Annotated in this window: 437 protein-coding genes, 10 tRNA genes, 1 other RNA gene, 10 pseudogenes and 2 riboswitches (2 of these 460 only partly in view); of the genes and pseudogenes, 268 read left to right on the top strand and 190 right to left on the bottom strand. The window is 59.8% G+C overall.

Annotated elements, in window-relative coordinates; genetic code table 11:
* The 9 genes from FB472_RS13995 to FB472_RS06635 all read left to right on the top strand — a co-directional run.
* On the top strand, positions 1–119 hold the 3' portion of the coding sequence (locus tag FB472_RS13995) for a hypothetical protein (RefSeq protein WP_170192040.1). 70 nt of this gene lie to the left of the window's left edge; 119 of the gene's 189 nt are visible here — the last part of the coding sequence; its start codon lies off the left edge, out of view; the stop codon is at positions 117–119.
* A gap of 7 nt (positions 120–126) precedes the next feature.
* Entirely contained in the window at positions 127–1,110 is a 984-nt protein-coding gene (locus FB472_RS06675) for a 3-hydroxyacyl-CoA dehydrogenase (protein WP_170192039.1), read from the top strand.
* 481 nt (positions 1,111–1,591) lie between these two features.
* Positions 1,592–2,983, top strand: coding sequence for an aminotransferase (locus FB472_RS06665; RefSeq protein ID WP_215730399.1), 1,392 nt, complete (start codon positions 1,592–1,594; stop codon positions 2,981–2,983).
* Positions 2,976–4,103 (top strand): ATP-NAD kinase family protein, encoded by a 1,128-nt coding sequence (locus tag FB472_RS06660; RefSeq protein ID WP_141990245.1) that lies wholly within the window; start codon positions 2,976–2,978, stop codon positions 4,101–4,103. Before FB472_RS06665 ends, FB472_RS06660 begins: the two co-directional genes overlap by 8 nt.
* Before the next feature lie 22 nt (positions 4,104–4,125).
* Positions 4,126–5,532 carry an aminomethyl-transferring glycine dehydrogenase subunit GcvPA gene (gene gcvPA / locus FB472_RS06655; RefSeq protein ID WP_141990244.1) on the top strand — a complete coding sequence of 469 codons (1,407 nt, stop codon included), beginning with the start codon at positions 4,126–4,128 and terminating at the stop codon, positions 5,530–5,532.
* Entirely contained in the window at positions 5,529–7,061 is a 1,533-nt protein-coding gene (gene gcvPB, locus FB472_RS06650) for an aminomethyl-transferring glycine dehydrogenase subunit GcvPB (RefSeq protein ID WP_141990243.1), read from the top strand. Before gcvPA ends, gcvPB begins: the two co-directional genes overlap by 4 nt.
* On the top strand, positions 7,061–8,239 hold the full coding sequence (locus FB472_RS06645; RefSeq protein ID WP_141990242.1) for an FAD-dependent oxidoreductase: 1,179 nt from the start codon (positions 7,061–7,063) through the stop codon (positions 8,237–8,239). The genes gcvPB and FB472_RS06645 overlap by 1 nt, the downstream gene beginning before the upstream one ends.
* Entirely contained in the window at positions 8,211–8,786 is a 576-nt protein-coding gene (locus tag FB472_RS06640; RefSeq protein WP_170192038.1) for a bacterioferritin-associated ferredoxin, read from the top strand. Before FB472_RS06645 ends, FB472_RS06640 begins: the two co-directional genes overlap by 29 nt.
* 12 nt (positions 8,787–8,798) lie before the next feature.
* The gene (locus FB472_RS06635; protein ID WP_141990240.1) at positions 8,799–9,779 is read left to right on the top strand and encodes an NAD-dependent epimerase/dehydratase family protein; all 981 of its coding nucleotides are present in this window, start codon (positions 8,799–8,801) and stop codon (positions 9,777–9,779) included.
* An 11-nt stretch (positions 9,780–9,790) separates the two neighbouring features.
* On the opposite strand, the gene FB472_RS06630 is transcribed toward FB472_RS06635, so the two are convergent.
* Genes FB472_RS06630 through FB472_RS06610 form a run of 5 tightly spaced genes read right to left on the bottom strand, consistent with a single transcriptional unit; the run spans position 9,791 to position 15,897 of the window.
* Positions 9,791–10,873 carry an NADH:flavin oxidoreductase/NADH oxidase gene (locus FB472_RS06630; protein ID WP_141990239.1) on the bottom strand — a complete coding sequence of 361 codons (1,083 nt, stop codon included), beginning with the start codon at positions 10,871–10,873 and terminating at the stop codon, positions 9,791–9,793.
* 21 nt (positions 10,874–10,894) lie between these two features.
* Positions 10,895–11,221: a (2Fe-2S)-binding protein gene (locus FB472_RS06625; protein WP_215730398.1), complete on the bottom strand. Its 327-nt coding sequence runs from the start codon at positions 11,219–11,221 to the stop codon at positions 10,895–10,897.
* Entirely contained in the window at positions 11,218–12,162 is a 945-nt protein-coding gene (locus FB472_RS06620) for a dihydrodipicolinate synthase family protein (protein ID WP_141990238.1), read from the bottom strand. The genes FB472_RS06625 and FB472_RS06620 overlap by 4 nt, the downstream gene beginning before the upstream one ends.
* Before the next feature lie 57 nt (positions 12,163–12,219).
* The gene (locus FB472_RS06615) at positions 12,220–14,898 is read right to left on the bottom strand and encodes an FAD-dependent oxidoreductase (RefSeq protein ID WP_170192037.1); all 2,679 of its coding nucleotides are present in this window, start codon (positions 14,896–14,898) and stop codon (positions 12,220–12,222) included.
* Positions 14,899–14,931: 33 nt separating this feature from the next.
* The gene (locus FB472_RS06610) at positions 14,932–15,897 is read right to left on the bottom strand and encodes a VOC family protein (protein ID WP_141990236.1); all 966 of its coding nucleotides are present in this window, start codon (positions 15,895–15,897) and stop codon (positions 14,932–14,934) included.
* Between the two features lie 311 nt (positions 15,898–16,208).
* Here FB472_RS06610 and FB472_RS06605 point away from each other — a divergent pair, with 311 nt between their 5' ends.
* From FB472_RS06605 to FB472_RS06595, 3 genes are all read left to right on the top strand, one after another.
* Positions 16,209–16,991, top strand: coding sequence for an SDR family NAD(P)-dependent oxidoreductase (locus FB472_RS06605; protein WP_170192036.1), 783 nt, complete (start codon positions 16,209–16,211; stop codon positions 16,989–16,991).
* 70 nt (positions 16,992–17,061) lie between these two features.
* Positions 17,062–17,832, top strand: a complete 771-nt coding sequence (locus tag FB472_RS06600) for an SDR family NAD(P)-dependent oxidoreductase (protein ID WP_141990234.1) — start codon at positions 17,062–17,064, stop codon at positions 17,830–17,832.
* A gap of 59 nt (positions 17,833–17,891) precedes the next feature.
* Positions 17,892–18,893, top strand: coding sequence for a 3-hydroxyacyl-CoA dehydrogenase (locus tag FB472_RS06595; RefSeq protein WP_170192035.1), 1,002 nt, complete (start codon positions 17,892–17,894; stop codon positions 18,891–18,893).
* Positions 18,894–19,069: 176 nt separating this feature from the next.
* Here FB472_RS06595 and FB472_RS06585 read toward each other — a convergent pair whose 3' ends face one another.
* Together FB472_RS06585 and FB472_RS06580 are read right to left on the bottom strand one after the other, a co-directional pair.
* Positions 19,070–19,336: an RNA polymerase sigma factor gene (locus FB472_RS06585; protein WP_141990232.1), complete on the bottom strand. Its 267-nt coding sequence runs from the start codon at positions 19,334–19,336 to the stop codon at positions 19,070–19,072.
* Positions 19,324–19,896, bottom strand: coding sequence for a hypothetical protein (locus FB472_RS06580; RefSeq protein ID WP_141990231.1), 573 nt, complete (start codon positions 19,894–19,896; stop codon positions 19,324–19,326). Before FB472_RS06580 ends, FB472_RS06585 begins: the two co-directional genes overlap by 13 nt.
* Before the next feature lie 133 nt (positions 19,897–20,029).
* Here FB472_RS06580 and FB472_RS14490 point away from each other — a divergent pair, with 133 nt between their 5' ends.
* Positions 20,030–21,274 (top strand): Fic family protein, encoded by a 1,245-nt coding sequence (locus FB472_RS14490; protein WP_281283228.1) that lies wholly within the window; start codon positions 20,030–20,032, stop codon positions 21,272–21,274.
* A 40-nt stretch (positions 21,275–21,314) separates the two neighbouring features.
* Here the strand turns inward: FB472_RS14490 and FB472_RS06570 are convergent, their stop codons facing one another.
* The 9 genes from FB472_RS06570 to FB472_RS06530 form a co-directional block, all read right to left on the bottom strand.
* Positions 21,315–21,677 (bottom strand): hypothetical protein, encoded by a 363-nt coding sequence (locus FB472_RS06570; RefSeq protein WP_141990230.1) that lies wholly within the window; start codon positions 21,675–21,677, stop codon positions 21,315–21,317.
* A 4-nt stretch (positions 21,678–21,681) separates the two neighbouring features.
* Positions 21,682–22,074, bottom strand: a complete 393-nt coding sequence (locus FB472_RS06565) for a cupin domain-containing protein (RefSeq protein ID WP_141990229.1) — start codon at positions 22,072–22,074, stop codon at positions 21,682–21,684.
* A 7-nt stretch (positions 22,075–22,081) separates the two neighbouring features.
* The gene (locus tag FB472_RS06560) at positions 22,082–23,509 is read right to left on the bottom strand and encodes an NAD(P)/FAD-dependent oxidoreductase (protein ID WP_141990228.1); all 1,428 of its coding nucleotides are present in this window, start codon (positions 23,507–23,509) and stop codon (positions 22,082–22,084) included.
* Positions 23,510–23,545: 36 nt separating this feature from the next.
* Positions 23,546–25,240, bottom strand: a complete 1,695-nt coding sequence (locus FB472_RS06555) for an amidohydrolase (protein WP_342775544.1) — start codon at positions 25,238–25,240, stop codon at positions 23,546–23,548.
* Positions 25,241–25,250: 10 nt separating this feature from the next.
* The gene (locus tag FB472_RS06550; protein ID WP_141990227.1) at positions 25,251–26,093 is read right to left on the bottom strand and encodes an ABC transporter permease; all 843 of its coding nucleotides are present in this window, start codon (positions 26,091–26,093) and stop codon (positions 25,251–25,253) included.
* Positions 26,090–27,049 carry an ABC transporter permease gene (locus FB472_RS06545; protein WP_141990226.1) on the bottom strand — a complete coding sequence of 320 codons (960 nt, stop codon included), beginning with the start codon at positions 27,047–27,049 and terminating at the stop codon, positions 26,090–26,092. Before FB472_RS06545 ends, FB472_RS06550 begins: the two co-directional genes overlap by 4 nt.
* 26 nt (positions 27,050–27,075) lie before the next feature.
* A complete protein-coding gene (locus tag FB472_RS06540; protein ID WP_141990225.1) occupies positions 27,076–28,257 on the bottom strand; it encodes a polyamine ABC transporter substrate-binding protein in 1,182 nt (393 codons plus the stop codon).
* A 13-nt stretch (positions 28,258–28,270) separates the two neighbouring features.
* Entirely contained in the window at positions 28,271–29,539 is a 1,269-nt protein-coding gene (locus tag FB472_RS06535; RefSeq protein WP_215730397.1) for an ABC transporter ATP-binding protein, read from the bottom strand.
* Positions 29,540–29,689: 150 nt separating this feature from the next.
* Entirely contained in the window at positions 29,690–30,127 is a 438-nt protein-coding gene (locus tag FB472_RS06530; RefSeq protein WP_021809944.1) for an Lrp/AsnC family transcriptional regulator, read from the bottom strand.
* A 103-nt stretch (positions 30,128–30,230) separates the two neighbouring features.
* Here FB472_RS06530 and ddaH point away from each other — a divergent pair, with 103 nt between their 5' ends.
* Positions 30,231–31,067, top strand: coding sequence for a dimethylargininase (gene ddaH / locus FB472_RS06525; RefSeq protein ID WP_141990224.1), 837 nt, complete (start codon positions 30,231–30,233; stop codon positions 31,065–31,067).
* Positions 31,068–31,112: 45 nt separating this feature from the next.
* On the opposite strand, the gene FB472_RS06520 is transcribed toward ddaH, so the two are convergent.
* Genes FB472_RS06520 through FB472_RS06510 form a run of 3 tightly spaced genes read right to left on the bottom strand, consistent with a single transcriptional unit; the run spans position 31,113 to position 34,356 of the window.
* Entirely contained in the window at positions 31,113–31,553 is a 441-nt protein-coding gene (locus FB472_RS06520; protein ID WP_141990223.1) for a nitroreductase/quinone reductase family protein, read from the bottom strand.
* A 38-nt stretch (positions 31,554–31,591) separates the two neighbouring features.
* Positions 31,592–32,821: an MFS transporter gene (locus FB472_RS06515; protein ID WP_141990222.1), complete on the bottom strand. Its 1,230-nt coding sequence runs from the start codon at positions 32,819–32,821 to the stop codon at positions 31,592–31,594.
* A 14-nt stretch (positions 32,822–32,835) separates the two neighbouring features.
* Positions 32,836–34,356, bottom strand: coding sequence for a SulP family inorganic anion transporter (locus FB472_RS06510; protein WP_141990221.1), 1,521 nt, complete (start codon positions 34,354–34,356; stop codon positions 32,836–32,838).
* 197 nt (positions 34,357–34,553) lie between these two features.
* Between FB472_RS06510 and FB472_RS06505 the strand changes: the two genes are divergently transcribed.
* The 13 genes from FB472_RS06505 to mnhG all read left to right on the top strand — a co-directional run bounded on the left by FB472_RS06505 (position 34,554) and on the right by mnhG (position 45,273).
* The gene (locus FB472_RS06505) at positions 34,554–34,946 is read left to right on the top strand and encodes a MerR family transcriptional regulator (RefSeq protein ID WP_215730396.1); all 393 of its coding nucleotides are present in this window, start codon (positions 34,554–34,556) and stop codon (positions 34,944–34,946) included.
* A gap of 119 nt (positions 34,947–35,065) precedes the next feature.
* Positions 35,066–35,707, top strand: a complete 642-nt coding sequence (locus tag FB472_RS06500) for an NAD(P)-dependent oxidoreductase (protein WP_141990220.1) — start codon at positions 35,066–35,068, stop codon at positions 35,705–35,707.
* Positions 35,704–36,150, top strand: a complete 447-nt coding sequence (locus FB472_RS06495) for a MarR family winged helix-turn-helix transcriptional regulator (RefSeq protein ID WP_141990219.1) — start codon at positions 35,704–35,706, stop codon at positions 36,148–36,150. Before FB472_RS06500 ends, FB472_RS06495 begins: the two co-directional genes overlap by 4 nt.
* Positions 36,147–37,007 carry an SDR family oxidoreductase gene (locus FB472_RS06490; protein WP_141990218.1) on the top strand — a complete coding sequence of 287 codons (861 nt, stop codon included), beginning with the start codon at positions 36,147–36,149 and terminating at the stop codon, positions 37,005–37,007. The genes FB472_RS06495 and FB472_RS06490 overlap by 4 nt, the downstream gene beginning before the upstream one ends.
* A gap of 113 nt (positions 37,008–37,120) precedes the next feature.
* Entirely contained in the window at positions 37,121–37,555 is a 435-nt protein-coding gene (locus FB472_RS06485; RefSeq protein ID WP_141990217.1) for a hypothetical protein, read from the top strand.
* The gene (locus FB472_RS06480; RefSeq protein WP_141990216.1) at positions 37,555–37,776 is read left to right on the top strand and encodes a helix-turn-helix transcriptional regulator; all 222 of its coding nucleotides are present in this window, start codon (positions 37,555–37,557) and stop codon (positions 37,774–37,776) included. Before FB472_RS06485 ends, FB472_RS06480 begins: the two co-directional genes overlap by 1 nt.
* Positions 37,773–38,855 carry an NAD(P)-dependent alcohol dehydrogenase gene (locus FB472_RS06475; RefSeq protein WP_141990215.1) on the top strand — a complete coding sequence of 361 codons (1,083 nt, stop codon included), beginning with the start codon at positions 37,773–37,775 and terminating at the stop codon, positions 38,853–38,855. Before FB472_RS06480 ends, FB472_RS06475 begins: the two co-directional genes overlap by 4 nt.
* 95 nt (positions 38,856–38,950) lie before the next feature.
* Positions 38,951–41,914 carry a Na+/H+ antiporter subunit A gene (locus FB472_RS06470; protein ID WP_141991492.1) on the top strand — a complete coding sequence of 988 codons (2,964 nt, stop codon included), beginning with the start codon at positions 38,951–38,953 and terminating at the stop codon, positions 41,912–41,914.
* Positions 41,911–42,423, top strand: coding sequence for a Na(+)/H(+) antiporter subunit C (locus FB472_RS06465; protein WP_141990214.1), 513 nt, complete (start codon positions 41,911–41,913; stop codon positions 42,421–42,423). The genes FB472_RS06470 and FB472_RS06465 overlap by 4 nt, the downstream gene beginning before the upstream one ends.
* Positions 42,420–43,982 (top strand): Na+/H+ antiporter subunit D, encoded by a 1,563-nt coding sequence (locus tag FB472_RS06460; RefSeq protein WP_141990213.1) that lies wholly within the window; start codon positions 42,420–42,422, stop codon positions 43,980–43,982. The genes FB472_RS06465 and FB472_RS06460 overlap by 4 nt, the downstream gene beginning before the upstream one ends.
* Positions 43,975–44,586: a Na+/H+ antiporter subunit E gene (locus tag FB472_RS06455; protein ID WP_141990212.1), complete on the top strand. Its 612-nt coding sequence runs from the start codon at positions 43,975–43,977 to the stop codon at positions 44,584–44,586. The genes FB472_RS06460 and FB472_RS06455 overlap by 8 nt, the downstream gene beginning before the upstream one ends.
* Positions 44,583–44,879, top strand: a complete 297-nt coding sequence (locus FB472_RS06450) for an MrpF/PhaF family protein (RefSeq protein ID WP_141990211.1) — start codon at positions 44,583–44,585, stop codon at positions 44,877–44,879. Before FB472_RS06455 ends, FB472_RS06450 begins: the two co-directional genes overlap by 4 nt.
* On the top strand, positions 44,869–45,273 hold the full coding sequence (gene mnhG / locus FB472_RS06445) for a monovalent cation/H(+) antiporter subunit G (RefSeq protein WP_246078114.1): 405 nt from the start codon (positions 44,869–44,871) through the stop codon (positions 45,271–45,273). Before FB472_RS06450 ends, mnhG begins: the two co-directional genes overlap by 11 nt.
* Here mnhG and FB472_RS06440 read toward each other — a convergent pair.
* Positions 45,270–45,713 carry a hypothetical protein gene (locus FB472_RS06440; RefSeq protein ID WP_141990209.1) on the bottom strand — a complete coding sequence of 148 codons (444 nt, stop codon included), beginning with the start codon at positions 45,711–45,713 and terminating at the stop codon, positions 45,270–45,272. The genes mnhG and FB472_RS06440 overlap by 4 nt on opposite strands.
* A 246-nt stretch (positions 45,714–45,959) precedes the next feature.
* Here FB472_RS06440 and FB472_RS06435 point away from each other — a divergent pair, with 246 nt between their 5' ends.
* Positions 45,960–47,315 carry a hemolysin family protein gene (locus FB472_RS06435; RefSeq protein ID WP_141990208.1) on the top strand — a complete coding sequence of 452 codons (1,356 nt, stop codon included), beginning with the start codon at positions 45,960–45,962 and terminating at the stop codon, positions 47,313–47,315.
* The gene (locus tag FB472_RS06430; RefSeq protein ID WP_141990207.1) at positions 47,312–48,334 is read left to right on the top strand and encodes a CNNM domain-containing protein; all 1,023 of its coding nucleotides are present in this window, start codon (positions 47,312–47,314) and stop codon (positions 48,332–48,334) included. The genes FB472_RS06435 and FB472_RS06430 overlap by 4 nt, the downstream gene beginning before the upstream one ends.
* Here the strand turns inward: FB472_RS06430 and FB472_RS14170 are convergent.
* Positions 48,331–49,365 (bottom strand): TM2 domain-containing protein, encoded by a 1,035-nt coding sequence (locus FB472_RS14170; protein WP_215730395.1) that lies wholly within the window; start codon positions 49,363–49,365, stop codon positions 48,331–48,333. The genes FB472_RS06430 and FB472_RS14170 overlap by 4 nt on opposite strands.
* A 413-nt stretch (positions 49,366–49,778) precedes the next feature.
* Between FB472_RS14170 and FB472_RS06420 the strand changes: the two are divergent.
* The 7 genes and pseudogenes from FB472_RS06420 to FB472_RS06390 form a co-directional block, all read left to right on the top strand.
* Positions 49,779–50,078, top strand: a pseudogene (locus tag FB472_RS06420) (type I restriction enzyme endonuclease domain-containing protein); the annotation flags it as partial.
* Positions 50,078–50,320, top strand: a complete 243-nt coding sequence (locus tag FB472_RS06415; protein WP_141990206.1) for a type II toxin-antitoxin system HicA family toxin — start codon at positions 50,078–50,080, stop codon at positions 50,318–50,320. The pseudogene FB472_RS06420 and the gene FB472_RS06415, both read left to right, overlap by 1 nt.
* Positions 50,321–50,330: 10 nt before the next feature.
* Positions 50,331–50,744 carry an antitoxin HicB gene (locus FB472_RS06410; protein ID WP_141990205.1) on the top strand — a complete coding sequence of 138 codons (414 nt, stop codon included), beginning with the start codon at positions 50,331–50,333 and terminating at the stop codon, positions 50,742–50,744.
* A 33-nt stretch (positions 50,745–50,777) separates the two neighbouring features.
* Positions 50,778–51,050 carry a HigA family addiction module antitoxin gene (locus tag FB472_RS06405; RefSeq protein ID WP_141990204.1) on the top strand — a complete coding sequence of 91 codons (273 nt, stop codon included), beginning with the start codon at positions 50,778–50,780 and terminating at the stop codon, positions 51,048–51,050.
* A 191-nt stretch (positions 51,051–51,241) separates the two neighbouring features.
* Positions 51,242–51,775: a type IV toxin-antitoxin system AbiEi family antitoxin domain-containing protein gene (locus FB472_RS06400; RefSeq protein WP_141990203.1), complete on the top strand. Its 534-nt coding sequence runs from the start codon at positions 51,242–51,244 to the stop codon at positions 51,773–51,775.
* Between the two features lie 102 nt (positions 51,776–51,877).
* The gene (locus FB472_RS06395; RefSeq protein ID WP_141990202.1) at positions 51,878–52,066 is read left to right on the top strand and encodes a hypothetical protein; all 189 of its coding nucleotides are present in this window, start codon (positions 51,878–51,880) and stop codon (positions 52,064–52,066) included.
* Between the two features lie 9 nt (positions 52,067–52,075).
* Positions 52,076–53,179 carry an acyl-CoA dehydrogenase family protein gene (locus FB472_RS06390; RefSeq protein WP_141990201.1) on the top strand — a complete coding sequence of 368 codons (1,104 nt, stop codon included), beginning with the start codon at positions 52,076–52,078 and terminating at the stop codon, positions 53,177–53,179.
* Positions 53,180–53,197: 18 nt separating this feature from the next.
* Here the strand turns inward: FB472_RS06390 and cydC are convergent, their stop codons facing one another.
* The 3 genes from cydC to FB472_RS06375 are packed head-to-tail and all read right to left on the bottom strand — an operon-like array spanning position 53,198 to position 59,293.
* Positions 53,198–56,563, bottom strand: a complete 3,366-nt coding sequence (gene cydC / locus FB472_RS06385; RefSeq protein ID WP_246078113.1) for a thiol reductant ABC exporter subunit CydC — start codon at positions 56,561–56,563, stop codon at positions 53,198–53,200.
* A gap of 9 nt (positions 56,564–56,572) precedes the next feature.
* Positions 56,573–57,628, bottom strand: a complete 1,056-nt coding sequence (gene cydB / locus FB472_RS06380; protein WP_141990200.1) for a cytochrome d ubiquinol oxidase subunit II — start codon at positions 57,626–57,628, stop codon at positions 56,573–56,575.
* 18 nt (positions 57,629–57,646) lie between these two features.
* Positions 57,647–59,293, bottom strand: a complete 1,647-nt coding sequence (locus FB472_RS06375) for a cytochrome ubiquinol oxidase subunit I (RefSeq protein ID WP_141990199.1) — start codon at positions 59,291–59,293, stop codon at positions 57,647–57,649.
* Positions 59,294–59,381: 88 nt separating this feature from the next.
* Here FB472_RS06375 and FB472_RS06370 point away from each other — a divergent pair, with 88 nt between their 5' ends.
* Together FB472_RS06370 and FB472_RS06365 are read left to right on the top strand one after the other, a co-directional pair.
* Positions 59,382–59,744 (top strand): BlaI/MecI/CopY family transcriptional regulator, encoded by a 363-nt coding sequence (locus FB472_RS06370; protein ID WP_141990198.1) that lies wholly within the window; start codon positions 59,382–59,384, stop codon positions 59,742–59,744.
* 2 nt (positions 59,745–59,746) lie between these two features.
* Complete coding sequence (locus FB472_RS06365) at positions 59,747–60,583, top strand: M56 family metallopeptidase (protein WP_141990197.1); 837 nt, start codon at positions 59,747–59,749, stop codon at positions 60,581–60,583.
* Positions 60,584–60,687: 104 nt separating this feature from the next.
* On the opposite strand, the gene FB472_RS06360 is transcribed toward FB472_RS06365, so the two are convergent.
* From FB472_RS06360 to FB472_RS06350, 3 genes are all read right to left on the bottom strand, one after another.
* Positions 60,688–61,935 (bottom strand): MFS transporter, encoded by a 1,248-nt coding sequence (locus FB472_RS06360; protein WP_246078112.1) that lies wholly within the window; start codon positions 61,933–61,935, stop codon positions 60,688–60,690.
* Between the two features lie 66 nt (positions 61,936–62,001).
* On the bottom strand, positions 62,002–63,234 hold the full coding sequence (locus tag FB472_RS06355) for an alpha-hydroxy acid oxidase (protein WP_141990196.1): 1,233 nt from the start codon (positions 63,232–63,234) through the stop codon (positions 62,002–62,004).
* Positions 63,235–63,243: 9 nt separating this feature from the next.
* Positions 63,244–63,876, bottom strand: a complete 633-nt coding sequence (locus tag FB472_RS06350) for a GntR family transcriptional regulator (protein WP_141990195.1) — start codon at positions 63,874–63,876, stop codon at positions 63,244–63,246.
* A 119-nt stretch (positions 63,877–63,995) separates the two neighbouring features.
* On the opposite strand from FB472_RS06350, the gene FB472_RS06345 reads away from it, so the two are divergent.
* Positions 63,996–64,988, top strand: a complete 993-nt coding sequence (locus tag FB472_RS06345; protein ID WP_141990194.1) for a Gfo/Idh/MocA family protein — start codon at positions 63,996–63,998, stop codon at positions 64,986–64,988.
* 17 nt (positions 64,989–65,005) lie between these two features.
* Here FB472_RS06345 and FB472_RS06340 read toward each other — a convergent pair whose 3' ends face one another.
* From FB472_RS06340 to FB472_RS06330, 3 genes are all read right to left on the bottom strand, one after another.
* Positions 65,006–66,400, bottom strand: a complete 1,395-nt coding sequence (locus FB472_RS06340; protein ID WP_141990193.1) for a rhamnulokinase — start codon at positions 66,398–66,400, stop codon at positions 65,006–65,008.
* Complete coding sequence (locus FB472_RS06335; RefSeq protein ID WP_141990192.1) at positions 66,397–68,433, bottom strand: bifunctional aldolase/short-chain dehydrogenase; 2,037 nt, start codon at positions 68,431–68,433, stop codon at positions 66,397–66,399. The genes FB472_RS06340 and FB472_RS06335 overlap by 4 nt, the downstream gene beginning before the upstream one ends.
* A 78-nt stretch (positions 68,434–68,511) precedes the next feature.
* Positions 68,512–69,273 (bottom strand): DeoR/GlpR family DNA-binding transcription regulator, encoded by a 762-nt coding sequence (locus FB472_RS06330; protein WP_141990191.1) that lies wholly within the window; start codon positions 69,271–69,273, stop codon positions 68,512–68,514.
* Positions 69,274–69,496: 223 nt separating this feature from the next.
* Between FB472_RS06330 and FB472_RS06325 the strand changes: the two genes are divergently transcribed.
* The 7 genes from FB472_RS06325 (at position 69,497) to FB472_RS06295 (ending at position 77,480) form a co-directional block, all read left to right on the top strand.
* Complete coding sequence (locus FB472_RS06325; protein WP_141990190.1) at positions 69,497–70,741, top strand: cupin domain-containing protein; 1,245 nt, start codon at positions 69,497–69,499, stop codon at positions 70,739–70,741.
* A complete protein-coding gene (locus tag FB472_RS06320) occupies positions 70,734–71,780 on the top strand; it encodes an aldose 1-epimerase family protein (protein ID WP_141990189.1) in 1,047 nt (348 codons plus the stop codon). Before FB472_RS06325 ends, FB472_RS06320 begins: the two co-directional genes overlap by 8 nt.
* Positions 71,777–73,288, top strand: a complete 1,512-nt coding sequence (locus FB472_RS06315) for a sugar ABC transporter ATP-binding protein (RefSeq protein ID WP_141990188.1) — start codon at positions 71,777–71,779, stop codon at positions 73,286–73,288. Before FB472_RS06320 ends, FB472_RS06315 begins: the two co-directional genes overlap by 4 nt.
* The gene (locus FB472_RS06310; protein WP_141990187.1) at positions 73,285–74,268 is read left to right on the top strand and encodes an ABC transporter permease; all 984 of its coding nucleotides are present in this window, start codon (positions 73,285–73,287) and stop codon (positions 74,266–74,268) included. Before FB472_RS06315 ends, FB472_RS06310 begins: the two co-directional genes overlap by 4 nt.
* Complete coding sequence (locus tag FB472_RS06305; protein WP_141990186.1) at positions 74,265–75,287, top strand: ABC transporter permease; 1,023 nt, start codon at positions 74,265–74,267, stop codon at positions 75,285–75,287. Before FB472_RS06310 ends, FB472_RS06305 begins: the two co-directional genes overlap by 4 nt.
* Entirely contained in the window at positions 75,284–76,264 is a 981-nt protein-coding gene (locus tag FB472_RS06300) for a sugar ABC transporter substrate-binding protein (protein ID WP_141990185.1), read from the top strand. Before FB472_RS06305 ends, FB472_RS06300 begins: the two co-directional genes overlap by 4 nt.
* Positions 76,265–76,343: 79 nt before the next feature.
* A complete protein-coding gene (locus FB472_RS06295) occupies positions 76,344–77,480 on the top strand; it encodes a Gfo/Idh/MocA family protein (protein WP_141990184.1) in 1,137 nt (378 codons plus the stop codon).
* Here the strand turns inward: FB472_RS06295 and FB472_RS06290 are convergent.
* From FB472_RS06290 to FB472_RS06255, 8 genes are all read right to left on the bottom strand, one after another.
* Complete coding sequence (locus tag FB472_RS06290; protein WP_141990183.1) at positions 77,477–78,493, bottom strand: LacI family DNA-binding transcriptional regulator; 1,017 nt, start codon at positions 78,491–78,493, stop codon at positions 77,477–77,479. The genes FB472_RS06295 and FB472_RS06290 overlap by 4 nt on opposite strands.
* A 158-nt stretch (positions 78,494–78,651) precedes the next feature.
* Positions 78,652–79,818, bottom strand: coding sequence for an L-rhamnose isomerase (gene rhaI, locus FB472_RS06285; protein WP_141990182.1), 1,167 nt, complete (start codon positions 79,816–79,818; stop codon positions 78,652–78,654).
* Positions 79,818–80,225 (bottom strand): L-rhamnose mutarotase, encoded by a 408-nt coding sequence (locus FB472_RS06280; protein ID WP_141990181.1) that lies wholly within the window; start codon positions 80,223–80,225, stop codon positions 79,818–79,820. Before FB472_RS06280 ends, rhaI begins: the two co-directional genes overlap by 1 nt.
* Positions 80,226–80,235: 10 nt before the next feature.
* Positions 80,236–81,699, bottom strand: a complete 1,464-nt coding sequence (locus tag FB472_RS06275) for an L-fucose/L-arabinose isomerase family protein (RefSeq protein WP_141990180.1) — start codon at positions 81,697–81,699, stop codon at positions 80,236–80,238.
* 97 nt (positions 81,700–81,796) lie between these two features.
* A complete protein-coding gene (gene rhaS / locus FB472_RS06270; protein WP_141990179.1) occupies positions 81,797–82,849 on the bottom strand; it encodes a rhamnose ABC transporter substrate-binding protein in 1,053 nt (350 codons plus the stop codon).
* 29 nt (positions 82,850–82,878) lie between these two features.
* A complete protein-coding gene (locus FB472_RS06265; RefSeq protein ID WP_141990178.1) occupies positions 82,879–83,925 on the bottom strand; it encodes an ABC transporter permease in 1,047 nt (348 codons plus the stop codon).
* Positions 83,918–84,943 (bottom strand): ABC transporter permease, encoded by a 1,026-nt coding sequence (locus FB472_RS06260; RefSeq protein ID WP_141990177.1) that lies wholly within the window; start codon positions 84,941–84,943, stop codon positions 83,918–83,920. Before FB472_RS06260 ends, FB472_RS06265 begins: the two co-directional genes overlap by 8 nt.
* Positions 84,940–86,559 (bottom strand): sugar ABC transporter ATP-binding protein, encoded by a 1,620-nt coding sequence (locus FB472_RS06255; RefSeq protein WP_215730393.1) that lies wholly within the window; start codon positions 86,557–86,559, stop codon positions 84,940–84,942. Before FB472_RS06255 ends, FB472_RS06260 begins: the two co-directional genes overlap by 4 nt.
* A 264-nt stretch (positions 86,560–86,823) precedes the next feature.
* On the opposite strand from FB472_RS06255, the gene FB472_RS06250 reads away from it, so the two are divergent.
* On the top strand, positions 86,824–87,849 hold the full coding sequence (locus FB472_RS06250; RefSeq protein ID WP_141990176.1) for a LacI family DNA-binding transcriptional regulator: 1,026 nt from the start codon (positions 86,824–86,826) through the stop codon (positions 87,847–87,849).
* On the opposite strand, the gene FB472_RS06245 is transcribed toward FB472_RS06250, so the two are convergent.
* Entirely contained in the window at positions 87,846–88,763 is a 918-nt protein-coding gene (locus tag FB472_RS06245) for a 2-hydroxyacid dehydrogenase (RefSeq protein ID WP_141990175.1), read from the bottom strand. The two genes, FB472_RS06250 and FB472_RS06245, sit on opposite strands and share 4 nt — an antisense overlap.
* Before the next feature lie 102 nt (positions 88,764–88,865).
* On the opposite strand from FB472_RS06245, the gene FB472_RS06240 reads away from it, so the two are divergent.
* A complete protein-coding gene (locus FB472_RS06240; RefSeq protein WP_170192034.1) occupies positions 88,866–91,436 on the top strand; it encodes a helix-turn-helix transcriptional regulator in 2,571 nt (856 codons plus the stop codon).
* Between the two features lie 8 nt (positions 91,437–91,444).
* Here FB472_RS06240 and FB472_RS06235 read toward each other — a convergent pair whose 3' ends face one another.
* A complete protein-coding gene (locus tag FB472_RS06235) occupies positions 91,445–91,942 on the bottom strand; it encodes a hypothetical protein (RefSeq protein WP_141990173.1) in 498 nt (165 codons plus the stop codon).
* Between the two features lie 76 nt (positions 91,943–92,018).
* Here FB472_RS06235 and FB472_RS06230 point away from each other — a divergent pair, with 76 nt between their 5' ends.
* The 3 genes from FB472_RS06230 to FB472_RS06220 are packed head-to-tail and all read left to right on the top strand — an operon-like array spanning position 92,019 to position 94,551.
* Positions 92,019–92,459 (top strand): nitroreductase family deazaflavin-dependent oxidoreductase, encoded by a 441-nt coding sequence (locus FB472_RS06230; RefSeq protein ID WP_141990172.1) that lies wholly within the window; start codon positions 92,019–92,021, stop codon positions 92,457–92,459.
* A 42-nt stretch (positions 92,460–92,501) separates the two neighbouring features.
* Positions 92,502–93,860 carry a TrkH family potassium uptake protein gene (locus FB472_RS06225; RefSeq protein WP_141990171.1) on the top strand — a complete coding sequence of 453 codons (1,359 nt, stop codon included), beginning with the start codon at positions 92,502–92,504 and terminating at the stop codon, positions 93,858–93,860.
* On the top strand, positions 93,853–94,551 hold the full coding sequence (locus FB472_RS06220) for a potassium channel family protein (protein ID WP_215730392.1): 699 nt from the start codon (positions 93,853–93,855) through the stop codon (positions 94,549–94,551). The genes FB472_RS06225 and FB472_RS06220 overlap by 8 nt, the downstream gene beginning before the upstream one ends.
* Positions 94,552–94,561: 10 nt before the next feature.
* Here the strand turns inward: FB472_RS06220 and FB472_RS06215 are convergent, their stop codons facing one another.
* On the bottom strand, positions 94,562–95,206 hold the full coding sequence (locus FB472_RS06215; RefSeq protein ID WP_141990170.1) for an alpha/beta hydrolase: 645 nt from the start codon (positions 95,204–95,206) through the stop codon (positions 94,562–94,564).
* A gap of 85 nt (positions 95,207–95,291) precedes the next feature.
* Here FB472_RS06215 and FB472_RS06210 point away from each other — a divergent pair.
* The 3 genes and pseudogenes from FB472_RS06210 to FB472_RS06200 all read left to right on the top strand — a co-directional run bounded on the left by FB472_RS06210 (position 95,292) and on the right by FB472_RS06200 (position 98,749).
* A pseudogene (locus tag FB472_RS06210) lies at positions 95,292–96,978 on the top strand (circularly permuted type 2 ATP-grasp protein).
* Positions 96,972–97,904 (top strand): alpha-E domain-containing protein, encoded by a 933-nt coding sequence (locus FB472_RS06205; RefSeq protein WP_141990169.1) that lies wholly within the window; start codon positions 96,972–96,974, stop codon positions 97,902–97,904. Before FB472_RS06210 ends, FB472_RS06205 begins: the two are co-directional and overlap by 7 nt.
* Complete coding sequence (locus tag FB472_RS06200; RefSeq protein ID WP_141990168.1) at positions 97,901–98,749, top strand: transglutaminase family protein; 849 nt, start codon at positions 97,901–97,903, stop codon at positions 98,747–98,749. The genes FB472_RS06205 and FB472_RS06200 overlap by 4 nt, the downstream gene beginning before the upstream one ends.
* A gap of 30 nt (positions 98,750–98,779) precedes the next feature.
* Here the strand turns inward: FB472_RS06200 and FB472_RS06195 are convergent, their stop codons facing one another.
* Entirely contained in the window at positions 98,780–100,117 is a 1,338-nt protein-coding gene (locus tag FB472_RS06195; RefSeq protein ID WP_141990167.1) for an MFS transporter, read from the bottom strand.
* Positions 100,114–100,530 (bottom strand): MarR family winged helix-turn-helix transcriptional regulator, encoded by a 417-nt coding sequence (locus FB472_RS06190; RefSeq protein WP_141990166.1) that lies wholly within the window; start codon positions 100,528–100,530, stop codon positions 100,114–100,116. The genes FB472_RS06195 and FB472_RS06190 overlap by 4 nt, the downstream gene beginning before the upstream one ends.
* 80 nt (positions 100,531–100,610) lie before the next feature.
* Here FB472_RS06190 and FB472_RS06185 point away from each other — a divergent pair, with 80 nt between their 5' ends.
* The 5 genes from FB472_RS06185 to FB472_RS06165 are packed head-to-tail and all read left to right on the top strand — an operon-like array spanning position 100,611 to position 104,870.
* On the top strand, positions 100,611–101,537 hold the full coding sequence (locus FB472_RS06185) for an alpha/beta fold hydrolase (RefSeq protein WP_141990165.1): 927 nt from the start codon (positions 100,611–100,613) through the stop codon (positions 101,535–101,537).
* Positions 101,537–101,998, top strand: coding sequence for an HIT family protein (locus FB472_RS06180; protein ID WP_141990164.1), 462 nt, complete (start codon positions 101,537–101,539; stop codon positions 101,996–101,998). The genes FB472_RS06185 and FB472_RS06180 overlap by 1 nt, the downstream gene beginning before the upstream one ends.
* 33 nt (positions 101,999–102,031) lie before the next feature.
* The gene (lplAB, locus tag FB472_RS06175; RefSeq protein WP_141990163.1) at positions 102,032–103,081 is read left to right on the top strand and encodes a lipoate-protein ligase LplAB; all 1,050 of its coding nucleotides are present in this window, start codon (positions 102,032–102,034) and stop codon (positions 103,079–103,081) included.
* Entirely contained in the window at positions 103,060–104,118 is a 1,059-nt protein-coding gene (locus FB472_RS06170; RefSeq protein WP_141990162.1) for a FecCD family ABC transporter permease, read from the top strand. Before lplAB ends, FB472_RS06170 begins: the two co-directional genes overlap by 22 nt.
* Positions 104,115–104,870: a heme ABC transporter ATP-binding protein gene (locus FB472_RS06165; RefSeq protein WP_141990161.1), complete on the top strand. Its 756-nt coding sequence runs from the start codon at positions 104,115–104,117 to the stop codon at positions 104,868–104,870. Before FB472_RS06170 ends, FB472_RS06165 begins: the two co-directional genes overlap by 4 nt.
* On the opposite strand, the gene FB472_RS06160 is transcribed toward FB472_RS06165, so the two are convergent.
* The gene (locus FB472_RS06160; protein WP_141990160.1) at positions 104,867–105,151 is read right to left on the bottom strand and encodes a GNAT family N-acetyltransferase; all 285 of its coding nucleotides are present in this window, start codon (positions 105,149–105,151) and stop codon (positions 104,867–104,869) included. The two genes, FB472_RS06165 and FB472_RS06160, sit on opposite strands and share 4 nt — an antisense overlap.
* Before the next feature lie 93 nt (positions 105,152–105,244).
* Between FB472_RS06160 and pheA the strand changes: the two genes are divergently transcribed.
* Positions 105,245–106,264, top strand: coding sequence for a prephenate dehydratase (pheA, locus tag FB472_RS06155; protein ID WP_141990159.1), 1,020 nt, complete (start codon positions 105,245–105,247; stop codon positions 106,262–106,264).
* Here the strand turns inward: pheA and FB472_RS06150 are convergent.
* Positions 106,233–107,219 (bottom strand): diacylglycerol/lipid kinase family protein, encoded by a 987-nt coding sequence (locus FB472_RS06150; RefSeq protein ID WP_141990158.1) that lies wholly within the window; start codon positions 107,217–107,219, stop codon positions 106,233–106,235. The genes pheA and FB472_RS06150 overlap by 32 nt on opposite strands.
* A 37-nt stretch (positions 107,220–107,256) precedes the next feature.
* Between FB472_RS06150 and serS the strand changes: the two genes are divergently transcribed.
* Positions 107,257–108,522, top strand: a complete 1,266-nt coding sequence (serS, locus tag FB472_RS06145; protein ID WP_141990157.1) for a serine--tRNA ligase — start codon at positions 107,257–107,259, stop codon at positions 108,520–108,522.
* Positions 108,519–109,352, top strand: coding sequence for an HAD family hydrolase (locus FB472_RS06140; RefSeq protein ID WP_141990156.1), 834 nt, complete (start codon positions 108,519–108,521; stop codon positions 109,350–109,352). The genes serS and FB472_RS06140 overlap by 4 nt, the downstream gene beginning before the upstream one ends.
* 27 nt (positions 109,353–109,379) lie before the next feature.
* Here the strand turns inward: FB472_RS06140 and FB472_RS06135 are convergent, their stop codons facing one another.
* Positions 109,380–110,699, bottom strand: coding sequence for an aspartate aminotransferase family protein (locus FB472_RS06135; RefSeq protein ID WP_141990155.1), 1,320 nt, complete (start codon positions 110,697–110,699; stop codon positions 109,380–109,382).
* Positions 110,700–110,831: 132 nt separating this feature from the next.
* Between FB472_RS06135 and FB472_RS06130 the strand changes: the two genes are divergently transcribed.
* From FB472_RS06130 to FB472_RS14350, 6 genes are all read left to right on the top strand, one after another.
* Positions 110,832–112,370, top strand: coding sequence for a PucR family transcriptional regulator (locus FB472_RS06130; RefSeq protein WP_141990154.1), 1,539 nt, complete (start codon positions 110,832–110,834; stop codon positions 112,368–112,370).
* Between the two features lie 87 nt (positions 112,371–112,457).
* Positions 112,458–112,542 (top strand) — tRNA-Ser (locus FB472_RS06125).
* Between the two features lie 45 nt (positions 112,543–112,587).
* On the top strand, positions 112,588–113,874 hold the full coding sequence (locus tag FB472_RS06120; RefSeq protein ID WP_141990153.1) for an LCP family protein: 1,287 nt from the start codon (positions 112,588–112,590) through the stop codon (positions 113,872–113,874).
* An 86-nt stretch (positions 113,875–113,960) separates the two neighbouring features.
* A tRNA-Ser gene (locus FB472_RS06115) sits at positions 113,961–114,052 on the top strand.
* A 52-nt stretch (positions 114,053–114,104) separates the two neighbouring features.
* A complete protein-coding gene (locus tag FB472_RS06110; RefSeq protein WP_141990152.1) occupies positions 114,105–114,596 on the top strand; it encodes a hypothetical protein in 492 nt (163 codons plus the stop codon).
* Between the two features lie 18 nt (positions 114,597–114,614).
* Positions 114,615–114,815: a hypothetical protein gene (locus FB472_RS14350; RefSeq protein ID WP_246078110.1), complete on the top strand. Its 201-nt coding sequence runs from the start codon at positions 114,615–114,617 to the stop codon at positions 114,813–114,815.
* On the opposite strand, the pseudogene FB472_RS14640 reads toward FB472_RS14350, so the two are convergent.
* Positions 114,762–115,244: pseudogene (locus tag FB472_RS14640) on the bottom strand (recombinase family protein); the annotation flags it as partial. The gene FB472_RS14350 and the pseudogene FB472_RS14640 overlap by 54 nt on opposite strands.
* Here FB472_RS14640 and FB472_RS13990 point away from each other — a divergent pair.
* Positions 115,173–115,322, top strand: a complete 150-nt coding sequence (locus tag FB472_RS13990; RefSeq protein WP_170192033.1) for a hypothetical protein — start codon at positions 115,173–115,175, stop codon at positions 115,320–115,322. The pseudogene FB472_RS14640 and the gene FB472_RS13990 sit on opposite strands and share 72 nt — an antisense overlap.
* A gap of 9 nt (positions 115,323–115,331) precedes the next feature.
* On the opposite strand, the pseudogene FB472_RS14635 reads toward FB472_RS13990, so the two are convergent.
* The 5 genes and pseudogenes from FB472_RS14635 to FB472_RS14485 all read right to left on the bottom strand — a co-directional run.
* Positions 115,332–115,802 (bottom strand): annotated as a pseudogene (locus FB472_RS14635) (recombinase family protein); the annotation flags it as partial.
* Positions 115,803–116,253: 451 nt separating this feature from the next.
* Entirely contained in the window at positions 116,254–116,829 is a 576-nt protein-coding gene (locus FB472_RS06095) for a hypothetical protein (RefSeq protein ID WP_141990151.1), read from the bottom strand.
* A gap of 22 nt (positions 116,830–116,851) precedes the next feature.
* Positions 116,852–119,380, bottom strand: coding sequence for a TrbL/VirB6 family protein (locus FB472_RS14165; protein ID WP_215730391.1), 2,529 nt, complete (start codon positions 119,378–119,380; stop codon positions 116,852–116,854).
* Between the two features lie 485 nt (positions 119,381–119,865).
* Entirely contained in the window at positions 119,866–120,741 is an 876-nt protein-coding gene (locus tag FB472_RS06085; protein ID WP_141990150.1) for a hypothetical protein, read from the bottom strand.
* Between the two features lie 995 nt (positions 120,742–121,736).
* Positions 121,737–122,441, bottom strand: a complete 705-nt coding sequence (locus FB472_RS14485) for a DUF4352 domain-containing protein (RefSeq protein ID WP_170192032.1) — start codon at positions 122,439–122,441, stop codon at positions 121,737–121,739.
* A gap of 225 nt (positions 122,442–122,666) precedes the next feature.
* On the opposite strand from FB472_RS14485, the gene FB472_RS14480 reads away from it, so the two are divergent.
* From FB472_RS14480 to FB472_RS06040, 9 genes are all read left to right on the top strand, one after another.
* Positions 122,667–122,798, top strand: coding sequence for a hypothetical protein (locus FB472_RS14480; RefSeq protein WP_281283212.1), 132 nt, complete (start codon positions 122,667–122,669; stop codon positions 122,796–122,798).
* Between the two features lie 11 nt (positions 122,799–122,809).
* On the top strand, positions 122,810–123,349 hold the full coding sequence (locus FB472_RS06075) for a YaeQ family protein (RefSeq protein ID WP_141990148.1): 540 nt from the start codon (positions 122,810–122,812) through the stop codon (positions 123,347–123,349).
* 161 nt (positions 123,350–123,510) lie between these two features.
* Positions 123,511–124,335 carry an ABC transporter ATP-binding protein gene (locus FB472_RS06070; protein WP_141990147.1) on the top strand — a complete coding sequence of 275 codons (825 nt, stop codon included), beginning with the start codon at positions 123,511–123,513 and terminating at the stop codon, positions 124,333–124,335.
* A 10-nt stretch (positions 124,336–124,345) separates the two neighbouring features.
* Positions 124,346–125,026: an ABC transporter permease gene (locus tag FB472_RS06065; RefSeq protein ID WP_141990146.1), complete on the top strand. Its 681-nt coding sequence runs from the start codon at positions 124,346–124,348 to the stop codon at positions 125,024–125,026.
* 2 nt (positions 125,027–125,028) lie between these two features.
* Positions 125,029–125,823, top strand: coding sequence for an ABC transporter permease (locus FB472_RS06060; RefSeq protein ID WP_141990145.1), 795 nt, complete (start codon positions 125,029–125,031; stop codon positions 125,821–125,823).
* Positions 125,807–126,742: an ABC transporter substrate-binding protein gene (locus FB472_RS06055; protein WP_170192031.1), complete on the top strand. Its 936-nt coding sequence runs from the start codon at positions 125,807–125,809 to the stop codon at positions 126,740–126,742. The genes FB472_RS06060 and FB472_RS06055 overlap by 17 nt, the downstream gene beginning before the upstream one ends.
* A 408-nt stretch (positions 126,743–127,150) precedes the next feature.
* Positions 127,151–128,605, top strand: coding sequence for a glyceraldehyde-3-phosphate dehydrogenase (locus tag FB472_RS06050; protein WP_141990143.1), 1,455 nt, complete (start codon positions 127,151–127,153; stop codon positions 128,603–128,605).
* A 90-nt stretch (positions 128,606–128,695) separates the two neighbouring features.
* Positions 128,696–129,724: an isopenicillin N synthase family dioxygenase gene (locus FB472_RS06045; protein ID WP_141990142.1), complete on the top strand. Its 1,029-nt coding sequence runs from the start codon at positions 128,696–128,698 to the stop codon at positions 129,722–129,724.
* A gap of 89 nt (positions 129,725–129,813) precedes the next feature.
* Positions 129,814–129,889, top strand: a tRNA-Arg gene (locus tag FB472_RS06040).
* 56 nt (positions 129,890–129,945) lie between these two features.
* Here the strand turns inward: FB472_RS06040 and FB472_RS06035 are convergent.
* Positions 129,946–130,935 carry a tyrosine-type recombinase/integrase gene (locus FB472_RS06035; protein WP_246078107.1) on the bottom strand — a complete coding sequence of 330 codons (990 nt, stop codon included), beginning with the start codon at positions 130,933–130,935 and terminating at the stop codon, positions 129,946–129,948.
* Positions 130,936–131,148: 213 nt separating this feature from the next.
* Positions 131,149–131,709 (bottom strand): helix-turn-helix domain-containing protein, encoded by a 561-nt coding sequence (locus tag FB472_RS06030; RefSeq protein WP_141990140.1) that lies wholly within the window; start codon positions 131,707–131,709, stop codon positions 131,149–131,151.
* Positions 131,710–132,046: 337 nt separating this feature from the next.
* On the opposite strand from FB472_RS06030, the gene FB472_RS06020 reads away from it, so the two are divergent.
* Positions 132,047–132,478: a hypothetical protein gene (locus tag FB472_RS06020; protein WP_141990138.1), complete on the top strand. Its 432-nt coding sequence runs from the start codon at positions 132,047–132,049 to the stop codon at positions 132,476–132,478.
* A gap of 320 nt (positions 132,479–132,798) precedes the next feature.
* Complete coding sequence (locus tag FB472_RS06015; RefSeq protein WP_141990137.1) at positions 132,799–133,449, top strand: ParA family protein; 651 nt, start codon at positions 132,799–132,801, stop codon at positions 133,447–133,449.
* A 702-nt stretch (positions 133,450–134,151) separates the two neighbouring features.
* Here FB472_RS06015 and FB472_RS06005 read toward each other — a convergent pair.
* Entirely contained in the window at positions 134,152–134,931 is a 780-nt protein-coding gene (locus tag FB472_RS06005) for a DNA-processing protein DprA (protein WP_170192030.1), read from the bottom strand.
* Between the two features lie 1,395 nt (positions 134,932–136,326).
* On the opposite strand from FB472_RS06005, the gene FB472_RS05990 reads away from it, so the two are divergent.
* Entirely contained in the window at positions 136,327–136,650 is a 324-nt protein-coding gene (locus tag FB472_RS05990) for a hypothetical protein (RefSeq protein ID WP_141990134.1), read from the top strand.
* A 59-nt stretch (positions 136,651–136,709) separates the two neighbouring features.
* Here FB472_RS05990 and FB472_RS05985 read toward each other — a convergent pair whose 3' ends face one another.
* Positions 136,710–137,144 carry a hydrogenase maturation nickel metallochaperone HypA gene (locus tag FB472_RS05985; protein WP_141990133.1) on the bottom strand — a complete coding sequence of 145 codons (435 nt, stop codon included), beginning with the start codon at positions 137,142–137,144 and terminating at the stop codon, positions 136,710–136,712.
* A gap of 115 nt (positions 137,145–137,259) precedes the next feature.
* On the bottom strand, positions 137,260–137,943 hold the full coding sequence (locus FB472_RS05980; RefSeq protein WP_141990132.1) for an SOS response-associated peptidase: 684 nt from the start codon (positions 137,941–137,943) through the stop codon (positions 137,260–137,262).
* A 239-nt stretch (positions 137,944–138,182) separates the two neighbouring features.
* Here FB472_RS05980 and FB472_RS05975 point away from each other — a divergent pair, with 239 nt between their 5' ends.
* From FB472_RS05975 to FB472_RS05960, 4 genes are all read left to right on the top strand, one after another.
* The gene (locus FB472_RS05975) at positions 138,183–138,401 is read left to right on the top strand and encodes a hypothetical protein (protein WP_141990131.1); all 219 of its coding nucleotides are present in this window, start codon (positions 138,183–138,185) and stop codon (positions 138,399–138,401) included.
* Between the two features lie 215 nt (positions 138,402–138,616).
* Positions 138,617–138,946 (top strand): hypothetical protein, encoded by a 330-nt coding sequence (locus FB472_RS05970; RefSeq protein ID WP_141990130.1) that lies wholly within the window; start codon positions 138,617–138,619, stop codon positions 138,944–138,946.
* A gap of 262 nt (positions 138,947–139,208) precedes the next feature.
* Positions 139,209–141,956, top strand: a complete 2,748-nt coding sequence (locus FB472_RS05965) for a DNA methyltransferase (RefSeq protein WP_141990129.1) — start codon at positions 139,209–139,211, stop codon at positions 141,954–141,956.
* Between the two features lie 276 nt (positions 141,957–142,232).
* Positions 142,233–142,457 (top strand): glutaredoxin domain-containing protein, encoded by a 225-nt coding sequence (locus FB472_RS05960; RefSeq protein ID WP_342775542.1) that lies wholly within the window; start codon positions 142,233–142,235, stop codon positions 142,455–142,457.
* A 78-nt stretch (positions 142,458–142,535) separates the two neighbouring features.
* On the opposite strand, the gene FB472_RS05955 is transcribed toward FB472_RS05960, so the two are convergent.
* The 4 genes from FB472_RS05955 to FB472_RS05940 form a co-directional block, all read right to left on the bottom strand.
* On the bottom strand, positions 142,536–144,332 hold the full coding sequence (locus FB472_RS05955) for a DUF2326 domain-containing protein (protein ID WP_141990127.1): 1,797 nt from the start codon (positions 144,330–144,332) through the stop codon (positions 142,536–142,538).
* Positions 144,319–144,567 carry an ABC-three component system middle component 8 gene (locus FB472_RS14550; RefSeq protein ID WP_141990126.1) on the bottom strand — a complete coding sequence of 83 codons (249 nt, stop codon included), beginning with the start codon at positions 144,565–144,567 and terminating at the stop codon, positions 144,319–144,321. Before FB472_RS14550 ends, FB472_RS05955 begins: the two co-directional genes overlap by 14 nt.
* Positions 144,551–145,522: an ABC-three component system protein gene (locus FB472_RS05945; RefSeq protein WP_141990125.1), complete on the bottom strand. Its 972-nt coding sequence runs from the start codon at positions 145,520–145,522 to the stop codon at positions 144,551–144,553. Before FB472_RS05945 ends, FB472_RS14550 begins: the two co-directional genes overlap by 17 nt.
* Before the next feature lie 97 nt (positions 145,523–145,619).
* Positions 145,620–145,910, bottom strand: a complete 291-nt coding sequence (locus tag FB472_RS05940; RefSeq protein WP_141990124.1) for a hypothetical protein — start codon at positions 145,908–145,910, stop codon at positions 145,620–145,622.
* A 474-nt stretch (positions 145,911–146,384) separates the two neighbouring features.
* Here FB472_RS05940 and FB472_RS05935 point away from each other — a divergent pair, with 474 nt between their 5' ends.
* Both FB472_RS05935 and FB472_RS05930 read left to right on the top strand, forming a co-directional pair.
* A complete protein-coding gene (locus FB472_RS05935) occupies positions 146,385–147,641 on the top strand; it encodes a hypothetical protein (protein WP_141990123.1) in 1,257 nt (418 codons plus the stop codon).
* 735 nt (positions 147,642–148,376) lie between these two features.
* A complete protein-coding gene (locus FB472_RS05930) occupies positions 148,377–148,895 on the top strand; it encodes a hypothetical protein (RefSeq protein WP_141990122.1) in 519 nt (172 codons plus the stop codon).
* Between the two features lie 65 nt (positions 148,896–148,960).
* Here the strand turns inward: FB472_RS05930 and FB472_RS05925 are convergent, their stop codons facing one another.
* On the bottom strand, positions 148,961–149,521 hold the full coding sequence (locus FB472_RS05925; protein WP_141990121.1) for a recombinase family protein: 561 nt from the start codon (positions 149,519–149,521) through the stop codon (positions 148,961–148,963).
* A gap of 429 nt (positions 149,522–149,950) precedes the next feature.
* Here FB472_RS05925 and FB472_RS05920 point away from each other — a divergent pair, with 429 nt between their 5' ends.
* The 6 genes from FB472_RS05920 to FB472_RS05905 all read left to right on the top strand — a co-directional run bounded on the left by FB472_RS05920 (position 149,951) and on the right by FB472_RS05905 (position 152,950).
* The gene (locus FB472_RS05920) at positions 149,951–150,925 is read left to right on the top strand and encodes a DUF3560 domain-containing protein (protein WP_141990120.1); all 975 of its coding nucleotides are present in this window, start codon (positions 149,951–149,953) and stop codon (positions 150,923–150,925) included.
* A gap of 425 nt (positions 150,926–151,350) precedes the next feature.
* Positions 151,351–151,494, top strand: coding sequence for a hypothetical protein (locus FB472_RS13980; protein ID WP_170192029.1), 144 nt, complete (start codon positions 151,351–151,353; stop codon positions 151,492–151,494).
* Between the two features lie 65 nt (positions 151,495–151,559).
* Entirely contained in the window at positions 151,560–151,715 is a 156-nt protein-coding gene (locus FB472_RS13975; RefSeq protein ID WP_170192028.1) for a hypothetical protein, read from the top strand.
* Positions 151,716–151,837: 122 nt separating this feature from the next.
* Positions 151,838–152,101 carry a hypothetical protein gene (locus FB472_RS05915; RefSeq protein WP_141990119.1) on the top strand — a complete coding sequence of 88 codons (264 nt, stop codon included), beginning with the start codon at positions 151,838–151,840 and terminating at the stop codon, positions 152,099–152,101.
* A gap of 2 nt (positions 152,102–152,103) precedes the next feature.
* Positions 152,104–152,442, top strand: a complete 339-nt coding sequence (locus tag FB472_RS05910) for a ribbon-helix-helix protein, CopG family (RefSeq protein ID WP_141990118.1) — start codon at positions 152,104–152,106, stop codon at positions 152,440–152,442.
* Between the two features lie 46 nt (positions 152,443–152,488).
* On the top strand, positions 152,489–152,950 hold the full coding sequence (locus FB472_RS05905; RefSeq protein WP_141990117.1) for a hypothetical protein: 462 nt from the start codon (positions 152,489–152,491) through the stop codon (positions 152,948–152,950).
* A gap of 85 nt (positions 152,951–153,035) precedes the next feature.
* Here the strand turns inward: FB472_RS05905 and FB472_RS05900 are convergent, their stop codons facing one another.
* Both FB472_RS05900 and FB472_RS05895 read right to left on the bottom strand, forming a co-directional pair.
* On the bottom strand, positions 153,036–153,344 hold the full coding sequence (locus FB472_RS05900; protein ID WP_141990116.1) for a hypothetical protein: 309 nt from the start codon (positions 153,342–153,344) through the stop codon (positions 153,036–153,038).
* Between the two features lie 33 nt (positions 153,345–153,377).
* On the bottom strand, positions 153,378–153,632 hold the full coding sequence (locus FB472_RS05895) for a hypothetical protein (RefSeq protein ID WP_141990115.1): 255 nt from the start codon (positions 153,630–153,632) through the stop codon (positions 153,378–153,380).
* Between the two features lie 261 nt (positions 153,633–153,893).
* Between FB472_RS05895 and FB472_RS05890 the strand changes: the two genes are divergently transcribed.
* The 5 genes from FB472_RS05890 (at position 153,894) to FB472_RS05870 (ending at position 159,696) form a co-directional block, all read left to right on the top strand.
* A complete protein-coding gene (locus FB472_RS05890; RefSeq protein WP_170192027.1) occupies positions 153,894–154,901 on the top strand; it encodes a peptidoglycan-binding domain-containing protein in 1,008 nt (335 codons plus the stop codon).
* Complete coding sequence (locus FB472_RS05885; protein ID WP_141990113.1) at positions 154,898–155,536, top strand: ABC transporter ATP-binding protein; 639 nt, start codon at positions 154,898–154,900, stop codon at positions 155,534–155,536. Before FB472_RS05890 ends, FB472_RS05885 begins: the two co-directional genes overlap by 4 nt.
* Positions 155,533–156,627 (top strand): ABC transporter permease, encoded by a 1,095-nt coding sequence (locus tag FB472_RS05880; RefSeq protein ID WP_141990112.1) that lies wholly within the window; start codon positions 155,533–155,535, stop codon positions 156,625–156,627. Before FB472_RS05885 ends, FB472_RS05880 begins: the two co-directional genes overlap by 4 nt.
* A gap of 537 nt (positions 156,628–157,164) precedes the next feature.
* The gene (locus FB472_RS05875; RefSeq protein WP_141990111.1) at positions 157,165–157,551 is read left to right on the top strand and encodes a hypothetical protein; all 387 of its coding nucleotides are present in this window, start codon (positions 157,165–157,167) and stop codon (positions 157,549–157,551) included.
* 786 nt (positions 157,552–158,337) lie between these two features.
* Positions 158,338–159,696, top strand: a complete 1,359-nt coding sequence (locus tag FB472_RS05870; protein ID WP_141990110.1) for a chymotrypsin family serine protease — start codon at positions 158,338–158,340, stop codon at positions 159,694–159,696.
* 441 nt (positions 159,697–160,137) lie between these two features.
* Here FB472_RS05870 and FB472_RS14630 read toward each other — a convergent pair.
* Positions 160,138–160,266 (bottom strand): annotated as a pseudogene (locus FB472_RS14630) (helix-turn-helix domain-containing protein); the annotation flags it as partial.
* A gap of 266 nt (positions 160,267–160,532) precedes the next feature.
* Complete coding sequence (locus FB472_RS05860) at positions 160,533–160,835, bottom strand: alpha-crystallin domain-containing protein (protein ID WP_141990109.1); 303 nt, start codon at positions 160,833–160,835, stop codon at positions 160,533–160,535.
* 886 nt (positions 160,836–161,721) lie between these two features.
* Between FB472_RS05860 and FB472_RS05855 the strand changes: the two genes are divergently transcribed.
* Both FB472_RS05855 and FB472_RS05850 read left to right on the top strand, forming a co-directional pair.
* A complete protein-coding gene (locus FB472_RS05855; RefSeq protein WP_141990108.1) occupies positions 161,722–164,838 on the top strand; it encodes an AAA family ATPase in 3,117 nt (1,038 codons plus the stop codon).
* 110 nt (positions 164,839–164,948) lie between these two features.
* A complete protein-coding gene (locus FB472_RS05850) occupies positions 164,949–165,818 on the top strand; it encodes a hypothetical protein (protein WP_141990107.1) in 870 nt (289 codons plus the stop codon).
* A gap of 165 nt (positions 165,819–165,983) precedes the next feature.
* Here the strand turns inward: FB472_RS05850 and FB472_RS05845 are convergent, their stop codons facing one another.
* Genes FB472_RS05845 through FB472_RS05800 form a run of 10 tightly spaced genes read right to left on the bottom strand, consistent with a single transcriptional unit; the run spans position 165,984 to position 176,279 of the window.
* Positions 165,984–166,433, bottom strand: a complete 450-nt coding sequence (locus tag FB472_RS05845; RefSeq protein ID WP_141990106.1) for a hypothetical protein — start codon at positions 166,431–166,433, stop codon at positions 165,984–165,986.
* On the bottom strand, positions 166,430–166,825 hold the full coding sequence (locus FB472_RS05840; RefSeq protein WP_141990105.1) for a hypothetical protein: 396 nt from the start codon (positions 166,823–166,825) through the stop codon (positions 166,430–166,432). The genes FB472_RS05845 and FB472_RS05840 overlap by 4 nt, the downstream gene beginning before the upstream one ends.
* Positions 166,825–168,660, bottom strand: a complete 1,836-nt coding sequence (locus tag FB472_RS05835) for a type IV secretory system conjugative DNA transfer family protein (RefSeq protein WP_246078105.1) — start codon at positions 168,658–168,660, stop codon at positions 166,825–166,827. The genes FB472_RS05840 and FB472_RS05835 overlap by 1 nt, the downstream gene beginning before the upstream one ends.
* Entirely contained in the window at positions 168,657–169,973 is a 1,317-nt protein-coding gene (locus FB472_RS05830) for an AAA family ATPase (RefSeq protein WP_141990104.1), read from the bottom strand. Before FB472_RS05830 ends, FB472_RS05835 begins: the two co-directional genes overlap by 4 nt.
* Complete coding sequence (locus tag FB472_RS05825) at positions 169,970–171,598, bottom strand: hypothetical protein (protein WP_141990103.1); 1,629 nt, start codon at positions 171,596–171,598, stop codon at positions 169,970–169,972. Before FB472_RS05825 ends, FB472_RS05830 begins: the two co-directional genes overlap by 4 nt.
* Positions 171,598–173,094: an SCO6880 family protein gene (locus tag FB472_RS05820; RefSeq protein ID WP_141990102.1), complete on the bottom strand. Its 1,497-nt coding sequence runs from the start codon at positions 173,092–173,094 to the stop codon at positions 171,598–171,600. Before FB472_RS05820 ends, FB472_RS05825 begins: the two co-directional genes overlap by 1 nt.
* Complete coding sequence (locus FB472_RS05815; RefSeq protein ID WP_141990101.1) at positions 173,094–174,539, bottom strand: hypothetical protein; 1,446 nt, start codon at positions 174,537–174,539, stop codon at positions 173,094–173,096. The genes FB472_RS05820 and FB472_RS05815 overlap by 1 nt, the downstream gene beginning before the upstream one ends.
* 7 nt (positions 174,540–174,546) lie before the next feature.
* Positions 174,547–174,861, bottom strand: a complete 315-nt coding sequence (locus tag FB472_RS05810; protein WP_141990100.1) for a hypothetical protein — start codon at positions 174,859–174,861, stop codon at positions 174,547–174,549.
* A 27-nt stretch (positions 174,862–174,888) separates the two neighbouring features.
* Positions 174,889–175,494, bottom strand: a complete 606-nt coding sequence (locus FB472_RS05805; RefSeq protein WP_141990099.1) for a M23 family metallopeptidase — start codon at positions 175,492–175,494, stop codon at positions 174,889–174,891.
* Positions 175,494–176,279, bottom strand: a complete 786-nt coding sequence (locus FB472_RS05800) for a hypothetical protein (protein WP_141990098.1) — start codon at positions 176,277–176,279, stop codon at positions 175,494–175,496. Before FB472_RS05800 ends, FB472_RS05805 begins: the two co-directional genes overlap by 1 nt.
* Positions 176,280–176,757: 478 nt before the next feature.
* Here FB472_RS05800 and FB472_RS05795 point away from each other — a divergent pair, with 478 nt between their 5' ends.
* On the top strand, positions 176,758–177,192 hold the full coding sequence (locus FB472_RS05795) for a helix-turn-helix domain-containing protein (protein ID WP_170192026.1): 435 nt from the start codon (positions 176,758–176,760) through the stop codon (positions 177,190–177,192).
* A gap of 408 nt (positions 177,193–177,600) precedes the next feature.
* On the opposite strand, the gene FB472_RS05790 is transcribed toward FB472_RS05795, so the two are convergent.
* On the bottom strand, positions 177,601–178,353 hold the full coding sequence (locus tag FB472_RS05790) for a hypothetical protein (RefSeq protein WP_141990096.1): 753 nt from the start codon (positions 178,351–178,353) through the stop codon (positions 177,601–177,603).
* Between the two features lie 234 nt (positions 178,354–178,587).
* Here FB472_RS05790 and FB472_RS05785 point away from each other — a divergent pair.
* Positions 178,588–179,682 (top strand): annotated as a pseudogene (locus FB472_RS05785) (IS3 family transposase); the annotation flags it as partial.
* Positions 179,683–180,859: 1,177 nt separating this feature from the next.
* On the opposite strand, the pseudogene FB472_RS05780 reads toward FB472_RS05785, so the two are convergent.
* The 9 genes and pseudogenes from FB472_RS05780 to FB472_RS05740 all read right to left on the bottom strand — a co-directional run.
* Positions 180,860–181,579: pseudogene (locus tag FB472_RS05780) on the bottom strand (HpcH/HpaI aldolase/citrate lyase family protein); the annotation flags it as partial.
* 36 nt (positions 181,580–181,615) lie between these two features.
* Positions 181,616–182,881, bottom strand: a complete 1,266-nt coding sequence (locus FB472_RS05775) for an IS110 family RNA-guided transposase (protein WP_246078103.1) — start codon at positions 182,879–182,881, stop codon at positions 181,616–181,618.
* Between the two features lie 318 nt (positions 182,882–183,199).
* On the bottom strand, positions 183,200–183,544 hold the full coding sequence (locus tag FB472_RS05770; protein ID WP_141990095.1) for a DUF4190 domain-containing protein: 345 nt from the start codon (positions 183,542–183,544) through the stop codon (positions 183,200–183,202).
* Between the two features lie 150 nt (positions 183,545–183,694).
* On the bottom strand, positions 183,695–184,048 hold the full coding sequence (locus FB472_RS05765; RefSeq protein ID WP_141990094.1) for a hypothetical protein: 354 nt from the start codon (positions 184,046–184,048) through the stop codon (positions 183,695–183,697).
* A gap of 555 nt (positions 184,049–184,603) precedes the next feature.
* Positions 184,604–185,146 carry a hypothetical protein gene (locus FB472_RS05760; RefSeq protein WP_141990093.1) on the bottom strand — a complete coding sequence of 181 codons (543 nt, stop codon included), beginning with the start codon at positions 185,144–185,146 and terminating at the stop codon, positions 184,604–184,606.
* 29 nt (positions 185,147–185,175) lie between these two features.
* A complete protein-coding gene (locus FB472_RS05755; protein ID WP_141990092.1) occupies positions 185,176–185,835 on the bottom strand; it encodes a hypothetical protein in 660 nt (219 codons plus the stop codon).
* 96 nt (positions 185,836–185,931) lie between these two features.
* Positions 185,932–186,570, bottom strand: coding sequence for a hypothetical protein (locus FB472_RS05750; protein ID WP_141990090.1), 639 nt, complete (start codon positions 186,568–186,570; stop codon positions 185,932–185,934).
* Between the two features lie 6 nt (positions 186,571–186,576).
* Complete coding sequence (locus tag FB472_RS05745; protein WP_141990088.1) at positions 186,577–186,810, bottom strand: hypothetical protein; 234 nt, start codon at positions 186,808–186,810, stop codon at positions 186,577–186,579.
* A 210-nt stretch (positions 186,811–187,020) separates the two neighbouring features.
* Positions 187,021–188,355, bottom strand: coding sequence for an NAD(P)-binding domain-containing protein (locus FB472_RS05740; RefSeq protein ID WP_141990086.1), 1,335 nt, complete (start codon positions 188,353–188,355; stop codon positions 187,021–187,023).
* Positions 188,356–189,366: 1,011 nt separating this feature from the next.
* Here FB472_RS05740 and FB472_RS13970 point away from each other — a divergent pair.
* Together FB472_RS13970 and FB472_RS05735 are read left to right on the top strand one after the other, a co-directional pair.
* Positions 189,367–189,522 carry a hypothetical protein gene (locus FB472_RS13970; protein WP_170192025.1) on the top strand — a complete coding sequence of 52 codons (156 nt, stop codon included), beginning with the start codon at positions 189,367–189,369 and terminating at the stop codon, positions 189,520–189,522.
* Between the two features lie 311 nt (positions 189,523–189,833).
* Positions 189,834–190,619, top strand: a complete 786-nt coding sequence (locus FB472_RS05735; RefSeq protein WP_141990084.1) for a hypothetical protein — start codon at positions 189,834–189,836, stop codon at positions 190,617–190,619.
* 417 nt (positions 190,620–191,036) lie between these two features.
* Here the strand turns inward: FB472_RS05735 and FB472_RS05730 are convergent.
* Together FB472_RS05730 and FB472_RS05725 are read right to left on the bottom strand one after the other, a co-directional pair.
* A protein-coding gene (locus FB472_RS05730; protein ID WP_425467211.1) for an IS3 family transposase occupies positions 191,037–192,217 on the bottom strand; the annotation gives its coding sequence in 2 pieces (ribosomal slippage) (positions 191,037–191,948 and positions 191,951–192,217; 1,179 coding nt in all).
* A 308-nt stretch (positions 192,218–192,525) separates the two neighbouring features.
* Positions 192,526–193,278 (bottom strand): hypothetical protein, encoded by a 753-nt coding sequence (locus FB472_RS05725; RefSeq protein ID WP_141990082.1) that lies wholly within the window; start codon positions 193,276–193,278, stop codon positions 192,526–192,528.
* Positions 193,279–193,861: 583 nt separating this feature from the next.
* Here FB472_RS05725 and FB472_RS14625 point away from each other — a divergent pair.
* Positions 193,862–194,194 carry a transposase gene (locus FB472_RS14625; protein ID WP_425467228.1) on the top strand — a complete coding sequence of 111 codons (333 nt, stop codon included), beginning with the start codon at positions 193,862–193,864 and terminating at the stop codon, positions 194,192–194,194.
* Positions 194,166–194,489: a hypothetical protein gene (locus FB472_RS14620; protein ID WP_141990078.1), complete on the top strand. Its 324-nt coding sequence runs from the start codon at positions 194,166–194,168 to the stop codon at positions 194,487–194,489. Before FB472_RS14625 ends, FB472_RS14620 begins: the two co-directional genes overlap by 29 nt.
* A gap of 487 nt (positions 194,490–194,976) precedes the next feature.
* Here FB472_RS14620 and FB472_RS05710 read toward each other — a convergent pair whose 3' ends face one another.
* Entirely contained in the window at positions 194,977–195,867 is an 891-nt protein-coding gene (locus tag FB472_RS05710; protein WP_141990077.1) for a hypothetical protein, read from the bottom strand.
* Entirely contained in the window at positions 195,864–197,267 is a 1,404-nt protein-coding gene (locus FB472_RS05705) for an NAD(P)-binding domain-containing protein (protein ID WP_141990075.1), read from the bottom strand. Before FB472_RS05705 ends, FB472_RS05710 begins: the two co-directional genes overlap by 4 nt.
* 1,362 nt (positions 197,268–198,629) lie before the next feature.
* Between FB472_RS05705 and FB472_RS05700 the strand changes: the two genes are divergently transcribed.
* The 11 genes from FB472_RS05700 to FB472_RS05650 all read left to right on the top strand — a co-directional run bounded on the left by FB472_RS05700 (position 198,630) and on the right by FB472_RS05650 (position 209,148).
* Positions 198,630–198,992 (top strand): hypothetical protein, encoded by a 363-nt coding sequence (locus tag FB472_RS05700; RefSeq protein WP_141990073.1) that lies wholly within the window; start codon positions 198,630–198,632, stop codon positions 198,990–198,992.
* 714 nt (positions 198,993–199,706) lie between these two features.
* A complete protein-coding gene (locus tag FB472_RS05695; RefSeq protein ID WP_141990060.1) occupies positions 199,707–200,288 on the top strand; it encodes a type IV toxin-antitoxin system AbiEi family antitoxin domain-containing protein in 582 nt (193 codons plus the stop codon).
* Positions 200,285–201,157: a nucleotidyl transferase AbiEii/AbiGii toxin family protein gene (locus tag FB472_RS05690; protein WP_141990071.1), complete on the top strand. Its 873-nt coding sequence runs from the start codon at positions 200,285–200,287 to the stop codon at positions 201,155–201,157. The genes FB472_RS05695 and FB472_RS05690 overlap by 4 nt, the downstream gene beginning before the upstream one ends.
* A gap of 924 nt (positions 201,158–202,081) precedes the next feature.
* Positions 202,082–203,095 carry a nucleotidyltransferase family protein gene (locus FB472_RS05685; RefSeq protein WP_141990070.1) on the top strand — a complete coding sequence of 338 codons (1,014 nt, stop codon included), beginning with the start codon at positions 202,082–202,084 and terminating at the stop codon, positions 203,093–203,095.
* Positions 203,096–203,156: 61 nt separating this feature from the next.
* Entirely contained in the window at positions 203,157–203,552 is a 396-nt protein-coding gene (locus tag FB472_RS05680; protein WP_141990069.1) for a type II CBASS E2 protein, read from the top strand.
* Positions 203,549–204,091 carry a hypothetical protein gene (locus FB472_RS05675; RefSeq protein ID WP_141990067.1) on the top strand — a complete coding sequence of 181 codons (543 nt, stop codon included), beginning with the start codon at positions 203,549–203,551 and terminating at the stop codon, positions 204,089–204,091. Before FB472_RS05680 ends, FB472_RS05675 begins: the two co-directional genes overlap by 4 nt.
* Positions 204,092–204,207: 116 nt before the next feature.
* Complete coding sequence (locus FB472_RS05670; RefSeq protein ID WP_141990065.1) at positions 204,208–204,813, top strand: hypothetical protein; 606 nt, start codon at positions 204,208–204,210, stop codon at positions 204,811–204,813.
* Positions 204,810–205,793: a nucleotidyl transferase AbiEii/AbiGii toxin family protein gene (locus tag FB472_RS05665; RefSeq protein ID WP_141990063.1), complete on the top strand. Its 984-nt coding sequence runs from the start codon at positions 204,810–204,812 to the stop codon at positions 205,791–205,793. Before FB472_RS05670 ends, FB472_RS05665 begins: the two co-directional genes overlap by 4 nt.
* An 803-nt stretch (positions 205,794–206,596) precedes the next feature.
* Positions 206,597–206,983, top strand: coding sequence for a hypothetical protein (locus tag FB472_RS05660; protein ID WP_141990061.1), 387 nt, complete (start codon positions 206,597–206,599; stop codon positions 206,981–206,983).
* Between the two features lie 714 nt (positions 206,984–207,697).
* A complete protein-coding gene (locus FB472_RS05655; protein WP_141990060.1) occupies positions 207,698–208,279 on the top strand; it encodes a type IV toxin-antitoxin system AbiEi family antitoxin domain-containing protein in 582 nt (193 codons plus the stop codon).
* Complete coding sequence (locus FB472_RS05650; RefSeq protein ID WP_141990058.1) at positions 208,276–209,148, top strand: nucleotidyl transferase AbiEii/AbiGii toxin family protein; 873 nt, start codon at positions 208,276–208,278, stop codon at positions 209,146–209,148. Before FB472_RS05655 ends, FB472_RS05650 begins: the two co-directional genes overlap by 4 nt.
* A 787-nt stretch (positions 209,149–209,935) precedes the next feature.
* On the opposite strand, the gene FB472_RS14335 is transcribed toward FB472_RS05650, so the two are convergent.
* Positions 209,936–212,524: a helix-turn-helix transcriptional regulator gene (locus tag FB472_RS14335; protein WP_170192024.1), complete on the bottom strand. Its 2,589-nt coding sequence runs from the start codon at positions 212,522–212,524 to the stop codon at positions 209,936–209,938.
* Between the two features lie 575 nt (positions 212,525–213,099).
* Entirely contained in the window at positions 213,100–213,489 is a 390-nt protein-coding gene (locus FB472_RS05640) for a hypothetical protein (protein WP_141990055.1), read from the bottom strand.
* A 172-nt stretch (positions 213,490–213,661) separates the two neighbouring features.
* Between FB472_RS05640 and FB472_RS05635 the strand changes: the two genes are divergently transcribed.
* A complete protein-coding gene (locus tag FB472_RS05635) occupies positions 213,662–215,764 on the top strand; it encodes a right-handed parallel beta-helix repeat-containing protein (RefSeq protein WP_170192023.1) in 2,103 nt (700 codons plus the stop codon).
* A gap of 429 nt (positions 215,765–216,193) precedes the next feature.
* Here FB472_RS05635 and FB472_RS14330 read toward each other — a convergent pair.
* Positions 216,194–216,341: pseudogene (locus FB472_RS14330) on the bottom strand (IS256-like element IS1395 family transposase); the annotation flags it as partial.
* A 136-nt stretch (positions 216,342–216,477) separates the two neighbouring features.
* On the opposite strand from FB472_RS14330, the gene FB472_RS05630 reads away from it, so the two are divergent.
* From FB472_RS05630 to FB472_RS05590, 9 genes are all read left to right on the top strand, one after another.
* Positions 216,478–217,245, top strand: coding sequence for a helix-turn-helix transcriptional regulator (locus FB472_RS05630; protein WP_246078100.1), 768 nt, complete (start codon positions 216,478–216,480; stop codon positions 217,243–217,245).
* A 41-nt stretch (positions 217,246–217,286) separates the two neighbouring features.
* Positions 217,287–218,663, top strand: a complete 1,377-nt coding sequence (locus FB472_RS05625; protein WP_141991483.1) for a cysteine desulfurase — start codon at positions 217,287–217,289, stop codon at positions 218,661–218,663.
* Positions 218,660–218,980: a ferredoxin gene (gene fdxA, locus FB472_RS05620; RefSeq protein WP_021808708.1), complete on the top strand. Its 321-nt coding sequence runs from the start codon at positions 218,660–218,662 to the stop codon at positions 218,978–218,980. The genes FB472_RS05625 and fdxA overlap by 4 nt, the downstream gene beginning before the upstream one ends.
* A gap of 61 nt (positions 218,981–219,041) precedes the next feature.
* On the top strand, positions 219,042–220,505 hold the full coding sequence (sufB, locus tag FB472_RS05615; protein ID WP_021808707.1) for a Fe-S cluster assembly protein SufB: 1,464 nt from the start codon (positions 219,042–219,044) through the stop codon (positions 220,503–220,505).
* Positions 220,505–221,278, top strand: a complete 774-nt coding sequence (sufC, locus tag FB472_RS05610; protein WP_141990051.1) for a Fe-S cluster assembly ATPase SufC — start codon at positions 220,505–220,507, stop codon at positions 221,276–221,278. Before sufB ends, sufC begins: the two co-directional genes overlap by 1 nt.
* Positions 221,275–222,612: a Fe-S cluster assembly protein SufD gene (gene sufD / locus FB472_RS05605; RefSeq protein WP_141990050.1), complete on the top strand. Its 1,338-nt coding sequence runs from the start codon at positions 221,275–221,277 to the stop codon at positions 222,610–222,612. Before sufC ends, sufD begins: the two co-directional genes overlap by 4 nt.
* Positions 222,609–223,151 (top strand): Fe-S cluster assembly sulfur transfer protein SufU, encoded by a 543-nt coding sequence (gene sufU / locus FB472_RS05600; protein WP_215730390.1) that lies wholly within the window; start codon positions 222,609–222,611, stop codon positions 223,149–223,151. The genes sufD and sufU overlap by 4 nt, the downstream gene beginning before the upstream one ends.
* Positions 223,148–223,699, top strand: coding sequence for an iron-sulfur cluster assembly protein (locus tag FB472_RS05595; RefSeq protein ID WP_141990048.1), 552 nt, complete (start codon positions 223,148–223,150; stop codon positions 223,697–223,699). The genes sufU and FB472_RS05595 overlap by 4 nt, the downstream gene beginning before the upstream one ends.
* A gap of 26 nt (positions 223,700–223,725) precedes the next feature.
* Positions 223,726–225,105, top strand: a complete 1,380-nt coding sequence (locus tag FB472_RS05590; protein ID WP_141990047.1) for an MFS transporter — start codon at positions 223,726–223,728, stop codon at positions 225,103–225,105.
* 132 nt (positions 225,106–225,237) lie between these two features.
* Here FB472_RS05590 and FB472_RS05585 read toward each other — a convergent pair whose 3' ends face one another.
* Positions 225,238–227,205 (bottom strand): aconitate hydratase, encoded by a 1,968-nt coding sequence (locus tag FB472_RS05585; protein WP_141990045.1) that lies wholly within the window; start codon positions 227,203–227,205, stop codon positions 225,238–225,240.
* Between the two features lie 65 nt (positions 227,206–227,270).
* A complete protein-coding gene (locus FB472_RS05580; protein ID WP_141990044.1) occupies positions 227,271–228,761 on the bottom strand; it encodes a hydroxymethylglutaryl-CoA synthase family protein in 1,491 nt (496 codons plus the stop codon).
* A 154-nt stretch (positions 228,762–228,915) separates the two neighbouring features.
* Here FB472_RS05580 and mvaD point away from each other — a divergent pair, with 154 nt between their 5' ends.
* From mvaD to FB472_RS05565, 3 genes are read left to right on the top strand one after another with little or no spacing between them, the layout of a single operon-like run.
* Positions 228,916–229,908 carry a diphosphomevalonate decarboxylase gene (gene mvaD / locus FB472_RS05575; RefSeq protein ID WP_141990042.1) on the top strand — a complete coding sequence of 331 codons (993 nt, stop codon included), beginning with the start codon at positions 228,916–228,918 and terminating at the stop codon, positions 229,906–229,908.
* Positions 229,905–230,975: a mevalonate kinase family protein gene (locus tag FB472_RS14155; protein ID WP_141990040.1), complete on the top strand. Its 1,071-nt coding sequence runs from the start codon at positions 229,905–229,907 to the stop codon at positions 230,973–230,975. The genes mvaD and FB472_RS14155 overlap by 4 nt, the downstream gene beginning before the upstream one ends.
* Positions 230,972–233,290: a hydroxymethylglutaryl-CoA reductase, degradative gene (locus FB472_RS05565; protein WP_215730389.1), complete on the top strand. Its 2,319-nt coding sequence runs from the start codon at positions 230,972–230,974 to the stop codon at positions 233,288–233,290. Before FB472_RS14155 ends, FB472_RS05565 begins: the two co-directional genes overlap by 4 nt.
* Positions 233,291–233,667: 377 nt before the next feature.
* Here the strand turns inward: FB472_RS05565 and FB472_RS05560 are convergent, their stop codons facing one another.
* The 7 genes from FB472_RS05560 to FB472_RS14320 form a co-directional block, all read right to left on the bottom strand.
* The gene (locus FB472_RS05560) at positions 233,668–234,534 is read right to left on the bottom strand and encodes a WD40/YVTN/BNR-like repeat-containing protein (RefSeq protein ID WP_141990038.1); all 867 of its coding nucleotides are present in this window, start codon (positions 234,532–234,534) and stop codon (positions 233,668–233,670) included.
* Between the two features lie 73 nt (positions 234,535–234,607).
* Positions 234,608–235,198 carry a DUF305 domain-containing protein gene (locus FB472_RS05555; RefSeq protein WP_141990036.1) on the bottom strand — a complete coding sequence of 197 codons (591 nt, stop codon included), beginning with the start codon at positions 235,196–235,198 and terminating at the stop codon, positions 234,608–234,610.
* Between the two features lie 90 nt (positions 235,199–235,288).
* Positions 235,289–235,786, bottom strand: a complete 498-nt coding sequence (locus FB472_RS05550) for a DUF6153 family protein (protein WP_141990035.1) — start codon at positions 235,784–235,786, stop codon at positions 235,289–235,291.
* 36 nt (positions 235,787–235,822) lie between these two features.
* Positions 235,823–237,943: a heavy metal translocating P-type ATPase gene (locus tag FB472_RS05545; RefSeq protein ID WP_141990033.1), complete on the bottom strand. Its 2,121-nt coding sequence runs from the start codon at positions 237,941–237,943 to the stop codon at positions 235,823–235,825.
* A 27-nt stretch (positions 237,944–237,970) separates the two neighbouring features.
* The gene (locus tag FB472_RS05540; RefSeq protein WP_141990031.1) at positions 237,971–238,252 is read right to left on the bottom strand and encodes a metal-sensitive transcriptional regulator; all 282 of its coding nucleotides are present in this window, start codon (positions 238,250–238,252) and stop codon (positions 237,971–237,973) included.
* A 96-nt stretch (positions 238,253–238,348) separates the two neighbouring features.
* A complete protein-coding gene (locus FB472_RS14325; RefSeq protein ID WP_246078099.1) occupies positions 238,349–238,714 on the bottom strand; it encodes a multicopper oxidase domain-containing protein in 366 nt (121 codons plus the stop codon).
* A gap of 35 nt (positions 238,715–238,749) precedes the next feature.
* Positions 238,750–239,574 (bottom strand): multicopper oxidase domain-containing protein, encoded by an 825-nt coding sequence (locus FB472_RS14320; protein WP_246078098.1) that lies wholly within the window; start codon positions 239,572–239,574, stop codon positions 238,750–238,752.
* Between the two features lie 167 nt (positions 239,575–239,741).
* Between FB472_RS14320 and FB472_RS05530 the strand changes: the two genes are divergently transcribed.
* Positions 239,742–240,134 (top strand): HsmA family protein, encoded by a 393-nt coding sequence (locus FB472_RS05530; protein ID WP_141990030.1) that lies wholly within the window; start codon positions 239,742–239,744, stop codon positions 240,132–240,134.
* Between the two features lie 13 nt (positions 240,135–240,147).
* On the opposite strand, the gene ppk2 is transcribed toward FB472_RS05530, so the two are convergent.
* The 5 genes from ppk2 to FB472_RS05505 form a co-directional block, all read right to left on the bottom strand.
* A complete protein-coding gene (gene ppk2, locus FB472_RS05525; protein WP_141990029.1) occupies positions 240,148–240,945 on the bottom strand; it encodes a polyphosphate kinase 2 in 798 nt (265 codons plus the stop codon).
* 200 nt (positions 240,946–241,145) lie between these two features.
* Positions 241,146–241,277 (bottom strand): hypothetical protein, encoded by a 132-nt coding sequence (locus FB472_RS14540; RefSeq protein WP_342775541.1) that lies wholly within the window; start codon positions 241,275–241,277, stop codon positions 241,146–241,148.
* 85 nt (positions 241,278–241,362) lie between these two features.
* Positions 241,363–241,551, bottom strand: coding sequence for an SDR family NAD(P)-dependent oxidoreductase (locus FB472_RS14535; protein ID WP_342775540.1), 189 nt, complete (start codon positions 241,549–241,551; stop codon positions 241,363–241,365).
* Positions 241,532–242,365, bottom strand: a complete 834-nt coding sequence (locus FB472_RS05510) for a dienelactone hydrolase family protein (RefSeq protein WP_246078097.1) — start codon at positions 242,363–242,365, stop codon at positions 241,532–241,534. The genes FB472_RS14535 and FB472_RS05510 overlap by 20 nt, the downstream gene beginning before the upstream one ends.
* A gap of 54 nt (positions 242,366–242,419) precedes the next feature.
* Positions 242,420–243,733, bottom strand: a complete 1,314-nt coding sequence (locus FB472_RS05505) for an ATP-binding protein (protein WP_141990026.1) — start codon at positions 243,731–243,733, stop codon at positions 242,420–242,422.
* Between the two features lie 186 nt (positions 243,734–243,919).
* Here FB472_RS05505 and FB472_RS05500 point away from each other — a divergent pair, with 186 nt between their 5' ends.
* From FB472_RS05500 to FB472_RS05470, 6 genes are all read left to right on the top strand, one after another.
* Positions 243,920–245,368, top strand: a complete 1,449-nt coding sequence (locus FB472_RS05500) for a dihydrolipoyl dehydrogenase family protein (RefSeq protein ID WP_141990024.1) — start codon at positions 243,920–243,922, stop codon at positions 245,366–245,368.
* 39 nt (positions 245,369–245,407) lie between these two features.
* A complete protein-coding gene (locus tag FB472_RS05495; protein WP_141990023.1) occupies positions 245,408–245,971 on the top strand; it encodes an SOUL family heme-binding protein in 564 nt (187 codons plus the stop codon).
* Between the two features lie 37 nt (positions 245,972–246,008).
* On the top strand, positions 246,009–246,131 hold the full coding sequence (locus FB472_RS14475; RefSeq protein WP_281283195.1) for a hypothetical protein: 123 nt from the start codon (positions 246,009–246,011) through the stop codon (positions 246,129–246,131).
* A gap of 146 nt (positions 246,132–246,277) precedes the next feature.
* Complete coding sequence (locus tag FB472_RS05485; RefSeq protein ID WP_141990021.1) at positions 246,278–246,628, top strand: HPF/RaiA family ribosome-associated protein; 351 nt, start codon at positions 246,278–246,280, stop codon at positions 246,626–246,628.
* Between the two features lie 302 nt (positions 246,629–246,930).
* Complete coding sequence (locus tag FB472_RS05475) at positions 246,931–247,887, top strand: ornithine cyclodeaminase family protein (protein ID WP_141990020.1); 957 nt, start codon at positions 246,931–246,933, stop codon at positions 247,885–247,887.
* A 127-nt stretch (positions 247,888–248,014) separates the two neighbouring features.
* On the top strand, positions 248,015–249,517 hold the full coding sequence (locus tag FB472_RS05470; RefSeq protein WP_141990018.1) for an SPFH domain-containing protein: 1,503 nt from the start codon (positions 248,015–248,017) through the stop codon (positions 249,515–249,517).
* A 49-nt stretch (positions 249,518–249,566) separates the two neighbouring features.
* Here the strand turns inward: FB472_RS05470 and FB472_RS05465 are convergent, their stop codons facing one another.
* Both FB472_RS05465 and FB472_RS05460 read right to left on the bottom strand, forming a co-directional pair.
* A complete protein-coding gene (locus tag FB472_RS05465; protein ID WP_141990017.1) occupies positions 249,567–249,710 on the bottom strand; it encodes a MetS family NSS transporter small subunit in 144 nt (47 codons plus the stop codon).
* On the bottom strand, positions 249,707–251,275 hold the full coding sequence (locus tag FB472_RS05460; protein ID WP_141990015.1) for a sodium-dependent transporter: 1,569 nt from the start codon (positions 251,273–251,275) through the stop codon (positions 249,707–249,709). The genes FB472_RS05465 and FB472_RS05460 overlap by 4 nt, the downstream gene beginning before the upstream one ends.
* 191 nt (positions 251,276–251,466) lie before the next feature.
* On the opposite strand from FB472_RS05460, the gene FB472_RS05455 reads away from it, so the two are divergent.
* The 4 genes from FB472_RS05455 to FB472_RS05440 all read left to right on the top strand — a co-directional run bounded on the left by FB472_RS05455 (position 251,467) and on the right by FB472_RS05440 (position 256,797).
* On the top strand, positions 251,467–252,438 hold the full coding sequence (locus tag FB472_RS05455; RefSeq protein ID WP_141990014.1) for a metal ABC transporter substrate-binding protein: 972 nt from the start codon (positions 251,467–251,469) through the stop codon (positions 252,436–252,438).
* A 23-nt stretch (positions 252,439–252,461) separates the two neighbouring features.
* Positions 252,462–253,244 (top strand): metal ABC transporter ATP-binding protein, encoded by a 783-nt coding sequence (locus FB472_RS05450; RefSeq protein ID WP_141991480.1) that lies wholly within the window; start codon positions 252,462–252,464, stop codon positions 253,242–253,244.
* The gene (locus tag FB472_RS05445; RefSeq protein WP_141990012.1) at positions 253,241–254,110 is read left to right on the top strand and encodes a metal ABC transporter permease; all 870 of its coding nucleotides are present in this window, start codon (positions 253,241–253,243) and stop codon (positions 254,108–254,110) included. The genes FB472_RS05450 and FB472_RS05445 overlap by 4 nt, the downstream gene beginning before the upstream one ends.
* Before the next feature lie 62 nt (positions 254,111–254,172).
* Positions 254,173–256,797 (top strand): AMP-binding protein, encoded by a 2,625-nt coding sequence (locus FB472_RS05440; protein ID WP_170192022.1) that lies wholly within the window; start codon positions 254,173–254,175, stop codon positions 256,795–256,797.
* Here FB472_RS05440 and FB472_RS05435 read toward each other — a convergent pair.
* From FB472_RS05435 to FB472_RS05415, 5 genes are all read right to left on the bottom strand, one after another.
* On the bottom strand, positions 256,742–257,788 hold the full coding sequence (locus FB472_RS05435; protein WP_141990009.1) for an ABC transporter ATP-binding protein: 1,047 nt from the start codon (positions 257,786–257,788) through the stop codon (positions 256,742–256,744). The genes FB472_RS05440 and FB472_RS05435 overlap by 56 nt on opposite strands.
* Positions 257,785–259,338, bottom strand: a complete 1,554-nt coding sequence (locus FB472_RS05430; RefSeq protein WP_246078096.1) for an ABC transporter permease — start codon at positions 259,336–259,338, stop codon at positions 257,785–257,787. The genes FB472_RS05435 and FB472_RS05430 overlap by 4 nt, the downstream gene beginning before the upstream one ends.
* An 11-nt stretch (positions 259,339–259,349) precedes the next feature.
* Positions 259,350–260,396, bottom strand: coding sequence for an iron ABC transporter substrate-binding protein (locus FB472_RS05425; protein ID WP_170192021.1), 1,047 nt, complete (start codon positions 260,394–260,396; stop codon positions 259,350–259,352).
* Between the two features lie 75 nt (positions 260,397–260,471).
* Positions 260,472–261,170 carry a metal-dependent transcriptional regulator gene (locus FB472_RS05420; protein ID WP_141990005.1) on the bottom strand — a complete coding sequence of 233 codons (699 nt, stop codon included), beginning with the start codon at positions 261,168–261,170 and terminating at the stop codon, positions 260,472–260,474.
* Positions 261,171–261,232: 62 nt separating this feature from the next.
* Positions 261,233–262,660: a cryptochrome/photolyase family protein gene (locus tag FB472_RS05415; RefSeq protein ID WP_141990004.1), complete on the bottom strand. Its 1,428-nt coding sequence runs from the start codon at positions 262,658–262,660 to the stop codon at positions 261,233–261,235.
* A 402-nt stretch (positions 262,661–263,062) separates the two neighbouring features.
* Here FB472_RS05415 and FB472_RS05410 point away from each other — a divergent pair, with 402 nt between their 5' ends.
* Genes FB472_RS05410 through FB472_RS14610 form a run of 5 tightly spaced genes read left to right on the top strand, consistent with a single transcriptional unit; the run spans position 263,063 to position 265,483 of the window.
* On the top strand, positions 263,063–263,956 hold the full coding sequence (locus FB472_RS05410; protein ID WP_215730388.1) for a molybdopterin-binding protein: 894 nt from the start codon (positions 263,063–263,065) through the stop codon (positions 263,954–263,956).
* Positions 263,953–264,219 (top strand): molybdopterin-dependent oxidoreductase, encoded by a 267-nt coding sequence (locus tag FB472_RS14145; protein WP_215730387.1) that lies wholly within the window; start codon positions 263,953–263,955, stop codon positions 264,217–264,219. Before FB472_RS05410 ends, FB472_RS14145 begins: the two co-directional genes overlap by 4 nt.
* Positions 264,107–264,445: a thiamine pyrophosphate-dependent enzyme gene (locus FB472_RS14615; protein WP_425467210.1), complete on the top strand. Its 339-nt coding sequence runs from the start codon at positions 264,107–264,109 to the stop codon at positions 264,443–264,445. The genes FB472_RS14145 and FB472_RS14615 overlap by 113 nt, the downstream gene beginning before the upstream one ends.
* On the top strand, positions 264,442–265,440 hold the full coding sequence (locus FB472_RS05400) for a dihydrolipoamide acetyltransferase family protein (RefSeq protein WP_215730385.1): 999 nt from the start codon (positions 264,442–264,444) through the stop codon (positions 265,438–265,440). The genes FB472_RS14615 and FB472_RS05400 overlap by 4 nt, the downstream gene beginning before the upstream one ends.
* The gene (locus FB472_RS14610; protein WP_425467227.1) at positions 265,406–265,483 is read left to right on the top strand and encodes a hypothetical protein; all 78 of its coding nucleotides are present in this window, start codon (positions 265,406–265,408) and stop codon (positions 265,481–265,483) included. Before FB472_RS05400 ends, FB472_RS14610 begins: the two co-directional genes overlap by 35 nt.
* Positions 265,484–265,548: 65 nt before the next feature.
* Here FB472_RS14610 and FB472_RS05390 read toward each other — a convergent pair whose 3' ends face one another.
* The 4 genes from FB472_RS05390 to FB472_RS05375 all read right to left on the bottom strand — a co-directional run bounded on the left by FB472_RS05390 (position 265,549) and on the right by FB472_RS05375 (position 269,137).
* Complete coding sequence (locus tag FB472_RS05390; protein ID WP_021808661.1) at positions 265,549–265,905, bottom strand: cupin domain-containing protein; 357 nt, start codon at positions 265,903–265,905, stop codon at positions 265,549–265,551.
* Positions 265,906–265,994: 89 nt separating this feature from the next.
* Entirely contained in the window at positions 265,995–266,513 is a 519-nt protein-coding gene (locus tag FB472_RS14605) for a cupin domain-containing protein (protein WP_425467209.1), read from the bottom strand.
* Between the two features lie 101 nt (positions 266,514–266,614).
* A complete protein-coding gene (locus FB472_RS05380) occupies positions 266,615–266,938 on the bottom strand; it encodes a DMT family transporter (RefSeq protein ID WP_141990000.1) in 324 nt (107 codons plus the stop codon).
* Between the two features lie 9 nt (positions 266,939–266,947).
* Positions 266,948–267,013: riboswitch (guanidine-III (ykkC-III) riboswitch) on the bottom strand.
* A gap of 69 nt (positions 267,014–267,082) precedes the next feature.
* Positions 267,083–269,137, bottom strand: a complete 2,055-nt coding sequence (locus FB472_RS05375) for a transketolase family protein (RefSeq protein ID WP_141989999.1) — start codon at positions 269,135–269,137, stop codon at positions 267,083–267,085.
* 110 nt (positions 269,138–269,247) lie between these two features.
* Between FB472_RS05375 and FB472_RS05370 the strand changes: the two genes are divergently transcribed.
* The 4 genes from FB472_RS05370 (at position 269,248) to FB472_RS05355 (ending at position 272,900) form a co-directional block, all read left to right on the top strand.
* Entirely contained in the window at positions 269,248–270,444 is a 1,197-nt protein-coding gene (locus tag FB472_RS05370; RefSeq protein WP_141989997.1) for an ROK family protein, read from the top strand.
* A gap of 124 nt (positions 270,445–270,568) precedes the next feature.
* Entirely contained in the window at positions 270,569–271,021 is a 453-nt protein-coding gene (locus FB472_RS05365) for a PTS sugar transporter subunit IIA (protein WP_141989995.1), read from the top strand.
* Positions 271,022–271,049: 28 nt separating this feature from the next.
* The gene (locus FB472_RS05360) at positions 271,050–271,325 is read left to right on the top strand and encodes a PTS sugar transporter subunit IIB (RefSeq protein WP_021808651.1); all 276 of its coding nucleotides are present in this window, start codon (positions 271,050–271,052) and stop codon (positions 271,323–271,325) included.
* Between the two features lie 42 nt (positions 271,326–271,367).
* Positions 271,368–272,900 carry a PTS ascorbate transporter subunit IIC gene (locus tag FB472_RS05355; RefSeq protein WP_141989994.1) on the top strand — a complete coding sequence of 511 codons (1,533 nt, stop codon included), beginning with the start codon at positions 271,368–271,370 and terminating at the stop codon, positions 272,898–272,900.
* A gap of 111 nt (positions 272,901–273,011) precedes the next feature.
* Here the strand turns inward: FB472_RS05355 and FB472_RS05350 are convergent, their stop codons facing one another.
* The 3 genes from FB472_RS05350 to upp all read right to left on the bottom strand — a co-directional run bounded on the left by FB472_RS05350 (position 273,012) and on the right by upp (position 275,448).
* The gene (locus FB472_RS05350; protein WP_246078095.1) at positions 273,012–273,647 is read right to left on the bottom strand and encodes a pyridoxamine 5'-phosphate oxidase family protein; all 636 of its coding nucleotides are present in this window, start codon (positions 273,645–273,647) and stop codon (positions 273,012–273,014) included.
* 50 nt (positions 273,648–273,697) lie between these two features.
* Positions 273,698–274,471 (bottom strand): winged helix-turn-helix domain-containing protein, encoded by a 774-nt coding sequence (locus FB472_RS05345; protein ID WP_141989992.1) that lies wholly within the window; start codon positions 274,469–274,471, stop codon positions 273,698–273,700.
* A gap of 344 nt (positions 274,472–274,815) precedes the next feature.
* The gene (gene upp, locus FB472_RS05340) at positions 274,816–275,448 is read right to left on the bottom strand and encodes a uracil phosphoribosyltransferase (RefSeq protein WP_021808647.1); all 633 of its coding nucleotides are present in this window, start codon (positions 275,446–275,448) and stop codon (positions 274,816–274,818) included.
* A gap of 64 nt (positions 275,449–275,512) precedes the next feature.
* On the opposite strand from upp, the gene FB472_RS05335 reads away from it, so the two are divergent.
* Positions 275,513–275,944 (top strand): nucleoside deaminase, encoded by a 432-nt coding sequence (locus FB472_RS05335; protein WP_141991476.1) that lies wholly within the window; start codon positions 275,513–275,515, stop codon positions 275,942–275,944.
* On the opposite strand, the gene FB472_RS05330 is transcribed toward FB472_RS05335, so the two are convergent.
* Together FB472_RS05330 and FB472_RS05325 are read right to left on the bottom strand one after the other, a co-directional pair.
* The gene (locus tag FB472_RS05330; protein ID WP_141989990.1) at positions 275,941–276,324 is read right to left on the bottom strand and encodes a hypothetical protein; all 384 of its coding nucleotides are present in this window, start codon (positions 276,322–276,324) and stop codon (positions 275,941–275,943) included. The genes FB472_RS05335 and FB472_RS05330 overlap by 4 nt on opposite strands.
* Positions 276,325–276,341: 17 nt before the next feature.
* Positions 276,342–277,304, bottom strand: a complete 963-nt coding sequence (locus tag FB472_RS05325) for a cation diffusion facilitator family transporter (RefSeq protein WP_141989988.1) — start codon at positions 277,302–277,304, stop codon at positions 276,342–276,344.
* Between the two features lie 23 nt (positions 277,305–277,327).
* Between FB472_RS05325 and proC the strand changes: the two genes are divergently transcribed.
* Complete coding sequence (proC, locus tag FB472_RS05320) at positions 277,328–278,155, top strand: pyrroline-5-carboxylate reductase (RefSeq protein WP_141989987.1); 828 nt, start codon at positions 277,328–277,330, stop codon at positions 278,153–278,155.
* A 12-nt stretch (positions 278,156–278,167) separates the two neighbouring features.
* Here the strand turns inward: proC and FB472_RS05315 are convergent, their stop codons facing one another.
* Both FB472_RS05315 and FB472_RS05310 read right to left on the bottom strand, forming a co-directional pair.
* On the bottom strand, positions 278,168–278,839 hold the full coding sequence (locus FB472_RS05315; protein WP_021808642.1) for a potassium channel family protein: 672 nt from the start codon (positions 278,837–278,839) through the stop codon (positions 278,168–278,170).
* Complete coding sequence (locus tag FB472_RS05310) at positions 278,832–280,271, bottom strand: TrkH family potassium uptake protein (protein ID WP_246078094.1); 1,440 nt, start codon at positions 280,269–280,271, stop codon at positions 278,832–278,834. The genes FB472_RS05315 and FB472_RS05310 overlap by 8 nt, the downstream gene beginning before the upstream one ends.
* A gap of 64 nt (positions 280,272–280,335) precedes the next feature.
* Here FB472_RS05310 and FB472_RS05305 point away from each other — a divergent pair, with 64 nt between their 5' ends.
* The 3 genes from FB472_RS05305 to FB472_RS05295 all read left to right on the top strand — a co-directional run bounded on the left by FB472_RS05305 (position 280,336) and on the right by FB472_RS05295 (position 281,385).
* On the top strand, positions 280,336–280,818 hold the full coding sequence (locus FB472_RS05305; protein ID WP_141989985.1) for an ArsR/SmtB family transcription factor: 483 nt from the start codon (positions 280,336–280,338) through the stop codon (positions 280,816–280,818).
* 135 nt (positions 280,819–280,953) lie between these two features.
* The gene (locus tag FB472_RS05300) at positions 280,954–281,148 is read left to right on the top strand and encodes a helix-turn-helix domain-containing protein (protein ID WP_141989984.1); all 195 of its coding nucleotides are present in this window, start codon (positions 280,954–280,956) and stop codon (positions 281,146–281,148) included.
* Positions 281,149–281,286: 138 nt separating this feature from the next.
* Positions 281,287–281,385: a 30S ribosomal protein bS22 gene (locus FB472_RS05295; protein WP_003792170.1), complete on the top strand. Its 99-nt coding sequence runs from the start codon at positions 281,287–281,289 to the stop codon at positions 281,383–281,385.
* Between the two features lie 5 nt (positions 281,386–281,390).
* On the opposite strand, the gene FB472_RS05290 is transcribed toward FB472_RS05295, so the two are convergent.
* Positions 281,391–282,155: an HAD family hydrolase gene (locus FB472_RS05290; RefSeq protein ID WP_141989982.1), complete on the bottom strand. Its 765-nt coding sequence runs from the start codon at positions 282,153–282,155 to the stop codon at positions 281,391–281,393.
* A gap of 17 nt (positions 282,156–282,172) precedes the next feature.
* On the opposite strand from FB472_RS05290, the gene FB472_RS05285 reads away from it, so the two are divergent.
* Together FB472_RS05285 and FB472_RS05280 are read left to right on the top strand one after the other, a co-directional pair.
* On the top strand, positions 282,173–282,436 hold the full coding sequence (locus tag FB472_RS05285) for a glutaredoxin family protein (protein WP_141989980.1): 264 nt from the start codon (positions 282,173–282,175) through the stop codon (positions 282,434–282,436).
* On the top strand, positions 282,433–282,732 hold the full coding sequence (locus tag FB472_RS05280; protein WP_141989978.1) for a Dabb family protein: 300 nt from the start codon (positions 282,433–282,435) through the stop codon (positions 282,730–282,732). Before FB472_RS05285 ends, FB472_RS05280 begins: the two co-directional genes overlap by 4 nt.
* Positions 282,733–282,761: 29 nt before the next feature.
* Here the strand turns inward: FB472_RS05280 and FB472_RS05275 are convergent, their stop codons facing one another.
* Both FB472_RS05275 and aspS read right to left on the bottom strand, forming a co-directional pair.
* The gene (locus FB472_RS05275; RefSeq protein WP_141989977.1) at positions 282,762–283,058 is read right to left on the bottom strand and encodes an RNA-binding protein; all 297 of its coding nucleotides are present in this window, start codon (positions 283,056–283,058) and stop codon (positions 282,762–282,764) included.
* 71 nt (positions 283,059–283,129) lie between these two features.
* Entirely contained in the window at positions 283,130–284,458 is a 1,329-nt protein-coding gene (gene aspS / locus FB472_RS05270) for an aspartate--tRNA(Asn) ligase (protein WP_141989975.1), read from the bottom strand.
* 66 nt (positions 284,459–284,524) lie between these two features.
* Between aspS and FB472_RS05265 the strand changes: the two genes are divergently transcribed.
* From FB472_RS05265 to ccsB, 5 genes are read left to right on the top strand one after another with little or no spacing between them, the layout of a single operon-like run.
* A complete protein-coding gene (locus FB472_RS05265; protein ID WP_141989973.1) occupies positions 284,525–285,160 on the top strand; it encodes a histidine phosphatase family protein in 636 nt (211 codons plus the stop codon).
* On the top strand, positions 285,157–285,747 hold the full coding sequence (locus tag FB472_RS05260; RefSeq protein WP_141989971.1) for a TlpA family protein disulfide reductase: 591 nt from the start codon (positions 285,157–285,159) through the stop codon (positions 285,745–285,747). Before FB472_RS05265 ends, FB472_RS05260 begins: the two co-directional genes overlap by 4 nt.
* On the top strand, positions 285,747–286,490 hold the full coding sequence (locus tag FB472_RS05255; protein ID WP_246078092.1) for a cytochrome c biogenesis CcdA family protein: 744 nt from the start codon (positions 285,747–285,749) through the stop codon (positions 286,488–286,490). The genes FB472_RS05260 and FB472_RS05255 overlap by 1 nt, the downstream gene beginning before the upstream one ends.
* 40 nt (positions 286,491–286,530) lie before the next feature.
* Entirely contained in the window at positions 286,531–288,099 is a 1,569-nt protein-coding gene (gene resB, locus FB472_RS05250; RefSeq protein ID WP_141989970.1) for a cytochrome c biogenesis protein ResB, read from the top strand.
* Positions 288,096–289,145 carry a c-type cytochrome biogenesis protein CcsB gene (gene ccsB / locus FB472_RS05245; RefSeq protein WP_246078090.1) on the top strand — a complete coding sequence of 350 codons (1,050 nt, stop codon included), beginning with the start codon at positions 288,096–288,098 and terminating at the stop codon, positions 289,143–289,145. Before resB ends, ccsB begins: the two co-directional genes overlap by 4 nt.
* Positions 289,146–289,374: 229 nt before the next feature.
* On the opposite strand, the gene FB472_RS05240 is transcribed toward ccsB, so the two are convergent.
* Positions 289,375–290,001: a hypothetical protein gene (locus FB472_RS05240; RefSeq protein WP_141989968.1), complete on the bottom strand. Its 627-nt coding sequence runs from the start codon at positions 289,999–290,001 to the stop codon at positions 289,375–289,377.
* Positions 290,002–290,053: 52 nt separating this feature from the next.
* Positions 290,054–291,046, bottom strand: coding sequence for an o-succinylbenzoate synthase (locus FB472_RS05235; protein ID WP_021808627.1), 993 nt, complete (start codon positions 291,044–291,046; stop codon positions 290,054–290,056).
* Positions 291,047–291,088: 42 nt separating this feature from the next.
* On the opposite strand from FB472_RS05235, the gene FB472_RS05230 reads away from it, so the two are divergent.
* Genes FB472_RS05230 through FB472_RS05215 form a run of 4 tightly spaced genes read left to right on the top strand, consistent with a single transcriptional unit; the run spans position 291,089 to position 294,571 of the window.
* Positions 291,089–291,514 carry a 1,4-dihydroxy-6-naphthoate synthase gene (locus FB472_RS05230; protein WP_141989966.1) on the top strand — a complete coding sequence of 142 codons (426 nt, stop codon included), beginning with the start codon at positions 291,089–291,091 and terminating at the stop codon, positions 291,512–291,514.
* A 9-nt stretch (positions 291,515–291,523) separates the two neighbouring features.
* Positions 291,524–292,423 (top strand): 1,4-dihydroxy-2-naphthoyl-CoA synthase, encoded by a 900-nt coding sequence (locus tag FB472_RS05225; protein ID WP_141989965.1) that lies wholly within the window; start codon positions 291,524–291,526, stop codon positions 292,421–292,423.
* Positions 292,424–292,441: 18 nt separating this feature from the next.
* Positions 292,442–293,551, top strand: coding sequence for an AMP-binding protein (locus FB472_RS05220; protein WP_141989964.1), 1,110 nt, complete (start codon positions 292,442–292,444; stop codon positions 293,549–293,551).
* A 9-nt stretch (positions 293,552–293,560) separates the two neighbouring features.
* Positions 293,561–294,571 (top strand): 1,4-dihydroxy-2-naphthoate polyprenyltransferase, encoded by a 1,011-nt coding sequence (locus tag FB472_RS05215; RefSeq protein WP_141989963.1) that lies wholly within the window; start codon positions 293,561–293,563, stop codon positions 294,569–294,571.
* Positions 294,572–294,609: 38 nt separating this feature from the next.
* Here the strand turns inward: FB472_RS05215 and FB472_RS05210 are convergent, their stop codons facing one another.
* Entirely contained in the window at positions 294,610–294,888 is a 279-nt protein-coding gene (locus FB472_RS05210; protein ID WP_141989962.1) for a DUF4229 domain-containing protein, read from the bottom strand.
* A gap of 54 nt (positions 294,889–294,942) precedes the next feature.
* Here FB472_RS05210 and FB472_RS05205 point away from each other — a divergent pair, with 54 nt between their 5' ends.
* Entirely contained in the window at positions 294,943–295,275 is a 333-nt protein-coding gene (locus FB472_RS05205) for a PLDc N-terminal domain-containing protein (protein ID WP_141989960.1), read from the top strand.
* On the top strand, positions 295,256–296,974 hold the full coding sequence (gene menD, locus FB472_RS05200; RefSeq protein ID WP_141989958.1) for a 2-succinyl-5-enolpyruvyl-6-hydroxy-3-cyclohexene-1-carboxylic-acid synthase: 1,719 nt from the start codon (positions 295,256–295,258) through the stop codon (positions 296,972–296,974). The genes FB472_RS05205 and menD overlap by 20 nt, the downstream gene beginning before the upstream one ends.
* A gap of 184 nt (positions 296,975–297,158) precedes the next feature.
* Here menD and FB472_RS05190 read toward each other — a convergent pair whose 3' ends face one another.
* Complete coding sequence (locus FB472_RS05190) at positions 297,159–298,412, bottom strand: isochorismate synthase (RefSeq protein ID WP_141989957.1); 1,254 nt, start codon at positions 298,410–298,412, stop codon at positions 297,159–297,161.
* A 128-nt stretch (positions 298,413–298,540) separates the two neighbouring features.
* Between FB472_RS05190 and ubiE the strand changes: the two genes are divergently transcribed.
* The 3 genes from ubiE to FB472_RS05175 are packed head-to-tail and all read left to right on the top strand — an operon-like array spanning position 298,541 to position 301,840.
* A complete protein-coding gene (ubiE, locus tag FB472_RS05185) occupies positions 298,541–299,332 on the top strand; it encodes a bifunctional demethylmenaquinone methyltransferase/2-methoxy-6-polyprenyl-1,4-benzoquinol methylase UbiE (RefSeq protein WP_342775539.1) in 792 nt (263 codons plus the stop codon).
* A gap of 26 nt (positions 299,333–299,358) precedes the next feature.
* The gene (locus tag FB472_RS05180; protein ID WP_141989955.1) at positions 299,359–300,435 is read left to right on the top strand and encodes a polyprenyl synthetase family protein; all 1,077 of its coding nucleotides are present in this window, start codon (positions 299,359–299,361) and stop codon (positions 300,433–300,435) included.
* 46 nt (positions 300,436–300,481) lie between these two features.
* The gene (locus tag FB472_RS05175) at positions 300,482–301,840 is read left to right on the top strand and encodes an FAD-dependent oxidoreductase (RefSeq protein WP_141989953.1); all 1,359 of its coding nucleotides are present in this window, start codon (positions 300,482–300,484) and stop codon (positions 301,838–301,840) included.
* 20 nt (positions 301,841–301,860) lie between these two features.
* Here FB472_RS05175 and cls read toward each other — a convergent pair whose 3' ends face one another.
* Both cls and FB472_RS05165 read right to left on the bottom strand, forming a co-directional pair.
* Positions 301,861–303,336, bottom strand: a complete 1,476-nt coding sequence (cls, locus tag FB472_RS05170; RefSeq protein ID WP_141989951.1) for a cardiolipin synthase — start codon at positions 303,334–303,336, stop codon at positions 301,861–301,863.
* 38 nt (positions 303,337–303,374) lie between these two features.
* Positions 303,375–303,863, bottom strand: coding sequence for a YajQ family cyclic di-GMP-binding protein (locus tag FB472_RS05165; protein WP_141989950.1), 489 nt, complete (start codon positions 303,861–303,863; stop codon positions 303,375–303,377).
* A 144-nt stretch (positions 303,864–304,007) separates the two neighbouring features.
* Here FB472_RS05165 and FB472_RS05160 point away from each other — a divergent pair.
* Positions 304,008–304,092: transfer RNA gene (locus tag FB472_RS05160), tRNA-Tyr, on the top strand.
* Positions 304,093–304,135: 43 nt separating this feature from the next.
* Here the strand turns inward: FB472_RS05160 and FB472_RS05155 are convergent.
* Entirely contained in the window at positions 304,136–305,203 is a 1,068-nt protein-coding gene (locus FB472_RS05155; RefSeq protein ID WP_170192020.1) for an acyltransferase family protein, read from the bottom strand.
* Between the two features lie 104 nt (positions 305,204–305,307).
* On the opposite strand from FB472_RS05155, the gene FB472_RS05150 reads away from it, so the two are divergent.
* The 4 genes from FB472_RS05150 (at position 305,308) to FB472_RS05135 (ending at position 307,503) form a co-directional block, all read left to right on the top strand.
* Entirely contained in the window at positions 305,308–306,108 is an 801-nt protein-coding gene (locus FB472_RS05150) for an inositol monophosphatase family protein (RefSeq protein WP_141989947.1), read from the top strand.
* 209 nt (positions 306,109–306,317) lie between these two features.
* Positions 306,318–307,232, top strand: a complete 915-nt coding sequence (locus FB472_RS05145; protein ID WP_141989946.1) for a M23 family metallopeptidase — start codon at positions 306,318–306,320, stop codon at positions 307,230–307,232.
* A gap of 99 nt (positions 307,233–307,331) precedes the next feature.
* Positions 307,332–307,403: transfer RNA gene (locus FB472_RS05140), tRNA-Thr, on the top strand.
* Positions 307,404–307,429: 26 nt separating this feature from the next.
* A tRNA-Met gene (locus tag FB472_RS05135) sits at positions 307,430–307,503 on the top strand.
* A gap of 222 nt (positions 307,504–307,725) precedes the next feature.
* Here the strand turns inward: FB472_RS05135 and FB472_RS05130 are convergent.
* A complete protein-coding gene (locus FB472_RS05130; RefSeq protein WP_170192019.1) occupies positions 307,726–309,429 on the bottom strand; it encodes a hypothetical protein in 1,704 nt (567 codons plus the stop codon).
* Between the two features lie 50 nt (positions 309,430–309,479).
* Positions 309,480–310,460 carry a site-specific integrase gene (locus FB472_RS05125; protein ID WP_141989943.1) on the bottom strand — a complete coding sequence of 327 codons (981 nt, stop codon included), beginning with the start codon at positions 310,458–310,460 and terminating at the stop codon, positions 309,480–309,482.
* Between the two features lie 194 nt (positions 310,461–310,654).
* Between FB472_RS05125 and FB472_RS05120 the strand changes: the two genes are divergently transcribed.
* The 6 genes from FB472_RS05120 (at position 310,655) to FB472_RS05095 (ending at position 318,449) form a co-directional block, all read left to right on the top strand.
* Positions 310,655–310,924: a helix-turn-helix domain-containing protein gene (locus FB472_RS05120; RefSeq protein ID WP_141989941.1), complete on the top strand. Its 270-nt coding sequence runs from the start codon at positions 310,655–310,657 to the stop codon at positions 310,922–310,924.
* Positions 310,925–311,123: 199 nt separating this feature from the next.
* Entirely contained in the window at positions 311,124–312,695 is a 1,572-nt protein-coding gene (locus tag FB472_RS05115; RefSeq protein WP_141989939.1) for a type I restriction-modification system subunit M, read from the top strand.
* Positions 312,692–313,630, top strand: coding sequence for a type II toxin-antitoxin system death-on-curing family toxin (locus FB472_RS05110; RefSeq protein WP_141989938.1), 939 nt, complete (start codon positions 312,692–312,694; stop codon positions 313,628–313,630). The genes FB472_RS05115 and FB472_RS05110 overlap by 4 nt, the downstream gene beginning before the upstream one ends.
* On the top strand, positions 313,627–314,781 hold the full coding sequence (locus FB472_RS05105; RefSeq protein WP_141989936.1) for a restriction endonuclease subunit S: 1,155 nt from the start codon (positions 313,627–313,629) through the stop codon (positions 314,779–314,781). Before FB472_RS05110 ends, FB472_RS05105 begins: the two co-directional genes overlap by 4 nt.
* On the top strand, positions 314,778–317,831 hold the full coding sequence (locus tag FB472_RS05100) for a type I restriction endonuclease subunit R (RefSeq protein ID WP_141989935.1): 3,054 nt from the start codon (positions 314,778–314,780) through the stop codon (positions 317,829–317,831). The genes FB472_RS05105 and FB472_RS05100 overlap by 4 nt, the downstream gene beginning before the upstream one ends.
* A gap of 54 nt (positions 317,832–317,885) precedes the next feature.
* Positions 317,886–318,449 (top strand): hypothetical protein, encoded by a 564-nt coding sequence (locus tag FB472_RS05095; RefSeq protein ID WP_141989933.1) that lies wholly within the window; start codon positions 317,886–317,888, stop codon positions 318,447–318,449.
* A gap of 61 nt (positions 318,450–318,510) precedes the next feature.
* On the opposite strand, the gene FB472_RS05090 is transcribed toward FB472_RS05095, so the two are convergent.
* The 5 genes from FB472_RS05090 to FB472_RS05070 form a co-directional block, all read right to left on the bottom strand.
* A complete protein-coding gene (locus FB472_RS05090; RefSeq protein ID WP_141989931.1) occupies positions 318,511–319,650 on the bottom strand; it encodes a hypothetical protein in 1,140 nt (379 codons plus the stop codon).
* A 542-nt stretch (positions 319,651–320,192) separates the two neighbouring features.
* Positions 320,193–320,804 (bottom strand): hypothetical protein, encoded by a 612-nt coding sequence (locus FB472_RS05085; protein ID WP_141989929.1) that lies wholly within the window; start codon positions 320,802–320,804, stop codon positions 320,193–320,195.
* Positions 320,805–320,808: 4 nt separating this feature from the next.
* The gene (locus tag FB472_RS05080; protein ID WP_141989928.1) at positions 320,809–321,363 is read right to left on the bottom strand and encodes a hypothetical protein; all 555 of its coding nucleotides are present in this window, start codon (positions 321,361–321,363) and stop codon (positions 320,809–320,811) included.
* A 542-nt stretch (positions 321,364–321,905) separates the two neighbouring features.
* Complete coding sequence (locus FB472_RS05075; RefSeq protein WP_141989927.1) at positions 321,906–322,604, bottom strand: DUF6998 domain-containing protein; 699 nt, start codon at positions 322,602–322,604, stop codon at positions 321,906–321,908.
* A 368-nt stretch (positions 322,605–322,972) separates the two neighbouring features.
* Positions 322,973–324,676: a hypothetical protein gene (locus FB472_RS05070; RefSeq protein WP_170192018.1), complete on the bottom strand. Its 1,704-nt coding sequence runs from the start codon at positions 324,674–324,676 to the stop codon at positions 322,973–322,975.
* A gap of 668 nt (positions 324,677–325,344) precedes the next feature.
* Between FB472_RS05070 and FB472_RS05060 the strand changes: the two genes are divergently transcribed.
* From FB472_RS05060 to FB472_RS05050, 3 genes are all read left to right on the top strand, one after another.
* Positions 325,345–326,607 carry an IS256 family transposase gene (locus FB472_RS05060; protein WP_141989922.1) on the top strand — a complete coding sequence of 421 codons (1,263 nt, stop codon included), beginning with the start codon at positions 325,345–325,347 and terminating at the stop codon, positions 326,605–326,607.
* A gap of 252 nt (positions 326,608–326,859) precedes the next feature.
* The gene (locus tag FB472_RS05055) at positions 326,860–327,948 is read left to right on the top strand and encodes a serine hydrolase domain-containing protein (protein ID WP_170192017.1); all 1,089 of its coding nucleotides are present in this window, start codon (positions 326,860–326,862) and stop codon (positions 327,946–327,948) included.
* Positions 327,949–327,950: 2 nt separating this feature from the next.
* On the top strand, positions 327,951–328,313 hold the full coding sequence (locus tag FB472_RS05050; RefSeq protein WP_141989919.1) for a hypothetical protein: 363 nt from the start codon (positions 327,951–327,953) through the stop codon (positions 328,311–328,313).
* Between the two features lie 56 nt (positions 328,314–328,369).
* Here FB472_RS05050 and FB472_RS05045 read toward each other — a convergent pair whose 3' ends face one another.
* The gene (locus tag FB472_RS05045; protein WP_281283325.1) at positions 328,370–328,654 is read right to left on the bottom strand and encodes an SGNH/GDSL hydrolase family protein; all 285 of its coding nucleotides are present in this window, start codon (positions 328,652–328,654) and stop codon (positions 328,370–328,372) included.
* A gap of 316 nt (positions 328,655–328,970) precedes the next feature.
* On the opposite strand from FB472_RS05045, the gene FB472_RS05040 reads away from it, so the two are divergent.
* Positions 328,971–329,903, top strand: a complete 933-nt coding sequence (locus tag FB472_RS05040) for an NAD-dependent epimerase/dehydratase family protein (RefSeq protein WP_141989916.1) — start codon at positions 328,971–328,973, stop codon at positions 329,901–329,903.
* A gap of 704 nt (positions 329,904–330,607) precedes the next feature.
* Here the strand turns inward: FB472_RS05040 and FB472_RS05035 are convergent.
* A complete protein-coding gene (locus tag FB472_RS05035; protein WP_141989915.1) occupies positions 330,608–331,144 on the bottom strand; it encodes a nuclease-related domain-containing protein in 537 nt (178 codons plus the stop codon).
* 540 nt (positions 331,145–331,684) lie between these two features.
* On the opposite strand from FB472_RS05035, the gene FB472_RS05030 reads away from it, so the two are divergent.
* The 4 genes and pseudogenes from FB472_RS05030 to FB472_RS14315 all read left to right on the top strand — a co-directional run.
* Positions 331,685–332,272, top strand: a complete 588-nt coding sequence (locus FB472_RS05030; protein WP_141989914.1) for a hypothetical protein — start codon at positions 331,685–331,687, stop codon at positions 332,270–332,272.
* Between the two features lie 3 nt (positions 332,273–332,275).
* The gene (locus tag FB472_RS05025) at positions 332,276–333,103 is read left to right on the top strand and encodes a CPBP family intramembrane glutamic endopeptidase (RefSeq protein ID WP_141989913.1); all 828 of its coding nucleotides are present in this window, start codon (positions 332,276–332,278) and stop codon (positions 333,101–333,103) included.
* A gap of 168 nt (positions 333,104–333,271) precedes the next feature.
* Complete coding sequence (locus FB472_RS05020; RefSeq protein WP_215730384.1) at positions 333,272–333,799, top strand: hypothetical protein; 528 nt, start codon at positions 333,272–333,274, stop codon at positions 333,797–333,799.
* A 324-nt stretch (positions 333,800–334,123) separates the two neighbouring features.
* Positions 334,124–334,234: pseudogene (locus tag FB472_RS14315) on the top strand (transposase); the annotation flags it as partial.
* A gap of 173 nt (positions 334,235–334,407) precedes the next feature.
* Here the strand turns inward: FB472_RS14315 and FB472_RS05010 are convergent.
* Complete coding sequence (locus tag FB472_RS05010; protein WP_141989911.1) at positions 334,408–334,815, bottom strand: hypothetical protein; 408 nt, start codon at positions 334,813–334,815, stop codon at positions 334,408–334,410.
* A 3-nt stretch (positions 334,816–334,818) separates the two neighbouring features.
* On the opposite strand from FB472_RS05010, the gene FB472_RS05005 reads away from it, so the two are divergent.
* The 5 genes from FB472_RS05005 (at position 334,819) to heR (ending at position 338,664) form a co-directional block, all read left to right on the top strand.
* On the top strand, positions 334,819–335,208 hold the full coding sequence (locus FB472_RS05005; RefSeq protein WP_141989909.1) for a hypothetical protein: 390 nt from the start codon (positions 334,819–334,821) through the stop codon (positions 335,206–335,208).
* Positions 335,209–335,247: 39 nt separating this feature from the next.
* Positions 335,248–335,391: a GPGG-motif small membrane protein gene (locus tag FB472_RS13965; protein ID WP_021808409.1), complete on the top strand. Its 144-nt coding sequence runs from the start codon at positions 335,248–335,250 to the stop codon at positions 335,389–335,391.
* 160 nt (positions 335,392–335,551) lie between these two features.
* A complete protein-coding gene (locus FB472_RS05000; RefSeq protein WP_170192016.1) occupies positions 335,552–336,775 on the top strand; it encodes a low temperature requirement protein A in 1,224 nt (407 codons plus the stop codon).
* Positions 336,776–337,193: 418 nt separating this feature from the next.
* The gene (locus FB472_RS04995; protein WP_141989907.1) at positions 337,194–337,757 is read left to right on the top strand and encodes a GNAT family N-acetyltransferase; all 564 of its coding nucleotides are present in this window, start codon (positions 337,194–337,196) and stop codon (positions 337,755–337,757) included.
* A gap of 103 nt (positions 337,758–337,860) precedes the next feature.
* Positions 337,861–338,664, top strand: coding sequence for a heliorhodopsin HeR (heR, locus tag FB472_RS04990; protein WP_141989905.1), 804 nt, complete (start codon positions 337,861–337,863; stop codon positions 338,662–338,664).
* 36 nt (positions 338,665–338,700) lie between these two features.
* On the opposite strand, the gene FB472_RS04985 is transcribed toward heR, so the two are convergent.
* Together FB472_RS04985 and FB472_RS04980 are read right to left on the bottom strand one after the other, a co-directional pair.
* A complete protein-coding gene (locus FB472_RS04985) occupies positions 338,701–339,708 on the bottom strand; it encodes an NADP-dependent oxidoreductase (protein ID WP_141989904.1) in 1,008 nt (335 codons plus the stop codon).
* A gap of 53 nt (positions 339,709–339,761) precedes the next feature.
* The gene (locus FB472_RS04980; RefSeq protein WP_141989903.1) at positions 339,762–340,466 is read right to left on the bottom strand and encodes a type 1 glutamine amidotransferase domain-containing protein; all 705 of its coding nucleotides are present in this window, start codon (positions 340,464–340,466) and stop codon (positions 339,762–339,764) included.
* Between the two features lie 106 nt (positions 340,467–340,572).
* On the opposite strand from FB472_RS04980, the gene FB472_RS04975 reads away from it, so the two are divergent.
* A complete protein-coding gene (locus tag FB472_RS04975; RefSeq protein ID WP_141989902.1) occupies positions 340,573–341,178 on the top strand; it encodes a TetR/AcrR family transcriptional regulator in 606 nt (201 codons plus the stop codon).
* Positions 341,179–341,191: 13 nt separating this feature from the next.
* Here the strand turns inward: FB472_RS04975 and FB472_RS04970 are convergent, their stop codons facing one another.
* From FB472_RS04970 to tdh, 5 genes are all read right to left on the bottom strand, one after another.
* Positions 341,192–342,208, bottom strand: coding sequence for a LacI family DNA-binding transcriptional regulator (locus FB472_RS04970; protein WP_141989901.1), 1,017 nt, complete (start codon positions 342,206–342,208; stop codon positions 341,192–341,194).
* Positions 342,209–342,292: 84 nt separating this feature from the next.
* Complete coding sequence (locus tag FB472_RS04965) at positions 342,293–344,023, bottom strand: glycoside hydrolase family 13 protein (RefSeq protein WP_141989900.1); 1,731 nt, start codon at positions 344,021–344,023, stop codon at positions 342,293–342,295.
* 259 nt (positions 344,024–344,282) lie between these two features.
* Positions 344,283–345,320, bottom strand: a complete 1,038-nt coding sequence (locus tag FB472_RS04960; protein ID WP_141991471.1) for an NADPH:quinone reductase — start codon at positions 345,318–345,320, stop codon at positions 344,283–344,285.
* 69 nt (positions 345,321–345,389) lie between these two features.
* Positions 345,390–346,571 (bottom strand): glycine C-acetyltransferase, encoded by a 1,182-nt coding sequence (locus FB472_RS04955; protein WP_141989899.1) that lies wholly within the window; start codon positions 346,569–346,571, stop codon positions 345,390–345,392.
* 60 nt (positions 346,572–346,631) lie between these two features.
* A complete protein-coding gene (gene tdh / locus FB472_RS04950; RefSeq protein ID WP_141991470.1) occupies positions 346,632–347,657 on the bottom strand; it encodes an L-threonine 3-dehydrogenase in 1,026 nt (341 codons plus the stop codon).
* Positions 347,658–348,508: 851 nt separating this feature from the next.
* On the opposite strand from tdh, the gene FB472_RS04940 reads away from it, so the two are divergent.
* Entirely contained in the window at positions 348,509–349,699 is a 1,191-nt protein-coding gene (locus tag FB472_RS04940; RefSeq protein WP_246078088.1) for a threonine aldolase family protein, read from the top strand.
* Between the two features lie 92 nt (positions 349,700–349,791).
* Here the strand turns inward: FB472_RS04940 and FB472_RS04935 are convergent, their stop codons facing one another.
* Complete coding sequence (locus tag FB472_RS04935) at positions 349,792–350,295, bottom strand: DUF488 domain-containing protein (RefSeq protein ID WP_246078087.1); 504 nt, start codon at positions 350,293–350,295, stop codon at positions 349,792–349,794.
* Positions 350,296–350,321: 26 nt separating this feature from the next.
* Entirely contained in the window at positions 350,322–350,795 is a 474-nt protein-coding gene (locus FB472_RS04930; RefSeq protein ID WP_141989897.1) for an SRPBCC family protein, read from the bottom strand.
* A gap of 286 nt (positions 350,796–351,081) precedes the next feature.
* Here FB472_RS04930 and FB472_RS04925 point away from each other — a divergent pair, with 286 nt between their 5' ends.
* On the top strand, positions 351,082–351,909 hold the full coding sequence (locus FB472_RS04925) for a hypothetical protein (protein WP_141989896.1): 828 nt from the start codon (positions 351,082–351,084) through the stop codon (positions 351,907–351,909).
* Positions 351,906–352,268 (top strand): GntR family transcriptional regulator, encoded by a 363-nt coding sequence (locus FB472_RS04920; protein ID WP_141989895.1) that lies wholly within the window; start codon positions 351,906–351,908, stop codon positions 352,266–352,268. Before FB472_RS04925 ends, FB472_RS04920 begins: the two co-directional genes overlap by 4 nt.
* Before the next feature lie 204 nt (positions 352,269–352,472).
* Here FB472_RS04920 and FB472_RS04915 read toward each other — a convergent pair whose 3' ends face one another.
* From FB472_RS04915 to speB, 4 genes are read right to left on the bottom strand one after another with little or no spacing between them, the layout of a single operon-like run.
* The gene (locus tag FB472_RS04915) at positions 352,473–353,111 is read right to left on the bottom strand and encodes a cyclase family protein (protein WP_141989894.1); all 639 of its coding nucleotides are present in this window, start codon (positions 353,109–353,111) and stop codon (positions 352,473–352,475) included.
* Between the two features lie 38 nt (positions 353,112–353,149).
* Positions 353,150–354,547 carry a purine-cytosine permease family protein gene (locus tag FB472_RS04910; protein WP_141989893.1) on the bottom strand — a complete coding sequence of 466 codons (1,398 nt, stop codon included), beginning with the start codon at positions 354,545–354,547 and terminating at the stop codon, positions 353,150–353,152.
* Positions 354,548–354,586: 39 nt separating this feature from the next.
* Positions 354,587–354,994 carry a YybH family protein gene (locus FB472_RS04905; protein WP_141989892.1) on the bottom strand — a complete coding sequence of 136 codons (408 nt, stop codon included), beginning with the start codon at positions 354,992–354,994 and terminating at the stop codon, positions 354,587–354,589.
* 8 nt (positions 354,995–355,002) lie between these two features.
* Positions 355,003–355,977: an agmatinase gene (gene speB / locus FB472_RS04900; protein ID WP_141989891.1), complete on the bottom strand. Its 975-nt coding sequence runs from the start codon at positions 355,975–355,977 to the stop codon at positions 355,003–355,005.
* A gap of 88 nt (positions 355,978–356,065) precedes the next feature.
* Here speB and FB472_RS04895 point away from each other — a divergent pair, with 88 nt between their 5' ends.
* Positions 356,066–356,647, top strand: coding sequence for a helix-turn-helix domain-containing protein (locus FB472_RS04895; protein ID WP_141989890.1), 582 nt, complete (start codon positions 356,066–356,068; stop codon positions 356,645–356,647).
* A gap of 66 nt (positions 356,648–356,713) precedes the next feature.
* On the opposite strand, the gene FB472_RS04890 is transcribed toward FB472_RS04895, so the two are convergent.
* Together FB472_RS04890 and FB472_RS04885 are read right to left on the bottom strand one after the other, a co-directional pair.
* Entirely contained in the window at positions 356,714–358,036 is a 1,323-nt protein-coding gene (locus FB472_RS04890) for a hypothetical protein (RefSeq protein WP_141989889.1), read from the bottom strand.
* Positions 358,033–358,380: a PadR family transcriptional regulator gene (locus FB472_RS04885; protein WP_141989888.1), complete on the bottom strand. Its 348-nt coding sequence runs from the start codon at positions 358,378–358,380 to the stop codon at positions 358,033–358,035. Before FB472_RS04885 ends, FB472_RS04890 begins: the two co-directional genes overlap by 4 nt.
* Positions 358,381–358,829: 449 nt before the next feature.
* Between FB472_RS04885 and FB472_RS04880 the strand changes: the two genes are divergently transcribed.
* The 8 genes from FB472_RS04880 to FB472_RS04840 all read left to right on the top strand — a co-directional run bounded on the left by FB472_RS04880 (position 358,830) and on the right by FB472_RS04840 (position 372,465).
* Positions 358,830–359,852, top strand: coding sequence for a TerC family protein (locus tag FB472_RS04880; protein ID WP_141989887.1), 1,023 nt, complete (start codon positions 358,830–358,832; stop codon positions 359,850–359,852).
* The gene (locus tag FB472_RS04875) at positions 359,849–360,661 is read left to right on the top strand and encodes a hypothetical protein (protein WP_141989886.1); all 813 of its coding nucleotides are present in this window, start codon (positions 359,849–359,851) and stop codon (positions 360,659–360,661) included. The genes FB472_RS04880 and FB472_RS04875 overlap by 4 nt, the downstream gene beginning before the upstream one ends.
* A gap of 912 nt (positions 360,662–361,573) precedes the next feature.
* Positions 361,574–368,944, top strand: a complete 7,371-nt coding sequence (locus FB472_RS04870; protein ID WP_246078086.1) for a DUF5979 domain-containing protein — start codon at positions 361,574–361,576, stop codon at positions 368,942–368,944.
* Positions 368,945–369,115: 171 nt separating this feature from the next.
* Positions 369,116–369,469 carry a Rossmann-fold NAD(P)-binding domain-containing protein gene (locus FB472_RS04865; protein ID WP_141989884.1) on the top strand — a complete coding sequence of 118 codons (354 nt, stop codon included), beginning with the start codon at positions 369,116–369,118 and terminating at the stop codon, positions 369,467–369,469.
* Between the two features lie 144 nt (positions 369,470–369,613).
* Complete coding sequence (locus FB472_RS04860; protein ID WP_141989883.1) at positions 369,614–370,126, top strand: Brp/Blh family beta-carotene 15,15'-dioxygenase; 513 nt, start codon at positions 369,614–369,616, stop codon at positions 370,124–370,126.
* A 358-nt stretch (positions 370,127–370,484) separates the two neighbouring features.
* Positions 370,485–370,931 (top strand): FAS1-like dehydratase domain-containing protein, encoded by a 447-nt coding sequence (locus FB472_RS04850; protein ID WP_141989882.1) that lies wholly within the window; start codon positions 370,485–370,487, stop codon positions 370,929–370,931.
* Positions 370,928–371,335 (top strand): MaoC/PaaZ C-terminal domain-containing protein, encoded by a 408-nt coding sequence (locus FB472_RS04845; RefSeq protein WP_141989881.1) that lies wholly within the window; start codon positions 370,928–370,930, stop codon positions 371,333–371,335. Before FB472_RS04850 ends, FB472_RS04845 begins: the two co-directional genes overlap by 4 nt.
* Positions 371,332–372,465 carry a UDP-N-acetylmuramate dehydrogenase gene (locus FB472_RS04840; RefSeq protein WP_141989880.1) on the top strand — a complete coding sequence of 378 codons (1,134 nt, stop codon included), beginning with the start codon at positions 371,332–371,334 and terminating at the stop codon, positions 372,463–372,465. Before FB472_RS04845 ends, FB472_RS04840 begins: the two co-directional genes overlap by 4 nt.
* Before the next feature lie 37 nt (positions 372,466–372,502).
* Here FB472_RS04840 and FB472_RS04835 read toward each other — a convergent pair whose 3' ends face one another.
* The 4 genes from FB472_RS04835 to FB472_RS04820 all read right to left on the bottom strand — a co-directional run bounded on the left by FB472_RS04835 (position 372,503) and on the right by FB472_RS04820 (position 376,344).
* The gene (locus FB472_RS04835; protein ID WP_246078084.1) at positions 372,503–373,363 is read right to left on the bottom strand and encodes an ABC transporter permease; all 861 of its coding nucleotides are present in this window, start codon (positions 373,361–373,363) and stop codon (positions 372,503–372,505) included.
* Positions 373,360–374,241, bottom strand: a complete 882-nt coding sequence (locus FB472_RS04830) for an ABC transporter ATP-binding protein (protein WP_141989879.1) — start codon at positions 374,239–374,241, stop codon at positions 373,360–373,362. Before FB472_RS04830 ends, FB472_RS04835 begins: the two co-directional genes overlap by 4 nt.
* Positions 374,242–374,368: 127 nt before the next feature.
* Positions 374,369–375,115 (bottom strand): HEAT repeat domain-containing protein, encoded by a 747-nt coding sequence (locus tag FB472_RS04825; protein ID WP_170192015.1) that lies wholly within the window; start codon positions 375,113–375,115, stop codon positions 374,369–374,371.
* Between the two features lie 32 nt (positions 375,116–375,147).
* Entirely contained in the window at positions 375,148–376,344 is a 1,197-nt protein-coding gene (locus FB472_RS04820) for a pyridoxal phosphate-dependent aminotransferase (RefSeq protein ID WP_141989878.1), read from the bottom strand.
* Between the two features lie 203 nt (positions 376,345–376,547).
* Between FB472_RS04820 and FB472_RS04815 the strand changes: the two genes are divergently transcribed.
* The 7 genes from FB472_RS04815 to FB472_RS04785 all read left to right on the top strand — a co-directional run bounded on the left by FB472_RS04815 (position 376,548) and on the right by FB472_RS04785 (position 380,594).
* A tRNA-Trp gene (locus tag FB472_RS04815) sits at positions 376,548–376,620 on the top strand.
* Between the two features lie 63 nt (positions 376,621–376,683).
* Positions 376,684–376,965: a preprotein translocase subunit SecE gene (gene secE / locus FB472_RS04810; RefSeq protein ID WP_141989877.1), complete on the top strand. Its 282-nt coding sequence runs from the start codon at positions 376,684–376,686 to the stop codon at positions 376,963–376,965.
* Positions 376,966–377,022: 57 nt separating this feature from the next.
* A complete protein-coding gene (gene nusG, locus FB472_RS04805; protein WP_141989876.1) occupies positions 377,023–378,042 on the top strand; it encodes a transcription termination/antitermination protein NusG in 1,020 nt (339 codons plus the stop codon).
* Between the two features lie 87 nt (positions 378,043–378,129).
* Positions 378,130–378,564, top strand: a complete 435-nt coding sequence (gene rplK, locus FB472_RS04800; RefSeq protein ID WP_141989875.1) for a 50S ribosomal protein L11 — start codon at positions 378,130–378,132, stop codon at positions 378,562–378,564.
* Positions 378,564–379,253, top strand: coding sequence for a 50S ribosomal protein L1 (gene rplA, locus FB472_RS04795; RefSeq protein WP_141989874.1), 690 nt, complete (start codon positions 378,564–378,566; stop codon positions 379,251–379,253). Before rplK ends, rplA begins: the two co-directional genes overlap by 1 nt.
* Before the next feature lie 66 nt (positions 379,254–379,319).
* Positions 379,320–379,883: a GNAT family N-acetyltransferase gene (locus FB472_RS04790; protein ID WP_141989873.1), complete on the top strand. Its 564-nt coding sequence runs from the start codon at positions 379,320–379,322 to the stop codon at positions 379,881–379,883.
* 42 nt (positions 379,884–379,925) lie between these two features.
* Positions 379,926–380,594, top strand: a complete 669-nt coding sequence (locus FB472_RS04785; protein ID WP_141989872.1) for a DUF998 domain-containing protein — start codon at positions 379,926–379,928, stop codon at positions 380,592–380,594.
* 30 nt (positions 380,595–380,624) lie between these two features.
* On the opposite strand, the gene FB472_RS04780 is transcribed toward FB472_RS04785, so the two are convergent.
* Positions 380,625–381,230 carry a YqaJ viral recombinase family protein gene (locus tag FB472_RS04780; protein WP_141991468.1) on the bottom strand — a complete coding sequence of 202 codons (606 nt, stop codon included), beginning with the start codon at positions 381,228–381,230 and terminating at the stop codon, positions 380,625–380,627.
* Between the two features lie 142 nt (positions 381,231–381,372).
* On the opposite strand from FB472_RS04780, the gene FB472_RS04775 reads away from it, so the two are divergent.
* The 6 genes from FB472_RS04775 (at position 381,373) to FB472_RS04750 (ending at position 387,823) form a co-directional block, all read left to right on the top strand.
* Positions 381,373–382,704 (top strand): MATE family efflux transporter, encoded by a 1,332-nt coding sequence (locus FB472_RS04775; protein WP_141989871.1) that lies wholly within the window; start codon positions 381,373–381,375, stop codon positions 382,702–382,704.
* 281 nt (positions 382,705–382,985) lie between these two features.
* Positions 382,986–383,501 carry a 50S ribosomal protein L10 gene (rplJ, locus tag FB472_RS04770; protein WP_141989870.1) on the top strand — a complete coding sequence of 172 codons (516 nt, stop codon included), beginning with the start codon at positions 382,986–382,988 and terminating at the stop codon, positions 383,499–383,501.
* A gap of 38 nt (positions 383,502–383,539) precedes the next feature.
* Positions 383,540–383,923, top strand: a complete 384-nt coding sequence (gene rplL / locus FB472_RS04765) for a 50S ribosomal protein L7/L12 (RefSeq protein ID WP_141989869.1) — start codon at positions 383,540–383,542, stop codon at positions 383,921–383,923.
* Positions 383,924–384,042: 119 nt separating this feature from the next.
* Positions 384,043–385,896, top strand: coding sequence for an ABC transporter ATP-binding protein (locus FB472_RS04760; RefSeq protein WP_141989868.1), 1,854 nt, complete (start codon positions 384,043–384,045; stop codon positions 385,894–385,896).
* A 1-nt stretch (position 385,897) separates the two neighbouring features.
* Positions 385,898–387,127, top strand: a complete 1,230-nt coding sequence (locus tag FB472_RS04755; RefSeq protein ID WP_141989867.1) for a multidrug effflux MFS transporter — start codon at positions 385,898–385,900, stop codon at positions 387,125–387,127.
* Positions 387,128–387,166: 39 nt separating this feature from the next.
* Positions 387,167–387,823, top strand: coding sequence for a phosphatase PAP2 family protein (locus FB472_RS04750; protein ID WP_170192014.1), 657 nt, complete (start codon positions 387,167–387,169; stop codon positions 387,821–387,823).
* Positions 387,824–387,841: 18 nt separating this feature from the next.
* Here the strand turns inward: FB472_RS04750 and FB472_RS04745 are convergent, their stop codons facing one another.
* The gene (locus FB472_RS04745; RefSeq protein WP_246078083.1) at positions 387,842–388,498 is read right to left on the bottom strand and encodes a hypothetical protein; all 657 of its coding nucleotides are present in this window, start codon (positions 388,496–388,498) and stop codon (positions 387,842–387,844) included.
* A gap of 246 nt (positions 388,499–388,744) precedes the next feature.
* Between FB472_RS04745 and FB472_RS04740 the strand changes: the two genes are divergently transcribed.
* From FB472_RS04740 to FB472_RS04675, 14 genes are all read left to right on the top strand, one after another.
* A tRNA-Ser gene (locus FB472_RS04740) sits at positions 388,745–388,829 on the top strand.
* 144 nt (positions 388,830–388,973) lie between these two features.
* An RNA gene (ffs, locus tag FB472_RS04735) (signal recognition particle sRNA small type) lies at positions 388,974–389,070 on the top strand.
* A 41-nt stretch (positions 389,071–389,111) separates the two neighbouring features.
* Positions 389,112–391,268 carry a phosphate acetyltransferase gene (gene pta, locus FB472_RS04730; protein ID WP_141989866.1) on the top strand — a complete coding sequence of 719 codons (2,157 nt, stop codon included), beginning with the start codon at positions 389,112–389,114 and terminating at the stop codon, positions 391,266–391,268.
* The gene (locus FB472_RS04725) at positions 391,265–392,386 is read left to right on the top strand and encodes an acetate/propionate family kinase (protein ID WP_141989865.1); all 1,122 of its coding nucleotides are present in this window, start codon (positions 391,265–391,267) and stop codon (positions 392,384–392,386) included. The genes pta and FB472_RS04725 overlap by 4 nt, the downstream gene beginning before the upstream one ends.
* A 105-nt stretch (positions 392,387–392,491) precedes the next feature.
* Positions 392,492–394,570, top strand: coding sequence for a DNA polymerase III subunit gamma and tau (locus tag FB472_RS04720; protein ID WP_141989864.1), 2,079 nt, complete (start codon positions 392,492–392,494; stop codon positions 394,568–394,570).
* 3 nt (positions 394,571–394,573) lie between these two features.
* Positions 394,574–395,173, top strand: coding sequence for a recombination mediator RecR (gene recR, locus FB472_RS04715; protein WP_021808466.1), 600 nt, complete (start codon positions 394,574–394,576; stop codon positions 395,171–395,173).
* 93 nt (positions 395,174–395,266) lie between these two features.
* Positions 395,267–396,532 (top strand): aspartate kinase, encoded by a 1,266-nt coding sequence (locus tag FB472_RS04710; protein WP_141989863.1) that lies wholly within the window; start codon positions 395,267–395,269, stop codon positions 396,530–396,532.
* A 69-nt stretch (positions 396,533–396,601) separates the two neighbouring features.
* Positions 396,602–397,666 carry an aspartate-semialdehyde dehydrogenase gene (locus FB472_RS04705; RefSeq protein ID WP_141989862.1) on the top strand — a complete coding sequence of 355 codons (1,065 nt, stop codon included), beginning with the start codon at positions 396,602–396,604 and terminating at the stop codon, positions 397,664–397,666.
* 39 nt (positions 397,667–397,705) lie between these two features.
* Positions 397,706–398,395: an SGNH/GDSL hydrolase family protein gene (locus FB472_RS04700; protein ID WP_141989861.1), complete on the top strand. Its 690-nt coding sequence runs from the start codon at positions 397,706–397,708 to the stop codon at positions 398,393–398,395.
* Positions 398,396–398,414: 19 nt separating this feature from the next.
* Positions 398,415–399,890 carry a malate:quinone oxidoreductase gene (locus FB472_RS04695; protein WP_141989860.1) on the top strand — a complete coding sequence of 492 codons (1,476 nt, stop codon included), beginning with the start codon at positions 398,415–398,417 and terminating at the stop codon, positions 399,888–399,890.
* Between the two features lie 122 nt (positions 399,891–400,012).
* Positions 400,013–401,233, top strand: coding sequence for a sensor histidine kinase (locus tag FB472_RS04690; protein ID WP_141989859.1), 1,221 nt, complete (start codon positions 400,013–400,015; stop codon positions 401,231–401,233).
* Positions 401,230–402,423 (top strand): hypothetical protein, encoded by a 1,194-nt coding sequence (locus tag FB472_RS04685; RefSeq protein ID WP_141989858.1) that lies wholly within the window; start codon positions 401,230–401,232, stop codon positions 402,421–402,423. The genes FB472_RS04690 and FB472_RS04685 overlap by 4 nt, the downstream gene beginning before the upstream one ends.
* Positions 402,410–403,093 (top strand): response regulator transcription factor, encoded by a 684-nt coding sequence (locus tag FB472_RS04680; protein ID WP_141989857.1) that lies wholly within the window; start codon positions 402,410–402,412, stop codon positions 403,091–403,093. The genes FB472_RS04685 and FB472_RS04680 overlap by 14 nt, the downstream gene beginning before the upstream one ends.
* Entirely contained in the window at positions 403,093–403,758 is a 666-nt protein-coding gene (locus tag FB472_RS04675) for a thymidine kinase (RefSeq protein ID WP_021808474.1), read from the top strand. Before FB472_RS04680 ends, FB472_RS04675 begins: the two co-directional genes overlap by 1 nt.
* An 89-nt stretch (positions 403,759–403,847) precedes the next feature.
* Here the strand turns inward: FB472_RS04675 and FB472_RS04670 are convergent.
* From FB472_RS04670 to FB472_RS04660, 3 genes are all read right to left on the bottom strand, one after another.
* Positions 403,848–403,921: transfer RNA gene (locus tag FB472_RS04670), tRNA-Pro, on the bottom strand.
* Positions 403,922–403,949: 28 nt separating this feature from the next.
* A complete protein-coding gene (locus tag FB472_RS04665) occupies positions 403,950–404,915 on the bottom strand; it encodes a metallophosphoesterase (RefSeq protein WP_141989856.1) in 966 nt (321 codons plus the stop codon).
* Positions 404,912–407,464 carry a transglycosylase domain-containing protein gene (locus tag FB472_RS04660; RefSeq protein ID WP_141989855.1) on the bottom strand — a complete coding sequence of 851 codons (2,553 nt, stop codon included), beginning with the start codon at positions 407,462–407,464 and terminating at the stop codon, positions 404,912–404,914. Before FB472_RS04660 ends, FB472_RS04665 begins: the two co-directional genes overlap by 4 nt.
* A 54-nt stretch (positions 407,465–407,518) precedes the next feature.
* Here FB472_RS04660 and sp36 point away from each other — a divergent pair, with 54 nt between their 5' ends.
* From sp36 to FB472_RS04650, 3 genes are read left to right on the top strand one after another with little or no spacing between them, the layout of a single operon-like run.
* The gene (sp36, locus tag FB472_RS13960) at positions 407,519–407,680 is read left to right on the top strand and encodes a Sp36 family protein (protein WP_021809467.1); all 162 of its coding nucleotides are present in this window, start codon (positions 407,519–407,521) and stop codon (positions 407,678–407,680) included.
* A complete protein-coding gene (locus tag FB472_RS04655) occupies positions 407,680–408,141 on the top strand; it encodes a RidA family protein (protein WP_141989854.1) in 462 nt (153 codons plus the stop codon). Before sp36 ends, FB472_RS04655 begins: the two co-directional genes overlap by 1 nt.
* Positions 408,138–409,655 carry a UDP-N-acetylmuramoyl-L-alanyl-D-glutamate--2,6-diaminopimelate ligase gene (locus FB472_RS04650; RefSeq protein WP_141989853.1) on the top strand — a complete coding sequence of 506 codons (1,518 nt, stop codon included), beginning with the start codon at positions 408,138–408,140 and terminating at the stop codon, positions 409,653–409,655. Before FB472_RS04655 ends, FB472_RS04650 begins: the two co-directional genes overlap by 4 nt.
* Positions 409,656–409,660: 5 nt before the next feature.
* On the opposite strand, the gene acs is transcribed toward FB472_RS04650, so the two are convergent.
* Positions 409,661–411,625 (bottom strand): acetate--CoA ligase, encoded by a 1,965-nt coding sequence (gene acs, locus FB472_RS04645; RefSeq protein WP_141989852.1) that lies wholly within the window; start codon positions 411,623–411,625, stop codon positions 409,661–409,663.
* Positions 411,626–411,998: 373 nt separating this feature from the next.
* Between acs and FB472_RS04640 the strand changes: the two genes are divergently transcribed.
* The 16 genes from FB472_RS04640 (at position 411,999) to FB472_RS04565 (ending at position 427,148) form a co-directional block, all read left to right on the top strand.
* Positions 411,999–413,090 (top strand): TadA family conjugal transfer-associated ATPase, encoded by a 1,092-nt coding sequence (locus tag FB472_RS04640; RefSeq protein ID WP_141989851.1) that lies wholly within the window; start codon positions 411,999–412,001, stop codon positions 413,088–413,090.
* A gap of 35 nt (positions 413,091–413,125) precedes the next feature.
* Complete coding sequence (locus FB472_RS04635) at positions 413,126–414,007, top strand: type II secretion system F family protein (protein ID WP_246078082.1); 882 nt, start codon at positions 413,126–413,128, stop codon at positions 414,005–414,007.
* Positions 414,008–414,111: 104 nt separating this feature from the next.
* On the top strand, positions 414,112–414,399 hold the full coding sequence (locus tag FB472_RS04630) for a DUF4244 domain-containing protein (RefSeq protein WP_141989849.1): 288 nt from the start codon (positions 414,112–414,114) through the stop codon (positions 414,397–414,399).
* A complete protein-coding gene (locus FB472_RS04625) occupies positions 414,377–414,769 on the top strand; it encodes a TadE family type IV pilus minor pilin (RefSeq protein WP_246078081.1) in 393 nt (130 codons plus the stop codon). Before FB472_RS04630 ends, FB472_RS04625 begins: the two co-directional genes overlap by 23 nt.
* 20 nt (positions 414,770–414,789) lie before the next feature.
* Positions 414,790–415,134, top strand: coding sequence for an Rv3654c family TadE-like protein (locus FB472_RS04620; protein ID WP_141991464.1), 345 nt, complete (start codon positions 414,790–414,792; stop codon positions 415,132–415,134).
* A gap of 82 nt (positions 415,135–415,216) precedes the next feature.
* A complete protein-coding gene (topA, locus tag FB472_RS04615) occupies positions 415,217–418,030 on the top strand; it encodes a type I DNA topoisomerase (protein ID WP_141989848.1) in 2,814 nt (937 codons plus the stop codon).
* Position 418,031: 1 nt separating this feature from the next.
* A complete protein-coding gene (gene tmk, locus FB472_RS04610) occupies positions 418,032–418,661 on the top strand; it encodes a dTMP kinase (protein ID WP_141989847.1) in 630 nt (209 codons plus the stop codon).
* Positions 418,662–418,670: 9 nt separating this feature from the next.
* Positions 418,671–419,837: a DNA polymerase III subunit delta' gene (locus FB472_RS04605; RefSeq protein WP_141989846.1), complete on the top strand. Its 1,167-nt coding sequence runs from the start codon at positions 418,671–418,673 to the stop codon at positions 419,835–419,837.
* Positions 419,834–421,381, top strand: a complete 1,548-nt coding sequence (locus FB472_RS04600) for an alpha/beta hydrolase (RefSeq protein WP_141989845.1) — start codon at positions 419,834–419,836, stop codon at positions 421,379–421,381. The genes FB472_RS04605 and FB472_RS04600 overlap by 4 nt, the downstream gene beginning before the upstream one ends.
* 16 nt (positions 421,382–421,397) lie before the next feature.
* Entirely contained in the window at positions 421,398–423,017 is a 1,620-nt protein-coding gene (locus FB472_RS04595) for an alpha/beta hydrolase (protein ID WP_246078078.1), read from the top strand.
* A gap of 79 nt (positions 423,018–423,096) precedes the next feature.
* Positions 423,097–423,169, top strand: a tRNA-Thr gene (locus FB472_RS04590).
* A 63-nt stretch (positions 423,170–423,232) separates the two neighbouring features.
* Entirely contained in the window at positions 423,233–423,994 is a 762-nt protein-coding gene (locus FB472_RS04585; protein ID WP_141989844.1) for a lysophospholipid acyltransferase family protein, read from the top strand.
* Between the two features lie 72 nt (positions 423,995–424,066).
* The gene (locus FB472_RS04580) at positions 424,067–425,491 is read left to right on the top strand and encodes a D-alanyl-D-alanine carboxypeptidase/D-alanyl-D-alanine-endopeptidase (RefSeq protein WP_141989843.1); all 1,425 of its coding nucleotides are present in this window, start codon (positions 424,067–424,069) and stop codon (positions 425,489–425,491) included.
* Positions 425,492–425,514: 23 nt separating this feature from the next.
* Entirely contained in the window at positions 425,515–426,099 is a 585-nt protein-coding gene (locus FB472_RS04575) for an isochorismatase family protein (RefSeq protein WP_141989842.1), read from the top strand.
* Between the two features lie 40 nt (positions 426,100–426,139).
* Positions 426,140–426,346, top strand: a complete 207-nt coding sequence (locus FB472_RS04570; protein ID WP_141989841.1) for a hypothetical protein — start codon at positions 426,140–426,142, stop codon at positions 426,344–426,346.
* A 1-nt stretch (position 426,347) separates the two neighbouring features.
* A complete protein-coding gene (locus FB472_RS04565) occupies positions 426,348–427,148 on the top strand; it encodes a TrmH family RNA methyltransferase (RefSeq protein WP_141989840.1) in 801 nt (266 codons plus the stop codon).
* Between the two features lie 17 nt (positions 427,149–427,165).
* Here the strand turns inward: FB472_RS04565 and FB472_RS04560 are convergent, their stop codons facing one another.
* The 11 genes and pseudogenes from FB472_RS04560 to FB472_RS04510 form a co-directional block, all read right to left on the bottom strand.
* A complete protein-coding gene (locus FB472_RS04560) occupies positions 427,166–429,037 on the bottom strand; it encodes an ABC transporter ATP-binding protein (RefSeq protein ID WP_141989839.1) in 1,872 nt (623 codons plus the stop codon).
* A 141-nt stretch (positions 429,038–429,178) separates the two neighbouring features.
* Positions 429,179–429,547, bottom strand: a complete 369-nt coding sequence (locus FB472_RS04555; protein ID WP_141989838.1) for a DUF202 domain-containing protein — start codon at positions 429,545–429,547, stop codon at positions 429,179–429,181.
* 35 nt (positions 429,548–429,582) lie between these two features.
* A pseudogene (locus tag FB472_RS04550) lies at positions 429,583–429,816 on the bottom strand (YidH family protein); the annotation flags it as partial.
* A gap of 8 nt (positions 429,817–429,824) precedes the next feature.
* Positions 429,825–430,298, bottom strand: coding sequence for a 6,7-dimethyl-8-ribityllumazine synthase (gene ribH, locus FB472_RS04545; RefSeq protein ID WP_141989836.1), 474 nt, complete (start codon positions 430,296–430,298; stop codon positions 429,825–429,827).
* Entirely contained in the window at positions 430,295–431,593 is a 1,299-nt protein-coding gene (ribB, locus tag FB472_RS04540) for a 3,4-dihydroxy-2-butanone-4-phosphate synthase (protein ID WP_141989835.1), read from the bottom strand. Before ribB ends, ribH begins: the two co-directional genes overlap by 4 nt.
* Entirely contained in the window at positions 431,590–432,213 is a 624-nt protein-coding gene (locus FB472_RS04535) for a riboflavin synthase (RefSeq protein WP_141989834.1), read from the bottom strand. The genes ribB and FB472_RS04535 overlap by 4 nt, the downstream gene beginning before the upstream one ends.
* 2 nt (positions 432,214–432,215) lie before the next feature.
* The gene (ribD, locus tag FB472_RS04530; protein WP_141989833.1) at positions 432,216–433,280 is read right to left on the bottom strand and encodes a bifunctional diaminohydroxyphosphoribosylaminopyrimidine deaminase/5-amino-6-(5-phosphoribosylamino)uracil reductase RibD; all 1,065 of its coding nucleotides are present in this window, start codon (positions 433,278–433,280) and stop codon (positions 432,216–432,218) included.
* Between the two features lie 81 nt (positions 433,281–433,361).
* Positions 433,362–433,515, bottom strand: a riboswitch (FMN riboswitch).
* A 102-nt stretch (positions 433,516–433,617) separates the two neighbouring features.
* Positions 433,618–434,208: a GNAT family N-acetyltransferase gene (locus FB472_RS04525; RefSeq protein ID WP_141989832.1), complete on the bottom strand. Its 591-nt coding sequence runs from the start codon at positions 434,206–434,208 to the stop codon at positions 433,618–433,620.
* Positions 434,208–435,218: a tryptophan--tRNA ligase gene (trpS, locus tag FB472_RS04520; protein ID WP_141989831.1), complete on the bottom strand. Its 1,011-nt coding sequence runs from the start codon at positions 435,216–435,218 to the stop codon at positions 434,208–434,210. Before trpS ends, FB472_RS04525 begins: the two co-directional genes overlap by 1 nt.
* A gap of 12 nt (positions 435,219–435,230) precedes the next feature.
* Positions 435,231–436,091: an exodeoxyribonuclease III gene (locus FB472_RS04515; RefSeq protein ID WP_141989830.1), complete on the bottom strand. Its 861-nt coding sequence runs from the start codon at positions 436,089–436,091 to the stop codon at positions 435,231–435,233.
* 9 nt (positions 436,092–436,100) lie between these two features.
* Entirely contained in the window at positions 436,101–437,063 is a 963-nt protein-coding gene (locus FB472_RS04510; RefSeq protein ID WP_141989829.1) for a YihY/virulence factor BrkB family protein, read from the bottom strand.
* A 55-nt stretch (positions 437,064–437,118) separates the two neighbouring features.
* On the opposite strand from FB472_RS04510, the gene ptsP reads away from it, so the two are divergent.
* The gene (gene ptsP, locus FB472_RS04505) at positions 437,119–438,765 is read left to right on the top strand and encodes a phosphoenolpyruvate--protein phosphotransferase (protein ID WP_141989828.1); all 1,647 of its coding nucleotides are present in this window, start codon (positions 437,119–437,121) and stop codon (positions 438,763–438,765) included.
* Here ptsP and FB472_RS04500 read toward each other — a convergent pair.
* The 6 genes from FB472_RS04500 to FB472_RS04475 form a co-directional block, all read right to left on the bottom strand.
* Entirely contained in the window at positions 438,762–439,460 is a 699-nt protein-coding gene (locus FB472_RS04500; RefSeq protein WP_141989827.1) for a flavodoxin family protein, read from the bottom strand. The two genes, ptsP and FB472_RS04500, sit on opposite strands and share 4 nt — an antisense overlap.
* 107 nt (positions 439,461–439,567) lie before the next feature.
* Positions 439,568–440,326 carry a succinate dehydrogenase iron-sulfur subunit gene (locus FB472_RS04495; RefSeq protein WP_141989826.1) on the bottom strand — a complete coding sequence of 253 codons (759 nt, stop codon included), beginning with the start codon at positions 440,324–440,326 and terminating at the stop codon, positions 439,568–439,570.
* Positions 440,326–442,134, bottom strand: coding sequence for a succinate dehydrogenase flavoprotein subunit (gene sdhA / locus FB472_RS04490; RefSeq protein WP_141989825.1), 1,809 nt, complete (start codon positions 442,132–442,134; stop codon positions 440,326–440,328). The genes FB472_RS04495 and sdhA overlap by 1 nt, the downstream gene beginning before the upstream one ends.
* Positions 442,135–442,140: 6 nt before the next feature.
* Positions 442,141–442,593, bottom strand: a complete 453-nt coding sequence (locus FB472_RS04485) for a succinate dehydrogenase hydrophobic membrane anchor subunit (protein WP_141989824.1) — start codon at positions 442,591–442,593, stop codon at positions 442,141–442,143.
* Between the two features lie 2 nt (positions 442,594–442,595).
* Positions 442,596–443,033, bottom strand: a complete 438-nt coding sequence (gene sdhC / locus FB472_RS04480) for a succinate dehydrogenase, cytochrome b556 subunit (RefSeq protein WP_141989823.1) — start codon at positions 443,031–443,033, stop codon at positions 442,596–442,598.
* A gap of 176 nt (positions 443,034–443,209) precedes the next feature.
* Positions 443,210–444,382: a glycosyltransferase family 4 protein gene (locus tag FB472_RS04475; RefSeq protein ID WP_141991462.1), complete on the bottom strand. Its 1,173-nt coding sequence runs from the start codon at positions 444,380–444,382 to the stop codon at positions 443,210–443,212.
* A gap of 90 nt (positions 444,383–444,472) precedes the next feature.
* Between FB472_RS04475 and FB472_RS04470 the strand changes: the two genes are divergently transcribed.
* The 8 genes from FB472_RS04470 to FB472_RS04435 all read left to right on the top strand — a co-directional run bounded on the left by FB472_RS04470 (position 444,473) and on the right by FB472_RS04435 (position 454,307).
* Positions 444,473–445,594: a mannose-1-phosphate guanylyltransferase gene (locus tag FB472_RS04470; protein ID WP_141989822.1), complete on the top strand. Its 1,122-nt coding sequence runs from the start codon at positions 444,473–444,475 to the stop codon at positions 445,592–445,594.
* Positions 445,595–445,724: 130 nt separating this feature from the next.
* Positions 445,725–446,822: a BMP family lipoprotein gene (locus tag FB472_RS04465; protein WP_425467207.1), complete on the top strand. Its 1,098-nt coding sequence runs from the start codon at positions 445,725–445,727 to the stop codon at positions 446,820–446,822.
* A gap of 127 nt (positions 446,823–446,949) precedes the next feature.
* Positions 446,950–448,464, top strand: a complete 1,515-nt coding sequence (locus FB472_RS04460) for an ABC transporter ATP-binding protein (protein ID WP_141989820.1) — start codon at positions 446,950–446,952, stop codon at positions 448,462–448,464.
* Complete coding sequence (locus FB472_RS04455) at positions 448,461–449,717, top strand: ABC transporter permease (protein WP_215730381.1); 1,257 nt, start codon at positions 448,461–448,463, stop codon at positions 449,715–449,717. Before FB472_RS04460 ends, FB472_RS04455 begins: the two co-directional genes overlap by 4 nt.
* Positions 449,717–450,997, top strand: a complete 1,281-nt coding sequence (locus FB472_RS04450) for an ABC transporter permease (RefSeq protein WP_141989819.1) — start codon at positions 449,717–449,719, stop codon at positions 450,995–450,997. Before FB472_RS04455 ends, FB472_RS04450 begins: the two co-directional genes overlap by 1 nt.
* Before the next feature lie 4 nt (positions 450,998–451,001).
* On the top strand, positions 451,002–451,418 hold the full coding sequence (locus FB472_RS04445) for a cytidine deaminase (protein WP_021810556.1): 417 nt from the start codon (positions 451,002–451,004) through the stop codon (positions 451,416–451,418).
* A gap of 16 nt (positions 451,419–451,434) precedes the next feature.
* Positions 451,435–452,727, top strand: a complete 1,293-nt coding sequence (locus FB472_RS04440) for a thymidine phosphorylase (protein ID WP_141991460.1) — start codon at positions 451,435–451,437, stop codon at positions 452,725–452,727.
* Between the two features lie 56 nt (positions 452,728–452,783).
* The gene (locus FB472_RS04435) at positions 452,784–454,307 is read left to right on the top strand and encodes an MFS transporter (protein WP_141989818.1); all 1,524 of its coding nucleotides are present in this window, start codon (positions 452,784–452,786) and stop codon (positions 454,305–454,307) included.
* 62 nt (positions 454,308–454,369) lie between these two features.
* Here the strand turns inward: FB472_RS04435 and uriH are convergent, their stop codons facing one another.
* On the bottom strand, positions 454,370–455,317 hold the full coding sequence (gene uriH / locus FB472_RS04430) for a uridine-preferring nucleoside hydrolase UriH (RefSeq protein ID WP_141989817.1): 948 nt from the start codon (positions 455,315–455,317) through the stop codon (positions 454,370–454,372).
* A 48-nt stretch (positions 455,318–455,365) separates the two neighbouring features.
* Here uriH and FB472_RS04425 point away from each other — a divergent pair, with 48 nt between their 5' ends.
* From FB472_RS04425 to FB472_RS04405, 5 genes are read left to right on the top strand one after another with little or no spacing between them, the layout of a single operon-like run.
* The gene (locus FB472_RS04425) at positions 455,366–456,544 is read left to right on the top strand and encodes an adenosylhomocysteinase (protein WP_141989816.1); all 1,179 of its coding nucleotides are present in this window, start codon (positions 455,366–455,368) and stop codon (positions 456,542–456,544) included.
* Complete coding sequence (locus FB472_RS04420) at positions 456,544–457,215, top strand: IclR family transcriptional regulator (protein ID WP_141989815.1); 672 nt, start codon at positions 456,544–456,546, stop codon at positions 457,213–457,215. Before FB472_RS04425 ends, FB472_RS04420 begins: the two co-directional genes overlap by 1 nt.
* 57 nt (positions 457,216–457,272) lie before the next feature.
* A complete protein-coding gene (locus tag FB472_RS04415) occupies positions 457,273–458,394 on the top strand; it encodes an adenosine deaminase (protein ID WP_141989814.1) in 1,122 nt (373 codons plus the stop codon).
* A gap of 2 nt (positions 458,395–458,396) precedes the next feature.
* Positions 458,397–458,846: a PTS sugar transporter subunit IIA gene (locus FB472_RS04410; RefSeq protein ID WP_141989813.1), complete on the top strand. Its 450-nt coding sequence runs from the start codon at positions 458,397–458,399 to the stop codon at positions 458,844–458,846.
* Positions 458,843–459,115, top strand: coding sequence for a PTS sugar transporter subunit IIB (locus FB472_RS04405; protein WP_141989812.1), 273 nt, complete (start codon positions 458,843–458,845; stop codon positions 459,113–459,115). Before FB472_RS04410 ends, FB472_RS04405 begins: the two co-directional genes overlap by 4 nt.
* On the opposite strand, the gene FB472_RS04400 is transcribed toward FB472_RS04405, so the two are convergent.
* Positions 459,112–460,779 (bottom strand): phospho-sugar mutase, encoded by a 1,668-nt coding sequence (locus FB472_RS04400; protein ID WP_141989811.1) that lies wholly within the window; start codon positions 460,777–460,779, stop codon positions 459,112–459,114. The genes FB472_RS04405 and FB472_RS04400 overlap by 4 nt on opposite strands.
* Positions 460,776–461,373, bottom strand: the 3' portion of a protein-coding gene (locus tag FB472_RS04395; protein ID WP_141989810.1) for a purine-nucleoside phosphorylase. 239 nt of this gene lie beyond the right edge of the window; 598 of the gene's 837 nt are visible here — the last part of the coding sequence; the start codon falls outside the window, past its right edge — the gene reads right to left on this strand; its stop codon occupies positions 460,776–460,778. Before FB472_RS04395 ends, FB472_RS04400 begins: the two co-directional genes overlap by 4 nt.

The raw sequence follows: 461,373 nt of genomic DNA, 5'->3' as shown, positions 1-461,373 counted from the left end.
CCACGCTCAAGGACTTCTTCGACTGGGAGCTCATCGAAAAGATCTTGGGCATCGTCTGCTCCGCACATTCGCCCACCTTGGATCGGATCTCGCAGCAGGCCGCAAACCTGGGCCGGTGAAACTCTCTTGAGTCTTGGCCTAAAACAAGGGTTTACAGCGACTACCATTGCGTTGATTGGCGTCGGAACGATCGGCATCGGCTGGGCTGTGGTGTTCGCAACAGGCGGCTGTCGCGTGCGCGTGTACGACTACCAGCCAGCGATGCTCAAGCAGTTTCTCGCTGCTGTGGAGTTCCGACTCACCAAGCTCGCCGAGGCGGGTCTCATTAGCGAGGCTCCGTCGACCGTGCTCGATCGCATCGTCGTGTCGACGTCGCGCGAGGATGCCATCGAGGGCGTCGACCATGTGCAAGAAAGCGTCACAGAGTCAGTCGAAGTCAAGAGAGCCGTGTTCACTTGGCTGGATGCTGCGACCCCGCGCCACGTGACGCTTGCGAGTTCGACATCCACAATTCCTTCCTCGCAGTTCACGGCTGACCTGCCGGGCCGGGATCGCTGCCTGGTTGTTCACCCCGCTAACCCGCCTTACCTGTTGCGGGTGGCTGAGGTGGTGCCGTCGGAATACACGAGTCAGGCAACGGTCGAGAAAACAGCCGAACTTCTGAGTTCCGTGCGCATCTCTCCGGTCGTCGTCAAGAGCGAGATCGAAGGTTTCGTCTTCAACCGTCTGCAGGGTGCCCTGCTGCGTGAGGCCTACTTTCTTGTCGGCGAGGGAGTTGTCACACCGCGCGATGTCGACACCCTCGTGCGTGAGGGCCTCGGTCGGCGCTGGTCGATTACTGGTCCGTTCGCGACCTCAGAGCTCAATACCCGCGGCGGCACGGCACAGCATGCCGAGGTGATCGGTGCGGTGTACGCGCGAATCGGAAGTGCCCGCGGTGCGGGTGACCCGTGGAGCCCTCAGACCATCGCCTATGTGATGGATGAGATGAATGAGCTACTCCCTGGCGAGGACTGGGATGAGAACGTACTCCGCCGGGAGCTTGCGATGATCACGCTTGAGGGGCTGCGTCATCAGGGCAATGTGCCCAGCGTGATCCTCGAGAACTAGCGGCTAGCTGTACCTGGCCGTGACCTTGATGACGCGTTCGGCCTCGTTAGGAGGGGAAACCTCTGACTGTAGCTGCGGTGTCGGACATCTTCATAAAATCGGAACTTCTCGTGTCCCACGTTAGTGCTCGTCTGACGCTTCGAAGTCATATGCGGCCGGGTCAGAGAAATCAGCGGCGACCAGAAGTCGCTCCGGGACGGAGGCGGTGGCATCGTCGGCGCAACGGCGGACGTGTTGTACTGGGCGATTACGTGGGCCCCACGCTGGCTGAGTTCGCGTGCAATGCTGGCCCCGATGCCACGAGAGACCCCGCTAACCAGAATGATCTTGCCTGAGAGATAACCCATCAGTTCCTCCGCGGAAGCTTCAGTCGTCAACTGTCGCGATTCCGCCGTTGATTTGGTAGGTTCATATTACGAACTTATGTTCTTAGAACGCACTTTATTGCTCACCACCATACCAAACTCTAGGGAGTCCCCTCGTGTCGCAACAATCCTCGGCCGCCCTTAAAGAGATGGACCGCCAACACCTGTTTCACCCGTTCACCACGCTCAAGACATTCGATTCGACAGGCCCCGCTCTGACGATCGTCAGCGGCTCTGGTTCCACCCTCACAGACTCAAATGGCGATACCTACCTAGACGCGATGGCCGGGCTGTGGTGTGTCAACATCGGCTACTCACGCCCCGAGATGGCGGAAGCGCTAGCAAAGCAAGCCAACACTCTTTCTTACTATCACGCGTTCTCGGGTATGGGCACTGACCTACCCGCTCGTCTCGCGGCCCGGCTGAGCGACATGGCCCCGGTGCCGGTGTCTCGTGTTTTTTTCGGCAACAGTGGTTCAGACGCCAACGACACTCAGGCCAAGCTGGTGTGGTATTACAACAACGTGCGGGGACTTCCGAACAAGAAGAAAATCATCTCGCGTCAGCGCGGCTATCACGGCGTCACCGTGTTGAGTGCAGGCCTGACCGGTCTCACGAATCTGCACGAGGGTTTTGATCTCCCGCTGCCGATGATCAGGCACGTTCGACCGCCCCACCGACTCTGGGAAGCTGAGCCCGGAATGACCGACGCAGAGTTCGTGGCCGTGCTGGCGAACGAGCTTGAGGCGCTCATCCTTGCCGAGGGACCCGATACTGTCGCAGCGTTCATTGCCGAGCCGATGCAGGCCGCAGGCGGAGTCATTATTCCTCCCGCAGGCTACTTCGAAGCCATCCAGGCTGTTCTCGACAAGTACGACGTGCTGCTCATCGCCGATGAAGTGGTGTGTGGTTTTGGTCGACTCGGTGTCGACTTCGGTACGACCGCTTTTGGGATGAAGCCCGACCTGATCACCGTCGCCAAGGGCATAACCTCGGCCTACGTTCCACTCTCCGCCTGCCTCGTCACCCCCAAGGTGTGGGATGTCGTGATGGCCGGGCAAGACATGTACGGCGGTTTCGGTCACGGATATACGTACTCGGCGCATCCGCTCGCTGCCGCGGCCGCTATGACGAACCTCGACATCATTGAGAACGAGAAGTTGACCGAGCGCGCAGCGACCGTTGGTGCACACATGCACCGTCGACTGCAAGAAGAATTCGCCGGCCACCCGAACGTGGCCGAGATCCGCGGCCAGGGCCTCGTGGGTGCGGTGGAGTTCGTGCGAAGCACCTCGCCCATGACCGCGTTCGACCCGAGCATGGGGTTCGCCGCAAAGGTGACGAAGCGTAGCCTCGCGCACGGGATTGTCACTCGCGCGCTCCCGGCCGCCGACACTATTTCGTTCTCCCCACCGTTTACGACTACCGAGGACGAGATCGACGCGATGGTCGCAGGAACACGGCGAGCACTCGATGACGTGGTGAAGGATGAAGGACTGAGTGGCTAAAAACCCCAGTGCGGTTCCTCGGGTCGGCGTGATCGTCAACCCGATCGCCGGTATGGGCGGAACCGTCGCATTGCACGGTACTGATGGGGATGCGTCTAAGCGCGCTCGCGAGCTCGGTGCGGTGCCCGGGTCTGAAGCGCGAATGCGCCGTACGCTCGCCATCCTCTGCAGAGAGCACCCGGGAGCCCTCGAAATAGTGGCTGCCGACGGAGCAATGGGCGCGGACAGCGTTCGCGCTAGCGGGCTGGCGCTGTCGAGTACGGTCGGGATTGCCCGTGACCTCACCTCGGCCCAAGACACTCGTTCTGCCGCGATAGCGATGCGCGATGCCGGAGTTGAGCTGCTACTTTTTGCCGGTGGTGACGGCACCGCCGCAGACATCGTCGGCGCCGTTGACACGAGTATTACGCTGCTCGGTACTCCCAGTGGAGTGAAAATGCACTCGGGGGTGTTCGCTCGTACCCCTGAGCGCGCCGGGGAGATCGCAGCCGAATACCTCCTCGCCGGTGACCGTCGCAGCACCGAAGAGGCCGAAGTTCTCGACGTCACGCCGGGCGAAGACGAACTCAGCGACATCGGGGTTGCGCGTGTGCCGCGAGCGACAGCGGGTGTTCAGGGGTCCAAGGTGATGCGTGCCACCAATACGAATGCTGACATCCGCGCTCTCGGGGCACAGATCGCCGCCACGATGCGGGCGGATACCACCTATATTCTCGGCTGTGGCACGACAGTGGGCAGCATTCTCACAGCGTTGGGGCTTGAGGGCACCCGAAATGGCTTTGACATCGTCGCCAACGGCACAATCGTGACCAAAGACGCATCAGAGAGTGCGTTATTCGCTCACCTGAGCCAGCATCCGAGCAGCGTTCTGGTGCTCGGCGTCGTTGGCGGGCAGGGTTTCTTGCTCGGACGAGGCAACCAACAGATCAGTCCCCGTGTTCTCTCACTCATCGACGACGAGAATATCGTTATCGTCGCAGCGCAAAACAAGATTGATGCGCTGCATCCTCCCGAACTTCACGTCGACCTTGGTCAGTCTGAACCGCACGCCGCGCTGCAGGGCTATCGCCGAGTCCGAACGTCTCCCACACGCAGCACTGTCCTACGAATTACCAACTAGTCTCCGCTGGAAGGAACAGAAAATGAGTCCGCTCACCCCCCATCCCTATATGGGAAATTCAACCGAAACCGCGCACGCGAGAATGCTGTCGGCTGTCGGCGCCTCAAGCGTCGAAGAACTGTTTGAGCAGATCCCCGCCGACCACTATGGGACGCAGGGAATAACTCTGCCGGATGGCATTGTTTCGGAGGCAGAACTCGAACGCCATGTCGACGGCATCCTTCGCTCGAACGCAAATACCCGTGATCACCTGAGCTTCCTCGGAGCAGGCAGCTGGCAGCACTACATACCCGCCGTCTGCGATGAGATCGCCGGACGCAGCGAGTTTCTCACCTCGGTATGGGGTACGCCGTCGTCGGATCACGGACGAAACCAGGCCTGGTTCGAGTTTTCCTCTCAACTAGGGGAACTCCTCGATCTCGAATTTGTTGGCCTCCCCGTCTACAGCTGGGGTTCGGCTGGTGGCAACGCCCTCCGTATGGCAGCACGCCTGACCGGGCGCAATCGCGTTATCGTCACCGCGGCGATCGACCCCGAACGCCGAGCTGTCATCGAAAGCTACTGTGGCAAGCAGGGATCAGCGCGCGCGCTAGAAATCCTCGACCTCGGTTACGACCCCGCAACGGGTCAGGTTGACCTCGATGACCTTGCTGCAAAGCTCGACGACTCGATCGCCGCCGTCTACATCGACACCCCCAACCATCTCGGCGTCTTCGAGACGCAGGCCGCGGAGATCACCACGCGTGTCCACGCCGTTGGGGCCGAAATGATTGTGGGTACGGACCCGCTCAGTCTCGGGATCGTGGCGCCGCCAGCCAGTTATGGAGCCGATATTGTCATTGGGTCCACTCAGCCCCTCGGCGTCCCTCTTAATGCGGGAGGTGGCGTGGGCGGGTTCATCGCGACCCGTGACGAGGAGCGCTATGCGCGCGAATTCCCGACACTTCAGGTGAGCCTCACCGACACGCTCGTGGCGGGTGAGCGAGCCTTCGGGTTGACCCTCTTCGGGCAGAGCTCCTACGGCTCACGCGAAGAAGCAAATGACTGGACGGGAAATTCCGTCTACCTGTGGGCAATCCGCAATACCGTCTATATGGCACTCATGGGGCCAGCCGGATTCAGCGAAATCGGGAGCACGATTATCTCGAATGCTCACGAGACTGCCCAGCGCCTCTCCGCCATCGACGGCGTAACAGTGCGGTTTCCCTCCGAGTACTTTAAAGAGTTTGTCATTGACTTCAACGACACAGGACTTACTGTGGCCGACATCAATAAGCGACTCTTGGCCGACGGTATTTTCGGTGGCAAAGACCTCAGCGTCGACTTTCCTGAACTCGGCCAAAGTGCTCTCTACTGCGTTACTGAAGTGCACAGCGAAAGTGACATTGATCGATTAACCAGCTCGCTACGGAAGGCGGTACAGCGATGACACGCAACAAACTTCGAGAATTCCACTCCGCTCGCTGGAGTGAGCCCGTCATCATGGAGATGGGCGCGCCCGGCCGTCGCGGTACTGTGCCGCCGACTGCGTGGGGCAGCGGCGATCCATCGGCGTTCGTACCGTCAGGCTTGCGCCGCACTCAGGCCCCGGGGTTGCCTGAGATGTCCGAGCCCGACGTGCTGCGTCACTATCTTCATCTCTCTCAGCAGACGATGGGAATGGTGGGCATCAGTCTGTTCGGCACCTGCACGATGAAGTACAACCCGCGAATCAGTGAGCGGATCATCGCGCGCCCGTATGTCGCTGACGTGCATCCGGCACAGGACCCCGCCACGATGCAGGGGGTCCTCCAGATTGTGCACCAGTTCTCTGAGGCGCTGACGGCGCTCTCGGGAATGGCCGCGTTCACCTTCCAGCCGGGGGGTGGAGCAGCCGCCGCGTTCACTCACACCGCCGTCACACGCGCCTATCACGCATCGCGTGGCGAGTTGGGTCAGCGTACCGAGATCATCACGACAGCACAGGCGCACCCGTCTAGCCCGTCAACGGCTGCCGCGGCAGGGTTCGACGTGATCACCCTTCCTACCGAGGAGGACGGCTACCCGTCAGTCGAAGCGCTTCGTGCAGCAGTAAGTGACCGCACCGCTGCCCTCATGGTGAATAACCCCGACGATATGGGCATCTACAACCCGCACATTAAGGAGTGGGTCGATATCGTTCATGAGGCGGGCGGGCTGTGCTTCTACGATCACGCCAACTTCAACGGAGTCATGACTCGCCTCCGTGCGGCCGAACTCGGCTTCGACGCGTGCATGTTCATGCTGCACAAGACTTTCGGTGTCACAAAGGGCGGTGGTGGTCCCGCTGTTGGTGCCTATGGATGCTCGGAGGAGCTGAGTAAGTTCCTTCCCGGCCCCCGTCTCGAGAAAGTGAACGATGGGTTCGTGCTCGTCGAATCGCCCTCAAGCCTCGGACGCATCCGAGAATATCTGGGCAACGTGCCCCAGGTGATCGCTGCGTACACGTGGTTGACAGCGATGGGGGGCAACGGGCTGCGCGAGGCCGCCGATCTCTCGGTGCTCACCAACAACTACATGGAGAAACGCATCCTCAAGATCCCGGGAATCACCAAAGCATTCCCCCAAGTGACGAAACGACGTCTTGAGATGACCCGCTTCAGTCTCGCCGAGATCACCGCAGAAACGGGGGTGACGGCCGTCGACATCCAAAACCGCATGACCGATTTTGGTATCGACGCGTTCTGGCTCAGCCATGAACCCTGGACTATCCCTGAGCCCTTTACCCCGGAAGCGGGGGAGGCGTGGTCGATCGAAGACATCGACTACTGGATCGATGTGCTCGCCCACGTTGTCGATGAGGCCCGCAGTGATGCCGAGCTTGTGAAGACCTCACCTCACAACCAAGCTGTGGCGCGGGCGAACATGTCAGGGCTTGACGACCCCGAACGCTGGGCAACGACCTGGCGCGCGTATCAGCGAAAAAACGGTCAGCAATAGTGCGGATTCATAGCAAAGGGTTTGGTGACACACCAAACCCCATCACTCTCAACTACAACGGCGCCCCTGTTGTGGGCCAAGCGGGAGACACTGTGGCGTCGGCGCTCATCGCGGCCGGCGACCCAGCGTTGCGCGAAGCCGGTGGCGGCGACAAGCGCGGAGTATTTTGCGGGATGGGGGTGTGCGCCGAGTGCACCGTCATGATCGAGGGCAAGGGCGAGAGTCTTGCCTGCATGACTCCGGCAACGGATGGCATGATCGTCGACTCTGCTGCACCGCGTCTCGATCTTTCGACTCTGGATGCGGGGTCAACTTTGCCAGAGTCGACCCTGTCTCCCGACGTGGTCGTTATTGGGGCGGGCCCATCGGGACTCGCAGCAGCGGCGGTCGCAGCCGAGAGCGGGCTTGATGTTGTGTTGCTCGACGAACGCGGCAAGCTCGGTGGCCAGTACTACAAGCAGCCTGCACCCGACTTCGACCTCGACGAGCACCGGCTTGATGGCCAGTACCAGCGCGGCCGCGCTCTCATTGAGCGTGCGCGAGCATCCGGGGTCCGTATCCTTGACCGCGCGAAAGTATGGGGGGCGTTTGCTCCGGATCACATCGTTGCAGCTAGTCCCGTTGAACGCTGGGTGATCCGTGCCAAACGTGTCGTGCTTGCCACGGGTGCGTACGAGCGCGGGGTGCCGATGCCGGGGTGGACTCTTCCCGGTGTCATGACGACGGGGGCCGCCCAGACGCTGTCTCGCTCATACCAAGTTTCGCCGGGCGAGCGCGTGCTCGTTGCGGGCAATGGCCCCCTGAACATGCAGGTTGCGGCGGAACTCGCGGCAGCCGGTGCTCACGTTGTTGCCCTGGTCGAGCTCGCTAATCCTGTGCGCGCATCGAGCGTTCTTCCGGGAGCCATGATGGCCTTCGCCTCACCCGGTCTCATCGCGGACGGTGCGAAGTATGGTCTCGCTCTGGCGCGGGCACACGTACCCGTCATCACCGGCAGCGCTGTTGTGAGGATGACCGGTGATGAGAATGGTGTAGCCGGCGCGGTCGTTGCACGCTTGCGCAGCGACGGCACCCTGATACCGGGAACCGAGCGCACCTTTGAGGTTGATGCGGTCTGCATGGGCTACGGGTTCTTGCCTTCCAACGAAATTGCTCGGCTGTCGGCATCAGTGGGATGAGTCCCTTAAGACACTCGTCGTTGAGCGGGACGCGGATGGACGAACCTCGGTTCCGGAGACCTACGTCATTGGGGATTCAGCACAGGTGCACGGTGCAAAAGTTGCGCAGGCCCGCGGTGTTATTGCGGGGGCCTCGATCGTCGCAGACCTTGAGGGGGCAACATCCCGATCCCGTGATCGTGAACTGGGTGCGGCTCGTCGAAACCTGGCGCGTAACCTACGTTTTCAAACCGCACTGAATCGAGTTTTCGCGGCTCCCGTTCTCACTGTGGAGCTGGCGACCCCAGAAACAACAGTGTGTCGGTGTGAGAGCCTCAGCCTCGACACTGTTTCGCGCGGTATTGATGACCTAACTGCGAGCGCCGGTGCCAGCAAGCGAGTTTCGCGTGTCGGCATGGGTAAGTGTCAGGGGCGCTACTGTGGGCCCGTCGTGGTTGCGTTGTCGGCATTGCGGAGCGGGGTCACGGTGGATGAGCGGTCGGGGTTCGCACCGCAAGTACCGTTCAAGCCGACACCGATTTCTGTCATTGCTTCGGCAGAGCAGTAGAGGAGGGATCGCGTGAGAGTAGTCGTTGTGGGAGCCACCGGGCACGTTGGGGGATATCTGATTCCCGAGCTCGTCGCTTCCGGGCATGAGGTCGTCGCCGTCAGCAGAAATGCAACCCCCCACTATCGCCAGCATGACGCCTGGGAGGCGGTCGAGCACGTCGTGATCGACCGTGACGCAGCAGAGAGTGCTGGCACGTTCGCTGAGGACATTGCGAGCCTCCAAGCTGATGTCGTTGTGGACATGATTTGTTTTACCGCAGAATCGGCTCATCAGCTGGTCGAAGGGTTACGTGGCCGTGTCTCGCGACTGATCATGTGCAGCACCATCTGGGTCAAAGGTCGTTTGTCGGCGGTGCCCGCAGATGAGGACGTAGTGAGTGAGCCGTGGGGTGATTACGGGATCAATAAGGCGGCGATCGAGGAGGTTCTGCGCGTCGAGTCGTCGCGGCCCGATGGCCTGCAGAGCACGGTGATTCGGGCAGGCCAGATCTGTGGGCCGGGCTGGACCGCGGTTAACCCGCAGGGCCATCGAGGGCTGGAAGTGTGGGAGACGCTTGCTGCGGGGGAACCGGTTACCCTGCCCAACTTTGGAGTGGAGACTCTTCACCATGTCCACGCCAGTGACGTGGCTCAGGTTTTTCAGTTGGCAATCGAACGCGACGTCGCTCCTGTTTTCGATGTCTTTAATGCCGTCGCGCCGGAGGCCAGCAATCTTCGCGGTTTGGCCGATTCGATCTCGACACGGTTTGGTCATCAGGTGCGTTTCGACTTCGTGCCGTTCGAGATCTTCCGCGAGCGAGTATCGCCCCAACACGCGGCAACGTCCTTCGAGCATATTTCTCGAAGTCATGTGATGAGTATCGAACGGGCGAAGAGGGAACTTGGCTACCGACCGCGCTTTTCGTCGGCTGAGGCTGTCGCTGAGTCGGTCGGTTGGCTCTGCACTTCAGGCAAACTCTCGGCGCACGCTGCCGACCGGTGGCTGGGCTAGCCAGCCGCACCTTAGGGGATGCTGTTCCAGTATTTTGCCTTGTTGTACTGCCAGACCCACTCCAGTTCGCCGCCGAGTTCTGCGGCTGCACGAAGGGCGAAGTTGGGTTCGCGCAGAAACTGTCGCGCGGCGAAGACGATGTCGGTATCTCCGGTAACGATGGCAGCCTCTGCCTGCTGCGGGGAGGTGATGAGCCCGGCAACGCCGACCGGGATGTCGACCTCTGCGCGAATCTTGCGTGATAGCGGCTGCTGATAGCCGGGACCCGGAACGATGTGTTGACCAGGGCTGTTTCCGCCGGAGGAGACACTGATGAGATCAACGCCGACGAGCCCGCGAATCACCTCGATGGTGTCATCGACCGTGACACCTCCGACAACCCACTCAGTTGCGGAGAGGCGTACGACAAGAGGCATCTCGGCGGGAATGACCTCGCGCACCGCCTCGACTACCTCCCGCAGGAGGCGGGTGCGGCCGGCGTTGTCCTTGCCGTACTCGTCGGTGCGAGTGTTGGAGGTGGGCGAGAGAAACTGTCCGAGGAGATACCCGTGGGCGGCATGAACTTCAACAAGGTCGAAGCCGGCTTCGACGGCACGGCATGCGGCATCCCGAAAGTTCTTGATGACTTTCGCGATGCCGTCATGGTCGAGTGCCACCGGAGCGGCGAATGGCTCATACGGTAGGTCGGTGGGGCCCACTGTCACCCAACCCCCTTCAGCGGGCGGAACATAGCCGCGCCCGCGGGTGGGCAGAGCTGTGGAGGCTTTGCGTCCGGCATGGGATAGTTGCATTCCAATCAGCGAATTCATACCGTGCACAACCTCGACGACGCGGCGCCATCCTTTCGTGTGCTCGTCGTTCCAGAGACCGGCATCGTCGGGAGAGATCCGTCCCTCCGGAGAAACCGAGGTGGCTTCGGTCATGATGAGGCCTGCACGACCGATTGCGAACGAACCGTAGTGGGCGATATGCCAGTCGCCTGGTTGACCGTCGACCGACGAGTACATGCACATGGGCGCAACCCAGAGGCGATGCGGAACGGTCAGACCGTTGATCGTGATGGGTTGGAACAGCTGTGATTGGGGGTGCTGCATAGGGGAATCCTTTCGATGAGATTAGTGGGGCACTTCGTCGGGCTCGTCCGATGCCAGTGCGGCACCGCGCTGTCGTTCCACAGTGAGACCCTCCCGAACCCAGGTGACGCAGGTGCGAGTGTTGGGTACGCCATCGACGGTCATGACGCAGTCAAAACAGATTCCCATGCCGCAGAAGTAGCCCCGTGGTTCACCGGACGCTTGTTCGCGTAACTCATTTTCACCGCACGCCATGATCGCGGCGGCGACGCTCTCGCCCTCGAATGCGTCCTGTGGTGCACCGTCCACGACGATGCGCACTGGTGCTCCACGTTCCATGCCGTGTCCGGTGGTGCGGCCCGAACTCACGCTTGCCCCGATGTGGCTGTCAGTAAACCTTCGTCAACGAGCACTGCACGGAGGCTAGCCAGAGCATCGGGGTCACTCACCGGGAGCCGAGGCCGACGAACGTGCCCTGCTGGCTGGCCGAGCATGTGCATCAGCGCTTTCAGCTGAGACTGGTAGCCGCCGTAGATGCCTGCCCAACCCCCGGGCAGCCAGAGCTTGGGAAAGAGCCGGTCTTGAACTTCGGCGTAGCGCTCCATCGGCTCGAAGTCGCCAGCCCAGTAGTTCTCCCAGAACGTGGGATCGGGTGTTCCAAAGAGCGAGCCGCCCCCTACCGTGCCGTCGCCACCCTCTGTGCGAAGCACCTCGACACCTCGTGATGACATGTAGGGGCCGAATACGCGCACTCGGTCACGCGCGCGACGCGAGGTTTCAAAGAACTGATCCACATTTGGAGTGCTGTCTTTGATCGCAACAATCGAATCGATATCCGCCAGACGGTCTGCAAGATCTGAGTTGATGTCCACGCCGGTTCCGTGTGGCCAGTTGTAAACGACTGTCGGCCCCTTGACGGCAGCACTGACGTCTTCGTACCACGCCACTACCTCGTTGGGAAAGAGCTTGATGTACGGAGGGGGTGATACCAGAACTCCGCTGGCGCCGGCGTCAAGGGCGTGACGGGCCAAATCCTGAACATTCTCTGCCGTGTTGGAGGTGCAGCCCACGAGCACCGGCATTCTCCCGCTCGCTGCGGCGACTGCGGTTTCGGCTACAGACTTTCGTTCGTCCACACTCTGCGAGAACCATTCTCCGCACGTGCCATTGACCACGGCACCGTGCATCCCGCGTTCCGCATACTGCTCGATCAATGCGTGCAGCGTTTCGGTGTCAAGCGTGCCCGACTCAGTGAACGGGGTCACTACGGCGGGGAGATATCCCGCCCAATCGACGTCATCGCGATTCATTTAACACTCCTCATATCTGGTGGAGAAAACTGTGGGGTTGGTTCACGCCGAAAGCCCTCATGCCATCCGGTCGAGCGAGAAGCGCTCGGGGAACGGAGACGACCCCTTGTGGCGATCCAGGATTTGTTCAGACAGCTGGTACGCAAAAATTGGCGAGAAGGTAAACCCGGTGGTCGCCACGCAGGCGTAGTAACCGGGCACGATCGCTGACTCGCCCACGATCGGTGACTTGTCGTCGGTGAAAGCAATTACGCCCGACCAGGTACGGATGACTCGCACGCCGTCAAGGGACGGAATGACATCGCGCGCGACGTTGAGGTTGCCTGAGGCACTCTGCCACTTGGTGGGATAGCGAGTCGGGAATGCGGATGCGCCCGTCGGCCAGCCGCCACCAACGATGAATCCGCCTTGTGAGGTCTGCTTCAGGGTGAGCCTGCGGCCGATGTGTTGCACCATTGAGGGAAGCAGCTTTGGCCGCGCCTCGGTGACGTTGACATGGAGCCCTTCGCGTCGGATTGGAAAGTTCAAGCCCACCATTTCGGCGAGTTCCCCGGCCCAGGCTGCCGCACAATTGACCACGCGGCGGGCGTAGTAGGTTCCCTGTGTTGTTCTCACGGTGAAGCGTCTAGATTCGGAGGCGTCATTCACTTCAATGCTGAGCACCTCGGTGTGGGTCCTGATCGTGCCGCCAGCTTCTGCCGCCCGTTGCGCGTAGAGTGGCGCCGTGGTGAGCGGGTTGGCGTGTCCCTCGAGCCCACAGTAGGTTGCCCCCAACACGCGATCTGAGAAGTAGGGGGCTCGATTCTTGAGTTTGGAGCCGGTGAGTACCTCGGTCTCAATCCCCGCTTCTGTTTCTAGAAGATGCTTGTCGCGGAGGATCTGCAATTGTTCCGCGGTCTCGGCGACCATCCAACCGCCGGTTTGGTGCAGACCGACGTCGGCACCGAGTTCTTCGCTCAGGCCCTTCCACAGTTCGTAGGCCCGGACGCTGTCTCGTGCGTCACCCAGCAAACGATCTCTGTCTGCCGTGGTTCCTTTTCCTGAGAGTTGATGGATGGCGAGTTGGAAGTGGAAGCTTCCGGCGTTGGTGCCGGAGGCTTCTCGATTGAGTTCGCCGCGCTCGAGGAGCGTCACATCGACGCCCTCTTTGGCGAGGTAGTAGGCGACGGCAGTACCGGCGATTCCCCCGCCGATGACCAGCACATCGGTTTCCTGGCTGATGCCCGGCGTGGTTTCGGTCAGATTCGCCGGCATCGGGTCAGTTCGTGGAGGTTCTGTGGGCCTGATTGCGGTGGTGTCAAAGAGGCCGGGGTCCGAGACGTTGGGGTTCGCGATCGCCCCGATCGGCGTTGGGCGAATGGGCATTCGCGGCGTGGCCGGCTCAACCTCCGAGAGGGGCACTCCCCGGTTGCGCGCAATCATTGATGCAATGTGGCGGCCGCACATCCGTCCTTGGCAGGGTCCCATTCCTGCACGGGTCAGGCCCTTGACCGCGCTGACGTCGGGAGCTTGGTCGATGGCCTGCTGCACTGCAGCCAGTGTTGTTCCTTCGCAACGGCACACCGTGGTGTCGGGTGTTGCGAGTTCAAAAATTCCTTCACCAACCCGGTACATACGCTCGGCCGCGGAGGTCAGGACACGTCGACGCCCAACCTTTTTCAGAAGCCGAGATGCGCGATTCTGTGCTTCGCGTTGGGTGAGTACGTTTGCGTCCCGGGCTACAGCGACGGCAGCAAGCCGCCCTTCATCCGCAGCGACTGCGGACCCTTCGACCCCGGCACCGTCACCAACCGCGTAGATTCCGACGACGTCGGTGCGACACCAATCGTCTCGTCGTACGACGGGCCCACCAAGGTCTTCGTCGCTATCGAATTCACAGCCAACGAGGCTGAGCAGTTCGGTTGACGGTGCAAACCCGTACCCGATGCACAGCACGTCGGCGTCAATTGTCTCTTCTGTGCCGGGAATAACCCGCCAGTCGCGATCGACCGCCGCGTGAACGACTCGTTCTACTCGTCGGGCACCTTCTGCCCGCACGACGATACGACCGTATTTGAGAGGGATCTTGTGTGCCAGGAGAGAAGCTCGATACTTGGCTGCTTCAACAAGCAACCCGATGTTGCCCGGTGCCGCGAGACCAACTTTTGCAATGTCGCCAATGCCAGGCGTCGGCCCGGACTCAAGCGCGGTCACAATGTTTGCACCGTAGCTGGCGAGTTGGGCAGGGAAGGCTAGGGCTACGGGGCCAGAACCCGCGAACACGATCCGCTTGCCCGGGATTACTGCCTGCGTCTTGGCGAGAGTTTGTAGACCGCCGGCAGTAATGACGCCCGGCAGAGTCCAACCCGGAAAAACTACGGGTCGATCATTCGCCCCTGCTGCGATGACAACCCGCACCGCCTGGATCGGCTCGACGTTGTGTCCCTCCCGTTGCACCATGGCAGTCCAGCCGTGCGGTGCCGGTTCGAGGTCTACTACGCTCGCGCTCAATACGATTTCTGCCCCGCTCTGCTCGACTTCGTCGATCAAGCGGCGGCCGGCAAGATACTGTGCGCCCATTGCGCGAGGGTTAGTTACCCGCATCCCGGGGCCAGGTTGCTTATACACCTGGCCACCGAGAGTGGGTCGTTCGTCGATGAGCGCGGCTTTCAGGCCTGCGGCTGCCGCGGTCGATGCCGCAGCCATTCCGGCGGGGCCTCCCCCGACAATCAGAACATCGAAAACGCGTTCATCCACGGGCATCTGTTAATAGCCTCTCGGCGTCTCCACTCACGCACGGACCTCGGTGATGGAGACAAATAGCCCGGCGGGGTCTTGGAAGTAAGCGTAGCGCCAGACTTGACCATCAGCCATCGGGATCTCAACGGGGTCTCCCACGAGGGGGATATCCATCGACTTGAGATACGTCAGCGCCAGATCGAGGTTACGGGCGCCGATGGCAAACTCAAAGGTACCGAGATGACCCCATTCGCCGCGCATGTCCGCGCCGGGTGGATCCTGCTCTACGGGCTCAAGTGCCCCACCGTGTGGACTCGTCAGCAGCATCATTCGTTGCACGGGGGGTACGCGGCCCACCGATTCAAACCAGGGATTCATGGGCGTATTGATTCCGCTGGCGTCAAACAGCTTGCCGGTAAAGCCGAGTGTTCGGTAGAAGGCCTCTGTGCGCTCGATGTCGGTGACGCCGAAGGCGACGTGATTCACGCCCTGGGGGCCATCCGGATGGGGCCACCCTGATTCGAGGGTGGACCACTCGATGAGCTCGATCTTTGCCCCATCGGGGTCTTCGACGTATGACAGCCCGCAGTGCGTCTGGTAAGGCTCTAGGACCTGCTCGTCTGGCTCCATCAGGCTTGTGTGACCGGTGTCGACGAGGTGCTGGTAGAACTCGGCCTGACCCTTCACGTGAAGACATACCTCACAAATGCCGGGCTCTCCATAGGCGAAACCCTCGGGCAGCGGCCCCTGCTCACGATTTGTGATCTGGACTAGCTTGACGCCGGAGCGCCCTAAAACGGTTGGGTTTGTGCTGCGGAGGTATACGACGCGCGCCTCTGTCGTGTCCTTCCCGGTTACTTGCTGTAAACCGTCTAGCGCTCCGGTGTAGTCAAATACGATGTCTGAGAAACCCAGTTGGGCATAAAACTCCAGCGACGCTTCCAGGTCAGAGACCCCAACACCGATGTGATCGAGGCCCAGCAAAGTACCAAAACCGTACGTGGGGTTACTAGTCATCCGAATCCTCCGGTGGTCGAATACTGGCTGGGGGGCGCCGATAGGACCGGGGCAACCGATGCTAGGTTCAGGGTGACGGCGTGAACAACCTATTAGAAATGTTTGCACAACGAACCTTTGAACGCAATACGAACACAAAAGTTCGTATTGCGTTCAAAGGTTCGCACGTCGTACAGTTTCGTAGTGAGACATATGTTTCTACTTGCGACAAACGCACCCGATTCGCGGACGAATTGTCACCCACGTCTCGCGAGGGTCGTGCCGCGAACCGCAGCACCGCATTTATCCGCCGACGAAGCACTGTAGGAGAAATGGACGAAGCAGAAGAAGCGCGCGGATCGACTGCCGTTCCCGCGGCGCTTGGCCCACGCCGATTTCTTGTGACGGGTGGAGCACGCGGACTCGGGGCGGCAATCGTGAAGCGGCTTGCGGAAACCGGCGCCTCGGGCCTAATCCTCGACCGTGCGGTCGACCCTTCAGAATCGTACGCTTGGCCCACGGTCGCGGTGGATGTCACCAATGAGACAGCCCTTCGCGAGACCATTCAGGCTGATATTGAAAAAAACGGTCCCTTTAATGGCCTCGTTGCCGCCGCGGGAATTGTTCCGGAGTGGCATGATCCCGTCAACATAGACCTTGAAATGCTGAATCGAACGCTGGCGGTAAACCTCACCGGCTTCGTCGCGACAATGAAGTACGTAGTGCCAACCATGCCGCGCGGGTCAACCATTGTCGCGATCGGATCCCTTAATTCTTGGCGTGGTGACCCCAACCTGCTCGCCTACGCTGCGAGCAAACATGCGGTCCTTGGTGCGGTTCGTTCTGCAGCGCTATCGCTCGGCCCGCGGGGGATTAGGGTAAACGCCGTCGCTCCAGGACCCGTCGCAACGGAAGCACTCTTGAGCCGCATTGAGTCACGAGGTGAGGTCACCGGCCTCAGCCAGGCGGAGGCCCTCCGGGCATCCGAAAAGCTCACCGCCTTAGGAGCACTGGCTACGCCAGATGACATCTCCAACGCAGTGATCTTCCTGTCGGGCTCCCAGTCTGCGGCTATCACCGGGCAGCTTCTCGCAATCGATGGGGGCCTGTTGTAGATGAACGAACTCAACCTTCCCCGAATCAACTGTCTAATGAGGCGAATCAACTGTCTAGTGAGGAACGACTGTGACTAATGGCCTGAGCCTTGACGACCGAACTGCACTCATCACCGGTGTCTCCGGGGCGATTGGTTCCCGCATAGCGGCAACCTTCGTCGATCGCGGAGCGCGCGTCGCGGGAACGTTTCGGAGCCGCGAGGCGGAAGCGGCAGACGCCCTCGTTTCTGCCAAGACCGGCCGAGCTGCTCTGCTTCACGCCGATATCAACTCCCCAGACTCTGCCCGCGAACTGTGGCAGCGCGCAGAAGCCTGGCACGCGATAGACACGTTGGTGGTGAACGCTGCTGTGATGGCACCCACTTCGCTCACCGACGACGACAATGACGCCTGGGATGCCGGCTGGGAACGCTCCTTCCAGGTCAACGTTTTGGGTGCCGCGACCCTGATGCGAGAGGCCGCGCGTTCGTTCTCTGAAAGGGGGTACGGCACCATCATTGCAATCTCCAGTTGGGCTGCTGAGCAGGGCTCCCGCTTTCCTGAGACAAACGCTTACGCGGCCTCAAAGGCTGCGCTCCGCAACTTTTCTCAAACGCTCGCACGCTCTTACGTACGTCAGGGGGTGCGCGTCTACGTCATAGCACCGGGTGTCGTCGGCGCAGGGATGGGCACCTCAGGCCAACACCCCACCGAAATCCAAGCCACTGCAGACGGGCTCGCGAGGGGGCGGCATGTCGACCCCCAGGAAGTCGCTGAGCTCTCAGCATTCCTAGCGACCGATCGATGCCCGAGCTTGACAGGGTCGACCATCGACCTCAACGGTGCGTCATACATCCGCTAACAATCTTTGCTGCATCCCTGCCGCGCGACCCCCCCCCTTCTGAGATAGGCCACACACAGATGAAAACCGAGACAACTCCCGAAGAAGCACGAGCAGATCTTCCGATCCATTCTGTCGCGGTGATCGGGGCCGGCAGTATCGGAATTGCTTGGTCAATTGTCTTTGCGTGTGCGGGGATCAACGTACGAATATGTGAACTTGATGACACGCGACGTGACTCGGCACTGGCTTCGGCCGAATCACTTCTGAGCGAAATGGAGGGTGCAGGACTGCTTTCTCAGGCCACCGCAGGAATCCTCGAGCGAATGAGCGTGTGGGAAGAGCTCTCTGACGCCGTTTCTGGCGTCGGCTACGTGCAGGAGTGCGTTGTCGAGGATGTTGACGTGAAGCGCGAGCTTTTTCGCCAGCTCGATCAGTTGACGCCACACGATGTTGTGCTGGCCAGTTCGACCTCCACGATTCCTTCCTCGAAGTTCGCCAGCGACCTGCCGGGTCGGGCTCGCTGTCTCGTTGTCCACCCGGCGAATCCCCCCTACTTCTTGAGGGTCGCCGAGGTTGTTCCTGCCGAATTCACTTCCCCAACGGCGGTCGCCACCACGGTGTCAATTCTCAAGCGCGCACAGATCTTCTCTGTTCACCTAAACAGCGAGATCGAAGGCTTCGCCCTCAACCGTCTTCAGGGGGCGCTTCTCCGAGAGGCCTACTGTCTCGTACAGGATGGCGTGATCTCTGCTGTCGACGTTGACACTCTCGTGCGAGAAGGACTCGGCCGCCGCTGGTCAGTCATCGGACCCTTCACTACCAGTGAGCTCAATACGCGCGGGGGGCTCCGCCAGCACTCCGAAGTTCTGGGACCCGTCTATGCGCGCCTGGGTCTCGAGCGTGGGCACGAAAACCCCTGGACCCCCGACACCATCAACACGGTGGCGAAGGCCATCGAGCAAAATCTTCCCTTCGCCAGCTGGGAAGAGAACGTGCGGCAACGCGACCACGCGATGATCCAAATCGCGTCTCGACTCAAGGGGTTTGATAATCCTCTTGTGCAGTGCGAATCCGAATAACCTGAGCATTGCCCCAAAGCGGAGCACGAGGTATCCGCCGTGATTATTGAACTTAGTGGAGCCGTTAACAGGGGAGATGCTGGTGGCGGCCGAACCTCGGCGCTGCGCGAACCTTGAACTGCGCGTCGTTCTCATTCTCGCCCTCTGCGGTGGCGAGCGTGTCTGCGCGAATAAGCTCATCGCGAAGAGTCTCCAGAAGTTTGCTTCGACGGCGACCAGCTCGGCGATGATTGAACAGAGTGTTGCGCGACTCCATAGAGCCACCGCTTAGCCTCGTCGTCGTGAGCGGGCATTGTGCGTCGTCGGCGCCACGCGACAAGAGCCGTCTCCGAGAAGAGGTCCGCAGCATCCTCGATGCTCTCGACGCGATAGGTGAAATAGGCGAAGAGGGCTGACTGATGCCGCCGGATCGCATCCCGAGCGTGAGCGTCTACGACGTGCACTCGTCGATTCCCCTCAAGGAGAGGCCCTGCAACGGGGTGCCTCGAGACTCAAACTCGGCCTGTGTCGCCGCGATCACCTGCGACTTCATTGACCTCGAGAGCATCTCGGCGGTTTGCTTGGCCAGTACATTTTCGTCGTCCATGAACGCGGTGTTGGGGCGGATGCTCGACCAGTCCTGTGTCTGGACAAACAATTGTGCTTCGTCAAAGAGCTTCTGGTCAAAGCCACGCGCGCCTTGGACGGGTTCGAGAGTAAACCCTCCGCTACAGGAAAACTCTTGATCATGAGTGGTCACGACGATGTTCCATGAGTAGTCATAGCCTTCCCCGGTCTCGAACAGCGATGGCGGAAGGACCGGAAACAGGAGCCCGGCAGCAGCCGCGGCCGCGGTGCCTGCACCGAGTAGAAGTGCTGAGATTCCGGCTATGAAGATCGGTCGTCGATAGTGCGGCGATCGGGTGGACGCCTCAACCACGTCACTGAGCGCCGCACCAAGGGCGGGGTTTGACTTGACCCTTCGTGGGCTGCTCGCATCGAGTAGTTCCTTCGTTCTATCCATCACAGTCTCCGATTCGTAAAGATGCTCCTATTCAGTACATGTCCGGCTAGCGGGGACATGTCCAACTCGCAAACATATCGCTCTGATCAAATGTACCAACACTTATACGTATAGGTGTTGGTATCATTCGACTGTGGCCACAGATCATGAGAGCGCGCAACCCGGTGTCATCTCCGTGCCGCCGGTGGGTTACGACGTTCACGAGTGGGTTCCGAGATTTCCCGAAATGTACTCGCGCTCCGAAGTCGAACGACAGACCGGTGCCTACCAATCGACGGTGACGACTGCTATCGCAACGTGGTCCCCACGGCTGGACAGCGAGACGATCGCGAACATTGAGGAAGCCGCACTCGCTCTTCGGGAGTTTGACCTGCACTCCCTCACCCTGTTTGGCGCGTCAGACCCTGCGCTTGCACCGATGTCGGCAATTCTGCTGCGCACCGAGTCAGCATCTAGTAGCCAGATCGAGCACCTCACGAGCTCTGCTAAGCAGCTCGCGCTCGCCGAGCTTGACGAAGGGCAGAAGCAGAACGCGCTGACCGTAGTTGGCAACGTTCGGGCGATGGAAGCAGCCTTGCGGCTCTCCGACAAGTTGGACGAGGCGAGCGTCCTAGCTATGCACTACGAACTTCTCAGTCGTCAAGAAGGGCTTGAGCATGAAGCGGGCAGATACCGCGAGGAACTCGTGTGGATCGGCAATAGAGACAACGCGGGGCCTCGGACGGCATCGTTTATTGCCCCCCAGCACGGCCTCGTGCCCAGCGCGATCAGCGACGTGGTTGCCTTCGCGCGCCGAACCGATGTACCAGTACTCGTGCAGGTGGCGGTGGCACACGCACAGTTCGAAACCATCCACCCCTTCGTGGACGGCAACGGCCGCACCGGACGAGCGATTGCGCACGCAATGCTGCGCAACAAGGGCCTCGCCACCCACACCACCGTGCCCCTCTCCGCCGGTCTGCTTGTTGATACCGAGTCATACTTCGAAGCGCTGACACACTACCGATCGGGGGATGCGGGCCCCATCGTCCGTCGGTTCGCCAATGCGGCACGATACGCAGCAGTGACCGGGCGGGAACTCGTAGACAACCTCGCCGATCAACTGCAGCAATCCAAGGACGCCCTCGCCGGCATCCGCTCTGACTCCGCAGCCTGGAAAGTTCTGCCGCGCCTCATCGGGCAGCCAGTCGTCAACACCCGCTACCTTGTTCGCGCCCTTGGTATGAGCGATATGACCGTCATGCGCTCACTGGATGTGCTTGCCGACCGCAGAATACTCACCGAGCGCACCGGCTTCTCTCGTAACAGGGTCTGGGAACACCGCGGGATCTTGAATGTGCTCGATGCTTATGCCGCGCGCATTCGGCGCACACCCTGACCGATTCGTTTCATAGTCACTGGCTACCAAGCCGAAGCAGCTACGGTTTCTCGTCAACGATCCCCACGAAGCGACTACCGATTCCGTCCACCTCAGAGCGGTACATTCCATCAGCGGCGGGCGGCAGCTCATCGGCCGCATGCCAATCGCACGTGAGATAAGTGAAGGCAGGCCACCACTTTTTCGGCCGTGCTGCCTCGGTAAAACCACAGACCGTGCAGGTGAGCTGAGCCCAAACCGGGCGCTTGCCCGTGCGATTGGCGCGCGACTGCACCAGCCACGCTGGCGGGTTGGTCTCAATCTCTGCAAACTCGGCCTCAGACATCCGATTCGGGATGTCGTGCCGGCGGGCCATCTCCAGCGGGATATCTAGGCGAAGCGCAGCTTCCCGTCTCGTGATCATGGTTCTAGGTTACGTAAATCTTGCGCAACGTCTCGGTCACCGTCCACGTGGTGGTCATGCCAGCGGTGAGCCGCACAACATCGCCCGGCCCCACAGCGATCGTTCGGTCATCCTCAGCGAAGTGGATGCTGGCACGCCCGCTCACCACAACAAACACTTCATCCTCTTCTGTGTCGGTTGCGCAGCCCACGCTCATCTCCCAGACACCGATCTCGGTGTCGCCGAGGGTGTCGAGCACCGTGTATCCCACGGTCGGGAGTCCCTCCACCACGCTCTCGGCGTCGAGCGCTTCGTGGGTGATGGGCACTGCGCTCGCGGCGACGGGTTCCCCTGAGCGCAGCAGCGCTTCAGGCGTGGGTTCGGGGGCAGCGGCTAGACCGGCGTCGTTAGTGGCCATGACCGTCCTAGGAGTCGAAGCCGAGGCCGACGGCATCCAGAGTTTTCAGGATCACGTTGCGGCGGCCCCGGTTGTGGTCGGCTTGGTTGAGTGACCACCGGGTGGCTTGAATGCCGAGGGAGGCGATCGGTTCGGGCGGGAATGGCAGTGGCATTTTTTTGACCATCTGCAGCTCGGTGCGTTCGGTGGTGAGCCCGGATAGTTTGTCGAGCAAGACTTGGGCGGCGAAGCGGGTGGCGCCAACGCCGAGCCCGGTGAAGCCTGCCGCGTAGGCGACGCGACCGTTGCGGGCGCTGGCGAAGAAGGCGCTGAACTGGGTTGAGGTGTCGATGGAGCCGGCCCAGCGGTGGCTGAACTTGAGCCCTTCAAGCTGCGGGAAGGTGGTGAAGAAGTGGCTCGCGAGGCGTTCGAAGCTTTCGGGCCGGTTCTCGTATTCCTCACGAACTTTGCGACCGTAGTGGTACACGGCGTCATATCCTCCAAAGAGAATACGGTTGTCGGCGCTCATGCGGTAGTAGTGAAACTGGTTGGCCATATCGGCCAAACCTTGACGGTTTGACCAGCCAATGGAGGCGAGTTGGGCGGGGCTCAAGGGTTCCGTCATGAGCACATAGTCATAGACGGGAACCGTGTGCAGGCGGGTGCGCTTCAGCAGTGACGGGAACGCGTTGGTTGCGAGCGCAACCCTGGTGGCACGAACCGTACCGTGGCGGCTGTGCACGATCGCGGCATCCGTGGGCCCACCGGATGTTTCGACCTCACGCACCGGTGATTTCTCAAAGATCTCGACCCCGAGTTCGGTCGCTACTCGCGCCAGTTCGTGCACCAGCTTGGAGGGGTGGATGATTGCGTTGATGCGCTTATTCCAGATGGCGGCGAGGTAGGTGGGGGAGTTCACTTCGGCGCGAACCGCAGCTTCGTCAAGAAAGACGGTGTCGTTGTCGGTTTCGGTTTCGGTGAGCCATTCGATTTCGTGCGGTTCGATGGCAACGTCGAGCGAGCCGGTGCGTTCGAAGTCGCAGTTCAGGCCGAGGGAGGCGACGGAGGCCTCAATTTCGTCGAGGTTCTGCATGCCGAGACGGTCGAGTTGGGCGTACTCGTCGGGCCACCGACTCTTTCCGTTTGCTTCGCCGTGGGTGATGCTGGCTTCGCAGAACCCTCCGTTGCGTCCGGAGGCTGCCCAGCCCAGTTCGCGCGCCTCGAGCAGCACGACTTTGGTGTCGGGGTTGCGTTGCTTCGCGAGCACTGCGGTCCAGAGGCCCAGGTAGCCGCCGCCCACGATGGCGAGGTCGGCGGTAATGTCGCCGCGCAGTACCGGAAACGTGGGCACGCCGGTGACGTCGTCGATCCAGAAGGATTTCTGAACGGACCCCTCAAGGGAGTGGCTGATGACGGATGCTGCCGGTGCGTTTCTTTCGAAAACTACTTTGCCCATGGGGCACTTTCCTCTCTCGCGCTGGGTGCGCGAGCCTTATGGTTGTGCGGGCGCGCGGTATACGCGCTCGCCTTCGACGAAGGTTTGTTCGGTGCGGGTGAGTCCGATTTCTTCGACTGGCCCGGTGAAGGGGTTGCGGTCGAGCACCACAAGATCGGCGAACTTGCCTACCTCGATGGTGCCAGTCTCATCTAGATGATTGGTGTGTGCCGAACCAGCCGTGTAGGCGGTCATTGCGGTGAGCAGATTAAGGCTCTGTTCCGGCAAAAATGCCTCGTAGTTGCCCTCCTCGTGGCAGGGAGCGGCGATACGGTTTACGGCAACATGGATCGCCGCCATGGGGTCAGGGCTAGATACCGACCAGTCGCTGCCCGACGCCAGATGGGTTCCAGCCCGGTGCAGGTCGCCCCACGGGTACTGCCACGAACTGCGGGGGTCGCCCAGGAATGGAAGGGTCAGGTTGACCATCTGTGGCTCGAGGGCGGCCCACAGCGACTGCATGTTGGCGGTGACTCCCAACTGTGCGAAGCGGGGAACGTCATCCGGGTGCACCACCTGCAGGTGAGCGATGTGGTGGCGGTTATCGTTGGGGCCGTTGATGGCGCGTGCCGCTTCTATTGCGTCGAGGCACTCCCGCACGGCACGGTCGCCGATGGCGTGAAAGTGCACCTGGAACCCGAGGGCGTCGAGTTCGGTGACATTGGAGATCAGCTGCTGGGCATCAACGAAGGAAATCCCAGAGTTGTCGGTGTGGTGACCGCAACCGTCAAGGTAGGGCTCGAGCATTGCGGCGGTAAAGTTCTCGGCGACGCCATCCTGCATGACTTTCACGGTGGTGGCGGCAAAGCGCCCGGCAACGTTGTTTTTGCGCCGCAGCACCAGTTCGGGAATCTGTTCGGGGCCTCGGGTGCGATCCCACCAGAGGGCACCGACAACCCGTGCGGTGAGCACTCCCGAGTGCGCCGCCTCCATATACGCGGGGGTGGCATCTCCCGCGTCGCCGTAGCCGCCAAGGATGGCGTCTTGCCATGCGGTGACCCCCAGCGAGTGCAAATACTTTTGCCCAATCACCAGGGCGCGAGCGTAATCCTCGGGGGAGGTTTCGGGCAGCAGGCGGTTCACGAGCGACATCGCACCCTCGTGCAGGGTTCCGGTGGGGTTACCGTCGGCGTCGCGTTCGATGCGCCCGTCGGCGGGGTCGGGGGTGTCGCCCGTGATGTCGGCAAGTTTGAGGGCGCGCGAGTTGACCCACGCCCCGTGACCGTCACGATTCGGGATGAACGCCGGTCGATCATCCACTGCTGTGTCGAGGTCGGATGCCGTGGGTGTTCCCCCGGGGAAGGCGGCCATGTTCCAGCCACCGCCCAAAATCCACTCAAGCTCAGGGTGGGCGACGGCGTGGTTGCGGATGCGGGTGAGGTACTGGTCGCGCGTTGAGTCGAGTGCAAGGTCGCAGCGGATGAGATCGAGCCCGCCCCACACCGCGTGCACGTGGGCATCCTGAAAGCCGGGGCTGAGTAGTTTGCCGTCGAGCTCAACCACTTCGGTGTCGGGGCCGATGAGCGCTTGGATGTCGGCGTCGCTGGACGGTGCGGCAGCACCCGCACTCACGGCAATGATTCGCCCGTCGCGCACGGCAACACTTCCGGGCGTGGGTTCGCCACCGGTTGCCGTGAAAATGGCACCGCCGGTAAAAACAAGGTCAGCAAAGTTCATAGTTTCGTGCACCATCTCTCGCGGCTTAGCCGCCTCCGACTGTTTTGGCGATGTCGGTCGGGGAGTCGCCGGCCCGACGCAAGACGTAAGCTACCAAAGCCAAAGCTCCGAGCGTCAGTAGCAGCATGATGGTGGAGACGGAGGCAATTTCGGGGCGCAAGCCGCTGCGCACCGCACTGAGCACGTAGACGGGCCACGGGGTGGTGCCCGACACCTGCACGAACGCCGACACGATCGTGTTGTCGAGGCTCAGCGTGAACGCGAGAAGACCACCAGCCAGTACCGCAGGCATCACCAGCGGAAGCGTGATCTGGGTGAATCGTTTGAGTGGGGGCGCATACAGGTCGGCGGCGGCCTCTTCCAAGCTTTCGTCAATTCCGATGAGGCGCGAGCGCACGATGTAGGCAACGACAGCGGTAGCGAAGAGGGAGTGGCCGACAACGAGTCGAACAATGCCGTCATCGAAGATGCTGAGGCCAACATCTTGACCGAGGAACACCATCCAGGGCAGAAGCGAGACGGCATCCACAATCTCGGGGGTCACGGTGACGAGGATGAGCAGAATCAGAAACCACGGCGCCCACTTGCCTGCGTGGCGAGCCAGAGCAACACCGGCCATGGTGCCGAGGGCTGTGGCGATCAGCGCCGCGATGAACCCGGTCTGAATCGACACCAGCACGGCATCGGTAATCGCCGGTTTGGTGGCGATGGTGGCGAACGAACCAAAACCGAACTCGTTCCAGGCAACCAGCAACCGACCCTCGTTGAACGAGTAAATGATGATGATGGCGATCGGTGAGAACAGAAAGATGAAAACGATGATCGCCCATACCTTCAGCGAGATGTCGGTCAGGGAGAGGCGCTTCATGATTTGCCTCCCAGAACGAGTCGCTGACTGGCCCGGAGCGGAATGGTCGCCAGCCAAGAAATGAGGGCGGCGATCGCGATGGTGGTGAGAATTGTGAGCACGAGCACTACCGCCATTGCCGAACCCAGTGCCCAGTTTTGGGCGGTCTGAAACTGGTTGGCGACCATCTGGCCGGCCATGTTGCCCTTGGCACCGCCGAGTACGGTGGCGGTGATGTAGTCACCCATCAGAGGAATGTAGACGAGCAGGATGCCGACAATGATGCCCGGCTTCGCCAACGGAAGAGTCACGTTGAGGAAGGTTGACCATCGGCCGGCACCGAGGTCTTTGCTTGCCTCACGCATCGGCAGCGATACCCGGTCGAAGGCTACGAACATTGGCAGAATCATCAGCGGAAGGTAGTTGTAGACCACACCGATCAACACCGCAGTGCGCGTGAACAAAATTTCGAGCGGCTGGTCGAGCACCCCGATTGACTGCAGGGCGGTAGAGAGCAATCCGCTCGGGGCAAGAATAATCTGCCACCCAATCGTGCGAACCAAAAAGTTGGTCCAGAACGGAATCATCACCATGGCGAGCAGCAGCCCGCGGCGCGACACCGGGGCCTTAAACGCGAGCCAGTACGCGAACGGGATGGAGATTGCCAAGCAGATCAGCGTGCCGACAACTCCCACCCACAGCGTGTTCTGGAACGTAGAAAAGAACGTCGGTGACAGCGCTTCGGCATAACGATCGAAAGACAGCACATCATTGGCGTGGGTACCAAAAATGCCTGGCTTGTATCCGAAGCTGAACCACACCACCAGCGCGACCGGCGCCACAAAGAAGGCGATCAGCCACGCCCACGCAGGAATTGCGAGGGCGAAGCTGGGCAGCTTCAGGCGGCGACGCGGGCGCACCTGAGCGGCCGGCACCCCACGTCCTGGGGCAGGTCGCTTCTCAAGGGTGGTGGTCATTCTGTGCTCTCGACTGGCGGCCGCGGTTAGGCGCCAGCAGCGGCCTTGGTCTTGTCCCAGATCTCAACGATGCGCTGCTGCGCTTCGCTCAGGGCCTGCGTGTGCATTGTCTTGACCTGCTCCTCGTCGAAGAAGACCAGGTCGAGCATCTCGAGTTCGGCATCCCGTGCCGCCTCCTCGATGCCGGTGCCACCGGTGTGGTAGCCGATGTAGTCGAGTTGGCGCAGGGCTGCATCCGAAGCCAACACATAGTTGATGAAAGCGTGGGCGGCTTCGGGGTTGGTTGCGCCCTCGGCGATAGCCCAGTTGTCCATCCACAGTTCAGTGTCGGGCGAGCCGAGCACCCACTGCCAGCGGTCGGGGTCGTCGCTTTCCATGATGCCGATGCGGGCGTCACCATTCCACGACTGCATGAGGATCTGCTGCGCCTGCGGAATTGCTGCGCCGCCGGGGTAGGAGTCGAACGCTGAGATGTGGGGGGCGAGGGTGTTGGTCAAGAAGTCTTCTGCTGCTGCGAGGTCAGCTTCGTCTGTCGTGTTCCAGTCGATGCCGTTGGCCCAGTAGTAGATGCCGAGCAGCGGTGCGGGGTCATCGAGAACGGAGGTTCTGCCGCTGGCTTCGTTCTGGGCGGCATCAATGAAATCGGCCCAGGTGGTGAGTTCGCGACTGATCTTGGTCTTGTCGTAGACGTAGCCGGTGGTGCCCCAAGCCTTACAGATGGAGTACTCGTTATTGGGATCCCAGTCGCGCCCGAGGAACGCGGGGTCCATGTCGGAGATGTTGGGGATGAGATCGAGGTTCAGCTTGCTGAGTAGGCCGTTCTCTACCATTTGCGGGATAAACGGTCCCGTGGGAACAACTATGTCGTAACCACTGGTGCCGCGGGCAGCAACCAGCTTGGAGATCAGTTCCTCATTGGAGGCGAACGAATCAAAGGTCACGGTTGGGCCGAGCTCGTCGGAGAATTCGGCAACCAGATCGGGGTCGTCGTAGTCACCCCAGCTGTACACCGAGAGTGCACCTTCGAGTGCGCCGCCGGTGGCCTGAGGCGCGGAGCCTCCTCCCGACTGTGGGCTGCACGCGGCGAGCAGAGCGGCACCGGCGGCTGTGCCAGACAGTGCGAGAAAGCGGCGCCGGTTCAACTCCGACTTGATGATTTTCGTTGCCGAGGTCGAGGCAAGAATGCGTACCGGGTTTTCGTGTGACATCAGGATGCTCCTTCTAAAGGGCCATTGAACTGGTGGGTGGGGCTGGGTTAGAAACGGCGCTGGCAATGTCGGCCTGAGCCTCTGTTGCCTGCTCGTTGGGAAAAAGGTGGACGCTCGCGGCATCCCACGAACAAATGACCTGCTCGCCGACGGCGAGGCGGGGAGCATTGGGCCGCGGAACACGGGAGAGAAGAGTCTGGCCGTGACCGATCGACACCAAAAACTGCAGCGTCTCGCCCTGATGGGAAACACCAATCACTTCGCCCGAAATCTCATTCTCCGCAGCAGTGGATGCTTCGGTGGCTGCCCTGCTCGACTCCGCAACTGTGACCGCTTCGGGTCGCACGGCAGCCTGCGCCTCCGAACCCGCTTTGAGTTCAGCGTGCGGTGCTGCGGCGCGCATCACACCGAAGCGCGACTCCATGACACTCGTGTTGATCGAAACAGTGCCCGGGATGAAGTTCTGCTGGCCAATGAAGCCCGCAACGTAGGCGCTCGCGGGGGAGTCATAAATCGTATCGGCGTCATCCAACTGTTCAATGCGGCCGCGGCGCATGATGGCGATGCGGTCACTCATCGAGAGAGCTTCGCCCTGATCGTGGGTGACAAAGATGAAGGTGATCCCTAGCCGCGATTGCAGCAGCTTCAACTCGATCTGCATTTCTTCACGCAGTTGGCGGTCGAGGGCCCCCAGCGGCTCATCGAGCAGCAGCACAGAGGGACGATTGATGAGGGCACGGGCGAGGGCGATACGTTGCTGTTGGCCGCCCGACAGCTGGGTCGGTTTTCGGTCAGCGAATGACACCATCTGCACCATCTCGAGCGATTCGGTGACGCGCTGACGAATCTCTGACTTTGCGGTGCCCTTTTGGCGCAGACCGTAAGCGACGTTTTCGGCCACATTCATGTGGGGAAAGAGCGCGTAGGCCTGAAATACGGTGTTGACGTTGCGCTTGTGGGGGGGAATGCCCACCACGTCTTGACCAGAAATTCGGATGCGGCCCTCGGTCGGTTCTTCAAAGCCGGCAAGCATGCGCAACGTTGTTGTTTTTCCGCAACCGGAGGGCCCGAGCAGCGAAAGAAATTCGCCGGGGCGCACGTGCAAACTGATGTTGTCGACCGCGGTTGCGCCGCCAAATTTTTTGGTCACACCCTCAAGCACGACGGTGCCTTCAGGCTCGCTCGCGCCGGGTGCTGCAGAGCGAGAATCTGCCGCGGCAGGGCTTGCATCGCTAGTGTTCTGGGCTGAAACCGTCACGTCGTCGTGCACCTCCGAGGTCACGAAAACTGATTCGCGACTGTCTAGTTAGTCAATCGGATATCACGGCGATGCGCAACATTGTGCACCGATTTGCCCGGTTAACTTCGTGTTACAAGACGGAATTCGTTGTGAAGCGGCCGATTCGCTGCGCAAAACAACGCCGCCTTGGTTCTATTCGTAGCGGCGGTGAATGAGTCGCGACAGCACGATCGAACTGCGAGTGTTGTCAACGTTGGTGGCGGTGCGGAGACGTTCGAGGGCGACCTCGAGCGAGTGGATGTCGCGCGAGCGCATGTGCACGACGGCGTCGGCCGATCCGCTGACTGTTCCGGCATCCACCACTTCGGGGATGGCGCTCAGAATTCGCTTCAGTTCGTGCGGAGCCACGTTGCCGCGGCAGAACAGTTCGACGTAGGCTTCGGTTCCCAAGCCGTCAACGGCGGGGTCGACCTGAATGGTGAAGCTGCGGATCACCCCGGTGGCCACAAGTCGATCAACACGCCGTTTAACTGCGGAGGCAGAAAGACCTACCGCGTCACCGATATCGCCGTAGCCAGCGCGGGCATTGAGGCGGAGCATGTCGATGATTCCTGCGTCCAGCTTGTCCATTCCGCAACTCTACGGCGAAATATTGTGCCGTGACTAGTCTTTGCGCCGCATTAGTGCGCATATTGCCGAGACATTGCGGATAGGTGCGTGAAACACTGGGGTTATGACGATCACTGACACTCACTCGACCACGCCTGCTCGTCAGGCCACCGCGAAGACCGTGCTGATGTGCCGTCCCGACTTCTTCACCGTCAGCTACCGCATCAACCCGTGGATGAATCCCGAAGACCCCACCGACACTAATCTGGCCGTCAAACAGTGGCAGACGCTGTACGACACCTACATCGAGCTCGGTTTTGACGTTCACCTCATCGACCCCATCGATGGCCTCCCCGACATGGTTTACGCCGCAAACGGCGGATTTGTGATCGACGGCAAAGCCTATGGCGCCCTCTTCACCTATGACGAGCGCAAAGCGGAAGGCCCCGCCTACATGGAGTGGTTCGGCGCACACGGTTTCGAGGTTGCCGACCCGAAGAACATCAATGAGGGTGAGGGCGACTTTCTCCTTGTTGGTGACAACATTCTGGCAGGCATGGGCTTTCGTACTTCTGTCGAAAGCCACACAGAGCTTGCAGAAATCTCGGGCCGCAACGTTGTCTCCCTCAACCTGATCAACCCCAGTTTCTACCATGTCGATACGGCCATCGCGAAGCTCGATGAGACCAACATTGCTTACCTGGGGAGTGCCTTCGATGAGCCCTCTCTTGAGAAGCTTCGGGCGCTGTACCCCGACGCCATTCTTGCCACGGAAGAGGATGCCGCCGTGCTCGGCCTCAACTCCTACAGTGACGGCTACAACGTGGTCATCGCCGCCCGCGCTAAAGACTTCGAGCGTCAGCTGAAGGAGCGCGGCTACAACCCGATCGGCGTCGACCTGTCGGAGCTGCTGCTGGGTGGTGGCGGCGTGAAGTGCTGCACGCTGGAACTGCGCCGCTAGTTTGCGCTGCCAGCCCGCCAGCCCGCCAGCCCGCGCTGGGTGCGGTTAGCGTTCTTCGCAGATGATCACCGGGATGTCGCGGTCAGTTTTGCGCTGATACCCCGCGTAACGGTCGTTCACGGCCACAATTTGCGGCCACAGTTCGGCTTTCTCCAGAGCGGTCGCCGTGCGGGTGTGCACTTTGAGGGTGCGTCCTCGCACGGTGATGGCGGCCTCCGGGTTCGCCACGAGGTTGCGGTACCACTGGGGGTCGCGATCGTCGCCCCCTTTTGAGGCGACAAAAACCCAGCGGCCTCTCCCGTGCACGGGTGCGGTCAGGAGTGTGGAACGTTGGACGCCTGAAACTCGCCCCGTGGTGTGAAGTTCAACGGTGGGCATCCGACCCAGAGTCCAGCCGAGCTTGCCGCCAGAAATGGTGAGCACGGCGCGGTGAACGCCGTTCATCAGTTTCATTCCGGCATCGCTCATTCGGTTGCGTCGGCTCATGACGCCATTATCGCGCGCTGTGCTGGGGAGACGCCGGGTCACGTAGCGCTGCGACGGTGCGGTGGGCGAACGAAAATTGCGAGTACTGCCACGAAGAGCGGGAGGATCGAGAAGGCAACAGCGGGGCCGGTGAAACTTCCACTGATATCGACGCCCAGGGATAGGGCGATTGGTCCGACCGCCGTTGATGCGAGGTTGATCGCGGTTGCGACTCCGCGAATTGAGCCGATGTGGGCTGTTCCGTAGTAGCGAACGTAGGCGGCGGCTTCCATCCCGCGCAGACTGCCTCCCGCGGCACCGAGGGTGAGGCCGTACATAATTGCCGTCCAGCCGGGGGAAACGATCGGCAGGAGCAGCAGTGAACCCGCCAGAGTGAGCATTGAGAAGATCACGAATAGTTTGGGGCTCACTCGGTCGATAAAGACGCCGACGAGCAGTGTTGCGGCGATTCCTGTCACGGTTTGGGGAAGGAAGTTGGCGGCCGCCTCGAACGGGGTCAGCCCCTGTTCGCCCAGAAGCGCAATCTGGTGAAAAGCCAGAGCGGTGCTGAGCATGCCTGAGACGGCCAGCGATGCTGCGATCACCCAAAACATTCCGGTGCGAACTGCCTCGCCCAGCGCCCATGATTCCTGTTGAATCACGATTTGTGCCGTCGATAGCGTGTCTAAATTGTGTCTCTGTGGGCCACGGCCCGGCAGGATAAGAGCGAGGGGGATGACGACCGCTGCAACGATCACGGCTTCCCAGCGCCAGGCATCGTAAATCCCGACGGCGGAGATTAAGCGTTCCAAGCCGACCGGGGCGAGGGAGATTCCTGCGGAGCCTATTGCGCTGGTTATTCCCAAAGCGAGCCCACGGTGTCGGGTGATTGCGCGGGCCACTGCGGTCGTTGCGGCCAAGCTGAGGGCACCCTGGCCGAGCATCCGAACCCCAACGAAGCCGGCCGTGAGGCCCAGAATATCGCCGACAAAGCTGAGCGCCAGCAGCACACCGGCAAACAGGACCCCGATGGCGATGGTGACAGAGCGCGCCCCGAATCGGTCTAGTGCGCGACCGACGAATGGTTGTGCCGCAGCGCCGGCTATCGTGCCGAAAAAGTAGCTCGCTGAGATGCCGGTTCGAGAGATGTCGAGTTCTGAGATGAGCGGGTCGGTGAATACTGAGAGCCCCGCGGTCTGGCCCGGTGCCGTCATCACGGAAAGCACTCCCGCGGCGGCAACGAGGGTCGCCCACGGCAGCCATCTCATGGGCGTGCGGTCGTTTCTCATGGGGGAAACAGCGGTTAGTGCCCGGCCCCGAGGTTGCCGCCAAGGCGGGTGTGGAGTGAGGTGCTCGCCTCGTTCATCCCGACAATCACGACGCGTTTGTTGAGGTGTTCGTATTTGTTTGTTATTGCGTCGAGCGCCGCCACCGTCGATGCGTCCCAGATGTGGGAGGCCGACACGTCAATCACGATCCGGTCGGGGTCATCCGTGTATTCGAACTGTGTTGTGAGGTCGTTGCTGGAGGCAAAGAACAGCGCGCCGTCAACCGTGTAGAGGGCTGTCGGTACGTTCTCGTCTTCGGGGAGGGTGCGCGTGACGGTAACGAGGTGCGCGACGCGGCGGGCGAAGGCGACCATCGCGATGATCACACCCACGACAACGCCGATGGCGAGGTTGTGGGTTGCGACGATCACGATCACTGTTGCGACCATCACGGTGGTCTCGCTCTTGGGCATGCGCTTGAGAGTGGAGAGGCGGATGCTGTGCCAGTCGAACGTGAGTACCGACACGATGATCATCACGGCGACGAGTGCGGCCATCGGCACGACGGCGAGCACGTCGCCGACGGTGATGACGAGCACCATGAGAAAGAACCCGGCGAGGAAGGTGGAGATGCGGGTGCGCGCTCCGGACGCTTTGACGTTGATCATGGTTTGGCCGATGAGGGCGCAGCCGCCCATTCCACCGAAGAAGCCGGAGATGATGTTTGCGGTTCCCTGACCGAAGGCCTCCCGGGTTTTACGCGAGTGGGTGTCGGTGATTTCGTCGACCAGTTTTGCGGCCATCAACGATTCCAGAATGCCAACGAGGGCCATTCCGAGGGCGAAGGGGGCGATGATGGTGAACGTCTCGAGAGTGAGGGGAACGTTTGGCACAAACAGGGTGGGCAAGCTGCGTGGCAGCTCACCCTGGTCGCCAATCGTTGGCACCGCAATCGAGGCCAGCACCGTGATGGCGGTCAGCACGACGATGGCTACCAGTGGGGCGGGAACGACTTTGGTCAGTCGCGGCATGACAACCATGATGATGATTCCGAATGCGACGAGGGGGTACACCAGAAAGGGAACTCCCAGCAGTTGGGGCAATTGCGATGTGAAAATGAGGATCGCGAGAGCGTTGACGAATCCGACCATCACGCTTCGTGGAATGAAGCGCATGAGTTTTGCGACACCGATTGCGGCGAGGATGAGCTGGAAAACACCGGCAAGGATTACGGTGGCGATGAAGTATTCGAGTCCGTACTCGCGCGCGACGGGGGCGATGACGAGAGCAACAGCACCGGTAGCACCGGTGATCATCGCGGGGCGTCCGCCGACGAACGAGATCACGATCGCCATTATGAAGGTTGAGAAGAGCCCGAGTCTGGGGTCAACTCCGGCGATGATCGAGAACGCGATTGCCTCGGGAATGAGGGCGAGAGCGACGACGAGACCCGCGAGAACTTCTTTGATGAGGATGCGCGGTGTGCGAAGAGCGGTGAGGACCGAGGGGTTGGGTTTGTAGCGGCTGGGCGCGTCAGACGTGCGATTGAGGGCCATGGATGCCTCCAGGTTGGGGCGCTCGAGAAGAGGAACCAGTGAATGAAAGTGTGGAGCGCATCGTTGCGCACCCAGCCTGCGCACGTGGCGGCGACTGGCGGTTGGTGTGGCGATTTTTCGGTTTGAAGCGCGCGACCAACTTGTCAACTCTACCCTAACGTTAGGGTAGAGTGTCAAGCCACAGAATGGGAGGCTGCATGGTCGCAAACAAGACCGCGGTCACGATGATGCACATTGGCGAACTAGCCGAAAAATCGAGCATGTCGCTGCGCACCATTCGCCACTACGACGACGTTGATCTGTTGAAACCTTCCGGGCGTTCCGAGGGTGGGTTTCGGCTGTACACGCGAGAAGACCTTGAGCGGTTGCTGCTCATCCGTCGGATGAAGCCTCTGGGTTTCACTCTGGAGGAGATGAGCGACCTTCTTGACATCATCGCTTCACTGCAGGGTGGAGAGCCGGGTTCCTCCAGCCCAGAGGTGCGTTCACGCCTGAAAGAGTTCCTCCAGCAAGCGACAACGAAGCGGGCAAAGCTCGAGGACTACTTGGTCAGAGCCGATGAACTGTTGGCCCTTCTCGAAGACCTGTGAGTGTAGGTTTCCGCCACAACCCTCCTGTTGTTGCTCCGACAGGGGAGATTCGCTGGTCGAGGTGGCGCTCGCCGAAATTTTTCCCCTCAGCATTTTTGTTTAGTTGCTAAAGTAATTAGATGACCAAAACCATTGCTCTATTTGGTGCAACCGGCAAAACCGGTCGCCGTGTGCTCGATCAAGCTCTAGCGCAGGGGTTCTCGGTGCGCGCACTCGCGCGCGACCCCGCCAAGATCGCCGTCGTCGACGACCGGATCACAGTCATCGAGGGAGATGTGCTCGATGCGCAGTCTGTCGATCGCGTAGTGGAGGGAGTGGATGCTGTACTCAGCGTTTTCGGGCATGTGAAGGGCTCCCCGGATGACTTGCAGGCAGACGGCACCCGGCTGATCCTCGAAGCGATGAAGCATCACGGGATCACCCGGATCGTGACCCTCTCGGGCGGAGGCTTGCGTGCCGAGGGTAGGGACCAGCCGAAGCTTCCCGATCGCATCATCCGGGGCCTCCTGAAGCTGCTGTCAGGTCAGGTGCTCGCGGATGCCGAAGCACACCTAGAGCTGCTGAAGCAGAGTGGGGTGGAGTGGACGGTCGTGCGCGGGCCCCGCCTCACCGAAGAGCCGGGGACAGGCTCGTACGGCGTCGGCTGGGTGGGTGGTGACAGCACCACAAAGATCAGTCGCGACGACCTCGCCACGTTTCTCATTACCCAGATTGACGATCGCCAGTACGTGCACGAGATGCCGTTCGTCAGCGCCCGATGAGCGACGCCGAGGCACCCGTCGACCCAGTGCGCGTGGTGCTCGGCAGTGTGGCATCGCTCAGTCGAGTTCTGTCGTCAGAGCAGCGGCGCCCCTTCGAAGGTCGGGTACTGACCAGCTCGCAAATGTCAGCGCTGTTCCTCCTCGCCCGAACACCCTCCGGCTTAACGCCGGGCCGTCTCGCGGAACTCCTCGCAGTATCTGCCGGCGCTGTTACTCAGCTCGTCGACGCGCTGCGGACGGAAGGTCACGTCGATATGAGGGTCAACCCTGATGATGCCCGCTCACGCATCATTGTGCTTTCCCGCGCCGCCCGCGACGAGGTGGAGCACTTCGAAGGCGCCACCGCCGAACGCCTGCGACCCAGATTCGCGGCCCTGACATCGGCCGAACTGACAACCCTTGCGGACCTCATAAATCGCGTAACCAGAGAGACGAAGAAATGACCAGGAGTGTTCTCGTGACCGGTGCTACCGGCACCGTCGGCGACGCAGTGACAGAGTTTCTGCTCGAACGAGGAGCATCCGTGCTCGGTGCCGTGCGCAACGCAGACGACGCGACCCATCTTCGGGAGGGCGCGGAAGCACGCCACTTCGACTTTTCTATGGCGCCATCCGAACTCGATCACGCACTGGAAGGGTGCGACCGACTGTTCCTCATGCGACCTCCCGCAATAGCCGATGTGCAGAAGTATTTGTTTCCGGTCATCGATGCCGCCCAACGTCGAGGCACACACCAGATTGTGTTCCTGTCGTTGCAGGGCGTGCAGCAGAACCGCAGCACCCCTCACTACGCCGTCGAGCAATATCTGAAGAGCACCGGTGCGCCATACACATCTCTGCGCCCCAACTTCTTCATGCAGAATCTGTCGACCACTCACGCGGCGGAGATCCGTGATGATGACGACGTTTTCGTGCCCGCCGGGCGCTCATTCACCGCCTTCATCGACGCTCGCGACATCGGACGCGTTGCCGCAGCCGTGCTCACCGAACCCGGTCACATCAAACAGGCATACACGCTCTCGGGCGAGCAGAGCCTCACGTACCGCAATGTCGCTTCCACCCTTAGTGACGTGCTCGGGCGAAGCATCCATTATCGGCGACCCAGCGAAACCGAGTACCTTTCCCGCCTGCGCACACAGGGCAAACCCGAGGACTACATCGCCGTGCAAAAGATGATCTACCGCATCGTACGGTTCAACATCTCGGCTTTCCCCAACCGATCCGTCCGGCGCATCACCGGACATCCCGCCACTACTTTTCGCGAATTTGCCACCCGCGAGAAGGGCGCGTGGCAGAAATAGCTCTCGTTTGGCGCCAACTCAGGGCGTAGCATCCAGTGTGTAAAAGATTCTTGACATTCTGTGGCAGCACCGTCTACTCTCAATGTAAATAATTCTTTACACTGGAGGTTGTTGTGGTTTACGAAGAACGCAACGTGTGGTCGGGCCTCATCGTGACCCTGATCGCGATGACGGTGTACGTCAGTGTCGTGCTGCAACAGGCAGCCGACGGCCCGCTCGATGAAGTGGTGTGGTGGCCCATCATGGCCTGGACAATTGGGGTCAGCATCGTCGCCGCGGTTGTGGTGAGCGTGCTCTGGGGGATCATTGCCGGACTGGGCGACGCCGACGGGGTCGGCAAATCTGATCAGCGCGATCGCGATATATCCCGAATGAGCGATCGGGTCGGCCAAGCTTTTCTCGTGATCGGCGGGCTCGGTGTGCTTGTGCTCTGCGCATTCGAAGCCGACTGGTTTTGGATCGCCAACACCATGTTCTTTGCCTTCGCGACATCCGCCTTCATCGGGGGCATCGCCTCAGTGATTGCCTACCGTCGTGGGCTCGTCTGATGGTTAAACCCACTCGAGTAACTAACAACATCCGCGCACTCCGTGACGAGGCGGGGCTGACCCAGGCTGAGCTTGCCCTCCACATCGGAGTAACCCGCCAAACGCTTATCGCCATCGAACAGGGCAAATACTCGCCAACGCTCGAGCTGGCGTTTCAGATCTCTCGCGTCTTCGGCACAGGCATTGACGCCGTTTTCCACTACCCCGAGGAACAGAGATGACCGCGGATGCTGCCGCCAACCTGAGCGGCCAAGAAAAGACACCAGCGGTGCCGACCATGATGCGCGCCTGGAGCCAGACGAGCTATGGCGGGCCCGAGGTTGTGAAGCCGGGAGCGCTGGCGGTGCCGACTCCCGGCTCCGGTGAGGTTCTGTTGCGGATTCGAGCGACGGCGCTGAATTCTGCAGATGTGCGAGTGATGCGCGGCGAACCGCTGTTGCTTCGGGCAGCCTTCGGCGGGCGACGCCCGCGGCAGCGGGTGCGCGGCCACGATGTTGCCGCAACCGTTGTCGGACTGGGCGCAGCGGTAACCGAGTTTCACGGGGGGGATGAGGTGCTGGGCGAGATCAACGGCGGCGGTCTCGCCGAGTACGCAATTGCGCCAGTTTCGCGGCTCGTTCCCCGTCCTGCCCCGCTCGACCCTGTGATCGCCGCAGCACTACCCATGGCCGGTGGAACCGCATGGCAGGCCCTCGATCTCGCCGCAGTAGCGGAGGGTCAACGGGTGCTCGTGATTGGTGCATCCGGTGGCGTCGGCACGATGGCGGTGCAACTCGCTCACCTGCGCGGTGCCGAAGTCTGGGCACTGTGCGGCCAGCGAAGCCGCGCCCTCGTGGAGAGCATTGGAGCGCAGCGCACCTTTGATTACCGCATGGTGCAGCCGGGCATGGATGAACTCTCGCCCAAAGCAACCGAGGGAGGCTTCGATACGGTTATCGATATCGCGGGAACGGCGCCGTTGCGGCGGCTGAGGGAGTTGCTGCGCCCCGGCGGATTTGTGGTGCTGGTGTCGGGGGAAGGTAACCGCGTGCTGGGACCGGTCGGGCGACTGCTGGCGGCATCCGTCATGTCGATCGGGTCGAAGCGCCGTTTTCGTCCGCTTGCCGCCGTCGCTAAGCCGCAGATTCTGGAGCAGCTGGTGGCGCTCGCCGCCGGTGGTGCGCTAGCGCCCGTGATTGAGCGTACGTGGTCGTTTGCCGATGCGGATAAGGCACTCGCCCATGTAGATTCGGGCCGCACCGTGGGCAAGGTGATTGTCACCGCGGCGCGAGTGGGTACGTCTTCCCAGCCGCCCGGTTAGAATAGGGGCGGGCAGTGCACGCTACTGCCCCATTTCCGCCGGGTTGCTACGCCACTGAGCCGCCCTACACGACCGAACACCGCCGTGGAGGCCCGATGCTCGCTCTGCTTGCAGCATTCGGTGTCGTAGCGCTCATCATCCCGACGCTCACGCGCTGGCTCGGTCGCCAGGTGTTCTTCGTCGCCGCGCTTGTGCCGCTCGCAGCCTTCGTTGCCGCGCTCATCGAGAGCCCCCGAGTTGTCGCCGGCGCAACGATCGCGCAGAAAGTCGACTGGATCCCCGAACTTAGCCTCTCGATCTCGGTGCGCATGGATACACTCTCGTGGCTGCTCACCCTCATCGTGACCGGAGTCGGCGCGCTTGTACTCATCTACTGTGCGCGATATTTTGAGGATGATGAGGCAGCCCTCGGCCGATTTGCTGGCCTACTGTTGGCGTTCGCCGGTGCAATGTACGGGCTGGTGCTTGCCGACGACGTGTTCCTGCTTTTCATTTTTTGGGAAGCGACCAGCGTGCTCTCCTACCTGCTGATCGGCCACTACACCGGCAAAAAAGCCAGTCGAGGTGCGGCGCTGCAGGCACTGCTGGTCACCACTCTCGGCGGGCTTGTCATGCTCGTTGGTCTCGTGCTGCTGTCGGTCGAAACTGGCACGTCGAGTCTTTCTGGAATCATCGCGGCGAGCCCGTCCAATACCATCGTCACCGTTGCCGTCATGCTGGTGCTCGTGGGCGCCGCATCCAAATCGGCTATTGTTCCGTTCCAGTTTTGGCTCCCGACAGCAATGGCGGCACCGACCCCCGTTAGCGCCTACCTGCACGCCGCCGCCATGGTCAAAGCGGGCATTTATCTGGTCGCGCGGTTCGCCCCCGGATTTGCAGACACACCCGGGTGGCGCGAAGTCGTTGTTGTGCTCGGGCTCACCACGATGCTGCTGGGTGGCTGGAATGCGCTCAAGCAGTACGACCTCAAACTCATCCTTGCCTGGAGTACGGTCAGCCAACTGGGGTTCCTCTTCGTCATCGTCGGATACGGAACCCAGGATGCGGCTCTTGCCGGAATCGCCCTCCTCCTCGCCCACGCCCTCTACAAATCCACCCTCTTTCTTGCCATTGGGATCATCGACCACCGCGCCGGTACCCGCGACCTACGCAAACTCTCCGGGCTCGGGCGACGCGCCCCCGTTCTCGCCGCTGTCTGTGCCCTCGCACTTGCGTCAATGATCGGGTTTCCGCCGACCATCGGCTATGTCGCAAAAGAGGCCGCCTTTACGGCTCTTCTCACCGACGCCGAGAGTGGAACGGCCCTGGGCTGGATCGCTCTCATCGGTGTCGTGCTCGCCTCGGTGCTGACCGTGGCGTACTGCGCCCGCTTTATGTGGGGCGCCTTCGCCACCAAACCGGGTGTCAAGAAAATCGGGGCAGTGCGAGAGCGGCCACTGTTCTGGGGTGCACCCGTCATTCTTGCGGTGACCGGAGTTGTGCTGGGGCTCGCGGCACCCGCCGTCGACTACTTCATCGTGGGTTACTCGGCGCTGTTCGCCACCGACCTGGTATCGCCAGAAGGTGAGATCTACCATCTCGCCCTCTGGCACGGGTTCGAACCGGCTCTCGCCTTCTCCGCGTTCACCCTGGTGGTCGGTGGCGCGCTGTTCTTCGCTCGCACCCGGGTCACTCACGTTCAGCAGCGTGTTGCGATCGGGTACTCGGCAGCCGACGGCTACGGCGCCGTAATGCGCGCGATCGACCGAACGGCGGCGCGCATAACAAGCCTCACCCAGCGCGGATCGCTGCCGTTCTACCTCGGAGTGATCCTGACCGTCTTCGTGGTCACCATGGGTGCTTCGCTGGCATTCAATCGCACCTGGACCGGATCTTTTAGGCTGTGGGATTACCCCGTACAAGCGGTCATCGGCCTCGCCATGGTGATCGCGGCGATTGCCGCGACGCGAGCGACGAAACGGTTCCAAGCAGCGGTGCTCGTCGGAGTAACCGGAATCGGGATGTCGGCACTCTTCGCACTCCAGGGTGCCCCCGACCTTGCGCTCACCCAGATTCTCGTTGAAATCGTCACCCTCATTGCTTTCGTTCTCGTTCTTCGGCGGCTTCCGGCCAGGCTCGGCAAAGTTCACGGCTCGGTGAAACGCGGGCTGCGGGTAGCTGTCGGCATCGCCGTCGGAACGATCATGGCGGTCGTCGCTTTCGTTGCAACCGGGGCGCGCACGCAACTTCCCATCTCGCTCGAGTGGCCAGCACTCGCATTCGACGAGGCGCACGGCCGCAACGTCGTCAATGTTGCCCTCGTCGACCTCCGTGGCTGGGACACGATGGGTGAGCTTGCTGTGGTCATTGCCGCCGCAACGGGAGTGGCGAGCCTTATTTTCATCAGCGGTCGAGGGGTCGACAACCTTCCGAAAGTCGGTCGGCGTGACGCCCAGCTGGCTGGCCACGCGACCCTGCGAAACGCGAGCGATCCCAGTAACAATGACCGCGGGTTGTGGTTGCTCGCCGGCCGATCACTTGCCGAGCGCAACCACTCCATTCTCCTTGAGGTGGTCGTGCGGCTGCTCTTCCACCCCATCATCGTGCTCTCGCTCTATCTGCTCCTCGTCGGTCACAACGCACCCGGGGGCGGATTCGCCGGCGGGATTGTTGCGGGAATGGCGCTCGTGGCCCGATTCCTCGCTGGCGGAAGACAAGAACTCGGTGCGGCCGCCCCGGTGGATGCGGGCAAAGTGCTCGGTGCCGGCCTGGTACTTGCGGTCGGAACGGCGATAACCCCACTCTTCTTTGGTCGGGATGCTCTTAGCTCGACCCTGTTCGAGGGCGAATTCGGCATCTTCGGCCACATCGAGTTTGTGACCTCCACCATCTTCGACATCGGGGTCTACCTCGTCGTCATCGGGCTCGTTCTCGATGTGCTGCGCAGCCTGGGGGCAGAAGTTGACCGGCAGTACGAAGAAGACGATGTGGGAGCCACTTCGACCACCACGAACACCACGACCACCACGAACACCACGAACACGAAGCAGAACACTGATGCCGAGGAGGTGCCGTCGTGACCATCGCCCTGATCCCCATCATCGTTATGGCGGTGCTGTATGCCTGCGGAGTCTTCCTCATGCTCGAGCGCAGCGTGACGAGGGTGCTGCTCGGCTTTCTGCTCGTTGGCAACGCCACCAACCTGCTTCTGATCATCGTGGCGGGAAAGGCTGGCGTCGCACCGGTCGTCGGCGGAGGGATCCCCGCAGAAGACATGACTGACCCCCTCCCTCAGGCCCTCATCCTCACCGCCATTGTCATCACCTTCGGTGTTTCGGCGTTTCTGTTGGCACTCATCTACCGGGCTTGGCGGCTCGCGCAGGGCGACACTCTTCAGGACGACGAAGACGACATCGCGCTTCGTACGAGCCTCGGCGTGCCGGGGGAGAATCCTGAAGACACCACCTCAGATAGTGACTTTGTCGTTGACGAGGGCACCGAGCTGCACGAACTTGAAGAAGCGGATGCACAGGCAGCCGACGATGAGACAGAACAATCGACGATCACCACGGATCGGGGTGACTCATGAACACACTCGTGCCGCTGGTCGTTCTGACCCCGCTCGTGGGTGCCGCGCTGACGCTAATTCTCGGCAAGCGACCGCAGGCACAGCGGATCATCGCCATTGGTGCCCTCGCTATTGTGCTTGCCATCGGCACGGCACTCATCTTCGTCGTGGATGCGGAAGGGTCGCTTGCGATGGAAGTCGGCGGCTGGGCCGCCCCCTTTGGCATCGTGCTCGTCGTCGACCGACTCTCGGCACTCATGGTCGTCGTCTCGGCGATCGTGCTGCTTGCCGTACTCGTGTTCTCGCTCGGCCAGGGCCTCGCCGACCGAGACAACGAGACTCCCGTCTCGATCTACTATCCGACCTACCTGATCCTTGCGACGGGCGTCTTCAATGCGTTCATCGCGGGGGACCTTTTCAACCTGTATGTCGGTTTTGAGATCCTCCTTGTTGCGAGCTACGTGCTCATCACGCTCGGGGGAACGAAGGAGCGCATCCGGGCGGGCACCACCTACGTGGTGGTCAGTCTGGTGTCGTCGCTCTTGTTCCTCGCCGCCATCGCGATGATTTACGGTGCGGTGGGCACTGTCAATATTGCGCAGATCTCGCTGCGGATGGCGGAGATCCCGATCGACGTGCAGATCGTACTGCATGTGATGCTCCTCATCGCCTTCGGCATCAAGGCAGCAATTTTCCCCCTCTCGTTCTGGTTGCCAGACTCGTATCCGACGGCACCGGCACCGGTTACGGCCGTGTTTGCGGGGCTCCTCACCAAGGTGGGCGTCTATGCGATCATCCGCACCGAAACCGTCATCTTCCCCGGCCCAGAACTCAACAGTGCGCTCATGGTGGTGGCGCTCCTCACCATGGTCATTGGCGTGCTTGGAGCGGTCGCGCAGGCAGACATCAAACGGCTGCTCTCGTTTACCCTCGTCAGCCACATCGGCTACATGATCTTGGGCATATCGCTGGGCACAGCGGCCGGCACGGCGGCAGCGATCTACTACATTGTGCACCACATCATCGTGCAGACGACCCTGTTTCTCGGCGCTGGGCTCATCGAACGCATCGGAGGCACGACCTCCATCACAAAGCTTGGCGGTCTGTTGACGGCTGCGCCACTGGTGGCCATACTGTTCCTCCTTCCCGCCCTCAACCTCGGCGGCATTCCACCGTTCTCTGGCTTCATCGGCAAACTCGCCCTCTTCGAGGCCACTGCACAGCAGGGCTTGCCCCTCGGGTATGTGCTCATTGCTGCGGGCGCGCTCGTCTCTCTTCTCACCCTCTATTCGCTCGCGCGAGTATGGAATATGGTCTTCTGGAGGCCTGCGAAAGACGTTCAGGGTTACGAATCGCGGCTGCTTGAGAACGTTTCCGAAGCACCGGGTCCTACCCGGGTTCGCGCCGCCAAGCAAGCGCCCACTCTGATGGTGGTGGTGACCGGCTTCATGGTGCTGGTCAGCCTCGCGCTCACCATTTTTGCGGGCCCACTGTACGGTTACAGCGACCGTGCGGGCCAAAACCTGCAGGGTCCGCTCACCTACGTCGATATCGTCTTCCCGGGTGGCAACGATGACTGATTTTTCTCCCACCAATGCCGAGCCGGCCGAGCCGTTGACTCGTCGTGAGCTTCGCTGGCGTATCTGGCAGCAGCTCCCGCTGATCCTCCTGCTTGTTGCCTTATGGATGCTGCTGTGGGGTACTGTCAGCCCGCTCAGCGTCACCAGTGGGGTGCTGATTGCATTCGCGGTGACGAGCGCCCTCTACCTTCCCCCCGTGCAACTCTCCGGTCGCTTCAATCCGTTCTGGTTCGCCCTCTACCTGATCAGGTTCTTGGGCGAACTTGTGGCTGGATCTGTGAAGGTTTCGTGGCAGGCCTTCTCTCCGAAAGGTGTGACGAAAAACTCGATCGTTGCGGTGCAGCTGGTGACGCGCTCTGACATCATCATGACCCTCACCGCGATCACGGTCACCCTCATCCCTGGTTCCTTAGTTCTTGAGGTGGACCGCCACAAATCGGTGCTGTACCTGCATGCCCTCAACACCACCGATGAGAGTGCGGTGAATGCCCTGCGGCGCTCCGTGCACTCGGTTGAGCGTTCCCTCGTGCGGGCGATTGGTTCCCCGGAGGATGTGGCCAACTGCAGGGCGCTGGCCTCTGGATATGACGGGCGCACGCGATGATCCCGGCACTTCACATAGCCGCTGTGGCCCTACTCTGCGCTGGCACCCTGCTCACTTTTTACCGTCTGCTTCGTGGGCCGGGCATCCTCGACCGGATGATTGCGTCTGACGTTCTGCTGACAACACTCATGCTGGCGGTCGGAGCCGACATGGTGGTCAACGGACACACGCGCACGATCCCGCTCATGCTCGTACTGGCGGCGACAGCAATTTTTGCCACGATCGCGGTCGCCCGCTACGTCTCCAAACAAGATGCCAGTGACCCACAGGGGGAGGCTCCCGTTGACGACTGAAACCATCCCTGACCTCATTGCCGCCATCCTGCTTGTGCTCGGCGGCATCCTGACTCTCGCTGCTGGGGTTGGGCTCGTGCGATTCCCTGATGCCCCGAGCCGATTGCATGCCTCAACCAAACCGCAGGTGCTTGGCCTCGTTCTGGTACTCATCGCGCTCGCACTGTCAGCGCGCAGCTGGTCAATGATGCTGGTGCTGATCCCCATTTTTGTATTCCAGATGCTCACCGCGCCTATTTCGGCGCATTTTGTTGCGCGCGCCGCCTACCGCATGGGCAACTTCAGAAAAGATTTGGTCTTCGTGGATGACCTCGCCGACGCGATCGCGCAGGCGAACGCAGAACCGGCATCCGATCAGGCCGAGTCAACGAAACCGGCGAGCGACGACTCTTAGGATTCGTGCGGTGTGGCCTCATGGTGGCGTTTGCTGTGGGTGCGACGATCCTCTTTCATTTCCGCTTCAAAGATGTGCCTCTTGCCGGCAACAAGCTCATCCCGAGCCTTCTTTTCTTCTGCGGCAAAAGCGGCGTAGTAGTTGTCGTCATAGTCCTCAACTATTTGGAACGTCCACCGCCCCTCAATGACGTTCCGGCCCACCATTACCTTCTCGAGCCGGTCGGCAATGGCGGTGTGGCCCGCCTCGCGCAGAAGGTCGACGGCTTCGCCAAGAGCAAGGTCGGCTTTGCCGGTGAGCCGATGAAATGAGTAGAGCTGGCCGCGGGCATTATCCACAACCTCGAGTGCTTCCGACAGTTTGCCGAGAGCCTTGATAGTGATGTCGGGTGTTCCGGCTGGCCGGCGGTGGGCGTCGTCGACGGAGGTGGTGACAGTCATCGTGTTTTCCTTTTCTGACGGGAAGCAACAGTGTCTGTATTCTCCCGCACCTTCTCGCGCATACCCGCAAGTATCGGCGACTTCCCAGCCCACACCGGCGCACTTATCGCTACGATAAAACTTCACCCATTTCGGAGGCGTCGACTAACTAAGTGCACACCCTGACTGATTCGTCATCCAACGACGAATCCAGCCATAATCCAATCAGTACCTTGAGAACCACATTGCGAGTGTGGTGATCGCTCGATGATTACTGCACTTCTCGTTCTTCTGCTGGGTCTCGCGCTCACGGCTGCCATCATCGCCACAAATGGCTATTTTGTCGCCCAAGAGTTCGCCTACATGTCGGTGGATCGCGCCAAGCTGCGTTCTCGCGCCGAAACGGGGGATGTGGCGGCTCGGCGAGCGCTTGCGGTCACCCGCCGCACTTCATTCATGCTCTCAGGCGCACAGCTGGGTATTACTGTTACCGGTCTGCTCGTGGGGTTTGTGGCTGAGCCTTTCATTGGCGAATCCATTGGCATACTGCTGGGTGGTGCTGGGGTGCCGACCGCCATTGGCATCACGATCGGCATTGTCGGCGCTCTTCTGTTGGCGACGGTGGTGCAGATGATCTTCGGCGAGCTTTACCCGAAGAATCTTGCTCTCGCCAGCCCCGAGCCGCTTTCGCGTCGCTTGTCCCGCTCAACGCTCATCTATCTGACGGTCTTTGGCTGGCTCATCCGATTCTTCGATGCCTCCTCCAATGCGGTGCTTCGGCTTCTGCGGGTCACGCCCGTGCACGATGTTGATTCGAGTGCGACTTCGGAGGATCTCGAACACATTATTGAGGATTCCCGGGTCAGTGGCGATCTCCCCGAGGAGCTTTCGGTGCTTCTTGGTCGCATTCTCGATTTTCCTGATCGTGACGTTGAGCATGCGATGATCCCGCGCGTGCGCGTTGATGCGGTGAGGCCTGACACCACGGTGGATGAGGTGCGCGTTCTCATGGCGAGTTCTCACACTCGCTACCCGGTGCTCAGTGAGCGCGATGAGCTTGTGGGTGTCGTGCATATGGCCGATGTGCTCGGTGCCGCAACTAATGATCGGCGCCCGGTGAGCACCATTATGCGCGAACCGCTGGTGTTGCCGACGCTCATGCGGCTGACGGATGCTCTGGAGAATCTGTTGCAGACTCGCAATGAGCTTGCCTGTGTGATTGATGAGTATGGGGGATTCGCGGGGGTGGTCACGATTGAAGACCTTGCTGAAGAACTTGTCGGCGAGATTGCCGACGAGCATGACCCGCACGATGTTGCGGGCGCTGAGATGGATGCCCAGGGGGCCTGGGTTATCGATGGTGATGTGCACATTGATGAAGTGGAGCGGGTTACCGGCCGCGACGTTCCCCGTGGCGACTACGAAACCATTGCGGGTCTGGTGATCGCGACCGCGGGCAGGCTTCCTGCGGTTGGCGAGGTCATTCTGGTGGAGCTTCCCGTTGTGGGCTCCGATGTTGTCGAAGAGGTGCAGTTGGCGCGCACCCTCGAGATTGAGATTGTGGAAATTGAGCGGCATGTGCCCCGCACTGTTCGGGTGACCCTTGAAGAGGTGGGTCGATGAGCGCCGGGCTTGTCATTCTTGTCACTGTTGCTCTTATCGGGCTGAGTGCTTTTTTTGTGGTGATTGAGTTTGCTCTGTTGGGCGCGCGGCGCCATCGGATCGAGGCGGCTGCGCCGGAGAGTGCGTCGGCGCGTGCTGCTCTTCGCGGGATGAATGAGCTGACGATCATGCTGGCCGGTGCACAGTTGGGCATCACAGCGTGCACGTTTGCGCTGGGTGCGATCACGAAGCCGTTCGTCGATGGCTGGCTTGGTCCGCTCTTTGCGTCGTGGGGTGCCCCCGAGTGGCTTGCGGGTGGTGCTGCGTTCGCGCTTTCGCTGCTGCTGGTGACGTTCCTGCATCTGGTGGTTGGCGAGATGGTTCCCAAGTCGTGGGCAATCGCGCATCCGGAGCTCGCGGCAACGATCATCGGTATTCCTGCCCGCGCCTTTATTTGGCCATTCCGACCTTTCTTGAGGTGGATCAATAGCATCGCGAATGCTCTGGTTCTTCGCAGTGGGGTGCAACCGGTTGAGAAGGCTGCGGTGGGGGGCCGCGATGCGGAAACTATTCGCCACTTGGTGGAGTACTCCACGCAGGCGGGCGTCTTTGAGCCGGCGTTGCGCACCCAAATTTCTGAGGTAATTGCCCTTCAGTCGCTCACTGCTGGTGGCATGGTGGCTTCGGATGGGGCGCCCACCTCAGTGTCGGTCGGCGCGACGGTTGCTGAGGTGCGGTCGATCGCCGAACGGTCTGGTCACTTGCGTATTCTGCTGATGGATGCTGCGGGAACGGTGTCGTCGGTGGTGCACGTGCGTGACACCCTGTTGGCTCCGGATGATGAGCTGGCTGCGTCGTTTGCTCGCCCCGCATTTAGGGTTTCTGAGTCGGCACCGGTCTATGAGGTGTTGCGTCAGATGCGGGAGCGTCGGGTGCAGTTGGCTGTGGTGGAGCTCGCCGATTCGTTGGTGGGGGTGCTGACGCTGATGGATGTGGTGAAGCGGGTTCTGCCCGGCGGCCAGTCCAGCATCCGAGCCTAAAAAGTTTGTTGGAGGGTCCAGTTGCCGTCGGCGGTGACGCTGACGACGGAGGGCCCAGAACTGAGTGGCACCGTTCCGGTGTAGGCACCGAGTTCGTTGATGAGGAGGCCGAACGAGCCCGTGTGGGTGGTCTTTTCGACTACTGAGAAGATGCTTCTGCCGTCGTGGGTTGCGCTCAGTGTCGCGGTTTCGCCGGTGTACAGGTAGACGGCGTCGCCTGTTCCGGTTGCACCGAGCGCGGGCGCGGCGGAGAGGGGCGCGATGGTGATGCGCCAGTTGCCATTAGCGGTGACTTGGAGGGTGGTGGCGTCGCCGAGGGGGCTGAAGCCGAAGACGGTGGTGCCGGTGTAGGTGCCGACGGTGTTGACCAGGAGGTCACCGGTGGAGGAGTGGTTGGTGTCGACTGGGCTGAGCGCAAAATTGCCACCGCCGTCATGGGTTGCGGTGACGATTCCGGCTCTTGCGCCTTCGGGGAGGGCGATGAGGCTATCGCCGGTACCTTTTTCGGTGACGGTGTCGAAGGCGCCGAAGATGTCATCCGCCCAGCTTCGTGTGGGGTCTGTCTCGGTGGAGGTTTCGTCGGTGATGGGTGCACTGCTGTTGGGCATCAGGGCGAGTTGGCTGGCCGCTGTGTTGGCGATGGTGCTCGCGATGGTGCCGGCGTTGATGACCCCGGCGGTGAGAGAGAGGGCGACAAGAATTCCGGTGACAATCACGGCGAGTGTTTTGTTCTGTTCGTAGCCGGCGAGACGGTAACCCAGTTTGTCTTTTTGTGCTCCGGTGAGCACGAGGATGAGGTCGATTAGGGTCCAGATTCCGAGGCCACCGAGGGTGATGAGTTTCAGTATGCCGGTGCTGACTTTGCCCAGATAGAACCGATCAATTGCGAGGGTTCCGAGCAGCAGTGAGAGCAGCCACGTGGTGCGAAACTTTTTGGCTGATTCGCGACCGCGGTCACGATCGCGACGGCGGGTTGCTGTGGGGGTGGGGGAGGAAGAACTTTCTACGGGAATTTTCGCATGGTTGGCCATGAGGGGTCCTTGATGGGTGAATGCAAGGGCGAGTGCGTACTCGGCGAGATATTGCTAGTTCGGGGGACTGCAAGGTGGGTTATAGCGGGTGATGCTTGGGGTGTTGGCGCTAGCTCGGGTGTTGCCATGATTCGGGTGTCGCCGTGATTCGGGTGTTGCCGTGTTTCGGGTGTTTCGGGTAAAACGGTAATTCGGGTGTAAATGAGTGTTACACATTTGAGCGATTTTTGTAATGGGGGGTGCCGGCTCATACGTGCGGGGCGGTGCCGTTGTGGCCCGCCCCGCACTGCCTTCTCGCGCTGTCGGGTTACTCGGCGAGCCTGCATCCCGAGATCTGGCTCTATTGAGAAGGGCGCGTCATGCTCACCAAAGAATCAACCAAAGCCACCCGCAACAACGTGGTGAGCCAGCGGGCCTTCTACGACGCCGTCACCCAAAACGAATCCGCCGTCGACCTGCAAGGTGGAGGCAAACTCGCCGACATTGCACGGGGTCTCGTACAAGTGATGCGTCGTGATGTGCGAACCGACTGGACCGTGCGCGACGACGTGCGCGCCAAACTGCGCTCCTCCATCAAACGGCTCCTCGTGCTCAACGGGTACCCGCCAGACAAGCAGCCCGAAGCCATCAAGTTGGTCATGGAACAGATGGAGTCGATGGCGCCGCGGTACGCGGTAGAGCGTGAGTCCACCATTTCGTCTAGTGGGGCTTGATGGAAAAATCAAGTGGGGCTAGACCAAGCTTACGCGAGAAGCCGCAGAAGTACCGAGATGTCATCAAGGTAGTGGAGGCAAATGGCTGGGTCTTCCTTCGGGGCGCAAAGGGTAGCCACGAAATGTGGGGACTGCCCGACGCGTCAGTAAGAGAATCGATACCGCGCCACGGGGAAGTGAGCGCGGGAGTCGTTGGGCAACTGATGAAAAAGCTGCCGGAGACCCCGCAAAACTGGCGATAGGGGAACAACCATGGCGAACCGAAAGACATACGACGTCACTGCTCGCAAAGATGGCCGCTGGTGGTTCGTGCAAGTGCCCGAACTCGATACCGTGGGCCAGGCGCGCAGTGCGACTGAGATCGAGGAAGTCGCTCGAGAGGTAATTGGGCTTTGGCTGGACGCTAAGCCCGATTCGTTCGATGTTGCTCTCGATGTCGAGATACCGGGCGAAGCTCGCGTTTCGTGGGAACGAGCGAAAGTACTTGAGGCGGCAGCCCGCAAAGAAAGTGCGGAAGCGGCTGCCTACGCAAGACGAGCCGTTGCAAGCCTTCGCGCAGAAGGCCTCACCTACAAAGACGCCGGAATCGTGCTGGGGCTTTCGCCCCAACGTGTGCAACAACTGAGCAAGGCCGAGAACGCCGACGCGCTGCAGAAGAGCGCCTAGCGCCGAGCGTTGACTAAGAAAGGGTCAAGAACAATGAGCATGCATAACCCTCCCCACCCCGGCCTGTTGCTGGAGGATTACCTCGGCGACATCAGTCTCGCCGAAGTCGCTCGACGACTTAGCGTTACGCGGGCGACTCTGTCGCGCATCCGCAACGGTCATGCATCAGTCACAGCGGACATGGCTGTGCGCCTCGGAATCTTGCTCGGCACCAGCGCAGAGCTATGGCTCGGCATGCAGACCAGCTACGACCTGTGGAACGAGCGCCAGAAACCACAGCCCAACGTTGTGCCGATAGCGAGTTGACCTCGTGGTCGCCGCTCGTACTCTTGGAGCGGCACCCAAGAATCTGGCAGTGAGTGTGACTTCGCTTCCGTCGGAATTGTAAATCACGAGGTTGTTCCGGTTCGCGTGGTAGCGAGAACCGATCTGAACCCTGCTCGCTCAGGTATGTCAAAACTATACCAATTTTGGTATAGTTTTGGAACGGAGGAACCATGACTTTGCGAACAGAACTCTGGCCAATCGCCACGACACAGTACGGATTCGTCACCACTCAGGATGTGCGAGAGCTGGGTTTCTCGGCAGTGGAACTAGCCAAGCTTGCATCACGGGCGAGGCTGGAACGCGTCTCGCACGGGCTCTATCGGTTTCCGGAGCTCCCTCAAACTGAGCGCGACGACTACATGCGCGCAGTGCTGGCAACCGGGGCGCCTGACGCGATCCTTTCCCACGACACTGCGCTGCTCGCGCACGACCTCTGCGACATTAACCCTGAGGTTATCCACGTCAATGTCGGAAAGCATCGTGTCCGTAGAAGCATCACTGGTGTGCAGCTGCATAGCGATCACATTTCGCCAGGGGAACGAACCCGGTGGGAAGGGATTCCTGTCGTCACGGTGTTCACGGCGATCGAGCAAGGCATCGCGACAAAGGTGCCACGGCATCTTCTGCGTCAGGCAATTGAAGCGGCGCGCGCGCGCGGGCAGCTAACAGCCGCAGAACTGAGCGAGTTGGAGACCAACCTGTGACCGGCGCCTTCCACGGCCTACCTCCACGTGAGGCGCCACCCAAGAACACAGCAGCTCTCAACTCGTTTGTCAACACGGCCGCAAAGAAGACCGATCAGGCATTTGATCGTCTCGGCCGAGATGCTCGGGCTCAAGCCGCGCGCATGGCCGCCGGAACTCATCTCGTGGCAAAGTTGGGCAAAGGCGTGGCAAAAACCTGCGGATCAAGCAGGAGTCAGCATCGGTCTTGCCGAAGCGCTGGCAACACTCAACGAGTGGGTCGGAGAGATAGCGCGCAGCCCGGCACAGTAGCGTTGACCCATGACGGTTCTCACCCCTGCACTGCTTGACCGCATCCGTTCGCGCGCCGCACGCTACGACCGCGAGAACATCTTCTTCACCGAAGACCTGCAAGAGTTGCGTGCCGTCGGCTACCTGAAACCGCGCAGCCTGCGCGAACTCTCCGACGACCAACGACTACTCGCCGCCTACGCCCCCGCCACCGCCCTCGGCATCAACATGCACCTCGTCTGGATCGGCGTTGCCTGGGCACTCCACGAACGTGGCGACACCAGCCTCGACTGGCTACTCGCCGATGCCGAAGCCGGAAAAGTGTTCGCCCTCGGCCTCAGCGAACCCGGCAACGACCTCGTCATGTGGGACTCCCTCACCACCGCCGAAACCGTCGAAGGCGGTTACACCTTCACCGGCACGAAAGTCTCCACCTCACTGTCGCCAGCGTGGACCCAACTCGGAACCTTCGGCAAACACACCGCCGAAGACGGCACCGAAACCCTCGTCCACGGTTTCATCTCACGAGACAGCCCCGGATGGCGCTCCCTCAACGACTGGGACACCCTCGGAATGCGGGCCAGCCAAAGCCACACCACCGTGCTCGACGGCGCCTTCGTGCCCGCCAACCGCGTTGTCCGGGTGCTCCCGGTTGGCCCCAACGCTGACCCCTTCATCTTCGCAATCTTCGCCAACTTCTTGTCACTCATCGCCTCCGTCTATGCGGGAATCGCCGATCGTGCCCTCCAACTCGGCGTCGAAGCACTGCAGCAGCGCAGCTCAGCCATGACCGGAGACCAGTACTCCGAGAACCCTGACCTGCGGTGGCGCATGGCCGACGCCGCCCTCGCCCTCGACGCCCTCGAACCCCAAATCCACAGTGTTGTCAATGACGTAGATGGGCTCGTCGATCACGGCATGGGATGGTTCCGCAAACTCACCGGCCTCAAACAGCGCAGCGTTGAAACCTCCCGCCACGTCGTCGAACAGGTCATGCGCTCGGCCGGGGCCGGCGCGTTCCGCAACACCAGCGAACTCGCCCGGTTGCAGCGCGACGTGCTCGCCGGCATCTATCACCCGTCGAACCCAGAGTCAGTGCATCGCACCGTCGCGAACGACCTCTTCGGCGGTTAGGCCGCTAACCCAGCAGGGCTAAAGAACGCCAACCGACTCGCGCACACCCAACCGCACACTCACATCGAAGTCGCGGCGCTCATCCGCATGGTGACTTACCAGCACCACAATTTTGTCGGCCAAAGCAACCCGCAAATCGGCGACAAGTTGCTCAGCACTTGCCGCATCCAAATGAGCAGTGGGCTCATCCAGCAGCACCACATCGGCACGGGTCAGCAGAGTGCGAGCCACCGCGAGACGTTGCCGCTCCCCACCCGACAGGCTCTCACCAGCAGACCCGACCCGCGTATCCAACCCCCGGTCGAGCGAATCGAACAACGGGCCAAGACCCACCTGACGCAGAACCGCAACCAGTTCCTGCTCGGACGGCTGATCATCATGCGCTCGACCCAACAGCAGGTTCGCCCGAATCGTCGAATCGAACAGGTGCGACTCCTGCGGGCACCACGTCACAGCACGGCGCAACTGCTCCGGCGAGAGCTCACGGGCATCCACCCCACCGAGACTCCACGAACCAGCGGCAGCCGGAAGGTACCCCAGCAGCGCCGCCAACAGCGTCGACTTGCCGGCCCCCGACGGCCCCTCAACCACGAGCCACTCGCCACGTTCGACCCGAGCCGAAACGTCAGAGAACGCCAGAGTGGGGCTCGAAGGCCAGCGGATGCCCAGCCCACGAAGTTCAAGAACAGTGGCGTCAGCCAGTGGCCGGTCTGCGCTCGCGGCTCCACCACCGCCAGCTCCGTCAGCCCCCGCGGCCCCGTCAGCCCCCGCAGTGACCCCGCGCACCTTTGCCAGTGCGGCACTCAACGCCGGCCACTGTTGCACGGAGTCGACGAACGCAATCAACGAGTCAACAAGCCCGATCGGGATCAGCACGAGCACGGCAACGACGGCAATCGGCAACGTGCCGGCAACGACGGCGGGTGCGGCAATGGGCAGCATGGCAACGGCGGTCACGGAGCAGGCGAGCACGACAACGGCGTTGCCGATTCCGAGAGCGCGGGCGCTGCGGCGGGAGAGCGCTCCGGCTTCCGCATCGATGCGATCGAGGCGGCCGAGCATGCGCCCACCGACGCCGTTGGCGCGCAGATCGCTGGCCGCCCCCGTCATGGCAGCAAAGGCTCGCACCACCCGGGATTGAACTTCGGCGATACCGTGGGCGGCCGAGCGGTCCACCCAGACAGCGATAACCGGTGCTGCGATCAACCCCACCGCGAGGCCCCACAACAGCACGGGAACCGCCGGAGCATGCAGCAACCCGACCGCGATGAGCGCGGCAAGCGACGTGCCGACCGCAACCGCCGGCGGCAGCACGACGCGCGGAACAAGATCCCGCACCCGGTCAGACGCGGCAACCAAATAGTCGAGCGCAACACCACCGTTGGCGAGAGCCCGCGAGCCGAGAGCCCGAGCACCGAGACCATTCCAGAGAGCGACCCGCAGCTCGATGACCGACCGCAGCACCGCACTGTGGGTGGCGAGGCGCTCAGCGTAGCGCAGGGCTGCACGGCCGATCCCAAAAAAGCGCACCCCCACAATGGCAACCAACAGATACATGATCGGGGGATGCTCGCTGGCCCGCACAATCAGCCACCCCGAAATGGCGGTCAGGGAGAGAGCGAAAAGGCTCGCCCCAACACCAAGAGCGATCGCTCCGAGGAGAGTCGGCAGTGCTGGACGCACAAACTTGAGCAGGCTGGCGAGAGTCGCACCAGATGAGCGGGGCGCGGCAACCGCATCATCATCCAACTCCTGAGATGTGGCAAGCGGGTCAACACGCGACTCCACCGCACGCGTGCCACCGGATGTTCCCACCGCAATGACCTGATCGGCGAGAGCAGCAATGCCCGCCTCGTGCGACGCGACGAGAACGGTCACGGGCCCACCCCGGAGCTCCGCAATGGCGGCCTCCACCCGGGCCGCGGATGCCGGATCCAAGTGAGCGGTCGGCTCATCCAGCAGCAACAGGGTTGCTCCCGCGTCGACGCGCAACAGCCCGCGCGCAACCGCGATACGGCGCAACTCGCCGGGGCTCACCTGACGCGGATCGGAGTTAGCAACGCCGGACAGGCCAAGATCAACCAGCACAGAACTGATTGCCTGATCGTTATCGCTGTAGAGACGCAGTTCATCCAGCACAGTGTCGGCGACGGTGTGTGGATGCTGCGGAACCCACGCCACCCGGGCAGGATCAACGCCCCACACGCTGCCGCCGCGGGGCTCGCGATTGCCGGCGAGCACCTCAAGAACACTGGATTTTCCGCTGCCGCTTGGCCCATCCAAAGCCGTGATGGTGCCGGGGGTGGCGGTGAAACTGAGCCCCTCGACCGCGGGGAGCGCTCGGCCCTCATACACAATTGTGAGGTCAACGACACGAAAATTGCCGTCGAGTTGCCGGTGTTCGTGGGCCCGCGGGGCATCAATGATGGTGCGCGCGCGGCGCAGGGCGGTGAGACCATTTTCTGAAGAGTGGAAGGCGGCACCCAGCTCACGGAAGGGCGCAAAACATTCGGGGGCGAGCACGAGAGCGATGAGGCCAACGGTGAGCGAGAGTTGATCATCCACCAGCCTCACACCCACAAAAACGGCAACAACCGCGACCGAAATTGTGGCAATGAGTTCAAGCACGAGCGCCGACAGGAAGGCGGTGCGCAGCGTCGCCATGGTGGTCGTACGGTTCTCGACAGAGATTGCACGCAAAGCCTTCGACTGTTCCCCCACCCGACCGAGGCCAACCAACACGGGAAGACCGCGCGCCAACTCAACGAGGTGATCAGAAAGACGTTCGAGACTTGCGCTGGCCGCTTCGGCACGCTCGCGCGTGTGGCCACCCACCAAAACCATGAACACGGGAACCAGCGGCACCGTCAACACAATGATGAGCGCGCTCACCCAGTCCACCGAAAGGATGCGGGCACCAATCAGCAGCGGAATCGTCGCCGTTGTGACAATCGACGGCAGCACCACCCGAAAATAGTTGTCGAGCTCATCGAGGCCCACCGTGGCAATAGCTGTGCTCGCACCGACGCGCGAATCGGAACCCGTGAGAACACGCTGGGCAAGCTCGTGGCGCAGCGACTCCTTAGCGCCGAGTGCCGCGCGGGCGGCGAAACTCTCTGTCGCCCAAGCGGTGACTGCGCGCAGAACCCCGGATACCGCCCCCAGGCCGATCGCGAATTGCCATGCTGCGGCATCCGTTTCAATAACGCCGACGACACCGCGAGCAATGGCCTCCGCCATGAGCACGAGCGCGAGCCCCTTGAGTGCCGCGAGCACACCCAATCCGAACAGTGTGTGCACACCGCCGGGACCAAAACCGGCGGCGAGCCGTTCGCGGAGTTTCGCCTTCATGACCTCCGCAGTGCGTTCTGTTGTGCGCTCCACGCTGCGACTCTAGCGGGGTGAAGAAGACGGCGCTACAGCCGACGCTACAGCCGGGGTCACAATGTGCGCTTCCGGGATGTGGTGCTCGCTCAGGCGCTTGCGGAACACCCAGTAGGTGTACCCCTGATAGAGGAAGACGAGCGGCAAGCCGAACGCGGTGACGACGCTCATTACCATCAGAGTATATTCGCCGCTGGCAGCGTTCGAGATGGTGAGATCGAACGCCGAATCGAGCGTCGACGGAAGCACAATCGGATACACCGCAGCAAAAATGGATGACGCACCCGCCAACAAGAATGCGGCAATCCCGATGAATGCGAAGCCTTCACGCCCGGATCGCGCACTCATCCAGGCGAACACCACCGCAATCACAGCCAGCACAACGAGCCCCCACGTGACGGGGGTGCCGTTCTGAAACTGCACGGCGAGAACCCAGCCGACGATGGGGAGTAGGGCCACTGGGCTCCAGCGCACGAGGAAGGTGCGGGCGCGCATCCGCACCTCGCCGTCTGTTTTGAGGCCGAGGAATGCAGAAGCGTGCACGAGTGAGAACCCCACAACGGCAAGGCCGCCCAAGACTGCGTAGGGCGTGAACCACGCGAAAGCGCCGCCGACACGGTCACCGTTCTCGTTGATCGGAAGGCCGGTAGTTGTCAGGGCGAGTGCCGCACCGATACCGAAAGCAGAACCCAGCGAGCCGAGGCCAAGAGCACGATCCCACCACATGCGCCAGCGTTCGGTGGAACCCTTGCCGCGGTATTCGATGGCAACCGCACGGAAGATTAGGCTCACGAGCACGATTGTCAGCGGGATATAGAGCGCCGAAAATAGCGACGCATACCACATGGGGAATGCAGCGAACGTGGCGGCTCCGGCCGTGATCAGCCAGACTTCGTTGCCATCCCAAATGGGGCCGATGGAATTGAGCATAAGCCGGCGCTGCTTGTCACTGCGGGTGCTGAAGAGCAGCAGCATCCCGACCCCAAGATCGAAACCCTCAAGGAGGAGGTAGCCGATCCACAGAGCGGCGATCGCGATGAACCAGATTGTGGGAAGAAGTTCCATGAGTGGGTGCCCGGCTCTCTAGTAGGCGAACGCGAGAACGTCGTCGCGTCGATCTGGCCTGTTGGGGTTGTCAGGGTTGTTGGGGTTGTTGGGGTCGCCACCGTCGCCACCGTCGCTGTGGCCGTCGTCGTGGCCGTGGCCGTCGCCGTCGGGATGCACCAGCTCAGGCATCGCCGACGCCACGCCACCGCGCACATACCGAACCAGCAGCTTGATCTCGAAGACCAACAGGAATGCGTACACGAGCGCAAGGGAAACAAGCGAGAAGATGATCTCTTCACCACTGACACCGGGGGAGACAGCGGCCGCGGTGAACATAAACACGCCGTCAACGCCACTGGGGTTGGGGTTCGGCACAACGACGAAGGGCTGGCGGCCCATCTCGGTGAAGACCCAGCCGGCGATATTGGCGCCGAAGGGAGCAGCGATGCTGAGCAGGGCTGTTCCCATCAGCAACTTCGAACGCGGCACGGTGCCCTTGCGAACGATCCACAGCGTCAGTGCGGCGAATGCGGCCGCGAGCATTCCGAAACCGATCATGAGACGGAAACCCCAGTAGGTGACCTCCATGATGGGCAGATAGTTGATCTCCATGCCCGCACGCTCGCCGTACAGCGGGTCATCGGGAAGGTTCGTGCCGTACAGCTCTTGGTACTCCGGAATGAGCGTGTTGACACCCTTGATTTCGGTATCAAAATCTCCGTGAGCGAGGAACGACAGAATTCCGGGGATCTCAATGATCCCCACAACGTCGTCACAGTTCTGCGAACCCAGATTGCCGATTGACAGCACCGAGAAGCTCGTACCGTCTTGGCAGGCCGCCTCGGCCGCCGCCATCTTGAGAGGCTGCTGATCAAACATCAGCTTCGCCTGCACATCACCCGTGATGGCAACGCCACCGAATCCGACCATGGCAACAACAGCAGCAATGCGGATGCTCGTCAGCCACACCGAGTGATCGGCGCGATCGCGGCCAGCAATGCTGGCATTCTCGCCGACGACGACACGGCCCGCGGCATCCACAGAGTCGATTCCGTCACGACGGCGCTGCCAGAGCTGGTACCACGAGATGCCAACGACGAAGCCGGCACCGACCGCGAGTGCCCCCATGATGGTGTGTGAGTAGGCGGCGAGGGCGGTGTTGTTGGTGAGTACGGCCCAGATGTCGTTCATGACGGGGCGACCATCGACCAGTTCAACACCAACAGGGTGCTGCATCCAGGAGTTGGCGACGATGATGAAGAAGGCGGAGACCACGGAACCGGCAACGGCAATCCAGAGGGTCGCGAGGTGAATCTTCTTCGGCAAGCGGTCCCAGCCGAAGATCCAGAGGCCGAGGAAGACGGATTCAAAGAAGAACGCGAGGAGGCCTTCCATGGCGAGCGGTGCGCCGAAGACGTCACCGACGAAACGGGAGTATTCGCTCCACGCCATGCCGAACTGGAACTCCTGCACGAGGCCAGTGGCGACACCCATGATGAAGTTGATGAGGTACAACTTGCCCCAGAACTTGGTCATGCGTAGCCACTTCTCGTCGCCGGTGCGCACCCACTGGGTTTGCATGAGGGCTAAGACCGGGCCGAGGCCGAGAGTGAGCGGAACCATGATGAAGTGGTAGACGGTGGTAATACCGAACTGCCATCTGGCGATTTCTAGGGGATCCACTGCGTGCCTTCCACTGCAATTTCTACGTCTTGTAGAAGTAGTCTGGCACAGTTGTGCAGCCAATTTCTACTTAAGGTAGAATTGAGGCATGAACTTGTCGGGGGGGCTGGAGCGCAGCGTGATGGATGTGCTGTGGGCAGGCGGTGAAAGCCTGTCGGCGTACGACATTCAGGCCAAACTTGCTGAACCCCAAGACTCGGGGCGCGAATTCGCGGCAACCACCATTCTCACCGTGCTGTCTCGGCTCGAAAGCAAGAACTTTGTTGTGCGTGAGCGCGAGACTCGCCCTCACCTGTACCGTGCGGCCGAGCGTCGCGAGGCGCATATGGCCGACCTCATGCACGAAGTGTTGGGGCGAGTGGATGACCGGGCCGCGGTTCTCGAACGATTCGTCGGGCAAGTATCAAACGAAGAGGCTGAAACCCTCCGCCGTATTCTCGCCGGACGCTAGTCGTGTTTGTTGCTGCCGTAGCCCTCGGCCTTGTCGCGGTGCTGCTGGCGTGGCCTGTGCCCGCACTGCTTCCCGGGGCTGCGTGGGCCTACCGCCGCCCGACCCTCGGGCTGCTCGTCTGGCAGCTCGTTGCCCTCGTGGGCGGCACCAGCATGATCGGCTCACTAGTGCTGTTCGGTGCGGCAACGTTCGCCACTGATCTACCGGATGCCGCAAATGGCATATGGATGTTCGTCACCAATAATGAATTGCCCGCAGGCTCCTCCGTGTGGTCGCTGCTCGCCCTCTCCGGCGCACTCTTTCTTACCGTGCACCTCCTGCTGAATCTTCTGGTCACCGTCATTTATGCCGAGCGGGACCGCCAGCGGCACGCTCAGCTCATCAGTCTCTTGAGCGAACCGATGAGCGATCGCCCCGGCACCCGCCTCATTGACAGCCCCGCGCCGGTGGCCTACTGCCTGCCGGGTGCCCTCAAATCGATCACCGTATTGACCGCCGGGTTGATCGAGTTGCTCGACGAGAACGAACTGCGCGCGGTCATCGAGCACGAGCGCGCGCACGTGCGATTGCGGCACGATGTCGTGCTCATTCTCTTCACCGCGTGGAAGGCATCGCTGCCGTGGCTGCCCACCGCACGCAACGCTTCGAGGGAGGTCGCCCTGCTGCTCGAAATGCACGCCGACGACACCGCCCTCAAGACGGCGGACCGCACAAGTCTCGCCCGGGCAATCCTCGTGGTTGCCGAGGGTGGCTCGACACCCTCCCACCGAAAGATCACCGCCCAGCATCACGAATCGACACCTCAAGAACTGCGGGCACGCATCCTGCGACTCGCCTAAGTTTGCGAAGGCCGCCAGCCGCCAGCCAGCATCAGAGCCGCGCTCTGGCTGAGCCCGAAGAGCGGAAGGGCCATCCACGCCGCGACGGGTGCCGCTCGCAGCCGCTATCGGTCGACGCGCGGCCCGCGCGGCCCGCGCAGGAAAGCGAGCGGAAGCGTCAGGAGGGAGATGCCCGCGGCCACGAGCACCGCAGTCGGGAAGGAGAGCCCGGCGGCCAGGGTGCCGATAAGAACTGAGCCGACGGCGGTTCCCAGGTCGAAGCCGATATTCCAGACGGCGCTCGCAGTGCCGTACTGCTCTCGTCGCACTGCGGCAAGTGAAAGCAGGAGTGTCAGGTTCTGTAGTCCGCCGTAGGCGATACCCACGAGAGTCAACCCGGCAAGAAAGAGGAGCACGCCGGTGTCATCCGGATTCTGAACGGCCAGAGCGGTGAGCACGAGCCCGAACACGGAGATCACGACCAGCGGCCACAGGAATGGTTTCGCACCATGCCGGTCAGCTAGCCCCCCGATACCCCATCGGGTAACCGCAGCGCTGAGAGTGAGCAGGGCGAGCCCACCGGCAGTCGCCGCGGGAACGGAGCTCATTTGCGGGGCGAACGTGATGAGTGCACCGCCGGCGAGAGTGACCCCGGCCAACAGGAGCATGGGGCGGAGCAGGCTACCCGCCAATAATCGCAATGGTGACGCGCCGCCGCTGCTGCTGCCGCCACCGTTCGGGAGTGGTGTCGTATCCGTGGGTGGTCGAAGCGCACGATCGGCTTCCTGTTGGCGCAATATCCGGGCCAGTCGCGGTGCGGAACTGATCCCGAGAACTGGCAGGGTGCCGAGTGCAAAAACAGTCCAGAATCCGACCGACTCTGCCAGCCACGGGCCCGCCGGAATGAGAATCACCTGCGGCACGGCAATCGCCGCACCGTAGGCCCCAATCGCGGCACCGTGCTGAGCGCGCGGGACGAGATTGGCAACCACCGTCGACCCGGCCACGGTGAGGATACCGAAACCTATCCCGCGCACGGCCGAGAGAAACAGGATCCAGGTGAGGTCGTCGGAGATGAGGAACAGCAGCGGTGGCACACCGAGCAGTGCCAGGCCTGCGGCCAATACTCGGCCGGTCCCGAGCCGAATGAGCAGTCGCGGCACAAACGGTTGAGTCAAAACCGTTGCCAGCAGCAGTAAGCCGTTCACGAGTCCAGCGCCAGCCTCGTTCGCGCCGCCATTCACTGCCCACAGTGGAACAACCGGAAGCAGCGCCGAGAAGCCACCAAAGCCGGCTGCGGTCAGTACGAGCAGCGCAGGCATTCCGGGTGCACGCCACACAGGCCCAGGGGTAACGGGGGGATTCTGACTCACGTTGCTCAACACTATGCCAACTCGAGCAACGCACGCAGCCATCCGGAGCGTTGCGCCCTGTCGCTGTTAGCCGCGCGGAACCAACCGCTGCAGCTGTGTCACATGCTTGGGTTCGAGCTCGTCGATGCTGGTGACTTCGAGCAGTTTCATGGTGCGCACGATCTGATCAGAGAGAATCTCGATCGCGCGGTCAACACCTTCGCGACCGCCAGCCATCAGCCCATAAAGGTAGGCGCGGCCGATGAGGGTGAACTTGGCGCCGAGTGCCATGGAGGCGACGATGTCGGCACCGTGCATGATGCCGGTATCGACCATAACCTCAACGTCATTGCCGACTTCGCGCACCACACTCGGCAGCAGGTGGAATGGGATGGGTGCCCGGTCAAGTTGGCGGCCGCCGTGGTTTGAGAGCAGGATGCCATCAACACCGAGGTCAGCCAGGCGTTTGGAGTCTTCCAGGTTTTGCACACCCTTGATGACGATCTTGCCGGGCCACATGTCGCGGATGATCTGCAGGTCGTCGTAGTTAATCGACGGGTCCATGGCCGAGTCGAGGAGTTCACCAACGGTGCCGCCGGTGGTGGCGAGTGAGGCGAACTCCAGCGGTGGGGTGGTGAGGAAGTCGAACCACCACCACGGTCGGGGGAGCGCATTCAAGATTGTGCCGGCGGTCAACTGCGGCGGGATCGAGAAACCGTTCCGTTTGTCACGCAGGCGGGCACCAGCCACCGGGGTGTCGACGGTGAACATGAGGGTGTCGTAGCCGGCGGCGGCAGCACGCTCGACAAGACCGTACGAGATTTCACGCTGGCGCATCACATAGAGCTGAAACCAGTTGCGACCGTCAGGGTTTGTGGCTTTCACAGCTTCAATGGATGTCGTGCCCAGCGTCGAGAGCGTGAACGGAATTCCGGCTGCCGCTGCGGCACCCGCGCCAGCAATCTCGCCCTCGGTTTGCATGAGGCGGGTGAACCCGGTGGGCGCAATACCAAACGGCATCGCGGAGGTGCCGCCCAACACTTTCGTGGTGGTATCAACGTGAGAGGCGTCACGAAGAATTGATGGATGAAATTCGATGTCTTCGAAAGCTTGGCGCGCACGGCTCAGTGAGATCTCGCCTTCGGCGGAGCCATCCGTGTAATCGAATGCCGCTTTGGGGGTGCGGCGCTTGGCGATTGCTTTGAGGTCGTAGATGGTGAGCGCACTATCGAGTCGACGCTTCTTGCCGTTGAGTTCGGGTGCCTTGAACTTCATGAGCTTCGCAAGCTCAACGGGATTGGGGAATTGACGCTTGACCATAGTGTGCCTTTAGTTGGTGCGCTCGAGGTGGGTAAGGAGGCGATCGCGCGCCCCCAGGATGTGGTCGCGGGTGAGACGCTCAGCGGTGGCGGCATCCCCGGCGGTGATCGCATCGAGAATGCCCTGGTGCTGGTCGGCGACTTCGCGGGCGGTGATCAGGTGGGCTGATTGAACCTGCCCAATGCACAGCTCAATTTCTCCCATCAGCAGTTCGTGCAGCCGGGCGATGCGGGAACTGGGCTGGCCCGCCACAAGCGCACGATGAAATTGGATGTCGTGGTGCGCAAAGTCATTGGTTGCGGTGAGCGCACGGTGCGCTGCGAGCGCTTCGGCGGGGATCGCGCCGCCTTCGGCGAGTGCTGCCATGGCGGCGGCTTCGACAATTGACCGTGTGCCAAAGAGGTCGAGGACATCGTCGTAGCTGAGCACGGGAACGCGCGCTGCTCGGTGGGCTTCGCGTCGCAGTAGGCCGTCGGCGACGAGTCGATCGATCGCGATACGGGCGGTGGGGCGGGCGACGCCAAAGCGAAGGGCGACAGCGGATTCGGTGATGGCGGCACCGGGTGCGTCGTGCTGCGCGATGATGTCTGCCCTCAGCTTCTGGGCTACCGTTTCTGGGAGCACTGCTGCGTTCTCGATCACTGCCGGACCCTCCGTCGTTGGTTTATATTGTTAGACAATCTAGCAGAATGTCTAACAAAGTGAAATAGCGACCTGCTATGTTGACCAGATATGTTTTAGGGCGCAACAAAGGAGATGGCATGACGGATCGCTTAGCGTGGGGAATTCTCGGCACCGGATCGATTGCGAGTTCGCAAACCAGTGATCTCATCGAGCACGGCTTCACCGTTGCGGCCGTCGGCTCCCGCACCGTGGAGTCTGCCACCGCGTTCGCAACGAAGTATGGCATCCCGACCGCCCACGGGAGCTACGAAGAGCTCGTTGCCGACCCCAACGTTGATGCGATCTATGTCGCCTCCCCGCACCCCTTCCATGAAGAGCATGCGCTGCTCGCGGTGAATGCCGGCAAACACGTGCTCGTGGAGAAAGTGTTCACCATGAATGCCGCCCAGGCGGAGACCGTCGTTGCCCGGGCATCCGAACTGGGGCTCGTGGTGCTGGAAGCCATGTGGACCCGCTACCTGCCCCACATGGTGCGCATTCGCGAACTAGTGAAGAGCGGTGCGCTCGGAAGCATCCGCAGCGTGATCGCCGATCACAACCAGAACCTGCCCCGAGACCCGCTCCACCGAATCAACAACCCGGCCCTCGGCGGTGGGGCACTACTCGATCTTGGCATCTACCCGCTGTCCTTCGCCTATGACATCCTCGGAACGCCGACGAACGTCGTCGCTGTCGCGACCAAAACTGCTACCGGTGTTGATCGTCAGACGTCGATGATTCTGAGCTACGGCGACGAGGCCCAAGCGGTCCTGCAAACCACCCTCGACCTGCGAGGGTCGAACCGCGCTGCGATCGTCGGCAGCGAAGGCCGCATCGAGATCGACGAGACCTGGTACCAGCCGACCACGTTCACTCGTTTTGATGCAGACGGCACTATCGTCGAAGAATTTGATGGCACCGTCACCGGTCGTGGGATGCAGTTTCAGGCGGCAGAACTCGAACGTCTTGTGGCCGCCGGTGACCTCGGCAATGACATTCTGTCACCGCGCGAGAGCGTGCAGATCATGCATACGCTCGATGAGATTCGTCGACAGATCGGCCTGAGCTACCCGATGCTCGACGAGAACTAGACAGCGCCGACCTGACGCTAGCGCGAACGCGGAAGATATCGCTTCGGCGAAAAGGCGGTCGCAACGAGTGAACGCAGCGCCTCAAGCGATCCCTCGACGAAACCCTGAGCCCGCGCCTGAATCAGCACATTACCAATCGCGGTCGCCTCAACAGGCCCAGCCAGCACCGGCATCCCGCTGCGGTCGGCGATGAGTTGGCAGAGCAACTCGTTTTGCGAACCACCACCCACGATATGGATGACCGACACTGTTTTGCCTGACAGCACTGAGGCCGTTCGCACGGCATCCACGAAGGCAACGCTGAGGCTTTCGATGATGCTGCGCACAAACTCCACGTGCGATTGCGGTGCGGGGAGGTCGTGCTCGGTGCACCAAGTGGCAATGCGTTCGGGCATTCCGTCGGGGGCCATGAACCCGGGGTCATTCGCATCGAAGGTTGGCACCGTCACGGTGAGTTCGGATGCCGCAGCCAACAACTGAAGAAGGTCGACACTGGCGTCATCCTTCTGCCATTCGCGCACGCACTCGCTCAGCAGCCACAGGCCCATCACGTTGTGCAGGTAGCGCACGCGCCCGTCGACACCGCCCTCGTTGGTGAAGTTTGCGGCACGGCTCGCTTCGGTCACCACGGGCGAATTGAGTTCAACACCCACCAGGCCCCAGGTGCCACACGAAATGTAGGCAAAGTCGTCGCTGGTGGCGGGCACGGCAACGACGGCGGAGGCGGTGTCATGCGATCCGACAGCAACCACATCGGCACGGATGCCGAGCTCGTCGCGCACCCGCCCGATAGTCGTGCCCGGGACCACAAGCTCGGGGAACAGGCGGCGGGGCAATCCGAGCTTCTCGATGAGGGCGTCATCCCACTGGCCGCTCGCAACGTTGAGCAGCCCCGTGGTTGACGCGTTGGTGTGTTCGGCAACCTGGCGCCCTGTCAGCCAGTAGCTGATGAGGTCGGGCACCAGCAGAAAGCTGTCAGCGGCGGCAAGGTGTGGCTCGGCCGCAAACTGGTAGAGCGTGTTGAACGGTAAGAACTGCAGCCCATTCGACGCGTAGAGCTCCGCATGGTTGGCGATAGCATGCACCCGCTCGACCCCGGCCGCGGTGCGGTCGTCACGGTAGTGAAACGGTGGGGCGATCATCCGCCCGCCAGACATCAGCGCATAGTCAACCGCCCACGAATCGACACCGATGCTTGACAGCTGTGGTTCTTCGCGAACGGCCGCAGCCAGCCCAGCGAGCACACTCGTGTACAGAGCGTCAATATCCCAGTGCAAACCATCGTCACGCCGCACCGGACCATTCGGAAAACGCGCAACCGGGCGAACACTGAGCTCGTTATGGCTGACCTGGCCGAGCATGACCCGGCCGCTGGTGGCACCGAGGTCAATTGCCGCAACGGTGGCGTTCATCGCAGGAACGCCGCCGCAACACCGGCGTCCACCGGAATGTGCAGCCCGGTGGTGTGACTGAGGTCAGGGCCCGTGAGCACCGAAACCGCGTTGGCGACGTTCTCGGGAAGAACTTCACGCTTGAGGATAGTGCGCTGGGCGTAGAACTTGCCCAGATCTTCCTCTTCAACGCCGTACGTTTTGGCGCGGTTGGCGCCCCACCCTGCCGCAAAAATTCCGGAACCACGCACCACACCGTCAGGGTTAATGCCGTTGACCTTCACCCCGTGCTCGCCCAACTCAACCGCAAGCAGTCGCACCTGATGGGCCTGGTCAGCCTTCGTCGCCGAATACGCAATGTTGTTGGGGCCGGCGAATACCGAATTCTTCGATGAGATATAGATCACATCGCCGCCCATGGCCTGCTCGATGAGAACCGGGGCGGTGGCCTTCGAGACGAGGAATGAACCCTTGGCCATGATGTCGTGCTGGAAGTCCCAATCCTGCTCAGTGGTCTCCAGCAGTGGCTTCGAGAGCGAAACGCCCGCATTGTTCACAACAATATCGATGCCGCCAAACGCGAGCAGAGCATCCTGCACCATGCGTTCAATCGCGGCAGCATCAGTTACGTTGACCTTCAACCCGATTGCGACGTCGCTGTTGCCAATCTCGGCGGCCGCAGCCTGAGCCTTCTCGAGGTCGAGATCAGCGATGATGACGCAGGCGCCGTCCGCGGCCAGGCGAGTAGCGATTGCTTTGCCGATTCCGGATGCGGCACCGGTGACGAGGGCAATGCGCGTTGCGTGCGACTTAGGCTTCGGCATCCGCTGCAGCTTGGCTTCTTCAAGTGCCCAGTATTCGATGCGGAACTTCTCGGCGTCACTGATGGGCGCGTAGGTGGAGAGAGCTTCCGCGCCGCGCATGACGTTGATGGCGTTCACGTAGAACTCGCTGGCAACGCGCGCGGTCTGTTTGTTGGCGCCGTAGCTGAACATTCCGACGCCGGGAATGAGCACGATCAGCGGGTCAGCCCCACGAATTTCGGGGGAGTCATCGGTGGCGTGCTTGTTGTAGTACGCGGTGTAGTCCTTGCGGTATTCGTCGTGCAGTTCTTTGAGACGCTCGATGCTCTTCTCAACCGACGCGTTGGCGGGAACGTCGAGCAGCAGTGGCTTCACCTTCGTGCGCAAGAAGTGGTCGGGGCAGCTGGTGCCCAACTTGGCAAGCTTGGGCGCATTGGCGGATGCTAGAAACTCGAGCACTTCGTCGGAGTCGGTGAAGTGGCCAACCATGGGGCGGTCGTGGCTCGCGATTCCTCGGATCGTGGCGGCCAGAGCGGCAGCTTTCGTGCGACGTTCGTCTTGGGGAAGGGCCGCATTCTTGGTGACGGCACGACCGAATGGGGCTTTCTTGCCCTTGGCGGCGATGTAGTCTTCCGCAGTCTTGATGATCCAGAGACTGTTCTTCTCGGCCTCATCGCTGGTCTCGCCCCAGGCAGTGATGCCGTGGCCACCGAGAATGCAGCCGATCGCTTTCGGGTTCTTCTCCTTGATGGCCGCGATGTCGAGTCCGAGCTGGAATCCGGGGCGGCGCCAGTCAACCCACACAACCTTGTTGCCGAATGCTTTCTTGGTGAGTTTCTCGCCATCTTTCGCGGTCGCAATAGCGATTCCGGAATCTGGGTGCAGGTGGTCGACGTGGGCGGCATCCACAAGTCCGTGCATGGCGGTGTCAATGGATGGCGCAGCTCCTCCCTTGCCGTGCAACGTGTAGTCGAACGCGGCGACCATCTCATCTTCGCGCTCAACACCGGGGTAAACGTTGGTGAGCGCGCGCATACGGTCGAGGCGCAACACCGCTAAACCAGGCTCGGTGAGGGTGCCGAGGTCTCCGCCGGAGCCCTTCACCCACATCAGTTCGACCGGCTCGCCCGTGACGGGATCGGTTTCGGTGCCCTTCGCCGACGTGTTTCCGCCAGCGTAATTGGTGACGCGCGGGTCAGAACCGAGACGGTTCGAGCGGGCGATGAGTTCAGCTGCAGTGGGGTTCGTCATCCGAGTGTCCTGTATCGTCGCGTTTGTTAGTATTTGTGACATCTAACAGTAAATTACCAGCTGGTGCAAGGGGCCACACTAAAGTAGCTCAACAATCTCGCGGTAGCCGTCGAGCCGGGCGTCACGCGGATCCAATTCCGTTATGAGAAGGCTTACATCACGCAGATTGAAGCTCAACGCGATGGATCGATCATCCAATTTTGACGAATCGAGACACAGGATGGTTTCTCTCGCGGTGCTTGCAAAGGCTTGTTTTACTTGGCTTTCGGCAAGCGAAACTTCTGAACTCCCTAAAGACGCGTCGATTGCGCTCGCCGAGGAGAAGAATCGTGAGTACAACATCGACGAAGCACCTTGGCAGGCGAGAAGGCCCACGAGACTTTCCGTATTGGGTTCGGATTCGCCGCCGGTCAGGACTCCGGTTACACCGGGAAACGGGCGCATGCAGATGAAGTTCTCGAATGAGTTCGTGGCGACCGTGAGTCCATCGCGGGCTCCAAGAGTGCTCGCGATGGTGCCAGCTGTAGTTGAAGCATCGAGCCCAATTGCCCCGGACTGCGGGATTAGGGCGGCAGCCTTCGCGGCGATGATTTGCTTTGCTCGAGCGCGCACCGCCCGGCGTTCATCGAATGGGCGGGGACCGGCAATCGACACTGCCCCGCCGCGTACCCGTCGCAACAAGCCCTCAGCTTCCATGTGATCGAGGTCTCGGCGCACGGTCATGGCCGATACCGAGAGCTCTCCAGCGATGTTGTCGAGCCGAATCGCTCCATCCTGGTTCAGCCTTTCGAGCAGCATGGTTTTTCGCTGCTGTGCGCCCAGAGTGCCAATTGTGGCCATGGTGCTCCTCGGTGGTGGTGTGAGATTTCATGTTACAACCCACGTCTTCGCACGTGTTGGGCATCGCGAGGCGTCGCAATGCCGCCAATTCGTGTGTGCGTTGACACTCTCCCCTCACGGGTGGTAGGTTCACTGAACACCGGTTCATTGAACCAGATAAGGCAAAGCAGCCTGTGCACATCGCCTCGCTGCCGCTACAGCGTGAACGAAGGAGAAAATGCACATGGTTGACGGAGCCTACGAGAGCGTCGCTTCAAGCACAGTCGGAATGGATCGCGCGCTTAACGCGGGCAAAGGCATTGTGCAACTTGCGCCGACGTGGGTTCCTCGTGCCTTCTGCACCCCTGGCCGCCGCATCCGATTGCACCCCGACGATTACTTTCCGTTCGCGCAGGGTCGTGGTGGCGTAGACGAGCGTTGGCTCTCGTCGGCAGTGCGTGCAGACAACGGTCCCCTCACCGGCGCCAATGAGGGACTCAGCCTCGTCGTCGACCCTGATGGCGGCCCGCTGTTGCCGTTCGATGAGTTCGTCGGGCACCACAAGGCGGAAGCAATCGGAAGTCGCCTCTGGAACAAACATCAGAGCTGGCCGATGTACTCGAAATTCTTTGATAATCAGCAAGCCCTGCCTTTTCACGTTCATCACACGGATGAAAAAGCGGCTCTCGTAGACAAGCCTGGCAAGCCTGAGGCGTACTACTACTCACCGCACATGAACAACCATTTGGGTGACCAGCCCATCTCTTTCCTCGGATTTCAACCGGAAGTAACCACTGACCAGGTCAAGGCGCGTCTCATGCGCTTCCGTGACGGGGGAGACAACCGAATTACTGATCTTTCCCGCGGGTATCGCACACAATTGGGCACCGGCTGGGATATCCCGTCTGGTGTGCTTCACGCTCCCGCGAGCATTTGCACTTATGAACCTCAAGCAGCCTGCGATGTCTTCTGCATGTGCGAATCCTGGAGTAATAACCGCGAAGTTCCCGAAGAGCTTTTGTGGAAGGATGTCCCGTCGGAGCACCACGGTGACTTTGACTTCATCATCTCCCTGCTCGACTGGGAGAAGAACATCGACCCGAACTTCGTGACCAACCGATTCATGGCCCCATACTCGACGGCACATTCGCTGGCCGATGGAGAGCGCGACTACGTTGAGAAGTGGATCGTCTATCGCTCGCCGCATTTCAGCGCTAAAGAGCTGACAGTGCGTCCGGGGGCAACCGTAACTATTACGGATGCTGATGCCTATGGGCTTATCGCAGTGCAGGGAAATGGCACACTAGGAAATCACGACATTGCCGCCGTCACCCTCATCCGCTTCGGCCAGCTGAGCCAGGATGAGTTCTTTGTGACGGAAGCTGCGGCGCGCGCGGGTGTAACTGTCACCAACCGCTCGTCGACTCAAGACCTCGTCATCCTGAAGCACTTCGGCCCGGAGAACGCTGAGTTGGGCCTCCATGTCTAGCGTGTTTGGCCTTAGAGGCGGAGCTCTGAGACAGCGAGTTGGCTCGCTGTCTCAGGTCGTCAGACTCGACAGCTTTATTGAGGCTGAAGGACCAGCACGGGGTTCACGTCGCCTGCGCGTTGTGAACGGTGGGGGAATCGAGCTTGAGCTGCATCCCGACCGGGCACTCGACATCGGACAGCTAACATTCGAGGGAATCCCGATTGCATGGATTTCGCCTACCGAAATTACCGCCCCTGAGCTCTATGAGCCTGAGGGCGCCAGGTGGCTTCGTACATTTGGAGGCGGCCTGCTCGCGACCTGCGGCCTAGATAATTTTGGGCCAGCGAACGAGGACGAGGGCGAGGCTTTCGGGTTGCACGGCAGAATTGGTGCACAAAAGTCCCGCGTCGTGCGGGCTGAGGCAACTGATCGCGAGGTCGTTGTCGAGGCGGTGACACGTCAGGCTGCGGTGTTCGGCGAGAACTTTGTCCTCCGTCGCAGAATATCTACAGAAGTCGGTTCGAACTCGTTCTTGCTCGAAGACACCGTCACCAACGAGTCTTTCGATGAGCAGCCGCACATGATTCTCTACCACATCAACGTCGGCTGGCCACTGCTCTCCGAGTCGACGCTTGTCGACATTCCCGCCATCCTCACGGTGGCGAGAGACGAGATCGCTGAGATCGGGATCGAGTCGTGGAATTTAGGCGACGTACCGACTGCAGGGTTCAAAGAACAGGTATTTAGGCACACGCTTGACCGTCAGTTGCCGGCTCGGATTCGGGTAACAAATCCTGAACTGGGGTTGGAGCTGAGCCTCGAGTTTGCGGGCGATGAACTCCCCTGGCTCTATCAGTGGAAGATGGTCGGGCAGGGGAACTACGCACTCGGCATCGAGCCCGCTAACAGCCCCAACGTATTCGGGCGCAGCGCAGCTAGAGCTGCGGGAGAACTGCCGACCATTCCCGCTGGGGAAAGCGTTCGATACAGCGTGCGGTTCACCCTTGAGCGGACCGCGGGATCCGATAGCGGTCGCGACGAAGGGAGTTCAGCATGACAGTCGGCACGACTCACGAAGTCGCTCTAAGGATGACCGGAATTACCAAGTCATTTCCCGGTGTTATGGCACTCCAAGACGTTGATCTAGAGATCAACGAGGGAGAAGTGCATGCAATCGTTGGCGAGAATGGCGCGGGCAAATCCACGCTGATGAAGATTCTTGCCGGTTTTTACCAGCCCGACAGCGGTGAAATTGAGGTGGGAGGGCGCAACGCCAGCCACTGGAACCCCCGCGAAGCTCGCACCCGTGGCATCGGGATGATCTACCAAGAATTGAATCTCGTCCCAGATCTCACGGTTGCCGAGAACATCAGTCTTGGGGCCATGCCCAAGCGGGGACCTTTCGTTGATTATCGGGCGATGAACGCGAAGGCCTCAGCGGTGCTTCGCGAGCTCGATACCGACATCGATCCAGGAACCCGGCTCGGCGACCTGTCAATCAGTCAGCAACAGTTGGTTGAGATCGCGAAAGTGGTTGCCCGTGAACCCAACGTTGTGGTGTTCGACGAGCCCACATCCTCGCTCGGTGACAAAGAAACGCGCGTGCTCTTCAAAGTGATCACGACAATGCGTGATCGTGGAATAGCAATCATTTACATCAGTCACCGTCTTCGAGAGGTGATGGAAATTGGTGACCGCGTTACCGTGCTCCGTGATGGCCGCCATGTCGAGACCCGCGATGTGCTTGGCATCACCCCGGACGAAATGGTTCGCCTGATGGTGGGGCGCGACCTCAGCGAGATGTTCCCCAAGTTGGATCTTGAGCTCGGGCAACAGGTCCTTTCTATCGAGGGTGCATCGCGAGAAGGTCAGTTCGACAATGTGACGCTGGATGTTCGTGCGCACGAAATTGTAGGGCTCGCGGGTCTCGTCGGTTCTGGACGCACAGAGATCGCACGTGCGCTGTTTGGTCTTGATCGCCTTGAGCAAGGAACGATCACGCTCAGCGGCGAGACGGTGAAGATTCGTTCACCTCGTCAGGGCGTCGCCGCTGGAATCGCCCTTGTTCCCGAAGATCGTAAAGGTCAGGGGATCATTCCCGGGCTCTCGGTTCGAGAAAATTTCACGCTGCCGGTGATTACGCGAATCACTAACGCTCTTCTGATCTTCTTGGGCAGAGAGCGAAAGATTGTGACCGAGATGGCCGATCGGCTGAAGGTAAACCCGCCTCAGGTCGAACGCCCCCTCAATGTTTTCAGCGGCGGAAACCAGCAGAAAGTTGTCTTAGGCAAGTGGCTGCTGTCGAAGCCGTCGTTGCTCATCCTGGACGAACCCACGCGCGGCGTCGACGTGGGAGCGAAAGCTGACATCCACCACATCATCGGCGAATTCGCCCAGGCCGGCGGTGGTGTTCTCATGATTAGTTCCGAGCTCCCCGAACTGCTTGCCGTGTGCGATCGGATTTTTGTGCTGCATGAAGGCATTGTCGCCGCGGAGATTTCCCGTGCGGACGCCACGGAAGAGTCGGTCATGCGTGCGGCAACAGGTCAGGAGGTGGCCGCGTGAATCAGCTTGTCGCACCAGCACGCGATCTAGATAAAAGCACAACCCCGGGAGCGCTTTTCAGCACTCTTAGTATCCCCATCGCGATTGTGGCACTTGTCGTAATCGGATCGATTGCATCGCCGTCATTCTTGACGGTCAATAACCTGACGAACGTGCTCAATGCCAACTCGGCAGTCGGGCTTGTGGCTTTGGGCATGACCTTTGTGATGGTCTCGGGAGGTCTTGCCGATCTTTCTGTGCCGGCGAACGTAGCCATGGGCGCACTCGTTACTTTGGGTGCTCAGGATGCAGTGGGCATTGGCGCAGCTGCAGCGCTTGGCTTATTGGTGGCTACTCTCGGGGGCGCAGTCAACGGCGTGTTGATTGGCTACCTTCGGATCAATCCGATCATCGCCACGCTTGGCACGGGCTCTGTTCTGCTCGGCCTTAGCCAACTCCTGGTGGGTGGCGGCATTGTTTACTCACAGCCCAACGAACTCGCTAATTTTGTGAAGAGCAGTATCTTGGGAATCCCCGTTCTCATCTGGGTGTTCGTATTTGTCGCTCTAATTCTGCATCCACTGCTGGCCAGAACTGCTTTTGGTCGGTGGAACCTCGCGGTTGGCGGCAACTACCGGGCAGCACAGGCGAGTGCTGTTCCGGTGCGCTTCACTAAAGCCGCGGCATTTGCAATGACCGGTTTTCTCGCGGGGCTGTGTGGGGTGTTATTGGCGCTCAGCAACGGTCAAGCACGGCCAATCATCGGTACCGGGTATGAGTTTGTCGCGATCACGGCGGTGGTCATCGGTGGCACCAGTGTGTTTGGTGGCAACGGAAGTGTGCTGCGCACTGTTGGTGGGGTGCTCATCACGGCTCTTATCGGCAACTTGATCATCTTGCTTGGGTTTCCGAGCCAAGCAACCGGGCTCATCACTGGCGCGATCGTTCTGGCGGCTGTCGGCGTCGATGCGTACTTCCGACGGAAGGCAGGCAGGCAATGAAGCACTTCGACATCGCACTGATCGGCACTCGCGCGGTTCAGTACCGACTTCTGGTTATGCTGCTCGCGGTCGCCATTTTCGGCGGCGTGAGCGTTGATGACTTTCTCACGATGGATACGCTCCAGTCGGTGATCGATCGCGCAACGGTTGTCGGCTTCTTGGCTCTCGGCCTAACCCCGGTCTTGATCGCTGGACAAATCGATCTGTCTATTGGATCGATGATGTCCATGGCGGGTATTACAACGATCTTCCTGCAGCCATTCATCGGCAACCTCCCCGCTGCCGGTGTCGGTGTTCTTGTGGGCGTGCTGATCGGCGCGATTAACGCTCTGATGGTTGTTGTCTTCAAGATCAACTCGCTCGTGGCCACGTTGGCAACGCTGTTAATCTTTGCGTCACTTGCGCTATTGCTAACAAATTCCTACCCTCTGAGCTCGGAAGACCCGATCTTCGGGCTTCCGCTGACCGCTGACTTTTTAGTCATCCTCACGCCACGCTCGGCGATCTTTCTGATCGCTGCTGTACTCATGTTCGTGTGGCTCAAACTCACCCCCACAGGGCGAAACCTATACGCGGTCGGTAGTGACGCGAGTGCTGCTACCTCCAGCGGAATCAATTCCAACGGCTACATTGCGGCATCGTTTGTCCTTTCAGGCTTTTTCGCTGGCGTAGCCGGGATGATGCAGTCCCTGAGCACGGCGGCAGGATCACCAGTTGCTGGCGCGGTCATGCTCATTCCGGCAATTACCGCGGTGGTTATTGGAGGTACCCGCCTTGAGGGTGGTCGAGGTTCCTCCCTCGCAACACTGGGCGGTGTCCTCGCATTGGGCGCTCTGACTACCGCGCTTGAGTACAACGGAGTTCCGTCGTATACGCAAGCGATCTACACCGGTCTTCTCCTGATTCTGTTGATCAGTCTCGACCGCATCGTTTCCGGAAATTCCGGCACAACTTCCCGCGCGCGAAGAAGCGTGAGGGTTGCACCAAGAAACTCACCACACCCTAGGAGGAACGCATGATTGCACGTCGAAAAATGTTCGTTGCGTCGGCTGCTGCCGCTGTCTTGTTCGCAGTTGCGGGCTGCGCTAGCACCGACTCAGGTACCGCATCCGGTGACTCGGATGGTGTTGAGGGCAAGAGCATCTGCTACGTAACTCTCGCCAACTCGCACCCCTACGTCACCCCTGCCAACGAGGGCGCTCAGGCTGCTGCTGATGCAGCCGGGGTTGAACTCACGATCGTCAGTGAGGAGTTCTCCGCCCAGGTTGGCGCTGAGCAACTCAACTCCTGTGTCTCGCGGGGGGTAGACGGAATTCTACTGTGGCCCGCTGACGAGAACAGTTACCTTCCCGGTCTGCTGAAGGCCGAGCAGGCAGGCATTCCCGTCGTCGCCATTGACACTCGTGCAGGTGAAGAGTCGATGAAACTGATCGCCTCGTTTGCCGGAGCTGACAAGTATGACCAGGGCAAGATCAGCGCTCAGCAGCTCGATAAAGCGCTGGAAAGCACGGGCGGCATCGTTGTGATCGCAGGCCAGGCTGGCAACGGAACTGAGATCGCGCGAAGCGGCGGATTCCTTGATGAGCTCGAGAATCTCAACTCGGGCCTCGAGATCTTGGCCACAGTGAACGCGGACTTTGACCAGCAGAAGGCCCTCGTGGCATCGCGCGACTTGATCACGAAGTTCGGTGCTGACATCAAGGGTGTCTACGCTCAGGATGACACCATGGCGAAGGGCTTCCTCCAGGCGCTCGAAGAGAGCGGGCTCGGTTTTGTGCCCGTTGTTGTGGGCATCAATGGTGAGGCTGGCGCTTTCGACAACATCCGCGAAGGGAAGCAGTTCAGCACCATCCTGCAGCCTCCTTTCCGCAATGGCGAGCTCGCCATTGAGACGCTCATCGCTGTGATGAAGGGTGAGACGGTGCCCGAAATGGTTCCTCTGGAGAACACGGTTGTTGACAGCTCCAACGTCGATACCCTCGAACCTGCAATGTAGTTCGAGACAAATTCAGTAATGGTGGGGCCACGCTCAATAGCGTGGCCCCACGTTCTTAACGGAGGAGAAAGGGCTAGCAATGGTCGATACAACGGCAAAAACAATTGGCATTGGCCTTATTGGCGATGGCCTGATGGCTAAAGAGCATTCGATGGCGTGGCGAAACGTGCGCGCAGTATTCGGAGATCTGCCGCTTGAACCCCGGCTCGTAACTCTCGTGCATCCCACTCTTGATCGCGCGCGTGCGGCGGCTCAGCAGTACGGCTTCGAGCGGGCATCTGAGTCATGGCAGGACGTCGTGAATGACCCCGAGATTGATGTAATCAACATAGTGACACCCAACGCATTCCATGAAGAAGTAGCTATCGCTGCCGCACGAGCGGGAAAGCATGTGTGGTGTGAGAAGCCGCTCGCGCTCACGGCGGCGGGTGCGCGCGCCATGACGGAAGCTGCTGAAGCTGCGGGAATCTCCACACAGGTGGGATTCACCTATTTGCAAAACCCAGGAATCGTTTTGGCCCGTCAACTTATTGACGCCGGTGAGCTGGGCGAACTTATCTCTTTCACAGGATTCTTTAGCGCAGACACCATGATCGACCCCGAGGTCCCCTATACCTGGCGCACGGATCGTGCGCGCGCAGGCGGGGGAGCGCTCGGCGACCTCGGTTCCCACATGATTTCTATCGCGCACCACCTCGTTGGCGGTATCGGACGAGTGAGCGGTCTCACAAAGACTGTCGTAACTGAGCGAACGGATGCACACGGCATCCGCCATTCGGTTGATAACGATGACTACTCGCTGACGCTGCTCGAGTTTTCCAATGGAACAATTGGATCGATGCAGGCCAGCCGGGTCTCAGTCGGGCGTGCATTCGAAGTGTCCTTTACATTGACAGGCACTCGCGGCGCTATCCGGTTTAGCCAACAAGACAGCCACAAGCTTGAGGTGTCGTTGGCGTCGGATGCCCTCGATACCCACGGATTTCGAACCATAGAGCTGGGACCGCAGCATGGTCTTTACGGGGCACTTTGGCCAATGTCGGGCATCAATATTGGGTTGCACGAGCTCAAAATCTTCGAAGTAAAGAAATTTATTGATGCGATCGCCGCGGGAACAACCTCATCTCCCGACTTTCGTGAGGCGTGGGAGGTGCAGAAAGTAGTTGAGTCGATCGAAGAGTCTGACCGGCTGCGTTCGTGGTGTGAGGTCTCTTAGGTCGCGGCCGGGCCGGTTGATGCACGGATAATCAGCTCGGGCTCGAAAATAACGTGCTCATGAACGTGCGCCGTACCCTGCTCAATTTCGTCAAGAATCATTCGTACGGCAGTGCGGCCAAGTTCGTTTCGAGGTTGGCGCACCGTCGTAAGGGGAACCGTAGAGGCCCCGGCCCATTCGAGGTCATCAAACCCGATGATCGATATCTCCCCGGGTACAGAGATCCCATCGAGAACAAGTTCTTGCAACACGCCAAGTGCGAGCATGTCGTTGGCGCAGAAAACTGCTGTAGGACGCTCTGCGCGCGGGCGCTCGGCGATGATTCGCCCCGCATTGCGGCCTTCGTCAAACTTCCACGAGGGGGCATCGATTCGCTCGATGCTCGACTCCGAAAATCCTGCTGCGGACGCGGCATTGAGGAGGCCTTCGAACCGGTGGTCGACCTGACGCGAAATTGATGCGCCCCCAACAAAGGCGATTCGGCGGTGCCCGAGTTCAAGCAGGTGTTCACCTGCGAGTCGACCTCCAGCCGTGTCGTCGGTGGCAAGCCAGCAGCATGGTCGGTCGCCAGAGATGCGGTCGACATAGACCACTGGTACACCGCGTTGGATTAGTTCTTCAAGTCGTGGGTTTCGCTCGTCGACGGGCGTAATCATGATGCCGTGAACACGCTGTTGCACCAGCAGGTCAAGGTTCTGCTGCTCGCGTGACGGGTCCTCACCGTTATGCACGATCACGACCCCGACACCAAAATCTTTCGCGGCAGCTTCTGCGCCGAGTGCAACGTCAACGAAGAAGGGGTTGCCCATGTCGGCGAGAGCGAAGCCGAGTGTTCGTTCGCGCCCTGTACGATACTGTCGAGCATTTGCGACGGGAACGAACTCAAGCTTTTCGATTGAGCTCAGCACCTTCTCGCGGGTCGAGGCGTTGACGTAGCTGGGGCGATTAAGTACGTTGCTGACGGTGCCCGCCGACACACCAGCATGCCGTGCTACGTCCCGAATATTCGCCATTGCGCCTTCCGCTACCTTTGATTCATTGAACCGAACCCAAAGTAAGCGTACACCTCGCGCGGTGTTACTGCGGCGGTTAGCGAGTATTGGTCAAGAGCACATCGCCGCAGAGCGACAACCGCGCGGAAGATGTCGCCCTGGCGACGGTACCCAGAGGCTTACGCTCCCCAGCCGGCCTGCACGCCACCGACCCGGTCTTCTGCGATCTTCTGCTGGTAGCCCGAAGCGGCATACGCGGCCATCGGGTCAGCGGGAAGCCCACGCGATTCGCGCCACGCGGCAAGGTCTGTGCGTACGTCGGTGTAGAAGGCATCCATCAGAATCCCATTGGCACCAAGAACGTCGCCGGCATCCTGTGCAACCGTCAGCGCCCCGGTATCGACGAGCAGTGCACGCGCGGTCATCTCCTGCACGTTGAGCACGGAACGCATTTGGCCGGGAATCTTGTCTTCAACGTTGTGGCACTGGTCAAGCATGAAAGCGACTCCGCTGTCTGTGCCGTAACCGCCCCCGCGAATAACCTCGAAGAGGATGCGGAACAGTTGGAACGGATCCGCTGCACCAACGATTAGGTCATCGTCGGCGTAGAAGCGCGAGTTGAAATCGAAGGAGCCGAGCTTGCCGAGACGCAGCAACTGCATCACGATGAACTCAATGTTGGTGCCGGGAGCGTGGTGGCCGGTATCGAGACACACGAGGGCGCGCTCGCCGAGGGCCGCTACCTGGGCGTAACTGGTTCCCCAGTCGGGCACGTCCATGTGGTAAAAAGCGGGCTCGAAGAATTTGTATTCGAGCACCATGCGCTGCTCGTCACCAAGACGCTCATAAATCGTCCGGAGTGATTCGGCGAGACGATCCTGGCGACCGCGCAGGTCGGCCTGGCCGGGGTAGTTTGAGCCGTCAGCAAGCCAAATCTTGAGGTCACGTGACCCGGTCTGGTCCATGATGTCAATGCACTCAAGGTGGTGGTCGATCGCCTTCCGGCGAATTGTGGGGTCCATGTGGGTGAGGGAACCGAACTTGTAGTCGTCGTCTTGGAACGTGTTTGAGTTGACCGTGCCGAGCTCGACACCGTGCCCATTGGCAAAGCTACGCAGTGCGCTGTAGTCCTCGACCTTGTCCCACGGGATGTGGAGGGCCACCGACGGCGACAGTGCCGTGTATTTGTGCACCTGGGCGGCATCCGCAATTTTTTCTTCGGGGGTGCGGGGAGTGCCGGGGGTGCCAAAAACTTTGAAGCGCGTGCCGGAATTGCCAAAGGCCCAGGAGGGCAGCTCGATAGCTTGTTCTTCGAGGCGGGAGGTGATGTCACTGAATTGCGCCATTAGAGTTCATGCTTTCTACTGGAGTTTTGACCGGTGGTTAGGTCGGGATTGTGGTCGGTGGGTTTCTGTCGCCTGCTCACCTCAAGCTGATCCGCAAGATTAAAGACTTCTGTCAGCGGAATGAAGCCCTCATCGGGGGGAACATCTAAGTCCACAAAGTGATCGCCCATGAGTGCTTGCCAGCGGGCGTTCACTTCAGTCTTCGCCATCGCACGCTGCGCTGCCGCCAGATCATCGCACTCGACGTAGCCGATCAGCATGCCGTCGGCACGCAGGAAGAGCGAGTAGTTGTGCCAGCCGGTCGCTGCGAGTGCTTCGAGCATTTCTGGCCACACGGCTGCGTGCGCCTCTGTGTAGGCCTCAATATGGTCAGGCTTCACTTGAAGCTGAAAGCAATAACGGTTCACGGGTGCAGTCCTAACGCCACTTCGGCAGTTCGGTCATGTCGACGTGGCGGTGTTCGATCCCCAGCAGGCTGGCGGCGGCGTGGATGTCGCCGGCCACGTGCCCAACGCACAACGCCCAGTGGTGACCGACACCGGTCTGCGACCACTCGTCCACCCACTCACCAGGGTCGCCCCCGAAGGAGACGCGGGAGGTGGTGTTGCCGATCGCCAGCAGTGGGCCGGGGGTTACGGTGCCCTCGCTGGTGATGAAGGTATAGCTGCCGTCACGATCCTGACCGATTCCGAAGGTCGTGACCGGGCCCTGCTTCACATCGAACTCAACAGAGACGCCGTAGCCGCGTTTGCCGTGGTAAACACCGAGGCCGCGCAGCAGCGGGTCACGCTCAGAGACGGCGAGGTGGGCGGGGCCGTCGTGGCCCATCTCGACCACATCATCGAAGAAGTTGAGAGCCTGAATCTCGGTGAAGGAACCACCGGCGCCAATCGTGTGGGCGGCGAGCATTGCCAGGCTGGTGCGCAGTTCATATTCGCCCACAAAGGGGATGCCGCGGGCGGTCAGCAGGGAGGAACCAAGAATCATGCCGGCACCGAGGCGCTCATGCTGCTCGCCGTTGAGACCGCGGTGGTAGTAGGCGGCCGAGTCGAGGTCGAAATCCTCGACCAGGCGATCAAGCCCCACACTCACCTTGGCGCCCCACGCGAAGTCCTCTTCGCGCACCGATCCATCGAGTTCAAATAGCTCGCGCGCGAGGTTCATGCGCTCCGTGACCTGCGTATCCGTCACCTCGTCAACGCGCACGCGGAGGTCGTCGAATTCGAGCACCTCCACGTGGGAACCGAAGTGGGTGGAGACGAGCGTGAGGTCGGTGGAGACGTCAAGCATCCCCGGGTAGACGTGGCCCATGAGGCCGTGGCGAGCGTGACGCAGGGTGGCGCGTACCTTTGCGGCATTCACCCAGCGGTTGATACGTGCCCAGGCACGCTCATCCTTGAGGTGGCCAGAGACGCTGCGAAACTCGATCCCGGCGCGCTTGAAGACATTGGCGACCTCGGGAACGGGGCACTGACCGCAGTAGGCGAGCCACTTCCCGGTGTCGAAGTTGGCGTGATCCATCGCCTCGGTGGGCTGGAGATCAATGACGAGAACGGGGGACTTCGAGCGCTGGGCAATGGGCAGCACCATCGACGCGGTGAGGTAGGTGGTCAAAAAAATGACAATGAGATCGCAGTCAGCCCGGCGCAGTTTCTCGGCAGCGACGGCTGCCTCCTGAGCGTCAGAGATGAATCCGACGTCCACGACTTCGACATCCAGTGCAGTGAAGCGGTCGGTTACGTACTTGCTTGAGCGCTGCAGTTGAGGCAGAAGCTCAGGAAACTGTGGCCAGTAGGCGGCAAGGCCACCGGCGACGAGCCCGATACGGGTAGCGCGGCGTTGCTTCGCGGGGAGCAGCTCGGTGGCTGAAATGCGGGACATCTTTTGCTCCGAAGGGTGGTTCTGGTGGTTCTGACGGTCTGGTGGTGCCCCGAGTCCAAGCACAGGAGCGGTTGGACCCGGGGCGGAATGCGACTACTTAGAAGGCGTATTCATCGATGTTGTCTGCGTTGAAGCGCGTGGGCGGTCCAACAATTGCGACGCCATTCTCTCCAACGGTGATCTCGCCCATGTCACCAGCATCGAAGGTGTCACCCTCGGCGCCAGTGATGGTGCCGTCAAAGAGTGCCTTACCGGCGAATGCTGCAACATATCCGAGCTGAGCCGGGTCCCACAGTGCGAACTCTTGGACGGTGCCGTCCTTGACGAATTCGCGCATTTCGTTGGGGAGTCCCAGACCGGTCAACGCTACTTGACCCTTGTAGTCGGAGGTCGACAGGTACTTGGCTGCTGCTGCGATACCAACCGTCGTGGGCGAGATGATGCCCGCGAGGTCGGGGTACGAGGACAGCAGTCCCTGTGTTTCCTGGAACGACTTGTCAGCGTCGTCATCGCCGTAGACCTTGGCCACGAGGTTGATGTCTGCGTAGTCAGGGTTAGACGCAAGCTCCTCCTCCATGAACATGATCCACTCGTTCTGGTTTGTTGCCGTTGCTGTTGCTGACAGAATAGCGATGTCGCCGGCTCCGCCGATCTGCTCTGAGATGATCTCGAGTTGAATCAACGCAACGTCCTTAGCAACAACCTGGCTGATGAAGATGTCGCGGTAGTCGGGGTTGGTGTCCGAGTCAAAAGCCACGATCTTCGCGCCCGCTTCACGTGCGGTTTGCAGCGCAGGGCCAACGGCGTCGGGGTCGTTCGCCGCGATTACGATGACGTTGGTCCCCTCCAATGTGGCCTGCTCGATGAAGGGGATCTGGGCGCTAGCGCTGGCCTCGAGGGGTCCGAGAACCTGCGAGTCGTACCCGATTTCGGCAGCTCCCTCTTCTCCTCCGCCGAGAACGACGTCGGTGTAGGGGTTGTTGAGCTGCTTGGGGAGGAATGCGATGGTTTGAGCGTCGCCGCCCTCACCGTCGCCGGTTCCGCCGTCGGTAGTGGCGGCACAGCCGGTAGCGGCGAGTGCCACAACCGTTGCCATTGCAGCGATCGAGCCGATGCGGCCGACTCTGCTGCTGGGGGAAAACAACTTCATTGTTCTTCCTTTCATAACACGCCTGGTGCTTAGGCGCTGGTTTCTCCTGAGGCGCTCTGCCCCGGGACTTCTCGGTGTAACCGGTTCAACCGGATACGTTCTTTGCTCCAAGCGATAACGCTGGGGGCCACGACGGAAAGCACGAGCAGTCCGCCGGTGACGATAATGAGGGCCGTTTCGGGCACCTTCGCTAAACGAAGCGCGTAGGTGAGGGTGCCGATGAGGAGCACGCCGCCGACAACGCCGGGGATGTTGCCCTTACCTCCGAAGATGGAGACCCCACCCAGGAGCACAGCGGCGATAACACTGAGCTCAAGGCCAGTTCCGTTGTCGGGGCCGGCGCTTGCCAGACGCAGGGTAAGAAATATGCCAACCATCGAGGAGACAACGCCGGTGGCGACGAACATCCAAAACTTGGAGTGACCGACCCTGACCCCGACGAAGGTAGCCGCCTGCGGGCTGTAGCCGAGAGCGTAGAGGCCTCGACCGAATGGGGTGAAGTGAAGCAGTACTGCGAAGAAGGCAATCACGATGAGAACGAAGATCATCATGACCGGGATGCCGGTGTTACCAATCTTGGAGAGCACAAAGGCGTTGAGCGCTGGTGGGAAGTTTGTTACCTTCTGGTCGCCAATAACGACGAGTGCCAACCCGCGGTAGAGAGCGAGAGTTCCGATGGTGACGGCCAGCGATGGCAGGCCGAGCGTGGTGATCAGAAACCCATTGAAGGCTCCACACAGCACTCCGACGAGCAGTGAGAGGGCGATAACGCTTCCGATATCGAGCCCGCTATCGCGCCACAGTACGCCCATGGTGGCGCTGGTGAGCCCCGCTGTCGAGGCTACCGAAAGGTCAATCTCCCCCGAGACGATCACCAGCGCCATAGGCATGGCAATCAGCAGAATGGGAAGCACCTGAATGAGCAAGAAACCCACCGTGAGAGTGGATGCGAAGAAGTTCACCGAGACCATCGAAATAACGACGACGGAAATCAGGATGTAGAAGATGACCGCATCATGGCCGGTGAGGCGGCGGATCCATTGGCCGCGTGAGGTGCTTGTCACGGTCTCAGACATCTTTAGCCTCATCTACTCGCAGCTTGCGGGCTCTTCGCAGCGACACAACTCGGTCGATGATGATGGCGGCCAGAATGAGCACACCCACAATCGCCTGCTGCCAAAACTTGTCGACCCGTGTGGCCGTGAGGGCACCGGTGATGGTGGCGAGAAGAACGGCTCCAATAGCAGCGCCGGCGACAGTGCCCGATCCACCGAAGATCGCAACCCCTCCGACGACAACGGCGGCCACGACATCCAGCTCGATACCGGAGCCGGTGAGCGCGCCAACCGAGTTGTAGCGCGAGGTGTACAGCACGCCGGCAAGACCGGTGAGGGCACCGCAGGCGATGAAGGCGCTGAGTACACGACCGCCGACCGGGATGCCGAAGAGGCGAGCCGCCTCGGGGTCAGATCCGATTGCGTATAGATCGCGGCCGCTGCGCACGGAACTCATGAACATCGCGACCGCGATAGTGATGACGACGGCGATGATGGTGATGATGGGGATGCTGAGGAAGGTGTCCACCGAGAGATTGCCAAACTCCTTCGGATTGTCACCCGAAAAGTACTGCTTAGAACCGGCCCAGCTGGACAGTACGCCCCGGAATATGTACAGCGTTCCCAGTGTGATCACCAGTGCAGGAACCTTGGCAGAGGTGACCAGCATGCCGTTGATCGAGCCAAGAAGCCCGCCGAAGACCATCCCGATCACAAACACGAGAACGATGGGAATATTGGGGAAAATGTCGAAGACGGTGCCGGTGCCGAAGGCGACAAGACCCAGAATGGCACCGACCGACAGATCCACATTTCGGGTAATAATGACGAGTGCTTGTGCCACCGCAAGAATAACCACGATCGTCGCATTGAGCATCAGATCTTTGGAGCTTTGTGGCGAGAGGAAGCGGGGGTTGATGATGTACGTCACCACGATGAGCACAACAAGGGCGCTTGCTACGGGAATTTCGCGCGCAGTGAAGAAGCGCTTGAGGGCACTGCTTCTGCGCACGGCTGGTGCGTGGGTTATGGTGCTCACTTACCCGCCCCCAGTTCAGTGCTTAGTTCAGTGCCCAGTTCAGCGCTTAGTTCTTCGTCGGTCGGTTTTTGGTGGGATTCGTGTTGGCTGCCGGTGGCTGCCTGCATCACGAGTTCTGCGGTCGCATGCCCACGGTTGAGGGCGGCCGCGATGCGGCCCTCGTGCATGACGAGAATGCGGTCGGCCATGCCGAGCACTTCGGGCAGCTCTGACGAAATCATGAGGATGGCAATGCCGCGGCCCGCAAGGTCGGAGAGGATGCGGTGTACTTCAGCTTTGGTGCCGACGTCGATGCCCCTGGTCGGTTCGTCGACGATGAGTAGCTTGGGGTCAGTCGCCAGCCACTTGGCGAGCACTACCTTTTGTTGGTTGCCTCCGGAGAGCGTCGAGACGGCGAGGTCTTGTGAGCCTGTTTTCACTTGGAGGCGCTGCGACCACTTTTCTGCAGCCGCATGCTCCCGTCGGCCCGAGATGATCCCGAATCGGGCCAGTGAGCGTCGAAGGGTCAGGGTGACGTTTCGCGCCACAGAAAGATCGAGAACCAATCCTTGCTTACGTCGATCTTCGGGAACGAATCCGACTCCGGCGGCGATCGCGTCCTTGGGACTGTGGGGCTTGAGGGCTGCACCGTCGATATGCACGCTGCCGGAGTCGTAAGGGTCGATACCGAAGACGGCTCGTGCTACTTCGGTGCGTCCGGCCCCGACGAGGCCGGAGAGGGCAACAATTTCTCCGGCGCGGATCTCGAAGTCGATACCTCGGAAGGTGCCAGCGCTGTGCAGGCCCTCAACTTTCAGCACGACCTCTCCGACGGCGGCATCCTTTTTCGGGAATAGCTCTCCCAGTTCACGTCCAACCATCTCTGTGACGATCGCGGGCACGGTAACTTCGGCAGTGTTGTGCACTTGGATGTACCGTCCATCGCGCATCACGGTGATGCGGTCGGCGAGATCAAAGACCTCTTCGAAACGGTGCGAGATAAACAGGATGCCGGCGCCCTTGTCGCGCAGCGCGCGGGCGACAGTGAAGAGGCGCTCCACTTCGACTCCGGAGAGGGCCGCCGTTGGTTCGTCCATGACGAGCACGTTGGCGTCGAGCGAAATTGCTTTGGCAATTTCGATGATTTGTTGGTCGGCGATGGAGAGGCCATCGGCGATGCGATCGGGGTCGATAGGCACACCGAGGGTGGCAAAAAGTTCTGCGGCTAGTCGACGCATTTCTCCGCGGCTGATGAGACCCGCACGGCCTTTCGGCTGGCGGCCGATGAAGATGTTCTCTGCAACAGTGAGGTCGGGGAACAGTGTGGGCTCTTGGTAGATGACCGAGATTCCGGCCGCCTTGCTTTCGCTCACATTGCGAAAGTGGGCTGGCTTTCGTTCAATGAGAAACTCGCCGCCGTCGGGGGAGTGTACGCCGGCCAGGATCTTCACGAGAGTGGATTTGCCGGCACCGTTCTCTCCCACGAGCGCATGAATTTCGCCGGCAAGAATTTCGATAGTTCCCTCGGCAAGCGCGACGACGGGCCCGAATGTTTTGGATGCACCCCGGAGGCTGAGCGCGGGGACGCGGCCCGGCTGGGGGGCCGGTGTCGGTGCCGTTTCTGCTGCAGTCGCCATTGAACTGTGATGCCTCCGCGTTGAGTTGGTGCTGTCGTATCGCTAGCCGAGTGTCTGAACTTCTGCTCAGCCACGAATTGAAACGATAAAATCGGGTGTTTGTGAAGAATACGATGCAATATCCGGGTACGTCAAGTCCTCTAGAGCGTCGCTGGTGGCTAAACTTGACCTCGATAACTGAATCGTTACACTTTTGTCGTGGGCGAGAAATGTTCTCGCCCTAATAAGTAGCCCACTGTCGGGCTCAGAAATTCTGGTAGTGCTATGACAACGCCGAGTGTGCACGATGTGGCCAACAGTGCTGGCGTCTCTGTCGGCACCGTGTCGAATGTGCTCAACCACCCCCACAAAGTCTCCCCCTCCACGATTGAGCGGGTGCAGAAAGCGATCGAGAGCCTCGGGTTTATCCGCAACGATGCCGCCCGGCAGCTCCGTGTCGGCCACAGCCAGACCATTGGCCTCGTGGTGCTCGATGTGCGCAACCCCTTCTTCACCGACATCGCCCGCGGCGCGGAGGACAAGGCTGCCGAAGGCGGGCTTACCGTAACGCTCGGAAACAGCGATGAGAACAGCGAACGCGAAGCAAAATACCTCGACCTGTTCGAACAGCAGCGTGTGTTCGGCGTGCTCATTTCACCCTACGGTGACATCACAGACCGACTCGATTCCATGCGCAAGCGCGGCATCCCCGCCGTTCTTGTCGACCGCGAGAGCCCCAATTCCACTTTCAGTTCCGTTTCTGTCGACGACATCGTTGGCGGCAAACTCGCCGCGGATCACCTGCTCGATATCGGTCGACGCCGCATCGCGTTTATTGGCGGCCCCATGGCGATCCGCCAGGTCTCCGATCGACTCGCGGGCGCACGTCAGGCCGTCGATACTGTTCCGGGCGCACAAATCGAAGTCATCGAGATCGAGGGATTGAGTGTCATCGCGGGGCGCGCTGCGGGAGCCGAGATTGTCGCTCGTGTTCCGGCAGACCGCCCAGACGCAATCTTCGCCGCCAATGACCTTGTCGCGATGGGGGTTTTGCAAGCCCTCCTGATGAATGGCGGCACAGCCTTAGCCGTGCGAGTTCCCGAAGACATTGCTTTGATGGGCTACGACGACATCGACTTTGCCAGCGCCGCGGTTGTACCGCTCTCCTCAATCAGCCAACCGAGTGCGCATATGGGCCGCACTGCGGTCGAGATCCTGCTCGACGAAGCCGCCAACCCCGAAACGGACCGTCGCCAGGTGGTTTTTGCGCCCAAGCTGGTCATTCGGGCCTCGACGATATCCGCGAACTAGCGCGCCTCAATCACAACATGCGCAAGCGGTTCACCGGCCAGCAACCGCCGAGCCTGCTCCCGCACCACAGCATCCACGCGGCCGTGCATAGCGGAGGTATAGCCACCAATATGCGGAGTGATCGTGATTCCGCGGGTCGACCGCAGCGGGTGATCGCGAGGCAGCGGTTCGGGGTCGGTAACATCGAGCGCCGCGCGAACCTGACCCGCGGATGCCGCAGCAACGAGCGCGTCGGTGTGCACAACTTTGCCGCGCGAGACATTCACCAGCAGCGCCCCCGGTTTCATGGCGGCAAGGAATTCGGCATCCACGAGCCCGGTGGTGGCTTCCGTCAGGGGCACGGCGAGTGCGACGACATCGGCTTTCGCCAGTAGCGCGGGCAGAGCATCCATCGACTGGATGGCACCGCGGGCGTCGCTGCGGTTGGTGCGGGCGACGCGCACTACGTTCGCCTCAAATATGGCCAGTGCGTCGGCGATCTGATTGCCGACGCCGCCGGCCCCAACGATGACTATGGTGGTGCCGGCCACCCCCGGCTGTTCGTGCTGATTCCAGGTGCCGGTCTGTTGGTTCGCAAAGTGTTCGGGGAATCCGCGCTGTTCGGAGATGATCATTCCCACTGCCAGCTCAGCGGTGGAGGCTTCATGCACCCCGACTGCGTTGCAGTAGGTGATGGCGGTGGGCAACTGATCGGAGACGCCATCGTAGCCGAGCGATTGCGACTGCAGGGCTCTGACATCCATTCCCTCGTAGGCAGCGAGTTCGCAAGCTGACCCCAAGTACCCCAGCACAGCCAGATCAACTTGCTGCGGCGGGGGCCCATCGTTGGCGCCCCACACGATCAGGTTCACCTCGGGCAATTGCGCGGTGAGTCGGTCATGCATGTGTTGGTCGGGGAGGGCAATCGTGATCATGGTGCAAACCAGACTACCCAAGCACCGAACAACGCCCACCCACTAAGCTGTCGCCCAGAAGTACAGTGCCCAGAAGTACAGTGCCCGGGACGGAGGAAGCTCATGGCGCGTTGGCCGGTGTTGCCCCGGGAATCTGAGCGGGATGCCGTGCTCAGCATTCTTCGGGGCTCCCACTCACGCTCAGTGATGTTGCGCGGGCCGAGCGGTGTCGGCAAGACCACACTGGGCGCCCACATTTCACAGGCGCTACGAGCTGATGGCAGAACAGTGGTACCCGTTGTTGGCCTCGCGGAGCTTGCCGAGATTCCCCTCGGAGCTCTGGCTCCGGTGCTCGCTAGTGCCGGCCGGGTAGACCTCGAGAGCGTGAGCGACCGCGTTCAAGCCCTCGTTGCCGTCGTCGGCGAGAACCCGACAAAGTTTGTGCTCATAGTCGACGATGCACCCCTACTGGATGCCGTCTCCGCCGGCGTTCTCTACCAACTGGTGCGCGTCTTCGGTGTCACCGCCCTGCTCACCGCCCGCGATTCCCACGAAGTTTCGGGCCCTCTGGCGCGCCTGCTGCACGAGAACCTCATCGACATTGTCGACCTCGATGGTTTGAGCTTGGAACACAGCCAGTCGATCCTCCAACAGTATTTCGGCGGAAGCCTGCGCCCCGAGAGCCTGCGCGCACTGTTCGAGGCGAGCCGCGGCAACCCACTGATGCTGCGAGAACTCACTTTTGCGGCGGCGCGGGCCGGCGGCATCCACAGCGGCGATTTTGGTGTCGAGGTGTCGGTGGCGGCCCTGCCCAAACATGTGCGTGCAACCATCTCTGAGCGCCTGTTGCAGCTGAGCGACGACGAACGGCGACTCGCTCAACTGATTGCCATTGCGCAGCCCATTCCGCATGCCGCTATTCGAGGCGACGAAATGGATGTGCTGGCCCGCCTCACAACAGAGGGAGTCGTTGAAGACACTGGTGACGATTCCCTTCCGTCGGTGCGACTCGCGCACCCGCTGTTTGCCGAAGCTCTTGTCGTGGAACTTTCTCGTGCCGAGCGCACCGAAATCATTAGAGAGGTCGCTTCCCGGTTAACTCCAATGGGCGACCAGCAGTTGCGTTTCACAGCAACGGTGTTGCTGACATCGACGGATGCGACGATCACCAATGACGAACTGGATTGGGCCGCTAACTATGCGCATGCGGCAGGCGATCATACTGTCGCTGCAGCCTTGGCTGAACGTGCCCAGGTCGCCGCACGCCGTTTTGCGCCTGAGTTGGTGTTGGCCAGTGCGCTGTCGGCGCTCGCCGAATCCCAGCGCTCATCGCAGGTTTTTGAGTCAGTATTCGGGTTGGCCAGCGGCGACGAGCAGCGCGCGATTGCTCTCGTTCGCTGGGGTCAGCACGTGGTGTACCGGCTGGCCCAGCCCGCTCAGGCGGTTGAGCGTGTGACCGCCAAACTGGGTGAGTTGGATGCCCAGGCTCAGGCAGTGGTGCGCCCCGAGTTGGCCAAGTGGCAGCTCATCACCGGTGACGCCACAGTGTTGAGCGGCGTGGCTGATCCGGTGTCGGCTGACGGGGGACTTGCGGCAGTGAATGCCGGGTTGACAGCCGCGATGATTGCGACAATGTCGGGCAATCCCAACCAAGCGTTCCAGATCATTGGCCAGACTCGGCCGCTCACCGAAGCCTTCCGCTTCGAGGCGCCCTACGCCGACGCACTGCTTGACCTCTCGGAGTTCATCGCGCTGGTCGCCTCCGCTGACATTGCGCGTGCCGGCGACTTCGCGGCACAGCGCCGACTCGATCGTTTCGCTGATTCTGCCGGAGTCTGGTCGTACGCACTGGCGATCATTCGACTCCACGACGGCAAGCTCACCGAGGCGAGCGCGCTCGCAGCGCTGGCTGTTGACCAACTGAAGTGGCGCGACTTTACCGGCCTGCTCGGCACCGCAACCGCGCTTCACGCAACGATTGAGGCTCAGCGCGGCAACCCGAATATTGCCTACCGGCTCCTGTCTGAAATTGCCCCGGAGTATGCCGGCGACGCCAAAGTAATTCTGCAGCGCGCCGAATGTGAAGCGTTCCTCCTCGCGGCTGAGGGGCGGCCCGAAGATGGTGCCCACATGATTATTGCGGCGGTGACAGAAGGGATCAACCTCGGCCACTTCCTCCTCAGCGCCCTCACCCTCACCGTGGCACTGCGTCTCGACCAGGCGGCAGCCGCGCGCGAACAGTGTGACGTGCTCACGCAACTGTCGACATCGCCGCTGATTGCCCTCATCCGCGAATGGGGTGAGGCAGCAGCGGGTCGGGATGTTGTCCGGCTGTGTGAGCTGGCACCGTCGCTAGCATCGGCCGGTGTGGCTGCGCTCGCAGTCGATGGTTTACTCGCGGGTGCGCGCTCTGCCGCGAAGGCTGATCGGCGCGAGTTGGAGCGCAAAGCCACGCTCCTGGCACGCCGCCTCGCAGCCGATATGGATCATCGTCCGGCTGAGCGTGACGTCGAAGAACTCACCGAACGGGAGTGGACGATCGCACGGGCTGCTGCCGGCCGCAAACGCAGTCGCGAAATTGGCCAGCAGCTCGGCCTGTCAGTTCGAACCGTCGACAACCACCTTGCTCGTATTTATCGCAAGCTGGGGGTCACGGGGCGGGTCGAGTTGGAGCAGGTGCTCACTGAGCTGTAGTGCACTCCCTATCCACTTGTCTCAGTCTCGGTCGCGATCACACTGACGCTCGCAGTCCCGTCCTCGTTGATGCCCCAGGAGTACTGCACCGACCAGTTGTCTTTTTGCAGCCCGTAAGCGTAAGCGTCTTCGCCGAGTGAAATTTCAGAAACTAGTTCGTAGCCAGAGGAAACCAGATTCTCGTATCCCGCTTCGGCCTCGGCGAGCCCGGGCACAGTGACCATGGCGCTGAAACTGCCTCCCGCTGCCAGAGAGAAACCGATCTTGCCATCGGGAACAGGAACCTCAGACGGCCACGAATCGGGAAGCTTGCCACCCGTTCCGTCACCGTCGACGTCAATGTCGACCCCGGTCTGGCCCTCGATAACGTTCTCGACGGTGCCTTCAACGAGACCATTGGTGAGGTTTTCGAGCGGGTTGCCGAAGCATCCCGATAGTGACACGGTAAGACCTGCCGCGATAGCGACCGAAATTGCGCCTCTAAGCGCACGCTGTGATGTAAACATGCGCCCATTCAACCGCTGCGGGGGCGTCGCGCACCAGAGTAATAACTACCTATCTCGACCGGGGTAGCGTGGGGGTATGCCACTAACAGGAGAATACGAACCCAGCGCCTCAGAGTGGGCCCGCGAGCAGGCCGAAACCTTTGAAGCCAGCAACGGTCATGAAGGCAACCTCATGCGGGGGATGCCCGTCATTGTGCTCACCACGGTGGGGGCGAAGTCGGGCAAGCTGCGAAAGACCGCGCTCATGCGGGTGGAACACGACGGCAACTATGCGGTCGTCGCGTCTCTCGGTGGGGCACCGAAGCATCCGGTCTGGTATTTTAATATCGTCGCCCACCCCCACGTTGAACTGCACGACGTGGGTGCGAAGGGTGATTTTATGGCCCGCGAAGTCACCGGAGACGAGAAGGTGCTGTGGTGGGAACGCTCGGTTGCCGCGTACCCCGACTATGCGGATTATCAGGCGAAAACAGACCGAGAGATCCCGGTGTTTGTTCTGGAGCCACTGGGCACCTGAGGTAGTGCTCCACGCTCGCTCAAACAGGCGTAGTGTGTGCCGGTGCACAATATCGTCCGTGAGGCGGGTTCACAGCGAAAGCTAGTTCGACCAGCGCAACTCACCCTTCTCGGGTTTCTCATAACCATTGTTGCGGGAACAGTTCTGCTGTCGCTGCCGATTTCCCGCACCGGACCGGGTGCCGCCACCCTCCTCGAAGCCTTCTTCACCGCCGTGTCTGCGGTGTGTGTGACCGGTTTGGTCATCGTTGATACTCCCACCTACTGGACGGGCTTCGGCCAGATCGTAATCCTCGTTCTCATCCAGATCGGTGGGTTCGGGGTGATGACGTTCGCCTCAATTATCGGCATCGCGGTGGTGCGACGCCTGTCGCTGCGGTCCCGCATTACGACGGCCGCAGAGACCAAAGCGCAGGGATTCGGCAACGTGCGCGATCTTGTGCTCGGGGTGCTCAAAATCTCACTCGTGATCGAAGCCGCCGCTGCAGTCATCTTGTTCGTCTGGTTTATGGTGCGATACGGGAAGGGTGCCGGAGAGGCTGCCTGGTTAGCAATTTTTCACGCCGTATCAGCGTTCAACAACGCGGGATTTGGTCTCTTCAGCGACAGCATCATGTCCTTCGTCGACGACCCGGTCATCTCACTAACCCTGTGCGCGGCCATCATTCTTGGCGGTCTGGGATTTCCGGTGATCGTGCAGCTGCTTCGCTACGGCGGCAACCGTCTCAAGTGGAGCATGAACACCCGTATCGTTATCGCGGCAACCCCGTTGCTGCTGGTGTTTGGCACGCTGTACATCACCCTCATCGAGTGGAATAACCCGGCGACTCTCGGCCCACTCAACTGGCCGACCAAAATTCTGGCGGGATTCTTTCAGTCGGTGCAAACCCGAACCGCTGGTTTCAACAGCATCGATATTGGGGCAATGAGTGAAGCTTCCCAGTTCGGGATGACCGCCCTCATGTTTATCGGAGGCGGCCCCGCGGGCACTGCCGGTGGCATCAAAATCACCACGTTTGCGGTGCTGTTCTTCATTCTTGTGGCGGAGGTGCGCGGCGACGGCGTCGTGAACGTGTTCGGCAAGCGACTGTCGCGCGGGGTGCACCGTCAGGCGATCTCGGTCATTCTGTTGGCGGGGGCCGTCGTTGCGGCATCCACCGTGGCCCTCATGTTGCTCTCCGGGCTCCCGCTGGCTGCCGTGCTTTTTGAGACCGTTTCGGCGTTTGGAACGGTGGGGCTCTCGACGGGAATAACCGCCCAGCTTCCCCCACTCGGTCAACTTATTCTCACCCTACTCATGTTTGTGGGTCGACTCGGGCCCATTGTTTTTGCGTCAGCCCTCGCGCTCCGCGAACGCGCCGTGCTCTATGAACTTCCTAAAGAAAGGCCGATCATTGGCTAAATTGCGCATGTTCTCTCGTTCGGATGCCGCATCAGTGGCTGCCGCAGATTCGGTGGCGGTCATCGGGTTGGGGCGCTTCGGTCGCGCACTGGCCCTCGAGCTCATGGCCAATGGCACAGAAGTGCTGGGTATCGACGCTGATGAGTCGATCGTTCAGGAACTCAACGGGCATCTCACCCATGTGGTGTGTGCCGACTCCACGCGCGAGGAAGTGCTCAAACAATTGGCGGTACCCGAATTCGACCGTGTGGTGGTGTCAATCGGCAGCGATATTCAGGCGAGCATCCTCACTACCTCGCTGCTGTTGCGTTCTGACGTTGAGCACCTGTGGGCCAAAGCGGTCAACGACGCTCACGGCACAATCTTGGAACAGCTCGGTGTGCGACACGTGGTGTATCCGGAGAAAGAAATGGGGCGCCGGGTGGCCCACCTGGTGCGCGGTTCGATGCAGGATTACCTCGAAATCGGTGACGGGTTCTCCCTCGTAAAGATGGCACCACCGTTGGGTATCGTCGGCAAATCGTTGGGGGAGTCGCGCGTGCGTTCGACCGCTGGCGTCACCATCACTGCAGTTCGGCCGAAGGGTGGAACGTGGACCCACACGAGCGAGACGACTGTGATCGCTGCCAGCGACACCATTCTGGTCTCCGGGCCGACCGCTAAAGCGGAAGCCTTCAGCCTGCGACGGTAGACATTAGCTCTTAGCGCAGCGAGTTCAGCCACATCTCGCAGAGGGGCTGCCACGCCTCTGCCGAGCTTCCCTCGGCAAGGCCGAGCCCGTGTTCGCCGTCGGGGAAGACGTGAAGTTCATGGCGCACACCGGCGGCTGCAAGTGCGGCGGCGAGCGGGTAGGAGTGTTCGGCAACGGGTACCGGCTCGTCGGCGGCCGTATGCCAAATGAACATCGGTGGGGTTGCTGGGGTGACCAACAGTTCAAGGGAGGTGTCTTCGCGCAGCAGAGCGTTGGCATCCAGACCGATCAAATTTTCGCGAGAGCCCACATGCGTGGGGCTCGTCATGCTCACCACGGGGTAGCCGAGCACCACAAAATCGGGGCGCTCGTCAGGCTTCGCAATGGGCGCAACCGCGGCGTGACCGGCAAGATGACCACCCGCCGAGAACCCGAAAACACCCACCGTTGTTGCCCCGGCAGCACGCTCTTTCGCAATTTCAGACTGAATTGCCAGCAATGGGCCAGGATGTTTCGTGGCCACAGGGTATTCGACAACGCGAGCATTCCACCCGATCGAACGCAACCAGGCAGCAACGGGTTCGCCTTCGTGGGGTGCGAGATGGGAATACCCTCCGCCGGGAAGCACAAGGATGGTGGGGAGGGAGTGAGGCACCCCTCGAGTGTAAATTGTGTGCGCCGCTATGTCGCAATCGACCCACAGGTGAGCGAAAATCCGCAGAGACGAATAGTCTCGTTAGATGGCAGATTTGTTTGACGGATACACATCAAGCGCCTCCAAACGCACCGGACCGGCCGCGTGGGATGAGATGTTCTCTGCCGATAGCGAGATACGTCGCCCCTATCGAGAAATTCACGACGCGCTCGCTCAGATGACCCAAGAAGAGTTGCACGGGCGCACCGAAGCCCTGGCAGACAGCTACCTTGCTCAGGGCGTGACCTTCGACTTTGCCGGTGAAGAGAGGCCGTTCCCACTCGACCCGGTACCCCGCGTGATCGACCTTTCTGAATGGAAACAGGTCGAGACAGGCGTGAAGCAGCGGGTGCGCGCGCTCGAAGCATTCCTCGCAGATATCTACGGGCCACAGACTGCTATAAGAGACGGTGTGATCCCCGCCCGGATGATCACCTCATCCAGCCACTTTCATCGTCAAGCTGCCGGAATCGAACCGGCAAACGGTGTGCGAATTCAGGTCAGCGGTATCGACCTGATTCGTGACGAAGTGGGCGCGTGGCGGGTGCTCGAAGATAACGTTCGTGTGCCGAGCGGTGTGAGTTATGTGATCTCCAACCGTCGAGTGATGGCCCAAACGTTGCCCGAACTATTTGTCTCGATGCGCGTTCGCCCTGTTGGTGACTACCCGCATAAACTCCTGCAGGCCCTGCGAGCAAGCTCGCCCAGCGGCATCGAGGACCCCACTGTTGTTGTTCTCACCCCGGGTGTTTACAACTCTGCGTACTTCGAGCACACCCTGCTTGCCCGCCTCATGGGTGTCGAGCTTGTTGAAGGCCGGGACCTGTTCTGTTCCGGTGGCCGCGTGTGGATGCGCACCACCGCTGGCCCCACCCGCGTTGACGTGATTTACCGCCGCGTTGATGACGAATTCCTTGACTCCGCATCACTTCCACGCCGATTCCATGCTCGGCAGCCCCGGCATGATGCTTGCCGCACGACTGGGCAACGTCACGATCGCCAACGCGGTCGGCAACGGTGTTGCGGACGACAAACTCGTCTACACCTATCTGCCAGATCTCACCGAGTACTACCTCGGCGAAAAGGCGATCCTCCCCAACGTGCAAACGTGGAGACTTGAAGACCCGGGATCCCTCGAAGAAGTGCTCGACCGACTGGATGAGCTGGTCGTGAAACCCGTCGACGGATCAGGCGGTAAGGGTCTGGTGATTGGGCCAGCGGCATCCAAGGCTGAATTGGCCACGCTGAAGGAACAGTTGCGCAAAGATCCTCGTGGATGGATTGCGCAGCCTGTCGTGCAGCTGTCCACCATTCCGACGGTTGTTGACGATGGCATGCGACCGCGTCACGCTGACCTCCGCCCGTTCGCCGTCAATGACGGCAGCGATGTGTGGGTGCTGCCCGGTGGGCTCACCCGCGTTGCGTTGCCCGAGGGCCAACTTGTTGTCAACAGCTCCCAGGGCGGTGGCTCGAAAGATACCTGGGTTGTGGGTCGTGAAACCTCCCCCGAGGCGTCGAACCGGGTGCAAAACCTGGTCGAGTATCAGGCGGAGACCGAAGCCATCACTGTCATCACTCCCGAAATGTTGCTCGAGACGACCAAGCCTCACGCTCACGCCGAGGACCACGATAGTTCGCATGGTCGACGTCATACGCGACAAGAAGAGCAGCAACAGCAAGAGGAGCAGCAGCGAGAACAGGCTGCTGAAACCGAGGGAGGTTCATCATGCTGAGCCGCATTGCAGAATCGCTGTTCTGGATCGGACGCTACATTGAGCGTGCCGATGGAACCGCGCGCATCCTCGATGTGCACCTCCAATTGCTGCTCGAAGATCCGTGGATCGAAGAAGATGACGCGTGTCGTGCACTCTTGAGCGTGATGGGGAGCCAAGCCCCCGAAGACACCGAGCTTACTCGCGGCGATGTGCTCTCGATTCTGGCCGTCGACCGCTCCGAACCGGCCTCGATCGGCTACTCAATTGGTGCCGCCCGCGAGAATGCTCGCCGTGCACGCGAGATCGTCTCGACCGAGCTGTGGGAGTGCCTCAACACCACCCTGGCACGCATGCCGCGCCGCATTTCTGGTGACAAGGTCAGCGATTTCTTCGCCTGGGTTCGTGAGCGCAGCGCTCTGGCCGTTGGCATCATTGAGTCGGCGACGAGTCGCGATGAGGCGTGGCAGTTCTTCACGCTCGGTCGCAGCCTCGAACGCGCAGACATGACCGCTCGCCTGCTGGCAACGCGCAGCCTCACTGAAGCCAGTGGCCCGTCGTGGACCACGATTTTGCGGTCGTGTGGTGCCTACGAGCCGTACCTGCGCACCTACCGTGGTATGCCGAGCGCCAGCAATGCGGCAGAGTTCTTGCTGCTTGATCGCCTGTTTCCGCGCAGCATCCTATTTTCCGTTTCACGGGCAGAGGATTGCATGCGCGAACTTGAGCCGCGCCGAATGAACCGGGTCGGGGTTGCCGATCATTCGCAACGCCTGCTCGGCAAGATTCGCAGTGAGCTCGAGTACCGACCCATTGCCGAAATTTTGGATGATCTGCCGCTGCACATGGATCGCGTGCAGGCGGCCACCAGCGCCGCCTCCGAAGCGGTGCGTCAACGCTACTTCCCCACAAACGCAGCCCCTGAGTGGGTAGGAGAGATCTCATGAAGCGCTTGAGAATTAAACACTCCACCGGGTTCAGCTACGGCGGAGACGTCACAGCCTCCTACAACGAGGCGCGGATGCTGCCCGCCAGCGTCGAGAGTCAGCTGGTGCTGTTCTCTAATTTGGACATTCTGCCGCTCTCAAGTCAGAGCAACTATGTCGACTATTGGGGTTCACGCGTCGCCTCGTTCGAGGTGCTCACCGGGCACAAGGAACTTTCGCTGACGGCGACAAGTTTGGTTGAGGTGCACGAGCGTGAGCACGAATCGGGGGGCATGAGCTGGCCCGATCTTGCGGCGGCGGCAGAGTTGTCGATGCAGGCGGTAGAGAACCTGAGTCAGACCCGCCGCACGGAGCCTCCGGCGGAGGTTGTTGCGCTCGCGAAAGATATCGCCTCGCAGACCGATAATGCGTGTGAGGCGGCGCTACAGATTTCGATGGCAATTGGCAATGCGATTGAATACATGAGTGGTGTCACCGGGGTGCATTCGACGGCGGGTGAAGCCTGGGTGGGCGGCAAGGGTGTCTGTCAAGACATCGCCCACCTCGCTCTGGGGGCTCTGCGTTCGGTCGGAATTCCCGCACGCTACGTGTCTGGCTACTTGCATCCGAAACCGGATGCTGCCATCGGTGAGACTGTTACCGGCGAGTCCCACGCCTGGATCGAATGGTTCTGCGACGGTCAGTGGCGTGGCTATGACCCCACCAACCTGATCGATATTGGTGATCGGCACGTTTTGGTGGGTCGCGGTCGCGACTACAACGACGTGCCGCCGCTGCGGGGCGTCTACGCGGGGGCATTCAAGTCGACCCTGTTTGTGAGCGTAGAAATTACTCGCGAGGCCTAGTGTCTGCGGGCATCCACCCGTTTGTGCCGTCTAGCTGGTGCGGCGTGTGGTGCTCTCCACGATCGCGATCTCTTGGGTTGCGAGTTCGCGAGCTTCGAAGGGCGTGGGCTCGGGTGGGAAGCGCAGCCGCAGGCGAAAGCGACTTTCGGGAACGAGCCCGACCCGCATCCCGCGGCTGTATACAAGCCAGGTGATCGCGATTGCGGCGGCGAGCAGCCCCGAGAGTGCTCCAATGCCGAGCGCCCAGCGTGCGCCGAGTTCGTTGGCTGCCCAACCGACGATGGGGGCGCCGATCGGGGTGCCGCCGGCAAAAATTGCGAGATAGAGCGCCATTACTCGGCCCCGCATGATGGGGGTGGTTGAGGTCTGTACGTAGGCGTTGGCGGTGGTCATCATGGTGAGTGAAGAGACGCCGACGATGGTGAGGGCGGCTCCGAACGTCCAATAGCTGGGGGCGATGGCGGCGAGCACACAGGCCAGACCGAAGAACGCCGATCCGATCACGACGATACCGATGCGGGCGCGTTCCCGCCGGGCCGCCAGAAGGGAACCGACGATTGCCCCAACGGCCATCATTGAGGAGAGTAGACCAAACTCGGCCGCGCCCTTATCGAATTCGGCGGTCGCCATGGTGGAAATGAAGACGGGGAAGTTGAACCCGAAGGTTCCCACCAAAAAGACCATGACGAGCACGATGAGGATGTCGGGCCGGCGGCGCACGTAGCGCAACCCGTCCCGAATCTGCCCCTTTGCCCGCCCGAGCTTAACGACCGAAAACAGTTGGGAGCGGCGGATGAACCACAGGGACGCCAGCACCCCCGCAAAGGATGCCGCATTCACGAGAAACACGGGCCCGGAGCCGATCACGGCAACGAGAACGCCAGCGATGGCGGGGCCGATGAGTCGAGCGCTCTGGAAAGACATGGAGTTGAGGGCGACAGCGTTGGGGAGATCCTTGTCGCTCACCAGCTCAGAAACGAAAGCTTGCCGAGCTGGGGCATCAATTGCGGTAGCGATTCCCAGCAGGAGAGCAAAAACGTAGACATGCCACAGCTGCGCGTTGTCTGAAACGACGAGAATTCCGAGGCCGAGCGCGAGCACCATCTGGCTGAACTGGGTCCAGATCAACACTTTTCGACGATCAAAACGATCGGCGATAATGCCCGCAACCGGCATGAGCAGCAGCAGTGGGCCAAACTGCAGGGCCATCGTGAACCCGAGAGCCGCGGCATCATAATCGGTCAGCTCGGTGAGCACGATCCAGTCTTGGGCGGTGCGCTGCATCCACGCGCCCGTGTTGGAAACGATCGCACCGATGGTCCAGAGTCGGTAGTTGAAGATGCGCAGTGATCGAAACATGGCGCTCACGAATTGGCCAACTTCATCAGCACCGGAATAGCGGCCTGCAGCGCGTCTTGCTCGCTCGCGTTGAGGGTGGCGAGCTCAGCAGCAAACCACTCGGCGCGACGCTGCCGCGTTTTGTTCACGAGCTCGGTGCCGGCATCCGTGGCTTCGATAAGAACTTTGCGGCCGTCGTCGGGGGAACTGGAGCGGGTGATGAGCCCGTCGTCGCTGAGACAGTTGACGGTGCGATTCATTGAGGGCGGGGTGACGCGTTCGTGTTCGGCGAGGGCCGCGAGGGTGCTGCCGCCGTGGTGGGTGAGCACGTAGAGCACGGAGAGTTGGCTGTCGCTGAGGGTGTCGTCGAGGCGCTGTTGGCGGATACGACGTGCGATTCGCATGAGTGCGATTCTGAATTCATCGTCCAGCTTGTCTGCCATTTTCGTTAGTCTAGCAAATTAGTCTTGCTAACTAAAAAGCCCCTCCCGCCGCCGTACTATGGAGTAAGCAAGGAGGCCCAATGCCCAAGTTCACAGTGCCACGAACGGATCACTCCTACACGGATGCCCACGGAGTGACGATCCACTACTACGTGTGGCAGTCGCCCAAAGCTCACGCTGTGCTCCAGCTCACTCATGGGCTGGGCGATCACGCCCGCCGCTACGAGTACGCCGCTCAGGCACTCGCCGCTGCCGGATACACGGTCTACGCCGACGATCACCGCGGCCATGGGGCAACCGGTCTTGACCAATACGCTGGCGACACCAGCAAACTGGGCAAACTCGGCAAGGGCGGCCTGCGGGCCGCAACCGAGAACATCCGCGAACTCACAGCGATCATCCGGGCCGAAAACCCCGACCTGCCCCTGGCCCTCCTCGGCCACTCCTGGGGCTCGCTCATGGTGCAAGACGTGCTCAACACGCATGCGAAGGAGTATGAGGTGGCAATCCTCACCGGCACCGCCCACCGCACTTTTGCCCACATGAACAGCGGCAATCTCAATGCGAAACATAAGCACCTCGGCACGACCGGCTATGAATGGCTCAGCCGCGACCCCCAAGTTGCTGAAGACTTCATTGCCGATCCGCTCACGTTCTACGCTGACGCCCTCAAGCTGTTTGGTCCGATCGATGGGCTACGCCTGATGGGCCGGCCGGCCAAAAAATTGAAGCACGACATCCCGCTGCTGATCCTGATCGGGGAAGAGGATTCGCTCGGTGGCGAGACCAGCATTGAATGGCTCGCGGCCGACTATGCCACGCGCTCCAAACTCACCGACATTGAGGCAATCGTCTACCCGGGCGCCCGCCATGAGATCTTCAACGAGACCAACAAAGACGAAGTGATCGAAGACCTGATCGGCTGGCTGGATGTTCGGCTGAAGGCTGCACTCCCTAAGGCTGCACTCCCTAAGGCTGCAGCACCAAAGGCTGCACCGCATAAATAATGACGTCGATTTTTACCGAGATCCTGAACGGTCGCTCGCCGGGTCGCTTTGTGTGGGCGGATGACCGGGTTTTTGCCATTCTCACGATCGAACCCCGCAAGCCCAGCCACACGCTCGTCATTCCGCGCATCGAGGTTGATCGGTGGAGCGAGCTCGACGAAGAACTCGCGATGCACATCTTTCGGGTTGGCCGCCTGATCGGTCTGGCCCAGCGCGAGGAGTGGGACGCGGATCGGGTGGGTCTCATGTTTGAGGGGTACCGGGTTCCGCACGCCCACCTGCACGTGTGGCCATCCTGGAACGTCTTCGAATATAGCCACACGGGCATCGTTCGCGATCCGGGAACCAAGGCCCTAGACGAGGCATTTGTGCGTTTGCGAAACCGTATGATCGGCCACGGCCATGGCGAGTTTGTTCCTCCGCTCGACTGGTCAATTCCTTCGGCGGACACCGCGCATTAGGCTTGACGCAGCGCAACAAGACAGGGGTAAGTAATGCACGGTGAATTCAAAGTGCCCGGCGGAAAGCTCGTAGTGGTCGATCTGGATGTCGTTGATGACACCATCACCAATTTTCGGCTCGCCGGAGACTTCTTTCTTGAGCCCGATGAGGCGCTCGGCGCCATCGATGCCGCCGTCACCGGGCTACCCGCCAACGCCGATGCCAAGCTCATCACGACGACGATTCAGCAGGCGCTGCCCGAGGGCACGGTGATGCTTGGCTTCTCGACCGAATCCGTAGCCACGGCCATCCGTCGGGCACTGCAGCGTGCCACGAGCTGGAAAGACTATGACTGGCAGATTGTGACGGGCCCGCCACTGGAGCCTCGAGTGCAGATGGCGATGGATCAGGTGCTCGCCGAAGAGGTTGCTTCCGGTCGCCGCCAACCCACCCTGCGCATGTGGGAATGGAACAAGCCGGCCGTCGTCATTGGCAGTTTTCAGTCGTTGAGCAACGAAGTCGACCTCGATAATGCCGCAAAGTTTGGCTTCGACGTCGTGCGGCGAATTTCGGGCGGTGGTGCCATGTTTATGGAAGCCGGGACCGTCATCACCTATTCCATCTATGCTCCCGTTGAGCTGGTGCACGGAATGACCTTCGCAGACTCGTACGCCTTTCTCGACGAGTGGGTAATCATTGCCCTCAAGTCGCTCGGTATTGATGCCAGCTATCAGCCCCTCAACGACATCACGAGCCCCTCTGGCAAGATTGGGGGAGCCGCCCAGAAACGCCTCGGTGCCGGTGCGGTACTCCATCACGTCACCATGAGCTACGACATGGATGGCGAAAAAATGGTGCAGGTGTTGCGCATCGGGCGCGAAAAAATGAGCGACAAGGGAACCAAGTCCGCCGCAAAGCGCGTCGACCCGCTGCGCCGCCAGACAGGAATGGAACGCGCCGAGATTGTGGACCGCATGGTGGAAACGTTCCGCGGGCTCTACGGTGCCACCGAGAGTAAAATAACGAGCGACGAACTGGCCCGCGCTGAAGAACTCGTTGCCGAGAAGTTCGGTACCGAGGAGTGGCTGCAGCGCGTTCCGTGAACCACACCCTTCGCGGCCTCACCCTCACCCTCACCCTCGCTGCCCTCCTCCTGGGCGGCATCGTGGCGTCGGCAGTGCTCGGGCAACTCTCCGTGAATCCGGCCGAAGTTGGCGGCTCCCTTCTTCGCGCCATCGGCATCCAGAACGCCTGGGCCCCCACCGATTCGATCGTGGAATCCACACTGTGGGTGGTGCGCTTTCCCCGCATCGCGATGGCCCTGCTGGTGGGCGCCGCACTGGCCGTTGCCGGTGCCGTCATGCAAGCGATTTTTGGTAACCCGCTGGCTGAACCCGGCGTCGTTGGGGTGTCATCCGGTGCCGCCCTGGGGGCCGCAACCGCCATTGTGGTGGGTGTTGCCGCGCTCGGTGATGGCGCGATCGCCCTGTTTGCCTTTGTGGGCGGGCTCCTAGCAACCCTGCTGGTGTATTTTGTGTCGCGAGCCAATGGCCGCACCGAAGTGGTCACCCTGCTGCTGACCGGGATCGCCGTCAACGCCTTCGCGGGTGCCGGGTTAGCGTTCCTACTTTTTGTTGCCGATTCGGGGAGCCGTGAACAGATCGTGTTCTGGCAACTCGGCTCGCTCAACGGTTCGAGGTGGAGCGAAGTGCTTATTGTCGCCCCCGTGACAGCGATCGGACTTGTCGCCGCCGTGGTGCTTGCCCGACCTTTCGACCTACTGGCACTGGGGGAGCGAAATGCCCGTCATCTTGGGGTCAACGTCGAACGACTGCGCATCGTCTCGATCATCATGGTTGCGCTCCTCACGGGCGTCGCCGTAGCTTTTTGCGGAATCATCGCCTTCGTCGGGCTCGTCGTACCGCACGCGATGCGCATGGTTATTGGCCCAGCCCACCGCCAGCTGATTGTTGCCAGCGCGGTGGGCGGCGGCGTGCTCTTAGTGTTCTCTGACCTCCTCGCCCGCTCCGTTGTGCCGGGTGGAGACCTTCCGATTGGTTTGCTCACCTCACTGATCGGTGGCCCATTCTTCTTCTACCTGCTCTTTCGCCAACGCAACCGCAGCGGAGGTTGGGCATGATCAGCGCACGCAACGTAGGCGTTCGGCTTGACTCCCGTGACATCCTCAACGGGGTGAGCCTGGATGTGCAGCGCGGCGAAGTGCTGGCACTCGTTGGGCCCAACGGCGCCGGAAAGTCGATACTGCTCTCGGTGTTGAGCGGCGACCGCAAGCCTGACAGCGGCTCCGTGACCCTGGACGGTCGGGATGTGGGCAGCATTCGCCACTGGGAGCTTGCCCGGCTGCGTGCCGTACTCACTCAAGAGAACAGTGTCAGCTTTCCGTTTCGCGTTTCGGAGGTGGTGGCGATGGGCCGCAGCCCGTGGGCGCGTTCGGGTGAAAGCCGCGATGACGTGGCTGTGGTGAATGCTGCGTTGGAAGCGACGGATGTTGCCCACCTGAGTGCACGTCGCTACACGGCACTGTCGGGCGGCGAAAAGGCGCGAGTCTCGCTCGCACGAGTACTTGCCCAAGCGACCCCCGTGGTGTTTCTCGATGAGCCCACTGCGGCCCTCGATCTGCGCCACCAAGAAGACGTGATGCGGGTTGCCAGAGCGATGGCTGACGATAATCGGGCGGTGGTCATTGTGCTTCACGACCTGAGCTTGGCGGGGGCCTACTCCGACCGGCTGGCCCTAGTGGCTCACGGCGCGCTAGACGCAATCGGCACCCCCGCCGAGGTGCTCACCGCCGAGCGGGTAGAACGCGTCTATGGCCTACCGGTTGACCTGCATGACGTTGCCGGGCATCCGGTGGTTGTGCCTCGTCGCTAACGACGGAGCAGGTCGCCGTACTCGGGGTTATCGGCGATGAAGCGGTCGATGAATTCGCACTTTGACACAACACGGGCTTCGCTCTCGGCACGCACAAGGTTGAGTGCTCCGCGGGCGAGTTCGCCGCCGCGGCCCTGACCGCGGAACGTGGGGTCAATCTCGGTGTGCACAAACACGATTTCGTCGTCACGCAGTTGGTAGTCGGCTACGCCCGCCTGCACACCATCAACAAGCAACTCATAGCGGTTCATTGTGGGGTCGTGGATTACTTCGCTGGCCATGGTTCAAGCGTACTCTCGCTTCTGCTCGGCCACGAGCGGCAGTGATCGTCGAAACGTTTTCGCTGGTTATCGTTGGCACCCTAAACTCGTGTCATGACCTCGACGCCCAACACTGCCCCGGCCAATACAACCCCGGCCAGTTACAGTTATTTGGGGCCTGCGGGAACGTTTACAGAGGCGGCCCTTAAACAGGTTCCCGCTGCTGTGGGGGCGCGCTGGAAGAGTGTCAACAATGTGGGTGAAGCGCTCGATGATGTGACAACCGGTCGCAGCATTGCCGCGATGATTGCGATTGAGAACTCGATCGAGGGTGGCGTCAGCGCCACCCAGGATGCTCTCACCACCGTGCCCAATCTGCGCATTGTTGGCGAATATTTGGTGCCGGTGAACTTTGTTCTGGTCACTCGACCGGGAGTTGCCCTCGCAGGCGTGACGGTGGTGAACGCGCATCCGGTCGCCTACGCCCAGACGCGCCGCTGGCTCGACGCACACCTCCCGAGCCACGAACACGTACCGGCCAGCTCAAATGTTGCGGCTGCCGCAACCCTTCTCGAGACGAAGCAGGCGGATGCCGCTGTGGCCCCGCCCGGCATCACCGAGCACTACGATCTCGATGTTGTGGCAACCGAGATTGGCAACAATAAGAACGCGGTCACCCGTTTTGTTCTTGTCACTTCTCGCACCGAGCTGCCCGAGCCGACCGGCGCAGACAAGACGAGCATCATCGTCGAACTACCCGATGATGCCCCTGGTCGGCTCTTGGAGATGCTCGAACAGTTCGCCGCCCGCGGGGTGAACATGAGTCTTATTGAGTCGCGACCGATTGGTGACGCTCTGGGCCGCTACCGTTTCGTCATCGACTTGGAAGGTCACATCCGTGATGAGCGCGTGGCGGATGCACTGTTGGGGCTCAAGCGATTCAGCCCCAATGTGATCTTTCTCGGCAGTTACCCGCGCGCAGACAAACTGGCCACGACAGTCACGCCCCGCTACGACAACGACGTGTTCGTTGAGGCACGCGACTGGTTGCGGGCAATCACCACGAGCGAGCCTTCGGCTGCCGCGAGCGAGCCTTCGGCCACTATGAACGAGGCTTCGATACCCGAACAATAAGGGCGCCGGGGTCAACCCAGGCGCGGACAGATTTGGCGAGACCGAATTCGTCGCCGTCGAGTTGAAACTCTTCCGGACTATCGACAATCATGTTGAGGTCGCTGCCAGTTTCGTACCGCACATCACGAACGTCTTTCGACAGATCGATGATCCGTCGGCCGATGGCACTCTTGCGCAGCACGCCGTTCTCCCACGCGATCTTGTTCCAAATGTTCAGCCAGCCGAAGCGACCGCGCGGCACGAGTGCTGCCATGTCGAGAATCCCGTCGTCGGGTTTCGCTTCGGGCATCAGCAGCAGGCCACCGGGCAGGGCCCCACAGTTGCCGATGATCACGGTGTGAGCGCTCAGGGAACGGTTGGGGGCACCATCCACGCTGTAGTGCAGGCGAACGGGGCGCAGCTCGGGAATGGAGCGAGCGATTCCGTCAACGTACGCCAACCAGCCCACCGCCTTTTTCAGCTTGGTGCTGGTGTTCTTGATCATTTTGGCATCAAGCCCGAGCCCCGCCATCACAAGAAACGCGTGCTCTTCGTGATCATCGTTATCGCGCACGATCTCCACCATTCCCAGATCGAGGGCGCGGTCTTGGCCGTTGAAGGCAATGTCGACGCTGTCACGAATGTTGCCCGTCGGCAGGTCAAGGTTGCGGGCTAGTAGGTTGCCGGTGCCAGCAGGGATGACAGCCATTGCAACGCCGCTACCGCGGAGAGCTTCGGCCACCGCACGCACCGTGCCATCGCCGCCTGCCGCGAGCACCACCCGCGCTCCGCGACGAATCGCACTGGCCGTGACGCCCTGACCCGGGTCGTCTTCAGTGGTCGAAAACCAGATGGGTGAAGCCCAGTTCGCTGCTTTGGCGGCGGCATTGACGATCTTCTTGAATTTGTCAGCATCAACCTTCATGGGGTTGTAAACGACCGCCGCCTGAGGTTTCGCCGTTCGTGAGTTGGGCACAGGTAAACGGTACGCCATGAATCGGTAGGCTGTACTAGTGATTGACCCCCAAATTCTTCGAGAGAACCCGGATGCCGTGCGGCAATCGCAACTCGCCCGTGGCGCATCCATTCAGCTGGTTGACGACGCTATTGCCGCCGACCAGAACCGCCGCTCTCGCATCGGCGAATTTGAGGCGCTCCGAGCCGAGCAGAACAGCTTCGGCAAGAAGGTCGCTCAGGCGCCATCCGAGGAGAAAAAAACTCTCGTCGCTGAAGCCCAAAAGCTTGCCGCCCGCGTGAAAGCCGCCCAGTTGGTCTCGACGAAGGCCGAGTCGGAGTTCACCCGCACGGTGGGGGCGCTTGGCAACATCGCCCTGGATGGTGTGCCGACCGGGGGTGAGGATGACTGGGAGCTTCTCCGCGAAGTCGGAACGCCCGCATCATTCGACTTTGAGCCGCGCGACCACGCCGACCTCGGCGAACTCCTCGGAGCCATTGACATTCCGCGCGGAGTGAAAGTCTCGGGCAGCCGCTTCTACTTTCTTAAAGGAGTGGGAGCGAGACTCGAACTGGGGCTGATGAATATGGCCCTCGATCGTGCAATCGCCGGTGACTTTATTCCTCTCATCACACCAACGCTGGTGCGGCCCGAAGTGATGGCCGGCACCGGGTTCCTGGGCGAACACTCTGATGAGGTCTACTACCTCCCTGCCGATGACCTCTACCTCACCGGCACCAGCGAAGTGGCGCTCGCCGGTTACCACTCCGACGAGATTATCGACCTGTCTCAGGGGCCGCTTCGCTATGCAGGGTGGTCGACCTGTTACCGCCGCGAGGCGGGTTCTGCGGGCAAAGATAACCGCGGCATCCTGCGGGTGCACCAGTTCAACAAGCTCGAAATGTTCAGCTATGTGCTCCCCGAGAATGCGCAGGAAGAACACGAACGGCTTCTCGCATTCCAGGAGTCGATGTTGCAGGCGTGCGAGCTCAGCTACCGCGTAATCGATGTTGCTGGTGGCGATCTCGGTTCGAGCGCAGCCCGCAAGTACGACGTTGAGGCCTGGGTTCCCACGCAGGGCACCTACCGCGAGCTCACCTCAACGTCCAACTGCACGACCTATCAGGCACGCAGGCTCGACATCCGGTACCGTACCGAAACCGGAAAAACCGCGCCGGTCGCCACTCTCAACGGAACTCTGGCGACCACACGCTGGTTGGTTGCCATTCTCGAAACACACCAACAGTCTGACGGGTCAGTGGTGGTGCCTCAGGCGCTGCGACCGTATCTGGGCGGACTCGAAATTTTGGAGCCGATCGCGTGACCGTTGCAGCATCCGATGACCGCTGGCTGATCGCACTCGACATTGACGGTACTGTGCTGCTCGAATCGGGTGAGCTGAACGACCCCGTTATTGCGGCTGTCGCGAAGGTTCGGGATGCCGGCCACGAAGTGATGTTAGCCACCGGTCGTTCGGTTGCCATGACTTTGCCCATTCTGCAGAAGCTGGGGCTCAAGCCTGAGTATGTCGTCTGCTCAAACGGTGCAGTCACACTGAAGCGCGATGCGATGGGCGAGGGCGGGTATCGCCGCGAGTTTGTGGAAATGTTCAATCCCAAAGAGGTGCTGACGAGCATCCGCAGCAACTTGGGTACGGCAAACTATGCGGTCGAAGATGCGACCGGCAAGTTCTTTGTCAATGGAAAGTTTCCTGACGGTACCCTCGGTGCGCTCAGCGAAGATGTCTCGTTTGATGAACTGGTGAAGGTGCAGGCCACTCGCGTTGTCGTTATTTCACCGCAACACCACGTCGAGGACTTTCTCTCTGTTGTTGAACAGATGGGCCTCCATCAGGTCAGCTACAACGTGGGGTGGACGGCGTGGCTCGACATCGCGCCCGACGGTGTCAACAAGTCGACGGCACTCGAGAACGTGCGTTCACGACTCGGCATCTCGCGCGCACGGGTGCTCGCGATGGGCGATGGTCGCAACGATATTGACATGCTGGTGTGGGCGTCGGCCCGCGGTCGGGGTGTTGCGATGGGGCAGGCTCCGGATGATGTGCGCGCGGTAGCTAATGAGGTCACCGAGAGTGACCTCAATGATGGCGCCGCGCTGGTGCTCAATGCGTTTCCTGCGAAGCACATTCTTTAGGGCGTTTAGGCACGCGTGCCCAGTGCTTTAGAGGGCACCTAGGGCCTCGTCATAGATGGCGAGTGCCCGCGCCACCTCTTCGGGAGTCACCACTGCTGGTGGTACAACGTGGATGCGGTTTTCGGCAATGAATGGCAGCAACCCGCGCTGAACTAGCGCACCCTTCAGCTTGCCCATGTCGGCGGCGCTGAGTGGTTCGCGCGTGTTGCGATTGGCGACGAGTTCCATCGCCCAGAACACGCCGCGTCCGCGAACTTCACCAATGCACTCGTGCTTTTCGGCGAGGGCGGCAAGGCCGGGGCCGATGTGGTCGCGACCGATCATGGCAGCGTTCTCGATGATGCCCTCGTCTTCCATTGCGGTGATGGAGGCGACGATGGAGGCGGCGCCAATGGGGTGGCCGGAGTAGGTGAGTCCACCAGGAAAGACCCGCTCGTCGAAGGTTGCAGCAATCTCATCGGAGATCACCACACCACCGACAGGAATGTAACCAGAGTTCACGCCCTTCGCGAAGGCGATCAGGTCGGGTGTGATGTCGAAAGCATCAAACGCAAACCAGTCTCCGGTGCGACCGAAGCCGGCCATCACTTCATCCAGGATCACGAGGATGCCGTACTTGTCGGCGATGGCACGCACACCGGCCAGGTAGCCGGGTGGTGGTATCAGCACGCCAGCAGTGCCGGGGATGGTCTCCAGCAGGATTGCCGCGATCGACGCAGAACCCTCAGCTTGGATGGTGCGCTCCAGGTGGTGCAGGGCACGCTCAGATTCCTGTTCGGGGGAGTCAGCCCAGAACTCTGAACGGTACTGGTATGGACCAAACACGTGCACGTGGGCTCGTGCATACTCGTTGGGGATCCGACGCCAGTCACCGGTGGCCACAATCGCCGAACCGGTGTTGCCGTGATAAGACCGGTAGCGCGAAATGATCTTGTCGCGGCCGGTGTGAAGACGCGCCATGCGGATTGCGTTCTCGATCGCATCCGCACCGCCATTGGTGAAGAACACCCGGTTCATGCCCGCCGGGGTGTGGGCGGTGATCTTGCGGGCCGCTTCGCCGCGAATGTGGATGGCGTGCGCCGGGGCGACCGTGGCCATGAGGTCGGCCTGAGTTTTGATGCCGGCGATCACGGCGGGATGCTGGTGCCCAATGTTGACGTTGACGAGTTGGCTGGAGAAGTCGAGAAACTCGTTGCGCTCGTTGTCCCACACTGTGCAACCGAGGCCACCCTCGAGAACCATGGGGTTTAGGGCGCCCTGAGCTGACCAGGAATGAAACACGTGTTCGCGGTCGAGGGCGACGGTTTCGGCGTTGCTGTGGTTGCTGGTGGGGGGCGCGGAGTTCATGGGGCACCTTTCGTGGCGAGGCTAATACTCCACTATCACGCGCGACGACGATCGAGTGTGTGACATTTTGTCTAGCGCATTGTTCGCCGTTCGACATAAAGTGAGTTAACTGATCGGGAAAGAAGAGTTCACGTGCTTCCAACAATTGCGTGGCTTCTGGGCAGGAAGCAATTGCGGCTCAGCGTGGTGCGGGGCGATCTCGAACATCCACGCCATCTCGAACGGCTGGCCACCCCCATCACGTGGGTTCATAGTTCGGACCTTGACGACCCCACCCCCTTTCTCAGCAGCGGCAACGTGCTGCTGACGGATGGCGCACAGTTCGGTTTCGACGATTCCGCCGAACGTTACGACTATGAGGCCTATGTGGGGCGACTGGTCGGGTCAGAAATTGTTGGCCTCGGATTCGCCACCCATTTCCTGCACCAGGGTATGCCGGACGGGCTAGCCCAAGCCTGCCAGCGTGCGGGGCTGCCGCTGATTGATGTTCCCGACCGGGTCCCTTTTATCGCCGTCATTCGCGAGGTAGCCGATCAGCTCGCCGCCGAACGGAGTCGGCGCATGGAATGGTCAATTGCCGCGCACAAAGCGATCTCGTATGCGGCGCTCAAACCGACCGGGTTGCGGTCGATCCTCATCGAACTCGAACGGCAACTCTCCTGCTGGGTGGGGCTGTTCGATGCGACAGGAAACCCGGTTCTTGTTCCGGCCCAACGGCCCTCCGAAGACCGGTTTGCGGCTCCGGTGCGGGATGAGGTGGCTCGGGCGCTGCAGAAGGGGCGCCGGTCATCCACGAGTCTCACTCTCAACTCAGGTCAAGTGACAATTCAGGTATTCGGTCAGAGCGGGCAGTTGCGGGGCGCTCTGGTGCTTGGTCGAGGGGTCGCCCTCGATCGGGCGGAAAATGAACTCGTCACGAGCGTGATCGCATTAGCTACTCTCGCGCTCGAACAAAATCGTGAGCTCGACACCACACGCGGGCAGTTGCGTTCGGCTGTGCTCGAGTTGATGCTCGCCAGCAATATGCCTGCAGCGCGCGCCATCGCTCACGACGTGTGGGGGGTACTGCCGGTCGAACCACTCCGGGTGGTCACAATCGCGAAGCCACTGCGCAATCATCCTGTGCTCGATGCCCTTGAGTCGTTGGCGCTCGATAGTGATGGCCAAATCTTTTATGCTCTGCGGGACAGTTCCGTCGTCGTAATCGTCGGTTCGGGCGGTGACCACGAGCAGGTCGCCCACCTCGTGGTTGATCATGAGCTCAGCGCGGGAAGCTCAACCGTTGCCAGTTTTGCCGCGCTCGATGCCGCGCTGAGCGAGGCATCCCATGCCCTTCGTGCCGGAGGTCGGCGCGCGGGCCTCACCGATTTTGATGACATTGCGGGCACCGGGATGCTCGGGGTACTGCATGCGGCCGGTGCCGAGCAGATCGCACACCGGGTGCTTACCCCGCTGGTCACTTTCGATACTGACCATTCGGGTGCCCTAGTGGATACGCTGCGCGCATGGTTCGCGCACGACTGCTCCTGGGGTTCGACGGCCGCCCAGCTGGGGGTTCACCGGCACACGGTGCGGGCCCGCGTAGACCAAGCAGCGGGCATCCTGCACCTCGATCTTGAATCTTTTGAGGGCCGTTTAGAGGTGTGGGCGGCACTGCGGATGCTCGAATAACATCCGTGCCCCCATTTCGCGCCCTCTAGCCTGCCTATCAGGTAGACCCACCGGGTATCCGTTAGAATACGATCTTGCGCTATGCAAGGAGGGCTGTCCGAGCGGCCGATGGAGCCAGTCTTGAAAACTGGTGGGCAGAAATGTCTCGTGGGTTCGAATCCCACGCCCTCCGCACTGCGTGCAGCAGCGTATGTCAGGTGAGTGAAAGGAGTGTGTGATGAGTGAATTACGTCCGCGGTCAGAACTGCGTTCGCGCTCGGTTGCTCGCACGAGCCCCAAGAAAACATCCCAGGCACAGGCGCTGGCACGCCACGGAAGACTAAAGAAGCCCGGCCCCTGGGGTTCGATCGCAAAGATTGTTGCCGGCTCACTGGCGGTGTTGTTGGTCAGCGGGGCTGCGGTAGGTTCTGTTGCCTTGGACAGCATTTACGGCCAGCGCGACACCGTTACCCTTGTCGGTGAAACCGAGGGCCCGCCACCGCAGATCGGCAGCTATGAGGGTGGATTCAATATTCTCATCGCCGGTAGCGACACCCGCGAAGGTCAGGGTGGAATCGGCGGAACCACTCAAGACGCCTCCGGTGAGCTCAACGACGTCAACATGATCTTGCACGTCGCGGCCGACCGCCAATCTGCTGTCGCCATCAGCTTTCCGCGGGATATGGTGATGGGGATCCCCGAGTGCCCCAGCTCCAACGGAGACTACAACAAGCCTTTCTCCACCGAATCATTGAACACCGCACTCTCCTACGGGGGCCTGCCGTGCGTGGCCATGACGCTGTCGGAGTTCACCGGGCTCGACATTCAGTTCGCCGGCATCATCACCTTTGATGGTGTCATTCAGATGACCAACGCAATCGGCGGCGTCGACGTGTGTATCGACGGGCCCCTTGTCGACAGGTACACCGGAATCAACCTTCCGGAAGCAGGCACCTACAATCTTGCAGGATGGGAGGCGCTTGCCTTCCTGCGTTCCCGGCACGGTGTTGGGGACGGCAGTGACCTGACACGAATCAGCTCACAGCAGGTGTATCTCTCTTCGATGGTTCGCACGCTCAAAAGTTCTGAAACGCTCGGCGACTACAAGAAGCTGTACAACCTTGCGGATGCCGCCATCGCCAACATGCAACTGTCGAAGGGTCTCGCTGACATTCCCACGATGGTGTCGATTGCTCTAGCTCTGAAAGACATCCCGCTGGACCGAATTCAGTTCGTGCAGTACCCCGGCTCAACCGGCGGTACCGGTGTGTACAGCGGCAAAGTGCAGCCGAACCAGTACCTCGGCGACCAGATGATGGAACTGGTCGCGGCAGACCAACCCTTTGTCTTAGAAGAAGCAACTGACGGTACGGGCTCGATCCTCGACCCCAACGCTCCCGCGGCAGAGCCCGCTCCCGAAGCAACGGAGGGAGCTACTGCAGCACCCGTGGAGGACCTTCCGACGATCGATGTGCGCGGTCAAAGCGCCGCAACCTTCAGCTGCTCAGTCACCAACTACTACTAAGTCGGCCGCAGCTTCTACTGAATCGGCCCGCGCCTACGCCAGTTCGTCGTTCGGCTTATGACCCGTTATGATTGCTGAGTACATCTGGAGACGTCGCATAGTCCGGCCTAGTGCACCACCCTGCTAAGGTGGAGTACCCGTAAGGGTACCGAGAGTTCAAATCTCTCCGTCTCCGCCAGATTAGTCACGTTGAAACCCCCGGAAAGCGCAAGCTGTCCGGGGGTTTCGTTTTGCCTTCCCGAGCCGCAGGTGCTGCCGTTCTTGGCTCCTGTCGGGCCGTATCCGGCGCTGTCGCGGGCTTTGCGCCCGTTCGTGCCCAGCTGCCCCATCCCAGTTACGGCAGCCACCGGTTCGGCCAATTCTCCGGCCATCTGGATGCCCAAAGTTTCTTGGGTTGGGTGCGGCTCATTGTCACCTGTGAGGTCGATTGCGATGCTCGCGAACACGGCTTGGTTGAGCCACTTCCGCTGCTCGCCTACGGCTTCTTGATACAGCCTGCCAGCGTTGCCAAGCAGCAGAAGCACCAGTTCGAGGTGCTTGCGAACCAGTTCCATATTCTGCTGGCACGCAGCTACGAGCCGGTTGGCATCGTGGATCTCAACGAGCACCGCCGCTTGTCGCTGTTTGAGGTCTTCCACCGGGATGGCTTCGTCGAGGTAGGCGTCGATCAGCTTCTGCTTTTTGCGCTCCAACTTCACAAGGCGCTGGCTCTGGTTCGCTAGTAGGGATTGGTCCTGCTCTTGGCGGGCGTCCAGCTGTGCCCGGCTGAGTTCGCCTACCTCTTCAATCGTCTGCTGGGTGAACTGCACCTGCGTCTTCCAGATGCGTTCGATCTCTTCCTCTACTTTCTCCACCGAGATATACGGCAGGTCGCAGTCGGTGCGCCCGGTGTGTCGCCCGAGGCAGAAGAAGTAGCTGTAGACACCACCCTTGCCCCGTGAGTGCCCGTAGCCCATGCGTCCGCCGCAGCGGTGGCAGACCAGCGAACCTTTCAGGTAGTGGGTGTGCCTCCACGAACGGTCACCGGCAATCCGTCGCGCAGCCAATACGTCCTGGACGTGGTGCCAGGTTTCAGCGTCGATGAGCGGTTCGTGGACACCGTCGTAGATGACATCGCGGTGCCGGATCTTGCCCATGTAATACGGGTTGGAGAGCATGCGGTGGACTTGCGAATTGTTTAGCGGCGTGCCGATGTACTTCAGTGTGGTGCGGCTTTTGAGGCCCCGCTCCTCCAGCTCATCTCGCAGCGTCGAAATGCTCCAGTGGCCAGCAGCGTAGGTCTGAAAGGCCCAGCGGATATGCTCCGCCTTCTCTTCATCGAAGGCGACACCCTTGATATCCAGTCCTTCGATGCGCGTAAGGGTGTTCATGTACCCGATGGGAGCCACGCCGTGCGTGCCACCTCGCATGGCCTTCTGGGCGATGCCCTTCTTGGCTTCGTTCGCTAGGTTGCGCGAGTAGAACTCGGCCATGCCGGCAAAGATGTTGTGCATCAACATGCCCGCTGGGGTTTCATCGATCTGTTCACTCACCGATACAAGAGTTGCTCCGGCAGTCTGAATCTTGGCGAGGATCATGACGTCGTCGGCACGGTCTCGGGCCAGACGGTCGAGTTTGTGCACGACGACGTAGTTCACCCCGCCCTCAGCGACATAGGCCAGCAGCGCCTGCAAGCCATCTCTATCTGCTGAGCGGGCCGAAGCCCCAGCGTCGACGAATTCACGAACGACTTCAGCGCCAAGGTCGGACACTTTGCGCTCACAGGCCGAACGCTGGGCTGGGATGGAATAGCCCTCGGCCTCGCCGTTGCGAGTGGCCTGCCGCGAGGTAGAGACACGCAGATAGAGCACTGCGCGCTTTACGGGCACAGCCTCCGGAGCAACGCTCGCCTCGATAGTTGCGGGAGCGGGTAGTTGTTGGATAGTCATAAAAGCCCTCCTTTCTCTCGGAAACCGAGGCTTTCCGAGTAGTTGGCCTCTGGACTGTACCTCTGAAGGGCGGAGGAGTCGATAGTCCGATCGGGAACTCATCGGACACTTACCAGGGCGACCGGAAGAACACGAACGGGGGTCAGGCAATGCCGAATTGGAGATGATTCCCGGTGATGTAGTTATTGCAACAGCCGCCTGTCTACCTCGGTGAGTTCAGGTCTACAGGTGTCGAACGGCGGCACCTCCGCCTCCGCCGGGATGTGAGAAAGACATAGGCAGAATGCGTCGGAGTCCCATCCCGATTCGGGCAGTTTGCCGCAGAAGTACGGGGCAGGATCAAGGGCCGTCAGCGTCGTGAACGGACGGGCGATCGGAAGGGTGGGTGGAAGTGTCGCAACGGCGTTGTTAACGAAATACAAAATGGTTGTCGGCGACGCCCGGTTCACTGCTACCCCAGGCGCAGCCACCGGGTTAGCCGTTGCAGAATGCGGGTACTGGTTTGATAGCTAACTGCGTCGTTATAGGGCAGTACTACCTCTAGCGCTTCGATGATGCCTGCTGTCGTTTCTTCAGACGCCGGTAGGTAAACAGAAAATGGCCAGCCAAGACGTCGCATCGGAAGCAGTGTAATGCTTGGTCGCGGTGCGATTGCTTTGGTCCCGGGTAGCTCTTCGATAGTGAATGCTCGATAGTTCTCAAGCTGAACGGTTGTCTTATCGACACTAAGAGATGTCATTTTCAGCGTCCATTTTTGATCGCGAGCTCTCGGTACGTAAGTAACCAACATCGTCAAGGTCGCCGCAACGATAAAGGCCAGCACGGACCACTCTCGGAGGGCAATCATCAGCAAGCTGAACCAGGCTGCTACCAGGACGAGTCCGATAAACCACCACCAGCGCTTCCGTGGCACATACTCGGTGGCCGTCCACTGCACGGGGAGGGTGACGCTGTCACGGCCGTTTTTTGTTCTCGTTGGTGTTCGTTTCGCCGCTGGGGTCTTCGTCATTGATTTCGCTTTAGGCATGGGTGCCTCCTTTCTTAGTTGGTCACAGCGTGGTTATGGTGTTGATAAAGTTGTGTTGCTGACCGCTGACCTTGCCGTTGAGTTGGGGGTTAGTTAACACTCCGAGTGCCTGGGCTGCCACTTCAGCTAGTCGCGCTGGGGCGATGTCAGTACGGACACCGGCACTAGCGTCGCTACCAACTCGGGCGAAGCGGTCGAGAGTGTCAGCGTCTTGGCTAACCATTTTCTCGGAAGATAACTGGCCGGTGTCGAGTCGACGGGCTGCTGCGTCATCGATGTCGGCTTCGCTGGTGATTTCACCGCGAAGCACGCGATCGGCGAAATCACCACCGAGGTAGTCCGCTTTGGCGTTATGGCCGTTGGAGTGAATACCTCGCGCCATTTCCTGGCGGACGCGGTCGCTGGCACCTTTCGAGCCGATAAGAATCTGTTCTGCCTCGCGGGTGGTTCCGGAGCGCATCTTCTCGCGTACGGCAGCTTGCCGCATAGATTCGTTTGGTTTCTGCATGAGTACTTTGCCGTTTCTCCGCACTTCATTACCCATGGCTAAGCTGTGCAGTTCACCAGACGTAAGTTGCTGCTGAGTCATGAGCGCTGTGGCGCTCTTGACCGAGCGTTCGGTTTCCTCATCGGCGAGGGACGCACCGGTAGCCCCCAGCTCACTGCCAAAGTTTCCACTCGCACTGTTGAGGACACGGTTACCGGCTGCCCTTGCATTGTGAGCCCAGTTCAACGGGTTCTTATTGGACCCGCGGGAGGCACCGCCCATTCTCTGGGCGCGTCGGCGAGTAGCGGCACCTTTACGATACTTCTCGAACTGGCCCAACCGTGACCGGTCAAACCCTTTCTGTGCAGCACCCTTACCGACACCCTGTGCTTTGGCGCCGAAGGAGTTAATCGCTCCACCAAGTTTCCCAATGCCGTTGAGTGAGCCTTTCAGTAGCGGAATGACGGCGATCAGGGGGAGAACCAGTGCCATGTAGGCGGCGATCTGGAGTACGGTGTCTCCGCCGGCGATTTGCAGTAGCACGGCGGATGCGAGGATTGATGCCCCATACAGCAGTCCGATGACTGGGTAGAGCAACAGCAGCGAGGTCAGCATCTTGAGCCACTTTTGGAACAACGGCTCGGTGTTCGGCAACAGGAAGGCCACGAACGCCAGCGGAGCAATGACGATCAGCAGCACGATCAGGACTTTGCGGGCGATCAATAACACGAAGATCGTCAAGAGCACGATGATCGCTCCGACTACTGCAACGATGACGGCGCCAACGTTGAGCAAAGATGCACTGCCAGCGGCGAGCACAACTGTAGTGATTCCAAGTAGATTGCCGCTTTGATCCCCGGTCGGCGCTGCCGCACCACCGCCTGCATCCTTGACTTGCTGTGCCACCCCCTCAAGGAGACCTTTCAATGAATAGCCGAGGATATTCGATAGGTCAACGGCGATCTGGCAGATGAGAAACGACAGGTTCACGAGGATGGCCGCCACGATCACCCGCGGCAACAACTTCTTTACCCCGTAGTTTGAGATCCCGGCACTGGTCAGCTGCGAGAAGATGATGATCAGGACCGCGATGATGAACGCGACGTTGCCAATGCCCTGCATGATCTTCCATGCGGTATAAGTCCCGGTGCCGACCTTGGTTTGAACCGGGTTTCCGTTCGCATCCTTCGTCGTGACGGTGGCATTCGGATCAGTATTGACCAGGCTCGGATCGGTAGCTAAGAAGCTGTTGGCAAGGAAGCCGTAGGCGCTATCTGCCAGACCCGCGCCGAGCGTCAGGATCGGGCAAAGGAGCCAGCCAAGGCCATCAATCGCGCAGGAGCTCGCGCCGCCCGGCGTACACGGGTTACCGGCAGCATCGGTTACCGCTCCCGCGCTACACCCTGAAGCGTCGAGCTCCTCTGTGTTACCGGCATTGTCTATGAGGTACTGAATGTAGCCTAGGACTGCGGGGTCGTTGGCCTTGTCAATTTTTGCAGCCAGATCTTTACAGCTGATATCTGTGTTTTGATAGAGCCGTACGTTTGTGCCGCCGTCTTTGCCTTGGACACTCGTCGCCTTGTAGCTTTTGCCGCTTGGTGCTGAGGAGCCCGCAGCAAATGTCTGGATGGTGTAGCTGACAGAGCTAGGCAAGCAAGTGGCGATAAAACTGTCATAGTACAAGCGGTATTTTCCACCGACAGCGATGCTGTCGATACCAAGGCTGTCGTTGCCCAGTGTTCTTTTATAAAAATTATCGAGTCTACTGGTTGCATTATCCGGCGCAAAGAATCTGTTGTCGGCACCAGACGGTGTCGCTGTGCAGGTTGAGCCTTTCACCTCTCGTTTGAAGCCGAGATCGCACAGCAGCTGCGGCCCGCTGGTATATCCCCACAGGTTGGCAGCGGCTGCGATCCAGGCCTTGCCGCCTGGCCCACCACAATTTTCGACACCATCCTCGGCCTCGTTGATGACGCCCACGGTAACGGCGTTGTCAACGATGACCGCGTTGGGGGCCGCTTTAGGAGCGAACCATTCAAAGCTCACGGCTTTGGACTGAGTCATATATGTTTCTGTAACCCACAGCAGGGTGAAGTAGCCGCTGCTGGCGTAGGACCCAGTGTCCATACAATGCCGCAGCGCCTTGTAGTACGCGAAGGACCTGGCCGAATCGCCCGGTGCGAGCGTCTGTTGTCCTGGCGTACAGACACCCGTTTCGTTTTGTCCACCGCGACCGCTGGCCACCATGCTCCACGTACCCCCAGTGGACTCACACTCAGCCTGAGTGGTCGCGGCATATACCGAAGTTGTTGGGAGAAACGAGGCACCAATCGAGGCAATGGCAGACAAAACTATGACACCGGTCACGGCGAAGAGTGACAAGCGTCGTCGCGACACGCCACTAAACAAAGAAAGGCAAGCCCTGTGAGGGCTTGCCTTTACGAGTACTCGTAAAGCTCGATGAAACAATTGGTATAAAAAACGAGAATGCGTCATAACCTGGGCCTATTTAAGCATATGCACCACGTCTTGAGAAGAGCGGTCCGGCTCTATCGGCCTAGGTTAGAGATTCCGATCTGAGCAATCTTGTAGGTACCATCGATCAATTGCAACGTCACGGCGACCTCGAAGCGATTGCCGTTGATATCTACCGCACCTGGGTCAGAAGTACCGGTGCTGTTTTGGGCAGCGTTATTATACTCAGTGCCGTTGATCTTCAGGGCGAGGCTATCTTCGGTCTGTGAGATGATGGCCGTTGATTCGACAGTCATCGATGATGTGTACACATTGGCCTCGCTGTGAGTAGAGAGGTAGTGCGCCAGACCGGTGGCATTTTGCTTTTGCCAGCCTGTCGCTTGAGCATTAAGCTTCTCATCAGCTTGGTAATCAGGGATGAACAAGGCTTCAGCGAAGATTACGCCGTAACCAGCTGCCTTTTGGTCGACAAAATCTGAAGTAACCTCAGATATTGTCTTGCCACTCGGGTTATATGCCAGCCGTTCCTCGTAGGTCTGGTCGTTGGCGCCAGTCATATACCAGGCCGACAGGCGATCCTGGATCAGCGTCGTACCGACCTGCTCGGGTGTCAGCGTCGCCGGGATCTCCAACAATTGCACCGTCAAGACCTCAGCGGTATTCGTCGGGGTTGCTTCGGGTGTCTCTGACGGTTCAGCGGGAGCGGTTGCGACGGGACGCTTGTCGGGCTGGTTATTGGCTGCTTCGATGCCGAGGATAGAAGCTGCAACGACCGCTGCACCAGCGACAGACCCGACCACGGCGTAAAGCGCCTTGCGGGACTTCTTCTTCTCTGGCTGATTGTCGAGCTCAGAGGGCGTAGGGCTCACGCGGCCACCACCCTGCTCGGGCGGGATGACACTCTGCAGATTGGGGTTGATAAATGAGTTCTTGGGGTTCTCCGCAGACATTGCGAGGGTTCCTTTTCGCGCTTGGCGACATTAAGTGATATCGGCTTGGGCTGTGAAACTGTGGCGCCAGTTTGCCCACCCGGGAGGCTCGAAACGCCTGCAACCGAGAATCTGTAACGCTGCCTTATTTGTACCATGTTTTGTAGCAAATGTAAAGCCCTTCCTTCGCATGGTTGAGTGCAACGCTACTTATATGTATGTCGACCAATCAATAGCATAGAACCAAGCTTGAAGCCATGAAGGAGCGTTTCGTATAGCCACGTTGCCAGGGTGGGCGTTGACGCGTGCGCGGTTAGTGGTGGCTCGCGTCGCCAGTATTTGGGGCCTCTGGACTGTACCTCCGATGCGAGGAGGAGTCGATAGACCGATCGGAAACTCAGGGGGTAGCACAAAACGAACGGCAAGCATTAACAGGGTCAAACGCGATGGAATCACCGCGAACGTCAACGATGTAGTTTTTGCATCCCTGGTCAGACCAACATGACGCTAAAGCCAAATTCCTAATGAGATCTGAATGAGGATAAGGAGGATCTGAATGATCGAAAGTACTGACGACCAATCCAGTAAACGATCCGTGTTGCCTTGATTGCTGCGCATGTGTGGTCTGGCGACTGTCTTCGTAACGGTCTTGGTGGATGTCGTCCATTCTTGTGTAGTAATAATCTCTCTCATCTAGCGCCTAAAGTGTCCCAAATGCTCTCGAAAGTCAACGGGATTTTTCTGCGCAATAGTTCGGGGCGTCCAGCGATCATCACACCCAAGGCCACACTCATAACAGAGTGGGATTGCCTAGCTGCTCCAGCTCAGTTGCACGTGAAAAACACAACATCGAAAGTTTCGAGAGTGACCCTACGGATGTAGATATATCAGGTAGGAACTGTATAGAGTCCCATCCCGATTGGGGCACTTCTGCCCAGAAGTACGCGGTCATCGCAGGGTCCTTCAGGCACCCGGTTCGAATAGCGGGCGGATGGTCGGCCGGAATAGCTAAGAAACTACTTAACCAGCCACTCTCCCGTTTGTCCGCTGTATCCACCATTGAAGTTGTACTGAATCTTCGCCGCAGTCAGGCCATTGGGAATCTCAAACAAAACGCACCCGGTTGCGCTCGAACCTGGGGAAAGCGTGTACTGCCCTGAATTGAAGTTCGTACATTCGTCGGCAACATTGAAACCAATCTCCGCCGACTGGTTGTCGGATCGCATGACTGTGACGTTGATGTTGGCGTTACCTGTCAAAGTAGCGGCAGTTCCGTTTGTTATCTGGAGCTGAACCGCTATAAACCTGGTGCTCGCATCGGAAGCTGCAATCTGCGTTGTGATGGGATCAATCACTTTCTGGATAGTGACTTGAGACCCGTCCAGCGTTAATGATGAACCCAGCGTTGTCTGTGGGTTAGTCGGAGCCGGAGGTGCTGTCACTGTAGTGATTGGCGCGGGCGCACTAATCGACGTGTTGTAGAGCGCACGGAAAGGGCTGATGACCCCGACGACAACAGTCCAAACGATTCCAAAGACAAGCGAAGTGGCGAGACTGTGCTCACCGAGTTTTCGATCGAGCGGGTCTTTCCGAGACAGAAAGATGACCCCAAGAATAAGTCCGAGTAGTGGGACAATGATCGAGATCACGGTGAATTGCCCATACTGAGCGTGCTCTCTTGCTAGTGGCTTTTGTGGTGTATCTGATGCCCTCTTAGTCATTTCTTTGAATCTCCGAGTGATTTTGCTTATAGCGCACATTATACGAAATAAACTCAACTTAGACAATGACGGATCGCTATGTTAGATCGTCTAAGAGTTTCGCAATGTGCTGCCATACCGAGTTATTCCAACCGCGCGTCACTGACACCGCTTCGAAAACCCTCGATCCGTCGAGGGTTTTCTTGTGTTCAGGAAGCGCGGTTTCGCCCGTCGCCAGGGAGCCACGTGAAGAGCTACACCGTTGGGGAAGCAATCGAGAGGATCGGTGCGCTTACTCAGATTGACACCGATTCCCCCTTTCTTCTTGGCGTCGTGGGGCCTCCCGCGAACCCCACCCCGCGCTCAACCACAGGCTAGGCTCGAACGCTATGGCAGCAGGCGCAACAATCCACACTTTCGCGGTCCAACTGGCTGATGTGGATCGCGGTGTCTACGACGACTTCACGCTTCGCGTGGCACGGCATCCATCAGAAACCGACGCGTACATGGTGACCCGTTTGCTGGCGTACTGCCTCGAATACCAGGACGGCATCGCGTTCAGCGAAGGGGTTTCGTCGACGGATGAACCCGCGGTTCTTGTGCGTGATCTCACCGGCGCCGTGACTGTGTGGATCGAGGTGGGCGCCCCTGACGCTGCCCGCTTGCACCACGGCAGCAAATTGGCAGACCGGGTCGTCGTGTACACGCACCGCGACCCGACGAAAGTGGCGGCGGCGTGGGATGGCAAGAAGATCCATCAGGCCGAGGAAATCGTTCTGCGCAGCTTCGACTCCGGATTCATCGACGGTGCCGTCGTCGCCCTTGGGCGCCGCAACACCATCACGCTCTCGGTCACCGAAAGTCAGCTCTACCTGAACCTGAATGACGCGGTGTTGATGTCGGTGATGCGCGATGAGACAATCCGCTAGCAGCCAGACCCCGCACCCGCACCCGGGGCTGGTCTTCGCCGCCGGTCGCCGGCGGCTTTCAGACGCAACGAATAGACTGGTGATGTGAAGCGTTCGGCACAGGCCGATTCGCGTTCGGCACAGGCCGATTCGCCAGATCTACGAGGAGTGAGTCGCCTGCCATGATCGAATTCCAGAACGTGACCAAACGGTTTCCCGAGGGCACTCTTGCTGTCGAAGACTTCTCCCTCGTGCTCCCTTCGCACAAAGCAACAGTGTTCGTCGGGTCATCCGGCTCAGGCAAAACAACACTGCTCCGCATGATTAATCGCATGATCGACCCGACTTCCGGCACGATACTGATAGCTGGCAAAGATATTTCTGGTCTCAACCCGGTCTTACTTCGCCGACAGATAGGCTACGTTCTTCAGGCTACGGGGCTCCTTCCGCACCGCCGGGTCGTTGACAATATTGCTTCAGTACCCCGGCTGAACGGGGTGTCAAAACGCACAGCGCGTCATGACGCACTCACCTTGCTCGACACCGTTGGGCTCGATCGATCCTTGGCAGAGCGGTACCCCGACCAGCTCTCTGGCGGACAGCAGCAGCGCGTTGGCGTTGCACGGGCTCTCGCTAGCGATCCAGACATTCTTCTGATGGATGAGCCGTTCGGCGCCGTCGACCCCATCGTTCGGGCAGAACTTCAAGTCGAACTCAACCGTCTGCAGCGTGAGCTCGGCAAGACGACGGTGTTCGTAACCCACGACATCGATGAGGCCTTCGCGATCGCCGACCAGGTCGTGATTCTTCGCACCGGCGGCGTGATTGCGCAGGTGGGAACTCCGGCCGAGATTCTGTCAAACCCAGTGGACGACTTTGTCTCGACTTTCATCGGTGCTGACAAGGGTAAGCGCACGCTGCATCTGCAGCATCGCGAAGGGGACAGCGCGACCCTGATCGTCGACGGCGAAGGCCGACCCGCGGGAATTCTTGGGGCTGACCAATGAGGGGCATTCGATGAGCTGGCTCATCGATAACTTTGGCCTGATCGCGAGGCTAACCGGCAATCACGTTGCCCTCAGCATCATTCCGATTATTCTCGGCTTCGCGATCGCCGTGCCCCTGGGTTGGATTGCTAACCGGTGGCTCGCTGTGCGGTCGGTGGTCATCGCCGGCGGTAGCCTCCTGTATACGATCCCGTCCCTTCCCTTGTTCGTGATCCTGCCGTACATACTCGGGACGAAAATCACCGATGATCGCAACATCGTTGTAGCGCTCACTATTTATGCAATTGCGATGATGGTTCGGACTGCCGCAGACGCCCTAGCGGCGGTGCCGGCGGATGCGATCGAGGCCGCCACGGCCATGGGGTACTCCCCGTGGACTCGATTCTGGCTGGTGGAGTTTCCGCTCGCTGGCCCCGTGCTGCTCGCGGGTCTTCGCGTGGTCTCGGCGAGTACGATCGCACTGGTCTCGGTGGGAGCCATCATTGGTTCAGCGAATCTCGGGTATCTGTTCACGAATGGCAAGCAGCGCGGCTTCCTTGATGAGATTCTTATCGGCATTGCGGCGAGCCTCGTCATCGCCCTCGTCTTCGACGTGCTGCTTGTTCTTCTCGGCCGGGTTCTCATGCCGTGGAATCGGCGCAAGGGCCGCACTCCGCACCGCAGCATTGTTGCTGCAGAGCGGGTGGTTTAGCCGTGCAATTCTTTCTCGATGCCTTCCGCTGGCTGCTCGATCCTGCGAACTACATCGCTGGAGCGCTGAGCCCCCTACCGATTCAGGCTCGCATCGGCGAGCACCTGTTGTACACCGTCGTGGCGGTAGTGATTGCGGCGATCATCGCGCTACCGCTCGGTTTCTATATTGGGCACACCGGCCGCGGCCGTCAGTTCGTCATCGGGTTCACCGGGGCGATGCGTGCACTGCCGACACTGGGTCTGCTCATGGCTCTCTTCGTTATCGTCGGCGCCACAGTGCCCTTCACGCGGGCGGCGTTCATCGCCTCGATCATTGCCCTGGTCATTTTGGCGATTCCATCGATTCTGGCCGGCGCGTATGCCGGCATCGAATCCGTCGACAGTCAGACGGTGGATGCCGGACGCGCGATGGGCATGACCGAACTGCAGGTGCTCCTGCAGGTCGAGATTCCGCTCTCGCTCCCCCTGATTATCGGTGGGATCCGAGCATCCGCGCTGCAGGTGATTGCCACCGCCGTGATCGCCTCCTACATTTCGCTGGGTGGTCTCGGAACGATCATTTCGAGCGGCATCGGGCTCAATGACAATGAGCGCATCCTGGGCGGTGCCATTCTCGTCACGGTGCTTGCGCTCGTGGTTGACGGGATTTTCGCGCTCCTGCAACGACTGACCACCAGACGCGGCTCCTCCGAGTCCCGCCCACGAAGAGCACACGTCCGCCGCCGGTCATTCGGATCGGCTGCGGTGGCGGCAACAACCGCCGATGAAGGGAAATCTCATGTTCACAGCAAATAGTAGAGGGCCACGGGTTGCCATTGCGGTAGTCGCGGCCGGAGCGATGGTTGCCCTTGCCGGGTGCGCTACCTCCGACCCCACCGGTGCTTCCTCGGAGGACTCCGGGGATGGCACGAAGATTGTCGTCGGCTCCTTCGCATTCCCGGAGAGCGAGATCCTCGGCAACATCTATGCGCTCGCCCTCGAAAACGCGGGCTACGAAGTGGAAACAAAATTCAATCTTGGACCACGACAGACCACGATTCCGGCCCTCGAAGACGGATCGATCAGCCTCATGCCGGAGTACAACGGCAACCTGCTGTTCTTCTATGACACCGAGAACACCGCCCGCAGCACCGCCGAGGTGGATGCCGAACTCGAGACCACGGTGCCCGAGGGTTTCCGCGTTCTCACGTCATCTCCCGCCGAGGACAAGGACGCGTACGTCGTCACCCAGGAGTTGGCAGAAAAAGAGGGCCTTGTTTCCATTGGCGATCTGAAGAAAATTGAACCATTCGCTCTGGGTGCCAGCCCGCAGATCGCCGAACTTCCGTACGGCATCCCCGGTCTGAAGTCCGTTTACGGCATCACCGATGTGACGTTTGTGCCGATCGAAGACTTCGGCGGCCCAGACACCGTCAAGGCGCTCGTCGACAACGCAGTGCAGGTCGCTGACATCTTCACGACCTCTCCTGATTTGGTGGCGAAGAAGCTCCTCGTGTTGGAAGACCCCGAAAATCTGATTGCGGCGCAGAACGTGGTTCCGTTGCTCAACTCGGACATCTACAGCGAGAAACTCGCCAAAGTTCTCGATGAGGTTTCAGCAGCTCTCACCACCGAAGACCTGATCGCGCTGCGCGATCGCGTCGAAGGATCGGAGAAGGCTCAGGCCAGGACCGCAGCAGAGGACTGGCTTATGGAAAAAGGCCTGCTCAACTAGGTGATTGTGGGGCGCTGCCGCCAGTGCGGTAGCGCCTCATCCATCACCGATAATGCTGACCGACACCAGCGCCGACGATCGAACACAGTAGTATCGCGCAGGTCACTACTCTTTCGCGCCGAGGGCTGCGCGGCCACGACTTGGCACCTTCGTCACCCCGCGGTGCGGCGCAGCGATGGCGAATCTCATGTGATCGCCGGCTTGGCTTTGGTGACTAAACGCAAGCACTCGGGAATGAAGGCCTGACTTGCACCTTAAGAATCGCTGCCTTTGGCGATCTCTAAAGTGTTACCCGAACTGCAGGACCTTACTTGTGCTTAGCGTGTACCTGTCTGGAACAATAGGCGAGGGCCCCGCGCCACAAACGCACTCGCACGCCCCCGTGACACTGCAGTCGGAAGGAACCTGATGCAACGCCAACACAGCGACGAATTTGACCGGTGGAATGCCCGCCAAGAACTGGCAGAGGCAATGATCCCCCTTATCGGTGGGCTGTATCGCAACCACGGGGTCGTGACCTCAATTCATGGCCGCCGCCTCATCAACCAGTCACCCGTCGGAGTGCTCAAAGCACACCGATTTGCACGTCAGCTCACCGAGAGCGAACTGCCAATCGAAGAGACCATGCCGGTCATGCTGGCGCTGTCAGCGATGCCGCTGAATCCAGCATCCATTGATCTGGCGAAGCTGGTGAATCGTTTTCGCGAAGTTGGCGGCACCCTCAGCGAGTTCCTGGCCGCAGAGCTCGCACCGGTGCTCAAGAACGGCACCGAAACCAAACCAACAGGAGCGGACGTGGTGCTCTACGGTTTTGGACGTATCGGTCGACTGCTTGCCCGCATCCTTATCGCGCACGCAGGCAACGGTGAAGGCCTGCGCTTGCGTGCCATCGTGGTGCGTCGCGGATCAGACAATGACCTCATCAAGCGCGCCAGCCTGTTGCGTCGTGACAGTGTGCACGGTCCATTCGAGGGAACCATTTCGGTCGACACTGATGCGAACACAATCCTTGCCAACGGCACCCTCATCCAGGTGATCTACTCCAACGACCCCGCCACGATCGACTACACCGAATACGGAATTTCGGATGCCATCGTCGTCGACAACACCGGCCGCTGGCGTGACGAGGAGGGCCTCAATCAGCACCTCAAATCGCAGGGAGTGAAGCGCGTTCTCCTCACTGCCCCCGGCAAGGGCGGCATCAAGAACATTGTTTACGGGCTCAACCACGACACCATTTCAGATTCCGACACGATCCTGTCTGCCGCCTCGTGCACGACCAATGCCATCTCGCCGGTACTGAAAGCCATCAACGACATGTATGGCATCGAGCACGGGCATGTTGAGACGGTGCATTCGTACACCAACGACCAGAACCTCACCGACAACTTTCACTCCGGTGACCGTCGTGGCCGCTCAGCACCGATGAACATGGTCATTACCGAAACGGGGGCCGCGAAAGCAGTGGCTAAAGCTGTTCCCGAACTTGCGGGCCTGCTGACCGGCAGCGCCATCCGGGTACCCACCCCCAACGTGTCGATGGCAATTCTGAACCTCAACCTCGCGACCGAGACGACGCGAGAAGAGGTGAACCGTTACCTGCGGGGGCTCTCGCTTGATTCGACCCTGCAACAGCAGATTGACTTCATCGATTCACCGGAGGTGGTGTCGAGCGACTTCATCGGGTCGCACCGTGCCGGCATCGTTGATGGTCTTGCCACGATCAGCTCGGGCAAGAATCTGGTGCTCTACGTCTGGTACGACAACGAGTTCGGGTATACCAGCCAAGTGGTGCGCGTCATCGAGCATATGGCCCAAACTCACCCGCACGTTATTCCCGAACGCGCCGCAGTCGGAGCATAATTTTCCGAACTGTGAGGGGGCTCTCAGCCTCGTTAGCGCTGTGAGCGTAACAAAGCAAAGTTCCCCATCCGCGCGTGTAAATATCGTTAAATGAATGATTCCGCACTCCCCATAATTGATCTCTCGCTTCTTGATGGCGGCCCCGAATCGGCAGCCAAGTTTCGTGACGATCTGCTGTGTGCGACCCACGACGTGGGGTTCTTCTATTTGGTGGGGCACGGCGTTGACGAGGCGTTGATGGATGATCTGCTTGCGGCATCCCGCGAGTTCTTTGCCCTGCCCGAAGATGAAAAGCTTGCGGTCGAAAACGTCAACAGCCCGCAGTTTCGTGGCTACACCCGGGTTGGTGGCGAACTGACCGAGGGTAAGACGGATTGGCGTGAGCAGATCGATGTGGGGCCAGAGCGTCCATTGATCGACGTGGGCTATGGCGTCGCCGACTACTGGCGACTTGAGGGCCCTAACCTCTGGCCGGATGCTGTGCCTCAGCTTCGTAGTTTGGTGAACGAGTGGAACGACAAACTCAGCGCTGTCTCGCTGCGCTTGTTGCGGGCGTGGGCTCAGTCACTGGGTGCTCCTGAGGACTCGTTTGATCACGCTTTCGCCGATAAACCATTCCCTGTCATGAAGATTGTGCGGTACCCGGGGGAGTCAAACCTGGAGCCGAAGCAGGGTGTTGGTGCCCACCGCGATGGTGGTGTGTTGACGCTGCTGATGGTGGAGCCCGGCAAGGGGGGCCTGCAGGTTGACTACAACGGCGAGTGGGTGGATGTCCCACCCATGCCGGGCGCGTTCGTCGTCAACATTGGGGAGATGCTTGAGCTCGCCACCCAGGGCTACCTCAAGGCGACGCTGCACCGTGTGATCTCGCCCCTCATTGGCGATGACCGCATCTCGATTCCGTTCTTCTTCAACCCGGCGCTCGACACGGTGATGCCTCAGTTGGCGTTGCCGCCGGCGCTCGCGGCCGAGGCTCGGGGTGTTTCGCTTGACCCAACGAATAGCCCCATCCTCGAAACGTATGGAGACAATGCTCTCCGCTATCGCATGCGGGCGCACCCCAACGTGGCTCAGATTCATCATGATGATCTGATTCAGGCACCACGGGGTGCGATTTAGGGCTGGATGCTCGAATCACTCTGGCGAAAGCGTCAGTGGGGGGCCCTAACCGCTGGTATAGTTTTCTGGTTGGCGAAAGCCAATGGTCTGCGCCCGTAGCTCAGCGGATAGAGCAATTGACTACGGATCAATAGGCCGGGGGTTCAAATCCCTCCGGGCGCACCAGTCAAAATCAGTTGTTAGAAACATGAAAACCCCCGGTCAGCGGGGGTTTTTTGTTTCTATGGCTTTTCTTTCTTTCTTGGTTCCGAATTCTCAATACTTACTTTTGCCCACATTTCACCCACACTTGAGGACACTGCCCTGTCATTCAAAGCGGCTGCAACCGCGTCCAGGTCATCATCGAAGAGATCTGCGTAGACGTCGAGAGTCATCGCCGCAGACGCATGTCCGAGCATTCGCTGCAAAGATTTGACGTGTGCTCCGGCCGAAACGGCCAAGCTCGCGGCGGTGTGCCGCAAGTCATGTGGCGTTACACGGGGAAACTGCGGATCAGCGGCCGTGAGCTCAGCAACTGCGCGATCGAACCTACGCTTCCGAAATTGCGAGTTTCTAAGCACGCCGCCCTTGGGCGCAGTGAACATTAGATCGCTCCTGTGTTTACCACTCATGTGACGCGCGATCACTGTGTCGAGAAATTCGGGGAATGGAACTGACCGCCGCGCATGTGATTTTGGCGTGCCCCAGACAATGGTGCCGTTTGGCTCGGTGATGGCTTCTACAATATTGATCCGGCGTTTTACCGGGTCTACTCGCTCAACCTTTAAGGCAGCGAGTTCCCCCCAACGGATTCCTGTATACGCGAGCAACAAAACCACGTCACCTTGGTCCCCAGCCGACTTCGCAAGTTTGGCGACTTGCTCATGCGATAAGTAGCCACGTTCCTTTTTCAGGATTCGAGGAAGCCGGATCCCTTCGCATGGGTTTCTAACCACGAGACCGTCTCGAGCGGCAAATTTAAAGATGCCAGCTAAGACTAAATAGGTCTGTTTCACTGATGAACCGCCGTGCGTAGCGGATAGCGAGGTCACCCAGCTCTGGACGTCGCTGTGGGAGACGTCATTCAGCCGGGTTTTCGCCCAGCGAGGAAGCACGTGTTTCCTCAGTGCTTGGTCGTATCCGAATAGTGTCGTTGGCTTGAGTTCGCTATGCGCGAGGTACCAGGGCCGCGCCCACTCCCCGACAGTGACCTTGGACTTGGTCGGATCCATCCATTCACCACGAAGTTTCGATACCTCGATCGTCGCGAGGTACTCCTCAGCAGACCGTTTCGTCTTGAAGCCACGTTTGTCTGTTTGGCTTCGGTCTGGCTTCCTGTATCGAACCCGATACCGTCGGCCACCTGATGTCTCGTAAGGCTCTACCGTTCCCATTCTCTTCTCCATCTGCGGCCCGAAGGCCTCCGTGGAGAGAGCTTCGCCGTTCTACAGTTCCCACCCGGCAGTGCCGAGATAAGACTCAAGTCGTTTCTTTTCATCGCGCGCGAAAGTCAAGCGAGCTTCAGTCCGCGCGGCAAGGCCGCCTTCGGCCGCAACCTCAAGTTCACGAGCGACCTCAAGTCGAGCCACCTCACGGGTGAGAGACGCCCATTCCCGCAAGGCCTGCAGTTCTGAGCTTGCGTTGCGTCCGCTTATGGATTGCGGCTGGAAACCGCTCTCAGGCACGTTCGAGAACCAGGAGTCAAACTCAACGCTGCTCATCCCTTCGAATGCTCGGCTTAGGTTTGGAAGATCGATGCCTTCCCAAGGGCGTCCGAGTGGTGCAAGCAGGTAGCTGGGTGCGATCCCGAGGGCCATCGCGATATTGAGCAACTGGCTGACATCGATGCTTGCTTTTCGGCCAGCTTCGATGTTTTCGATGATCGACTCAGAAACGTTCCCACCGTCGATTGCGTTGGCAAGATCGAGTGTGGTGCGAAACCCCCGAGCCTTTCGCGCTGCCTGAATTCGAGCGCCCAGCGTGCGTTCCGATCTGAAATCAGCCATTTCGACAGATTACAGGTCTTGTCGTTGTCAAAATTACTATTCGTGTGTACCGTCATATCAACAACGCTAACACACTGACGTTGTCAAAATGAGGAGCACATCATGGAAGATGAATTCATTCGTCCCGCCACAGTTGGCGAGATCACGGGTATGTCGATAGCTGCATTGGCTCAAATGAGGACTCGTGGACGCGGCCCACGCTTCTACAAGCCAACGGAGCGAACTGTCCTCTACAAGAGATCTGAGATCATGGCGTGGCTTGAATCCAGCGCCCAAAGCTGCACCGCTCCGCGAGTGGTCGCGTGACCAAAGAAAGCATCAACTATCGAGCATTGTCATGGACATGATGGGACTCTATGCCGCCAAGAGTGCGATCCTCGTGGCTGCTCGGTTGAGGCTCGGCAACACGGCTACTCGCTTGCTTCTCCACATGGCGCTGGAATGTTGGGACGAAAAGCGCGACGCTCAGGAGCCGCGGAGGTACTTCGGGGGCCGAGAGATGTCGGCCGTTGCCTTGGGGTTTCTAGCCCCTGAGAATGGCAGCGCTGCGGCACACAGGGCCGTAAAGCGTGCAGTCCACGAACTCGTCGAGAGCGGCGCGATCAAGCGACTGCGGGCTGGCGGCAGGGGGCTGACCTCCGAGTACGAATTGATGCTCGACAGTGCACGACCGCAGACAGCACGGCGACAGACAAACGATCCGAATGGCCTGCCGTTCATCGGCGGCCAGGGGACCACGGATTGGTACCCACAGAGGGCAACTTTCTAGTCCTCTAAGGGGACCGAAAAGTTGTCAGTCAGGGGGCCAAAACTAGGCCCCCTTAACAGGAAGAGACCAGAAATGAACAAAACAGAACCAGTACGCGCAGGCGATGAAGTTCGTGACTTTCGGAGTTTCGGACTTACGAACTTCGACACTGTCGGACTCGCGAAGTCCGACAGTCACTGCCTCGCCGCACCGACCTGCGCTCGTGCCCCGAACATCCGAACATCCGGACTTACAGACTCACGAACATCCGAACTTACAGACTCACGAACACACGAACCTTCGAGGTCCGTAACTTTGGGACTACCAAGGACGGTGCGCTCATGAGGATCGTGGCCATAACCAACCAGAAGGGCGGAGCGGGTAAGACCACCACGACTATGAATCTCGCGGCGATCGCCGCGGAAAACTCCCGTGTCCTGGTCGTGGATGTTGACCCCCAGCAATCGACGACCTGGTGGGCCTCGACCGCGGGAGACGGGCTACCGTTCGACTTCGCTGACGACACCGACCCGGCAACGTTGGCGCGAATGAGAGACCTGCCTTACGACGTGGTCTTCGTCGATACCCCGGGCAATCTAACTGACAGCGACATCCTGTCCTCGGTTCTCTCCGTCGCAGATTTTGCGATCGTCCCTACAGAGCCGGAAGCCTTGTGCATCCCGCCAATGATGCGAACCGTGCGGACCTTCATCGAGCCAAACTCGACGCCCTTCCGTGTCTTGCTCAGTAAGATCGACATGAGAGTGCCAGGGCAGCTGGAAGACGCCGAGCGCCTTGTGGACGAACTTGGGCTGCCTAGGTTCGGACGTGCCATTCGCCGCTACAAGATCCATGCTGACGCACCGATCGAAGGCAAAGTAGTCACCCAATATCCTGAGTTCAAGCAAACGGCGAAGTCGATCGACGACTACCGTGCTGTAGCACTAGAGCTGATGTCGATCTGGGCCAACGCCGCAACTTCGAGCAACTAATGGCTCGGGCCAATCTTGGCAAGTTGCTCGGCAACGTCGGAGATAAGGGACCGTTCACACTACCTCTACCGGATGCGTCCCGAATCGAAGTCGCGGCCCCCGGGCGCCCGCGGATCGCGGTTGACCCGGTTCGATCTTCGACTCGAAAGAAAACGGTACTGAAGGAAAGCAACGAGCGCACGCGGCCAACATCTGATGCTCCTACACCGACTTATCTACGCTACGTGCGGAAAGAGACAAGGATCCGGGAAGACCAACAGAACCAACTCACGGTCGAGGCGAGACGCCTCAATAGGGCCAAGAAAAGCCAGGGAGCGCGGATCACTGAGAACTCCCTCATAAGGGTCGCGATTGACTTGCTCCTCGCCCAGATTGGCATCGCGGCCGGCGACGACGAGGACTCGATCCGCAAGTCAATGACGTCATGACCTGCGTAAATAACTGGGACGACGTATCCATCCTTGGTGACCGGCGGGCAGCCTTCAGGGGACTGCCCGCCGCGCCAGTATCTGACCAGTACTCGATACTCAAGGCCTGGTGAGGTTCTCCATCGCTGAGACCACTCATCGCGCACTCACCAGTGACACCGTGCTGATTTTCACTGCGCCCCGGGACGTAGTTCAATCAGCCCGCGTCAGCGCCCTCCCCTCAACGCGCCGTCACCGAAAAACCTGATGCAGGTGAGTAGGTGCGAAGACTTAATCACCGGAGCCTGTCGGCATCCTTGACGGAAGCGATTCGCACCATGCTGTGACGCAGATGCAGGTCGATGCTTCCCGCCGCAGTTTTGCTCATACTTGTTTGCGCCACGGTACCAACGGGACGGTTCATCGAAATAGCTGCCTCTGCAGTGCGAAGCGCGCCGGAGGATTTGCCGGCTTCTACGACTATTGTTTTGGTCGCTATTGCGGCCAGCAGTTGCTTGGCTCGGTGCTGCCCTCGAACCGTGACCGCGTTCGTAGGTGGCGATTCACTGATTCGCACCGAACCATCCACAACCTCAGTGCCGAGGAGCCCCTCCGCAGCGACGGTGATCGTTCTTCCTCGCATTGCGGCGGCGGCACTTAATGACAGCTGGTCGACACCCTGGGTCATTCCTGAAGCAATAACCCATCGCCGGTCGGCAAGACCGGTGGCCAACTCGATTGTCATGTGGATTGCTCCGGCAGTTGGGTCAGCGGTTCCCGTGATCGCAACTGCCGGGAGTTCAAGGACCGCCATGTCGCCCTGGGCAAAGAGCACTAGAGGCGCACTGCGCCGGAGTGCGCTCAACTGGCTCGGCCACTGAACATCTCTCGGTGTTAACACGTGCCCTCCGTTGCGGCTCATCGAGCGCAGCACATCCGCCACACGCTTTGCTGATGCAAGTGCGCGAATCCGCTGACGCACGAGATGCGACAAGGCAACGGGGCGATCTCGTCCATCGTGAACCGCCGCAACGAACGCAACGGGACCCCCGAGGATGTTGATTCCGATAGCCACAGTAGGATCCCCGCTGACCCCTGCACAGGCCAGGGCAATCCGAGCGATGGTGTCGTCATCGAGCACACACGACGTGGTCCCCATGGAAGGTGACAGCGAGTTGACACTCATAGTGAGCCACCCTCCTCAGATTTATCCCTTTTCTTGCCTTCGGGCAAAAGAGATCTAGCTCGACAGGATGAGGTGAAGTAGCGCACGGTTCGAGTGGTGAGAGCGACGAACCGAGGGCCCGTGCCCGCAGCCCGCATCTTCAGCAAATCCTCGACTGTCAGTTCAAGGAGCTCGGCTGTTTCAGCCGGCGTGAAGAAGTAGAGCTCATCCAGTTTTTCTCGTATAGCGGTAGCCATTACTCGCAGGCCTCACAGTTCAAGTCATCCATCGGGTCGACGGGCACTTGGTACTCGCCTACGTTCTCTGTTTCTCTTTGCATTTTCTTTATCCCTTCCCATGTCTTTTTCGACACAAAGTGCGAAAGGGCGCGACGGTGTGAATTCGCCAGTGACCGTGGAATACCGGAGTTCCGCGAGGATATGCCGCGAAAGCACTTGCGAAGAGAGGAATCGTGCTTACACTCACCTAGCGAAAACAGACAACGAAGTTGCTTTCAGACAGGAGCCTTCGGCTCACCAATTGCTCGTTATCAGCGAGCGTCGTTAGACCTTCTTGTGCTTGATCTTGGGTAGTAGCCATTGGTCACGAAGAGACGCAGCTCGGACGCCCGCACCACAGCTCCTTTCGCGGAAAACTTTGCTGCGCAAACTTTGGCCACGGTGCGTTGCACTGTCAGCGGATTCGAACTGTTGGGCGTCTTCAGCCAACAGGCGACAAACCCAAAGAGATCGCCATAAATAAGAAGCCAGAACCTGACGTCGACGAATACTTCGCACCCGTCGATCCGATCGAAGGTTCGCAGTGCGACAGCTGCCAGTAGGCAGCAAGTGCCCGCGTAGCAGCCGGCACTTTACGCTGAGAAGGCGTTAACGCGATTCCACTGCGGAGCCCCATACCCAGGCGCGGTGTGGTTCTCCGCTGATGGAGTTCCATTGAATGGCCACCGCTCGCTCTGTCCATGCCACTGCGTCCGCTTCCACCCGGAGGGCTCCGTCGGAGTATCGGACCCATGCCCAGACGGGGCGTGGGTTTCGTGTGCGAGTCAGGTCGAAACGACTCAATTCCAGCTCTTCGTCGTTCAATGAGTCCGGGACGCTCGATGCCATTATTCGCGCCATGATGCTCGCGTCCATTCGCTCATCGATCTGGCGCGCGTAGCGCCTGCTGCTGCCCACGACATCACCATAGGCGCGGCCGCCGACTAACTATCCACAGCTTCCGATTAAGGCCCCCACACGTATGCGCGGTGTCGCGCGCTTAGATGACAACGAAGTGGAGAGAGCCATGTCTCGGTACGTATTTGCAGATGAACAAGGGCAATCCTGGGCCGTGGGTTTCGATCCTTCGGTTGCCAGCTACTTTGCTCAGATTGACTCAACGAACGATGCCACTACTGTCATAGGCGATGGCTACGGCGAGATCCGCAGCGTTGACGAGTTGAAGAAGAAGCTGGAGCAGCGTGTGCAGCTGCCGGCGGCGATCGAAGATCAGCTTCGTGCGCGAGGACCTAAGACCGTTACTGACCTTCACGCCGCCCGTGCCCGCTCCCGAGTGCGCGGAATGGAGCAGCACATTTTCAAAACCACACACGACGGCATGGGTATCTAATCGCACGCAGAGTTCGGCACTGAACTGGCGGGCAGTCATGTAGTCGATGCTCCTCGTTTTTAGCGAGGACCAGGCTGCAGTTCAACTAGCCCGCAGTGCGGGCAAGTGATGGTTCCGGATTTCTCGAAGCGATCGCCTGGTCGCCACACACGTTCGCGCCCGCACGATGGGCATCTTGCGATGGGGGAGGTCATCTCGATTATCAGCGCACTGGCCTCGACAGCCTCTTTCATCGCCTGATCGTGAAGTTCCATCTCATGACCATCGGCCGGCCAATCACGAAGAACGGCATGGACCGCACCTGCTGAAACGAAAGTCCGCACAGGTCGATCAAGCTCGCGGGCCACGACGCGCACTACCCGCCGCCACTCATCGACTGAGACAGTCAATCCTTCGAGCCGCTGCGAGGCAGAGCCATCGGCCAGCAATGCTGCCCGGATGGTGGGCATCAACGGGTGAACAGGCTTGCCGTTTAGTCCGATGACCGTTCCCATCTATGCAGCCTAATTAGTGCCCGGGCTGTGCTGATTGAATCATCCAGTTTGGGGATAACCTGCGGGCTTTATCGGCTATTAGCGACGGGCAGCAGAATCATGAGGTTCTGATGGGTCAGGACATTCGCTCAATGAGGCGCTGGCTGTTTCCACTCAGCGGCGTGACCTGATGGGAAGTGAGCGCGCTTGCGATAGGAATTGCCGCCGCGACAGCGGCATCGACCAAAGTTTGATCGCCCACTGTCGTGGGCGCCGTCCATTCGTCCCAGAAATCGCGGGGGAGTGTCACCGGGTTTCGATCATGCAGATGCGCCAGCTCCGGAACTGTCGCCATTGTGAGGATCGTGGTTGAAAGCAACCACGCCTCATCCTCTTCCTTCGAAGGGTCTTTCCACCACGAGTAAAGCCCCGCGAATCCGAGCAGCTCGCCGGCCGGGTCGTAGATGTAGTTCAGTGTCTTCGTCTTGCCCTCGGTGACCCATTCGAAGTAGCCGGTCGCGGGCACGATTGCCCGCTTCGTCTTCACTGGGTTCTTCCATGTGGCTTTCTCGGTGATGTTCTCAGAGCGTGCGTTGAACGTGGGGAACTTCTGGGAGAGATCTTTCGCCCACGGAGCGACCAAGGACCACCGGGCAAGCTCGGCGCGGTGCCCGTGTTCCTCATCCTCGAAGAGGATCGGAATTTGAGTGGTGGGTTTGATGTTCCAGGACCCTGCCCATTGACGGTAGTCGCCGCCGGCGGCGACGTATTCCTCGATCAGAGCATTGACTTTGTCATCTAGAGCAAACCGTCCGCACATGCACATGAGGGTACCCCCATTGCCCCTTCACCTGGTGGGTAGATTCGCGACACCAATTTGTCTCTACGACCATAGTTCGCTCCCTCGGCTGCGACCCTGCGTTCGCTATTTGCAGACTCCTCCACTGCGTTCCCCCGCTTAGCAACCGCTCACGGAGGGCACTTCGCCTCCTCCACTCTCTATTGCTCTGCGTGCCAAATCGGCACCGCGAATCTGATAACCCAATAGAGAGAGGCACAATGGCTAACTCACAAGAAGAGACTTTCGCTCTAGTGACTGTCAGCACCACACTTTCCACCCGCGTGAGCGTGGGAAGAAAGTCCGAGCAGCTCGCAGGACGGGCGCTTGAGCTCGGGATGTATGGAGACATGGGTTTCCAACTTCTGTCGACGCTGAAGATCGAGGGTGAGGTATCAATCACGATCCTGGATACGCTCCAGCGTCGGAAGACGGAGTAGCAAGAACATCTAGGGGGTGGCTTTGGCCACCCCCTCAGCTCATATTTTTTCAAGCACTTCTTGCTCCCCAGGAGAATTGCTAAACTTTTGCAATGAAGGGTGTAATCACTTTCATTACCTCGGTTGTATGTGCGATGGTTCTCAATGGTTGCGCAACCCCACCCACCGCGCGACCGAGGGCTGAGACTGCTACGCCTTGTGTCGATTCTCCTGAAATGGTCGCCGCTGAAGACATGATGATGTTTGCCAGCAAAGATCAATCGGAAGTGCCGGTTTACGGCGAGGGTGAAAGCAGAACGAATAGAATTTTCGAACTGATGCAACGGGACGACCTCGCCGCGTCGAAAAATCCAAAAGGCGCTGGGGTCATTGTCTCTTTGGTCTATGGGGGAGATGGGGCGTTTGCTCGCGATACCGCACGCAGGACGGGCTGGTTGGTGCTCGACGGTGTGGTGTATCCCATCGACGTAGCCGAAGCTCAAGCCGTCGGTACTCTTAGCAGCGGTTACCCAGATCCGATCGAACAGGCTGCAGGACTAGGCTAGGACTACTTCGGGATGGAGGCCTACGGCCTCGAGGATTTTGTTTCGTATAACGCCGATGCGACCGCTGACTTCTACTCATTTCTCACGGAAGCGAACCAGCTTTGTCAACATCCCACACCATTCGGTTGAAGGATTAGCACGTGATGGTTCCGGATTTCTCGAGGATACTCCCGCCCATTGCCACGTCCGGGTTGAGCGCCCATTCGGCCACAAATAGCAAGTTCTTCTCTCGGGCGAGCTTAAGGTTCCCTAGACTCGCTGCGTGCGTAACTCATGGAACGAGATAACCGCTCGGGCGGAAAAATTTGCTATTGATTGGGCTGATGCCAGCTACGAGAAAGGCGAGTCCCAAACATTCTGGACTGAACTTCTAGAGGTTTTCGGAGTTAACCGGAAGCGGGCGGGAGGCTACTTTGAATATGCGGTGAAACTCGCCGGCAAGAAGTACGGCTTCATCGACATGTTCCTTCCGGGCAAACTGCTGATCGAACAGAAGAGCGCCGGGCGCGACCTTGGAAGCGCCCAAGGGCAGGCGCTCGGGTACCTCGATGGTCTTGTCGATTATGACCTACCCGAAGCCATCGTCGCCTGCGACTTTCAGACCTTCCAGATCCTGGATCTTTCAACCCGTGAGGTGACGAGTTTCGCTCTTGCCGACCTCCACAAGCACGTTCGACACTTCGGCATCCTGATTGACGAGGCCCCCCAAAAGTACGAGGAGCAGAACCCGGTCAACCGCGAGGCGGCCGAACGCATGGCAGCCCTGCACAACGTCTTGGCCAACGCAGGTTACGTTGGTCACAAACTCGAAATATTGCTGGTTCGCCTGGTTTTCTGCCTCTTCGCAGAAGACTCAAACATCTTCGAGGCCAACCAGTTCAAGAATTTTGTCCGCAACCGGACGCACGACGACGGTACCGATCTAGGCCCACGTCTCAACAAGCTGTTTGAGGTACTAAACACCCCGCTGCACGAGCGTTCCTCGATGCTGGACGAAGACATCGCCGCTTTCCCCTACATCAATGGGGGCCTGTTTGCCGAAACAACCGTTGCCGCCGACTTTGATGCCACCTTGCGGCTTACTCTTCTCCAAGCCAGCAAGCCCGACTGGTCCAAGGTGTCGCCGGCGATATTTGGAGCAATGTTCCAAGGCGTCATGGATGACAAGAAACGCCACGACGTCGGCGCTCACTATACGAGCGAGGAAAACATTCTGCGGGTCATCAAGCCTCTCTTCCTCGATGACCTGTACGCGGAATTCGAACCATTGGCGCGCCGCCGCGTCAGAACAATGCAGGAGAAGCCCGAAGACGCCCGCGTACGCGACCGCCGACTTGCGCGACTAAAGGAATTCCACGAGAAGATCGCAACTTTGAACTTCCTTGACCCGGCTTGTGGCTGCGGAAACTTCCTCGTCATCGCCTACCGTGAGCTGCGGCGACTGGAGCACCGTGTGGTGGCAGCAATGTCGGAGGGCACCACGCTGGTCGACGTTCGTGAATTATTGAGAGTCCGTGTCGAACAGTTCCACGGGATGGAAATTGAAGAGTTCCCTGCTCTCATCGCCCGCACGGCACTGTGGCTGACCGACCACCAAATGAATCGTGAAGCAAGCGCCCAGCTGGGAATGCACTACACGCGGCTCCCCCTCTCTGACGGTGGCGACATCCACTGGTCAAACGCCCTCACCCAGTCGTGGGTCGATATGTTCGATCCAGCCCAGATTGACTACATCATGGGCAACCCACCTTTCAATGGCTCTAGGACTATGGAAAAGAGCCAAAAGGCCGAGGTCCGCACTATAGCGAAGGGTCTCAAACAGGCCGGCTTCCTCGACTACGTCACCGCCTGGTATCTCTTAGCGGACAGATTTCTCGAGAAGAACCCGGCTATCGAGGTCGCGTTTGTCTCCACAAATTCGATAAGCCAGGGCGAGCAGCCATCAATCTTCTGGCCAAAACTCTTCAGTACCGGCGTGCACATCAATTTCGCACACCGCACGTTCAGATGGTCAAACGGGGCGTCAGGGCAGGCTCATGTCTACTGCGTGATCATCGGCTTCGCGCGCAAGTCACGCCCACAGAAGCAAATCTTCGACTACCCAGACGTCAAGGGCGAGCCGGTTTTGCAACTTGTTGACTCCATCAACCCATACTTGGTTGAAGGTGATGAGTACGTCGTTTCAAACCGCCAGACGCAAATATCCGGTCAGCTAAGCATGTCGTTTGGGAACATGGCGGCCGACGGCGGACGACTACTTTTCACAGCGGCACAGCGCGACGAGTTTTTAGAGAAAGAGCCTGCCGCGGAGAAGTGGATGAAACCCTGTTGGGATGCGAACGCGCTAATCCAACGCCAACCCAGGTACTGCCTGTGGCTCGTTGGCATCAGCCCTACCGAGCTGAAGGCGCTCCCCTTGGTCTACGAACGCGTAGCAGAGACACAGATTATTCGGGCGAAGTCATCACGTCCCGCACTCGCCTCCATCCCGCATCTTTTCGCGCAGGTCACTCAATCACCCGATCACAGGTTCCTGTTGATCCCACGTCACTCGAGCGAGTCCCGTCGCTACATTCCCATGGGCTTTCTTGAGGAGGGCAACGTCTGCACTGATGCTTGTGTGGCTGTCCAGGATGCGAGCCTTTCTCTTTTCGCTATTTTGACCAGTGAGATGCATATGGACTGGATGCGCCTTGTCGGTGGGCGGCTTGAGGGGCGGTACCGCTATTCAAAAGACGTGGTCTACAACAACTTCGTTTTTCCGAAGACAACGCCGGATCAGACTGCCGACCTCGAAAGGCTTGGCCAAGCTGTGTTGGATGCTCGTGAGCTCTACCGTAACGACTCCCTAGCCACGCTTTACGATGACGTGCTCATGCCGCCCGAACTGCGCAAGGCACATTCGGCGATCGACGCTTACGTGGACCATCTGTATCGCGACGAGCCTTTTAACGGGTGGGACGATCGAGTCAAGATGCTGCTCGACATGCACGAGGTTCTGGAGGCGTAACCTTCCCTGTAAACGCGTACAGAACCGCTGACGCCTTCTGAAGAAGGCGTAGGTTCACGTCCGGTAGCGGATCCACAAATGGTGCTGGGCGGGCGGGGCAGCCTTCTCTCTAGATCGCTGTTTGGCACAATGGCGTCTTGCAACCCATAGGTTGCGAGGCGTCTCGTCGGGTCCCACTAGGGGACCCGGAGATAGAGCTTTCACGCGCGCTATGGCGATTTCTTGCGCCAGTTCAGCTCCGAGCCTGCGCTGCAGCTAGCGGTTTGGAATCCCGTCGTGAGGGTCAGGCAAAGCGACAGCAGCCCCGGGTGCCAGCCGTACCGGATGACGAAGATGAAGCTCGACCAGGAGGGCGTCAGCTACACCGTCATTGACCTCTCACAAGACGCCGCCGCGGTGGAGCACATCAAGACGCTGGGACACCTGCAAGCCCCCGTCGTTGAGACAGACCCCACGAGCTGGTCAGGCTTTCGCCCCGACCTGAACACGACCCTCAGCTAAGTACCTCCACGCTACGACGGCACCCCTGGGAAGCCCAGAAGCCGTAAACGCTCGCACATCACAGGTTTGCTGTCAGCGCTACCACGAGGTCATTTTGAAGAGACGTCCAGATTCATCGACGTCATGAAGTCGGAGAATGACCTCATCGTCCGTGAAAGTGACGCCTTGCTCGTTTTCAGGCGGGACATCAGCATCAATAAGGGTCACGATCTGCTGGATCCCGATTTCGCTGTATTTTCTCATTACCGCGAGGAGCTTTCCCTTCGTCCTGGGGTCCAAGGTCTCGAATGCCCCATCGTGGAAGACAAACTCGGGGTAGCCCGTGTCTTGGTGCGCCCGCAAAATTGCAAGATCGAAGGCGATGCAGAGAAGTTTCTTATAGGTGTTTCCACGGTCGGCACTCGTAGCCGTCCCCGCGGAGTTTAAGATTTCTGCCCTGAACTCTGGATGCGATTCGGAGTTTAAACTTACCGTCAAAAGCGCACCTTGGTCGATGACGCTGGACACGATTCCGTCAAAGAGAAGGCGAATTGTGGTGAATAGACCTGATGCGTCCGCCGCGTTGGCGGCCTCTACTTCTCGTTCCCAAGCGGTGCCGAGATGGGTGAGGCGCTCCGAAGTTTCCCGAATCTCTCCACGAAGCTGCTGTAGGCGATGAATGTGTTCCCGTTGCCGGGTGAGCGACACTATGTCAGCCCTTAGTTCAATTAGCTGGTCGGATACCGTCTTGTACTTCTTGAAAACGTCGGTGTCACCGAGGAACTCCAGTGACGATGCGCGCTCCGCGCCGAGTTCGTTGAGCCGGACATTGATTTCATCTAGAGATGCATCTATTTGTCCGAGCTCCTCTCGGAGATATTGGTTCCGTTCGTCCGTGATGGCGCGATTGAAAGCCACCAGCTGGTTGAAGTCCTTTTTGATCTGACCGGTGAAGAGGACGCCGACTTCTGTGAAGATCCGTGTTGCGCTCTCAACGTCGAACATGAGCGCGTCCGCCTCGAGAGAGGCCAAGAGGCGTTTTCGGTTGAAGCCGAGCGAATACCGGTCAGCGTTTAGCTCCGAAATTTGCTCGTCTATCTCATCTACTAAGCGTTTAGTGGCGTCTCGATCTTGGTCGCGGAAGTCGAAGGAGTCGAGGAGTTTTTGTTGCCTGTCGACGTCACTCTGACGGAGCAGCAGCAAACCCTCTATTTTGCTGAGGTCCTCTACCGAGCCCCCAAGCTCACGTTGAACTATCTTCTCTGTGGCTCTCAACTCTTCGACTGCATTTTCCGCCGCGTAATAGTCCTTCAGAAGTGATGAGTCGAATCCGAGGATGTGGGCAATGTAGGGCTTCCAGTCGGCGTGTGCGGACGCGAAATGAGCAAGTTGGAAGACGTCTCGATAGTCGCGCTGTGAACGAATCAGGTATCCGAGACCCTTTCGAAAGTCCCACGGTTTGACTGCGGCCAGGTCGAGCATGCCGTCGAGCAGCGTGCGGGACCGGTCAAAGGACGCACGCCAGTGGTCCCAGTCCTCTTCCCCTAGATCGACCAGGTTGGCTCCACGCGTCACGTGCCTTTTAAACGACGCCTTGCTCGGTTCTGATACTGCGCGCCGTACGGTCACGTAGTAACCGGGCCTCAGTTCAATCTCTAGAAAAAAGACAAACGACGAAAATAGCTTGGGGTTCTTGAACAGGAACATCTCTTTGTGGCGACGGGCGAGAAGGCAGAAATCAATGACCTGACCCAACGTCGTCTTGCCCAAGTTGTGCGTGTTCTTCTTCTGGTTTTCCGGGAGCTTGATCTCAGCCAAAACCACATTCAGCCCATCGGAGAAAGCTATTGGGCTAAAGAGATCATCGTGGTTGCTGTAGAGCTTAGAGAGCTTCATTTGGCCCTACGTATTCGAAGGAATCGGTCTTTGATCGGTACTCGACAAGTCCCAGAACGAAAAGAAAATTGACAGCCGGCATGAAGAGAACGTCCCCGCCACTCACTTTTGTTTTCGAGATGGAGACAAGCTCTGCATGGGAGGAGACCCGCTCATTACGCAGCTTGGCAAGGAGTATGAGTGAGACATTCAAAACTGTTTGATCCGGGTGGGCGTGCTTAGAGGGTTTCAGCATCGTCTGCCTCCCGACCTATGTCGCAATTCCAGTACATGTAGAAGAGCAAAGACCGCGTTAGGCGCTTGTGGGTGCGTTGCCGGAGAACGGCGTCGCGGGCGTACAGAAGATCGAGTAGATAGTTGAGAACGTCGTCGAAGCTCTGGTAGTCCTTACGCTTCGCGATTATCTTCAGCTGAATCTCGTCCACAGTGGCTTCGTAAAGGTCCAGGAGTTCAGCGTTTTCGGGCGCCGCAAGGAAGCTCCGGATCTGAGCTTCGTCAACCATCACTAATCGGCGTAGCTCGGTCGAGTACTCGGCCGTCATTCCGTTTATCCGATTCTTCTCAACCAGAGGCGTGCGCTCAACCGGGGCGTCGTCGATCGTCGCTGTGATGAGATCACGTTGAGACGCAAAGGCTGTCACGATTTCGGCCAATTCGTCTGGACTCACAATTAAAGGCGAGTCGATTGGGTCAAGGTTTGCGATCTTGACAAGACCTTTGAATTTACGAAGCCATATCTCTAGTTGTTCTAGGCCACAGATGTAAACCGAGGAGCTGGGGATTCCGCAGGCTGTAGAGATCTCAGATCGAATGTCGGATTCGACTCCGGCACTTAGCCGGCGGTTGGCGAAGAGCATGTAGTGGTCAAGATCTCCGTCATCCTTCAACTTCTTGACCTTTGGAAGCTCAAGCGCGAGAACACTGGTCTTGCTCTGTTTGCTGAAGAAGTCGGTTTCGTTGAAGGCGCGGTTTAGGCCATTTGTGTGCTTCGCCTGGACGACTACCCGCCCGTTCCATGGGTTGGAGCTGCTTGGCATCAACTGGGCGGTGCCCTCGAATCTGGCGTCTCGGCCACTGTCAGCACCGTCCGCGAATCCCTGGACGGCGATGCCGAGGAGTTCTTGGCAGATGAGCACGACGAGTTCTTCGAACTGCTGTGGGTACAGATCCTCGTAGGCGAAGCGAGTCACAGTTCCCCAATCTGTCGCGAGACGCGTATGTCGGCCGACGGCACGTTAACGTAGGCGCATCTCATTCTGTCATCTGCAGGTGCGTGACCCGGGGATCTCAGACCCTCACCCCACCACTGAACCCTTGACAGTGGAAGAGCCGGCGTTCGTCATCCGTGAGGCTGTCGCAGGCAAGGTTCACGCCGAGGGGTTTCTCTGGGTCGCGCACATCCTGGACGGACAGGCTCTGGTAGAGCTGCGCTGTGGTCCCCAAGGTGAGGTTCAGCAGGCGAAAAATGAACGTTTTACCTACGTCGTTTGCGCCGACGATTACGATGCGTCCTCTGACCTCAAGGTCAAGATCTAGGCGTCGCGCGTAGATCTCCATCTGAATCCGAGTAAGACGCATGACGGTTTCGCCTTCTGTGGGGCCGGTCGTCCGACATTGGCCATGCGAGTGTTGCTCGGATGCACGAGCCTATGGTGCCTCTCGGCTGGCCGCAGCTGGATCTCCTCCCGAGACACCGACGTGCGCTGATTATCGGCGATCAACGTGTGTCGGCCTCGGGTTCACGCTTCGAGGGACCTACGGCTGCAACGTCCTCAGTGCACGGGTAGTCGCTAATCGCGCTGGAGAAATACTCCATGACGGACGAGAAGCCTTTCTTAGTGACGCAGTACCGTTCTCTGTCTTGCATCCCTACCGTTGTAAACCGCCTGTAGCCGTGAGATGACACCGCTTGGTCTGGTCGGCGCAGGTTCCATTGAGGTGACGTCGCTCTGCTTGGCTCTCGAATTGCGTTCCTTGGCGATCTGTAGACCTGAATGAACGCCATATTTGGTAACATCATCTAGCCCAAGCGCGTACTTCCAAGGAGTTCTCATGTTGCGTCCCTTTTCTGCACTAGCGAGCTCCCTCGCGATTGTGCTGGTGCTGTCTGCTTGTACTGCCCCGACTGAGGAAACCTCCCCCTCGGAGGAGGCCAGTGAACTCGCCATTGTGCGGATGGATCAGCCGGACATCAATTCAGATCTAGCGAACACGTCCGTGAGTGGCAGTGTGGGGACGTTTGAGGGAACGGGCGGTTATACCTTCGCTGTGACATTCACCATGGCTGTCACGGATGTGAGCTCGTCCGCCACAAATGCGGCTCCCGGGAGGACCGATGTGGCGTGGTCGATTCCGATCGCGATAACCGCAACGAATACAACTGCCGGAAGAAACTCCGACTGGGCGAATATGAACAACCTCAGCGTGAGCGGATGGTGGCCTACCAGCTCGCCGCTGTGCTCCGGAGAGACCGTTGCCGAGAACGGAAGGCAGCTCGCCTATGGAACAGTAGGTGACTTCTGCTGGATCCTTTTCAGAAACCTGCAGGGAGCGAGCGGCGCATTCGACGTCGGCGGGACAAACAGTCTGACCGGTGACGTTGTAGAGAACGTCACGGCAGACGAGTCGAGCACCCAAGCGATCGTTGCTGACATCGCAAATGGCCCCGCGACATGGACCGTTTCGAACACCTCCAACTCCTCGGTCTGCGATGCGATCGTCTGGGCATCCAACGGCTCGGTGCCAGATTGTGTGCCTGCCGGGGTCGTGGGGGCTGCGCCCGGCTTCGACGCGGACATTGACCAGGCGCTCTCCCGGCTGGGCACCCTCGTGGAGGGCAAAGACGAAATAGCCGACCTTTCAGCGTGCCCGTTCGCTGCCTCCCCAATTGATCTCGTCCCTGGATTGGCTGCCGAATCCATTCAAGGTGACGAGTGGTCCTCCAGCTATGTCGCCATTCAGTCGGACGCCTCTGCCGACGTAACAGGTGCCTCCTGCAATGCCGGTGGGATGATCCTCACCGCCAACAACGTGTCGAACGTGAGAGATGCTGAGCAATATCTCGCCAACAATGGTTTCGACCCTATGTCTAACCCAGCGAGTCTCTATGGTGGCACCGTTCACGTAGGGCCGACGTCAATAACGCCGGCAGACGACGATTCCTATGAAGTAATGCAGTTCGCATGGGTCGCGGACGGACTAGCGATTGAAGGGCGCCTCGTGCGCGCAACTCCGGACCAGACGCTGGCCTGGCTGCGCCTAAATCTCAATTCGATAGTCAACTATCTCGCCCAAGCAACCATTTCGTAGTCAACTGTCCGTGTCTCATAACCCTAGGGATGCGGAGCGTCTCATCCCGCGGCGGAAACGGGGATTGGCAGATAGCGCACTTCTGCGGCGCTGCGGCACACGGCGAGTCTCGCAACTATGTAGCGAAACCTGACGCTTGAATCTGAGTGCTATAGGTCGGTTGCGAGACACTCTAAGTAACCTCGTGGTGAGGCTGCTTCGGTATCTCGTGTGCCGTAAGCCGATCCGTAAATGGCATGAATCCACGCCGCTGAGAACGCTCGATTAACACCTGGTCTCCGCATTTCCGAAATGCCGTACAGGGTGTCCGTCATGGATTCCCGTAAGGGGCACCTTATGTGACGTAGCGAAGCCGTGACAGTAATTCGCGGCATGCACGCCACTATTGGTGCGCATTATTGGTGGCCTGGCTGAAGAATTGAGAAGTCGTCTGATGGCAAACAGCGAATTCTCGCACCAGTGCTGCCTTTGGTGGCTCAGCAGAAGCGCGCTTTACGAGGTCGATCTCCAGCGGCGACGTCCCGTTGACGGGGGACAGCGCGCTCTGTCAATGTGCGGTAACTTAGCGAAATGATATCCCGCCTTTCCCTCACTGCGGCCGCGCTAGCGGGCATCTCTCTCGCGTTAGCTCTAGCAGCGTGTACCTCGGGGCCCGCATCGCCGTCGGCGACCACTGACACAGTTGCTCTCGCTGGGTTCGCTCCTCTAGAGCTCCTCCCAACGGAGGAAGAAGTCATGGAGAATTTTGGCGACGGATACAAAGAGTACAGCACCTCGATTTTCACAGTATCGGAAATTCCCGAGGACAAACACAATTATGATCCCGCTGTTTTCGGTGTTAATTGTGCCGCTGCGCTGAACGCAGTCGGGGGATTCCCGCTGGATCCCGACCTGGAAATGGACGCAGCGACCTCCGTCTACGAAGCAGGAGAGGGAAAGCAAGTGTTGTGGTACATCGGGAGAGAACCGATTGGTTCAACTGATTTTGCTGACCACGTGAACGTTTACACCACATGTAGTGAGTCCGATGTGTCTGAAGATCTTGGAGCACCTGTGGTCAATAAGTCGACAGTTGCGAACGCCTTCGGTTGGGAAGATTTCGGGTTTCGCAGCGGTGGCAGTGTCGGAAAATTAGCCGCCATTCAAATCGGAGACTTCGTGCTAGTCACCATGTCTGAATCGTCCGCGCTTGAGGCAGACCAGCTCTTGCAGTTCCAGATCGATAGATTTGTGAGCCGTTTGCCCACGGAGTAAATCAAAATGGCTTCGGCCGCGTCGCGCTAATCCTGGCTGCGCATGTCCTTTGGCGGTATCGAGAACTAGTGGTGGTCTGGTTGGAGGTACTCGTAGATCGTCTGACGGCTGACGCCGAATTCTCGGGCTAGTGCTGCTTTCGCTTCACCTGCAGCAGAACGCCTCGCAACCTCGGCTGCTTGCTCATCATTCAAGGCCTTGCTTCGTCCTTTGTAAACGCCAGCCTTTTTGGCCAGTGTGATGCCTTCGCGCTGTCGCTCACGAATGAGGGCGCGCTCGAATTCAGCGAACGCTCCCATCACGGAAAGTAAGAACGTGGCCATCGCGGTGTCGTCGCCAGTGAAGGTCAAGTTCTCCTTCACGAATCGAACCTGCACCTTCTTGTCGGTGAGCTGTCGAACGATCGCTCGAAGATCGTCGAGGTTCCGAGCCAAGCGGTCCATCGAATGAACCAAGACGGTGTCGCCGTCGCGAGCGAAGTCGATCAGCTTCGCCAGCTCCGGGCGGTTCTGGTCTTTCCCTGACGCTTTGTCCGTGAACACGCGGTCGAACTGTTCGCCGTCGAGCTGCCGGATAGTGTTCTGGTCCAGCGTGCTGACCCGTATGTATCCAAAGGTTTGAGTCACTGTTCCCCGCCTCAATAGTGTCAAGGGAACTCTAAGACGTTGGTGGGAGAGTGTCAAGAAAACGAATTAGAGCCTCAACTTGACACGTCTTTATTGGGGGAGTGGCGGCTCGCCTTTACGTCTGTTTGGGGTGTACCTCAAATAGACGTCACAGCAAGTCTCAATCGACGGCGTAGCGCCGCAGTTCCTCCGGTGAGCTGGCGCTCACATTTTTGCCAAAGCGCTCTGCGAGCGATTGTACGGTCGGCTTCACGAAACACAAACGGCATTCTGCCGTCAGCTCCTCCGAAGATTTTTGGCGCGCGGTCGCAAGCTCCCTTATCTCGCTCCAAAATTCTTCGCCCCGCAGCCCTACGGGTTGTGTTGCGCTTCACCTCCCATCGGCACTGAGTGCCGCTTTGGCAAAAAAACGTGGAAGAGAAGAAGAACATGCTGATAATCACCCATTCACACGAGACCGGAACCATGATCGAGGGAACAGTGCGCGGAGACGGAACCGCCGAAATCTTGAAGGCTCAGCGCTGGCGCTGGGGGCGTAGCATCGCAGCGTGGTTCGTACCGCAGAGCCGCGACCGCCTGCCGAAGTGGCCCACCATCAACGCCACCGCCGCAGCATTACGCGCGGCAGGGTTCGAGGTTGCCACAAAGATTGACGAGGCCACCCGCTCCACAGCCGAAGTAGAGGCGGGAAAAATTGAGCGCCAAGAACAGCGCGCGGGCGCGCTCGATTCCAAAGCAGACCGCAAAGCCACCGTCGCAGACCAGGCACAAGCGCGTGCAGACCGGGCACACGATTCTCTGCCCGAGGGAGGCGAGCCAATCAAGGTAGGCCACCACTCAGAGAACAGGCACCGTAACGCGATCGAAAAAGCACACAACACACAGGGCCGGGCAATCGAAGCAGGAAACGACGCGACAGAAGCCGCCCGACGAGCCGAAACAGCACAGCACACCACCGGCGCCCGCTACAGCGTGCAGACCGTAGCTAACCGCATCAAAAAGTTGGAAGCAGACACCCGACGCACTCAACGCCACATCACTGGCAAGCGCGACTGGATTACCAACGATGCCGGGCAAAGTGAGTTCAGTGCCGAACCAATCGCCGCTACCGGCGCATATCTCGACCGTCTCACCATTCTGTTGGCAGAGCAGCAAGACCAGCTCACCTACTGGCTGCAAGTTCGCGCTGACCAGATCGCCGGAGGCACAGCCACCAACTACACCCGCGAAACAATCAGCAAGGGCGACTTTGTGAGGCACCGTTTCGGATGGGCAGAGGTGGCACGAGTCAACGCCAAATCAGTCTCGATCCGCACAGAGTACAGCTGGACTGACACTCTCGAATACGAAGCCATCAAAGAAGTAAAAACAGCCGCTGAAATGGGCAGTCAAGCCGCGAGCTAGGCACGTCTGGTTCTAGCAGTCTCCCTCAACCGATAGAGACTGCTAGAACCAAATGTGCGAGAGGGCGCTGCCCCCTCGCGCTCCCCGACGCGCAAACCACGACTCAGCCACAATGCAGAGAACGTCACGCCGGCAACAGGTGCAAGCCGGCAAGACTACATTGACGGCGTAACGCCGCAGTCTGTCTGGTGAGCTGGCGCTCACATTTTTGCCAAAGCGCTCTGTGAGCGATTGTACGGTCGGCTTTACTCCACACAAACGGCAGTCTGCCGTCAGCTCCTCCGAAGAGTTTTGGTACGCGGTCGCTGCGCTCCCTTATTTCGCACCAAAATTCTTCGCCCCGCGCCCTACGGGTTGTGTTGCGCTTCGCCTTCCATCGGCACTAAGTGCCGCTTTGGCAAAAAAATATGGAAGAGAAAAAGAACATGAAAAACATCGCAATCATCGTCCAGACTCGCCACGTTGAGCTAGACGGAACCGCCACACCGGGTCACACCATCGCCGCAGCAGATGAATACATCGTGCCGGTAAATCCAGCAGACGAAACACAGCGCGACAGCTGCCAGTAGTGACGCTGCCTATTTCGGATTAGGCACCGGAACCCTCGCCTGCCTCAACCTCAGAAAGAAACCCCATGGACAATCAAGAAAACTTCGGCCCCGAACCGATCAGCGCTGAGAAAGCAAATCTACAGAACGCAATCGACACGTTCGAGAAAGAGATCCACGCGCACCGTGGTGACCTTCACGCCGCAGCGATCGAAGTCTTCCGAATGATGACCGGCAATTGAAACAAGTCGCAGGCGGCCGACAGTGGGGGGAGCGCCACGCGCACCCTCCACTTATCAGCGCTGCCGTGGTCGTATACAACATGACCCTATATTGTAGCCGCATTTCGTGCTACAATATAGGCATGGGAGTTGAGTGGACACGAAGCGCTGAGAAGCACGGAGTATCACGAGAAGATGCGCTCTACGCGCTGATGAACTACGAGGGCTCAGCGGAGATCGAGGGGGAGCAAGGCGAGACAACCATCGTCTATATCGGGCACCCACATGCACAGACTGATCGATACATTGAAGTGATCGCCGCCCACAGAGTGCCGCGCACCATCGTTATCTTTCACGCCATGCCCCTGACCGACCTGTTCCGCCACCTACTGCACGAAGGAGAATAAAGATGAGTACCAAATACGAAGAACTAGCTGCCCGCGCCGAGCGTGGCGAGCTAGTAGTGAAGCCAGGAACCGTGCGTCGCGGTGACGCCGCAGCACACGACGAGATCCAGCGCCTTGTGATGGAAGCGACTGGCGCGAGCACAGTGCAAGAAGCCGCCAACATTGCCGTTGGCCGGCCGCGCGTGGGCGCGAAGGGCGGGCAGTCGCCCGTCGTGCGCGCACGAGTGCCCCAATCCCTCAAAGAGCGCGTGGCCGCTCTTGCAGAGCGGGAACAGCGCGCAGAGTCAGACATCGTGCGCGAAGCCGTGGCAGCCTACGTCGAAATGCGGCAAGTTTCTTGACGCAGATCATCTAACAACGCTCAAACGCTTACGGAGAGGACACCCCATGACACAGCTCACCAGCGAGGCACGCGCCACGCTCCGAAATGCCGGATTCACATCGAGCCAATGGGCTCGACTGCACGGCTACTCAGGTGCGACAGATTGGCGCGGCGACGTGTGCGGATGCACCGATGATCGCTGCATCGGGCATCACCACGACGCCACCGACGCGTGCGGGTGCCTCCCTGCGCTGATCGAGGACCACCGCCGACAGCAGCGAGCAAGCGCAGCTGGGCGCGAGGTCTGGGCCGCACACGTGCACGCAACCGAGACTGGCACGGAAGAGGATCGCGCCACCGCCGGCGAGCTGGCCAGCTCATGGATCACTGAGTATCACCCAAACGCAATCTCGCACTCGCTCACTGAATCTCCCAAAGGCATCACCTGCCGCAACCATTGGAACGAAACGACGTGGCTCATCTTCGACGCCGAGCGCGGTCAGGTGTCGACCGAAGCGATGTCATGACAATCGCGCTGCTGCCGCTTGGTGGCACCTAAATGTTGTTTCATCGCTCGCTTGACACCATCGCGAAGACAGTGCAAATGGGGTGTCAGCGCGATTCAACAGCCGAACCCCACACCCAAGCGTGGTGCGATTTGCCGCCAACAACATCCCATTCAATAGCGACAGCTCGTTCAGTCCAGGCGATCGCCATTGCGTCGACGCGCAGCGATCCGTCGGCATAGCGAACCCACGCCCGAACAGGTCTCGGGTTGCGTGTCTTGGTCAGATCGAAGCGGTTCAGTTCCAGCTCGTCGTCCCTGAGGGACTCGGGAGCGCTTGATTCCATAATGCGGGCAAGGATGCCGTCATCCATTCGCGCATCAACATGGTGTGCGTACCTTCTGTTGCTACCCACGGTATCGCCATAAAGGTGGCCACCGACCTCCAGTTAGGAGCTCGCCACAATAAATTCAGGCCCGTTGCCGCTAAGCGGTGCAACCTGGTGGAACGCTAAGGAGCTCGCGAGAGGGATAGCAGCTGCAACAGCAGCATCGACCAATGTTTGATCGCCGACAGCGTCCGGTGGTGCCCACTCGTCCCAAAACTCGCGGGGGAGTGTGACCGGGTTTCGATCATCCGGTGCGGCGACGGGAATAGCAACCCGGATATTCTTCTGGATGCTAAGGAATTCTAGAGTGGACATCCCACATACTCTGATTGTGATTGTGGAACCAGCGGTGCAGCCGTAGCGTAAGACACTTGACCTTGGGTGAGCCCTAGTTTGCCTCATCTTGGGCCGCAGGTGATCAATTCGACCACAGCCAGCGGCTCGCAAAAACCGTATGCCGCCTCAACGTCGACAAATCTTCGCCTACAAGCAGTCGATAGTCGGTATTCTCGCCTAATGGATGAAAGACATCGACGGAGACGCTGGACGGGTCGGGTCATATTTGTAGGAGCCGTGATGGTCGCTGCTTCGGGCGTGGCATGGGCTTCTGCGACTGTATTGGCGCCGCCAAGCGAAGTTCTCAGCGAGGTGCCTTTCACCTTCGTCGCCGCAGAGTATGGCGAAGTGGGCTCGAGTCTCACTCTGAATGCCGCCGCCGAATGGCATCCCGAGCCCAATGGAACGAACCTTGCGGCCGGAACCGTTACTACAGTGGACGTGGCTAATGGTGACGAAGTCGTACTGGGGCAGAGGGTCTATTCGGTCGACCTTCGCCCGGTATTTGCTGCTCGCGGTGACATTCCCGCTTTCCGGGACTTGTCGCGTGGCCTCACTGGTCCAGACGTGATGCAGCTACAGGAGCTACTAATTGCAGCCGGAACTTACACTGGCCCTGCCGACGGCGAGTTTTACGCTGGCACAGAACGGGCAGTGGAAGCTTGGCAGCTCTCACAGGGTGTCGAGGTCGACGGTTCCGTCCGCAGATCGGACATCATCTTCATCAGTTCCCTCCCCACGCGAGTTGCTGTTTCAGATGAGCTAGTTCGGGGGGCCTCGCTGGTGGGTGGGGAGATTGTGATGTCCGGGCTTGGTTCCGTACCCAATTTTACGATTCCGATCGGGGATGGACAATCTGGGCTAATTTCTGATGGAGATCGCGTCGAGATTAGCGCCCCCGATGGGTCCTCTTGGGAGGCGAAGGTGGCGAATCGGCTCATTGACGAGAATGGACAGCTCTTGTTGATCCTGATGTCGACGTCGGACGCGTCTATTTGCGACTTGGAGTGCGGGGCCATTCCAGTTGGTGACCCGACGCTTCTGGAATCGCGGGTCATCACACAGGAGCCCGAAGTGGGAGTCGTGATCCCGTCGGCGGCTTTCCTAGTGAAAGCCGACGGTGAAGTCGTGGTCGTAGATCGTGATGGGGCCGAACACGTTGTGTCAGTGGTCGCGAGCTCCCGTGGGATGAGCGTTGTTGACGGAATCGACGTAGGCCTCTTCGTGCAGGTGCCGGCCTCAGAATGACCGTTGCGATCAGCACAAGCGACCTTACATTCGGCTACGGAGCCACACCACTGATCGAAGGTTGGGATCAGCGAATCGATTGCGGCGAATTGGTAGCCATCACCGGACCATCTGGCTGCGGCAAATCGACATTGCTCTACTTGCTAGGTCTAATGCTTAGCCCAACCCGCGGGGAGATCCACATCGGCGGCAGTCCGACGTCGCGGCTCAAAGACGCGCAACGGGCGCGGTTTAGAGCGGAGCGCTTCGGGTTCGTGTTTCAAGACGCTGCGCTTGACACGACAAGAACCGTGCTCGACAATGTGATCGAAACTACCCTATACCGCGGGGAATCAGCCTCCTCGAAGGTGCCTGATGCGCTGGCGCTCTTGGAGCGCTTCGGGGTAGGGCTGCGCGCTGCAGCGCGGCCGGGCCAAGTGTCCGGCGGGCAAGCTCAGCGGATAGCCCTATGCCGCGCCTTGCTACACAAACCCGAGATTGTCCTTGCGGACGAACCGACCGGCAACCTTGACCCGGCATCAGCGGCCGTAGTCCTAGACGCATTCCGTGAGCATGCTTCATCAGGACGGACCGTCATTGTCGTCACTCACGACCCCTCGGTCGTTGCTAAGTGCGATCGGACGATCCATCTATGAACAGGTCATGGTTGATCCTGCGGGAGGCGATCGCCAGTGCCAGAAGCGCACCGATTACCTCACTCGCAGTGTTCATCATGGTGGCCGGGATGTGTGTTGGGGTGATGTTGACCACCGGTCGCACAGTCGCGGCGCAGCAGTCCGTGATCGCGACCCTGGATGCCGCGGGCACCCGATCCATTGTCGTAAGGGCGGAATCGGGTGCTGGCGTTGACAGCACGGTAATCGCTCGGATTCGAAACATTGCAGGCATTGAGTGGACGGGTGCATTTGGCCCCGCCAGCGACGTTGAGAATGCTGCATTCTCAGGCGGAACTCGTGTTCCAGTTCGCGATATTTGGACTGAGGATCCATCTATATTTGATCTCCAGTCGACTCCAGTTGAAGACAGCGTGTGGGCCTCCGACAAGGCACTTAGCGAGCTTGGGTTTCAAGCGCCCACGGGAGGAATAAACAGTGTCTCTGGAGAACCGTCACGAAGCATCGTCGGCCGCCTCGAACTGCCCGATTACTTGAACTTTCTAGAACCCGCGGTTTTCCATCCAAGGGCACCCAGCGCGATAGGTGAAATTGCAGTGCTCGTGATCGTCGTAGACGATCCATCCCTTGTTGGCGCCGTGTCGGTCGCGGTCCAATCAGTCCTAGCACCGGATGACATCACAAAGATTGCGATCAGCTCGAGCGAATCGCTAGCTCGACTCCGATCGTCGATCCAAGGAGATTTAGCAACCTCAGGACGCGGACTCGTCCTGGGTGTGCTCGGATTGACGGGGCTTCTCTTGGCCATCGTCGTTTACGGCATGGTCGCCTTGCGGCGTAAAGACTTCGGTCGGCGCCGCGCGCTCGGCGCCTCACAAAAATTGATCGTCGCCCTAGTCACGCTTCAATCGACATTGTTAGCCCTGGTCGGATCAATTGTCGGTTTGAGCGGCGCGACTGTAGCACTAATCATTATGCGAGATCCGCTGCCCGGGTGGGCATTCACCCTGGCAATAGGCATCCTTGCAACGGCAATTGGCGTCGTAAGTTCCCTCATTCCCGCCGGGCTCGCGGCTCGAAGAGAACCCATCAATGAATTACGCGTGCCCTGAATGAGATCTTCGGCCACTGCGTGTCCGCTATTGACAAGAACTTGTGGATACGTCAGGATCAGCGCAAACGAACGTAATCTTAGCTAGGAGTAATACGATGACCGCAACTCGCAAGATGACGAAAATGGGTGCCGCTACTGCTGCCCTCACAATCGCGATCGTGCTTTTGGGCACAGGACCGGCTATGGCGGCTGGGGGGTCAGGGACGCGGACTTGTAACGTACCTAAATCAGTATCCGGTTATTCCGATCAGGTCGGCAGCGGGTATCACCGCTACTACGCCAACAACACGGACAAAACGACAATTCAGCCCGCTTATCAGAGGGGCAAATTCAACTCGTACACATCGCTCCGCACCAGTGGTTGGCTGATCTACGCCCCGATCGTGTACAGCTACGGGACGACTTGCTTTTGAGTAGGCCTTTATCTGCCGCCATTGTGATCGCACTGGCCGCAGCGGCGCTGTTGTCAAGCTGTGCAACAGCCCCCAACCCGGTCGCACCGACACACAATTCGCGGGCGGACTACCCGCGCCTGATGACTACGTGCCTCGCCGACTATGGCTTTGAAGCGTCAACGCAGGGCACTGGTCTTGTCGTGGATAGCCCCTCGAGTCAGAGGGAGGCAGTTTCGAAAGCCGTCGCGGAATGTGAAAATTCCCTTGGCTACGACACAATCTCGTCGCTCTCCGAGGATCAACTTGGGGAGCTCTATAAGCTCGAGCTAGTTACGTTGAAGTGTCTAACGGATCTTGGCTACGACGTAGCTTTGCCCTCGAAGCAGGTGTTTGTCGATCGCTACTACAGCGACGAGTTTCCTCTCCTCGAATCTCAAGTATTTGACCAAGCGTCAAAGAGTGACTACGAATCGGCTATGGTTGCATGTCCGCCGGCAACTGCTTCGTACGATCCATACGTTGAGTAGCAAGTAGCGCCCCCGGTTGCGGCCACCGGTCGGTCGCTGCACAGGTAGCGTCCGTCCTACGCCGCGCGGCCGCGGCCAAAGAGGCGAACGCTGCCCGCAGGCGCTTCCATGATGAGCACCGCCCGCCGTCGGGCCGTCGAGTGTGCGCAAACGGTGGGCTAAAAGGGGCTTTCACTTCCGTCGCGAACTCCTCGCTGGAAGCCGCGAGGGCGGCCGAGAAAGCAGCTGGGGGGCGACGAGAAGAGTTATGTGTGGACTATGCACCCAGTGCAGTCGGCGAGTGCGCCAGTCGCTGGCAGCGCCCAGACGGAGGCAGCGAAAGACGCCTTCGAGGTGCAGCAATCGGCCCAGCAGGGCTGGGATCGCGGCATCCCAATGGCACGGGAATGGGACGCCGCAGGACTGCCGACTCATGCATCCGAGCCTTGAGGGGTTGGTTGTTGAGATCGCAGACCCGGTCAGGGCTAACGTTCCTTCGCATCACATGCATCCTTCCAGCTCACAAGGAAGCGGTAGCGAATTTTGGGCGCCTTAGCCCAACCATTCACGAGAAATGCTTGAATTTTCATTCCCCAGACGCTACCCTGTCAAAAAACTACTAACCGTCACTTACTCGACCCGAACGAGCGTGATAAAACCACGGAATGGGGAGTCATGGGAAAGTCAGACCACTCAGCCACTGCAAGTTCGGGGCTGATAGTTCGAGGAAGAAGGAGAGGGGGAGCTCGCCTAGGCGGGGTACTCGCCACTCTGGTACTTCTGGCTGTGATGACGCCAAGTGTCGCAATGGCATCATCTGAAGTCGACGACGACGGAGCTTCAAAGGTGGTGGAGAGCGATCCGCTAAAAGCAGAGGTTAGTCCAGAAAAGATGGAGTCAATCCTCCAGGAATTCCAGAAGACCGGGATTGTAGAGGGATCAGGGTCGCCGTCGGAGTGGAAAAACTTTAATGAGGATGCTCCACCGGAAGTATTTGAGCTAGCCAACGCACTCTGGAAAGACTACGGAAATACTAGAGGCTACGGTCCTGTCGAGTGGGTAAAGGAAACAGGAGAGGTGCTTGTCTGGTGGCATGGCTCGTTGCCAGAAAAGGCCTCCCGGCTCTTGGCAGATACTTCCCGGAAAGATTCTTTGCCAGTCCAAGTTCGGCCGATGGTCTACTCCGGAATGGACCTCAACGCAGCAGCACACGAGATGGCTGAAAGCCTCGCCAAAACCTGGCCCGAGGTTACGTCCGTGACAGCGTTGCATGATGGGACCGGTATTGAAGTCGCTCTTGCGAACTCTAATGGCGAAGCTCGCAAAGATGCTCCACGCGAATCCACTAGCGACCGTTTAGGGGCTAGTGCTTCTTTTCCCGTTGATTTTGTATCGACGGGTGAAGTCCAAACTACTGATGATCGGGTCAGTCAGGTGGCACCGTACGCAAGCGGCGGGCGGATCAAAAGAGGGGGCAGTGGTTGTACAAGCGGCTTTAGCGTTCAGATCGGCGAACCTGCACCTGACATAATCAAATCTCAGGGAATGATGTTTGCCAACCATTGCGGTGCATATGGACCCGGAACTTGGACCACCGTCAGCAACAAGTTTTTCGGTAACAAGTCTTCCCAATATGCTGCGAAGTACCGCGACGTTGCGCTTATGGTGAACGACCCTGTTCAGTCGGGTGTCTCAGATAGCCTCCGTTTCTATTACCCGCAAATGTTCTTGGGGGCTTACAATTCCGGAACTCGCTGGATTGTCGTCGACGGTCAGGTCCCGGTTATTGGAGGAGCGTGGTGCTTTTCCGGATCTTATAGCGGGACCTTCTGTTACAACACGATTACAGACATTAACGTGTACGTGAACTACGGGGGAGGGGCACCGTCTAGTGTCGGACCTCTGGTGGAGACAGTGAACTCAGCGAACCTGATTCCTGTCGGCCAAGGAGACAGCGGCGGGCCAGCCTTCAATTTTCAAAGTCCCAATACCAACGGCGTGTATGCGACTGGGATCATATCCGGAATCCGGACTGCAAGCACTGCGTGTTCTGGTCTTCAATACGAAGGAAGGATGTGCTCGGACACGGCATTGATCTCGCCTATTTACCCAGCGATGTCCGCTATAGATCGAGGAGTAAGACTGATGACAATCACGGACTATTAAGACTAAGGACAAATCGGAGTATCAAAGTCCGAGTTGTCGGGGGTGTAGCAATTGATCTCTCCGGCGGGTGTTCGAAAGCTGAAAAAGAGCAAAGCCGCGAGAGAGATAACGAGCGCTACTGTGAATAGCAAGGCTATAACAGTTACGGTCTTCATTAGCTCCCCTAGTCGCTTCTAATTATACATCTTCGTAGCCTTCCTTTCTGAGGAAGGCTACGAAGGCATCTGAGCATCACGGCAAGCCATTAAAGGGTCTCAAATGATCTCATGCTGTCCGTCATCATGGTCCGGGCAGAAAGCGACATTCTCATGGAAGGTGAGAATTTTCGGTCGGATTCCTACTGCTCCTTCTAGGAGGCGTGCAGCGCCCAGATCGCCGCTCCTATGCGGGTTGCGAAACCGCGACAGCGATAAACGACCCGGACTAGCCCAACGATGCGTTCTATCGTGAGCTTGCCGGAAGGTACTCGTAGATTGTTTGACGACTTGTGCCGAACTCCCGAGCAAGTGATGCTTTTGTTTCCCCTGCAGCCGCACGCCTCGCGACCTCCGTTGCATGGTCATCGTTGAGAGCTCTGCTGCGGTCTTTGCCAGCACCCCGTCACCTGTTTCATCATCAGATATTTGCTCAGGGAAACTGTAACAATGCTGAACCTGCCATCGCGTGTGCCGAGCCGCTAGCCCATACGGATCAGCAAGAGGATGTCAATCTCGATGTAGCTCTAATAGGCGCAATAAGAAGCAAAGGTCAACGGCGTAAAGTCGCAGTACCTCAGCGGGGTGACGGCGCGATCAGGCTATAACCTGACCGACCCATAAACGATCGTTCCGGCCGATCTAAGCCGCAAGCGTGATGAGAATCACAGCATTAGCGACGCTGATGAGGATCGACAGCACCGCAGCCACCTCAGGGAGCGTAATGAACTGCCTCGTCCTGCCGTGCGTGGGCTCCTCGCAACGATGCCAGCCTGGTCGACGCTTCTGACACCGCCCCTCCTTGCTGCCATTCCATGCCGTACACGTGCTCGTTAACCAGACGGCGAGTGCGAACGGCACCAGCACCGCCAACACTGCGAGGATCACGCCCACCAGACCGGTGTCTTCATAGAAACGATCCCAGGAACGGGCGACGAGGATCACGACCAGAAGATCGAGACCGCTGATCCCCGAGCTTGCAGTGGCACGCCGGTATCGCCGTGCCTCCTCCGAGTTGCGCGGCGTCGACGCCGCGGGGGGAGCCCAACCCGAGCCGCTTCCGCGGACGTAGGAAGAACCCCGACCGCTGTACGGGCATTGTATGCCAGGACGGTGCGTAGTAATCGAGCAGCGGGAGGTGTACTGACACATGCACCGCATCATCGCGGAACCCTCTGACATCGACCAGAAACGATCGTTTCTGACCACCAGCACACGAGTGGTCAAAACATGGTCGTATCGGGGGATAAAAGTCCGGTTTACGCGACCGCTTCCGAAACCTTGCGTCTTCGACGTTTCCGACTGCCGCTACTGAATGACTATTATCGGCAACGCGCGCGTCTTACCGGACGATCAGAATGTCGAGGCTTAAGACGCCACGCCACGCGCTGCTGGACACGTTCAAATGTTCACCCGCTCTTCGTCATCCGCGTCGACGGCCCAACTCGCTTTTGGCCAGGCCACTCATACGTGTCTTGGAAGATGCGTCGGTGGATGGCTTTCGTGTGGTCGTAGTCGAAGTGACCCACGGCCGGGGCGCGTGATATCTCTACGGTCTGATGTCACGCACAGGCCGACGCAGCTTTGTTCCGGCCCGACTCTGCGGCCCTGACACTTTCGCCCCTGTCAGCGCGCGTGACAAGGCTGTGCTGACGACAGCTTCTTCTTCCCCGACGAGAAAGCGATGTCGAAGAAGAAGAGATGGGACGTGCATCATGCACGATGAAACATGCCCTCTACGAGATGAGGAGGTAACGAGGAAGGTAACGATGAGTAGACAAGAATGATGTGATGCACGCAGGCACTATTAAGTGTGAGGTACCCTTGACGCATGCGCGGAGGGATTGCTAGGTGGAAGCGAGGGGTCGCTTCTCAGGGTGTCCGACAGGCTCTTGATTACGCATTTGGCGGCACCTGCGACTCGCACATCACAGCCTCAGCAGGAGCCGAAGCGGCAGCCGGCTACACCGACGGCATGATGGAACGCTTCGTTGTCGAGGACGGAGTGACGGTCTCTGACTCGCTCAGCCGTGACCAGTTGAAGGCGTGGATCGGTGGTGCTGATCCGGAAACTGGAGAGCACCGCGGACGTGAGCTCCCGTCGCCCGAGGCTGACCTGTTGCTGGATGCAACGGTCAATTCTCCGAAGTCCTTTTCGCTTGCGGCTCTTATGGATGATGAGTTGGCGGCCGAGTTTGAGCAGCTTCAAGACCGTCTGCGGGACCGTGTGCTGCTGACCTGGCAGTCCGAGCTCAACGCTCGACGCGGCGCTGGCGGGGCAATCCGTGAAGAGCTCTCCCGCATTGAAGTGGTGGAGCTCAAGCATGAACGGTCGCGTTCTTTGGATCCTCACAAGCACCGTCATTTGTGGCTGAATATGAAGGTTCGTGGCGTCGATGGACGATGGTCAAACGTCGATTCGCGGGTGGCTTTGCGCTTCCAAACTGTGGTCAATTCTGAGGGCGATTTGGCGGCTCGTACTGACCCCGAATGGATCGCTGCGTTGGCGGCTAAAGGGTTCACTGTGGATGCCTCTGGAGAGATCGAACAGCTGGCTCATTTGGTGCGTCCGCTGTCGCGTCGGTCGAACCAAATTGAGGCGAACCGAGCGCTGAAATTTGCGGAGTGGAAAGCCGCTAATCCGGGTCAGGAACCCGACCATAGTGTGCTGACGGCGATCGACCGGTGGGCGTGGGCGGCAGGTCGCCCGAACAAGCCCGGCAAGGTTGACGAGGCTCGCTGGACTGAGATTGTGCGCGACGAACTGTTGGAGCTCGACCCCAAAGTTCTGGGTGTGAGAGCCGCTACTGACGTTGTCCCGGTTCACGTCGGAGATCTTGATCGTGACCTTTTGGCAGCCCAAGCGATCGCCGATGCCGATCGCCGTTCCGCTGGTACCGGTGGTCGATTTAGCCACTACGACATCCGCGCCGGTGCCGGCCGTGCCGTTGCTGCCAGCGGCATTGTCCTCGACCGAGCACTCGTTTCAGAGCTACTCGAAGACGTCGTCGCTCGGGCAGTTGCGACGGAGACCGTCGAACTTTCCGAGGATGTGGACGCTCTTCCTGGTCACGTCAAACACTTCATGGCAGCCGATACAGCAGTGCTGAAAACGCAGCTCGCCGACCAGCTCGACCTGCTCGTTGAGGCAGGCGAGCCTGTTGCCGTTGGTGCGATCGACACTATCGCCAGCCGTGTTCTAAGCGACGGCCGCCGACTGGATGAAGGCCAGACGAACGCCGCTGCAGCGATCGCCGGCAGCGACCGTTTGGTGACAGTCACCGGACCTGCCGGTACGGGTAAGACGACCATGTTGAAGGTCGCTGCGGCATCGTTGGCAGAGCAGGGCCGCCAACTCATCGTCGTTGCCCCGACCAAGAAAGCAGCCAGCGTAGCCGGTCGTGAGACGGGCGCCACGGCATCGTCGCTGCACGGACTGCTATACGACAATGGGTGGCGTTTCGCGCCGGACGCTGCCGGCGTTCAACGCTGGTCGCAGCTGACGGTTGGCTCTGTGGGTGCCGACACGGGTGCCATTTACGAAGGCCCTCGCAAGCACGTGCTGCAACCAGGCGACCGCATCGTCGTGGACGAGGCCGGAATGATCGACCTGAACGCGGCGCGTGCATTGGCGATTCTTGCCGAACAAACCGGAGTCGGTATCGCGATGGTGGGCGACCACCTGCAAGCCTCCCCAGTCGGACACTCGGGCGCGATGGCGCTGACCAAGCAACGCTCCACCGCAGTGGTCGAGCTGACCGCAATTCACCGATTCAAGGATCCCGAGTACGGGCAACTGTCGATGCGACTGCGTGATCCGGGCAGCGAAGAGGCTGCTGTCGGTGTTGCTCGTGAGCTGTATGACGGAGGACACGTGGCTTGCGTCTCCAATGATCTTGACGCCCGCGCCCGGATGGTTTCTGGCTACTTCGAAGCCGCAGGTGTTGGACACAGTATCGCCCTGGTCACGGGCACCAATTCGGATGCGCAACTGGTGAACGAGAGCATCCAGAGCGAACGTGTTGCCCGTGGCCAGCTCGCAACGAAACGACTAGCCGAAGGGCAAGAGGGCCAGCGCCTGTTGGAGGGCGACGTGGTGCAGACCCGCCGCAACGACTCCAGCACTGGTGTTGAGAACCGGGCCCTGTGGGTTGTGAAGAAGATCCGCGATGGTGAGATCGTCCTCGCTAATGCTTCTCAGGCTGGGGATACAAGGACCGTTACGCGCGAGTATGGAACCAAGCATTTGCACCTTGCCTATGCCTCGACGGTGCACGGTATTCAGGGTGAGACGACTGACGTTGCCATTGTCGGGCCCGGTGTGGATGCCGCTGGTTTGTATGTTGGTATGACGCGTGGCCGGCGCCACAACGAGAGCGTTGTGATTGCTGGTAGCCGTAGTCAGGTGATCGATATTGTTGCCGACTCGATGCGACGCGGCCGCGTGGAGATCACTCTCGATGATTCCCGTGTTGCGGCGGCAGCTGAGCTGTCCCGCGCTGCGCGTTCACCTGAAGGCGTTAGTGCCGAGCGGGTCGAGAGTATGCCGGTAGATGATCCACGACGTCCGGCAATCCTCACTGCGCGAGCAGAAGTCCACGCACAACTGGAAAAGCTATCTGGCCGACTTACACGCGATCGCCAGACGATCCGAGAACTCGATACGCGCCTCGCTCACCGTGCTGCGCTCAACCACAGTGCCCAGATCACCGGTGGTGCGCAGGAGCCCGTTGACGCGCTGCAGTCTTCTAAGGTCAAGCTGATCGAGCGGGTTGAAGACGATTCAGCCAAGCGCGGCCAGCTGGCGGCGCGTTACCGCAAGCTCAGCGACGCTTTGGAGAAGCCGGCACAACCGCCCGTCGAGCGTTCGAAGGTGCCGACGCGTGACCCTGCACGCCCGACAGCATCCGTGGCAGCGGATAACGAGGAATCCGGCTTGTCACTTTAGAAAGCAGTTACTGACCGTCGGAGTTGAACCTTTTGGGGGGTACTGAAGATCTTGACTGCGGCATCAACTGACCTGCTACTCTTCGATTTGTATTCAAGATAGGGGCGAAGATGGAACCGCGACTTCGGTGGCCAAACGTTATGAAGGCATGGTCTGGCATATCGATTCTTGCGGTCGTAGCGGTGGTGCTCAGCGGCTGCGCCGCCCTCATGGGTGCTACAGATGATGGAGAGAAGCCTCCAGAGGCCGTACCCACAAGCGGTACTGCCGTCGACATTCCAGAAGATGCAAAAGCGTTTATCGATGCATGGGATGATCGCTACCCGGATGCTCTTGCAACGTACTACTCACATGCTGCCTACTTGAGAGCGAATCCTGGCTTAGATCTTACGATTGGACAAGACTATTTCACAGGATACGACTTCGAAAACCCAGAAATAAACCCAGTTAGTCCTCTTGGGTTTGACATTCTTACGACAACTTTTTCACAGGAAGTCGCAGCGCAACAACTTGTTGATGTGTTCAATAAGTCGGTTCCTGAAATGAACCTTCTGATGAATATTTTGGCGAAAAATCCACTGCCCGACCAAGTAAACGTCGTGAAGGATGAGTTCATCGATCACACGGGGTATTACAACTCTCACGCTCAACAGCTTGTTGATACACTCGCGCGGGTTGTCGAGGCATACGGTTCAAGCTCTGTATTCACTATCAATGAAGCGACGCCAGATATTGACGCTGACCCAGCCACTGCGACGGTCCTGTACGGCGATAGTCCCGTCATCGACAACATAAACGACGAAGGCCTAGTTGATTCGTTTAGTGATCTTCTCGAGATCTCCATTGCAATCGAGACATACAACGCATCAGGCGCAAAGGTTGTGAGTACGGAAATTGTCGAAGAAGTTCAATTCAGCGTCGCCCACGCAGCTAGCGTTGACTTCCTAAATAAGGGATTCATCGGCATCGGCTCAAAATAGTCTAAAGGGCTTTCTGTTTAGGTACCCCGGCCGACCAACGTCCACTGGATGTTGTGTCTGGAGGGTCCAAAAGGCCTACATGTGGGACGGACTGAGGGCTAAGGGTATCAAGATAGAAAGCCCTTTTTCTCTATTGGGCTCTGACTGTTTGTCAAACGTTGCGGGCTAAGCACGGCTAGTGGCACTCCACTTGCGCCACTCCACGTCATCGGGAAATGTCCGAACGCGATCGGCGCGGTGTCCTTGGCTGCATGCGCCTCCGGATATTTGCCGGATTCGGGCTTGGGCGTTGTGCCAACGTTCAACGAAACCGAGGGGGCCATAGCCGGCATCGGTGGTGTCGTAGGAGACGGTCCAGGCGGTTTGTAGTGCGGACAGCTCTTCTATGAGTGCTCCATGTCGCCACCAGCAATCTGGGATTACTTCTTCTTGGATTGCGTAGCGTTCGCAGATCCACTCGACCCAGGAGCGCAGCTCTTCCCACTTCTCGCTGGCGTCCTCGTTCGGTAGCGTTCTCCAGTTGACGGCGATCGCCGCGATGCTCTCGGAGTCTGGATCGCGGTCGCTTTCTTCTTCGGCGAGGGCATCGTCGATGTCGAAGTTCTCGTAGCTCATGGTTGCTCCGTGGTTGTGGGGGCTAGCTTTCGGCGAAGGGCACGCAGTGCGAACGCGCTGGCGACTGGGCGGCTGCGCATAGCGCGCAGTACCTGGTCGCGGTCGAGAAGCCGATGCAATAACTCGTGGTGGGCGGGGTGCAAACTCACCAGGTCGCTGTGGGTCTCTTCTGCTCTCCATCCGGTCGGTGTTTCAGCGACGCCGGAGTAGTCGACGTGGTGGAGTTCCAGATCGCGAACCCTTGCGATTCGGTTGCAGGCAGCGCAGCGCAAGGTGTTACCTGCTGCGGTTTCTTCGGCGAACCACCGGGCTCGTCGGGCAAACCATGCGCGCGAGCGCAGATAGCCAGTGCGGTATTTGTTGCCGCGTGCTGGCCTGCGAGAGTTAGACATCAGTTCTGGGTGTCCTCGTAGTCGAGTTCATCAGCTTCGTCGGGTATTGGAGCGGTGACAGCGGCAGCTTTCGCGAACTGGGTGCGGAACTGCTCCTGCTGCTCTGCTTCGGTCGTGCGCTTGCCTGTTGAGATGCTCTTGCTATCGGCGCGATCTTTCCACCCGCGTAGGTCGAGGAGTGCTCCGCGACGGTTACGGTAGGCCAGCAATCCCATGGATTGTGGCATGCGGCGAATCTCGTCAACTGTCATCAGCGGGACTCTTTCGAGCTGGTTGCTTGTGGAGGCTCCTTGCTGGTTGTAGCTGTAGGAGGAACGCTTCAGCTGTCGCGTTCCGAGGATGGCTTCAATGTCGCGGAGGTGGCTAATATCTGAAGCGCCTCCGAGCAGGATCTTCGCGGTAGCCGCGGACCAGATCGTGTCTGCTTCGGCCTTCGACCATGCTGTTTCTGCTTGCGAGAGCGCCTGCAGGACGACCATCGTGCAGATACCGCGGCCGCCACCATCAGCCATGACTCGGGGCAGTGCCGGCCAGGCGAACATGTTCGCGATCTCGTCAAGGATCAGGCCCAACGGCAGTTCGAGTCGTGAGCCTGGTGTCGCTAATGCCTTGCGGCGGGCGGTTTCAACAACGTCGTCCAAGAGGGCGCCGAGGAAGCCGCCCATCGCACCCGAGCCACCACTGGAACCGATGAGGTACAGGGTGTTTTCACCGGAGAGGAATTCATCGGCATCAAAGTTTTCCCCGCGTTTCGGAGATAGGGCTTCTCTGAGGCTCGGGATTCCGAGCGGGCGAACCGCGGCTGATACCCCAAACCATGATGACGACAGCAGCTTAGGGTCGCCGCCGAGGACACCGTTGAGGCTTTCAGCCCACCCCGGTGCGCCGTCGGTGCGAAGAATATCGACCGCTGCTCGGGCTAGGCCGGGGTTTGATCCCCAGTGGTACAGCTGCTCGACTCCGCCCCCTGAGACAGCCGCGGCATGCAGCAGCTGTGCCAGCACGCTTGAAGCGGCGCCTGCCCATTCTTGGTTCGATTGGCTGGCCCCGAGGGCAGTTCCCGCGATGATCGCTTGTGCGCGTTGATCGGCAACGAGCGGGTCATCGCATCCGGTGACCGGCGAAATACGTAGAGCCGAACCGACACCGGACAGCTGCTGCGGGTCGAAGACCGTCACACGGCCCCGCTCAGCGCGAGGCCGCATCGTCGCCGCCAAGTTGTCGTTGGTCGTCGAGGTCGTCACGAGGGGACCTGCCCAATCGAGGATCGCTGAGATCAGGATGCGATAGCCCTTTCCCGATCTGGGTGCACCTTCCAGTGCCACTGAGTCTTCGATGGACACATAGACGTCTATGCCAGACGAACGTCCGACCCTCCACCCCACGTCCGTGGCGGCAGGCTTGTGCAGATTTGGGCGGAGAGTTTTCACTTGTTTCAGTACGGCCTTTGACGACAGGTACTTGTTGATTTCGCTACCCTTCGCGAAACCTTCACGGCCGCGTAGCTGCTGGATGAAATAGCCATCCGACTGGCGATATCTGAACCACATGATGATCCCGGCGACTACCGCCAAAACACAGAGAACGACTACGACGATCCCGGCGACACGTGCCGGCCCTGCAGGGAACGTGCAGCCCTCGTCGACCACGTAGCTCGATGCGTCGCCGAAGAAGACGAATCCAACACCTGAGAACATCGACTGGGGTGCTGCCGCGCTGTCACAAATCACCGTGGTGACGAGGATGGTGACCGCCTGGCACGCGAAGTTGATCACTAGGATCACGGCCACCAGTCCGAGAACTGGTGTCACCCACCAGTTCTTCGCGGTGTTCATGCTTCCTGCTCGTTCAGGCTGGCGGCGACTGCCGCACCTGCTGCGATCCATGCATTCTTAGTGGCTGGCTTCAAGCTGTCGAAGCGAAGCGCACCCGATTTCAGACTTGGGTCGAAGGGAATCACGATGGTGCGGGGTGCTACTTTTTCGAAGCCGGCCACGATCCGTGCGACCTCGGTAGCCGGGGTGGAGCGCTCAGCGACGGTAACGACGACGACCGCGTTCTTAACCAGCTGTGCGGATCGCTCATCACGCTGGCTTAGTTCCTCGAGCAACAGTGCTGCGGACTCAGCGGCTTCTCCCGAAGGGCTGGTGGGTACTACAAGCTGATCGCAGTGGTCGATCATCCGAAGCCAGCGCTGGGACGATTCATCGTTGCCTGTGTCGAAGATGACCATCCGCGAGTACTTCTTGATGACTTCGTTCAGGGCATCGAACTCACCGGATGTCAGCCGTTGGTCGGAGGCGAGCAGCTTGGGGTTGGAGCGGAGCACGTCATACATATCTGCGCTCTGGTGGTGAACGTAAAGTGCGAGATCCCCGATGGTCGCTGTCGGCTGCATGAGCCGCTCGGTGACGCCGCCAAGGTCTTGGATGGTGGCGTTGTGGCTGGAGCGTTCCGTTCTCCAGCCGAGTGTTCCGCGAGTGTCATTGTTGTCCCAGGCGATTACCCCTGAGCCACCGTGACGGGCGAAAACTGCCGACAGCATCGCGGTAGTTAGTGTTTTGCCGACTCCACCTTTGCCGTTGACGACGGCAATCGAGCGGCCGCCGGCCCAGTGCTGGCTGACGGCTCGGATATTCATCAGGCGCTCTTGTTCTGCAGCGGAGGGGGCAATCTTGATGCCCGTTGTGCGCGTGATCAGACCGCGCCACCCCGATGCTGGTGGGAGGGCGGCACTGTCGTCCGCGAGGAACGACCGGCGCCCTTCTTCGGGCGCTTCTTCCTTTGCCTCGAGGGTCGGCTCGGGTTCCGGGGCGATGGTGGCTTCCTCTTCTCGTTCCACCGTCATTGGTGGGGTTCTGCGTAGTGGCCCTACGTGGGTGGTGTGCTGTTGGGGTTTGGCCGTGTTGTCGGGGCTGACGCGTCCGTCGCCGGAGACTAAGAAGCTGAAGACTCCGTTGGATTGTTTTGAGGTCAGGCGAACGTCGGTGCCGTGCTCGCGGGCAACTTCGGTGGCTCTTTGGATGATGCCGCTGCGGAGTTGGTCCTCACGTGGGTATTGGACGGTTTCGGTCAGTTTGCCGGCGACGCTGACGGTGGCTTCGGTTCCGTTCGCGGCGACGTCGGCTGTCATTTCGAGGGTGCTCATGCGGACTTCTCCTTGTGGCCCTGAACGGGCACGGTCGAGGGCCAGATCTGATCCAAGTTGGGTTCATCCAGTGGCCACAGATCATCGAGGTACTGGGTTCTGAAATCCAGTTCAGCTACCGGGTTGGCGACGATGTCGGCGGCGCCTTCCACGGCGTCGTCAGTTTTGAAGAGTTCGTACTCCCACTGGGTCGAGGTAACGAAGGCGTCGACCAGGTACGAATACAGACCGACATAGGCGATGAAGGTGCCCGATCGTAAGCGGCGCGCGATCAGCACATGTTGCGGCGGTAGCTTCAGGCGTTTAACGAGGTTGTCTTCTTCTTGCTGGTTGACGCGGAAGATGAACTTGTTCTCGATGTCGGCGGCGATCGAGTAGGCCAGTGCACGTTCTTCTGACCCTTCCTTGCCGACAGCATCGAGATCAGAAAACTTGTGCAGGATCAGCACGTTGCTGATGCCATAGTGACGTGACAGCTTCAGCCATTGCTGCAGGGTTTGCAGGGCGGCGACCGAGGACATATCGCGCCAGCCTTCTTCGCGAATCAGGTAGCGGGTTTTCTTGGCGGCTCGGTCGGAGATGACTGCCTGTATCCATGCGCTTGTGCAGAGCTGGGTCAGCTGTGCCACGAGATTACCGCGCTGGAAAAGCTCGGAGGTGTCGACCACGACCATGGGAGCTTCATCATCAAACTTCGCAGTCGATTCGTGCTCGAAGAGACCACGCAGATCCCCATCGATGAACCGTTTGAGAACGTAGCGTGCGCGCTCTCCTTCATTGAAAAGTTTCGCGGCTCGAAGAGACGAAGTCGCATCGATATTTTCCAACTGCTCGGATACTGCGGTCAGTGTCGGCCGATCGCCGGTCACGTCGATCGCGGTATCGAGAGCCCAGCTGATTGAGGCGTGCTCCATTGGAGTCAACGGGGGTTGGCCGCTGAGTGTCAGTTCGATGATGCTTCTCAGGGTTCCGTGCCGGCGGTCATGAACCATCTGCAGGTGCTCGTCGTCGGTGGCGTTTGAACGCCGCGGGCCACCATCTAAGGGGTTGATTCGTGCGGTGGTGTTGGGTCCGCCTACACGGATCACTTTTCCTCCGGGGGTTGCCTCGCACACGGCAACCCACTCGCCCTTGGAATCAGACGGCACCACTACTTGGTGGCCGAACGGGATGCTGCGGGTGGTGAGCATCTTCAAAACACCGGACTTACCGGAGCGGTAGGCTCCGAGCACAAGAATATTTGTTGACAGCGCGGCTCGCGATGTGGTGTCTGTGTAGAGGTCCCACGGTGAGAAATGCCACAACGAGTCGGCGTTGAGGTCGACACCAAGAATGGGGCCGCGATGGCCCAGTCCGCGGTCGGCAATAAAGGGGTAGATGCCGGCGACGTGGTGGCTTGTGGCTTGGTGGTGGGGCTGCTGCAGCCGCATCAGGTTCCAGTATTCGCCGGTGCGGACCCCTGGCCCGAACATGCCGGGGACGGCAGCGGGTGGAAGATTGAGGGCGTTCTGCGACTGCCCCGTCTCCTCCTTTTGCGACGTCAGAGCGGCAGTCTCTTTGGCGCGCTGTCGACGTTCGCTGCGCGTCAACGACGGTGGGGTGACGGTGAACACTTTCCGTGCCATTACTTCAGCCCCGTTCCCAGTGGCATCGCGTTGATGAACAGTGCCTCTGCTTGCTGGCAGTAAAGAATCTGGCCTTCCATGCCCACACGGGACATCGCGTTTCGGATGCCGGCGATACCGGATGCGAGCCGTTCCTCGGTTGGGGCGCTCACAGTGAGGTAGCCGCCATAGCGGTATTCGCCGTGGCCCTGGACGATGGATTCCTCTTGGTCATCCAGCGCCTGCCAGTCAGCACGATCCTCAGCGGAGTCGCTGTCGTTGCGTTTTGCTTTCAAGCGTTGGTTTCCACGCCACACTTTTTTCTCTGTGCGAATGCGCTTGAGGGCTGCCTTGACGGAAACTGGGGTCAGTACGAGGGTGAAGATGTGGCTGATCGCATCGTCGGTAGCGGGGTCGCGGGCGAAGACGATGGGTTCGATGAATCCGACTTGTGCCATGCTCCGTGGCCACTCGTGGATCCACATCGTCGAGTGCCATGCACCTTCGGCGAGCACGACCCCGTTGTTGCCTTTAGGTTCGTCAAACGCCATCGGCCCAATCGCGTCGACCGAGACGCCGACCTGCTCGTCAGAGCGATCTTGGATCATCGGTACCGAAGCGATGTCGAGTGCGGTTCGGGCCATCGCTGCCCACTGGCGGGAGTCGAGCCAACGACGGACGTTGATGTTCGCGGCCGCTAGCGCCGCTCCAACATTGCCTGCTTCGAGCTTGGCCAGTGTCTGAATAGCGTGCTTGCCACCTCCGAGGCTTTTCAGCTGCGACTGCAGCACGACCAGGTCGAGGGTCAGTGTGAGGTAGTTACGGTGTGAGACGGCGAAGCGTTCGGCGTTGTCCATCACGTCGCGGTAGTTCTCGGCGACAGCGGTCGTGCCATCGGTGCCCCGACGGGCCAACGTGTCTTCGAAATGCTGCCGTGCCGGCCTAATTGTGGTCGGCATTGTGCGTTCTTGCATCGAGACTCGCTTGATGCCGGCACGCTGGGTGAACGAGGTCAGTACTGAGGCGAGTTGCTGCGAGAGGTCGTACCGGTCAGCATTGTCCATCATCAGAAATCCGTCAACGTCTAACTCGGCGGTAATCGAAACAGTTCGATCGCCAGGGTTATAGGCCGAGGTGAAGTCGTCTGAGTCCCACAGTTGAACGTTTGCAAGCTTGCCCGGCAGATTCAGCGTCGCGGCCACGCGAGGCCGCTCAGGCCGGAAGCGGGTCTTCGTCCCACCTGTGGCGTGCCTAACTTGCTTGGAGATCCAGAGGGCAGCAAGTTTCGATGCGGGCATTCCCTGTATGGGGATAAATGACGCTATCCCCATTGGTGCCCAGATGATGGCGCTGGCGAAGAACCCAACGAACCCGTAGCGGGTTGTAGAGATGACAGCGATCGCTAGCGCTGCTGCGATTGTGGTGAATGCCCAGCCGTCGAGGCCGAGGAAGACTCCTTGGGACGACCTGCGGCTCAGGCGCACCGGCCGGTTGTAGACGTCGTTGCTGCTGGACATTAGCTGGCTCCATTTCGTGGTGTGCCGCTCGATCTAGCTGATTGGGGCGCCGGTGCGCCTACCGCGGAGGGGTTTGTAGTCGTCGGGGTGCTGGGGTGCCCTCCGGCGCTCTGGCGGGATTGCGGCTTCTGGGTGGCAGCTGATGGTGATGACGCTGATGGTGATGTTGTTCGGGGTGCTGAAGTGCGCGGTTGGCTAGCTTTCCGGCGGGCAGAATTTGCTCGGCTAGCAGCTCCGCGTGCCATAGAAACGCCGCGGCTAGCTTGTTGTGTTGCGCTTGAGCCCATGCGTGAGCCGACAGCATCGGCGGCGGTGCCTCCGATGAAGCTGAACATGCTGAACGCGGCAATCGGTACGAACGCGATCATGCAGAGTCCGATGCCGAAGGGAAGTGCTTGGATGCTCCAGAGTGTGTCGACTTCACCGACACCTGTGATGACCAGGGCCAATAGCCCTAGCGTTAGTGGTGTGGTCAGGATGAGGGCGATTACAGCGGAAAAATAGCGCACTACCCACTGTTTCCCGAATGATGTCGGGAAGAGCATCCACGCCACGGGTCCCATCGAGATCAGTGCGGCCAGCGCAAAGTTGCGGAATGAGAACACTGCCACCAGGACCCCGGTGGCGATTGCAAGAAGGCCGAGGATGCTGGTTGCGGCGAAGATGTTTCCGCCGCCACCACCGAAGATCAAGTTCTCCATGAACTTCTCTACCCCGCCACCAGCGTTGGTGCGATTGATGATGGGCTCGACCATCAAATCAACGATGTCCAGCAGATTTCCGATTATCCATAGGGAGGCCGCGGAAAGCGGTAGAGATAACGCAAATCGTGAGACCGCAGTGACGAGGTCACTGCGGTCTCCGGTGGCCATAGCCATGACGATCGCCACGATTCCCGCTCCGAGAATGACGAGAATGATCGCGCCTTGCCACCATGCCCACTCAGTAAGGGAGGCCTCCCACAGACGGGAATCTGAGTTGAAGCTGGTTTGGCTAATCGCCCAGCTGAGACTCCCTCCGATCGATGTTGCGAATGCACTGGCCGCCATTTGTCCGACGGTGCATGAGGGGTCCAGTAGCGCACATTTGAAATCAATCTTGAGCTCTTCACCGCCATGATTTCTGATCGCCTCAATGTTGTCTTCTGAGGTGCTGCAAACCGTGTTTTGTTGTTCGCCGATTATCACTTTGTTGAAGCATCGTTCCTCGACGGAGCTAGCGAGTTCTGTGGGAGCGCAAGTGATCCTTATGCCAGTTCTGATGCACTCAACGTCGGCCGCGGGAGCGCTCCATTCTTGACCTGTTACTTCGCCCTGTGCAGCTGAGACTGCAGCAGAGTAGGGAACATCGGCCGGTCCCGCCGCAGCCGGTGCTGCGACAAGGACGCTGATGCCGACGGCTACAGCCCCCGAGATGCTCAGCATCGTCCACTTGGGAATTCTCATGCTGTTTTTAGAATCCGAAGTTGAAGTTGACGAGCCACGCAAAAATGCCGGAGATGCTGCCAAGGATGATGGTGGCGATTGCTACGGTGGCCACGTTCTCTCCCGCCCAGCTCTGCATCCGTTCTGGAACGATTGACTTGAACCCTAAGGAAGCTACGGCGACGATCAATACGCCGAACATAATTACCAACGCAGCGCCCAGGATGTAGGAAACGACTGTTTGCACTCCAACCATGAAAGGTGCGGAGAAATCGGGAGCGATGGGCGGCACTGTCACATCAGCCGGGAGGCTTCCGATCAGTTCTACTGCGAAGTGGATCATTTATTTTCCTTTTTCCTAATCAGAGAGTTAGAGGGAGATGCCGTGCTGCAGCATGAAGGGACGGGGATCAACGGGCCGCCCGTTGACGTCGAGCTCAAAGTGCAGGTGGCAACCGCTGGAGAGTCCGGTTGTGCCCTCGATGCCGATCTGATCGCCGGCTTGCACGGTCTCGCCGACCGTGGTCAATACGCCGCCATCGACCATGTGGCCGTAGACGGTAACGTATCCGCCACCGTGATCGATGTTGACCCAGTTGCCGTAACCGCCAGAGTTCCACCCGGCTGCGGTGACAGTTCCAGGGCCAGCGGCGTAGATAGGGCTGCCGCAACCCGCAGACAGATCGATCCCCTTGTGAAACTCGGAACACACGAAGCAGTCGGAGCGGTCCGGGTATCCGAATGCTGCCGTCTCAAAATATCCGCTCTGGGGCGCGCCCCACTCGCCCACAATCAATGGCCCACCAGTGGCGTTATCCGGCGGAGTAGTCGCGGGGGTCGCGTTGACGACTCCCAAGAAAAGCGGAAGCGAGAGCAACAACGCGCCAGCAGTTCCCGCTAAGCCCACTACGAGTAGCCGCAATGCGGGCTTCAGGCCCCATGAAACGGCGAGCTTCACGACGACAGGTGCGGCCATCAGTTGAAAACTTCAGGAAAGTAACGGATTACGGTGCAGTCTCCGGGAACTTGCGGCGTGGGTGGTACGGGGTATGAGCCCTCGCACTGGATTTGCATAGATACGCTCAGGGGCTTCACAACCTCGATCGGGTTCCCACTTTGCTCTGCCGTGGTCGCAATATCCAGGTCGACAGTGACGGTGTGGAGGTCGATGGCAATCAGGTCCTCTAGAGAACCCTCGGAAATCGAGACGTGGTCGTAGTCCATCTTCACGACGCCAGTGGGCTTCCCGACTAGGACCGAGTCATCTCGAGCGAGAAGGTCCCACCGTGAGGAGTCACCGATTATTCGGCTGTAGATCTCGTTAAGCCGATCATCCCTGACGCCCTCCAGCTCAGAGAGGTCAGTTCCGTAGCGTTGGTCGTGTCCGATCCACCCGGCTATGTATTCCTTGAACTCCTTGCGGTCGACCTTTGTCGAGTCGACTGTCACAAGCGCTTTAGCGGCTTCAATCGCGTACTGCTGGATGTCGGAGGTGATGGGCTGGGCGATGAGTCCCAGTTCGGTCACTGTGGGGTCGACCACTTCGCTTCGTCGCCCTTCGGGCCCCTCGGTGGGCGGAGCTGGTGACATTTCTGTTCCACTAGGAACAGATTCGGAAGGCTGTGTTTTGTTCTGGTCAGTCCCCAGCCAAGCCAACGACCAAATGATTGCACCGACCGCGGCGAGCCCAAGGAGCACGACCAAAATCAACGCGACCAGTCGTCGGACCTTTCTCTGTTCCTCGGTGCGCTCTTTCGCCATTAGCAATCTCTCCTCCAAGCGACTAAACATCTGGGGCCTCTCGCCCGATATTTCTTCGCATAACGTCCGTACCACCCTAGTCTGGGGGGTAGACGCTAAGGTCCACTTACGTCGTCCACATCATCTGGGTCAGCGACAACCACTGCTGCCTAACTCTTTAGTAGTGATAATACTGCATTAAATACTGTTTCGCCCTTATAAAACGTAAAAACGATCACTAGCCTCTTTATGGGGTGCAATGTGCGCGCGGTAAAATGAGCGGTGCCATAACCGAATGTGTGCGCATGCGTTTCGGAACCTACTGCGCCTTTCCCCGGCTCGCGCGCTACTTCACGACATAATGCAGGGACTAGAAGCTCTATTTGTGCGAAGAAATGGTTGGCAGTGTCGGTCTCAGTACGTTTCGACTACTACGAGGAATTCAGTCTTCACGTTGAGGTTGTCGTTTCTTGTCTTGTCCGTTCACTTGGGTCGCCTCATGCCTGACGAGAATTATTGGATGCGGTTCCCTCAGGTGCTGAGCGTTGCAGAGGTCGCTGAGATCACTCGCGTCTCCAGCGTTACAGTCTGGCGGCTGCTCAATAGCAGCAAAATTCCCGCGCACCGCATCGCTGATGCGTGGATTATCTATAAAGAGGAGGTTCAGGCGTGGGCTGAGAGTGGCGCGGAATCATCGAAGGTGCATTCGCCGACTAGGTTCCTTGAGGGGTATCCCGAAGAACTTACAATCGAAGATTTGACTGTGTTGCTCGGCAAGACACAGCAAACGGTATATAAGTGGCTTGCAGCCGGGAGCCTTGCCCCAACGGGGTGGCGAGTCGGCCGGAAGTGGTTGCTCCACAAAAGCAGCTTTATCGTCCTCCTTGAGAACAGCAGCAACCAACATGCTGATTTCGTTGGCGACGGAGCGTGAGGTTGTAGCTGATGTAACTGAGATCCGTTTCAGCTCAGCTGTCAAAAGGGTCTGCCGCAAGGTCAGGTCACCGAATCAACCAAACTTTCAGCAGTCCCAAATCCGTTATCTGCCTTAAGTTTGTCCGCAAAAGCCTTGGGGATTATAATACGTCCGGCACCGTCTTCATTAGCGGTCCCAGTGAAGTAGTACTCCGCCACGTTACCTGAGGCGCCGCGTAGGCACGGATAGATTGAATAAACGGTAGGATAAAAGAACAAACAAAAAGGCTGATGCAGCTAAAAAGGTCTTTTTTGTGCTTATTCTAATATTTGCTCTAGTCATAAAACCTCTCGCTCGATTGAACAGCATAAGCGGTAAAATAGGAAGCGAGAAGCTAAGGGCTGTGGTCTTTACGCGAGAATGACTCTATAGGTCTTTGGCTGCGTAGTACCAACTGTCAGAGTCTGGGTTTAGCCTAAGTGTAAAACCGATAGAACCACCTCTAGGCTTATTTTCCACTTCGTTGTCATTGTTGTTTGTGAGGCTGTTATCTTCATTCGGCCAAAAAGTAAAATTGTACCGTCCGTTCAAGACGTTCGCTGACGTAATATCAAACTCTACTGATTCATTTGTAACAGTAAGCTCTGTAGGATTTTCTTCATTTGCGGTCAGTATTCTCTGTTTCAAGAACATGTTATGGTCACGAACGGAAGCATCGAAAACACCTTGCTGCTCGCCAAACAGACTGGCACTGTCTGTGCCGAAAAGTGCTTCGCTGAAGACTTCTGTCCAGTATTCATGTTCCATCTTGTCTCCCATTTCATCCATTGAGAGCGCGAGCGCCTGATCAAAGAAGTCTTTCGGGACTTCATCGAACCCTGCACCAAACCAGTCTTCAACAAGCGTTTCGCCAAATGCTAGAGCAACTTCTTCGGGAGTGGTGTATTTTGACGCATCAATCCGGTATGAATCAACAAGTGCTTCGTACTCTGGCGAACCGACAGTTGGTCGCTCAGCGATAGCTGCTGCAATATCTTGTTCGTAGGTAATTTCAGGCTCGGTCTCGCTCGGCTCTGCCGAAGCGCCGCTTTGATCTGCCGGAGAAGATTCGCCGGGGCTCGAACAGGCGGTTATGCCCAGCAGAACTGCGAGAACAAGAGTGGGTAACAATGACCGCATCAGTAGCTCCTTCGTGCAATGAACTTATGTCGGGTTCTTCAATTGGCGGCAACCAGTGCCCCGATTCGATACCTAGATTGCTAAAGGTCTCGGGCTATGTCGACCCTGCGGGTGTTCATGTCCGTTGTCCGGGCCGTTGGATATGTCTGCATCAGCATAGCTACACCCAGTTTCTAGCGCCAAGTTTATAACTACGGATTCGAACGCAGAAGGGTCTGCTGCACGAGTAGGTGACAGGTCAAACAGACCGCCACTGATCTTGGTATCCACGAGGTCACACTGCATTCCTGGCTGCGTCAAGACGACATCGATCACGGACGCCGGCCCGGCGATAGCACCCAGGAAGCGGCTGAACTTCGATCGGCACGACAGCGGATTCGGCAACTCGAACAAGAACTCGAGATTCTGAAACGAGCCTCGAAATGGCTCGAAGAGGAGGAAGGCGTCGACCCACAAGGGCGCACCCGGTGATCGATCGACTTGTCGACGCCGGGGCACCAGTTCAGGTTTGCTGCCGCCTTCTCGGAGTATCCAGACAGGGCTACTACCGGTATCGAAAACGCCCGACCAGCTCAACGCAGCTCCGCAGACTCTGGCTCACTGGTCTGATTCGGGAGACCCCTTATCGCCTCTCGTGGCACCTACGGATGTCGGCGTATCCATGCCGAACTCACGATCGGCATGGATATCCAATGCTCAAGCCGCCTGGTCTCGGTGCTGATGACGAAAGCAGGAATCGGTGGTCTTCCCGGTCCTATGCGTGTGAAACGTCTGAAGGGCGTGGCTACGGCCGATGATCTTGTCAACCGGAAGTTCCATCGCCTCAACTTGAACGAACTTTGGGTCACCGATATTACGGAGCATCCCACGCGGGAAGGAAAGGTTTTCTGCGCGGCAGTCCTTGACGCGTGCAGCCGCATGATCGTCGGCTGGGCTATTGACTCTAAACAGGACTCAACGCTTGTCGTGAACGCCGTTGATATGGCTATCAGGGCGCGCACACCAGCGCCCGGCGGAATCGTTCATGCCGATCACGGAGTCCAATTCACCTCGTGGGTTTTCACCCAGAAGATTCGTTCGGCCGGTCTCTTGCCTTCGTTTGGAACCGTTGGCGACGGGCTCGATAATGCCATGATGGAATCCTTCTGGTCATCAATGCAGATCGAGTTGCTGAACCGTAAGAAGTGGCGGACCCGAATCGAGCTCGCGAACGCTATCTTCGAGTACATCCAGGTGTTCTACAATCGCCGACGACGACACTCCGCACTCAGTTACGCAACACCCCACGAATACGACCTCGCCCACACTCCGCAACCAATATCCGCCTGAAGCTAGTCACCCCGAGTGGAAACCAAACCATAGGTCAGGTCACAACGCGCTCGACACCCTCGAATTGCCGCCGCTCTACGACGTCGAAATCTGGGCGTACCTCGACCGTGCCGCGCACGCCATCGTCAACACGTTAGAGGAGTAGCGCTCGCGCCGTGTGTCGGCGAGTTTTCGATGCGCGAGCACCGGGTTACCGCCAGCCCTCATTGGGACGCCGGCCACCGACTCTACGAACTCGAGGTCTCGGCTCGATACCGACCCGTTGTAGGCGTGTGATACTTTTGGCGAACCCTACTGAAGGATTTTGTATGACTCTAGATTGCCTCGCTAGCCCAGACTTCACGGAGACTAAAGACAATAAAGCGTCGGCGCAGTCTAGGCATCGGTCGCGGACTCCCGCTTTAATTGCGATACCCGTTCTGGCGGCCTTCGTTCTCGTCGGCTGCACTAGTCCGCAAAGTAGTTCAGGAACCCCGACTGGCTCATCCGACTCGGACTCGGAAGCTGTTGCCGAACCAACGAAGGAGCTTGCTCCGTCAACTCCCGTCGAGTGCACAGCTATTACCCTCGCTGTCGGGTCTAGCATCGATGGAGACCAATTATCGGAATGCTTGATTGCTTCGGCGATTGCTGCAGGTTCCTACGGGTTCGAGTTGGTGTGGCAGTCTGGGGAGACCATTCAAAAGTCGAGCTGGATCCTCAATCTAGAGCAAAATTCGTCAAATAACGTTTACGTCATCGGAGATACACGGTCGGAGGTACGCGTAATCGGAGACCGGGCTTGGGGCGATGGACTTCACGGTGCTTGGAATGAGGTGGACCCTTCCTCTGCGAGAACCTTCATCAAGTCGTCTGACGAAACTTCCGCTGGCAGTATTTTCACCGACAATAGCTTCCTCGATTTCACGGTAGAATCCGCTGACGGAGCAGTCGATGGAGACGTAAGCGAAATAGTCTTCCATCTCGTTGCGATGACGCCGACAGAGAATGCGACTGCCCCGGGCATCATTTGGGAATCCGCAACCCTTGACATTACTGGTGATTTCGAGCCGCGGGTCCTCCAAGCCATCCACGACGCACCAAACGGTAATAGCGGAGAGAAAAGTATCGTCTGGAGCGATTGGGGTACAGTGGGCGAGCTGACGCCGCCGGTGTAAATTGAAGCCGGAAAATCAGCCTCGCGATGCACAGCCCGCGCAACAACGCACTCAGCATGGCGCAGGATCGGCCCATCCACCATGCGGCCCTCGAAGCTGAAGACGCCAAGCCGCGTTTCCGCGGCGGCGAGAAGTGCCCGTGCTGACGCAATTTGCTCGACGGTCGGCGCATAGCTCTCGCGCACAACCGCGACCTGAGAGGGATGAATGCAGGCCGTCGCCGTGAACCCGAGTGCTGCAGCATCCCGAGCCTCAGCACCGAGACCCTCCGTGTCGGCAATGTCGAGATGCACGGCGTCGATCACTGCCTTCGAATAGGCACCAGCCGCAAGCAACACCGACGACCGCGCATGAAGCGCCACGCCCCGGTAGGGCCCGTCGTCAACACGTGACGAAGTTCCCCCGAGCGAGGCAACCAAATCTTCGGCACCCCACATGAGAGCGACCACGCAATCGAGCGCCGCAAGGCTAGTTGCTGCGAGCACACCGCGAGCCGTCTCGCACAGGGCGATTACGTCGAGCTCGGTGAGCGCATCGAAATCGGCGACCGACTCTGCCTTCGACAACATGACGGTGCGGTACTCGGTCTGTTCGAGAGCTTCGAGGTCGCTGTCGTGGTCTTGGGTACCCGCGGGGTTGATGCGCACGATGGTGCGTGCCGGATCCAGCGGGTTCGCGATGAGTGCCTTGCGAGCCGCAGCCTTGTCGACGCTCGCGACAGCATCCTCAAGGACGATAATCGGTCGCGTCCCGCTGAGTGGATGCTCCTATTGTTGTCAAGCGGCTTTTGGGGTCTCGATTTGGTTGAGTGCCTCGTGTGCTTTCTGCTCGAGTTCGGTGTCGCCGCGGGTTCCGATTTCGAGTCGGCGTAGCCGCTGGTAAGGGACCCCGAGGGTTGCGGCAAGGATCGTGATGGGGATCTCGAGTTCTTGACGTCGGCGACGCAGCAGCATGCCCGTTGGGGTCTCGGGAATCGGGGCGGTGAGCGCACGGAAGATCTCGTTTGCGATGTGTCGTTTCAGGCATCGGACTATGTCCCGGTCGGAGAGCCCCTCGGCACGACGGCGAGCGAAGTAGGACGCGGTGCGGGGTTCCTGGTGTCTCATCCGAAGGAGCACAATCCGGTGCAGGGCACTGTTCGCTTTCCGGTTGCCTCCGCGGGAGAGGCGGTGGCGCACTCGTTGGCCGGACGATGCGGGGATCGGGGCGGCCCCGCAGAGCGCAGCAAACGCTGCCGCGGAAGCCAGCCTCTCGGGGTTGTCTCCGGCGGCTGTCAGGAGCGTGGCTGCGGTGACGATGCCGACGCCACTGAGCGCGAGCAGGACCGGGTTGAGAACCCGGATAAGGATGTTGAGGTGGCTATCGATGACCGCAATCTCATCTCGAAGCAGACTGTGCCTGAGTGCGAGACGTTTCAGGGTGTGCCTGGCAACAATGGCGGGATCCGCTCCAGGAGCTGGCCGGCTTCGGCTCAGAACAGCCACGAGCTTCTCGCCCCCCAATGCTCGGTAATCCTGGCGAACCTGGTCAGGTGCGGTGACGAGCAGGCCGTGGATCTGGTTCATGGCCTGCGATCGGGCTTTGACTGCGGAATGCCGCTCACTCACCAGGATCCGCAGCGATTCAACCAATCCATCGCCTCTTTTCGGGATCCCAGCCTCGGTGCCAGCGATGACGGCCAGGGCAGCTTGGTGCGCATCGATCGGGTCCGACTTGCCTTTGAGCCTGCGGTGGCGCCGGTTCGGCCGTGCGATCTCCATCACGGTGAACCCCGCCGCCGCCAAGACGCGGGAAATGCCCGCCCCATACGAACCCGTCCCCTCGACGCCGACTCGCTCGACGGGCCCGTGCGACTGGAAGAACGCGACCACCTGGGCGTAACCGGTGGGCGTCGCTGGGAACTCGCGATCGTTTACGGGCCGCCCGGTCCCGTCAACGACCGCAACATGGTGGGTGTCCTTGTGGGTGTCGATCCCAGCGAACAAGGGCCCGGGTAAGCGCTCGGGATTGGCTGCGAGGGTGAGAGATGTCATGCTCGTCATGGACGAGTTCCTTTCCGCTAATGAATGAACAGTCATCGCGGGCTGGGTGGGGCAGACGGCACAAAGGTGAGACGACTTCCGGTCAGGCTCCTATCAAGTCATGTCCTGCCCGGCCACGCGACAGTGGCACCGGCAGCGTGGACAAATCCACATAAAGACAACCCGTCAAGGGTGTCGGTGTAAAAGCGAGTCACACACCGCCGGAGCCAAGTCCATCATCTCTGTGTGCAGGTTAGCGCGGATGGCCAAGCTATTGATGCTTCAACTGCCACAATGAGCCTGGGTGAGAGCAGCAAATGATGGGAACCGTTACGTTCTTTAGCGGAACTGCGACGAAGTGCTTAGTAGAACTGCAATTGCTACGAGGCTGATGACGATTGAGATGTAGCCGATCGTTAGACCTGCGATGGCAAACCCTCTGCCGGATTCTTGACGGACTGCTAGCTGGTTGAGGGCGACATGGCCGACCACTACGGCAGGTATAGATGCAAAAAAGGAGAGGATGAATGACACCAGCGCGAGGGTGTTAGTTTTTGCACCGGGAGGAATTTGCGTGGCGCCCGACCGAAAATTTCCGGCACTACGTCGTTTATTGCGGGCAACGATCAATGTGACGACACCAATAATGACTACAAGGATGATGAGGAGGGAAAGCGGGTCCACGTGAGAGCTCTTTTCTAATAGTTCACGTAAACCTTACCGAGGTGGAGTCGCTAGAGAAGACCCCAAATCGGGGAGTTAGAAACGCGCAGACGACGAACACCAGCGTGTCCGCTGCAAATCCGAAGCACACCATGGAAACTGAAATTGGGACTATTCGTCACTGCCGAAGTCAAGGTTGCATTCCTGCCACGCCCAACTCATTGATCGATAGAAGCTCCCGCGGAAATACCGGTCAGTGAACTCTTGCAGTACGCCTGTGTGGGCCGAGTCAGCATCAATTTCATCACAGGTCGGAGTGGCCGCAGCTGTTGCACCTTGGTTGGCGATTGTTCGAAGGAATGCAACCGCCTCCACGCACGACTCGTCGACGGACTTCGCGACGTTGTTGACGGTGAGGCCTAAGCGATACGACCGTTCATCGGCTAGGGAGACGATGAAAGTGCAGCCCTCAGGCTTGACTGCTAGTTGGGGAAACTGCCAAGCATCTGGCCCAAGCGACGGCACCTCGATAGCGGTGGGCCCGACACCGTTTTCGATGAGGGTCGACGGAAAGTGAAAGTATCCGATCGCGTAGTTGTCGGCTTCGTTAGCGTTTTGACAGCCAAGCTCGTCGATGGAGTTACTGTCAAGCGCGGCGATCCCGGAGATGCCATTTGCGGCGGTGAGTACACCGACGTCAACGCACTCACTCTCGTTGATTGTCCATTCCGTTCCGGTGCCGTTCCACTGGTCGGAGAACGAGAAGAAAGGGGTAGTACGTTGGCGCTACACGTCCACGTGCCTTCGCTCTTGGCCCGCCGCTGAGGAGGCGCTTTTAGGATTTGTTCGCACGGGATATTTAAATGCCAGAAGGAGACTTGCGGCCAGCTGGCGCGTGGTCTTCTCGGAGGTGGGAGCGCACGCTCGACAGCCGAGCTATTTAACACTATTTTGCTTCTGCAGCGAAGACTCGTAATTTGGGGCGTTGTGAAAAGCAAGTCATTAAGGTGTTCGGGCACGGTTACTCAACGGTGCCGCTGAGACTTCTGATCGTCGGCGTCTCCCAAAAAACAGGAAAAATCAGCGCACATAGCCCTTGTCAGGGATGGCTCCCTCACCGACTACAAGCTGCGGTGAGCCAACGAAGCTATCGGACCAATGCATGCTGTCGCCGGCAGGGTAGGCCCACAAGGCCATAGTGGCGCCGTCTCTGCGGTATTCGATTGGGTCACCAAATGCGGGGACCCCGGCGGCAATTAGAGTGTTGCCGACGGAGTAAGCGAAGTTTTGGTCTTTGCCGGGCCAGAATATGTAGAACGATACTTCGCCGTCCGCTCTGTTGACTGGTGACACCACTACGCACACTAGGTCGTCAGGCAGCTCGGCGCCGAACGCGGATTCAATCGCCGAAATGTCTACCTCTGTCGTGCTGTTGTTGGGATCGTTGTAGTCGAAGTCCACAATTAGTTGTTCTGGGCACCCTCCCTGCGCGGTGATGGTGTCGTCCGAATCCACTAAGGGTTCAGAATTCTCCCAGTCGCGTGGGCTTGACGCACAAGCGGAAAGGAGCACAGCGAGGGTAAGACCTGTAATGACGGCCGCGCTGCGCGCTAAATTGTTCATGAGAATCCCTGCGTTTGGTGTTTGTTGGCTTAGTTAGAAACAAGGCTGCGAGTGGCGAGGAGAGACGCAAAAGCCAAGAGCGGTTCTTCCTCGTGTTCAACTCCGGAGGTTCCATAGACCTCCAAGTGGTAGAAGTAGGAACCTTCCGGGAAGATGACGACTGACGCCCGATTTGCACCAATCACGACTGGGGTGTCACCGACGAGGGTGCATATCCCGTCGAAGCCTCTCCATTGGGCAGCGGTCGCTGTATCGCAAGCGTTCTGCCCTCCTTCTGCTGAGTTCGGGGCAGCGAATCCGGGGCCTTCATAGTTCGGAGATACCCAGCCGTAGGTTTCAACCGGGTCGTATTGACGGAAGTCAATCGAAATGTGGCGATAGGAGTCGGGGTTGGTCTCGCGGTAGTCGCATTCGGTGTCTCCAGCTCCCAAGTCCTTCGACTGAGGCTCTGGGAGCGGTTGCCAGTTGTAATCGCTCATTATCGAGGAGACCTCATCGACAGAAAGCATGCAAGACGCTTCCCAAGTGATGGACTTCGGCGGCGCTACCGTCTCTTCAGCAATAGGCTCATCGATCGCAGGTGAATCTATGGCCGTTGGGGCAACTGTGTCGGAAGCGACTGAGCAGCCAGTGAGCAGCACGGCTAACGCAGCGGCGATAAAGGCACAATTGGTGGGTCGGAAGGACATGAACGTTTTCCTTTAGGTTGACAACGAAATAGTGCTCGGTCTTGCGGCAAGAGGAGCAGCGCCTGGACGTGGCTCATGAAAAAGTGTGTGCCTGCGTTATGCAAGTGGTGAAACTCGCGCTGAAGAAAGGGCATCGATCAGTTCGCTACGTTGAGTGTCTTCGATGAACGGTAGGAGCCAACGTGTGCCACCATTCTTTGTTGTATTCACCAGAGGCCCACCGAATTCACTGTCGGGCTGCTGTGACCGAAAAGCGCTCGCTCTTCGCACTAGTTCGGTCGCAAATGCGGTGGCGGAAGTGCCTCGAGCGAGGTCGAATGTCACCACGTTCACTCCGTTGGAGTCGACTGGATCATGGAGTACGACACGGACCTGATTGGGGCTCCTGCCGAAATGCAAGTCGGATGCTGTCACTGCCGCAAGCCACTCGTAGCGCACATGGCCAACGAAAGAGTGACCTTTGATTTTCTTGAACCCACGGAGGAAGTCTGTGCTTGCGAAAACCAACCGGGTGTCGGTAACCGTTAGGGATGACTTCAACTTGGCCGCCCATGCGGTCTGCTGAGTTCGACGACCAGCTGAGCTTACTTCTGAGCTGGCTGCGTTGACCACGGCCGTTGTTGGTTGACCGTCACCGTCCTCCGGGAGATAGCTGTCACGAGTAGACCCGGGTAGTGGGTAAAAGGGGTGCGGGGTGTCACTTGCTGCACGTGCGATGAAATTATCGAAGGCCATGAGAACTCAAATGAACCAGAAGCCGAAGCGGCCTCCGCGATAGAGGTAGATGGAGTAGGCGAAGGTTGCGATGCCGAGAAGGGCTATCCACCACGTGCCAGAAAACCCCACAAAGATCAGGAGCGCGGCGATTAGCAGCCAGAAAGTCCCAAGCATGATTCGAGGTTTGCGCTTGAACTCAGCCGAGACGGGCATTGTGCTTTCGGGGCTCTGCGGGTTATCGGGGGTTGCATCAGTCATCCCGAAAAATTATCACCTCAGAGTGTTGAGCGATGCCCCCCGAATAGGTTCGAGTATTTGTTCGGACGGAAACTCACTGCCGGCGAGACCTGATGCTCTACTCGTGATGGGTGGCCGCCCTGTGACACGATGCCGCACATGTCGACATTGCTCATTTAGCCAAAGAGAACGAATATTGTCCAGCTGCCGACTGGGATCGGTGGTTCGAGCTCATGATTCCGGGTTGAGTTGCACGGGCGCCCCGAATGATTGCAGAGGGCGAGCGACTTCTACGCCGATCGAATGGCAGAGAGCCCCTATATTCGTCGCCATCTCATGGGTTACGTGACTACTCACCGCAAGATCTAGTCGATCTTCAAGGCATATAGCTGCGACTTCAGCTTCGCAGCCCCAGACCGCACCTTTCCCATGTAGGCCGGCAGTGTCGCCAAAGCTATAGCCGCCCGGGCGATGTAATGCTTGAGCATCCGAGGTGTCTTGACCCACCACCCAAATGAGCGTTCCGCCGCGGGCTTCAACTTGCTTGCGGTCGAAGGCTCCGGGCTGACTATCGTCGATGATGACTTTGCCTTGCAAGCTTATTTGCCGGTCAGTTTGGTATTCCATTTCGTCTAGGTCGAGGGTGCGATTGATTGCCGAGACGATGATGTCGGATGACTCCAAAACATTGAACTCGTGGCTTTCGACATCAACCCGTTCCTGTTCTACCTTTCGACGCAATCTATCGACTTGGGAGTGGTTGCGGTCATAGACGCTGACGCGGTGTTTTCTGTCAGTAAGTAGGTGCAGCTCTGCCCATGAGCTTCCGATAGATCCTGCCCCGAGTAGTCCGATAGTTTTTTCCGAGGTGCCGCGGGTTTCGACGACGTGGCGCACAGTCTCGTTCAGCAAATGCACCGTCCCAGCGTGGCCGGTCGTGGTGATGAGTCCTTCTTGCTTGATCGATTTTCCGAGCTGCGTAAAACTGGGAATGCTGGCACCTAGCCCCATAACCCGGGCGCCAAGGCGGTGTGCTGCAAATTCAGCAGTTCGATTGACGCTGTGTCGGATGCCGGCGGTGTTGTCGACTACAAATCGTCTCCACAAATTGGTATCAAGGCGGGTTGCGGCATTGACGTATAGCGGTGTCCAGACGACGGCACCCTTCATGGAAGCGCGTCCCTTATGGGTTTCGATGACACACGGTGCAAGCCTCGCGGTCGTGTGCTGGCGCGTTTTGTCGTCGACTCCATATACCGAACTGAGAATCGGCAGGAACGGAGTTACTTCGGTCTCATACTCATTACCTTGTGATGTTTCGTTGCGGCCGGGGACGGCAAACACCCATCCGTATTGCTCGGATTCGATCTTGCCTTCATAGATATCGAAAGCTGTGTCTACGAAACTGCGTGTTTCTTCGAATGCTGCATCGACCCCCAGGTGATCAGATGACCCCGTTACCTCTTCAACGGCGGCACGAATTTTCTCAGCGCGATTAATAATCCCCGCGCGGCTAAAAGTTGCCTGCTTCGGCGCTTCGTCCCAATCGGTATGCCGTCTACGCAATTGGTATCCGATAGCTGCCTGTATCCCTGGGTCTGACCTTTTCGTCTGCACCTAGCTGACCGCGTTATTAGGGCAGGAGCGCTCGAGGCTGGTCTGATCGTGGTCGTAGCCGCACGAGTCGCTCCGCGGCATCCTGCGTCCTATCGCGCAATGGCGATCAGGTTTGCGCCTCATAGGACGAACCGTGGTATCGCGCCGGCCTCGGGCCTGGATCAAATCGGGGACGGGGCTGACTACGGGAACTACAGTGCCGCGTCTATTGGCGCCATGAGTTTGGGAATGCGTGAAAGTCATCGGGGTTTGATTCCATCGGGTTAGAAGTCGGATACTCGGATCCGACTGAAAAGAGATTACTACTCAAATGTTTAGAGTGGCAGCATCGACCTTGCCGTGTAAAGGCCTTCTTCGGGGGTGGGGAGGAGAACTGCTGCGGATCTGCGTTTCACTCCTGCTGCAAACTGGAGAGCGGGCCAGCATCAACGCTTGGTGTCCAGAAGGGGACCACCTGCCAGGCCGCGTATCTTGCAACCTCGGTGACGACCGAATCGCCCCAATGATGTCAGCAACGATTCAACGGAGGTCTAACTCTATGAGACTTATTCAATTGGGGCGTGCCCACATTTCACCCACACTTGGGGAGCACCCCAGTCAACGCGCGGCATCGGAGTCGCGCCCAGTCACCAGTGTTTTGCAGCAAGTTTGAGCACTTCTGCATAGTTCTGCGGGAACGGCTTTCGACTACGGATCAATAGGCCGGGGGTTCAAATCCCTCCGGGCGCACCAAAAAAAGCAGGTCTGACCAGCACTTTCTCGTGGAGTGCGGTCGGGCCTGTTTTTGTTTGCCCACACTTTGCCCACACTTCACAAAGTTTCGGGTCGGATTTCGGACGGAATGGGGCCTTCGTGGCTCTACTCGGTCCAGTGTTTGCGTGCGATGTGGTCTATCTCATGAGGGCGACCTATTGATCGCTGATCACGGGGCTGACGGGTTCGGTCGTTCACTATGTCGCGATGCGTCACCTATCTGTGCAGCAGGCCCCGTCTGCTCACGAAGAACTCCCCGAGGTGGATTCATCGTGGCGTCCGACGTATCGCTTGCGTGGACTAGCCGAGAACCTCAGCGACTTTTCCGAGCGGGCCCCGGCTTTGCGCATGGGGGTGATTTAGAGTTTTCGGGGGAAGCTCTAGGGATGCCGGCTGGTATTTGAGATAGTTGCGCGTTTGACTGCGTATCGCGTGCCAAGAGTTTTGCTCTGCCGCAGGTGCACCCTCTCGACATCAGAAGGACCAAAATGGATGGTGCGAAACGCATAAATCGATTATTTCGGTGGCTTGGATGAAGTACTGTTTAGCGCAAAGACAGGTAGTAAGTCCGCCGGGAGTTTGCAACGGCCATCACTGCGTCCGCGTGCGTGAGGCATCGACAAAACCATATGACTTCTATCGTCGTGACGCAGCTCGAACAGGCAGAGAGATAGATGTCAACGAAACGAATTTTTATTGCGAGTCTCATCGTCATCGGACTGCTCGTGGGTGGCGCAGCTCTTTTTGTCGGCCTATCGAACGGGGGCGGCAAAGCACCACAAGGCGCGGACAACAGCGCATTGGCCCCAGCCGAAGAACCAGAGCCCACTAACCAAACTGAGGCTATCCAGGACCTTATTAATGCACGACCTGAAATTGGTTCGTCGGAGTATATGGAACTCTTTAAAGATATTAAAGTTCCATACGTGGAGGGGCAGTCCCCAGAAGACGTCGTCTACGCGTTTTCGGTTCTACGGTCTGAGCTTGCCGAGTTGCAGTTTAGGGAAATTGCAAATATGAGCTTTGACGACCAAGTTCAATGGGCCGTAGAGAATGACACTGAAACCTCTGAAGATACTGCACTCGGCATTATCAAACAGCTAAATCTTTCCTATTACGACATTGGCTATGGCAATACACTGTACGGACCCGATGCCGTGCGGAGTGAATATGCAGAGGCTACACTTCCAACCAACCAAGCAATAGTAGTAGAGATGATATCGTATGCTATACAAAAAAACCTCACCACACTTAGTCCATCAGCGTTGGTTCTGACGGAAACAGGCATCAGATCAAGTAGCGAAACTGATATATACACACGACCGTTGGGGTACAACCCCGAACTGGGAGCCACTGCCGATGACCTTAACTACGGTGCGAGTATGCACCTTAAGGTTGTAAAGAAGTCCGAGTCAGAAACGAACTGGTACTTCGTGAATAACGCCGACGAATCGTTCTGATAAGGATACCTTTTTGAACTGATGTGAGGTTTCGCAGAACGCGAGATCTCGAGTGCCCGCGATCATGAGCATCCCTACATCCGATCACTCGAGCCGGTGACCTCATGTATCGGGGGCTCGTCCAGCGACACTTTCCTCTCGGCCTTGACATCGAGCTGCGTTCGCTGGATGCTCTCGTCCTGACCTAGTAGCGGAGCGGCGGCGCTCATCAGCGTCATTAGGAGGCTTGTCCCTCGACTCATCACTTGGGGAGACAGGGTTGATCTCGCGAAAGTACCGGTGCGATCTAGGGGCAGCTGGGCAAGAGCGGCTGCGCCCATGTCTTTATGTGTCACTCGCGGTCTTTTAGTCCTCGATGACAATAGCCAGAGAGTGGCGAAGTGCGGGTCTGATGCAGGAACTGGTGTCAGTTTCGGTTTAGGCCACGAGGGCCATTGATGGTTCCATGGTGGCTTCGAACTCGATGGGGGTCAAGCCACCGAGCCCGTCTTGTTCTCGTTGGCGGTGGTAGCGGCGCTCGACCCAGGTCACGATCGCGAGGCGCAGGTCCTGACGGCTGGCCCATCGGCGTTGCTGGTTGAGGACGTTCTTCTGCAGCAGCGACCAGAACGACTCCATCGCGGCGTTGTCCGCGGCTGAGGCAACGCGACCCATCGAGCCGACCATGTCGTGTCGGCGCAGAGCTCGCGCGACGGCTTGGGACCGAAATTGGCTGCCCCTGTCGGCGTGCAGGATGCAGCCAGCGACGTCTCCGCGGCGTTGGACGGCATGCTCGATCGCGTCCACGACGATGTCTGCGTGCATGGTCGGCTTGATCGAGTAGCCCACGATCCGATTGGACCAAGCATCTTTGATCATGCAGCAGTAGAGCTTGCCTTCCGCGGTCCAATGCTCGGTCAAATCCGTGAGCCAGAGCCGGTTCGGTGCGGACGCCGTGAACATACGCTGCACCAGATCATCGAATACGGGCGGCCCGGGCCGTTTGCCCTTGCCGCGTTTGGTGCGCTGCGAGGTCGAGACCGCGCCAACCTGACGGGCCAACGCCCACGCGGTCCGGCGACTCATTCGAGCACCGCGGCGTCGTGCGAAGTTCGCCAGCTGCCGATACCCGAGTGTTGGATCGTCAACGTGACCGTCGAAGAGCACGTTCATGCGCTGCGCACGCCGCCACTCGGCTTCCCCGACCGGACTGCGTTTCCACCGATAGTAGGGCTGACGGGCAAGCTTGAGAACCCGGCACGTCACCGTGACGGGGACCCCGTCGCCGGCGAGCTCGCTCACGAGCGGGTAGATCATTTTGGGGAACCACCGAGCTTGAGGTTCGCCTGCGACAAATATGCCGCCGCCCGCCTCAGCACCTCGTTCTCCTGCTCCAAGAGTCTGTTCCGGCGACGCAACTCCCGCACCTCACCGGCATCATCCCGAGTCTGACCGGGACGAACACCTTCCTCAATATCGGCCCGCTTGAGCCAGTTCAACAACGTCTGATCAGAGACCCCGAAATCACTCGCGATCTGCGCAAGCGTCACTCCTGGATCACGACGGCGAGCGACCGCAACAACGTCCTCCCGAAACTCCTTGGGATACGGACTGGGCATGCTGACATCCTCCCTCAGGGACGAATCCCTAAAGATCAGGTGACACCAGTTCCTGCAGCAGACCCGTCGGCCTGTGTGGGCCGAGTCAGCATCGATTTCATCACATGTAGGAGTGGCCGCAGCTGTTGCACCTTAAGTGGCGATCGTTCGAAGGAATGCAACCTCCTCCACACACGACTCGTCGATAGGCTTCGGGAGCTTGTTAGCTGGGCCGGTCGCTCGTCATCGACTTGGAGTTCATTATGAACACACCAGCTACCTCGACGGGGTGACCAATAACCGCCATTAGAACGTACAGCAGACCCCAGTTACAAGTCTTTGGCGCCATAGATCCAGCTGTCCGTTTCCGGGTCCAGCCTGATTGTGAACCCGATGCTATTTTCTCGTGGCTTGTTCTCGATTTGATTATCATTAACATTCGTTAAGGTATTATCCTCATTTGGCCAAAAGGTGAAGTTATAACGCCCGTTTAAATATCTCGCCAGATTAATGTCGAACTCAACTGAATCAGACAAAACGGCAAGTTTTGTCGGGTTGTCTTCGCTAGCCGTAAGGATCCTCTGCGCCAAGAACATTCTTTGATCCCGAAGGATGGCATCGAACACACCTTGTTGTTCATTTGTGAGACTCGCGCGGTCAGTGCCAAAGAGTGCTTCACAGAACACTTCAGACCAATAGTCAGGCTCCATTTTCTCGACCTTTTCATCTATGGAAAGTGCAAGAGCTTGGTCATAAAAATTCTTTGGTACTTCGTCGTGTCCCGCACCGAACCAGTCCTGAACCAGGGTTCTACCGAAAGCGAGAACGGCGTCTTCGCTTGTTTTGTGTTCTGATGAATTTATTCGGTAAGAGTCAACAAGTTCTGTGTATTCAGGAGATCCGACAGTTGGTCGCTCAGCGATAGCTGCTGCAATATCTTGTTCGTAGGTAATTTCAGGCTCGGTCTCGCTCGGCTCTGCCGAAGCGCCGCTTTGATCTGCCGGAGAAGATTCGCCGGGGCTCGAACAGGCGGTTATGCCCAGCAGAACTGCGAGAACAAGAGTGGGTAACAATGACCGCATCAGTAGCTCCTTCGTGCAATGAACTTATTTCGGGTTCTTCAATTGGCGGCAACCAGTGCCCCGATTCGATACCTAGATTGCTAAAGGTCTCGGGCTATGTCGACCCTGCGGGTGTTCATGTCCGTTGTCCGGGCCGTTGGATATGTCTGCATCAGCATAGCTACACCCAGTTTCTAGCGCCAAGTTTATAACTACGGATTCGAACGCAGAAGGAGCGCGATTAAATGCGCTTCTCGGGCGAACCAAAAGTCAGGTCAAACTTACCGAACCGTGCAGCCGGCCCTGACGCGGATTTCTGAGGTGCGTACATAGTTGGCACTCCGAAGCACACTGGAAAGTGTGCGGTGCGCTAATCGTCGCTGCCGAAGTCAAGGTTGCACTCCTGCCACGCCCAACTCATTGATCGATAGAAGCTCCCGCGGAAACACCGGTCAGTGAACTCTTGCAGTCCGCCTGTGTGGGCTGAGTCAGCATCGAATTCATCACATATAGGAGCGGCCGCAGCTGTTGCGCCTTGGCTGGCGGCACAACTCCCGACAACATCAGCAGGCTCTGCCTCAAACACCTGGCCCAGCGCAGCCAAATGCTCGTGGCGGAGGTCGTCGATATTGATGCACAGCTCGGGGATCTCACCCGGCTGAGCAACCCTGCACTACTTTCCGCCCGCGGAGTCCGGTCGGTCGTCGCGAGCACCTTGTTGGCGACCCTGGGTGACAATCCAGATCGGGTCGGAACCAGAGCGCAGTTCGCTGCGCTCTGCGGCGTTGCCCCGATCCCGGCGTCCTCTGGAGTGCGCCACCGACATTGTCTCTCCCGCGGCGGCGACCGCCACGCCAACTCCGCGCCGCATCGTCCTCAGCCGGCGCCGCCACAAAGACCCTCGCACGATGGCCTACTTCGACAAACGCCGCACTGAGGGTCTCTCCGATCCTGACATCGTCCGCTGCTTCAAACGACACGTCGCGAACGAGATGTTCGCCCAGGTCACCAACCCAGAGATCAGCACACCCCAGGGACCACTGCTGCGCCAGCGGCGGCAAACGCTGCAGCTAGCCATGACCAAAGCCGCCCACCAGCTGGGCATTCCACACCAGCGCCTACGGCACCGGGAACTGGGTGAACGCTCCGATAGGGAGCTCCAGAACACCTACGAAACCTGGCTCGACAACCTCGCGCAAGACGAGTCCAATACAGACCCAAGAGCTGTTTGACAACGATAGGAGCATCCGCGAGGCGGGACACTACCCGAAGGATTTCTTAGATCAGGACAGATAGCGATTCAAGTTTATACGCTCCGTCGCGCTGGGAGCGGCCCTAAGATGCCTGATGAGCGGCAGTGGTCGCTGTCTGCGAGTTCGTCGTACGGGGTCTCAGCCGGTAGTCGAGCGAAAGTGAAATCATCGCGTTCACACTAGAGTCCCTACCCTCTTCAACGCACGAGCGAGGTCGAGAAACATAAGCCGCTCCGCTCACGTACCGGATGTAGCGATCCGTAGCTGTTGTCTGGGTTGCCACCTTGAGCAGTCGCGCAGCTCAAATCATCCAAACCGGAAGGACAGGGAACGAGCGCTTTGGCCGCTCGATGGTTCCAAAAGAGCCGGCGGATAGTATGGTCGCGTTTCCGCTTGCGCAGCGTCTGCGTCGCGCATGATCTGGGAAAATCTATTAACCGCTCTTCGGTTCGTTTAGCGTCGTCTCTCACCCGTACTCGGGATATTGGGTATACAGAGAGTACGCGGAATAGTCGATGTAACCATTGAGTAGTTCACCGCCGCGGTCAAGGACTGTCGACAGCAAGCCTGGTGCTAAATCGCCGAGACCGGAGGCAATATCCGCACGGGATGGTGAGAAGTCGATCAAAATTTCCGCAAATATGCGTTGGCGCTCTCCGTCGTCAGAGGGCGAGATAGCTGCGAATGCAATGACCGACTCGCTTTTATCGACACGAACTGCGTATTCGCCGACACCCTCCAGGTCCGTGAAAGGTAGACCGCTCACGTCTCGCTGGAAGACTTCGAAGGGTGGTTCACCAACGAACGAGTGTCCGGTACTTATCCATGAAATATCAATAGCGTTGCGCGAGGGATCACCTTCGTTCTGTGGAGATCGCAATTCTTCCAAGGGTATTTGAAACGAGCATGTACCCGCGAGAAGCGCTGAAACCCCACCGTTGAAGTCATCGTCGGTATACGCGAAGTATCCCGGTATGTTGCCGTGACCCGTCGCCATGTTTCCGTGCCCCATGAGTGCGTTCAGCTCTGTTTCGATTCCCAGTTTCTCGCAAAATTCTTCTACGGTGTAGCGCTGATCGGCGGAAGCATCCCGAGAGACATCCGGCTTGACAAATAGATCGAAGCACTCGCGCCCGATAACAGAAATGGGTACATCCGTTCCCTCAAAATACTCGGTTCCTTCTTCCCCGACAGCGAGGCTTCCGGTCGAACAACCGACGGGGACTATCGGTGACGGCACTCTTGGAGCGGCGTCGGGCCTACTTCCTGAAGTCACGGGCTCATCCATTGCGGAACAGCCGGATGCCAGCGCTGACGCGAGGATGACCACGATGAACGTGGAGATGATTTTGATCATGGGGCAAACCTACTAGAAGGCCAATTTCTATCGATCGGACCGCTTGATCCCGATCGAGTTCGAGGCCATGATTCTGAGTTGAGTTGCACGGGCGCCCCGAATGATTGCAGAGGGCGAGCGACTTCTACGCCGATCGAATGGCAGAGAGCCCCTATATTCGTCGCCATCTCATGGGTTACGTGACTACTCACCGCAAGATCTAGTCGATCTTCAAGGCATATAGCTGCGACTTCAGCTTCGCAGCCCCAGACCGCACCTTTCCCATGTAGGCCGGCAGTGTCGCCAAAGCTATAGCCGCCCGGGCGATGTAATGCTTGAGCATCCGAGGTGTCTTGACCCACCACCCAAATGAGCGTTCCGCCGCGGGCTTCAACTTGCTTGCGGTCGAAGGCTCCGGGCTGACTATCGTCGATGATGACTTTGCCTTGCAAGCTTATTTGCCGGTCAGTTTGGTATTCCATTTCGTCTAGGTCGAGGGTGCGATTGATTGCCGAGACGATGATGTCGGATGACTCCAAAACATTGAACTCGTGGCTTTCGACATCAACCCGTTCCTGTTCTACCTTTCGACGCAATCTATCGACTTGGGAGTGGTTGCGGTCATAGACGCTGACGCGGTGTTTTCTGTCAGTAAGTAGGTGCAGCTCTGCCCATGAGCTTCCGATAGATCCTGCCCCGAGTAGTCCGATAGTTTTTTCCGAGGTGCCGCGGGTTTCGACGACGTGGCGCACAGTCTCGTTCAGCAAATGCACCGTCCCAGCGTGGCCGGTCGTGGTGATGAGTCCTTCTTGCTTGATCGATTTTCCGAGCTGCGTAAAACTGGGAATGCTGGCACCTAGCCCCATAACCCGGGCGCCAAGGCGGTGTGCTGCAAATTCAGCAGTTCGATTGACGCTGTGTCGGATGCCGGCGGTGTTGTCGACTACAAATCGTCTCCACAAATTGGTATCAAGGCGGGTTGCGGCATTGACGTATAGCGGTGTCCAGACGACGGCACCCTTCATGGAAGCGCGTCCCTTATGGGTTTCGATGACACACGGTGCAAGCCTCGCGGTCGTGTGCTGGCGCGTTTTGTCGTCGACTCCATATACCGAACTGAGAATCGGCAGGAACGGAGTTACTTCGGTCTCATACTCATTACCTTGTGATGTTTCGTTGCGGCCGGGGACGGCAAACACCCATCCGTATTGCTCGGATTCGATCTTGCCTTCATAGATATCGAAAGCTGTGTCTACGAAACTGCGTGTTTCTTCGAATGCTGCATCGACCCCCAGGTGATCAGATGACCCCGTTACCTCTTCAACGGCGGCACGAATTTTCTCAGCGCGATTAATAATCCCCGCGCGGCTAAAAGTTGCCTGCTTCGGCGCTTCGTCCCAATCGGTATGCCGTCTACGCAATTGGTATCCGATAGCTGCCTGTATCCCTGGGTCTGACCTTTTCGTCTGCACCTAGCTGACCGCGTTATTAGGGCAGGAGCGCTCGAGGCTGGTCTGATCGTGGTCGTAGCCGCACGAGTCGCTCCGCGGCATCCTGCGTCCTATCGCGCAATGGCGATCAGGTTTGCGCCTCATAGGACGAACCGTGGTATCGCGCCGGCCTCGGGCCTGGATCAAATCGGGGACGGGGCTGACTACGGGAACTACAGTGCCGCGTCTATTGGCGCCATGAGTTTGGGAATGCGTGAAAGTCATCGGGGTTTGATTCCATCGGGTTAGAAGTCGGATACTCGGATCCGACTGAAAAGAGATTACTACTCAAATGTTTAGAGTGGCAGCATCGACCTTGCCGTGTAAAGGCCTTCTTCGGGGGTGGGGAGGAGAACTGCTGCGGATCTGCGTTTCACTCCTGCTGCAAACTGGAGAGCGGGCCAGCATCAACGCTTGGTGTCCAGAAGGGGACCACCTGCCAGGCCGCGTATCTTGCAACCTCGGTGACGACCGAATCGCCCCAATGATGTCAGCAACGATTCAACGGAGGTCTAACTCTATGAGACTTATTCAATTGGGGCGTGCCCACATTTCACCCACACTTGGGGAGCACCCCAGTCAACGCGCGGCATCGGAGTCGCGCCCAGTCACCAGTGTTTTGCAGCAAGTTTGAGCACTTCTGCATAGTTCTGCGGGAACGGCTTTCGACTACGGATCAATAGGCCGGGGGTTCAAATCCCTCCGGGCGCACCAAAAAAAGCAGGTCTGACCAGCACTTTCTCGTGGAGTGCGGTCCGGCCTGCTTTTCTTTTGCCCACATTTTGCCCACACTTTGCCCACACTTTGCCCACACTTCACAAAGTTTTGGGTCGGATTTCGGCCGAGATGCGGCCTTTGCGGCTCGTCCGGGCCCAGTGTTTGCCCGGGATTTGGTCTGCGCGTCGAAGTGACCTATTGACCTCTGATCGAGGGGCTATGGGTTTGGCAGTTCAAGATGTCTTCATGCGTTGCTGATCAGTGCAGCAGCCCTTCGCTTTCGTAATGCATCAAATGGCACTGTCTCGGAAGGCCGTATCGATGTTGACTGGGTTCTAGGCGGAGGAACGGCGCAGTGCGGTGGACGCTGGCTGGCGGTTCTTGAGATCCCGGGCTGACGATGAGCATCTCAAAATCCTAGTTATTCATTAGTGTCTCGGATAAAGTGAGTCGACCTTGAGAAATGAGGCTCCGGCAATGTGGTCAACACGACGAACAGTGAAGTTCACCGCCACCGCGATAAAGGCGGTCGCCATGGCCGTGATCGCCGTCGCCGTTGGGGACCGGTGATCAACTATGAACTCTCATCGCCTAAGGCTGCCGGCCGTATTGCTCACAATGGTCGCCGCGTCGCTCGTCGTGGCCACTCTTGGGGGCTGCGGCAATGCGCTGCCCGTTGGCGACAACAGCGAGTTCAGCAGGAAAGCCGCGACCGGTGACGCTTGGCAGGTTGGGGTCCAGCTTCCGGTGGGAGATGTCGGCGACTGCGGAGACGATGTCGCGATAGCCGACGGCATCATGAGCGCGGATGCCCCGTCAAGTCGCTACTTGTGGACGCTCACCTCGGAGTCAGATGAAACCGATGCGGAGCGAATAGCCGGCTGTCTGAAGTTGGGGCTCACCGATGGCACGATCACCATCTACGAGCCCGCGGAATAGCTTCGCCAAGAATCCCCCGTAACGGAAAGGTTGCACGATGCGTTCGCTTCTCGCGATATTCATGATGGTGCTGATGAGTCTCGGGCTCGCAGGATGTGCTGGCTTCGGGACTGTCTGTACCGCTGAAGGCTACTTGGGCGTGGCGCGCTTATCCCTTTCGGACCCACGCACGGATATGAGCCTTGAGCTGTGCGATGGTCAGGACTGCGAGCCAGGTGCGCCACCTCAACGTGGTGGCGTGGAGCCGGCAGAAACTTCACCAGCACCTGTCACGGTAGACACGGGGGTGCTGAGTCTGTCGGGCGATAGCGTGGATGGGTGGCGTGCTGATTTCGTCGGGGGCCAACCGGTGGTCGGATATCGCCTTCGTGATACGTCAGGTGAGATCGTCTCGGAAGGCAGCGTGAATGTTGACTGGGTTCGAGTCGGAGGAACGGCGCAGTGTGGCGGGCCTAGAGAAGCGGTTATTGAGCTTCCCGGATGAGGCTGAGCATCTCAGGAATCCTAGTCATTCATCAGTGTCTCGAATAAGGTGAGCTCGGCTGCACCAGTAGGTGACCTCTGAGTTGGCTTGCCTGGGAGGGCTTTTGCACAGGCTTCGACATTGACAAGGTGTCGTGCGCGAGCGTGCTGACCGGTCCTCATTTAATGCGGTTCCGGGCTCTCGCCTATAAAGAGCTACAGTTAAAGTTATCTGTATGCTAAATTGGGCGCATGTCAACTACGAGCCTGCCGACGCGAGCGTTTTCGCAGTCTGAGGCGCGCCGCGCGGGGATCGACTCGCGCCAGCTCTATCGGTTGCTTGACAGGCAGCAGATTGAGCGGATCAGTCGCGGACTGTATCGGCGCACTGATCTACCGGTTGCCGATCTTGATCTGGCTGAGATTGCCGGGAGGCGTCCTGATGCGACTATCTGCTTGGAGTCGGCACTTGCACGCCACGAGTTGATTGATGCAATTCCGACTCGGACTGACATCGCGATCCCCCGGGGCCAGCGGCCTGCGAAGACTCAGGCTGCGGTTGAGTGGCATGTGTTTGACCGGCCCACGTTCGAGATTGGTCGCACTCTGCTTGCGACAGGGGACGAAGGTCAGAGCGTCGGACTCTATTCGGCTGAGCGTTCGATCGTCGACGCGTTCAGGCTGCGAGGCACTGTCGGATACGAGACCGGCATCGAGGCGCTGCGCAATTGGTTGAAGCTCCCAGCATCCCAACCCGCCAAGCTATTCGCTATTGCGCAGTCCCTGCCCCGAGCGGTCGGCCCGCTACGAACCGCCCTGGAGATACTGGCATGACCCCGGAGCAGACTTTTACTGCGCTGCAACGCATCGCCCGACAACAGGGGCGCGCTGTGCAGGAACTTCTTACCCTCTACGTGCTCGAGCAGTTTTTGGCGCGTCTGGGGGAGTCCACCTTCGCCGATTCGTTCGTGCTGAAGGGCGGGGTTTTGCTGGCTGGCTACGGTCTTCGGCGGCCGACGCGAGATGTTGACATGCAAGCAATCGACTTCGTGCTCAACGAGGAACACTGCCGGGAGGTGGCCGCCGCGGTAGCGCGGGCTGATGCGGACGACGGTGTCGTGTTCGAGGCGGTCCCGATTCGCATTGAGCAGATTCGTGACGAAGAGGAGTATTCGGGTATCAGGGTGCATATTCGAGCCCACCTTCACAGTGCGCGGATAGCGGTGAAGCTCGACATCAGCACAGGCGACCCGATGTTTCCCGAAGCGCAGCGGGTGACGATGCCGCGCATCCTTGGCGGCGAGTTCACACTGATGGGATATGCGCTCGAAACCGTTATTGCGGAGAAGGCGGTCACTATCTTGCAACGTGGAGTTACGAGCACGCGCTGGCGTGACTACATGGACCTGCGGTCGCTGTCCCGTAGTCGGAGCTTCGAGGCGACCATATTGCTTAAGGCGATCGAGGAAGTGGCGAAGTACCGCGGCGTCATACTGTCAGCCCCTTCTGTCTCACTGAGCGGTCACGATGAAATTGCGCAGCAGAAGTGGGCCGCGTGGCGCACGAAGTCGGATGTTGAGGACATCACCCTAGCCGTCCTCAAAGATCAGCTCACTGAGGTCTCGACATTCCTCGACCCAATTTTCCTGAACACAGTCGATTCTGCGGCAGCGTGGGACCCAACTTCACAAGCCTGGATCTGAAGCCGCTTTCTCTCTTTCTCGATTTCACCGATACGCTGGGATAGCACCAGCTTCCGAGTAATAATCAGATTAACCGTGCCCACATTTCACCCACACTTGGGGAGCACCCCAGTCAACTTGCGGCATCGGAGTCGCGCCCAGTCACCAGTGTTTTGCAGTGATTTTGGGCACTTCCGCAGAGTTCTGCGGGAATGGTTTTCGACTACGGATCAATAGGCCGGGGGTTCAAATCCCTCCGGGCGCACCCAAAAAAGCAGGTCTGATCAGCACTTTCTCGTGGAGTGCGGTTGGGCCTGTTTTTCTTTTGCCCACATTTTGCCCACACTTCACAAAGTTTCGGGTCGAGAATCGCCTCAAAACGAGCGGCGTAGGACTAGGTCGACCCAGTGTTTGCCTGGGATTTGGCCTACCGCGTGGAGGTGACCTATTGACCTCGAAACAATCGCTCTGAGGTCCGGCTTGATGCACTAGCGACTTGCGCCGAACTGAACCCGAAGTCCAGCAGGCCTGGCAGACGCGAGGCATGTGTCGGCGCCTAGGGATACCTGGGTATCGAGGTTGCATCTGCCTTCAATTGTGGCGACCGTTCGGGCTACACAGGCTGTTGATAAGTCGACGAAGTTATACACACCTGTGGATGACACGCCCACTACATCTAGGGTTGGATACCTGTCGGAGGCACGATATATAGTGGTTTTGCTACCTTCTCGATGAGTTTGACGATCGGAGAGACAACTACATATTGCTAAAACACGAAAGCTCTGTCAGCGCCGCTGATGGGGATCAATGGGCTTACAGAGCTAAGTGCATTCTTTGGACGGAATTGCTACTTACTCTAACGGGTGAACCTCGACGATTGCCACTTCTTGAAGTGAAAGTCGTAGCCCTAAATGTCGGCCGACGGCGGGCAGCTAGGAGCAACAAATGAAAACGATTGACGACCTTCTCGACGAGGTCCGCGTGCAAATCGAGCCCACCTCTGGGCCCCTCGATGAAGCTAGGGCTCGACTCACTCTGGTGCGAGATTCGGCTGATTCTTTTCCGGGAGCCCTGCGAACCTATCGCAGCGGCTCGCTTGCGGTTCACACGATGAACAAACCAGTGACGGATGGCGACGGTGGGTTGGTTCTGAACCGGAATTACTATCCACAGCTGGGACCTGATGGCGCCGGTGAAGCTCCGGGAGCTGTTGTCGACGACCTCTGTGCGCATTTAGGGACGCTCATCCGCAAGCAGTATCCGAACGCGACGATCCACAAGTCCAAGCGCGGGCCCGAAGTGCATTTTGGCGCCCCTATCGAGGATCAGGACCCAACCGTCGACTTGGTCGTGGCCCTTAATCGCAAGAATGGTTCAGGAATTTGGATCCCGAACTTAGAGGACGAAGACTGGGATGCTTCCGATCCGGAGAAGCACGTTGGGCTGCTCAACTCAGGTTCATCTTCGTTCCGCTCCATTCGACGGAAAACCATTCGCCTCGCCAAGGCGTGGAACAAGCAGTTCGTTGAACCCGGCATGTCGTCATTTCAGCTATCTGTTTGGGCATGGGAATTCCTTGAGCCAGGAACGGGTGTTGCGCATGGACTGCACACCCTGTTCGATCGCGCAGCTAGTCGTTTGGAGGCGGGCGAGGGCACATCGGACCCAGCCGGCGTATCCGACGATCTGAAGCTCCTCAAGGATGCGGACGTGGTAGCCACATGCCTCCGAAAGGCCTCCAATTCCATCGCAGAGGCTCTTGACGCTGACAACGAAGATGAGCTGCGGAGTGCAGTGAGTGCTGTTTTCTCGAAATACCTCGACGTGCCTTCTGCGTCGGCTCTGAAGGAGTCAGCCCGTTTGCTCTCTACCGCGAAGCCTGTTGCCGCTGCTGCGCTCGGAGTCGCTGTCGCGGCGACCACCACTGCCGGCGCTCGGGCATTCGGTGGAACCCGCTGAGATGGGTGCGCCATGGCGACATCCTCCTTGGTTCGCTAAGCCCGCCGCGCGAATACTCTTCTTGCGTCAGATTGATCAACTTGATGACGTGGCTCTCGCGACGGTCAAGGAATACCGCGGAGGATTCAGCGTGACTTTTACGCTGGAGCCACTAGGGGTGCCGCGGCGTACGGTGATTGTCAGCTTCAAGAGCCACATCCCTCATGTTCGGGTGGACGGACCTTCGGAGTCCCCTCACCGTTACAGCGATGGAACCCTTTGCATGTGGTACCCGGGAGATTCGCGGGATCTTCGATGGATGCCCAGTGATGGCGCTCACAAGCTCGTCGCATATATTGCCGCGCACCTCGTCAGGGAGGAGTGGTGGCGGATGAACGGAGAATGGCTCGGCCCAGAAGTGCGCCATGGTCGTAAAGACCTGCACAATGATCCCAAGCCGGTTCGGAGCAGAAAATGAACAACCTCACTATCGCGAACTTTTTGCAAGATCCTCGACCTCCATCGACGGACTGGCCTTTAGAGCCACTCACATGGGATGGGTTAGCGACGATCATCGCAGCAGCAATCGCCGCTCTGGTTGTAGTCGCCGGATACTTCCTACAGCAGCACTTTGCGCGGCGAGAGAGGCGCGCCTTGATCTACAGTGAAGCCCTTCGCGCGGTCGCGGACTATCTGGAGTCGCCCTACTTGATTAGACGGAAGGATGGTTCGGCCGAGACACGACAGCGTCTAGTCTCACACGTCAGCGAAATCCAGTCCAGAATTGCGTTCTACACCAGCCTCCTGCGGCTGCATGCCCCTGTGAAAGTCAACGAAGCCTATGACGCCCTCGTCCGCTTAGCTCGCGACGAAGCCGGCAGGAACATGACTGCTGCGTGGCATGAGAAGCCAGTCCGAAGCGGCAGGTTTGTCCCTCTCGGAAAAGGTAAGGAGTTCGATCGCAGTCGCAGCGGGATCGCCATGGCGGTTGTTTTGAAAGCAATGGGAGCGCGTTAGAGCCGTTTGAGGCGGTAGCGGAGGTGCTGTCGATGAACGATCCCGCTCAATCTGCGCTGCAGAGTTCTCTGTGAGCGTCTGGTCATTTTGCGACAAACTCGTTACACTTTTGTCTCATGGAGACTCGCAGCGCAATCACACCAGGAGCTTTCCTGCGCCAGCTTCCGGAACGGACATTCGTCCGCAATTCGGACCTCCCCGGTTCTAATGCGGCTCGACGCAATGCTCTCTCACACGCTGCGGCCGATGGAAATTTGATCCGGGTGCGAAATGGCCTTTACTACAAGGGAGCAAAGTCGCGGTTCGGTATGACGCGCCCGTCCAATCGTGATGTTGCACGTGAAGTTCTAGGCAGCGGTGGTGTCGGACCGGCAGGCTTTAGTGCCGCCCGGCATCTGGGTTTAACCACTCAGATTCCGGCTGAGATGCACCTGTCCTTTTGGGGGCCGATTCCGGAAGGAATCGATGGTGTTCGAATTCACAAGCGGAACAATGCTCGTCGACGATCCTTGAATGAGTCGGAGATCGCTCTTCTTGAGGTTCTCAGAGACCCGCAGACATTGGTCGAGAGCGGGTGGGATTCGCTCCTGGCGGTCGCGCGCCGAGAGTTCTCGAGTGGGGGCATGCGGTGGGCAAAACTTCTTGAGTCAATTGATGGCGAGGGTCCGGTCGCCACGAGGACAAACTTCGCGCGCCTTCGCGCGGAACTAGTCGCAGCGTGATCAAATCGCCGCGGCAGATCCGAGCATCTGCCGACGATCTGGAGGCGCTTGTGGACCGCACGGCGGACGCTCTCGGCATCGATCCGGCGTTTGTCGAGAAGGACTTCTGGGTTATCGAAGCCCTTAGGGTTGCGACCGCGACCGCTGCCTCCCACGGAGTGCGCGCGATATTCAAGGGCGGTACGAGCCTCAGCCGTGCATTCGGCATCATCGAACGTTTTTCAGAAGACGTCGACTTGCTGCTGGACTTCCCGGAGGGAATGTCGAAGGGCGCGAGGGATCGGGCAATCAAGACAATCGGTGAGAATGTCCGGCTGCACTTTGGCATCGCGAAGGATAAGGTCGAAGAAGATTCTGTGGGCACCGGTGTGAGGCGTAACTTCCGCCTCTTTTACTCCAACGCAAAGTCGGTGGACGCAATCACCGAAGGAATCTATCTCGAGATCGGAAGTCGTGGCGGCCCGACGCCGTCGCGAGACGTTCCGATTCGATCGATGATTGCCAATCACGCGATAGTGAATCTTAACCTTGCCGAGAGCGAATACGAAGAGTTCGCTCCGGTCCTCACGCACGTCCTTGCACCCGAACGGACACTCATCGAGAAGATCGCCCTACTCGCTGCTGCCGGCCACAAGTTCGACAGTGGTGATCTCGATGCGCTCGCCAAGCATGGGCGACACCTGTACGATATCGCGCGTTTGCTTCAGAACACCGACGTCACCCAGGCTCTGATCAATATGGGACCGGCTGGTATCGTTGAGCTGGCGACGGACATCCACGAGCGAAGCGTGTCCGCGGGATGGCACAGCATTCCACAATCGGATGCGGGCTACCTCAGCTACCCAGTCTTTCAGGATGCCGGTGGTGCCAATGATGCGCTGCGTGCGGCCTACGAACCGGCCAAGCAACTCATTTTCGGGCCGCGGCCGGCGTTCGAGGAATGCATGGCAACAATCATCGGCACCCCACATCATCTATAGCTTGAATAGCCATCTATGAGACCATCGCCTCCCACGCAGCCTGCCCACATTTCACCCACACCTGGGGAGCACCCCAGTCAACTCGTGGCACCGGAGTCGCGCCCAGTCACCAGCGTTTTACAGCGATTTTCGCGACTTCCGCATAGTTCTGCGGGAACGGTTTTCGACTACGGATCAATAGGCCGGGGGTTCAAATCCCTCCGGGCGCACCCAAAAAAGCAGGTCTGACCAGCACTTTCTCGTGGAGTGCGGTCGGGCCTGTTCTCGTTTGCCCACATTCTGCCCACACTTTGCCCACACTTTGCCCACACTTCACAAAGTTTTGGGTCGGATTTCGGCCGAGATGCGGCCTTTGCGACTCGTCCCGGCCCAGTGTTTGCCTGGGATTAGGTCTGCCGCGTCGAAGTGACCTATTGACCTCTGATCGAGGGGCTATGGGTTTGGCAGTTCAAGATGTCTTCATGCGTTGCTGATCAGTGCAGCAGCCCCTCGCTTTCGTAATGCATCAAATGGCACTGTCTCGGAAGGCAATATCGATGTTGACTGGGTTCTAGGCGGAGGAACGGCGCAGTGCGGTGGACGCTGGCTGGCGGTTCTTGAGATCCCGGGCTGACGATGAGCATCTCAAAATCCTAGTTATTCATTAGTGTCTCGGATAAAGTGAGTCGACCTTGAGAAATGAGGCTCCGGCAATGTGGTCAACACGACGAACAGTGAAGTTCACCGCCACCGCGATAACGGCGGTTGCCATGGCCATGGCCATGGCCGTGGTCGCCGTCGCCGTTGGGGAGCGGTGATCAACTATGAACTCTCATCGCCTAAGGCTGCCGGCCGTATTGCTCACAATGGTCGCCGCGTCGCCGCGTCGCCGCGTCGCCGCGTCGCTCGTCGTGGCCACTCTTGGGGGCTGCGGCAACGCGCTGCCCGTTGGCGACAACAGCGAGTTCAGCAGGAAAGCCGCGACCGGTGACGCTTGGCAGGTTGGGGTCCAGCATCCGGTGGGAGATGTCGGCGACTGCGGAGACGATGTCGCGATAGCCGACGGCATCATGAGCGCGGATGCCCCGTCAAGTCGCTACTTGTGGACGCTCACCTCGGAGTCAGATGAAACCGATGCGGAGCGAATAGCCGGCTGTCTGAAGTTGGGGCTCACCGATGGCACGATCACCATCTACGAGCCCGCGGAATAGCTTCGCCAAGAATCCCCCGTAACGGAAAGGTTGCACGATGCGTTCGCTTCTCGCGATATTCATGATGGTGCTGATGAGTCTCGGGCTCGCAGGATGTGCTGGCTTCGGGACTGTCTGTACCGCTGAAGGCTACTTGGGCGTGGCGCGCTTATCCCTTTCGGACCCACGCACGGATATGAGCCTTGAGCTGTGCGATGGTCAGGACTGCGAGCCAGGTGCGCCACCTCAACGTGGTGGCGTGGAGCCGGCAGAAACTTCACCAGCACCTGTCACGGTAGACACGGGGGTGCTGAGTCTGTCGGGCGATAGCGTGGATGGGTGGCGTGCGGATTTCGTCGGGGGCCAACCGGTGGTCGGATATCGCCTTCGTGATACGTCAGGTGAGATCGTCTCGGAAGGCAGCGTGAATGTTGACTGGGTTCGAGTCGGAGGAACGGCGCAGTGTGGCGGGCCTAGAGAAGCGGTTATTGAGCTTCCCGGATGAGGCTGAGCATCTCAGGAATCCTAGTCATTCATCAGTGTCTCGAATAAGGTGAGCTCGGCTGCACCAGTAGGTGACCTCTGAGTTGGCTTGCCTGGGAGGGCTTTTGCACAGGCTTCGACATTGACAAGGTGTCGTGCGCGAGCGTGCTGACCGGTCCTCATTTAATGCGGTTCCGGGCTCTCGCCTATAAAGAGCTACAGTTAAAGTTATCTGTATGCTAAATTGGGCGCATGTCAACTACGAGCCTGCCGACGCGAGCGTTTTCGCAGTCTGAGGCGCGCCGCGCGGGGATCGACTCGCGCCAGCTCTATCGGTTGCTTGACAGGCAGCAGATTGAGCGGATCAGTCGCGGACTGTATCGGCGCACTGATCTACCGGTTGCCGATCTTGATCTGGCTGAGATTGCCGGGAGGCGTCCTGATGCGACTATCTGCTTGGAGTCGGCACTTGCACGCCACGAGTTGATTGATGCAATTCCGACTCGGACTGACATCGCGATCCCCCGGGGCCAGCGGCCTGCGAAGACTCAGGCTGCGGTTGAGTGGCATGTGTTTGACCGGCCCACGTTCGAGATTGGTCGCACTCTGCTTGCGACAGGGGACGAAGGTCAGAGCGTCGGACTCTATTCGGCTGAGCGTTCGATCGTCGACGCGTTCAGGCTGCGAGGCACTGTCGGATACGAGACCGGCATCGAGGCGCTGCGCAATTGGTTGAAGCTCCCAGCATCCCAACCCGCCAAGCTATTCGCTATTGCGCAGTCCCTGCCCCGAGCGGTCGGCCCGCTACGAACCGCCCTGGAGATACTGGCATGACCCCGGAGCAGACTTTTACTGCGCTGCAACGCATCGCCCGACAACAGGGGCGCGCTGTGCAGGAACTTCTTACCCTCTACGTGCTCGAGCAGTTTTTGGCGCGTCTGGGGGAGTCCACCTTCGCCGATTCGTTCGTGCTGAAGGGCGGGGTTTTGCTGGCTGGCTACGGTCTTCGGCGGCCGACGCGAGATGTTGACATGCAAGCAATCGACTTCGTGCTCAACGAGGAACACTGCCGGGAGGTGGCCGCCGCGGTAGCGCGGGCTGATGCGGACGACGGTGTCGTGTTCGAGGCGGTCCCGATTCGCATTGAGCAGATTCGTGACGAAGAGGAGTATTCGGGTATCAGGGTGCATATTCGAGCCCACCTTCACAGTGCGCGGATAGCGGTGAAGCTCGACATCAGCACAGGCGACCCGATGTTTCCCGAAGCGCAGCGGGTGACGATGCCGCGCATCCTTGGCGGCGAGTTCACACTGATGGGATATGCGCTCGAAACCGTTATTGCGGAGAAGGCGGTCACTATCTTGCAACGTGGAGTTACGAGCACGCGCTGGCGTGACTACATGGACCTGCGGTCGCTGTCCCGTAGCCGGAGCTTCGAGGCGACCATATTGCTTAAGGCGACCGAGGAAGTGGCGAAGTACCGCGGCGTCATACTGTCAGCCCCTTCTGTCTCACTGAGCGGTCACGATGAAATTGCGCAGCAGAAGTGGGCCGCGTGGCGCACGAAGTCCGATGTTGAGGACATCACCCTAGCCGTCCTCAAAGATCAGCTCACTGAGGTCTCGACATTCCTCGACCCAATTTTCCTGAACACAGTCGATTCTGCGGCAGCGTGGCACCCAACTTCACAAGCCTGGATCTGAAGCCGCTTTCTCTCTTTCTCGATTTCACCGATACGCTGGGATAGCACCAGCTTCCGAGTAATAATCAGATTAACCGTGCCCACATTTCACCCACACTTGGGGAGCACCCCAGTCAACTTGCGGCATCGGAGTCGCGCTCAGTCACCAGCATTTTGCAGGGATTTAGGACACTTCCGCATAGTTCTGCGGGAATGGTTTTCGACTACGGATCAATAGGCCGGGAGTTCAAATCCCTCCGTGCGCACCAAAAAAAGCAGGTCTGACCACCACTTTCTTATTAAGTGCAGTCGGGCCTGTTTTCGTTTGTCCACATTCTGCCCACACTTTGCCCAGACCTCGAGAAGTTTCGGGCTGTGCTCGGTCAGAAATGGGCTCTTAATGAACCTCAGAAGCCAGCATTTGCCCGGGTTCAATGACATGATGCGCAGTTGACCTATTGACCTATTGACCTATTGACCTATTGACCTATTGACCTATTGACCTATTGACCTATTGACCTATTGACCTATTGACCTATTGACCTCTGATCGAGAGGATAAGGGTCCAGCCGTGCGCGTTGTCCTCACGCGTGATCCATTGATGCAGCAGACCCACCAAGATCATCTTTACCATCGCTTTAGCGACGATCACCATCTCGATGCTCGTCAGCTGCGTTCAGCCCCCGAGGTTGACGAGCCGCGGGATAGTGAAATTTCAACTCCTGAGCATTGCGCTTCGGCTGGGCCGCTTGCGCGCCAATCGTACGTCGTCGCCGCGAGTCGCGAACTGAGCAAGCTCAGTGCTCGGATCACGGGTCAGTCGTGGGCGGATTGAGCATTCCCATCCCCCACGTGTGGGCAATGTCCATCGCTTCCTGCCTCGAGCTCACTCCAAGTTTGCGATAGAGACTTCCGGTGTGCGTTTTGAGGGTGTTTTTGGAGATGAAGAGTTTTTCAGCGATTTCCACGAGAGTGAGGGGTGAGGCTAGCTCACCAAGTATTTCGCGCTCCCTGATTGTTGGCATGGTCAGCTGTTGTGGATGCCCACGCGACTGCTGGACCTCGAAGTACTCGACACTGATAGCGAGAGCGGTCGCCTCGGGCATCAGTATTTGGCTGCGTGCTCGCACGTCGACAAGCTGCTGACCCGCAAGCGTTTCGAGGTTGAACCGCATTCCCGCATTTGCTGCGATGCTCGCGGCCGTGATGAAAGCGTCTTCAGCTGCGGTGGGCAACCCGGTCGATTCGAACGCGAGGGCTCGTGCAACGTAGACGGTCATCAGAGACGTATTCGCGTGTTCCTGACCGCGCTGGATGCATACGTTTGTGGCTTCTATCGCCGCGAACGGATCGCCGCGTGCGATGTGGGCGAGAGCGCGCGTCGACTCGAAGCAGGGAAAATGATCGCCATTCGATGACTCGCCCTCTAACGCCTGAAGGGCGGCACCAGGCTGGTTAGATGCGAGGAGAACTCGGCTAAAAAAGTCTGCCAGCGTTTGACGAAACAGAGGCAAGCTGTTCACAGCTGTCAAGGAACTGAGAAGATTCCTGAGAACGCCGGCTGCCTCCAGATTGTCGCCTATCTGAAACATCGTTTGCACCTCCTGGAGAGTTCTCACTGGTGCCCAGATGTCGTCGAATGGGGGACGGTCACTTGCCGAATCCGTTACCGCGGGGCTCGTGGGCTTCTCACCCGTAAAATACCGAGTTAGGCACTCGCACCACGCGATCTCGGCTGCGGTGTAAGAGTGCGACAGATCCAGTTCTTGTTCTGGCGCGCGAGCGCGATTGATAAGTTCTTGTGTTGCTGCAATTTCACCGTTCACTGTCAATGTGAGGGCCAGCCCGCTGAGCGCTCGGTAGGTGGAAGCTGGGTCGCGGATCGTTTCAGAAAGCGCCAGCGCCTCGTCGTAGTGAATGGCGGCACGGCGAAAGGCGCCATTAGACAATGCCGTCCTAGCGACCGCGAGCAGGTATTCGAGGTGGAGTTCCCCGATGTCGTTGGCTTCCTGGCGGAGGACACGTTCTCGGTCGGCCGTCGTTTCGGCGGCGACCTTTGCTGCCAGTTCCGGCCGTTCCCGATCCAGAAAAATCAACATGCGGGCAATGTGAACAGTCAACCGCGCGCGTGGAGTCAGCGTGCCGAGTTCGGAGTCCTTGGCGCCGAGAATGCGCGCGGCGTACGGTGCTGCGATCGATGCTGAGGGTGAATTCGAACAAATAAGCCAGACCGCCGCGGAAGCCTCAAGGTGGGGAAGCATATCCGTCAACGAGAACATAGAGCACAACTCTCGGGACTTGTCATGACCGTTCAGTCGGCGATAGCTGAGCCAGTGTGCGGCAAACAGGTCGATCGCCGAATTAGATTCCCCGAGGTGTTGTAGCTGCTGTGCGGCGGAGCCCACATCACCGATGGCGACGAAATAGTCGCGGGCTAGTAGATGTAAGTGTTGTCGATTGTGGAGATAGTGGGGCAGCGTGATCGATCTCACGATTTCGCGCACGGAATCGAATAGCCTATAAACGTACTCTCCCTCGGGAGTAGTCCAGGACTCCAGCAATCCCCGTTCCTGCAATGAACGAAGTTCAAGATCGACGCGACCTCCGCTGACTGCAGTCGCGAGGTGGCTTTCGTGGATTTCTGGAATCAGAGCAAGCAGCGCCAGCACGGTCGGTGCGCCCTCAGGCATCAGCTGCTGTGCTGCCTCCACAAGCACGTGGGCGTGTGCTGTCGCCAACGAGATTTCGACATCATGCTGCGGATTGCGCACTACCTCAGAAACGAGCGCGGCAGAGAGCGCAAAATCACCGTGGTGGCGATCGGCTATTCGCGCGGCCACCGCATCAGCAATGGGGAGGTTCAGGCGTGCAAATTCATCACGGAACGCACCGATGTTCACTCGGAGATCGTGTGCGTCGAGGTCTGCGAGATTTTCACCAGAACTTGGCATTGAGCGAAAATTCTCATCCTCAATAAAAAGAATACGCAGTGCCGCAGACTCAGCGGCGAAAGCACCAAGCGCGCTGAGCTCGCTTGGTGCTAGTCGTTGAACCCCAAGTTCGATCACGAGCATCGTTCGTCGACCACGTTTCTGGACGACTCCCCGAGCGTGCGTCCGCCGCTGTGCCAGTGCCCCAGGAGCAGGTATTGCCTGCATCGACGCATGATCCCAGTTCGCGACGGCGATCGCATCGAAAATGGCGCCGAGAGCCTGACGCTGCTGCATCGCCTCTGGCGACAGAGTCAGCCAGATCGTTTCTTGATCGACGACGCTGTGTCGCAACCACGCGGCAACCGCGGCTCTTTTCCCCATTCCGGCTGGAGTGCGGATCCAGGTGAGCGATTGTGCCGCGATGAGAGAGTCAACCCGGGCTTCGAAGGCCGAATTCCTGATCAAATCTTGCGACACTCTGAGCCGTGATCTGCCGTAGATAGGCCCAGTAGGTCGGATCCGAGCTGTGTGGTTGGAAGCCTCCTGCGTGACACAGTTGAACTGGGCTCCATGCGAACCACCAAATGCCGGCCCACGATGACCCTCCCTTCCGCGGCCCTGATGGGGCAACTGAAAACCATCCAGCCGACGACCCCCAAGCCTAGTCACATCCTGGCATTTGGAAATGTGGGAAGTCTTACTCAAAACCTTGTCTGATTCTGATTCTTGTCGACGTTCTGCTTTTTGCTGCAATCGGTACGAGTCGCTATGAGAGAGGGGGCGGCCTTCCGGAAAGCCGCACCCCACGGAGTTCGTCTGACCCGATCAGACAAAACCGTCCAACAACGAGCGCAACCACCGCTTCGTATACCCGAGAAGACAGCGGCGCACTTGTTCAGTCAAGCTTGGCAGAGAAACAGGGAACCAAGACTTTTCGAACGGGTGAGATGCGGGGTGAGGTCACTTCGCATGTCGTGTCTTGATTGGAATCGCTGACAACACCTGCTCCCCCGTTCGAGGGGCAATCTCGTTTAGAGGGGTTAACCGTCCAGCTGAGGTGGGGTGAGAAATTGCAGAACCACCTCACTAGTTGCCGAGGGAGCCCTAACTTTGAGCCAAGCGAACATGATGCACCCGAGAAGAGACAGGATCGTGAAAACTTGAAGACGCTGACGAGACCCAAACGGAGTGACTCCACTCAGGCAGAAGTCGCCGATGATGACAAACTCCGTGCGAAACCCGGCTTCGTCTCTCGTTCCGAGGTGTTCCAAAGTGTCCGTACGGGAGAGCCCATTCGTGTCGGATGCGATTGCGTTGTCGGAACTGATCAAAGCTACAGTGACCGGCTCGAGCTGCCGGAAAATGCTGCCCTCAACGCCCGAGTCGGCATATCCCGGTGAAATCGCCCCATTGAGAAAGATACTTTTCATGCGCAGTATTACCCGCGCAATCATCGCCTTTTGGGCGAGCCCTGTATAACTAAATTATTCTCGCTAAATCCCGATGCATGGCCTTGACTGGCCCATTTTAGGAGTGCTGCAATTGATTACTAAGTCCGCCCCAAACTCATCCCAGCGGACAGGGTTTCGCAAGATTCTCGCCATGGGTACCCTGCTAGTTCTAGCGACCGCAGGTTTGAGCGGGATCGCTCAGAGCGCGTCGGCGACAGCTGCGGTGGGGGATAGTTCAGGAATTTGGTACGTTGACGCAAGCGTTTCCACATCGGGTGACGGGACGTCAGAGAGTGAAGCTTTCAACACAATTGCTGACGCGATTATTAATGATGCCACCAAAGCTGGCGACACTATTCAGGTGTTGGAGGGTGACTATTCTGGCTTCACAGTCAGCAAGCCAGTGAACATTGTGGGGCCCAATCACGGGATTCATCCCCAGGACATGTCAAAGGACGTGCCCACACCCAACCAGGACCGCCTTACCGGCGAAGCCGTGATCAAGGGGATGGTGACTTTTCAGGCCGGTATCGACGACATCACCATCAGCGGGTTCAAGATTGTTACCCCAACAGAGTCTGCTGGGGTCAAGGCAACCACCAGCGACAACGTGACCATTACCTATAACGACTTTTCGTCCGGGTCACAGCCGATTGACGGGCAGAATGGTTCGGCGAGCACATGGGTTATCTCCCACAACAGAATTGATGATATTACCGGGGACAACAAAACAGCTATCTACTTGGTTAACATCATTGACTTGACCGTGGAAAACAACTTTATCCGGCATGACAACCCGGAAGCTGACGGCCGCCGAGGGGTGAACTTGGACAGCAGTAGCAACGTGACTTTAACAGGCAACAACATTGGCATGGGGGCTCGGGATGACCAGTTTGAGGGGACTAAATGGGCTGTTCAACTCGCGATGGACGAGGGCGCGGTCGATAGTGTCACAATTGAAAGTAACTGGATTCGTGGTGCAAACACAGGCATATTGGGCCTAAGTAAAAACAGCCTGACGAATGTTGTAATCCGTCAGAACACGATTTCTGACACCCGCCGCGCCATCGCTCTAGACCGAGGGAGCGTGGCGCCACCCTCAGGAGTTAGCCCCGTGATAGCTGGCCTAGAGGTTTCTGGCAACGACATTGCATTCTCAGAGTTTGGTGTGGGGTTGAGTGGTGTCGCCGATTGGTTGCACAATAACGAATTCAAGTACTCCGACGTCGCTATCTCGGGAAATAAGTTCACATTGTCCCAGCCCACCCCAGCGGACAGCTCGTGTACGGCCGGTGAAGGGGAGTGTAAGCCGGTCAGTGTCTACAAAGAAACGATCATCGATGGCTCAAATACGGGGAAAATTAACGCCAGGGGCAACTGGTGGGGCACCGCAGCGGGCCCTTCAGCCAACCAACAAGAAGAAAGTCAGGTGGACAGCGGAGGATGGATAAGCGCCTACGATGATGATCCTGCTAAAGAAGGCCAACCCGGTTTCTGGCCGGACTCACCTGCCATAATTCCTCTCGATGTGGTTCTCGATGACACAAAACCGACGGTAACGGTGACGGACTCAGCCCAGTCTCTGGTCATCGAGGTGGGTGGCGGCACGACGGATGCTGGGGTCGACTACAAGGAACTCCTCGCCGACGGGAAAGGCACCATCCCGCAGACCACAATCACGACGAGCGACGGCGTCACAGTGGGGATCCCACAGACACGCGTTACCGCAACCGATAAGGACTGGGACGGCGTAATCAAGGCGCCGACAATCGTGCCCAATAGTTCAATCACTATCCCGGCCGAGTCGGGAACCACAGTCACCATCGCGACGGCGATCGAGGTCGGAGCTGGCGACATTGGGCTGACGTTCGACAACGGAGTCCGGCTTCTGCTGCCAAGCGACGGCGACAAGCTCGTCGGATTCGTACGCAATGGCACGTTCACGCCCATCACGACGAAATGCTCGGCAGACAACCAAACCGCAGGCGATGCGCTCGCTGCCGGCGGCGACTGTTACATCTCGGTCGGGGCGGACATGGTGATTTGGACGAAGCACTTCACGACCTTCGTCGCCTACAGCTCTGTCGCGGCCACGCCCGCACTCGCCGCCACGCCCGCACTCGCCGCCACCGGCGCTGACGCTCCCGGCCCCGTGCTCTGGGCCGCTGGCGCACTGCTGCTCGTGCTCGGTTCTGCGCTGCTTGTAGCAAGACGCCGCGTCCCCGCAAAGCGCCAGCCGGAGTTTCCTGGCTAGCTGAGGCTGGAGTCCTAAATGTCGCCAAGACGCTCAAAGATGACCCCCTACAGAGGATCATCCACGAAGGACTGCTGGCACACATGACGAAGCAGTGGCCGCTGCATAGTGAGCTGATGCTCGCGATGCGCATCCAAGAGCTCGGCATCCAGCTCAAGGACGGCGATGACATTGGCCGTTCTCAACGATCAGCTCACTGACGTGTCGTCATTCCTTGATCCAGTCTTCGTGCACGCGGTCGATCCTGAGCGAGCGTGGGACCCAACTTCAAAAACCTGGAGCTGAGGGCGCTTTTCTCTTTCCTTAGTTTCACCAACGGAGCGAAGATATGGCTCTTTGCTGAGCAATAATTAAGTTAACCGTGCCCACATTTCACCCACACTTGGGGAGCACCCCAGTCAGCTTGCGGCATCAGGGTCGTGCGGACGGCCTCTCCATCCGCCTGGCCCAGACTCCGAACAGGTGCCACGGTTGTCAGCGCCCGTTCCGCACGCCGGCGTCGCGCCAGCAGCCAGTTGAGGAAGCAGCAGTCCTGCAGCAGCCTCGGGATCGAGAAGTCGATGGTGCCGGCAGCTGTTGTGGCAATTAACCTGCTCGTGTGTAACGGCAAACTGGCACAAATTTCGGGGTTAACACCGGGCACGGGGCGTCCGGAGCCGATGTCACGCAACACCCAACTGGACATCTGGACTGAATTAGCACACACTAATGTTGTGTTAATAACCAACGGCCGCACAATCGCTGGTGCCGACTCTTCCCATTCGGCACCGCAGGGTCATGAGGCGCGCACCCGCGACAGGGTCCGACAGACGATCGCTGAGGACGGCCCCCTCACTGCGGCCGACCTCGCTTCGCGCTTGGGGGTGACGTCCGCCGCGGTTCGCCGTCACCTTGACCTGCTCGCCGACAACGGCACCATCGAGGAACGAACACTCGCCATCGCTGGCGGTCGCAGTCGCGGGCGGCCCGCCCGCGCATACATTCTTTCCGAGGCTGGTCATGCTGGGATGGAAAGTGACTACGCCAACCTGGCAGCCTCCGCCTTGCAATTTCTCGCTAAACATGCCGGTGCGGATGCCGTCGACGAGTTCGCCCGTGAACATAGTGCACAGTTCGAGGCACGGTATGCCGCACAACTTGCCACGGTAGGCACGGATGTCGCCGCCCGCGCACAGGCACTGGCGACAGCACTGAGCGCCGACGGTTTCGCCGCGTCTACGCGACCCGTTGGACCGGACATGCCCACGGCCGGTGTCCAGCTGTGCCAAGGGCATTGCCCGATTCAGCACGTCGCAACCCAGTTCCCGGCGTTCTGCGACGCTGAGGCTGATGCGTTCTCACAACTGCTCGGGGTTCGTGTCGAACGCCAGACGACTCTTGCCAATGGGGAGCACGCCTGCACTACGTTCATCCCCCTGAGTGCCGTCCCGGTCACGACGCCGTCAGGCACGATCAGCCCTGATAACGACTCAATCCAGTGAGCACCGCTGAGGGGCTACACCCCGGTCTGACCAGCCCCACCGTGGCCGATAACGCCCTAGGTAGGGCATTCACCAGACTAGAGTCAGCCGCCATCCGCAGTGACTTCGCCGTCCTGTCCCGCTCCGTGAGCAACGGGAAGCCGTTGGTGTACCTCGACTCCGGGGCGACGTCACACAAACCGCGCCAGGTGCTCGATGCCGAGCGCGCGTTCTACGAACAGCGCAACTCCGTCGTTCACCGCGGCGCTCACCAGCTTGCCGAAGAGGCGACCGACGCATTCGAGTCCGCTCGCGAAACGGTGGCTCAGTTTATCGGCGCACAGTCACGGGAGGTCGTGTTCACCAAGAACGCCACCGAAGCGATAAACCTCGTAGCCTATGCGTTCAGCAATGCCGCGGCTACGGGGGCAATGGATGGCGTCAACCCTGCTATCGCTGCACGATTCGCTCTTGGTGAAGGCGATGAGATCGTCATCACCGAGATGGAGCACCACGCCAACCTCATCCCGTGGCAGGAGCTCGTTCGGCGCACGGGTGCCACCCTGCGCTGGATCGGGGTCACCGACGATGGCCGCCTTGACCTCGCCGACCTGAACACGGTGATCACCGACCGCACCAAGGTTGTCGCGTTCACTCATGTGTCCAACGTTGTGGGCACAACCAATCCGGTTGCTGCCATTGTCGATCGGGCTCGCGAGGTCGGCGCGCTGACGGTTTTGGACGCCTGTCAGTCGGTGCCGCACCTCGCTGTTGACGTGGTTGATCTCGGCGTTGATTTCTTAGCTTTCAGCGGGCACAAGATGCTCGGCCCGATGGGGGTCGGCGTCCTGTGGGGCCGTTACGAACTCCTAGCTACCATGCCTCCGTTCCTTACTGGGGGCTCGATGATCGAGACCGTCCGGATGGAGGGCTCGACCTACGCTGCTCCACCGCAGCGATTCGAGGCCGGTGTCCCGATGGTCGCCCAGGCAGTTGGTCTGGCTGCGGCCTGCGACTACCTGACCGGTGTGGGCATGCCTCGGGTGACGGCCCATGAGCTCGCCCTCACCGAAGCACTACTCGCCGGCCTCGCAATACGTCCCTGGGTTCGGGTCATCGGACCAGTCGACGGCCGGGACCGTTCCGGCGCTGTCTCCTTCGTGGTCGACGGTGTCCACGCGCATGACGTCGGTCAGATTCTCGACGATGCCGGGGTCGCCGTCCGGGTAGGTCACCATTGTGCGTGGCCCCTACATCAGCGGCTAAAGGTACCGGCGACAACGCGAGCCAGCTTCGGGCTATACAACACGGGCGCTGAGGTCGAGACGCTGCTGAGTGCTCTCGACCAGGTGGCCGCGCTTTTTGGCGTCACAGCTTTCGCCTCCACAGCCACTGTGCGCGGCATGCTTTCCGGCGAACGAGAAGAAGGAGCATCATGACGTACGTCATTGCGTTGCCGTGCGTAGATGTCAAGGACAAGGCCTGTATCGATGAATGCCCAGTCGATTGCATCTATGAGGGTGATCGAATGCTCTACATCCAGCCCGATGAGTGCATCGACTGCGGTGCTTGTGAACCTGTGTGCCCGGTCGAGGCGATCTATTACGAAGATGACGTGCCGGAGGCGTGGGCGGACTATTACACGGTCAACGTCGACTTCTTCGCTGAGGTGGGCTCACCCGGCGGGGCGGCCAAGATCGGTGCAATACCCGGAGACCACCCATTGGTAGCAGCGCTGCCCCCGCAGGAGCACTGACCGAAACACTGATCGGCACACCGACTGTGACCAACTGACAGCACGTGAGAAGGAGAAGATAATGAGTGCACCTACAGCCGCGGTCGGGATTTCCGATGAGGTTCGTGAGCTCGCCAACCAGGAGTACCAGTACGGGTTCACCACGGATCTCGAAACCGAAGTTGCCCCTAAGGGACTGAACGAAGACATCATCAGGCTGATCTCAGCCAAGAAGAACGAGCCGGATTGGCTCCTCGAATGGCGGTTGAAGGCGTATCGGCACTGGATCACGCTGACGGCTCCCACCTGGCAGCACGTTTCGTACGGTCCCGTTGACTACCAGGACATTATTTACTACGCCGATCCCCGGCCGAAGAAGCAAATATCGAGTATGGATGAGGTCGATCCTGAAATCCGGGAGATGTTCAACAAGCTCGGAATCTCTCTCGGTGAACAAGAACGTCTCAGCGGCGTCGCCGTGGACGCAATCGTCGATTCGGTGTCGGTTGCGACAACGTTCAAAGACAAGCTGGCTGACGTCGGCGTCATCTTCTGTTCCTTCTCCGAGGCTGTTCAGGAGCACCCGGAGCTGGTAAGAAAGTACCTCGGCTCGGTGGTTCCGTATAACGACAACTTCTTCGCCACCTTGAACTCTGCGGTATTCACCGATGGGTCGTTCTGCTACATCCCGAAGGGTGTTCATTGCCCGATGGAGCTGTCCACCTACTTTCGGATCAACGCCGCCAACACCGGGCAGTTCGAGCGCACGCTGATCATTGCAGAGGATGCCGCGTATGTGAGCTACCTTGAGGGCTGTACGGCTCCGGTCCGGGACGAGAACCAGCTGCACGCTGCTGTGGTCGAGCTCGTCGCTCTCGACGATGCACAAATAAAGTATTCGACCGTTCAGAACTGGTACCCGGGCGACGCGGATGGCAATGGTGGTGTCTACAATTTCGTCACCAAGCGCGGTATGGCTTCCGGCAAGAACGCGAAGATTTCCTGGACCCAGGTCGAGACCGGCTCGGCGATCACCTGGAAGTATCCGGGCGTGATACTGAAGGGTGATAACTCCGTCGGGGAGTTCTACTCGGTGGCGTTGACCGCTAGGCGCCAGCAAGCGGATACCGGCAGCAAGATGGTGCACATCGGCAAGAACACCAAGAGCACCATTATTTCCAAGGCGATCTCGGCCGGTCACGGCCAGAACACCTACCGGGGGCTGGTCGATATACGGCATTCTGCTGCTGGTGCCCGCAACTTCACTCAGTGCGACTCCCTGTTGATTGGTAAAGACAGCGGCGCCCACACCCTGCCCTATATCGACGTGAAGAACCAGACAGGGCAGGTCGAGCACGAAGCCTCAACGTCGAAGATCGGTGAGGAGCAACTCTTGTATTGCCGTCAGCGTGGCATCCCGGAGGAAGAGGCCGTGTCGATGATCGTGAACGGGTTCTGCCGTGAGGTATTCAAGATGCTACCGATGGAATTCGCCGTTGAAGCCCAAAAATTGTTGACCGTGAGTCTAGAAGGAAGTGTCGGCTAATGCTACATATCAAGGAATTGCACGCCAGTATTGACAGCAAGGAAATTTTACGCGGGGTTAATCTTGACCTCAACCTGGGTGAGGTGCACGCCATCATGGGCCCGAACGGGTCGGGTAAGAGCACGCTGGCCAGCGTGCTGATCGGTCGCGACGGTTATGACGTCTCCGGCAGTGTCACGTATGAAGGTCAGGATCTGCTGGCCCTGTCGCCGGAGGAACGAGCTGCGGCTGGCGTATTTCTGGCCTTCCAGCATCCGGTTGAAATTCCCGGTGTCGGCAACATGTACTTCATGCGAACGGCCTTGAACTCCCTGCGCCGCGAGCGCGGTGAGGAAGAGCTGGACGCGGTGGACTTTCTTGCCTTGGCCCAGGAGCGCATGAAATTGGTCGAGATGGACCAGACGTTTATGAGCCGCTCGGTGAATGAAGGCTTCTCTGGTGGTGAGAAGAAGCGCAATGAGATTTTGCAGATGGCGATTCTGGAGCCGAAACTGGCGATCCTCGACGAGACCGACTCCGGCCTGGACATCGATGCACTTCGGGTCGTGGCGAACGGTGTGAATGCCCTCCGCAATGAGGGTCGGGCAATGCTGATCATCACGCACCACCAGCGCCTGTTGGACTACATCGTTCCGGACTTCGTGCACGTCATGGCCGAAGGCCAAATCGTGCGTTCGGGCGATAAGGACCTCGCACTCGAGCTCGAAAAAAACGGGTATGCGGGGCTGAAGCCAAGCACGGAGCGTTCGGCGCAGGTTGGGGCGACCGTATGACTGCGGTGAAGGTTCCGGTGCTGGCGGCTGACGGTGTGCTCGCAGACCTGCAGCCGAAGCGGGATGGCCGCGATCTTGGCTGGCTTGCCGAGGCGCGGTTGAACGCCCTCGAATGGGTTGGGAAGCATGGTTTTCCGTCCCGCAAAGATGAGGACTGGAAATATACCGGACTGGACCCGATCTTGGCTGTACCCTTCGAGGCTGCTATCGCTGGTTCCGGCACGCGGGTAACAGCAGAGCTCATCAACACAGCCTCGATCGATCTCGGCGGCCCCCGACTGGTTTTCGTCAATGGACATTTCTCGTCTGAATTTTCGCGATTGACAGGGTTACCAGCCGGCGCTGTCGTCACCACCCTGGCCTCCGTCCTGGCTGCGAGTCCGGACCGCCTCGAACCGTTCTTTTCGCACACACCGGGGGAGCATCATGCCTTCGCCGCCTTCAACGACGTCTTGGCTGAGGACGGAGCATTCATCCACCTCACCTCTGGCACAATCGTGGATGAACCGATCCAGCTCGTGTTTTTCAGCGACTCTGAGGGCGCGCCATTAATGTCTAGTCCGCGGTCGGTGATGATTGCCGATTCCGACAGTCGCGCAACAATCGTTGAGACCTACGCCGGAATTAACAACGATGTCTACTTCACCAATGCTGTTACGGAGGTTGTGCTGGCCGACAGCGCGCAGATCGAACATTACAAGGTACAAAACGAGCCAGTCACAGCCTTCCATTTGGCGCTGCTAGATGTGCGGCAAGCACGCAATAGCCGGTTCTCCTCGCGCTCGATCATGCTCGGCTCCAGCATCGCCCGCCACGAAGTGCGGGTACTGCTAGACGGCGTCGAGGCCGAGGTAAGCCTGGATGGCATCTACTTGCCGCAGGGTGAGCAATTACACGACAACACGATCTTCATTGATCACGCCGCGACCAATTGCACCAGCCACCAGCTGTATAAGGGTGTGCTCGACGGTCGTGGGCACGGAGTGTTCAACGGACAGATCATGGTTCGTCATGGGGCCGATGGAACCGATGCGAATCAGAATAATAAGAACCTCATTCTCGCCGATCGTGCCCAGGTCGACACTCGACCGAGACTGGAAATTTACACCGACGATGTGAAGTGCACGCACGGTGCCGCGGTCGGACAAATGGATGATGAGGCGTTGCTGTACCTGCGCACGCGCGGGATACCGCTGGAGGAGGCCCGCGGCCTACTCGTATACGCCTTCGTTCAGGAGATGGTGGATCGAATCGAGCTGGAGCCGCTGCGCGCGTCGCTGGAGACGCTCGTGTCCACTCGGTTCGGAACGGATGCCGATCGAGCCCAGCAATGAGTACCACCATGGCAGCGAGCACCAACATGGCGGGGCTCTACCAGGAGATGATCATCGAACACGCCCACAGTCCGAGGAATTTTCGCCAGTTGGAGGGCGCGCATCAGACCGTTGAGGCAGTGAACCCGCTGTGTGGTGACCATCTGAGCCTCTATGTGCAGCGCGACAGTGACCGCATCGCGGATATCGCTTTCGAGGGCGACGGATGCGCCATTTCGAAGGCATCGGCCTCACTAATGACGTCGGCGGTGAAGGGCCTCCAGAATGACGAAGCGCTCGCCCTGTTTGACCGAGTGCACACCATGCTCACCACCGAGCCTCTGAGCGATGGTCCCCCGGCCGATGTGGGCAAGCTCGCGGTGCTCTCGGGCGTCTGGCAATACCCGGCACGGGTCAAATGTGCCACATTGTGCTGGCAGGCCTTGCACAGCGCCCTCGAAGAAGGCGCGGTTCAGGAGGACGCCATTAACGAGGGTGCCATTAACGAGGGCACGACAATAACCGTTGCCCTCCAAGACGGAACGGATAAAGCCTCATGAACTCAGGCAGTTACAACATATTTGAACTCTCACAGAGCTGCCAGGCCACGGTGATTCCCGGCGGGCAGCCGATGCTCCTCCACGAAGGCGAGCAGGTCGTCGTCACGCAGACTCTGGGTGGAAGCGCAACAGTCCAAACCTCGATGGGGTACCTTGTGCGAATCAGTGCCGAGGATTCTGCAGCCCTCGGACTCACGGAGCCGATCGCCGAAACCGTGCTTGCGGAGGGGGCACCCTTCGACATGGAGCAGGTCATGGGGCAACTCAAAAACGTTTTTGATCCCGAAATCCCCATTAACGTTGTGGATCTGGGGCTAATCTACGAATGTGAAGCACAGCCGCTAGATGATGGCACGTACCGGATAGAAATTAAAATGTCGATGACGGCACCGGGTTGCGGTATGGGGGACGTGCTCAAGAATGACGCGCAAGCCGAAGTCACATTGGCCGCCGGAGTGAGCGAGGTCGATGTTGAGCTGGTCTGGGACCCGCCGTGGGGCCAGGAGCGGATGTCGGATGCCGCCCGGCTCCAACTTGGAATGTTCTAACCGAAAGCAACTCTTGGGGAAAACCCATGTCTAACATCCTCAACAGTCTGCCGCGCGAATCACTCACGGAGCGTCTGGACCGTTTGCCGTTCACGCGTCGCCACCGCTCCCTGTTGGCCGGTTCCGGGGTTGGTTGGGCTCTTGATGCTTTTGACGTCGGACTGATTTCGTTTGTCATCGCACAGCTTTCCGTGACGTGGAAGGCGGATGCCGCCAGCCTGTCCTGGGTGGCGGCGGCCGGTTTCGCCGGGATGGCCGTTGGAGCTGCCCTCGGCGGCATCCTGGCGGACAAGTTGGGCCGCAAACAGGTCTTTGTGCTCACCCTGCTGCTTTACGGGGTAGCCACCGGTGCATCAGCACTGGCTTGGTCTGTCGGTATTCTGCTCCTGCTGCGGTTCATCGTCGGGCTTGGCCTTGGCGCAGAACTTCCGGTCGTGGCAACGCTGGTGAGTGAGTTCGCACCGCGGCGCATCCGCGGACGAGTTGTCGTACTACTGGAAGGATTCTGGGCCATCGGGTGGCTTGGCGCCGCCGTCGTGGGGTACCTGGTCATTCCCGCCAGCCCCGACGGTTGGCGCCTGGCGCTGCTGATCGGCATGCTACCGGCGGTGTGGGCTGTGTTCGTCCGACTGCGGATGCCCGAGTCCGTCAGATTCCTTCAGTCGAAGGGACGACACGCGGAGGCTGAAAGTATCGTCGTGCAATTTGAGGCTTCGGCTGGCATCGTCTCTGACGTCTCGGGGGCGGTTGGCGCGGTTGACCCCACCCAGGGCAGTCTGCACGCCGTAGTGCCAGAACAGCGCTCGCGACTGGCGGATCTGTTCTCCGGAGAATGGCGGCGCCGCAGCATCCTGATCTGGCTCGTCTGGTTTCTGGTGAACTTCTCGTACTATGGAGCCTTTATCTGGCTTCCGACCCTGCTGGTCGGTGCCGGGTTCCCGCTCGTGAAGTCCTTCGAATTTACCCTCATCATTACGTTGGCTCAGCTACCTGGCTACGCAGCGTCGGCGTATCTGGTCGAAAAATGGGGACGTCGCATCACCCTGTCGACGTTCCTGATCGGCTCAGCGGTTTCGGCAGTCGCCTTCGGTTTCGGCGCCGTCAACGGGAGCGAAGCCCAGATCATTGGCTTCGGCATGCTTCTGTCGTTCTTCAATCTCGGAGCCTGGGGTGCCCTCTATGCGATCACGCCCGAACTCTACCCGACCCGTTTGCGCGGATCCGGAACCGGCGCTGCAGCGGGCTTTGGCCGCATCGCGTCGATCGCGGCGCCACTGCTGGTCCCTCCGCTGCTCGGTCTCGGCGGCCCGATATTACTCTTTGTCGTCTTCGGAATTGTCTTCGTGCTCGCCGCGGGTGTGGCGTTTGCCCTGCCCGAACTGGGCGGCAAGAAGTTGCCCGAATAGAGGCCCTGTTGCCCCAGAGGGCACCCTGCCCAGGGCTGCTCAGCACAGGAGCGAAGGAGAGTTGCCGCGGGTCGCGTTCACCTAGGTGTAGGTCTAGTTTGTGGGGTGAGTTGATGTGGTGATCGCTCCTGTTCACGACCGCCGCAACCAGGGAATCAGCCCGCCGTCGAGCACCATCTGAACCTGTCGGGGCGAGAGCCGGTGGGTGAGCGGGTAGTCCTCGTCGCGTGTGCTGTTGTGCACCGTGAGCACGCCCGACCGTGCGATTGTCTCCCGCAGATCGTCGAGCACGAGTATGTCGCCCTGCTGCACGCGCTCGTGGTCTGCGGCATCCGCGAATTCGAGGGCTAGAACCCCAAAGTTGGCGAGGTTCTGCCAGTGGATGCGCGCGAACGAGACCGCAATCACGGCGTGAAGCCCGAGGAAGCGAGGTGTGATGGCGGCGTGCTCGCGCGACGAACCCTGCCCGTAGTTCGCGCCGCCCACGATGATGTGACCACCCCAGTCCCGGGACTCAACTGCCCGCGAGGCGTATGTCTCGTCGAGCATGTAGTACGTGAACTCGGCCAGCTTAGGGATATTGCTGCGGTAGGGAAGCACCACCGCGCCAGCAGGCAGAATCTCGTCGGTGGAGATGTTGTCCCCGACCTTGAGCAGCACCGGAGCCTCAATACGGTTCGCGAGCGGATCGAAGTCGGGCAGCGACGAGATGTTCGAACCCTTCACCAACTCCACACCGGCCGACTCCTCGGCCGACAACGGCGCCTCAAGCATGGCGAGGTTCACGCTGGAGACTGTCGGCAGCACAAGCTCGGGATAGTCGATGTCGAGCAGACCGGGCAGATTGCGCGGGTCGGTGATCACGCCCGTTAGTGCCGCAGCGGCTCCCGTCTCGGGCGAACAGAGATACACGGAGTCCTCCCTCGTTCCACTGCGACCCGGAAAGTTGCGGGGCATGGTTCGCAGGCTGATGCGTCCCACGGCTGGCGCCTGGCCCATGCCGATGCAGCCCATACAGCCGGACTGGTGCAGACGCGCGCCCGCAGCGACGAGATCGAGCGTCGCCCCCATCAGCGTGAGGTCCTGAAGAATCTGGCGCGAACTCGGGTTCACGTCAAGCGAGAGGCCCGGATACGTTTGACGTCCCTTCAGGATGGCCCCGACAATTGCGAAGTCGCGCAGGCCGGGATTCGCGGACGAGCCGATCACCACCTGTTCCACGGGGCGCCCAGCCACCTCGGTCACCGGCACAACCTTGCCGGGCGAGCTCGGCAGGGCAATGAGTGGGATGAGTGTGGAGAGGTCAATCTCCTCGTAGACATCGTAGCTGGCGCCGGCATCCGCCAGCAGCTCGACGAAGTCGCTCTCGCGTTGCTCGGCCTGCAGGAAAGTGCGCACCTGCTCGTCGGCGGGGAACACGGTGGTCGTCGCGCCGAGCTCCGCGCCCATGTTCGCAATCACGTGCCGGTCCATCGCTGTGAGCGTTGCGAGACCCGGCCCGTAATACTCGATGATGCGGCCCACGCCACCCTTCACATCGTGACGGCGCAGCATCTCAAGTATCACATCCTTGGCGCTCACCCACGGAGGCAATGCGCCCGTGAGGTGCACCCCCCAGATCTCTGGCATCCGGATGCTGACGGGCTGACCCGCGATCGCCGTCGCCACCTCCAGCCCCCCGACCCCCATGGCCAGCATTCCCAGTGAACCCGCCGCCGGTGTGTGGCTGTCAGAGCCAACCATGGTCTTGCCCGGAATGCCGAAACGCTGCATGTGCGTGGGGTGGGACACTCCGTTGCCGGCCTTCGAGAACCAGATGCCGAAGCGCCGGCACGCGGAGCGCAAGAAGTCGTGGTCTTCAGCGTTCTTGTTATCGGCCTGCAGCAGGTTGTGGTCCACGTACTGAACCGAAACCTCGGTCTTGGCGCGGTCGAGACCAAGCGCCTCCAGTTCGAGCATGACCAGCGTTCCCGTCGCATCCTGTGTGAGGGTCTGGTCGATCTGCAGCGCGATCTCCGCGCCCGGCCTCATCTCCCCGGACACAAGATGTGAGGCGATGAGTTTCTCTGCGACATTCTGTGCACCGCCGACGTTCACCATGAGGCCTCCCTGCCTTACATCCAACCTAGGCGCGGCCGTCACGCAAGGCAACCGGATTGCACAATTCAGCTACCGGTTGCTGGCCCCACGAAACGGTAGTATTCGATCCCGAGATCGTAGAATTCCGGGCCGTCGAGTGTGCCGACATGGTCGACTACGAACTCATCGTGCGCTGGCGCAGCCTGCACTTGTGAGGTTCGCCCCTCATGCAGGGCGAGGTACTCGGCTTCGGTGAGGTCGGTCGGCGTTCCGAGGGCCTCCGCGAAGTTGATGCGTGCTGCGGCGTCGCGCCAACCGGCACCCACCCGCATGGGCAGCGCTTCTGCGGCGTCACCGCTGCCGTAGCCCAGTGCCAGCCACTCCTGCCCCGCAATGTCGAGCTTGTCGTCCACCGCCTGGCGAAGGCCAGAAGCAAGCCACGCCGGCAGCGCAGCCGTGTACAGGTTGCCGAGATCGCGCATGGCCTCTGAACCGAGCCCGAGCTTCTCCCCCACCAACGACCCCCACAGCGGTGTTTTGCGCAGGTACTGGCGAAGTGCTTTGGCGAGAGGGAAGACGTCTTCGGTGTCTTCACCCACGGTCACCCCGTGGCGGCGGAACGGTGACGGTGCCGTGAGTTCGGCGAGCAACGTATCGGCGTCGATTCCAGCATCAGCACAGTAAACGCGCAACTGCTCACGTCCGGCATCGTCTGCTGCGAGCTCAAACAGGTAGGCCATCACCCAGCCGGTGGCGGGCATCCGATGGTACGGCCGGTGCATGAAGACGGAATCGACTTCGTCGAAGTAGTCGACCGGCCGGTAGCCGTCACCGCGGCGAGCGACACGTTTGGCGAGCATCGCCTCCATGGCGTGGTGAGTCGCATCGATGTAGCAACTCGTCGAGTAGCGACCGTTGAACACCGGCAGGTCCTGAATCTGGCCATCGTCGCGTGGCGGCTGGTGAAAGCGCGCGAAAGGTTTACGAAAGTCCACCATCCGGTATTCCGAGTCGCTGCCGGATGCCGCCAAATCAATTTCGAGAAGCTTCGCATCGCCATCTACCAGCATTGCTACCGCGCCGGCACCCTGGGTCGGCTCACCGCTGGACCCGATCGCGTACTCGGCGATATCGGCGCAGACCACGATCGCCAGGCGGCCTGCACCATCCGCGGCCAAATAACGCAGTGCCGCCTTGAGGCCATAAACGCCACCCAGGCAGGCGTGCTTGAACTCCGGAACCTCGCAGTCCCTAGCCAACTCGGGGCGGCCGTGGGCGAGAAGCGCGTCGTTGATCATGCCCTTGATGATGATGGCACCCGCGGAGTTGTCGCTGCTCGATTCGGTGCCGAGAGCGAGCATCCCGACCCGCGCAGGGTCGATGTCGTAGTCGCGGATGAGACGCCAGACCGCGTTGGCCGCAAGCGTGTAGACGCTCTGACCCGGACCACGCATCCGGAAGGATCGCCCCACAACACCCTGAACTCTGCCCCAGGGTTCGTCGTTCCACTCAGACCAGTCTTCGAGCCGCACACGATACTGCGGAAGATACAGGGACAGACCACTTATTCCAGACACCAGTAGTTACCGTTTGCACTCTCGTTTGGTTATTCGACTGCAACTGGCTCCCAGCCGCAGGGCCAATTTTAGCAAGGCTTACGCCGCGCTCATACCACGGCCAACATGCGACGTAAGCCTTGCTAAAATGTCATGAACCCGATCGGAGCACCCAGTGGACAAACCTCTCGGTGGTGACCGCACCGCGACCGCTCGTGCGCACAGCAACATCGCCCTCATCAAATACTGGGGAAAGCGCGACGCCGCACTGAACATTCCCGCCGTCGGCTCGATTTCGCTCACCCTCGACGCACTGTCGACCGATACCACGGTTACCTTTCGTCCCGGGCTCGAGCAGGACGAGTTCTGGCTGGCGGGAACCCGTGCGGATGCGACCAGGGCCAGCCACCTGCTTGACATCGTTCGCGACAGCTCCGGTGTCGGCAGCCGGGCAGTGGTCGAGTCAACGAACAACTTTCCGACGGCGGCGGGACTCGCCTCCTCGGCATCCGGATTCGCCGCACTCGCGGTCGCGGCCAGTTCTGCTGCCGGACTGTCACTGAAGGACCGGGAGCTGTCAATCCTCGCGCGCCGCGGCTCCGGGTCTGCCGCCCGTTCGCTGTTCGGCGGCATCGTCGAGTTGCATGCCGGAACCCGCGCCGACGGCCTCGACTCCTTCGCCGAGCCTGTACTCGCCGCGGCGGCCTGGCCACTGACCGTCGTTATCGCCATCACCGAACTCGGACAGAAGAGCGTCAATTCGACGACGGGAATGGGCGGAAGCGCACTGACCTCGCCGTTCTACCCGGCCTGGGTCGACACCGGCAATGACGACGTCGCGGCCATGCGGCTCGCCATCGCAAACCGCGAATTCCAACAACTCGGGGAGCTCGCCGAGTACAGCTGCCTTAAGCTGCACGGACTCATGATGTCCACCCGCCCCGCACTGCTGTACTGGAACGCGGCCACAATGGCTGCGATCCATGCCGTGCGCGAGCTGCGTGCCAACGGCATCCCGGTCTACTTCACCATCGACGCCGGCCCCCAGGTGAAGGCCCTGTGCCCGCCCGAGCACGCCCGGACGGTGGCGGATGCTCTGGGCCAGGTCGCTGGAGTGCACGAGACCAGAATCAGCACGCTCGGTCGCGGCGCACAACTGCTGTCATGACGACCGCTGCCGCGACGATCATCGAAGCCTCCGCGCCGGGCAAGCTGTTCCTGCTCGGCGAATATGCGGTGTTGGATGGCGCACCGGCACTGCTGGCCGCCGTCGACCGCCGCGTCACCGTCACCGTCGCACCATCGGATGATGATCGCTGGCACCTGAGCACGCCCGGCCTCGACCTGGACTCCCTCACACTCGAGGCCGACGGAAGCATCCCAGCAGACTGTGACGGGCGCACACACACCCGGTTGCGGGTTTTCGACGCGGTGCGGACGGTGGTTCGCTGCACAGGCACCCTCTCGATCACCATCGACAGCACGGCATTTTTCGCTTCGGGGCACAAGCTGGGGCTGGGGTCCAGCGCGGCGGTTGCCACGGCACTCACATCCGCTCTCTTGACTGCTGCCGGGCGCTCGCCGAGCCGGGAACAGATCCGGATTCTCGCCACGGAAGCCCACCGCTCCGCACAGCGCGGCACGGGCAGCGGAGGAGATGTCGCCTCCAGTAGTTATGGCGGCCTCATCAGCTATGTGCGCGATACGGCACCAACATCGCTGGTTTGGCCGCAGGAACTCGAGATCATGGCCGTCGTCACCGGCACCGGCAGCAGCACAACAGAGCTTGTCGGAAAGGTCACAGATTACGCGGCACAAGACACCGCCCGATATCGCACAGACATCGAACGTCTTTCCGCGCTCGCACATACGGCACAGGATGCCGTGCACTCCGCTGAGGACTTCCTCCGTCTCGCATCCGACTACTTCGATGCGCTCGTCGAACTCGACACGCATGCCGGTGCGGGCATCGTCAGCGAACACCACCTGCAGTTGCATTCACTCGCGGCCGACCTCGGCGGCGTCTTCAAAACCTCCGGTGCGGGCGGCGGAGACGTCGGCCTGGTGTTCGCCAGGAGAGGAGAATCGGCTGCGCGGCTAGCCGAAGCTTTTACCGAAGCGGGCGCAGAGGCCGTACCGTTGAGCTTTGGCGCCAGTGGGGTGACGATCACTCCGAGCGTTGCCACCACAACCGCCACCGCCACACACAGAATGAGAGACGGGTCTATATCGTGAACTCTTCCCGCATCCCCCGCTTCTACCAGCTGAGCGTGGAGGAGCGTCTGCGGGTGCTCTACGAGCGCGGCGCGCTCAGTGACGCAGACTATCGCGCGCTGGCGACCGGAAGCTACATGCTCGATCCCGGCACCGCCGATCGACTCACCGAGAATGTCATCGGGGTCTTCTCCATGCCGCTCGGACTCGGACTGAACTTTCAGATCAACTCGCGTGACTACCTAGTGCCGATGGCCGTTGAGGAGCCGTCCATCATCGCCGCGGTCAGTTCCGCCGCGCGGCTGGTCCGTCGCGACGGCGGGTTCACGAGCGTCGCGGATGAGCCGATGCTGATCGGCCAGATCCAGGTCGTCGATGTGGCGGATGCGCTCGGCGCGCGGCAGGCCCTGCTGGCTCGCAAGAGTGAGATCGTCGATCTCGCCAACGCACAGCATCCAAACATGCTCGCTCGCGGCGGCGGAGCCAAGGACGTGGAGGTGTTCTTGCGTGGGCAGACGGCTGCGAACGGCGAGCTGCTCGTCGTGCATCTGATTGTGGACAGCCGGGATGCCATGGGCGCAAACCTGGTGAACACCATGTGCGAGGCCGTCGCACCGCTCGTGGAGAAGATCAGCGGCGGGCGAGTGTTCCTCCGCATCCTCTCGAATCTCACCGACCGCGCGATGGTGCGGGCGCGCTGCGTCATTCCGGTGGACCGGCTCGCCTTAGACGATTTCTCCGGAGAGCAGGTGCGGGACGGCATCGTACTCGCGGCCGAATTCGCCGCGATGGACCCGTATCGCGCAACCACACACAACAAGGGCATCATGAACGGCATCGACGCCGTCGCCCTCGCGACCGGCAACGACTGGCGCGCGATCGAAGCCGCAGCACACGCTTATGCCGCCAGCAGTGGGCACTACGCACCACTGACGAGCTGGAGCGCGGATGACGCCGGCAACCTGGTCGGAAACATCGAGCTGCCGCTGAAAGTGGGCACCGTCGGTGGGCAGGTGGAATCGAACCCTGCCGTGCGGATCGCACACACAATTCTTGGCGTGAGCACTGCGGCTGAACTGGCCGAGGTGATGGCAGCGGTGGGGCTGGCCCAGAACTTCGGTGCGTTGAAGGCGCTCTCCACCGACGGCATCCAGCCCGGGCACATGCGCCTCCACGCCCGCAGTGTCGCGGTCGCCGCCGGTGCGACTGGCGCACGCTTCGACGAGGTCGTCAATCGGCTGGTCGTGAGCGGCGACATCAAGGTGTGGAAGGCGCGGCACATTTTAGACGTGTTGGAGGGCCGGATTGCCGATACCGGGTCGATTCGTGCGATCGGCACCGCCAGCATCCCAACGCAAGCTGCCCTCGCGATGCCGGAACCCGAACCCTCAGACCACGGCGCCAGCTCCGGCTGCGGATACGGCAAAATCATTCTCCTCGGTGAGCATTCGGTGGTCTACGGCCGTCACGCCATCGCAGCACCAATCGGGCTCACCATCCAGGCGGAGGTGACCCGCCAGGAGTACGGCACGGAGTTGGTCATCTCCCGCTGGGATACGGATGCCGCCTACGACCCGATCGGCGCGGGGCTCGCGGAGCAGGTGACCGCCCACATCGCTGAGCGCCTCGGTCTCGCAGGAAAGGGCATGCGTGTCGACGTCTTCCCCCACCTGCCTCGGGCCAGCGGACTGGGTGCCTCGGCCGCCCTCGCCGTGGCAATCATCCGCGCCATAGCTGACCGTTTCGGGCTGCCGATCAGCGACAGCGAGGTGTCGAGTCTCGCATTCGAATGCGAACGCATCGTGCACGGAACACCGTCCGGCATAGATAACACGGTCGCCACCTTCGGACGCGCGATCCTGTTCCGCAACCCGGATACGGCACCGGATGCTGCGGCGCCCGAAATCACGGACATCGTCACACCTGGCCCGATCCAGATTGTTATCGGTCTCACCGGCGTGCGTTCGCTTACCTCGCACACCGTCGGTATCGTGCGTGCCGCACGGGAGAAGAATCCTGCCAGGTACGAGGCAATTTTCTCCCAGATCGACGAGCTGGTGCTGGCCGGTGTCGGCGCACTGCGCCGCGGTGATCTCGCGGAGCTTGGTGAGCTGATGAACATGAATCATGGGCTGCTCGGTGCCCTGCAAGTCTCGAGCCCGGAGCTCGAAACGCTGGTGGGTGTCGCCCGGCGAGCGGGAGCGCTCGGGGCAAAGCTCACCGGTAGCGGTGGTGGTGGCGCGATGATCGCGGTCGCGGAACCCGGCGCGGCAGAATCGGTTGGTTCTGCCATGCGCCAGGCAGGATTTGTGACGTATCTCACCGAGATTCGCTAAGGCACAGCCTTCTCTTGCCGATGCCCCCGGTGCCAGATCACTGGCAAGCGACCCTGGGCGGCGCCAGCGTTGTCTTCCTGCGGGGGTGCACCCGTTCCTGATCAGCAGTCCCCTATGTCCTGAGGCAGAACTGTCGCCGATGTCTTGAGACATCACACTTACGGCGGCGACGATCGCGCCGAGGAGGAAGGCGAGTGGGAAGAAGTCGCCCGCGAATTCGGCTACCTAGCCAAAAGGGCAAAGATTCCCGCACCGATCATCACCCCGGTGCCCAAAGATACGGATCCCAATAACGAAATCTTGTCCGTACGATCAGTCATGCGGTGCCGCTTCCCCCCATAAGTCGACAGGGCCCACTACGGTGGCGCTTATTCTGCTCAAATGACGGTGGTCCATGTCGCCCCTCCGTCTCTAGTGATGACAACGCTGCTTTCGCCAGCGACGGCAATTGCCCCATCATCGCTCACCACTACTGCTCCAGCACCACCCTCGACGATGCCCGCCGAAGTCCACTCGGCGTCGATATCAGTGGACCCAAACCACAGCTCACCGTCGGGCGCAATGCCGACGATTCCGCCATCGCGGGTAGGATCGGGCGCGATGACTACCAGGGTCGGCCCCGCTAGTGGCGTGAAGGTATCGCCGCCGTCGCGGCTGACAACGAGTCCCTCGGCGGTGGTCGCGGTCAGCACGTTCGGGTCGCCACTATCAATGCTGACATCCCGGGCAGACAATGCGGATGCTTCGGTGAAGGTGCGCCCCGCGTCGGTGCTTCGCAACAGCACGGCCCGGTCGGAGGGGAGTCCGACAATGAAATCAGGATTCGCCGGGGTGGTGCTGAGGTTATGAAAGTCGGTGGTTCCCGCCAGGGAAACTTGCTGCCATCCGGTCTCCGAGTGGTGCTTGACGAGTCCAACATTCGGTGCGGCAAAGGAATCGTGGTTGTCCTTTCCGGGATGGCCGGAGACGAAAATGTTTTCGCCTTGGGCCGCTAAGCCCATGGCATCAAATTCGACGCCGCCGACAAGGGCAGTGTCGCCGGTGTCGAGGTCGACGGCGTAAACGCCATGGTGAGATCCAACAAGCAGTTCGCTGTTGCTACTGAAGGCGATGTCGTGGATGTGCTGAATGGTTGGCGGCGTTGACGATGAGCCGCTGGGTGCTGCTGTGCATGCGACGGCGGCCAGGGAGACGCTAACGCCAAGAATTGTTCCGGCGAGAAGCCGACGTGAGGAGGAACGCATTGAGAAAGTCCTTCGTGAGAGCGAGTGTGGAGGGCAGGGCCCGCCATCCATTGAGCGGCGGGCCCTGCAGCTATTACAAGGAGCTGAGAAGGTCGCGCATTACGGTGATCTCGGCGGTTTGCGTGTCGATGATCTGTTGCGCGAGAGCTGTCGCTTCCGTGTTTTGGCCCGCTGTAGTTTCCAGCAAAGCCATATCGATTGCTCCTTCGTGGTGCAGGATCATTTGTTCCAGAAACAGGCGGGATGCTTCGTCACCGTTGGCAGATTCCAGATCAGCCATGTCGGAGTCAGACATCATCCCGTCTCCGTGGTCCATTCCCGCCATGCCCGAGTCCGTATCGACGCCCCAGTCATCGAGCCAGCCGTTCATGAGCTCAATCTCGGGACCTTGAGCGGCCTTGATCTCCTTCGCGAGATCAAGGACTCGTTGATCGATTCCATCCTTAGTGAGCACCATGTCGGCCATCTCAACGGCTTGCTCGTGGTGCGGAATCATCATCGTGGTGAACATGACATCGGCGCTGTTCGCATCGTCAATGGTGACCGACTCGGTCGCCGGCGAGTCGGGGGTTTGCCCGGCTTCGGTCATTGCGGTCGTGCAACCGGTGAGGGCAAGTAGTGCCGTCACGGTCATAGCGGCTGTCGCCGCAAAACGGATCTTCATTGTTGTGTTTCTCCTGATTAGTCAGTGATTAACGCACGACCGGAAGGGTCATGCGGATGGCGTGTCGAGGCTGAGTCGACAGAGCCCTAATCAGGTGCGACTAATACAGAGAACGGTGAGAGAGGGAGGTCTGGGAATGAGCCCGACAGACCTCAGTTCTGACGTGGTAATCGAGAACTGACGCGATGCAACTCCGACCCATCCCTTCACCAATTTGGGTGCTGTCATCAGCAGTGTCACGGCAAGCAGCGCGAAGACACACCACATCAACGCCATCGATGTCTCTTCACCGCAGCCCAAACAATCCGGACTGGCGGCGGCGAACACACCCTCTTCTGCATGGTGTGGGGCGACGCTCGCGGTCGAACTACCGGCCGGCATTCCCATATCGGAGTGCGACGCGGGCGACGTGAACGAATGCATCGCCAAGATACCGATGATCACGGCCACCGCCAGAACGACCAGAACCGTCGCCTTCCAGACCGCGCTGATCAGGCTAGGCAAAGCGACGCCGCCAGACGGCCGCGACGCAGAGGCAGCGGCAGACGCAGTCGCGCGAGACTGTCGCGTTGCTGTGACCTGTGTCATGGTGCTTCCTCGTCTAGACCGACGTTATGTCTGCCGTTACCGGCCGGTGAACTTTTCGGGGTTCAGGTCCAACCGGCGCAGCAGCTGTGCGTTCAATGCCACAACGATAGTTGATATCGACATGAGAACGGCACCGACCGACATGGGCAGCACGAATCCGATCGGTGCTAATATTCCGGCGGCAAGCGGGACGGAAAGAAGGTTGTAGCCGGCGGCCCACCAGAGGTTCTGCTTCATCTTTCGGTACGACGCCCGAGAAAGCTCAATAACTGACACCACTGAACGTGGGTCGTCGCTGGCAAGGATTACCCCGGCCGAAGCAATAGCGACATCTGTGCCTGCACCGATCGCAATTCCCACATCTGCTTGCGCAAGCGCGGGAGCATCGTTGACGCCGTCGCCGACCATCGCGACTTTGCGTCCCTCTGATTGCAGTTCTTTAACGTTGATGGCCTTATCTTCGGGTCGTACTCCGGCAAAGTATCGATCGATTCCGAGTTCTTTTGCGACAGATGCTGCGACCGCTTCCGCATCACCGGTGATCATGACCACCTGAACGCCTCGGTCGTGAAGTGCTGCGATCGCATCCCGGGATTCAGCCCGCACTTCATCAGCAAGCCGTAAGGCGCCGACGACACTGCCGTCGATCAGAATATGGAGGATGATTGCGCCCTGTTCTGCCCATTCGGCTGAGACTGGAAGCTCAGAACCACCCTCCTGCTCAAGGAGGTACGGGCCACCGACCTGGACGGTGCGGTCTGCGACGCGAGCACGAACACCAACTGCTGGAGATGACTCAAAATCGCTTGATCGCGGCACGGATAGTTCGCGTTCTTGTGCTGCTGCGACGATTGCCCGGGCAAGTGGATGCTCAGAGTCGGCTTCCGCGGCGGCCGCCAACGCCAAGAGCTCATTCGCTTCGAAGCCTTCGGTGGGTTCGATAGCGGTGACAGCGGGGGTGCCTTTGGTAAGCGTTCCGGTCTTGTCGAACAGAACGGTATCGACTGTGCGCATGCTCTCCAGGGCCAATCGATCCTTGATCAGCACTCCGGCCTTGGCGGCTCGTTCGGTGGAGATCGACACCACCAGCGGAATCGCGAGACCGAGGGCGTGCGGGCACGCGATGACGAGCACGGTGATTGTTCGGACAACAGCGGCGTCAGGCATCCCGAGCAGAGACCAGACCAGTGCTGTAATCGCTCCGGCGCCGAGCGCGAACCAAAACAGCCACCCTGCAGCACGATCGGCGAGTCGCTGCGCACGCGAGGATGAGCTTTGCGCCTCGGTAACAAGCTTCTGAATTCCGGCCAGCGTGGTGTCGTCGCCAACAGCGGTGATCTCGACACGCATACCAGAATCGGTGGCTACAGTGCCTGCAACAACCCCATCACCTTCGCTGCGGCGGACCGCACGGGATTCTCCGGTAATCATGGACTCGTCCATGCTCGCCGAGCCCTGAACAACCCGCCCGTCAGCAGGAACTCGACCACCCGGCCGAACGACAACAACGTCACCAACGCGCAACTCTGACGGCGAAACGGTCACCGTTTGGTCGCCGTCAACACGCTCAGCTTCGTCAGGGATGAGGGCGGCAAGTGAGTCCAACGCCGAGGTCGTCTGAGCTAGTGACCGCATCTCGATCCAATGGCCAAGCAGCATGATCACGATCAGCAGTGCCAGCTCCCACCAGAAGTCCAGCCCCTGATCCAGCAATCCCAACGTTGCACCCCACGACGCCACAAACGCAACGGTAATTGCCAACCCGATCAGGAGCATCATTCCCGGTTGCTTGCTGCGCAGCTCGCTCACCGCACCGGTGAGGAATGGTGCACCGCCCCACACATACATGACGGTACCCAGCACTGGCGAGATCCAGCCCATCCACACCGCTGGCAGCTCGTACCCCAGAAGCATCGCGAACATTGGCGAGAATCCGACCACCGGCACGGCCACAACCAGCATGATCCAGAACATCCGCCGAAAACCGGCGACGTGATCACCATGGCCACCGCTATGCTCGCCGTGCTGCTCGTGCCCACCGTGTTGTTGCTGCGATTCAGGGGTCTCAGACTCGGTGGCATTCTCTTCTTGATGGCGCGACGGCGCGTCGACGGGCGCGGAATTCGAGTTGCCGTTGGTGTGGTTTTTGGAGCTCATTAGCTAATCCCTATTGATAATTCGTTGTCAGGAACGTACGAGACGGGCGATCGCTTCGTTGGCTTCGCGGATTTTCTGAACCGCGACAGGTCCACCTTCAGCGGCGGCTTCGGCAACACAATGGCTCACATGGTCTGCGAGCAACGACAGCGCGACTGACTCCAGAGCTTTCGTGGCGGCAGACACCTGAGTCAGAACGTCGATGCAATATTTGTCGGACTCGACCATCCGCTCTATTCCGCGAACTTGCCCCTCGACGCGACGAAGCCGCTTGAGAACATCATCTTTATTCTGGGCGTATCCGTTCACACAAATACCATACCCCCCTAGAGTATCCGATACATAGTATTCGAGTCCTGACTGCTCCGCCCAATGTGAGCCGGCCGTGGAGCAACACCGTTTCGGTCAGCTTGTGTCGACGATTCCCTTTATCCCGTTGTCTTCGTGATCGAGAATGTGGCAGTGGTACACGGTTCGTCCGCTGAAGTCGTCAAACACGATCCGCACGCGCGTGGTGCTCCGTGCTGGAATGTTCACGATGTCTTGACACATGATGGTGTCGACTGGTCGCCCATCCTGCTCGATGATCTGCATCGGCCACACGCGGCGGTGGAGGGGGTGGTCGAGCGTGCTGGTATTTGTCAGCAACCATTCCTCGACACTGTCGAATTGGACGGTCGTGTCGATTCGGGTGACATCGAATGCGCGGCCGTTGATTGTGGCCAGTGGGATTTCGTCGGCGCTACGAGAACTGCCGCCTCCCATCATCATGCCGCCGGCTGATCCGCGGTCGTGGGGCAGGGCGCTCAGCGTGGAGGTGCCAGCCTTTCCGGTGACAAGGAGGTCTGCTCGGTTGCCCGACGCCAGCACGACCTCGTCAACCTCGTGCGCGGATTCGAAACGCCCGGAGGGTGATTGGCGGGCAGTTCGTACTGGTAATCGAAGGAGTCGCCCGCTTCGACGGTGACGGATACGTTGTCGCTTATGCCTTCGGGCGACACGTGGAGACCGTGGACCTGCAAGTTGCTGGGATCCTTCAGGCCATTGCGGAGGCTCACGCTGAGGGTGTCTCCCGCACAAACGTGCAGCATTGGGCCGGGCACCCCGCCGTTGTAGCTCAACGCCTGCACGTTACGACCCGCGATCGTCACCTGCTGGGGTGAAGACTTGAGGGCAACGGCGAGGGCGCCATTGACACTTCGCAGTTCCGCGGTGAGCTCCCCACGAGCGAAACGCTCCTCAAGGATTCGCTTTGCATTGGATGAGTCGGCGGGCCGCGAATAAGATCGTGCGTTGTCAATCCCGGACCTGTTCGAGACCAAACGAACAATGACATAGCTGAGCAGGGCGACGCTCGCCAGTGTTAGCAGCCCGTATCCCCAGGCCCATCCCATATTTCCGTAGCCCCACATCACCACCGGCAGATAGCAATCCTGGGCGGGTAATGTTCGGGCGCGATCGGCCCGGTGTCCATGGCTGCATGCCCCTCTGGAGATTTGCCAGAATCGGGTTTGGGCGTTGAGCCAACGTTTCACGAAACCGATGGGGCCATAGCTGGCGTCTTCGTTCAGCAGTGTCCTCCAGTTGACGGTGATCGCTGCGATGCCACCTCTAGACGTTGCCGACCACATCCTCAGACACCGTCAACTGCGTCCACGCCGTCGTTAGAAGCATTCTTTCAAAGCCCGTCCTTGGCTCTGCTGCGCGTTGAGGTGACAGCTTGACCGATCGGTGCAGCAGACCCAAGCGCTGACACTCGGCGCTCGCCCCCACGTTGTGAACAAAGCAGAATAGGAGCATGCTGCTACCCGCAATCATTCTCATCACGTTCGCCCTCGTCTTCTACACGATCGGGGTATGGAGCGAACGTGTGCAGAAAGTACTCAAGCCGTGGCACGCCATATTCTTTGGGCTTGGGCTCGCAGCTGACGCGAGCGGCACTTTTCTCATGAACATGATTGCGAACGAGAATCGGGCGGCGGGTATCGAACAGAGTGCCTTGAATCAGCTGATGGGCGTGACCGGGGTGATCGCGATCGTTCTCATGGCTGTGCACCTCGCGTGGGCGATCGTCGTGCTCGTGCGCAATCGTGAAACCGAAAAAAACAGCTTCCACCGTTTTTCGGTCATCGTGTGGGTGATCTGGCTCGTTCCCTACATCGTCGGAGCGCTCGGCTCAAGCCTCGGCTAAATGACTTACGTTCTCACAAATCCACTGCAATATCGGGAACAAAGTGTTGGGTGTCAACCGGGGGGCGTGAGTAGTTCGCAGCCTTCGGCCGTTTCGGAATTTTTACCGACTTTGGTTCTGTGCGCTCGAACTCGATCTGCGAGACGAAGTGATTCATCACGTTGAGACGTGCCACTTTCTTGACGTCGCTGTCGACCGTCCACCACGGGGCGTACTCCGTATCGGTGGCGGCGAACATCGCATCTTTGGCGCGCGAGTAATCCTCCCAGTGAGTGATGGACTGGAGGTCGGTGTCGGAAAGTTTCCACCGGCGCACGGGGTCATGGAGGCGGGATTTAAAACGTCGCTGCTGCACTTTGTCAGACACCGAGAACCAATACTTGATCAGCACGATACCGTCATCGACGAGCATCTGCTCAAAGACGGGAACCTGCCGAAGAAAGAGTTCGTACTCGTCGTCAGTGCAGTAGCCCATCACTCGCTCGACGCCGGCGCGGTTGTACCAACTGCGATCCATCAGCACGATCTCGCCCCGGGTCGGCAAGTGCTTAACGTAGCGCTGGAAGTACCACTGCCCCTTCTCGCGCTCATTCGGCTGCGGTAGGGCGACCACTCGAGTCGATCGGGGATTGAGATATTGAGTGATGCGCTTAATCGCTCCGCCCTTGCCTGCGGCATCTCGACCCTCGAAGATCACCAGCACTCGCAAGCCTGATTCGACAATCCACCGCTGCATCGCCGCGAGTTCGATCTGCAAGCGCTTCAACTCTCGCTCGTACAACTCCATAGATACACGCTGGGTCTGAGACATGTGTTCACTTTAGGCGCCTGCGCAATAATGTCTGAGGGAGAACCGAGGAATGATGAGGGAGATCCCTGCAATTACTTGTTGAGTACAGCCAGGAAGCTCACGCCCGTCAACTCCTCAGATACTGACCAGAGCCGGCGAGCAATTGCGGGGTCCTAAGCTGCAGGGATGGCGTGCACCTCGGCGGGGTCGCCGCGCAGTTCTCACCACTCTGCCGTCTGCGCGATGAGAGGATTGCCGATCTTCATCACCCGCACGGCCATGCCGGTGGGGAGGGTGGACTGAAGGTTGGTCGCCAAGTACCCCGGATGGGCGATGGAGCTGAGGGTTACCACCCGTGGTTGGGTTCCGCGGCCCAGTGCGTCTAGGAGAAGCCCGGTGAGCGCAAAATAGCCCAGATGGTTGGTGCCGAGCTGCAGCTCATAGCCGTCTGCGGTGCGGCCCCACCGATGCTTCTCCCTTGGTGGTGTTGCGAACGGCCAGCACAACGTGCGCGCCCGTGCGGGCGAGTTCGCGGGCAATGATCTCCCCGAGCCCGGAGCTCGCCCCGGTGACCACAACTCGCCGAAAACTCTGGTCAGGAATCTGTTCAGTAGTCCATGCGCTCATTGCTGATCCGTTCCTTCAAAAATGCAACAACGCGATCGCGGGCGGCCGACGCCGAATTGGCGGGGTTCTGGCGCACCTCACCGGTGAGCACCGAGTGCGCGGACTTCGCGTAGCCGTCGGGGTTGCCCGGAGAAGAATCCAGTTGGATAATCTCGAAGGCATCCCCGAGGCGCTTCTTGATGGTGTCGAATCGTGCTCGTGGGACGGAGCTGTCTTCGCTGAAACGTAAACCGAGCGCACACACTTCGCCGGCACTGGCTCGTGCCGCGATGCGATCAAATTCTTGCCGAGAGACCCCGGGGTCGAGTTGGCGGGCGCGGCCCAACGGAATTGGTGTGGCGGGTTGGCTCAAAACCGACGCGGCAACGGAATCATCAATTGCGGCTGCCAGAGCGAAGCCGCCGGTGAAGCACTGGCCAATAACGCCGACGCCTTTTCCTGGAGTGCGGGCGGCGAGATCGGATGCGACGGCCCTCAGGTAATCCGTGATTGGCCGATGGGCATTCGTGGCGAACGCCCGGAACTCTGACGAGACACAGAGTCGAAGTATCGTTCCCATCATGTAGCCGCCGGAGATGGATCGACCCGGCTCTCCAAACGGGGAGGGTACGACCACGGTGAAGCCTGCCGCAACGAGGTGCTCGCCCAGGCCGAGAACCTCGGGGGTAATCCCCGGAATCTCAGGGATCAGCACCACTCCCGGCCCTGAGCCTTTTTCGAAACAGTCGTAGGTCGTACCGGCTCCCGTGAATGGAGCGCGAACCCACCCGGCAAGCTGACCTACCGGGGCGGATTGGGTCTCTGTGCCTGTCACCTGTTCATCATCCTCCATGAAATCCGTCAGCTGGATGTGTGCAGCCGGTCTGCGCTAGAGGCGGGCGAGCCGCTCAATATCTTCGAGAAACTCTGCCGCGACTTGAGCCGAGACAGTGGTGCGGGTGGAACGGATCGCTGAGAGGTAGTCCTCGGTGGTCGGGCCAGCTGGGGCGGCGGAGCCGGCAGGATTGGCGGGAGCCGCGGCATCCACACTGTCGAAGAGAGCGCGCTCCAGTGCTTCTTGAGAAGCCCGGCGCGCCGCATACTCAACATCGGCGGGCGAAAAACCCTCGCTTGAGGACACCAGCACGTCAAGGTCAACGAGTCCAGTGACACCGGCAGGAATGTAGCGCTCCCAGATAGCGTGCCGCGCCGCAACATCCGGTAGCCCAATCGGAACGACATAATCAAAGCGACCATGGCGGAGCAGGGCGGAGTCGAGAGCGCGAATGAAGTTGGTGGCGCACACAAGGAGTCGCCCCGGCTGCTCGCGGAACGCTGGGATGATTTTGAGTAGTTCGTTGGTAACTCCCTGCAGGGCCGACGGCGGTTCACCGCCACGCTGTGCCGCGATCTCCTCGACCTCGTCGATGAAAACCACCACATGCTCAAGCTCGGAGACTTTAAGGAAGGTCTCTCGCAGAGCACCCGCGAGCCCCTTCGGATCGGCGGCGAGTCGGGACGGGAATACCTCGACGAATGGCCAATCCAGACGCGACGCGATCGCCTTGGCGAAGGTGGTCTTTCCCGTGCCAGGAGGGCCGAACAGTACAACTGCTTTCGGCGGCACCACCCCATACTGGTCAGCCATCTCCGGTTTGGCGAGCGGCATCACCAGGCGGCGCTCAAGCAGCTCTTTTTCGCGCTGCATACCGCCGACACCTTCCCACAGGTCGCGGGGAAGCATCCGCCCACCCAACTCGGCAAGGGAGCGCAACTCTTCGCGCTGCACCGGGATGTGGCGCTCAAAATATCGTAAATTCTTTTTCACTTCGAAGCCGCGATTGACGAAAGCATCCACGCGGCTTGCCGACTCCGGAAGCAGCGCAGAAAGTTTGGCGAGCCCGAACGGCGCCATTCGCTTTTCCAGTGCACCGAGCATTGCCGTGCCAATACCCTGGTTCTGCCAGCGCTGCGCGGTTGTGAGGAACACAATCCAACCCTGCGCGTGGGCCGCACGACCGACAGCAGCACCGATTACCTCATCGCCGTGCATGGCAACGACAGCCTGATCCTTCTCACAGCTCGCGAGCACCTCCGAGAGTCCGTACACCGGGTCAATCTTTAGGGCCGTGAGCTCTTCCCACAGATGCAGGATGCCGTCAAGATCGTCGGAGTGAAAGTCGCGGATGCGCCATACAGACAATGTGACTCCCTGGGATCAATGGTGGGTGCCGGTAAATCTAGGGCACTTGGCCGTGCGTAGGCTGTGGTGAAAATGTGGTCGCTGAACGATATATTGTTAAGGATCGCCAATTCCATGGTGACGCGCATTGCACGCTCGCATGGGGTGGTGAGCGCTCCCCCTAAAAGTGAAGGCGTGATCCCTGTCATGGAGCTAACTAAAGGTCGCGATCACTACGACCTTGTCGTCATCGGTGCGGGCCCGGCCGGAACCTCGGCGGCGATTCGCGCGGCAGAGTTGGGCGCCCGGGTGGCGGTGGTGGAGGCATCCCGCACCGGGGGGACCTGCGTCAATACCGGTTGTGTACCGACCCGGGTGCTCGCAAAAACGGCGAGACTGGTGCGCGAGGTGCGACTCGCCCACAAATATGGCATTGCAATCTCGGCACCCGAGGTGCAGTGGAACGCGACAGTGACCCGGGTGCGCGCAACCGTGGACAAGGTTCGGTCGCTGAAGGACGAGCCCGGACGTTTCTCGGCGTTAGGGATTGAACTCATCCTTGATGGCAGGGCACGGTTTGTCGACACCACGACGCTTGCGCTTGACAGTGGGCGACGCATCACGGGTGATTCGGTGATTATTGCTGTCGGTGGGCACTCGCGGCGTCTGCCGATTCCGGGTGCTGAACTCGCGACCGTGCCCGAGCATGTGCTCGATTTGCCCTCCCTTCCCCGCCGCATCGCGATTATCGGTGCCGGCAACACCGGCGCTCAGCTGGTCACTGTTTTCAGTGCCTTTGGCTCTCAGGTGGCGTTGCTGGATGTCGCGCCCAGAATTCTGGCGGCATCGGACAGCGATATTTCTGCCGCCGTTTCTACCGCGTTCGTGGAACAGGGTGTCGCGGTGCATACGGGCTTGGACGGTGTGGAAAGTTTGACACGATCCGCAGACGGCTCGATCATGCTTACCTGGCGCTCGGGCGGGGAGCCGGTGTCTGCTGACTTCGATGCCGTCGTCATGGCCACGGGTTGGCCGGCGGATGTTGATGACCTTGGATTGGAGAACGCCGGGATCACGGTCGTGCGTTCGTCAATTCCCGTCGACCAGTATTTTCGCAGCGCTGTGCCACATATTTACGCCGTGGGGGATGCCAATGGTCGCGACATGCTCGTGCAGGCCGCACATTTTGAGGGTGAAGCGGCCGCAGAAAATGCGGTGCTTGATGCCAACCGTCGCACACCCCACCACTTGCTTCCCGCCGGAGGTTTTACGGACCCGGATTATGCTGGCGTCGGGCTGACAGAGGAACAGGCTCGACAGCGTGACCGCCACTGTGTGGTCGCTACGGTGCCGTATACCGAGCTCGATCGTGCGGTAATCGATGACCGGGCCCGCGGTTTTTTGAAACTGATTGCTGATCGTCGACGGGAGCTGATCTTGGGAGCGCACGCCGTCGGTGAAAATGCTATCGAGGTCGTTCAATCCGTCACTACGGCGATGGCGGCAGGCATTGATGTCTCGACACTCGCCGGGGTGAAGTTTGCGTACCCGACCTACAGTGCGGTCATCGGACTTGCGGCTCGCGCGCTGCTGGCGGAACGCGCGCCGCTCGCGGAGCACTCGGAGGTGCATACGAGTTCACCGGCCGCGAACTGACGGGTATCGCCTCCCAGTTGCCGAGCGTACGATCGGCACATGACTGAGAAGCAGCCGTTCGATCTCGTTGCCACCGAGGGCACAATCGAGGTGCGCCGATACCCCGAGCACGTTGTTGCCGAGACAGAGGTGTCCGCTGATTTCGAGGATGCCGGAAACCGTGCGTTCCGCTTTCTTTTCGGCTACATCTCCGGTGACAACACCGCGCAGCAGTCAATCGATATGACCTCCCCGGTAGTTCAGGCAAAGTCCCAACGAGTCGCTATGACGGCACCCGTGGTGCAAACTGGCGCCGGCGGCAACTACACGGTCGCTTTCGTGCTCCCGGCATCCTTCGATGAAGCGTCGGCACCCCTCCCAACTCGCAGCGAGGTGTCGCTGCGCACAGTGCCCGCGAGGCTTGTGGCTGCGATGAGATTCACGGGCCGCTGGAGCAAGTCGTCTTTCGACAAGCACGTCACCCGGTTGCTATCCGGGGTGACGGATGCTGGGCTCACCACCATCGGTGAACCCTGGTTCGCACGCTTCGACCCACCCCTCACGCCCTCATTTCTCCGCCATAACGAGGTGCTTGTTGAGGTCGCTGAGAACCCCACCAAATAGGGAGGCATTCGCCGAAGCGAAGAGCATCATTGCGGGCATGCCCGGGTTTCGGGCATCCCCCGAGTATCAGCAGTGGCAGGCATTGCTGCACGATTTTTATGAACCGTTCCCCGTCGTTGAATACGTCGATGAGGTCACGCGGGTGCCAAAAGGTAGCTGACTCAACCCCCGGCTTCACTTCGGCCAGCCGACGACATGGCATACAGGTTGGCGGCGTAGCGTGAATAGTGGATGCACTGCTGACGCTCTCGCGAAGTTCACACTCCGCGGCAGCCGACGGGGCACCGCAACCGCCAGGAGGCGACCATGCACGTCATCGTCAATACCGATAACAACATCACCCTCAGCGAAGACTCGACCGCCGAGATCGTGTCTTCGGTCGAAAGCAAGCTCTCGCATTTCAGTTCCCACCTGACCCGGGTTGAGGTGCACTTGAGCGACGAGAGCGCCGGTCGCAGCACAGGTGACGACATCCGTTGCCAACTTGAGGCCCGCCCCGAGGGCAAAAATCCTGAACTCGCGAGCGATAACGCATCAACTGTCGAAACCGCGGTCAATGGTGCCATTCGAAAGATGCGACACGTGCTCGACACAGCGTTTGGGCGCGCCGACCAGCACAAGGGCGACAGCTCGATGGGTGGAGTCGAGCCCCGCTAGGCGGCAGCGTTCGTCACAAGAGAGCGCAGTAGTCCCGGACTCGCGCGCTTCCCGAGGTCGCGAGTGCGAGCCGCGAACCGCCGAGGGTGATCGAGCAGAGAAGAGCCGAGCGATCCACAGCAGGGCGAACTCTTTGGAACTCATCGCCAGTCGCCGCAATCAGTACCATTGCAATTGCAGTCCAGCGAAAGAGGCGGCGCGATGCCAGAGCAGTACGCAACAGGCGACCACTACACCGGCGGAGAGCCGTTGCGAATAGTCGCATCCCTGCCGGTCGCCATCACGCCGGGATTGGTGCTCCGATGACCGCTACGACACCTCGATACCTCGACGAAGCCGCGGTGCGTGCCGCCATCAGCCCGGCGCAAGCGGTCGATGCGGTACAGGACGCGCTCCGTGCGGGCTTCGATCCCGGGATGGATCATGCTCGCGTATTCGAGAGACTCACCCGGGGGCAGTTCTTGCTGATGCCGTCGGAAGTGGGCCCGCACGCCGGCATCAAGGTGCTCACCGTCAGCCCCAACAACCCGGGTCACGGATTGCCGCGCATTCAGGGGCTCTACATTTTGTTCGACGCCGAAACGCTCTCGCCGACACTTCTGCTGGATGGCGCCGCTCTCACGAGCATCCGCACGCCGGCTGTCTCCTTCGCTGCCACAGCGACGGCACTTCTGCGGTCGCCTGATCCTCTCGATGTCGTCATTTTTGGGGCCGGCCCGCAAGCGACAGAACACTTGGCCACGCTTCGAGCAGTTCTCGGCGAACAGCGGTCGATTGCATCCGTGACTGTCGTCGCTCGCACTGCTCGAATTGTCGACATCGCCCAGGCACGAGTTGTCGAAGCGGGCAGCACCGAGGCCTCCGAAGCGGTCGCGATCGCCGGGCTCATCGTGTGTGCAACGACCGCCCGCACTCCAGTGTTCGACTCCACCACCGTGCGGTCGGATGTCGTTGTCGTTGCGGTTGGTTCCCATGAGCCGAATGCTCGTGAGCTTGACGGTGCGCTCATGGCCCGGGCGCAAGTGGTCGTGGAAGATGTCCTCACCGCGGTGCGGGAAAGCGGCGACGTGGTTATGGCGATCGACGAAGGGGCGCTCACTTCTGATGACCTCATCCCGGTGGCCGATGTCGTTCGCGGCACAGTGCAGCTCGATGCTGAAAGGCCCATCGTGTTTAAGAGTTCGGGTATGAGTTGGGAAGACCTAGCCATCGCATCCGCGATCGCATCCGCCACCGGTCGCACCGCCGACGCAGCCTAGCGCGGAGTCGTCCCAGGAACGCCGACGAAAATCCGTTCCGACGTTGCTATTTCTTGGCTCATTCCCGCACAGTGGCCGGTAACCGGCGACAATGGATAGATACCGCTCATCGTTGAAAGGCTTATTTATGGAACTCTTCGCCACCGGCGGAACCGTCCTCCTGATCGGAATCGGGGTGGTGGTAGTTGTTGTACTGCTGCTCATCCTTCTCCTGATCGCGCGGGCATGGTTTAAGGTCGCCCGCGCCGACGAAGCGCTCGTCGTCTCCGGTCGTTCCCAGAAAGATTCCAGTGGGCGCGATTCGGCGGTCACTGTCATTGTTAATGGCAAGGCTCTGGTCAACCCGATCACGCAGCGCCACGAAACGATTTCGCTTCGCTCGCGTCAGGTCTCGATGACCGCAGAAGCCCAGTCGGCCGACAACGTCACCCTTCAGGTTGAGGCTGTCGCCATTGTGAAGATTGGGTCAGAACCCGACCTCGTGCGTCGTGCCGCAGAGCGTTTCGCGTCGCAGGATGCGGCCATCGAGCAGTTCACAACAGAGCAGCTTGAGGGTGCCCTCCGTGGTGTCGTCGCAACGCTGTCCGTTGTTGAGCTGATGCGGGAGCGCAAGAAATTCTCTGACCAGATCGCTACCGACGTTTCGACCGAACTTTCGGAGCAGGGCCTCATCCTTGACTCATTCCAGATCAAGGGCATCGGTGACAAGGTTGGCTACATCCAGTCACTCGGTACGCCGCAGATTGAGTCCAAGCGTCGCGAGGCAGAGCTGGCCACCGCTGACGCGAACCGCGAAATCTCTAAGCGCAACATCACCGTCGCTGAGGCGAACCTGATCGAGCAGACCGCGCTCGACAAGAACACCGCAGACTCGAAGGCTGAGGTTGGTAAAGCAAACGCGGAAGCCGAGCAGGCAGAAGCACTCGCTCGCGCCACGGCCGAGCAGGGAGTTCTCCAGCAGCGTGCCGAGAACCGTCAGGCCGAACTCGATGCTGACGTAAAGCGGCTTGCTGACGCAAACCTGTACAAGGCGCAAAAAGATGCGGACTCCGACGCCTACCGCCTCGTCAAGGGTGCAGAAGCTCAAGCCCAGATCGCGGCCGTCGAAGCTGAGGCTGTGCGCGTTCGTGCCGCCGCCGATGCCGATGCAACCCGTCTCGCCGGTGAAGCAAAAGCAGCAAGCATTGAGGCAGAAGCTGGCGCGCTCGCGAAGCACCAAGAAGCACTCCTCGCCCAGCGCGCCCTCGAGGCACTTCCGCTCGTCATGGAGCAGTGGGCCAAGGGTTACGGCCAGATCGGCTCCGTCACCGTCATCGGTGGCAACGGATCCAGTGCGGCTGACACCATCGGCAACGAGAGCGCGATCGCATTGCGCAGCTCGTTCGAGTCGATCAAGGCCGCTACCGGACTCGACCTTGCCTCCCTCATCCAGGGTCGCGCAGTCGGTCAAGCAGTCGGCGAAGGCGCTCGCGGCAGCAGTTCAGAAAGTTCAGTGGATGCCGGACTTGCGCACTTTGCCGACAGCGGTTTCGGCTCTGCTGCAAAATCGTCGTCACCAGCAGAAGACCCCGCCACTGACGACCCCGCCGCTGACGACTCCTCAGGCGTTGAGGGCGACAGCGCTCAGTAGCAGGGTCATTCGTGGTCGGGTTTCTCTGTAGAGGGCCCGGCCACGAACTCTAATCGTCGTCGCCGACGAGCTCTGAGCCCTCAGGGTACTTCTCGACCTGGGGTCGTCGCGCGATAAAGATGATGCTCGCGATAAGTCCGCCCCAGACGAGTACGGCGGCGACAAGGAAGAATGCAAACGCGATGCCGGTCATTTCTTGAGCTCCTTCAGTGCTTCGGCGCTGGGCCACGCAGTGAAATCGTCGGGGTCATGCCTCCACCGCAAAGCCGTCATAGTGATCGCTCCGACCAGTATGACCGCGACTGTGCCCCAGCCTGCGACCGCCAAATACCACAGCGGGTACCCTTCATAGCCTTCGGTCACGAGCACAATAATTCGCTGGATGAGCATATAGAGCAGCACAATCGGGGCGAGCACGCCGACGAGTAACTGCCAAATACGGCCCACCTTAAAGGTGGAGACGGCGTTGAGGTGTGCTGCAAGCTCGGGGCCCTTGCGGAACACCCAGATCACAAGGATTGTGGAGGCGATTGCGGCGACGACGATTCCGATGTTATTCGCCCACTGGTCGACAGTGTCGAGAGTGATGAGGCCGGTGGTCGTCGAGAAGAGCAGCACCGAGACAACGGCGAGCACGATACCGACACGCAGCGATGCCTGACGCGCGCTCAGGCCGAATTTGTCTTGGAACGCGGATGACACCACCTGCAACACGGACAAAAGTGAGGTGAATCCTGCCATCACAAGCGAGCCAAAGAAGAGTGCGCCAAACAGTGCACCCCCTGGCATTTCGGAGACGATCGCGGGGAAGGTGATGAACGAGAGACCAACGCCGGTGAGCCCCTCAAGTTCATCAATGCCGACACCCTGCTGGAACGCGAAGAAGCCGAGGGTGGCGAACACACCGATGCCGGCGATGATCTCGAACGATGAGTTCGCGAACGCAACAACCAGCGCGGGGGCGGTGACGTTGGCGCGACGTGCTCGGTACGAGGAGTAGGTGATCATAATGCCGAACGCGATCGACAGTGAGAAGAAGATCTGGCTGTAGGCGGCGATCCACACACTGGGGTTGCCGAGGGCTGCCCAGTCGGGCGTGAAGAGAGCGTTGAGGCCGTCCATGGCGCCATCCAAGAACAGCGCACGTACTACCAAGATCAGGAAGGCGACAACCAGCAGGGGCAGAAAGATCACGTTGGCGCGCTGCACTCCCTTGGCGATGCCGGAACCGAGCACGACCAACACGAGCACCCAGACCAGCACAAGCGGAATCAGCACGGCGGGAACGAACTGCGCGCTGAATCCTGGGTCGCTTACCTGAAGAAACTCATTCTGAAAGAACCCGGCAGTGTCGTCACCCCAGCGCAGATCGAAGCTGAAGGTGAAATAGCTGGCTGCCCAGGCCACGACGGCCGCGTAGTACACGGCGATGACGATGCAGATCCACACTTGGAACCAGCCAAGCGATTCAAGCCATTTGCCGGCTTTGCCACCGAGGCGACGGAAGGCGGTGGGGGAGGAACCACGAAAGCGGTGACCAATCGCATAGTCGAGGAACAGGATCGGGATGCCGGCAGTAACCAGTGCGATCAGGTAGGGAATCAGAAATGCTCCGCCACCATTCTCATAGGCCACTCCGGGGAAGCGCCAGATGTTGCCCAGGCCCACGGCTGAGCCGATGGCCGAGAGGATGAAGCCTAGCTGGCCACTCCACTGTTCTCGTGGCCGCGATGCAACTGATCCGTGGTGCTCTGCCAAGGTCGCTCCTCGTGTCTTTGTTTATGTCTGCGGGGCAGCCATCCATTGCCTGATTGTTGCCCGATTCCTGTGTTCACGTTAACACTGACTCTCGCCAGACTTCGCACGGTGTCCAGACGCATCGGGCTTAAACCACAAACTACGGCGGGACGTAGATTTACAACAGGGTGCGGCCAACATACAATCGGAGGATGGCCAGCACGACGCAATCCACTTTTCTCCGCGGCAGTCGAAGAGCATTCATTACCGCTCTCACCGCTCTTACCGGGCTCACCGTATTCGGGCTTACCGGGTGCACGATCGCCTCGGATGCTGGTGCGCTGCCCGACCCTGCCGACGACCGCCCCGTCGTTCTCACGACCTTTACGGTGCTGGCAGATATGGCAGAGAATGTGGCTGGCGATAAACTGCGGGTGGAGTCGATCACCAAGGTTGGTGCCGAAATTCATGGCTATGAACCCACACCCGGTGACATAGCGAAAGCTGCTGAAGCCGATCTCATTCTTGACAATGGGCTCAATCTTGAGGCTTGGTTCGCACAGTTCGTTGGGGGGCTTGATGTTCCCCATGTTGTCGTCTCTGAAGGGGTGGAGACGATCACCATTGCTGAAGATGCCTACAAGGGTTTGCCCAATCCGCACGCCTGGATGAGCCCCGTTAATGGGCAGATTTATGTTGACAATATGGTGACCGCGTTCAGCGAACTCGACCCCGATAATGCGGCAACCTACGAGACCAATGGTGATGCCTACAAACAGGAACTCCAGGCGGTAAGTGATGAGCTCACCGCAGAATTGGCAACGCTCACGCCCTCGCAGCGGGCGCTCACCACCTGTGAAGGAGCGTTCTCCTATCTGGCTCGGGATGCCGGCCTCACCGAGCACTATCTGTGGGCGGTCAATGCCGAGCAGCAGGCGACCCCGCGGCAAATCGCCAGCGTCATTGAGGTCGTCCGCGAGCGGAATATCCCTGCAGTGTTCTGCGAATCCACGGTCTCCGACCGCGCGATGCAGCAGGTCGTTGAGGCCACCGGCACGCGCTTTGGGGGAACCCTCTATGTGGACTCCCTCTCGCAAGCCGATGGTCCCGTTCCGTCATACCTTGAGCTTCTGCGGTATGACGCCCAAGTTATTATTTCTGGGCTCACCGGCGAGGGCTCGTAGTGCCTTCGCGGCCGGGACCGGGGTTGGGGCCGACGGGGGGTGAACCGCGCGGCGGTGCTGCGGCATCCGTTCCCGCTATTGCTGTGGAGAACGTCACGGTCCATTACGGTGACGTTCGTGCTCTCGACGCTGTCAATTTCTCAATCGCTCCCGGCCGCATTTGTGGGCTGATTGGCATGAATGGTTCGGGCAAGTCGACGCTGTTCAGAACCATCACCGGCATGATTCGGCCGGATCGTGGAACCGTCACTCTGGGCGGTATGACCCCGGCTCGTGCGCGCTCGGCGGGAGCTATTGGATATGTTCCGCAGAGTGAAGAAGTGGATTGGGCCTTCCCGATTTCGGTGAGAGATGTGGTCATGATGGGCCGTTATGGCCACATGGGGCCCACGCGGCGGGCTCGAGCGGCTGACCGTGCCGCGGTAGCCGAAGCTCTGGAACGCGTGGAACTCACTGATCTCGCCGACCGCCAGATTGGTCAACTCTCTGGCGGCCAAAAGAAGCGCGCTTTCGTTGCCCGTGGCATTGCTCAGGGCGCCGAGATTCTCTTGCTCGATGAACCATTCGCGGGGGTCGATAAGCGCTCAGAGGCGACCATCACAGCACTGTTGCGGCAACTGGCGGATGACGGGGCGACCGTGTTCGTTTCTACTCACGATCTCAACGCGCTGCCTGCGCTCGCGGATGAGGCGATCCTGCTGATGCGTTCGGTGATCATGCACTCTACGCCCACCGAAATCCTCAAGCCGACGAATCTTGCGCGAGCGTTTGGGCTGGACGTTCTCAACCCGGGAACTGCACCGTGAACCCGCTCGATTTTCTGATTGAACCACTCAGCTATGAGTTCATGGTTCGTGCGATGGCCACGAGTGTTATCGCCGCCATCGTCTGTGCCGTTCTCTCGTGCTGGCTTGTGCTCGTGGGGTGGTCGCTGATGGGGGATGCGGTGTCGCACGCCGTGCTTCCCGGGGTGGTGCTCGCCTATGTGGTGGGTGCGCCGTTTGCGCTCGGGGCCATCGTCTTCGGGTTTCTGGCCGTCGCGCTGATCGGCATCATCAGAAATACCAGCCGAATTAAGGAGGATGCCGTAATCGGCATTGTTTTTACGACGCTTTTTGCACTCGGGCTGGTCTTGATTTCGGTGACCCCATCGCAGACGGATCTGAACCACATCATCTTCGGCAACCTGCTCGGGGTTTCGTCTGCCGAACTTCTTCAGGTGATCATTTTGGGTGCGGTGACGTTCAGCATCCTGATTTTCAAGAGACGGGACTTCACCCTCTACGCGTTCGATGCGGTCCACGCTCATGCGATTGGGCTGAATCCGAAGGTCTTGGGGGCGGCGCTTCTGGGGCTTATCGCACTCACTTCGGTGGTGGCGTTGCAGGCGGTCGGGGTGATTCTGGTGGTGGCCATGCTGATCATTCCTGGCGCCACCGCGTACTTGCTGACCGATCGTTTTTCGCGGATGCTCGTGCTTGCCCCCACGATCTCGGCGTTCTGTGCGGTTGCGGGGCTCTACTTGAGTTATTACCTCGATACATCATCGGGCGGAATGATTGTGCTCGCTGAGGGTGCGGTGTTTGCGCTGGTGTACCTCTTTAGCCCGACGCAGGGTGTTATCGGCAAGTACCTCACGAGTCGTCGGCGGCGGCAGACAGTCTCTAAATAATAGGTTAGCCTTACCTAATTAGAATGAGACCCGTCGGATGGAACGAAAGTACTCAGCACACGATGACGATCACCCACACCGAAACCAAAGCCCTGAACCTTGCTCGCGGTTCAGACCAGCACACCGCACTCATCACCGACGATGGCGATCTAAGCTACGACGATCTTCGCGAGCGCGTCGCCGCTCGACGAGACGAACTGGGGGCCACCCGCAGGCTAGTGCTGATCGAAGCATCCGCAGCACTGGAGCCGGTCGTCACGTACCTCGCATCCCTGGAAGCCGGGCATCCGGTGTTGCTGGTTGAACCCACAGTGCAGGCCTCCGATGGTGGCCCATCATCCGATTTCGAGCCCATCATCAACCGTGCTGACGCCCTCATCGACCGCTTCGATCCCGACGTCATTGCACGCGTTGACAACAACCAGTGGATGCTGCACGAAGCACGCCCGGGAACGCGGCATGAGCTTCATCCTGACCTTGCCATGCTCGCCAGCACCTCCGGATCAACAGGGTCACCCAAAGTGGTGCGTCTTTCCCGAGAAAATGTGCTGTCGAATGCTTCCGCAATCTCTGAGTACCTCGAGCTTGGCGCCCACGATCGGGCTATAACTACACTGCCGCTGCACTACTGCTACGGGTTATCGGTGCTCAATAGCCACCTCGTTGCCGGCGCATCGGTGCGCTTGACGTCACGTTCGGTGGTTGAGGCCGAGCTATGGGATGACTTCGAGGCGGTGCAGGCGACATCGTTTGCGGGAGTTCCGTACACCTTTGAGCTGCTCGAAAAGACTGAGTTCCTGTCGCGCGAGCTGCCGTCGCTGCGCTATGTCACCCAGGCGGGAGGAAGACTCGATCCCGAACGGGCCCGCAAATTCATTCAGCTGGGCCGCCATCGTGGATTCGACTTCATCACTATGTATGGGCAGACAGAGGCAACGGCACGAATGGCTTATGTGCCGAGTGACCTGGCGGAAACCGCTGTGGGCACTATCGGCGTGCCCATCCCCGGGGGGCAGTTTCGCATCGACTCACCGCCATCGTCGGATGTTGGTGAACTTGTCTACACCGGGCCCAACGTGATGATGGGCTACGGACACGGTACCCAAGATCTCGCGTTGGGTGTCAGCACAACAGAGCTTCGTACCGGAGATCTTGCTCGACAGCGCGACGATGGGCTCTACGAAATTGTGGGGCGCAGCAATCGCCTTGCCAAGATTTACGGACTCCGCATCGATCTCGATCATGTCGAGCAGCAACTCGACGCTGTTGGCCTCAGTGTGAAAGCGGTCAGTAGCGCCGAACGGCTGAAGCTCTTTGTGACCACGGAACGAAAATGCGCACCGGTCGCCGACTATGCAACCTCACAGTGGGGCTTACCCGCTCATTCTGTGGAGGTGCATGTGGTCGCTGAGTTCCCGCGCACTCCCAGCGGCAAAACTGACACGGTTGCCCTGCTGCGTTTCGCCAATAGCCGCAGCGCTGCGTTCGCCAGCCCCGCCGCAGACCACACCGCCGAGACTCTGAGAGCGCGCATCGCCCACCTCTTGGGAACTCCGCACGCCGTCATCGGTGACTCGTTTGCCGATCTCGGGGGCGACTCACTGAGCTATGTTGAAGTTTCACTGCACTTGGAAGAGTTGGTGGGGGTGCTGCCGCGCACCTGGCCCACAATGTCGATGGTCGAGCTCGCGGAGTATGGTGCTCAACGCCGGGCGGTACCGAGTAGGGAGATTCCGCGTTCGCGACGCCGATTGACTCGCATCGAAGTTCCCATTGTGCTCCGCGCGGTGGCGATCGTGCTCATCGTCGCGACCCACGGCGATCTCTTCTTTTTGCAGGGCGGTGCCCATCTCTTGTTGGTGATCGCCGGTTATAACCTGGCACGTTTTCACCTCACGAATCGGTCTGATCGACTACGCACCCGGGCCATGCTTGCCAGCGTTGCCTCGCTCGCGATCCCCGCGATTGTCTGGATTGGTTGTGTGACGCTCGTGGCTAGTGCGTACGCCACCGCCACGGTCTTCTTGGTCAACAACTTCGTAGGCAGCCCGCAGTGGACCTCCGAGTGGCGCTACTGGTTTCTCGAAGCGATGCTCTGGTCAATCCTGCTGGTCGTAGTACTTCTTGCCATCCCCGCGGTGCGCCGGTGGGAGCGGCGATGGCCGTTTGCGTTCGCACTCGCGATCTTGGCACTGACGCTCGTGGTTAGAACGGTTGCTCTGGGGGGAGTTCACGCGGAGGGCACCGAAATGTATGCGCTCTCGACGGTCGCGTGGTGCATCGCGTTGGGATGGGTGATCGCGCGGATCGCCACGAGAACGCAGCGCCTGCTCGTGTCGGCACTCAGCGTTGTGTGTGTGATCAGTTTCTTCGGGCAACCCCTGCGTGCGGCGATCGTCATCGGCGGTGTGCTGCTGTTGCTGTGGGTCACGTCACTTCCCGCCCCGCGCTGGCTGGTGGGAATCATTGCGACGCTCGCCGGCGCTTCCTTCTTCACCTACCTCACGCACTGGCAGGTTTACCCGGGCATCGAAACGTACTCGCCACTACTGGCAACGCTTGCCTCACTTGTCGTGGGGCTTCTGGTGTGGAAGTTTTACACCTTTATCGTGAGTCGCGCGCGCACCCTGGTCAGGAAAGCGACGACGGATAGAGCACAGCGCCACCATCAACCTCTAGGCCTATGACGGCACCCACTACTAGCGACTGCGTCTGACGGGTAGGAACGCTGAGCGAGATCGCGGTCGGGTGTGAGCCTTCCGTCACCAGAGACACCACAGCGGTGGGACCCATCTGGCGCAGACCAGTCACCGCCGCACTGCAGTGGGAGTGCGTGTCAGACAGCGAAACCTGGGCCGGGCGGATCATTGCTGCCACCGATGCTGCCCCTGTCGCGTGGTCGTGTCGTACTCTCAGCACGCCCAAAGGGGTCTCGACATCGCTGCCTTTTCGTGCAGCCGGCAGTAGCACGGCGCAGCCCAAGAGAGCGGCAACGTCAGCAGAAACTGGGTCGCTGAACACGGTCTCAGGAGATCCTGATTGCGGGAGCGCCCCCGTGATCATTACGGCGACCCCATCACCGAAGGAGAGGGCTTCTTCCTGATCGTGGGTCACCAGCACGGTGGTGGTGCCGCTGCGTTCCAGCGCGGTGATCACGGCCGCCCGTGTTTGTCCACGCAATCCGGTATCGAGCGCGCTGAATGGCTCATCGAGCAGCACCACCTCGGGCCGGGGTGCGAGGGCGCGGGCGAGAGCAACCCGCTGCTGCTGACCACCTGAAAGCTGGTGGGGATAGCGTGCGCCGAGACTCTCATCGAGCGAGGCCAGTTTCATCACTTCACCGATGCGCTCAATTCGCCCGGCGCGGGGCAGACCGAACCCAATGTTCGCGACGACCGATAGGTGGGGAAAGAGTGCACCATCCTGAGCCACATATCCGATACCTCGTCGGTGTGCTGGCACGCTGTGCCCGGGGGCGGCGATGATGCGGTCGCCCAGAGAGATCTCGCCCGAATCCGGCTTAATGAAGCCTGCAATAAGACGCAGAAGTGTCGTCTTGCCGCATCCCGAAGACCCGACGATGGCTGTGCGTGACCCCTGGGGCACGTCGAGAGAGACGTTGGTCACAACGGGCGTTGTGCCGAACGATTTTCCGACATTGTTGATGCTGAGCTTCACCGTGCTTTACTCCCGGTCTGCGCAAAAAGTAGAGCCACAGCGGGAATCGAGAGTAGCACCAGCGTGATGGCGTAGGGGGCTGCACCGGGGTAGTCGATGGATGAGGCGGCCGACCAGAACTGGGTCGCGAGCGTTCGCGTGCCGGTGGGTGCGAGCAAGAGTGTGGCGGTCAATTCGTTGGCTGCTCCCAGCGCGACAAGGGCACCGGCTGCCGCTATCGCGGGAAGCAGCAATGGGAGTGTTACTCGCAACCGTGCCAGTAGCGGTGGGGTTCCCAGCGCACGGGCTGCTTCTTCCAGTGACTCTGGCACCTGAGCCAATCCGGCACGGAGGGTCACCAGCGCCCGCGGGAGGAAGATGATGACGTAGGCCGCCGTTACGGTTGCCGCGGTCTGGTAAATCGCCGGCGCAACATTGAGCGTCACCGTGACCAATGCCAGCGCCACAATGATTGCGGGAAGGCTGCTGGCGATTGAGTAGCCGCCTTCGAGAGTTTTGCTGAGGCGTGATGGGTGCCGTGTCGCGAGCCACGCTATCGGGAGTGCGACGAGAACCGCCCCCACTGCACCACTGAGCGAGAGTAGAGAGGTGTCTACGAGCGCGCGCCAGAGGCCGTCGAGCATGTCGGGTTTCGCGGCGAAAGACCACCGGATGACGCTGGCCATGGGAACGACTGTGGCCAGCGCGCCCAGGGCGGTGACGGAGAGGATCGCGACCGGGGTGAACCTTCCCAGGGCGATGGGCTGGGCTTGGGTGGCGCTACTCGATCCAACGTAAGCGTAGCGGGCGCGTCCGCGCGCGGTGGCTTCGATGGCCAGCACGATGATGCTCAGCAGTGCGAGAACGATACCGAGTGAGGCCGCTGAGGGCCCGGCAAATGTTGACTGGTAGGCGACAACGATTGCGGTCGTGAAGGTGTCGAACCGGATGAAGGCGAAGGCGCCGTATTCTGCCAGGAGGTGGAGTGCAACGATGAGACCCCCACCCAGAATGGCTAGGCGAAGCTGGGGGATGACGACCCTGAGGAGAATTGCCCCCTCGGTGAGCCCTAACGATCGTGCGCTTTCTTCGAGGCTGGGATTGAGGCCCCGCAGGGTGGCGAGGGCGGGGAGGTAGACCAGCGGATAGTAGGCAAGTGTTGCGACAAGGAGCCCACCGCCGAGTCCCTGAATGGAGGGCACGATGCTCGCCCATCCGTAGCTGCTGACGAAGGAGGGGATGGCCAGGGGTGCGACACACAGCACTGCGAAGAAGCGTCTGCCGGGCAGGTCGGTGCGTTCGACGAGCCACGCACTTCCGACTCCGAGCACGATGGTGAGTGGGACCGCCAGGAGAACGATCAGGACGGTATTGGTGAGGAGTTCACCTACCCGAGGTCGCAGTAGTAGTGCCCCGAGTTCATCGAGACCGATCCGCGCGGTGGCTTCAATTACGTAGCCGACCGGTATCAGCATCCCGATAGCGAGTACCACAACGACAACGAGCAGTCCCGGTGAGGGCGGTGTCGTTGTCGTTGTGGATGCTCGCGTAGCGCGTGACGTTCGTGTCACGCGCGATGCTGTCAGAGGAGGCCCGCTTGCATCATGAGTTTGAGCACTTCAGGACTATTCAGTGATGATGGGTCGACGACGGGGGCGTTGAGTGAATCGAGTGCCGGTAGGGGATCTCTTGCATCAACTTCGCTGCCGACCGGATATTCGAAGCTGTAGCCTTCGCCGAGAATCTTTTGACCGTCGGCGCCGGCGAGAAACGCGAGAAACTGTTGTGCTTTGTCGGCGTTATCGCTTGATGCCAGCACGCCGCCACCAGAGACGCTGACGAACGCTCCGGGATCTTCATTGCCAAAGTAGTGCAGCTTTGTGTTGCCACTGTTTTCTCCCTCAGCATCGGAGTCGCGGAACCAGTAGTAGTGATAGATGATGCCCCCTGCTACTTCGCCGGCATTTACGGCCTTCATGGTCACAATGTTGTTGCGGTAGATCGTGGCGTTTTCTTTCATTCCCTCTAGCCACTCGGCGGTAGCTTCAGTGCCTTGGGTCTCCAGAATTGCGGAGACTATCGCTTGAAAATCTGCGCCAGCGGGTGCTCCACCCCAGCTGCCCATCCATTCAGGATTCTGCAGATCGAGGATGGATGTGGGGAGTTCGGATTCGTAAAGCAGTTCGGGGTTGTAGACGAAAACGGTGGAGCGCGCGGCAATACCGGTCCACATTCCACTGGCGGGCCGGTACTGTTCGGGAACCAGTGCAAGGGTTTCGGCATCTACCGGTGCGAAAAGCCCCTCATTTTCGACCAGTGACATGGCGGGTGAGTTCTCAGTGAGAAACACATCAGCACGGGATGCTTCACCCTCTGCCACCAGCTGATTGCCGAGCTCGCTGTCGCCGCCATTACGCAGCACTACTTCGATTCCGGTCTGAGCGGTAAATTCCTCCACCCATTCTTCAGTGAGCTGTTCGTGCTGGGCGTTATAGACCACGAGTGCTTCATCGCTAGCTTCTGCGACCACATCCTCAGTGCTAGCGCTGTCGCTACCGCCGGCAGCGCATCCGCTCAGCAGTAGGCCTGTTGCGGCGATGGTCGCGGTGATCGTCAGCAGTTTTCTCACGGATGAAGCCCCTCAGTGTTCGATGTTAGATAAGGCTATCCTAACTAACAGTGGGGTGCTATCCAGGGAATCGTTTCACAGGACAACGGCATCAATCACAGTGCCGCCCGAAACATACAGCGCGGCGCTCGCAGCGCGCCCGAGAGAAACGGGGGACGTCTGTGCCGCGACGCTCACGCTGAGGGCATCCGAGTAGGGCTCGCCGGCGGCGATACTCAAGCGCGCGTCGACAACAATCCCACACTCTTCGAAATATTTGAGCAGCGCCGGGTCACCGTCAGAGATTCGCTCCACGACCACGGTGCTACCGGGGGCGACTCTGCTCAGTTGCACGGCATCCGGCATCATCACGACACCATCTGCGCTCGGGATGGGGTCTCCGTGGGGGTCGCGGGTGGGGTGTTCTAAGAACGCATCCATGCGCTCAACCATGAAATCTGACACCGCATGTTCGAGGTTCTCGGCCTCATCATGCACCTGATCCCAGGTGTAGCCAAGAACGCTCACAAGAAAGGATTCGATGAGGCGGTGGCGGCGCACCATCGCGACAGCGTGTGCCCGACCGGTGGCGGTGAGTGCGATTGAGGCGTAGGGGGCGTGATCAATAAAGCCCTGTTCGGTGAGGCGGCGCACGGCATCCGAGACGCTGGAGAGGGTGAATCCGGTTCGTTCGGCAATCACGGTTGCCGTGACCGGGGCATCTGACCACTCGGTGAGGGTCCACACCGTTTTGAGATAGTTCTGGGCGCTGGCAGATAGTTGCGTGACCGACATGCGCCCAGTCTAAAGCCGAAGATTCAACTACGGGTGGGCGTAGTTGTTGGGAGGTGCTGTACTCAGGATGCGGCGGCAGCTTTCACGGCGTCGTACGCTTCGAGGGCTTCCCGGCGAGTTTCGCGCAGGTCGACGATCGGCTCCGGGTAGTCGGCGGTGCCCAACTCCGGAACCCAGCGGGCAACGTATTCGCCGGCGGGGTCGAACTTGTTTTGTTGCAGCACCGGGTTGAAGACACGAAAGTAGGGGGCGGCATCCGCACCAGATCCGGCAACCCACTGCCAGTTGGCGGGATTGCTGGCGTCGTCAGCGTCGACGAGGGTGTCCCAGAACCACTGCTCTCCGGCGCGCCAGTCGATGAGCAGATTTTTGATCAGAAAGCTTGCCACGACCATGCGCACGCGATTGTGCATGGTGCCGGTGTGCCAGAGTTCGCGCATGCCTGCATCGACGAGGGGTACGCCGGTGCGGCCGCGCCGCCACGCTTCGACTTCGGCAACGCCCGCGGGTTCGTCGACGGCACCGATCTGGTCGACGGTGTAACCCCACGGGAATGCGTCAAAGGCGGGCCGGTAGTTGTCGACCGCAAGGCGCGGGTTGTCGAAGAGTTGGGTGGCCGAAAATTCGCGCCAGCCCACCTCACTCAAGAATTTTGCTGCATTCTTCAGCGCTGAGGTGGGCACCGTTTCTGCGCCGCTGCCGCGCAGACGATCCCAAATCTGGGTCGGACTGATCTCGCCAAACCGCAGGTGCGGACTGAGCCCGCTGGTGGCATCAACGGCGGGTTCGTCACGGCGGTGATAGTTGACGAGCCGTTCGATCACAAAGCTTTCGAGGCGATCGACTGCGCCGCCCTCACCGGGTGTCCACGTGTCGCGCAGTCCGCCAGCCCAGTCAGGGTGGGTCGGCAGCAGGCTCCACTCGGCGAGTTCGTCGCTGACGGGGGCAGCGTCTGGCCACCGCAGTTCGGTGCGCTTCGGCTGGGGCAGCAGGTCACGCACGGCCAGCTCTTGCGCTGCCCGCCAGTAGGGGGTGAACACTTTGTAGGCCTCGCCCTGACCGTTTCGCACGTGCCAGGGTTCGTGCAGCAGGTTTCCCGGGTGGCTCTCAACGGCGAGGCCCTGTTCGCGCAGGCTCGACTTGAGCCCGGCATCAATATCGCGGGCTGAGCTATAACGGCGGTTCCAGTGCACCGAGGCGGCGTCGAGCTCCTGCACCAGCGCGGGCAGAACTTGCGTTGCCGGGCCGCTTCGCAGGGTCAATTGGCCACCCAGTTTCTGCAGGGCGGCATCCAGGGCGGTAAGACTGTGGTGCAACCACCACTTGCTTGCCGATCCCAGTGGCCGGATGCCGTCGCCGGTTTCGTCGTGTACATAAACAACGACGAGTGGTCGGTTTTCGCTCGCGGCGGCAGTGAGCGCGGGGTTGTCGGCTAGTCGCAGGTCGTTTCGCAACCACACGATGGAGGGCCGGTTCTCGTTTCTACTCACGCCACTATTCTACGTTTTGCGGCTGACAGCGCGACCGGAGTCGGAGTCGGAACAGCAGCGCAAGGCCGGGTGGCATCAGCGGGGTGCAGGGATCGAGAATATACCGGTTAAATAGTTCGAGGGCCGGTTTCAGAGGCATGAAACCGACCCTCGCCCTTGCACCAAGAGTGTCCTGCAATCACATTCCGCAGTAGCTGCCACAGCAAACAACTTCTGCCCTATGAATGTATAACGGAAAGATAACGCTGTCTAGTTATCATTCCGTTATTTTCAAAAAATCTTTAAAAATGCCTATATTCAGCGGCACGTTGCTCGTAATCCTCTCGCAGGTCTCACTTTCGTTGACACCTGATCAGGGCAGGGCGACTAGTTGGCTGGCAACATTTTCTGAATGCCTTTTTCTTGATCTTTACCATCCGCTCGGGGATAACGATTCTCGCCGACCACCCAAGGCTGTACCTGCCCCGGCATTCCACTCCGGGCAAGGACTGGTTTCGCATCCAGAAGCCGATTCCCACTGACCCGTTATGTACGGCGAAGCAGGACTCCATCACCCTGCCCGACGGCGTAGGCCTCCCGGGTCGGCGCCATTCGATCGGTTTAGCTCGCCGGTGGCATCTCGGCATCGACACCCTCTGGCTCCTCAATGGGCTCATCTTTACGGTTCTCATTTTCGCCATCGGACAATGGATGCGTCTGGTCCCCATGAGCTGGAATGTCTCCGGCACTTTCGACACGGTTCCGTTGGATCAGTTCAGTATTCAGATAGCCCGAACGTTGCACTTCTTGGTGCTGTGCTGGTTCGTCATGTTCATCGTCGTGCATGTTGCGCTGGTCATGACCACCGGTGCTCTCCGCAATCTGAACCACATATACGTGTCGCGCGACGACGCCAGCTGGGTCGGTTTCGCAATCTTCGCGGTATCGATGGTGGTGATGATCGTTGCGTGGGTGGCTTCTACGCCACTGACCTACCGCTTCCTCCGGAAGGTTCAGAAAGCGGGCTACGCACTCATCGGGCCCGCACAGAAACTCTTTGAGCACATCGATGCGAAGCCCGGCCAGTACAGCGAGAAAGACATCTCTCCCTACTTCTGGCACAACGGCAAGTATCCGGAGACAGAAGAGTACAAGCAGTTGCAGGCTGGCGACTTCGCCGGCTACACGCTGCGCATTAATGGTCTCGTTGAGAACCCTGTCGACCTGAACCTAGAGCAGCTTCGTTCTTTTCCCACCACGAGCAATTCACGCAGCATTTGCGCATTCAAGGCTGGTCGGGCATCGCGAAGTCGGTGATCTTCTACTCCTTTGCTCTCGACCCGGACGGGGGAATCTACTACGACGCCCAGCCGCTTGAGCAGATGAGCTACCCCCTGACGATGTTGGCCTACGAGATGAATGATGATGACCTCTCGTTCCGTCACGGCGCCCCTCACCGCTTGCGCAATGAAGTGCAGTTGGGGTTCAAGCTGGTCAAGTGGATTAAGGGCATCGAGTTCGTCGAGCACTTCTCCGAAGTCGGAGGCGGTGATGTGCCTGATGGGGGATGCCACCACTAACATTGGCGCCTTCCATGAGTCGCTGAACCTCGCCGGCGTGCGGAATCTACCGATTGTGGTTCGCGATGCGGCACGGGCAGCCCTGACCACCGCGAGGGAAGGCCGGCGTCCGGTGCTCCTCGAGCTCATGCGCTACCGCCTCAAGGGGCATTCGGTTGTTGATCGGCGCGCTACCGTTCGAAAGAAGACGCGGATGCCATTGATGACAGGGCAGACACAATCGTGACCGAGGCCGTGGAGTCTGCCGAGACCAGCCCGGATCCGTCGGTTGACGAGCTTTTCGACAAGGTGTATTCGAGCCCGGCGGCGAACGCGTCTACGTGGCTTCCGAGCGAGCCCGAGCCCAAGCCTGATCCCGGCGCTGAATCTGAGTCCACCGCAAAAAAGGCATCCCCGGCATCCGCCGAATCCGCCTCGACTGTGGACAAACTCCGAATATCTCCGCTGGCACGAAAGCTTGCGCACGACAACGACAACGACATCGACATCGACATCGACCTTGATTCGGTGACGGGTAGTGGCCCCAACGGCCGCATTATTCGTGTGGATGTCGACGCGGCAATCGCTGCCGCAGCCGAGGTCATCCCGCTCAGTAAGATTCGTAAGGTCACAGCCAAGCGGCTCACCCAGAGCCAAGACATTCCCCATTTCTTCCTCACCAACGGCGTTGAAGTTGATCGCCTGATGGTGTTGCGCCGAGAGGTCAACGAAGGGTTGGCGACGCAGGGCGTCAAGGTGAGCCTCAATGATTTCATCGTGAAAGCGGTGGCGTTTACGCTGCGGCAGCATCCGGAGGCCAACGTGTCGTTCAACGGCGATTCACTCCTGCGGCATCCACGAATAAATGTGGGCATTGCTGTGGTAACCGATGCGGGACTGTTGGTTCCGGTGGTCACTGACGCTGACCGTAAATCTCTCAGCGAGATTGGTGCCGAAGTGGTGGCGCTGGCCAGTGCCGCACGCGGCAGCAAGCTGACGTTGGATCAGATGTCGGGGGGAACCTTCTCGGTCAGCAACCTGGGCATGTTCGGTATTGATGAATTCACGGCGATGCTCAACGCGCCCGAGGCAGGAATTCTTGCCGTGGGAGCGGCCAGCCCAGAGCTGAAGTTACTCGGCGGAGAACTTGTAGAGGTGCAGAAGATGAAAATCACGCTCACCGTGGATCACCGTGGATCACCGTGCGATGGATGGTGCGACAGCGGCCGCCTTCCTGCGTGATCTCAAGGGAATGCTGGAGCAGCCGCTGCGCATGCTCGTCTGAGACAGTTCGGCGTTAGGCGCGCGTGAAGCGCACTTTCCAATCATCCGGTCCGTCAGTCACATAGGTCACGGCAAGAGCTGCCCTGGTGGGTATGGTCGCTTGGCGACACTCATCAGAATCGCCGAATCTTCGAGTGCTTCAAAACTATGACGCCCGTGGGGCACGATCAGTAGGCTGCCGGGGCGGGCGTTCCACGAGTCCTTACCAATTTGCAGGCGGATTCGCCCCTGAAGTACGTACACGGTGGCATCGTCGTGGTTGTCGTGCTCGCCTAAACTGGTGCCTTTGAGCATTCCGATTACCGTTTGGCGCAACGATTTCTCGTGGCCGCCGTATACCGTTTCGGAGGCCCGGCCCCCACCCGCTTCAGCGGCGGCATGAAGTTGATGAAGTGCGAGTGCCTCGATCGAAATCTTCGTCATGCGGATAGTGTACGGTTCTTCTCACAATTCGGACCGTCCTTGCACGCAACTCTGCTTCATCCGTGCCGATTTCGGGGAGACTCTTTGGGTCAATCTTGATTTCCTCTATTTCGTTGCTTGCGTCGTTGTGGGCGGGTTGTCGCTCCCCATCGCCTCAGCAGCATCTCGTCTCCGGTGTTTCGGAAGTTGTGGAGTGTTCCGGCAGGAATGGTCATGATGACAATCTGCGAGTGCTTTCCGTTCCACAGCACCCTTCTAAAGTTCGGGCTCTGCTGAGCTAGTTTGCCTATAGAATTGGTCGTTTTGGTATTCACGGATGAGCCGCTACCGGTGGTGCCGTCATGGCGGCCCAAGAGACGCATGGCGTTGGCTATGACGATCAGCACGGATGCCTCGTGCACCAGCATCCCGATCGACATGGTTACTGCTCCAAGCAGCACACCGATCGGCAGCAGCGACACGGTTATGAGCGCGATGGCAATGTTCTCCACAGCGACGATATCGAGTTTGTCTTCGGGCAGCAGTGAGGCATGAATCTCATCTACTCCGGTAATCGACCCGATGGCATTTGCGACCAGCGGGGCATCACTGAAAGTAGAGATCAGCATGACCACCTGGGTTGTGCAGCCAGTCAGTCACACATCACCCTCCGTCAATACCCGGTGTATGAGGTTGGCATGTGTTGTGCAGTGGTATGTAGTCGCTTCGATTAGCTTGGTGAGTCGACGAGCTTGAGCCCGACGATGCATCCAATCAGCCCCATGATGAGTAAGACTTTCACCCACGAGACAGGTTCACCACCGAAGATCATCGCGTAGGTGACGGTAAGCGCAGCCCCTATTCCCACCCAGATGGCGTAGGCGGTACCGATGGGGATCTCGCGCATCGCAAACGCGAGCCCACCCATGCTGATGATAATTGCCACGCCAAAGATGATGGATGGCCAGAGCTTCGTGAAGCCCTCCGATTTGCCGAGCGCAGTGGCCCAGACGGCTTCGAGCACACCAGAGAGAATCAGAACAAGCCAGTACACAACAGTCTCCTTGGCCAGTCTTGTCGCGTACCCGGTACTGAACCGTCGTCGGGGGCCGTTGATTGCGGCCAACTCGATCGTACCAAAAGTGCTGTGAACTGGCAGGATTCCCCGACGCAGGGCTCCCGGTATCGAGCGCGTGACTCAGTCGCTACCGTGGGCCGCGCGACCGGCGCCCAGTGCGCGCCGCGAAGCCCTGAGCACCGCATCGAGAGTGATTCCACGTCGGGCCATCACCTGTGCGCCAGACCCGGATTCGCCAAACTCTTCAACACTCACCACTTCACCGTCGAGGCCCACCCAGCGGTACCAGGCATCACCGCGACCAGCCTCCACAGCAACACGTGCAGCGATCGAGGCGGGCAAAACCATCTCGCGATACGAGGCGTCACTCGCCGCAAACCACTCAACGCTCGGCATCGAAATGACTCGCACCGCAACACCCTCGACCGCCAGAGTCTCCGCAGCCTCAAGGGCGAAAGAAACCTCACTGCCGGTGGCGATGAGCGCAAGATCGAGGCCATCACCGTGCTGCCACGCAACATAACCGCCGTGGGCGACCTTGGCATCCAAGTGGTCACGCTCGTGCAGAACGGGAACATCCTGACGGGAAAACACCAGCGCTGTGGGGCCGGCAGGCCGCGCAATTAGGCGCTTCCACACCGACACAACCTCTGCCGCATCCGCGGGGCGCACCACGTCGAGGCCCGGCACTGTGCGCAGCGACGCAATCTGCTCCACCGGTTGGTGGGTTGGCCCATCCTCACCAACCGCAACACTGTCGTGGGTGAACACATAGACAACGGGCAACTGCATGAGAGCAGCCAGTCGGATGCTCGGCCGCATGTAATCGCTGAACACGAGGTAGGTCGACGCAAACGGTCGCCATGGCCCCTGAATCGCAATGCCATTGAGAATTGCTGCCATGGCGTGCTCACGAATCCCGAAGCGAATGAATTCGCCACCGGGGTTGCTCGCCGTCACCGCGAAGCCGGGCACATCCACCCCCGTCGATCCGGCCAAGTCTGCCGACCCGCCCCACAGTGATGACACATTCTGCAGGGCCTTAACGACAACACTGTTGAGCTTGCGGGTCGCCGATGGTGTGCCGACGGCAGGCAGCTCGATTTCATTCAGTGCGCTGAGGGGTGCCGCAGCATCCGGATTCCGGAATGCATGCCAGGCTCGCGCCGCCTCAGGTTCCGCAGCCTTCCAGCACGCCATCGCGGCAGTCCATTCGTCTTCGAACGCCTGGCCTCGGGCGAGAGCGCCACGCGCAAAGCTGAGACCGTCGTCGGTGACGAGGGCGTCGAGCGGAGCATCCGGAGCAAAGCCGAGCGCTGTCTTGATGGCCGAAACGTCGTCGTCGCCGAAGCCACCAGAGTGGGCTGCGGGCTTGCCTGAGAACTCGGCTGACGGTGCACCAATCACGCTGCGTATGGCAACGAACGTGGGGCGGCCGTCGCGCGACTGTGCTTCGGCGAGCACAGCCTCAATCTGGTCGAGGTTGCTCGCGTCGTCGATTTCCAGCACCCGCCAGCCGTAGGCGGTGTATCGTCCACGCACATCCTCGCTGAAGGCTGCTTCACCGGTGGAGTCGATGGTGACGTTGTTGTCATCCCAGATCAGCACAAGGTTGTCGAGGCCGAGAGTGCCCGCCAGGCTTGAGGCTTCACCGCTGACACCCTCCTGCATGCAGCCGTCGCCGGCGATCGCCCAGATGGTGGTGTCGAGCAGGTCACTGTCGGGCGCGAAGAGCGCGCGCTCGCGGCGTGCCGCCAGCGCCATTCCCACGGCAGAGGCAACACCCTGGCCGAGCGGTCCGGTGCTCATTTCGATGCCGGGGGTGTGGCCGAGTTCCGGATGCCCGGGGGTGCGACTACCGAGGGTGCGACTCTTGGCCAAGTCGTCGAGTTCCAGCCCGTAGCCCGTCAGAAACAGCTGCACATACAGCAGCAGACTGGCGTGACCGGCCGAGAGTACGAGTCGGTCACGGCCGAGCCAGTGGGGGTTGTGGGGGTTGTGGCGCAGAATTCGTTGGTAGAGCACGTGGGCGAGGGGTGCCAGGGCCATCGCTGTTCCACCGTGCCCGTGGCCTTTGGCTTGCACGACGTGGGCGGGAATGGCGATGGCGGCGCGAACGGAATCCGCTTCAGCAGGCGTGACGTTTCCGAGTGAGGGGAGTCCGTTTTCTGACATATCTGACACTTTGGTCTACATGTGTACTAAAGTCAATGTGTGCAGAATGATCTGTACAGTCACGAAGTAGACTTTCCGTCACGGTCGGTCACAATGCGGAGGACACAGTTATGGCGCACGCGATCTCAACTGGTTCGGGCGTTGTGCTCGACCTAATTCGTGCCGGTCAGGCAACCACCCGCTCCGACCTCATCACTCAGCTTGGCTGGTCGCGAATCACTCTCGCCCGCCGGCTCGATGAGCTGTTGAATGCCACCATCATCGTCAGCGCCGGTCAGTCAGACTCCCGTGGCGGTCGCCCACCCGAAGAATTCGTTGTCAATAAAGACGCCGGACTTCTTCTTGCGATGGATATCGGCGGCTCCCACTCACGGCTCGCCATCACCGACCTCGTGTCGAACATCCTTCTCGAAGACGAGGCAGATATTGGCCTCGATCAGGGCCCCGACGATATCTTCGACTGGAGCTGCCAGGTCTTCGATCACCTTCTCGACCGACTCAACAAGTCACGGTCCGATGTGCGAGGTATCGGCGTGGGCGTTCCTGGGCCGGTCGATCCTGCCAGCGGCCGAATCGCATCCCCGCAGGTCAATGCCCAGTGGGCGGATGTCGTGGTCAAGAACTACTTTCCCGACGATTACCGTGCGGTGTTCGCCGTCGATCGCGACGTAAACATTCTTGCGGTGGGTGAGCACCGCCTGGGCTGGCCCGAATACGACGACGCGATTGTGCTGAAGGTCGGTATGGGTATCGGCTGTGGCCTTGTGTTTGGGGGCCGCGTTTATCATGGCACCCGGGGTGGGGCCGGTGACCTGGCGCATACGCCGTCGGGAGGCAGCAACGTGTGCCTGTGTGGTCGCACAGGATGCCTTGACACGGTCGCCAGCGGTCGTGCCATTGAACGTGAGTTGCACGCGCTCGGCGCAACGGTCCGCACGAGTGCTGACATTGTCGCGCTTGCCCACAGCGGCCATGAGGGTGTCGCCCAATTATTGGCGGATGCCGGCAACCACATCGCGGAGGCGCTGTTGGATCCGGTGGCCCTGCTAAATCCATCGGCAATTGTGGTTGGCGGCAACATCGCTCACGCGGGTGCCGTGTTCCTTGACCCCATTCGCGAGCGCTTGCTGCGCGTCGCGACGGCGTTTTCGCGTCGCGATCTTGTGGTGATTCCGGCGAAGTTGGGACATCAGGCGGGCGTCATTGGCGCATCGCTTATTGCGCAGGATGCGCTCTTTGAGCCAGACCGCATCAGCCGGTTGACGCGCGACGGGGGTGCATCGCTCCAGAAATTCGGCGAGAAATAGCCACTTCGGGCTATTCGTAGACATAAGTCCTGTTATGGCACTAGGCTCGCAAGCGTCAGCGCAGTCGCTCAGCGGCCGGGTGAACGACAGGGCCGGGTGAACGACAGTGAGAAAGCAGGATGCAGTGAGCAGAACTTTGGCAGACGAACTCAGTGATGATGCGGTCATCTTGGGTGCTGAGGCACCCGACTGGCGTTCTGCCATTCGGATCGCCGGCGATGCACTCACCGCCAGCGGGTCAACAACCGACGAATACACCGCCGAAATGATTCGTGCGGTGGAAGAGCTCGGCCCCTACATTGTGATCGCGCCGTCAATCGCTCTGGCACACTCGCGCCCCTCACCCGCCGTGCTCAAGACCGGAATCAGCTGGGTCAGCCTCGCCCATCCCGTCGAATTCGGCCACGCAGCAAACGACCCCGTTCGACTCGTCGTCGGGCTGGCTGCAGTCGATCACGACTCACACCTCACCACCATGTCAAATCTCGCCGGCGTTCTGAGCGGCGACATCGACAGCCTCCTTGAGGCAACCAATCCTGAACAACTCCGGGCGCTCATCCGAGACAACACGCAGTAGCGCACTCCCGAAACCGAAAGGCACACACATGAAGATCGTTGCAGTCTGTGGGATGGGGATCGGTACATCCGTTCTCCTAAAAATGAATGCAGAGAAGGTTCTTCGCACGCTCGGAGTTGACGCCGATGTGGAAGCTGCTGATATTGGAGTTGCCCGCGGTATGGCACGCGACGCTCAGATCGTGCTGACCTCGGAAGAATTTGCTTCCGAAATCGGCGACGTTCCCGCGCAGGTCATCGTTATCGACAACTTCTTTGATCTCGAAGAAATCACCACCAAGCTCAAGGCTGCGCTGCCCGAATAGCTCGTCGCCGCGTTACTAACTAAACAAACAAGGGAGAACACAATGGAGTGGCTTGTCGTAGTCCTGAATTTCATCGGACAACAGATCCTCAACGTTCCGGCATATCTCGTCGGAATCATTACCGCAATCGGCCTCATCGCTCTCAAGCGACCAGCCGGTGCGGTCATCGGCGGTGGCCTCAAGGCAGCGCTCGGCTTCCTCATCCTGGGTGCCGGTGCGGGTGTTGTGGTCGGCTCACTGACCCCGCTCGGCAACCTGATCCTGTTGGTCACCGGTGCGCAGGGCGTCATCCCCACCAACGAGGTCATTACGGCGCTCGCCTCAGTTGAGTACGGCGCCACCAGCGCCTACGTGCTCACCCTCGGCTTTGTCGTGATGCTCGCCCTTGCCCGGTTCACACCCCTCAAGTATGTCTTTCTCACCGGCCACCACATGGTCTTCATGGCGTTGCTGCTGAGTGTTGTGCTTTCGGTTGGGTTCGGCCCCGACCTCAACTGGCTTGTCGTTCTGATCGGCGCACTGCTGCTGGGTGTGATCATGGTCGTGATGCCGGCGTTCGCTCATCCGTGGACGAAGAAGATCACCGGTGATGACACCATTGCTATCGGCCACTTCGGAACCCTCGGCTACATCGCCGCCGGTGCTGCAGGCCAGGCTACCGGTCAGAAGAGCCACTCCACTGAGAAGATCAACTTCCCGCAGGGGCTCAAATTTTTGCGTGACTCGATGGTTGCTACCGCAATTTCGATGGTGCTGATCTACATGGTCTTCGCCGTCTGGGGACTCATCGCACTGCCGCAGCAGGAAGCATTCGACGTCTTCGGATCAGCGGATACCGGTGCTTACATCATGGCGGCGTTCGCTCAGGCACTGCAGTTCGGTGTTGGTGTCGCGATCATCCTGTACGGTGTGCGCACGATCCTCGGCGAACTTGTTCCCGCGTTCCAGGGAATCGCCGAAAAGGTCGTCCCCGGCGCCAAGCCAGCGCTCGACATCCCGCTGGTCTTCCCCTTCGCAGCTAACGCTGTGCTGATCGGATTCCTCGCATCGTTCCTTGGTGGCCTCATTTCGCTCGCACTGCTGGCAGTCTGGCTGGGACCAGTCTTCGGTCTTGCGCTGATCCTGCCCGGAATGGTTCCTCACTTCTTCACGGGTGGTGGTGCCGGCGTTTACGGCAACGCAACCGGTGGACGAAGAGGTGCCGCCATCGGTGGTTTCGTCAACGGTGTGCTCATCACGATCCTCCCCGCCATCCTGCTGCTTGTGCTCGGCGAGCTGGGATTCGCCAACAGCACGTTCGGTGATGCCGACTTCGGTTGGTTCGGAACACTCATCGGGGTAAGTCTGCTGACCGGCGTGCCCGCAATCGGAGTAGTACTGACGGTAGTGATAGCAGTCGTGCTCGTCGTTGTCGCATCCATCTTCCAGATCCGTGTGGTTAACACGGGCTGGACGCCGGGAGCAAAACGCGATGCGTGGCTCGCTAGTGAGGCTGAGAAAGCTGAAGCCGAAAAGGCAGCCGAAAAGGCAGCGGCGAAAGATGCGGCTGCCCCGGCTGTGGAAACCAAGGCTTAAGCCCTCAGGCTGGGTCATTCGGGTGATCTGGTTGGGGCGTCATTCCTTCGGGGGTGGCGCCCTTTATTGTGCGGGTTGGATGCCCGCACAGAGGTTCTGCAGCGACTGCGGTCAGTCGGCGGCTCGCAGTGCGTTGACCGACTCCGGAGTGGGGATGCCGGGCCGCAAGTCGGGCGCATCCTGCACAGTTACCGGTCGCCGACCGAAGCGCACCTGGCCGGCCCAGGCGTTGCCGGCGACATCATCGTCGGTGTCGTCGGGCCACCCGTCCGAGACACGCACAGACCACTCGTTGATAGGCAGGGAGAGCACCAGAGTGGCGGCAAGTTCCTTGGTGGTGTTCGGGCGGACCTCGTTGAGGCGACCGGGAATCAATTTCTCTGTCAGAGCGTTGAGCGCATCGGTTTTCTCTGTTCCGGCCAAGACCCGAAAGGATCCGAAAAGCACAGCACTTCGGTAGATTAGTGACGACTCGAATGCTGACCGCGCCACCACTATTCCGTCGGCCGCGGTAACCGACACCGCTGCCGGAGCGCCAGAAACCAACCGCATCCACCGTGAGCCTGTTGACCCGTGGACGATGAGGGCATCCCCGAAACGAGCCACTGCTGTCGGCAGCAGCCCGGGGGCACCGTCCTCGTCTACATAGGCAATGTGTCCGACGATCGCGGAATCGAGGAGCGCATCCAGCACTTCACGATTGTGCGACATCAACTCAGGCATCCGGGTGGCGTTCGTTTTGCTCATTCGCTCAGTGTGGCATGCCGATGAGCCCAGTTGTGCGATGCGACCGGCCCTTAGATGAAGTCGGGGCTTGGTGTTGAAGCGAAACGCACCGAGACATCCGGATGCCGGTCGTAGCGGTAACCGATTCCCCGCACGGTACGCACAACGTCTTCGTACGCGCCGAGCTTGGAGCGCAGGCGACGGATGTGCACATCGATGGTGCGCTCGTTGGGTGCTTCGTCATCTTCGGCAGACCACAGCGCTGCGATGAGCTGGGCGCGGGCAATGGTTTGGGATTCGCGCAGAATCAAGAACTGCAGCAGCTGAAACTCTTTGTGCGTGAGTGCGGCTGGTTCGTCATCGACGAGGACGCGCTTGCGAGAGAGGTCAACGGTCACCCCGGTGGCGGCCTTCTCTTCTGGCTCTTCGATCTGTCGGTGCTTCGCGAGAGCTGAGGGGTCTTGCAGCGCGAGACGTACCACGTCAACGTCGCGTCCGCCGGCACCAACCGGAGCGAGGGCAACGGCTGCGTGAGTTTCTGCTGTGGGCACCAACTGCTTAGTGAGCAATTTGAGCTGTTCCACAATCGCACTCAGATGGGTTCCCGCGGCCGCTGCCGTGAGTTCGTCAATGCCGACATAGAGCACGAAACCTCGTGCTTCTGTGCCCTGGGGAACGGCACGGAGGCGTGGGGCTTCAGTGGGGGCGGTCGGCGCCGACGCGACGATTGTGCGTATTGAGCGGGCAGCTGGCACCGCCAGCGATAGCTCGCGAGCCGGCACCTGTGCGGGAATGGCGGGAGCGAAAGAGGTGCGAGGGGTACGTTCGATGGTTGCGAGAGACATGGGTCCAGAAATCCTTGGATAAGGGGTGAAGGGCCTCTGATGATGAGGGTGTGATCCTTCGAAAAAAATAGTGTGACGAGCTAGATAGACGCCGTTATGAGGACGAAAATCTGGGGGCATCCCATCTGGTGAGAATGCCCGGCGCAGGTTGGCCGACTAGGCACACATTCGACAACACGAAGACGCACTTACAAGCGCAGTGCTGACCAGCACGGTGCCGGTGGGCATCGCGCTAGCGGTCCTGGAAGCCACGGGGGCGGTCAGGGTGCGAGTTCGTACAGTCATGGAAGTAACTATGTTTCATCCAGCGCGCGTCTGTCAAATCACGCGCGACAAATTTGGAGTTAGACGAGTCCGTAAAGTCGGTCGCCGGCGTCGCCGAGCCCTGGCACGATGTAGCCGTGCTCGTTGAGTCGTTCATCGAGGGCGCCGAGCACGATGGTGACGTCGCGGCCCTCCATCGCCTTCTCAAGAGCGGCGAGACCCTCGGGGGCTCCGAGAATGCAGACGGCCGTGACATCCGTTGCGCCCCGGTCGAGCAGGTACTGAATGGCGGCGATCAGTGAGCCACCGGTGGCGAGCATGGGGTCGAGCACGAAGCATTGGCGGTTCGAGAGGTCATCCGGGAGGCGTTCGGCATAGGTGTCGGGTTTTAGTGTCTCTTCGTTGCGCACCATGCCCAAGAACCCCACTTCGGCGGTGGGAATAAGTTTCACCATGCCTTCAAGCATGCCGAGTCCGGCGCGCAAAATCGGCACTACCAGTGGCTTGGGCGAGCTGATTGCTACCCCGGTGGTTTTCGTCACCGGGGTCTCAATGTCGACCGCCTCCACGCGCACTGAACGCGTCGCCTCGTAAGCTAGAAGGGTCATAAGTTCTTCCGTCAGCGCCCGAAATGTGGGGGCTGCGGTGTTCTTGTCGCGCAATACTGTGAGCTTGTGCGTGATGAGCGGGTGGTCGGCAACGTGAACTCGCATAGGGTAAATCTACTTGAGGTCGACACCAACAGGAGAACCGATTGTGACACAGTTCGATCAGTGGATGATGCGGGCCATCGCCGAGGCGAAGCTCACGCACGATTCTGCTGACGTTCCGGTCGCCGCTCTAGTCTTTGATGAGCACGACGCCCTCGTCGCTGTTGGGCGCAATGAGCGGGAGCTGACGGGCGACCCCACGGCGCACGCCGAGGTTGTGGCAATCCGGGCTGCGGCGGCCGCTGTCGGCAGGTGGCGGCTCGACACGATGACTCTTGTGGTCACCCTCGAACCGTGCACAATGTGTGCCGGCGCGATTCTGCAGGCGCGCATCCCGCGCGTGATTTTTGGTGCGTGGGATGAGAAAGCGGGCGCGGCAGGCAGCGTGTACGATCTGCTTCGTGACCGACGGTTGCCTCACAAGGTTGAGGTGGTTGCCGGCATCCAGGAGGCAGAGTGTGCTGCGCTGCTCACTGACTTCTTTGAGGCGCGCCGCTAGTGCCAGAGCACCGCAACGAACACGTTGATCAGTGCAGCCAATCCGGCGAGGTGCAGGAAGGGCAGTGCAGCCTTCTTTTCGCTGGTTCCAGTAGAAAGCGCCTTTGCTTGCCGTGAACGCGCAACGAGCACGGCAACCAGTACAACGATGGCAAAGATGAGTTTCACCGCGATTTTGGCGTTGTTGACTTCTTCGCCGCTCACCTGCAGCAGACCGACGAGTGCGAGCCCGGTTACGAGCTGGGTGATGGCACCGATCAGCATGGTGCCGAACTCGAAGCCCTGTTTGCGACGCAGTTGGAGGGCGAATGATCCGATGATCAGGGCGAGCCCCAGAAAGTGAAATATGACGAGCGCGAGAACAATCGGTTCAACATTCATGGTTCTGGGTACTTCCTTTAGTCGTTTCCCACGATGACGATGGCATCTGTGGGCGGGGCGGCTTCGGCAGGGCGGCGGTAGAGGTCGGGCTCGAGGTAGATGACTCGTGCCATCGGCTCGGCTTCACGAATTTCTCGCTCTACCGCATCGATGCTGGCGACAACATCGGCTACGCGTGACTGCACGCCAAAGTCGATCTTGGCCGCAACAAGAAGTTCTTCTGGGCCAAGGTAGAGCGTCTTCATGTGGACGAGCGATTTCACGTCGGGGTGGGCGTTGATGGCGTCACGGATGAGGTTGCGCTGCTTGACCGTGGCGCCTTCGCCGACGAGCAGGCTTTTGGTTTCGATGCCGAGAATGATTGCAACCAGAACCAGCAGGATTCCGATAGCGATGGTACCCACGGCATCCCACAGCGAGTCGTCGGTAATGATGGTGAGGCCCACGCCGAAGAGCGCGAATACGAGGCCGAGTAGTGCGGCCACGTCTTCGAGAAGAACAACAGGAAGCTCGGGAGCTTTAGCGTGGCGTACAAAGGCGATCCAACTCTGTTTGCCGCGCACAAGGTTCGATTCGCGCATGGCGGTGCGCAGCGAAAATGACTCAAGCACGATGGCAATGACCAGAACCGTGATGGGCAGCCACGCCTGTTCGAGAGGATGCGGATTCTGCAGCTTGTTGATGCCCTCATAGAGCGAGAACATGCCGCCAACCGAGAACAGCACGATCGACACAACGAAGGCGTACACGTAACGTTCGCGGCCGTAGCCGAATGGATGCTCGGCATCCGCGTGCTTCTTAGCCTGCTTGCCTCCCAGCAGCAGAAGCCCCTGGTTTCCGGCGTCTGCCACCGAGTGAACGCCCTCGGCAAGCATCGCGCTGGAGCCAGAGACGGCGAAGGCGATGAACTTAGTGACCGCGATACCGCTGTTAGCCAGCAATGCTGCGATGATTGCTTTGGTTCCGCCCGACGCGCTCATGGCATCAATCCTAGGATGTTCAGGTGACTACTTCTCTTCCTAGCATTGCAATTGTTGGCGCCGGCTCGATGGGAGGTGCCATCCTGCAGGGTTTGCTTGACCCTTCGGTGACCGTAACCGGGGGCATTCGGGTGACGAACCGCACTGAGGCGAAAGCGGCCGCCGTGCGTGCTGACGGTGTCGAGTCGTTTGCGTTGGAAAACACGCCCGACGGTAATGCTCGGGCGGTGGCGGGCGCAAAGGTTGTGATGCTGGGCGTCAAGCCGCACATGATTCCTGACACCCTCGCTGATCTGGCCCCATTCCTCGAACCCGATGCGATCATCGTCAGTGTGGCGGCGGGCGTGACGACGGCGCGGATGGAAGCGATCGTTGACAACGTTGTGTTGCGTGCCATGCCCAACACTCCCGCTATCGTCGGTAAGGCCGTCACGGGGCTCAGTGCCGGATCGCGGGCCACCGACGATGATCTCGCCATTGCTCGTGCCGTGTTTGAAACGGTCGGCACTGTTGTTGAGACACCAGAATCGCAAATCGATGCCCTGAGCACGATCTCTGGATCGGGTCCAGCCTACGTTTTCTTGATTCTTGAAGAGTTCACTCGCACCGCGATCGATCTGGGGTTTACCCCGGAGCAGGCGCTGACTCTGGTTGCAGGAACGTTCGAGGGTTCGTTGGCGTTGCTGGCGGCATCCGATAGCTCGCCTGAAGAATTGCGCAGGCAGGTAACGAGCCCGAATGGTACGACGGAGCGCGCGGTTGAGCAGCTTCAGGCCGCCGACCTTAAGGCGACCTTTGATCAGGCAACGGCTGCGGCGTTGGCGCGGGCAAAAGAACTCGCGGCGGGCTAAGGATTGTGGGGGCTAGGTTGCTAGTGTCGCAAATTTTTCGATGTCTTCGGAGTTGCCGCTGACAATCACGAGGTCGCGATTGGAGATCACTGTCTCGGGGGTGGCGTAGGTAAAATCCTTCCCCGGCGACTTCACCCCAACCACGGTGATCCTGTACTTGCGGCGTACTTGCGACTCGCTGAGTGGCAATCCGCGAATCGGCTTGGGCGGATACATTTTCACGATGGCGAAGTCATCATCGAACTCGATGAAGTCGAGCATCCGACCCGACACAAGGTGGGCGACGCGCTCGCCGGCTTCAGCCTCCGGGTAGATCACATGGTTGGCACCAATTCGATTCAGAATTTTACCGTGTGAGCGACTGATGGCCTTAGCCCATATTTGCGGGATTTTGAGGTCAACGAGGTTCGCGGTGATGAGCACGCTTGCCTCAATTGATGAACCTACGGCTACGACGGCGATAGAGAAATCTTCGGCACCGATCTGGCGCAGCGCATCGATGCTGCGGGCATCGGTCTGCACGGCGTGGGTCACACGCTCGGACCACTTCTGTACGAGTCCGAGGTCTTCGTCGACAGCAAGCACTTCGCGGTCGAGACGCTGCAACTGGCCGGCGGTGGCGGCACCGAAGCGGCCGAGACCGATAACGAGTACTGGCGCATTGTGCGCGATCTTGTCAACCAACGATGGGCCTCTCTTCTGCTCTTGTGAACAATTGACGGCGCTGACTAGCCGCAAGGGCTGCCGCCAGAGTAACCGTTCCCACCCGCCCTGCCCACATTGTGGCAGCGAGAATGTATTTGCCGCTATCGGGCAGAGACTCGGTAAGTCCCGTCGAGAGTCCACAGGTAGCAAAGGCAGAGATCACGTCAAAGAGCACCCGATCGAGCGGTTCTTTCGTGATCTGCAGGATGGCAACGGTCGAGATGGCGACGATCGTTGCGCCCCACAGGGTGACGCTCACGGCCAGTCGCAGCACATCGGTGGGGATGCGGCGATCAAAGGCGTGCATGTCGTTGTCACCGCGGGCTTCGGCGAGAGCGGCCAAGAAGAGCACTGCCAGCGTGGTGACCTTGATTCCGCCAGCGGTGGAGGCCGAACCACCACCCACAAACATGAGCATGTCAAACACCAACAGGGTTGAGCCGTTGAGCTCATTGATGTCGATGGTCGAGAAGCCGCCGGAGCGCGTCATCGTCGAGAGGAAGGTTGCCGTCATGGGACGCGACAGCAGGCTTTGGCCCCCGATCGTATTCGTGTTGTTCCACTCGAGCACGATCACCGCGATTGCTCCGAATATGATCAGCGCCACGGTGGTTACCAGGGTAAGGCGGGCGTGTACCGAAAGGCGTGCGCCCGTTCTGAAGTACCGCACGAGGGCGAAGATCACGGGAAAGCCGAGGCTGCCGAGAAACACTCCGGTGCCGATGGCGCCGAGCATCCACGGATCTTGAGCGAATGCTTCCATCCCCCCCACTGTGGGTACGAAACCCGTGTTGGTGAAGGCGGATGCCGCAAAGTAGAACCCCTGCCAGATGGCGGGCCACACGTCGAAGCCTTCCACCAGCAACCGCGGGATGATGACGAGCGCCAACACAAATTCGATAGCGAGTGCGCTGATGGCTACGGTCGCAAGAAGCCCACCAATCTCTCCCAGGCGGATCGCCTGCGATTCGGAGACCGGCCCGGCGTGGATTCGTGAGGGGTTGGAGTCGCTGGCGGCGATGAGTCGTTGGCGCAGACCAAGGCGGCGCGAAACAACGAGGCCAAGCATGCTGGCGAGGGTGAGCACCCCGATGCCACCCACTTGCAATCCGAGCAGGATCGCAGTGTTGCCGAAGCCCGACCAGTGCGTTGCCATATCGAGGGTGGTGAGACCGGTGACACAGATCGCGGAGACGGCGGTGAAGAGAGCGTCAACGAGAGGTGTTGCTTGCCCATCGCGCGCCGAGATCGGAAGCACCAAAAGTGTGGTGAGCACGATCACGAGGGCAGAGAAGATCGTAATCGCGAAGCGGGCAGGGGTGGCGGCCGCGAAACGATCAATCAGGTCACGAACTCGACCGGCAATACTGCGATGACGGATGTGTGCACGCATAGCTGCTCGAGGACTCATAGTTTTCTCTCCCCACGCACAGGAGGCCATGGTACTACCCAGCAAGCCCGACTACCCTGAAGTCATGGCCGATATTTTTGACGTAATAGCCGATTTAACGCGGCGCAGCCTCCTGGCAGTGCTGCTTGAGCAGTACGTTGCCTCAGATTCACCGAGTGGTGAACTCAGCGTGAGTGAAATTGTTGAGAAGCTCGACTTGAGCCAGCCGACTGTCTCTAAGCACCTTAGGGTGCTGCGCGATCATGGTTTGGTGTCGGTGCGCGAAGACGGTCAGCACCGCTACTATCGCCTCGATTCATCTCCTCTTGAGGAGGTCGAAGACTGGTTGATTCCGTTCTTGAGCGCTGACTTCAATGATGATTTCGATGATGAGCTTCGTGCGTCAACCGGTGCCTTTGCGGCGTGGTCGGGCGCGGATGTCGGGGACAACTTGGGTCGCCAGGTTGCCAACCGCACACACCAGGCGCGCTCCGCACTGCACGATGCCGCGGAGGCCGCGAAGCAGATGCCGCGTAACGTGCGCAATCGCATCTTTGGCAAAGATTAGAGCGAAGGCGCGCTGTAGTTCGCGAACTAGGGCTGGACACCGAGTCACAGCAGCCCCTATTGTTACCGATTAGCACTTCAGTCACACGCTGAGTGTTTTTTCCCGTCGGCTGTGAAACCAAAAGGGGCCCGTCCAATGTCACGTGATCTCACCGAGATGCGCTTCCTCACGGTTGCTGAAGTCGCCGACATGATGCGTGTCTCAAACATGACCGTGTACCGACTGGTGCACTCGGGTGAGTTGCCCGCAGTTCGCTTCGGCCGGTCATTCCGCATTCCAGAATCGGCTGTCGCAAGCGCTGTTGCCCCCTCAGTCTCAGACGTGGGCTAAGCCACAACAGGCACCTCAGGTTCGCTTCCCGCCCACCGAATCTTCAAAACCCGCCCGGTGCGGTAAACTCTTGCGGTATGTCTTTCCGCGGTTCTGAATCGGACCGGGTCGGTTCGTTCAGAAATCAGTGAGGTACCTATGGGTTCAGTCATCAAAAAGCGTCGCAAGCGTATGGCCAAGAAGAAGCACCGCAAGCTTCTTCGTAAGACGCGCCACCAGCGTCGCAACAAGAAGTAGAAGGTTTACCGACCGCGCTTTCGCACGGTCTTGGCCTGCCGCTTGACTCGCCTTCTCGCCTCTGTGAGGCCGGCGCGGTTGAGCGGCAAAATTTGCCACCCCATCGTTTTTGCGTGATTCCTCAGTTTTGCATCCGCATTCACCGCAACGCTGTTTCCCACTGCGCTGAGTAGTGGGATGTCATTGCCGGAGTCGGAGTACGCCCAGCATTCGGCCAGATCGGCTCCGCGCCGCTCAGCAAGCTCTGCCGCGACGGTTGCCTTTTCGTCGCCGTGAAGCACGTGGCCGTCGAGTTCTCCCGTGAGAACGCCGTCTTTGGCCTCTACGCGTGTTCCTAGAGCACCCGTGAGCCCCAGACGCGCGGCAATAACCTGAGCGACCAGCTGTGGTGTCGCAGTGATCAGCCACACTTCGTGGCCTTTCGCCAAATGTTCTTGAGTGAGCGCAACAGTTTCTGGCCAGAGGTTGGGAAGAATATCGCGCTCGTAGATCTGTTCCGCGAGCGCGAACAGTGTTTTTTCGGAGTGCCCACCAATAAGAGCTAGGGCCCGTTCACGCGCGTTTGCCATGTGCTTGTGGTTCTCGCCAACCGAGATAAAGCGAAACTGGTGCCAGGCGAATCGGGCAATATCGCGCCAGCCGATGATTCCCCGACGCCACGCCTCTTTGCCCAGATAGTAAACGCTCGCGCCACGCATCAACGTGTTATCCACGTCGAAGAAAGCCAGAACCGCGTTCTGACTAGACAGTGGCGACGTTACCTCGGGCATCCGCATTATTCTAAGGTGTGGTCACACATCGTCTCACTCTTATCGGCAAGCCCGGGTGTCATTTATGCGACGATGCTCGGGATGTAATCACCCGCGTCATCGCCGAACTGTCGCCGAGGATGGTTGTCGAGCTGGTTGAAAAATCCATTCTCGACGATGAAGAACTTCACACTAAGCACTGGGATGAAATTCCCGTTGTGCTGATCAATGACCGCGTACACACCATCTGGCGTGTCGACCCCGCGCGGCTTAAGGCCGCTCTCCTGGAGGAATCCCTATGATCCGTCACATTGTTATGTGGAAGCTCAATGCCGATGATGTCGCGGGCCAGAAGGTCGCGGTGGATGCCATGGCTGCCGCGCTGGAGCCTCTCGTCGGTCAGATCGAGGGCCTCGAACGCCTGAGCGTGCGCCCCAACGCGGCGAATTCGGCGGCAAACTGGGACGTCATCCTCGTGTCTGAGCACACCTCGGTGGAGGCGCTCGCGGTGTATGCGACTCATCCCAAGCACGTTGCGGCAGGTGCTGTGGTTAAGGCAAACACTCGCGAACGGGCTGCGGTCGACTTCGAGGTGTAGCGCGACGCGCAGAGTCTGAGTTAACCCGACTACTTTGTGATGGGGATGGCGATGGGGCCGGTGAGGTGGTTCTTGATCGAGTCGCGCTCAGCCTTCAGGGATGCGAGCGTTCCGCTATCGAGCCCAGGCTGCAGCATGTCGTCGAATGGATTGCCCAGTCCCCGCTTAGCGTGCACGATCTCCGCATAGGCGGTTGCGGCGGCGGCGACTTGAGCACTTGCCCGCTGTGCCTTCTTCAGCGACACCGGCTTGCTACTCACAACTTCGCCATGCTTATTGAGCGCTTTCTTCAGGTCCTTGAGCGCGGCATCAATTTTCTTAGACATGTGGTTATCCTGCCTTAACGTGCACGGTGCTGGCTATGGGAAGGTGTGTCGGATCGCATGCGCAAGCGGCTCTATGGCGTGAGTCGTGTCGGTCCGCGGAACAGGTAGGTGGCTTCGCGCAGATTCGGCAGGCCCAGCATTAGCATCAGCACACGGCCGAGACCCATGCCGAAGCCACCGTGTGAGGGAATCCCATAGCGGAAGAAGTCGAGGTAGAAGTCGAGCTCTGCCGGGTCCATTCCCTTGTCGCGAATCTGCGTCTCCAACACATCAACGCGGTGCTCACGCTGGGCGCCGGTCGAAATCTCGACGCCATTGTAGATGAGGTCGTAGCTGTTGGTGAGGCCAGCATCATCCGCATGACGCATGTGATAAAACGGGCGAATGCTTGAGGCGTAGTCGGTCAGGAACACAAAATCGTGGCCGTAGGTTTCTTTCACGTAGGCGGCGATCTGGCGCTCACCCTCCGGGTCCATATCGGCGTCGGTACGCGGCACCGTGTAGCCACGATCGCTGACGATCTGCTTGGCCTCAGCCAGCGGGATGCGGGGGAAGGGTGCCGACGGAACCGTCAGCTCAATCCCGAACAGCTTCTCGATCTCGTCGCCGTGCTTGTCTTTCACCGCCTGGAAGCCCGTGATCATGAGCACTTCGTGAAGCTTCATGACATCTTCGTGGCTATCAATCCAGCTGATCTCGTTGTCGACCATTGTGAACTCGGTGGCGTGACGCGAAGTGAAGCTCGGGTCAGCACGAAAACTGGGGGCGATCTCGAAGATCTTGCCGAAACCGGCCGCCTGCGCCATCTGCTTGAAGAACTGAGGGCTCTGTGCGAGATAAGCCTTGGTGTCGAAATACTCGACCTCAAAGAGTTCAGCCTTCGACTCACTAGCGCTGGCCATGAGCTTGGGAGTGTGCACCTCGATAAAGTCGTTCTCGACCCAGTAGGTGCGCCACGCGTGCTCAAGAGTGGTTTGGATGCGGAAGATCAGCTGGTTGCGCGGCACCCGCAGGTCGAGGAAGCGCCAATCCATGCGCTTGTCAACACTGGAATCTTCGGCGATCGGCGTCTCGGGGATGGCTTCGGCAGCGATCTCGAGACCGTCGAGCTTGATCTCAACACCGCCCAGTTTCACGCGCTCGTCGTGCTTCAACTCACCCGTTGCCGTAAGGAAGGTGCCCTGAGCGAGCCCCGAAATGGTCTCGGCGAGAGCATCCTCGGCGGGGGAGCCATCGTCGTGGAATGAGCGGGGGTGAACAAGCTGCACCGCACCCGACTCATCACGCAGCACAACAAACTGCACCTTCTTTTGATCTCGCACGGTATCGACCCAACCCGAAACAGAGGTTGCTCCATCGCGTGCTGCGGCCAGGTTTTTGATGAGGGTGCGTGTAGTCACGGGGCCGAGTTTACAAGGGATCACGGGGGAGAAAGTGCGGCAGGCAGCCGACGTAGACTGAATACCGTGCCAGCAGACCTCATCCATCTCGTCCGCCACGGCGAAGTGCACAATCCCGACCGAATTTTGTATGGCCGGCTGCCGGGGTATCACCTCAGCGAACTCGGACACCGGATGGCAGACCTTGCAGCAGTCAGTCTGGCCGACCGCCCCCTGTCGGCGCTCTACGCCAGCCCCCTGCTGCGTGCCCAAGAGTCAGCTCAGCCCTGGGCTGAGCGCTACGGGCTGCCCATCGTCACCGAAGAGCGCATTATTGAGCCCGCCAACTGGTTCGAAGGCAGCCGCTTTCGCTTTCCGCAGGTGCTCGGCAACCCGCGCGCCTGGCCGCAACTGATCAACCCTCTGAAGCCCAGTTGGGGCGAAGCCTTCGTCAGCGTCGAGGCACGGATGCTCGAAGCCATCGACGAAGCGTGGGCCGCGGCCGCTGGCGGCGAGATCGTCATGGTTAGCCACCAGCTGCCCATTGTCATGGTTGCCCGTTCGGTGAAGAAAATGCGACTCGCGCATGACCCGCGCCGCCGACGCTGCACCCTCTCCAGCATCACGACGCTGGCCCGCGAGGGTGACAGGTTCGTTGAGGCTGACTATCAGGAACCTGCGGGAGAATTGCTGGCAGCATCCATCGATTTAGGAGCAGTGTGAACCGCCGTCTCATCGCCGCTGTTGTGGCGGGTCTCGCCCTCGTCACGGTGTCGTGTTCAACGCCCAACGAATCACTCGCGCAACAGTACGAGAGTGGGTCAGAAGAGGGCTACATCTCGGGCGACGGGTCAACGGTTGAGATTCCGGAGAGCAACCGGGATGAACCGGTCACGTACGAAGCAACGCTCGACACCGGTGAAAGCGTGTCAAGCAGCGACTTTGAGGGCTCGGTCTACGTGGTGAACTTTTGGTACTCCAGTTGCCCGCCGTGCCGACTTGAGGCCCCCGACCTCGCCGACCTCAGCGTCGAATACTCCGAGGTGCCGTTCCTGGGGGTGAACGTCTCCGACACCGCAGCAACCTCACTCACCTTTGCCGCAGAGTTCGATGTTCCGTACCCCTCCGTTGTGGATGCCCAAACCGCGGGTGTGCAACTTGCGTTTGCGGGAGCCGTGCCGCCCAACGCGGTGCCAACCACTCTCGTGGTTGACGGTGAGGGCCGGGTTGCCGCCCGCATCAGTGGTCTACTGCGTGATCCGAGTATCCTCCGAGCGATGATCGATTCCGTCGTCGCCGAGGGACAGTAGTGTCGAGTCCCATCGGGGAGCTGATTCTCGGCGGCAATCTTCTTCTCGCCATCCCCATTGCCCTCCTTGCCGGGCTTGTCTCGTTCGCCTCGCCCTGTGTGCTCCCGCTGGTACCGGGCTACCTCGGGTACATCGGGGGCTTCACGAGCGCCGAGGAGAAGGGCAGCACGAAGCGCCTCGTTCTCGGGGTTAGCCTCTTCATTCTCGGATTCACGATTGTTTTTGTGGCTTTCACGGTGCTGTTCGGCACCGCTGGTCTGCTGCTGCGGCCCTGGCTCGACCTCATCACTCGTATTGCCGGCGCGCTCGTGATCGCCATGGGGCTGGTCTTTATCGGCCAAGTCACCTTTGCGCAGCGCACCATCCGACCGCAAATGAAAGTCGCGACAGGGCTCGCCGGTGCGCCGCTGCTGGGCATTGTTTTCGCCCTCGGCTGGACGCCCTGCGTCGGCCCGACGCTCATCGCCGTTGGCAGTATGGTGCTGGATGGCGGAGACCCGGGGCGAGCGGCAATTGTTGGCGTGGCCTACAGTTTGGGTCTCGGCATCCCGTTCCTGTTGGTGGCCCTTGGCCTGAACTGGGCAACAAGCTCGGTGGCCTGGATGCGCCGCCATATTCGCATAATCAACCTCATTGGCGGGGCGTTGCTCGTGCTGGTTGGGGTGCTCATGGTCACCGGTGTGTGGCGCGCAATCGTGACAAGTTTGGGGGCGGTGATCGGTGGCTTCGACACAGTCCTCTGATTCAGTGACCGGTGGTGACGCAACGCGTCCCAGTGACCACATGGATGCACCAGAGCCGCAGAACAAGATTCAGCAGCCGCGCCTCGGGCCGGTCGGTTACGCGCGGTTCTTTTGGCGTCAACTCACGAGTATGCGCACAGCGCTGTTCCTGCTCTTGCTCCTGGCGGTCGCCGCGATTCCCGGATCACTCGTACCGCAGGTCAGTGCTGACCCCAATGGTGTGATTGCGTATCGCCGCAACTCACCAGATGCAGCCGCTGTGCTCGACTTTTTCCAAGTCTTCACCACCTACACCTCTGTGTGGTTCTCGGCGATATACCTGCTGCTCTTCATCTCCCTGGTTGGTTGCGTGCTTCCGCGCACGAAGCACCATTTTGATGCGCTTCGAGCCCGCCCGCCCAAGACTCCGGCGCGTCTGTCTCGCCTTTCTGGGTTCACGAGCCGCACGACCGAAGCTGATTCAGCGACAGCGATCGACACCGCTCGCCGCCTGCTGCGGTCGCAGCGCTACCGCACTGAGCTCTACGGCGATTCGGTCAGCGCCGAACGCGGTTATCTCCGTGAGACCGGCAACCTTGTCTTTCATGGGGCCCTGGTTGGCGTGCTGATTGCGGTGGGAATCGGCGGCGGATTCGGCTACACCGGCAATCGGGTCGTCGTTGAGGGGTATGCGTTCAGCAACTCACTGGCCAGCTATGACTCATTCAACCCCGGCCGTTTCTTCACCGACGACGCACTGGAGCCCTACACTATTGCGCTCGACTCTTTCGTTCCTGAGTACGAGGAGTCGAACCGTGATGCAATCGGCCAACCGATTGATTTCACGGCTTCCGTCACCACAACGATGCGCGGCGCTGACTCGCAGAGCGCGCAGATCAAAGTGAACGAGCCGCTCAGTGTCGGAGCCACCAACGTCTACCTTCTTGGCAATGGTTACGCCCCCGTGTTGACCGTGCGGGATGCCGACGAGCAGGTGGTCTGGTCGCAGCCCACGGCGTGCCTCCCCTTTGATGCAAACTTGGGCAGCACCTGCGTGATCAAGGTTCCGGATGGGCTCGATCAGCAGATTGGCATGCTCGGTTTTCTTTACCCCACGACCGGCCAGCTGAACTCCGGTGCGCTCGTCTCCGTGTATCCCGACCTCATTTCGCCGACGCTCACGCTTGAGGTGTACGAGGGTGACCTGGGACTCGACAACGGTCAGGGGGCAAACGCCTACGCCCTCAACACCGACTCGCTCGAACAAATTGCCGGGCGCACCTCAGAGACCGACACGATTCGGCTGACCCCGGGTGATCGGGCCGAACTACCCAACAATCTTGGCAGTGTCGAACTGGCGAGCATCCCGCGGTTTGCGTCGCTTGATGTGCACCACGACCCCTCTCAACTGCCGGTGCTCCTGTTCTCGATTCTGGTGGTAGCCGGGCTGGTGACCAGCCTGTTTGTTCCGCGTCGTCGGCTGTGGGTTTCTGTACAGACCGATTCCTCCGGCACCACCACTATTGAATACGCGGCGCTGGCGCGGGGAGACGACCCCAACCTTGAGGTCGCCGTAACTGAATTTGCAGAGAAACATTCCCAGCAACTGAAGGCTAGGCTGAATTCGTGACTGAGACCCTTGTGTCGTATTCCCTGATCGCTGTCTATTCGGCGATGGCGATCTATACGTTGGCGTTCGTAGTGTTCGCCGTAGATTTGGCGCGCCGTTCCGTGGAGTCGAAAGGCTCTGCCACCGCAACTTCAGCCACCGCAACTTCAGCCGCTTCCGCAACCGCAACCGGGGTGAACACGGCATCGGCACACAGTGTTGGTGTGACGGCACGATACGCCGAAAGTTCGGCGGCCGGCGGCACCACCACGGTGACCCGCGATGATGCGCCGCGCGGCACCGAAGCCGCACGCGCCACCCCACCCAAGTACTTGCGCTTAGCGATGGCCTTGACCGTTATCGGCTGGCTACTGCACGTGAGTGCAGTTGTTTTCCGAGGAGTCGCTGCCAACCGGGTGCCCTGGGCCAACATGTTCGAGTTCACCCTCACCGCCACAGCGATCATCGTCGGCGTATTTCTTGCCGCGCAATTCTGGCAAGATCTGCGCTTTCTCGGCTCCTTCATCACCGGCTTCTCCGTGCTCGCGCTGGGCGTCGGCACAACAAGTTTCTATGTGGATGTCGTACCGCTGCCGCCCGCTCTGCAGTCAGTGTGGCTCGTCATCCACGTCTTCGTTGCCAGCCTCAGCACCGGATTCTTTGCGCTCGCGGCGGGCCTCTCAACCGTGCAACTCATGCAGGCGCGCCGCGAAGCCGGCAAGGCCGTAAAACTCGGCTTCCTTGACACTTTTCCGCCCGCCGAACGTCTCGAGACGCTCGCCTACCGACTCACCGTCGTCGGCTTCGTGATGTGGACGTTCACGCTCATCGCCGGAGCCGTGTGGGCAGAACGAGCCTGGGGCCGCTACTGGGGCTGGGACACCAAAGAGGTGTGGACCTTCATCATCTGGACCATCTTTGCCGGTTACATTCATGCCCGTGCAACCCGTGGCTGGCGCGGATCGCGCTCCGCCTGGCTCGCCATTGTCGGATTCGCGGCGATCATCTTCAACTTCACGATCGTCAACCTGTTCTTCAAGGGACTGCACTCGTACTCGGGTCTGTAAACACTTAGGTCTGTAAACACTTAGGTCTGTAAACACTTAGGTCTGTAAACACTTAGGTCTGTAAACACTTAGGTCTGTAAACACTTAGGTCTGTAAACACTTAGGTCTGTACATAAGCGTGGCTGTGGCGAACCGCCGCCCGTGTGGGGCGGAGTGAAAACGCTGGGGCGCACCGAGCAGCACCCCAGCGTTTGTTTGAGAGAGCCGTTGTGGCTCAGACTGATCCGCGCTACCCGGCGGGAGTCAGTTGGATTGGCACCCGCGGATTGCCGTCACCGGTATCGAACTGGATGATCGGTCCATCAGCCCCGCACTCATAGGGCGCTGAGTTGATCGGTGCACTCGCTAAAAAGCTATCCGCAAGATTGGTGCCATCCGTGGTGGTGCCGCCGACAGTGACGGTCACAGCAATATTGCTGACCTCCTGGGAGGTGGTGATTGACTCATCCGTCGCTGAGTATTCTCCGCTGATAGCACCGGTAATGGCACCTCGACCTTCCATGCCCGCAACCTCCAACAGGATGGCGAAGTCGGGCGTATAAGCGTAGGTTGCGTCGCTAAAGGAAAGCCCGGTTCCGCCGCTGACGCTGATGCTGAAATCACTGTTGCTCTCGCTGAGGGCAGAGTAAAACTTTTGCATTTGGTCTTCAGCGATATACCAGTCGCCAATGAGGCATTCTGGCCCGGTCGGGGCTGAATCCTCGCCCGGTTCCGCCGCTGTGGGATCGCCTGCCGAAGCCATACCGGTGCCCGCGCCCGTGGGCTCTGGAGAGGGTGATGCGCAGGCGGTCAGTGCACTCGCCCCGAAACCGATCAGTGCTGCCGCAGCAAGCACACGACGCGCAGTAACACTCATTTATCCTCCTCGGCACGCTGATGACTGAGCCCCAGCTTACTGAGGACCCTGCTCACTGTGATGAGTAGTTTTTACCTAGTTCGTGGCATCGTTCGAGGCGTGAAAGCCACCACTGGGTGCGCTCCGGATTTGCCGCCCAGCGTGTCAGGAGCGCCTCATCGGCATCCACTCGTCGCACCTCAATTCGCCCGCCCCGTGCACGCAGGGGAGAGGCCGTGACGTCGGCGGCCAGCAGGGATGCCGTCGCGAGCCCGCAATCAAAGTCGAGAGGATCGATCGCGGCCGCGAGATGCACCCCCATCCCCAGCCCCACCGAAGTTTCGAGCGCACTGGAGACCACCACCGGGAGCCCCGACTGCGCCACGACGCTGAGGGCCCGCGAAATGCCGCCGAGCGGTTGAGCTTTAATGACCAGCAGATCGGCGGCACCCGACCGGGCGACAGCCAGCGGATCTTCCGCCTTGCGCACACTCTCATCAGCAGCCACCGGAATGCCCATGTAGGCGATGCGGCCGCGCAGCTCACCCATTTCTTCAACGGTGGCACACGGCTGTTCAACGTACTCCAGGTCGTACACTGCGAGGGTGTGCACGGCTCGCTCAGCCTCATCAACAGTCCAGGCCCCATTGGCGTCAATGCGGATGCGACCCTCGGGGCCCATAACGCGACGCACCTCGGCGATGCGGGCGGTGTCATCCGCGAGGGTGTGTCCGGGCTCCGCAACTTTGACTTTAGCTGTTCGGCAACCATCAAAGCGTTCCAGCACCGCTTCAACGAATTCGACGTCCACTGCGGGCACTGTTGCATTCACGAAAACGTGGTCGCGCACCAGCGGGGGAGTCTCGTTCCAGGCGTAGTCGATTGCGGCCATCAGCCACGAGGTTGCCTCGGCGTCGTCGTATTCGACGAAGGGAGAAAACTCGCTCCACCCCTGGGGTCCACGAAAGAGCAACGCCTCGCGCTGATCGATACCGCGAAAACGGGAGGTCATGGGAAGAGACACCACACGGGCGGTATCGAGAATGTCGGTCGCTGAAGGGAACATGTACTCAGTCTGACAAGGTCCGCCGTCAGTTAGGGTAATTGCGTGTCTAAACCGGGTGATGTGGAGCGTGTTGCCACCAAAATTGTGCCGTACTACGTGGTCGGCGTTGTCGATGACTCATCAGACATCCCGCAAGAAGGATCGCCGCCACCCGAACAGCAGGACGAACGGGATGACCCTGCCGTTAGCCGGGCCCGCCCAACGTGGATCGGCTTCATCGCCGCCGCCCTCGGGGTGGCAACGCTCGCCCTCCTCATTGTGGCTATGGCTGTGGCCACCGCGGGCAATTTTTCTGCGGGAACGTGGATCGGCTACATCACCGTCGTCGTGTCGATCTCAGCGGCAGTGATTGCCGGCATCAGCCTCATCTTTGCTTACCGGCGCCGGTGGGCAGCCGGTGGTCTTGCCCTGGCAATCCTCGCCAACCCCCTCGTGCTGGTCAGCGTGTTTCGCTTCTTCGGTGGCTAGGGTTGAGACATGGCGCTGGTTTCAGAAATTTTTGACGAAAAGTTGTGGCGATCCGTCGCCGGGTTTGATGACCTCACCGACATCACCTATCACCAGGATTTGACCGGCACGATCGCGCGCATCGCGTTCGATCGCCCCGAAGTACGCAACGCCTTTCGGCCGCACACCGTCGACGAGCTCTATCAAGCTCTCGATGATACGCGCCAGAATCCGCGCATCGGCGTCGTGCTGCTCACCGGCAACGGACCGAGTGACAAGGACGGCGGTTGGGCATTCTGTTCCGGTGGAGACCAGCGCATTCGTGGTCGCGCAGGCTACGAGTACGAGGGCCACCCCGCAACGAACCGTGCCGCCGCCGGGCGCCTCCACATTCTTGAAGTGCAGCGCCTCATCCGTTTCATGCCCAAGGTTGTCATCGCTGTGGTGCCCGGTTGGGCCGCCGGCGGTGGGCACTCGCTCCACGTCGTCTGCGACCTCACCATTGCCAGCGCAGAACACGCCCGCTTCAAACAAACGGATGTCGATGTCGGGTCTTTCGATGCCGGCTACGGCAGTGCCTACTTCGCTCGCCAAGTGGGCCAAAAGTTTGCCCGAGAAGTGTTCTTTTTGGCCCGCGAATATGACGCGCAGCGTGCCCTCGACGCGGGAGCGATCAACGCCGCCGTGCCCCACGCCGAGCTAGAAGCTACCGCCTACGAGTGGGCCCAGACCATCATGACAAAGTCGCCGACCGCTATCCGGATGGTGAAGTTTGCCCTCAATGCGGTTGACGATGGCCTCGTCGGTCAACAAGTGTTTGCCGGAGAAGCAACCCGATTAGCCTACGGAACCGACGAAGCCGTCGAGGGCCGCGACTCATTCCTTGAGAAGCGTGCGCCCGACTGGTCGCCCTTCCCCTGGCAGTACTAGCGCCATGGAGCCAGCGCAGTGACACGAGAACTCTGGTCGATTGATGCCCGCGATCCTCGCACAGTGTGGGCCGCCCTAGTGCCAGCACTCGAGGGAACGGGGGCTGCGATTCTGCCGCACCCTGCCTCCCCCTCTGGCCTGCCAGAAACCGTACCCGCGAACGTTGCCGTCGTCGTTGAAACGAGTGGATCGACTGGCCGACCCAAGCGCGTGATGCTCAGTGCTGAGGCGCTGAAGGCGAGTGCTGCGGCATCCGAAGAACTCCTCGGTGGGTCGGGGCAGTGGCTGCTGGCGGTGCCCGCTCACTACATTGCGGGAATCAACGTGCTGGTGCGCTCCCACCTTGCGGGCACCGAGCCTGTGATGATGAAGCCGAACGGTTTTTCTGCCGAAACGTTCATTGCGGCTGCCGGCGAACTCACGGCCGGTCGCCGCTTTGTTTCGTTCGTGCCGGTGCAGTTGGCTCGACTTCTGGAATCAGACGACGCGGTCGACATTCTCGGTACGTTCAGCCGGATTCTGGTCGGCGGCCAGTCGATTCCGGCGACACTTCTTGCGGCGGCCCGCGCTCGCGGCCTGAACGTTACGACCACCTACGGGTCGAGCGAAACCAGCGGAGGCTGCATCTGGGACGGCAGGGCTCTTGACGGCGTGCACGTGCGGCTGGTGGATGATCGCATCGAACTTGCGGGGCCGATGCTGGCCGAAGGCTACCTCAACGATCCGCGGCGCAGCGCATTCTCATTCCGTGAGCATGACGGCACCCGCTGGTACCGCACCGACGATGTTGGCGAATTCGTTGACGGCGTTCTGCGGGTGCGTGGGCGCGCCGACGACATGATCATCTCCGGTGGGGTGAAAGTGTCGCTCGCTGAAGTCGAGACGGCTGTGCGTGCGCTGCCCGGTCACAGCGAGGCCGTGGTTGTTGCCGCGCCGCACCCGGAGTGGGGTGAAGCGCCCGTGGTGGTTACGACATCCGCAATTGATCTAGACACCCTGCGCCAGCTTGTTACCGCACAACTTTTTGCCGCGGCAGCCCCCGCACGAGTGATGTTGATTGATGCGATTCCCCTGTTGGGTACGGGCAAACCCGATCGCCTTGCGCTAGCGTCACTGGTCCTTAAGTAGAATCCCACCGTGGCCTCTTCGAAACAGCAACGCACCGACCCCACGACCATCGCGCCGAAATCACGCACTGGTTCGGCGAAAAAGAACAGTGGTCGCCCCGGCGTCCGCCCGCCCAAAGCGCCCAAGGTCGCAAAAGCGACCGCTCGCGACTGGATTGGGGGCGCCCGCATTCAGACGCTGCCGCTCGCATTCGCGCCGGTAGCGTTGGGAACAGCGGCGGCCTTCGTTCTTCGACTCGATGAAGACGGGGTTGGCTGGCACTGGTTGCGGGCGCTGCTGTGCCTCATCGTTGCCGTCTCCCTTCAAATCGGCGTGAATTTTGCGAACGACTACTCCGATGGTGTGCGCGGAACCGACAACAACCGCGTGGGGCCTCGCCGTCTCACCGGGTCGGGTGCGGCTCGTGGGCGCACCGTGATCACGGTTGCTTTTGTCTGGTTTGGTATCGCAGCTATTGCGGGCATCATTATTGTTGTCCGCAGCGGACACTGGTGGATGCTCGCCGTCGGTGCCGTGGCGATCTTGGCCGCGTACTTCTACACCGGCGGCAAACGCCCCTACGGCTACCTCGGTCTTGGCGAAGTTTTCGTCTTCATCTTCTTTGGGCTTGTCGCGACGGCGGGCACCACATATGTGCTCGCCGACACCGTGACCGTGGAGTCGTGGTTGGCGGCCGTCGCCGTCGGATTGTTTGCCGTTGCGACCCTCATGGTCAACAACATCCGCGATATCGAACAAGACGCAATTGCGGGCAAGCGCACGCTTGCGGTGATGATCGGCAACCTGCCATCGCGCATCTTTTATGTCGTGGCGATGCTCGTGCCATTTGGCATCTTGGGGGCGTTCACGCTGCTGTATGTGAACGCCTATCTGGTGTTCTTTGTGCTGCTTTCAGCCCTGCCGGCCTGCGTGATTGTACTGACCGCCAAAACGGCGCCCGAGCTAATCTTGGCACTGCGGCTGACGGGGCTCACGGCACTGCTGTACGGCCTGGGCCTAGCCTCAGCGATCGCCTTCTAAGCTCTGGGCGTCAGCGGTCGCCTTCCGGGCTCTGGGCGTCAGCGGTCGCCTTCCGGGCTCTGGCGTTCAGCGTCAAGTTCTGCCGCAGCATCCTCTGCATCGCGGTCAGGGTCGTGGCTGGGGCCTGCACGTCGAGCGACAATGTCGCGGGCCACGGCATCCCGCAATGTGCCAAAGAAGATGTAGGAGATTGCGAACCCCAGAATCGCCGCGATCAGTGCCGAGAGCCACCATTCAACTTGAGCGACCATCAACAGCGTGAACGCCGCGGTGAAGATTCCGAGCCGCAGCAGTGAGTAGATGATCCAAGGTTTCACGGCATCAGTCTAGGCTTGCATCCCTCATGCAGCCTGCGAGGATAGACTGGCTGTATGCCTCGTTTACTGGTTGTACTCGCCTTCGCGCTCGTTGCGGTCGACGTGTTCGCCATCGTGGATGTGATCTTGACCGATCGCAAGCGCGTGCGCGCAATGCCCAAGGTGTTGTGGGTGCTCGTGATTGTGCTGCTCCCTGTTATTGGTGTGGTCTTGTGGTTCCTGCTTGGCAAGGCTCGGAGCGTAAAATCGGGTCGAAACCGCGCGGTTGCTCCCGACGACGACCCAAACTTCTTGCGCAACGTGCGCCTCAAAGAAGAGCAAGATGAACGCATTCGCCGCCTTGAACAGGAACTTGCAGATCTCGACGATGACGATAAGACCAACTAGCTCGCCGGCAACCAACTTCTCGGTAGCCCTTCTCGCAGAGTTCGTCCGTCTCGGTGTACGAGACATTGTGGTCAGCCCCGGCTCTCGTTCCCAGGCCCTCGCTCTTGCCGCGGCAGAATTCGATAAGCAGGGTTTGCTGCGCCTGCGCGTGCGCATTGATGAGCGCGTCGGTGCCTTTCTCGCTCTGGGTCTTGCGGTCGAGACCGGTTCGCCGGTTCTTGTGGTCACGACGTCGGGCACGGCGGTTGCCAATCTCCACCCGGCAGTGCTCGAAGCCCACCATTCTGCTGTTCCGCTGATCATCATTAGTGCTGACCGCCCCGATTCGCTGCGGGGAATCGGCTCTAACCAGACCACGCAACAACCGGGTATTTTTGGCACCGCCGTTCATCGCACCTGGGATGTTGACGTTCCCACCGGTGCCGCAGGCGAGATGGATGCCGCAGCACAACTTGCTCGCGATGCCGTCGCAGCGGTAAACGGTCCGGTGCACCTGAACCTCTCCTTTGCTGAACCGCTTTCTGCGCCCTTCACGTGGCACCCGTCCGAGGACGATGTCGCCGTGCAGCCTGACGCGGCAGGCGAACCTGACTATCCCGATTTTTTCAGCGAGCTCGACCCCGGCACTGACAACACCGGCACCCCGCTATCGTCCGGCGCCGCCACACCGTTGGCTCTGAGCCCGATGCCGGCCACCGTGGTCATTGCCGGCACGGGTGCCGGGCCTCGTGCCGAGGAGGTTGCTCGCCAACTGGGGGCGCCGCTTATTGCGGAGGCTGCCAGCGGAGCACATTTTGGCCCCAATCTCGTTGTGGCGTACCGCGAGCTGCTGAACACCGCAAACTTCGGTGATCGGGTGGCGCGCGTGATTGTCTTTGGGCACCCCACGTTGAGCCGCGAAGTCCCGGCGCTCATTCAGCGAAGCGGTGTCGAGACTGTTGTCGTGCGGCACCCCTCGGCCGATGACTACAACCCTGGCCGCTGTGTTCGCCTCTTCGTCGACGACGTTGCTGTGTCGGGCGAGGTAACCGACCGGGCCTGGTTGGGGCGCTGGGTCAGCTCAAGCCGCCAGCTTCTCGAAACTGAAAGCATTGCCCCCAACATTGATGCGGATGCGGGTACGCATGCCAAGTCAGAGCTAGCGATTGTGCGAGCCCGCGTCGACCGGCGCATGTTGGCAGAAGCCGTGTGGCGGGCTACGTGGCCCCACGACCGTCTCGTACTCGGTGCCTCGAGGTTGATTCGCGAAGTTGATCGTGTTGTGCCGGGCAAAAAGGTTTCGGTTCATGCCAATCGCGGGTTAGCCGGAATTGATGGAACCATTTCGACGGCTCTCGGAATTGCCCTCGCCAGTCAAGCGGCGCCCGGCAACGGGGGCATCACTCGAGTGTTGCTTGGTGATCTGGCGATCTTCCACGACGTTGGGGCGCTCATGTTTGGGGTCGGGGAGCCGAGGCCGCGCATCCAAGTCATTGTTGGCAACGATGGTGGCGGCACAATCTTTGACGCCCTCGAAGTTGCTAGCCAGGCTGGCGATGGCTTCGATCGTGTTTTGCTTACTCAGCAAAATGCTTCCATTGAGGCTTTGGCGGTGGCTTATGGCTGGCGTTATGTGTCAGCGGCAACGCGCGGAGAATTAGATCAGGCGCTGTCGGCGAATCCCGAACCAACCATCATTGAGGTCCCGCTGAGCCGCTAAGCAGCTGAGCCGCTGAGCGGCTGGCAGAACTGCAAGAGCGACTCTTCGCTGAGAGCAAGTTCGGTGGTCAGCGCCGGGTTCTGTGGGCTGACTAGCAGCAGGCTCATGAGCTTGCGCTGCGGCGCACGGCAACCGCGGCTGCCCTGTGGTCCGTGGTTCCGGCAAACCATAAATGGTCTGCGCGCTAGGCAAACGCTTCGATGATGGGCCGGAATTTTAGTTCGGTCTCTGCGAGCTCTCGTTCAGCATCCGAACCCGTGACGATGCCCGCACCGGCATATGCGGTGATGCGTGTGCCGTCCACTTGGGCGCAGCGCAACGCTACAGCCCATTCTCCGTTGCCATCCGCGTCGACCCACCCCACTGGCCCGGCGTAGCGACCACGATCAAAGCCCTCGAGTAAGTCAATGATCTGAAGTGCTGCGGGGGTAGGTGTGCCCGCAACCGCCGCGGTGGGGTGCAGTATGCCGATGAGGTCGAGTGCGCTTGACCGCTCAGCCAGTTGACCCTCAATGTCGGTGGCGAGGTGCCAGAGGTTCGGCAGTTGAAGGGCGAACGGTGAGGATGCCGCGTGCAGTTCACGGCTCAGTGGCCGAAGGGCATCCATCACGCTGGCAAGCGCAAGAGCATGTTCTTGTTGATCTTTGAGTGACCCGGTGAGGGTTGCCGCGGCTTGCTCGTCAGAGCTGTGGTTGTCTCCCCGGGCGGCACTCCCTGCCAGTACGCGGGCGCTGACGGTGCCGTTGTGTACGTTTACGAGGGTTTCGGGACTGGAGCCGATGAGGCCGTCTACGGCGAAGGTAAAGGTGTCGGGGTAGCGGGTGGCAAGGGCCGCGATGGGCACGCGCAGGTCGGCGCCGGCGGGGAGCTGGGCGACTTGATCGCGGGCTATCACGAGTTTTTCAGCGCGGGAGAGTGCTATTTCCTGTAGGGCTGCGGTGACGGCGGTCGTGAATGCTGTCGTGCTCATGTCTCCCGGCGCGAAGGAGACGTGAACGGCTGCCCCGTGGGGGTGGCGGGGGAGGGTAGCCAGCGCATCCGTGGTGTCGGGCATCGTGTTCGCTTCGCCGGCGCTGATTGTGGTGACCCAGTGGCTTCCCTCTCGATTACCCACAATGACACGGGGGATGATCAGCACACTGACGGCAGAGGAAGAGCCGGCGAACGCGAAGCTTCCGAAAGCGATCAGGCCCGTACCGGCACGATTGACGCTGTCATGCACGATAGCGGTGCGGGTGAGCTCGCTCCAGGCGGCGGCGGCGGCGGCGAAGCGATCGGCACCACGAAACTCCAGTCGAAGCAACTCGCCAACCCCGACGATTCCTTCACCATTTCGCACGAACGCGAGGGGGTGATCGGGGGCAATCCAATCGAGAATGCGATCTATCTCGTCGCTGGGGCGCGTAACGATTGTGAGCGGCTCACGCTGGTTAGTCATCGCAAATGCCTCGTTTAGTGCCGGGAACGGGCTGCTCTTGAGCCCCATAGTGCCTCACAACTATCACAGTACCGGCCAGTTGCGGTGTAGTAGGTGAGCATCCAGCGTGGGCGCCCTAGACTAGTGCTGTGGGTAAGGCTGACATGAACAAGCGACCGGATGACGTAGCCGGAATGTTTGATGGTGTCGCAAAACATTACGACCGCACCAACACGGTGCTTTCTGCCGGAAATGCGCTGTTATGGCGCGCGGCCACCGTGCGAGCGGTCGCTCCTGCTGCGGGTGAACGCATCCTCGATATTGCTGCGGGCACGGGCACAAGCTCGGCCGCGCTGCACCGCAACGGCGCCCGAGTGGTCGGGCTCGACTTTTCGCCCGGGATGGTTGAGCAGGCCCTCAAGCGTCACAAGAAAATCGAGTTCATTCAGGGCAACGCCGAGAAGTTGCCATTTGGTGACAATGAATTCGATGCGGTGACCATCAGTTTTGGCCTGCGCAACGTGAACGATCCCCGTGCCGCACTCTCAGAGATGTACCGGGTTGTGAAGCCGGGTGGCCGACTCGTGGTCACCGAGTTTTCGAAGCCGCCGGTGGCGATCGTCCGCGCCGGCTACTTCACCTACTTGAACCGCATAATGCCGATCATTGCTGACCGTACAAGTTCCAACCCTGAGGCGTACGCCTACTTAGCGGAGTCGATTCGCGAGTGGCCAGATCAGGGAGAACTGAGCCGGTGGATCCGTGCCGCCGGTTTCACGAGAGTGGCGTACCGCAATCTCACCGCTGGCATAGTCGCCATGCACCGCGGCCATAAGCCGGTGGATCAGTCGGTGCTCGCCTCCGTCGCCAAACGCAAAGATTTAGCCACCCGGCCCATAAAGACCATCAAGACCCCCAAAGACGCCAAACCGAAGCCGTAGCGCTTCGCCAAAGAAATCGGTTGAAAGTGAACCCGAGCGTTCCGCCTGCGCGCCGCAGCAACACCCTGAGTTCCTCATTGGGGCTGGGTGAAAAGCTCTTTGCCTCCAGCGATGAGCGCCGCTTTGCTGCTGCCATCGAAGAGGGCCTGGCGCACGTCGAAGCGGGCCTGCTGTCACAGATAACGTTCGCCGACGAAATTGCGGATGCCACGAGCCGATACCTGCTCGAAGCTGGCGGCAAACGCGTGCGCCCCATGCTGACGCTGCTCACGGCACAGTTGGGCAGCGGCAACAACCCCGACGTCATAACGGCAGCTCAGGCAATAGAGATCACCCACCTAGCCTCGCTCTATCATGACGACGTTATGGATGAGGCGCAGTTGCGACGCGGCGTACCGAGCGCCCAATCGGTGTGGGGCAACTCGGTAGCAATTCTCACCGGAGACCTTCTTTTCGCTCGGGCGAGCAAGCTCATCGCCGGCCTTGGCGAGAAGGCGCTCATCCTGCAGTCGAACACCTTTGAACGGCTGTGCCTCGGGCAGCTGCACGAGACGCTTGGCCCGAAGGCCGACGAGAACCCGGTCGGGCACTACCTTCAGGTACTCGCCGACAAGACAGGGTCGCTCATTGCGACTGCCGCTGAAGTCGGCGTAATGTTCTCGGGCGCTCCCGATGAGTACACGGTGCCGGTGCGCGACTTTGGCGAAAAGATCGGTGTTGCCTTCCAGCTCATCGACGACGTCATTGATCTTTCGGTAGAGACCAGCAAGACCGGCAAAAAACCTGGAACCGATCTGCGCAGCGGAGTGGCGACACTCCCGTTGCTGTACCTGCGCGAGCTCGCGGAGACCGACACTGATGCTGCCGACCTTCTTACTCGCATTGAGCGCGATGTTAACGCCAATTTCTATGGCAAAGGCGACGATGCTGCCATCGATGCTGCGGTCACCGAACTGCGACAGCATCCGGTGACGAAGAAGACTCTGGAAGAAGCCCGACGGTGGGGCAGCGAAGCGGTTGAATCCCTTGCACCCCTTCCCGACGGGCCGGTCAAGAAAGCCCTGACGCGTTTTGCCCAAAGCATCGTCGAACGCTCCAACTAGTACGCCACCCGCCCGCGCGCATCGAGATGAAGGGAAAATGCAACCGATGAGCAAGCTCAGACTCGCCATTGTTGGTGCCGGCCCTGCCGGAATCTACGCCGCCGACATCCTGCTGAAAGCAGAACGACAGTTTGAGGTTTCGATCGACCTGTTTGAGCAACTGCCGGCGCCATACGGTCTTGTGCGTTACGGCGTTGCCCCCGATCATCCACGAATCAAGGGAATCGTTAATGCCCTGCGCGATGTGCTCGACGCCGGCAACATCCGCCTCTTCGGCAATGTCACGTATGGGCGTGACATTACGCTCGACGACCTCAAGAAGCACTACAACGCGGTAATCTTCTCGACCGGTGCGATCAGGGATGCTCCGCTGCCGATTCCCGGAATCAACCTGCCCGGCAGCCACGGTGCTGCTGACTTCGTGAGCTGGTACGACGGACACCCCGATGTGCCGCGCGAATGGGCTCTCGACTCGAAAGAGGTTGCCGTTATTGGCAACGGAAACGTCGCCCTCGATGTCGCCAGAATGCTCGCTAAGCACGCCGATGATCTGCTGCCAACGGAGATTCCCGCCAATGTGTATGACGGTCTCACGGCAAGCCCCGTGACCGACGTGCACGTCTTTGGTCGTCGCGGCCCCATGCAGGTGAAGTTCACTCCTCTTGAACTGCGCGAGTTCGGTGACCTGAACGACGTGGACATGATTCTCTACGAAGAAGACTTTGACTATGACGAGGCATCACAGGCCGCGGTTAAGTCCAACAAGCAAATCATGGTGCTCGACCGCATCTTCACAAAGTGGCGCGGTCACGACACGGGCACGGCCTCGCGCCGACTCCACCTGCACTTTTATGCCGGCCCCGTCGAGATTCTTGGCACCGATCGTGTCGAGGGATTTCGTTATGAGCGCACCACCCCCGACGGCGAGGGCGGAGTGGTCGGTACCGGCGAGTTCCGTGAGATCGCCGTTCAGAGTGTGTACCACGCGGTTGGTTATTTCGGGTCTCCGCTCGACGGCGTTCCTTTCGATGACCACCGAGGAGTGATCCCGAACCGCGAAGGTCAAGTCATTGACGATAATGACGAGCCCGTTCATGGGGTCTACGCCACCGGCTGGATCAAGCGTGGCCCTGTGGGTCTCATCGGGCACACAAAATCTGATGCGATGGAAACCATCAAGAACGTCATGATCGATCAGGCCAACTGGTGGAGCCCTGAGCAGCCTGAAGAGCAGGCAATTGTTGACCTCCTCACAGATCGCGGGATCGACTACACCAACCTGCAGGGGTGGCAGTTGCTGGATGCGCACGAGATTGCTTTGGGTGAGGCTCAGGTGCGCGCGCGAATCAAGCTTGTTGATCGCGGCGAAATGCTTGCGGCATCCCAGGTGAGTGACGGCAATTAGCCGGGCGGTTGCCCGCTCGACTACTGAACAGCGGCAGTGAGCCGTGCAAGGTTGTCGAGCACTTTGGATCGCCGTGGCCGCGTCATCCATTCGTCGAGAGTGAGTTCACGGCTGACGCTGCGGTACTCCTGTTCAAGTTCGCGCATGTCTTTGATGAACTCAGTACCGCGCACCATGACAGAGATCTCAAGGTTGAGACTGAACGAGCGCATATCCATGTTGCTTGAGCCGATTACCGCGACCTGATCGTCGATCGTGAAGTGCTTAGCGTGTAGCACGGTTGGTGTGGGGAATAGCCAAATTTTGACTCCAGCACGCAGCAGCGTCTCGTAGTAGCTTCTCTGGGCATGGTAGACGAGAGCCTGGTCACCAACCTCAGAAACGAAAAGCTGCACATCGAGCCCACTCTGGGCTGCCGTGGTGATGGCGTACAGCATCGAGTCGTCGGGAACGAAGTAGGGGCTGGTGATGATTACGCGCTCCTGGGCGGCGTAGAGCAGCGAGTTGAACAGTCGCAGGTTGTTCTCACCTTCAAAACCCGGGCCACTCGGCACCACCTGAGCGTCGAGGTTCGCGTTGGTGGCCAATGCCGGTGTTTGAGCGCTCTCGCGCACCAGCAGTTCATCGGTTTCGCAGTACCAGTCGGTGATGAACAGCGCGTTGATCCCGGCCACGATGGGCCCCTCAAAGCGCACCATGAGGTCTTTCCATGTGAGGCCGCGCTTTTTATTGACGCGCTTGTTGTAGGCGGAATCAACCATGTTCTGCGAGCCAGTGAATGCGAGCTTGCCGTCGATGACGAGAATCTTGCGGTGGTTGCGCAGGTCGGGGCGTTGGAACTTCCATTTGAGCGGTTGCACGGGGAGCATCACCTGCCATTGCACACCCATTTGCTTGAGGCGACGGATGGTCGTGAAGTATCCGGGAGCCCGCAATGAGGCGAGGTGATCAAGCAGAACACGAACACGAACACCGCGCTGCACGGCGGCTTCTAGCGCGTTGAAGAATGGAGCGGTCGTGGAGTCGAGACTGAGAATGTAGAACTCAACGTGCACAAAGTTGGTGGCCTCACCGACGGCCTCGGTCATCGCGTCCAACGACTCCTGATACTGGGAATACAGTTTCGCCGAGTTGCCACCGACCAGGGGCATAGCACCGAGTGTACGGTTGAGTTCGACTACGGGTTCCAGCCAGGGTGGCCACGGCTGATCTTGCCTCACCTGGTCCATGCCGTCGGTGGTGTCGAGGATGAACTCATTAATCTCGACCTGCTTGTTGCGGCGACCCTTGGGCAGTTTGCGACTCCCAAGAAGCAGGAACAACAGGATTCCGACGTACGGGATGAAGAAAATGGCCAGCAGCCAGGCCATGGCGGTCTGCGGTCGCCGATTGCGCGGAACGTAAATCAGCGAAAGCACCCTGATCACAAAGTCGATGAAGATGAGAACTCCGGCGATGATTGCCGTGAAGTTGATCGCCATCCCGCCATCGTTCATGGCCTAAAGTCTAGCCAGCTTTGGGGATAGTTCAGTTGTTAGCGAAAGTTCACGAACTGAAGAGCAACATCGAGGTCTTTGCCTTTGAGAAGTGCCATTGTCGCTTGCAGGTCATCACGGCTCTTGGACTGCACCCGCAACTCGTCACCCTGAATCTGCGACTTCACGCTCTTGGGTGCTTCGTCACGGATTATCTTGGAAATTTTCTTGGCATCCTCAGAAGAAATACCATTCTTGAGACTGATCTCGATGCGGTACTCCTTGCCGCTGGGGAATGGTTCACCCGCATCAAGGCTGCGCAGCGAAATGCCACGCTTGATGAACTTTGCCTCGAGCACTTCGAGCACTGCCTTCACTCGCTCTTCGGCGCTCGCCTTCAGGAGGAGGTTCTCGCCCGTCCACTCCACCGAGGCACCGACACCTTTAAAGTCGTAGCGCTGGGCAAGCTCCTTTTGCGCCTGGTTGACGGCGTTGTCCGCCTCCATCTGGTCAACTTTGCTCACAATGTCAAACGAAGAATCAGCCATGCGACCATGCTACCCGGGCAACGTGCAGAACGCTCCCCGGCACCTTTTGGCGCATTTTCGCGATGTGGTCACGACTAGCTCAGATTCCTTGTACTCTTATTCAGCGCGTTCGGTCAGATGAATACATGTGGCCGAAGGCGTCTCGGCGAGTTACCCAAGTGGCCAAAGGGATCTGACTGTAAATCAGACTGCATCGCATTCGGGGGTTCGAATCCCTCACTCGCCACCACTTTTTTCAGACGCAGACTCGATGTCAGCCGTCGCCCCAATAGCTAGCTGGGGCCGAGGTTGGGGCCCGGGTGTGGGGCTGCCGGTCGTTGTGCTGGCGGAGCAACATCCAGTACCGAATCCGGTGGTTCCTCACGGCCAGTTCTCTGTGATCTGTGCGCGCGAATGGGAAACTTGTAGACCCAACCGACGGGTCGAAATTCGTGGGCGGCGGATGCCATGGCCCAGCACACAAGAATCGAGACGACAAAAAGTGTGGGAACAATCGCTTCGGAGCGGGTGACTCCCGCGTCGTACAGCAGGCGATATCCGACCAGGACGACAGGAAAATGGGTCACGTAAAAAATGAGGCTGTTTTGGCCCAGATAGGACAGAACGGCAACCACCCGCTTGTTCGCCTCCAGTGCCATGCACACTCGAATCAGGGCCGCGATGCCCACAATCACCCACGCCGCCAGGAGGGGGTCGTACTGGGGGGCGCTGCCAAGAACGGACTGGAGCGAGAGGGCCGCAGCGAGCAGAGCAACCGCGATTGTGCCGGGCGCCGACTTCACCCACGGCGACCACCGTCTGATGTGCCGGAATGCGAATACTCCCATGATGAAGAAACCGTAGAGGAGCAGAAGCCGATCGAGCTTGTACCAGTCGGGTAATACGGTGGCGAGCGCGAAAGCAACAATCGCGACCGCCAAGGGATTCAGCGATCGGGTCGCAAAATAGAGGGCGTAGAAGACGGCAAGGAACCAGAGAAACCACAGTGTCGGATGTGACGGCGTGAGAATGGCGCGCAGATCAGTGAGCGTGAACTGTTGGTAGATGGCCAGGGGCATCACAACGCCCCACACGGCAAGGGGCCAGACGATCGCCGCTAGTTTGCCTTGGGCATATCGCCGAAAACCTTTCGCTGCAGACTGCTCTACCAGCATTCCTGCCACGAGCACGAGCCCGGGCATGCGGTACGGATCGAAGACGGAGTCGATGACGGCGAAGAACGGATGCCCGGGGTTGCCGTCCCACTCTAGAACGGACACCGAGTGGTGGAAGATAACGAATGCCACCGCGAGTCCGCGAAACATGTCCATCCAGACCATGCGTGGTTGGGTGGTAGGCAATTCTCTGTCCATTCGTCGGTCTTCGAAGAACCGTACAACATGACACCCGTAGACCACTGAAACGAGGGGTTAGACCAGCAGCAGCGGCGGCATAGGCTTAAGCCATGTCTCATGTTGAACTTCTTACTCTCGCCACCAGCGTTGCCACCCAGGCGGCAGAGCTCGCCGCTCGCCGCCGCGTTGAGGGTGTTGCCGTTGCCGACCTGAAGACCTCAGCGGTGGATGTTGTGACCTACGCCGACCGCGAGGGTGAGCAGCTGATCCGCGGTCTTCTTGCCGACGCTCGCCCCGATGATGGGTTCTGCGGTGAAGAGAGTGGAACGTCGAAGGGAACCAGTGGACTGACGTGGGTAGTCGACCCGATCGACGGCACCGTGAACTACCTGTACGGCATCCCGCATTATTCGGTCAGCGTCGCGGTGGTCGAAGGGGAGCCTGACCCGGCTACGTGGCGTGCGCTCGCCGGTGCTGTCGTGAATCCCGGCGCACGCGAGACTTACACGGCGACGGTCGGTGGGGGATCGTTTCTGAACGGGGAACGCCTCCGGGTTGCGGATGGGGTAGATCTCGCTGAGGCGCTCATAGGTACGGGGTTCGCTTACCTGCAAGAACTGCGGTCGGAGCAGGGGCGTGTAATCGCTGAGCTTCTTCCGCAGGTGCGCGACATCCGCAGGATGGGAACGGCGTCTCTTGACTTGTGCATGGTGGCATCGGGGCGGATGAATGGGTACTTTGAGCGTGGCCTTAATCCTTGGGATCATGCCGCCGGGGCCCTCATTGCGCGTGAGGCGGGGGCGACAGTGAAAGGCCGGCGGAATGACACTGAGGGCAAAGATTTCATTCTGGCTGCCGAGCCCTCCGTGGCAGTGCTTCTGGATGCCGCCTTGGCGCGGCTTAGCGCGTGAGTAGGCCACGTGAACGAGGGGTAGCGAGCAGCCTGAGCGCACGCTAACCTTTATAAATCTGTTACCTGCGCACGATCAGATTGTGCGCCGGGTATACACCTGAGTTTTGCATTCACACCTAGCAGGTGAATCGCGTGGAGGAGAAGAGTGTCACTGACGAGCGTGGGCGCCGCAGTGACCTTCTCCTCACGTGAAACGGGGTTCGTGAAGTGAACCGCGATACCGCGTTGCCGCAGCGACCAGACGAGGGCAACGGAATCCCTCTCACGCGCAGACAATTGCGTGAACGCGAGCGAGCGGCAGAGATCGTGGCCGAACATGTTTCGGCGGGGGAGACCGATCACATCGATGTACCACCGATGCCAGTTTGGGTTGCGGCTGCGCGACGCACTGAGGCTGGTCGGCGGGGTAAGCGCGGCGAAGCGTTCGCATCCCGAGCTCTTTCCGGGGTTGCAATGCTTTTTGTTGGGGCGCTCTTGGTTGGCCTATCGGTGCCGTCGAATGCCTTTGTCTCTACCGCAGCTAGCGACACAACCGGCGCCTCCCTGTCGGAGGGTGCGGCACAGCTCACAGCTGAGGTGCGGCCGTCGCAGTCATTGGCTGTCTCTGACGAAGTTGTGAATGATGTTGCGAGACAGGACGGCCTTAAGGTCATTTCTTATGCCGAAGTCCTTGCCGTTAAGTTTGCCGGCGTCAGCTATGAATACCGCACCACAGACGGTGCGATTCGCTGGCCTTTCCCCTATGAAATTCCTATCACTGATGGTTACGGTGAACGCATGGGGGGTTTCCATAAGGGAACAGATTTTGCGGCCGCCGAGGGAACGCCGATCTACGCCATTGCTGATGGGGTGGTTTCCTACATTGAGTCTGACTATTCGGGTTACGGGTACCACGCAATCATCACCCACGTCGTCAATGGTCAGCAGGTGCAGAGCCAGTATGCCCACATGGTTAAAGCGTCGAGCCCTCTCGTGGTGGGCGACCCAGTTCGGGTCGGCGATTTTGTCGGGCTTGTTGGGCAAACAGGCATCTCTTACGGTGCGCATTTGCACCTCGAAATTCATCTCGATGGCGTACCGATTGACCCCTTTGCGTGGTTGACCGCAAATGCGGTCAACTAATCGAGCGCAACCGCCAGATTTGGGCGAATATCGTACGGTGAGCCGCTGAACGGATGTTAGTCTCTTACGGTGCCAATCGCGTGATCTGCGCTTTTGTGTGCCCCCTTAGCTCATTGGTAGAGCACTTCCTTGGTAAGGAAGAGGTAGTGGGTCCGATTCCCACAGGGGGCTCGGTCATCCGGTAATGCGGGTGCCGTGGCTGAGTAGCTCAGTTGGTGAGAGCGCACGACTCATAATCGTGAGGTCGCGGGTTCGAATCCCGCCTCAGCTACAACTGGCGGTTTCATTCTTTGAAACAGTATTGTTCATTTAATTGATTGACCGCGGACATCTTGATGAGATCTTTCCGTTCGCAGTCGATCAAGGCGGCACTTTAGGTCGCGGATCCTGCCAGGGTTCTCGTTAACGACGAATAAGCCTGCTTTTGGGCAGGCTGAATTGTTTCGGTCGTGCGGTAGCGGTAGCGGAAGCGTTGTCTGGGTTTGGGTGCAGGTTACCCGGGTGGTGCGGCGGCCTGAGCGGTGACTAGGCGGGCCAGAGGGCGCTTGTTCTCGTCTTTTCGACGGCGTGCGCGGATGGGCTTCTCGACGGCTTTGTCTCGGAGCTTCAGTATGAATGCCGCTATTGACCGCAGGTTGAACGAGCTGATGGAGAGAGCGGTGACTAGATAGTTCGAACTAAAACCTCGGCCGGAGCACTTTTTGGTGTTCCCGAGGTCTTCTTGATTGGCGTCTTTGAAGCGCGAGTTCGAAGCTTCGACGAGGTTGCGCATGCCGTAATGATTGGACCACTCTTCGCTCATGTAGGCGAATCGTTGCAAGTGTTTGAGGGGCTGGAGGACACGCGACTTGCCGCCGGTTTCTTTCGCCTTGACGGTTTTCTCCGGAATCAGCAGCGGAATCATGATGCTCTTCTTGCCGTCGAGCGAAGTATGCGGCACGGGGGACTTGGTTGGATAGGTGAACCGTTGGTAGCCGTCAGGGTCAGGCAGACCCTTGGCAATCATGCGGTAGTTGCTGCGGTTCTTCAGACGAGCGAGGAGGGCGGCGCGTTTTTGGTTGTAATCGACTCGCTCGAATTCAGACCGCGATTTCTCCAAATCGACAAGGTCTTTGGTCGCGTCAATGAGTTTTTGGGGCATGCTGCGAACATGCCAGTTTCCATCGACTAGGTAGAGGTCTGCGTAAATCCCTTGTAGTCCTAAGTCCTTAGCTCTGTAGTCGATGACGAGTTCGACCCCGGCTTTGCGGGCCGGAATATGGAACGTTTCGATTCGACTGTTGTTGTAGGCGCGGTCGGCCATGACGAGAAAGCGGTCAAGGCCGAAAGCGGCCTTGTGAAGCTCGATGAGCTTCATGCCGTGGCCAACGAGCATTCCAGGTTTATGGAAGCTGATGGCGGTGACGACGGATGGGAACGACTCGCTTTCGGATGGGCGATTCCACACCGTTGTTGCAGTTTCTACTTCGTACCCTGCGACATCGGTTTTCGCGCCCTTGCCATCGTGTTTACCACCACGACGATATCGTCCTGAGAACGGGTCGGGGTTGCTTCGATTGAGTTCTAGGTTGGTCGGGTTCTGCCTTCCTTGCACTGCAATGAGGCTTGCATCGATGGCGCAGTTGCCTTGATATTGGCGCAGGAACTCCGCCGGCATGGTTCGCGCCGAAGCGAGCACTAGTTGGTTGCAGAGCCAGTCGATACGGTCGAGATTCCGCTCGTGCTCTTCCTTGCCTTCGCCCTGGGTGATGTCCGCGAGTCGTGCGGCGTAGTCCCCGGATTTCATTCTTCCGTCCAGCGGGAACGGGTAGGGGTCGATGTGGCCAAGTATTTGTTTCAGTCCGCGCCAGAAGCGGTGATACCAGTCCATCTTGTCGGATGGCTTGTTCGGGATTCCCAACAGCTCGAAGTGTTTTGTCCCAAACCGTCGGTGAAGAGTGTTCGCGATGTCCAAGTAAACGACGCCTCGCCCCATTTGAATATGTAGCAGCATGATGGGAAGGATGGCGGTCAATGGCAGGACGCGTTTACGTCCTGCCATTGAAGTGCGAGCTTCGCTGTCCCACTGCATAATTTTTTCGTTGATTCCGGAGTTCTCGATGAGCGCGATGGAATTGCGAAGGTACGCCAGAGATACGGGGCCGAGAGCGTGTTCGTCGTCGCGTTCCTCGGAGCCCATCCCGAATGTGTCGGCCATCCGCTGCTCGCATAGGGCGAGGGCAGCTTTGCTTGATTCAGCTCTTGTGCTCAAGGGCGCTCATCACCTCGCAGCATCACGCGGTACTCGGCTATCGGCGCGGACTCCACGTAGGCCAAATACTGGTTGAGGTTTTCGAATTGAGCCATGCCGCCAGCACGGAGAAGTTCCTTTATCGAGGTGCCCATTCTGAGGTGGGTTGTAATCCACGTTGCTCGAAGTCGTGTGAGCACAGGAACGACTCCCATGGTTCGGTACATGAAATCGCTCACCATGTTGTTGCCACTGGGCGCACGTGGCCCGCCCCACAGCAATTCGGCATCGGGATACCCGTCGACTAGAAGCGTTGCCCACTCTTCCCATTCGCGAAGCATGGGCACAGAGCGCTCGTTTCTGCCGCGAACTCTCACGAGCACGCCGTCGTCGTCGATTGTTACGTCAGTGCGGCGGAGAGTGCGCAACTCGCCAGGCTGGAGGCCGGCTCCCACAGTGAACGCGACAAGCAGCATGCAGCGGTGGCGGGAGAGTGCAGTTTTCTGTCCTGCGGCCCACAAGGCATGGGCTTTCATTTCAGCCGCGGTGTAGGGGGCTTGTATCTTGCGCTTGTGCATCGCGGTTAGTTTGTGGGGCGAGTTGGGGAGCACGGAGGCTGAGATTGCCAGAAGCACCGAGCGGTAGGAGCCGCCAGTTCCCTCGCGGGTAAACTCGGTCGTGCAGTAGCGGTCGATGAGGGTCGGCGCGAAGATGAGCTCGGCCCGGAGCTCAAGGCCATGCTCCTCGACGCACCACATCACGAATGGTGCGGCAATGCGCATCAGCTTGCTGGCGTCGCGATTACCTGCCAGCGCTGTGGTGGTGACGGCCTCCATGACGAAAGAGCGCGCTTCATCCCACGCGAGCCGGTACTGTTTCGGCTTATAGCGCCTAGTCAACTGAGCGATGACCTCCGTGGCAGAGAGTGCCACCCCGTTGCCCGGAGCTTCGGTCTTGGGTGCTTGTTTCGTCGATGGGGTTGAGAGAGATGTGTTCATGTCCATCTCTATGCGGCGAGTTTTTCGCCGGGTGGGAGTTTTCCCGATGGAGGCTTCTCGTCCGCCTCTCGGAAGAGAGCCCGCAGTTGGTTTCGTGGCAATAGTTCATGCAAGACCCCCCCTGAGCATTTGCGGCGATAACTACCGCCACTAACTATGGCGAAGGCCACCGACATTCCCGCTACGCTCGATCCATGAGCCCCCGCCCCACTCGTGCCCTGCCGGTCGAATTGTGTGCGGACTGGCCCAATGTGCCCTGTGCGGACCCGATCGCTGAACAGGCTAGACAGCTTGTGCTGAACCTTCGAGAGGCTATTGGCGAGCGCAGCATCCGCGAGATCGCGTCGGCGATCGAGGTCGACCGCGCCACGATAGGGGTAATGCTGCAAGGGAAGTCGTGGCCGGACATCGTCACGTTAGCGAAACTGGAACAACAACTGGGTCCGCTCTGGCCCAGGTCGTAGCCAGCATCGGTCACACAACCCATTGCCGACCCGAACGGGGTCCCCTCCGATATCGGATGTCAGCGATAGCCTGTGAGGGCGCACCGCGGATATCGCCGCGGGTGCGTTGCTGTTGAGGAGACACGGAACGAATGGCAAGAGTCGCCGAACTTGAAAACCATAGGTCATCAGAAGTTTATTCACGGGCGGTGTCTCGCTAGTGGCATCCACGGCGACGGACACACAACGCGCTGAACTGCACAAGACGATCTGGCGCATCGCCAATGACTTGCGCGGCAGCGTCGACGGGTGGGACTTCAAGAGCTACGTGCTCGGGATGCTCTTCTACCGTTTCATTTCGGCGAACCTCACCGCGTATGTCAACGCGGGGGAGCGCAAGGCAGGCAACGCCGATTTCGATTACACCTCGCTGAGTGACGCGGAAGCGGAGTTCGGCCGACGGGAGACGGTCTCGGAGAAGGGTTTCTACATTCTTCCGAGTGAGCTTTTTGTCAACGTTCACCAGCGGGCACCACAGGACGAGAACCTGAACGAGACCCTGCAACGAGCGTTCCGCAACATCGAGGGTTCAGCGGTGGGGGCCGATAGCGAAGATGACTTGAAGGGCCTGTTCGACGACCTCGATGTCAACAGCGCGAAGCTTGGGCAAACAGTGCTGAAGCGCAACGAAAAGCTCGTGAAACTGCTGGCCGCGATCGCCGATCTACCGCTCGGAAATTTCGACGACAACACGATTGACCTGTTCGGCGACGCGTACGAGTACCTGATGCAGATGTATGCGTCGAGTGCGGGCAAATCCGGCGGCGAGTACTACACCCCGCAGGAGGTGTCGGAGCTGCTTGCTCGCATCACGGTGGTAGGCAAAACCGAGGTAAACAAAGTTTACGACCCGGCGTGCGGGTCAGGTTCGCTGCTGCTCAAGTTCGCAAAAGTGCTCGGCAAAGAGAATGTGCGCCGGGGTTTCTACGGGCAGGAGATCAACCTCACCACCTACAACCTGGCTCGCATCAACATGTTCTTGCACGACGTGAACTACGAGAAATTCGACATCGCTCACGGCGACACGCTGCTCGACCCGGCGCATATGGAGGACGAACCGTTCGAGGCGATTGTGTCTAACCCGCCCTATTCGATCCGGTGGGACGGGGACGCCAATCCGCTTCTGATCAATGACCCGCGGTTCTCCCCGGCGGGCGTGCTGGCTCCCAAGTCGAAGGCCGACCTAGCGTTTACCATGCACATCTTGAGTTGGCTCGCCGTGGACGGCACCGCCGCGATTGTCGAGTTCCCCGGAGTGCTCTACCGCGGCGGTGCCGAGCAGAAGATCCGAAAGTATCTGGTCGACAACAACTATGTGGATGCGGTTATCCAGTTGCCGCCCGACCTCTTCTTCGGTACCACTATCGCCACTTGTATCATCGTGTTAAAGAAGTCTAAGCAAGACAACGCGGTGTTGTTCATCGACGCTTCAGCCGAGTCTGATCGAAGCGGCAATAAGAATAAGCTCACTGTGGCGCACCAGCATAAAATTCTGGACGCCTTCACCCACCGCGTCGGTATCGACCACTTTGCCCGGCTGGTGAAGAACAGCGAGCTTGCTGACAACGGCTACAACATCGCGGTCTCCTCCTATGTAGAGCAGGAGGACACCCGCGAGGTTGTCGACATCACTGGGCTGAACGCAGAGATTGCCCGAATTGTCGCGCGGCAGTCGGAGCTGCGTACCTCTATCGACGTGATCGTCGCAGACTTGGAAGGGGGCGAGTCATGAGCGAGGTACAGGACATTGTCATCTATGCGGCGCCGGGGGTGGAGCTTACGTTGCCGCTTGACCGTGACCGTGAGACCGTGTGGGCCTCACAGGCTCAAATCGAGGAGCTTTTCGGTGTCGATCAGTCGGGTGTTTCGCGGCATATCCGAAATATTTTGCGGGATGACGAGGTGGATCAGGAAAGCAATATGCAAAAAGTGCATATTGCTGGTGCAGACAGACCGGTCACCCTTTATAGCCTCGATGTGATCTTGGCGGTCGGGTACCGTGCGAACTCCTCACGGGCGATTACTTTTCGCCGCTGGGCAAGCGCAACTTTGAAGCAGCACCTCATTGATGGTGTGGCGCTTAACGAGCGCCGGTTGCAGCAACTTGGTTCGATTGTGCGCATCCTGTCTCGTTCGTCTGAGGAGCTTGTTTCGGGGGTAGCGGATGTGCTGGCCGGCTATCTTCCTGGTCTTCAGCTTCTGCGTGACTACGACGCGGGCCACCTCGATGCCGTCGCAGGTTCGCACCCGGGGTGGGCGCTCACTATCGAAGAAGCTCGGTCGGTGATTGCTGAAGTGCGGGTCAAATTTCTTGAGGACACCCTGTTCGGTAAGGAGCGCGGCGGAGCGTTGGAGGGTGTGATCGCCGCGATCTATCAGGGGTTCGCCGGGCAGGAACTTTACCCGACGGTTCAGTTGAAGGCGGCGAATCTGTTGTATCTGGTGGTGAAAGATCACCCGCTGTCTGACGGCAACAAGCGCAGCGCCGCCGCCCTCTTTGTCACCTTCCTCAGCCGCAACGGCATTCTGATGGATGCCGACAACCAGCCGCGAATCTCGAACAACGCCCTAGCGGCGATCACCCTCCTGGTTGCCATGAGTGACCCGAAAGAAAAAGAACTCATGGTCGCGCTGGTTGTGCGGATGCTGTCGGAGCCCGCGCCATGAGCCGCATCGACGAGTTGATCGCGGAGCACTGCCCTGATGGAGTAGAGTTTCGTGCCCTTGGCTCGCTTGGGAAGCGGAATTCCGGCACGTCTATCACTGCCGGAACTATGAGAGAGCTTGCTGTTGATAATGGTCCAATCCGCGTTTTTGCGGGTGGCCAGACGATTGCAGATGTTGCGGAAAATGCTGTAAGACCAACGGATATCGTTCGCGAGCCGAGCATCATCGTTAAGTCTCGCGGACATATCGGTTTTGCGTATTACGAACGACCCTTTACTCATAAAAGCGAACTATGGTCCTATACGTTGAACGATCCTGCAATTAACCAGAGGTTCGTCTATTACTTCTTATTGACGCAGGTTGGAAAGTTGCAAGACCTTGCACGTGCGACTTCAGTAAAACTCCCTCAACTTAGCGTCCGAGACACGGATCTCCTGCGTATTCCGGTTCCGCCTCTAGCAGTGCAGCGGGAGATTGCACGCATCTTGGAACAGTTCACCGAGCTGCAAGCGGAGCTGCAAGCGGAGCTGCAAGCGGAGCTGGAAGCACGGCGCCGTCAGTACGAGCACTACCGCCGTGAAGTGCTTACTTTCGGAAATGAAGTATTGTCGCGCCCGCTTAGTGATCTGGCAAAAAACCTTGACAACAAGCGCAAACCTGTGACGAAGGATGCCCGAACGGCTGGATCGATACCGTACTACGAGGCATCTGGAGTAGTGGACCATGTCAGCGATTTCATTTTCGATGGCGACTACCTCCTCGTCTCCGAGGACGGCGCAAACCTTCTGGCGCGATCCACCCCGATCGCTTTCTCCATTTCAGGCAAGACTTGGGTGAACAACCACGCCCACGTGCTTCAATTTGGTACCTACTCGGAGCGCCGGTTTGTTGAGATCTACCTAAACTCCATTGACCTCTCGCCATTTGTTACAGGGGCAGCACAACCGAAACTGAATAAAGCAAACTTGAACAGCATTCTTGTACCTGACCCGTCGCTGGAGGAAAAGGAGCGCATCGTCGCGATCCTCGACAAGTTTGACGCGCTAGTGAACGACCTAGGTACGGGTCTTCCGGCAGAGCTTGTTGCTCGTCGCAAGCAGTACGAGCACTATCGTGACAGGCTTCTGACGTTCAAGGAGCTGCCGGCATGAGCGACGCACCTGCAAAGCGGTACGACCCGATCTCTGTCAGCTCCGAGAGCACGGTCGTTGCGGAGTTCGTGTCCGACGCGTCGAGCGCGGCCGCTTACCAGTCCGAAACGGAACTGGAGCGAGAGTTCATCCGACTGCTGCAAAGCCAGGCCTACGAGTACCTGCCCGTCACGAGCGAAGCGGAATTGGTTGCGAACCTGCGCACGCAACTCGGAGCCCTCAACAGCATCCAATTCTCCGATGCCGAATGGGCGCAGTTCTTCATCGAACGGATCGCCGGGGCGAACGATGGCATTGCCGAGAAGACGGTGCGCATTCAGGAAGACCACGTTCAGCTTCTGAAACGTGACGACGGCAGCACCAAGAATGTGATGCTTATCGACAAGGCGAATATTCATAACAACCGGCTCCAAGTCATCAACCAGTACGAAATCAACCAAGGCGACGGCGCTGAGGCGGAGCGTGGTGCTGCACGCCCCACCCGGTACGACGCCACAGTGTTGGTGAACGGGCTGCCGATGGTCCACATCGAGTTGAAGCGGCGCGGGGTCGACATCCGTGAGGCGTTCAATCAGATCGGCCGCTACCAGCGCGACAGTTTTTGGGTAGGTTCCGGGCTTTTCGAGTATGTGCAACTGTTTGTCATCACCAACGGCACGCTCACCAAGTACTACTCCAACACGACGCGACGCGAACACGTCAAAGAGGCCACCGGCACTAAGCGGGCACGCAAGACCTCCAACTCATTCGAGTTCACCTCCTGGTGGGCGGATGCACAGAACAAGCCCATCCAAGACCTCCCCGCGTTCGCCAAAACCTTCTTTGCCAAACACAGCCTGCTCAATGTGCTCACCAAATACTGCGTGCTCACCGCCGACAGGATGCTGCTGGTCATGCGGCCGTACCAAATTGTGGCGACCGAACGCATCCTGCAACGCATCCAGATATCAACCAACTACAAAAAGCTCGGCATCCTGGATGCCGGTGGTTACGTGTGGCACACCACCGGCTCCGGAAAGACCCTCACCAGCTTCAAGGCTGCCCAACTGGCGTCCCGGGTGCCGAGCGTCGACAAGGTGCTGTTCGTTGTCGACCGTAAGGACCTCGACTATCAGACCATGCGCGAATACGACCGGTTCGAGAAAGGGGCGGCGAACTCCAACACCTCCACGGCGGTGTTAAAGAAGCAGCTCGAAGACCCGTCCGCCAACATCATCATCACCACCATCCAGAAGCTCGCTAACTTCATCTCCGCCAACAAAGGTCACGCCATCTACGGCGGGCACATCGTCATCATCTTCGATGAGTGCCACCGCTCCCAGTTCGGCGATATGCACACCGCCATCACGAAAGCGTTCAAACGGTACAACCTGTTCGGATTCACCGGCACCCCGATCTTCTCAGTCAACGCAGGAGCCGGAGGCAACCCACAACTGAAAACCACCGAGCAGGCGTTCGGCGAGAAACTGCACACCTACACAATCGTTGACGCGATCTCCGACAAGAACGTGTTGCCGTTCCGCATCGACTACGTCAACACGGTCAAAGTTGGTGCGGTCGTTGACAAGCAGGTCTCCGCGATCGACACGGAGCGGGCGCTCCTTGCCACCGAACGCATCAGCAAAGTCGTCGACTACGTGCTCGAACACTTCGACCAGAAGACGAAACGCACCCAGCACTACACGCTCGAAGGTAAACGGCTGCGCGGATTCAATGCCCTCTTCGCGACCGCTTCCATCGAGGCCGCCAAACGCTACTACGACGCCTTCATGGGTGCGCAGAGCCAGCTCGCGTTCGACCAGCCCGGATACCAAAAGCTCAAGATCGGCATCATCTACAGCTACGCCACCAATGAGGCGGAAGCCGACGGCCTCCTCGACGAGGAAGAATTCGAAGCTGGCCGGCTCGACCAGAGCTCCCGGGACTTTCTCGACGAGGCTATCGAGGACTACAACGAGACTTTCGGCACCAGCTACGACACCTCCGCCGACAGTTTCCAGAACTACTACAAAGACCTCTCCCTGCGGCTGAAGAATCGTGACATTGACCTGGTCATCGTGGTCAACATGTTCCTGACCGGCTTCGATGCCACCACCCTGAACACGCTCTTCGTTGATAAGAATTTGCGCGCCCACGGGCTGGTTCAGGCCTTTTCGCGCACCAACCGCATCCTCAACTCGGTGAAGACTTACGGCAACATCGTCTCATTCCGCAACTTGGAAGAGCAGACCAACGACGCGATAGCCCTTTTCGGCAACAAGGATGCGGGCGGCGTGGTGCTGCTCAAGCCCTACGCCGAGTACTTCACCGAGTATGCCGAAAAGGTGACCGAACTGCTGGAGAAGTTCCCGCTCGGTATGCCGATCGTCGGGGAGTCAGCGCAGAAAGAGTTCATCGCCCTATTCGGCGTGATCTTGCGCCTACAGAACATCCTCACTTCCTTCGACGAATTCGCCGGTCAGGAGATGCTCACCGAACGGGAAAGCCAGGACTACCGCAGCGTCTACCTGAACCTGTGGGCCGAGTTCCGACGAGACACCGATGCCGAAAAAGAGTCGATCAACGACGACGTCGTGTTCGAGATCGAACTCATCAAACAGGTCGACATCAATGTCGACTACATCATCATGTTGGTGCAGAATTATCGCGCCGAGCGGGGTGACGAGGACGATACCGAGATTCGGGCGACGATCACCCGGGCGGTCGACGCTTCCCCGACTCTGCGGAACAAGAAGGACCTCGTCGAGGCGTTCGTCGACTCGCTGTCGGCTACCGGTGAGATCGATGAAGAATGGCGAGCCTTCATTGTGGCGCGGCGCGGGGCAGAGTTGGATGCAATCATCTTGGCTGAGGGCCTCAAGCCGGAGGAGACGCGCGCGTTCATCGAGCGGGCGTTCCGCGACGGCGCAATCCAGGCTCAGGGCACCGCCCTCACTAAGGTGCTGCCGCCGGTCTCACGCTTCTCAGCCGAAGGCGGCCACGGGGAGAAGAAACAGCGGGTACTGGGGCAACTAGGGGCGTTCTTTGAGCGCTTCTTCGGGCTGAACTAGAGCGCGGTATTCCGCGGACTCAACACTGTCGGTGCCGTGGTGGATACTCAGGGCATGACTTTGGATTATTCGTTGCTTCTGGACGTGCTGGTACCACTGCTTGCTGTCTCCCTTGGTGCGTACTTCAGTGCGCGATTAGGTGTGGCTCACGCTGAGCGGTCAGAAGTCAGCCGGTTCCGCCGGGAGTCGGCTGAAGAACTAGTTGTGGCATTCACGACGCTGCGAGATCTCTTGCGTGACGTGCAGCACATTCGCGACGTCGAGCAGTGGATAGCTGCGGTGAACGCCGCCTACGACGCGATTGAGGATGCGCGATATCGAACGCCGTCGAGCTTTCGGCACCTCAAGCAGAGCCTCCGTTTCGCGTTGGGAGAGGCGGTCGGGGGAGTCTCGCTTGCCGACATGCGGACTTCTCGGGAGCACGAGGAACTATCCGAATACAATCATCGCTGGAATGAGTATGCGATCGAGTACATAGAGATGGTACTGGGCTCAATCCGGCAGTGGCGCGACGCTCCGGTGAAGACCGCCCCGAAGGTGTGGCTGCTCGCGTTCGACCCATGGCTCGCGAAGACGGAACGCTACGTTTCCGGCCAGGGCATCGCGGAGATGACATAACGGCTCTTATCGGACGAACTCGCGAGCGCTCTATTGGTTAGCACCGTCGACTATGCTCGCGCTACGGGCTTGCAGAGTCTAGGGCGCTGGCCCACGCTAGGAGGTGGGCCATATTGCTACTGATGCGCGATCGGAGACCTTCCGTCAAGCGCACCCGGGAGAGGTCTTCTCGATAGCTGGCGAATGTCGCTCGAAGGTCAGCAACATGGTCGCTGGGAGTTAGCGCTTGGCTGCGAAAGATCTCGTCCTGTCGTGCATTGACAGAGAGCTTCATTAGTTCGTGGTACTCCAGCTCGGCCGGGTCTCTGGATAGATACCCTGGGTAATAAGATTCCACAAGACTAGAGTCCCGACGCCAGAGCTCGGAAGCCAAGTCGACGGGCAAATATCGGTGCAGTCGTTGCACGTAGTATCGAGCCGGGGCCCCGCCCGAGCTCCTTAGCTCTACATGGTTACGGTGCTCACTAAATCCGATTCCGTGGGAAGCGCCCTTCAACCCCACGGAACCCAAGGTGACAGCGAAGTATCCGCCGTACAGTGCGAAAAGACGCTTACCAGATTCAGCGACGGTGCGAACAGCTCTTGCATAGCTGCCGAGCCGGTCGACATTCGTCGGCGAAACTTCATCTAGATCGTCGATCCAGATAATCAGATCTGTTTCGTCTATCTTTTTGCTTGTCGACACAAGCGTCTCGGGCTGGTCTGTCGCGATCACTCGAACCATCCGGGCGCGAACTCCCGCCTCGTCAGCGTGAGCGCACGCCTGATCCCATAGTTCTTGATTTATTCGGAAGGTTTCGAGGTCGTCGTTCGCGAGCATCAGATATGGTGCGAGAATCCATGTCGGAGATTTCGCATCGTCCTGCGGTAGTTCTCTTTTTAGTCGGCGGGCATACTTCTCGAAGGCCTTGGACCCGACATTGGTGTAGTTTGTGTTGAATTCCACCCAGGCTTTGGCGACGGAACTGACGCGGTCCTTGCTCCATGCTTCTCGCGTCATAAATCCTTGTGCTTCGACCGCGTCCAAGATGCCCAGAACACGCGCTAATGAAATATGTGACTTCTTCAATTCGCTGTTCAGATATTGGAACAGTGGCATTCTCGGATCGATCGCGTACGGCGCATCGACGGCTGCGGACAAAGTCAGCACGAACCCGCGAGTTCCTTCGGCCTGGTAGGCGGCAATAGTCCCGGGGACCATCAGCCCAGAATATTGCGACGTGAGAGTCCTTAACGTTTCTTGATCAGTTGAACCGTAGGCTAAGAAATGTTGAAATTTATCGAACACGGGTCTCCTTTTGTTGTCCCAAAAGTCTTCCGAGAAGTCTGGATCGGATTTTCCGATTGCTCCGTGGCTGTTTAGCGGCTAAAGCCACGACGCGCATGCGGTCTTGCAGAACAATTACGCCGATGCCGTACTCACGTGCTACGGCTAGATTGTCGTCGTTTGGAGTGTTGGCGACGACAATCCAACTGCGGTCAAAGCTCAGCCTGTTGTAAATGGCCTGCTCCAATACGCGTTGAAAAGAAGAAAGTTTGAGTTCGAAGGCGGATGCCGTCCCTGTGCTGTTCAGAGTCGCGAGATCCACTCTCCGTCCATTCCAAGGAAACTCGGTCCGGAGGACAGTGTTTGGTCCTATCCACCGCCGGGAACGCAGCATTGCCAACAGCGGCTCAAGAAGAACTTCTTCTTCAAAGTTGGCCGGGGCTGGTGATTCTTCCCAAAGAAGTTTTCGCAAACCGTCACGCTCCCGGGTCGCCGTTGAGTGCCTCCAAGGCAGTTGCCACGGCCGGAGATGACTTCACTTCATGTGACGCGATTACTTCTGCTTGCCCTACCTTCCAATACGGCTGCGCCACCCACCCAAGCCCGAATAGCCCTATAACGAGCGTCGCGCCCGCTGCAAGGAGAGCGTAGACGGCTAAATTTGTGGACCCGAGTGTCTTTGAAATTGCCCCCAAGACGCTCGCCGCGGTCATTGCGAGAGCAAACGGCACAACGAGCCACATAACTCGGTGCATCCGGACGCGGACGTTGTCAGACGCAAGTGCCACAGCAGTTTGAAGAACAGCCAGTCGGTTGTAGTCGCGAATCGTGGCGAGTGCGATCTCGGGGCGGGCTCGCGTGAGATAGCGGTCTTCGCCAGCGTCGTAGTCACGAAACACGTCGTCCAAAAGTACGCGCAAGGCCTTCAGCTTCTCAACGGCCGCAAAGCGGAGCTTGATTAGAACGCGGTCGGAGCGGTTTTCAAGCTTCTCAGCGAGGTTGGGTCCGGCCGTGAGGAAGTACCAGATGGCACCGTAACTAGCGATGGTAAACGGAATAGAAACGGCAAGGACGCCCACCTGGTCCATCTGCCTATTCCTTTCCCAAAATATCCTCGCGAATCAAGGAATTCTTTGTGTAATCGTCGTATCTCTCGTAAACGTACCGGACAAGTTGTCTGAGCGACCACCCGGCGAAGCGTTTCCTAAGATCGGCCGCTTCCGAGACAGTGACCTTGGGCAGCTCCCGAGTGAGCACAGCAAAGTAATCCCGTCCGAGTTCAGTGAGCTCGAAGTCGCGGGTGGAATATTCGGCCGGAGCCGCATCAACACCAACTATCTGCGCAATTTCGTACTGATCTTCATTGCTTGCGCTCGTTTCTGCGGTGTCGTTTAGAAGGCCAGCCGCCGTCAACGTAGTCAACGCTTGGTATACCTTTTGAGAAAAGGGGCCGAAATTATAGGGCTCGAAGTCGGCGCTTTCGGTCATGGCTCCGCCGGCGCTTGTTTCGCGTTCTAGTAAGAAGACTAGTTTTTCGAGTCTGGTGATGCCCCGGATTTGACCTTGTCTCTCCCGTGGTCCGGGGTCACTTCCAACCAGCAGAATCACCGCGTCGTCAACATCGAAATCTGCACGTTCATCTGTCACGAAGAGTCCCTTTCGATCACTGCTTCCGAGAGCTCCATTTGCTGACCCCAAACTTGCTCGTCTTGGATCCGTACCGAACAACTCGGTTGCGTTGCTTCGAATGATACTTTGATTGCCCGTGTGGGCGCCCTTGAATGACTCCATCATCTCCCCGCCGAACGACATTTCTGTCGGAGCAAGACGAAATGTGCACGCTCTCCGGACAGATAGATTTTTTAGGAGGAGTGTTGTCTTTTATGCAGAGTAGCGACGAAGTTGTCGGCTGAAAAGCTTCTTGGAAATCAGAGTGATTCAGTTACGGCGAAAAATCGACGGAAGCGACTTTGGCCTATCGCGAGATTTCGTGGGTAACTCTAGTTTGAGATAGCAAGCGGCCGCCGTTTCGTGATTTGCACACCACAACGCGAGGCTGAAGAAATGTAAAAGAGCCCACACTGGCGCGACAGCAAAAAGTGGCGAGCCCAGCCGCGTGCCTGACGAAAGCAGAGCCTAGCCAGCCGCCTCGACGATCGCTGGACATCCAATTCTTCGAATTAAAGAGGTCAGCTCTCCAACTCAAGCATTGTCCGCCAAGCGGTATTGAGCCCCTCGGTGATGTCGACTCCTGCCACGCCCGCTCGAACCTTGCCAATTCGAATTAGTGTGCTGTTCGTGTGGGAGGTAAACCTGCCGTGCGCTTGAATTTCTTCCGGAGTCCACTCGTACGCGGCATCGATTGTGTGCGTACTCGCATTAGCAAGGATGAAAACACAAATGTCGAAATCTGTCGATCGGATCGAAGAGAACACTGCGGAAGGGCGGGTGCCTTCTCGAACGTTCCGAACCTTGACTTGCACGCGCCGGCCGTCAACGGAAATCAGATCGTAGGACTTCTCTGAATTTGAAGCCAGCTCGCCTTCGTAATAGGCGGCGCAGGCGTACTCGGCCAGATCACCGATTGGGGCATTGTTTGTACGCACTAACCCGCGCCGACCGAGTTCAACGAGCAAGGCGGTGTAGACGTGAAGGATTTCGCCCACGGTTAACAATGTCGGATCGAACCCAGGGGCGTTCGGCGAAGCGCTTGGAGCGAATGCTTGCCGAACCGCCTCTGACTGGGTCTGCGATAGATCCCAGTGCTCTCCGAGTTCGGCCTTTGAACGGAACCCTTGTTTCCGCAACCACGCGCGCACGCGTTTTGCATGAACGTGAAGCTCGGTTGCGAGCGCCGCAGGCGTGGTGGTCTCGGTCGAGGAATCCATATTTCGACTGTACATGGGCAGCCCGCACTGGCTGGATGTGCCCGTCGCGGTATTCCGTGTGGAAAAGTTTCGGGCTTAGTCTGGAATCCGGTTCGAGCCTCCGCCAAAGTGCCCAATGATTACAAGGCCACTAGAATTAAATGAAAGGGCCACAACTGGCGGTTTCATTCTTTGAAACCGTCTTGTTCATTCAATTGATTGACCGCGGAGATCTTGATGAGATCTTTCCGTTCGCGGTCGATCCTGACGGCACTTTAGGTCGCGGATCCTGCCGGGGTTCTCGTTAACGACGAATAAGCCTGCTTTTGGGCAGGCTGAATTGTTTCGGTCGTGCGGTAGCGGAAGCGGTCTCTAAATTCGGGCGCTGATTACCCTGGCGGTGCGGCGGCCTGAGCGGTGACTAGGCGGGCCAGCGGGCGCTTGTTCTCGTCTTTTCGACGGCGTGCACGTATGGGCTTCTCGACGGCTTTGTCTCGGAGCTTCAGTATGAATGCCGCTATTGACCGCAGGTTGAACGAGCTGATGGAGAGAGCGGTGACTAGATAGTTCGAACTAAAACCTCGGCCGGAGCACTTTTTGGTGTTCCCGAGGTCTTCTTGATTGGCGTCTTTGAAGCGCGAGTTCGAAGCTTCGACGAGGTTGCGCATGCCGTAATGATTGGACCACTCTTCGCTCATGTAGGCGAATCGTTGCAAGTGCTTGAGGGGCTGGAGGACACGCGACTTGCCGCCGGTTTCTTTCGCCTTGACGGTTTTCTCCGGAATCAGCAGCGGAATCATGATGCTCTTCTTGCCGTCGAGCGAAGTATGCGGCACGGGGGACTTGGTTGGATAGGTGAACCGTTGGTAGCCGTCAGGGTCAGGCAGACCCTTGGCAATCATGCGGTAGTTGCTGCGGTTCTTCAGACGAGCGAGGAGGGCGGCGCGTTTTTGGTTGTAATCGACTCGCTCGAATTCAGACCGCGATTTCTCCAAATCGACAAGGTCTTTGGTCGCGTCAATGAGTTTTTGGGGCATGCTGCGAACATGCCAGTTTCCATCGACTAGGTAGAGGTCTGCGTAAATCCCTTGTAGTCCTAAGTCCTTAGCTCTGTAGTCGATGACGAGTTCGACCCCGGCTTTGCGGGCCGGAATATGGAACGTTTCGATTCGACTGTTGTTGTAGGCGCGGTCGGCCATGACGAGAAAGCGGTCAAGGCCGAAAGCGGCCTTGTGTCGCTCGATGAGCTTCATTCCGTGGCCAACGAGCATTCCAGGTTTATGGAAGCTGATGGCGGTGACAACGGATGGGAACAGCTCACTTTCAGAGGGGCGATTCCATACTGTTGTTGCAGTTTCGACTTCGTACCCTGCGACATCGGTTTTCGCGCCCTTGCCATCGTGTTTACCACCACGACGATATCGTCCTGAGAACGGGTCGGGGTTGCTCCGATTGAGTTCTAGGTTGGTCGGGTTCTGCCTTCCTTGCACTGCAATGAGGCTTGCATCGATGGCGCAGTTGCCTTGATATTGGCGAAGGAACTCCTTGGGCATGGTTTGCGCCGAAGCGAGCACCAGTTGGTTGCAGAGCCAGTCGATACGGTCGAGATTCCGCTCGTGCTCTTCTTTGCCTTCGCCCTGGGTGAAGTCCGCAAGTCGTGCGGCGTAGTCCCCGGATTTCATCCTTCCGTCCAGCGGGAACGGGTAGGGGTCGATGTGGCCAAGTATTTGTTTCAGTCCGCGCCAAAAGCAGTGATACCAGTCCATCTTGTCCGATGGCTTGTTCGGGATTCCCAACAGCTCGAAGTGTTTTGTCCCAAACCGTCGGTGAAGAGTGTTCGCGATGTCCAAGTAAACGACGCCCCGACCCATTTGAATATGTAGCAGCATGATGGGAAGGATGGCGGTCAACGGCAGGACGCGTTTACGTCCTGCCGTTGAAGTGCGGGCTTCGCTGTCCCACTGCATAATTTTTTCGTTGATTCCGGCGTCCTCGATGAGCGCGATGGAATTGCGAAGGTACGCCAGAGATACGGGGCCGAGAGCGTGTTCGTCGTCGCGTTCCTCGGAGCCCATCCCGAATGTGTCGGCCATCCGCTGCTCGCATAGGGCGAGGGCAGCTTTGCTTGATTCAGCTCTTGTGCTCAAGGGCGCTCATCACCTCGCAGCATCACGCGGTACTCGGCTATCGGCGCGGACTCCACGTAGGCCAAATACTGGTTGAGGTTTTCGAATTGAGCCATGCCGCCAGCACGTAGAAGTTCCTTTATCGAGGTGCCCATTCTGAGGTGGGTTGTAATCCACGTTGCTCGAAGTCGTGTGAGCACAGGAACGACTCCCATGGTTCGGTACATGAAATCGCTCACCATGTTGTTGCCACTGGGCGCACGTGGCCCGCCCCACAGTAATTCGGTCGCGGAGCCACGAACAGCAGTGGTGCCTCGACTGAGAGACGCCGTGCCTTTGCGCTTGGAGCGTCAGTGGTCGGTAGCGTGTATCCCGTACCCTTTATGGGAGTCCAGAGAAGAGGCTCACCCCGATCCCGTCACTTCGTGACCGGGGCGCCCGCCACGGCGCCCGCCACGGCGCCGAACTACGCGTGCTGACCACTGCCTTTGGCCGGGGTTCCCGGCCTGATTGGGTCACGTCCCTGGGGGTGGTGTAATTTCTGGCTGCTGAGCGTCGCTACGGCGACGTGAGGAGCCACCGTGTGATGGTCGGTGAGAACCGACTAAAGCTACTCACACGAAGGACACCACACGATGGCTCTTGACCAGTCTGCACTGCTTGATCTGCTTGCCCGACTGAAAGTCACCGACGTCACTGACCGTATTCGCGCCGCGACCGAGAAGCTCTATCAAGAGCTGATCGATGCCGAAGCGTCCGCGTTCATCGGCGCCACCCCATTCCAACGCACCACCCACCGCAACGGCACCCACCGCAACGGCACCCACCGCAACGGCACCCGCCCTCGAACGTTGACAACGACCGCCGGGGATTTAGAGCTGTCGATCCCGAAGCTTCGACAGGGAACCTTCTTCCCGGCATTGTTGGAGCGTCGCCGCCGAGTCGGCCAGGCCCTGTTCGCGGTGGTGATGGAGGCATATCTTCACGGGGTCTCCACTCGGAAGGTTGATGATCTCGTGAAGGCTCTCGGCGCTGATTCTGGGATCTCGAAGTCGGAGGTCTCAAGAATCTGCGCGGGTTTAGACGAGGAGGTCGCCCAATTCCGGGACCGGGATCTGGCCGCGCTGGACTTCCCGTATGTGTTTCTCGACGCCACCTATTGCAAAGCTCGCGTGAACCATCGGATCGTGTCCCAAGCGGTCCCCGTCGCCGTTGGTGTTGCTGCGGACGGGCGCCGCGAAGTGCTCGGCTTCGACGTGGGAGACACCGAGAATGAGGCATTCTGGACCGCGTTCCTGCGGTCGTCGAAAACCCGCGGCCTGGGCGGGGTGGCGTTGGTGATGTCTGATGCGCACTCGGGGTTGAAGAAAGCGATCAGCACCGTCTTTCAGGGTGCCAGTTGGCGACGCTGCCGGGTGCATTTCATGCGCAACGTGCTCGCTGTGGCGCCCAAGGGCAGCCAAGACATGGTGGCCTCGGTCATCCGCACAGTCTTCGCGCAACCCGACGCTGAACACATCAGCAAGCAGTTCACCGAAGTCGTTGCGATGTTGGGCCTCTCCCACCCCAAGGTCGCGGCCATGCTTGACGACGCACGACACGACCTGCTCGCGTTTGCCGGATTCCCGCAACGGCATTGGCGTCAGATTTGGTCAACGAACCCGCTGGAACGCGTCAACAAAGAGATCAAACGCCGCACTGACGTCGTGGGTGTGTTCCCGAACCCGGCCGCCCTGTTGCGTCTGGCAGGTTCGGTACTGGTCGAGCAGCACGACGAATGGGAAGCCGGCGACCGCCGCTATTTCTCTGCAGCCTCGATGCTGGAACTGAAGGCCATGAACGTCGCCAGCGAAACCATCGAGGAGGTGAACCCCATCCCCGAACTCACCGCCGCGTAAGCTAAAACCACTGACCCGCACGGAGAAGAGAAATCACACCACTCGGCGGGACGCGACCAGAATGAAGTTGGTGAACGTAAGGAGCAGGGTGGTTCCAAGAATTATTTCGAACTTTTACGATGCTTCCAATGTCACGGTGGCGGGTCACAGCGCAGATCCACTTTGTTCGGAAGAGTCGTGATGGCGGCTGCGCGCGACAACGCACATGGTCACAAGTCGACCCGAAACCAGGCCTCGGTCCCTTTGCCAAGCATGTCGAGGAGGGCTTTGCTCGCTGCCGGGGCGGGCCTAAGCGCAGCGGGCCTGCTCGCTTTGGTCGGGCCTCATCCGATTGGTCCGGCATCGGGCTGCACTGGAGACGCCGCATTGCTGGCGCGTGCGGAGCCTCACCTGCGCGGGCTCAATAGGGTTGCACTCGCCTACATCGACGGCGACACCACTACGTACGCTGGCATTGGCGCCGGCGAGCGGATGCGGTTCGGGATCGGCTCCCTGTCCAAGACGTTTTGCGGGGCGGTCCTGATGGACATGGTCGCGAAAGACGAGGTAAGGCTGGATACGACAGTCGGCGAACTGATCGATGCGAACCAATCGGACGTGGCCGACGTGACATTGCGGGAGCTCGCCTCGCACACCTCGGGCCTGCCCGACTTCACCGCACACGAGACCAGCAGCAGCAATGCATGGTTCGGCCTGCTCCACGCCGACGGCTCACGCCAGGACGCAGCGGACACCGTGGCCGACATTCTTGGCCAGCAGTTGACGGACCGAGGAACCTACTCATACTCCACGGACGGAATTGCCCTACTCGCCCATGTGCTGGGCCGCCGGGCAGGAACGACGTACAAGAAGCTCCTTACCGAACGGATCCTTACGCCATTCGACCTGACAGATACCTCCCTGCCCGTCACCCGGGCCGGTCTACCCGACGGATGGGAAAAGGGACTACTCGGCGGCCGCCCCGCCGAGCCGTGGACCCTTAACGGCCTCGCACCCGGCGGCGGCATGTGGTCCAGTTGCGCGGACCTCGCCACCTGGATGCGTTTGACCAGGGACGGGCTCCAGCCCGGAGCGGCCGGGCTTCAGCCGGTGGCACCAGCACCGCTGCTGCCATGGTTGCCCGACGCAAAGATCGCCATCACCTGGGTCCTCGCCACAACACCGGCAGGAGACGACCTCATCTTCCACAACGGACTCACCGGGTCTCACCACTCATACGTCGGCTACTGCCCCCGGACCGGGCGCGGACTGGCCTACCTCGTCAACTCCGCACCCAGCGGAGAACAACTGCTGATGCTGCAAGGCGACCTCGTGGGGACCCTCCTCGACGAAGGGGTCTAGAGATGAGTGACACCGTCGTCATGGTCATCACCGGTCTGCTCGCCCTCGGCGTCCCCGTGTTGACTGTGTGGGGCATTTGGCGCAACGCCAGCCACACACCCACCCGCCAACGTGCTTTAGCGAACGTGTTGGGCAGCATTGCCGGCACCGTAGTGCTGGGCGTTGTACTTCCCGCTGCTTTGCTGGGGGCGCTCGACCCTTTCCCGATCTGGCTCGTCTACGCAGGGTTCGCCGTCGCGGGCGCCATCGTCCTCGCGTGGCGCTGGCCAGCACTGCGATCAGGGCAGTGGAGTAGTCCCAGTCTGGTAATCAGTTCATTTCTGTTGCTCGTGGTGCTTGTGATGGCAGGCATCGCCGTCACCTGAACTCGACGCAAGCAAACAGGACATCTGTTAGGTGCACCAGCGGCAGCGACGGTCAATCACGGTTCTTTCACATCCAGCGCACGGAATGCGTCGAGTTCTAAGGTGCGCATGTCGTTGGCGCCGATCGACAGCGTGACCGGGTCGGGTTCGTACTCGTCGAGCAGGGGCAGCTGCTCGGCGATGACGTCCTTCAGTTGTGCCCCATAGCGGGAGGTGTTGACGACCTGCACGGTGCGCCCGCTGTGCCGCTGGAGCCTCGCGCCGAGCAAGCCCACGTGCGAGAAGTCGAGCGTCGCGGTGCCGATGCCCTGCGCCGGCGAGTCGCCAAGCGCGAAGTACAGCAGGTCACCGGCCGATGGTATCCATCACGGATACGCGTGACGCGAGGTCACACGGTTTAGCCCCCCCGTCACGCGCCTGTACTAAAGTCTCGGACATGACCACGTCCGAGCGGCCGAAGGTGCGACTCTCGAAAAGTTATGTCGGTGTTGAGCCCACCCTGGGTTCGAATTCCAGCGGTTCCGCCATTGGGCTCCTTGCGAAACTCGCGAAACCTGTTTGCGAAACTGAGCTCAAAACCACCTTAAGGGGCACTACTGGGATGCGCGAGCGCGCACTCAACACCTTGATCAACACAACAGAGAAGGACACAACAACATGGCCAACTACTTGATCGCTGGCGCCGGATCCGTCGGCAAGACCCTCGCAGCTCGTCTCATCTCTCGCGGAGACAGCGTGCTGGTTGCCAGCCGCTCCGGCACGTCAGTCGACGGCGCCCAAACCGTGACGGTGGACGTGACAAACTCCGCCTCGCTGGCTGCTGCTGCGCAAAGCTGCGAAACCATCTTTCTGGCGACCAGCCCAATCGACTACCACCGCTGGCCAGAATTGTGGCCTCCGATGTTCCAGTCGACAATTGATGCTGCCCATCAAAGCGGGGCGAAATTGGTGATCGTCGGCAACCTCTACGCATACGGTGAGGATTCTGCGATGCCAATGACAGAACAGAGCCCGCTTCTGACGAAGGAGACCAAAGGTCGAGTGAGGAAAGACGGCTGGGAGCTTGCGCTCGCCGCACACCAACGTGGTGACATCCAGGCCGTCGAAGTGCGCGCCAGTGACTACTTCGGCCCGGGTGCGGGGAAAACGGCACAACTTGGAGCCGGTTTCTTCAGGCCTGTGATGGCAGGGAAGAAGGTGAGTATCTTCGGCAGCGCCACCGAAAAGCACAGCTGGACCTTCCTCGACGACTTCGCAAGCACACTGATCGCAGCCTCAGACTACGAAGGGGAATGGGGCCGACCGTGGCTGGTTCCCACTGACGAGCCACTCACGCGCGAGGAAATCGCCGCTCGAATCAATGCCCAGACGGGTAACTCCGCGAAAGTCGCCTCATTCGGGTCGGTTCTCCTCCGGACATTGGCCATCTTTTCGCCAGGAATTCGGGCGGCAAACGACTCCGCTTACCAATTCAATCGACCGTTCGTGGTGGACGCCACGGAGACCACCAATCTGCTCGGCGTGACCGCAACGAAGTGGCAAGACGCGCTTGCGACGACAGTAGCGTGGTACCGAGAAAACCCGGCATAGAGAACTGAAGGATCCGCCGCCGCCCAGGGCAGCGGTCCGTGGCTGAGCCAGAAGGAACTGCACAGGATTGAGGCAATTCCTTGCCCTAGTGCGGAATGGCTATCTGGGTGGCGGTGGAGACTTCTACGTCCTGCTCGAAGGCTAAGTCATCGCTGTAGCCGTTCACCGCTTCGAGAATGGACGCACCACCACAACTCAGAGCGGTTATGGCTGCCGTTTGTGATGTTTCAGGACATAACAAAACCCCGACTTCCGGAGCACTTTGACCTGCCCAACGTTTGCCCACAAGCGTGGGTGACCCTAGAAGATCATGCGTCGTTCTGTTCACTGGGAATGGACCAATTTCGGGGGATTTCGGTGCATTCCGCAAAGTTCCTTGACTGCGCACGTGGGTCCAAATCCCACCGGCTCCGCTCTGCGGCTCCTTCCGATACTCGCGAAATCTGTTTGCGAAACTGGGCTCAAAGAGAACGCTGCCGAAGAATCGGCGACGTTCTTCGCTTCTCGCGGCGCAGGTGACGATCCCGGACTGCCCTGCGGACCGCGCGAAGGCCCCGGAAACGACGAAAGGTTCCGCGACGCCCGTTTCCGGGCGTGGTGGAGGCTTCGATGGTGCAGGTGTGTCGACGACGCGTGAAAACTGGACAGTAACGACGCGGCGAAAGCGTTCAGAATTCGAGCGTCGTCGACAAACGCATCATGAACTAGTCGTGTGCCCAGACTAAGAGCCTGGCAGCAGAGATCCTGTCAACCACCGGCTCACCAATCTTCTCGAGCATCGCCGCCAGCTTGCGCGGCCACACCACGTGCACCCCGTTGACCGTGAACGCGTCGGGAAAGAACCCCCAGTCGGAGTCGACGAAGCACAGCATCCTGTGCACGGGCACGTCGCCGACGGCACCCCGCATGTGCTCGACCTGATTCTGCACGCCCTCGACGAGCTTCGACTTGTCGCCACCCCGATAGATCAGCAGCTCGACCCGCGGAGGAATGATTCCGCCCTCGACACGCTTCTCGGGCGCCTTGCCCGCATACCGCTTGGTGTCGATTACCCACGCCCCGCCCGGCGTCACCACGATGTGGTCAATGTTGGTTTTCGAGCGCGGAATGCGCCGATCATGCATGACCCGGATGCTCTGCGACACCAACCCGTCAAGCCAAGCCCCCACGGCCGCATCACACACATCTGTGCGAGCGTCGAACTGCCGATCTCGACCTACCTCGGCAAGCCAGGTGACCATGCCGAGTGGCGCAAGTGTTCACGTCGGCCGGCTATTGAACCAGAAGATCCAGGTTGACGTTTGACGGGCTGGTGCAGACCTTTATGGTTGCGAGTGTCGTTTCAGACTGCGATAACGCCGAGCTGTGCAAGAGCAGCTACAAGTCCCGCTACCTCCATCGCTCCTGCGATGAACACTGGCAAGAACCGAACCTGCGGGTTGGTCGCCCAACACCAACCCGTAGCCAAGACGGCCGGGAGTGTTTGAGCGGGCAAGCATCCCTGTTCGCAGCGATTGGCCCAGCGAGCCCGCTGGGCGTGTATACTAGGCGCTCCTGGATGGCGTGGGACCACGCGAGCAGCGCAGCTAGACCCAGAGCCGTTGCGGCGACGGATGCAACACCGTGGCCCCTCGAGTGAGCGAGGATTGGATCCATGAGGAGCGGTCGGCCTGGCTTCGCTGCTGCGTACCTGCTGACCGCTGCTTGTATTCGGGCTGGTCTGGGAGATGCGGGGGTCGCTGCGGGGCCGGGTGTTGTGGCTAGGCATGCTGTTCTAGTCGATGTACGGCTACTTGTTCTACGCGGTAGCCGCGGCGTTCAACCAGTTCTTTCTCCTCTATGTCGCCGTCTTCGGACTCCCGCTGTATGCGCTGCTGTTCTCGGTGCCACGCCTCGGCTTGGTCCGGTTCGGTGACGCGATGAGCGGATGGGCCGCTCGTGTCGTTGCCATCATCTACACGAGCGTGGTGGGAGTGGGACTCGGCCTGTTGTGGGTTGGCATCTCCCTCAGCTACCTCGCCACCGACGATGTCCCCCAGCCGATCGTGGACTCCGGACACCCGACCGGGGTGGTTTTCGCCATTGACCTCGTGTTCATTGTGCCGCCCATGCTGCTCGCCGCCATCTGGCTGGTACGACGACGGGCGCTCGGCTGGGTGTTGGCCGGTGTCATGAGCGTAGGAGGGAGCATCTACACCCTCACCCTGGCCGCCGCAAGCGTCGAGGTCGCGCGCCAGAACGTGGGAGCCGGCTCCGAGCTCCCGATCTGGGCGGGGCTGACGACGCTGGGGGTGGTGACGGTTGCGCTGCCGTTCGCCGGCATCCGCCGACCTGGCGGATCCGCGACCTGGCCAACTGGGCTGAGGTGACCCTTGAGTTCGAGTCGTGCGCGCCCGGCCTTCGCTCCGTGGGGCTTCTTCCTGGTCACCTTCGGGTTCAGTTGGGCCGTCTGGTGTGTCCCGGTGCTGATGCACTTCGGCCTTCTGCCGGCCCGGGAAGGCGGGGCTCTGGTCTGGCTGCCCTTCCTGGGTGCCTTCGGGCCGATGGTCGGCGCCCTGGTAATGCTCCGACGCGAGAACGGCCGAGGCGCCCCTTGGGCACATCTACGGCGTGTCATTCAGATGAGCAACTCGCTACGTTGGTACGTGATGCCGGTGCTGCTCTTCGGAGTGGTGGGGCTCGTCGTCTGGGGCGCTCCGCTTCTGTGGGGAGGTACTCCGCAGGCCTCGTTCCTGCCGACTCCGTGGGTGATTCCCGCCGTTGTGGTGTTCATGGTGTACCTGGGTGGTGGCCAGGAGGAGATCGGATGGCGAGGATTCGCGCTCGACCGATTGCTGAACCGACACAACGACCTGGTCGCGAGTCTGATCCTGGGTGTGGTGTGGGCGCTCTGGCACGTGCCGCTCTGGTTCATGGCCGGCACCTCTCAGGGCTTCATGCCCTTCGGCGCCTTCCTGATCATGATCTTGTCATTGTCGGTCATCCTGACCTGGGTCTACGTGGAGAGCGGCCGTTCGATGTTCCTGGCGATGTGGACTCATGGGGTGGCGAACGCCTACATGGCGATCTTCCCGGTTCTTGTCCTTGCCGCCGTCAACCAGTACCTGTACTGGATCTTCTGCTGCGTCCTTGCGGTGGTAGCCGTAAGCATCACCTTGGTGCGCGGCGCCTCGCGGCGCTCGGGCGGAACGCCTAACTAGCGATTCGACAAGACACGGGATTGTCGCGATCATGATGTTCCCCTACATCCTGTTCCTGCAAGACCGTCTCGCCTATGTGGGCCCAGTTGCTCACAGCGACTGCACACCCACCTGACGTGACGCACGTCAGGTGGGTGGCGATTCCCTTCGGCCGAGAGGAGGACGGTCATGGGATTCTCTCTCCTCGGCATGCTCGTGAGCGTCGCCGTCTTAGCGCCGAATCTGCTGCTGCTCAGGTTCCCTCCGCGTCCGTCGGTACCGGTCGTCGTCTTGCCGCGGCCACTGGCCTGGCTGGAGCGCGTGAGTCAGGTGTCGTGTCTGGTGGTACCGTCCATTGCAGTTCCCGGGGCGCTGATATGGGAGTGGGGCGTGATCGTCGCCGCCGGGCTTGTTGCCTACTATGCACTCTGGGCGCGCTACCTAATCCACCATCGTCGCGGCTCGGCTCTCTACGCGCCGTTCGGCTGGCTGCCCGTGCCTATGGCTGTATTCCCGTTCGTCATTTCCCTCGGAGCCGGGGCATGGGTGAGTAGTCCGTGGACCTGTGTCGCCGCGATCCTCCTGGCGGCCGGGCACGTGCCTTGCGCTGTCATCATCGCTCGTGCGATAGGTGTGAACGGGACCGTGATTGAGCGTCGCTGCCTCTCCAGGCTAATGACCACCTCCGACCTACTCCACTCGGCGCCGCACCGCTAAGCGACTCGCGACGGTCTTGGCGTTTGGGAATGCTGAGCCTTTGGTTGACTCGTTGACCTGACTGGATATTCAGCAGCTGATGATGCTCGGCATCATCGTACGAGTCACTCCTTTGTGCGATCATTGTGACCCCGAATTAGGGCAGAACGGTAAGTAAATCATGGGCCCGTTTACGTCGTCGAATATGACTACTGATTAGTCGAGCCAACTTTGTTAGCTCGGCCCATAGTGAATGTGTTGTCAGCACGAAGAACTCGCAGGTCTTTGTCGGAGCATTCGAGTCGCCGTCGACTGGTCTGTAGGCGATTTGAGAGTGTGCGCGTGCAACGCATCAATATGGAGATCAAACGCCGCACTGACGCCGTGGGTGTGCTCCCGAACCCGGCTGCCCTGCTGCGCCTCGCTGGCGTCGTTCTGCTCGCGCAACACGACGAAGCGGTGGGACTCACAATTCCACGAACAACGATCACACGGTTGTCTTTGAGCGGATCTGTTTACTGGTTTGGAACGATTCGCGGTTTAGTCGGGAATCGGTTTCCGCGCTTTCGAAAACTTCGGTTCCTGATCAGGACTTTTTCAAAAGAATGAAACCGCTACAACTGGCGGTTTCATTCTTTGAAACCGTCTTGTTCAGTCAATTGATTCACCGTGAAGTCGCGGCAGTAACGGTGTCTGGGTTCGGGTGCAGGTTGCCCGGGCGGTGTAGCGGCCCGAGCAGGGGCCAGGCGCGCCAACGGGCGGTCGTTATCGTCTTTTCGACGGCGTGTGCGGAGGGGCTTCTCGACGGCCTTGTCGCGGAGCTTCAGGATGAATGTGGCTATTGAGCGCAGGTTGAATGAGCTGATGGTGAGGGCAGTGGCGAGATAGTTCGAGCTGAATCCGCGCCCGGAGCGCTTCTTGGGGTTTCCCAGGTCTTCTTGGTTGGAATCTTTGAACCGTTGGTAGCCGTCAAGGTCAGGGAGACCCTTGGCAATCATGCGGTAGGCGCTGCGGTTTTTCGCCCGCGCAAGGAGCACCGCGTGTTTCTGGTCGAAGCAGATGACGAGTTCGACCCCGGCTTTGCGGGCAAGAATGTGAAACGTTTCGACTCGACTGTTGTTTCAGGCGCGGTCGGCCATGATCAGAAAACGGTCGACACCGAAGGCGACCTTGTGTCGCTCAATGAGCTTCATCCCATGACCGACGAGCTCGCCGTGCCTATGGAAGCTGATAGCGGTGACGACGGATGGGAACAGCTCGCTTTCAGAAGGGCGATTCCAGCGGGTTGTCGCGGTTTCGACCGCGTACCCGGCGACATCGGTCGTCGCGCCCTTGCCGTCATGGTGACCGCCGCGACAATTTGGGTGAAATACGGTGGTCAGAGCCCGATTGGGGGTACGGTTTATCCAACAGACTCGACCTGGCTCTAGGCGTAAGGCCGTCGGAGCTTAACGAAAGGGAGCAACACCATGGCAACACTTCTCTGGATCATCGCGGCAATCCTCGTTATTTCTGGCATTTTCGCACTCTTTCGCCGCCAGATCCTCTGGGGTATTGTTCTCATCGTCGTGGGACTGCTGGTTGGTCCAGGCGGTGTGAGCCTCTTCACTTAAGACCGCGGACCAGCATTGGTCCTGCGGGCGGTTGAACATCACGTTAAAGGCCACAACGTGTTGACAGCCGCCATCACCCAAAGCTTTACCGTCGACACCACACCAGCAACACGAAAATGATCACTGTCGCGCAGCCCGGATGCTACGGCAGAATGGAGCAGTGAACACAACGCCGAAGGCACCCCGACTGCCCCCTTTCGGGATACGCCGCAACCTGCTCCGACCGGATGGTGGCGAGCGAAGCGTGCGGGTCACGCACATTGAGCTGCTGTTCGACCTCATTTTCGTGTTTGCTCTCACCCAGTTATCGCGCTACCTCTACGAGAACCAGTCACCAACCGGTGCCCTTCAGTCCGCAGTGCTCGTGCTCGCTCTCTGGTGGGTTTGGGTTTACACAACATGGGTAACTAATTGGCTTGACCCGGCACGTCTTCCAGTGCGTGCCGCGGTCATCGGGCTCGCGCTCGTCGGACTCATCATGAGCGTCTCAATCTTTGAATCATTCGGCGATCGTGGTCTGACCTTCGCGATCGCGTACGTCGTGCTCCAGATCGGCCGCACAGTATTCATGATCGCCGCCGTAGCCCGCCATGATCGCGACCTGTCCCGCGATTTCGTCGGCGTCCTCCTTTGGCTTGCTGCGTCGGGTGTCTTTTGGATTCTCGGCGGACTCGTGTCGATCGAATTTCGCATCTGGTTCTGGCTCATCGCGCTCGGGATCGAATACCTGTCGGGAGCGGTGGGATTCAGGCTTCCCGGCCGAGGTTCGGCGCGGGTCGAAGACTGGAATATCTCCGGTCCGCACATCGCCCAACGCAGCGCCCTGTTCGTCATCATCGCGCTTGGGGAATCGTTTCTCGTTACCGGCTTTGCGTTCGTTGCCCAAGAGTCTTCCGTCGTCGGCGTCGCCTCTGTCCTGCTCGCATTCGTCAACGCGGTGACCCTGTGGTGGCTCTATTTCGACCACGCTGAGCGTGCAGGGGCAAAAGCGATCGCTCGTGCCGACAAGCCGGGTCGAATTGGGAGTCGCGCGTACACCTACACTCACGCCATTATTATTGCGGGGATTGTGCTCGGTTCGGTGGCAGACAAAGAGGTCCTCGGGCATCCGGATGACGCAATGAAAATCTCGACCGCAATCGTGATCGCCGGTGGACCATTGCTCTGCCTCGTCGGACTCACCGTGTTCCGCTGGATCGTTGTGCGCGAAATGCTCTTGTCGCACATCGTGGGCGCCGCGCTCATGGTCGTTACCTTCGCGGCATCCGCGGGGATGACGCCGTTCGTGCTCTTCGCCGTGATGACCGCGATTCTGGTGGCGACGGCGGCGTGGGAAACCATCACCCGCGTGCGCGCAGGGGGAGATGATGAGCAGGCAGGGTAGGGCCAGTTTTCGGTAACGGGTGCTGCTGCCGCACAACCGAAGTGGATGAGCACATTCGATACGGTCGATAGAAACCGTCACGACAAACCTCCGTGAGGGAAGGTGTTGCGTTGGCTACTCGATCGGCTCCCGGATGAAGGCACGTCTAGCCGTTGACGCGCGTGAGAGGGCCATCACCCACCGCGGCCAGCCCACCCCAGTCGAGTTTGAGACCATAATGGAAGACGCCGTCACACTGGCGGCAAAAGGAACCGAATCAACCAAACCTTCAGCAGTCCCCGCCGCTTAGCCTAGAATCAGTTTCCGCGCTTTCACAAACTGCGGTTCCTGATCAGGACTTTTTCAATCGAATGAAACCGCCACAACTTGTGGTTCGCAATTCTCAACTTTGCCTCGCGCAGGAGGGTGTGACTAGCCGATGAGATCAAGCCTCCGCCCGCGGTTCTTGCGGGGCTCATCTCTCAAGCACACGGTGCAGGCTCCGACGCTTCACACCGAGCGTCTCGTGTTGCGGCCCCACCGAATAGCCGACGCTGCACGCTGGTACGAGATCCAGTCGTCCCCCGACGTCCTGGCATATACGTCCTGGCCCGAACGAGATGCCGCTCAGTCGCGCATCCATCTAAAAGAACGCACAAGACACGTGGTGTTGAAACAGGCGAATGACTTTTTGGCGTTAGCCATTGAACATGATGGCCAACTCATCGGAGACGTTGGGCTTCATCTGCGCTCGATCGTCTCAACGAGTCGCACAGCTGAAATCAGCTGGATCCTGCACCCAGAGCACTACGGTCACGGGTTTGCCGCCGAGGCTACGTCGGCAATGATGAATTTTGCGTTCGAACAGGTGCAGATCCAGTTCCTAGTGGCGGTAATTGAAGCCCCCAACGCCGCGTCAATCGTTCTTGCCGAGCGTCTAGGGTTTCAGAAAATGGCACACGATGGCGACTCTTTAGGATTTGTTGCCGGCAATATTCGGTAGCCACACAGCTGCCGCAGACCCCACCCCATTATGGGTGGGTGCGCCGTGGTCTCTGTTGCAGATAGTGCTAGCTTGGTATCCACACCGTTGAAGGGAAACATCCATGGCAAAGAAGGTCTATTCTCCCGAGCAGCAGGTAGATCGACTGCGCACCTACAACGTCGTCGCAGGCATTCTGCACCTCCTGCAGGCCATTGGTTTCGCGGTTGTACTCACCACGCTCAGCACGCAAGTCATGTTTGCGGTGACGGCAGACTATTTGGCTGGCCCTCCCGGCGTACCGATCCCACCCGAGCGAGTGACGGTCTTTGAAATCAACATCGGTATCGGGGTTGTCGTATTCCTTGCGCTCAGCGCGCTCTTCCATTTCCTCATCTCGAGCCCACTATTTTTCGGCCGCTACAAGAATGGTCTGCTGCAGAGCCGCAACTACTTCCGCTGGACAGAGTACTCACTGAGCTCATCGATCATGATCTGGCTCATCCTGGCCATCAACGGCGTGACCGACATCGCCGCACTGTTCGCCGTGTTTGCCGTAAATGCTGCAATGATCCTCTTCGGGGCACTCCAAGAGAAGTACGAGCAGCCCGGATCAGGGGGGCTGCTGCCCTTCATCTTTGGCTCCATGGTAGGAATCGTGCCGTGGATCCTGATCCTCATCTACTTCTTGCGCCCCGGAAGCGAAAACGAGGTTGCTGCTCCCAGCTTCGTCGTCGGTATCGTCATTTCGCTGTTTGTGTTCTTCAACACCTTCGCGATCAACCAGTGGCTCCAGTACAAGCAGATCGGCAAGTGGAAGAGCTACCTGCAGGGCGAGCGCACCTACATCACGTTGAGCTTGGTCGCCAAGACAGCACTCGCCTGGCAAGTGTTCTCGGGTGCGATCATCCCCGCAATCGCCAGTTAAGCTTGAGCTGACACTACCGTTGAGCTTGAGCTGACACTACAGGCGAACGATTGCCTTGCCGACGTTGGCCCCATTCATCATGCCGGTGAAAGCATCGAAAGCGTTGTCGATGCCGTCAGTGATGGTTTCGTCGTACGCGATCTTGCCGTCACTGAGCCAGCCGCGCATTGCCTCAGCGAACTGGGGTGCGAGATGAAAGTAGCTTGGCATTGTGAACCCCTTGAGGGTGAGCCCACGGGTCACAATGTTTGAGCTGTTCTGGATGCCGGTGTCAGCCGTAGCGTTATAGAGCGAAATTGCGCCACAGATCGCTGCGCGACCGCCGTCATTGAACGCTCCAAGTGCCGCCGAGAGGTGTTCGCCACCGACGTTATCGAAGTAAACATCGATGCCATCGGGTGCCGCTTTTCTCAGCTGGCCAGCGACATCCCCATCACGGTAGTTGAATGCTGCGTCATAGCCGTACTTGCTGGTGAGCAGTTCAACCTTCTCGGCGGTGCCGGCACTGCCGACGACGCGGGATGCACCGAGGAGGCGTGCGATCTGACCGACCATGGTGCCGACGCCGCCAGCGGCGCCCGAAACGAAGACGGTGTCGCCGTGCTTGAGCTCGGCGATCTGGGTGAGGCCAGTCCAGGCCGTGATTCCTGTAATGCCAAGAACGCTGAGAAACAGCGAAGGGGAGACGCCCGGAACGTTTGGCAGTGCCGTGAACTGGTCGGCGGGGCCCTGTGAGATGTCGCGCCACCCCAGTTGATGCTGCACGAGCGTGCCAACCGACAGTGACTCAGCGTTCGACTCGATGACTTCACCGACTGCCGCACCACCCATCGTTTCGTTGAGTGCATACGGGGCAACGTACGAACGGCCCTCATTCATGCGCCCGCGCATGTAGGGATCAACCGAAAGGAACGTGTTGCGAACGCGCACTTCGCCCGTGGTGAGTTCTGGCAGCTCCACCTGAACAGGGGAGACGTTATCGCGCGTGGGCTCCCCGGTGGGACGAGCGATGAGTTGCCATTGGGTGCTGGTCGTGGTGCTCATGAAGACCTCCGTGATGCTAATGAAAAGTGGTGAAAGGCGCTAGCCTGCTGTCGCTACGACTTGTCGGCGACGATGCGCTCGGCAACGGCGACAGATGATGCAGGGTTCTGCCCGGTGTATAGCTCGCCGTCGACCACAACGTAGGGGGCGAAGGGCTCTGCGGCCTGGGAGTAGTCGGCACCAAGATCGACAAGACGAGTTTCTACAAGCCACTTGGCCTTATCGGCGAGTCCGCCAATGTGTTCCTCGCTGTTGGCAAAGCCGGTCATTTTGCGGCCTTTGAGAACCCACTCGCCATTCGACCTGTCATGAGCTGCCAGCAGCGCGGCCGGGGCGTGGCAGAGCACCCCGAGTGTGGTGTTCGACTTCACGGCCTCAACGATGAGCTGACCGGAGTCTTCGTCGACGGCGAGGTCTTCCATGGGGGCGTGTCCGCCAGGGTAGAAGATCACGTCGTAGTCACCGATGTTGACGGCATCCAACCGCAGCGGATGTTGCAACACCGAGTCGAGAGCGCTGATGCGTTGCTCAAATTCGTGGACACGTTCGGCCGAACCCGCACCCGCCTCGCTCAGGCTTGTGGGGTCGAACGTTGGCGCGCTTCCGCCGGGGCTCGCGAGCTGAATCTTCCAGCCGGCTTCGGTGAAGATGCGGTGCGGCTCAAGAAATTCTTCAGCCCAGACACCAGTGGGGTGCTGAGTGCCGTCGGCGAGAGTCCAGTGCGATGCTGCCGAAAGAACCATGAGTACGTTTGTCATTACAACTCCTAACCAAACCGATTGGCTCTTTACCAAACCAATTGGTTCGACACTATGTCGGCGTGTAGGCTAAGTCAAACCAACCGGTTCGATTTGGAGGTGTTTGGTGGTTTCAACAGAAACGCCGCGGGATCAGCTCCGTGGCCGGGAAACAAAACAGCGAGTTCTTGCGGCCGCCGCCGCCGAATTCGCTGAGTACGGCGTGGCCGGCGCGCGCATCAATCGCATCGCCCAGACAGCGAAAGCGAGCAAGGAGCGCATCTACGCTTGGTTTGGTGACAAGGACGCGCTCTTCGATCACGTGATGCAAACGGGCCTCGACCAACTTGCCCGTGCTGTGCCCATTGATGCCGACCTCGTCGAATACACGGTGCGACTGCACACCTACTTTGTGTCAGAAGAGGCTGCCCAGCGCGTCACCATGTGGGCGTGGCTGCACGATGTCGAAAAACTTGGCGCTTTTTCGCAAGCTCGGGTGGAGGGATACCGGCACAAGCTTGCCGTCATCCGTGATGCTCAAGAGCGCGGCATCGTGGATGCCACATGGAAACCAGAGGAACTGCTTGCCCTGCTGCTTGCTGTCGCCAGCAATTGGGAGCGAGCGCCGGCAGAACTGCGATCACTGGGATCCGCCGAGTTCGCCGAAGACGACGCTACGCGAGCCGAGTCAGTGCGTGCAGCAGCGCGGCGTCTTGTTGAGCCTCGGCGCTAAGCGAGCCAACCAACTACTCTGGTGGGCGACTTGTGCTCGACCGCACCACCAAGTCATAACCGAGGGGCGTGTTCTCGGGAATCTCAGGATGCTTACCGGGAACAAGCAAGTTCATCAGAATCTTCACGGCATGCGCACCCTGTTTTTCCGGGTACTGAGCCACTGTGGTGAGCCCAAAGAACTCCGAGAGCTCGTGGCCATCGATTCCAATGATAGAAATATCTCGCGGCACAACTAAACCCAGATCGCGTGCGGCAAGAATGCAGCCGATAGCCATCTCATCCGACGAAGCAAAGATGGCGGTGGGGCGTTCCAGCGGGCTGCCGAGCAACTGCTTTGCCGCGTGGTAGCCGCCCTCGATCGTAAAATCGGCGGTGGAAAAATACTCGGGACGTGGTGTGATTCCCGCATTGCGCAGGGCCATCTCGTAGCCGTGGCGCCGATTGGTGGGAATGTGGAACTCAAGGTCAAAGTCCTCGGACCCGCCGATGTGGGCAATGCGGGTATGCCCGAGTGCGAGCAGGTGACTGGTAGCGATGCTCGACACTGCGTCATCATCCAAGGTCAAAGTGCGCACGCCATCAATGGGGCCACCCACCCCAACCACTGGCTTGCCAAACGCGTGCAAACGCTCTACCTCGGTGCCGGAGAGCTTCAGCGAAACAGTAATGATCCCGTCGATGCGCTGTCGCTGCAAGAACACATCAAATACGCTCTCGCGTTCAGCCACACTCCCGGAAAGGTTATAGAGCGTCACGTCGTAGCCGTGTCGCATGAGCGCTTGCTGCGCACCTTCCACGACAGAGGTGAAAAACCAGCGCGTCAAATACGGCACCATCAGCCCCACATTTTTGGTGCGCCCTGAAGCCAAACTTGATGCGCTCGATGACACAACATAGTCAAGAGCAGTAGCGGCTTCTGTCACTTTTTGATGAGCAGCGGCAGACACGCGACCGTTGCCACTCAGAGCACGAGAAACGGTTGCGGTCGAGACGCCAGCACGACGAGCGACGTCTTCGATGCTCACCATCAGCTGCCCTTCATTGGTGGATGGGGAGATTCGCGTGGGGTTAGCCGCGAATACTCAATTGACAATTATAGCCATTGGTGTGTCTCACTGCTGGCCAGCGGAAGCAAGCGGGTAGGCGCGCAGCCATACGGTCGTGTCTGCTGGTAGCTGCTCATCGCTGAGGGGGCCACTCGACAGCAGCACCTCACCGGTAGGTAGCGGCACCGCATCATGTCCTGTGTTGGCGTACACCAGTACATCGCTGTTGCGCAGAGCAAGCACGGCGGCATGGGGGGTCTCCAACCATTCAAGTTCGCCCGTTGCCAGCTCATGAGCGCGTCGCAGTGCGAGGAGCTGGGTGTACATCGTCAGTGTTGAGTCGCTGACGTTGCGCTGGGCGTTACGAGCGAACGGCGCCCAATCCGCGGGTTGCGGCAACCATGACGCGCCAGAGGCACTGAAGCCGTAGGCGACAGACTCGGCCTCCCAAGGAATCGGCACGCGGCAGCCATCGCGCCCGTATCGTTCGCCATTGGTGCGGAACCAGGTCGGATCTTGCCGGGCGTTATCGGGTAGGGCGATCATCTCGGGTAGGCCCAGTTCTTCACCCTGATAAATGTAGGCACTTCCTGGCAGCGCGAGCATAAGTGCGGTGGCTGCTCGAGCTCGGCGCAGCCCCAGCTCTCGGTCGGGTAGCCCGGCGGAGTGCGGCCCGATGCCGTGGCCCTGTGGGCTCTCGGCGGTGAGGGCAAGCCGTGAAGCGTGCCGCACCACATCGTGGTTAGACAGCACCCACGTGCTGGGTGCATCGACCTCAGAGAAGGCACTGATTGAGGCGTCAATAACAGTGCGCAGGGCCCCGGCCGCCCACGGAGTCTCCAAGTACGCAAAATTGAAAGCCTGATGCATTTCGTCGGGGCGCACCCACTTCGCCGTGTCAGTGAGCGGGTCAACCCAGGCTTCGGCGGCCAAGATGCGCTCACCGTCGTAGCTGTTGAGAATTGTGCGCCACTGACGGTAAATCTCGTGAACGCCGTCCTGGCCCCAGAACGGTGCTCGGGATGCCGCGAGTTGGTCAGCTGTTGCCTCGCCGTCGGTAGGTTCAGTGGCCTCTATCGCACCGGCCCCGCCCATGCTGCCACCGGAGGAGGGAGGACTCCAGTCGGGCAGATCGTCGGCTTTGATCATCCCGTGGGCGACATCTACCCGGAAACCGTCAACACCGCGGTCGAGCCAGAAGCGCAGTACATTTTCGAACTGGTGTCGCACCCAGGGGTTGTTCCAGTCGAAATCGGGTTGGGAGCTGTCGAAGAGGTGCAGGTACCACTGGCCGGGGGTGCCGTCGGTGGTTTCGGTGCGTGTCCACGCTCGACCTCCGAAGACAGATTCCCAGTTATTGGGTGGGAGTTCTCCGTTGTCGCCGCGGCCGTCTCGGAACATGTAGCGGGCTCGTTCTTCGCTGCCCGGTGCTGCGAGAAGCGCTTCTTGGAACCACAGGTGCGCGCTGGACGAATGGTTGGGCACGAGATCGACGATGACGCGTAATCCGAGTTCGTGCGCACGCGCAGTCATTGAGTCGAAGTCGTCGAGTGTGCCGAAGAGCGGGTCGACGTCGCAGTAATCGGCAACGTCGTAGCCAGCATCGCGTTGTGGTGAGGTGTAGAACGGCGACAGCCAGACGGCGTCGATACCGAGCTCGGCGAGTTCGGGCAACCTGTCACGGATGCCGAGAAGATCCCCCATACCGTCGCCATTAGAGTCGGCGAACGACCTCGGGTAGATCTGATAAATCACGGCGGAACGCCACCATTGGCTGCTCGAGAGAACGCTTGTCATACTCGCCACAGTATCGCTTTCTTCCAGAATAGCTAAGCGCTTGCACATGCGTCGTTGCGATTCCTCCCCGAAAAGGTTGTTCATTTCGGCAAAGGGGGCATGCTGCGCCCTTGCCCCATGGAGCATATATGAAAGCGCTTGCAGTCTGCGACGGCTTCACTGATGAAAGGCAGCACCAACGAGGCTTAACGTGCCCCATTCGCTGGTGGTGCTGGTGACGGATGCCGCACCCCCGAACTTTGTTACAGCCCGGCGGAAATTACTCGGCCGCAACGTCAATCAGCACTTTGCCGACGGCTCCGCTCTCGACCAGGGCGTGAGCATCCGGTGTGTGTGCAAGATCGAAGCGGTGCAGGGGCAGACCGCTGTCTTCCCCGACGGCCAGCGCACCATCACCGAGTGCGACGTTGATGGCCTGAGCCGCCGACTGAATAGCATCGATGCCCACCGTGTACAGCAGCACGAACTGGTATCGAACGTTGAGGCTGAAGTTGCGGCGCACATCGAGTGTCATGAGGTCTCCGCCATTGTTGGCGTAGACGGCGATCGATCCACGATTGCGGATGACAGCGAGGTCAAGTTCAGCATTCTGGGCGGGGGCAACTTCGACGATGATGTCAACGCCGTCCGGCGCGATCTGTCGAATCTGGCTGACGATGTCGATGCCGGGGTCGGTGTAGGTGAGCACGTGCTGTGCGCCAGCGGCGGTCGCGAGCGCAGCCTTCACCGGTCCGCTGACGGTGGTGATGACGGTTGCTCCGGCCCAGCGGGCGAGTTGGATTGCTGCGTGCCCGACCGCGCCTGCTCCGCCAGCCACGAGCACGACTGTGTCGGCTAAGGCGGTCGGATGCAGTCGGTCTGGTCCGTCTTCGGCCACCGTCAACGCACGGTATGCCGTGATGGCTGGCACTCCCAGGCTTGCGCCTTGGTCGAAGCTGGCGTGAGCGGGCAGGGCGAAAACTCGCTCTGCGGGAAGCACCGCATGTTCTTGGCTTGTGCCGCCGCTTGCCCGTTGGTAGGCGGCGAGCGCCAGCCACACCCGGTCGCCGACGCTCACGTGCTGCACGCCAGTGCCGATCGCCTCGACGATACCGGCGCCGTCTTGGCCGGGCACAACATCATCGAATGGCAACGCCTGGCCGGGTGCGGCACCCCGGCGCGACTTCCAGTCGGTGGGGTTCACACCGCTCACCACGATCCGCACCCGCACCTCATCGGGCCCGGGTTCGAGCACCGGGCGATCAACGAGCTGAAGTACGGATGGGTCACCGGTCTCGCTGTAAACAATTGCTTTCATGTCAGAGGCAACGCGGGCGTGCAGCGGGATATTTCCCCTCATCATGAAAACAGTTATGGCGAGGGTTCCCTACGCCGCGATCGACTCCCGTGCCGCATCGAACGCCTTTACGCAACGCTGGATGTCGTCGCGGGAGTGCGCGGCCGACAGCTGCACGCGAATACGGGCTTTGCCGAGCGGCACGACAGGGAACGAGAACGCGATCACATAAACGCCATGCTGGAGCAGAGCATCCGCCATCGCAGCAGCCTCGTGCTCGTCGGCGAACATGACCGGAATGATCGGATGCTCGCCCGGCAGTAGCGTGAACCCGGCCTCAGCCATGCCGCTGCGGAACTGCTCCGCATTAGCCTTCAGCTTCGCCCGGCTCTCGGCCCCTTCGGCCACAAGGTTGAGCGCTTCGATCGAGCCTGCCACCACTGACGGGGCGACGGCGTTGGAGAACAGGTAGGGGCGGGCGCGTTGGCGCAGCAACTCCACGATTTCGGCGTGAGCGCTGATGTACCCACCGGAGGCTCCACCGAGTGCTTTGCCGAGGGTTCCCGAAATGATGTCCACTCGGTCGGAGACGCCGAAGTGCTCGGGGGTTCCCGCGCCGGTCGCACCGACGAAACCGACAGCGTGCGAGTCATCAACCATGACCATGGCATCGTACTGTTCGGCGAGGTCGCAGATCGTTTCGAGCGGTGCAAGATAGCCATCCATCGAGAAGACACCGTCGGTGACGATGAGGCGGCGTCGGGCATCCTTCGCGGCAATCAGCTGGGCCTCAAGGTCGGCCATGTCGCGGTTCTTGTAGCGGTAACGCGCTGCCTTCGAGAGGCGAATACCGTCGATGATCGACGCGTGATTAAGCTCGTCCGAGATCACCGCGTCCTCGGCACCCAACAGCACCTCAAAGAGGCCGCCGTTGGCGTCGAAACAGGAGGGGAACAGGATGGTCGCCTCCATACTCAGCAGCGCCGAAAGCCGGTTCTCTAACTCAACATGCTGACTTTGCGTTCCGCAAATAAAGCGCACACTCGCCATGCCGAAACCCCAATCGTCGAGCGCTTCTTTGGCTGCGGCGACAATACGCGGATGATCGGCAAGGCCCAAGTAGTTGTTGGCACAAAAGTTGAGGACGGGCTTGCCGCCCGACTCAATGTGCGCAGCTTGGGCAGTGTCGAGCTGGCGCTCTGTCTTATAGAGCCCCGCTGAGGTGATTTCGACGAGCGTTTCGACGAGTTGTTCGCGAACTTTTCCGTACATTCTGTTCTCCTAAAATCTTGTCTTTTCTAGCTAAAGCTGGGGTGGCCGCGAGAGGCCACTCTAGGACCAGTCGATGATGACTTTGCCGCTATTGCCGCGGCGGGCAGTCGCGAACGCTTCTTGCCACCGCTCAGCGGGGAAACGATCAGTGACGACGGCAGAGACATCCAAACCGGTGTGCACCATGGCATTCATGGCATACCAGGTCTCGAACATCTCGCGCCCGTAGATGCCTTTGATGGTGATCATGTGGGTCACAACGGTGGCCCAATTGATGCTGATCGGTTCGGCGGGGAGGCCGAGCATGGCGATGCGACCGCCCTGATTCATGTTGTCGATCATCTCGGGCAACGCGGTTGCGTGTCCGCTCATTTCGAGACCGATGTCGAAGCCTTCCTTCATACCGAGCTGTTCTTGCGCTTCGGCAATACGCACCTTTGAGACGTTGATCGCAAGGCTGACGCCCATGTCACGGGCGAGTTGCAGGCGTTCTTCGTTCACATCGGTCATCACGATGTGGCGGGCGCCAATGTGGCGGGCGACTTTCGCTGCCATGAGCCCGATGGGGCCGACGCCGGTAATGAGCACGTCTTCCCCAACCATGGGGAACGACAACGCGGTGTGCACGGCGTTGCCGAGGGGGTCGAAGATAGCGGCAAGCTCAGGGTCGATGCCGGGTGGATGCTGCCACACATTCTTTTCGGGAATCACCACATACTCGGCGAATGCCCCATCGCGATTCACGCCAATGCTGGAGGTGAACTTGCACAGGTGGCGCCGCCCGGCACGACAATTGCGGCAGTGACCACAAACCACGTGCCCTTCGCCCGAGACGAGGGCGCCGACCTGAACCGAGGTGACCCCTTCGCCGAGTTCGACGACGTGCCCGGAGAATTCGTGGCCCGGAATCAGGGGGGTGGTTATGGCTCCGGCGGCCCACGCATCCCATGATTCGATGTGGAGATCGGTGCCACAGATCCCTGTGCGAGCGACACGAATCTTGACCTCACCACGCCCGGGAGTCGGTTCTGGTCGTTCGGTCAAGATGAGGCCGGGTGCGGCCCCGTCTTTATAGAGGGCTTTCATCATTGATTCCTCTCACGCGCAAAGCCGCACCTCTGCACGCTTGTGGCATGCGTAACGTGCGATTTTCGCTGATGTGTTTCAGCAAGTCGGGAGGGGTTCCGCCCTTCCTCTGTGCTGCAAGCGTCACAGAAAGCATAGATCGAACGGATGTCGTGTGGGCACTGTTACCACTCGAATTCCCCTAGTCGTGCTGCACATGCTCCGCGGTGATGTTGGGGTCCGGGTCAATTCCTTGGGGGAGTGGATTCCTGCAGCACCCCAACACTGGCTTTCAGCAGGCTCGCTTGGGACATTGCGCTCAACACTTCGGTGCTCAGTAACGCTCGCTGGCGCGGGCTACGACGGTTTTACGGCGTGAGCGCCACGTGCCGGTGGTGCCGGGCTTTCGCTTCAGAAAGAGACGGACAGGTGCCGAGGGGGTGGGCGCGGTGATCTGTGATGAAATACTCACCGCTGGAGGACCTCTCGATCATTCCAGCGAACTCGCCGCCCACATTTCCGACCCAGAGACCGGCTTGAATACTTGTCCATGCCACTGTCGGGCGTTCGTGATCTGGCGAACCTTCGGTCGGTGGGGGCGTGGCTACCGTCATAGTTTTTTACTCCTTCGAGTGCACACTATTGAGGACCTCGGACACTGCGGCGGTGAATCCCACTGCCGCGCGGCGATGCTCCAACTTCAATTCAACCCTGCGACGGGCTGTCTGTCGAGACCTCATTAGTGCAGCGAGGATATCTTCAGTGTCGGGCGTCCGTGCAGGACAACGTGCATTCACCGTCACCGCGACCGTGGTGCAGCCCTCCCCGGCGCCCCTGTTCTGCACAGCCGCGACAAGTTATCATCGGAGTGAGTGGCTCGGAGCAGTGCTGATCGTTGCCGAACACTTGATGGTCTCGTCACTGCGGTGGCGGCACTGTCGGTAGCACCCGCTGGTTCACGGCCCGACGGTGCATCGATCGGCATCCCGTACTCTCCGTTACAGAAAGCTGCCATGACCTCGATCGATTCCATTCTGCGCGGATATTTGAGCGACAACGCTGCCGGTGCCTCACCCCAAATTTTGGATGCCGTTGTGGCGGCATCCGCGGGCCCGGCCGCCCCCTACGGCAACGATGCGCTTACGGCTCAGATGCGCGCCAAGATGGCGGCAGCGTTCGAGTGCGATCTCGACGTGTTTGCGGCCGGCACAGGGTCAGCGGCGAACGGCATCGGGCTGGCGGCACTGACACGCCCATGGGGAAGCATTCTGGCGCACGCGGATAGTCACATCAACAACGATGAGGCGGGGGCACCCGAATTCTTCACCGATGGGTCAAAGATTGTGTTGCTCGGCGGCGCGCACTCCAAGATTGACCCGGATGAGCTGCGTGCGGCCGTAAACGCAGGCCGCGGTGATGTGCACAGTGTGCAACCGTCAGTGCTCAGCATCACGCAGGTCACCGAGACGGGCAGTGTTTACACGATCAACGAGTTGCGCGAACTGACAACGATCGCCCGCGACGCAGGGCTCCGCATCCACATGGACGGTGCCCGCTTCACGAATGCGCTGGTCGCACTCGATGTAAGCCCGGCCGAAATGACGTGGAAACTGGGCGTCGACATACTCTCCTTCGGGGCCACCAAGAATGGTGCCCTCACCGCGGACGCCATTGTCAGCTTCGATCCGACCCTGGCGACGGAGTTGTCGTTCCGGCACAAGCGCGGCGGCCAGCTGACCTCCAAGATGCGGTTTCAGACCGCTCAACTTGACGCGTACCTTACTGACGACCTGTGGCTCGAGAATGCACGCCAGGCGAACGCGATGGCGGCGCGCTTGCGAGCGGGAATTGTGGATGTCGCCGGCGTGACCGTGACCAACGAGCCCGGCAGCAATATCCTCTTCGCCATTTTTCCTGATGAGCTCTCAGATGCACTCCACGATCGCGGCTTCGGTTTCTACACCGACCGGTGGGGCCCTGGCATCGTGCGCATCGTTGTGTCGTTCGTGCACCAGGCGGTCGACATTGATGAGTTTGTGGCTGCCATTCGCGAGCTCGCTTAGCGAAGCTAGCCGACTGCCCGCGTAACCAACTTGGTCACTTGCACTTCCGCTTAGAACTCGGGGCTGGTCAGCCTTCTGACGGTTGGGCGGCCTCAACTTCGGGCGGATACCACACCCGCACGCCGTCGACTTTTGCGAACCGTGTGAGGGTGTGGGGTTTCGTTGATGTCGCGTACGAGCAGCGCATCTCCGATAAGCGATCGGTGACAGCGCCACGGAACGGCTTCAGCACACATAATTGCCACAGGGCCCTCCTCGGCTACCGCCAGAAGCTGACCAAGACCGTCAACAAATTCCTTGGTCTGCGTATAGTCGGCGTAGCTGCGAAAGCTCCTGTTCCGCCACGCGCCATTGATCGACTCCTGCACCGCAAGAGTGTGCCGCAACCCGCCCAGCGCGGCAATCCGTTCGCAGCGGATGCTCGCCTCGATGAGGCTGAGCGAGAGTGCCTGTTCCCCGAACTGTGGGTTGTGCCGCGAGCCAGGCACTGTGCGAACATCAACCACTCGATCGACGCCGTTTGCTCGCAGCATCCGAATGAATTCTTCGATTGGATGCGTGGAATGACCGATCGTGAAGATGGGTTGAGTTCGCACAGCGCGGCCTCGCCTAGGCTTCTGCTCTAGCGGCCTAGCTCATCTTCGGCGCGGGGAACCTCTCCACGCCACTTGCCCGATTCGAATCCGTTCGACTCAATGAGGCGCTTGAACTCTGCAAGGTCTTTGCTGATTTGCAGGTCATCGATCTGCAAAATTTCGCCCGCTTTTTCGACGAACCCTTCGGGTTCCCAGTCCACCTGAAGGGTGATTTTTGTGGAGTCGTCACTGATGCGGTAGAAGGTCACGACACCGGCGTGAACCTTGCCTCCCGTGCTATTCCACGCAATTCGCTCGTCTGGGTGCTGTTCAACGATCTCGGCATCAAACTCGCGCTCAACCCCGCCGACCGATACTTCCCAGTGAAGTTTGCGATCGTCTAGCTGGGTGATGGACTTCACTCCCGACATGAATGCCGGGAAGTCTTCAAACTGCGTCCACTGGTTGTAGGCGACGCTAATTGGAACATCAACCTGAATGTCTTTGGTTACGCTTCCCACGAAGTTCCTCCTGTGTGATCGAAATAGTTGTCCTCACAAGATAAAAAGCGAACCCTATAGAATCCTGAGTAAGTTCAGCCACCACTCAGACGGCACCTCGCAAAGCCGCCGGGGCAATCCCGGGCGTACGTTCAGCTCACGAAATTGTCGCGTCCGCGCTCAATGCCGTGGATGGGTTTGTTCGTGCTGGGAAGCACACGCTCGTCCGGTGCCTGCCAGAAAGGGGGTGTATCCGTTATTTGGTACAGCAACCACACTGTACCAAGACACTAATACAGGGGGAGAAATGACGTTAGATAACGGGATCATCGTGATTGTGGTCGTGCTGGGGGTGGCGATGGCCATTGCGCTCGCGCGAGTATCGCAAGCGTCGAACCCCACTAGAGCGCTCCCCACAGAGTCGGCTGGAGCCATCGACGAGGCGCTGTCCCCATTTTCTCGTAGTGATCGTCGAGCCAGGAGTGCGGTGGTCGCTCTCAGCGCGGGGTTCGTGTTGGCGGCATTCGTCTGGCTCGCTGCGGCCATGCCGAGCCTGAACCCGCTGCCCGTGATCGTCGGCCCAGGCTTCGCCGCGGCTGCTGCGTTTCTTGCCGCAGTTACTGTGCTTGCGGCGCTGACGATTCTTCTTCACATCGTGTGGGTGCTTGTGCCACTCCTGTATCAAGCTCGTCCGGAGGAAGTCGCTGTCAACGCGCAGTTTGCCGCTGTGATCGCTGTCACGGTACTCATGCTCACGTCCTGCAGCTTCTTGGCACTTCGAGCTTTCGCGTATCGGGCGGCACCTCCAGAGACGGATCAGTTTGCGCTCGACATTGCGGTTCGAAGTGTCGCCGCGCGGATTGTCACCTCCATCACCAGCGCGTTGCTATTTGCGTATCTCGGATTCTCGATCTGGATGCTCGGCAGCACGCTTTCGATGTTTGCGTCGATCACGCTGGGCGCAGCTTCATCGTCATCGCTGCCCACGATCATGGGCGTGATGACACAGGTGCTTACCGCCGTGTTGGTGATGAGCGCGATCGTTGAGTTGACCCTCAGCGCAGTGCTCGCAAGCTCCTTGCTCCGTCACAACACACGAAGAACCCTTGCCCCTTCTGCGCGGTCGACCACATGATCACCATCGACCAGTCGCTAGCGACCCCGGTTTTTGAGCAAATCAGGGGGCAGATTGCGCAAGCTATCCGCAGTGGAGGATTGGATGCCGGAGCGAGACTTCCCTCTATTCGTCAGCTTGCGGCTGACCTTCGAGTTGCACCGGGAACGGTGGCGCGAGCCTTCACCGAGCTAGAGATAGCGGGTCTCATCAGCAGTGATCGGCGTGGTGCACGTGTCGAAGAAACGGATGTCGCGAGTGATGACCTTCGTGCTGCAGCAGCACGGTTCATCGGTATTGCACGCAGCGCAGCCATCCCTCTCGAGGACGCGCTCAGCATGATCAGCGCTGGCTGGGCAGGCGTCCACGAGCGCGGGTAGTCGGCGCGTGGCAGAAAGCTGCGGACCGTCAGAGATCAGAGGCATCGCGACCACTTCGGGTACAGCTAGGCGCGGAGTGACCTGCTGCATCACCCCGAGCGCGGCTACGGCAGTGTCACGTATAGACATCATTCTCCCACCGCGCCTTCTTCGGACACGACCGATAGTACGTCAGGCGGGCCCGCACGCCTGAGTGCGTCCGCCCTAGGCGTCTAGTGTGACCGCGCGCACGGGCGCACCATCGGCGTCGATCTTCAGTGGGAAGAAGCCGACCCGAAGCCGCTGCGGTAATCCGTTCAGCCCGGTGATGTTTTCGACGATGAGTCCGTCGCTGCCGAGCACTACCTCGTGAACAGGGAAGTCTGTCGAATCCTCGCCGGTGGGGTCGGGGCTGAGAGTGTCGACGGCCAACAACCGCATTCCTCTCCTCATCAACTCATCGGCAGCATCGGGAGTAAGCGCGGGATGGGCCAGCGCGTCCTCGGTGCCGAAGTGTTGGGCCCATCCGGTATCGATGATCACGATGGCAGGCACGACGCTGGGAAGTTCACCCAGCGCCGCACTGATCTCTTCCATTCCGTAATGTGCGTGTGGCGCCAGCGCGGGGAGATGAACGAGAAGTGCGTCGCCAACAAGCTCCTCGAGGGTGATCGAGCCCGTCGTGCGCCCGCCGACGACAGTATGTGACGGGGCATCGAGATGCGTGCCGGTGTGGGAGCCGAGTTGGAGCAGACTCACGTCGACTCCATCCTCGGTCACCGCAAGAGCGCTCGCGATCGAGACTGTCGGGTCACCGGGGTAGACCTGCATCCCGCTGACGATCGGGTGGCTCAGCTCCCGCATCCTGCACCTACTTCTCTTAATAGTTGGGTCCTCGGCTGCTATGCAGTGTGAACTGGGGCAGCATCCTTGTCAGCATTCTCTGCCAAATGCTGGCTCGGCACACCCTCGTGACGGTTTCGCTCCGGAAGCATCACGGCAAGGTAGAGCACAAAGGTGAGAACGAACGCCGGAATAGTTGCTCCGATGGGCAGTGGCCACACATACGCCCACACGTAAGACATGCTGGCACCGATGACCCAGATGATGACGGCAAACCAGTTGACCCCGGCCGTGTACCAGTAGCGCCCCCCACGGGCCTCAAGGATGTCCTTTGTGTAGGCGCGGCGCTTCACGATGTAGTAGTCGACAATCATGATGGCGAACACGGGAACGAAGAACGCGCCGATGACGACCAAGAAATCGGTGAACTGGTTGAGCAGTTGCAACCAGGTTGCTCCGATGATTGAGATTGCTCCAAGCACGAGTGCGGTCGGCAGGAACTGCAGTCTGCTGCCCACCTTCGCGTTGACCACGGAGGTCACCATTCCGTAGACGACCATGGTGTTTGTGGCCATGACGGAAAGGAAAATGACAATTGCCAGTGGTGCTCCGAAGGCCGCCACAATCGTTGTGGGGTCGAACGCGGCAGCCTCATCGCCGGAGAGCAGCACATAGACAAACGCTGTCAGACCGAGCGTCATCGCGGTAATGGTGGAGACGGTGTAGCCAATTCCGGAACCGATCACACCCGCTTTAGTGGTGCGCGCGAAGCGGTTGAAGTCAGCGGAGAGCACCGTCCACGAAACGGCGGTGGCGATCACAATGTCAAGAACAATGATCGGAGTGAACCCGAGGTCGGGGTCGGGAGTGACCGACTGGAAGTCACCGAGGTCGAATGCGGTGAACGCCGTCACGAACACCCACGCGATGATCGCGAGGATGAGTACGGCGAGCCACGGCTCGATCTTCGAGATGCCTTCATGGCCGAGAATCGCCAGAATCACGACGATGGTTTGGCATAGCACCGAGAACAGAATCGGATTCGAGTATCCGGTTGCACTGTTGACGAGGAAGTTGACGGTCACGCCGGCGAGCATCGCCTGAACCCAACTCCATCCCATGAGCACGATTACGTTGGCGGCGACGGGCAGGAGACTGCCTCGTGTTCCAAACGCGCCGCGGGTGATTGCCATCGTGGGCAGCCCGGTGCGGGTTCCGATTGCCCCAATAGCGGTGAGCACGACCGCACCACCGAGAGTTCCGAGAACGATCATCAGGAATGCGGTGGCGAAATCAACACCGGGAACAAATAGCGTTCCCGTGAGAAGGGTGGTCACCACTAGGTTGGCGGCGAGCCAGATCATGCCGATTCGTGCGAGCGAATACGTGCCCTTTACGGGTTTTCCCCCATCGGATTGGGCTTGGGTGTGGCTGTTAAGCCGGGAATAGAGCGACATTGCTTCAGTCTCCTCGGTAGGGGTAGGGGTAGGGGTTGGTTAGCTGGTGGATTCGGGCTGGGGTGAAAGGTGCTCGTGCACGGCCAGAAGCCGGTCGTCGTCGACGCGGAATACGACGGTTTCGCGCTCGCGGTAGGAGTCTTCGCCATCTCCGGTGTCGACGTGCGTGAAGACGTCGTGGCTAAACACTGCGCCGCCGGGGAAGGGCTGAACCGAAGGGTTCGATGACTCGCATTCACGAACGCGCCACCCGCTGTCGATCCAGCTAGCCCACAGGCTCTCGTACTCTTCCCGATTGCAGAGGCGGCTCTGTTCGGTGTGGAAAATGAACGTCGCCTCTGGTGCGAAGCCCTCAAAGTAGCGGTCGCCGTCAGTGGACGCAAAGGCGTCAACGATGGCGGATGCTGCGCCCAGCACTTCATCCTCGGTAGGTGTTCTGCTGCTCATCTTCTCCTCTAGCTCTCTGCTGCGGCGGTTGTTTGATGGGTCTCGCGCGGAGCCATTGCGCTAATTAGTTCGTAGGCAACGTGACTGGCCGCGATCGCCGTCAGTTGGGCGTGATCGTAGGCGGGGGCTATTTCTACGACATCCGCACCGACAATGTTCCTGTCTGAAAGAGCGCGGATCATGCGCAGAAGTTCACGGCTCGTGAGTCCGCCGGCTTCAGGGGTGCCAGTTCCGGGTGCGTGTGCTGGATCGAGCACGTCAATGTCAATAGAGATGTAGAGCGGTTTGTCACCGATACGGGTGCGAATGCGGTCGATCGCCGCGGCGACACCCCTCTCTTCTACGTCTTCGCTCGTCACGACCGCGAAGCCGAGCCTCGTGTCGTCGGTGAGGTCGTCGGCGCTGTACAAGGGGCCACGAGTTCCCACGTGCATGCTTGCCGTGAGGTCGATCAGCCCTTCCTCGGAGGCGCGACGGAATGGGGTGCCGTGGGTTACTGGGGCACCGAAGTAGGTGTCCCAGGTGTCGAGATGGGCGTCGAAGTGCAGCACTGCTACGGGTCCGTGCTTCTGGGCGACAGCACGAAGTAGGGGCAGCGCGATTGTGTGGTCGCCACCAATGGTGACGATCTTGTCTGCGCGGGTTGCCAGCTCGAGGGCGGCAGCTTCGATTTCGCGCACTGCATCGTCAATGCTGAAAGGGTTCGCGGCGATATCTCCTGCATCAGCAACCTGCTGAACAGCGAATGGCGAGATGTCTTGAGCCGGGTTGTAGGGCCTCAGCAACCGGGAAGCTTCCCGCACGTGGGCGGGGCCGAAGCGCGCGCCGGGACGGTAACTCACTCCACTGTCGAAGGGCACACCGACCACCGCGATGTCTACTCGATCGACATCCTCAATGCGCGGGAGACGAGCGAAGGTTGCGATTCCGGCAAAGCGAGGGACAATACTTGCATCGACCGGACCCACAATATGTTTCGTCATAGTAAACTTTCGATAATCAACAGTAAACGTGAACTTACAGTAAACCCGTCGATCGTCTTCGTCAACCCCGAACCAGTGAAGGACAACCATGAGACCGGTGTCGCCGTCACCCAGCATTGAAGCGCTCGCCATTGGAGCCCGCATCCGTGGCGCCCGCAAAGCTCAGGGCCTCACGCTCGAGCAGGTTGCCACAACAGCCGGGTTCACGAAAGGATTTCTGAGTCGGCTCGAACGGGACGAAACTTCACCCAGTGTCGCGACCCTGGTGCAGCTGTGTCAGGTGCTCTCCATTGAGATTGGATCGCTTTTTGCTGAACCTGAGGCGGTCAAGATTTCGTTGGATGATGCGCCGCACATCAATCTGGGCGGACGCGGCGTGGACGAACGACTCATCTCGCCGCGCAATGAATCACGGGTTCAGGTCATCCGGTCACGAATGGATCCTGAAGCAAACGGCGGCGACGCTTTTTACACGATCAGTTGCGAAGTTGAAATGCTTCATGTGCTTGCCGGTGCACTCATCCTGCGATTCGTTGATCGCGAGATTCCACTCAGGGCCGGCGACTCGCTCACGTTCCCGGGACGAGAACCCCACAACTGGGTTGCCGACCCCGACAGCGGTGCAGAAGTGATCTGGACGATCGTTCCCGCGTCGTGGCGCGGAGAGTAAATGGCGGCTCTGGTCGTTACGCGGAGCGCCCGAACTTCCCGCCACGGGCCCGCTGATTCGCAGCCATCACGCAGCGTGGACAAACGGTGTCACCGGCGCCTGTTGGCGTGGGCGGCGCCACAGGATGACAGTAACGGCGACGGCGATCACGGGGGCAACGAAAGCGGCGATAGTAATTACCATTAGGCCGAGCGTCGCTGCGAGAGCAACACTGATCGCGGCGATGAGCCCAGCGCGCATCAGCGGGGTGCCCGGCAGCACGGGTGCCAGCAGCAGTGCTCCCGCAAGTCCCGTCAATGTTGCCGCAATCAGTAGCCACGTCCAGCCCAACGGACTATCGATATCCCCCGCATAACTGGCCGCGAGCACGATGAGGGCCACGACCAACACCGCCGCCGCCCAGATGGCTGTTCGACCCATCCGTGGATGCAATGCTATGGCACTCGAGACGACGGTGATGATGGCGACGAGTGCTCCGCCCAGGAGGCCTAGGCGCATGGTTTCTGTGGAGTCAAGGGCGATCCGAGGCCAGGTGCTTCCCGTCAGTGCGAAGACGACGCAGCCGATGCCCAGAATTGCGGCACCGGAGGTCGCGACTGCGAGCGACTTTCGTGCAGTGGACGACAACCTCGCGCGGCCCAAGCGTTGGGTGTGTGCCGGTGTCTGTGGGCTGCGCAGGTGGATGGTGGCGGCGATGAGCACACCGACCGAAGCCACGATTGTTCCCTGCAGGAGCAGTGCGCCCACGCCGAGAGCGAGTGCGGTGGGCCCCGCAACGAGCACGCTCACGGTTCGCCGCACAGTTCGGGAGCGAATCCCGCGAAATGTTTCGAAGGCGATGGGTGCCAGCGCTATCGTTCCCAAAACCCACCCCGCAAGCATGAATTCTCCGGTGGCGCTACCGAACCACGAGAGTCCGCCTCCCGCATCAGCTTCATCGAATCCGACACTCCAGGATGCCCCAGCGAGCCCGCCGAACACCCAGGCGGGGGTCGCGACTATGCCCGCGAAGAGCGCTGGCTCAGCATGGAGCATTCCTGCACGCAGAAGCAGCGCCCCTGCGCCAATACTGGTGAATACGGATGCGAAGAATTGCGCACCCATCAACCCGGGGCCGTTGAGTGGTGCGCCGAACCAGAGTGCTGCAGTGGGAACGAGGCTGAGCAGCAAAGCGGCCGCGGATATCCCGACGATCCGGGGTGGCGTCGCTCGCTCGGCGAGACCGTGGGCGCGAATTGACCAGGCTTCACCCGCTGATGGTTTCGCATGCCCAGTCGCCTCTGAATGTTGCTCCAGAGTGTCGAGCATCACCTGACCGTTGGCGCGACGCCACGATGGCGGATACCAGCGCAGGAGCCTCTGATAGCTCGAGCGGCGAGGAGGGCTCATGCGGTGACCGTCGAGACGGTGGCGGCACGGGCAGGCGGTGTTCGAGCGGCGATACTGGCCTGTGCCACTGCAGCGCGCCGCGCTAAACGCTCCGCTTCGGCAGCGAGTTCAGTGCGCCCTTCGTCGGTGATGTCGTAATACCGTCGCGCACGCCCATCCACCACTTCTTCACCAACAACGTGGATGCGACCGTCGCGTTCTAACCGCTCAAGCGAGGCATACAGCGTGGTCACGCGCAGTACCACCGCACCTTCGCTCAGCTCGCCAACAGAGGTGAGGATGGCGTAACCGTGCCGACTCCCCGAAGAAAGAACGGTCAAGATCCAGAACGCGGTTTCCGTCATGTAGGGAGTATACCCACATCGGGAGTATCGCGCGCGTCATCTCCGCCGCCTGAGTCGAGGTTTCTCGACAGTCGAATCGCAGTTCTGTAACCCAATTGGATGACGAGTCGTTATTCCTCCTCTCCATTTCGCGCAGCAATCGGTGTCGCCATCCTCTCGGCGAGGCCGTACTTCTCCCTGCCTGTTCATCGTCAGACATTCATCCGGAAGAGAAGATCTTCCTAATCACGGAAACGGTGCGTGGGGCCCAATTCTGAGATTGGTGACGGCACAAATAGCACTTTGCCAGTGTTGTCTTGTAGTCTCATCGTCAACAAGGGGAGTACTCCCGTCTGCGGTCGGCCCGTCAATACGTATGCATCGTTGCATTCCGGGCCGCCGGTTCTGATCTGCTCAGGGCGGAGGAGACCTTGGCGCCGTCTCACAGCCAACCCCTTTGGAGTTCTCTTATGCAGATCACACCCCTGATCTGGTTCATCACTATTGCTGTGACGATCGCGTTCTTTGTTTACGAGTTCTACGCCCACGTGCGAAAACCGCACGAGCCCACCATCGGTGAGTCAGCCCGCTGGTCGGCGTTCTACATCGGTCTCGCACTGCTGTTCGGCGTCGGTGTGGGAATGGTCTCGGGATGGACCTTCGGCGGCGAGTACTTCGCCGGCTATCTCACCGAGAAGGCACTCTCGATCGACAACCTCTTCGTGTTCCTTCTTGTTATGAGCGCGTTCGCGGTGCCGAAGATTTACCAGCAGAAGGTGCTGATGATTGGCATCGTCATTGCCCTCATCCTGCGGGGTGGCTTTATCGCCGTCGGCGCTGCACTGATCGAGAACCTGTCGTGGATTTTCTATATCTTCGGCGCGCTCCTGCTCTTCTTGGCCTACCGTCAAGCATTCTCAAGCCACGAAACCGACCCAGCCAACAACCGGTTCATGCGCTTCATCCGTCGGCACCTCTCGGTGACCGACGAATACCACGGAGACAAGCTCACGGTCGTGAAGAACGGTAAACGGTTCGTCACCCCCATGCTGCTGACCATCGTCGCGATCGGCTTCGTTGACGTCATCTTCGCGGTCGACTCAATTCCCGCCATCTACGGCCTCACCAACGAGGCCTACATTGTCTTCACGGCGAACGCATTCGCGCTGATGGGGCTGCGTCAACTGTTCTTCCTCATCGGTGGATTGCTTCAACGGTTGGTCTACCTGGCACAGGGCCTTGCGGTCATCCTCGCGTTCATTGGGGTGAAGCTTGTATTCCACGCCCTGCATGTGAACGAGCTGCCGTTCGTCAATGGTGGGGAGCCGCTCTTGTGGGTTCCCGAGATTCCCATCACGTTCTCTCTGCTATTCATCCTCGCTACCGTCACTGTCGCCACGGTAGCGAGCCTGCTCAAGACTCGCGCAAAGCGTCCAGACCCGAAAGCATCCGCACCGACAGATCTTCCGACCACGAAGGAGCACTCTAAATGAGCATGTTCGCCAAGCTGACCGGACTCGCCAAGAAAGCCCTTGACGGCTCTGGTCAGCCGAACCACGGCGCACAATCTGGACAAACCGACTGGCGAGGGATGGTGCGGAGCGCAGCCGATGCGATCACGGGTGACGGTCGCACCGCGGAAAGTGGCCGTCCTGCGGCAGGGCCCACCGTGAGAGCAGAAGCTGGCCGTCCTGCGGCAGCAGCGACGGACAGCGCTGATCGCGCGGCAATCGCGCGCTACGACTACCTCCTACAGACTGCCGACCCGCACCAGATTGAGCAGGTTCACCGCGAGGCATTCGAGCGTCTCACACCGGCTCAGCGCGAGCAGATTCAGCAGCGGATGAGAGAAGAGCTCCCGGCCAACGAACGCCCCACCACGGCCGGAGCCGATGATCTCGCTCGTGCCGCGGCGCGAACAGAAGCTAGCCGTCCGGGACTCCTTCGCGGGCTGCTTGCCCGTGCCGGCGGCACCACATCACGCCCGGGTAGCGGCGTCGGCCGGGGGGCGATGGTGGGTGGTGCCGTCGCGGGTGCAGGACTTGCTGCAGGCGGAGTGCTCGCTGCTGTTGCCGGGGGAGCAGTCGTGAGTTCCCTCGCAGGGCCCCTTCTCGAGCAAGCGTCAAACTTGGGCGTAGATTTTGAAACTCTCGCTGGCGGCATCGATCTCGGGGGCCTCACCGGGGGAGTCGATGAGTTGGCGGCCAGCGCGGGCGACACTGTCTCAGGTCTTGGCGATCAGGTGACTGAATTGGGTTCTAATTTCACCATTCCCGGGCTCGGCGACCTCTTCGGCCGCTAGGCCACAGATGAATGGGGTGGTTGAGGAACGAGCCAACATTCTCTGCTTCTCCGCCCCATCGTCTCCTCTCACAGCAATCACCAGCAACGGTGCGGTCACTTTCGCGGGAAGTTCAGAATCGCGCACCCCCTGAGAACAGTTCGGGCTTTAAGGAGAGTGAACTTATCGCCGAGATTGATTCTGATTCCAGCACCGCAGAACTCGACGAAGTGCGGCTCAATAGCTGGTCGATCTCCCTCTGAGTATCTAACGTGGAACCGTGGCGGCATCCGTTCGTCGACGCGCAGTCGCCCGGACCGTGAAGCACAGCACCGTTCCGGTAGAAAGTACCACCGTGGCAAAGATCCAAACCTGACCGTTTTGTTGGGTGAGTAACACGATGCAGGAGATTATGCCGAGAACGGGTAGTGCCCTCCAGCGGTGAGCATCGCGATGAGCAGCGCCACGAGTGGGGGCAGGTGATCACTTGTTTCAGTTTGAACTTCGGCGGCTGACTGTCATGGTGTCCACCTGGAGCCCCCCCCCCCCCCCCGCTGATACGGTCGTTACGACTGCCGCTTCCCCGCCCAAGCCTCGCCATAGACCGGCCATTCGACCCGCGCAATGGGGTAAGAAAGATTTTCAGTTCCTCCCAATCAGTCGAATATTTCCCCTAAATTGGGGAATGGTTGGATTCCTCCCGATGGAATGTTGCCGTGTAACCCGAATTCACCCGGACTAACCCGAATTTACCCGACCCTGCAGAAACCCGAATTTTCACAACCCTGCAGAAACCCGAACTGGCTGGCCTCAATAGAGCGCTCGATTGTTTGGTTGAGACCGTACTACCCGAGGTATCGACTGATGCTTACCCGAAAAGCCCATTCACGTTCTCCGAAACCCGGCACCCGTCGGGCACGCCCACTCCGTGCGATGGTCTCCGTAGCAACAGCACTGCTGGTCGTAGCGTCGATGCTTATTCCGACAACTGCTGCTTTCGCGTTTGAGCCGGCCGCCGTTCGCAACGAGAAGACCGCCAACGCTGCCGTCGTTGGCCCTGGTGATTCGTTCAACTGGAGCATCGAAGTTGGTTGTTCTGTTCTAACCGACGAATGTGTCAACGCAGTTCTGACAGACGAGATCCCTGCAGAATTCATCCTTCCGGATGCGAGCGAAATTCTTCTCACGCCCTCGCTTGGTGAATCCGAGCGCACCATCACGGTGAGTGGACAAACCGTTCGAGTCGAATTTTCTCAAGATCTCCTCTCGCCGGCAGGACAAAAGGGCCTCACAAACATCACCGTCACGGTAACAATTCCGGTGACAGTTCGTTCCGACCTTGATTACACGCCCACCCCCCTCACCGTGGTGAATACCTCAACCATGGTTGCCGAAAACGCACCGGTGCTCACCGACAGCGCCTCTGTTCAGATCATCGTGCCGCAGGAGCTTGCCACCCAGCCCACGAAATCATTCTTACCGTCGTCAAACATCGCGGTAGCCGGTCTGGGAACGCAATTAACTCTGGGTGGAACGAACACGTCGAACGCGAGCGTTTCGTCACTCACAATTCAGGATCCGGTGAACCCGGAAACAGCGGGAAATATTTTTCGCACCGCGCTCGAGCTGAAGACCCTCGACTCGGTTACCTGGCCGGCGGGGGCAACTTCGGCTGTGGTCTCGCTCTGGGACGCATCCTTAGCGACACCTGCGTGGGTGGATGCTCCGTCCGTCAGCTCTGGCAATGCTCTTGCCTTCCCTTCCGGTGTTGTTCCTGCGAATGCTGGCGGTGTGCGCATCGCATTCTTCTCCGGCGCATCTGCGGATATTCCGCGCGCCGCCGGTGCAAACTTCGTGGTGAATCTGGAGAATCGCGTCGGCATCAGTGCTGCCACATACCCGAACACTGCCCAATCGATTGTTACTCGGGACGCGCTTTCCGCCAACAAACCGGTGACAGCCAGTTATGTGGTGACGGCCGCGACGAGTGCTGTTTCTGCCGGAAAGACGATCTCTCCTGATCGAATGTCTACGGTGACTTTCGGGGCCAACGACCTCACGCAGAGCACGGTCACTCTCACCGGTGGTAATGCTGGCTCGATTCCTCTCACGTCACTGACGATTTCTGAGCCTTCTGATCCGACCCTCACCGATTCAACGAATCCGCTCGCGTCCGCCCACATTGGTGGGGGGCTGCTATTCAGTGGCTTCACCGGCGGAGTCGTCTGGCCAGCTGGGGCGACCGCCGCAACCATCACCTACTACTTTGATGATGGAACTAGCAGCGCGGCACTCCCGGCGACCGCGCCCGGCTTGCCCGCTTCGGGGTCTCCTTTGCGTGTCACTGGATTTAGTGTGACGTTCACGGGAACGATGGCGCAGGGCGTTTCCGCAACAGTACCGTTCACGATCACGGCAAATCCGGAACAGGTCTCTCCCAACCGGAGTGTGACGTACACAAACCAGATCAAGGTCACAGCAGTCGACTCATACAGCCAGAATGTCGGACCCAAGTACGCGACCGACACAGTTATTGTTCTTGCCGATCAGGTCAACCTTAAGACGTCCAAGTCACTCTCTCGAGGCTCCCTTCGGGCAGCACCTGGTCAGTCCACCACGGTGACGCTGAAGACGGATGTCCTGGCCTATCCGAACTCCACGCGAGCGCTAAATCACATTGAGATGATCGACCCGGCTACAGAGACCGGCCTCAGCGACTGGTACAAGCACTTTAACGCAACCCGGTTTGTGGTCACTCCGGTGCCCGGTGACGCCACCCTGACCGTCTCCTATCGCAATTTTGCCGGGGATTATTTTGAGATCCCGTCTTTGACCGATATCGGTCCGGGGACGGAGCCTACTCTCGAGATCCCCGAATCGTTGCGAAATGATATTTATGGTCTCAAACTCGACTGGTCCAGCACCACCGGCTTCCAACCCGACCAAACTCTCGTCGCAAACATTGAGTATGCGCTTCGTGCAACGCTGAGGGACACCGTGACACCCCTGCCGAATGCAGCAGCCACCGTGGAGAACTGCAGCGCCTCGAGCGGTTTCAGCGGCGAAGGCTTGGCCGCTTTGACGTCGAACAACGCCGTCTCCAGCCCATGCCCGGAAGTCATCTTGGTTCCCTATGACAGTGCGGGGAGTGGAGGATCAACCAACCTGCTCGAAAAGGACTTCATTCGAACGAACAACCTCAGCGATCAAGGCCCCATGGTGACCAGCAACAACGAGCGCACGCGGGCGCGGCTTTCGTGGTCCACAGACGGTTATACCGGCGTAGAGGCGATGGTTGTGTATGACGGGGCAGTGGACTCCGAAGGCAACCCCGACCCCGAAGCATGGACCAAGGGCACCTACGATGCCTTTAACCTGCATCAGATCCCTCAGATCAGCGCCAATGATCCGTTTATGCTCTACGACAAAGTCGCCGTCGAGTTCTTCAGCAGAACAGCCCCGGCCGCAACCCCTTGGGTCTCGATCCCCGGATACTGCACACTGGCCGCGCGATGCGATGGAGGCGCGGCACCTACCCGCACCCTCACCTCCGCACAACAGGCTGACTTCGTGGCCGTTCGCTTCACGTTCACCGAGGGAACAAATCGTCCTGGACTGGCGCCTGCTCCTGGCACCGGAGTCGCAGACTCAATTGGCAACAACCGAAAAATCGACCTTATTTTTCAGATGCGAGACTCTCTCCGCAGCGACGCCACCTCGCCGGTGGTCGACGGCTACCGTTACAACGCTGACGTTATCTCTGGCAGAAGCGTGATCCGAAATGATGCACATTCTGAGGCGACGCTGGTTGCTGGCGGTCCGCTGACGGATCGGGCGTCCGACACCCTTCGACTTCTCGACGTTGCACTCGCGGTTTCTGCGACCAAGACCTGGACCGGCGGTCCGATCCCGATCCCCGACCCTGACTCTTCTGTAACGGTGCAACCCACAAGCCGGGTAACACTCACCGGCACTAACCAAACAGCCGCACGAGTGGATTCCCTCACCATCAGTGAACCGAATATGTCAGGGGGTGGGGCCAGCTACGCACCCTTCGAAGAGTGGAATCTTACGCGATTCCAGACGATCACTAATCCCACCGGCGCCACAGGTCTCACCGTCACCGTCGTCAAGTCGACTGGCGTAAACCTCACTGTGACCGGCTCAGACTTGACGGCCGTTTCCAACACAGTTCGTGGCTGGACCGCCACACAGCTTGCAGACGCGACCGCGTTCACCTTCGTCTACACGGGTCAAATCAACGCCATCAACGGCAGAGCGACTATTGTGTTCGACTTGGGATTGCGGCCCACCAAGAGAAGCGAGGGGGGTGCGGTTGTCGCCGGCACCATCCGCAACTCGACTCGAGCAACTGTTGCTGATTCTCGGTGGGATACCGCAAGCCCAGTGACTGATCCCACCTTTAGCGATCAAACACTTGCGGCACTCGATCAAGCGGAGATCGAGCTCATTGCCAGCAATATTGGCGTCCGAACGCAGAAAACTTTTAGTCCAAATTTCGAAGTCGAACCGAATCGGCAGAACAACGTTCTCCTGACGCTCAATGCCACGCCCGAAGGCTCTGAGAGAGTCGAATCTCTGACCATCACGGATGATCGTGCGACATTCTGGAACGCGTTTAACTTCACCGGAGTGCCAGCCAACAGACCCGTACTCCAAGCTTTCAGCCCTACCTCGTCACTCAGTGCAACTGTCATCCAGGTCGAGGCTTGTGTTGGCCGAACATGGACCGAATCCGCTATTGATAGCGCTTCAGCTTCCCGCTGCATCGATCAGGAAGGCTCTTGGGTGGGCGCGGGAACATGGAAGACGCAGGCTCAGGTGCAGGCGGGCTTCCTCCCTCCCGGAGTAAGCGCGAATCAGGTCGAGGGCCTCCGATTCACAATCAAGCGTCTTGATAATTCCCAGTGGGAAAACCCACAAGCACCAACAATCAGCATCCCCATCCTCGTCCAGCGACGCACCGACCTGCGCACGGGAGGCCCCGTTCTCACCAACCTGCCAGGCAATGACGCATCGCCCGGCGAAACAGTTCCCGGCACCACCACGAACTCCCTCAGCGCCGACGTGCTCGGAATTTGGGGAAAGACGGCAACCGCAAGCAACGTCGCGGACTACCAATATCGCTATGCGAACACCGGCGTCGAGGTGCACAAACGCCCAGCCGGGGTGAAAGCGCCCGGTCGAGTCTTTGATTACACGTTGAGGGTAACCAACACAGGAAACTGGCCAATTCTCAACCCGGTCATCACTGATTACCTCCCCAGTGACGCCACAGGCGCACAGCTCATCTTTGATCCCGATAAACCGTGGACCTACAAGTACGCGTTGACGGGCGCCGCACCGGCACCGGCTAACGGCACGCCTCTGCCCTCCGGCACCAGTGGCCCAAACGTCGATGTCACCGCGGATTCCTTTGGTCCGACCGAAATTCAATTTACTTTTCCCAGCGGCTCGGTGTTGGAAGTCGGACAGAGCTACCTGATTACCATCCCAATGATGTTCCGACCCGGAGTCGTCAACGACGCCAACGTCACCAATCGTTTCGGAATAACTGGTGACCGCGCCTTCGACATTTGCAAAGCCCCGGCAGGGTTCACCGCGGATTATGACGAGCCATCCGGTGAGTGCTCCACCGGTACGATGGTGCGCCCATCAGAGCAGGCAGCACTCCGGGCGCTCATGACGGTGAAAGCGAACCTCGACACTGACTTCCCGATCGATCAAGGTTTCACCGGAGGAACGAACGCTGAGTGCGCAGCAGCTCAGAGTAGCGCCGGGTTCTCGAGCCTTCCCTGTGTTCCGCTAACACTCCCCGGTCAGGAGCAAACGTGGCGCCTCACCGCGCAAAACACGGGTACGACCACCATGCCGCGGCTAGTTCTGTCCACGAGGCTCCCCGACGTGAGCGACCAGACAATTCTCGACAACTTTGTGCGAGATTCACGATGGAGCGCAGGATTCGCCGACAAAATTACGGCAAACCTGGGTGCCTCCGAAGCAGATATGCGCGTCTACTACACGACAGCAGAATTACCGTGTAAGGCGGTCCTCCAGAATCCGTCGAACCCGAACGTGTGCGGGAATGACCCGGCAACGGGCTGGGCGCTATGGACCGCCGGAGGCCTTGACGATCCAACCGCGGTCACAGGTCTCCAGTTCGTGATCGACTTTCCGAACACGCAACTGTTCAAACCTGCCGACATCGTCACCATCGATATCGTGACGCGGACCGCTGCGCTGTCAGCGACACCGGGTGCGAACACCAGGGCAAATAACTCTCTCTCGGCATCCGCAATTACCAGAACGGGTGTGACAGATACGCGCGTTACCGCCCTCGATTATTCGGTCGTCTCAGTGGCATTAGCCACCGGCGGACTTCGTCTGCAAAAGGAAATCACTGGCGATGCAGCCTCGTTCATCCCCAACGGTCAGACCTTTGAGGGCACGCTCGTCTGCACCTCTCTAACCGAGACCCTTGAGCGCGACTTCACCATGACGTTAGACACGACCACGGTGCCCGCAACCGTTCCGGACATTGTCTTTACCGACCTGCCTGGGGGAGCTGAGTGCACCGTAACGGAGACACGAGCGAGCGGCCAGTCCAGCTACACTGCCACCACGGTAACCATCGATCCCCGCATTGACGATCCCGAGTCGTTCCCGGCGGTGACATTGACCAATGACTACGAGTTGGCGGGCCTCACGGTGTCAAAGACTGTCACCACCACAGCCCCAGTCATCCCGACGGAGTATGAGTTCACCGTGAGCTGTACGTTCCTCGGTGTCACAGTGCCGCTTGCGGCAGCAGATGCGTCGTTCACGCTGGACGATACACAGTCGCGCACCATTACTGGGATTCCGGTTAACTCCGACTGCGTCGTCACAGAAACCGATCCAAAAGATGCTGACGCGATCATCATGACGGCAAGCACAGACTCAACGCACCCCGGGTCGAGTGTTGCCGTCGACAACACTGCCCGCACCGCGACGTTTACCCGGCTGAGCCCGAACAGTGTTGGGGACGTGGTCACCAACACGACCAACGCCGACAACCGGTTTGATGCGCCGGCGGCACTGATCGTCACGAAGAAGTTGCTGGGCGAGGGCTCCGCTCAGTTCGGTGAGAACAAAACCTTCACGGTGGCCGTGCTGTGTACGTTCGGCGCGACAACGCAGTTCGACGACTCGGTGCTCCTGAATGCAGGAAATGCTTGGCAGGCCGTGCTTGAGGACATCATTGCCGGATCAGAATGCACCTTTACGGAATCAAGTCTTCAGGGTGCGGATGCGGTGGTGATTACTCCCAATGATGGCAGCGACACCACGGTCGGCGAGCTTACCGTTCCAGCACCAACGGTGGATGTGCCATCACCTATCGCGAACATCGACGTCACCAACTGGTACCTGACGGGGTCAGTTGAGGTCACGAAGACGTTTGCCGGCGATGCTGGTGCGATCGACAAGTTTGCGCGCACGCCGGTACCCGCGATTGAGTTCGAGTTCAGCCTGAGCTGTATGCGGGACGGGGAAGGTGTGGAGATCCCGGGGGGAGCAACCCGCACGGTGACGGCGTCATCCCCAGTCGCTGACTACACGGGGCTTGCCTCGGGCGCCGAATGCGCGCTCACAGAAACCCGCACCGGCGGGGCGAGCATCACACGGATCCTCGACGTAAACTCTGCCGAGATCGTCGATGGAGAATTCGTGGTTACCGTCGATGACACGGTGCTATCAGTCGATGATCAGGTGCAGTCGCCGCTCTCGGTTGAGAACACCTACCGGTTTGCCGAGGTGGCAGCGACCAAACGAGTCATTGATGCCGGCAATGCTGGCACTCGTGCAATCGGTCCCTTCGAGCTCACGCTCACCTGCACGCTTGGCGGTCGAGACATCGGCGCAGCAGAAGACGCTGCACAGCCCATCTCCAATGGTGAGACGGCGACCTGGACCGAACTCGCTGAGGGTGCAGACTGCACGATTGTGGAGACTGACACGGGAGGGGCGACCGAGACCGCCACGACCGTGATGGCTGCTGATCGCAGCGCGGGACCGTCAATCGCGGGGGCTTCAGTAACGCTGATCCCGCTGCGCTGGACTGGTGCCGAGGCACCCAACGCGATCACGTTCACGAACTCGTACCGTCTTGCCTACACGGGCTCCAGTTCAGAGTCAGCATCGCTCGTGCTAGTCCCGCTCGGACTGATTCTGGTCGGTGGACTGTTCCTTGGCTTCGCTCTGCTTAAGCGTCGTCGTCACCGAGAGACAGAGTCTGCCGAGTAGCGTTACCGCCCTAGACCGATCCGACGCCCCCCGCACAGGATCGGTCTAGGAACCGGTGCATGGTCGTCGCCTCAGATCACGCCGGGTTAGAGTCTCAAGTAAGTTCCGCGATGTCGAAGTTGATCTCATCATCCTTGGTCCGGCCGCAGCGCCACCCGGTCCGTGCGCGGAATGAGCTACCAGTACGTTCGCGGCTCAGACTTCTATGCCGATGCTGTGGCTCGCATCGCGGCGTCGCCGCAGGTTACGGTGCAGATGGCAACGTGGGTGGACCAACTCGAAGCCGTGCCCGGCGGGGTTCGCCTCACCACGCGCTCGGGTGCCGTGACGGCACACTGGGTCGTTGACACGCGGCCGGTGCGGCAGCCGGCCATGCTCTATCAGTGCTTCGCGGGCGTGGAGCTGGAGAGCGAATCTCCGGTGTCGTTCACGCTGGCGTTGCGGGCGGGGCACTGCGCGCAGCCTCCGGATATGCATTCCTCAGAATCCAACGGTGGGCGGACTGCTGCGCGCAAGCGCGACTAGCGGGTCACACGCCTGTCGGACACCCCGCTGAGCCGTGAGCTCGGCGGGAAATGGACCGCATCTTCCTGCAGGCGGTGCCCGCTCGCCCCGAAAAAACAGCCGACTATTTCCTGCTGATGGCCGAACGCGTCGCTCGATCCTCTCATCACCCGGCGTATCGGGCTCTGGCGCGGTCCGGTGAGCTTCGCCGTCTTCAACCTCAGCCACCTCGGTGCGGTTGCCGTCGTGGTGGTGCTCTGGATGCTTGCCCCCGGCCCGAGTCTTGTGGTGTTCCTGACGGTGTCTGCGATTCATTTTGGGCGCGATTGGAACGCCGACCGAGCACTCTGGCCGCGGGTCGTCGACGGAGTTGCGCTGCTGAGCCTTCCATCGCTTGCCCATCAGGAGGTGGTTGCAGGGCTCCATGACACTCTCGCTCCGGGGGCGGGGTCAGCTATTGCGGGGGCGCAGTTCTGGATCGCACCGGTTGTCCTTATGGGAATGCTGGTCGGAGCTGTGCTTGCGGCCCGCCGGGGTCGACCCTGGGAGAGTGTCGTGCCAATCCTCGCCACGGCCGGCATCCTGTTCGCGTCGAGTCGGGCCCCCTCCTTCGATGCCAATCTTCTGCAAATTGTTTTTACCGGCCTGATTCAGGTGGTCGCTCCGGCGACGCTTTAAAAAAAGTACGGCGACACGCCGAGACACTACATGTTGTGTAATGACACGGGTGTCATTCCCTGTATATAGTGGAACCCACGACATCGCGTCGTCAGTACCGATAAAACTTTAAGGAGGTTCGTATGGATAACGACAACAACGTTGGCGGCTACGCAGTACCCGTCGACCCAATGGATCTTCTGCAGTGCGACAGCTGCCAGTAATCATTTACTCGGCTCGCACCACATAAGATTCCTGAAGCCCCGGCAGACCACACGGTCACCGGGGCTTCACCCATTAATGCGCAGGGCATCAACGCAGGGCATCAACGCAGGGCGTCAACTACGTAGAGCATCAAACATTGCCTAAGCTGGTAACCGTGCCAGTAAACCCAGAACTACAGGGCCGGGTATTCCCGCCCACCAGCCCCTACCTCGTCGGGCGCGAAAAAGTGCGCGAATTTTCTCGTGCCGTCTTCGCGCAGAGCCCGCTCAATCACGATCCAGAAGCTGCGAGAGAAGCTGGCTATGCCGACGTTGTCGCACCGCCCACCTTCGCCGTCGTCATCCAAGAAGCAGGTCTTGCCCTGCTCCTGGCAGCCCCCGACACTGGCATCGACTTCTCCCGCATCGTGCACGGCGAACAGAAGTTTACCTACACGCGGCCCATCGTCGCGGGCGACGAACTCACCGCGATTCTGACCGTCACCAGCATCAGATCCCTTGGCGGCAACGACATGATCACCGCAGAAACATCCATCAGTGACAGTGCCGGTGCGCACGTTGTCACCGCTACCTCCGTACTCGTCATGAGAGGCACCGAATGAGCGACCTCGTCGTTGGCCAAGAACTTATTAGCGGCACAGTGGTGCTCACCCGCTTCTCCCTCGTGCGCTACGCGGGAGCATCCGGAGACTTCAATCCCATCCACTACCGTGATGACGTTGCCGCTTCCGTTGGCCTGCCAGGAGTGCTCGCCCACGGCATGCTCACCATGGGCCTCGCCGTGCAACCCGTCATTGATTGGATGGGTGGCCGGGGCGACCTCGTCGAATACGGGGTGCGCTTCACCCGCCCCGTTGTCGTCGACGGCAATGGGGGCGTCACCGTTTCGGTAACCGCCAAAGTTGGTGCCATCGAAGAAGATGTGACCCGCATTGATCTCACCGTCAGCGCAGCCGACCAGACCGTGCTTGGTAAAGCCCAAGTGAGGGTCAAACTCCACGAATGAACGACATAGTTCACCGCAGCAGCGGAGCACTCGCTGACAGCACCATGCTCGCCGACCTCACCACCATCCGAGTCGGCGGGCCCGCACACGAACTGTTCCGTCCCACCACCGAAAACGAACTCGTCGACACGGTGCGCACCGTCTGGCAGCGGGGAGACCACTGGCTGCTGATCGGCGGCGGCTCCAATATGGTTGTTGCCGACGAGGGCTTCGACGGTACGGTCATCCACATCGCCACCCGCGGCATCGATGTGGTCTCGCAGGATGACAACTCGCTGCGCATTCGGGTGCAAGCCGGGGAACCGTGGGATCGGCTCGTCGAGCGTCTTGTGGCACGCGGGTGGGCCGGAATGGAAGCACTCAGTGGCATCCCCGGGTCTGTCGGTGCCGCCCCCATCCAAAACATTGGCGCCTATGGTCAAGAGGTGTCGAGCGCCCTAGAGGGCATCGACTTTCTTGACTACTCCAGCGGCAAACTTGTGCACCTGAGCACCGCCGAACTTGAACTCGGATACCGAACCTCCGTCATCAAACGCGGTCGCGTCGGAGTCGTCGTAGCCGCCCATTTTGCGCTCACAGCATCGCCGACCAGCACCGCGCGCTACCAACAACTAGCCACCGCCCTCAGCGTCAACGTCGGGGACGAAGTGCCCGTGCAGCAGGTGCGTGACACCGTGCTGGCCCTGCGCGCATCCAAAGCTATGGTGCTTGATCCGAACGAACCGGACTCTGTGAGCTGTGGCTCATTCTTCACCAACCCGATCGTGCCCGAAAACATTGCCCGAGCACTGCCAGCGGATGCCCCACGTTGGGTTATCGACGACGAACCGGTAGCCGACATTGTTGTTCCGCTCGGCGAAACTCCGGCACCGCCACCGCCACCGAAACAGCGCATGGTGAAACTCAGCGCAGCCTGGCTCATCGAACACTCTGGGGTGCCCAAAGGGTTTCGTCTGCCCGGCTCCCGCGCCGCAGTATCAACCAAACACAGTCTCGCGATCGTGAACCGTACGGGTGCCACCGCTGCCGAAGTTTCCGAACTATCGCGCTACATCGCAGCGCTAGTGCTCAGCAGGTACGGCATCCGGCTGCAGCCAGAGCCTGTCGCTGTCGGTGTCGAACTAACCTAGCTGGGCTGAGGAGGTTAACTCAGCGCAGGTAACCCATTTAGCTGTCCTTGCGGATCCAGCGGAACGTGATGCGCGTCACGATCAGACCAACGACCAGCCAGAGGCCGGTGGCGATGGCAACGCCGGGGAGGTTCCAGCTCTCTGATTGCTCAAGAACTTCGAAGCTCGCGGGAAGGAATACTTCGCGCATTCCCTGCGCCATCCACTTGAGAGGGAAGATGCTGGCAAAGTTCTGCAACCAGTCGGGCAGCATGGAGAAGCCCAGATAGACACCGGAAATGAATTGCAGAATGAGGGCAATAGGAATAACAACGGCAGTGGCACTCTTGCCGCTGCGGGGCAGCGCGCTCAGCGCAATCCCCAGCACGGCGGATGTCGTGACACCGAGCACAAAGACCCAAGCGAAGGTCAGCCATTTGCTTGGTTCGTTCGGCAGTTCAACGCCGAACCCGACACTCGCAACCACAAGCACCAGTGTTGCCTGCAGGACGCCGGTCACGAATACTTGCCCGATTTTTCCGATGAAATAGCTCATCACCGGAAGTGGGGTGCCGGCGAGTCGTTTGAGGGTGCCGTCGCTCTTCTCCATGGCAATGTCGATGGCCATGTTTTGTAGGCCGCTCAGTATCAGCCCGGCGGCGATCATCCCTGGTAGATAGAAGGCGGCAGCGGTCAGTGGTTCCTCTTCTGTTCCGAAGTTCTGTTCGCTAAAGGCGACAGCAAAAATCGTGAGCATTACGACGGGGAAGAGGAAGGTCAAGAACACCGAATCGCCCTGACGGAAGTAGCCGCGCACTTCGTACTTGATGCGGCTCAGTCCGAGGTTCAGGGTGCGGCCGAAATTGATGCCATAAGTGCGGCGGGTGGAGACCTTCGGTTCTGAAGTTGTGGTGCTCATCGCGCATTCTCCACTTCGTGTGCGGTCGCGTGGTCTGCGACGAGTTGCAGGTAGATGTCTTCGAGGCTGGGGCGAATGACTTCGAGCCCAGCCGGTTCGATGCCGTTGGTCATGAGGGATGCCACGAGTGTTCCGGGGCTGTGGGTGCGTTCTTCGCGCACGGTGTCCCCGCCCCTTTCGCGCCAGCGCACGATCGGTACCCGTGCTTCGGCGCCACCGAGCTCGTCAATTGCACCAATATCGATCATTTTTCCGCCAGCGATAACGCCAGCACGGTCACCCAATTGTGCTGCCTCGTCGAGGTAGTGAGTGGTGAGGAGGATGCTGGTGCCATCCGCTTTGAGCCTACGAATCAGGCGCCAAAATTGTTGGCGGGCTTCGGGGTCGAAGCCTGTGGTGGGTTCGTCGAGGAACACAAGCTCGGGGTTGCCGATGATGCCAAGCGCAACATCCACTCGTCGTCGTTGACCACCGGAGAGTTTGCGGATGAGGGTGCCGGTCTTCTCTTCGAGTCCCACCGATGCAATAACTTCGTCAACTTTGCGCGGGTTGGGGTAGAGGCCAGCGAAGTGGGTGAGTTGCTCACGCACCGTCACATTGCCGCTCTCGCCGCTGGACTGCAGCACGATTCCGAGCCGCGCCTTCCAGGCGAGACCGCCCTTGCCGGGGTCGACGCCTAGAACGCGTGCAGAGCCGCTCGTGCGATCCCGGTAGCCTTCAAGAATCTCGATCGTGGTTGACTTGCCGGCACCATTGGGGCCCAGCAGGGCGAAGGTTTCGCCGCGCTGAATCTCGAAGCTGACCGAATCGACGGCGGCAAATGAGCCGTACGTTTTGCGCAGATTCTCGACCTGCACGACAGGGGCGGTGGTGTTCATGCTTCTATCGTCCCCTGTCCGGGCTCTCGGCGGCAGCGACTCACGGTGAGAAGTCAGTCAACTGATCGGTTGATGCGGGGTGGATGTCGGAGTTCGGGGCGGGGTTTCTGGCCGCATCCAGCCAGGGCTAGTCGCCGTCGGTGCCGGGTTCTGCACCGGGATCTCCATTGACCTCATCGGCCGCGGCCGCGGCATCCACCAACATCACTTGCAATTCGGCGTCGAACACGGCGGCGTCGAACCCATCGGTGGGCGAGTCGCGCAATAGGTTAGTCGCAATCGCATGAACGCGGGCGCGTTCATTTCCGCTTTCTGCGATGCGCTTGAGCAGCGGTGAAGCGCTGTCGCCGAGGGTAATGAGTGCGCGACTGAGGCTCATCTGGGCATCGCGGTCGCCGCGTCCCAGGTGGGCCACCAGTATCCGGGCAAGTTCGTGTTCGCGGCCGTCGGGCACGAGCACGGCGGCAACGCGCCACGCAGTGCGGGCAACAGAGTCGTCGGCATCGTTGAGTACTTTGGGTGTGATCGCCGCCCACCCTTGAGGGTCACCAATCTTCGAGAGGGTGTGCAGCGCTTGGCTTCGCGCTTGCGCATGTGCCGACTGCACTTCATCAATCAACAACGGAACAGTGATCGACGCCGGATGCCGCATCAGCGCCCACGTGAGTGTCTCGCGAACGTTGAGATCGGGTTCGATTGCACATCGCTCTAGCAGCACGGACACATATTCGGTGCGCGGATGGGTGCCAGCAGCCATCGCGGCTTGCAACCGCACCGATGGGGGAGTGGCAGTGAGCGCAGCTCTGAGTCGGGCGGCGGCACCGGCAGCAGTGGCACCATCAGCAGCATCGTCACGCGGTGGCGTGGTGTCCATCAAGTTCCTCCACCGCCGCGTTGGCGGTTCTGTTAGCTGAAGAGCTTCTGCAGGCGTTGTACGCCTTCGAGTAGCGCGTCGTCGCCAAGGGCGTAGGAGAGGCGCAGGTAGCCGCTGGGCCCGAATGCTTCGCCCGGCACAACGGCAACTTCGGCCTGGTCGAGAATGAGGTCGGCGAGTTCGAGACTTGTTGTGGGGGTGACCCCGCCCCATTCGCGATTGAGTAGCCCCGCAACATCTGGGTACACATAGAACGCACCCTCGGGTGTGGGGCAGTGGAGCCCTTCGATCTTGTTGAGCTCAGAGACCATCAGCTTTCGGCGGCGGTCGAAGGCGACGCGCATCTCTTCGACAGCTTCCTGCGGGCCGGTGAGGGCTTCGATGGCGGCACGCTGGGAGATATTGGAGACATTGCTGGTGAGGTGCGACTGGAGGTTTGCCGCTCCCTTCATGGCGTCCACGGGGCCGACCATCCAGCCGAGTCGCCAGCCGGTCATTGAGTAGCTCTTGGCGACACCGTTCACCAGAATTGTGGTGTCGGCCAGTGCCGGAACGGCCTCGACGATCGAGACGGCACGCACTCCGTCGTAGACGAGGTTTTGGTAGATGTCATCGCTGATCACCCAGATGCCGTGCTCGAGAGCCCACTCGCCGATGGCTTTCGTCTGCTCGGGTGTGTACACGGCGCCGGTGGGGTTCGACGGTGAAACGAAGAGCAGCACCTTCGTCTTGTCGGTGCGAGCCGCTTCAAGCTGTTCGACGGTCACGAGGTAACCCTGGTCGGCACCGGCGAAGACATCGACCATGGTGCCACCGGCGAGTTTGATTGCTTCGGGGTAGGTGGTCCAGTACGGGGTGGGAACGATCACTTCGTCACCCGCGTCGACCAGAGTGGCGAAGGCCTGATAGACGGCCTGTTTGCCCCCGTTGGTGACAACGATCTGGTTGATGCCCACCTCGAGGCCGCTGTCGCGCAAGGTCTTTGCTGCAATCGCTTCACGCAGTTCTGGAAGTCCGGCTGCGGGCGTGTAGCGGTGGTTCTTGGGGTCGAGCACTGCCAGGGATGCGGCATCCACAATGTTCGCCGGGGTCGCGAAGTCAGGTTCACCCGCCGCATAGCTAATGATCGGGCGACCGGCCGCGAGAAGGGACTTAGCCTTGGCATCCACCTTGAGAGTGGCCGATTCGGCGATAGCGGAAATTCGGGCGGAGAGGCGAGGTGAGGTCACCCGCCAAGTCTAGGGCTTAGGCGTTTTCTGTGCTCGGTGAATTGGCTCGCAGACGGTGTGGGGCACCGTGCATTTTGTGAGGGCTCGGGATGCCGTACACTGGAAGAAGTACTTGATTACTGCCATACTTTCGCGCGCCTACTTTTCATTTTTGAACAGAGTTGTGTGACAGTGTGGATGCCAGAGATTCAGGTCTCTCGCAGAGGGTGGTGGCTCAATTGGTAGAGCAGCGGTCTCCAAAACCGCAGGTTGCAGGTTCGAGTCCTGTCCGCCCTGCAAGTCCCACTCCGTGATTCACGGAATGGGTCGAGCAAGCCGAAGTATCGGAAGGTAGTAAGAGTGGCCAAGAAAGACGTAGACGTGCCCAGCGAGGACGTCGTCGCCAAGGCGAAGAAGGATAGCGAGCAACGTCGTGGACCCTTCGGGCGCATGGTTCTTTTTATCCGCCAGGTACTCAACGAGCTCAAGAAGGTAGTGACGCCAACACGGCGTGAACTGGTCAGCTTTACACTCGTGGTCCTTGTCTTCGTCGTCATCATGATGGGTATCGTTTCCGGGCTCGATTTTGGGTTTAGTGCGCTGGTGAACTTCTTGTTCGGCGATCCCAACTTGGCTATTTAGGCCCTTCATAAACCGCAGCGGCCACGGCCGAACTGCAGAGCAACGAAAAGAGATTTAGTGTCCGAGAACCACCGCGAAGACTCCGAGCTAGCTACGGCAGCCGAGCAGTCCTCCGAGGAGGATGAGGCGCAGACGGGGAACACCCTGGCTGAGGCAGAGCGTTCAGAAGATTCCGCTGAGCACCAAGCGATGCACGTCGAAGATGGTTCGACCGATGTCGATGCCGATCTTGCCGGCCTCCTTGAAGCTCTGGATGCCGCGGCTGACCCCGAGGCAGACGCTGTAGTAAACGACGCACTTGACATTGATGACGCGGCCGAGGCTGATGCGTCCGTCGCGGCCACTGATGACGAAGCAGCGGATGACGCCGAGACCGCTGACGCTGACGCCGAGACCGCTGACGCTGACGCTGACGCTGACGCCGAGACCGCTGACGCTGCGGCCCTCGAAGAGGTTGAGGTCGACCCCTACGCCGAGTTCCGCATGGATCTCAAGCTTCAGCCGGGCAAGTGGTACGTCATCCACTCCTACGCCGGGTTCGAGAAGCGCGTCAAGCACAACATTGAGACCCGCAAGGTATCGATGGCGATGGAAGACTACGTTTTCCAGGTTGAAGTGCCGATGGAAGATGTTGTCGAAATCAAGAATGGCCAGCGCAAGCTGGTCAACCGCGTTCGCATCCCGGGCTACGTTCTGGTTCGCATGGACCTTAACGAAGACAGCTGGTCCGTTGTTCGTCACACCCCAGGAGTTACCGGCTTCGTCGGCAACGCTCACAACCCGGTACCGCTGCGCTTCGAAGAAGCTTTCAACATGCTGAAGAGCCTTGTTGAAATCGTCGAAGCCCCCGCAACCAAGGGTTCGTCGACCAAGGGCAAGACTGCGGCGCGTTCCATTCCGGCCGAGATCGACTTCGAGATCGGCGAGACCATCACCATCAAGGAGGGTTCGTTCGCGGGTCTTCCCGGATCGATCAGCGAGATCAAGGCCGAGAGCGGAAAGCTCATCGTTCTCGTTTCACTTTTCGAGCGCGAGACCCCGGTCGAGCTCAGCTTCGATCAGGTCACCAAGCTTTAAGGGCGAACGCCCCTAAAAAAACACCGCGCCTTCCGGGGTGCGGGAGAGTTGGCCACACGGGTCAGTTCGTACAGTAAAGGAAACACAATGGCACCGAAGAAAAAGAAGGTTACAGGTCTGATTAAGCTTCAGATCCAAGCCGGCGCCGCCAACCCCGCACCGCCCATCGGGCCTGCGCTGGGTCAGCACGGCGTTAACATCATGGAGTTCTGCAAGGCGTACAACGCCGCTACCGAGGCACAGCGTGGAAACGTTATCCCGGTAGAGATCACCGTGTACGAGGATCGTTCATTCACGTTCATCCTCAAAACCCCACCGGCAGCAGAACTCATCAAGAAAGCTGCGGGAGTCGCTAAGGGTTCGGGCACACCGCACACCGTCAAGGTTGCGCAGCTCAGCAAAGACCAGGTTCGTACGATCGCCGAGCAGAAGATGGCTGACCTCAACGCCAACGACATTGACGGCGCAATGAAGATCATCGCGGGCACTGCTCGTTCGATGGGAATCACGGTGGAGGCATAATGTCCAAGAATTCCAAGGCATACAAGGCCGCCGTCGACAAGCTCGAAGACGGCAAGTTCTACACGCCCACCGAGGCTGTCACTGTTGCTCGCGAGACCGGCTCGAAGAAGTTCGATTCCACCGTTGAGGTAGCTCTTCGTTTGGGTGTCGACCCTCGCAAAGCCGACCAGATGGTTCGTGGCACGGTTATCCTGCCCCACGGCACGGGTAAGACTGCTCGCGTTATCGTTTTCGCAACCGGTCCCGCCGCCGAGGCAGCTCTCGCTGCTGGTGCTGACGAGGTCGGTGGCGCAGAGCTCATCGAGAAGGTTGCTGCCGGCTACACCAGCTTCGACGCTGCTGTTTCGACCCCTGAGCTCATGGGCCAGGTTGGTCGTTTGGGTAAGGTTCTTGGCCCCCGTGGCCTCATGCCGAACCCGAAGACCGGAACGGTTACCCCAGACACAGCCAAGGCTGTTTCTGACATCAAGGGCGGAAAGATCGAATTCCGTGTCGACAAGCACTCCAACGTGCACTTCATTGTTGGCAAGACGGCATTCACCGCCGAGCAGCTTGACGAGAACATCAAGGCAGCGCTCGAAGAAGTTCTTCGCGCCAAGCCCAGTTCCTCGAAGGGTCGCTACATCACCAAGGCAACAGTTTCCACGACCTTTGGTCCTGGTATCCCGGTCGACGTCAACTCGATCTAGTACTGCTGTAGTGAACGGGGGTCGGCTTCTGCCGGCCCCCGTTTTCGCATCCCCAAGGAGTTCATCGTGACCGTGACTGTTCGCCCTGCTGGGGCAGCCGATGCTGAACTTCTGCATGCGCTCGCCCGCGAAACCTTCCCTCTGGCATGTCCGTCAAACACCACTCCAGAAGCGATCGCAGAATTCATCGCTCTGCATCTCTCCGCAGACTCCTTTCGTGGTTACCTCAACGATGCCACCCGAGAAATTCTTGTGGCTGAGGTTGATGGTGAGGCCGCCGGGTACGTGCTGCTGCACGCCCACGAGCCCCATGATGCGGATGTCGCGGCTGCGGTCACCGTGCGGCCAATCATCGAGCTCAGCAAGTGTTACGTTCTCGCCGACTTCCACGGCGCAGGGGTGGCGGGTGCGCTCGTCGACACCGGGATTGCTCAAGCGCGGGCAAACGGGTTCGCCGCTATGTGGCTCGGTGTTAACCAAGAAAATATTCGCGCCAATCGCTTCTACGAGAAGATGGGGTTTCGCCTCGTCGGCACCAAGAGGTTTCTTGTCGGCGAGCGGTGGGAAGACGACTACGTTCGGGAGCTTCTTCTCGGCGCAAACGCCTCTTCCCGTGCTCTAGAATTCTGAAATGCCTGACTCATCGACGCCCCACACGCGAGTTGTTAGGCAATGACCGTAGTTGCGCCGCAGCGCATCGCCCTCGATGCGCGGGAAGGCTACGCCGCGGTTGCGGGCAGCATTGCTGTCGGCGCCGCACTGCTGCTCATCTGGATGTCGCGGCTCACGATCCCGCGGGAGGTCTACGTCAGCGAACTTGGAGCAGTGGGGGAACCGACCGCCCGGACTTTTGAGGTCGCACTGCTGCTCATCGTGGCAGGAGGTTCTGCCGTTGCGTGGGCTGCGAGGAGTGTTCGAGCGTGGCCACCGCTACTATCAATCGGTTCTCCTGCGCTCTCACTCTGGGTCGGGTGCGCATTCTTTCTTATTGCGTCGCAGGTCACCTGCACTTCGGGATGCCCGCTGCCGTACGGGCCCACGTTCACCTGGCAGGACTTCATCCACACACTCGCTGCGGTCATTGCTTTCGCGGCAGCCTGTTGGGCGATGATTCAAACATCGTTCGCACGAGAGCACCGCGTACTGGCGCGCATGTCCCTGATCACTGCCATTGCTGTGGCCGTGATTGCCGGAACCGGAGGGCTATTCTCTCTTTTCCGTTTTCAGGTTGAGCTGGGAAGCCGGCTCGAGTTTGTCGCGACGACCATCGCAATCGCCTGGCTTATGATGCTGGGTGCCGTCATTGCTCTGCGCAAACTGGGGCGCGCGCGAGCAAGCTAGCCGTTGGTTTCTCACCAGCCACAGGGCGTTTTACTGCGGTGCTCGCATCAGATCAAGGAGTCGATCGGCAAGGCTCACCAGCGCATGAATCTGATCCTCATCCCGGTCAACCCAGAGCCACTTCGGCTCGGCACGAACCGGAACAAAGTCGTCGTGCTGCTCCCACACCACCAGTGTGCGGTCGGCACCCAGCACATACTGTTGCCACCAGACCTGACGAAGGTAGGAGCGCGGGATGCTGCGCCACGCTCTCTGCGTCGTCTTGATCTCTGACAGCACCACAGCACCGTCAATTACCGCAACGCCGTCGGGTGTTGCCAAATGGAGTGGCTGATCGTGGGCATGGAAAAGCGCAGAACTCGAGTGGATTCCGTGCTGCGCGCGCACCCACCGCGCAATCTCCGGCTCTCTCAAGCGACCATGATCGGTGAAGGCGTTGCCAGAAAAACCGGAGCCAAGCAGCTTGCTCTGCACCACCCCACGCAACGATTGTTCGGTGGCAAGTCGGGCGGCATCCGTAGCGGTCACTCCTCGACTTCGAGCGCGAAGCCAAGCAACCCGATCTTCGGAGTGGGCAACAATCCGGTCATGGTGATTGGGCGTAACAGGTTGCCACAGATCGAGTTCCGGTTGCATACTCACCCCACCATTGTCTCGCGTCAGGTCCACTATTGATGACGGGGACTGGCAGAATGGGCGAATGCGAGCTGGCAAAACCGACACGGCAAAACCTTCGACGCCTCGTCGTCGGGGTTCGCGGTCGGCAGGTTAGCCACCCGTGAGTGTGTTGCATTCTCCGCTTGATCGCGACATCCGGCGGCTTGCCCTGCCCGCACTTGGCGCCCTGGTTGCGGAGCCCATCTTTCTCCTCACCGACACGGCTCTCGTCGGCCACCTAGGCAGTGCACCGTTGGGTGGGCTCAGTGTCGCCAGTGCTGTGCTTCAGACAGCCGTTGGACTGCTCATCTTTCTTGCCTACTCCACCACTGGCGCGGTCGCACGCTGGCTGGGTCTGGGAAATCGCGCCCGGGCTGTTGCCGCGGGCGTCGATGGGGTGTGGCTCGCCATAGCGTTGGGCGGAGTGCTCGTCGCGGTCGGAATTCCGGTGACGCCGTGGCTGATCAGTCTGTTCGGCGCTGATGCCAGCGTTGTTGGTTTCGCCAACCAGTACTTAGCAATCTCCATCCTGGGTTTGCCGGCAATGCTCATTACCTTTGCTGCATCCGGGCTCCTGAGAGGCCTTCAAGACACTCGCACCCCACTGATTGTCGCTGTCGCCGGATTCGCCTCGAATGCTCTGCTCAATGTGGTCTTTATTTACGGATTCGGATGGGGCCTCGCTGGTGCCGCTATCGGCACGGTGGTCGCGAGCTGGGGAATGGGCATCGCCTACATCGTCATGATCATCGTTATTGCGCGCCGCGAAACTGCGAGTCTGCTTCCGCGGTGGGGTGGGATGCTTGTTGCCGGGCGTGCGGGATCCTGGCTGTTGGTGCGCACCGCCTCGCTGCGAGCGGCCATGCTGGCCACAATTGGTGTGGCCACCGGGTTTGGGGTGTCGGAGCTCGCATCCGTACACATCGCACTCACCATTTTTGCGACCCTCGCCTTCGTGCTCGATGCGCTTGCCATTGCCGGTCAAGCGATGATTGGCAAAGAACTCGGTGCTAGTGACGTTCCTCGGGCTCGCGCCATCACGCGCCGACTCATCGAACTCGGGGTCGGAAGTGGGGTCGTGCTCGGCCTGATGGTGCTGGTTACCTCCCCGTGGGCCGGTTTTGTCTTTAGTTCCGAACCAGAGGTTCGCCTCGGACTGTCGGTGCTCCTGCCGGTACTGGCCCTCGGCATCCCGTTGGCAGGATTCGTCTTCGTCCTTGATGGGGTGCTGATTGGCGCGGGGGATGCACGGTATTTGGCGCTCACCGGGCTGATCAACCTCGTCGTGTATCTGCCGTTGCTGTGGTGGGTAGCGGCCGCGAATCTCACCGCGGTTCCGGCGCTGGTTTCGCTCTGGTTCGCATTTGGTGTGGGGTACATTGGTGCTCGCGCCATCACTCTGGGGATTCGTGCTCGCGGCGACCGTTGGCTCGTCATTGGCGAGAAGCACTAACGCCTGCCTGACGAATTTGCGGCAACGACGGCGATACCGTATGGTTATCGAAGCCAAAGACCGCCGGTCGTTTGTGCGCGCGAAAGCGTGTGCAGTCGAAGTTCGTGAAAGCGAAGGCCAGCGCAGGTGTGTGAAGTAGGTTTTCGACCAGTTCTGGTTGCATTCAGCTCCGCGCCACTGCGTTTGTGCAGTAGGGCCGGAGCTTTTTCTTTTTCTTGCCGGCACTTTTCGCCAGCGTGAGCGGCTCTGAGGCAGACACACATCAACCAGTAGGGAGCACCATGGCGAACAAGGAAGCATCGGTCGCCGAGATGACGGAACTTTTCCGCAGCTCGACCGCCGTTCTGCTAACCGAGTATCGCGGACTCACTGTTGCCCAGCTCAAGGAGCTGCGCAAATCAATCAGTGGGCACGCAACATACGCCGTGGTGAAGAACACGCTGACAAAGATTGCAGCAAATGCCGCCGGAATCTCGTCATTCGACGAGGAACTTGTTGGTCCTTCTGCAATCGCATTCGTCCACGGTGACCCGGTCACTGTTGCGAAGGCTATGCGTGACTTTGCCAAGGCAAACCCTCTTCTTGTGGTGAAGGGCGGTTACTTTGACGGTAACGCGCTCACCGCAGCAGAGGTCACCAAGCTGGCCGATCTGGAAAGCCGGGAGGTGCTCCTTGCGAAGTTTGCTGGAGCAGCCAAGGCTTCACTGTTCGGCGCCGCATATCTGTTCAACGCACCGCTCGCTCAGGCCGTTCGCACGGTCGACGCGCTGCGCGAGAAGCAGGATTCCGCGCAGTAACGCGCGGGTTGTTAGCTCAAGAAATATAGGAGATTATTATGGCGAAAATGTCAAGCGACGACCTCATCGAGGCGTTCAAGGAACTGACCCTCATCGAACTCAGCGACTTCGTTAAGAAGTTCGAAGAGGTCTTCGAGGTCACTGCTGCGGCCCCAGTTGCGGCTGCAGCTGCGGCCCCCGCTGCTGGCGCAGCTGAGGAAGTTGAAGAGAAGGACTCATTTGACGTCATTCTCGAATCAGCTGGCGAGAAGAAGATCCAGGTCATCAAGGAGGTGCGTACCCTCACGAGCCTCGGTCTCGGTGAGGCGAAGGCACTCGTTGACGGCGCTCCCAAGGCTGTACTCGAGGGCGCAAACAAGGAAGCTGCCGAGAAGGCAAAGACTGCTCTTGAAGGTGCCGGCGCAACCGTAACCCTCAAGTAACACTGGGCCTCGATAGAGGCTTGATCGATCAGTAAGGCGTCACCTTCTCGGTGACGCCTTACTGCGTTAACCGGCGGCTACGGGAACGAGCACCCCGATCGCTGAACTAGTCTCGAACTATGAGCACAGTAGGCCGACCCCGACGCGCTGGCCGGGTCAGCGGAGGCGACTATTCGGCTCAGAAAGCAGAGAATGCGGCGGCGCCCCAAATCCCCCATCTGCTTCGCCGGATCGGCGCGCTCTTCGAGCCTCACCGCACAACGCTGGGGCTCACGATTGCGCTGGTGTTGATCGGCGCCGCGATTAGCGTGGTTCCGCCGTTGCTGACCAAGCGAGCCTTCGATGAGGGCCTCTTCCCTCCCGACAGCGCCCCGAACATCCCGATCCTTCTGCAACTCGTCAGCATTATGGTGGTGCTGTGGATTGCCTCTGCGGCGCTCGGCGTCTGGCAGACCTACCTCACCGCCACCGTCGGCAACAGGGTGATGGGTGCACTGCGAGTGCGACTGTTTGACCAACTTCAGCGCATGGAACTGGCGTTCTTTACGCGAACCAAAACCGGGGTCATTCAGTCTCGCCTTCAAAATGACGTCGGTGGAGTCGCAGGTGTGCTCAACAACACCGTTTCGAGTGTCATTGGAAACACAGTGACCGTGATCGCCGCCTTCGTCAGCATGCTCGTGCTCAGCTGGCAACTCACAATCGTTGCGGTGATTGTGTTACCGGGAATTGTGATCGCCCAGCGGCGAGTAGGCCAAATTCGGGCCCGGATCGCGACCAAAACGCAGGAATCCCTCAGTAACATGACGGCGATCACGCAAGAATCACTCAGTGTGTCCGGCATTCTGCTGTCGAAAACTTTCAACCAGCAAACTGTGGAGACGCAACGCTACTCACAGGAGAACGACCAGCAGGTGAGTCTTCAAGTTAGTCAGCAAATGAGCGGTCAATGGTTCTTCGCCACCGTCAACATTTTCTTCTCGATCATCCCCGCCATCGTGTACGTCGTTGCGGCGTACCTCATCTCTGGCGGGGTGGAGGTCACGGCCGGAACGATTGTGGCTTTCACGACCGTGCAAGCGCGATTGATCTTCCCCCTGCTGGGACTCATGCGGGTCACGCTCGACCTGCAAACCTCCTCCGCTCTCTTCGCCCGAATCTTCGAATACCTCGATCTCACACCGGCAATTGCCGATAGACCTGGCGCGAAGTCGGTCCGTGAGGATGCGCTGGGAGCTGTCGCGTTCGATAACGTCACCTTTCGCTACCCCGACGCCGACCCATCGACCAGGGCAACCCTTAACTCGATGAGCTTTTCGATCAGCCCGGGACAATACGCTGCCTTCGTTGGGCCCTCTGGTGCCGGAAAGACCACCGTGTCGTATTTGATTCCGCGGCTGCACGAGGCCAGCGAGGGTCGTGTGCTGTTTGCGGGGGATGACGTGCGGGAGCTTTCGCAAGACTCTCTTGTTCACAATATTGGCATTGTGAGCCAAGAAACGTATCTGTTCCATTCGACTATCGCCGAGAATCTTCGCTATGCGCGCCCTGAGGCGAGCGCAGAGCAGTTGGAGGTGGCCGCCCGTGCCGCGAACATCCACGAGACAATCATGTCGTTTCCCGACGGCTACGCGACGATCGTGGGGGAGCGAGGCTACCGCCTCTCGGGTGGCGAGAAACAACGAATCGCGATTGCACGCGTGCTGCTCAAAGACCCCAGTGTGCTCATTCTTGATGAAGCCACAAGCGCACTGGATTCGATTTCGGAACGCACGGTGCAGGATGCTCTCGACACCGCATCGCGCGGGCGAACAACAATTGCGGTGGCGCATCGGCTGTCGACTGTGCGCTCGGCCGACGTGATTTTTGTGGTCGATGGCGGTGCGATTGTGGAACAGGGAACGCACTCCCAGCTGCTTGCACGTGATGGGGTCTACTCGCGGCTCTATGCCGAGCAGAACCGCTCCGATTAGTGTGACTACCGTCGTTCATCCCGGTGATTCCCTCACTGCACGCCAGCGCCTCGTCTACGTGCTCGTGTTGGGGGCGCTAACCGCACTGGGGCCGTTCACGGTCGATCTCTACCTGCCTGCCTTCCCTCTAATTGAGGCAGACCTGCAGACCACCGCCGCTGTGGTGCAACTCACCCTGACCGCAACCACGCTGGGGTTCGCTCTCGGGCAGCTCATTGTTGGCCCGCTCAGCGATCGCTTGGGCCGCCGCCTGCCACTGATAGTGGCCACCTGCGTGCACGTGCTGGCCAGCCTCGGGGTGGCCGTCGCTGGCAATATCGAACTGCTGTTTGTCTTTCGGCTGGTGCAGGGCATGGGCGCTGCTGCGGGTGCGGTGGTCGCCATGGCGGTTGTGCGGGATCTCTTCGGCGGGCTGCCGCTCGTGCGGATGCTTTCGAGGCTTGCGCTGGTTCAAGGTTTGGCGCCGATCTTGGCACCGCTCATTGGATCGCAGTTGCTGTTGATCACGCCCTGGCGCGGAATGTTCGTATTTTTGGCGATCTACGGTGCACTCGTTCTGCTCGCCGCCTCGTTCTTTATTGTCGAAACTCTGCCGCCGGCCCGCCGTCGTGATCTCGGTCACGCCACTGCTCGGGAGCGCTACCGGGCGCTCTTTACCGACCGAGTCTTTGTGGGAACCGCGATCATCGCTGGCATGACGTTCTCCGGGTTGTTCGCCTACCTCTCGTCTTCGCCATTCCTCCTCCAGAATGTGTATGGTCTTGACCCTCAAGCATTCGGTTTGGTGTTCGCGGTCAACTCGATCGGAGTCGTAATCGGTGTGCAAACCAGTGCATACCTGATGCGTTCCATAGGGCCACAGTGGATTCTCGCGGGCGCCGGTATCTTACTTCTGCTGTCGGCCTCCGCGATTGTGTATTTGGATGTTGTGAACGGTGATCTGTTCGCTGTGCTCATTCCGCTGTTCGTTTTCGTCATGTCGTGCGGCTTCTCCTTCCCGTGTATCCAAGTTCTTGCGCTGGCAAACCACGGTGGAGAGGCAGCGACGGCGGCGTCCGTGCTCGGGGCGGTTAACTTCGGGCTTGCGGGTCTCACTTCGCCCATTGTTGGAGCGTTCGGTATCGAGAATGCGATCCCAATGGGCACCGTGATGGGCTGCACAGCGATCGTCTCCATAGTTGTGATGTGGGTGGTCGTGCGCCCGCGCTCAGTTCCGGCACTGTCGCGTTGACCTGAGCACGCACGAAGATTGACCCGGTAGCGTTAACGGGTGAAACCTCAGCTCTCTCACTCCGACGCCCGCAGCATTACCAGACGCTGGCCGCTGATCAGCGGCGCCGGGGCGGTGGTGCTCACGGTTCTGCTCGGGGTGTTGATCGCAACACGCGGTACTCCGCTGAGTATCGACCAGTTGGTGCTCGATGAGTTTCTCGAAAATCGTGCCGACTTCTTTACCGTTCCCGCGCTTGCGATGGACTCCATCGGTGGTGGTTGGTTCGGCGTCTTCCTCGTGCCTCTAGGAGGTGCGTTGGCCTTCTTCCTCGCTAAGCGACGCTGGTCTGCACTATATTTTCTCGCCGCGTCAGCGGTGAGCGCGGGAGTCGTGCAGTTGCTGAAGTTCTCGTTTGGCCGCGCTAGGCCTGATGAGATCTTGGTGACGGCAGATGTCGGTTCATTCCCCTCGGGGCATGTGGCGAATGCTGCGACGCTCGCCGTTGTGTTGATCATCCTGTTGCAGCGGCGTTGGGTCTGGATTGTCGGCGTGATCTACACGATTCTGATGGTTCTCAGCCGCACATATCTTGGGGCCCACTGGCTGAGCGACACTATTGGTGGTGCTCTGGTCGGGGTGGGAGTTGCCGTGATTCTGTGGGCTCCGTTCGCTCGAAAGCTCTCAGCCGAAGCTCGACAAAAAACCGTTCATTGAGCTGATCGTGCGGTCTATCTACCCGGTGATCATGCGGATAAGGTCAAGCACGAGCAGTAGCCCGACGGCGGTCACTGCGGTGCCTAGTACCGCCACAGCCGCGACCAGCACGGGGTGACGCTCGAGCACATATAGGGCATGGGGATAGTCGCTACGAAGCTCGCCCATCGAGACTGTCTCCGGAATACGATGGGCGGGTACATCGATGGCGGCAGCCACAATGTCCATGTCTTTGCGCGTCCAATACTGCCCGCGCATCCGCAGTAGACGATTGTTATCTGCGCCGAGAACAACGAGTTGTGGGCGCGACTCAGAGCCATCGCTGGTGTACACCTCGGCAAGAAGAATGGATTCGGCGTCGTCTTTTGTGAAGCTAGTTACTTGTCCGAAGAACCCGCGCTCGGTGACGAGAGAAGAATCTGGGCCGATCCAGATGGCGCTGCGAAAGTACCCGATGGCTCCGGCGCCGGCGAGCAGGGTTGCTGCGATCTGAGTGATCACCACGGCCAGCCAGGGGCCATCGGGAAGCACGATGACGTAAAGAACACCAAAGACGGGGCCGATGAACGCGAGCGCCGCGAGAATTCCGCGGGTGAGGAGAGCTTTCGGCAGCAACAAGCGTGGGCGAGGCGTGTCTTTCAGCACGGGATCGCGGCTGACGCTGTTCAGTGGCACCGAAAACCCTTCGTCGGTGCACGGGCGAAGTTGGGCGCCAAGAGCACACTGTGGAATAATGAATCTTACTCTGATTGATCGTGACCTGCAACAAACCTTGCATGCTGATTTTCATGCTCTGCCGAAGGTCGCACGCACAGTCGGCCACAGAAGGGGTACCGAGGGATTACGGCTCAGTCTAAGTGCCGGTGCGGTACCATCGTGATTCCCGCGAGGGGGTAACGGTCATGTAAGATACTGGGCGTTGGTGACGTACTCAAGCGGCCGAAGAGGCACGCTTGGAAAGCGTGTGTTGTGAAAGCAACCGAGGGTTCGAATCCCTCCGTCACCGCGGATGTCCTGTCTCAGGGCATAAGAAGCCTCCTTGCTGAGCTCAGCAAGGAGGCTTCTTTATTCAACCGTAATGACGAGCCCCACGACGTCCCTCAGGTTTCGAGCCGGCAGCGCGATCCGTGGCAGAAATGGGTAGACTACTTTCGGCTCCTCGTGTGGCGCCATCCAGGCCAACTCCCCCAGGACGGAAACGTAGCAAGGGTAACCGGGCTCTGGCGGGTGCGCGAGGGGTCTTTAGTTTTTTGCGGCCCGGCTCACGTTCGGCGCGTAGGCTGAATCTGTGGCAAGAAACATCTACATCACTTCCATCGAGGGTCACGCCGGTAAGTCCACGGTCGCCCTCGGTCTGCTCTATACGCTCAGTCGCGAAGCAAAACGCGTGGGGGTGTTTCGACCGGTCGCACGCACGAGCAATGAACGCGACTATGTGCTCGAGATGCTACTGGCGCATGATGCCGTTGACCTCAGCTATGACAAGGCGGTTGGCGTTGGCTACGACGACGTGCACGCCGACCCAGAAGCAGCTCTCAGCCGCATAATCGAACGATTTAAGGCCGTTGAGGCGCAGTGCGATGTTGTTGTCATTGTGGGATCTGATTACACGGATGTCGGCAGCCCGACCGAACTCTCCTTTAACGCACGAGTCGCAGCAAACTTGGGTGCGCCTGTTCTTCTCGTATTGGGTGGTCAGTCTGGGGCGGGAGTGAACCGCACCCCGGAGGATCTCGTTCAGGTCTACACAATTGCGCATCAGGAGCTGGATGCCGCCCACGCGCACCTGGTCGGTGTGATTGTGAACCGCTCTGATCCCGATCACCTGCCGCAGATTATTGAGGCGGTCAGTGCCACCGCGGGGGCAGACACCCCGGTGTGGGCAATCCCCGAAGATCCTTTCCTGATCGCGCCGAGTCTGGCGTCGCTGCTGGATGCGGTCGACGGCGAGCTCCTCAAGGGTGATAGTGAGCTCTTGTTGCGCGAGGCGCTCGGGGTTGTGGTCGCCGGAATGACGATGGAGAACGTGCTGACCCGTTTGATCGAGGGCTCGGTTGTGGTGGTTGCCGGTGACCGTTCCGATGTGTTGTTGGCGACGCTGATGGCTCATGCTTCGGAGACGTTCCCCTCGCTGGCGGGCATCATCCTCAATGGTGGGTTTGAGCTTGTGCCGCAAATCGAGCGACTCATCGATGGCCTTGATCTCTCGCTGCCGGTGATTCGTACCTCCTTTGGCACCTACGACACGGCACGCATCATTACCCAGACCCGGGGCCGCCTGGCAGCAGATTCGCCGCGCAAGTTCGACACCGCTCTGGCCCTGTTTGAACAGCATGTGGATTCTGAGGTGCTGTTGCAGCGTCTCGACCTGAACCCGCCACTGGTGGTTACTCCGCTGATGTTCGAATACGGCCTGCTGGATCGTGCGCGTCAGCAGCCACAGCACATTGTTCTTCCCGAGGGGGGCGACGACCGGATTCTTCGTGCGTCGAGCACTCTGCTGCGACGCGGTGTTGCCCGGCTGACAATTCTCGGTGACGAGGGCGAAGTGCGGGGGCGCGCGGCGGAGCTCGGTCTCGATATCTCGGGCGCGACCATCCTGAGCCCGTTCAACGAAGAGTTGCGTGAGCGCTTCGCAACAGAGTACGTGCGCTTGCGAGCCCACAAGGGGATGACGATGGAGCACGCGCGAGACACGGTCACCGATGTGTCGTATTTCGGCACGATGATGGTGCACTTGGGGCTGGCCGATGGCATGGTCTCGGGTGCTGCGCACACCACGGCACACACGATTCGTCCGAGCTTCGAGATCATCAAAACCAAACCCGAGGTGTCGATTGTCTCGAGCGTGTTCCTCATGTGTCTGGAGGATCGGGTGCTGGTTTACGGCGATTGCGCTGTTAACCCGGATCCGGATGCGGCCCAGCTGGCCGATATCGCCATCTCCTCGGCGGCAACGGCCGCCCAGTTCGGGATCGAGCAGCGCATAGCGATGCTGTCGTACTCGACAGGATCATCGGGCAGCGGAGCGGATGTCGACAAGGTGCGCGCCGCAACCGCACTGGTTGTCGAACGCCGCCCCGATCTCGCCGTTGATGGACCCATCCAGTATGACGCCGCCGTGGATGCCGCGGTCGGCAAATCTAAAATGCCAGACTCTGAGGTGGCCGGTCGCGCCACCGTGTTCATCTTCCCCGACCTCAACACCGGCAACAACACCTACAAGGCGGTGCAGCGCAGTGCCGGAGCGATTGCGATTGGGCCGGTGCTGCAGGGCTTACGAAAGCCCATCAATGACCTTTCGCGCGGCGCGCTCGTGCAAGACATTGTGAACACGGTAGCGATTACCGCGATTCAAGCTCAGGGTGTTGCCGCTGACTCCGCGGCCGCTGCTTCTCTCGCCGCTAGTACGACTACCGCGGCTGCGGCAGGAGAACAGTCATGACGACCGTCTTTGTGGTGAACTCGGGCTCGTCATCGATTAAGTGGGAACTTCTGGATGCCGAATCCGGTTCGGCCTACAGCGGCGGCATTGTGGAACGCATCGGGGAACCCGGTGGCGGAGCGGCCAACCACGACGAGGGTATGCAGCAGATTCTGGCGGTTCTTGGCGACGAGCATCCGGCCGTTGTTGGCCATCGCGTTGTGCACGGGGGCGCAGAATTCTCCGAGGCCACGGTGATCACTGACGAGGTTGAGGCGCGGTTTGATGAACTTTCGGTGCTTGCCCCGCTGCACAATCCAGAAAACCTGAAGGGCATCCGGGCGGCGCGAGCGGCCTTTGCCGATGTCCCGCACGTTGCCGTGTTCGATACCGCGTTTCACGCCACCCTGGGGCCAGCGGCCTACACCTACGCGCTCGACGCCACCGTTGCTCGTGAGCACGGCATCCGTCGTTACGGGTTTCATGGCACGTCGTACCGTTATGTGGCCAACAAGGCCGCTGAACTGCTGGGGCACGAGCTGGCTGGGCTCAAGCTCATCGTGTTTCATCTCGGCAACGGTGCATCGGTGTGCGCCATCGATGGTGGTCGCAGCATTGATACGTCGATGGGAATGACACCGCTCGAGGGGCTAGTGATGGGCACTCGCTCGGGCGATATCGACCCGGGGGTGCTTTTCCATTTGGGGCGTGCGGGTATGACGCTTCCGCAGCTTGATCAACTGCTCAATAGAGGCAGTGGCCTTCTCGGGATGACCGGGACCGGCGACATGCGCGATGTTCAGGCTGCGGCCGATGGGGGCGATACGACTGCCCAAGAGGCTCTCGCGGTCTACTTCCACCGCCTTCGTCACTATCTCGGAGCCTATTTGGTGGCGCTGGGTGGTGCTGACGCGATTATCTTCACTGCGGGAGTTGGAGAGAACAGTCCCACTACTCGGCGTGAGACGGTCAGCGGCCTTGGGGGTTTCGGGATTGAGTTGGATGTCCATGCTAATTCTCGCAGCAGCAGCCAAGCACGCGTGATCTCACGACACGATTCCGCGGTGAAGATTCTCGTTATCCCCACCAACGAAGAGCTGCAGATCGCGCGCGAAGCAGTGGATGCTGCTGGCCTGTAGCGGCATCGGGGGCATCAGGGGCATCACGGGGTGAGAAACCTGTAACGCCCCCGCGTTTGCTTGGCACACGTTGGGAACGTCAGCGGGCACGACTACGCTAGGGGCGTGGTTGCTGCCCTATATCGCCGATACCGGCCCGAGACATTTGCTGAACTCATCGGCCAATCTCAAGTGACGGATCCTCTGCGCACGGCACTGCGCACCGACCGCGTCAATCATGCCTATCTCTTCAGTGGGCCTCGGGGCTGTGGCAAGACGACATCCGCGCGAATTCTTGCTCGCTGTCTCAACTGCGCTGAGGGTCCTACCGACACCCCCTGTGGAGTGTGCCCGTCGTGTGTGGAGCTGGCCCGCGATGGCGGCGGATCGCTCGATGTTGTCGAGATTGACGCCGCGAGCCACAACGGTGTTGATGATGCCCGCGATCTGCGAGAGCGCGCCGTCTTTGCGCCGGCCAGGGATCGCTTCAAGATTTTTATTCTCGACGAAGCGCACATGGTTACCCCGCAGGGCTTCAACGCGATGCTCAAAATTGTAGAAGAGCCGCCGGAGCACGTGAAGTTCATCTTTGCCACCACGGAACCCGACAAGGTGATTGGCACGATTCGTTCGCGCACTCACCACTACCCGTTCCGGTTGGTTCCTGGCGCCCAGATGCTCGACTACGTTCAGCAGCTGAGCGAGAGCGAAAAGGTGGAAGTGGAGCCCGGGGTGCTTCCTCTGGTTGTTCGCGCCGGTGGGGGTTCGGTTCGCGACACCCTCTCACTGCTCGACCAGCTGATCGCTGGCTCCGACACCGCCGTCGTCGGTTACGAGCGCGCGGTTGCGCTGCTCGGATACACCCATGCTGAGCTGCTGGATGAAGTGATTGACGCCCTCGGTTCTGGTGATGCGGCCGCCGCATTTTCGTCGGTTGACCGGGTCATTCAGACCGGCCAAGATCCGCGACGTTTCGTTGAAGACCTTCTCGAGCGCATGCGCGACCTCATCGTTGTGGCCGCCACCGCCGACCACGCGGCATCCGTTCTTCGCGGTATTCCGCAAGATCAGCTAGAGCGCATGGGGCAGCAAGCGCACACGCTCGGTGCGGCTGAGCTCTCGCGAGCTGCCGATGTGATCAACGCTGCTCTGTCAGAGATGACGGGTGCAACGTCTCCCCGGCTGCACCTCGAACTGATGATCGCGCGCATCTTGGTACCGGCGAGCGACAACACCCAGCGCGGTGCGCTTGCTCGGGTTGAGAGGCTCGAGCGGCGGATCGGCATTGAGCGTGACGCGTCAGTTCAGGCGGAGTCGCCAGCAGCGCCGGCACCGGCGCGCGTCGCGCCGACCGCAACGGTATCTGCCGGGTTGGCGTCCGCTAGCTCGGCACCCCGCGAGGAGGAGGCCGCTCCGAGTGCTCCAGCGGCACCCGCAGCCGCCTCCCCGGTGCTCTCCACTCCCGCCGCAGCCACCCGCACGACTCCAGTCTCGATCCAGCAGGTCAAAGACTCCTGGCCCGAGATTCTGGAGGTTGTGCAAAAACTCAAGCGCACAGCGTGGATGGTGGTCTTCACCGCCAAGCCGCTTGAGTTGCGAGACGACAAAATCTTGGTGCTCTCCTTTCCCAGCGAACGCGATGTGGATGCGCTCAAACAGCGAAGCGCCCCCGGCGAAGGCGTTGGCGACTACCTGAAGAAAGCATTCGTGCACGTGCTCGGCTTCGAGCCAGCACTGATAGCGCGGGTAGAGGGTAGCGCTGCGGTGCCACCGGCTGCAGCGGCAAGTGCCCCTGCGGCAGCAATGTCGGTACCCGTACCCGTACCCGTACCCACCGCCGTCGAGGGCCCGGAACCCGAAGAACCGGCCCCGGCCGAAGACCGCGATCCCGGGGGATGGGCCGTGGCCGCGATTCCGGAGTCTGAGCCAGAACCCAACACGGATCCGTCGATGGCGCGCAGCGGTCCCACCGCATCACGGTCCGCGAAGCAGCCCTCGCCACCTCAACCTCAGCGTGACGCGGCATCCACAACGTCGGCACCCACACCACCGGAGGATTCAGCACGACCAGCTTTGTCGTCTGCCGCTACCCAAATTGACCGGTCCCGCTATGGGGAGTCGGTCGTGCGCGAACTGTTGAATGCCACTTTTATCGAAGAGCAGCAGGTCGCCCCGCGCGTGACGCCCCAGCCGAGAGACGAGTAACCCGTGTACGACGGAATTGTTCAAGAACTGATCGACGAACTCGGTCGTCTTCCCGGCATCGGCCCCAAGTCTGCTCAGCGCATCGCCTTCCACATTTTGCAGACCGAAAGTTTCGACGTCCGTCGACTCGCAGAACTGCTCAACGACATCCGAGATAAAGTGCATTTCTGCGCCATCTGCGGCAATGTGACGGAGCACGAAACCTGCTCCATTTGCCGTAACCCGCGCCGATCGCCGGCCACCATCTGTGTTGTCGAAGAAGCCAAAGATGTTGTCGCCATCGAGCGCACTCGCGAATTTTCGGGGCTGTATCATGTACTTGGTGGGGCTATCAGCCCCATCGATGGAATCGGCCCCGACCAGTTGCGCATCAAGCAATTATTGGGCCGGTTGGCTGACGGTGTCGTCACAGAAGTCATCATCGCGACCGACCCCAACCTCGAAGGTGAAGCCACCGCTACCTACCTCACGCGGCTTCTGGTTCAACCCAACCTTCGAATTTCGCGCCTCGCATCCGGCCTCCCGGTTGGTGGAGATTTGGAATACGCCGACGAAGTGACGCTCGGCAGGGCCTTCGAGGGCCGCCGAACTGTCGATCACTAGCACTGGCCGTAACCCAATTAGCGGGCAGTGTCTGCACCGTTAGACTCGCACTCTGGGCACGTGGTGCCCGCTAGATCTTGCTTCAGGAGAACAATGAGCCTCATCGTTCAGAAGTTCGGTGGCTCATCCGTTGCCGACGCTGAGAGTATTAAGCGTGTCGCAAAGCGCATCGTCGAGAGCCGCAAAGCCGGAAACGACGTCATCGTGGTGGTCTCAGCGATGGGGGACACCACCGATGAACTATTCGATCTCGCCTCACAGGTTGTACCGGTGCCCTCCGGCCGTGAGCTCGACATGTTGCTCACGGCGGGCGAACGAATTTCGATGGCGCTCCTAGCGATGTCGATCAAAAGTTTGGGTGTCGATGCCCGCAGTTACACCGGCAGTCAGGCCGGAATGGTTACGGATGCCCAACACGGTGCAGCGCGCATCGTTGAGGTCTCCCCACGCCGGGTAAAGGAAGCTCTCGATGATGGCGCCGTCGCCATTGTTGCCGGGTTCCAAGGCTTCAATCGCGGCACCGGCGACATCACCACCCTTGGTCGTGGAGGTTCAGATACGACCGCGGTGGCTCTTGCCGCGGCTCTCGGCGCTGAAACCTGCGAGATTTATACCGACGTCGATGGTGTTTTCACCGCAGACCCACGGTTGGTGAAATTTGCGCGCAAAGTCAACATCGTGACGTGCGAAGAAATGTTGGAGCTTGCGGCAGCGGGGGCAAAAGTTCTTGATGTGCGTGCCGTTGAGTATGCGCGTCGACACGGCGTAACGATTCATGTGCGTTCATCGTTCAACAACAATACGGGCACGTTAGTAGTCAATCCGAAGGATGGAGAGAGCGTGGAAGAAGCAATCATCACAGGTGTCGCCTCCGATCTGAGCGAAGCAAAGATTACGGTCGTGGGGGTTCCCGACGTTCCCGGCAAGGCCGCCCAGATCTTCACGATTGTGGCCTCAGCCAACGCCAACATCGACATGATCGTTCAGAACGTTTCTCTGGCATCGACGGGCCGCACCGACATCTCATTCACCCTGAAAAAGTCGGATGCCGAAGACGTGCTGCGTGCACTGACCTTCCAACAAGAAGAGGTCGGCTTCGAGTCGCTTCAGCACGATGACCAGATCGGAAAGCTCTCGGTGGTGGGTGGCGGAATGCGCACCAACGCCGGAGTCTCCGCCCGACTATTCACCGCTCTGTTCGAGGCGGGAATTAACATGGAAATGATTTCGACGAGTGAGATTCGCATCTCGGTGGTCACTCGTGCCGATACGGTGGCAGAAGCGGTGCGGGTTGTTCACACGGCGTTTGGGCTTGATGGTGACGAGGATGCGGTTGTCCATGGAGGAACTGGCCGCTAGCCAGTCGCAGGTCACACAGTTCACGGTTCGCGGCGATGGCTGTGAACACAGAGGTAGGTAGAGGGTCACATGGGTAACGCAGGCATCCGTATCGGTGTTGTTGGTGCAACAGGTCAGGTGGGTGCTGTTGTGCGCCGGCTGTTGGAGGAGCGCGATTTTGCGTTAGCAGAGATTCGTTTCTTTGCGTCGTCGCGCAGTGCTGGCACGACTCTGGGGTTTAGGGGCAGCGAGATCACTGTTGAAGACGCGTCGATCGCAGACCCCACGGGCCTTGACGTTGCGATATTCTCCGCGGGAGCGACAACGTCGAAAGCGCAGGCACCGCGGTTCGCTGCTGCCGGAGTCACGGTCATCGACAACTCGTCGGGCTGGCGCATGGACCCAGAGGTTCCGCTGGTCGTCAGCGAAGTCAACCCTCACGCGATCGACCACGCGGTCAAGGGCATCATCGCAAACCCCAACTGCACCACGATGGCTGCGATGCCCGTCTTGAAAGTTTTGGATGCCGAAGCTGGCCTTGAGCGATTGATCGTCAGCACCTACCAGGCGGTCTCAGGCGCAGGCCTTGCCGGTGGCGAGGAGCTTCTGGAGCAGGCGGTCGCTGCGATCGCGCAGAATACGATCGGACTCGTTGAGGATGGCGCGGCGGTCACGATGCCCGCACCGAACAAGTTTCCGAAGAACATCGCGTTCAATGTGGTTCCGCTCGCCGGCAGCATTGTTGACGACGGCCTCTATGAGACCGACGAAGAGAAGAAGCTGCGCAACGAGAGCCGCAAGATTCTTGAACTGCCCACCCTGCTTGTCAGCGGCACGTGTGTTCGGGTCCCCGTGTTCACCGGCCACTCGCTGTCGATCAATGCCGAGTTTTCGAGACCGCTGAGCCCGGAGCGGGCGAGGGAACTGCTCGCTGATGCTCCCGGTGTGAGTCTCAGCGACATCCCGACGCCGCTCGATGCGGCGGGCACTGACCCGAGCTTTGTTGGTCGGATCCGCGCCGACGAGGGTGTGCCCGACGGTCGCGGTCTGGCGCTGTTCATCAGCAACGACAACCTGCGCAAGGGCGCGGCGCTCAACGCGGTGCAGATTGCAGAAATTGTCGCGGCAAAGATTTCAGCGAAAGTTTCGGCGTAGCGGGAGCACCCTCCCGCCGAAGTCGCTCACACTCCCGATATGACATTCACCCGGCTGCCTTGCAGAATCTTCGCTGCCACGATGCTCGTCTTGGCGCTTGGGCTGTCAGCGTGCACGAGTGCTGTCGTGAAAGATGAGCCGGTTATCGTTGCGGCCGCAGAGCACGATGGTTATCGCGTCGCTTTTTATGGTGACTCGTATACCTACGGAACCGGGGCGACTTCTGAGCAACGGCGATGGTCGACGGTTCTCAGTGAGCAGTACGGCTGGAGCGAGTTCAATCCGAGCGTCAGCGGTTTGGGTTTTATGAGAAATCGCGAACTTTTTGGCGAAGGCGACGTACCCGGTCTCATCATTGGTGACAATCCGGATGCTGTCATCGTGACGATAGGGCTCAACGATAATTTCACCTACAAAGCCTACGCAGATGAACTCCCCGGCCAGATAATGAGTGATTTCGAGCGCCTATCGATGGAACTCCCGAACACCCGGCTCATTGTCGTCGAGCCGTTTTGGTATAAGACCGAACGTCCAGCCTCCGTCGATGTGATCATCTCCTGGGTGCGCGATGCCGCGCGAGAGGTGGGTGCCGACTACATTCCCGATGCCTCGTATTGGGTGGCCGGCCATCCGGAATGGATGGCCAGCGACAACCTCCATCCCAATGATGCGGGTCATGCGGAGATTGCGGCACAGATGGATCGGGCGCTTCGCACTTTGGGTCGCTAGGGGCGGCTAAAGTAGAGTTGTGAAGAAAACCGTCGACGTCGCGCTTATCGGCGGCGGAATCATGAGTGCCACCCTGGGAACACTGCTCAAGAAGTTGCAGCCTGACTGGGATATCCAAATTTTTGAGCGCTTGGGTGACCTCGCCGAAGAAAGCTCGAACCCGTGGAACAACGCTGGCACCGGACATTCCGCGCTGTGCGAGCTCAATTACACCCCGCAAAACAGCGATGGCTCGATCGAAATTTCGAGTGCGGTCACGGTCAATGAGCAGTTTCAGGTGTCGCGCCAGTTCTGGTCGTACTTGGTGGGCGAGGGTGACCTGCCCGAACCCAGTTCGTTCATCAACGCCACGCCGCACATGAGCTTCGTGTGGGGCGAGACAAACGTCGAATACTTGCGCAAACGTTTTGAGGCACTCAAAGATCATCCCCTCTTTGCCGGGATGGAGTACAGCGAAGATCCTGCCGTCATCCACTCGTGGGTACCGCTGATGATGCCCGGTCGTCGCAAGTCTGAGCCTGTCGCGGCCACCCACATTCCGTCGGGCACCGATGTCGATTTTGGTGCCCTGTCCAACTTTATGGTTGACAACTTGGTTGAGTCAGGCGCTCAGCTCAATACGGAAATTCGGGTTACCGGTCTTCGGCGTCAGCGTGATGGGCTGTGGAAGCTTTCGATGCGTCACGACGTTGGCGAGACCCCCGTCGAACCTATCTCCGCGCGCTTCGTTTTTGTGGGTGCTGGCGGCTACGCACTCAACCTGCTGCAAAAGTCCGGGATTAGAGAGATTCGCGGTTTTGGCGGTTTTCCGGTCAGTGGCGAGTTTTTGCGCACCGACAACCCTGAGGTTGTTGCGGCTCACAGCGCCAAGGTCTACGGAAAGGCAGCGGTGGGCTCGCCGCCGATGTCTGTTCCTCACCTCGACCTGCGCGTAGTTGATGGCCAGGGCAGTCTCATGTTTGGTCCGTACGCGGGATTCAGCCCCAAGTTCTTGAAGACCGGATCAGTCCTCGATCTGTTCGCTTCCATTCGCTGGCACAACCTGTTGCCGATGGTTGCCGCGGGGCTCAGCAATCTTTCACTGGTGAAGTATCTTCTCGGCCAGCTGATTGCGAGTCGGGAGACGAAGTTCGCGGAGCTGAGGAACTTTATCCCCAACGCGAAGCCTGAGGACTGGTACAGCATCACTGCCGGTCAGCGGGTGCAGGTCATGAAAAAGGATCCAAAAAAGGTGGGAGTGCTGCAGTTTGGTACCGAGGTGGTGTCCTCTGCCGATGGCAGCATCGCCGGGTTGCTCGGGGCATCACCGGGTGCATCTACTGCGGTTCCGATCATGCTTGGTCTGGTGGAGAAGTGCTTTCCCGAGCGCATGGATGAGTGGCGTCCCGAGATCGAAAAGATGATTCCGACCTTTGGGCGGCAGCTTTCTGATTCGCCGGAGCTCGCTCACGATACTCTTGCGCGCACGGCGAAGGCGTTGAACATCCACGCGTAGGGGAGTGCACACAGGTCTCGACCTGGCTCGCCGGGCGCACTGTACCCCGAAAATGGGGTACATGGCATAGGCCGAAGACTGGCATACTGTACCTCAGAGGGCTCGACAGCGGGGGGAGCGTTATGTCTATTGGCTTACCTGCCCACCTGCGTGAGGAAAGCGTGAGTCGAGCCTTTGCCCGAACGGCAATCACCATCGCCATCGTGATTGTGGCAATCGCAATTGCCGGAGTACTGAGCATCTACGCCGGTGACACAACGCTCGCGCTGTGGCCTGCAGTTCTGGCGCTCACTCCGTTGCTCATAACCGTGTGGTTTGTCCGCCGCTATCGAACACTCTTTTTCTCCGTTGCCCATATCGTGATCGGTGGCGCGGCGATCTACTGGTTCGCGTTGACGCTGATGTCGCAGCTCGCGCCATTAGGTAACGCGGGACAGTATTTACTCACCCTGCCCAAAATTGCGCTCATGGTTGCCGGTGCAGCAGCGCTCACTGCGGTGACCGCGATTGTCTTGTGCACTATCGGCCTCATTGTTGCTGAGGCAGCGGTCGCGCTCGCCGCCTGGCAACTGCTGGGGACAACAATGATCGATCCGAACGTCCTTGTGAGCTATCTTTGTGTCGTTGCGCTGCTGCTCGCCCTGCGTCGGAGTCAGCGCGGTGTGCGGCTGGTGCAATCCAGTCTGCATCGGGCCGCACGGGATGACGAGCTAGCTACCCTACGTTACGAGATCGAAGCGACTTCAGCTGCCGTAATGCACGACACCGTTCTTGGGCACCTTGCGGCGATCGCTAATGCGCCCTTCGGTGCGATCAGCCCAGACCTCCAGCGTCAAATATCCCGAGACCTAGAAGTGCTCGTCGGCGAAGAGTGGCTGCTGCAATCAGCCTCCGAGGGTCACGGCAGCGGAGGGAGCGCGTGGCAGAGCAGCGAAGTGCTAATGGCCGTTGCTGAAGCACGGGAGTTGGGGCTTGAGGTCCAACTGACCGGAGACCTGACCGCGCTGTCACTGCTCGATGCACGTGGTGGGGCTGCTCTTGGTCCGGCAGTTAAACAGTGTCTCGTGAATGTACTCAAACACTCCGGCACCATGGAGGCCGAAGTGGCCATCTTTGCGTCGCCAGCTGAAGTGAGCGTGCTCGTCGTCGATGCCGGCAAGGGCTTTGAGGAGGCGGAGACCGGGGAGGACCGTCTTGGGCTAAGGCAGTCGGTGCGACGCCGAATCGAGCTCATTTCGGGCACCGTTCAGGTGTGGTCGACACCGGGACTCGGAACCTCCGTCATGATCCGCGTGCCGACAGCGTCACGGAAGCCTTCTGCGCCGGAGAGGGGCACTCAATGACCCCCCACACCGCGCAGACCCAACGCGCAGAGTTGACTCGGTCAAATTCGACTCCCCTTGCGATGCAACAGCTTGATCCGCTCGGAACGCTTGACGGGCGCCCCATCAGCGTGGTGACAGGCATCGGAATTCTCGCGCTAGCGTCGGTCACGTCGTGGCTTCATTGGGATACCATTACTCACCCCACTCTTGCGGTTTTAGCGCTTCTTGCTGTGGCCTCCGTTTCGCTGGTGTTGATAGTCGGCACGAGCTCGTCACGAGCACCGTTCACCGCGTTGACCCACGTGGCCGCGATCGGCTTATCGCTCATCGCGTTCGCTCTCAGTTCGGCATCATTTGATAGCTCGTACGGCCTCATGACCGCTGCTTGGGGCCCCGTGGTCGTCGGTGCGACCTGCATGGCGCTGACCCCGTATCGGCCGGTACGTGAGCTCGTGACCGCCGGCGCGCTGGCCTCCATCGCCTCCGGATTCATTGGCTTGATGCGATCGACAGATTCGGCCACTCCAGCAAATCCGATGGTAGCCGCACTATTCGCGCTCACCCCGGTACTCGCATTTTCGCTCGGGGGAGCAGCGTTCGCCCGCTCACTCGTGCTGAGCCACCAACGTTGGGAGTCGGTGGCGAAACACGGTGCACGTCGCCAACTCGAACGTGAACATGCGAGTGTCGCGCGCTCCGTGCAGCAGGATCGCGTGACCATTCTTAACCGGGATGTTGTGCCACTGTTCACCGAACTAGCGAAACGGGGAATCGTTTCCCCCGATGATAAGGAGAGGGCGGCAGCGTACTCATCCACGCTGCGTCAGCTCATCGTCATCGAAGCGAATCGCAGTTGGCTTGAGTTGGTCGTGGCCAGCGCCTTCGGTGCCCTTGACGATGGCACCAGAGTGCGAGACCCGCACCGGCTAGCGCAAGCCATGACAGCGCAGCAGCGTACGGCACTTCGAACAGCTGTGGAGGCCGTGGCGAACGGCAATCAGATCGTGCCGAGCAGCGTGCGGCTTGTCATTGATAAGACGAACGCGGGCGCTGTAATCATTGTGCGAGCCACTCTTTCGTCGCCGGAGTCATCGTGGCGCTCGACACTCGCGCCCTACCTGGCAGTACTGCGGGTGGTCTTCACCACCCTTCAGGTTTCCCATCGCTCATCATCCCTCACCGTTAGGTTCACCTTTGACACCCCCTGAATTACCCGGCAGCGCACAACTCAGCAATCGTGCCCCGATCCGACTCGCGATCCTCGATGACCACGAAGTGCTGCTCGATAGCCTCAACAGTTGGATCACCAATAACGCACCAGATTTTGATGTGGTGCTCACGGCAAGCACCTGGCTTCAACTGGTTCACAGCGACCGATTTCCCACCGAGTTACTGTTCTTAGACTTTCAGCTCAAGGAGCCGGTATCGATTGAGGCCCGCGTACGCACGTGCCGTGCGGCCGGAGCAAAAGTGATCGTGCTCTCGAGCCTCGACACCAGAGAAGCGCGGGAGCGAGCGCTTGCAGCGGGGGCAGCCACCTTCCTCTCGAAGTCTCTGCCGATGCAGGAGGTGATGGATGCCGCACGTCAGGTAATGGGCGTCGAAGCAGAGGATGGGGTGCAGCTTGATTGGCGCCCGCTTCCCTCAGGCTCGGCCGATCGCACTAAACCAAAACTCAGTGCCGGTGAGGCGGATGCGCTCACGCTGTACGCCTCTGGACTATCCACACCGCAGGTCGCCGAGCGCATGAATGTGCAATATGAGACAGCGAAGACGTATCTTCGTAGAGTGCGGGAAAAATATGCGAAGGCCAATCGGCCGGCGAGTAAAAAGGTTGACCTGATTCGTCGGGCTGCTGAGGACGGATACCTACGCTAATGAGCAAACTGTATTTTCGCTATGGAGCTATGAACAGCGGCAAAAGCACAGCACTGCTGCAGGCAGCGTTCAACTATGAGGAACGCGACCAGCAGGTGTTGTTGGCGAAGCCGCACATTGACACCAAGGGCGATAATTCCATCATTTCTCGACTCGGGGTGACTCGCCAGGTGGATTTCACGATTGCACCGACCGACGACGTTTACGAGGTTTTTGCCCGTGAGCGTGCTCGTGTTTTTGAGAAGACTGGCCTTCCGGTCAGCTGCCTTCTCGTCGATGAGGCCCAGTTCTTTAGCGAAGCGCAGGTGGATGACCTACTGCGCATCGCCATCGTTGAGGGTGTTCCGGTGCTGGCCTACGGCATCCGCACTGACTTTCAGACTGTCGCATTTCCCGGGAGCAGGCGCCTTCTCGAGATCGCGCATTCACTTGAGGAACTGAAGACGATTTGTCGTTGTGGCCGCAAAGCGGTCTTTAACGCTCGCACGGTGGATAACGAATTCGTTTTTGACGGAGACCAGGTTGCGATTGATGGTGCGGATGTCGGCTATCAGTCGCTCTGCGGAGCCTGCTATCTAGAAGAGAGCGGTGGTGTTCTCAACAGTGGGTGGCGGCCGAAGATCGAGTTCAGCTACGGCAGCGCCCCTGATGCGGATTTCGCGTAGGCGCGACGACTGAACGCACTCCCGGAGGAAGGCGTTCAGTCGACCCTGCACTCGGGAAGAGCCTGATCATTTGCAGAGCCGATAATTTGTCGGGGTAGCGGGATTTGAACCCACGACCTCTTCGTCCCGAACGAAGCGCGCTACCAAGCTGCGCCACACCCCGATCGTTGATCACCTTCGTGTTCAACAGATCAAGAATAGCCGATATCTCCGGCAGTGAGAGTCACCAGCACCGCTTCAGGTTTACACGCAAAGCGAACGGGGGCATAAATGGAGGTTCCGAGGCCTGCGCTGACGTTGAGGAATGCTGCGCGCCGCAGGTGGTGCCAGACACTGAGCCCCTGTGCTTGCTCGCGAGGGATATCACAATTGGTCACCAGCGCCGGCATACCGGGGATCCGAACCTGCCCTCCATGAGTGTGTCCCGCAAAGATTGCGTCCGCACCGTTGGTTACTAGGGCGTCAAGCACGCGGCGGTACGGGGCGTGGGTGACACCGATCGATACTGTTTCTGGCCCGTAGCGGTCATCCGCCCAACCGACGTTTTCGCGCATTTCTTCAACGTTGGCGGGTAGTCGATCGAGCCGGTCCCATCCGCGGTGCGCATCGGCGGTACCGAACAGTTCTAGCCGTGAACCGCGCAGTTCGATGGCGCGGGCGTGGTTGTTGAGCGAAAGCCACCCGAGTCGGTCTTCAAAGTAAGTGTTGAGGGCATCCGTATCGAGGTGCGCGACGGGGCTATGTCTCGATGTGGGGGCGGTGAAATAGGTGAGAGGGTTCTTGAACTGCGGGCCGTAGTAGTCGTTTGATCCGTGAACAAAAACGCCGGGGGTGCCCTCAAACGGTTCGAAGGCGCGGGTGATGCCGAGGATGCCATCCGCATGGCCCAGATTATCGCCGGTGTTGATAATCAGGTCGGGTTCATAAACCGCGAGACCGCGCACCCAATCCTGCTTGCGTGTCTGCCAGGGCGCCATGTGCAGATCAGAGATATGCAGAACGGTGATGTCGCGCGCACTCGGATCAAGAATCGGCAGCGTTTCGTGTCGAACGGTAAAACGGTTGCGTTCAACCACTGAACCCCAAGTGAATGCGGCGACCCCGGCTGCAGCTACCGCACCGAGTGCGGTAGCTGCAGGGGAGATGCGCTGGGTCACGGGCAGGGCGCAACCTGTGCCACCACGAGGGTGATCGCTGAGCCCGTTGTGATGACCGCGCCCGGCGCAGGGTTAGACGAAGTGACCTTGTCGACCCGCGGATCAGCAGGCAAGACCACCACACAGCCCTGGCTCACATTCGCGAATCCAGCACCGTTTACTATTCCTTGGGCGGTCGCGAAGTCGTTGGTTTCGCCATCACCTACCGCATCCGGTAGGGGCTTCATATTGCCCTTGCTTGTGAAGACCGTGACGGTTGCCCCGGCAGCAGATTGTGTTCCGGCAGCGGGGTCAGTGCGCACAACCTGGCCCGCGGGTAGTTCGGAGTCGACTGCGCCTCCATCGGCGAAGTTGAAGCCGAGACTCACAAGCACTGATTTTGCCTGCTCAAGGGTCTGCAATCGCACATCGGGTACCTCAGTGCCGGATCCTGTGAGGAGTCGAGAATCTGGTTCGCCAAAGGCGGATCCGGGATACTTAGTATTCAAAGCAGCATTAGTTGCTTTCGCGATGTAGTGACGCAGACGGTAGCCCTGCACCCCCTCATACGAAACGCGGCTCATGTCTTGATCACCGATGCTATTTCCTACCCAGGTGGCAGTGCCGTAGCGAGTGGTTCCCGTTGCCATCCACGTCTGGTTGGCGCCGTCAGTGGTTCCTGTCTTCGCAAACATGGGGATCCCGTCTTCGGGGTCTGCAAACCGGGCGTTTCCACGGTTCAGAACCTCTGTCAACACGAAAGCGGTGGTCGCAGCAACTTCGGGCGAAATCGCCTGACGGCAGTTCTTTTCTTGACCGTTTAGCTCTTTGTTTCGAGCATCAATTACCCTGTCGACAATGATGGGTTCGCACCACACTCCACCGGCGCCGATTGCGGCGTAGGCAGAGGCGAGGCTCAGGGGGGTGACCGTGTTGGTGCCGATGACAGACGAGGGGAAGCTTTCGAGGTCTTTGCCATCAGCGCGCTCCACACCCATGCTGGCGGCAACATTGCGGATGTTGCACTGGTCGAGCTGGCTGGCCATGGAAAAGAATACGCCGTTGATTGACTCGGCAGTTCCTTCGGCCACGCTGTAGATACCGCGCTCACCACCGTTGTTCTTGAATTTGACAGTCCCGCCGTATGGCCCGTTGCAGGTGTCTAAAAACTGAGACCCCTGCATAGTTCTGGCGGTGCCTTCGACCCGCTCATAGATCCCTTTGCCCTGATTGAGCCACTCGATGAGCGTGAAGGCCTTGTAGGCCGATCCAGGCTGGAAGCCAGTAGAACCGCCGTACTCGAAGCTCGTGTTGTAGTTCACGGCAGAAGCGTCGACGCCCCCGCCGTCAGCGGTATCGTTGAATTTCTTATTCTCTGCCATCACCAGCACACGGCCGGTGCCACCTTCGACTGTTGAGGTCGCGCTGCCGAGGGCGTAAGACGTCTCGCTGGGTGGCGCATACGCCCAGGTGGCCTGCTGGGACGGAATCTGCGCGTCGAGGTCGAGGGTTGTGTAGACCTTGTAGCCGCCCTGCTTCCAGTTGGCGGCGCGCTCCTCAGGGGTATCGCCCAGGAATGCGAAATCTTTCACGCTCTTGACGACGTAGTCGCAGAACCACTTCGCGTTCTCGTAGCCAGCCGTGCACCCATTCTTGGGCGGCGAGGGAACCACGGTTTCTTCGTCAACGGGGATCGCGACGGCGTTGTCGTACTCTTCCTGCGTGATCGAGCCGACATCGAGCATGGCAACGAGAATTACATTGCGACGCTCCTGATTGGCTTCAAAATTGTCGGGGTTCGCCAGGTTTCGCAAGCTGGGCTCTTGCACGATTGCAATCAGGCTGGCCGACTGCTCGAGAGTGAGGTTTTTGGCGCTAACACTGTAATAGCGCTGGGCTGCTGCCTGAATGCCGTAGGTCGCGTTACCGAAGTTTGCAATGTTGAGGTAGGCGGTAAGGATTTCTTTCTTCGTATACCGCTTTTCGAGACCTATCGCGAGCTTCATCTCGTTGAGCTTGCGGTCAAATGTTTTGCGGGCCGCCTCTTCGTAAGCCGCCTTACGCTCATCTTCTGTTGGCAGCGCTTCGGCCTCAGAGATGTAGAGGTTCTTTACCAGCTGCATGGTGAGGGTGGAGGCCCCACTCTCGATGCCGGAGCTCACGACGTTGTCGACGGCTGCGCGCACAAGGGAGGTGAGGTCAACGCCGCCATGATCCACGAAACGTCGATCTTCACCGTCGATCGTGGCATCCAGCGCGTATTCAGAGATCTCGTCGTAGCCGACCTCTTGGCGGTTTTGATCGTAGATCGTAGCGATTGGGTAGTAGCCGTCAACGTTGCCTTTGCCAGTGAACTGCGCGTAGAGCGTGTTGCGTTCCGGCTGCTGACCGATTTCGAGGTAGTCGGGGAGTCCATCGAAAATTCCGATGGTGCTCGAAGCGGTGACGCCGGTGACAGCGAGCGCGGGGGCGACCATGGCGGTGATGAGCACTCCTGAGAGGGCGCTGAAGCCGATGAGTCCGGCAAGAGCCGAGACCACACCGCGACGCGGATTTTTTTGGGCAGACATATGATTAACAGTAAGGGATCATTGATAACGCCATGCTGAACGGGAGCCGATAATATGCCCACCTGGGAGTACATCACTACACCACTGATCGTGCACAATTCCACCGCAATCCTCAACAATTGGGGTTCTGAAGGTTGGGAGCTTGTGCAGATCGGTACCGGCCCTGAAGGGGGCCCGGTCGCTTATTTCAAACGCATCAAGGAAGAGAACAAGTAATGTCACAGCTTGATGATCGCCTGGCAGAGCTGGGCCTCACCGTTCCGGATTCGTCTAAGCCGCTTGCCGCCTACGTGCCCGCAATGGTCACCGGAAACCTCGTGTATACCTCGGGACAGTTGCCTCTCGTTGAGGGCAAACTGCCTGCGACCGGCAAGGTTGGTGCCGAAGTGGATGCCGAGGCCGCGCACCAGTATGCCAAGACGTGCGTGCTGAACGGTCTTGCTGCCGCGAGAGGGGCGATTGGGTCACTCGACCGCATCACGCGTGTTGTCAAAGTGGTTGGCTTTGTGGCTTCCGACCCAAGCTTCACTGGCCAGCCCGGTGTGATCAATGGAGCTTCTGAGCTTTTGGGCGAGATTTTTGGTGAGCTGGGTGCGCACGCACGCAGCGCTGTTGGCGTTGCTGTTTTGCCGCTCGACGCGCCGGTTGAGATCGAGTTTGTTTTCGAGTTCGCGTGATCGAAGTGTGGTGTGCCGGTCAGGCAGGGGAGGATGCGCCGCTGCGAGAGTGTGACCTCGGCCAGTGGTCGCCAAGGTACGAGGGTGTCATTCTGAGGGCGCGTCGACTCGTGCAAGATAGCCGCGAAGTCAAGGAGGGGGACATTTTTGTTGCGCTTGGCACAACGGCATCCCCGGCTTTGCCGTACATCGAACCCGCTCTGAAGCGGGGTGCGGTTGCGGTGCTCGTGGATGCGGCGGCGTCCGAGGGCGTCGACCTAGATGAACGGGTGTATGCGATTGAGAAGCTGCGCGACGTGATCGGATCGATCGCGGATGCCTTTGTGGGGCATCCATCCGCAGCGATGTCGATGGTGGGCATCACGGGCACCAACGGCAAGACCACGACGGCACACTTGTTGACGCAGGCGTGGCAGCGGCTCGGTATGCCATCGGCGACGATCGGAACTCTCGGTGCCGGGATTACCGCCGAGCGCCGGATCAACATGGGGATGACGACCCCACAGGTGACGACCGTGCATCAGTTTCTCGATGACTTCCACCGTGCCGGGGTTGAGAACGTCGCCGTGGAGGTCAGCTCTCATGCGCTAGAGCAGCGCCGGGTCGAGGGTGTTGTGTTCGACATTGTGGCGTTCACTAACTTCACTCGCGATCACCTCGACTACCACGGGTCGATGGAAGAATATGCGGCGCAGAAGGCGAAGATCTTCACACTTCCCGGGGTGAAAACTGCCATCCTCAACCTAGATGATGCCGCTGGCGAGAATCACTTCCACAGCACCCTACCCGCCGGAGTGCGCGGCATCGGCATGACGGCCGCCGGTCATCCTGAAGCGCTTGTGCGTGCCGAAAACGTGACGCTCACAACCGAAGGGCTCGAGTTTGATCTCGCAATCGACGGCGAAAATCACCACGTCGCGAGCGGACTAATCGGGCGGTTCAACGTGGACAATCTCCTCACGTGCGCGGCAGTGCTGTGGGCTCAGGGCATCGCGCCGCGAGCGATCGCCGAGGTATTGGCTCCTCTGAAACCGGTGCTGGGGCGCATGACCCGCATCCGCGAGAACGACCAGTTGCCGCTGGTGGTGGTGGATGCCGGACACACCCCCGATGCCGTGCGCCACGCCGTCACGGCCCTGCGCGAGTCGGGCCACACCCGCGTGGTGACAGTCTTTGGTGCCACGGGTGATCGCGACCCGGGCAAGCGTCCTGAGATGGCGCGCATTGTTGAAGAGGCCTCCGACCTGATCGTGGTCACCGATGACGACGTGCACAACGAAGACGGCGACCAGATCGTGGCGCACATCCGTGCCGGTTTCGAGCATCCGGAACGGGTCGTGGAGATTCGTGACCGCGCGACCGCCATCGCCTACGCGATTGATGCTGCGAACCCGGATGACGTGGTGCTGTTGCAGGGCAAAGGCCACGAACCGTACCAAATCATCGGCAATGAGCGTGTGCCGTTCAGTGACATTGACACTGCTATTCGCCTGCTCAAGGAGCGCGCGAACTAGCAGCGTTACTTCAGTTTGTCGGAGATGATCTGCATCACGGTGGTGTCGGCCAGGGTGGTGGTGTCACCGATTTCGCGACCCTCCGCAACATCCTGCAGCAGGCGGCGCATGATTTTGCCCGAACGGGTTTTCGGCAGCTCGGAGACGATGAAGATGTCACGCGGGCGTGCAATGGCACCGATCTCTTTCACCACATGCTGACGAAGCAGTGCGCTTGCCTCGGCGGCAGTCTGCGCACTCTCCTGATTGGACTTGATGATCACGAAGGCGACCACGGCCTGACCGGTAGCTTCGTCAGCGGCGCCGACCACTGCTGCTTCGGCGACGATGTGGTTAGAGACGAGAGCGGATTCGATTTCGGTGGTCGAGAGGCGGTGACCGGAGACGTTCATCACGTCATCGACGCGGCCAAGCAACCAAATGTCGCCATCTTCATCCACGTGGGCACCGTCACCCGCAAAGTATTTGGGGCTGTCTAGCTGGGGGAACTTCGACCAGTACGTTTCTTTGAAACGTTCGGGATCACCCCAGATGCCGCGCAGCATGGCCGGCCAGGGCTCGGAAACTACGAGAAGTCCACCGTTAGGGGGATCAACGCGAGTGCCGTCTTCTCCCAAAATGTCGATCTTGATGCCGGGGATAGTGACCTGTGCGGCACCGGGCTTCAGCGTGGTGAGACCGGGAAGCCCCGACACCATAATCGCGCCCGTTTCGGTTTGCCACCACGTATCAACGATGGGAGCGGTGCCGGCGCCAATCACATTCCGATACCAAATCCACGCTTCAGGGTTGATCGGTTCGCCTACCGATCCCAGCACACGAATTGAACGGAGGTCGTACTGCTCAGGGATCTGTCGCCCGGCCTTCATGAAGGAGCGGATGGCGGTGGGCGCCGTATAGAAAATACTCACCCCATACTTTTGGATGATCTCCCACCAGCGCCCCTGGTTGGGGGTGTCCGGGGTTCCCTCGTAGAGCACCTGGGTGGCACCGTTTGCGAGAGGGCCGTAGGTGACGTAGCTGTGGCCGGTGATCCAACCAACATCGGCGGTGCACCAGTAGACATCGGTTTCTGGTTTCAGATCGAACACGTTCTTGTGCGTAAACGCGGCCTGGGTGAGGTAGCCACCACTGGTGTGGAGGATGCCCTTGGGCTTGCCCGTCGTGCCCGAGGTGTAGAGCACAAAGAGCGGGTTCTCGGCGGGGAAACCCTGTGCCTCATGCTCGGGATCTGCTGCCTCCACCTGATCGTGCCACCACAGATCGCGACCCTCGGTCCACTGAACATCGTTGTCGCCGCGCTTGACGACCAACACATTTTTGACGGTAGATTCCCCGGTAGCGAGGGCGGCATCCACTGCCGCTTTGAGGGGGAAAACTTTGCCTTTTCGCCAGCCCCCATCGGCGGTGACCACGAGTGTGGCGCTGGCGTCATCGATACGGCTGCGAAGGCTCTCGGCGCTGTAGCCGCCGAAGACCACAGAGTGTGCGGCGCCGAGCCGCACGGTGGCGAGCATTGCAATGATGGCTTCGGGGATCAGCGGCATGTAGATGGCAACGACGTCACCTTGGCCGACGCCGAGGGCGGCCATTGCGTTGGCGGCGCGCTTGACCTCTGCAGTGAGTTCGGCGTAGGTGATTCTGCGGTTGTCACCGGGCTCACCCTCCCAGTGGATGGCGACACGGTCGCCATTGCCGGCGAGAACGTGGCGGTCGAGGCAGTTGTAGGCAACGTTGAGCTCGCCATCGGCAAACCACTTGGCGAACGGCGGGGTAGACCAATCCAAGGTCTCGGTGAACGGCTTATGCCAGTGCACGTACTCGCGTGCCTTGTCAGCCCAGAACTCAAGCCTGTCTTCTTTTGCCGCTTTATAGAGGTCGGCGCTGGCTCCGGTTTGCGCGGAAAACTCCGCTGTTGGGGCGAAACGGCGCGTTTCGTGCAGAAGACTGTCGATTGAATTGCTGGGCATTTGATCCTCTTTGATCGTGCGATTGTGGTTCTTGATCACGTGCTGTCTGAAAGTATCCCACCGATTCTAGAACCTCCATTGCAGGCGTGAACCGTTGCGCTACACTAAGAAACGCTGAATGCAAGTTCGGCGCGCGGCAATCTCGATTCCCCCCAATCGATTGCCGCCGAGGCGGCGTCTATTCCCCCAATGGGCGCCGCCCCTTCCTGGTCAATTCGGTGTTCGCGTGCGGGAACAGCTCGCACCCGCGGCGCACATCTGCTGGCCCACATCTGCTGGCGCACATCTCCTCCACCGGCGGGCTGCGACCACTTCGGTGCCCAACTGTCCCTGTGTTGTTCCTCGCCTTGCCTGAGCAACCTAATGTTGCGGCGTGACTCAGACTTCTCACGACTCCGATACTGTCCCTTTTGTTGCGCGCCGGCGGCTGACGGCCGATACACCGGTCAGTGTGGGTGCGCCGGCGGGTGTGGGTGCGCCGGCGGGTGTGGGTGCGCCGGCGGGTGGATCCCCCCGGGTGCCAGTGGATGCTGCCGCACAGGTAGTTCACGAGTTCGGGCCCCTGGCGCCCTACGTTGGCCGCCCCAACATCACCGACGTTTTCGCGAACGGTGCCCATCAGGTGTGGATTGACCGTGGAGGCGGGCTAGAACTCGTTGGCGATGTGGGCATGACCGAAGCAGATCTGCGCGCACTCGCCGTGCGTCTCATCACCCTCGGGGGTCGTCATATCGATGAAGCGGCGCCCTGCGTTGACGTTCGGCTTGCGGGCGGTGTGCGCGTCCACGCCGTGCTGCCGCCGATCTCATCAACCGGCACTCTGCTGTCGATTCGAGTTCCGAGCCGTCAACCGTTTGGGCTCGCTGAGCTCGACTTCGCGGGCTTCTTCGCTGAGGTGCCTCTTGAGCGAGTGAAAGCGCTCATCGACGACCGGGAAAATGTGCTCATCTCTGGCGCATCGGGGGCCGGAAAGACCACGTTTCTGGGCGCCCTGTTGGGGGCGGCATCCGAATCTGAACGCATTGTGGCCATTGAAGATGTGGCAGAGCTCAGGGTGGAGCACCCACATTTCGTGTCGTTGGAGGCTCGGCAAGCAAACCTTGAGGGCGCGGGTGGCTACGGTGTTTCTGCGCTGGTGCGAGAAGCGCTGCGGATGCGGCCCGATCGGCTTGTGGTCGGGGAGTGCCGCGGTGCCGAGATCCGCGAGCTACTGAGTGCGCTCAACACGGGACACGATGGTGGGGCCGGCACCCTGCACGCGAATTCGTTGAAAGACGTGCCCAGTCGCCTTGAGGCCCTCGGGGCGCTTGCCGGATTGGATGCAACGGCTACGGCGCGGCAGGCCGTGAGCGCAATCGGTGCGGTGCTGCACATCGACCGGGTGGAGGGAAGACGCAGGCTCACCCACATTGGTCGCCTTGTGCTTGACGGCAACGATCGGCTCGCAATTGCGGAGCTCGAATGAGGCGATCACCCTCGCAGCTGCCTGAGGTGGCGGGCGTGACTCAGCGGCTGGCGGTGCTGCTGAACGCGGGGCTCACCCCGTTGTCAGCGTGGCAGCATGTGGCGCGCGGAAGGCCCGCCGAGAGTGTGGCGGCAGCTGTCGCTACGACGGGTGCTGACGATCGTGAAGGGGCGCCGGATCGCATCGTGCGCGCATCCGAAACTTTGACGTCTCTCGATCGCCAAGCGTGGAGCTCGTTGGCGGCAGCCTGGTTCGTTGCGGGAGCCGTCGGTGCGCCCCTTGCTGGGGCATTGCGAACTCACGCAAAGGCACTGCGGATGCTCGTTCATGTGCAGCGCGAAGTGGCCACCGCCCTTGCCGCCCCCGTTGCCACCGCACGCATGGTGTTGGCGCTACCCGCCGTCGGGCTCGTATTCGGAGCGCTGTTGGGGTTTGACACCCTGGGAATTCTGCTGACAACACCGATCGGTTGGGGATGTCTTGGCGTCGGGGGAGCGCTGATTGTTGTGGCCGTGCGCTGGAATCGACGGCTCGTACGCTCTGCGACGCCCACTCGCGCCGCGCCCGGACTGGAGTGCGAACTCATGGCCATTGCTGTTTCGGGCGGAGGGTCGCTTGTGCGCGCACGTGGGGTTGTGGCCGGAGCCCTGGAACGTTTTGGGCTTGCGGGAGACGGGCAGCATCTTGACGAAGTGCTGCAACTCTCGCAAGAAGCAGGAGTGCCCGCCGCTGAACTCTTGCGAGCGGAAGCAGACGAACTGCGCCTGACCGCCGATGCTGATGCCCGGGCGCGTGCCGCAGCGCTGTCGGTGCGGCTCATGCTGCCGCTGGGACTATGCGTGCTTCCGGCGTTTATGGTGCTCGGGGTGCTGCCCCTCATGGTCGCGGTCATCTCATCCACCGTCGCCGGTTTCTAACGGTGTTCCACACATGCGCAGACCGGGAGCCGCGCCCCGATCCTGCTGGGCAGGCTAGAGGTACTCGGCCACAGACTGCGCACCAGCGCACGAAGGAGTACACCATGAACGATCGCTATCTCGCCCAGTTTCCGAACCTTGAACCGGGTCAAATCTCGCGGCGGCTAATGGCAGCGCACCTCGCTCAGCCGGGGCCTCAGACCCGCCGCAGCACGATCGAGGTGCTGCGCACACGTCTCCGATCGGAACGTGGAGCCGCCACCGCGGAGTATGCCATCACTACTCTTGCCGCCGTCGGTTTTGCCGGCTTACTCGTCGTGGTGCTGCGCTCAAGCGAGGTGCGTGGCATGCTCACCGACATTGTGCGCAATGCGCTCTCCATTCCTGCGTAGCGCACCGCGCACCGCTGCCAACGCCGGCGTGAGCGACCGCGACCGTGGCAGCGTCACCGCAGAATTTGCGCTGGCACTGCCCGCCGTAGCCCTCGTGCTCGTGTGCTGTCTCAGCGGAGTGCAACTGGCGGGGTTGCAGGTGCGCCTGCAGGATGCCGCAGCCGCATCGGCTCGCAGCCTCGCTCGAGACGAAAGCCCGGGAAGTGTCGCGGCCACCGCATCCGCCCTTGTCTCCTCCGCACGCCTCAGCTCGCACCATCGCGACGATCTCGTGTGCGCCACCGTGAGCGCCCCCGCTCAAAACGCTTTACTTGGGCTTCTGCCGATAACGCTCAGCGCCAACAGTTGCGCGCTTGCCGGAGGCAAATAGTGGGAATGGTGGGCGAACGGATGCGTGACGACCGCGGTGCAGGCACGATCCTTATGGTCGGCCTGATTGCTACCATCGTGGCGCTCACTGCCCTCGTCGTCCCACTGTATTGGGCGTTGAGCGTTCGCCATGCACTCGCCGGAGCCGCCGATGCTGCCGCGCTCGCCGCCGCCGACACCGCCAGTGGGCTCATCGCCGGCTACCCGTGTGACAACGCGGCACGCCTCGCCACGGCAAATGACGCCTATATAAAGGAGTGCACAGTCGATGGGCGTATTGTCACGGTTACCGCAAGTCGCCGAATCCTCGGCATACTGGTCACAACGAGCGCCACAGCAGGCCCACCCCCAACCGGGGCGGATTAGGTAACTGAGCGGTCGGTGTGTGTATTGTGTCGCTGACAGTGGCGCTGCCACCGGTCAAGTGCGTCATCACCCAAGGAGTCCCGTGTCTGGCACCAAAAAGCTTGTCATTGTCGAGTCGCCCACCAAGGCCAAGACGATCGCCAAGTATCTCGGTGACGACTACGACGTGCTCTCCTCCGTCGGTCACATCCGCGACCTCGTCGAACCCCGCAACCTGCCGCCAGAGCTCAAAAAGGGTTCCCTCGGCAAGTTCTCCGTCGACGTAGAAAACGACTTCGAGCCCTACTACGTAGTCTCAGACGCTAAAAAGAAAACAGTCTCCGAACTCAAGAAAGCGCTCAGCGGAGCTAACGAGCTCTACCTCGCAACTGATGAGGACCGCGAGGGAGAAGCCATCGCCTGGCACCTCCTCCAGGTGCTGAAGCCCAAAGTTCCCGTCAAGCGCATGGTGTTCCACGAAATCACCGAAGACGCCATCGCAGCGGCAATCAACAACACCCGCGACGTCGACACCGCCCTCGTCGACGCCCAAGAAACCCGCCGCATCCTCGACCGTCTCTACGGTTACGAAATTTCGCCAGTACTGTGGCGCAAAGTCGGCCCAGGTCTCTCCGCCGGTCGCGTGCAATCCGCCGCCACCCGCCTCGTTGTTGAGCGCGAACGTGAACGGCTCGCATTCATCACCGCCAACTACTGGGACCTCATCGCCCAGCTCTCACCCGACAGCGAAACCAACGGCTTCGAATCCAACAGTTTCGAATCCAAGCTCGTGCGTCTCGACGGCAAACGCGTCGCCGCCGGCCGTGACTTCGATGACCGCGGAAACCTCAAAAGCGACGCCGTAGCCCTCGACGAAAAGGCCGCACAAACCCTTGCAGACGCACTGCGGATGCCGGCCGACACCATCGCGGTGAAAACGGTAGAAACCAAGCCATACACGCGTCGCCCCGCAGCACCCTTCACCACCTCAACGCTGCAGCAGGAGGCCGGCCGCAAGCTGCGCTACTCCGCCCGCCAAACCATGAGCGTCGCACAATCGCTCTACGAAAACGGGTACATCACTTACATGCGAACCGACTCCTCGTCGCTCTCGCAACAGGCCATCACCGCAGCCCGCAGTCAAGCTGTTGCCCTCTACGGTGCCGACGCCGTGCCTGACAAACCCCGCGTGTACGCGAGCAAAAGCAAAAACGCTCAAGAAGCGCACGAAGCAATTCGCCCCTCCGGTGACACCTTCCGCACCCCCAACTCGCTACAGTCCACCCTGCGCGGAAACGACTTCAAGCTCTACGAACTGATCTGGAAGCGCACCGTCGCCTCACAGATGGCCGACGCGAAGGGCTCAACGGCATCCATCACGATTACCGCCGGAAACGCACCCGTCGCCGAATTCTCGGCCAGCGGCACCATCATCACCTTCCGCGGCTTCATGCAGGCCTACGAAGAAGGCCAAGACGAAGAACGCAACGCCACAGCCGAGCCCAAAGAAGCGAAACTGCCTCCCCTCAAGGAAGGCCAGAAACTCACCCTGCTCGAGATTGAAGCCAAGGGCCACGAGACCAGCCCACCGCCGCGCTACACCGAGGCAAGCCTCGTCAAGAAGCTCGAAGAGCTCGGCATCGGCCGCCCGTCGACCTACGCATCCATCATCTCGACCATCATCGACCGCGGCTACATCACCCCGCGCGGCCAAGCACTCGTGCCCAACTGGATCGCCTTCTCTGTGGTGCGACTGCTCGAAGAATACTTCGGCGACCTCGTGCAATACGACTTCACGGCCGGTATGGAAGATGACCTCGACCGCATCGCCGGGGGAAGCCAGAACCGCGTCGAGTGGCTCAAATCGTTCTACTTCGGCGACGACAAATATCGGGGCCTACGCACCGTCATCGACAACCTCGGTGAGATTGATGCCAAAGAGATTAACTCGATGCGACTCTCGGATGACGTGACACTGCGCATCGGAAAATACGGCCCGTACCTGGAGACCCCCAGTGACGACCCCGAGAAACCTCGCCGCATCAACATTCCCGAAGCACTCGCGCCCGACGAACTCACCCTCGTGAAAGCACAAGAACTCATCGACGCTCCCGTCGTCGGCGACCGCGTTATCGGCATCAACCCCGAAACCGGCAAAGAGATCGTGGCCAAAGATGGTCGCTTCGGCCCCTACGTCACCGAACTCGAGCCAGAGCCAGAGCCAGAGCCGGTCGAAGAACCCGCCGAGGTGATCGACCCCAAGACCGGCGAAGTCAAAAAAGCCAAAAAGCTGAAAAAAGTGGCGGCGGTAAAGCCGCGTACGGCATCCATCTTCAAGACCATGGAACTCGATGCGATCGATCTTGAGACCGCACTGAGACTACTCAGCCTGCCGCGTGTTGTCGGGCCCGACCCCGAGACCGGCGTTGAAATCACTGCGCAGAATGGCCGCTACGGCCCGTACCTCAAAAAGGGCACCGATACACGATCCCTCCCGAGCGAAGACCTCATCTTCGACATTGATGTGGCTGGCGCTGTAGAACTGTATGCGCAACCCAAATACGGCGGTCGCGCAGCATCCAGTGCGCTCAAAGAGTTCGACGCCGATCCGGTGAGCGAGAAGCCCATCAAGATCAAAGATGGCCGCTTCGGTGCCTATGTAACCGACGGCACCACCAACGCCACCATCCCGCGCGGCGAAACCGTGGAAGACGTTGACTTTGAGCGCGCAGTGCAACTGCTCGCAGACAAGCGCGCCAAGGGTCCAGTCAAGCGCAAAACCGCAGCCAAGAAGCCGGCAGCCAAGAAGAAGCCCGCGGCCAAAAAACCTGCGGCGAAGAAGCCGGCCGCCAAGTCAGCCGCTGCGAAACCAGCTGCTGCGAAACCCGCCGCAGTGACCGCAGACGAAGCTCAGTAGCGTGCCCGGACTCTTCATCACGCTGGAGGGCGGCGATGGCGCGGGTAAGACCACGCAATTGCACCTCCTCGTAACTTCGCTCGAAGAAGCCGGGCACACCGTGGTGGTGACCCGCGAACCCGGTGGCACCGAACTTGGCCTCGAGCTGCGCGAAATCGTGTTGCACCGTCGCGGCGACATGGATCCCCGCGCAGAAGCACTCATCTATGCGGCCGACCGAGCCCACCACATCGCGACCGTGGTGCGACCCGCACTTGAGCGCGGCGACATCGTGGTTCAGGATCGCTACATTGACTCATCCGAGGCCTACCAGGGTGCCGGGCGAGTGCTCGGTGCAGACGAAGTGCGCGACCTGTCGCTGTGGGCAACCCACGGGCTCCTTCCCGATGTGACGGTGCTGCTCGATCTTGACCCCGCCGCGGGCCGCACCCGCCTCGATAGCGCTCGCACCCGCTATGACCGACTCGAAGCAGAGAAGCATGACTTTCACAGTCGTGTGCGCGACGCCTACCTTGAGCGGGCAGCGAAAGAGCCCGCCCGCTTTCTTGTGGTGGATGCCGCCGGCGACATCACTGAGATTGCGACCGAGATCCGTGAGTGCGTCCAGATTCACCTCACGCATCCCGCTTAGACTGAGCGCATGTCGTTGTGGGAGGGCCTAACCGGCCAGGCTGATGCGATCGCCGTTCTGGAATCCGCCGCGTCATCGTCAGCACTGGGCAGCACCGACGAATCATCGATGACGCATTCTTGGCTTATCACCGGCCCACCCGGATCAGGGCGCTCAAACATTGCCTACGCGTTTGCGGCGGCACTGCTCGGAACTCGCGGCGACGAGACCGAAGAGTCCGTCTACAAGCAGGTCATAGCGCGCACCCATCCCGATCTGGGCGTGCTCAGCACCGAACGTGTCATCATCTCAATCGATGAGGTTCGCAAACTCGTTTCTGCATCACAGTTCTCCCCCTCGGTGGGCCACTACCGGGTGATGATCATCGAAGACGCCGATCGCATGGCCGAGCGCACCTCCAACGTGCTGCTCAAAGCGCTCGAAGAACCCCCGCCGCGCACCGTGTGGATACTGTGCGCCCCCAGCGAAGCAGACCTCATCCCCACGATCCGTTCGCGGGTGCGCAGCGTGCGACTCCGCACCCCCGCGATCGCCGATGTTGCCCAACTCCTCCACGAGCGCGATGGTGTTGCCCCCGACATAGCGGCGCGTGCGGCGCGTGAAGCTCAAAGCCACATCGGCATGGCGCACCGCCTCGCCACCAATGCGGAGGCCCGCGAACGACGCGAAACCACCCTGACAACTGCCCTCGGCATCCGCACCGTCTCTGAAGCGGTTATCGCAGCAGCAACGCTGCTTGAGTTGTCGAAAGCGGATGCCACCGCCCTCACCGAAGAGCGCGATGCTCAGGAGCGTGAGTCTGCGCTTCGTTCGCTCGGCGTTGCCCCCGGCGGAACCATCCCCCCGGCCCTGCGCGCCCAACTCAAAGCGATGGAAGAGGATCAGAAGCGTCGCGCCACTCGTGGGCTCCGCGACGGCCTAGACCGCGTTATGGTCGACCTTTTGTCGCTCTACCGTGACATTTTATTGACCCAAATCGGCGCTCCGGGAGAACTCATTAACCTCAGCATTCTCAACAACATCAACTCCGTTGCCGAACGCACGACCGCCGTCTCGACGCTCGCGATCATGGACGGTATTGCTGAGGCCCGCCACCGGATTGACAGCAACGTTTCTCCGGCACTCGCGCTCGAAGCGATGCTGGTGAAGATCGCTGTGTCAGGACGCGGCGCATGAGCAGCTCGCGGCGCCGCACCCGCCTCTTCGGTGTGACGTCGGCTGCGCTTGCGGTTTCACTGCTGCTCAGTGGGTGTGTGTCATGGTTTCTGCCGCCGGAATCCTCCACCACATCGACCCCCACCGACGAGACTGTGAGTCCGGGGTTCGAGCGGTTCTACCAGCAGGTCTTGGAGTGGGCAAACTGTGGCGAAGCTCTGCAGTGTGCCACTGCAATCGCACCGATGGATTGGCAGAACCCCGAGGGCGACACCATCGAGCTTGCGCTAGTGCGCCAGCCCGCCCAAGGCAACGACCGTATCGGTTCCCTGCTGGTGAATCCGGGCGGTCCCGGTGGCTCGGGTTTCAATTTTGTTAGCGACAGCGTGGATTACGCTACCGGCGAGGCACTGCAGTCGCAGTTTGATGTGGTGGGGTTTGATCCCCGGGGGGTGAACCGTTCGACGTCGGTCTCGTGTTACTCCGATCCGGAAGAACTCGACGAATACATTTATGGGATGACCCCGGGCGAGCGGGGAAGCGATGAATGGATTGCCGCAGCCACCGAGGAGTCCGCCGATTTTGCTCAGCGCTGTCTTGACGAGACTGGCGCCCTCTTGGGTTTTGTGGATACTCCCAGCGCGGCGCGAGACCTCGACATGTTGCGGGCCGCCCTGGGCGACACCACGCTGAACTACCTCGGGTATTCCTACGGCACTCTGCTCGGTCAGGTGTACGCGGAGTTGTTCCCGGACAAGACGGGGCGGCTGGTGCTCGATGGCGCTGTTGATCCGGCGGCATCCGAATTTGAGATGACCAAAGCGCAAGCCCAGGGTTTCGAGCGCGCGCTTGACGCCTTTTTGATCGACTGTGTGGGGGCGAGTGATTGCCCATTCTCGGGGTCGACCGAACAGGCCCGCGCCACGATCGGTACCCTGTTGGATCGCCTCGACACGAGCCCACTCGCGAGTGTCGATGGCCGCCAACTTGGCTCGGCAACGATGTTTACCGCCATCATTTTGCCCCTGTACAGCCAAGAGAATTGGGCCTACCTTCGCCAACTTTTCACCACCGTAATGAAGGGTGACGCCAGCATCGCGTTTGATCTGGCGGACAACTACAACGGGCGTGGACCGGAAGGTAATTACGCCGAGAACCAGACCGAAGCGTTCGTTGCGATCAACTGTTTGGATGCCCGCCAGCCGGCAGACAGCACCCGGATGCGTCAACAGGCGGCCGATCTTGCGGTCGCGGCTCCCATTTTTGGGCCCCAAATGTCGTACGGCGACCCGGGCTGCGCTAACTGGCCGGTCGAGCCGAAACGTGAGCGGGTGGCAATCGCCGCGCCCGGTGCCGCTGACATGCTGGTGATTGGAACAACCAATGACCCGGCGACACCGTATGAGTGGTCCCAGACGGTGGCCGATAATCTTCGGAATGGTCACCTGATCACCTATAACGGCGAGGGTCACACGGCGTATAACAAGTCAAACGCGTGCGTGAATTCGGCGGTCGAGGAGTTTCTGCTCAACGGTGTGGTTCCGGCGACCGACCCGGACTGCTAACCGCTAGGCTCGGGCCGTGATCTTCAGCGATTCTGCTTCCCCCCACCGCACCGACAATCGCACCGGCACCGGCACCGGCGCGCGCGCCCGCGCCCGTACCGGTGTGCGCAGGCTTGGGCTCCTGGTTCCCGCTGTTGCCCTGACTCTGGTGTTGAGTGGGTGTGTGAACATTCTTGAGCTGTTTGGCGATCGTTCTGAGCCGACCGGTGAATCGGTGTCAGAGGAGCTAGCTCCCTACTACAGCCAGGTTTTGTCGTGGGTGGATTGCGGCGATGGTGCCCAGTGTGCAACAGCGACGGCTCCGATGGATTGGGCGAACCCCAGCCCGGAGACTGATATTTCGCTTGCGCTGGCCCGTCATGTCGCGACGGGGCAGAGCAGGGGCTCACTGTTTGTCAATCCTGGTGGGCCGGGTGCATCGGGGTTCGATCTCATCCACGACGATGTCGATTTTGCGGTGAGTGCCACGCTGCGAGAAAACTTTGATGTTATTGGGTGGGATCCCCGTGGGGTTGGCCGCTCAACTCCGGTGACGTGTCTTGACGATGAGGGTCTCGACGAGTTCATTTTCGGTCTTCCGGATACGCCGATCGGCAGTGATGAGTGGCTTGCGGAGAGCGAGGAGGCGGCGATCAGTTTCGGCGAAGCCTGTTTCGATAACACCGGGCCCCTGCTGCAGTTCATTGACACGCAGAGCACCGTCAACGACCTCGACATGTTACGCGCGCTTGTTGGGGACGAGAAGTTGCAATATCTGGGCTATTCGTATGGCAGCGACATCGGTTCGTATTACATTGAAAACTTTCCCCAGAACGTGGGCCGCATTGTGTCGGATGGCGCCACCGACTCGTCGATCTCCGTGTTCGAGGTGGGGCGCGTGCAGACAGCGGGGTTCCAGCGTGCCCTCGAAAACTATTTGGCAGCCTGCCCAACCTCGTTTGATGACTGCCCATTCACGGGTGGGGTGGATGCTGCCCTAGCGACCATCCGCGAACTTTATGATCGCTATGACGCGGACCCGGTGGCGGGCGCCGATGGCCGCATGATGGATGCCGGTGTCATCGATATTGCGATGAGCACGGCCCTCTATTCTCAGGATTCGTGGCAGTTCCTCAACGATCTTTTTTCGGAGGCAGCACGCGGGGAGACAGAGACGGCGTTCTTCTTGGCTGATTTCTATTACAGCCGCGACATCGATGGCACCTACACCGACAACTCGTTAGAAGCGTTTATTGCGATCTACTGCGTCGACTACCCGGTAGAAACAGATCCTGCCGTGTTGGTTGAGCAGCAGCAGCTGATGCAGCAGGCATCGCCGACCACGTTCCGCGACTTTCCCCCGACCGGCGATCTCACGTGCCTCAATTGGCCGTACCAGTACATTGGCCCCTGTATCACCGAGCTGACCGGTGCCGGGGCACCGCCGGTGCTCATCGTGTCGACGACCGGCGACCCGGCAACACCCTACGAGTGGGGTGTGGCGCTCAGTGAGCAGTTGCTGAGTGCGCAGCTCATCACCTACAACGGTGAAGGTCACACGGCGTACAACGGCGGTGTTGCCTGCGTGGATGACGCGGTCGACAACTACTTTGTCACCGGTACGGTGCCCGACGCTGACCCTAACTGCGGGGCATAGCCGCGAGTTCGCGGTGCGGGTCTGAGAATCGCAAAACTTCGACTAAGCTTTCTTGCTGTGCCTCATTCAAATGTGGCCGGCCGCCTTAGCTCAGTCGGTAGAGCATCTCACTCGTAATGAGAAGGTCATCAGTTCGATTCTGATAGGCGGCTCCGTTCCGCCGTAACCTCCCAAGCCTGCCGCAACCTCTCAGGCCGCCCTCATAAACTGGGAGCATGAAGTACCGCAACGAGCCGATTTACACCGCAGCGATCGGTGCCGGTCGCGCCATGTTTGGGGGGTTGCGGGTGCGCCGCACCATTATTGGGGCCGAGCACTTGCCCAACAATGGTGGGGCTGTTATTGCTATGACCCACTTTGGGTATCTGGAGTTTGCCCTCATTGAGTGGGCGACGTGGCTTCATAATCGCCGCCGCATCCGTTTCATGGCGAAGAAGAGTGTTTTTGAGAAGCCCATGGTTGGTGCGTTTATGCGCAACATGAAACATATCTCCGTCGACATGAAGGCCGGAGCCACCGCCTACACTGCGGCGGTCAAAGCGCTGCAGGGGGGCGAGCTGATTGGTGTGTTTCCCGAGGCCGGGGTGAGCGCTTCGTTCACAATTCGTGACTTCAAGACCGGTGCCGTTCGCTTAGCGGCAGAAGCCGGTGTGCCCCTCATTCCGCTTGCGGTGTGGGGCGGACAAAGACTCCTGACAAAAAACCGCAAGATCAGGTTGCGCGAACGTATGGGCGTACCCATCATGATCGTGGTCGGTGAGCCAATCACCGTGACGGCAGCGGATGACGTGGTGGCTTCGACAGCGCAGCTCAAGACCATTATGGTGGGTCTGCTTGAGACAGCGCAGCAGGCTTATCCGCTTGACGGGGCTGGCCAGTGGTGGCAGCCGCGCGCTCTCGGGGGCACCGCCCCCACACCCGAGGAGGCGGCCACGGCAGACGCTGCGCGTGAGCTTCGGCGGGCGCAGAAACACTGAAACCATGGCCGCTAGCTCACCCCGGTCGCCGCATTCAGGCGGTGAATGCGAGCATCCGGGTACTATGACCGGGTGAGTGAATCAGCGAACAGTGAGCCGAAAGCGCCGGGAGGAATCGGAGCGTTCATCGCCAACCACCCCACCGCGATCGCTGCGGTGGTTGCAGCGCTAGTTTTTGTGCTGCTCGCTGTGGGCGCGGTATTCGCAGGAATCGCGGTTGGCTCTAACAGCTCGTCAGCCGAGAACGGCGCCGAGGAAGTCACGGTCGATTCGCGGAGCCAACCCGATGCCAACCCCGCCGCCGCCGCGATCCGCACCTGTTCGGTTCAAGGGTTGGCGTCGGTTGCTGCCTTCCCGTCACTGGTCGGTGTTGTGACGGATGCGGCCACGGGTGACGTGCTGTGGGGCCGCTCAGAAGCCACAGCGGCCAGCCCCGCCCACATTGTCACCGCCCTGACCGGGGCCGCGGCCCTGCAGGCTCTGGGCCCAGACACCCGCATCAGCACCAAAGTCATTGACGGCTCCACCCCCGGAACAATTGTGCTTGTCGGTGGGGGAGACCCGACGCTGGCCACCACAAATGCGTCGTTCTACCGCGATGCCCCCCAGTTGTCGGATCTCGCTTCGCAAGCCATGACCCGCTACGAAGAACTGCATCCGGGGGAACCCATCACCCAGATCGTGTTGGATTCCACCCTCTGGAATACCAGCGATGCGTGGGATCCGAATTGGCCCGAACGGGAACGCACCGGCGGCTACCACTCATACGTCACCGCCCTCATGATCAATGGTGACCGTGCCGACCCCACCGCCGCTATCAGCCCGCGCGGCACCAACCCCGTGAAATCCGCCGGAGAAGCGTTCGCCCAGGCCGCAGGTTTACCCGCCGTCAGCTTCACTACCGGCGCCGCGGTCGGCACCACAGTATTGGCCGAAGTGAAATCGCAACCGGTGAGTATTCTTGTCGAACAAATGCTACTCAGCGGCGACGACTCCCTCGCCGAATCGCTCGCCAGACTCGTCTCCCTGAAACTGGGGCTCAACGGTTCAGCGGCATCGCTGACACAGGCCATTCCGAGCGCACTGGCGGATGCCGGCCTCACCGACGCGGGCACCATCACCACCACCGATGGGTCGGGCCTGAGCCCCCAAAATCAGGCACCGCCGAAGATTATTGCCGACTTCATGTCGCAGGGGGCTACCGGTTCCGGCGCAATCGCTGCCACCTTCGCAATGCTTCCCGTTGCGGGCGAAAGCGGCGACCTGTACAACCGGTTTGAGGGCGACGCGGCGGCGGCATCCGGCCAGGCTAAGGCAAAGTCGGGATGGACTAACCAAGAACACTCCCTCGGTGGTGTCGTCAGTGCCGCCGATGGCACCCAGTTGGCATTCGCGTTCTACTCGATTGGCGAGGGAATATCGCAGGATGCCCGCACCGCCCTCGACAACCTTGCTGCTGGTGTCTATGAGTGCGGCAACAATCTCAGCAACTACTGATCGGGCAGACGTAGACTTCAAAAGTGGTTTCTGCATTGTTCATCATCGACGTTCAAAATGACTTCACTGAGGGTGGCGCTCTCGGCGTTGCGGGCGGGGCTGCCGTCGCCGCCGACATCACCAACTTTCTGTGGGCCAACGCGGAACACTATTGCGTGATCGTTGCCTCCCGAGACTGGCACGACGCCGACAACGATAACGGTGGCCACTTTGCCACGGATGCCGAACCCAACTTTGTTGACACCTGGCCCGTGCACTGTGTCGCCGACACCTTCGGTGCCGAATACCATCCCGGGCTTAACACTCAGCAAATCGGTACCCATGTGCGCAAAGGCCAGGGGGCGCCGGCCTACTCCATCTTTGAGGGAACTACCGATGATGGTGAGACGGTGCGCGCTCTGCTCGATCGTCTCGAGGTTGAGCACATCGATATTGCGGGGATCGCCACCGACTACTGCATACTCGCCTCAGCGATGGATGCGGTGGGAACGGGCCGCACAGTAACGGTACTCAGTGACCTGATCGCCGGCGTCGCACCCGAATCAAGCGCCGAGGCACTGGTCACTATGAAAGATGCCGGTATCACGCTTGTGCCCGATAGCCAGTGACCTGACTGACAGCAAAGTGAGCGAGTGACCGTGACCATGCGTGACCGCGATGAGTGACCCCGATGAGGCAGTGCTTCCCGGTTTCATCACGGAATCCGAGGTTCTGCCGCCGAGTAAGAATTTGGGCGTGCGTCTGCTGGCACTGCTCATTGGTTTGGGGCTACTCGTCGGTGTTTCGGCGGCCGGGGGAATCACCGTGTTTGCCGCCGTGATGTCATTCTTTGTTCGCCTCGCGCAGGCGTTCTGACGTGCCCGTCCTCCCTGTTACTGAGCTGAGCGATCCGCGTCTCGCCGACTACTCCCACCAGACCGATGTTGCCCTGCGTAAAGCTCAGGGAACCGAGCACGGCCTCTACCTCGCCGAGTCTGCGATTGTGCTCCGGCGGGCACTGCGCTCCGGCCACCGGGTGCGTTCGGTGTTGGCTCTCGGCACCGCCGTCAACGAGGTTGTCGAACTCGTGGGCGATGACGTACCGATCTTCACCGGCGATGGTGCGTTGCTGGCTGAACTGACCGGCTACGTTCTGCACCGTGGTGTTATCGCGTCGATGCACCGGCCGCCGCTGCTCACACCTGAAACGCTGATTGCGGATGCTCGCCGCATCGTCATTCTCGAGAACGTTGTCGACCCCACCAATGTTGGTGCCATCTTTCGCTCGGTCGCCGGCATTGGGGCGGATGCGGTGCTCGTCACCGGGCAGTGCTCCGACCCGTTCTACCGCCGCGCGATCCGTGTCTCGATGGGAACGGTGCTGCAGGTGCCGTGGACCCGCATTGGCAACTGGACGGACACTCGCGCGCTGCTGACGGCATCCGGATTTCAGATTGCGGCGTTGGCTCTCGAAGACGGTGCGGTCTCACTGCGTGACTATGCGGCGGATGCTCCCGAACGGGTTGCGCTTGTGCTCGGCACCGAAGGCCACGGCCTCACCCGCGAAGCCATTGAGGCTGCAGACACGATTGTGCAGATCCCGATGCGCCACGGCATCGACTCGCTCAACGTTGCCGCGACGGCTGCGGTCGCAATGTTCGCGCTCGCCGTCAACTAGCGCGCTGCGTCGAACAGCTAAACCAGCAGCTGGTGCTTGGCGAGTTCCTTGTAGAGCGGGGTCGACTTCACGAGTTCGGAGTGGGTTCCAACGCCAACGACTTCGCCCTTGTCGAGTACGACGATCTGGTCGGAGTCGACGACGGTTGAGAGACGGTGCGCGATCACGATGAGGGTGCGGTTTTCGGCCACAGCGTCGATGGCTTCGCGGAGCATTTGTTCGTTGAGGCCATCGAGGCTGGAGGTCGATTCGTCGAGCAGCAGAATAGGGGGAGCGGCGAGCAGGGTGCGCGCGATCGCGAGACGTTGACGCTCACCACCGGACAGCATCACTCCGTCTTCGCCGACAGCGGCATCCAAACCAGCAGGGTTACGTTCGAGTACGGCGGTGAGGTTTACGGCGGCAAGTACGTTCACGCACTCCTCGTCGGTGGCATCGGGGGCACCGATGAGGAGGTTTTGGCGGAGGGTTCCAGCCAGCACGGGGGCGTCCTGTTCGACGTAGCCGATCTGCGCACGCAACTCTTCACGATTGAGGCCACGAAGGTCATCGCCGCCCAATCGCACAACGCCACCGGTGGGGTCGTAGAAGCGTTCAATGAGAGCCAGGACGGTGCTCTTGCCGGCGCCCGAGGGGCCGACGATGGCGGTGCGTTCGCCGCGGGCCACCGAGAAGCTGACGCCGCGCAGAACGGTGAGGTCGATTTCTTCGGTGGCCGATTCTGCGCCACCGTGTTTGAGTTTGGCAAGCTCTGATTCAACCGTGACCAGCACTGAATCACGGGGGTAGGAGAATTTGACGTTGTCGAAGGTGATCGCGTCATCGGTCGCGACACTCGCGACGGCAACCACGTCGGAATCCGACTCGAGTTCGCTCGGCAGCTTGATGATCTCTTGGATACGACCGAGGGCACCGAGCGCCTGGTTTACGGCTGTGACCGCACCGAAGGCTTGACCGAGGGGCATAATCATGAGGAACAGAAACAGGATGAACGCCACCAGGTTCGCAACGGTGATTGCACCGCTGGCAACACGGAATCCACCAACACCAAGCACCACCAGAAACGACACCTGCAACGCGATTCCAGCAATCGGAACAACGAGCGCAGAAATCTTGGCAACGCTGATGCCCATCTCCCAGGCGCCAACGGCATCCTTTTCCACAGCCTTAATCTCACGCTCGGTGGCATTGGATGCTCGCACGGTGCGCACCGCGGAGATTGCACGCTCCACGGCAGCAGCGAGATCACCGACCTTACGCTGAGCTTTTTGGCTCGCCACCCGGATGCGACGCGACAGAGTTGTCACGGTCACCACGGCGATGGCGATTACCAGCACGGTGAGCCCCAGCAGCACGGGGTCGATGATGAGCATCGCAATGAGGGCACCGATGAACGTGACCGAGCCACCGATTGCTTCCACGAGTCCCTGGGTGAGCACGGCACGCAGCAGGGTGGTGTCACTGCCAACACGGGAAACGAGGTCACCGGTGCGGCGACGGTCGAACTCGGAGATGGGAAGGTTGAGCATCCGGCTCACTAAACGGCGACGGCTCGACAGCACGACGCCTTCACCGGTGCGCTGCAGAAGGTAGTGCTGAAAACCACTGATGAGCCCTGATGCCACAACGAGACCAACGAGCACCCACACGAGTGTGCCGAGCGATTTGCCGGCCTCAACGATGGTGATGACCTGACTGACCAGCAGCGGCTGGGCGAGTGACGCGCCAGCACCGAGGAGGCTCAAGATGATGACGATCACCAACACCTTGCGGTGCTCGAAGAGGTAGGGCAGCAGTTCGCTGAACCTGGCGCGGGGGCCGTCGTCGGGGTTGTCGCGGGAAGTGGAGCGGCCGCGGCGAGGTGTTGACGTGTGTGAAGTCGAGCTCATGAGGTGTGTCGATCCCAAAGGAAATAGCGCAAAGGTGCCGCACCCATTCGGCGGCATCGGCATCAGCAATCAGCCTCTAAAACACTATGCCTTCTGACTGGGTGCTGCGTACAGCATCCGGTGTATCTGAAAGGGCATTGGCTACACCGTGAGTTGGGGAGCCCGAACCCCCAAGAGAGCAAACACTGCACCCAGAATTGCGAGCACAAATACGGCAAGTGCCCACAGAAACAGTGGTGCGGCACTGGTGAGTCGAACCCGATCAGTGGATGCCTGAACCAGGGTCGTATGCACGGCGCGGTATTGACGGTGCCCCACCCAGAACAGCACCGCAGTCATCACGAGGCCAATAGCTGCTACGGCATAGCTGCCCCCGCTGACGGTGTTCAGCAGGAGCCGGGCCGAGATGAGCGCGGCAATCGCGAATGACAGCACGGTGCGCTGCCAGGCCAGGGCGGTGCGTTCCGCCTGCAGCCCGGCATCGAAGGGGCGATCGAAGGTGCGGGTCACTGGATTAGCAAGCCAATCGCCAGCAGCAGGCCCGCAACAACAACGCCGAGCAAGATGAGCAGCAGCGAAGCGCCCAACCGGAAGGCCGGTGCGATCGGCAAGACGAACGCCTCAAGCGCGACACCCGCAGAGATCAGTGCGAGGGCGGTGCGAATCCACGCCAGGAACGTGCGTTCGTTGGCCAAACTGAAGCGGGCATCCGGCTCGCTGCCGGCACCATAGACACGGCGCGGAAAACGGCGGGGTGCGGGTGGTTCGGGCGTATTCACAAGTGCAGCTACGCCCCGCGAATCTGACGCAGCAGCACCGCAGTCGCAATAGCCGCGTTTGCGGCTTCTTCGCCCTTATCCTCTTTCGAACCCTCAAGCCCGGCACGGTCGAGTCCCTGCTGCTCATCATCCAACGTGAGCACACCAAAACCGACAGGCTTGCCGGTGAGGATCGACACCTGCGTGAGACCGCTGGTTGCGGCATCCGAAACGTATTCAAAGTGGGGTGTTCCGCCACGGATGATCACGCCGAGCGCAACCACGGCGTCCGCCCCAGCATCGAGTGCTGCTTTGCTCGCGACGGGGAGCTCGAAGCTGCCAGGAACACGAATCTCGGTCACGTCAGCACCGGCCGCAGCTAGCGCGCGGTGCGCACCAGCGAGCAGACCATTAGCGATCTCCTCATGCCAGTGACCAGCAACAATCGTGACCTTCAGGCCGGTAGCATCGGTAGCGATTTCGGGGGAACCTGAGCCGCTCATAGTACGCCTCTCTTGTTGCTCAGCCGTGCCTCATCGAGCACAGCCGTTGATGGAAGTGCGTGGCCCATACGGTCACGCTTAGTTTCGAGGTAACCCTCATTGTTTGCGCCTACGCCAACAACCAAGGGGACGAAGTCAGCAACCAGAACCCCCCGCTCCTCAAGCTGACGCTTCTTCTCCGGGTTGTTGCTGAGTAAGCGCACCGCTGAAATGCCCAAATCCTTGAGGATGCCGACGGCGGCACCATAGTCGCGAGAATCAGCAGGCAAGCCCAACGCTAGGTTCGCATCGAGCGTGTCGAGCCCATCTTCCTGCAGACGATACGCCCGCAGTTTGTTCACGAGCCCAATGCCACGACCCTCATGGCCGCGCAGGTAAATGACCGCACCACCGTCACGCTGCACAGTCTCAAGCGCAGCATCAAGTTGGGGGCCGCACTCACACTTGAGCGAACCGAAGGCTTCGCCCGTGAGGCACTCCGAATGCACCCGCACAAGGGTGGGTTCATCACCGATGTGATCAAGGGTTCCCGGAGAAATGAGGGCAACATGGTCGGCACCGGTGGAGTTGTCACGGTAGGCGCGCACCGTAAATGACCCATGTGTGGTGGGGATTGTCGTCTCAACCTCGAATGACACCCGCGCCATCTCCGGGACAGGCTCCATCGGGACCGCAATGGTGTCGCACCGGTACTCATCGAGCCAGTGCATCAGATCAACAATCGTGATCACGAGCACGCCCTCGCGCGCACCAAACTTAATCAGTTCGGGCAGACGCATCATCTCACCAGCGTCGTGCACAATCTCAGCGATTGCAGCGACCGGGCGCAGGCCCGCGAGTTTCATGAGATCGACGGATGCCTCGGTGTGGCCGTCACGCTCACGGACACCACCATCGACCGCCCGCAGTGGCAAGATGTGGCCTGGACGGTGGAGGCTTGCCGGCATCGAGAGCGGGTCGGCGAGCACCCGCAGGGTGTGGGCGCGGTCGGCAGCACTGATGCCGGTGCTGAGGCGTGCGGCGGCATCCACCGAAACTGTGTAGGCGGTGCCACGGGGGTCTTCGTTGACGTTCACCATGGGAGGCAAAGCCAACGCGTCAGCAATCTCGTTGGTCATGGGAGCGCAAATGAACCCGGACGAGTGGCGCACCATCCACGCAATCCACTCTTGGCTGGCGAGTTCGGCCGAGATGATGACATCGCCCTCGTTCTCGCGACCCTCATCGTCGGCGACGATAACGGGTCGACCCGCGCGCAACTCTTCGATGGCTTCAGGGATAGTGGCCAGACTCATGACTCGGTCCTCTCATGACGCACAGTTGCGTCGGTGAACTCAGCCATCCGGGCCACATGGCGCGCCAGAATGTCTGTCTCGATATTGACGGCGGCGCCCACCGCGAGCGCCCCCAACGTTGTAGCGGTGAGGGTTTCAGGAATCAGCGAAACCTCAAACCAGTCGCGGCCCACAGCACTCACCGTGAGCGAAACACCGTGCACAGCAATCGACCCCTTGCGCGCAACCAGCGGGGCCAGCTCCGGGGTGAGACTGAAACGCAGAACGCGCCAGCTGCCCTCATCCGTGACACTCAGCACAGTGCTGGTGCCATCAATATGGCCCTGCACGATGTGACCACCCAGGCGATCACCGACCTGCATGGCGCGTTCGATGTTCACATGCTCGCCGGCCGCAATCGCACCCAGGGTACTCATGTCGATGGTGACACCCATCACGTCGGCCGTGAACCAGTCCGGGCCCTGATCGACAACGGTGAGGCACACGCCGCTCACGCTGATCGAGTCACCGTGGCTGGCATCCAGCACCGCACCGGGCGCACGAACAGTGAGTCGTGCGCCATCTGCGGTGGCGGCGAAATCGACAACCTCGCCTAGCTCTTCAATGATTCCAGTAAACACGGTTACTCTCCTGTCGCCGTCGCCGAGCGGGCGACCATCGTTTCCGTCGCCGGTCGGGCGACAATCAGCACATCATTGCCCAGGGGGCGAAGTTCGGTGATGCTGAGCGCCTTCGCTTCAGCAATCGTGGAAACCCCCAACTCGCCGAGCGCCACCATAGGGCCGCCCAGCAGTTTCGGGGCCAAGTAGACGAGCAGTTCATCCGCCAGCCCGGCCGCAATGAACGCGCTGGCAATCGTGGGGCCACCTTCCACAAAGATGCGCCGGATGCCCGCCTCAAACAGTTCGGCAAGTGTGGCGTTTAGGTCGCTGCCGTCGAACTGCTGAAGGGCGTGGGCGTGCTCGCGAAGCTGCGCGCCCGCCGGAATCTCACGCCGCCCCAGCACCACCGGCTGCGGTTGCCACTCAAGAAGCTCGCCGGCGTCACCCCGCGCGGTCAGGCTCGGGTCATCCGCGAGCACAGTGCCGGTGCCGACGACAATCGCATCAGCACGGGCACGCTGCTCGTGCACGTGCTGACGGGCAGCAGTACCCGTGATCCACTGGCTTGTGCCATCGGCCGCCGCTGCACGACCGTCTAAGCTCGACGCCCACTTCACTGTGACATGCGGCCGCTCATGGTGGATAGCGGTGAGCCAGCCGTGCAAAAACTCGGTCGCTTCGGCCTCGGCAACACCACTAACGACGTCGACACCGGCAGCACGCAAGCGCTCGCCACCCCCACCGGCGCACTTGTTCGGGTCAGACACGGCGAACACCACACGCGACATTCCTGCAGCGATCAACGCCTCTGAGCACGGCCCAGTATGACCATGGTGGTTGCAGGGTTCAAGAGTGACGATCGCGGTCAGGCCCGCCGCAGGGCCACTCAGGTTGGAGAGCGCGTCTAGTTCGGCGTGGGGAGTGCCAGCGCCGTGATGCCAGCCTTCAGCAACGATCTCGCCAGCAGCATTCACGAGAACACAGCCCACTTGCGGGTTTCCCCCGGTGATCGGGCCGCGACCGGCAAGACTGAGGGCATGAAGCATCAGCTTCGTATCCTGTGCCTGCTGTTCTAGTGTCGTCATCCGGCTCTCGTCTCTGGGGACGGCTCCGGGAAATGGGTACGAAAAACCCGCTCCACAATTTCGGCACGCGAAATCCTTGAAGCCGTGCTTCCTCTCATCCGGACTGAGAAATCTTTCGATCTCATTACCGTCGGTCCCGGAATTTCACCAGGTCAACCGTTCCCAAGTTTTCACTTCGTCGCGGGTCGCGGACTATCACCGCCGGTTCGGACTTTCACCGACCCCGGAGCACGTTTTGCATTGCTTAGTCTACTCAACACGGTCGCGAGCCAAGTATTCCCCCCAGAAACTCCCAGTTTGTTGCGGTTTTTGACGCCGCCTCAGCCGAGTAGTGCCGCTATCTCATCGGGCGGGTGGATGACGGCCACGGCAGTGCCGCGAACTCGGTTGTGTCGCTGGGGTTCTCGCCGGGCGCGGTGAGGGTTGCCCACCAGGAGGGCGGATGAGTGCCGCCGCGATATTCGCTCGACGAGGGTTCAACACCTGTGTAGACGAAGCCAAGGCTCTTGGCGATGGCGGCGGAGGCCTCATTGCCGACGAGTGCTTCCCAGCGCACTTCGGCGCGGCCAGTGGAGAAGACCCAGCGGGTAACCTCAGCCACGGCTTCTTTCATGAAGCCTTTGCCGCGGAAGGGTGCCCCCATCCAGTAGCCGATGGTGTCGTTGTACACGCGAAAGCTGATCACACCCAGCAGCAGTTCCGGCTTGCCAGTTTCTCGGATCGCCCACGTGTACTCGTCATCGTCTTCCCACCACTCGGGCACAAGAGTGGTGATGAAGAACTCGGCATCCGATTTCGCGTACGGCCAGGGGATTGTGAGCGTGTGTTCGAAGATGGGGTCCTGGCAGTGCGCCGTCATCAGCTCACTGTCGTCGTCGGTCAGCATGTCGAGGGTGAGTCGTTCGCTGGTGAGGGTAAATGGCTGCATTACTTGCTCCGTGGCAAGAAGCCGATGCGATCGTAGACGCGCGCGAGCGTTGCTTCGGCCATCCCACTGGCCCGTTCTGCGTTCTTAGTGAGCATGCGGTCCAGCTCGGTGGGGTCATCGAGCAGCTCAAGCGTGCGGGCTCGCACGGGGGCGAATTCCTCGGTCACCACGTCGGCAACCTCTTTCTTGAGGTCGCCGTAGCCTTTGCCTTCGAATTGCGCTTCGAGGTCTCCAATGGATGTGCCACTAAACACGGAATGGATGGTGAGCAGATTGGAGATGCCCGGCTTCGCAGCACGGTCAAAATGAATCTCGCGGTCGGCATCGGTCACCGCCGATTTGATCTTTTTCGCCGTCTTGGAGGGCTCGTCAAGCAACCACAGCACTCCCGCATCGGACGCAGCCGATTTGCTCATTTTTGCTTCTGGGTTTTGGAGGTCGTAAATCTTCGCGGTTGCTTTCTGAATCTGAGGTTTAGGGATCACAAAGGTATCGCCGAAGCGGGAATTGAAACGGGAGGCAAGATCGCGAGTCAGTTCGATGTGTTGGCGCTGGTCTTCTCCCACCGGGACGAGCGCGGTGTCGTAGAGCAGAATATCGGCGGCCATGAGCACGGGGTAGGTGAAAAGTCCCACGGAGGTCGCATCAGAACCCTGCTTGGCCGATTTGTCTTTGAACTGTGTCATGCGCGAGGCCTCGCCAAAGCCCGTAATGGTGTTCAGCACCCAAGCGAGCTCCGCGTGGGCAGGCACCTGCGACTGAACGAAAAGAACCGAGTGCTCAGGGTCAATTCCCCCCGCAATATACTGCGCGGCCGTGCGACGCGTCTGCTGACGCAGCAGTGCGGGGTCTTGAGGAATGGTGATGGCGTGCAGGTCTACAACACAAAAGACCGCATCATGCGTTTGTTGCATCTGACGCCACTGCAACAGCGCGCCAATGTAGTTGCCCACCTGAAGTGAGTCGGCAGAGGGCTGCATGCCCGAAAACAGGCGAGGAGTGGTGCTCATGGGCTAATTCTTTCAGACAGAGTAGTCAACAACGACCGGGGCGTGATCGCTCCAACGCTCATCCCAGGCTCCTGCTTTGTCGATGCGGTAATCCGCAACGGCAGCGGCAAGGGCGGGGGTGGCGACGTGGTAGTCGATACGCCAACCGGTGTCGGTGTCAAAAGCTTGGCCGCGCTGCGACCACCAAGTGTATGGTCCGTCAACTTCGCCGGCGAACCGGCGGCCAACATCCACCCAACCGAGGCCGGGGCCGGTGGTGCCGTCAACACACCCGATGGTGGTGCCGTTCTCGCCGAAGATGCGGTCGAAGTAGGCACGTTCTTCGAGCAGGAAGCCCGCCTTTTTGCGGTTGCCACGCCAGTTCTTGATGTCGAGTTCGCGGTGGCCAACGTTGAGGTCGCCAACGATGAGGGCGTGGTCGCTGGAGGCGGCGAGCTCGGGCAGGCGCACGAGCATGGCCTCTAAGAACTTGTACTTCTCGACCTGCTTAGGAGTGTCAACAACGCCCGAGTGCACGTAGGTGCTCACGACGGTGACGATCTTGCCGTCAACATCGAAGTCGGCTTCGAGCCACCGCCCGGCGCTATCGAAATCATCGGCGCCGAGCGCAACCCGGTGAGCCAGAGGGGCGGAGGCGGCAGAACCTTTGCGTGAGGCCAGCGCGACCCCCGCGCGGCCCTTCGCCGTCGCAGCGTCATGCAGAATATTCCAGCCATCGCCCAACAGCCCTTCGACATCGGCGTCGGCTGCGCGAACCTCTTGCAGCGCGAGAATGTCGATGTCACGGGCATCCAACCAGTCGCCCATGCCTTTGCGGTAGGCGGCGCGGACACCATTGACGTTGACGGATGCGATGCGAAGACGTGTTGCCATGCCTCAAGACTATCGAGCCTTATGGACGATGGTTTCGCCGCCCGTGACCACCCGCTCGGCGTCCGGGTCGAGCTTGTTTCCGCCAATCTCCACGTCGGCGTCATCAGCAGAAATTGCGATCCACGCCGAACCAATGAGGATGATCTGACAGATCAGGTTGAACCAGATCAGCAGACCGATAATCACCGCAAATGAGGCCAGAAGGGGGTTGCGCGTTGCGCCCTCGAGCAGAAAACTTCCGCCGAACTTGAGGGCACCGAGTGCGAGCGCGGCGATAATGGTTCCCTGCGCGAGCAGCCTAAACGGAATCTTTATTCCCGAAATGACGCGATAAAACACGCCCAGTGTTGCCGCATCGAGAACGAACACGATTGCCACAACAATGATCTGACTGGCCGTGCGGGCGGCCAGAGAATCTTCATTGATTGAGACCAGGCCGAGCACCCAGTCGAGAGCAGCGGTGCTGGCCACCGACAGTGCAGCAGAAGCCAGCACGGCAAGTCCAAAACCGATTGCAAGCCCAGCATCTTTCAGCTTCAGGAACAAAAAGTTGGTCTCTGAGTTCTCGAGCCCGAACATGGAACGGATCGCGCTGCGACCCGAGGCGATCCAACCCAGCGCAGTAAACGCCAAACCGACGGCGGCGATCGCACCCGTAATACCGAGCACCTGCGAGTCCGCAAGTGTTTCGCGAGAGATCGCGCCGTTGCCGTCGCCGTCGCCGATGAGCCCGGGAATGTTGGTTGAGATGAAGCTATAGACGGCGTCGAGTAATGCCGGATCGCCCTGCACAACAAATCCCGCCACCGCGAACGCCACCCAGAGGGCCGCGAAGACGGCGAAGATTGCCTGATACGAGAGCCCAAAAGCTAAAATCGGCCCGAGCTTGTCGGCGTAGTGCAAAAAGACTCGCACGGGGCGTAGGCCCATGACCCACTCGACGACCGGCTTGAGACGTTCTGCAATCTGCATCCCCCAAGGATAGCTAGGCTAGCGGTGCAGAATGCAGAGGAGAGGATCACAGCAGATGGAACTTCAGGGTGTCGGGGTTGGACGATCAGTTGCCGTTGGGAAGGTCGTGCGCATGCCCGATCCGCTCCCGGAACCGAAGGATGCGCGCCACTCTGGCGATGCCGCTGCAGAAAAAGCAGCAGCCGCCGCTGCGTTGACATTCGTGGCTGCCGACCTCCGCGCGCGGGCAGAGAAGGCGGATGCCGAAGCCACCGAGGTCTTGAATGCTACGGCTCTGATGGCGGAAGACCCTTCCGTTCTCGACAGCGTCAATGAGATTGTCGACGGCGGCAAAACTGCCGAGCGCGCCGTGTTCGAGGCATTCGGCCAGTTTAGGGAGATGCTCATTTCGTTGGGCGGAATGATGGCGGAGCGCGCCTCAGACCTCAGCGATGTTAGCCAGCGCGTTGTTGCTCGCCTCCGTGGTGTTGCTGCCCCCGGTGTGCCTCAGCGTGAAGAGCCGTTTGTGCTCGTGGCTGATGACCTCGCGCCCGCCGATACCGCTCTGCTCGAACTCGACAAGGTGCTCGCCCTCGTCACCCGTCAGGGTGGCCCGACGAGCCACACCGCAATCCTTGCGCGTTCCAAGGCGATCCCCGCGATCATGGGTGTTGCTGAAGCTCTCGACCTCGCCGATGACACCCTGGTGATTGTGGATGCCGCAGCCGGCACCGTCACGACTGACCCCAGCGACGAGCAGCGCGTCGCCGCAGAAGCCCGCATCGCGGAACTTGCCGCTGCAGCCAACGCGCCCATCACTGATGGGGCGCTCGCCGACGGGACTCTCGTTCCCTTGCTCGCTAATCTTGGAACCCCCGCTGAAGCAGCCCAGGCTGTTGAGTTGGGCGCCGAGGGAGTCGGACTTTTCCGCACCGAGTTGATGTTCCTCGACGCTAAGACGGCTCCGACGGTGGAGGAACAGACCGCTGAATACACGGAGCTGCTCAAACATTTTCCGGGTAAGAAGGTTGTTGTTCGTGCTCTCGATGCTGGCGCCGACAAACCCCTCAGCTTCATGGACATGGGCGAAGAGGTCAACCCTGCTCTCGGCCAGCGCGGGTTGCGCTCACTGCGCGCCAACGAGAATATCCTTCGTGACCAGCTCACCGCTCTTGTCAACGCCCAAAATGCCACGGACGCCGACCTCTGGGTGATGGCCCCGATGGTGTCGGATGCCGAAGAGACCGAATACTTCGTCGCCCTCGGCCGCGAACTGGGCCTCACCACCGTCGGGGTGATGGCGGAGATCCCGTCGCTCGCTGTCCTCGCTGATCAGGTTGCCGAGCGCAGTGACTTCGTCTCGATTGGCTCCAACGACCTCACCCAGTACACGTTGGCGGCAGACCGAATGCTCGGCACCCTGGCCAAATTCCAGGACCCGTGGCACCCCGCAGTGCTCCGTCTCGTAAAGATGCTCGGTGACGCCGGAGCCGCAGCAGGGAAGCCTGTCGGTGTCTGCGGTGAAGCTGCCGCTGACCCGCAGTTGGCCGTGGTGCTTGTTGGGTTGGGCGTGACAAGTCTGTCGATGACGCCTCAGGCGCTCGCCGACGTGCGTGCCGAACTCAAGACGGTAACTCTTGAGCAGGCCAAAGCACGGGCGGCAGCGGCCATCAATGCCACGACGGGCCCCACAGCCCGTGAGGCTGCTGTTCAGGCGAGTTAGCGGTATTCGGGGTTCTGTTCGAACCCGAAGCGCTTTCCGTCGTTCCATTCGGATGGAACATTGCCTTCGGCAGGAATTCCTCCGTTGGCGTTCAACATCGTTGCTAGATGGACGAGGTTGTGAGCCATGAAGGTCAGATTCCGGTTTGTGAAGTCACTCTCCGGCCCACCGGAGCCCTCATCGAGGTAACTCGGACCGGGGCCCACCGCCCCGATCCATCCAGCATCCGCCTGCGGGGGAATCGTATAGCCAATGTGCTGCAGGCTGTAGAGAACGTTGGAGGCAACATGCTTGACGCCATCTTCGTTTCCGGTCACCAGCGCGCCCCCGACCTTGCCGTAGAACACGTACTGCCCTTTGTCATTGGTCTGACCGCTGTGTGCGTAAAGCCGTTCGATGATTTTTCGCGACTCTGATGACTGGTCGCCGAGCCAAATGGGCCCGGCCAAAATTAGGATCTCTGCCTCGTTGATGAGGGGCCACAGCTCGGGCCAGGCGTCCTCTTCCCAGCCATCCTCTCGCATATCGGGGTAGACGCCGGGGGCGATGTTGTGGTCGACCGCACGAATAACTGTTGTAGAAACGCCCGCCTTTTCGAGTACAACCCTGCTGCGTTCGATGAGGCCACCGGTGTGGCTGACTTCGGGTGAGCGCTTGAGAGTCGTGTTGATGTATACCGCTTTCAGTGTCGTCATGTTCCCTAAGGTACGACCCTTGTCTGTGATGCTCGTGCAATAAAAAGTTGGCCCTGTCACTACCTCGGTAATGACAGGGCCGATCGTGTTGCATCCAGAAGCAGCGGCTACGGCCGTCCCTTAAGGATTGCCTGCTTCACTTCGGCAATCGCCTGGGTGACTTGGATGCCGCGGGGGCAGGCGTCGGTGCAGTTGAAGGTGGTGCGGCAGCGCCACACACCCTCTTTGTCATTGAGGATGTCGAGGCGAACGCCCGCGCCCTCATCGCGCGAATCGAAGATGAAGCGGTGCGCGTTCACGATGGCGGCGGGACCGAAGTACTGTCCGTCAGTCCAGAACACGGGGCAGGCCGACGTGCACGCCGCACACAGGATGCACTTCGTGGTGTCATCGAAGCGTGCACGCTCAACAGGGCTCTGCTTGCGCTCCTTACCACCCTTGACGGCACCAGCCATCAGGAAGGGGTTGATCTCCTTATAGGAGTCGAAGAACGGCTCCATATCGACGATCAGATCCTTCTCAAGCGGAAGACCCTTGATTGCTTCAACGTAGATCGGCTTCGAGATATCGAGATCCTTGACCAGGGTCTTGCAGGCAAGACGGTTGCGGCCGTTGATGCGCATGGCATCTGAACCACACACGCCGTGCGCGCAGGAGCGGCGGAAGGTCAGTGACCCATCGGTTTCCCATTTGATCTTGTGGAGGGCGTCGAGAACGCGATCGGTCTCGTACAGCTCAACGTCAAAATCTTCCCAGCGCGGCTCGTCATCAACATCCGGATCGAAACGGCGGATGACGAGTGTGGCAGTGAAGGTGGGGACGGCCGCGGGTGCGGCGGGTTTTTGGTCAGCGACGGCGGTGCTCATTAGTACTTTCTCTCCATCGGCGGGTAGTTGGTGATCACGACCGGCTTCCAGTCGAGTCGGATGTGTTCACCCGCCTCTTCTGATTCTGGGTCGCCCGTGAGGTACGCCATCGTGTGCACGAGGTAGTTCTCGTCGTCACGTTCAGGGTAGTCCTCCCGCATGTGGCCACCACGGCTTTCTTTACGTGACCGCGCAGAAAACACAAGTACTTCGGCGAGGTCGAGCAAGAAGCCCAACTCGACGGCCTCAAGCAGGTCGGTATTGAACCGCTTGCCCTTGTCGTGCAGCTGAATGTTCTTGTAGCGTAGGCGCAGCTTCTGGATCAGTTGAGTAACCTCTTCGAGGCTCTCATCGGTGCGGAAGATCTGCGCGTTGCGATCCATCGACTCTTGCAACTCCTTGCGGATCACAGCGATCCGCTCGGTGCCATCACCGGCACGAACCATGTCGAGAATGCGCTTGACACCACCGGCAGGGTTTTCGGGCAGCGGTACGAATTCGGCATTCTCAACGTATTTGACGGCCGATTTTCCGGCACGCTTTCCAAAGACGTTGATGTCGAGGAGCGAGTTCGTTCCCAAACGGTTGGAACCGTGAACAGACACGCACGCGCACTCGCCGGCCGCGTAGAGGCCCTTGACGACATCCGTGTTGTTGCGCAGCACTTCAGCTTCAACGTTGGTCGGGATGCCACCCATGGCGTAGTGCGCGGTCGGCAGCACGGGTACGGGTTCGGTGTACGGCTCGACGCCCAAGTAGGTGCGGGCGAATTCGGTAATATCGGGAAGCTTCTCGTCGATTACTGCCGGCTCAAGGTGGGTGATATCGAGGAACAGGTAGTCCTTGCCGGGGCCGGCTCCACGGCCTTCGCGAATCTCGGTAGCCATCGATCGCGCCACGATGTCACGCGGTGCAAGATCTTTCAGCGTCGGTGTGTAGCGCTCCATGAAGCGCTCACCGTCGACGTTGCGCAGGATCGCGCCTTCGCCTCGGGCCGCTTCGGAGAGCAGGATGCCGAGGCCGGCCAAACCGGTGGGATGGAATTGGAAGAACTCCATGTCCTCAAGCGGCAGACCCTTGCGCCAGATGATTCCGACGCCGTCACCGGTGAGGGTGTGAGCGTTGGATGTGGTCTTGAAGATCTTGCCGAATCCGCCGGTTGCGAAGATGATCGCTTTTGATTGGAAGACGTGTAGTTCGCCGGTGGAAAGTTCGTATGCCACAACACCGGAGGGCTGTTCGACGCCGTCGACCTCGGTCATGACCATGTCGAGTACGTAGAACTCGTTGAAGAAGTTGATGCCGAGCTTGACGCAGTTTTGGTACAGGGTCTGCAGGATCATGTGGCCGGTGCGGTCGGCGGCGTAGCAGGAGCGACGAACCGGGGCTTTGCCGTGTTCACGGGTGTGGCCACCAAAACGACGCTGGTCGATTTTGCCGTCTTCGGTGCGGTTGAACGGCAGGCCCATGTTTTCGAGGTCGATCACGGCATCGATTGCCTCTTTGGCGAGGATCTCGGCGGCGTCCTGGTCAACCAGGTAGTCGCCGCCCTTGACGGTGTCGTAGGTGTGCCACTCCCAGTTGTCATCCTCGACGTTCGCTAGCGCTGCGGCCATTCCGCCCTGCGCCGCTCCGGTGTGGGAGCGGGTGGGGTAGAGCTTGGAGATCACGGCCGTCTTGGCGTGCGGCCCGGCTTCAATCGCCGCGCGCATGCCGGCGCCTCCGGCGCCAACGATCACAATGTCGAACTGGTGGTAGTGGACTCCATCGATGACGGTTCCGTCGGCGATATCGCCCGTGTTATTCATTGCCAATTACTGTGCCTCACAGAAGCTGGGGAGCAGAGCTGGGTTAGCTCCGGCTGGGCAGGGGTCGAAGGTGGTGATCACGAGGGTTCCTAGGAGGATCAGAATTGCCGTGGAAGCGGCGATGCCAATCAGGAGAACCTGGCGCACCTTGGGGTTGGTTGCGTAGTCGTTGACGAGGGTGCGCATTCCGTTGCCACCGTGCAGCAGCGCGAGCCACAGCATGAGGCCGTCCCAGACTTTCCAGAACGGATCGGAGAGTTTTCCTCCAACGAATGCGAAATCAATTGCTTTGACGCCTTCGCCAGCGAAGAGGTTCACAAAAAGATGGCCGAAGATGAGAACCACCAGAACCACGCCAGAAGCACGCATGTAGATCCATCCCCATTTTTCCCAGTTGACGCCGCCGGTGCGGCGGCCGCGGGTGGGGGTGGGGGTGCGGGGAGCTTCGATGAGACTCATGCTCAACCTCCAAAGACGTGCATTAGGTGGCGGGGAACGAATCCGATGAGCAGAACCAGCCAGATGCTAACGACAACCCAGAACATGGTGACATGGTGCTTGGCACCGAATGCCCAGAAGTCGATGAGGATGATCCGCAGCCCGTTGATGGCGTGGAATCCGATGGCGGCGACCAAGACGATTTCACCGATACCCATCAGGGGAGTCTTGTACGACTCAATAACGATGTTGTAAGCCTCAGGGCTGACACGAACCAGCGCGGTGTCGAGAATGTGTACGAGGAGGAAGAAGTAGAGGGCAACACCGGTGATCCGATGCAGTACCCACGACCACATACCTACATTGCCGCGGTACAGGGTGCCCGCTGGTCTCTTGGGTGCGCGAATCTTGGGGACAGACTTCGGCTCCGCCACTAAGTTACTCGCCGAGTTCTCTGGCACGAGGACCCTCCTTGCGGTGTGGGGTCGCGTCCACAGCGACCGATGAGTGTCCGCAGCGGGCGGACTTCACCAGTCTATTCCTGTACGGAGGGCGCTAATTCCCCTCTCAGCCTAAAGAGACCGTATTCAGCTAAGTTTTCGCGAATTCAGGGGAAGTTAACGGGAGGGCTTTCTCGTCATCGGGGAAGCTTTTCACCACGCTGCGTCTTCAGCACCAGCGAGTGCGCCGTGTCGGCAGAGAAGGCGGCGATGGTCGCGTCGTAGTGGTGCAGTAGTTGGGTGCAGACACCGTCCCACGATTTACCGAGAACCGCGCGTCGGCCGGCTTCACCCATTCTGGTCCGCAGTTCGCGGTCGATAGTGAGCGCTTCAACGTAGGCGCGAAGCTGGTCCTCATTGTCGGGCTCATAGAGGAAGCCGTTTGTGCCATGATCAACCAGGTCAATCGGGCCACCAGAGCGCGGCGCCACGACCGGGAGCCCCGCTGAGTGCGCCTCCTGAATCGTCTGGCCGAAGGTCTCCTCTGTGCCGGTGTGCACAAAAACATCACACGCAGCGTAGGCCGTGGCTAAGTCTTCACCGCTCAATTTACCGAGCCACGTAACCGGGATGCCGGCAAGAGCTCTGGTGACAGAAGGCACGGCTGGGCCGTCACCAACGATTACCACCCGCACTCCCGTGAGCCCATGTAGTGCTCGAAGGCGCTCCACCTGTTTCTCGGGTGCTATGCGGCCGACGTAGCCGACCACGACTTCCCCCTGAGGCGCGAGCCGTTTGCGAAGCTTGACTGTCGCCCAAGACAGTTTTTTTGCCGGGTGATACATCGTGAGATCAACACCGCGGCCCCAACGTTGCAGTCTGGTGAGGCCGATTTCTTGCAGGTCTGACATGGCGGTGCTCGAGGGTGCGAGAGTGAGTTGGGCACCGTCGTGAATCCAGCGCACGATTCGCCACGCCAGTTTCGTGGCCGGACCTAGGTGATTGCGGCGGGCGTATCCCGCTACATCCGTCTGAAAGATTGCCACGGTAGGGATGCCGAGCCGGTTGGCTGAAGCAATGGCTTGCGCTCCGAGCATGAACGGTGCGGCGGCGTGCACCACATCGGGTTGAAAGCCGGAAAGCAGCCGATGAACCTGTGGGTTGGGGAGTCCCACCGGAAATTGGCGGTAGGCCAACGCCGGCACCGAATGAACCCTGAAGCCACCATAGGTGCTGGGTGCACCAGCGGCCGGGCAAATCACGATCGCCTGATGGCCGTGAGCGCTCAGATAGTCGAGAACCTTCCGAACGCTGTTCGTGACTCCATTAACGGTGGGCAGAAAGCTCTCACTAACGATGGCGACCCGCAAATTCAGCACCTCAATCGGTTGTCGTGTTGCTCACGCTAGGAGGTGCGGAAAACCAAGAAGTTAACGAGCGCTGAAGTCTAAGGTGGAAGCATGAGTCCACATCAGGTCCCGTTTGACAATTTTTATAGCGTGATCCCCGCCGGCGGAATCGGATCACGGCTGTGGCCACTCTCGCGAGCCGATGCGCCTAAGTTCTTGCATGACCTCACTGGTTCGGGTCAGACCCTTCTCCGTGACACCTGGGATCGCCTGGTGCCCATTTCTGGGGCCGACCGCATCATGGTTGTCACCGGGCGCGCGCACCGTGCTGCGGTAGAAAGCCAGCTTCCCGAACTCAGCGATCCAAATATCGTGCTCGAGAGTGAACCAAAAGATTCGTCAGCAGCGATCGGTCTCGCGGCGGCAATTTTGCTGAAGCGTGATCCGAATGTGGTTATCGGGTCGTTTGCTGCTGACCATGTGATCCGCGATATCCGAGGTTTTCGTCGCAGTGTGCGCGAGGCGATTGCGGTCGCGAACGCCGGTTTCATTGCCGCGATTGGGATCACCCCGTCGGAGCCCACAATCGGGTTTGGTTACATTCACTGCGGGAAGGCTATTGACATCGACGATGCTCCCAGCGCCGTTTCTGTGGAGTCGTTCGTAGAGAAGCCCGACTTTGAGACCGCGCAGGCGTACCTGGCCAGCGGCGATTACCTCTGGAACGGCGGCATGTTTATTTCCCGTGCCGATGTTCTGCTCGAGCAACTGGGCAGAGCAGAACCAGAACTGCTCGCCGGGTTAACCGAACTTGCTGAGGTGTGGGACACGCCAGTTCGGGATGCTGTGGTCGACCGCGTCTGGCCGCAGTTGTCGAAGATCGCCATTGACTACACCGTTGCCGAGCCTGCTGCAGCGGAGGGTCGGCTCGTGGTTGTGCCGGGAGACTTTGACTGGGATGACGTTGGTGACTTCGCCTCGATCGCAAAATTGCACTCGGGTGGTCGCAAATCTGACCTAGCAATCTTGGGTGAAAACGCGCGTGTGCTTGCCGACAAATCTACCGGTGTCGTGATCAGTCAGACAGGCCGTCTGATTTCTCTCATTGGGGTGAATGACATCGTTGTGGTCGATACTCCCGATGCTTTGTTGGTTACCACGACCGCAAACGCTCAGCGCGTCAAATCTGTGGTGGATGCGCTCAAAATCTCGGGTCGAAACGACGTCTTGTGACCGCGTAGTTTCGCCTTTGTAACCTTTCGGCGTCAGCGCTCATATTCGCACCATTATTTGGCCGGTTATTAGGTAGCGTATGTTCGTTATGTTTCGACAATTTCTGTCGAACAGCATCTTGGAGGACACCTTGAGAATCAGCACTCACGGCCGCACACTCAGCGGCATGGCGCTCGTGGCAACGAGCGCACTCGTACTCGCCGGTTGCGCCGCAGCACCCGAAGAGTCCGGAGACGAATCGGGCGAAGCGCTCGACTTCCTTCCCTGCATGGTTTCTGACGCCGGCGGGTTCGATGACAAGTCGTTCAACCAGCTCGGTTATGAAGGACTTGAGGCTGGAGCGAACGAGCTCGGCGTCGACTTCCTCACCGTTGAGTCGACCAGCGACGCAGACTACGCCCCGAACATCGAGAGCCTCATCGCTGAGGGCTGCGACCTGATCTTCACGGTCGGGTTCAACCTCTCCGCTGCAACGGTCGAGTTTGCTACCGCAAACCCCGAGATCAAGTTCGCGATCGTTGATGACGCGGCCGACAACGACTTTGACGGTGCTGTGGACGCAGACAACATCAAGCCGATTCTCTTCAACACCGCTGACGCCGCATTCCTCGCGGGCTACGCCGCAGCGAGCTACTCGGAGTCGGGCGTTGTCGGAACCTATGGCGGAATGAACTTCCCGACCGTCTCGATCTTCATGGATGGCGCAGCCCAGGGTGTTGACTACTACAACTCCGAAAAGGGTACAGCAGTCAAGCTCCTCGGTTGGGATCAGGCAGCACAGGACGGAACGTTCATCGGTAGCTTTGCTCCCGGAACCGACTCTCGTGCAGCAGCACAGAACCTGATCGACCAGGATGCAGATGTACTTCTGCCCGTTGGTGGTCCGATCTTCCAGAGCGCGGTCGAAGCAATTCGTGACTCCGGTGCGAACATCGCAGTGATCGGCGTCGACGCTGACCTGACCGAAACCGAGCCATCTGCTGCAGATCTCTTCCTCACCTCGATTCTTAAGCAGATCAGTGTTGCTGTTGAAGACGTCGTCATGGAAGCATCTGCGGGATCGCTCGACACCACCCCCTACGTGGGAACTCTCGAAAACGGTGGAGTCGGTATCGCACCGTTCCACGAGTTCGAGTCGATGGTTGATGGCGAACTCGAGGCTGAGCTCGTCACCGTAAAGGATGGCATCATCTCCGGCGACATCGCCGTAGAGTCCTACCTCAACTAGCCACAGAGATCTGAGGGGGGCTGGCCTGAGGGTCAGCCCCCCTCGTCTGTCAACTCATTTTCTGACGCTATTCTTTTGAGACCGAACGACTACGGCGACGATGCCGGTACAGCACTGAGGAGAGATTGTGAAGCTTGAGCTGCGGGGTATAACCAAGCGCTTCGGTGACCTAATCGCGAACGACCAGATAGATCTCACAGTCGAAGAGGGAGAAATCCACTGCCTCCTCGGTGAGAACGGCGCGGGCAAGTCAACGTTGATGAATGTGCTCTATGGGCTGTATCAGGCCGAAGAGGGCGAGATCCTCATTGACGACGAGGTGCGCCACTTTGCCGGCCCCGGAGACGCGATGCGTTCCGGAATTGGCATGGTCCACCAGCACTTCATGTTGATCCCCGTTTTCACGGTCGCAGAGAATGTGGCACTCGGTCACGAAGAGGTTTACGGGCCCGGACTGCTGAACTTGGAGGCCGCGCGAACACTCGTACGCGAGATCTCAGTGCGATTCGGCTTCGACATCGACCCCGATGCGCTCGTTGAGGATCTTCCCGTCGGGGTTCAGCAGCGTGTCGAAATCGTGAAGGCGCTCTCCCGCGAGGCCAAGATCCTTGTGTTCGACGAGCCGACTGCGGTGCTCACGCCTCAAGAGACTGACGAGTTCATGGCGATCATGCGCCAACTCAAGTCAGAGGGCACGTCCATCGTTTTCATCACGCACAAGCTGCGTGAGGTGCGTGAGGTCGCTGATCGCATCACGGTCATCCGCTTGGGCAAGGTTGTTGCTGAAGCAGACCCCGGCGCGGGCAAAGAAGAACTTGCTTCGCTCATGGTGGGCCGTGCCGTTGATCTCACGATCGACAAGGCCCCGGCCAAGCTGACTGACAACGCCCTCATCATCGACTCGCTGACGATTGCTGATGAGTACGGCAACCGCGTCGTGAACGACTTGAGCTTCACGGTGCAGGGCGGTGAGATCCTCGCGATCGCTGGGGTGCAGGGAAACGGACAAACCGAGCTCGCTAAAGCACTCTTGGGAATGCAGGATCGGGCATCGGGTTCGATCAAGCTGAACGGTAAGGAACTTCAGGGGCTCAACGCACGCCAGATATTGGACGAGGGCGTCGGCTATGTCCCGGAGGACCGCACGCTTGATGGCCTTGTTGGAGGATTCACGATTGCGGAGAACCTCATGCTGGATCGCAGCGATGGTGCGCCCTTCGTAAAGTACGGCACACTGCAGACAGATGTGCTCAACGATTTTGCTGGTGACAAGCTTGAGTCGTTTGACATTCGAGCGCAGGGGATTCATGAGAGTGTGTCTCAATTGTCTGGCGGTAACCAGCAAAAAGTTGTGCTTGCTCGAGAATTGAGCCGCGAGCTTTCGCTGTTGGTTGTTTCGCAGCCCACTCGTGGCCTCGACGTAGGCTCGATTGAGTTCGTGCACGAGCAAATCGTTGGTGTTCGTGACCGGGGTCTCCCCGTGATCGTGGTGTCGACGGAGCTCGATGAAGTTTCTTCCCTGGCTGACCGCATCGCGGTTATGTACAAGGGCAAAATTGTTGGAATCGTTCCGGCGGATACTCCCCGTGAACAGCTCGGCCTCATGATGGCTGGCGAACGTGTCACGGAGGAGGCAGCATGAGTGAGCCACAACCGCAGAAGTCCGAAGAGTCGGCCATGACAGATGGTGCCAAAAACTCAGAGAGCCAACAGGACACAGCACGGTGGACGAACGCCTTCCGTGAGATTACCTCCGGCAATGCGCTACTCTCCCTACTGGCCATCGTCCTTGCCATTCTGATTGGTGGTGTGCTCATCGCACTCACCGATTCTGATGTGCAAGACGCAGCCAGCTACTTCTTTGATCGCCCGGGCGATCTCTTTGCGGCCATTGGGAGTGCTGTTGGTGGTGCCTACTTGGCGCTGTTCCAAGGATCGATTTACGACTTCCGCCGCGACGACTTCCTTTCTGGAATCAGGCCCCTAACTCAGACACTCGTGTTCGCGACACCGCTGATCGCTGCGGGACTCGGCGTCGCGATCGCGTTCCGCGTCGGACTGTTCAACATTGGTGGCCGTGGACAGATCATTGTGGGCGCGGCTTTTGCGGGTTACGCAAGCTTCACCTGGGATCTCCCCATCGTGCTGCACGTCATCGTGGCCGTAACCATGGGAATCATCGGTGGTGCCCTCTGGGGTGGCATCGCTGGTCTACTGAAAGCGCGTACCGGCGCGCACGAGGTGATCGTCACGATCATGCTCAACTACATCGCGTACTACCTGATCAGCTTCTTGCTGCGAACCGACCTGCTCAAGAACCCCGGTTCGAGCAACCCCAAGACGCCGCCGGCTGCCGACACCGCCATTCTGCCGCCTCTTTTCGGTGACGGCTTCAAGGTGCACTGGGGATTCATCCTGGTCATCGCCGCAACGGTCTTGGCCTGGTGGTTGATTGACCGCTCGAGCCTTGGCTTCAAGTTTCGTGCTGTAGGGCTCAACCCTCACGCTGCACGGGTTGCCGGTATCAAGGTTGAACGACTCTACGTCTACGTCATGCTGATCGCCGGTGGTTATGCCGGTCTCGCTGCGAGCACCGAAGTTCTGGGAACAACTACCAGCGGGTTCACCTCTGGTGTGGATGCCGGCATCGGATTCGATGCCATCACCGTGGCGCTCCTCGGTCGTTCGACCCCGTGGGGCACCTTCGCCGCTGGCATCCTGTTCGGAGCCTTCAAAGCCGGTGGCTTCACGATGCAAGCCTCCCAGAGCATCCCGATTGATATCGTCCTGGTTGTTCAATCCCTCATTGTTCTCTTTATTGCTGCACCGCCGCTCGTTCGTGCGGTGTTCCGCCTGCCGAAACCCGGTGCCCGTGCAAAGAAGGTGGTTGGCTAATGACTTTCACCAAAACCTCTGAAGACTCGGCTCGCGCCGATTCGAAGATCACCCGTCGCAGTTGGAAAATGCCGATTGCGTTCGCGCTGGTGTCGCTAATCTCGGGAGTGCTGTTTATCGGCTTTGCTGAGGACGCTCCGACCGGCTTCGACCTGTCGACAAGCACCGACCTGTTCCGTCTGCCAGTAATTCAGTTGCCGGCACTGGCAACCGGTGTCGTCGTGACCATACTGATGGCGCTCATCGCCGTGGGTTCAGCGTTCATGATTTCGCAAGACCGCAAGGTGCCAATCTGGATCCCGATCCTTGGTGCTGTGTTTGCTCTGACCGGATTTCTCACGTGGGCCGCGGCCGATGCAACGCTGCGAGTTCCTGAACTCTTTGCCGGTGCCCTCGTCTTGGCGGTGCCGCTGGTCTTCGGTGCTCTTGGCGGCGTTATTTCAGAGCGAGTCGGTGTGGTCAACATCGCCATCGAAGCTCAACTGCTGGCCGGTGCATTCGTTTCTGCCGTCGTGGGAACCATTACCGCTTCACCATTTGCGGGCCTGGCTGCCGCCGCGCTTGCCGGAATGCTCGTGTCGTTCCTGCTGTCGGTATTTTCGATTAAGTACCTCGTCAACCAGATAATCGTGGGTGTGGTGATCAACGTGTTGGTCTCTGGTCTCACCGGATTCCTTTACTCGCAGTGGCTCGCAGAAAGCCCCGATCAGTTGAACAACCCCGCAGGGTTCTCGGAGCTCCCCATTCCTATCCTCAGCAGCATCCCCCTCATCGGGCCGGTGCTCTTCAAGCAGACGTTGATCGTCTACCTGCTCTACGTGATCGTCGCGGTCGTGGCTTTTGCGATGTATCGCACTCGCTGGGGACTGCGCTTGCGTGCCGTCGGAGAGCATCCCAAGGCTGCCGACACTGTCGGCATCAATGTCACGCGCACTCGCTTCTGGAACGTCGCCCTTGCCGGGGCAATCGCCGGTCTCGGTGGAGCGTTCATCACGCTGAGCCAGACGGGTCAATTCGGTAAAGATGTCACTGCTGGCGCCGGCTTTATCGCGCTTGCGGCCGTGATTTTCGGGCGCTGGGATCCAATCAAAGCAACCCTTGCCGCGCTGTTGTTCGGGTTCGCCAGCAACCTGCAAAACGCTTTGAGCGTTGTGGGTTCGCCGGTGCCAAGCGAGTTCATGCTTATGCTGCCCTACGTGGTGACGATCATTGCTGTCGCCGGACTGGTCGGAAAATCCAGGCCGCCAGCAGCATCCGGAACACCATATATAAAGGGGTAACGCTATGACGATCGAGCCGCAATCAATTGACTGGGATGCGCTGAGGGTCGTCGCCACTGATGCCCTCAGTCACGCCTACGTTCCCTATTCGAAGTTTCCGGTTGGGGTCGCGGCAATTGTCGACGACGGCCGAGTAATTTCGGGGGCTAATGTTGAGAATGCCTCCTACGGGCTGACACTGTGCGCCGAATGTGCGCTCGTGTCATCGCTGCACATGACCGGTGGCGGCAAGCTGGTCGCCTTCACCTGTATCGACGGTAAAGGCAACGCCCTGATGCCGTGTGGGCGCTGCCGCCAGCTGCTCTTTGAACACTCGGCCGAAGGCATGCTGCTCGAAACAGTTTCTGGCATCAAAACGATTGACGAAGTGATTCCCGACGCATTCGGGCCACGAACGCTTGAGGAGTACCACGGTGAATAACAGCGCAGAAGCGAAGCTGGTCGAACGATTCGACGTTGTCGACCTCATCCACACGAAGCGAGACAAAGGAACACTCACGGCAGACCAGATCAACTGGTTAGTGGATGCCTACACTCGCGGTTATGTTGGTGACGAGCAGATGGCTGCCATGACGATGGCAATCTTCATCAACGGTATGGAGCGCGAAGAGATTCGTGACCTGACGCTGGCGATGATCGCCAGCGGCGAGACTCTCAGCTTTGAGGGACTCGGCAAAGAAACAACCGATAAGCACTCGACCGGTGGCGTCGGTGACAAGATCACCCTCCCGCTTGCGCCATTGGTTGCGTCGTTTGGTGTTGCAGTGCCGCAGCTTTCCGGCCGCGGTCTGGGCCACACGGGAGGCACACTCGACAAGCTGGAGAGTATTCCCGGTTGGCGCGCAGACCTCACCAATGAGGAGTTCTACGCGCAGCTGCGAGGAGTCGGTGGAGTCATCTGTGCCGCCGGATCTGGACTCGCCCCGGCAGACAAAAAACTGTACGCCCTGCGCGACATCACCGGCACGGTGGAGGCCATCCCGCTGATCGCCTCGTCGATCATGAGCAAGAAGATCGCAGAAGGCACCTCTGCTCTGGTTCTCGATGTGAAGTTCGGGTCTGGCGCCTTCATGAAGAACCCGGAGCGCAGTCGTGAGCTTGCTGAGACCATGGTTCGCCTCGGCAAAGATGCGGGCGTCAATACTGTTGCGCTGCTGACAAACATGAACGTTCCGCTGGGTCTCACTATCGGAAACGCCAATGAGGTGCGCGAATCAGTTGAGATTCTTGCCGGTGGTGGACCTGCCGATGTGCGGGAACTCACGATCGCTCTTGCGCGGGAAATGCTTGCCCTTGTCGGCCATCCAGACGCCGATGTTGAGGCCGCTCTCGACAACGGTCAGGCGATGGATGCCTGGCGCGGCATGATTCAAGCTCAGGGTGGCGACCCGGATGCCGCGCTGCCGCAGCCCAAAGAAAGCCACGTGGTTACTGCTGACCGCGATGGTGTTCTCGTTGATCAAGATGCTCTACCGTTTGGCGTCGCGGCGTGGCGTCTTGGTGCCGGTCGTGCCCGCAAGCAGGATCCCGTTCAGCACGCTGCCGGAATCGACTTGCACGCGAAGCCGGGGGACACCGTGCGCAAGGGCGAACCGCTGTTCACGATGCACGCGGATGAGCCCGCACGGTTTGAGCGTGCCCTTGAGTCGCTTGAGGGCGCGTACCGCATCGGCGACGCGGGCGAGGCGGTCAACGATGGTGGACCCCTGATCGCGGGGCGCATCGATTAGGGCTGCGGGGCAAAGACTGAACCGAGGGCGTCATCGGCTGACGTAAAGTTGGACAAATGACGAAAGCGGATGAGACCGCGGCGGGCACCTCCCCATCGCAGAGCGGTACCGAGGCCCGAAGCGAAAAAGACAAGTGGCGTGCCTTCTGGGTGTGTGTTGTGGTCGCAGCGATCACCATTCTTGATCTCTCAAAGATTAACGTTGCTCTTCCCTCGATCGAAGACGCGCTCGGAGCGAGCTCGACCCAACTCCAACTCATTGTTTCTGGCTACGTGCTGACGTTTGGGCTCATCCTCGTGCCCGCGGGGCGCCTCGGTGATCAGCGTTCACGCAAGGCGCTGTTTTTGACGGGGCTGACGGTCTTCACCCTCGCGAGCATTGCGTGTGCCCTTGCGCCGACCGCCGAATTGTTGCTGGTTTCGCGACTGCTGCAGGGTGTTGCAGCGGGCATCCAGATGCCTCAGGTTCTTGGGCTTATTCAGCAGTTGTTCCGCGGACCAGAACGAGGTCGCGCCTTCGGTCTGTTTGGTGCGATGATCGGTGTCGCAACCGCCTTGGGCCCCACTCTGGGCGGTCTGATGATTGCCGTCGGCGGTGCCGAAGACGGCTGGCGTTACATCTTCTGGATGAACGTTCCCCTCGGTATCGTCGCCCTCATTTTGGCGTGGCGGATCTTGCCGGCCACCTCCAAGTCGAGCTTTGCGCGCTTAGATCTCGATCCGATTGGTATCGCAATCTTCGGTGTTACCGTGTTGGCGCTCCTGTGGCCGTTCCTCTTTACGACCGGTGCACCAACGGATGACCCCAATCGCTGGTGGCTGCTCGTGCTGTTCGTGTTGGCTGCCGCCGCATTCGTAGGCTGGGAGCGTCGCTACGCTGCCGGAGGTCGGGCGCCTCTGGTGTCGCTGAGGCTTTTTCGCATCAGCTCGTACCGCAATGGGACCTTGCTCGCCACCGCCTACTTCGCGGCAATGCCAGCCATGTTCTTGATCACCACGCTTTACCTTCAACTCGGTTTGGGGCTCGAACCCGTCTTCGCTGGAATGGTGACCATCGGATTCGCACTAACGAGCGCCCTCGCATCGTGGCGCGGTGGAATCTTGGTAGAACGCTATGGCCGCTCACTCGTTGTCGTCGGACTCGCCATTCTTCTGGTCGGTCTCGGACTTCTCATGGCAGCAGCGATTCTCACCCCGCCCGCACTCACGCCCTACGCTATGGCGGCCGCGCTGTTCATCGGCGGCACCGGCGGCGGACTCGTCATTTCGCCCAACCAGACGCTCACGCTTCATGACATTGCACCGCACGAGGGTGGGCTTGCCGGTTCCGTTGGTCAACTGGGGCAGCGAATCGGCACCGCGATCGGCACCGCCGTCGCACTCTCGCTGTTCTACTCAACTCTCTACAACGAGCGCAACAGCGGCGAAAGCAACCTTGACCTGTACCATCAGGCGTACGGTGTAGGGATGCTCGCGACAACACTGTTCTTTTCGATCGCCATGCTGATCGGCGTCGTAGACCTAGGCGCCCGCAAGCGTCGCGCACGGCAGGTCACCGTGGACTCACGGCGGGCGACCTAGACCCCGCAGCTGGCGATGCGGTGATGTTGGCGGTGCGGTGATGCGGCGGCGCGAGTGCGCCTCTAAAGCTGCGGATCTCCAATGTGCTCCAGCGCATCAACGACCATTCCCCAAAACTTGGGATGGTCAAGGTTGCGGGCAACCTGAGTTGTGCAGTCGACGGGAGCCGGGGCGCGAAAATCAGCCACCGTCATGCCGAGCGTGAGGGTTCCGGTGAGTTCGACATCCAGCGGCACCCGAATGACCTGCATGACGGTCGGATCGATGACGAAGGCGACGGCGCAGGGGTCGTGTACCGGCGGATGGTCGAAGCCCTGGGCATCACGGTAGGTCTCGCCAAAGAACTCGAGCAGTTCGCCGACAAAGCGGGCGGGGCCCGTGCCGACGGCGGCGATGGATGCCGCAACCTCGTCGGTCGCGAGAGCTTCATGGGTGAGGTCGAGGCCCACCATCGTGAGCGGCCAGCACTCGTTGAAGACAATGTGGGCGGCTTCGGGGTCGATCACAATATTGAACTCGCTGGTGGCGCTCCAGTTGCCGACGTTGACGCCGCCGCCCATGAGTACAACCTGCTTGACCCGTTCGGCGATGCGCGGTTCTTTGCGCACCGCGAGGGCGATGTTGGTGAGTGCGCCGGTGGGTACGAGGGTTATGGTGTGAGGCTCATGCGCCATGACGGTATCGATGATGAAATCGACGGCGTGCCGGGCATCCAACTCAATGGTCGGATCGGGCAGCACAGGGCCGTCGAGACCGGATTCGCCGTGGATAGAGGCGGCGACTTCAATTTGGCGTACGAGCGGGCGGTGGGCCCCGCGGGCGAAGGGAACATCGGTAATGCCAGCGACTTGAGCAATGGCGAGCGCGTTGCGGGTGACTTTCTCGATAGTTTGATTGCCCATCACGGTTGTCACCCCGAGCAGTTCGATCTCAGGGTTACCGTGGGCGAGAAGGAGCGCAATCGCATCGTCATGCCCGGGATCGCAGTCGAGGATAATTTTCTCAGCCATGATCAAAAGCATATATGAAAACTAAATTTATATGTGTAGGGTGACAGCATGACTACCGAACTCGTCGCACGTGCCGCCGCCCGCCTCACCTGGGTTCGATCTCGCATGACGCTGCTTGCTGATGTACGCGCGCACCTCACGACCACTCAACCTTTTGCTGGCCATCGGATCGGAATGTCGCTGCACTTGGAGCCCAAGACGGCGGTGCTGCTAGAGACGCTCGCCGCGGGCGGAGCAGAGATTGTGGCCACCGGAAATCACGGCTCAACCCAAGACGACGTCGTCGCGTTTTTGCGAGAGCAGGGCATGACCATCTTTGGCACCCGAGACGACACTCTTGAGCAGCATCACGCCAACGTCGCGGCAGTGGTCGCCGCCAAGCCCGACATCCTGCTCGACAACGGGGCAGATATTGTCGCCGGGATCATCGCTTCCGGGAAAGCGGGTCAGATCGTCGGCGGAACCGAAGAAACTACCTCCGGTGGTTACCGGTTGCGCGATGAAATGGCCGGTCAGGTGCCCTTCCCGGTGATCGTTATCAATGACAGCCCGCTGAAAGCGATCGGCGAAAACAAGCACGCTGTTGGACAGTCTGTGGTGGAAAGCTTCATGCGCATCACCAACCTCATGGTTCCCGGCCGTCGCTTCGTCGTGGCGGGCTACGGTTGGTGCGGTCGTGGTGTCGCCCACTACCTGCGTGCGCTCGGCGGCAAAGTCGCTGTCGTCGAAGTGGATGAACTCAAAGCCTTCGAAGCCGCGCTTGACGGCTACCGCGTGGCAAACATTCTCGACCTCGCCGGCTGGGGTGACGTCTTCATCACCGCGACCGGGCATCCACAAATCCTGGGCACTGAATTCTTCGAGATGGTCGCCGACAACGCCATCCTGATGAACTGCGGCCACTTCCCCTGGGAAATTGATGTGCCAGCACTGCGCTCATTCGCAACCTCCACAACAGAGATCGATATCGCGATCGAACGTTTCGATCTGCCGGGTAACCGCCAGGTGACCCTCATCGCTGAAGGGCGCATGATGAACCTTGCGGGGCGCGAACCACGCGGCAACTCCATCGAATCGATGGACCTCGGGTTTCTGTTGCAAGTACTCTCGCTTGAGCGGGTCGCGACCGCGGCAACAACCCTCGAACCCGGCGCACAGCCGGTCCCCGACACCATCAACCGCGACATTGCCCGACGGATGCTCGCCACAATGAAAGCCGACCTCTAGTGACCGCCGGCCCCGAATATGCAGCCCCCGCGCTCGACAAAGGGCTCGACATACTGGAACTGCTCGCCAGAACCTCTGGTGCTCTCAACCAGTCAGAAATAGCCGAAGCAACCGGGCGAAGCACCAACCAAATTTTTCGTGTGCTGTCGACACTGGAACGGCGTGGTTACGTGTTCCGCGACAAACAATCCGGGCTTTACTCGCTCGCCATGAAGCTCTTCGAACTCGCGCACCAGCATCCGCCGCTGCGCGGACTCGTCAGCGCCGCCCTGCCGATCATGCAAGAACTTGCCCAACAGGCACGCCAGTCCTGCAACCTAGCCGTGCTAGACGGCACCGAGGTGCGCGTAATCGCCCAGGTGGAATCACCCGCCGACTTCGGCTTTCGGGTGCGCGTGGGAGCAACGTTTGGTGTCGCCACCACAGCCACCGGCGCCGTGCTCTGCACTGATAGTGACGTACCACTGGTTCGAGCAGACACCCTGCAGCCGGGCATCACCGACGTGGTCGCTCCCGTACGAAATGCATCGGGCACGATCGCCGCACTCACCGTGCCCTACGTCGCAACCACCTTCAGCGAGGTGGATGCGGAACGAGTGCTTCACCTCGCGACTCGCGCCGCGATGAAAATTTCGCAGGTGCTCCGGTCGGAAGCATTAAGAGGAACTTAACGTCATCCAGCAAATCCTCGGGAGGCTTTCAGAGAAGGGCACGGTAGATTTGAGGGCATGAACGCCGCTGTTGAGAATTACCTGATGCCCGGAGGCAGCGCCAGCATCACCGCGCTCCCCAAAGTCTCCCTGCATGATCACCTCGATGGGGGATTACGGCCGCACACGATCGTTGAACTTGCCGGAGAGATTGGCTACGAACTTCCCGAAACCGACCCAGCAAAACTCACCACCTGGTTTGCCGAGCAAGCCGATTCCGGATCACTCGTGCACTACCTCAGAACCTTCGATGTCACCATCGCAGTGATGCAGACTGCAGACAACCTGCGCCGGGTTGCTCGCGAGTTTGTGCAAGACCTCGCCGATGACGGCGTGATCTACGGCGAAGTTCGCTGGGCGCCCGAACAGCACCTGCAGCAGGGCCTCGATCTCGACCAGGCTGTGAGCGCAGCACAGGGGGGCCTTGAAGAGGGTGTCGACTTAGTGCGCGCCAGTGGGCGCAGCATCCGCGTCGGCCAGTTGATAACGTCGATGCGGCAAACCGACCGCAGCCGAGAAATTGCTGAGCTGGCGATCCGCCACCGTGATCTCGGCGTGGTCGGGTTCGACAGTGCGGGGCCCGAAGCAGGTTTTCCCTCCAGCCTCGCCCGTGATGCCTACGACCTTCTGGCCCACAACTTCCTTCCCACCACGGTGCACGCCGGTGAGGCCGCGGGACTGGATAGCATTCGCAGCGCGCTCTTTGATGGCCGTGCGCTTCGTCTGGGGCATGGCGTGCGCCTTGCCGAAGACATCACCACCGCACGCGAAGATGACGAAAATACCTACGTCTCTCTGGGAGATCTTGCCCAGTGGGTCAAAGATCGTGAGATCGCGCTCGAACTGAGCCCGTCATCCAATCTGCAAACAGGAGCCATCGAACAGTGGGGTGACGTAATGATCGATCACCCCTTCGACCTGCTCTACCAGCTCGGATTTCGGGTCACCGTCAACACCGACAACAGGCTCATGAGCGCAACCAGTCTCAGTCGTGAACTTTTCTTGCTCTCAGAAGCGTTTGGCTACGACCTCACCGACCTCGAAATTTTTCAGATCAACGCTGCTGCAGCAGCATTCTTGCCGATCGAGGAGCGCGAAGCACTCTCCGAAGCGATTAGCGTCGGATTCGAGCGAGCGTAACGATGCCACTTCCTCCCCTTCCCCAATCTGCGATCGATATTGGCGCGTCAGCCGCCGATTGGCGTGCGGCGGTCGCACTGTCTGGTGCGGCTCTTGCGCGCTCTGGTGCCGCAAAGCCCGGCTACGCCGGTGAAATGATTCGGATGATCGAAGACCACGGGCCATACGTAGTGATCGCTCCGGGGCTCGCGTTGGCACATGCCCGCCCGGGGCCGCAGGTGATCACCAATGGGCTCTCAATCGTGACGCTCACTGAACCCGTGAGCTTCGGCCACGCCCACAACGATCCCGTTCGGGTCGTGCTGGGACTCGCCATCGCCGAAGGGGGTGCACACCTCGCTGCCGTCGCTGCCGTGGCCAATATCTTCAACGACTCCTCGGCGATCGACCGCCTCGCCAGTGCGACCTCTGCCGAAGAAGTACAACAGATTATGGGGGTCAGCTCGTCATGAAAATTGTGACCATTTGCGGGGCGGGAATCGGCAGCTCCGGTGTGCTCAAAGTTAATGCAGAACGAGCCCTTCGGTCACTGGGATTCGACGCCTCAATAGTGGCCGCCGATATCAGCACGGTTCGCACGGTAGCGGCCGACGCCCAAATCATCTTGACGAGCGCAGAATTTGTTGAAGCGATCGGAAAGACCAATGCTGACGTCATCGTGGTCGTCAATCTTTTCGACACCTCAGAGCTTAAACAAAAACTCAACGACGCCCTCGGCTAGGTTAAGAGCTGCCGCATCCCCGTCTCAAGTTGGGTAGCGACAGCCTCTGCGGCCGCATGCCGGTCGGCAACGCCTCCCGCCGTGCTCGATGCATCCACATAGAACTTGAGTTTAGGTTCGGTTCCACTGGGGCGAACGATCACGCGGGCACCACCCTCGAACTCCATTCGTAGAATGTCACTCGGGGCAAAGCCGTCGACCCCATTCTGGAAGTCATCGAACGAGGTAACGGACAGCCCTCCGACCGCGGTGGGGGCATGGGTGCGTACGTGCATCATCATGTCGCTGATCTGCGAAACCTTGTCAAAACGCATCGAAACCTGACGTGAGGCAAAAGCGCCGAATCGTGCAGTGAACTCGTCTAGCCGATCGAGAACGTTTTTTCCCTGAGCCTTGAGCTCGGCGGCCAGCGATAAGAAATCTACCGAAGCAGAAATGCCATCTTTGTCGCGAACCTTGTCAGGGTCAACGAGATAACCGAGTGCCTCTTCGTACCCAAACGCGAGCCCATCGATCCGCGAGATCCACTTAAATCCGGTAAGTGTGTCCTGATAGGCCATTCCATATTCGGCAGCAATTGTGCGAAGTGCCGGTGACGAGACGATGGATGCCGCGAGCACCCCCTCCCCGTGCGAGCGTTCGGCGGCACGCCAGCCGAGCAGAATTCCCACTTCGTTTCCGCTGAGGCGACGCCATTGACCATCGCGGCCGGCAACAGCGACCGCGAGGCGATCGGCGTCCGGATCATGCGCGATTGCCAGATCGGCTCCGACCTCTCGTGCTTTCGCATAGCTGAGGTCCATCGCTCCGGGCTCTTCAGGGTTCGGGAACGCAACGGTGGGGAAAGCGGCGTCAGGGTGCGCCTGTTCTTCGATAAGAACGGGAGTGCTGAATCCGGCCTCGGCGAATACGGCCTTGCTGGTGTCCCAACCGACACCGTGCATCGCGGTATAGGTGTAAACGATCTCTTTGGCTGACCCGGCAACGGCGGCGGTGCGCGCAATATACTCATCAACCACCCCATCGTCGGTGGTGACGAAGTCGGTGGACCGCGGAAGCTCGGTGATCGACCCCTTCGCGACCACATCGATGGCGTGCGCGATGTCGGTGTCTGCCGGTGCCACAATCTGCGAACCGTGGTTGTCGCCACCGAGGTACACCTTGTAGCCATTGTCTTTGGCGGGGTTATGACTCGCCGTCACCATCACACCGGCGCTGACATCGAGGTGGCGCACCGCAAATGCGAGCACGGGGGTGGGCAGCAGTCGCGGCAGCAGTGTTGCACGCACCCCCGCGCCGGCCATGATCATTGCGGTGTCGCGAGCAAAAACCTCTGAGTTTGTGCGGCCGTCATACCCGATCACGATGCTCGGACTGGGCTCATGCGTCAACAGGTAGGCGGCAAGTCCAGCAGCGGCTTGCGTGACCAAAACCCGATTCATGCGATTGGGGCCAGCACCCAACTCGCCCCGCAACCCCGCGGTACCAAAGGCGAGCCGCGAGTCAAAGCGGTGATGCAGACCAGCGATTGCCCTGACGTCGCCGTTATTTGCATCCGCAATCAGAGCTTCAAGCTCGGTATGGGTGACGGCGTCAGGGTCTTGTTCGAGCCATGCATTGGCGGCGTCGATCAGTTGGGCGGTGCTCAGAGTTTCGGCGCTCATAGCGCGATCACAATCTGTGCGAGCAGGGCACTGATCTGTTCTTCAGCGTCTTTACCTGCCTGAAGGACTTCTTCGTGGCTGAGGGGCGTGGTCTGGATGCCGGCCGCCAGATTGGTGATGAGCGACATTCCTAAGATTTCCATACCCGCCTGGCGTGCGGCGATGGCCTCAAGTGCGGTGGACATTCCCACAATGTGGCCACCCATGATTTTCGCCATCTGCACTTCGGCGGGGGTCTCGTAGTGTGGGCCGCGGAACTGGGTGTAGACACCCTCATCGAGACTGGGGTCGATCGACTGAGCGATCGCGCGCAGGCGCTTGCTGTAAAGATCGGTGAGGTCGATGAAAGTCGCGCCTTCCAGTGGCGAGTCGGCGGTGAGGTTGAGGTGGTCACTGATCAGCACGGGGGTTCCCGGTGTCCAGGTGTCTTTGATGCCTCCGGCCCCGTTGGTGAGAATCATCGTCTTGGCGCCGGTTGCAGCGGCGGTGCGCACCGAGTGAACCACGCGACGAACGCCGTGGTTCTCGTAGTAATGCGTGCGGGCACCGATGACGAGCGCACGCTTGTTGTTCGGCAGTAGTACGGATCGGATA

The sequence above is a fragment of the Rhodoglobus vestalii genome (assembly GCF_006788895.1).
Classification (GTDB): domain Bacteria; phylum Actinomycetota; class Actinomycetes; order Actinomycetales; family Microbacteriaceae; genus Rhodoglobus; species Rhodoglobus vestalii.
The sequence above is the reverse complement of the archived record's forward strand: the minus strand, read 5'-3'. Positions and strand labels throughout refer to the sequence as shown.

Excerpts from the sequence above, each read along its gene's own strand:
- gcvPA (WP_141990244.1), top strand. The coding sequence starts at position 4,126 with ATGAGTCCGCTCACCCCCCATCCCTATATGGGAAATTCAACCGAAACC.
- gcvPB (WP_141990243.1), top strand. The coding sequence starts at position 5,529 with ATGACACGCAACAAACTTCGAGAATTCCACTCCGCTCGCTGGAGTGAG.
- FB472_RS06630 (WP_141990239.1), bottom strand. The coding sequence starts at position 10,873 with ATGCAGCACCCCCAATCACAGCTGTTCCAACCCATCACGATCAACGGT.
- FB472_RS06620 (WP_141990238.1), bottom strand. The coding sequence starts at position 12,162 with ATGAATCGCGATGACGTCGATTGGGCGGGATATCTCCCCGCCGTAGTG.
- FB472_RS06610 (WP_141990236.1), bottom strand. The coding sequence starts at position 15,897 with ATGACTAGTAACCCCACGTACGGTTTTGGTACTTTGCTGGGCCTCGAT.
- FB472_RS06605 (WP_170192036.1), top strand. The coding sequence starts at position 16,209 with ATGGACGAAGCAGAAGAAGCGCGCGGATCGACTGCCGTTCCCGCGGCG.
- FB472_RS06595 (WP_170192035.1), top strand. The coding sequence starts at position 17,892 with ATGAAAACCGAGACAACTCCCGAAGAAGCACGAGCAGATCTTCCGATC.
- FB472_RS06580 (WP_141990231.1), bottom strand. The coding sequence starts at position 19,896 with ATGGATAGAACGAAGGAACTACTCGATGCGAGCAGCCCACGAAGGGTC.
- FB472_RS06570 (WP_141990230.1), bottom strand. The coding sequence starts at position 21,677 with ATGATCACGAGACGGGAAGCTGCGCTTCGCCTAGATATCCCGCTGGAG.
- FB472_RS06565 (WP_141990229.1), bottom strand. The coding sequence starts at position 22,074 with ATGGCCACTAACGACGCCGGTCTAGCCGCTGCCCCCGAACCCACGCCT.
- FB472_RS06560 (WP_141990228.1), bottom strand. The coding sequence starts at position 23,509 with ATGGGCAAAGTAGTTTTCGAAAGAAACGCACCGGCAGCATCCGTCATC.
- FB472_RS06555 (WP_342775544.1), bottom strand. The coding sequence starts at position 25,240 with ATGGTGCACGAAACTATGAACTTTGCTGACCTTGTTTTTACCGGCGGT.
- FB472_RS06550 (WP_141990227.1), bottom strand. The coding sequence starts at position 26,093 with ATGAAGCGCCTCTCCCTGACCGACATCTCGCTGAAGGTATGGGCGATC.
- FB472_RS06545 (WP_141990226.1), bottom strand. The coding sequence starts at position 27,049 with ATGACCACCACCCTTGAGAAGCGACCTGCCCCAGGACGTGGGGTGCCG.
- FB472_RS06540 (WP_141990225.1), bottom strand. The coding sequence starts at position 28,257 with ATGTCACACGAAAACCCGGTACGCATTCTTGCCTCGACCTCGGCAACG.
- FB472_RS06530 (WP_021809944.1), bottom strand. The coding sequence starts at position 30,127 with ATGGACAAGCTGGACGCAGGAATCATCGACATGCTCCGCCTCAATGCC.
- ddaH (WP_141990224.1), top strand. The coding sequence starts at position 30,231 with ATGACGATCACTGACACTCACTCGACCACGCCTGCTCGTCAGGCCACC.
- FB472_RS06520 (WP_141990223.1), bottom strand. The coding sequence starts at position 31,553 with ATGAGCCGACGCAACCGAATGAGCGATGCCGGAATGAAACTGATGAAC.
- FB472_RS06515 (WP_141990222.1), bottom strand. The coding sequence starts at position 32,821 with ATGAGAAACGACCGCACGCCCATGAGATGGCTGCCGTGGGCGACCCTC.
- FB472_RS06510 (WP_141990221.1), bottom strand. The coding sequence starts at position 34,356 with ATGGCCCTCAATCGCACGTCTGACGCGCCCAGCCGCTACAAACCCAAC.
- FB472_RS06505 (WP_215730396.1), top strand. The coding sequence starts at position 34,554 with ATGGTCGCAAACAAGACCGCGGTCACGATGATGCACATTGGCGAACTA.
- FB472_RS06500 (WP_141990220.1), top strand. The coding sequence starts at position 35,066 with ATGACCAAAACCATTGCTCTATTTGGTGCAACCGGCAAAACCGGTCGC.
- FB472_RS06495 (WP_141990219.1), top strand. The coding sequence starts at position 35,704 with ATGAGCGACGCCGAGGCACCCGTCGACCCAGTGCGCGTGGTGCTCGGC.
- FB472_RS06490 (WP_141990218.1), top strand. The coding sequence starts at position 36,147 with ATGACCAGGAGTGTTCTCGTGACCGGTGCTACCGGCACCGTCGGCGAC.
- FB472_RS06480 (WP_141990216.1), top strand. The coding sequence starts at position 37,555 with ATGGTTAAACCCACTCGAGTAACTAACAACATCCGCGCACTCCGTGAC.
- FB472_RS06475 (WP_141990215.1), top strand. The coding sequence starts at position 37,773 with ATGACCGCGGATGCTGCCGCCAACCTGAGCGGCCAAGAAAAGACACCA.
- FB472_RS06470 (WP_141991492.1), top strand. The coding sequence starts at position 38,951 with ATGCTCGCTCTGCTTGCAGCATTCGGTGTCGTAGCGCTCATCATCCCG.
- FB472_RS06460 (WP_141990213.1), top strand. The coding sequence starts at position 42,420 with ATGAACACACTCGTGCCGCTGGTCGTTCTGACCCCGCTCGTGGGTGCC.
- FB472_RS06455 (WP_141990212.1), top strand. The coding sequence starts at position 43,975 with ATGACTGATTTTTCTCCCACCAATGCCGAGCCGGCCGAGCCGTTGACT.
- FB472_RS06450 (WP_141990211.1), top strand. The coding sequence starts at position 44,583 with ATGATCCCGGCACTTCACATAGCCGCTGTGGCCCTACTCTGCGCTGGC.
- FB472_RS06440 (WP_141990209.1), bottom strand. The coding sequence starts at position 45,713 with ATGACTGTCACCACCTCCGTCGACGACGCCCACCGCCGGCCAGCCGGA.
- FB472_RS06435 (WP_141990208.1), top strand. The coding sequence starts at position 45,960 with ATGATTACTGCACTTCTCGTTCTTCTGCTGGGTCTCGCGCTCACGGCT.
- FB472_RS06430 (WP_141990207.1), top strand. The coding sequence starts at position 47,312 with ATGAGCGCCGGGCTTGTCATTCTTGTCACTGTTGCTCTTATCGGGCTG.
- FB472_RS14170 (WP_215730395.1), bottom strand. The coding sequence starts at position 49,365 with ATGGCCAACCATGCGAAAATTCCCGTAGAAAGTTCTTCCTCCCCCACC.
- FB472_RS06415 (WP_141990206.1), top strand. The coding sequence starts at position 50,078 with ATGGAAAAATCAAGTGGGGCTAGACCAAGCTTACGCGAGAAGCCGCAG.
- FB472_RS06410 (WP_141990205.1), top strand. The coding sequence starts at position 50,331 with ATGGCGAACCGAAAGACATACGACGTCACTGCTCGCAAAGATGGCCGC.
- FB472_RS06405 (WP_141990204.1), top strand. The coding sequence starts at position 50,778 with ATGAGCATGCATAACCCTCCCCACCCCGGCCTGTTGCTGGAGGATTAC.
- FB472_RS06400 (WP_141990203.1), top strand. The coding sequence starts at position 51,242 with ATGACTTTGCGAACAGAACTCTGGCCAATCGCCACGACACAGTACGGA.
- FB472_RS06390 (WP_141990201.1), top strand. The coding sequence starts at position 52,076 with ATGACGGTTCTCACCCCTGCACTGCTTGACCGCATCCGTTCGCGCGCC.
- cydB (WP_141990200.1), bottom strand. The coding sequence starts at position 57,628 with ATGGAACTTCTTCCCACAATCTGGTTCATCGCGATCGCCGCTCTGTGG.
- FB472_RS06370 (WP_141990198.1), top strand. The coding sequence starts at position 59,382 with ATGAACTTGTCGGGGGGGCTGGAGCGCAGCGTGATGGATGTGCTGTGG.
- FB472_RS06355 (WP_141990196.1), bottom strand. The coding sequence starts at position 63,234 with ATGGTCAAGCGTCAATTCCCCAATCCCGTTGAGCTTGCGAAGCTCATG.
- FB472_RS06345 (WP_141990194.1), top strand. The coding sequence starts at position 63,996 with ATGACGGATCGCTTAGCGTGGGGAATTCTCGGCACCGGATCGATTGCG.
- FB472_RS06340 (WP_141990193.1), bottom strand. The coding sequence starts at position 66,400 with ATGAACGCCACCGTTGCGGCAATTGACCTCGGTGCCACCAGCGGCCGG.
- FB472_RS06335 (WP_141990192.1), bottom strand. The coding sequence starts at position 68,433 with ATGACGAACCCCACTGCAGCTGAACTCATCGCCCGCTCGAACCGTCTC.
- FB472_RS06330 (WP_141990191.1), bottom strand. The coding sequence starts at position 69,273 with ATGGCCACAATTGGCACTCTGGGCGCACAGCAGCGAAAAACCATGCTG.
- FB472_RS06325 (WP_141990190.1), top strand. The coding sequence starts at position 69,497 with ATGGTTGACGGAGCCTACGAGAGCGTCGCTTCAAGCACAGTCGGAATG.
- FB472_RS06320 (WP_141990189.1), top strand. The coding sequence starts at position 70,734 with ATGTCTAGCGTGTTTGGCCTTAGAGGCGGAGCTCTGAGACAGCGAGTT.
- FB472_RS06315 (WP_141990188.1), top strand. The coding sequence starts at position 71,777 with ATGACAGTCGGCACGACTCACGAAGTCGCTCTAAGGATGACCGGAATT.
- FB472_RS06305 (WP_141990186.1), top strand. The coding sequence starts at position 74,265 with ATGAAGCACTTCGACATCGCACTGATCGGCACTCGCGCGGTTCAGTAC.
- FB472_RS06300 (WP_141990185.1), top strand. The coding sequence starts at position 75,284 with ATGATTGCACGTCGAAAAATGTTCGTTGCGTCGGCTGCTGCCGCTGTC.
- FB472_RS06295 (WP_141990184.1), top strand. The coding sequence starts at position 76,344 with ATGGTCGATACAACGGCAAAAACAATTGGCATTGGCCTTATTGGCGAT.
- FB472_RS06290 (WP_141990183.1), bottom strand. The coding sequence starts at position 78,493 with ATGGCGAATATTCGGGACGTAGCACGGCATGCTGGTGTGTCGGCGGGC.
- rhaI (WP_141990182.1), bottom strand. The coding sequence starts at position 79,818 with ATGGCGCAATTCAGTGACATCACCTCCCGCCTCGAAGAACAAGCTATC.
- FB472_RS06275 (WP_141990180.1), bottom strand. The coding sequence starts at position 81,699 with ATGTCCCGCATTTCAGCCACCGAGCTGCTCCCCGCGAAGCAACGCCGC.
- rhaS (WP_141990179.1), bottom strand. The coding sequence starts at position 82,849 with ATGAAGTTGTTTTCCCCCAGCAGCAGAGTCGGCCGCATCGGCTCGATC.
- FB472_RS06265 (WP_141990178.1), bottom strand. The coding sequence starts at position 83,925 with ATGTCTGAGACCGTGACAAGCACCTCACGCGGCCAATGGATCCGCCGC.
- FB472_RS06255 (WP_215730393.1), bottom strand. The coding sequence starts at position 86,559 with ATGGCGACTGCAGCAGAAACGGCACCGACACCGGCCCCCCAGCCGGGC.
- FB472_RS06250 (WP_141990176.1), top strand. The coding sequence starts at position 86,824 with ATGACAACGCCGAGTGTGCACGATGTGGCCAACAGTGCTGGCGTCTCT.
- FB472_RS06245 (WP_141990175.1), bottom strand. The coding sequence starts at position 88,763 with ATGATCACGATTGCCCTCCCCGACCAACACATGCATGACCGACTCACC.
- FB472_RS06240 (WP_170192034.1), top strand. The coding sequence starts at position 88,866 with ATGGCGCGTTGGCCGGTGTTGCCCCGGGAATCTGAGCGGGATGCCGTG.
- FB472_RS06235 (WP_141990173.1), bottom strand. The coding sequence starts at position 91,942 with ATGTTTACATCACAGCGTGCGCTTAGAGGCGCAATTTCGGTCGCTATC.
- FB472_RS06230 (WP_141990172.1), top strand. The coding sequence starts at position 92,019 with ATGCCACTAACAGGAGAATACGAACCCAGCGCCTCAGAGTGGGCCCGC.
- FB472_RS06205 (WP_141990169.1), top strand. The coding sequence starts at position 96,972 with ATGCTGAGCCGCATTGCAGAATCGCTGTTCTGGATCGGACGCTACATT.
- FB472_RS06200 (WP_141990168.1), top strand. The coding sequence starts at position 97,901 with ATGAAGCGCTTGAGAATTAAACACTCCACCGGGTTCAGCTACGGCGGA.
- FB472_RS06190 (WP_141990166.1), bottom strand. The coding sequence starts at position 100,530 with ATGGCAGACAAGCTGGACGATGAATTCAGAATCGCACTCATGCGAATC.
- FB472_RS06185 (WP_141990165.1), top strand. The coding sequence starts at position 100,611 with ATGCCCAAGTTCACAGTGCCACGAACGGATCACTCCTACACGGATGCC.
- FB472_RS06180 (WP_141990164.1), top strand. The coding sequence starts at position 101,537 with ATGACGTCGATTTTTACCGAGATCCTGAACGGTCGCTCGCCGGGTCGC.
- lplAB (WP_141990163.1), top strand. The coding sequence starts at position 102,032 with ATGCACGGTGAATTCAAAGTGCCCGGCGGAAAGCTCGTAGTGGTCGAT.
- FB472_RS06165 (WP_141990161.1), top strand. The coding sequence starts at position 104,115 with ATGATCAGCGCACGCAACGTAGGCGTTCGGCTTGACTCCCGTGACATC.
- FB472_RS06160 (WP_141990160.1), bottom strand. The coding sequence starts at position 105,151 with ATGGCCAGCGAAGTAATCCACGACCCCACAATGAACCGCTATGAGTTG.
- pheA (WP_141990159.1), top strand. The coding sequence starts at position 105,245 with ATGACCTCGACGCCCAACACTGCCCCGGCCAATACAACCCCGGCCAGT.
- FB472_RS06135 (WP_141990155.1), bottom strand. The coding sequence starts at position 110,699 with ATGAACTCCGCGCCCCCCACCAGCAACCACAGCAACGCCGAAACCGTC.
- FB472_RS06120 (WP_141990153.1), top strand. The coding sequence starts at position 112,588 with ATGAGTGAATTACGTCCGCGGTCAGAACTGCGTTCGCGCTCGGTTGCT.
- FB472_RS13990 (WP_170192033.1), top strand. The coding sequence starts at position 115,173 with ATGCTCCGCCTTCTCTTCATCGAAGGCGACACCCTTGATATCCAGTCC.
- FB472_RS06095 (WP_141990151.1), bottom strand. The coding sequence starts at position 116,829 with ATGCCTAAAGCGAAATCAATGACGAAGACCCCAGCGGCGAAACGAACA.
- FB472_RS14165 (WP_215730391.1), bottom strand. The coding sequence starts at position 119,380 with ATGACTCAGTCCAAAGCCGTGAGCTTTGAATGGTTCGCTCCTAAAGCG.
- FB472_RS06085 (WP_141990150.1), bottom strand. The coding sequence starts at position 120,741 with ATGTCTGCGGAGAACCCCAAGAACTCATTTATCAACCCCAATCTGCAG.
- FB472_RS14485 (WP_170192032.1), bottom strand. The coding sequence starts at position 122,441 with ATGACTAAGAGGGCATCAGATACACCACAAAAGCCACTAGCAAGAGAG.
- FB472_RS06075 (WP_141990148.1), top strand. The coding sequence starts at position 122,810 with ATGGCAGCAGGCGCAACAATCCACACTTTCGCGGTCCAACTGGCTGAT.
- FB472_RS06070 (WP_141990147.1), top strand. The coding sequence starts at position 123,511 with ATGATCGAATTCCAGAACGTGACCAAACGGTTTCCCGAGGGCACTCTT.
- FB472_RS06065 (WP_141990146.1), top strand. The coding sequence starts at position 124,346 with ATGAGCTGGCTCATCGATAACTTTGGCCTGATCGCGAGGCTAACCGGC.
- FB472_RS06055 (WP_170192031.1), top strand. The coding sequence starts at position 125,807 with ATGTTCACAGCAAATAGTAGAGGGCCACGGGTTGCCATTGCGGTAGTC.
- FB472_RS06050 (WP_141990143.1), top strand. The coding sequence starts at position 127,151 with ATGCAACGCCAACACAGCGACGAATTTGACCGGTGGAATGCCCGCCAA.
- FB472_RS06045 (WP_141990142.1), top strand. The coding sequence starts at position 128,696 with ATGAATGATTCCGCACTCCCCATAATTGATCTCTCGCTTCTTGATGGC.
- FB472_RS06035 (WP_246078107.1), bottom strand. The coding sequence starts at position 130,935 with ATGGATCCGACCAAGTCCAAGGTCACTGTCGGGGAGTGGGCGCGGCCC.
- FB472_RS06030 (WP_141990140.1), bottom strand. The coding sequence starts at position 131,709 with ATGGCTGATTTCAGATCGGAACGCACGCTGGGCGCTCGAATTCAGGCA.
- FB472_RS06020 (WP_141990138.1), top strand. The coding sequence starts at position 132,047 with ATGGACATGATGGGACTCTATGCCGCCAAGAGTGCGATCCTCGTGGCT.
- FB472_RS06015 (WP_141990137.1), top strand. The coding sequence starts at position 132,799 with ATGAGGATCGTGGCCATAACCAACCAGAAGGGCGGAGCGGGTAAGACC.
- FB472_RS05990 (WP_141990134.1), top strand. The coding sequence starts at position 136,327 with ATGTCTCGGTACGTATTTGCAGATGAACAAGGGCAATCCTGGGCCGTG.
- FB472_RS05985 (WP_141990133.1), bottom strand. The coding sequence starts at position 137,144 with ATGGGAACGGTCATCGGACTAAACGGCAAGCCTGTTCACCCGTTGATG.
- FB472_RS05980 (WP_141990132.1), bottom strand. The coding sequence starts at position 137,943 with ATGTGCGGACGGTTTGCTCTAGATGACAAAGTCAATGCTCTGATCGAG.
- FB472_RS05975 (WP_141990131.1), top strand. The coding sequence starts at position 138,183 with ATGGCTAACTCACAAGAAGAGACTTTCGCTCTAGTGACTGTCAGCACC.
- FB472_RS05970 (WP_141990130.1), top strand. The coding sequence starts at position 138,617 with ATGGTCGCCGCTGAAGACATGATGATGTTTGCCAGCAAAGATCAATCG.
- FB472_RS05955 (WP_141990127.1), bottom strand. The coding sequence starts at position 144,332 with ATGAAGCTCTCTAAGCTCTACAGCAACCACGATGATCTCTTTAGCCCA.
- FB472_RS14550 (WP_141990126.1), bottom strand. The coding sequence starts at position 144,567 with ATGCTGAAACCCTCTAAGCACGCCCACCCGGATCAAACAGTTTTGAAT.
- FB472_RS05940 (WP_141990124.1), bottom strand. The coding sequence starts at position 145,910 with ATGCGTCTTACTCGGATTCAGATGGAGATCTACGCGCGACGCCTAGAT.
- FB472_RS05935 (WP_141990123.1), top strand. The coding sequence starts at position 146,385 with ATGTTGCGTCCCTTTTCTGCACTAGCGAGCTCCCTCGCGATTGTGCTG.
- FB472_RS05930 (WP_141990122.1), top strand. The coding sequence starts at position 148,377 with ATGGAGAATTTTGGCGACGGATACAAAGAGTACAGCACCTCGATTTTC.
- FB472_RS05920 (WP_141990120.1), top strand. The coding sequence starts at position 149,951 with ATGCTGATAATCACCCATTCACACGAGACCGGAACCATGATCGAGGGA.
- FB472_RS13980 (WP_170192029.1), top strand. The coding sequence starts at position 151,351 with ATGAAAAACATCGCAATCATCGTCCAGACTCGCCACGTTGAGCTAGAC.
- FB472_RS13975 (WP_170192028.1), top strand. The coding sequence starts at position 151,560 with ATGGACAATCAAGAAAACTTCGGCCCCGAACCGATCAGCGCTGAGAAA.
- FB472_RS05915 (WP_141990119.1), top strand. The coding sequence starts at position 151,838 with ATGGGAGTTGAGTGGACACGAAGCGCTGAGAAGCACGGAGTATCACGA.
- FB472_RS05910 (WP_141990118.1), top strand. The coding sequence starts at position 152,104 with ATGAGTACCAAATACGAAGAACTAGCTGCCCGCGCCGAGCGTGGCGAG.
- FB472_RS05905 (WP_141990117.1), top strand. The coding sequence starts at position 152,489 with ATGACACAGCTCACCAGCGAGGCACGCGCCACGCTCCGAAATGCCGGA.
- FB472_RS05895 (WP_141990115.1), bottom strand. The coding sequence starts at position 153,632 with ATGTCCACTCTAGAATTCCTTAGCATCCAGAAGAATATCCGGGTTGCT.
- FB472_RS05890 (WP_170192027.1), top strand. The coding sequence starts at position 153,894 with ATGGTCGCTGCTTCGGGCGTGGCATGGGCTTCTGCGACTGTATTGGCG.
- FB472_RS05885 (WP_141990113.1), top strand. The coding sequence starts at position 154,898 with ATGACCGTTGCGATCAGCACAAGCGACCTTACATTCGGCTACGGAGCC.
- FB472_RS05880 (WP_141990112.1), top strand. The coding sequence starts at position 155,533 with ATGAACAGGTCATGGTTGATCCTGCGGGAGGCGATCGCCAGTGCCAGA.
- FB472_RS05875 (WP_141990111.1), top strand. The coding sequence starts at position 157,165 with ATGACTACGTGCCTCGCCGACTATGGCTTTGAAGCGTCAACGCAGGGC.
- FB472_RS05870 (WP_141990110.1), top strand. The coding sequence starts at position 158,338 with ATGGCATCATCTGAAGTCGACGACGACGGAGCTTCAAAGGTGGTGGAG.
- FB472_RS05855 (WP_141990108.1), top strand. The coding sequence starts at position 161,722 with ATGCGCGGAGGGATTGCTAGGTGGAAGCGAGGGGTCGCTTCTCAGGGT.
- FB472_RS05850 (WP_141990107.1), top strand. The coding sequence starts at position 164,949 with ATGGAACCGCGACTTCGGTGGCCAAACGTTATGAAGGCATGGTCTGGC.
- FB472_RS05845 (WP_141990106.1), bottom strand. The coding sequence starts at position 166,433 with ATGAGCTACGAGAACTTCGACATCGACGATGCCCTCGCCGAAGAAGAA.
- FB472_RS05840 (WP_141990105.1), bottom strand. The coding sequence starts at position 166,825 with ATGTCTAACTCTCGCAGGCCAGCACGCGGCAACAAATACCGCACTGGC.
- FB472_RS05835 (WP_246078105.1), bottom strand. The coding sequence starts at position 168,660 with ATGAACACCGCGAAGAACTGGTGGGTGACACCAGTTCTCGGACTGGTG.
- FB472_RS05830 (WP_141990104.1), bottom strand. The coding sequence starts at position 169,973 with ATGAGCACCCTCGAAATGACAGCCGACGTCGCCGCGAACGGAACCGAA.
- FB472_RS05825 (WP_141990103.1), bottom strand. The coding sequence starts at position 171,598 with ATGGCACGGAAAGTGTTCACCGTCACCCCACCGTCGTTGACGCGCAGC.
- FB472_RS05820 (WP_141990102.1), bottom strand. The coding sequence starts at position 173,094 with ATGTCCAGCAGCAACGACGTCTACAACCGGCCGGTGCGCCTGAGCCGC.
- FB472_RS05815 (WP_141990101.1), bottom strand. The coding sequence starts at position 174,539 with ATGAGAATTCCCAAGTGGACGATGCTGAGCATCTCGGGGGCTGTAGCC.
- FB472_RS05810 (WP_141990100.1), bottom strand. The coding sequence starts at position 174,861 with ATGATCCACTTCGCAGTAGAACTGATCGGAAGCCTCCCGGCTGATGTG.
- FB472_RS05805 (WP_141990099.1), bottom strand. The coding sequence starts at position 175,494 with ATGGCCGCACCTGTCGTCGTGAAGCTCGCCGTTTCATGGGGCCTGAAG.
- FB472_RS05800 (WP_141990098.1), bottom strand. The coding sequence starts at position 176,279 with ATGGCGAAAGAGCGCACCGAGGAACAGAGAAAGGTCCGACGACTGGTC.
- FB472_RS05795 (WP_170192026.1), top strand. The coding sequence starts at position 176,758 with ATGCCTGACGAGAATTATTGGATGCGGTTCCCTCAGGTGCTGAGCGTT.
- FB472_RS05790 (WP_141990096.1), bottom strand. The coding sequence starts at position 178,353 with ATGCGGTCATTGTTACCCACTCTTGTTCTCGCAGTTCTGCTGGGCATA.
- FB472_RS05775 (WP_246078103.1), bottom strand. The coding sequence starts at position 182,881 with ATGACGAGCATGACATCTCTCACCCTCGCAGCCAATCCCGAGCGCTTA.
- FB472_RS05760 (WP_141990093.1), bottom strand. The coding sequence starts at position 185,146 with ATGAACAATTTAGCGCGCAGCGCGGCCGTCATTACAGGTCTTACCCTC.
- FB472_RS05755 (WP_141990092.1), bottom strand. The coding sequence starts at position 185,835 with ATGTCCTTCCGACCCACCAATTGTGCCTTTATCGCCGCTGCGTTAGCC.
- FB472_RS05750 (WP_141990090.1), bottom strand. The coding sequence starts at position 186,570 with ATGGCCTTCGATAATTTCATCGCACGTGCAGCAAGTGACACCCCGCAC.
- FB472_RS05745 (WP_141990088.1), bottom strand. The coding sequence starts at position 186,810 with ATGACTGATGCAACCCCCGATAACCCGCAGAGCCCCGAAAGCACAATG.
- FB472_RS13970 (WP_170192025.1), top strand. The coding sequence starts at position 189,367 with ATGCGTCACCTATCTGTGCAGCAGGCCCCGTCTGCTCACGAAGAACTC.
- FB472_RS05735 (WP_141990084.1), top strand. The coding sequence starts at position 189,834 with ATGTCAACGAAACGAATTTTTATTGCGAGTCTCATCGTCATCGGACTG.
- FB472_RS05725 (WP_141990082.1), bottom strand. The coding sequence starts at position 193,278 with ATGCGGTCATTGTTACCCACTCTTGTTCTCGCAGTTCTGCTGGGCATA.
- FB472_RS14625 (WP_425467228.1), top strand. The coding sequence starts at position 193,862 with ATGCTCGTGGCGGAGGTCGTCGATATTGATGCACAGCTCGGGGATCTC.
- FB472_RS14620 (WP_141990078.1), top strand. The coding sequence starts at position 194,166 with ATGGCCTACTTCGACAAACGCCGCACTGAGGGTCTCTCCGATCCTGAC.
- FB472_RS05710 (WP_141990077.1), bottom strand. The coding sequence starts at position 195,867 with ATGATCAAAATCATCTCCACGTTCATCGTGGTCATCCTCGCGTCAGCG.
- FB472_RS05700 (WP_141990073.1), top strand. The coding sequence starts at position 198,630 with ATGAACTCTCATCGCCTAAGGCTGCCGGCCGTATTGCTCACAATGGTC.
- FB472_RS05695 (WP_141990060.1), top strand. The coding sequence starts at position 199,707 with ATGTCAACTACGAGCCTGCCGACGCGAGCGTTTTCGCAGTCTGAGGCG.
- FB472_RS05690 (WP_141990071.1), top strand. The coding sequence starts at position 200,285 with ATGACCCCGGAGCAGACTTTTACTGCGCTGCAACGCATCGCCCGACAA.
- FB472_RS05685 (WP_141990070.1), top strand. The coding sequence starts at position 202,082 with ATGAAAACGATTGACGACCTTCTCGACGAGGTCCGCGTGCAAATCGAG.
- FB472_RS05675 (WP_141990067.1), top strand. The coding sequence starts at position 203,549 with ATGAACAACCTCACTATCGCGAACTTTTTGCAAGATCCTCGACCTCCA.
- FB472_RS05670 (WP_141990065.1), top strand. The coding sequence starts at position 204,208 with ATGGAGACTCGCAGCGCAATCACACCAGGAGCTTTCCTGCGCCAGCTT.
- FB472_RS05660 (WP_141990061.1), top strand. The coding sequence starts at position 206,597 with ATGAACTCTCATCGCCTAAGGCTGCCGGCCGTATTGCTCACAATGGTC.
- FB472_RS05655 (WP_141990060.1), top strand. The coding sequence starts at position 207,698 with ATGTCAACTACGAGCCTGCCGACGCGAGCGTTTTCGCAGTCTGAGGCG.
- FB472_RS05650 (WP_141990058.1), top strand. The coding sequence starts at position 208,276 with ATGACCCCGGAGCAGACTTTTACTGCGCTGCAACGCATCGCCCGACAA.
- FB472_RS05640 (WP_141990055.1), bottom strand. The coding sequence starts at position 213,489 with ATGAAAAGTATCTTTCTCAATGGGGCGATTTCACCGGGATATGCCGAC.
- FB472_RS05635 (WP_170192023.1), top strand. The coding sequence starts at position 213,662 with ATGGGTACCCTGCTAGTTCTAGCGACCGCAGGTTTGAGCGGGATCGCT.
- fdxA (WP_021808708.1), top strand. The coding sequence starts at position 218,660 with ATGACGTACGTCATTGCGTTGCCGTGCGTAGATGTCAAGGACAAGGCC.
- sufB (WP_021808707.1), top strand. The coding sequence starts at position 219,042 with ATGAGTGCACCTACAGCCGCGGTCGGGATTTCCGATGAGGTTCGTGAG.
- sufC (WP_141990051.1), top strand. The coding sequence starts at position 220,505 with ATGCTACATATCAAGGAATTGCACGCCAGTATTGACAGCAAGGAAATT.
- sufD (WP_141990050.1), top strand. The coding sequence starts at position 221,275 with ATGACTGCGGTGAAGGTTCCGGTGCTGGCGGCTGACGGTGTGCTCGCA.
- sufU (WP_215730390.1), top strand. The coding sequence starts at position 222,609 with ATGAGTACCACCATGGCAGCGAGCACCAACATGGCGGGGCTCTACCAG.
- FB472_RS05595 (WP_141990048.1), top strand. The coding sequence starts at position 223,148 with ATGAACTCAGGCAGTTACAACATATTTGAACTCTCACAGAGCTGCCAG.
- FB472_RS05590 (WP_141990047.1), top strand. The coding sequence starts at position 223,726 with ATGTCTAACATCCTCAACAGTCTGCCGCGCGAATCACTCACGGAGCGT.
- FB472_RS05585 (WP_141990045.1), bottom strand. The coding sequence starts at position 227,205 with ATGGTGAACGTCGGCGGTGCACAGAATGTCGCAGAGAAACTCATCGCC.
- FB472_RS14155 (WP_141990040.1), top strand. The coding sequence starts at position 229,905 with ATGACGACCGCTGCCGCGACGATCATCGAAGCCTCCGCGCCGGGCAAG.
- FB472_RS05560 (WP_141990038.1), bottom strand. The coding sequence starts at position 234,534 with ATGCGTTCCTCCTCACGTCGGCTTCTCGCCGGAACAATTCTTGGCGTT.
- FB472_RS05555 (WP_141990036.1), bottom strand. The coding sequence starts at position 235,198 with ATGAAGATCCGTTTTGCGGCGACAGCCGCTATGACCGTGACGGCACTA.
- FB472_RS05550 (WP_141990035.1), bottom strand. The coding sequence starts at position 235,786 with ATGACACAGGTCACAGCAACGCGACAGTCTCGCGCGACTGCGTCTGCC.
- FB472_RS05545 (WP_141990033.1), bottom strand. The coding sequence starts at position 237,943 with ATGAGCTCCAAAAACCACACCAACGGCAACTCGAATTCCGCGCCCGTC.
- FB472_RS14325 (WP_246078099.1), bottom strand. The coding sequence starts at position 238,714 with ATGATGATGGGAGGCGGCAGTTCTCGTAGCGCCGACGAAATCCCACTG.
- FB472_RS14320 (WP_246078098.1), bottom strand. The coding sequence starts at position 239,574 with ATGTGGTCGGCAACGTCTAGAGGTGGCATCGCAGCGATCACCGTCAAC.
- FB472_RS05530 (WP_141990030.1), top strand. The coding sequence starts at position 239,742 with ATGCTGCTACCCGCAATCATTCTCATCACGTTCGCCCTCGTCTTCTAC.
- ppk2 (WP_141990029.1), bottom strand. The coding sequence starts at position 240,945 with ATGTCTCAGACCCAGCGTGTATCTATGGAGTTGTACGAGCGAGAGTTG.
- FB472_RS14535 (WP_342775540.1), bottom strand. The coding sequence starts at position 241,551 with ATGAGCGCATGGACTACTGAACAGATTCCTGACCAGAGTTTTCGGCGA.
- FB472_RS05500 (WP_141990024.1), top strand. The coding sequence starts at position 243,920 with ATGGAGCTAACTAAAGGTCGCGATCACTACGACCTTGTCGTCATCGGT.
- FB472_RS05495 (WP_141990023.1), top strand. The coding sequence starts at position 245,408 with ATGACTGAGAAGCAGCCGTTCGATCTCGTTGCCACCGAGGGCACAATC.
- FB472_RS14475 (WP_281283195.1), top strand. The coding sequence starts at position 246,009 with ATGCCCGGGTTTCGGGCATCCCCCGAGTATCAGCAGTGGCAGGCATTG.
- FB472_RS05485 (WP_141990021.1), top strand. The coding sequence starts at position 246,278 with ATGCACGTCATCGTCAATACCGATAACAACATCACCCTCAGCGAAGAC.
- FB472_RS05475 (WP_141990020.1), top strand. The coding sequence starts at position 246,931 with ATGACCGCTACGACACCTCGATACCTCGACGAAGCCGCGGTGCGTGCC.
- FB472_RS05470 (WP_141990018.1), top strand. The coding sequence starts at position 248,015 with ATGGAACTCTTCGCCACCGGCGGAACCGTCCTCCTGATCGGAATCGGG.
- FB472_RS05465 (WP_141990017.1), bottom strand. The coding sequence starts at position 249,710 with ATGACCGGCATCGCGTTTGCATTCTTCCTTGTCGCCGCCGTACTCGTC.
- FB472_RS05455 (WP_141990014.1), top strand. The coding sequence starts at position 251,467 with ATGGCCAGCACGACGCAATCCACTTTTCTCCGCGGCAGTCGAAGAGCA.
- FB472_RS05440 (WP_170192022.1), top strand. The coding sequence starts at position 254,173 with ATGACGATCACCCACACCGAAACCAAAGCCCTGAACCTTGCTCGCGGT.
- FB472_RS05420 (WP_141990005.1), bottom strand. The coding sequence starts at position 261,170 with ATGTCGGTCACGCAACTATCTGCCAGCGCCCAGAACTATCTCAAAACG.
- FB472_RS14615 (WP_425467210.1), top strand. The coding sequence starts at position 264,107 with ATGAAGTGCAGTTGGGGTTCAAGCTGGTCAAGTGGATTAAGGGCATCG.
- FB472_RS14610 (WP_425467227.1), top strand. The coding sequence starts at position 265,406 with ATGGATGGTGCGACAGCGGCCGCCTTCCTGCGTGATCTCAAGGGAATG.
- FB472_RS05390 (WP_021808661.1), bottom strand. The coding sequence starts at position 265,905 with ATGACGAAGATTTCGATCGAGGCACTCGCACTTCATCAACTTCATGCC.
- FB472_RS14605 (WP_425467209.1), bottom strand. The coding sequence starts at position 266,513 with ATGCTGATCTCTACTTTCAGTGATGCCCCGCTGGTCGCAAATGCCATC.
- FB472_RS05375 (WP_141989999.1), bottom strand. The coding sequence starts at position 269,137 with ATGTCAGAAAACGGACTCCCCTCACTCGGAAACGTCACGCCTGCTGAA.
- FB472_RS05370 (WP_141989997.1), top strand. The coding sequence starts at position 269,248 with ATGGCGCACGCGATCTCAACTGGTTCGGGCGTTGTGCTCGACCTAATT.
- FB472_RS05360 (WP_021808651.1), top strand. The coding sequence starts at position 271,050 with ATGAAGATCGTTGCAGTCTGTGGGATGGGGATCGGTACATCCGTTCTC.
- FB472_RS05355 (WP_141989994.1), top strand. The coding sequence starts at position 271,368 with ATGGAGTGGCTTGTCGTAGTCCTGAATTTCATCGGACAACAGATCCTC.
- FB472_RS05350 (WP_246078095.1), bottom strand. The coding sequence starts at position 273,647 with ATGAGCAAAACGAACGCCACCCGGATGCCTGAGTTGATGTCGCACAAT.
- FB472_RS05345 (WP_141989992.1), bottom strand. The coding sequence starts at position 274,471 with ATGTCTCTCGCAACCATCGAACGTACCCCTCGCACCTCTTTCGCTCCC.
- upp (WP_021808647.1), bottom strand. The coding sequence starts at position 275,448 with ATGCGAGTTCACGTTGCCGACCACCCGCTCATCACGCACAAGCTCACA.
- FB472_RS05335 (WP_141991476.1), top strand. The coding sequence starts at position 275,513 with ATGATGCGGGCCATCGCCGAGGCGAAGCTCACGCACGATTCTGCTGAC.
- FB472_RS05330 (WP_141989990.1), bottom strand. The coding sequence starts at position 276,324 with ATGAATGTTGAACCGATTGTTCTCGCGCTCGTCATATTTCACTTTCTG.
- FB472_RS05325 (WP_141989988.1), bottom strand. The coding sequence starts at position 277,304 with ATGAGCGCGTCGGGCGGAACCAAAGCAATCATCGCAGCATTGCTGGCT.
- FB472_RS05310 (WP_246078094.1), bottom strand. The coding sequence starts at position 280,271 with ATGAGTCCTCGAGCAGCTATGCGTGCACACATCCGTCATCGCAGTATT.
- FB472_RS05305 (WP_141989985.1), top strand. The coding sequence starts at position 280,336 with ATGGCCGATATTTTTGACGTAATAGCCGATTTAACGCGGCGCAGCCTC.
- FB472_RS05300 (WP_141989984.1), top strand. The coding sequence starts at position 280,954 with ATGTCACGTGATCTCACCGAGATGCGCTTCCTCACGGTTGCTGAAGTC.
- FB472_RS05295 (WP_003792170.1), top strand. The coding sequence starts at position 281,287 with ATGGGTTCAGTCATCAAAAAGCGTCGCAAGCGTATGGCCAAGAAGAAG.
- FB472_RS05290 (WP_141989982.1), bottom strand. The coding sequence starts at position 282,155 with ATGCCCGAGGTAACGTCGCCACTGTCTAGTCAGAACGCGGTTCTGGCT.
- FB472_RS05280 (WP_141989978.1), top strand. The coding sequence starts at position 282,433 with ATGATCCGTCACATTGTTATGTGGAAGCTCAATGCCGATGATGTCGCG.
- FB472_RS05275 (WP_141989977.1), bottom strand. The coding sequence starts at position 283,058 with ATGTCTAAGAAAATTGATGCCGCGCTCAAGGACCTGAAGAAAGCGCTC.
- resB (WP_141989970.1), top strand. The coding sequence starts at position 286,531 with ATGGATGCACCAGAGCCGCAGAACAAGATTCAGCAGCCGCGCCTCGGG.
- FB472_RS05240 (WP_141989968.1), bottom strand. The coding sequence starts at position 290,001 with ATGAGTGTTACTGCGCGTCGTGTGCTTGCTGCGGCAGCACTGATCGGT.
- FB472_RS05235 (WP_021808627.1), bottom strand. The coding sequence starts at position 291,046 with ATGTTCCCTTCAGCGACCGACATTCTCGATACCGCCCGTGTGGTGTCT.
- FB472_RS05225 (WP_141989965.1), top strand. The coding sequence starts at position 291,524 with ATGGCGCTGGTTTCAGAAATTTTTGACGAAAAGTTGTGGCGATCCGTC.
- FB472_RS05205 (WP_141989960.1), top strand. The coding sequence starts at position 294,943 with ATGCCTCGTTTACTGGTTGTACTCGCCTTCGCGCTCGTTGCGGTCGAC.
- menD (WP_141989958.1), top strand. The coding sequence starts at position 295,256 with ATGACGATAAGACCAACTAGCTCGCCGGCAACCAACTTCTCGGTAGCC.
- FB472_RS05190 (WP_141989957.1), bottom strand. The coding sequence starts at position 298,412 with ATGACTAACCAGCGTGAGCCGCTCACAATCGTTACGCGCCCCAGCGAC.
- FB472_RS05175 (WP_141989953.1), top strand. The coding sequence starts at position 300,482 with ATGAGCAAGCTCAGACTCGCCATTGTTGGTGCCGGCCCTGCCGGAATC.
- cls (WP_141989951.1), bottom strand. The coding sequence starts at position 303,336 with ATGAACGATGGCGGGATGGCGATCAACTTCACGGCAATCATCGCCGGA.
- FB472_RS05165 (WP_141989950.1), bottom strand. The coding sequence starts at position 303,863 with ATGGCTGATTCTTCGTTTGACATTGTGAGCAAAGTTGACCAGATGGAG.
- FB472_RS05150 (WP_141989947.1), top strand. The coding sequence starts at position 305,308 with ATGTCTCATGTTGAACTTCTTACTCTCGCCACCAGCGTTGCCACCCAG.
- FB472_RS05130 (WP_170192019.1), bottom strand. The coding sequence starts at position 309,429 with ATGGCCGACACATTCGGGATGGGCTCCGAGGAACGCGACGACGAACAC.
- FB472_RS05125 (WP_141989943.1), bottom strand. The coding sequence starts at position 310,460 with ATGAACACATCTCTCTCAACCCCATCGACGAAACAAGCACCCAAGACC.
- FB472_RS05120 (WP_141989941.1), top strand. The coding sequence starts at position 310,655 with ATGAGCCCCCGCCCCACTCGTGCCCTGCCGGTCGAATTGTGTGCGGAC.
- FB472_RS05110 (WP_141989938.1), top strand. The coding sequence starts at position 312,692 with ATGAGCGAGGTACAGGACATTGTCATCTATGCGGCGCCGGGGGTGGAG.
- FB472_RS05105 (WP_141989936.1), top strand. The coding sequence starts at position 313,627 with ATGAGCCGCATCGACGAGTTGATCGCGGAGCACTGCCCTGATGGAGTA.
- FB472_RS05100 (WP_141989935.1), top strand. The coding sequence starts at position 314,778 with ATGAGCGACGCACCTGCAAAGCGGTACGACCCGATCTCTGTCAGCTCC.
- FB472_RS05095 (WP_141989933.1), top strand. The coding sequence starts at position 317,886 with ATGACTTTGGATTATTCGTTGCTTCTGGACGTGCTGGTACCACTGCTT.
- FB472_RS05090 (WP_141989931.1), bottom strand. The coding sequence starts at position 319,650 with ATGGTCCCCGGGACTATTGCCGCCTACCAGGCCGAAGGAACTCGCGGG.
- FB472_RS05085 (WP_141989929.1), bottom strand. The coding sequence starts at position 320,804 with ATGGACCAGGTGGGCGTCCTTGCCGTTTCTATTCCGTTTACCATCGCT.
- FB472_RS05075 (WP_141989927.1), bottom strand. The coding sequence starts at position 322,604 with ATGGATTCCTCGACCGAGACCACCACGCCTGCGGCGCTCGCAACCGAG.
- FB472_RS05070 (WP_170192018.1), bottom strand. The coding sequence starts at position 324,676 with ATGGCCGACACATTCGGGATGGGCTCCGAGGAACGCGACGACGAACAC.
- FB472_RS05060 (WP_141989922.1), top strand. The coding sequence starts at position 325,345 with ATGGCTCTTGACCAGTCTGCACTGCTTGATCTGCTTGCCCGACTGAAA.
- FB472_RS05055 (WP_170192017.1), top strand. The coding sequence starts at position 326,860 with ATGTCGAGGAGGGCTTTGCTCGCTGCCGGGGCGGGCCTAAGCGCAGCG.
- FB472_RS05050 (WP_141989919.1), top strand. The coding sequence starts at position 327,951 with ATGAGTGACACCGTCGTCATGGTCATCACCGGTCTGCTCGCCCTCGGC.
- FB472_RS05040 (WP_141989916.1), top strand. The coding sequence starts at position 328,971 with ATGGCCAACTACTTGATCGCTGGCGCCGGATCCGTCGGCAAGACCCTC.
- FB472_RS05035 (WP_141989915.1), bottom strand. The coding sequence starts at position 331,144 with ATGGTCACCTGGCTTGCCGAGGTAGGTCGAGATCGGCAGTTCGACGCT.
- FB472_RS05030 (WP_141989914.1), top strand. The coding sequence starts at position 331,685 with ATGTACGGCTACTTGTTCTACGCGGTAGCCGCGGCGTTCAACCAGTTC.
- FB472_RS05020 (WP_215730384.1), top strand. The coding sequence starts at position 333,272 with ATGGGATTCTCTCTCCTCGGCATGCTCGTGAGCGTCGCCGTCTTAGCG.
- FB472_RS13965 (WP_021808409.1), top strand. The coding sequence starts at position 335,248 with ATGGCAACACTTCTCTGGATCATCGCGGCAATCCTCGTTATTTCTGGC.
- FB472_RS04995 (WP_141989907.1), top strand. The coding sequence starts at position 337,194 with ATGAGATCAAGCCTCCGCCCGCGGTTCTTGCGGGGCTCATCTCTCAAG.
- heR (WP_141989905.1), top strand. The coding sequence starts at position 337,861 with ATGGCAAAGAAGGTCTATTCTCCCGAGCAGCAGGTAGATCGACTGCGC.
- FB472_RS04985 (WP_141989904.1), bottom strand. The coding sequence starts at position 339,708 with ATGAGCACCACGACCAGCACCCAATGGCAACTCATCGCTCGTCCCACC.
- FB472_RS04980 (WP_141989903.1), bottom strand. The coding sequence starts at position 340,466 with ATGACAAACGTACTCATGGTTCTTTCGGCAGCATCGCACTGGACTCTC.
- FB472_RS04970 (WP_141989901.1), bottom strand. The coding sequence starts at position 342,208 with ATGGTGAGCATCGAAGACGTCGCTCGTCGTGCTGGCGTCTCGACCGCA.
- FB472_RS04965 (WP_141989900.1), bottom strand. The coding sequence starts at position 344,023 with ATGACAAGCGTTCTCTCGAGCAGCCAATGGTGGCGTTCCGCCGTGATT.
- FB472_RS04960 (WP_141991471.1), bottom strand. The coding sequence starts at position 345,320 with ATGAAAGCAATTGTTTACAGCGAGACCGGTGACCCATCCGTACTTCAG.
- FB472_RS04955 (WP_141989899.1), bottom strand. The coding sequence starts at position 346,571 with ATGTACGGAAAAGTTCGCGAACAACTCGTCGAAACGCTCGTCGAAATC.
- tdh (WP_141991470.1), bottom strand. The coding sequence starts at position 347,657 with ATGAAAGCCCTCTATAAAGACGGGGCCGCACCCGGCCTCATCTTGACC.
- FB472_RS04925 (WP_141989896.1), top strand. The coding sequence starts at position 351,082 with ATGACGTTAGATAACGGGATCATCGTGATTGTGGTCGTGCTGGGGGTG.
- FB472_RS04920 (WP_141989895.1), top strand. The coding sequence starts at position 351,906 with ATGATCACCATCGACCAGTCGCTAGCGACCCCGGTTTTTGAGCAAATC.
- FB472_RS04915 (WP_141989894.1), bottom strand. The coding sequence starts at position 353,111 with ATGCGGGAGCTGAGCCACCCGATCGTCAGCGGGATGCAGGTCTACCCC.
- FB472_RS04910 (WP_141989893.1), bottom strand. The coding sequence starts at position 354,547 with ATGTCGCTCTATTCCCGGCTTAACAGCCACACCCAAGCCCAATCCGAT.
- FB472_RS04905 (WP_141989892.1), bottom strand. The coding sequence starts at position 354,994 with ATGAGCAGCAGAACACCTACCGAGGATGAAGTGCTGGGCGCAGCATCC.
- speB (WP_141989891.1), bottom strand. The coding sequence starts at position 355,977 with ATGACGAAACATATTGTGGGTCCGGTCGATGCAAGTATTGTCCCTCGC.
- FB472_RS04895 (WP_141989890.1), top strand. The coding sequence starts at position 356,066 with ATGAGACCGGTGTCGCCGTCACCCAGCATTGAAGCGCTCGCCATTGGA.
- FB472_RS04890 (WP_141989889.1), bottom strand. The coding sequence starts at position 358,036 with ATGAGCCCTCCTCGCCGCTCGAGCTATCAGAGGCTCCTGCGCTGGTAT.
- FB472_RS04885 (WP_141989888.1), bottom strand. The coding sequence starts at position 358,380 with ATGACGGAAACCGCGTTCTGGATCTTGACCGTTCTTTCTTCGGGGAGT.
- FB472_RS04880 (WP_141989887.1), top strand. The coding sequence starts at position 358,830 with ATGCAGATCACACCCCTGATCTGGTTCATCACTATTGCTGTGACGATC.
- FB472_RS04875 (WP_141989886.1), top strand. The coding sequence starts at position 359,849 with ATGAGCATGTTCGCCAAGCTGACCGGACTCGCCAAGAAAGCCCTTGAC.
- FB472_RS04870 (WP_246078086.1), top strand. The coding sequence starts at position 361,574 with ATGGTCTCCGTAGCAACAGCACTGCTGGTCGTAGCGTCGATGCTTATT.
- FB472_RS04865 (WP_141989884.1), top strand. The coding sequence starts at position 369,116 with ATGAGCTACCAGTACGTTCGCGGCTCAGACTTCTATGCCGATGCTGTG.
- FB472_RS04845 (WP_141989881.1), top strand. The coding sequence starts at position 370,928 with ATGAGCGACCTCGTCGTTGGCCAAGAACTTATTAGCGGCACAGTGGTG.
- FB472_RS04840 (WP_141989880.1), top strand. The coding sequence starts at position 371,332 with ATGAACGACATAGTTCACCGCAGCAGCGGAGCACTCGCTGACAGCACC.
- FB472_RS04835 (WP_246078084.1), bottom strand. The coding sequence starts at position 373,363 with ATGAGCACCACAACTTCAGAACCGAAGGTCTCCACCCGCCGCACTTAT.
- FB472_RS04830 (WP_141989879.1), bottom strand. The coding sequence starts at position 374,241 with ATGAACACCACCGCCCCTGTCGTGCAGGTCGAGAATCTGCGCAAAACG.
- FB472_RS04825 (WP_170192015.1), bottom strand. The coding sequence starts at position 375,115 with ATGGACACCACGCCACCGCGTGACGATGCTGCTGATGGTGCCACTGCT.
- rplK (WP_141989875.1), top strand. The coding sequence starts at position 378,130 with ATGGCACCGAAGAAAAAGAAGGTTACAGGTCTGATTAAGCTTCAGATC.
- rplA (WP_141989874.1), top strand. The coding sequence starts at position 378,564 with ATGTCCAAGAATTCCAAGGCATACAAGGCCGCCGTCGACAAGCTCGAA.
- FB472_RS04785 (WP_141989872.1), top strand. The coding sequence starts at position 379,926 with ATGACCGTAGTTGCGCCGCAGCGCATCGCCCTCGATGCGCGGGAAGGC.
- FB472_RS04780 (WP_141991468.1), bottom strand. The coding sequence starts at position 381,230 with ATGCAACCGGAACTCGATCTGTGGCAACCTGTTACGCCCAATCACCAT.
- rplJ (WP_141989870.1), top strand. The coding sequence starts at position 382,986 with ATGGCGAACAAGGAAGCATCGGTCGCCGAGATGACGGAACTTTTCCGC.
- rplL (WP_141989869.1), top strand. The coding sequence starts at position 383,540 with ATGGCGAAAATGTCAAGCGACGACCTCATCGAGGCGTTCAAGGAACTG.
- FB472_RS04760 (WP_141989868.1), top strand. The coding sequence starts at position 384,043 with ATGAGCACAGTAGGCCGACCCCGACGCGCTGGCCGGGTCAGCGGAGGC.
- FB472_RS04725 (WP_141989865.1), top strand. The coding sequence starts at position 391,265 with ATGACGACCGTCTTTGTGGTGAACTCGGGCTCGTCATCGATTAAGTGG.
- FB472_RS04710 (WP_141989863.1), top strand. The coding sequence starts at position 395,267 with ATGAGCCTCATCGTTCAGAAGTTCGGTGGCTCATCCGTTGCCGACGCT.
- FB472_RS04705 (WP_141989862.1), top strand. The coding sequence starts at position 396,602 with ATGGGTAACGCAGGCATCCGTATCGGTGTTGTTGGTGCAACAGGTCAG.
- FB472_RS04700 (WP_141989861.1), top strand. The coding sequence starts at position 397,706 with ATGACATTCACCCGGCTGCCTTGCAGAATCTTCGCTGCCACGATGCTC.
- FB472_RS04690 (WP_141989859.1), top strand. The coding sequence starts at position 400,013 with ATGTCTATTGGCTTACCTGCCCACCTGCGTGAGGAAAGCGTGAGTCGA.
- FB472_RS04685 (WP_141989858.1), top strand. The coding sequence starts at position 401,230 with ATGACCCCCCACACCGCGCAGACCCAACGCGCAGAGTTGACTCGGTCA.
- FB472_RS04675 (WP_021808474.1), top strand. The coding sequence starts at position 403,093 with ATGAGCAAACTGTATTTTCGCTATGGAGCTATGAACAGCGGCAAAAGC.
- FB472_RS04660 (WP_141989855.1), bottom strand. The coding sequence starts at position 407,464 with ATGTCTGCCCAAAAAAATCCGCGTCGCGGTGTGGTCTCGGCTCTTGCC.
- sp36 (WP_021809467.1), top strand. The coding sequence starts at position 407,519 with ATGCCCACCTGGGAGTACATCACTACACCACTGATCGTGCACAATTCC.
- FB472_RS04655 (WP_141989854.1), top strand. The coding sequence starts at position 407,680 with ATGTCACAGCTTGATGATCGCCTGGCAGAGCTGGGCCTCACCGTTCCG.
- acs (WP_141989852.1), bottom strand. The coding sequence starts at position 411,625 with ATGCCCAGCAATTCAATCGACAGTCTTCTGCACGAAACGCGCCGTTTC.
- FB472_RS04630 (WP_141989849.1), top strand. The coding sequence starts at position 414,112 with ATGAACGATCGCTATCTCGCCCAGTTTCCGAACCTTGAACCGGGTCAA.
- FB472_RS04625 (WP_246078081.1), top strand. The coding sequence starts at position 414,377 with ATGCGCTCTCCATTCCTGCGTAGCGCACCGCGCACCGCTGCCAACGCC.
- FB472_RS04620 (WP_141991464.1), top strand. The coding sequence starts at position 414,790 with ATGCGTGACGACCGCGGTGCAGGCACGATCCTTATGGTCGGCCTGATT.
- FB472_RS04605 (WP_141989846.1), top strand. The coding sequence starts at position 418,671 with ATGTCGTTGTGGGAGGGCCTAACCGGCCAGGCTGATGCGATCGCCGTT.
- FB472_RS04600 (WP_141989845.1), top strand. The coding sequence starts at position 419,834 with ATGAGCAGCTCGCGGCGCCGCACCCGCCTCTTCGGTGTGACGTCGGCT.
- FB472_RS04585 (WP_141989844.1), top strand. The coding sequence starts at position 423,233 with ATGAAGTACCGCAACGAGCCGATTTACACCGCAGCGATCGGTGCCGGT.
- FB472_RS04560 (WP_141989839.1), bottom strand. The coding sequence starts at position 429,037 with ATGAGCTCGACTTCACACACGTCAACACCTCGCCGCGGCCGCTCCACT.
- ribH (WP_141989836.1), bottom strand. The coding sequence starts at position 430,298 with ATGAGCGGCTCAGGTTCCCCCGAAATCGCTACCGATGCTACCGGCCTG.
- ribB (WP_141989835.1), bottom strand. The coding sequence starts at position 431,593 with ATGAGTCTGGCCACTATCCCTGAAGCCATCGAAGAGTTGCGCGCGGGT.
- ribD (WP_141989833.1), bottom strand. The coding sequence starts at position 433,280 with ATGACGACACTAGAACAGCAGGCACAGGATACGAAGCTGATGCTTCAT.
- FB472_RS04525 (WP_141989832.1), bottom strand. The coding sequence starts at position 434,208 with ATGCAGCCATTTACCCTCACCAGCGAACGACTCACCCTCGACATGCTG.
- trpS (WP_141989831.1), bottom strand. The coding sequence starts at position 435,218 with ATGAGCACCACTCCTCGCCTGTTTTCGGGCATGCAGCCCTCTGCCGAC.
- FB472_RS04515 (WP_141989830.1), bottom strand. The coding sequence starts at position 436,091 with ATGGCAACACGTCTTCGCATCGCATCCGTCAACGTCAATGGTGTCCGC.
- FB472_RS04510 (WP_141989829.1), bottom strand. The coding sequence starts at position 437,063 with ATGCAGATTGCAGAACGTCTCAAGCCGGTCGTCGAGTGGGTCATGGGC.
- ptsP (WP_141989828.1), top strand. The coding sequence starts at position 437,119 with ATGGAACTTCAGGGTGTCGGGGTTGGACGATCAGTTGCCGTTGGGAAG.
- FB472_RS04500 (WP_141989827.1), bottom strand. The coding sequence starts at position 439,460 with ATGACGACACTGAAAGCGGTATACATCAACACGACTCTCAAGCGCTCA.
- FB472_RS04495 (WP_141989826.1), bottom strand. The coding sequence starts at position 440,326 with ATGAGCACCGCCGTCGCTGACCAAAAACCCGCCGCACCCGCGGCCGTC.
- sdhA (WP_141989825.1), bottom strand. The coding sequence starts at position 442,134 with ATGAATAACACGGGCGATATCGCCGACGGAACCGTCATCGATGGAGTC.
- FB472_RS04485 (WP_141989824.1), bottom strand. The coding sequence starts at position 442,593 with ATGAGTCTCATCGAAGCTCCCCGCACCCCCACCCCCACCCGCGGCCGC.
- FB472_RS04470 (WP_141989822.1), top strand. The coding sequence starts at position 444,473 with ATGAGTCCACATCAGGTCCCGTTTGACAATTTTTATAGCGTGATCCCC.
- FB472_RS04455 (WP_215730381.1), top strand. The coding sequence starts at position 448,461 with ATGAGTGAGCCACAACCGCAGAAGTCCGAAGAGTCGGCCATGACAGAT.
- FB472_RS04450 (WP_141989819.1), top strand. The coding sequence starts at position 449,717 with ATGACTTTCACCAAAACCTCTGAAGACTCGGCTCGCGCCGATTCGAAG.
- FB472_RS04445 (WP_021810556.1), top strand. The coding sequence starts at position 451,002 with ATGACGATCGAGCCGCAATCAATTGACTGGGATGCGCTGAGGGTCGTC.
- FB472_RS04435 (WP_141989818.1), top strand. The coding sequence starts at position 452,784 with ATGACGAAAGCGGATGAGACCGCGGCGGGCACCTCCCCATCGCAGAGC.
- uriH (WP_141989817.1), bottom strand. The coding sequence starts at position 455,317 with ATGGCTGAGAAAATTATCCTCGACTGCGATCCCGGGCATGACGATGCG.
- FB472_RS04425 (WP_141989816.1), top strand. The coding sequence starts at position 455,366 with ATGACTACCGAACTCGTCGCACGTGCCGCCGCCCGCCTCACCTGGGTT.
- FB472_RS04415 (WP_141989814.1), top strand. The coding sequence starts at position 457,273 with ATGAACGCCGCTGTTGAGAATTACCTGATGCCCGGAGGCAGCGCCAGC.
- FB472_RS04410 (WP_141989813.1), top strand. The coding sequence starts at position 458,397 with ATGCCACTTCCTCCCCTTCCCCAATCTGCGATCGATATTGGCGCGTCA.
- FB472_RS04405 (WP_141989812.1), top strand. The coding sequence starts at position 458,843 with ATGAAAATTGTGACCATTTGCGGGGCGGGAATCGGCAGCTCCGGTGTG.
- FB472_RS04400 (WP_141989811.1), bottom strand. The coding sequence starts at position 460,779 with ATGAGCGCCGAAACTCTGAGCACCGCCCAACTGATCGACGCCGCCAAT.